The sequence below is a fragment of the Microbispora sp. H11081 genome (assembly GCF_012999535.1).
Classification (GTDB): domain Bacteria; phylum Actinomycetota; class Actinomycetes; order Streptosporangiales; family Streptosporangiaceae; genus Microbispora.
Window position 1 is genome coordinate 401015 of the sequence record NZ_JABBWV010000001.1, and the last position, 453872, is coordinate 854886.

Here is a 453872-nt window from a genome sequence, read left to right on the forward strand (position 1 = left end):
GGCCACTGCGGGAGGGTGTCGCCGCCGGCCCGGAACCGGCGCGGGGCGCCCGTGAGCGCGAAGTGTGTGGCGGTCGTGCTGACTTGGCGTAAATCGAGGAAGACCCCCGAGCCCGTACGGGACCGCGGGGAGGAGGTCGACAGGCGGGAGGCGGAGGACTTCGTCCGGCTCCACCACGCGGAGAACCCGGCGGCGGGCCCGGTGGAGCAGCGGCTCCGGGAGGTCTTCGCGGAGATCGAGCAGACGGGGACGTACACGCACACCACGGGCGAACTGACGTTCGGCGCGCGGGTGGCGTGGCGCAACAGCAACAGGTGCATCGGACGCCTCTACTGGCGGTCGCTGCAGGTCCGTGACCGGCGGCACGTGGACACCGCCGACGGCGTGGCCGAGGAGTGCGTCGAGCACCTCAGGGCGGCCACAGGAGGGGGCAGGATTCGCCCCACCATCACGGTGTGCGCTCCCGACCGGGCGGGGGAGCGGGCGCCCCGCATCCTGAACGACCAGCTCATCCGGTATGCCGGGTATGTCCGCGAGGACGGCACCGTCCTCGGCGACCCGGCCAACGCCGATATCACCAAGCGCGCCCTGCGCATGGGCTGGCGCGGGGACGGCACGAGGTTCGACGTCCTGCCGCTGATCGTGGAGGCCAAGGGCGCCCTGGTCCTGCGGGAGGTGCCGCGCGACGCGGTTTTGGAGGTGCCGCTCAGGCACCCGGCCTTCCCGTGGTTCGCCGACCTGGGACTCCGATGGCACGCCGTCCCGGCGATCTCGAACATGTCGCTGGAGATAGGCGGAGTCGTCTACCCGTGCGCGCCGTTCAACGGCTGGTACATGGGCACCGAGATCGGCGCGCGCAACCTCGCCGACCGGGACCGCTACGACCAGCTCGCGGTGGTGGCCGAGCGGCTCGGCCTCGACACCTCCCACGAACGGACGCTCTGGCGCGACCAGGCGCTGGTGGAGCTCAACGTCGCCGTGCTGCACTCCTTCGCGGAGGACGGCGTCACGGTCACCGACCACCACACGGAGGCACGGCGGTTCCTTACCCATCTGGAGCGGGAGGAACGAAGCGGGCGCGTCTGTCCCGCGGACTGGTCCTGGATCGTGCCGCCCCTGTCCGGCGCCGCGACGCCCGTCTTCCACCGCTACTACGAGGACGTACGGCTCACGCCCGCCTACGTGCACCGCCCTCCATTGGTGTAGAACTTAATTCGGGTGAAGGAGGGTGTTGCGATGGTGGTGCTGTCCGAGGACGACGGCGGTGTGCGGATCCTGACGTTCAACCGGCCCGAAAGGCTGAACGCCTGGACCGCCGAGATGGGACGGCGCTACTTCGACCTGCTGGAGGAGGCCGACCACGACCCGTCCGTACGGGCGGTCGTGGTGACCGGCGCGGGCAAGGGCTTCTGCGCCGGGGCCGACTTCGCGGACCTGACGGCACTGCACGCGGGCACCTACTCCGACAAGCAGGACCCCCGGCCCAACACCTTCCCCACCACCCTGCGGACGCCCGTCGTCGCCGCGGTCAACGGCGCCTGCGCCGGGCTCGGGATGGTCCACGCGCTCGTGTGCGACGTCGTCCTCACCGCCGACGACGCCAAGTGGACGACCGCGTTCTCCCGGCGTGGCCTCATCGCCGAGTACGGCCTCGGCTGGATCCTGCCCCGGCTGGCCGGCCAGGCGCGGGCGACTGACCTGCTGCTGTCCGGCCGGGTCTTCACCGGCGCGGAGGCGTGCGCGATTGGCCTTGCCGTACGCGCGGTGCCGGGGGAGCGGCTGCTCGCCGAGGCCGTCGCGTACGCGAAGGAACTGGCCACCCAGTGCTCGCCCGCCTCCATGGCCGTGATCAAGCGGCAGATCTGGGGCGGCTGGCAGACAGGGCTCGACGAGGCCAGGGACGAGGCCGTACGCCTGATGATGGAGTCGTTCCAGCGGCCGGACTTCGCCGAGGGAGTGGCGAGCTTCCTCGAACGCCGGCCGCCGGAGTTCCCGCCTCTGGGGTAGGACTCGGCGGACTTCCAGCGGACTTCTAGCGGACTTCTAACGGACGCGGTGCGCGCCCGCGGCGGGGGTGGCGAGCAGGAACGCCGGTGCGGCCCAGCCGCGCTCGGCGTAGGCCTGCTCCACGGTGGCGCGGACCTGGTCCACCCGGTCGTCGGCGACGAGCGCGATGGCCGAACCGCCGAAGCCGCCGCCGGTCATCCGCGCCCCCCGCGCGCCGCCCCGCACCGCGGCCTCGACCGCCACGTCCAGCTCAGGGCACGAGACCTGGTACTGGTCCCGCAGGGACAGGTGCGAGGCGTTCAGCAGGGCGCCGATCTCCGGCACGGCTTTCGCCCGCAGCAGCCCGATGACGGCCTCCACCCGGTGGTTCTCCGTGACGACGTGCTGGGTGCGGGCCCGCTCGTCGCCGCTGAGCCTCGACAGGGCCCCGGCGAGGTCGGTGACGTCCCGCAGCGAGGGGACGCCGAGGCGCTTGGCCGCGTTCTCGCAGTCCTGGCGCCGCCTGGCGTACTGCCCGTCGGCCAGTTCGTGGTGGACGCCGGTGTCGATGACGAGGATCCGCAGGCCGTACGCCGGGAGGTCGAACGGGACGGCGCGGCCGGCCAGCGAGCGGCAGTCGAGGAACAGCGCGTGGCCCTCCTTGCCCAGCGCCGAGGCCGCCTGGTCCATGATCCCGCACGGCATGCCGACGAAGTCGTTCTCGGCCTTCTGGCACAGCCGGGCCAGTTCCATCGGCTCCAGGCCCAGGCCGTACAGGTCGTTCAGGGCGAGCCCGACCGAGACCTCCAGCGCGGCGCTGGACGACAGCCCCGCCCCCTTGGGCACGTCGCCGTCGACCACGATGTCCGCGCCGCGCACCGGGAGCCCGGCGTCGCGCATCACGGCGACGACCCCGGCGGGGTAGCGGGCCCATCCCTCGGCCCGGCCGAGGTCCTCAAGCACCTGCTCCTCGCCGGGCGCCTGGAGGGAGGCGATCCGCACGGTCAGGTCCTCGCGGGGGCTGACGGCGGCCGTCACGCCCCACGGCACGGCGAACGGCAGGACGAAGCCGTCGTTGTAGTCGGTGTGCTCGCCGATGAGGTTGACCCTCCCGGGCGCGTGCCAGACCCCGGCGGGTTCGCCGCCGTACGCCTGCCGGAAAGCGTCAACAACGCGCATAGTCGCACACTCCTCAACATCACAGCCTCTCCGTAGGGTAGCGAGTCAACCGCCGAACCCGTCACCCAAGAGAACCCCCACCCCCCACCCCCGCCGTGATCTTGTAGTTTGTCGCACTCATCCTCGCCGACCTGCGCCGATATGGTTCGTGATCTTGCAGTTTTACTGTGGAAAGGCCCCTGAACTGCCCGTACGCTATCCGTGATCTTGCAGTTGCAAGATCGCGGAGCGCCTATCCCCAGGTCGCAGTGCCTGCAGCCGAGCTTCTGCAAGATCATTTAGGTGCCCGGGCTGGTCATGGGGCTGTGTGCGACAAACTGCAAGATCACGAGGGGTGTACCGCCAGGTCCGCGGGGTGACGTGCAACAAAGTGCAAGATCACGGAGGGTGTACGGCGAGGTCAGCGGGGTTGTGTGCGACAAACTACAAGATCACGGGGGGTTTGGGTGGGGTCCGGCCTGGGGGGTGGGCCGGACCCTGGTCTCACCCTGCGATCTCACACTGCGATCTCACACTGCGATCTCACACTGCGATCTCACATGGCGGGTGTGGTGGCCCGCTCGTTGGGGACGCAGTGCGTCATCTTGAGGCCCGACACGTCGCGCGGGCCGTTCTTGCCGAGGTTGGCCAGGCGCTCCCTGTCCTCTTCCGTCAGGTCCTGGCTCGCCAGCGGCTCCAGGTGCTTGACGTCGTCGGGCGTGATGCCGAGCCCTTCGCCCACGCGCAGCCCGAGGTCGTCCTCGACCAGCAGCAGGTGCCAGACCATCCGCTCCTGGACGGGCCGGACGCACTGCGACAGCATGGTGGTCATGTTCTCCACCAGGTCGTCGCGCTCCCACTGCTCCATGAGCAGGTAGCGCTGGCCTGCCTGCTTGTAGTCGTTGGTCCTCGGGATCCGCTTCCTGGTGAGCCTGCCGACGATCTCCGGGCCCTGCTCGTCGTGCGTCGGGAACTGCCCTTCCCGCAGCCCGCCGGTGATCGACGGCTCGTAGTTGACGTGCGGGTTCTCGCCGGACTGGTCCTGGTGATAGGTCATGAGGCCGTCGCGCTGGTTGGTGCGCACCTCGGCGTTCTTGGCCTGGTTCACCGGGAGCTGCAGGTAGTTCGGCCCGACGCGGTAGCGCTGGGTGTCGCTGTAGGAGAACGTCCTGCCGACGAGCATCTTGTCGTCGGAGAAGTCCAGCCCGTCGACGAGTACGCCGGTGCCGAACGAGATCTGCTCGTTCTCCGCGAAGTTGTTGCCGACGGTCCGGTCGAGGACCATCCGCCCCACCGGCTTGGCCGGGAAGAGCTCCTCGGGCCAGACCTTGGTGTCGTCCAGCGGGTCGAAGTCCAGCTCGGGGTGCTCTTCGTCGCTCATCATCTGGACGAGCAGCTCCCACTCCGGGTGGTCGCCGCGCTGGATGGCCTCGTACAGGTCCTTGGTCGCGTGCCCCAGCTCGTGGGCCTGGATGCGCGCGGCGTCCTCGGCCGTCATGCTCCTGACGCCCTGCTTGGGCATCCAGTGGTACTTCACGAGCATGGTGTCGCCCTGCGCGTTGACCCACTTGTACGTGTTCACCCCGAAGCCCTGCATGTGCCGGTAGTCGGCCGGGATGCCGCGCGGGCTGAACAGGTTGACGAGCATGTGCATGCTCTCCGGCGTCTGCGACATGAAGTCGAAGATCCGGTTCGGCTCCTGCCGGAACGTGACCGGGTCCGGCTTGAGCGCGTGGATCACGTCGGGGAACTTGATGGCGTCGCGGATGAAGAACACGGCGAGGTTGTTCCCGACGAGGTCCCAGTTGCCGTCCTCGGTGTAGAACTTCACGGCGAAGCCGCGCGGGTCGCGGGCGCACTCGGACGAGTCGCGCCCCCCGATCACCGTCGAGAACCGGATGGCCAGGTCGGTGCGCTTGCCGGCCTCCTGGAAGAGCTTCGCCCTGGTGAACCGGGCGATCGGCTCGTCACCCCATTTGCCGTACGCCTCGAAGTAGCCGTACGCGGTCGTGCCGCGCGCGTGGACCACCCGCTCGGGAATGCGTTCCCGGTCGAAGTGGCTGATCTTCTCCAGGAACTGGTAGTTCTCGAGGGTGGCCGGGCCGCGCGCACCGACCGTGCGCTGGTTCTGGTTGTCGTAGACCGGGTGCCCTTGACGGTTGGTCAGCACCGGACGCTCGTCCCCGGGCTCCGGTCCCCTGCTCGACACGTCCGTCATGGGACGGCTCCTCTCGCTATTTGATCTCGTTTGAACTCTTAGTCCACTTCAAGACCTCCCTATCCGGTTTCCGGCGGGGTATGCGTCTCCAGCGCCACGCAGGATCCCGGCGGTGGGCGCGCCGAGACCCCGCCCAGGCCCATGCACAGGAAGCCCAGGCCGCCGCACCGCCGGAACCGCGGCGAGATGCCCTATCTCACCCTGTTACGCCGCCCTTGCGCGGCTCACCCCGGTACGTGCCGAACGACCAGAGGTTGTCCTCGGGATCGCGGACGACGAACTCGCGGGAGCCGTAGTCCGTGTCGTACGGCTCCATGACGACCCGCGCCCCCGCGGCGGTCGCCCTGGCGAACAACGTGTCCGGGTCGTCGGTCACGGCGTAGGCGCCGAACGTGCCCGGGGGCAGGTTCCACTTGTCGTCCGGTGCGTCGCGGACGCTGCCCATCATGATCCCGCCACCGGCGGGCCAGGAGAGCTGGGCCTGGTCGACGCGGTCGCCCTCGCCGTACACGGCGGTCTCCTCGAAGCCGAACGCCTCGACGTAGAAGGCGATCAGCGCGCGGGCGTTCGAGGCCCGCAGCGTGGGCCATACCTGAGGTGCTGGTGTGGTGTCGGTCATGCCACCGAGTCTGGCGAGCCGTCCTCCGGCCCGGCTTGTACGTTTCGGAACAGCTCGGCTCCGTGGCGGCTCTCCTCCGCCAGCCAGCGGCTGGGCGAGCACCCGGCGAGCGCGCCGAACTCGCGGGCGAGGTGCGCCTGGTCGTAGAACCCGCACTCGGCCGCCGCGTCCGCGAGCGTGAGCCGCCGCCCTGACGCCGCCGCGCCCTGGAGCAGGTGGCGGGCCCGGTCGAACCGGACGACCCGCGCGGCCTCCTTGGGGGACAGGCCGATCTCCTCGCGGAAGCGGCCGTTGAGGTGCCTGGTGCTCCAACCCACCTCGCGGGCGAGGGCGGACACGGTGACCCGCCCGCCGGTGGCCAGCGTCCGGCGCCACGCCCGCGACACCTCGGCCGGGTGCGCCCGCGTGGGGCGCGCGCGCCGGGACAGGACCGTGTCGAGGACCGCGAATCGCTCGTCCCAGCCGGGCGCCTCCAGCAGGCGTTCGCGGAGCTCGCCCGCCGGCCGGCCGAGCACCTCGGCGCCGTCCAGGTCGAGACCGGACAGCTCCCCGGCGGGCAGCCCGAGCAGGGCCCGCGCGCCGAGCGGCGTCAGCGCGAGCTGGACGCCCGACTGCCGGCCGTCGTGCGTGATCAGCGCGGGGGTGGTGTGCAACCCGCCGACCAGCGTGTCGTACGACCCTGGCGGGGTGCGCGGGTCGGGGTGCGCCGCGACGACGAGCGGGTCGTCGAGCGTGACGATCATCGTCAGGTACGGCGAAGGCAGGCCGCGGTGCGTGGCCGGCGGGACTCCGGCCTCGCGGTAGGCGCTGTACCACGCGACCAGTGAACGCAGCGCGGGAGCGGGCCGCCGGTGGAAGAACGTGGTCTCCTCGTGCTCGTCCGCGTCCGCCATCGGCTGGTCCTCCTTCCCGCGGTCCCAGTCTCCACGAAGGAGAGCGCGGCGGCCATCGCCGCGCGCGACGACGGCCGCGGGAGTGCGGCGAGGCCGGACCGAGCGGGCAGGTGCGGCGGGCGGGGGCCGGGGGTGCGACGACGCGCGCGGGTGTCCTCAGCCGCCGGTCAGGCGGCCCCCTCGGCCCCCTCGGCGTCGAGGTCGCGGGACAGCAGGTCCGCGAGGGCGGCGAGGGCCTCCTCCGCCCCCGGGCCTTCGGCCTCCAGGGTGACCTCGGTGCCGTGCCCGGCCCCGAGGGTCAGCACGCCCAGCATGCTGTTGGCGGGGACGGCCTTCCCACCGCCCACGCGGATGCGCACGGGCGCCGCCTGCCGCGCCGCCGCCTCGACGAAGATCTTGGCAGGGCGGGCGTGCAGCCCGGAACGCGAGGCGACCGCCACTGTCTTTTCCGGCATCGCTGTACCTCTCCGATCTCAGGGCTCGATGGTGACCTTGATGGCGGCGCCGCGGGCGACGACGTCGATGGCGTCCATGACCTCGTCCAGGCCGAGGCGATGGGTGATCAGGTCGGCGACCGGCACCGCGCCGTCGGCGATGAGCCGCAGGGCGCGGGCGTTGTGGGCCGGGCTCGATCCGTTGGCGCCGACGATGGTCAGCTCCCGGTAGTGCACCAGGTTGGAATCGCAGGCGATGATCGGGTCGTCCTTCGGCAAGCCGCCGAAGAAGCTGATCCGGCCCTGCCGCGCGGCCATCTGCAACGCCTGCTGCTGGGCCGCCCCGGAGGCCGCCGCCGTGATCACCACGTCGGCGCCCCGGCCTCCGGTCAGCTTGAGCACCTCGTCCACGAGGTCGGTCTCGCCCGAGCAGATCGCCGCGTCGGGCCGTACGAGGTCGGCGGCCATCGTGAGGCGCTCGGCGTTGAGGTCGGCGAGGAACACCCGGGCCGCGCCGCGCGAGCGGGCCAGCCGCACGTGCAGGCAGCCGATCGGGCCCGAGCCGACGACGACCACGTCGTCGCCCTCGCCGACGCGGGCCAGCTCCTGCCCGTTGAGCACGCAGGCGAGCGGCTCGGCGAGGGACGCCTCGGCGAACCCCACCCCGTCGGGGATGCGGTTGAGCCCGTCCACGGCGAGCACTTTGGCAGGCACGACCATGTACTGCGCGAAGCCGCCGTCGTAGTGGTAGCCCATCGACTCCTGGTTGGGGCAGACCGTGAGGTGGCCCCGGCGGCACTCCTCGCACTGGCCGCACGGGATCGCGGCGATCACCTGCACCCGGTCGCCGGGGCTCCAGCCGGTGACGCGCTCGCCGAGCTCCACGATCTCCCCGGCGATCTCGTGGCCCATCACGCGAGGCGGCCTGATGTGGTGGTGCCCGAACCGGTGGATCTTCACGTCCGTGCCGCACGTGGAGCAGTTGCGTACGCGGATCTTGACCTCGCCGGGGCGGGCGACGGGCTCGGGCACCTCCTCCAGGCGGATGTCTCCGGTAGCGTGGAAACGGGCGACTTTCACTCGGAGTCTTCCTCTCCGTCCGGTTGCAGCAGTTGGATGACCTCGTCGACCTCGGTGGCCGCGCGCAGAGCCGCGGCGCGGTCCGGATCGAGCAGGATCTGGGCGAGCTCCGACAGCAGTCGCAGGTGGCCGTCCCCGCGGGCCGCGATGCCGACGCACACCGTCACCCGCTCGCCGTGCCAGTCGACGCCGTCAGGGAAGCGCAGCACGCAGACGGCGTCGTGGCGGACCGCCTCCTTCGAGGTCAGCGTGCCGTGGGGGATGGCGACGCCCTCGCCGACGTACGTGGAGATCGACCGCTCGCGTTCGAGCATGGCATCGGTGTAGCTCCCGTCCACCGCGCCGACCTCCTGGAGGACCGCTCCGCACTGCCGGACGGCGTCCTCGACGTCCCCGGCGGTCGCGGCCGTCCGCACGGCGCGGGGGTCGAGGGGGAGCGGGGCCGTGCCGGCCCGGTCAGCCATCGATCGTGCCCCCGTTCTTGATGGCGGTGACGACCCGCGTCACAGCCGGGTCGCCGATGAAGACCTGGAACGGCACGAGCACGACGCCGGGGGCGCTCGCCCTGGCCCGCTCGGCCAGCCCGGTGTGGCAGACGATCACGTCGGCGTCCCCGGGGATCGAGTTGACCGGGGTGTGCTCCACGCTGACCGCGGTGCCCTTGAGTTGCTTGCGCAGCGTGCTCGCCAGCATGACGCTGCTGCCCATGCCCGCGTCGCAGGCCACGATGAGCTTGCGGACGTCCTTGCCCTCGATGCTGGCCACGGTTCTACGCCTCCTTGGTGGCGGGCACGCTCTCGGCCGCCGTCTCGCCGGTTGTGTCGCGGTTGTCGTCGCTGGTGTCGGTGGTGCCGTTCCGGATGGCGTCCTGCGCCGGGTCGTCCGCCTGGTCGCCGTTGGCGCGTCCGAAGCCCAGCAGCGCGGCGGCGACGGCGAAGGAGACGGCCGTCGCGACCACGATCCCGGCGATCACGCCGAACCAGCCGCCCTTCGGGGTCACCGCCATGTAGGCGAAGATGCTGCCCGGCGACGGCGTCGCGACCAGGCCCGCCCCGGTGACCAGGAAGGTGAGCACGCCCGAGGCGCCGCCGGCGATCACCGCGAGGATCAGGCGCGGCTTCATCAGCACGTACGGGAAGTAGATCTCGTGGATGCCGCCGAAGAAGTGGATGATCATGGCGGCGGGGGTGCTGGGACGCAGGGACCTCGGGCCGAACAGCAGGTAGGCGATCAGCAGGCCGAGGCCCGGCCCGGGGTTGGACTCCAGCATGAACAGGATCGACTTGCCGTGCTTGACCGACTCGGCGACGCCCAGCGGCCCGAGCACCCCGTGGTTGATCGCGTTGTTGAGGAACAGCACCTTGGCCGGCTCGATGATGACCGACGCGATCGGCAGGAGCGAGTGGGTGATGAGCCACTCGACGCCGCTGCCCGCGACCTCGGTGACCTTCTCCACGACGGGGCCGATGGCGAGGACGCCGGCGATCGCCATGACCGCGCCGACGATGCCTGCGGTGAAGTTGTCGACCAGCATCTCGAAGCCGGCCCTGGTCCGCTCGGAGGTGAACCGGTCGACGTACTTGAGGATCAGCGCGGCCAGCGGACCGATGATCATCGCGCCGAGGAACATCGGGACGTCCGCCCCGACGACCACGCCCATCGTGGCGACGGCGCCGACGACCGCGCCGCGCTGGGCGTGGACCATCCGGCCGCCGGTGTAGCCGATGAGCACGGGGAGGAGGGTGCTGATTATCGGGCCGACGAGCTCGGCGAGTGTCTTGTTCGGCAGCCACCCGGTCGGGATGAACAGGGCCGTGATGAGGCCCCAGGCGATGAAGGCGCCGATGTTGGGCATGATCATCCCGGCGAGATGGCCGCCGAAGCGCTGGATCGTGGCCCGCACACCGGTGCCGTGGACGGTGGGGGTATAGGGCGTGGCCATTGACGTGCTCCTTCCGGGGCGACCGGCCTGGCGGGCCGGTTGGTGGGGGGTGGCGCTCATCCCCCGGGTATGAGCGAGCGAAGCGAGTGAATCAGTAGGGACGGTACGTCGTGCTCAGGCGCCCCCGAGCCCTGGGCGAGGGGGTGGCGTGAGCGGCCGGGCCGGGTCGGGGGGACCGATCCGGACGTGTGTGCGATCGATGTCGGCCGGGCCGGGCATCCGGCTGCCGGGCAGCCTCACGGCCGCCCCGGCCCAGGCCAGGCCCTCGGCGAGGGCCGTCCCTCCGCGGGCCCCCGCGGCGAGGAAGCCCGCCAGCAGGGCGTCGCCCGCGCCCACGCTGCTGCGCGGCTCCTCGACGGCGCATTCGCCGTACCAGACCTGTTCGTCGTCCTCGACCAGCAGCGCGCCGTCCGCACCGAGGCTGGTCAGGACCGACCGTGCGCCCATGGCGCGCAGCTTGCCGACCGCATCGAGCGCGTCACCGACACGGGCGATCGACGTGCCGGTGGCCTCGGCGAGCTCGTCGCGGTTCGGCTTGACCAGCGCGGGACCGGCGTTCACCGCGGACACGAGGGCGGGGCCGCTCGTGTCGACCGCGAGGTTGATGCCGGCGCCGGCGAACCGGCGGCACAGCCCGGCGTAGACGTCCACCGGCACACCGGGCGGGAGGCTGCCCGAGGCGACCACCCAGTCGGCCGACCGGGCGGCGTCGAGCACGGCGGCCGCCAGCGTGTCCAGTTCGGCGGGGGTCAGCGCGGTGCCCGGCTCGTTCACCTTGGTGACGGTGCCGTCCGGTTCGGCGATCGCGACGTTGGACCTGGTGGGGCCCTCGACCGGCACGGGGATCATGTCGATGCCCTCCGCCGACAGCAGGTCGAGGAGCCGGCGCCCCTCGCTGCCGCCGTACGGGATGACCGCGCACGACCGGACGTCGTTGGCCAGCAGGGCCCGCGACACGTTGACGCCCTTGCCGCCGGGGTCGAGGTGGGTGGCGGCCGCCCGGATGACGGCCCCGCGGGTGAGCGCGCCGACCTCGATCGTGCGGTCGAGGCTGGGGTTGAGAGTCAGCGTGAGGATCATGCGCGGACGACCTCGGGTCCTGCGGCGGCAAGCGCGGCGGCCTGGTCGGGGTCGAGCCCGGTGTCGGTGATGACGACGTCGATCTCGCCGAGCGTCGCGAAGCGCGCCAGGTAGGTGCCGGAGAACTTGGTGTGGTCGGCCAGCAGGACGGCGCGGTCGGCGCAGGCGATCATCGCCCGCTTGATCGCCGCCTCGGCCGGGTCGGGGGTGGTCAGGCCCTTGGCCACCGAGCAGCCGTTGGTGGCCATGAAGGCCACGTCCACGTTGAGCTGCGACAACTGCTGGATGGCCCAGTCCTCCACGGTCGCCAGCGTCCGGCCGCGCACCCGGCCGCCCAGCATGAGCACGGTCAGGTTGGGGCGGGACGCCAGCACCGTGGCCAGCGGAGGCGAGTTCACGACGACGGTGAGCTCGCGGTCCGGCGGCAGCGCCTGCACGAGCCGGCTCGTCGTGGAGCCCGCGTCGATGACCACGGCGCCGTCCTGCGGGAGCTCGGCCAGGGCGGCCTTGGCGATGCGCTCCTTCTCGGCCGTCAGCACCTCGTCCCTGGCGGCCAGGGCGGGCTCGAACCCCAGGCGCTCGACCGGGATGGCGCCGCCGTGCACGCGCCGCAGGACGCTTGCACGCTCCAGGGCGGTCAGGTCGCGGCGGATCGTCTCCGTCGTGACGCCGAACCGCTCGGCCAGCGTCACCACGTCGACCCGGCCGGCGTCGCGTGCCGCCCGCAGGATCTCCTGCTGCCGCTCCTCGGCGTACATCGTGTTGGTTCACCGCCGTTTCGATGTTGTTTCGTATGTGTTTATACCCGTCCGTGTTGGATGGTCAAGGGTGGTGAAGGTAACGAAACGGGCGCGCCCTATGTCACTGGATCAAGCCGCGCCTCCTCGTTGAGCGTCCTGGGGTGCCCGTGGGGCAGGCCGGTCGGTTCTCCGGGGCATCCGGCAGGGCGGGTGGTGCCGGGCTTGGGCGGCTACGGGTCGCTCAGGTACGCCGAGGGAGGGGTCTGGGAGAAGGCGGCGGCCGAGGCCGCGCGGACTCTCCGCGTCCCCATCGAGACGCACGTCGTCGGTGGCGGGCCGGAGCTCGGCGACCCGGACGGCCGGTTCCCCGCCGCGTACGGGATCACCTCGGCCGGAGCCGTGCTCGTGCGGCCGGACGGGATCATCGCCTGGCGGTCACCCGGCGAAGCCGGCCTCGCGGAGCTGGAAGGCGCGCTGCGTACGTACGGTCCTCGGCTGAGCGGCCGGTGTGCTGGAATCGTGAGATCGAGTGGGGAGGTGCGGATGCGACCGTCGGGACCGGAATGGGCGAGGCGCGGCGACGCCTCGACGGGCACCGGCACGAACTGGCCATGGCGGCGGACCGGCTCTATCCCAGACCGGCTCTATCCCGGACCGGCCAGGGCCGGATCGACCCGTCTGCTCACCAGGGACGGCTGGACTGCGACCCCATGGACCCTGGCCACGCCGCTCGACCTGCGCGAGGTGCGGCTTGGCTGGGTGGAGGACGTTCCCGCCCCCGCCGTCACGGGCCGGGAACCGGAGGCGGCGGCCCTGCTGCCGGATGGAGCCGGCGCCTACCCGGACGCGCTGGGGGCTCTCGCCCGCCCCCGGCTCTTCGAGGACCGCACCTGCTACCGGCTGCTGGAGGTCGCCTGGCCGGAGTTGACCTTCACCCGCGTGCGCCGACCCGGCCAGGGTGGCGCACGGCGGGGGCTCTTCCAGGTCATGCCGGTCGGGGTGTTCCAGCCCGCGCACGAGTCCCCCGGCGAACAGCGAGGGCCGGGTCGTCGGCCGCGTCCCGTTCGACGCGGAGACCGTGCGGCGGTACGTCCGCGACGAGCCGATGCAGGCGGCGGGTGCGGCCGTGCTGGACCTCGCATGGCGGCACCGCGAGGCTCTGCTCTAGTCACTCGCGCGCCGTCCCCGCCGGCCGAGGAGGCCGACGGGGACGACGGGGTACCGGTGTGCGTCGCGGAGGACGGTCAGCCGGCGGAGGTGAGCGCGCCGGCGCCGCCCACGATCGGCAGCGTCACCGTGCTCTTCGTCGTGTCGAGGAACAGCTGCGCGCCGGGGGCGGGCCGGATGGTGTACTCGTAGTCGCTCGACAGCAGCACGACCCCGAGCCGGTGCCCGGCCTGGAAGATGTAGTCGTGCGGCTGCATGTCGAAGTCGAGGCGGTAGGGCGTGCCCGGCTTGACCGGCTCGGTCTTCGAGATCGACTTGCGGTTCTGCGGGTCGGTCCAGCCCCGGGTGATGATCTTCGCCTTGCCGTTCTCGTCGTAGTCGACGAGCAGCGCGGTGACGTTCGCCGCCGGCTGGCCGAAGGACATCCGCAGCGACACCCGCGGGGTGCCGCTGAGCCTGGCCGGCGTGGTCAGCGCCTGCGACAGGTACGCCAGCCGGTTGGGCGAGGTGGTGGCGTCGGCGAGGGTCTGCGCCCGCTTGGTGGCGTCGTCGATGATCGTCTCGGTCACCGGCTTGCCCACCCGGGTCCTGTCGGTGGTGAGGACGCCGGCCGCGCCGCCGGTGCCGGGGGCCAGGTTGAGCTCGGTGTCGACGGCGGCGAGGTCGGGCCACTCGGCGTACTGCACCAGCGTCCTGTCCTCGCGCTGGACCAGCGCGCGGGGGTCGCTCTCCACGCCGTTCTCGTAACCCCACAGGTAGCGGGTGAACCAGCGGTTGAGCACGTCGACGCTGGGGGAGCCGCCGTGCCCGCCCTGGTGCAGGTAGATCTTGTGCGGCACCCCGCGCGCCTTCAGCGCCTCGTACCACTGGGCGGCGTGCTTGGTCTTGACGTTCCAGTCGTTGAGGCCGTGCGCGACCAGCACCGCGGCGTGGACCTTGTCCACGTCGTTCATGTAGTTGCGCTCGTCCCAGAAGGCGTTGTAGTCGCCGGTGACGCGGTCCTGCTCCTTGGCGAGCTCCTCGATGACGCTCCGGCAGACGTCCCTGTCCGCGCGCGTGTAGACGTACTCGGCGAGCACGTCGGTGTCCTCGCCCTGGTAGCCGCCGGCGGCGACGACGGCGCCGTTCGCGCGGTAGTAGTCGTACCAGCTGGAGATCGCGGAGATCGGCACGATGGCCTCCAGGCCCGCGACACCGGTGCTCGCGACCGCGTTGGGCAGCGTGCCGTTGTACGAGGTGCCGATCATGCCGACCTTGCCGGTCGTCCACGTCGCCTTGACCTCGTTCCCGGAGGCGTCGTACGCCTTCGCCCGGCCGTTCAGCCAGTCGACGACCGACTTGGCGCCGATGGTCTCGTTGCGCCCGCCGGTGGTCGGGCAGCCTTCCGACAGGCCGCTGCCGAGCGACTCGGCGTGGACCACCGCGAAGCCGCGCGGCAGCCAGTTGGACTCGTGGCTGGTGCTGATGACCGGCTGCGGGCCGCCCACCGCGTCCGCGGCGGCGGCGGCCGGGGCGCCGGAGTCGTCGGCGGCCGCCGCGGCGAGGCGCTCGTCGGCCGTCGGGTCGAGCAGCCTGCCGCCGCGGTTCTGCCATCCCTTGCCCGGGCGCACCGCCTCGTGGAGCTCGTGGTCCACATCGTGGTTGGCGACGTCGTTGCCACCGGCGTAGTAGGGGCTCACCTCGTAGACCACGGGGGACTTCAGGCCGGCCGTCTCGGTCTCGCGCAGGCGGGTGACCTCGGCGTGAACCCGGTCGCCCCGTCCGTCGCCGTCGCTGTCGACGGGGGTCTCGATCCACACCTCCTCGCGGATCCAGTCGTTGCGGTTCGTGGAGAACACCGGCTGGGCCATGCCGTTCTGGAACACGGGCCCGACGGGAACGGCCGCGCCCGCGGGGGGCGTGCTCAGGGTGATCCCGGTGACCGTGGTGGTGACGGCGAGGCCCAGCGCCGCGGCGCCCCGGCGTGCGGCTCCCGTACGGCGTGACGTGGTGGGCGGGACGAGGCCAGGCGTCTCCTGGCGGGATGAGGACATCGGTTGCCTCTCAAATGCGTTCGGGGGGAGCAGGGCCGGGGAGAATCGGCCCGCAGGCGGCGATGCTAGGGGCGAGTCGTACGGAATGTCGTTAGACATCCGTTCTGTCTTGATCGCGATAAAGTTGAACAGATGTCCAAATCTGCAATGGGGTGTCAGTAGCCGTAGCGGCTCTTCACGCTCCGCCACACATCGCGCAGCATCCACGCGTCGAACTCGGTGATCGAGGTGGCCGAGCCCGCCTTCATGAGGAAGCAGCACTGGCCGGACGGGGTCCAGTCGTAGAAGTCGTCCAGGCCGAAGCTGTGCCCGATCTCGTGGAGGAGGATGTGGATGTCGTCGCTGCCGAGGTTGCCGGTCAGATATTCGGTGCCGACGCGCTGCCCCCAGTCGCCTCCCATGCCGCCCGCCATGCCGTCCGTGAGCCACAGCGACATGTCGTAGTGGTGGGAGGCGCCGCCGGGACAGCCGGGGTAGGCGTCCGGCTCGCCGGACAGGCGGGCGCACGGCTCGGCGCACTGCGGCGCGTCCTCGCTCATGTCGCCGACGTACACGTCGACCGAGTCGTCGCTCCACTGCAGGAGCGCGCGGTCGCGCACGGCCCAGCCGACCACCTTGACGGGCACCTCGGCGTACGGCCAGCCGTTGTGACCGGCCATGACGTCCGTCCACTTCTTGAACGAGCGGGCCAGCGCGGCGTGGATCCCGTCGCGCAGTTCCGCCGACACCGGGGCGGTGGAGTCCCAGCGGACGCAGTAGTTGACGCTGCCGCCGTTGGCCAGGATCTTGTCCCAGGCAAGGTCTCGGGCGCCGTACGGGTCGGCGCTCGCGGCCTCGGCGTGCCGCCTGACCTCGTCGAGCGGCGCGACCAGGGCGGCGGGCGGGCTCCAGTCGCTCGGCCGCACCGCGGTGTCGGCGAGCGCCCTGATCTCCAGCAGGCCGACCGAGGCCTGGCCGCTGCGCAGGACGACACGCAGCCGGCTGGTGGTGACGGCGGGGAACGTGACCGTGTTGTAGGTGTCGGCGGCGGTCGGATAGGTGGCGGGGATGTCCACGTAGGCGCCGCCGTCCCAGCTCTGGAGGCGCCACGAGGCCGGCAGCCGCACGCCGCCCCCGTCGTCGAAGAAGTAGACCTGCACCGAGGAGATCGTCTGGGCGGACGGCCAGGTCAGCAGGGCCCACTGCTCGCCGGCGTTGGGCCAGGTGCCCCAGCGGCGGTTCTTCCTGTCGGCGGACCGGTCCGGGGCGACGCCGTCGTTGATCGCGGCCACGCTCTCCCAGGGAGAGGTGTAGGAGGCGGAGGCGGTGGCCGAGGGGGCCACGTTCGCGACGGCGGCGTCGGTGCCCGCGGGCACCAGGAGGAAGCCCGCGACCAGCGCGAATACGGCGAACAGTCGCCTCATTCTGTCTCCTTCGCGGCGCGGTGGAGCCTTCCCGGCCGCACGGTGGGGGGTGTCGTGCTGTGAAGCGAGTTTTTTACTGTCACAAATGGGGTGTCAAGCCCTCAAATAAGGACGACGTGTTCAATGAGACGTGGACGCGGGGCGAGCCGCGGTGTCCAAGGCGACCCGGTGCCGATGCGATGAGCGGATCATCCTAGGATGACCCGGTGGTCGTGAGGACGAAGCCGCAGGGCCGCGCCCGGTCCACCACCTGGGCACGCCGCATGGCGGTCGCCGCCCTGGTGCTGGCCGCGCTCAACCTCCGGCCCGTCGTCACCAGCCTCGGTCCCGTGCTCGAAGAGGCCCGCGCCGCCCTCGGGATGAGCGCGACAGTCGCGGGGCTGCTCACGTCGGTGCCCGCGGTGTGCTTCGCGCTGGTGGGCACGGCCGCACCCCGCCTGGCCGGCCGTCACGGACCGGACGGCGTCGTCCTCGCCGGACTGGCGGCCGTCGCGGCCGGGCTCGCGCTGCGCCCGTTCGTCGCGAGCACGCCTGTCTTCCTCGCGCTGAGCGGTCTCGCGCTGGCTGGGATCGCGGTCGCCAACGTGCTGCTGCCGGTCGTGGTGAAGCAGCGCTTCCCGGACCGGGTCGGCATGATGACCGGCCTCTACTCCATGGCGCTCAACGTCGGCGCCTCGACCGCCGCGGCCGTCACCGTCCCGCTCGCCGGCGCGTTCGGCGGCGACTGGCGTGCCGGGCTCGGCGCCTGGGCCGTGCTCGCCGCCGTCGCACTGCCGCCGTGGCTCGCCCTCGCCCGTGACGGCCGACGGCAGGCTCGGCGGCGGGCGGACGGGGACGCCGCCGGGGGAGCGGAGACGCGCGTGCGGGTCTCCCGCGAGCCGACGGCCTGGGCGCTCGCCGTCTACTTCGGTCTGCAGGCCACCTCCGCGTACGTCATCATGGGCTGGCTGCCGCAGATCTTCCGCGACTCCGGGCTGTCCGCGCAGGCCGCCGGTCTGCTGTTCGCCCTCACCTCGGTGCTCGGTGTGCCGCTGTCCTTCGTACTGGCCGCCGTCGCGGGACGGCTGCGTGACCAGAAGGGCGTCGCCGTCCTGCTCGGCGTGTTCGGCCTGGCCGGGTACGCCGGACTGTGGGCCGCTCCCGCCGCCGTGCCCTGGCTGTGGGCGGTGCTGCTCGGCGTGGCCAACTGCTCCTTCCCGCTGGCTCTCACGATGATCGCGATGCGCGGCCGGGACGGTGGGACGGTGATCCGGTTGTCCGCCTTCGCGCAGAGTGTCGGGTATCTGCTGTCGATCCCCGGACCCATCGTGGTCGGGGCGCTCTACCAGCACACCGGTGGCTGGCGGGCGCCGCTGGCCCTCGCGGCGTGCCTCATGCTGCCGCAGATCGCGGCCGGGTTCCTCGCCGGCCGCGACCGGCGGATCTGATCGACTGACGACCCGCTGCCCCCCTTGAGGTGGTCCTCCCCGGCCATGGCCCGTCCGACGTCCGCCGCATGCCCCGCGCGGCGAGCGCCGGAACGGGATTCAGCGCAGGCCTCTCACCTGCTGCTTCACCTGTTGCCTCAACTGGGCTTCCACGCGGGGTCGCGGCCGGTGAGCCCGAGCAGCCGGTCCAGCGGCGCGGCGTCGCCCGGCACCGGCACCGGCGGCCCGAACAGGCCGGGGCTGCCCTGCGGATGCTCGGCGACGATGGCGCCGACCCACTGGGACACCCGGTGCACCGCATTGGCGAGCGCGGGATCGTCGGCGGGGTAGGCGGAGCCGGTGGCCACGGCGAGATCCCAGCCGTGCACGAGGATCTCGTCGAGCGCGGACGTCCCGGCGACCTCGGCAGGCAGCACCCCGCCGCCGATCTCGGCCGTGCCGGTCCACGCGGACGGATCCCGCCACGCCTCCGCCAGTTCCGCGAGGCGGGCCGGGATGCGGTCGCGCCAGTCCTCGCCCAGCCTGGACGCGTCCGGCACCGGCGGACGGCCACCACCCTCCAGCGGAATCTTCCGCGCGGCCGAGGCGAAGGCGAGGGAGAGGCCGTCGATGTGATCGAGCAGCTCACCGACCGTCATGCCCTCGCACGGCGTCGGTTCGCCGAGCTGGTCGTCGGACACGTCACGGATGACCGCCGCGAGTCTGTCCGCCGCGGGCCCCAGGTCGGCCGTCACCGGGTCACCGCCACGGTGAGCCGGTCGAGCCGCCGCCGCGGGACGTCCGGATCCGGCAGGGCGAGGCGGACGGGATGCGGGGGTGCGGCCGACGGCGGCTCGCGCCGTACGGCGGGGCGGGTCGCGGATCTGGCGATCATGACGCCTCCTCGGATGGGCGGGCGGGGGATGGCCGAGGACCTGCCGCGGCATATGCGCGTGACGCGCCACACGTCGTGAGCCAGAGAGCGGGCACCTCGCAGGACGCCGCATGATCCTCGATCACATGCTTGACGTTAAGGCCGCAATAACGGACGCGCAGCCAGATGAGTGAACTTTCCGGGCGCGGAAACTCGGTGGACGCATCCCGGAGCCCGGGGTGATCGTTGGGGCATGCGCCAGGAGGAGATCTGGGACGCCGACGCCGCTCGGCGCTACGACACGCCGGGGACGGGGATGTTCGCCCCCGAGGTTCTCGGGCCGGCCGTCGACCGCCTCGCCGAACTCGCGGGCGGCGGACGGGCGCTGGAGTTCGCGATCGGAACCGGGCGCGTGGCCGTGCCGCTCGCCGGACGCGGAGTGCCCGTCACCGGCATCGAACTGTCCCGGCCGATGATCGACCGGCTGCGCGCGAAGGTGGACGAGGCGACGATCCCGGTCTTCGCCGGCGACATGGCGACCGCCGTCGCCCCCGGGGAGTACGCGCTCGTCTACCTCGTCTACAACACGATCTCCAACCTGCTCACCCAGGCCGAGCAGGTGGCGTGCTTCCGCAACGCCGCAAGGCATCTGACACCCGGGGGCCACTTCGTGATCGAGCTCTGGGTGCCCGAACTGCGCAAGCTCCCGCCGGGACAGCAGGCCGTGGTGTGGCATGGCGAACCCGGCTATATCGGGCTCGACACCTTTGACGTGCTGCGGCAACAGATCGTGTCGCACCATTTCCACTTCGACGAGAGCGGGCAGGCCCGGCTGTTCCGCAGTCCTCATCGCTATATCTGGCCTGCCGAGCTCGACCTCATGGCCCAGCTCGCCGGGTTCGAGCTGGAGTCCAGGCACGCGGACTGGACGGGAGGCGAATTCACCGCCGAGTCGCGCTCGCACGTGTCCGTCTACCGCAGAACGTCATCGCCGGTCGTCTGACAAATCACGGAAGAAAAGGCCGGGAAGACCTCGGAGAAAAGGGGAGAGCCCCGCGAGGCTACTCCCTCGTGGGGCAGGCGGGTCCAGCCGGTTCGACGTACGGTTATCCGGTCCTTGCTGCTCTTGCTGCCTCACTCTCCCCGCTTGCTGATACCGCTACCGCGGCAGGCGTCCGCGCTCCATGCGACCGCGTTCTTCGATGCGTCCGCGTTCCATGCGTCCGCGCTCTTCGAACCGTCCGCGCTCCATGCGCTCGCGGTTTTCCATGCGTCCGCGCTCTTCGAACCGTCCGCGTTCACGGCCGCGTTCTTCCATGCGCCCGCGCTCCCGCTCCCTCTGCCGTTCACGTTGGCCGTACTGGCCGTACTGACCGTGATGGCGGTGGCGCTCCCTGCCCCGGCACCTGCCGCCGGGGCAGGGCTGTGCCGGAGTCTGCGTGACTCGTACGGTGTCGCCGGCGGCATTGACCGGCTGCGCCTGCATCGTCACCGGGACGATGAGGGCCGACGCTGTGATCGCGCCAGCGGCGAGTGCTTCCTTGAGCATGAGTATCACTCCGTCAACTCCGATACAGCCCAGGGAAACGCCCGGACGCACGGAGCGTGAATCGCTTCATCGAACCTTCGATCCAGACCCTGATTCTCACGCTAGAGGTAACGAAAGGCGCAGTCACCCAGCAATGCGCAAAGGACCGTTTTCCGCACCAGAAAACGCATCACACTCGAAATCATGCCGAGCGATTTCCCGGCGTCGACCATGCCTTTGCGCCGGTCGGCGAATTCCTGACGCATCATTGAGGCGCATTGGTTGCCATCGCACACGCTCGCTTGGAGCCGGTCTCCGGCCCTTCCGGGGCATTACAGGGAGTTACTGACGGAACCCGTGCGGGTTCTCGGGCTTGCCATGACCGCCACCGAGCCCGGGATGGAGGACGGGCGCCGCCTCCGTCCGCGATGCCGTGACCGGTTAGAGCGGGAAGCGACCGATCCGCCAGCGCCAGTGGCGGCCCGCCTTCAGGTGATCGACGATCGCGCGCTGAAGCACGGTGCGGCGCGGCAGGCGGTCGAGCGGCGTGGTCAGCGTGCGGAACACGAAGCGGAGCACCTCGACGTCGGCGTCGATCCCTTCCTGCTCCTCGTAGGGCGCCAGCTCGAACCTCTGCTGGAACCTGGCGATGTTGGAGTCCTCGGGCAGGTACTCCAGCAACTGCGGGTCGAGCAGCCACGAACCGCAGGAGAACGCCGTGTAGCGCTCGCCGGGAAAGTGGCGCGGGAAGAACGCGCGGGCCTCGTCGAGCGACGCATCGACCGCTTCCGGGGTCAGCGGCCCCGAGTCGGGGACGTGCAGGCCGATGGCGTCGTCGCCGCGATGGTGCTGCAGCCGGCCCAGCTCGTAGACACCGCCGCGCGCGTGCAGCGTCAGCCAGCTCTGCATGACCGGCCAGCCCTCACCGCGCATCCGCCGGTCGACCGCGAGGTTGCGCCCCAGGTCGGCGAGGGTCTTCCACGACACGGCGTCGGCGATGCCGTGGTCGCGGTGGTAGCCCCTGACGACGTCGACCAGGGCCAGGTAGGCGTACACGTATAGATGCCGCCAGGCGGGGCCGCGATCGCGCGGCAACTCCGGACCGGGCGACAGCCAGCCATGGCCGCCGAGGTCGGCGCGGACCAGGGCGATCGAGCGGTCGAGCAGCCAGCGCAGTTCGGGAGTCCACAGAGTAGATCCGGGATCGGGCCAGCCGGCCATGATCTCGGCGGCGTCGTCAGGCGGCACCGCGAGCCGGTCGAGGATCGCGGGCGCGTCGTCCTTGGCGGGCAGCGGAGCCGACGGCCCATCGCCGGCGAGCAGATGCACACGGTGGATTTCCCCGACTGGTACCCCGAGCCGGGCGGCGGTCTCGTCAAGATCCACGCGGCCGACCCTACCTGCCGACGGCCGTCCCCGACAGCCCGTGGCGCCGCCGGCACGGGAGAACCCGGCCCGGGGATACCGCCGGATGCAGGGTGAACCGACCCGATTCGGCGTGTGCCGTGCCCGCAGTAGGAGGGGGTACGCGACGCGATGTATGCGGGAATGCCCGCATATTGGAGCGAGTGCGACAACCCGGCGGTTGTTACGCGGTCAGATGCCGATCAGCCGTACGCGGTTGCCGCACAAACGGATCATGTCGTCGACGTCGGAGGTCAGCACCACCACCGGGCCTGGCTGGCGCAATGCCATCTCGGCGATCGTCGCGTCGATCGCGTACTTGTGACCGTGCAGGCCTGTGGCCTTGAGCAGTTCGGCGGACCTCTTCGCCGTGCTCTCGGTCACCGGCTCGATCTTCACGCGGGAGAGCACCCATCGCAGCCGCGACATGTCCACTCGCGGGTGGCTGACTTCCACGATCGTGTTGGCGCCGATGACGAAATCGGCACCCAGAGAATGAAACACCTGGAACATGGCGAGGACCTTGCGGTCCTGCGCGACCCAGGCGGAGACTCCTTGCGAGTCGAGGACGACGGTTTCGACGTGCTCGATCACGCAGCGCTCGCCGAACCGCCGGAATCCGCCGACCCGAAGATACGTGCGCGGGCCTCGGCGAGTTCCTCGTCGGTGAACGCTCCGTGCTCCTCCTGGTGACGCAGCAGGTCGGTGGCCAGGAGTTGATGCCGTAGCTGGCGTGCCACCGCCTCGGCGACATAACCCGAGACGTTGTCGGTGAGCTTCTTGAGCTCGGCGACCTGGTCGTTCGGCAATGTCACCGTGATGCGTGTCGTGTCGGCCATACGTCAATCATATCGCGGTATGCGCCTGTCGCGTCGTGAAACGCTCGACCCTCATCAGCACCGCGTCGACACCCATGATCACAGCCTAGGTGTGCCGATCAAGACTGAATCCTCCTGTTGACGTGTGCGATCCGCCAGCCGTCCCGGGTGGCGGTCAGCCGGGTGGTGGACAGGGGAGCCAGGTCGAAACGGGCGGCGCCGAACGGGCCGAGCCCGAGTGCGTGGGCGAGCGCCGCCCGGATGGTGCCGACGCCGCAGACCGCGACTCCTTCGGGCGCCTCTCGTACGCTGTCGAGCCAGCGCGCCACCCTGGCGGCGTGCGCGGTCAGCGGTTCGCCGCCGTGCGGTGCGACGTCGGGGTCGGCCAGCCACAGAGCGAGCGCGTCGGGTTCCTCCCTCGCGATCCGCTCGTAGGGCAGTCCGCGCCACCGGCCGCAGTCCGCCTCCCCGAGCGCGGCGGTCTCGTACGCCGCCAGCCCCAGCGCGGCGGCGGTCTGCCGCGCGGCCCGTACGGGGGCGGTCCAGGCCGTCGTGACGCCGGTGAACCCCATCGGTCCCGGCATGGCGTCCGCAGTGCCGGCGGTTTCCCGGGCCGGGGTGCGGGCGGCCAGAGCGAGTGCGGTGGCTCTGGCCAGGCTCGCCGCGTCGGCGTCCTCGTCGGCGGGGAATCGGGCGGCCCGCGTCCCCGGCGTGGTGGCGTGCCGTACGAACAGCACCTCAGCTCGGCGCGGCGGCACTCATGGGAGCCGCGGCGCTTCGTGCCGCCCGGTCGCAGGCCCAGCCGAACAGCGCGCCGAAGACCGTCCAGAAGACGAACTGCGTGCCGAGCGAGGCGAGCCTGAACTCCCACAGAAGCGTGGCGGGGAAGCCGTCGGGCACCTCGTCGACCGTGGGCAGCAGCAGCCACGCGGCGACCACCGGCACAAGGAACGCGGCCGCCACGGCGACCCACCGGGGCCACGCGCCCGCGTGGACGTGGCGGGCCGTCGCAACCGCGATCGCCACCGCGGCCAGCCCGACGAGCACCATCACCACGTACAGCGCGGTACGGCTGTTGATCGTGGCCGGATCGCCCACCGCAGGTGGATTGGCCGGATATTTCAAGAAGGGGACGAGGATTACCGCGACGAACGCAGTCCCCGCGGCCGCCAGTGCCAGGCACCCGTCCGACCGCGGCTCGACCCGCCCGCGCAGCCCGGCGAACACGAGCGCGAAGACGCCGCCCACGGCCAGCCCGTAGAGCCCGGTGGCGAGGAACAGCCCGGCCTTCTGCACCGGCCTGCCGACCTCGGCCTCCGCGCCGTGACTGTGCCCGTGTCCGTCCGCCGCGGCGGGCGCCGGCGCCGCGGCCTCCTCCAGCGCGATCGCCGCGTCCACCTGGGGTTCCCCGACGGCGAAGGCGAACCCGCCCGCGATCAACCCGGCCAGGAGCCCCAGGAGCAGGCCCCTGACCACGAGGGTCCGTACCACGCCGCCGCCTAGTGGCAGGGCACGCCGAGCAGGTGCCGCCCGTCGTGCATCAGTTCGTGCAGGAGGGTGCCCGTCTGCGAAACGGCGCCGTTGTCCATCAGGACGAGGTACGCCAGGAGCAACAGCACCGGCACGGCGAGCAGCCAGAGGCGAAGGTGCGGAAAGGGAACGGCCGAAGGGGTGGTGGACAGCCCGCTCATAGATCCTCCTCAGGGGTGACGCGTCCCATGTAACGAGGTCACGGCGGCCAAGCGACCTGGCTCCCGGGATCTGCGTCCCGGATACAGTGGCGCGTCCGCACCGGCATCTCACCGGATTTCCCTTGGACGACCGTGAAGTCCACCGGAACGTATCCGCTCCTTTCGTTCGCGTCAATGCGGTGACCCCCTCGCCTGCCATGCCGTTCTCCCCTTCCTGAGGGCGGCTGTTCGCCGAGGCGGGCCCGCGATACGCTTCGGAGGCCAGTCGTACTCCATCACGTGGAGTCAGGGAATCCGGTGGAATTCCGGAGCTGACGCGCAGCGGTGAGGGGACGGGAAGGACATGCCGGCAACGGCGGCCACTGGACCTGCGGGTCTGGGAAGGTGTCCTCTCCCGGGTGATCCGAGTCCGAAGACCTGCTGGTGCTGACGGCACCCGTCGTCGGGTCATGGTGGGTTTCGCGTATGGACCCGGACTCTGAACAAGGTGAATGACTCCGGATGAACCGGTTTCGACCAGACCGCTGCCCGGGCGTACTGCGTCCCTGGCCCGCCGCCGACGGGCTGCTGGTGCGGTTGCGTCTCCCCGGCGGCAGGGTCTCTGCCAAGTCGCTGCACGCCCTCGCCGAGGTGGCGGAGCGGTACGGGGACGGGCGTGTTCATGTGACCACCCGCGCCAACCTGCAGGTTCGTGCCATGCCCGCCGTTCCCGGCGCCGAACGCCTGCCCGACGAGGTGCTCACCGCCCTGGAGGCGACCGGCCTGCTGCCCAGCCGGGCCCACGACCTGTCGCGCAACGTGATGGCGTCCCCGCAGACCGGGCTGGCCGGTGGCCGGGCCGACCTGCGTCCCGTGGTGGACGCCCTGGACACCGCGCTGTGCGGCGATCCCGGGCTGGGGCGGCTGCCCGGACGGTTCCTCTTCGTCCTCGACGACGGTCGCGGAGACCTGCTGGATCGCTCGTGCGACCTGGGCCTGGTGGCGCTCGATGGCGGGTCGGCCCAGCTCCGGATCGGCGACGCGTGGGGCGCTGTCGTGCCGCTGCGGGACGCGCACGCGCACCTCGCCGGTCTCGCCAGGCTCTTCCTCGGCGCGCGCGGTGCGGGGCCGGACGCTCCCTGGCACGTCGTCGAACTGCCAGAACCGCTGGTCGCACCGGTGCCCCGGTCCCGTGGCGTCCCCGCCGCCGCCCCGCCGCTGGCCTTCGGCCCCGTGCCCGGAGGCGTCCACCGGCCGGTGCCTGCGCGAGGGCTGGACCGCGCCGCCGTTGAACGGCTGTGCGCCGCCGCCCCCGAACTCCTCGTCACCCCCTGGCATGGCGTCCTGATCCCCGAGGGAACCCGATGAACCCGATGTCCGGCACCCGGCCGCGCCGGCCGCGCCGGCCGAGCCGCCGCTACGCGTACGCCGACCGCGCGGCCGAGATCTACCTCGACTCGTTCGCGATGATCCGGCGTGAGGCCGATCTGTCCATGGTGCCGGCCAACGCCGAGAAGCTGGCAGTCCGGATGATCCACGGCAGCGGCCAGGTCGACCTGACCGACGACCTCGTCGTCGACCCGCGTCTGGTGCCCGCCGCCCGCGCCGCGCTGGAGGCGGGAGCGCCGATCCTCTGCGACGCCACCATGGTCGTGCGGGGCGTGACCCGCAGCCGTCTGCCCGCCGGCAACGAGGTGATCTGCACTCTCGGCGATCCGCGGGTGCCCGGCCTCGCCGAGGAGTGGGGGACCACGCGCACCGCCGCGGCCGTCTCTTTGTGGGAGCCGCGCCTGGAGGGCGCCGTGGTCGCGATCGGCAACGCTCCGACCGCCCTGTTCCATCTCCTGGAGATGCTGGCCGACGGGGCGCCACGCCCGGCCGCGGTCGTGGGCTGCCCGGTCGGCTTCGTCGGCGCCGCCGAGTCGAAGCAGGCGTTGCGGGATTTCGCGTCGGACCACGGGATCGACATCCCGTTCGTCACCGTGCGGGGCCGTCGTGGCGGTTCTGCGATGACGTCGTCCGCGCTCAACGCCATCGCCCAGGAGGCGGAATGAGCACCGTGACGGCCCCGGGCAGTTTCGCCGGGGTGGGCGTCGGCCCAGGAGATCCCGAACTGCTCACCCTCAAGGCCGCACGGCTGATCGGGCGGGCCGACGTGATCGCCTACCACTCGGCCCGCGGCAGGAGGTCCAACGCACGGAGGATCGCCGCCGATCTGTTCCCCGCCGGAGTGGTCGAGGAGCGGTTGGTCTACCCGGTGACCACGGGCGCCACCGACCACCCCGGCGGTTACACCGGAGTGCTGGCGGAGTTCTACGAGGAGTCCGCGGCACGACTCGCCGCGCACCTCGACGAGGGAAGGAACGTGGTTCTGCTCGCGGAGGGCGACCCGCTGTTCTACGGGTCGTACATGTACATGCACGACCGTCTCTCGGAGAGATATCCGACCGAGATCGTGCCGGGGGTGCCCGCGTTCCTCGCCGCGACGGCCATGACCGCGAGCCCGTTGGTGCGCCAGACCGACGTGCTGACCATCCTGCCCGGCACCCTGCCCGAGCCCGAACTCGCCCGCCGTCTCGCCGACACGGACGGCGCGATCATCATGAAACTGGGCCGCACCTTCCCCGCCGTACGCCGTGCCCTGGCCGCGGCCGGTCGCCTCGACCACGCGCTCTACGTCGAGCGGGCCTCCATGCCCGAGCAGCGGTGGCAGCCGGTGGCCGACGTGGACGAGACGAAGGTGCCGTACTTCTCGCTGATCGTCGTCACCGGGGACAGCCTCAACGGCCGGCGCTCCCGGGACGCCGCCGAGCCGGCCGAGGCCCGGGCACCCTCCGCCGGAGCGGCCGAACTGCTCGTCGTCGGGCTCGGTCCAGGTCCCGGCGGCTGGCTCACCCCCGAGGCCGCCGCCGCGCTCGCCGAGGTCGGCCACGTGGTCGGCTATGGCCCGTACGTCAACCGGGTGCCGCAGCGTCCCGGCCTGACCCGGCACGCGTCGGGCAACACCGTCGAGGTGGACCGGGCCAGGTTCGCCCTCGAACTCGCGCGACGCGGCGAGAAGGTCGCGGTGGTCTCCGGCGGCGACGCCGGGATCTTCGGGATGGCGGCCGCGGTCTTCGAGGCGGCCGAGGACCCGGCCTTCGCCGAGGTATCCGTGCGTGTCCTGCCCGGCGTCAGCGCGGTCCAGGCGGTGGCGGCCCGCGCCGGAGCTCCGATCGGCGCCGACTTCGCGGTGCTGAGCCTGTCGGACCGGCTCAAGCCGTGGGAGGTCATCGAGCGGAGACTGCGCGCCGTCGCCGAGGCCGACCTGGTCCTAGCGGTCTACAACCCGGCCTCGCGCAGCCGGACCGGGCAGGTCGCGACCGCTCGTGACGTGCTGTTGCGGCATCGGAGCCCTGACACCGTCGTCGTGGTCGGGCGTGACGTGGGCCGCGCCGGGGAGTCGTTGACCGTGACCACGCTCGGTGAGCTGGACCCTGCGGCCATCGACATGAAGTGCCTGCTGATCGTGGGCGCCTCGTCGACCCGCGTCTCCTCCACCGGAGTCTGGACCCCGAGGTACGTCAGGTGACCGTCCACTTCGTCGGCGCCGGGCCGGGCGCGGCCGACCTGCTGACTGTACGAGCCGCGCGGCTGCTCGCCGAGGCCGACGTCGTCCTCTTCCCCGGCACCTATCTCGACCCCGGCGTGCTGGCGCACTGCGGCCCGGACGCGGTGCTCGTGGACACCCAGGACCTGAACCTGGACGAGATCACCTCTGTCCTCGTGGACGGGGCGAGGGCGGGCCGGCGGGTCGTGAGGCTGACGTCGGGCGACCCGTCGCTGTATTCGGCGCTGCACGAGCAGACCCGCCGCCTGGACGCGGCGGGGGTCGCCTGGCAGGTCACGCCCGGCGTTCCCGCGTACGCCGCGGCCGCCGCGCGGGTGGGCCACGAGCTGACGGTGCCGCTCGTCGCCCAGTCGGTGGTGCTGACCCGGACCCGCGCCCGCTCCACCCCGATGGGGCAGGGCGAGTCGTTGACCGGCTTCGCCGCGACCGGGGCGACCCTCGTGCTTCACCTCGCGGTCACTCGGACCCGCGAGCTGATGGCGGAACTGGAGCCGGTGGTCGGCGCCGACTGCCCGGTGGTCGTCGTGTACCGCGCCAGCCAGCCGGAGGAGCTGGTGCTGCGCGGGACGGTCGGCATGGTGGCGGACCTGGTCGAGGAGGCCGGGCTCCGGCAGGCGGCGGTGATCATGGTCGGACGGGCGCTCGCCGGCGCGGACCGGCGAGGGGGAGGGGAGTCCCACCTCTACAGCGCGGGAAGAGACCGGCCGGCGAAGCACAGGAACACGTGACAGGGCCTTCGGTCTCAGAGGCCGAGACTCCACTGGGTCACGGTGCGCGCAGGCGTCCACCCGGTGAAGGCCCCCACGGGGCGGGCGGTCTCCACCGCGATCCGGGTCAGCTCCCCGCCGTGGGTGCGGAACGCGTCCGCGAGCACCTGCTCGGTCTCCAGGGTGACGCCGTGCGCCACCAGCCGCCCGCCCGGCCGCAGGGCCGAGAGGCAGGCGTCGAGCACGCCGGGCCTGCTCGCCCCGCCCCCGACGAAGACCGCGTCGGGCGCGTCGAGGTCCGCGAGCGCTCCGGGCGCCCGCCCCTCGACGACGCGGAGGTCCGGCACGCCCAGCCGTACGGCGTTGCGTGCGATCCGGGCGGCGCGCGCCGGGTCGGCCTCGACGGCCGTCGTACGGCACGCGGGGTGCGCCCGAAGCCATTCGATGCCGACGGATCCCGCTCCCGCCCCGACGTCCCACAGGTGCTGGCCGGGCGCGGGGCGGAGACGGGCCAGCGCCGAGGCGCGCAGGTCGCGTCTGGTGAGCTGGCCGTCGTTCTCGAAGACGTCGTCGGGCAGGCCCGCGACCCAGGACGAGGTCCAGCCGGTGCTCGTCGCCGGGATCTCGACGGCCAGCACGTGCAGGGCGGGGACCTCGTCAGATGGCGTGTCCGCCCACTCGCGGGCCGTCCGGGTCACGCGGGACTCGCCCGGGCTCCCCAGGTCGCCCAGCAGCGTGATGGCCGCGTCCGGGTTGCCGGTCTCCACCAGCAGTCCGGCGACGATCGCCGGTGTCTCGGGACCGGAGGTCAGCAGGAGCAGCCGCCGCCCGGGGGCGACCTCGCGCAGCAGCCGGGCCTCGTGGCGGCCCACCAGGGTCACCACCACCGACTCCTCGGCGGACCAGCCCATGCGCGCCCTGGCCAGAGCGGGCGAGGAGACCGCCGGGAGGATGCGTACGCCGTCGGCGCCCAGGATCCGGACCAGGGTCGTGCCGACACCCGACAGCAGCGGGTCGCCGGAAGCCAGGGCCACGACGCGGCGCCCGCGCACCTCGTCCAGCATCGCCGGCAGTCCCTCGGCCAGCGGCGAAGGCCACGGGAGACGCGTCTGACCGGCCACTTCGGGGACGGCCGCCAGGTGGCGACGGCCTCCGAGCAGCACCTCCGCGTCGCGGACAAGCGCGGCGGCGGTCTCGTCGAGACGCCCGTCCGCGCCGACGCCGATGACGGTCAGCCGGGGCCGATGGAGAGGGCCTGTCGAGTCGGGCACGTCAAGGGAGGCTACCGTGGTGGTCAACGCGAGGTGCCCCCGCGCCCAGCCATCGGAAACGGTGGGGAAGGTCAACGGGGAGAATCTGGGAAGCCGGTGAGATTCCGGCACAGGCCCGCTGCGGTGTGTCGAGCACTCCTCGTGAGCGACTCGACAAGTCCGAAGACCGGCCTCGCGTCGCCACTGACGTATGGCCTACGAGCGGGAGCCTCACACGTGCCTACGAAATACCCCTTTTCTGCCATTGTCGGCTGCGAGTACGACCCCACGACGGTCTCCGGCCTCGGCGACATGGGCCTCGCCCTCGTGCTCACGGCGATCAGTCCGGAAATCGGCGGCGTCCTCGTCCGCGGGGAGAAGGGGACCGCGAAATCGACCACCGTCCGCGGCCTCGCCGACGTCCTCCCGTGGATCGAGGTGTACGACGGCGACCGCTTCTCCGCCGACCCGCACGATCCGGCCGAGCCGTCGCCGGACGGCCCTTTCGGCTCCGGCGCCCGGGTGATCGGCAGGCCGGTGCGGCTTGTCGAGTTGCCCGTCGGAGCGACCGAGGACAGGGTGCTCGGGTCGCTGCATCTGGAGAAGGCGCTCACCACGGGAGCCGTCGAGTTCGAGCCGGGGCTCCTGGCCCGTGCGCACCGCGGAGTCCTCTACGTGGACGAGGTCAACCTGCTCCACGATCACCTGGTGGATCTCCTGCTGGACGCCGCCGCGACCGGCCGGGTCACCGTCGAGCGCGACGGGGTGTCGCTGAGCCACGCGGCCCGCTTCGTACTGATCGGCACGATGAATCCCGAGGAGGGGGAGCTCCGCCCCCAGTTGCTCGACAGGTTCGGTCTGACCGTCGAGGCGGCCGCCCCGCGCGACCCGGGGCAGCGCGTCGAGATCATGCGCAGGCGCCTCGCGTACGACCGCGATCCCGCGGCCTTCGCGGCCCGCTACGTCGGCCGCCAGGAGGACCTGACCCGCCGGATCGCCGACGCCCGCGCCCGGCTCGACGGCGTCATTCTGGGCGACGCCGCGATGTTCAAGATCGCCGAGGTCTGCGCGGCGTTCGAGGTGGACGGCCTGCGCGCCGACATCGTCACGGCCCGCACGGCCGTCGCGCACGCCGCCTGGGCGGGCCGCCGCCATGTGACCCGGGGCGACATCCGGGCGGCGGCCCTGCTGGCTCTGCCGCACCGCCGCCGCCGGAACCCGTTCGACGCCCCCGGGATCGACGAGGACCTGCTCGACCGGGTGCTCGGCGACGACGAACTGCCGGAACCCCCAGAGCCCCCGGAGCCCACGGAGCCGCGGGGCGGTGACGCACCCGGAGAGGAGCAGGCCGAGCACCGGACGGAGGCGCCCGGCGACCAGTCCGGCGACCAGCCCGCCGGCACGCCCCCCGAGACGGATTCCGAATCGGCGCGGGAACCCGAGCCGGCCGACCAGGACGCCCCCCGACGGCCCGCGCCGCCCGCTCCCAAAGCCCCGGGCGGCGAGACCACCGACCGGGCCCGTACGGCGTACCGCCCCCGGCTCCTCACCGTCGACGGCGTCGGCCAGGGCAGGCCCGGCCGTCGCAGCCGGGCCCTGGGCTCCAGCGGACGCAGGGTCGGCAGCGGCACGGGCACCGGCTCGCTCCACCTGGTCGAGACGCTGCGGGCCGCCGCGGGCCGCCACGCCGTCCAGGGCACGGCCGCCGTCGGCGACAGGACCGGCCGGCGTGTCGTGCTGCTCCCCGCCGACCTGCGCGTCGCCGTGCGGGAGGGCCGGGAGGCCAACCTGCTGCTCTTCTGCGTGGACGCCTCGGGGTCGATGGCGGCACGCCGCCGCATGGTCCAGGTGAAGACCGCGATCCTCTCCCTGCTCACCGACGCCTACCGCCGCCGCGACAAGGTCGCGCTGATCAGCTTTCGCGGTGCCTGCGCCGACCTCACCCTGCCGCCGACCGGGTCGGTCGAGGTGGCCGCCGCCCTCCTCGACGAACTGCCCGCCGGAGGACGCACGCCGCTGGCCGAGGCCCTCGTGGAGGCCCGGCGGGTATTGACCCGGGAACGGCTGCGCGACCCGCGCACGCGTCCGCTGCTGGTCCTCGTCACGGACGGCCGCGCCACCTCCGGAGCCGACGCGGTGGCCCGCTCGCGGCGGGCCGCCGACGGCCTCGCCGCCCTCGGGGTGCCGGGCGTCGTCGTCGACTGCGAGGACGGCCCGCTCAAGCTGGGGCTCGCCGAGGTTCTGGCCGGTCACCTGCGCGCGGAACACGTGCCGATGGCCCGGGTCAGCGCCGACGGGCTCGTGGACGTCGTCACCCGCCGGGTCGCCTGATGGGCCCGCTCGAATCCCCGCGTACGAAGAGGAGACCCGCTGATGCCCCAGGGGCAGCCGCTCACCGTGCCCGACGACGGTCTCACCACCCGGCAACGCCGCAACAGGCCGCTGCTGATGGTGCACACCGGGGATGGAAAAGGGAAGTCCACCGCGGCCTTCGGGCTCGCCCTGCGCGGGTGGAACCAGGGGTGGAACATCGGGGTCTTCCAGTTCGTGAAGTCCGCCAAGTGGAGCGTCGGTGAGCAGACCGTGCTCGAACGCCTCGGAAAGCTGCACGACGCGACGGGCGAGGGCGGGCCGGTCGAATGGCACAAGATGGGCTCCGGCTGGTCGTGGGCCAAGAAACAGGGCGACGACGATGACCACGCCCTGGCCGCCGCCGAAGGATGGCAGGAGATCAAGCGCCGTCTCGCCGCCGAGGCCCACGACCTGTACGTGCTCGACGAGTTCACCTACCCGATCGTGTGGGGATGGGTCGACCTCGACGACGTCGTCACCACGCTGCGCGGCCGCCCCGGCCGCCAGCATGTCGTCATCACGGGCCGCCGGGCGGCGCCCGAACTGCTGGAGGCCGCCGACCTCGTCACCGAGATGACCAAGGTGAAACACCCCATGGACGCGGGGCAGAAGGGGCAGAGGGGCATCGAATGGTGACCCTGCCGCGCCTGGTGATCGCCGCCCCCTCCACCGGACAGGGCAAGACCACCGTGGCGACCGGCCTGATGGCCGCGCTGCGCGATCGCGGACTGCGGGTCTCCGGTCACAAGGTCGGCCCGGACTACATCGACCCCGGCTATCACGCCCTGGCCACCGGCCGGCCCGGTCGCAACCTCGATCCGCACCTGGTCGGGGAGGAACGGATCGCCCCCCTGCTGCTGCACGGGGCCCGTGGCACGGACGTGGCCGTGATCGAGGGCGTGATGGGCCTGCACGACGGGCGGCTCGGCACCGACGGGTTCTCCTCCACCGCGCACGTCGCGCGCCTGACCCGTACGCCGGTGGTGCTGGTCGCCGACATCTCCCGGATGTCGCGCTCGGCCGGCGCGGTGGTCGCCGGCATGGCGGCGTACGACCCGGCGGTGGACGTGGCCGGCGTGATCCTCAACCGGGCGGGGTCCGCGCGCAACGTCGCCGAGGTCGAGCGCTCCCTGCGCCTGCCGGTGCTCGGCGTCGTCCCGCGCGACGACTCGATCTCCTCGCCGTCCCGCCACCTCGGCCTGGTGCCGGCGGCCGAGCGCGACGGGTCAGCGGCCGCGGTGGCCCGGCTGGGCGAATGGATCGCCCGCCACGTCGATCTCGACGCTGTGCTGGAGACGGCCCGCACGGCGCCCGGCCTGGACGCCGTGCCGTGGGACCCGGACGCCGAGGTGCTTCCCGTCGCCGGTGAGGCGCCCGTGGTCGCGGTCGCGGCGGGCCGGGCGTTCACGTTCGCGTACACCGAGACGGAGGAACTCCTCACCGCCGCCGGGTGCCGCGTCGTGCCCTTCGACCCCCTGACCGACGGGTCGCTGCCGGCCGGCACCCGCGCGCTCCTGCTCGGCGGCGGCTTCCCCGAGGTGTACGTCCGGCGGCTCGCCCGCAATGTCCCGCTGCTGACGCAGGTGCGCGACGCGGTCATGGCGGGGCTGCCGACGGTGGCCGAGTGCGCCGGTCTGCTCTACCTGCTCGAAGCCCTCGACGGCACTCCCATGGCAGGGGTGATCGGCGCCCGCGCCACGATGACCGACCGCCTGACCCTGCGCTACCCGGTGGCCAAGGCCGTGGGCGACAACCTGCTGTCGCGAGCAGGGGAGGAGGTGCCCGGCCACGAGTTCCACCGCACCGCGCTGACCCGCCCGGCGGCCGGCTGGGCACCGGCGTGGGATATCGACGGCGAACTCGTCGGCGTCGCCTCGCCCACCCTGCACGCCTCCTACCTGCACCTGCACTGGGCGGGCCGGCCGTACATGGCCCAGCGGTTCGCCGAGGCGGCGGCCACGGCCAGCCCGGTGGCCGCGTCGCCGGTGGCCGTCTCCCCGGTGGTCGCGCCCCCGGTGGCAGTGTCGCAGTTGGCCGTGTCGGCGCGCATCGGCGACACGGCGCACGAGCCGGTTCCCGCCAAGCCCCTTCACCACCACGGCGACCGGGAGACCGGGCCGGGGCTGGTCGACTTCGCCGTCAACGTCCACCCGGGGCCACGACCGGCCTGGCTCACCTCCGCGCTGCTCGAAGGGGTGCGCGACTCGGTCTCCTACCCGGACCCGGCGCCCGCGCGCGAGGCGATCGCCGAGCTGTACCGGCGTCGTACGGACGAGGTCCTGGTCACCGCGGGCGCGGCCGAGGCGTTCGAACTGGTCGCCCGGTGGAAGCAGTGGCGCCATGCCGTGGTGGTGCACCCGCAGTTCACCGAGCCGCACGCGGCCCTTGAACGCGCCGGGCACCGGGTCACCGTGGTCCAGTGCCGCCCGGAGGACGGCTACCGGCTGGACCCGGCCGCGGTGCCCGGCGACGCCGACCTCGTGGTGCTCGGCAACCCCACGAACCCGACAGGAGTCCTGCACCCGGCAGAGGACATCCTGCGGCTGCGCCGTCCCAAGCGGGTGGTGGTCGTGGACGAGGCGTTCATGGACACGGTCGAGGGGGAGACGGAGTCGCTCGCCGGTCACCGCCGCCGCGGGCTGCTGGTCGTCCGCAGCCTCACGAAGCACTGGTCGATCCCCGGGATACGCGCCGGATACGTGCTGGGCAGCGACCGCAGCATCGCCGGTCTGGCGGCCAGGCAGGTCCCGTGGTCGGTGTCGACCCCGGCGATCGCGGCCGCCGTCGCGTGCACCTCCCCGGAGGCGGTCGCCGAGGCGGCACGTCGCGCCCGGCAGATCGCCGGATGGAGGGAGTCCCTGGTCACCGGCCTCGGCTCGCGCGGGATCGCGGTGCTGCCCTCGCGCGCCTCGTTCGTCCTGGCCCGCTTCGGCCGCGGCGTCCGCGAGGCGTTGCGGGAGCGCGGCGTCGCCGTGCGCAGGGCGGACACCTTTCCGGGGCTCGACGCCGAGTGGGTGAGCGTCGCGGTGCGTCCTCCCGAGACCTGCGCCCGGTTGTTCGCCGAACTCGACGCGCTCGAAACGCCCGGATGGCCTGCCGCCGGTACGGACCTTCCCGGTGGGCCGGCGACAGCGAACGCCGTGGAAGCCGGTGGGAATCCGGCCTAGTCGCGCCGCTGCGACACCACCTCAGCGGTGCGACAGCACCCAGTCGAGGGCCGGGCCCACGGCGTCGACCACCGATGCCCGGGGGTCCGGCTCCGGCCGGGCGACCACCACGACCGGGAGGCCGAGCACGGCCGCGGCCTCCATCTTGGGCCACGTGTACGATCCGCCGGAATCCTTCGTGACCAGCACGTCCGAGCCGTGCCCGCGCATCACTTCGAGGTCGCCGTCCAGCGTGTACGGGCCGCGGCTGGTGATGACCCGCCAGTTCGGAGGCAGGTCGATGCCGGGGGAGTCGACCACCCGGGCCAGCACGGCGAGCCCGCCAAGGCACGGCACGAACCGGGCCAGCTCCTGCCGTCCGACGGTGAGGAAGGGGCGTTCTCCGAGCGAGGAGGCGAGCGCGGCGGCCTCGTCGTGGGTGGCGGCGTACCGCCAGGCCGGGTCGGGCTCCCAGCCCGGCCGCTCCAACCGGAGCAGCGGAACCCGCTCCGCGGCACAGGCCTCCAGCGCGTTGGCGCTCATCCCGCGGGCGAACGGGTGGGTGGCGTCGACGACGAGGTCGTAGTCCGCGAGGGCCGCGCGCAGGCCGTCCACGCCGCCGAAGCCGCCGACGCGCACCCGGCCCACCGGCAGCCGGGGGCGAGCCACCCGCCCGGCGAGCGACGAGGTGACGTCGACGTCCGCGTCGACCAGGAGACGGGCGAGCTCACGCGCTTCGGCGGTGCCGCCCAGCAGCAGGACCTTCATCGCGCGACTCCCACGGTCAGGGTGGGAAGGCCGGAGGGCGCTCCCGTACGGGCCAGCGCGAGCAGGGCGTCGACGTCGAGGTGCTCCTCGACGAGGTCGGCCAGCAGTTCCAGCCGGCGTTCACGAGCCGCAGGGAAACCGGCCCCCGAGGGCTCCAGCCCGGCGACCTCGGCGAGGAAGGCGGCCCGGAACTCGTCGCCCTCCAGGGCGCCGTGCCACATCGTGCCAAAGACGCGGCCGACCCGGGCGCCGCCGAGGAACTCGTCGACATCGTGGGCGCGCGTGATCCGCCCGTGGTGGATCTCGTATCCGGCGGCGACGGCCCCCAGCGCTTCGCCGCGCGACAGGCGCAGCACCTTGCCGGGGCGGAACTCGGTCGTCACGGGAAGCAGCCCGAGCCCCGGAGCCCGCGCGCCCGCCGGGCCCTCCACGCCCTCGGGGTCGTGGATCTCGGTGCCGAGCATCTGGAAGCCGCCGCAGATTCCGAGCAGCGGCCGGCCCGCCCGCGCATGCGCCTCGATCGCGGCGTCCAGGCCGCGTGAGCGCAGCCACGCCAGGTCGGAGAGCGTGGCCCGGGTTCCCGGCAGCACCACCACGTCGGCGTCGGCCAGGTCGCGGGCGGAGGAGACGAAGACGACGTCGAGGCCGGGCTCCAGGCCGAGGGCGTCGACGTCGGTGAAGTTGCTGATCCGCGGCAGGCGGACGACCGCAGTCCGCACGCGGGCGCCGTCCCGGCCGCGCCGGCCTTCGAGGTCGAGAGCGTCCTCGGAGTCGAGCCACAGATCGGGGTGCCACGGCAGCACGCCGTGGACCGGACGTCCGGTCAGGGACTCCAGCTGTTCCAGGCCGGGGCGCAGGAGGGAGCGGTCGCCTCGGAACTTGTTGACGACGAAGCCCGCGATCAGCGCCTGGTCGGCGGGCTCCAGCAGCGCGAGGGTGCCGTACAGGGAGGCGAACAGGCCGCCGCGGTCGATGTCGCCGACCACGACGACGGGAAGGCCGGCATGCCGGGCGAGTCCCATGTTCACGTAGTCGCCGGCCCGCAGGTTGATCTCAGCGGGACTGCCCGCTCCCTCGGCCACGATCACGTCGAAACGGGCGGCCAGGTCGTCGTACGCGGCGTGCGCGGCCCGCGCGAGGTGGCGGCGGCCGGTGACGAAGTCGTTCGCCGCCACCTCGCCCGCCGGCCGGCCCATCACCACGACATGGCTTCTGCGGTCGGAGCCGGGCTTGAGCAGCACCGGGTTCATCGCGGGCTCCGGCGCCACCCGGGCGGCCAGAGCCTGCACCCACTGGGCGCGCCCGATCTCGGCGGCCGAGCCGTCGCGGTCGTGGCAGACCATCGAGTTGTTGGACATGTTCTGCGCCTTGTACGGCGCCACCGACACCCCACGGCGGGCGAACGCCCGGCACAGCCCGGTGGTGACGACCGACTTCCCGGCGTCGGAGGCGGTGCCGGCGACGAGCAGACCACTCACGGCGCGGACGTCCTTTCCGAGGCGCGCAGCAGGCATGCCTCCATCACCCAGCCGGCCGCCTCACGCGCGGCCTCCCTGGCCGAGCGGAGGTCGGACAGCACGTCGCCCACCCGCCCGGCGACCAATCGCTCACCGGCCGCGCCGAGGTTGGCACCCCACCAGATCCGCCAGTCCCGCAACTCCTGGAGGCTGCCCAGGTTCCGCTCGGAGCCGAGCATCACCACGATGTTGCGCTGCCCGTCCGCGACCGCCTCGGGCAGCCGGCGAGCCGTGGTGATATGCACGGGCCGGCCCACCTCGTGCAGCACGATCCTGTGCCGCGCGGCCAGCACCTGCGGGGCGCTGATTCCCGGGATCACGTCCCAGGTCAGGTCCATCCGCTCACCGAGCCGGTCGAGGACGCGCAACGTCGAGTCGTAGAGCGAGGGATCTCCCCAGACCAGGAACGCCGCGGTTCCGCCGCGTGCCGCCAGCTCCCCGGCGTACGCGTCCACACGTGCGGCGTGCCACGCCTTCACCGCGCCGGGATAGTCGGCCGGGTCGTCGCGGTCGCGTTCGGGATCGGCGACCTCGACGAGTTCGAGGCCGTGCTCGGCGCAGATGCGGCGGCGCACCTCCAGCAGTTCGTCGTCGTCGCCCTTGCGTACGGCGAGCGCGTAGCCGGCCGCCGCCAGGGCCTTCGCGCCCTCACCCGTCAGATGGTGCGGGCCCATGCCGAAGCCCACCACGTGCACGTGCGTCACCGTCGTTCCCCGATCATCACGCGCCGTCCTCGAGGTCACCCTCGACCTCCAGGTAGACCTTCCGCAGTGCCCGCAGGGTCTCGTCGTCCGGCTCCGCCCACAGGCCGCGCTCGGCGGCCTCATGCAGGCGCTCGACGATGCCGCGCAGCGCCCACGGGTTCGACCCGCGCAGGAACTCCTGGGTGGTCTCGTCGAGAACGTACGACCTCGCCAAGGACTCGTACATCCAGTCGTGGACGACACCGGCGGTGGCGTCGAAACCGAACAGGTAGTCGACCGTCGCGGCCAGTTCGAACGCGCCCTTGTAACCGTGGCGCCGCATCGCGCCGATCCACCGGGGGTTGACCACGCGCGCGCGGAAGACCCGGTTGGTCTCCTCCTGAAGCGTGCGGGTGCGCACCGCGTCGGGCGAGGTCGAGTCGCCGACGTAGGCCTTCGGGTCGGATCCGGTCAGCGCGCGCACGGTGGCGATCATGCCGCCGTGGTACTGGAAGTAGTCGTCGGAGTCCGCGATGTCGTGCTCGGTGCTGTCGACGTTCTTCGCGGCGACCTTGATCCGCCGGTACGCGGCGCGCATGTCGTCCGCGGCGGGGACGCCGTCGAGGCCGCGTCCGTACGCGAAACCGCCCCACACCGTGTAGACCTCGGCCAGGTCGTCGTCGTCGCGCCACGTGCCCGACTCGACGGCCTGCAGGATCCCGGCGCCGTAGGAGCCCGGCTTGGAGCCGAAGATCCGGGTGGTCGCCCGGCGCTCGTCGCCGTGCTCGGCCAGATGGGCGCGGACGTGCGCGCGGACGAAGTTCATCTCGTCGGGCTCGTCCAGCTCGGCCACAAGCTTCACAGCGTCGTCCAGCATCGCCACGACGTGCGGGAACGCGTCGCGGAAGAAGCCGGAGATGCGGACGGTGACGTCGATGCGCGGGCGGCCCAGCTCGGCGAGGTCGATGACCTTGAGGTCGCTGACCCGTCGCGACATGTCATCCCATTCGGGGCGCACACCCAGCAGGGCCAGCACCTCGGCGATGTCGTCGCCGGAGGTGCGCATCGCGCTGGTGCCCCACACCGACAGACCCACCGAGGCCGGGTGCTCACCCGTCTCGTCGAGGTAGCGCCGCACCAGCGACTCGGCCATCGCCTGGCCGGTCTGCCACGCCAGCCGGGACGGAATGGCACGCGGGTCGACGGTGTAGAAGTTGCGGCCGGTGGGCAGCACGTTGACCAGGCCGCGCAGCGGTGATCCCGACGGGCCCGCCGCGACGTAGCCGCCGTTCAGGGCGTGCAGCAGCGCGTCCATCTCGCCGGTGGTGCGGGCCAGGCGCGGCACCACCTCGGTGGCGGCGAAGGCCAGCACCTGACGGACCACCGGGTCGTCGTGCAGGTCGTCCACGGCCGAGACGTCCCAGCCGGCCGCCTCCATCGCCGTGACCAGGGAGCGGGCCTGCTCCTCGTACGCGTCCACGGTCGCCGTCGAGGCGTCTTCTGGCAGGCCGAGGGCGGCGCGCAGGCCGGGTATCGCGTTGCCCACGCCGCCCCACTCCTGGGACGCGCGCAGGATCGCGAGCACCAGGTTGACCCGGGCCTCACCGGTGGGCGCCTGGCCGAGCACGTGCAGGCCGTCGCGGATCTGCACGTCCTTGATCTCGCAGAGCCAGCCGTCGATGTGCAGCACGAAGTCGTCGAACTCGTCGTCCTCTGGGCGGTCCTCCATGCCGAGATCGCGGTGCATCTCCGCCGCCCGCATCAGGGACCAGATCTCGCCGCGTATCGCCGGCAGCTTCGCCGGGTCCATCGTGGCGATGTTGCCGTACTCGTCGAGCAACTGCTCCAGGCGGGCGATGTCGCCGTACGACTCGGCGCGTGCCATCGGCGGGACGAGGTGGTCGACGATGGTCGCGTGGGCCCGGCGCTTGGCCTGGGCGCCCTCGCCGGGGTCGTTGACGAGGAACGGGTAGAAGAGGGGCAGGCTTCCCAGCACCGCGTCGGTGCCGCATTCGGCGGAGAGCGCGGCGTTCTTGCCGGGCAGCCACTCCAGCGAACCGTGCTTCCCGACGTGGACCACCGCGTGTGCGCCGAAGCCGCCTTCGGTCTCCGGCGCCTCCAGCCAGCGGTAGGCGGCCAGGTAGTGGTGGGTCGGAGGCAGGCCGGGGTCGTGGTAGATCGCGACGGGGTTCTCGCCGAAGCCTCGGGGCGGCTGGATGAGCAGCGTCACGTTCCCGGCGACGAGCGTGGCCAGGACGATCTCGCCCGCGTCGTTGACGAACAGGCCGCCGGGCGCCTCACCCCACGCCCCGGCCATCCTCGCGCGCAGTGCGGCGGGGAGATCCGCGGTCCAGCGGGCGTACCGCTCGGCGCTGATCCGCACATGGGCGTCGGTGAGGTGCCCCGAGGTCAGCCATTCCTCGTCCTGGCCGCCCGCCGCGATCATCGCGTGGATCAGCGCGTTCCCGGCCTCGGTGTCGTCGTCGAGGTCCAGGCCAGGCACCGCGCCCGGCGCCCCCAGGTCGTAGCCGGCGTCGCGCAGCCGGCGCAGGAGGCGGATCGTGGAGACCGGGGTGTCGAGGCCGACCGCGTTGCCGATCCGCGAGTGCTTGGTCGGGTACGCCGAGAGGACCAGCGCGACCTTCTTCTCACTGTTGGGCACATGACGCAGGCGGGCGTGGTTGACCGCGATCGCGGCGACACGGCGGCAGCGCTCCGGGTCGGCGACGTAGCGCGGGAGACCGTCGGCGTCGATCTCCTTGAAGGAGAACGGGGCGGTGATGATGCGCCCGTCGAACTCCGGGATCGCGATCTGGTTGGCGGAGTCGAGCGGGGTGACGCCGTCGTCGTTCGCCTCCCACTCCGCCCGGCCGCTGGTCAGGCAGAGGCCCTGCAGCACCGGGATGTCGAGGGCGGCGATCCGCTCCACGTCCCAGGTCTCGTCGTCACCGCCCGCGCCCGCCGAGGCGGGAACGCTGCCCCCCGCGGCGAGCACGGTGACGACCAGGGCGTCGAGGGTCCCGAGCGCCTCGAAGAGGTCGCCGGGCGCGCTGCGCAGCGAACCGGCGAAGATCGGCAACCCGACGGCCTCGCCGGTCGCGTCGACGGCGTCAGCCAGGGCGTGGGCGAAGGCCGTGTTGCCGCTGGCCTGGTGGGCTCGGTAGTAGAGGATGCCGATCCGTGGCAGGGCGGCGTCGACCGGCGCGGTGCGCTCGGCGAAGCCCCAGGAGGGGATCGCCGTGGGCGGCTCGAAGCCTTCGCCGGTCAGGAGCACCGTGTCCGAGAGGAAGGCGTGCAACTGGGCCAGGTTGACCGGGCCGCCCTCGGCCAGGTAGCGGTGGGCCTCGGCCGCGACCCCGATGGGGACGCTGGAGAGCTCCATAAGTTCGGCGTTCGGCTGCTGCTCCCCGCCGAGCACGACGACCGGCGTCCCGGCGGCGCGGACGGCCGCCAGCCCCGGCCACAGGTCGTTCGGCGAACCGAGCAGACGTACGACGACGAGGTCGGCGCCCGCCACGCAGGCCTCAAGGTCGGCATCGCCGTCTCGCGCTGGATTGGCGAGTGCGTACGCGGCCCCGCTGGCCCGCGCGGAGAGCAGATCGGTGTCGGACGTCGACAACAGACATAAACGTGCGGACGTGGCCATGGCCGGGCTCCTCCTCCGGGGTTCTCGCCCCGTACAGCGGTCGGATCACCCTCGGCCAGTATCTGGCTGCAGCCCCTCGCGGGCCTGATCACAGTGGCGGAACCGCCCCGGAATCTCACCGGGTTCCTGCACCGAAGGCGTCCTGGCAGCCTACGGGAGAACGCCCGCCACACGTGATCCGGTCCATCCCGTCCTCCATGGGAACGGCAAGGGTCTCAGCCTCGAATCCGTCTTCCCGCCCGACCAGATCCCCGTCGCGACCCGGGAGCCGCTGGATGTCCCTGCCGGGTTTAGACATGTCCAGGTGTGCGGCATGGCGCCGAGGACGACGAGGATCGGCTGGTCGGAATCGATCAGGTGGTGCGAGTCGGTTCGGCCGAACGGCCGTCGATTTCGCGCGGCTCTGCCTCCGCGACCGCCGAGCAGCAAATGGTGATCAAAATGAATGCCGCCCTGTGCCTCGGTGTGCCGAGTGAAGTGGCGCGGCAGCTGGAGGCGGACGGCCGGGGCCTCGGAGATGACCGGGTGGTAGTTGAGGGACGACGCCGATGGGTTCGAGAGCGATAGAGAATGTTGCTCGAGCGTTGCTGTCCTGCATGAAGGCACCTGCTCGTCCCATACTGCGGGACAGATTCCGACCGGACTTCAACCGGCGAGCGACGATGAGCTACGAACCTCCAGATCAGCCGCTACATCGCAGCATCACCTCCGCTCTACCGGGCGCACGAGTCATCGAGGTTAATGCTGTTACCCGTGTTCGGACGTGGCTCAGCGCCTGTGAAACCACCGTCACCGAAGCGAGGTGGCAGCTACGCTGAAGATCGCAGCCCGCGTAGCGGGGAAGCAGGCCCATGTAGGGAGTATCAGCTGGTGAAACGCTGGTATGCGCGAATGGCCGATGTTCAAGGCATTGGTTTCGCCGGAAGCCCTGGCGTCAACAGAGATCATTTGCCGGGAACCCGGATCCGCCCGCGCGAGGAGTACGGCTCGCTCTTGTGGCCAACCGCCAGTGGCACCACCTCCGCCTCTCCAGCCCACAACCGGGCATTCGGCGATATGCGCACCCCGGATACCGACACCCTCATCCGCTGGGTATGGGAAGGGCTGGAATTGCCGGGCAGTGCATCGGACTACCATTTCTTGCTGCAGAACGCGGTCGAGCAGTTCTGGTCACGCCGCCGTACCGCTCCTGCTGGGCTGCACTTCGTGGAAGTCTTCGCTCACCTGGATCTTCTCTTGATCGAGGCAGTGCCTCAGACCGTACTGATCAATGAGAAAAAACCCTCGCTCGGCTTTGTCCGCATTTCCAGCATCGCGACGTGGATCAACCTGCTGCACGCAGAAGGCGCGCTGCGTGACGCGCTTTCTGTTAGCAAGCGGATTCAGCGCTTCGGTGACAACTACCTCGATGAAAGGCTGGAGGCGAAGGTAGCCGCGTTGGATGAGGAGTCCGCATGAGCGGCACCCGGCTCGTTGACAAGGTGTCCAGTACGTCATATCTGGAAAGCGCCTTCGTCAAGTGGGTGCTGAGCGCCGCTGCTGGCGTAGGGATCTCCCGCCATGTGGCCGGGCAGTACCCGGTCGTGGTCGAGGACCGCACTTACCGGCTGGACTATCTGTTGATCGGATCGAGCCTTCGGGTGGTGGTTGAGCTCGACGGTTTCGAGTTTCACAGCAGCAGGACCGCCTTCGTTCATGATCGGATCCGGCAGAACGACCTCGTTGGCCTGAATTATGTCGTCCTTCGATTTTCCTATGCCGCGATTCGTGAGCACACTGCCCGTTGCGTGGCGCAGCTGCAAAGGGTGCTACTGCAAGATCCGGTCCTGGCCGCGTACGTCATCCCCGATCCCATCGTCCCTGTCCCCGACGATATGGATCCCAACCCGTTTGGTCTGGTCACACCACCTCCGCCCCAGCCCGCGAACGACAGAGACTATTTCGATCGCGCTCGTAAGTGCATTGACCTGGGTCCGCTGCGTACATGCCAGCGAGATGCGTTGATCGCGCTGGCGAACTACTATCGCCGCGGCGAGGTCAACGCCGCATGCGTGATGTCAGTGGGAGCAGGCAAGACCGCGCTGGGGGTCGCTGCCGCGCTCGCCTTCACGCGGCGCCGCGCGTTGATTGTGACACCTGGCCGTGTCATTCGCGGAACGTTCGACACAGCGCTCGACCCATCGTTGGCTGGCAACGTCCTATACACGCTTCGCGGAGGTCCGCTGATCGCCGGCTTGCGCGCCCCCGCTACCCAGGTACTCGACGGCGAAGACGGCGCGATCAGGGCGGTGAGCCGCGAGGCGCTGCTGAGCACCGATATAATCGTGACGAACTTCCACTCGCTCGGCAACGCCGCGACAAACGATGGGCTGCTAGCCAAGCTCGAGCCCGACGATATCGATTTCATCGTGATCGACGAGGCGCACATCGCTGCCGCAGACTCCTACCAGCGGCTATTCGCGCGTTTCCCGAGTGCGCGACGCTTGTTGATGTCAGCCTGTTTCAGCCGCGCCGACGGTAGGTCTGTAGCTGCGGACGTGGTCTACCGGTATAGGCTCATCGACTCGATCACTGATGGCCACGCCAAGCACTTGCGAGCGCACCGGTTCAGCCCGGACGTCGAGCAGACCGAATATGAAATCGCCTGGCCGGACGGCATCCGTGAGTCGATCGTCGGCAAAGACGCCCTGCTGGCGGTGCTCGAGGATGAGCGCAAGGTCGCGCGAATCACCGCCACCTCCGAAGAGCCGATTCGAAGAATCATGACGATCGTGCGCGACCGCCTCGCGATACAAACCAACTCATTGGCACCGGTAAGGCCGCGCGTGCTGTTCGCCGCGCTTGGGCAACTCCATGCCGAACAGATCTCGCGTATCGCCAACGAGTACGGCATCGCCAGCGCGACTCTGCACCATTCGATGACCGACTCCGACATCGCTGCCACACGCAAGAGATTCGAAGCGGACTCGGGCAACCTTCAGGCGATCGTCCAGCTGAAGATGCTTGGCCAGGGCTATGACCTGCCTGCGATCACCGTCGTGGTGCCGATGCGGCCCTTCGGCACTTTTGGGGAGTTCTACCAGCTTGTGGGCCGAGGCATCCGCGTCGTCCACCATCCTCAGCTCAACGCCCGCCAAGAACAGCATCTGGACCTCGTCTACCACGGCGAACTGGGCCTCGACTCTCACCTAGAGACGCTCCGTGTCGAAAACGACATGGATCCACACCCCGCGGACGCTGACGCCTTCGGGGACGCCCCACTCCCCGACCGGGCGACCAGACCCGGTACGCGGTCGAGTGTGCCAATGCCCAGCGTGAGCGTCCTTGCCGAACAGGGCGACACCCGTCAGCAGTTCCTGCACACCCTCGACCAGGTTCAGGCACGTCGGCAGGAGCGAGAACTGCACGCTTTGGCCAACAGTTATGCCAGATACGCAGCCACGACCCCCAACCCCAAACCATTCGAGGAGTTCGTCGCCGTGATCAGGAGCACCCATGGGTGAGTACGGTCTGGCCGACGCGCTCGCCGTCGCCGACCCCGACCAATTCCTGCGCCTGGAACGAGACGCAGGCCGCAACGGACGCTTCGCCTGGATCGACCAACTGGCTGCGAACCTGCTCACCATGGCCCTGTCCGGCCGGAATCTGGTGGACATAACACCAGGAGAACGCGGCCAGAAGAACCGCGACATCATCACGGTGACCTTCCTGACCCCGCAAGATCGCGCTCTCGTCGGCGAGACATTCTCCTTGTCGGCTCAGCAAGCCCGAGGCGCCTGGTTCCTGCCCGAACAGGCCACACTCAAAGCCGGCACACTCAACCTGTCCGCCCACGCTCGCCACTACCCGTGGCAGGCCGTCACTATCGCGGGCGAAGACGTCGCCCGCGTCCACATGGGCTCGACGGCAGATGCCTTGCTAGCGTGGTCTTTGCTCATCCCGCTGTTTGATGCGCTGATGGCACCGATCACGATCCGGGCGTCCGGATCGGCGCAGTCAGCCGATGAGCAGCACAAAGCGTGGACGGCGATCCTGCAGTCATACACCGATTTGGGCATCGCGCCCACCCCCGAGGTGATGGTCTTCGCCTACCGCGGCGGGTGGAGCCAACTCGATCGCGCCGGTCAAGTGCAAGCGAGAATCGCACTGCTGGACTTGCTGGCCCGTCACGATCTCCTCCAGATCGCGGCGCGCTTTCGCGCCTCGCGCCTGCAGAAACTGATCGCCGCGACGATGAAGAAGACGGGCCAAGGCTCGCCTCTCGCCCGCCGAGTGCTCACCAAGGTGCTGCAGCCGACTCTCAGCGCATATTTCGCCGGCGACTGGCTGGCGTTCCTGGACCACATTGAGGTGCCGCCGAACTCAGGCGAAGAGCTCGTTACGGCACTACCGGAGCCCAAACTCTATGTCGGTGGATCGGCCAAGGCCGAGTCCGCAGCCGCCCAGCACGGCCTCAACCCAGATGACGTCCACGCGATGCTGGCGGCCTTTCTCGGTCAGGACAGCTCCGTCTCACCCGTTGAGCAACGCGTCGATGTCCTGAAACGCTGGTGGCAGCAGTTCGATGCGATTCACGCCCGGCAGACGGCAAACATGCCGTCCTTGTGGGGACTGGTGGAAGAAGGGTTCTACTCGATCGGCTACGGGGAAGGGCCACAACGACAGCTCTACCGCACTCTCCTTAGCACGGACCTCGTCGAGGACGTCAACCGGCTCTGGGACGGAACCACGCTGGCCCGCTGGCCGCAGGTCATCGTCAGTGAGCCCTACCCGCACAGGCTCATGGCCGAGACCCTCGGTCCGGCCGTCACCTTCTGGCACAGCGTCGCCCTGACCACCTGGTACGTCTGTGAGGGCCCCACCTCACGGACCTCGCTGACCGGGCTGCGCGCGTACCACAAAGCGCACCTCACCCAACTCGCCGACGCCGAGACCCCCATTCATCCGAGCCTTTTCGACGAGCTGGAGAATGCCGAGCGTTACCTCGGGCCGCCTCAAGAACTGCCCTCGTATGAGCACCAATTGAAGTTGGCCGACGGACACATCGGTTTCCGCGTCACTGGAGGAGGCCAGCGCCGCGACGGATTCGCAATTCTGCGTGACATCGTCACACGCCACCGGCAGGGGTGGACCCAGCGCTACCTGACGCACTATCTCCAGCATCGATGGACGAGCGAACTTACCCACGTTGCGCGTGAACTCCACAAGTTCATCGCGGTCAACGGCAAAAGCCCAACATTTCGCCAGTTCGCCCGCGTGGCCGCCACCGCCGCCAACCATTGGTTCAACGGTGACCTGGCCGGCCTCTACACCGCCATCGGCGAGAAGGCTCCAGCCACACCTCGGCGCGTCGACCTCCTTCCCATCGCCGCGCACGACTTCGTCGACGCTGTCTACGCCCGTCTCGGAGGGCGGCCCTATGAGGAGCTTCTGCGCGTCACGAACTTCCCACTGGCCGACGAGTACCGGCAGAAAGCCAGGTTGGCGGCCGCCAGTGTGCTCTACCTGCAGATAGCCGAGGCTCTCGGCCGCGCCCCCGACCCCAAGGAGTTCGGTGCAGCCCGCCACGAATGGTCTTGGGCGGGAAGCGTTGATGAGGGATGGCTCATCTATCAGAAAGCCATCGACGAAGTACTGGCACACAGCCAGCACCGGTGAGGTACGGCGATCTCGGCTTGTCAGGGGAGCAATGCTTGAGCCCAATAAGGTCGCATGGCACCGAATGGCTCCTAAGAAACTGGTCCAGTTCTTGACATTGTGGGTGTTCAAATTTCGGCCGTTGGTGCTGAAATGGGGTCTGGGATTCAGGTCTGGCGGGGTGATCGCTGTCATGGCGTTGCGGCTGGTTTTATATAATCTTTGCCCGGATTGCGGCTTGGATGGTGCTTCTGGGTCGTTCGCAGCGGTCGAAGAACGCGGACATTCTGGTCCTGCGCCATCGGATCGCGGTGTTACGTCGACAGGCGGCAAGACCTCAGCCCTGGGCAGGCTGCCGACCTTGTCCCGCCGTCCGACCGGGACGAGCTGATCGCGTATGGGCCGCTGCTCTCCGACGACGGCACCACCTGGCTGGGCACGGCGCTGCTGGCTCGGGCGCCGGACCCAGATGCGGCAGGCGCCGTTCTGACCCTGGACCGGTACGCCGACATCGAGGTCCACAACTAGGAGTTCGGCGGGCGCCGGTAACAAGCACTTGGTCGTCGCCAGCTAGGGCCAGAACTACCCGCGTCGGAGATCGACCAGTGAGGGCCGGGTGAGGCAGGCTGCAACCGATCCAGTCGAAGGACCCCGGGACAACTCTTGGGGTCCTTCGGGCGTATAGGCGTGGAATCGTTCCGCGAGGCGCCAAATCGCCGGGATCACCTGGAGAAACGAGGCCGCGAGCATTCCGCGTATGTTCCGCGACCGGTGGCATACGACTGCTTCCGGCGGCTGTCGGCTGCATGTCCGGACAAGCATGATCGACCACGAAGCCGCAGGTGAGACCGCGGATGGCTGGTCGTACGTGGTAGGGCGGGTGGGACTTGAACCCACGACCCACGGATTATGAGTCCGATGCTCTGACCGGCTGAGCTACCGCCCCGCAATGGTGGAGTCTCTCACAACTTGGCCGCCGAGGGGATCGGGGATCCGCGGCCTTCGGCCCTGGGCGTAATCTCCGCCGATCATGGTGTCCTGATCGTCCTCGCTGGTCAGCGCTGTCCCTGCTGGGAGTTATGCGGCTTATGTCAGGGTATGTGACTAGTGAGGTGAGATCGCTCCACAAGACGGCTCTGCGAAACGTGGCTACGCAACGACTCGGGGGTGTCCGGTGGGGAGACGACTGGCGGGCGTCTGGGTGCTGCTTCTGATGTCCCTTCCCGCCTGCGGCCCGGGTGGGCAGGAGCGGGGAGCGGAGCTCGGAGCGGTCGGAGACGCGCGGGACGGCTTCACCGTCGGCCTGCTGCTCCCCGGAGACGGACCGGACCGGCTTCTGTTCACCCGGTCACTGGCCTCCCTCTGCCCGAGCTGCGACGTCCGGTACGCGAACGCCGCAGGCGACCAGGCCAGGCAGGGGCGGCAGGTTGGGCAGATGCTCGCCGACGGTGTGCGGGTGCTGGTGCTCGGCCCGGTGGATCCCGGGGCCGCCGCTCCCTTGGTGGCCAGGGCCAAGCTGGCCGGGGCGAAGGTGGTCGCGTACGACCGGCTGGCCAACGGACCGGTGGACGCCTACGTGGCGACGGATCCGGCGCGCGTCGGACGGGCGCAGGCGCTGGCCCTGCTCGACGCCATGAAGGTGGCGGGCCCGGTGCTGCTCGTCAACGGGCCTGCCGCGGATCCGTACGCGGCGGCGGTGAAGCGGGGTCTGCACGCCGTGCTCGACGGCCGGGTGACGATCGGCTGGGAGCGGGATCTGACGCGGCCAGGCGATGTCCGGGGCGAGGTGGCTGCGGCCGTCGCCGCGCTCGGCGGGGCGGCGGCGAAGGTGGCGGGCGTGTGCTCCACGAGTGAGGGGACGGCGGAGTACGTCGCGGCCGAGATGGCGAAGGCGGGGTTGGCGGGGGTGCCGCTGATCGGCTACGAGGCCCGTCCGGGACGCGCCGGGCCGCGGACCGTGACCGTGCGCACCGACGTCGCGGCTCAGGCGGCGGCCGCCGCGAGGCTGGCGGTGGAGGTCGCGGGCGGCAGGACCGTGTACGGCACGGCCGTCGTGTCCAACGGGACCACGGTCTCGATCCCGGCGGTGCTGGTCCCGCCCGCCGTGGTCACGAGGCCGGAGGCCGCCGGGCCCCCCGCCCCCACTCCTCCCGGAACGGCCCCCCGCCAGGGCGTACGACCGCACTGACGACAGCGCTGAAGAAGTCGCTACGGCCGGTCCGCTCGCCAGGACGAGCCCGCCTGCGGTGCGGCCGGTACGGCGTGGCGGGGCAACCGGACCTCGACGCGGGTGCCGGTGCCCGCATGGGGGTCGGTGACACGGAGGGATCCGCCGTGGAGGAGCACGTGCTGGCGGACGACGGTGAGGCCGAGTCCGGAGCCTGGGCTGCCCACGCGCCGGTGGAAGCGGGCGAATACGGATTCGCGGTCGGCGGGCGGGATGCCGGGCCCGGAGTCCCGCACGGTGAGGAGAGCGGCGGCGCCGTCCTCGCGCACGCCCACCGAGATCTCGCAGGCGCCCCCGCCGTCCGTGCCGTGGACGGCGGCGTTGTCGAGCAGGTTGTCGAGGATTCCCCGCACACCCTCGGCCCAGCCCGTCAGCACCAGGCGATCCGGGAGCGAGACGGTGATCGCGGCGTGTGGGTGGCGCCTCCTGGCGTCCTCGACGGCGTCGCCGACGATCTCCACCACGTCGATCTCGGTGAAAGCCTCCTGGCCGAGGAGTTCGCCGCGCGCGAGTTGCCGCAGGGCCGTGATGAGCCGCTGCATCCGCCCCTGCTCGGCCCTCAGGTCGGCGAGGATCTCGGCCCGTTCCGTGGCGTCCACGTCCGGATGGTCGAGCAGCCCGAGGTTGGCGGTCATGCTGGTGAGAGGGGTGCGCAGTTCGTGAGCGGCGGTCGCGGCGAAGGCGCGGGCCGTCTCCAGCGCCTCGCCGGTGCGGGCCACCGCCGCGTCCCGCCGGTCGAGCGACGTGTTGAGCATGCCGGCGAGTTCGTCGATCTCGCTGACCCCCGACGTGGTCGCCAGCCGGGCGCCGGGCCGGGAGGGCGCGCCGATCAGCCTGGCCTGCCGGTGGAGGACCTCGAGCGGCCGTACGGCGAACCGGCCGAGGGCGAGACCCGCCAGGGCGCCGACCCCCGCCGAGACGAGCGCGGTGAGCCCGACCCGGCGGCGGAGCAGGCCGAGTTGCGCGTCGAGACGCGTCTGGGGGTCGAAGACCCACAGGCGGGCGTGGTTCTCGCGGGCACCGAGGTCTTCGGCCACGAACCGCCACGTGCGCCCTGCCTCGGCGAGGTCGGCGAGGTCTACGAAGTCGGCGGGGCCGGCCGTGCCGGCCGGTGGCAGGGTGTGCGGCACGTCTCCGATCACGAGGGGTTCGGCCCCGGCGATCTCGAGGTACATGCCGCCCGCGCCGCCGTCGCCCGCCGTGGCCTCCGACAGCCGCCGCTGGAGGAAGTCCGGCGGGATCCCGGGCGTCGCCCGCGCTCGCCAGGCGTACACCGAGGCCATGGGCGCGAGCGCGCGCAGCCGTACGGTCAGCTGCCTGTCCCTTTCCGTACGCAGGTCGTGGGACACCAGAGCGTGCACGAGCAGTCCGGCGAGCAGGACGAGGAGCGGCACGGCGACGGCGAGGCAGATCGCGAAACGGGTGGACAGCCTCATGGGGCGGCCTGCGGAGCACTCACTGGGCCGTCTCCCTGAGCACGAATCCCACTCCGCGTACGGTGTGCAGGAGGCGCGGCTCGCCCCCTGCCTCGAGCTTGCGCCTGAGGTAGCCGACGAACGTGTCCACGGCGTTGCCGGTCACCTCGAAGTCGTATCCCCAGACGCGTTCGAGCAGCACGTCTCGGGTCAGCACGATCCCGGCGTTGTGGGCGAGCACCTCCAGCAGGTCGAACTCCCGCCGGCTCAGCTCGACCGGCCGGCCGTCGATCGTGACCCGCCGCCCGGCCGGGTCCACGGTGAGGCGGCCGACCCGGACGACGGTGCCCGGAGGACGGCCCGCCCGGCGCAGCAGGGCGTGCAACCGCAGGACCACCTCGCGCAGTTCGAACGGCTTCACTACGTAGTCGTCGGCCCCGGCGGCGAGGCCGGCGACCCGGTCGGACACCTCGTCCATGGCCGACAGCATCAGCACCGGAACCTCCGGCCGGTCCGACCGCAGGCGCTCGCACACCTCGATCCCCGACAGGCCGGGCATCGACACGTCGAGGACGACCGCGTCGGGTGCGGCGCGGTGGACGAGTTCCAGTGCCTCGCGTCCCGAGGCGGTCACGTCCACGTCGAATCCCTCCACGCGCAGACCACGTCGCAACGCGCGCAGGATGGCCGGATCGTCGTCGACGACGAGAACCCGGAATCTCGTCATGGCAGGGCTCCCGCTGCTTTCGAGGGCGACCGGCAGGAGGGTGACCGCCCGCCTTCGTGATCTTCTCGGAGGTCGGGAGCGGGCGGGGGCGGACCAGGCGCCGACGGTGGAAGTCGATCTCCAATCTACGGCACGGCTCGCCCACTGGGACCTCGCGCGCGGCAGAGACCGGTCGCGGGGCCCATCGCCCAGAGCCTGGCGCCCAGAGCCCATCACCCGGAGCCATCGGTGACGACTAGCGACGGCTTGCCAGAGATATGCCAGAAATCTTCGCCATCATCCCCGCCGAACGGCCCGCGTCCGGCGTGGCCGTCTCCGGTATCCCGAGATCAGTGCGGAGAAACTCGATGCGATCACGATTCCTCCCGGTCGCCGCGGCGGCGGCCCTGGCGACTCTGGCGGCGGGCACGACCCCCGCGCAGGCCACGGCCAGGACCGGGGGCCCGCCCACCGGCTCCACGGCCGTCGCGGCTCCATCCCCCTCCACGGCCCCCTCCCCGGCCCCTTCCACGGCGTCGAAGCTCGACCCGAAGTCGTTCGCCGTGGTGCGCCCGTCCGCCCGGCCCGTCCCGCTGCGGAGCGCTCCGCGCTCCCTGTCGGTGACGTACACGTTCCAGGGCAAGAAGTACACGCTCGACGACTACCTCGCCAGGTCGAAGGCGAACGGCTTCGTCGTGCTCGACGGCCAGAAGATCGTGTACGAGCGCTACCGCGCCGCCGGGCCGAACACCCGCTTCCAGTCCTGGTCCATGGCGAAGTCCTTCACCTCGGCGGCGGTCGGCATCGCCCTGCACGAGGGCCGCATCCGCTCCATCGACGACCCGGTGACGCGGTACCTCCCCGAACTGCGCTCCTCCGGCTACGACGGCGTCTCCATCCGGAACCTGCTGCGGATGTCGTCAGGGATCGACTGGGACGAGAAGTCCGACGTGCCGAAGACGCAACTGGCCGCCCATCGCGGTTTCCCGGTCGAACGGCTCGCGCGGCGGCAGGTACGTGGCTGGGAGCCGGGCAGCAGGTTCGAGTACACCAGCATGAACTCGTTCGTCCTCGCCCGGCTGGTGAGCGAGGTGACGGGCATGCCCTACCACCGCTACGTCGAGGAGAAGATCTGGAAGCCGGCCGGCATGGCCTCCACGGCCCGCATCGGCGGCGACTCCCACGACGACCTCGGCTATTGCTGCTACTACGCGACCGACCGCGACTACGCGCGGTTCGGCCTGCTGTACCTCGACAAGGGCCGCGCCGGCGGACGCCAGGTGGTGCCGCGGGCGTGGGTGGAGGAGTCCACCAGGCCCTCCGCCTCCTTCAACGCCGATTACGGCCTGCACTGGTGGCTGGGTGGCGGGGGCGACTTCATGGCCGCGGGATTCGGCGGCCAGTACATCTACGTCTCACCCGAGCACCGGGTCGTGATCGTCAAGTCGGCCGTCTCCTCCTCGCAGGACCGCGAAGAGGCGCTGTCCGCCTTCCGCGCGGTGGCGGCCGAGGTGGCGAGAACGCGCTGACGGGGGCCCGGCTCCCCGTCGTGGGCGGGGCGGCGACCACCCGATGACGCTCAGGCGGGCGGTGGCGGAGACACTCCGCGCCGTCCGCCCGGCGCGATGCCGTGCACCATCACGGCTCACCGCGTTGTCGGGGACGCCGGTCCACCGCGGCGGGCGAGGGCGGGCTCACTCCTCGTCGGAGGGGGCGGGGGAGTCGGACGGGCGCAGCCGCTCCCACAGCAGGAAGGCGGCCCCGATGACCAGCATCCCGATGCCCGTCCACAGGTTGATGCGGATGCCCTCCGCCTTCTGGATCTCCTGGGCGCTGTCGAACAGCCCGGTGACCGCGAGGATCAGTCCGTACGCCAGGAACAGGCCGCCGATCACGCGGCGGATGTCGAAGAGCCGTTGCGGGGCCGCCATGGGAACCTCCTACAGGAAGGGCAGGTAGAACGCCGCGGCGAGGGCCACCGCCCCGGCGCCGAGGATCACGGGGGAGCGGTACCACGCGCGGTCTCCCGCCAGCGCGTCGTCGGCGACGGACGCGTCGCTGAGGCCGTACACGAGCCCGCGCAGTTCGCTCTCCGGCTTGGGGGTGGTGACGAGCGTGACCACGACGGAGACGATCGCGTCGACCACGAAGGCGATGCCGGCGCCCCAGAAGCTCGCGTTCAGTTCGGTGCCGAAGTCGACCACGCCCGCCTTGTAGAGCATGTACGAGCCGAAGGCGCACACGGTGCCGCTCAGCAGGCCCCAGAAGCCCGCCCAGGCGGTCATCCTGCGCCAGAACAGACCGATGATGAACGTCGCGAAAAGCGGGGCGTTGAAGAACGAGAACAGCGACTGAAGGTAGTTCATGATGTTCCCGAACCCGGCGGCGATGAAGGCGGTGCCGATTCCGGCGACGACGCCGACGACGGTGGAGATGCGGCCGAGCCGCACGTACCACTCGTCGGGGTGGTCGCCGTTGATGTGCGCCTTCCAGATGTCCTGGGTGAAGACCGTGTTGAAGCCGCTGATGTTGGCGGCCATGCCGGCCATGAACGAGGCGAGCAGGCCTGTCACCGCGACGCCGAGCACGCCGTTGGGCAGGAACTCGTCCATGAGCAGCGGGATCGCCTCGTTGTACGTCGGTCCGCCGTCCTTGCCGAGGTCGCCGAACAGCACGACCGCGACGAGACCGGGGATCACGGTGACGATCGGGATCACGAGCTTCGGGTAGGCCGCGATGATCGGGGTCAGCCGGGCCGCGGTGGTGTTGCGGGCCGACAGCGCGCGCTGCACCTCGGCGAAGTTCGTGGTCCAGTAGCCGAAGGACAGCACGAAGCCGAGGCCGAACACCAGGCCGATCCAGTTGGCGTTGAGCGGGTTGCCGGTGCCCGCGGTGTGCGCCCAGGTGTGCAGGCCGCCCTCGCCGAGCACGCTCTGCTTGACCTTCTCGCCGAGGCCGGAGAAGCCGCCGACCCGGGTCAGGCCGATGATCACCACGGGCACGAGCCCGGCGACGATCACGAAGAACTGCATGACCTCGTTGTAGATCGCCGAGGACAGGCCGCCGAGGGTGATGTACGCCAGCACGATCGCGGCCGACACGAGGATGGACAGCCACAGCGGCCAGCCGAGCATGGCGTCCATGATGAGCGCCAGCGCGTACAGGTTGATGCCGGCGATGAGGATCTGCGCGACGGCGAAGGTCCCTGCGTTGAGCAACTGGGTCGCGCCGTTGAAGCGGCGGCGCATGAACTCCGGGACGCTGTGCACCTTGGACCGGTAGTAGAACGGCATCATCACCAGGCCGAGGAACACCATGGCCGGGACCGCGCCGATCCAGTAGTAGTGCAGGGTCATCGCGCCGTACTGCGCGCCGTTCGCCGCCATGCCGAGGACTTCGGTGGCGCCGAGGTTGGCGGACATGAAGGCCAGGCCGGTGATCCAGGCGGGGAGCGCGCGGCCCGAGAGGAAGAAGTCCAGACTCGTCCGTACGGTCCGCCTGGCGGCGAAGCCGATTCCAAGGACCACGAGGAAGTACAGGGCGAGGATCGCGTAATCCAGGACGTTGACGTCGAGCCGCAGATCCTGTGCGGCCATTAATTGGGCATCAGGCACGCAACGCCAGCTACCCCCGCGCCCCCTCGTTTCACCAACCAGGCCGGGCTATACTCAATCGTGACAAAACCCGAGGTCACGGGCGTGTCACGCGCGGTTTGGGGCGCGCTCCCGGAGGCCAGGAGCGCGCCATCCGACGCCGATCGGCCCGTGCGGGGAGGGTCAGGACCAGACGGCGGCGACGGGCTCCGCGAGGGTGGCGGCCTGGTCGAGCCCCGCCCTGAACGCCGGTCCCCACAGGCGGGGGTCGAGGACGTTCTCGCCGAACACCGCGACCGACGCCGTGTCGGGGTGGACGACGTACGAGGTCGCCGGGCCCGCCTTCGCCATCTCGGCGTCGAGGACGGCCCGGGGAGTGAGGTTGCCGAGCGGTTCGAGCACCACGAGGGCGCGGGCGCCCGCCGCGAGGTCGGCGTTGGTCGCCGAGCGGACCCCGCCGTCCACGTACCTGCGGCCGTTGATCTCCACGGGCGGGAAGACCATGGGCACGGCGCAACTCGACGCGACGGCGAGCACCAGCGGCGCGCCCGAGGAGCGGTCCCACACGACGAACTCGCCGGTGGCCGCGTCGACGCTGGTGATGAGCAGGTCGCGCTCCGGCCACTCCTTCACGGGCAGTCGCGCGCCGACCGCGGCGAGCCGTTCCGCCGCGTGGTCCACGTTGGCCCCCAGGGCCATCTGGCCGACCCTGCGCCTGGCCTCCCGAGGGTCCAGGTCCGGGTCGGCCATGACGGCGAACGCCCGCATGACCTCGTTCAGGTCGACGGCGGGGGGCGGGCCGGTGTCGGCCTTGACCTGGTGGGCGACGGCCTCCTCCAGGTCGGCGCCCGTGGCCACGAGCGTGCCGACGACCGAGCCGGCCGAGGTGCCGATGATCCGGTCCGCCGTCCCGAGGTCGACGCCGAGGCGGCGCAGGCCGGTGACGATCCCCGCCTCCCACGCGATGCCCGCGACTCCTCCGCCGCCGAGCACGAGAGCAGTAGTCATGCCCAGAATTATGTTCCACGGAGCCGGATGATCCGGCCGCGATCGAGCCTGTGGCGATTTTGTCTGGACGCCAAACTATTGACGACACTGCGTGGATTGTGTGAATCTTCGTTCCAGATTTTCCATGCACGTGGGAGAAGGACGGTCAGGGTCCCCGCCTGGTCGTGCATGGCCGGTTGTCCGTGCTCGGAGGGAAACCGTCCATGCGAAGATTCGCATCCATGCTCGTGGTCGCCGCCGTGGCCCTGGTCACGGCCGTGATCAGAATGTCCCCGGTGTCGGCCGTCGCCACCGACCCCTACACGTTCAAGAACGTGCAGATCGCCGGGGGCGGCTTCGTCCCCGGCATCGTGTTCAGCCAGGCCCAGAAGGACCTGATCTACGCCCGCACCGACATCGGCGGCGCCTACCGGTGGAACCAGTCGTCCCAGACCTGGACGCCGCTGCTCGACTGGGTCGGCTGGTCCAACTGGGGTTACAACGGCGTCGCCAGCATCGCAGCCGACCCGGTGGACGCCAACAAGGTGTACGCCGCGGTGGGTATGTACACCAACAGCTGGGATCCCAACAACGGCGCGATCCTGCGCTCGTCCAACAAGGGCGACACCTGGCAGGTGTCCCCGCTGCCGTTCAAGCTGGGCGGGAACATGCCGGGCCGCGGCATGGGCGAGCGCCTCGCCGTGGACCCGAACAAGAACAGCGTCCTCTACTTCGGCGCGCCCAGCGGCAACGGCCTGTGGCGGAGCACCGACTCCGGCGCGACCTGGGCCAAGGTGACCAACTTCCCCAACGTCGGCAACTACGTCGCCAGCCCAGGAGACGCGTACAACGGTGACATCCAGGGCGTCGTCTGGGTGACCTTCGACAAGCGGACCGGCACGTCGGGCAACGCCACCCAGACCATCTACGTCGGCGTGGCGGACAAGAACAACACCGTCTACCGCACCACCAACGGCGGCACCTCGTGGGAGCGGGTCGCCGGGCAGCCCACCGGCTACATCGCGCACAAGGGCGTGCTCGACACGGCGAACGGCTACCTCTACATCGCCACCAGCGACACCGGCGGCCCCTACGACGGCGGCAAGGGCGACGTGTGGCGCTACGCCACCGCCACCGGCGCCTGGACCCAGATCAGCCCGATCCCGTCCAGCAGCGGCGACGACTACTTCGGCTACAGCGGCCTGACCATCGACAGGCAGAACCCGAAGACGATCATGGTCGCCACCCAGGTCTCCTGGTGGCCCGACGCGATCTTCTTCAGGAGCACCGACAGCGGCGCGACCTGGACCCGCATCTGGGACTGGACGTCCTACCCGAACCGTAGCTTCCGCTACAAGATGGACATCTCCGCCGCGCCTTGGCTGACGTTCGGGACCAACCCCCAGCCGCCGGAGGTCACGCCCAAGCTCGGCTGGATGAACGAGTCGGTGGAGATCGACCCGTTCGACTCCGACCGGATGATGTACGGCACCGGCGCGACGATCTACGGCACCACCGACCTCACGAAGTGGGACTCCGGCGGCCAGTTCACCATCAAGCCGATGGTGAAGGGCCTGGAGGAGACCGCCGTACTCGACCTGATCAGCCCGCCGAGCGGAGCGCCGCTGATCAGCGGGCTGGGTGACATCGGCGGCTTCCGGCACACCAACCTCGACGCCGTGCCGTCCATGATGTTCACCCAGCCCGTCTTCACCACGACCACCTCGCTCGACTACGCGGAGACGAACCCGAGCGTGATGGTGCGGGCCGGTGACTTCACCGACTCCGACCGGCCGAACGACAGCCACGTCGCCTTCTCCACCGACGGCGGGGCCAACTGGTTCCAGGGCACGGAGCCGGGCGGGGTGAACAAGGGCGGCACGGTCGCCGCGGCGGCGGACGGCAGCCGGTTCGTGTGGTCGCCGGGAGACCCCGGCCAGCAGGTCGTCTACTCCGTCGGTTACGGCAACAGCTGGAGCGCCTCCAGCGGCGTCCCCGCCAACGCGATCGTCGAGTCCGACCGGGTCAACGCGCAGAAGTTCTACGCCTACTCCGGCGGCAGGTTCTACGTCAGCACCAACGGCGGCGCGAGCTTCAGCGCGACCGTGGCGACCGGCCTGCCGACCACCGACGTCCACTTCAAGGCGCTGCCCGGCAAGGAGGGCGACATCTGGCTCGCCGGGGACGGCGGCCTGTGGCACTCGACCAACTCGGGCGCCTCGTTCACCAAGCTGTCGAACGTCAGCGACTCGATCAACGTCGGTTTCGGTAAGGCGGCGCCCGGCAAGACGTACCAGGCCCTCTACCTCATGGGCACGGTGGACGGCGTCCAGGGCCTGTTCCGGTCCGACGACACCGGCGCGAACTGGGTGCGCATCAACGACGACCAGCACCAGTACGGCAACGCCGGCGAGGCCCTGACCGGCGACCCGCGGATCTACGGCCGGGTCTATCTCGGCACCAACGGCCGGGGTGTCATCTACGGCGACCGCAACGGCGGGACCTCGCCGTCCCCCTCGCCGTCGGCGTCCCCGTCCGCCTCTCCGTCCGCGTCTCCGTCGGCGTCGCCCAGCGCGTCTCCCTCGGCGAGCCCGAGCCCGAGCCCGAGCCCGTCGCCTTCGCCTTCGCCTTCGCCGAGCCCGAGTCCGTCTCCCTCGCCTTCGCCCAGCCCGTCGGGCGGCGGCGGCAAGGCATGCTCGGCGACGTACAAGATCGTGAACCAGTGGCCGGGCGGCTTCCAGGGCGAGGTCTCGGTGAAGAACACCGGCACCATCACGACCAGCGGCTGGAGCGTCAAGTGGGCCTTCGCGAACGGCCAGGCGGTCACCCAGGTCTGGAACGGCACGCTCGACCAGTCCGGGCCGAACGTCACCGTCACGAACGTGAGCTACAACGGCTCGATCGGCGCCGGGGCGTCCATGGTGTTCGGGTTCCAGGCGACCTGGAACGGCACCAACGCCGTTCCCGCGCCGGTGACCTGCACCGCCTCCTGAGATAGCACGACAGCGGCCGTACGGACGCGCCACCTCGGCGGCGCGTCCGTACGGCATCTTCCCTCTCTCTGCGACAATGGCTTCGCTCTCCGCCGGGGTCCCGTCCCGTCCTCCGATTCATGACGCGGACACCAGGAGGTCAACGTAAAGTAACGGTTCATGTGCAGCGAGTCACGTGCGTATGTGGACGAGTCCATGCGTCTCGAAGAGGGTCTTTACGTGCTGGCCGCTGTCGCCGTCCCTGTCGATCGTGCCGCTGAATACCGCACGGTTCTGCGTGGCCTCCTGCTGACCAAGCAGCCGCGGCTCCACTGGCGAGACGAAGGCCAGAAGCGGCGCCTGGCGATCGCGCGTGCCGTCGCGGCGCTGGCGCCGACCTTGAGCATCGTGATCGGCGCCGGGCTCCTGCCTGCGAAACAGAGGCGCGCTCGGCGTAAGTGTCTGGAGCGGCTGCTGTGGCAATTGGCGTCCAATGACATACGGCACGTGGTCATGGAACGTAGGAACGCCGCAGGCGACAAAGAGGACCTTGACCTGGTCAACGCCCTTCGCGCTCGGCAAGCGCTACCGCACGACATGCATGTTCAGTGGGGCGATCCTCTCGCCGAAGAACTCCTCTGGCTGCCCGATGTGGTCGCGGGAATAGTCGCCAGAGCGGAGGCGGGGGATGACTCCTTGTGGCGTCTGCTGTGCGGCGAGCGCATGGCCGAGCGCGTGATCTGCGAATGATCGCGCATAACCGGGAATGATCCCGAGGACGCGAAGCCCGGGTTCCCGTCAATTCCGGCGGTAAGCCCGGGCTCACTTCCTCTCCCCCTCGCAGGGGGCGGCATCTGGAAGCATACCTGGGAAGACGGCTCCGCGCATCACCGTAAGTGACGTTCGCATGACCTGACGCAATGATCGAACCATCCGCGAGCGCCCCGGCCGTTCTCAGCGCGAAATTCGCGTGCGCCCCGAGGGCGGCCGGGTGTTGCATGAATCCGGTGATCGACGAACCGCTGGAACGGCTGCGCGCCGCCGCCCGGCGCACGCGTGAACTCGCCCTCAAGCGGGCGGGCACCGGCCTGGGCCACGAGGACGCCGACGCCGACGCCGACGACGACGTCGGCACGATCGGCACGGACGGCGCCCTCGGATTCGACCCGTTTCCCGTGCTCGAAGCCCTCCACCGCCATGGCGTCCGGGCCGTGGTGATCGGGCAGGTCGCCGGCATCATGCACGGATCCGCCGAGCTGACCGGCGATCTGGATCTGCTCTGGGACGGCGAACCGGTCCACGCCCCGGCCCTGGCGGCCGCCTTCACGTCCGTCAACGCCCGGCTCTCCGGCGAGACGGGCACCCCCATGGCGACTCATCCGGATGCTCTGCTCCGCCCCAAAGTGCAGTTCACCGCGCCCGGAGCGAGCGGCGACTGCTGCACCCCCGCGCTCCCTTGGGGCGACCTGCGGCTCCGGGAGATCCTCGACAGGGCGGTCACGGCACACGGCCCGGGCGGCCTGGAAGTCCACTACGTGTCCCGGGAGGACCTCATCCGGATGCGGCGGGCCATGGGCCGTCCCAAGGACCTCCGGCGAGCAGCCGAGCTCGACGGTTTCGCGTGAGCGAGGTGAGACAGCATGACTGATCACGCCGGTCGTCCGCTGCTCTTCCTCGACGTCGACGGACCGCTTCTTCCCTTCGGCGAGGATCCGCAACGCGCAGCGCCGGGTGCTTCACCAGGCTCGCGCCTGGCGCTGCTCACCTCCGAGGTGGGGAGCCGGCTGGCAGCGCTGCGCTGCGAACTCGTCTGGGCGACCACCTGGGAAGAGGAGGCGAATGCCGAGATAGCGCCCCGGATCGGGTTGCCACGGCTGCCTGTGGTGAGCTGGCCGGAGCCGACCGACCACCACACACGTGAGGACCAGTGGTTCGGGCTCTGCTGGAAAGACCGGACCCTGGTGAACTGGGCGGGCGGACGCCCGTTCGCCTGGGTAGACGACGAGATCACCGACGCCGACAGGGACTGGGTCTCCGCGCGCCATAGCGGTCGGGCTCTCCTTCGCCGCGTGGAGTCATACAGGGGGCTCACCGACGAAGACTTCGCAGCCCTCGATCGATGGCTTCGAGACTTGCGAATCGCCCGGGATGCGTTCGTTCCACCTGTCCGCGCCCGGCCCCGAAACCAGGGCCGGAAAAGGGTTGGGCTGGGGAGGCACGCAGGTGATCTATTGGAGCGGTGACGGCACTGTCGGATGAGTGGGGCGGGGCGGGATGGGACAGCCAGGCGCGGTTGGTCCGGGGGCGATGGGTGGAACGCCGTCCCAGGAGGCCGGAGGTGGCTGCGCGGCTGCTCATGGAGACCCGCCTTATGCCGTGGCTCGCGCAGCGGCTGCCGCTGCCCGTCCCGATCCCTCATGTCCTGCGGCAGGAGCCCTTGGTCGTACGGCACGAGATGGTCGCAGGTGAGCCGCTCGGGACTTTCGAAGCCACGGGCGGCCGGACGCTGGGCGCGTTCCTGCGCGCCCTGCACGCGGTAGATCCCGCGGAAGCCGCACGGCGCGGTGCGCCGCCGCCGCGGGACGTGCTGAGGGAGCGGGCGGCGACGGTGAAGGACTTCGGCACCCGCGTCATACCGCTCCTGCCGGACGATCGGCGAGACGTCGCTTCGACGTTGCTGGACGCCGTGGCCGCGCTGCCCGCCCACGCTCTGGTCCATGGCGACCTGGGGCCCGAGCATGTGCTGATGCTGGACGGCGCGGTGAGCGGCGTCATCGACTTCAGCGACGCGCACGTCGGTGACCCGGCGCTCGACCTGGCATGGGCGCTCCACTGCGCCTCGCCGGCGTTCGCCCGGGCCGTGGCGGCGGAGTACGGTGCCGCCCCGGAGCTCGCAGAACGGGCACTGCTGTGGCACCGGCTCGGCCCGTGGCACGAGGTCACGCACGGCCTCGACACCGGCGACCCGGACACGGTGCGCAGCGGTCTGGAGGGCGTCCTCGCCCGCCTCCCGGCCTGAGCAGGCGGGCCGTGGGCACTCGCGCGCCTTGGGATGGTGCGACCGGTGGGAAAAGGCCCTACGGATGTGACGTTCGACTGGTATCTCCGTACGACCGTTCGCGTAGCCTTTCTGGGGCGGGCCGTCGGGCCGCGCCTGGACAGGGGTGACTGCGCGATGGCGATCGGGGTTTACGTCGCGGCCGGCGACGCGAGGAGCAGCAAGGGCGCGATCGCCCTCGGCATGATCGAACTGCTGACCCGCCAGGTGGGCACGGTGGGGGTGTTCCGCCCGGTCGTCCGGTCAGGCCGCGAGGACAGCCTCGTCAACGCCGCGCGCAGCCGTTTCGCGATCAACCTGCCCTACGCGATGTGCACGGGCGTCACCTACGAGGAGGTGCACGCCGACGAGGAGCGCGCGGCCGGGGAGATCCTGGCCCGCTACCGGGCGCTCGCCGGGCGGTGCGACGCCGTCGTAGTGATCGGCACCGACTACACCGACGTGGGCGCCCCCACCGAGTTCGTGTTCAACGCCGAACTCGCCGCCAACCTCGGCACGCCGGTGATGAACGTGGTGACCGGGCTCGACCGCACCTCGGACGAGATCGCCGCGGCCGTCGAGATGTCGCGCAAGGAGCTGGCCGAGCGGCACGTCACCGAGCTGGCCACCGTCGTCACCCGGGTCGCGCCCGACCTGGTGGACGAGGTCGCGGCCCGCGTGCCCGCGTACGTCCTGCCGGAGGTGCGGCGCCTGTCCGCGCCCACGGTCAGCGACCTCATGGCCGCCTGCGACGGCGAGCTGTTCATGGGCGACGCCGACCAGCTCGGCCGGGAGACGGGCGGGCTGATGATCGGCGCGATGTCGCTGCCGAACATCCTGGAGCGCCTCACCGAGGGCCTGGCGGTCGTCGTCCCCGCCGACCGGGCCGCCGCGCTGGTGCCGGGGCTGCTGGCCGCGCACAAGGCCCCCACGTTCCCGGCCCTGTCGGCGATCATCCTCAACGGCGGTCTTGAGCTGCCCGACGCGGTCGTCCGCCTGCTCGAGGGCATGGACATCCGGCTGCCGATCATCACGACCGGCGGCGGCACGTTCGAGACCGCGACCAAGCTGTCGAGGGCGGAGGGCCGGTTCAGCCCGGACGCCAAGGGCAAGATCGACACCGCGCTCGGGGTCTTCGCCGAGCACGTCGACGCGGGGGCGCTGCTGCGCAGCCTGCGGGTCACCAAGGCCGCCGCGATCACGCCGCTCATGTTCGAGTACGACCTGCTTGACCGGGCCCGCGCCGACCGCAGGCACATCGTGCTGCCGGAGGGCGCAGAGCCGAGGATCCTGCGCGCGGCCGACAGCCTGCTGCGCCGGGGCGTCGCCGAGCTGACCCTGCTGGGCGACGAGCGCGAGATCCGGCTGGCGGCGGCCACGATGGGCCTGGCCGTCGACGACGCCCGCGTGGTCAGCCCGTTCGACCCGGAGCTGCGCGAGCTGTTCGCCGAAGAGTACGCCCGGCTGCGCGCGCACAAGGGCGTGACCGTCGGGCAGGCCCGCGACATCGTCAGCGACGTCTCCTACTTCGGCACGATGATGGTCCATCTCGGGCTGGCGGACGGCATGGTCTCGGGCGCCGCCCACACCACCGCCCACACGATCAGGCCGTCGTTCGAGGTGATCAAGACCTCGCCGGGCGTCGGCGTCGTGTCCAGCGTCTTCTTCATGTGCCTGGCCGACCGCGTGCTCGTCTACGGCGACTGCGCCGTCGTGCCCGACCCCACGGCCGCCCAGCTCGCCGACATCGCGATCTCCTCGGCCGCCACGGCCGCGAGGTTCGGGGTCGAGCCGCGTGTGGCCATGCTGTCGTACTCGACCGGTGAGTCCGGCGCGGGGCCCGAGGTGGACAAGGTGCGCGAGGCCACCGCGCGGGTCCGCGAGCTGCGGCCGGACCTGCCGGTCGAGGGACCCATCCAGTACGACGCGGCGGCCGAGCCGAGCGTGGCGCGGACCAAGATGCCCGGCAGCGCGGTGGCGGGGCGGGCGACGGTGTTCGTGGTGCCCGACCTCAACACGGGCAACAACCTCTACAAGGCCGTGCAGCGCAGCGCGGGCGCGGTCGCGATCGGGCCGGTCCTGCAGGGGCTGCGCAAGCCGGTCAACGACCTGTCCCGCGGCGCGACCGTGGGCGACATCGTGAACACGGTCGCGATCACGGCCATCCAGGCGCAGGCGCGGGAAGACGGACAGTGAGCGCGCGGGCGCGGGAGGAGTCGTAGTGAGCGGCCAGGTCCTCGTACTGAACACGGGGTCGTCGTCCATCAAGTACCGCCTCATCGACATGGGGACGCGCCGGGCGGTGGCCGGCGGGCTGGTCGAGCGCATCGGCGAGGACGAGAGCGTGCTCATCCACGACGGCGTGCGGACCGAGCGCCGCGTGGCCGACCACGAGGAGGGGCTGAAGGCGGTGCTCGCGGCCTTCGCCGACTACGGGCCGCCGCTCGACGGCGTGACGGCCGTGGGCCACCGGGTCGTGCACGGCGGCAGCCGGTTCGTCACGCCCGTGGTGATCGACGACGCGGTCGAGCTGGCCATCCAGGAGATGGCGCCCCTGGCGCCGCTGCACAACCCGGCCAACCTGGAGGGCATCCGGGTCGCCCGGCGGGCCTTCCCGACGCTGCCGCACGTCGCCGTCTTCGACACCGCCTTCCACAGCACGATCCCGCCGCACGCGCACACCTACGCCGTCCCCCGGGAGTGGACCCGCGAGCTCGGCGTGCGCCGCTACGGCTTCCACGGCACGTCCACGGCGTACGTCTCCCGCCGGGCGGCCGCTCTGCTTGGCCGGCCGTACGACGAGGTGAACTCGATCGTGCTCCACCTCGGCAACGGCGCGAGCGCGACGGCGGTGCGGGCCGGGCGCAGCGTGGACACCTCGATGGGCATCACCCCGCTCGCCGGGCTGGTGATGGGCACCAGGTCAGGGGACGTCGACCCCGCTCTCGGCGCCTATCTCGGCCGGGTCGCGGGCATGGACCTCGCCGGCGTCGACGCGGCGCTGAACAAGCGGAGCGGCCTGCTCGGCATGTGCGGGGTCAACGACATGCGCGAGGTCTGGCGGCTGGCCGACGCGGGGGACGCGGACGCGAGGCTCGCCCTCGATGTGTACGGCTACCGCATCCGCGCTTACATCGGCGCCTACTACGCGGCGCTCGGCCACGTGGACGCACTCGTCTTCACCGGCGGCGTGGGGCAGAACAGCCCCCGTGTCCGCGCGCTGGCGACGGCCGGGCTCACCCGGCTCGGCATCGGGGTCGACCCCGTCCGCAACGAGGCGGAGTCGGCGGAGGCGCGGGTGGTCTCCCCGGAGGGCGCCGAGGTGACGGTGCTGGTGGTGCCCACCGACGAGGAGCTGGAGATCGCCGAGCAGACCGCCGCGTGCCTCGGCGACGCGTGAACGCCCAGAGCGCCGTCTGCGTCCTCACCTGGCTATTGTGGGCACCGAATGGGGGTGAGCCGTGTGGCGACGGCTGAGGACAGTCGTTTCGGCGGAGAGCGCAGGGCATCCGGCCCGCGGGGCCTGCTCGACCGGATCCGTGCGACTCCGGCGGGCCGGCTGACGCTGCGGATCGTCATCGGGGTGATCGGCACCGCGCTCGTCATCACCGGCCTGATCATGGTGCCCTTCCCGGGGCCCGGCTGGCTGGTGGTCTTCGCCGGGCTCGCCGTGCTGGCGACCGAGTTCACTTGGGCGTCCAGGCTCCTGGAGTTCGCCAAGGACAAGGTCAGGGCGGCGACCGACTGGCTCAAGCGGCAGAACTGGTTCGTCCGCATCGTCGCGAGCGCGCTCACCCTGCTCTGCGCGGGCGCCATCGTCTGGGTGTCGGTCCGGCTGACGCTCGGCGTCGACCTGATCCAGGAGGCCCGCGAACTGCTGAGCTGACCGTCAGGCGGGTGACCGTCAGGCGAGTGCCAGCCTGCGGATCGCCAGTTCGGTCAGCAGCGTCGCGCCGTCGGACAGGATGGCGTCGTCGAACTCCGCCTCGGCCGAGTGGTTGGCCGGGGCCGTGGCGGCGTCCCGGCCGGGCGGGCAGGCGCCGACCACGAGGAACGCCCCTGGCACCCGCTCCAGCACGTACGAGAAGTCCTCGGAGCCGGTCGCCGGGGTGGGCAGCGGGAAGTAGCGGTCCTCGCCGAGGGCCTCCCGCACCGTGCGGGCGGCGAACTCCGCCTCGGCGTCGTCGTTCACCGTGACGGGATAGCCGAGGCCGAACGCGCAGTCGACGGTGAGTCCGTGCGCCTCCCCGATGCCGCGGGCGAGCCGGACCAGGCCCTCCCTGATGCGGTCGCGCGAGCCGGCCGAGAACGTGCGCACGGTGGCTTCGAAGACGGCCTCGTCCGGGATCACGTTGTCGGTGGTGCCGGAGTGGAAGCTGCCGACGGTCACCACGACGGGGTCGAACACGTCGTACCCGCGGGTGACGTGGGTCTGCAGGGCCGTCACGATCTCGCAGGCCGCGGGGATCGGGTCGAGGGCGCGGTGCGGGGACGACCCGTGGCCGCCCCTGCCGCGCACGGTCACGGTCAGCGTGTCGCACGCGGCCAGCACGGGCCCGCCCCTGGTCAGGAACAGCCCGCGCGGGATCGTCGTCGAGAAGACGTGCATGCCGTACGCCGCGACGGCCCTCGCGCCCGCGGCGTCGAGCACGCCCTCCTCGATCATCAGCCGGGCGCCCTCCTGGCCCTCCTCGCCGGGCTGGAACATCAGCACCACGTCTCCGGCGAGGTCGGCGCGCCGCTCGCTGAGCAGGCGGGCGGCTCCCACCAGCATGGCGGTGTGCAGGTCGTGGCCGCAGGCGTGCATGCGGCCGTCGAAGCGCGACCGGTAGGACACGCCGGTCTTCTCGTGCACCGGCAGCGCGTCCATGTCGGCGCGCAGCAGCACGGCGGGGCCCGGGCGGCCGCCGCGCAGCACGGCGGTCACCGACGACAGGCGCTCGCCGGTGGCGATCTCCAGGGGGAGGCCGTCGAGCGCTGCGAGCACCTTCTCCTGCGTGCGGGGCAGGTCGAGGCCGATCTCGGGCTCCCGGTGCAGCGCGCGGCGCAACTCGACGAGGTCGTCCTGGAGGGTCATGGTCCACCTTCGCCGCGAGGTCGGGAGGCCGGGAGGTTCAGAGGTAGAGGCCGGTGCCGTGATCGGTCTGCTGCGTCGCCACGGCGTGCAGGTCGCGCTCGCGCAGCACCAGGTAGAGCTGGCCCTGGACCTCCACCTCGTACTGGTCGTCGGGGTTGAACAGGACCTTGTCGCCGGGCTTGACCGACCTGGCGTTGGCGCCGGCGCCGCTGACCTCGCCCCAGACGAGCCGGTTGGCCATCTTGACCGTGGCCGGGATGACGATGCCCGCGCTGCTGCGCCGTTCCTCAAGCTCCCGCTCGACCTTGACCATCACGCGATCATGGAGCATCTGGATCTCGAACTTCGGGTCAGCCACGTTCGAAGTGTACGCGGAGCGGCCCCGGGCGCCGTCATCGGGAGTTTCGGCGGCGGCGCCGTCTCAGCGGCGGCCCATGGCCAGGTCGTAGCCCGTGCCCGAGCGGCGGAAGACGCGGCCCTTGCCCCACTCCAGCACCTCGAACCGCACGCGGACGGTGTTGGAGGCGACGCCCGTCAGGTCGGCCATCATCTTCTCGGACAGGTCCACGATCGCCGGGACGGCGTGCTGGGCCACGGCCCACTCGGCCGGGCCGAAGTCGTCCACGACGCCGATCGCGCTCTTCCCCTTGTGGGTGATCCGCACCTTGGTGCCGAGCGGCCAGTAGGGGCTGGCGAGCGTCCGGTAGCGCATCGGCTTGCCGGACGCCGTCTGGGCGTCCCAGAAGGACGTCGCGGTGGCGACGCCGGAGGGCAGGGACTTGGCCTTCTTCATGTCCTTGTACGCCGTGCGCAGCGCCGCGTGGAACGCCTCGACTAGGGAGGCGAGGTCAGGGGAGGCGGACTCGGCAGGGGCCGGACGACCGGCGGGCGCCTCAGGGGAGAGAGGTGCGGAGGAGAGCGGTGCGGAGGAGAGCGTCGCTGAGGGAGCCGGCGGGACCGCGGAGGCCTGTGCGGAGGTGCTCGCGCCGGTGACGAGCGTGGTGGCGGCCAGCGCCATGGTGATCGCCTGACGGGCTCGTTTCTGCATGGGCTTCCTTTCATCTCACTCGCGCAGGGCGCCCTGCGGGGGAGCGGGGCCCGGGTCGGCGAGGAGTCCTGGCTGGCGGGGCGTCCTTACGCGCCCGCGGGGGACGGGCGCGCGATGCCCGGCTGGGGCTGGGGATGCTCCCGATGCCGGAGGGGACGCGATGCTTCGTACGGACGTAGGGGACGACTGGGAATAAAAGCGATGTGAGGCACGAGTATATGAAAAGAGGGAGTAAAGCGGACAAACTACGGCAAACAGGAGGTAGATCGTCCTTGACGGAAGGCTCCTGAAAGCGCTCTCATGGCACGATCGGTCAAAGCGGAGGCAAGGAGGCGGCATGACGCTCGAGGGCTTCACGTGGGTGAACGAGCCCGCGGAATGGGCGCCCACCGGGGACGGCCTGCGGGCCGTCGCGGGCGCCCAGACCGACCTGTGGCAGCGGACGCACTACGGCTACTCCTACGACACCGCGCACATGTTCGGCCGCCAGGTCGCCGGTGACGCCCGGCTGACCGTGACGTTCGAGGCCGGCTACGCCGAGCAGTACGACCAGGCCGGGGCGGTGCTGCGGATCGACGAGGAGAACTGGATCAAGGCGGGAGTCGAGTTCGTCGACGGCGGCCACCAGCTCAGCGTCGTCGTCACCCGGGGCTTCTCCGACTGGTCCGTCACGCCCGCCCCCGGCGGCCTCGTCTCGGCGACCTTCGACCTCGAACGGGCCGGCGACTCCGTGACCGTCCGCTACGGCGCGAACGGCGCGGAGCCCGAGCACCTGCTGCGCCTGGCCTACTTCCCGCCCGGAGCGCCCGCCCTCGCCGGGGTGATGTGCGCCGCCCCGGTGGGCAAGGGCTTCGAGACCCGCTTCACCCGCGTGTCGCTGACTTCGGATCGTGTCTGACCCTGGCCGCATGCCAGCCCTACCGGGACGAGATCTTCCTGATCGTCAATGAAACTGGCGAGAACGTCGTGGTCACCTGGAGCGGTGGCGTGTACGCCTGACTTCCTCCCGGCGGATCCATCGAGAAGATTCCGCCGCCAAACCGCTGCCGGGTCACTCCACTGCCCGACGACCGGTTCACGGCGACGACCGAGACCGGAAAGCGCTACACCTACGGGCGGCCCATGTGCCCCGGAGAGACGTGGCACATCCGCAAGCCTCTTCCATCCTGAAATTTCAGCTCACAGCCGGTGAGCCCAGCGATCGTCATGGCCTGGTCGCGCCGACGGCAAGCAGTTCGTTACCTCTTGCGATGCTGGAGTCATGACCGATCTCGAGCCCGTGGATCCGGAGTTACTCGCTGGGTTCGCCGCGAAGATTGATCCGTTCATGCAGGGCGTCCTCGTCAGCGGGGATGTGGAGCAGATACGCGGCTTCCTCCTCGAAGCAGCGTGGAACTGTACGGAGCGGCCGTACTTCGAGCAAATGTGGGGGGTAGGCGGGCTCTACCGAGGCCTCCGGCTGAGTTGCTGCGCTTCCGGTGACATAGTCACCCGAGGTAGTCTGTCGGTGACGCCGGGAACCGCGGGTTCCTGGAAGCCGTGAGGCCAGGTGACCTGGGGCATGACCGGGAGCCTGGCCTGGCGCGTTTCAGGGTTCGGATCAGAGCACCCTCACGGGGAAGTCGATCACCCTGTCGCCGAGAATCTCCCGGTAGCGAGGGTCGCCCAGCTTCTCGGCGCGGACGGCGCCGGCCACGATGTCGGCGACCCACAGCAGGGCCTCGCCCGCGCCGGGCAGATGATCGACACGGAAGCGGGTGCCCTTGGGCAGGGTGTATCGAGCGTGCTTCACAGTGGTGACGTCTCGAGTGTTGAGCGTTGGCTGGCGGGCCTCCATGAACAGTTGCTCGACTCCGAACCCGTGCAGCTCGAGCACCAGCTGGTGAAGGCAGTAGGCGCGGGCGCGCTCTTGTCTGCGCTGGTGGACGGGGGACCCAACCGCAACGACATGCAACCCCTCGATCTCGGCCACCGTGTAGGCCAGCTCCAACCGCTCCTTGTCATCGCGGGCGACCCAGTGCAGCTTGGCCGGGGCGTGCCGGGCCTGCGCCTGCAGCATCTGCGCACGGGCCGACTCCTGCGCGGAAGTAGGAATGATCACGGCAGCGATGATGTAGAAGCCGGTCGTGTCGTGCTCCTGGAAGGACTCATCCGCCCAAGCGACGCTCGCCCTCACGCGGCATCGTCCCCCGGGGACCTCCTCGGGATCAGGCCCGTAGCCGCCTTGTAGTCGGCGCTAGCCAGGAACGCCGCGTGGCAGACCCCGATTACCACCCGCGGCATCTTCACCATCGGCTCCCAGCCGCGGTTGCCGTGCAACAGGTCCGTGCCATGCAACTGCGCCGGCGGGACACCACGTACGCCTTCCCGGCCCCGGCCACGACCTCGCCCAGGGTGCGCGTCAGGGAGATCGCCTGGACGTGCGAGACCAGCAGCGCAACCAAGGAGTAACGGTCGCGGGTGTAGCTCTCGTTCACGTACGCCAACAGCACGTCACACAGCGTGACAGAATGCCGACGGCCTCGGGCGGAATCCAGCGGTCACTCGGCGAACACACCTCGGCGTGATCTGGGATGAAACGGCCACGATCACTGCGAACCGGACTGGGATTGCGGACCACCCGGATCCGGTGACGCGGCCGTCGACGACCTCGAACGAGGCCACGGTCGTGACAACGCCGCCATGCTCGGCCACCAGGCCCGGCACCCCGTTGACCGAGCGCTCCAGGAGTTCGAGCCCCGGAGTCTTGCCGACGATGGCGACCATGTACTGGGCGATGCGCGCGCCGCCCTCGATCGGGTGCAGGACCGTGCCGACCGTGCCGCCGCCGTCGGCGGTCATCACTCGCCCCGGCCGTCTGGCACGCGTCCGGATTCCTCGTCCTCGCCTCCGTCCAGGTCGTACTCGGCATCGCACACGTACCGTCGGTCCATCTTCCCCCTGTGGGTCCTGATGTTCGGGCTGAGCGTGCTGGCGTTGGCGCGGCGCTGAAGTCCGATACGGGGCACAGTGGGATCAGCCGGAAGGCGCGGCGGAGGGCAGGACCAGCTCGGCGAAGATCGCCCGGTGGTCGGTCGCGGGCAGCCGGTGGACGCCGAACCCGCGGACGGCGACGCGCGGGTCCACCAGGATGTGGTCGATCGTGACGGGCGGCACCGGCAGGCCCCCGAAGTCCGACGACCTCCGGTAAGGCCAGGTGCCGGCCAGGCCGTTGCCGGTCGCGTCGGCCGCGTCCCGGTAGCCCGCGTCGAGCAGGCGGCGCACCCTGGCGTGGTCGAGCGTCGCGTTGAAGTCCCCGGACAGGATCCGCACCCGCTCGCCGGGGCCCGGCAGCGCGGCGAGCGACCTCGACCAGCATCTGAACCGGAACGCGTAGCGCGGCGCGCACGGGTGCACGGACACGACGGCGACGGGCCCCGCGCCGGGGACCTCGACGATGCCCGCCGCCTGCCTGCGGCCGTCGAAGGCCTGGAGGTCCTCCGGCCGGATGGGGAACCGGGTGAACAGCCCGGAACCGCTCGAACCCTCCTGGGCCCGGTCGTCCGCGTACGGCAGGAACGTGGCCAGGCCGGCCGCGCGCAGGCCGTCCGAGGCCCGCGGGGTCAGTTCCTGCAGCGTCAGGACGTCGGGGCGCAGCCGCCGCACCAGATCCACCAGCGCGGCGGGCGGCACGGAGCCGTAGAGCAGGTTGACCGACAGGACCCGCAGGGCCGGGCCGGCGTCGCCGGCCGCCCGCACGCCGGGGCCGGCCGAGGCGCTCGGGGACCCGTCGGACAGCGCGCGCGGCAGCACGCAGGCCGCCAGCGTCACGGTGACCGCCAGCCCCGCCGCCAGCGCCGCCCGCCGCCGCACGAGCAGCGCGACCAGCGGCGCGACGACCGAGGCGAGGGCGACGTACGGCGTGAAGGCGACCAGTTGCACCCACCGGAAGTGGACGTCGCCGGGCACCAGCCGCAGCAGCGCCCACAGCGCGAAAGGGGCGACCGCCGGCCACGCGAGCAGCCCGCGCCAGATTCCCGGGCGGCCCACCCAGCCCGCCGTCAGTCTCGCCATCATCGGACTCCCTCGTGAGAGATCCACCGTACGACGGAATGCACGTGCATTCCGGGGCTCCACGCCGGTCGGGGGCAGGCCGTACAGTCTCCGGCATGGATGTCGAAGCGAGAGTCCTGGACGCCCTCGACGAGGCGGGGACCGTGAACCTGCTGGCCGATCTGGTCCGGGTGCCGAGCGTCACGGGCACCGACGCGGAGTCGGACCTGCAGGACAGGTGCGCCCGCATGCTCACCGAATGGGACCTCGACGTCGACATGTGGAAGCTCGACCTCGACGACCTGCGCTCGCGCGAGGGGTTCCCCGGCACGGAGGCGGAGCGCGCCGAGGGATACGGCGTCGTCGGTGTCACCGAGGGCGAGGGCACGCCCGCGCTGATCCTCCAGGGACACGCGGACGTCGTGCCGATCGGCGACCCCGGCAAGTGGGAGGGGCAGGACCCCTTCGGCGCCCGCGTCACCGCGACCACCCTGTTCGGCAGGGGCGCCTGCGACATGAAGGCCGGCCTCGCCGCCAACCTCGCCGTCGTGCGGGCGCTGCGCACGGCCGGCGTACGGCTGGCGCGGCCCCTGGCGGTGCACTGCGTGGTCAGCGAGGAGGACGGCGGGCTCGGCGCGTTCGCCACCCTGGTCAGGGGCCACACCGGGGAGGCGGCCGTGATCACCGAGCCGACGAGCGGCAGGCTGATCACCGCCAACGCCGGTGCGCTGACCTTCCGCCTGGAGGTCGCCGGCCGGGCCGCGCACGGCGCCACCCGCTACGAGGGGGTCAACGCCGTCGAGGTGTTCATGCCGGTGCTCCAGGCCGTCCGGCGGCTCGAAGGCGAGCGCAACGCCGCCCCCGGCCCGCTCTTCGAGGGCAACCCGATGCCGTACCCGATCGAGATCGGCACCGTGCGGGCGGGCGACTGGGCGAGCACCGTGCCCGACCTGCTCGTGGCCGAGGGGCGGCTCGGCGTGCGGCTCGGCGAGGACCCGGCCGACGCCCGCGCCGCGCTGGAGAACGCACTCGCCGGGCTCGACGACCCCTGGCTGCGGGACAACCCGGTGCGCGTCACCTGGCCGGGCGGGCAGTTCGCCAGCGGACGTCTGCCCGAGGGGCACCCGCTGGCGGAGGAGGCGGCCCGGGCCGTGGCCGACGTGACCGGCGCCCGGCCGGGCCGCGCCGCCGCGCCGTACGGGAGCGACCTGCGCCTCTACGCGGCGGCGGGCGTGCCGACCCTGCACTACGGCCCCGGCGACGTCCGCTTCGCCCACGCCCCGCGCGAGCAGGTCGATCTGCGGGAGGTCCGCGATGTCACCCGGGCCCTGGCCCTGCTCGTCCTGCGCCGCTGCGGCGTCCGCTGAGACCGCTGAGGCGTCCCCTTGAGGAGCGTCAGCAGTCGGCGGTGACCGAGGCGATCTCGTTGAGCGGGAACTCCAGGTAGTCGCCGGCCTCCTCGCACCAGGCGTCCAGTACGCCGCTGCGCAGTTCGCCGTGGCTGACCGTCGCGGTGACCCCGTCGGCCAGCGTGATCATCGCGCGGACGTCGCGGTCCACGACGAAGCCCAGCAGCGACTGCTGCGCCACGGGGAGCCTGGTCGCCATGCGCCCGATGACGGCCCACGTCTGGCGGGGCTGCGCCGCGGCGGCCACCGGCCCGCCGCTGACCAGCAGCCGCCGGGCGTGCTCGCGCGGGTCAGGCGGGGGCTCCAGCAGCGGGCCTGGGGGTTCGAGCTCGGCCACCCGCCCGCCGGGCAGGAGGATCAGCCGGCCGCCCTGCGGCTCGCGCCGGATGGTGATCTCCCCGGTGTCGTCCACCGGCACCGGGGCGTAGCCCGCCTCCCTGAGGGCCGCCAGCGTCGTCGTGGCGGGAGCCGCGCCGGCGAGCACGGTCGGCGCCAGCAGCCGTAGGCCCAGCTTGGCCAGTTTCCGGTGCGCGGCGATCTCGGCGAGCAGCGCGGGGTCCGAGCCCTGCACGATGCAGCCGACCGACGACACCGTGACCTCGCCGTGCCGCCGCGCCACGTCCCTGATCAGGTAGGTCAGCGGCTGGGGGAGCGTGCCCGCCTCCGACAGGTCGGCGACGAGCGTGTCGGCCGTGTCCCCGCCGTCCAGGGCCCGCCGTACGCTCGCGGGGCTGAACCGCCACACCGACGCCGCGCCCTGCGACTCGCGGTCGGCGGCGCGGTCCAGGAGCGCGGCGAGCTCGACCGACGGCGGGCCGGTCACCACCGCGGTGAGGTCGGCGCCGAACAGGGCCGTGCGCCGCGCGCTCGCCATGGCGTGCGTGGTGGCCTTCGCCAGCGCGGGGTCGTGCTCGATCTCGGGCACGCACTCGCGGCTCTCGTCCCCGGCCGCGCCCGACAGCGGGGCGAGCGCCCGGCCGAGGCCGGTGAGCGCGTCGCAGGCCACGAGCCCGAGCAGGCGGGCCTCCTCCAGCACGGCCGCCGCGCAGCCGTCCAGCAGTTCTGGGTCGAGCAGGGGGGCGCGCCAGCGCACCCGCTGCACCAGCTCGGGCAGTGTCGCGAAGCCCCTGTCCTCGGGGATCTCGGCGAGCGCGGCGAACAGTGCCCACCGGATCCTGGCGATCGTCTCGCCTGCCGGGTCGTCGCCGAGCGCGGCGGGGTGGCGGCCCTCCACCCGCCGCAGCGACGAGCGCTCCATGCGCCACCACGCGGCCAGCAGGACGCGCAGCCGCATGGGCGCCTCCTCCAGCCGCCAGGCGTCGTACCGGCCCGCTGGGATGAGCCCGCCGGCCTCCTCGTGGATCGCGATCAGCCGGGCGACCGCGCAGATCTCCAGCAGCAGCCGGATCTCGTCCTCCGTGCAGCCGGTCTCCCTGGCCAGCCGCTTGACCTCCCGCACCCCGACCCCGCCGTTCTTGAGCAACGGCAGCGGCGCCTTGTCGAGGTTCTCAAGCAGCGCCGTGGCCCGGTCGAGCACGTGCGGCGCGGCCAGGGACATCGCGTGCTCGGCGGCGTCGGGGTCCACCGCCTTCGTGGCGAGGTCGGGGGGATAGGGCGTGAAAGGCCCGCGGTAGTCGGGGCCGCGCAGCGCCAGCGCGACCTCGCGGGGCATCTCGGCCAGGTCCCACTGGCTGCGGAAGAGCAGGCCGCGGTCGAGGGCCCACTTCTCCGGCGTCCCCGGCGTGACGAAGCGGTTGCCGTCCACGCTGCGGACCGGGCCGTCCCACGCGAAGTCGTCGAGCATGCCGAGCGTGCCGTCGGGGGCGTCGTCGAGCAGCGTCCCGAGGCGCTCGCAGTCGCCGAGCAGCGCGGTGATCCTGGCGACCACCTGCCGCCTGCCGCCGCTGGAGGGCAGGTCGAGCACGTGGCACATCCGGCGCAGCGCCTCCGTGCTGAGCTTCCAGGAGTCGAGGTACGCGCCGAGCGGCTCGCCCAGGCCGCAGGGCGCGGTCCACCAGCGGGCGACGGCCTCGGTCACCGTGATCCTGCCGTCGCGGCAGGGCCAGGCGACGGCGTGCTCGTAGAGGTGGTCGAGCCAGGGGATCACCGCGGAGGTGCTCACGCCCAGGAAGCGGGCCAGCTCGTCCTCCGTCGGACGGCCGCCCATGACCAGGCACGCCTGCAGGAGTTCCAGCGGAGGGAGGGGGAGGCCGCGCATGACCTCCATGACGGCGAACGTGTCGGTGAGCCGCTGGGCCAGGGCGTCAAGGCGCCGGGGCCACGGCGCGGCGATCGCGTCCGGCCTGTTGGCCAGCACGCGGGCCAGCCTGTCTTCGTCGAGTCCGGTGAGCCAGCCGATTAGGTGATCGTCCATCGCGGGTCTCTCGGGAGTCCAAGGAAGCCACCGTAGTGCGGTTCGGAGTCTCGGCGGCGTCCGTGGGCGGACAGGGAGCGCAAAGTCACGGATCCCGAGATCACGATATTTCTCCGCCGATCGTTGGGGAACGAGCACGCCGCCGGGCCGGCACGGCCCGATCTCAGCACATCATCGCCTGTCCGGCCCGCATTCGGGGGGTGTTCCGGGGAATCCGGGCCGCCGCCCGGAGGACGCCCCCCTGCAGTCCGGGCTGCAGGGGGGCGCCCTCCGGCCGGTGGCCCGTGATCGGGGACAGGAAGATCTGGCGATCGGGTTAGGTTTTCCGGCAGCGCCGACGGGAGAACGGCCGTCCCCTCGCGGAGGCGGGGCGGGATCCCGGCGAAGCGCGTGGCCCCGCCGTCCGCCCGCCGGGCGGTGCTCAGGCCGCCAGTACGGCCCACACCGCCTTGCCCTGCGGGACGAGCGGGCACCATCCCCATCGCACGCTCAGTGACTCCACGATGTGCAGTCCGAGGCCGCCCGGCTCGAAGGGGCTGGGGTCCCGCAGCACCGGCGCGCACGTCCCGGGGTCGGTGACCGCGCAGGTCACGTGGGCGCCACGCCGGATCAGAGACAGCCGCATGGCCTCCCGCGCGCGGCTGTCGGCGAGCGTCATGCCGTGCCGCAGGGCGTTGGTGACCAGTTCCGAGACGACCAGTTCCATCCCGTCGAGCAGGTCCGCAAGGCGCCAGCCCGCGAGCGTCCCCGCGGCGAACGCGCGCGCCGAGTGGACCGACTCCGCGCGGGGCGACAGGACGTAGGTGGCGCTGGCTGAGGCAGACCCGGCGTCGAAGAGATCGCGGGCGGGTTCCGGCCACCAGCCGTTCGGCGGCCACCAATCGAGCGCCGACCACTGGTTCTGGCCACGAGTCAGGTTCGTGGACTGCACGAGATCATGATGAGGGACACTCCTGTGCATGTGCAAGAGCGAATGCACGTGCAAGCGTCTTGTGCACGCGCTACGGTTACCCCCGACACCACTGGGACGAAGGGGGCGATCTTTGACAGACTGTGAACCAGTCCACAAAGCGGAGGAATAGCACGTGTCCATAGATCCGCCCGGATCCGGTTCCACCGTTCGGCGCATCATGCTCGGCGCGAGTCTTCGCCGGCTGCGCGAGCTGCGGGGTCTGACCCGCGAGGTCGCCGGATTCCACATCCGGGCCTCTGAGTCGAAGATCAGCCGGATGGAGCTCGGCCGGGTCGGGTTCAAGACACGTGACGTCGAAGACCTCCTCACGCTGTACGGCGTCCACGACGACGACGCGCGGCGTGGCCTGCTGGAGATGGTCCGCGAGGCGAACACGCCCGGGTGGTGGCACAAGTTCGGCGAGGTGCTGCCGAACTGGTTCGTCACCTACGTCGGGCTGGAGGAGGCCGCCAGCGTGATCCGCACCTACGAGGTGCAGTTCGTGCCCGGCCTGCTGCAGACGGCGCGGTACGCCCGGTCGGTGATCAGCCTCGGTCATCCGGACGCGTCGGAGGACGAGCTCGAACAGCGCGTCCATCTGCGGATGCAGCGGCAGGAACGGCTCACACGCAAGGACGGTCCCCGGTTGTGGGCCGTCATCGACGAGGCCGCGCTCCAGCGGCCCATCGGAGGGAGTGCGACGATGCGCGAACAGCTCCAGCACCTGCTGGAGGTGTCCACGCTGCCCAACATCACCCTGCAGGTGATGCCCCTTCGCTACGGGATGCACGCGGCCGAGGGAGGCGCGTTCACCATCCTCCGCTTCCCGGAGTCCGACCTTTCGGACGTGGTCTACGTCGAGCAGCTCTGGGGTGCGCTCTACCTGGACAAACGTGAGGACATCGATCCCTACCTCACGGCCATGGAGCAGCTGTGCGTGGAGAGCACCACGCCCGGCGGCACTGCCGAGATCCTCGGCGAACTTCTCAGAGAGACATGAATGCAGACATATAACGGGATGCCCGCTACCGAGATCGCCGGGGTGACCTGGCGCAAGAGTGCCTACAGCAACTCGACCGGCAACTGCGTGGAGCTGGCCGAGCTCCCCGACGGCAGCGTGGCAGTCAGGAACTCCCGATATCCCGACGGGCCGGCGCTCATCTACACCCGCGACGAGATCCGGGCCCTGGTGCTCGGCGTCAAGGACGGCGAGTTCGACGGCCTCCTGGTGTGAACGAACCTCCGGTGTGAGCGGACCTCTCGTCTGAGCGGAGGGGTTCGACCGGGCATGGGCCGTTCTCCGGCGCGACCGTGTTCACCTCTGTCTCACGGGCGTAACACCGCGACGCGGGAGGCGTAACACGGATACGGCACAGTGAGTCCCAGCGAAGCTCATGAGGGGGACCCGTGCTCGACCAGATGACTCTCTACCCCGTGGCCGACGACGAGTTGTTCGCGCCGGGAGGCCGAGTGGTGATCCGCACCTACGGCGTCGCCTCGCCGGTGGACCCGGCGGACGGGCGGCCAAGGGCGGTGGCGTACCGGACGTGGGTCACCGGGGTGCGGGAGCAGCCCAGGTACTGGCGGTGGGGGCATTTCGAGGACGCCCGGCGCGGCCACCGCAAGGTCCTGGAGTGGCTGACCGGCCGAGGGCCGCAACCCCAGCCGGTCGCCCAGGCGTGAGACCCCGGCCTGATCGCTCGGGCGTGATCGTTCAGGCAGGGGGGTGTTCAGGCGGGGGCGTTCCAGCGCAGCAGCACGGGCTCGTCGCCGTGTTCGTATCCGAGTACGGAGTACGTCCCGGTGTCCAGGCGGAAGTACCTGCCGTGGGCGGCGGGCAGTCCCAGCCAGCGGGCCGCGAGCACGCGCAGCATGTGGGCGTGCGCGACGACCAGGACGTCCCCGTCCGCCGAGCGGATCCTGGCGAGGACCTTGTCGGCCCGCCGTCCCACGTCTTCGACGGTCTCACCCGGGTGCGGCTCGTCCCCCGGGACGATCCCGTCCCGCCAGGCGTACCAGCCGGGCCGTGACCGCTGGATCTCGGCGGTCTTGAGGCCCTCGTAGCCGCCGTAGTCCCACTCCCACAGGTCCGCGTCCACCTCGTAGCGCCCCGCGCCGGCCAGCTCCGCCGTACGGCGGGCGCGCTCCGCGGGACTGACGAGGACCAGCGCGAACGGCCGGTCGGCCACCAGGCGGGACAGGGCGCGCGCCTGGTCCTCGCCGTGCGGGGTCAGCGGCAGGTCGGTGCGGCCCGTGTGCCGCCTCGCCCTGCTCCATTCGGTCTCGCCGTGCCTCAGCAGGATGACGTCCATAGGGGCTCCATCTTGCCCGTGCGGCGGTTCTCACGCGTGCCGGGTCCCCTTGACCTCGTGTCCGCGGCCTGCAGTAGGGTCCCCCGCGGAGAGGGGGCCGTATGGAGCCGGTGCGGGTGGGACTCGTCGGTGCGGGGCCGTGGGCGGAGATGGTCCACGCGCCCGCCCTCGCGGCGGGGCCGCACACGACGCTCGCCGGGGTGTGGGCGCGAAGGCCCGCGGCGGCGCGAGAGCTGGCGGGCGCCCACGGCGCGCCCTCCTTCGAGCGGCTGGAGGACCTGTTCGCGGCGTCGGAGGCGGTCGCCTTCTGCGTGCCGCCCGCCGTGCAGGCCGAGCTGGGCGTGCTCGCGGCCAGGGCGGGCAGGGCGCTGCTGCTGGAGAAGCCGCTCGCGGCCGACCTCGACGGCGCCCGGAGGCTCGCCGGGGCGATCGAGGACGCGGGAGTGGCGTCCCAGATGCTCTTCACGTTCCGCTACTCGGCGGCGACCGTCGACTTCCTGGACCGCGCCCGCCTCGTCGAGCCCTTCGGCGGGCACGCCGCCAACATCTCCGGCAGCCTGCGGGGCGGCCCTTTCGCCACTCCCTGGCGGCTGGAGCGCGGGGCGGTGCTCGACGTGGGACCGCACACGATCGACCTGCTCGACGCCGCGCTCGGCCGGGTGGTCGCGGTGCGGGCGCACGGCGACCCGCTCGGGTGGGTCGGCCTGCTGCTGGAGCACGAGGGGGGCGCGGTCAGCGAGGCGTCGCTGTGCATGGCCGCCGAGGGCGAGACGCCGCCCAGCCGGATCGAGGTGTACGGCCGGCGCGGCAGCGCCTCGCTGCTCGGCTCCGAGATCGGCGACGTCGTCCCCGAGGTGGTCAGGCAGTTCGCGCAGACGGTGCGCGACGGCGGCGGGCATCCGCTCGACGCCCGCCACGGCCTGCGCCTGCAGGAGATCATCGACGACGTTGAGCGGCAGTTGAGGGCCGGCTGACCAGGGCGAGACCCGCGACCAGGGCGGCGGAGGCGGCCACCGGCGCGGGGCCGGGCGCGAAGCCGGTGATCGTGAGGGTGAGCAGCGCGCCGCCGACGAGCGGGGCGGCCAGGGCCACGTGCCGGGGGGCGGCGGCCCCCATGGGCTCCTCGAACCTGCCGAGCAGCGTGGTCAGCGCCACCAGGACCAGCGCCAGGGCGGCCAGCCAGAGGGGCACGACGCTCCACCAGGACGCCGAGCCCGCGCTGGGGGCCCGCAGCCCGAGCCCGACGACGGCCGTGCCCGCGACGGCGGCGAGCGCGGTCATGTGCCACAGGTAGACGGTCATCATGCGCGGCGCGAGCGCGGTGAGCACCGCCGCGGCCCTCCGCCGCGCGGCCAGCGCGTTCAGCGCGGGGCGCAGCAGCATCGCCAGGCCGAGCTGGCCGGCGAACAGCGCGAGCAGGCAGGCGCTTGGCGGCGCCATGTTCGAGACCGTCCCGGGCATCCCGATCATGCTCGTGGGGTAGGGCCCGGTCGCCACGAGCGCGGCCAGCATGGCGAACCCGGCCACCGAGAGAGCGGCGGCCCGCCGCCCGGTGAGCCACTCCAGGCCGCCTTCGGCGTACCGGAACCCCACCTGGTGGACCGCCAGCCAGACGAACGCGACGTTGAGGTAGCCGGCGGCCTCCAGGCCGGAGAACCGGACCACGTCCGTCAGCACCGCGCCGCCCGCGAGCACCGGCAGGGCAACGCCCGCCCGCACCCGCAGCAGGTGCGGCGTGGCCACCACCGCCAGCAGGTAGACCGCCAGGAACCAGAGCAACTGGCCGACCGTCCGCGCGGCCACCTCCACCGGCTGCGCGGGCATCCCGAGCGCCACCAGGAGATGGGGGAGCGGCAGCCACACGACCACCAGCGGCGCCACCGGCCAGGCCAGGCGGCGCACCCGCCGTGCCGTCCACGTCCGCGCCACGTCCGACCACGCCTCAGGACGCCCCGCGCGGCGCGTCGCGGACCGGTAGCTGATGGCGTTGGCCGCGCCCCCGGCGAAGAAGACCAGCGGCATGACCTGCGAGATCCAGGTGACGTACGGCACCGCCGCCAGGGCGTTGCCCGTGGTGAGCCGTCCCTGGGCGTACGACAGGACGGGCATCGTCCAGTGCTGGACGACCACGAGGACCATTCCGAACACGCGCAGGACGTCGATGAAGCGGTCCCGGGGCGCGGGCGCGGCCGGGGCCCTCCCGGGTGCGGGGGGAAGCATGGTCAGGGACATGGGGGACGCCTTCGCTGTGTCGGGCCGCCGTGCGAGGTGCGTCCGCGGGCGGCGGGGGGTCGAGCACGTCAAGCGTCCCGCCGCGGCCCCGCCCGGCGCAGCGACGCGGTCCCTACTCCCGATCATGGGCGACCCCCTACCGCCGGGGTAGGGCCTGCCCTACCATCCCCGCGAACGCCCAGGTGGACGGAGCGCGCGACCGGCCACCCGGGCCCGGCAGCACGCCCCGGCCCTCCCGTCGTTTATGGCGCACCTCGCCTTCTCGCAGCATGAATGGCAGGTTCGCTTTACGGGGTCATACGTCGGCCGGAGGCGCGATCGCCGCGAATGCGCAATTCGGTCGCCCGTCGAAATCCTCTGATATCCCGAGATGGTTATGGGGTGCGCGATCTCGATTGGTGGATTAGTCTGACCTGGTTTCCGGCGCTTCGCCGTTCGAGCATCATCCGAGGCAGGCGGGTCAATCGAAACGGGCGACAGCGAGGAAAGAATGGATGTCGAACCGCTCGCGAGCGCGACGACGCGATCCGGTATCCGGCCAGCGGATCCTTTTGCGCGAATGACCCTCGGTAACAGCTTTTCGGTCATTTTCGGCACGACCCGCTGCCTTTATCGGCACCTGCTGACGATATGCGCCATGACCCTCGTCCCGGGCCTTGTGGCGCCGTTGGCTGTGCTCGTCGCCGCGGGCGATCGGGTCGCGGTCGTCGGCGGAATCCCGCGGTTCGTCGAGTTCCCACGGGTCTTCGGCGTGGTCCTCGCCGTGTCCGCGGTGACCGCGATCGCGTCGGGCCTCGCCGCCCTGGCCGGCGGCGCCCGTCTCGCGCTGGACTTCACCGACGGCCGTCCGTTGTCGGCCCGGCTCGCGGTGACGGCCGTCCTGCGCCGGGCGCCGACGTTCGCCATGCTCGTCGTCCTGTTCGTGCCGGCCGTCCTCGTGGTGGCGGCCATCGGTGCGGCGCTGGCGGCCTCGGCGCAGTCCGTCGTCCCGGCGGTGATCGTGGTGACGGTGGTCGGCGTCACGACGCTGCCGCTGATGATCGCATGGGCCGCGCTGGCCGACGGGGCTCCTCCGCTGCGCACGACGTGGCGGCTGATCTCCCGTGGCTACGGCCGGGCCATCTGGATTCTGGCGCCGGGATACCTCGCCGTTCCCGTCCTGCTCCAACTGGGCCTGTTCGCACTGGGCGGGCTGCTTCCCGACCCCACCGACGGGCTGTTCCGCGACGCGGCGCGGCCGGCCGCGGCCGTCTTGCAGACGCCGCTCCAGGCCGTCGCCGTCGGCTGCTGCTACGCCTACCTGCGCCGGCTGGGGCCGGCCACCGTCGATGACCTCGACCGGGAGAAGGGCCAAGAGCGCGGCCGTGAGCGCGCCGGATGGCGGTGGCCGCCGATCATCGCGTGGCCGGCCGTACTGCTGGTCACCATGCTGCCCGGCCTGCTGTACGGCGGGTACGCGGCCGAACCGCTCTCCTGGGCCCGCATGGTCGACAACGAGATCGGCGTCAAGGAAAGGGACGTGTTTTACCCGTCGCGCACCGAGATCATGCTCGGCCCCGGCGGGAAGCCCGTCGTCTTCCGCGACGAGCACCGCCCGGTGATGGTGTTCTGCGACGACGACACGTGTGGCGAGCATGTCAGCGTCACGCTGGACCAGTACTTCTCCACCCATCCGGCGACGGCGGTCGCGCCCGACGGCTCGCTGGTCGTCGCGGGCTGGACGCGTGAGATCGGTGCCTCCCAGATGGAGCTGGTCATGTTCTCCTGCCGGCCCGGCGGCTGCGTCCGGCGGCCGGGCAAGCCGCTGAAGGCCACCAAGGAGACGTCGGACGCGCGGGCCGCCGCCGTGACGACACCGCACGGCCTCGCCATCGCCTGGAGCGTCCGCCTTCCCGGCCATGACAAGAAGCCCCTCTCCCGCGTCGAGCTCGCGCTGTGCGACGACGTCGCCTGTGCCCGGCGTCGCGTCGTCCCGGTGGGCGACATCGTCGACAGCTTCACGATCCATGACATGGACGCCCGTGTCCTGGCCGTCGCCGTCTCACCGGACGGGCGGCCGGTCGTCGCCTACACCGACCGGGGCACCCACAAGCTCACCGTGGCGAGCTGCGAGTCCGCGTCGTGCGCACACCCGTCGATCCATGCGTTCGACCTGCCCGCGCTGACGAGGTACACCTGGCTGACCAGCACCCTGCGCACACAGGTGGCGGTGCGGCCGGACGGGCGGCCGGTCATCGTGTACAGCGACCCCGGCGACGGCCACACCTCGACGATCCTGCTCTGCTCCGATCCGGCCTGTTCGGGCCCGCCTCGTTTCGTGCCGGTGCCCGAGGTCGTCGCGGTGAGCGCGCCCGGCCTCGCCCTGGACGCCCATGGCCTCCCTCTGCTGGCCGGTTACCGCTGGAAGGGCGCGCTGATCGATCTGGTCGCGTGCGGGGACCAGAACTGCGCCCGCCGCTCCGCCTCCCCTCTGCTGCCCGCCGGCGGGGTCGGGCAGTTCGACCTCGTCATCGGCTCCGACCAGCGGCCGCGCATTCTGTGGTACGGCACGGCCGATCCGGCCGGTGGCAACGCATATCACCTGCTCACCTGCGCCGACCCGCACTGCGCCCCATGAGGAACGGGGACCGGGGCGCTGATCTGCCCGCGGCCCGTCTTCGCGCGACCGGGCCGCCACCACGAGGGGGGAAATGAGTCGCGAATCGTCCACCAGCCCGGCGGCCCGATCGGAAGCGTGGTCGCGGGATACGCTCGCCCAGGTGTGGGGCGAGCGCGACCTCGAGATCGTGTACGGCACCGCGCGCCGCCTCTACCGGCCACTGCTGGCCGTGTGCGCCATGACGATCGTGCCGGCCCTCGTGGCGACGGCGGCCGTGGTCGTGGCCCTGGGCGACCGGATCGCCATCGTCAACGGGGCCCCGCTGCTCCTGACCTCGTCGCCGGGCGTCCTGTGGGCGTACGCCGGGGTGCTGCCATCATGATCATCGCCGAGCTCGCCTGTTCGGCCGCGGGCAGCCGCCTCGTCGTCGATCACATCGACGGCCGCCCGTCGTCGCCGGCGCGTGTCGTCCTGGCCGTCCTGCGCCGCCCGCACGCCTTCCTGCTGCTCGCCGCCGAGTTCACGCTGGCGGCCGGAGCGCTGATCGTCCTGGTCGTCGTCGTGGCGGAGCTGGTGGAGTCGATAGTCATGGCGCTGATCCTGGTCGCGGTGGCCGGCCTCTTCACGCTGCCCGCCCTGCTCGGCTCCGGGCCCCCGCGGTCCGTGACGGTGTCCGAGATCGCCGTGAGGAGCGCCCCCGGCCTGGCCCTTGACGCCGCCGGCCGTCCGATCCTGGCCGGCTACGACACGGAGGACCTCCGGGTGACCGTCCTGGCGTGCGAGGACGTCGGCTGCGCCCGCCGCCCGCGCATCGTCTGGTACGGCACGCCCGATCGCGGGGGGACGCCCACGTATCACGTCCTCACCTGCGCCGACCCGTACTGCCGGAAGTCCTAGACGAAGCGCCCGGACATCCCGAGGAGGGACATGAGTCTCGGAACGCCGGTGAGCGCGGCGGGGTCGCCCGCCGCCTGGCCGGATGACGCGTTCGACCAGTTGAAGGGCCTTCGCGGCCTGCGCATCATGTACGGCACGGCGGTCCGTCTCTACCGGGACCTGCTGGCGGTGTGCGCCCTGGTCCTCGTTCCGCCGTTCGTGGCGCCGGTGGCCGTGCTGGTGGCGCTGAGCCACCGGGTTTCCTTTGTCAACGGAGCTCCTGTGCTCCTCGTGCCCTCGCCGGCCGTCCTTTGGACCTTCGCCGGACTCGCGCTGACGGCCGTCGTGGCAGGATTCGCCTGCCTGGCCGCGGGCAGTCACCTCGTGGTGGGCCACATCGAGGGCCGCCCCCTGTCGGCGGGGCGTGCCGTCCTGGCCGTTCTCCGGCGCCCGCACGCCGTGCTGCTGCTCACCGTCAATCTCGTGTTGATCATCGCCGTGCAGGCAGGGGTCATCGCCGTGGTGGCCCATGCGACGGGATCGATCGTCGCGGTGGTGATCCTGGGCGTGCTGCTCGTCCTCCTGACGCTCCCGGCCGTACTCGCCTGGGCGGCGCTGCCCGAGCGAATTCCGCCGCTGACGGCGGCGTACCACCTGGTGGCCTACGACTACTGGTGGACGATCCGGACGATCGTGGTGGCCTTGGCCGCCGTTCCGGTCCTGGCGCAGCTCGGTCTGCGCCTCCTCTGCGCGGCCCTCCCCGTCCCGGCCGGCGTGCGGATCGGAGACGTCCTGGGGATGACGGTGGCCGTCCTGCTGGTGCCCTTCCAGGCCGCGGTGCTCGGCTGCTGCTACGCGCGGCTCCATCGGGAGAACCAGGCGCGCTGGGGAGCCCTGGTGATCCGGGGAGACAAGGGCGGGCGTGGACGGGCCGCGACCGCGACCGGCGGCGCACCCGGCGGGCGGCGCACCCGCTGGTGGCCGGTCGGGCTGGTGCTTCTGCCCGGCCTGCTGTACGGCGGCTACGCGGTGGCCGGTCCGCTCAGCGACGTGATCGACAACGAGATCGCGGGCGAGGATCGCGGTGATCTGGGCTGGAATCGCGGCGAGGACGGTCCAGGACCGGTCCAGATCGCCTTGAGCCCTCGCGGGTTCCCGATCGTCATCCGCGACCGGGGGTTCCACGAGGTGACGTTCTGCGGCGACGACACCTGTGGCGCGCAGACCACCGTCATCCTGGACGCCTCCATCGAGGAGCAGGCCGGGGCGGCGGTCACCCTCGACGGCTCGGTGGTGCTCGCGGGCTGGGTGAGGGGGGACGATGAGATCGAACGGCGGGAGCTCCAGCTGTTCTCCTGCCGGCCCGACGGCTGCACGTGGCGTACCGGCCCGCCGTTGCGGACGGTGCCCGGCGACGTGCTCCGGCTGGACGTGGCCCCGGTGAACGCCACCGCGGTCGCGACGCGAGACGGGATCGCCGTCGCCTCGATCGCCCCCGTCTCCGCGGACCGGCACCCGGCTCGCGCACGTGTGACACTGACGCGGTGCCCGGACGTCGCCTGCGCCCACCCCCGGACGATCACGGTGGGAGACCTCACCGTCGCGGACTTCTTCGAGTACCGGAAGCCCAGCAATCTCGCCGTCGCGGCGTCTCCGGACGGGCGCCCGGTGATCGCGTACGCGGACCTGATCACGCGGAAGGCCACCATCGTGATCTGCGACACCGTGGCGTGCGGGCATCCGGCCACTCGCACGTTCGACATGCGCGACAGGTCGTCGCCGCGGTACGACCCCAGGAGGTCGTCCGGCGGCCTGCGACTCCAGGTCGCCGTCAGGCCGGACGGCAGACCGGTGATCGTCCACAACGGCGGCGGCACCGGGGACACATCGATCCTGCTCTGCCGCGATCCGTCCTGCTCCGGGACCCCGCGGACGGTGTCGGCGTCCGGACTGGTCACGCGGAGCGCCCCCGGCCTGGCCCTGGATCCGGCCGGCCGTCCTGTTCTGGCCGGATACGACCCCGTCGACCCACCGGTAGCCGTCATGTTCTGCCGCGACGACGGCTGCGTGGGGAGAGACGTCACCCACCTGGTCCCCACGTCCCACGTGGGCGAGGTGGACGTCGCCATCGGTCCCGACCGGCGCCCGCGCATCGTCTGGTACGGCACGCTCGACGGCAGGAGACCTCCCACCTATCACCTGCTCACCTGCGCCGACGCCTGGTGCGGCAGGCGGCCGTCGCCGTCCTGACGGGCGGCCGTCGCAGACGGACGGAGCCCGGCGGGGGCGGGGGCTGGACGCCGGGTGAGGGATTGGTACCGTTGCGTCCGACGCGCGCCGTGCAGCGAAATCCGGTGAGAATCCGGTGCTGTCCCGCAACTGTGGTTCCCCGCCCCCGGGGACGAGCCAGGTCGCCTGCGCTGCGCGCCGACGTCATCGACCCTCGTGGAAAAGGGTGATCCGTCGCTTTCCAGCGGGTCTCTCGATTCCCGGCATGCCCCCTGATGGAGGACCCTCGTGAGGCCCGTACGCACGGCCGTCGCGGGCGTGATGCTGGGTGTGCTCGGACTGGCCGGCTGCGGCCAGACCGGCGGCTCCGCCACGTCCGCCACCCCCACTCCCGCCGCATCGGACACCGCCACCACCAGCGAGGGGCAGGGCACCTTCCCTGTGACCGTGCAGGCGGGCAACGGCGCGGTGACCCTCTCCCAGCGCCCCGAGCGCATCGTGTCGCTCTCGCCCACCGCCACCGAGATCCTCTTCGCGATCGGCGCGGGCGCGCAGGTGACGGCGGTGGACGACCAGTCGGACTACCCGCCGGAGGCGCCGAAGACCGCGCTGTCGGGGTTCAAGCCCAACGTCGAGGCGATCGTGGCCGCCAAGCCCGACCTCGTCGTGGTCGCCAACGACCTGGAAGGCGTCGTGGCCGGTCTGGGCAAGGTCGGCGTGCCGGTGCTGCTCGAACCCGCCGCGACCAAGCTGGACGACACCTACGACCAGATCAGGGACCTCGGCGCGGCCACCGGCAACACGGCCAAGGCCGAGGAGGTGGCCAACGACGTCGAGCGGAAGCTCGACGCGCTCGCGGCGGCGGCGCCGAAGGGCAAGGGCCTGACGTACTACCACGAGCTGGACAGCACGCCCTACGCGGCGACGTCGACCACCTTCCTCGGGCAGGTCTACAACCTGTTCGGGCTGAAGAACATCGCCGACGAGGCGCCCGACGCGGCCGGCGGCTACCCCAAGCTGTCGGCGGAGTTCATCGCCGAGGCCGACCCCGACCTGATCTTCCTGGGCGACACCAAGTGCTGCGGCCAGAACGCCGCCACGCTGGCGAAGCGGCCCGGCTGGTCCGGCCTGTCCGCCCTGAAGAAGGACCATGTGGTGGAACTGGACGACGACATCGCCTCCCGCTGGGGGCCGCGGGTCGTCGATCTCGCCCAGGCCGTCGCCGACGCCGTCCAGAAGGCCGCGGGCTGACCCGCGTCGTGGTGAGAGGCGTGGCGTGGTGACAGGTGTGGTGACGCCGTGACGGCGGCCAGGCGCGGACGGGCGCTGCTCGTCGCGTCCGCCGTGCTGGCGGCCTGCCTCGCCGTCGGCCTGATGGCGGGCGCGGCGGGCATCTCGCCCCGCGCCATCGCGCTCGCGTTGCTCGACCGGCTGCCGATGGTGTCTGTGCACTCGGGGCTCGCGCCGGTCGAGGAGGGACTGCTGTTCCAGCTCCGGGTGCCGCGGGTGCTGCTCGCCGCCGTCGTGGGCGGGCTGCTCGCCACGGCGGGCGCGGGCTACCAGGGCGTGTTCCGCAACCCGCTTGCCGATCCCTACCTGCTCGGCGCGGCGGCCGGCGCCGGCCTCACGGTCACGCTCGTCGTGGTCTTCATGGGCGGCGAAGCCGGGGTGACCCTGGTGCCGGTCGCCGCCTTCGCCGGGGCCGTCGGCGGGGTGTTCCTCGCGTACGCGCTGGGCCACACGGCGGGCCGGGGCGGCGGCACCTCGACGCTCGTGCTCGCAGGCGTGGCGGTGGCCTCGTTTCTCACCGCCATCCAGACCTTCGTGCAGCAGTTGAAGGTGGAGGAGCTGCAGCGGATCTACTCCTGGATCCTCGGCGACGTCGGCGGCGGCTGGGACCAGCTCGGCATGATCGCGCCGTACGCCGTGGTGTCGACCGTCGTCATGCTGCTGCACGGGCGGCTGCTCGACGTGCTGTCGGTCGGCGACGAGGAGGCGGTGAGCCTGGGCCTGCGCGCGGCGCGGGTGCGCTTCGCCGTGCTGCTGGCCGCCTCGCTCGCGACCGCCGCGGCGGTGGCGGTCAGCGGCCTGATCGCGTTCGTCGGGATCGTCGTGCCGCACGTGGTCAGGCGGCTCGCCGGCTGGTCGTACCGGATCGTGCTGCCGGTGTCGTTCCTCGGCGGCGCGGCGTTCCTGGTGCTGGCCGACACGATCGCGCGTACGGTGCTCGCGCCGGCCGAACTGCCCATCGGGGTGGTCACGGCGTTCGTCGGCGCGCCCTTCTTCGTCACCGTCCTGCGCGTGACCCGGCGGGTGGAGACGTGAACGGCGACGGGCACCCGGCGATCGAGGCGCGCGGCGTGGGCGTCACCCTCGGGGGCCGGCGGGTGCTCACGGATGTCACGTTGTCGGCCGCCCGTGGCGGGTGGCTGGCCGTCATCGGGCCGAACGGCGCGGGCAAGTCCACGCTCCTGCGGGCCGTCGGCGGGCTGGTCCCGAGGGAGGGCGAGGTGCTCGTCGGCGGGACCGCCGTGGACGACCTGCGCCCGCGCAAACGGGCCCGGCTGATCGCCTACGCCCCGCAGAACCCCGCGCTGCCCCCGGACATGAAGGTGTACGACTACGCGCTGCTCGGCCGCACGCCGTACATCTCCTATCTCGGCAGCGAGAGCGCGCGGGACCGGCAGGTGACGCGGTCGGTGCTGGAACGGCTCGACCTGGACGGCCTGGCGTCCCGGCCGCTCGGGCACCTGTCGGGCGGCGAGCGGCAGCGGGTCGTGCTCGCCAGGGCGCTGGTGCAGCAGGCTCCCGTGCTCCTGCTCGACGAGCCGACGACGGCGCTCGACCTGGGCCACCAGCAGCAGGTGCTCGAACTCGTCGACCGGCTGCGCCTGGCCGACGGGCTCACCGTCGTGACGACGCTGCACGACCTCAGCCTCGCCGGGCAGTACGCCGACGCGCTCGTGCTGCTCGCCGCCGGGCGCGCGGTCGCGGCGGGGCCGCCGGAGCGGGTGCTGGCCGAGCCGCTGCTGGCCGAGCACTTCGGCGCCAGCGTGCGGGTGGAGCCGGGCCCCGACGGGCGCCCGATCGTCCACCTGGTCCGGCCACTGGCCTCCCGGATGACTCCCGCGGAGGAGACGTGACGGGCCTGCCGCGGCCGACCCTGACCTACCGCGAGGAGGACGGCCTGCGGCTCGGCACGCTGCTGTGGCGGTTCGGGCCCGGGTGGCGGATGATCTCCTCCGGGATGCTGGGCGGCGGCGTCGGCCGTCGTGAGTGGGTGCTGAACGCGCAGGTGGCGGCCGGCTACTCGCGCATGGACCCGGTGGAGCACATGGAGGCGCTCGGCCCCGGCGGCCCGGGGGTCGGCATGATGACGGCGGCGCTGGTTGAGCGCTACACCGTCGCGGCGGACGGGGGAGCGGAGGCCGTCGCCACGGTGGGCCTCGGCGTGCCGACCTGGGCGGCCAGGCCCGAGGGCGTGCCCGACCCCGGGGCGCCGGCCGTGCCGGAACCCGCGCGGGAACCTGCAGGGGAGGCGGTCGCACCGCGCCCAGGGACGATCAACATCCTGGTGGCCGTGCCGGTCGCGCTCTCCGACCCGGCGCTGGTCAACGCCGTCATGACGGTGACGGAAGCGAAGACGCAGGCGCTGCTGGAGGCGGGTTTCCCCTGCACGGGCACCGCGTCGGACGCCGTCTGCGTCGCCGTACGGGAGGACGGCCCGGTGGAGGCGTTCGGCGGCCCGCGCTCCGTCTGGGGCGCGCGGATCGCCCGTGCCGTCCACCGGGCCGTCCTCGACGGCGCGCGGGACTGGCGAGCCTGGCGGGCCACCGGGGTCGGCTCACAGCGCTCCGGCCTCTGAGCCGACGAGTCCTCCAGGCCGAAAAGTCCCATTCCTCGCAACCCTCGGGCGCCTCGATCCGGGCGGGCCTACACTCCTCCCGTGTTGGGACACCTGTTGGAGCACCCCCTCCTCGCGCTGGTCCCCATCGGCGTGGTCCTCACCCTGACAGGGGTAGGGGGCATGATCAGTGCCCGGAACTTCCAGAGACGGGGGCAGCGCACCCAGGGCCAGGTCGTACGCCTGCGGCAGGGCAGGCGCACGCGCACCAGCGGCATTGTCCTTCACTACCCGATCGTCCGCTTCACCACCGCGCACGGCCGGGAGGTCGAGGCCGAGACCCCTTTCGGCAGCTACCCGCCGCCCGCACTGCGCGGCGCGCTGGTGCCCCTGCTGTACGACCCGGCCAGGCCCACCCGGGTCCGCATCGACGACGCGGTGGGACGGGGAACGGTGCGCGGCCTGATCTGGCTCATGGTCGGCATCGTCGTCCTCGCCATCGGAGCCGGGGTCGCCGTCACGCAGGTGCTGTGAACGCCGCTACGACGTGAACGTGATCGTGTTCACCATGTGGTCGATGAGCGCGCGGTCGCACCGGCCGGCCGGGCAGAAGAACGTGATCAGGACGGTCGTGCCGGCGTCCCCCTGACGGACGACGTAGGCGGAGAAGTCGAGGCGCCCGGTCTGCTGCGGGTCGCTGAGCACGCCCTCGATCCGGAAGGCGGGCTTGGCCCCGACCGTGGTGGGAGAGGCAACGCCGTAGTAGGTGGCCACGCCGGGAAGCGCGGGCCCCAGGCTCTCCTGCAGCTCCAACGGCGAGTCCGAGGTGCTCAGGGTGTTGCTGACCTGGGCGAACACCCCTGTGGCCCGGTCCGGCTGGGTCGTGATGATGGGGTTCACCTTCGACCAGTCGGTGTTGCCCGGCACGGCGAACAACGCGTTGAACTCGTCCGCGGCCGGTGAGGCGATCATCCATTGGTCGGCGTTGGTCCTGGCCTCGCCCCAGGTCGCGGGGTAGGCCATGGTGAACGGCGCCGCGGTGCTGCCCGGATAGGTCTTCCACGTCGCGGCGGAGTCGCCGCCACGGGTGAGCAGCAGCACGGCGGCGACGGCGATGGACACCAGGACCGCCAGGCCGCCGATCAGCGGCCCGAGCGGCAGCCCCCGCCGGCGGTCCTGCCTGGCCGCCGTCGCGACGGTGGTCCGCGCGTGCGCGGATCCCGGGGGGTACGACCCGTGCCCCTGGGCGTGTGCCCGGCCGGCGGGCCCGGCGGCCGACGGGTGGCTCACGGGCGGGTGGGACGACGGGTACGGCGGCACCGAGCCCTGAGGGTGGGAGACGGGCGGCCTGCTGCCGGGCGAGAACGAGGACGGGTGGGATCCGGCGGGCGCCGGGGGCACCGTGGGTCCGGAGGCCGGAGCGCCCGGGGGATGGGTGGGGACGGCCGGGGGATAGGACGGGGAGGCGGCTCCCGCCGCGTCGCCGCTGATCGCGTCGCGCAGCGCGAACACGAACGCCTGGCAGGTCGGGAACCGCTCGGCGGGCGACTTGGCCAGCGCCCGGCTGAGCACGGCGTTCGCCGCGTGCGGCAGGTCCGGCCGGTACGGCGTGAGCGGCGGCGGCTCGTGGGAGACGTGCGCGTAGAGCAGCGCGAGCTCGGTGTCCCGCTGGAACGGCGGCTGCCCGGCGAGCGCCTCGTACACCACGCAGGCGAAGGCGTACAGGTCGCTGCGGCCGTCGACCGGCAGGCCCCGGATCTGCTCGGGGGCGACGTAGCGCGGGGTGCCCATGAAGTGGCCGTGGCTCGTCAGCCCCGCCTCGGCTGCGGAGCTCTTGGTCAGCCCGAAGTCGGTCAGGTAGACGTGGTCGGACCGGGTGATGAGGATGTTGGCCGGCTTCACGTCGCGGTGCACCAGGCCGTGGGCGTGCGCGGCGTCGAGGGCGGAGGCGATCTGCGTGAACAGCAGGTTGGCCCGCCCGACCGGCAGCGGGCCCTCCGACTGCACCAGCTTGCGCATGTCGCTGCCCTCGACGTAGCGCATGGCGATGAACAGCAGTTCGTCGCGCTCGCTCGCCTCGTACACCGGGATGATGTTGGGGTGGTCGATGCTCGCCACCATCCGGGACTCACGCACGAACCGGTCACGGAACCGGTCGTCGTGCGCGAGTTGCGGTGCGAGCACCTTCAGCGCCACGGCCCGCCCGAGCCGCTGGTCGCGCGCCCGGTAGACCGTCGCCATGCCACCCCGTCCGACGACCGCCTCGATGGTGTAGTCGCCGAGCCGCCGCCCGACGAGCGGCGGCATCACCGGCCCCTCTGTCATGCGGCATCATCCCCCTTGAACGTCCTGTGGCTACGAGCCAATGATCACGAATCCGTCGGGTTCCCGCAAAAGCCGCAGAACCGGTGTCCCTGCCCCAGGCGCATGCCGCACTGCGTGCAGAACTTCAGCTGCGCCTGTCCCTGCGGCGGCGACGGGTTCGGCGGGTAAGAAGGCCCGCGCGGCGGTGCGGGATCGCCCGGATACGCGTGCCCGTGCGGCGGCGACAGGTCCGCGGGGTACGACTGCCCGCCGGGCGGGGACGGGTCGGCGGACGCCGCCCCGGCGGGCACGGGAGTCGCCGGAGCGGGCGCCATGACCTCCGGGGACCGGGCGGCATCGGCGCCGAAGACCCGCGTGACGGCGTACGGCGGCCAGGAGGTCTCCCCGGAGTGCGCGGCCGGCGCCTCGCCCGCCCCCGGGTCGGGGTGGACGCCGCCGAGGTAGACGTCACCGGCCTGGCCGTCGCCGTCCTGCGGTCCCGCCGCGTTCCTGCGGCGCAGCAGCACGACGCCCCCGGCCAGCAGGGCGAGGAGCACGACGCCGCCCGCCACCCACACGTACGGCGGCACCGGGGACTCCTGCCGCTCCGCGGGCGCGGGGCTGGCCGCGGGCCGTCCGCCCGCGTCGGCGGCCGTGCCGGCCTTGGCCCGGGAGTCCCGCAGGTGGCCGGCCGCGACCACGTGGTCGGGCCGCAGGTTGAGCACCTGCTGCAGCGCGGGGATCGCGCCGGTGTAGAGCTTGTTGTGGTAGGACGCGAGCGCGTTCTCGTACACGACGTCGACGGGGCCGCGGCGCGGGGTGACGCCGGCGGCGACCAGCGCGCTGCGGATCTCGTCGGCGGGGGTGATGGTCATGGGCTCGGCACCGCCGCCGGAGATGAACCCGATCACCTCGCTCTTGGCGTCGTCGACGATGGCCGCGCCGGACGCGCCGTCGTCGAGCAGTTTGCGCACCTTGTCGCGTTCCTTGAACGTCCGGCTGCCCGGGGGGTCGAGGTGCGCGGTGTCGAGCTTGGGCCCCTGCTTCGCGGAGGGCCTGCCGGTCAGCGTCATGACGTCGACCGACTCGACGGCGCCGCCGATCACGGTGCCCAGCGGGACCGTGGGCAGCGTCTGCTTCTCGCCGCCCTTGGTCACCTTCAGGACGGCCGGGGAGGCGGGGGACGCCCCGGTGGTCAGGATCTGCGCGGGCAGCCCCCCGGGCGGCGGCGGGTCGAGGTAGGGGTGCACGGTGACGTTCGTCGTGACGTCCGCGAGGCAGGTCGAGTCCGTCTGCCTCGGGGGATAGCACGCCTTGAGCCGCCGGTCGAGGTCGGGGTCGTCGAGCGAGTGCCGCTTGAAGTCGGCGGGGATCTTCACCTTGAAGTACTCGGCGAAGATCCGGTTGGCGGCGTACACCCTGGGGTCCTCGGCGGCCTGCACGATCTGGGTCGCGGTGACGACCACGCCGTCGGGCGTCACCGTGAAGCCGCTGCCCTTCGCCAGGTCGACGTCGTAGTCCCTGGCCATCTGCTTGATCACGCCGCGGTCGTCCAGCAGCGTGATGCGGACGTGCGAGGACGACTCCACGCGTACGCCGCCGGGAGTGACGCGGTCGGTGGAACCGCTCGGGTGCGGGTGGAGCATGGATGGCGCGAGCGCGGCGAACACGCCGAGCCCCGCGATGAGGGAGTGCAGGCGGGGCATCTGCGTCTCCTAGGCCTGTTCGGATCGCTTCAAGCGTCTCAGTGCGGTCAGTGCTCGACAAGATGAGTACCGTGACCGACACCCACTTGATACAGGGTGATGATCGCGTAGCCGCTTGACGCTGACTTGCAGGCCAGTTGCGGGGCGTCTGTTACCTGCTGCGCTCTGTGCCGGATACGGGTTACTCTGCGCGTCATGCACGTATCCCCCCTCCGCTCGGTGCCCCGCGTCGACCTCCTGATCGGGCTGGCCATCATGGGGCTGGGCGCCCTCGAGGCGTTCACGGTCGCCACGCGGTACGGCGCGGCCCAGAACCCGCAGCTGTGGTGGGTGGGGCAGGCGCTGGTCACCGGAGTCCTGGTGTGGTACCGCCGCAGGGCGCCGGTGGTGGTGTTCATCCTGATGATCCTCGCGCAGTACGCCTGGCACCGCCAGGGCCACGAGCAGTGCCCGGTCTGGCAGCTCGCCGCGCTGCTCATCGTCTTCCACACGATCGGCGCCCACCTGCCCGTGAGAAACGGCGGCACCTGGGCGCTCGCGGGCATCCTCGTCTTCGACTCGGGGGCGGTCGACCACCGGTTCCTGCCGTTCGAAGAGGTCATCTTCCTCACGGTCATGTTCGGCTCGGCGTACGCCACGGGACTGGCCCTGCGCGGCTACCTGCTGCGCGCGCACCGGATGAGCGAACGGGCGGCGCGGCTGGAGATGGAACGGGAACGCCGGGCCGCCGAGGCCGTCGCCGCGGAACGCAACCGCATCGCCAGGGAACTGCACGACGTGGTGGCACACAGCGTGAGCATGATGGTCATGCAGGCGGGCGCGCTGCGCCGCCGGATGGGCGCGTCCCAGGACGGCGGGGACTCCCCGGACGCCGCGATTCTGTCCGGCATCGAGCAGGCGGGCAGGGACGCGGTCGACGAGCTGCGGATCATGCTCGGCGCCCTGCGGATGCCGCAGGACGAGGCGCTGCCCCAGCCGGGGCTCGACATGGTGCCCAACCTCATCTCCACGGTCAGGTCCTCGGGGCTGCGCGTCACGCTGGAGACGGAGGGCGAGCCCGTTCACCTCGCGCCCGGCCTCGACCTGTCGGCCTACCGGATCGTGCAGGAGGCCCTGACCAACGCGGTGAAGTACGCGGGGGAGGCCGACGTGCGGATCCGGCTCGTCTACCGCCCCGACCGTCTGGAGCTGGAGGTCTCCGACAACGGCGGTGGCGCGGCGTACGCGCTGTCCACCGGCAACGGGCTCATCGGCATGCGCGAGCGGGCCGAGCTGTTCGGCGGCTCCCTCGACGCGGGACCGCTGCCGGAGGGTGGCTTCCGCGTCCGCGCGACGCTGCCGATCTCCCAGGGAGCGCCGATGAGCGAGGCGACGAGTTGACGATCCGCATCGTCCTCGCGGACGACCAGGCGATGATCCGTGCCGGTCTGCGCATGGTGGTCGAGAGCGAGCAGGGCATGGAGATCGTCGGTGAGGCCGCCGACGGCGTGGAGGCGGTCGCCGTGGCCCGCAGGGTCCGGCCCGACGTCGTGCTGATGGACATCTCGATGCCGCGCATGGACGGCCTCGCCGCGGCCAGGCAGCTGCTCGACGCGCCGCACCCGCCGAAGATCGTCATGCTGACGACGTTCGACACCGACGAGAACCTGTACGCCGCGCTGCGCGCGGGCACCAGCGGCTTCCTGCTGAAGGTGTCGCCGCCCGAGCAGCTCGTGGAGGCGATCAGGGTGGTCGCGGCGGGTGACGGCCTGCTCGACCCCGCCGTCACCACGCGGGTGATCGCGTCCTTCGCGGGCCGGCACGAGCCGGTGCGGCCGCCGCAGCTCGCGGAGCTCACGCCGCGCGAGCTCGAAGTGCTGCGGATGCTCGCCCGTGGCCGCACCAACGCCGAGATCGCCAAGGAGCTCTTCGTCGGCGAGGCCACGGTCAAGACCCACGTCGCCCGCGTGCTCATGAAGCTGAACCTGCGCGACCGCGCTCAGGCGGTCGTGTTCGCGTACGAGTCGGGCGTGGTGACGCCGGGGTCGGCGCCCGGGTAGTACGACGCCCACTCGGCGTCGCTCATCTTGAGCACCTTGAGGCCGAGGTAGCCCATGGCGATGACGGGGGCGCCCCAGAAGGGGATCGTCGCCGGGCTGTAGGGCACCGCGGACGCGCCCAGGTAGCCGGCGGCGACGACGGCCGGCACCCACCAGTGGACGAAGCCGGCGCGGGAGACGGCCAGCAGGAGCAGCGGCAGGCCGGCCAGACCGAGGTAGATCCACGGCAGCGTGAAGCCCCACAGGACGCCGGGGATCTCGAACACCTCCATGGACAGCTTCTGGCCCTGCTCGACCGGATAGTTCTGCCCGAACCACCACTCCACCGGGTCCATCAGGAGCAGCGCCGACAGGCTGATGTAGCCGACGATCGTCATGCCGCCCGCGATGTGCCCGAGGACGACGGACTTCCGGCGCACCAGGTGGAGCAGGCCGAATGCCGCGATGGGGAGGAGCAGCCAGCTCCAGTGGTAGAGCGCGGACTGCAACTGGGCCAGGGCAGGGTTGTCGCCGTAGCTGACCATCTCGCGTTCGTCGCCCCAGGTGCCGGGGTCGACGAGGAGCGCGACGAACTGCAGCAGCGGCGCGAGGAACAGCAGGACTCCGGTGACGCTCCGCCGGAAGGCCACGGAGTCGGACAGTTTGAACATCGATCTCCCCTTCGGGGTCTGTATCCCTACGGCGCGTGACCGTAGGTGAGCGACTCCGGGGGACTCGTCCGCCGCTCGGGTGATGCCTCCTCATCCGCTAGAGCTACTTATCGCTTCATCGGGCGTTATGTGTATATTTTTCGGAAGATGGCTCACACTACGGGAGATTTTTCATGAAGGCGTTCCCGGCGGTCCTGTTCGACGAGGCGCACAGCGAGGCGTGGACGATCCGGCGAGAGGTCGCCGAGGCCATGAATCCCGCCCACCCCGACGACAACAGCTACGCGGAGGCGGCCGGGGCGCTGCGCCGGCTCGGTCACGTCGTGCGCGCGCACACCGAGGGGCCGGTCACGCCGGACGTGCTGGCCGGGTGTGACGTCTTCGTGGTCGCCCATCCCTCGGCCGGGCGCTGGGAGCGCACCACCGGGGTCGGCAGCCCCCTCTTCACCGCCGAGGAGATCGACGCCGTCGAGGCGTACGTCGCCGGCGGCGGCGGGCTCGTCGTGCTGGCCGAGCACGAGCAGGAGAAGTACGGCAGCAACCTGGGCGACCTGCTCGCCAGGTTCGGGGTGAAGGTCGAGCACACGACCGTGCAGGACCCCGGGAACAGCCACAACGGCGTCGCCACCTGGATCCTCGGCGCCCCCTCCGCGCAGGCCGTGACCGAGCGGGGCGGCGTGGCCCAGGACCTGCTCGCCGAGGTCCGGCGGGCCTGCTTCTACCGCGCGGGCACGCTCGGCGTGCCGGCCGGCGCGAGCGTCCTGTTCGAGACCTCCGCGTCCGCCGACCCCGCGTCGGCCCCGCTCGTCGCCGCCGTGCCGCACGGCCGGGGGCGCGTTGTCGTCCTGGCCGACTCCGACCTGTTCGGCGACGACTCGATCCGCGACTACGACCACGAGAAGCTGTGGGGCAACCTGGTCACCTGGGCCGCCCGCGTGCCCGACGCGTCCGGCGGCGCCCACGGGGGCCGCCCCGAGGTGGCGGAGGAGTTCGCCCGGCTGAAGGCCGCCGTGGAGCGGCTGCGCCCGCTCCAGGCCAAGGACGGCTCGGTCACCGGCGACCGCGACGAGGCCGTCGCGTGTATCAGCGAGATCGTCGACGGTGTCGCCCGGCTCGCGCCGCACTTCCCGCACGACGCCGAGTATCTCGACGCGGTGACGAAGGACTTCCGCGCGTGGGTGGCGGCCGGGCTCGGCAAGCCCGACTTCCTCGACTCCCTGAACCTCTTCCACCCCGACGCCCAGCGGGTCGACGGCCTTGAGCACCTGGTCGTCTTCCCGATGTACACCCAGAACGGCAACCTCAACCGCAACGTCGAGGCGGTCTGGATCCGGGTCGTGTGGCCCGAGTGGCTCGCGGAGCTGGAGCGGAACGGCTACGACAACCCGATGTTCGTGCCGATCACGTTCGTCGACTTCACCTCCGGCTACGACACCAACTCGGCCGTGCTGTTCCCCGAGACGGTGGTCGTGCGCGAGACCCCGCCGCGCTTCACCTGGGGCGGCATCTTCTGCGACCGCGAGGCGGCCAGGTTCCGCCGGGTCAGCGAGGCCGCCGCGGCCACGCTGAAGCTGGAGCTCCCGCCGGACGCCGCCCGGCTGCTGGCCTCCCAGGACCTCGCCCAGGACACGTTCGTGCTGTGGGACCTCGTCCACGACCGCACGCACAGCCACGGCGACCTGCCGTTCGACCCGTTCATGATCAAGCAGCGCATGCCGTACTGGCTCTACAGCCTGGAGGAGCTCCGCTGCGACCTCACGGCGTACGGCGAGGCCGTGAAGCTGGAGGCGGCGGGCGTGCCGCACGCGCGGTACGTGCAGTACGCCATCCTGTTCGACCGGCTGTTCCGCTTCCCGATCACCGGTGACCGGGTGCGCAACTACGACGGCCTCGGCGGCCAGCTGCTGTTCGCCTACCTGCACAGGCAGGGCATCGTGCGGTGGACCGACAACCGGCTCACGATCGACTGGTCGCGGGTCGCCGACGGCGTCGCCGACCTGCGCGCCGAGGTGGAGAAGCTCTACCGCGACGGCATCGACCGGTCCAAGCGCGCGCACTGGCTCGCCGCGCACGAGCTGGTCGCGGCGTACGTCGAGCCCGACCCGGCCTCGGTGTGGAAGCAGGGCGTCCACGCGCTGCCCACCGAGCAGAAGGCCATGGTCGACGCCGTGCTGCCCGACGAGTTCCCCCTGAGCATGTTCTACGAGGCGCTGCGCCGTAAGCTCACCGAGGTGGTGGAGTCGACCCGGGGCATCCGGGCGTGAGCGCGGACCGCGTGGTGATCGGGAGGGGCGTGCGATGAGCAGGGTGATCGTGGTCACGGGGGCGGGCGGCCCGGCAGGCCGCGCCGTCGTCGGGAGGTTCACCGAGCTGGGGGACACGGTCATCGGCGTGGACAAGTCCGGCGCGGCGGGCTGCCTGGCCGTCGACCTGCTCGACAGGGACGCCGTACGCGGCCTCGCCGAGCGGGTGCGGGCCGAGCACGGCCGGGTGGACGGGGTCGTCCACCTGGTCGGCGGCTGGCGCGGGTCGAAGACCTTCGCCGACACCTCGCTCGACGACTGGGACCTGCTGCACGACCTGCTGATCCGGACCCTGCAGAACGTGTCGCTGGAGTTCGAGCCGCTGCTGCGGGCGAGCGACGACGGCCGCTTCGTGATCGTCTCGGCCCGGGCGGCGAGCAAGCCCACCCAGGGCGGCGCCGCGTACGCCGCCGCCAAGGCCGCCGCCGAGGCGTGGACGCTGGCGCTCGCGGACGCGTTGAAGGACACTTCCGCCGCCGCGGTGGTCCTGGTGGTCAACGCGTTGGTGCACGATGAGATGCGGGCCGCGAACCCGGACAAGCCGTATCGGACCTTCACCGACGTGAAGGACCTGGCGGCGACGGTCGCGGCCCTGTGGGACGAGGAGGCCGCGGCGGTCAACGGCCGCAGGATCGACCTCACGCCCTGATCTGACGCTGCTGACCCGGACCCGTGGGCCGGCCGGGAGGGCCGGCCCACGGGCCGAACCGCGATGGGGGAGACATCTCGTGACAACCGATGCCGTGCGGCGGCATGACCCGGCGATCCGGACGTTCGCCAGCGACAACTACGCGGGGGCGCACCCCGAGGTCCTCGAGGCGATCGCCCTCGCCAACGGGGGACACCAGGTCTCCTACGGCGACGACGTCTACACCGAGGCGGTCCGCGGCGTCTTCCGCGGGCACTTCGGCGAGCAGGCCGAGATCTTCCCCGTGTTCAACGGCACCGCGGCCAACGTCCTGTCGCTGCGCTCGATGTGCGCGCACTGGGAGGCCGTGATCTGCCCGGAGACCGCGCACATCAACACCGACGAGGGCGGCGCCCCCGAGGTCACCGGCGGCCTGAAGCTGCTGCCGGTCGCCACCCCCGACGGCAAGCTCACGCCGGACCTGATCGACCGGCAGGCCTGGGGGTTCGGCGACGTGCACCGGGCCCAGCCCCGAGTCGTGTCGATCTCCAACGCGACCGAGCTCGGCACGCTGTACACGCCGGCCGAGATCAAGGCGATCTGCGACCACGCCCACGAGCTGGGGATGTTCGTCCACCTCGACGGCTCGCGGATCACCAACGCCGCCGCCGCGCTCGACGTGCCGCTGCGCGCGCTGACCACGGACGCCGGGGTCGACGTGCTGTCGTTCGGCGGCACCAAGATCGGTCTGCTGCTGGGCGAGGCCGTCGTCGTGCTCAACCCCGAGGCGTCGCGCGGCCTGCCGTACCTGCGCAAGACGAGCATGCAGCTCGCCTCCAAGATGCGCTTCGTGTCGGTGCAGTTCGAGGCCCTGCTCGGGGGCGACCTGTGGCTGCGCAACGCCCGCCAGGCCAACGCCATGGCGCGGCGGCTCGCGGACGCCGTACGGGACCTGCCCGGGGTGAGCGTGCCGCGCCCGGTCGAGGCCAACGCCGTCTTCGCGGTCCTGCCCGCCGACGTGGCCGACCGGCTGCGCAAGCGCTTCCGGTTCTACAACTGGAACGAGCAGGTCGGCGGGGGCATGGTCGAGGTGCGGTGGATGTGCGCCTTCGACACCACGGAGGCCGACGTGGACGCGTTCGCCGCGGCGCTGGCCGAGGAACTGCGTCCCTAGCCCCCAGCCGTGACCCGCGGCCGACGGGCGACCGGCCGGCGCGGGTCACAGTGCGGGTAACGGTGCGGGTCAGGGCGCGGGTCAGGGCGCGGGGAGCGGCTGGGCTCCCCGCTGGGCCAGCAGGTCCTTCATCATGCGGATCTCGGCGTTCTGGCCGTCCACGATGTGCTGGGCGAGCGCGCGCACCTCGTCGCGGTCCGACAGCTTGAGCAGGCCCTCGGCCATGTCCACGCCGCCCTCGTGGTGGCGGATCATGAGCTGGAGGAAGAGGACCTCGGCGTCCCTGCCCGTGGCCTGACGGAGCCGGTTCATCTCCTCCTCCGTCGCCATGCCGGGCATCGTCCCGGGCGGCGCGGCGGCGGAGGAGGCCGCCCCGCCGTGCCCGTGCCCGGACATCCAGGCCATCGCGGGACGGTCGGAACTCTGGTCCAGACCCCACTGCTGGAGCCAGCCCATGAAAATTCCACGCTGCGTGCCCTGCGTCGTGATGATGTCGTACGCCAGGCTGCGCAACACCTGGTCGGAGGTCTTGTCCCTGATGACGAAGGACATCTCCACCGCCTGGGCGTGATGGACTCCCATGTCCCTGGCGAAACCGGCCTCGGGGGAGGCGTCGGTCGGGGTCCCGGACCTGGTGAAGAACACCACGAGAGCCGCCGCCGCGAGGAGGACGGCGACCAGACCGAGGACGGGAAGGGGGCGCCGGGCCGGGACGGTGGTCTCGGCGGGAGCGTCGATCTCAGTGCTCATCGCCCACAGGCTACTCGCCGCAGTGTCCGCCCTGCCCGAACCGATACCTTTAGCCACTATTCTCCATACGCAACGGGGGTGTTGTGATCTGTGGATGGAGGAGCGATGACCAAGGAGAAGACGCAGGCGAGGCGTGAGCACCTCGCCCGCATGCGCGCCGATCAGAAGCGCAAGGAGCGGCGCGCCGCGCTTCTCATGTGGGGCATAGGCGGCCTCGTGATCGTCGTCATCGTCGCGCTGGTCGCCGTGTATGTGGTGAAGGACCGCTCGGCCAAGTCGCTCGACGCGGTGAAGTCCTTCACCTACAAGGGCTCTGACCATTCGTGGACGAAGGTGTCGTACAAGGAGAGCCCGCCTGTCGGTGGCACGCACAACTACTACTGGCAGAACTGCGGCATCTACGACAAGCCCATCCACAGCGAGCATGCCGTCCACTCCTTGGAGCACGGCGCGGTGTGGATCACCTACAGCCCCGACCTGCCCCAGGCCGAGGTGGACAAGTTGAAGACCATCGCGTCCGCCGACTACATGCTGCTGAGCCCGTACCCCGGCCTGCCGTCCAAGATCGCCGCCAGCTCCTGGAACCACCAGGTCCTGCTGAACTCCGCGGACGACCCCCGTCTGACGCAGTTCGTGAAGAAGTACAAGCAGAACCCGACCACCACCCCCGAGTACGGCGCCTCCTGCACGGGCGGTGTCGGCACGACCTCGGACCAGCCGCTGCCGCCGCCGTCGAACGGGTCGGAGCAGCCGCACGAGGAGGCGCAGAACTAGGCGCCCGCCTCCTGACCGGGGAGGCCGTCCTCCCTGACGTCAGGGAACGAGCACGCGGTCCACGGGCAGGGATTCCAGCCCGTGGGCCTCGGCCACCGGACGGCTCGTGAGGTGCCCCTGGTGGGTGCTCAGCCCGAGGGCGAGCGCGCCGTCGGCGATCAGCGCCTCGCGCCAGCCCAGGTCCGCGATCGCCAGCGCGTACGGCAGGGTGACGTTGGTGAGCGCGTACGTGGAGGTGTGCGGCACCGCCCCCGGCATGTTGGCCACGCAGTAGAACACCGACCCGTGCACGCGGTAGACCGGGTCGGCGTGCGTGGTCGGCCGTGTGTCCTGGAAACAGCCGCCCTGGTCGACGGAGATGTCCACGAGCACCGACCCCGGCTTCATCCGGGAGACGAGTTCGTTGCTCACCAGGGTCGGCGCCTTGGCGCCCGGCACGAGCACCGCGCCGATCACCATGTCCGCGTCCACCACCGCCCGCTCGATCTCGTACGCGTTGGACGCCACGGTCTGGCAGGCGCCCCCGTAGACGAGGTCGGCGTTGCGCAGCCGGTCGACGTCGCGGTCCAGCAGCAGCACCTGGGCCCGCATGCCGATGGCGACGGCGGCGGCGTTCATGCCGGACACGCCGGCGCCGATCACGGCCACCTTGGCCGGGTAGGTGCCGGGGACGCCGCTCATCAGCACCCCGCGACCGCCGCCCTGGCGCATGAGATGGTAGGCCCCCACCTGCGGCGCCAGCCGTCCGGCGACCTCCGACATGGGCGCGAGCAGCGGCAGCGTGCGGTCGGGTTTCTGCACCGTCTCGTACGCGATGCCGGTCACGCCGGACTCCAGCATGGCCCGGGTGCACGGCTCAGAGGCCGCCAGGTGGAGATAGGTGAACAGCACCTGGCCCTTGCGCATCCGGTGGTACTCCTCCGCCACCGGTTCCTTGACCTTCATGATCAGGTCGCCCTCGGCCCACACCTCGTCCGCCGTGCCGAGGATGACGGCCCCGGCGGCGGCGAAGTCCTCGTCGAAGATCGCCGAGCCCTGTCCCGCGTCCTTCTCGACGAAGACCCGGTGACCCTTGCGGACGAACTCGTTGACCCCGGCGGGTGTCAGCGCGACCCGGTATTCGTGTGTCTTGATCTCTCGGGGAACTCCCACCTTCATGTCTTCACTGTCTGCTCTCCGCCTTCCGCATGGCATCCGGCAACGGACAACCATTTGGCAGTTATTCATGACAAATTGTCAGCAAGGGGGCGAGTAGACCGTTCCATGGTCGGCCGGTTACCCGAGCTTGGCAGACCTCGGTAGGCTCTGCGAGCGGTGTAAGGGATCGAGGTGGGAATGCGCAACGCGCCCGTGCCGGGGAACGAGGAGCCCGGCCCGTGGCCCGGCGGCCTGACGTCGGGAGCCGAGACGGCGCCCATACCGAAGGCGGTGGGCCCCGATGACCGCGGCGCCGTGCCCGGCGAGTACGACTGGTTCGGCGGCAGCGGCGGCGGCGGCGAAGGCGGGGTCGACGAGGAGACGTCCGTCCTGCCCCGCGCCGGGGACCCTGCGACGGGCGACCCGGCGGCGGATCCCAGTGCTGTGCCGGGCGAGCAGGGTGCCGTGCCGGGCGAGCGTGGTGGCGTGCCGTACGAGCGTGATGGCGACGGCCGGTTCGACGACCCGCTCGGCGTGCCGGACGGATCCCGCGTGCCGGGCAGACCAGACGGGCCGGACGGACTGGTCGGGCCGGATGGATTCGGTGCGCCCGGTGGGCTCGGTGGCGTTGCCGCCGGCCCTGCCGTGCCCGTCCCCGCCGTCGAGCCGGTGGAGCCTGTCCTATCCGACGTACCCGACGTGGTCGTCGTCCCCGACGCCCCGGGAGGGACGGAAGGGCCGGGCGATGGTCCGCCGCCCGCCCCCGCGGGACCCACGGAGCCGAGAGCGGCCAGGGGCACCACGATCGCCCTCGTCGTCGCCCTCGTGCTGGTGGTCGTCATGTCCGGGGTCCTCGGCGCCGTCGCCGTGGTGATGACCCGCAACCCGGACGCGCCGCCGCTCAAGCAGACCGCCGTGCGCACCCTGCTGACGTCCGTGCACTTCGCCCCGGTCACCGGGGTGGGGCCGGCGCCGTGCACGGGGACGGACGCGATCCCCGACGACAAGGGCACCTCCTGCTACCAGCTCGATCCGGGGGTCACGGTCACGACGGTGCAGAAGATCGAGGAGGTGCCGGAGAGCGACGGCACCTATTCGATCCGGCTCGTGCTGTCCCCCTCAAGCCAGGAGCAGATCGCCGAGCTCACCCGCGAGACGGTCAAGCAGCAACTCGCCGTCGTGGTGGGGGAGAAGGTGGTGGCCGCCCCGCGGGTCGCCCAGGAGATCACCCAGGACAGCCTCGGCATCGCGGGCTTCGACAAGGCGCAGGCCGACGCGATCATGGCGCTGCTGACCGGTTCCGCCCCTCCGGGGCAGCCGCAGAATCCTGCCGCCTCGCCCCCGGCCGACACCGGGCAGCCGGGCGGGACCCAGCCGGGTGGCACTCAGCCCGGTGGGACCCAGCCGGACGGGACGCAGCCCGGCGGCACCCAGCCCGGTGGCACTCAACCCGGTGGCACTCAGCCGGACGGGACGCAGCCCGGCGGCACCCAGCCCGGTGGCACTCAACCCGGTGGGACCCAGCCGGGCGGGACGCAGCCCGGCGGGACCCAACCCGGTGGCACCCAGCCCACCATCGAACAGTTCCAGTGAGTTCCCCGGGAAGCGCGGCCGGGCCGGGACGCGAGCGGCGAGCCGGCGGGGAGAACGCGTGCAAGCCGAGGGCAACCCGGGTGCAAGGGGATTCCCCTAACGTACGGCCTGTGTCAGCACGATGGTTGCGAGGCGCGGCCGCCACGGCCGTGACCGCCGCGTTCCTGCTCCCCGCCGCCCTGCTCTCCGCGGGCCCCGCGCTCGCGCACGCCGCGGAGGCCCCGCAGGCCCCGGCGAAGGGCCTCACGCAGGCCCCCACCCGGGCCAAGCCCGCGCCGTCGACGGTCGCGAAGCGGCTGCTCCGCGCCTGGCTGCGCGGCGACCGCCACGCGGCCTCCCGGGTCGCCACCCCCGGCGCGGTCTCCGCGATCTTCTCCTACCCCTATCGGGCCCCGGACGAGTTCGCCGGCTGCTCGGGCAACTCCTGCCGGTTCGTCCACACCAGCGTGCGCGTGCCGGGCGGGCTCGACGGCCTCCTGATGGTCGTCTCCGGTGCGAAGGTCACGAAGGTGTACCAGTCGCGCCACCTCGTGAAGCCGTCCGCCGCCGCCCGGCACCTGTTCGACGCCTGGCGTGCGCACGACCGCAACCGGGGCCTGGAGATCGCCTCGGCCACGGCCGTCAGGACGCTGTTCCGCACGAAGTACGACCCGAGGGGCGTGAAGCACTACTTCCAGGGCTGCGAGCCGGAGCCCAAGGGCTACAGCTGCGCCTACTCCTACGAGGGCGGCGCCATGTTCATGCACGTGCGCGGTTCCAAGAGCCGCGGCTACGAGGTGACCTCCATCGGTTACATCGCCGACTGAGCGCCTGCCGCGGGCGCGAGCGCGACGTCCTCGGGCCTGATCGGGACTCGGGGCAGATCCAGCCCGGTCGCGGCCCTGACCGCCGCGGCCACGGCGGGGGTCGACGAGAGCGTGGGCGGCTCGCCCGCGCCCCGCAGGCCGTACGGCGCGTGGGGGTCGGGGTTCTCCAACACCGACAGCCGCATCGGCGGCATGTCGAGAATGGTGGGGATCAGATAGTCGGTGAAGGAGGGGTTGAGCACCCGCCCCTCCCTCACCTGGATCTCCTCCATCAGGGCCAGGCCCAGGCCCTGCGCGGAGCCGCCGTGGATCTGCCCCTCCAGGGCCAGGGGGTTGAGGATCTTCCCGACGTCCTGCACGGCGGCCAGCTCGACGACCTTGACCAGGCCCAGCTCGACGTCGACGTCGACCACCGCCCGGTGCACGCACAACGCGAGCTGCGTGTGGGAGTCGCCCTGGCCCGTGACGGGGTCCATCGGGAACGTCGGCCGGTGCCGGAACTCCCGCGTCTCCTCGACAGGACCGAAGCGATCGAGCACCTCCTCCAGGGACAGGTCCGGATGGGCCGCCCGCAGCGCGTCGAGACGTGCCCGCACCGCCTCGCACGCCGTCTTGACCGCCCCTCCGGTGACGTACGACTGGCGGGACGCCGACGAGGACCCCGCGGAGCCGACGGCGGTGTCGGCAGGGGCGACCGTGACCCTGTCGAACCCGAGCTCCGTACGCGCGATCTGGGCCTGGACGGTGACGAGCCCCTGGCCCACCTCGGCGGCGGCGGTGTGCACGAGCACGTGCGGCTCGGTCCCGGCGAGCTCGATGCGGACCCGTGCCGTCGAGTAGTCGTCGAAGCCCTCGGAGAAGCAGATGTTCTTGATGCCGACGCCGTAGCCGACGCCGCGCCGCACCCCCTCGCCGTGCGTCGTCTGCGCGACGCCGCCCGGTAGCAGGCGCAGGTCGGGCTCGCCATGCGGATCAGGGGGCAGCGGCATCGCGGCCAGTTCCGCGAGCATGTCCGCCAGCGGCGCCGGGCTGTCGACGACCTGCCCGGTGGCCAGGCGCGACCCCTGCGACACCGCGTTGCGCACGCGGATCTCGACCGGCGACAGCCCGCAGGCCGCCGCCAGGCGGTCCATCTGGGACTCGTAGGCGTAGCAGGCCTGGACCGCCCCGAACCCGCGCATCGCGCCGCAGGGCGGGTTGTTCGTGTAGACGCCGTACGCGTCGATCCACACGTTGCCCACCTCGTAAGGACCGACGCCCAGCGAGGCGGCGTTGCCGACCACGGCGGGGGTGGACGAGCAGTACGCGCCGCCGTCGAGCAGGATCTCGGCCTTCACGTAGACGAGCCGCCCGTCGGCCGTCGCGCCGTGCTCGTAGCGCATGCGGGCCGGATGCCGGTGGACGTGGCCGAAGAACGACTCCTCGCGGCCGTACACCATCTTGACCGGGCGGCCCGTCCGCAGCGCCAGCATGGCGGCGTGGATCTGCATCGACAGATCCTCCCTGGCGCCGAAAGCGCCGCCGACGCCGGCGAGGGTCAGCCGCACCTTGTCCTCGGGCAGGCCCAGGCACGGCGCCATCTGGTCCCGGTCGACGTGCAGCCACTGGGTGGCGACGAACAGGTCCACCCCGCCGTCCTCCGCCGGCACGGCCAGGCCAGACTCCGGCCCGAGGAACGCCTGGTCCTGCATGCCGACCTCGTACTCGCCGGTGACGACCACCTCGGCCTCGAAGGTGCCGCCCACCCTGACGGGTTGGTGCCGTACGAGGTTGCCGCCCGGGTGCACGAGGGGGCAGGAGGGGTCGAAGGCGGCGCGGCGGGGGTCGGTCACCGCCTCGCGCGCCTCGTAGTCCACGACGATCGCGGCGGCGGCGCGGCGCGCGGTCTCCGGATGGTCGGCGGCCACGATCGCCACGGGCTCGCCCTGGTAGCGGACCTCGCCGACGGCGAGCACCGGCTGGTCGCGGACGTCCAGCCCGTAGAACTTCTCGCCTGGCACGTCCTCGTGGGTCAGCACGGCGAGGACGCCGGGCATCGCGAGCGCGGGGCCGATGTCGATCGAGCGGATCCACGCGGACGGGTGCGGGCTGCGCAGCGTGGCGCCCCAGAGCATGCCGTCCAGCCACAGGTCGGAGGAGTAGGCGAACTCCCCGGTCACCTTCAGCGTGCCGTCGGGCCGGGGCGCGCTCTCGCCGAGGCCCGGAAGCCGCCCGCTCCCCGCCGCCGTCTCAGTCGTCGTACGCCGCTCCATTGCCGTAGTACAGCAACCGGGCACGGGCGGGGCCTATCGGCGCGGCCATGAAACCCGGCGACGGGAGGGGTCGATGCTTGTACATATCTCCAAATACCCTGCTGTCGTGCTGTTGCGAGATCTGCTCGCCGCCCAGGAACTGCGGCTTGTCCTGCTCACCGGTGACGATCGGCTGGACCGCGAGGTCACGTGCGCGCTCGTCACCGACCTGCCCGATCCCCGGCGTTACCTGTCGGGCGGCGAGCTGGTGCTGACCGGCCTGATGTGGCGCGGGTCGCCCGCCGACTCCGCCCGGTTCGTGAAGGCCCTGGCCGAGGCGGGCGTGGCCGCGCTCGGCGCCGGTGACGCGCGGCTCGGCATGGTGCCCGACGACCTCGTGGACGCCTGCCGGGCGCACGGGCTGCCGCTGTTCGAAGTGCCGGTCGAGGTGTCGTTCGGGGCGGTCACCGAGCTCGTCGGCAGGCGCGTCGCGGCCGCGCAGGCCGGCGACCTGCGCGGCGCGCTCGGCCGGCACCGCAGGATCGTGGCGGCCGTGGCCGAGGGTGTCGGGCTCCGCGAGCTGTTCGCCCTGGTCGAGGCCGAGCTCGGCGTCACCGCCGCCGTCGTGTCCGCCTGCGGCACGGTCGTCGCGGGCGCGCTGCCCGAGGACCGGGCCGTACGGCTGGCGCGCGACTACCTGGCCGCCGTCCGCCTGCCCGTCGTCGTGGACCGCGGCGGGCCGTACACGGTGTTCGCCGTGGACCGCTCGCACCGGGCCGCGGGCTGGGCCCTGGTCTGCCGGGGCGAGGTGGACGCGGAGATCGGCTACGAGCTCGCGGCGTGCGTCGCGATGGCGCGGACGCGGGCCGAGGAGGGCCGCCGGGTAGAGCGCAGGCTGGCCGAGCAGCTCATCGCGCTGGCGTGCGCGGGCGGCGACATCGCCGAGCTGTCGGCCCGGCTGCGGACCTGCGGCATCGACCCGGCCGAGCCGTACGCCGTGGTGACGGTCACGGCGAGCAGGCGCGGGGCGACGGACGGCCCCGACCCCGCCCTGCTGGGCGGGCAGGTGACGGAGGAACTGCTGGACCGCCGCGTGGTGGCCGCCGCGGGCGCCGACGCGTCGGTGGCGCTGGTCCCGCTGCGCGCCGGCACCCCCTGGAGCGACCGTGACACGCTCGCGGCGCTGCTGCGCGCCCGTACGGCGGTGCTCGCGCGCGGGCTGGCCGGGATCCGGGTGTCGGCCGGGCTGAGCGGCGCGCTGACCGGGCCGCAGGCCATCCGGGGCGGGGTGGAGGAGGCGGGCCACGCCCGGCGGATGGCCGAGGCGCGCGGCGGGGGAGTGGTCACCGGCGACGAGATCTACACGCACGCGCTGCTGCTGGCGACCGTGCCCGGCGACGTCCGCTCGTCGTTCGCCGGGCGGCTGCTCGGGCCGCTGTTCGACTACGACCGGCGGCACGGCGCGGAACTGGTGCGCACGCTCGGCGAGTTCCTCGACTGCACCGGGTCGTGGAACGTCTGCGCGGAACGGCTGCACGTCCACGTCAACACCGTGCGCTACCGGATCAGGCGGGTCGAGGAGCTGACCGGCAGGGACCTGTCGTCCATGGCCGACCGGGTCGACCTGTTCCTCGCCCTGCGCGCCGGCTAGCCGCCCCGGGCGATGCGGTCGCCCGCGGCCGGCCGGCCGTCTCCGGCGGCGTGCCCGCCGTCGAGCAGGGCCAGCTCCTCGCGTGCGAAGCCCGCCCAGTGCGCCGCGCCGTGTCTCTCCGCGGCGGCCAGGGTCTCGCCGAGGTAGGCGCGTGCCCTGTCGAAGGAGCCGATGAGCCGTTCCGCGCGCCCCAGCCGGCCCAGGCACTCCACGTCCATGCCGCGGTTGTGCCCTTCCCGGCTCAGGGCGAGTGCCTTCCGGTAGACGACCGCCGCGGACCAGGGGTCGTCCTGCTTCTCGTGCACCTGGGCCAGGCCGAGCAGCGCGTCCACCATGTGCGTATGGTCTCCAGCCTGCTTGGCGAGCCTGCCGACTTCGCGCCACGCCGCCCTGGCCTCCGCGACGCGGCCGAGCCCGAGCCGGGCCTCGCCGATGCCGAGGAGGGCGTGCCGTTCGCCCACCGCCGACGCGATGTTCCTGGCGATGTGGAGTTGCTCGTAGCCGGATGCCAGGGCTTCCTCGTGCCGGTGCAGCGCGTTGAGCGTCACGGTGAGGTTGCCCAGCGCCCGCATGCGCGCGAAGGACTCCCCCGCGGTGCGGCGGAGGTGCACCTCGGCGCGCTGGTGCCCGAGCGCCTCCTCGTAGCGCCCCGCGTTGCCGAGGCCCAGGGCGAGGTATCCGCTCGCGAGGGCGGAGATCTCGCGGTCGCCGAGCCGGGCGCCCACCTCCAGCGCCTGACGGCCGAGGGTCACGACGTCCTCGTGGTGTCCGATGAACGTGAAGGGCCATTGGCAGGAGAAGCCGAGGTGCGCGCCCGAGCGTGCGAGGGAGTGGTTGTGCGACGCCATCGCCTGGGCCGCCACGGCGAGGATGTTGCGGTGTTCGCGCTCCAGCCACGCGGACGCGCTCTCGGCGTCCGCCAGGGCGAACGGTTCGCGGTCCGCGAACTCGTGGGGTGGATGCACCCGATGCGGGTCGAGCAGCCGCATGGCCAGGCGGACGCTCGACCCGTACAGGCCGAGCACGCGGTCGAGCGCGTCGTCGCGGTCGCGCTCGTCCAGGTGCCGCCCGGCCAGCTCCACGGCGAAGAGCCTGACCAGGTCGTGGAGGCGGAACCGGTCCTGCTCGCCCGGTTCGGCCAGATTCGCCCGGATCAGGCGGGCCACGGCTCGCTCGGCCACGTCCAGGGGCAGGTCGACGAGCGCCGCCACGACAACGGGGGTCGCGTCCGGCACCCGCAGGACGCCCAGATGACACAGGGCCGCGGCCGCCTGCCGGTCGAGCTCGTGCCCGCCTTCCGCCAGCGAGTCGTGGCTGAGCTGGAGGCTGGCCCGCACCGCGAGGTCACCCGACTCGAGCTCGTGCAGCGCCCGCCGTTCGTCGCGCAGCCGGGAGTTGAGATCGGACACAGGTGTGCGGCGGTTCTCCGACAGCCGCGCCGCCGCGAGGCGGAGGGCGAGGGGCAGCCCTCCGCAGAGGTCCACGAGCTCGGCGGCGGCGGCCGGATCGGCGGCGACCCGCTCGGCGCCGACGAGTTTCGCCAGCATGGTCGTCGCCTCCGACCGTTGCATCCTGGGCAGGACGAGCTGGACGCAGTCGTCGGCCGCCGCGAACGACTCCCGGCTCGTGACGAGCAGGGCGTTGCCCGCCGGCAGGCCCAGCAGAGGGCGGACCTGTTCCGGGCCGGCCGCGTCGTCCAGCACGATCAGCGTCTGCCGGCCCGCCAGGCGGTCCCTGAGCATCGCCGCGGCCTCGTCCGGGTCGGACGGGACCGCCTCCGGGCGCGTGCCGAGGCCGCGAAGCAGCCTCCCGAGCAGGTCGAGCGGGTTCAGCCGCCGCACTCCTGGCGTCGCCCCGAGCAGGTTCAGGAACAGCTGGCCGTCGGGGTAGTGATCGCTCACCATGTGGGCGGCGCGTACGGCGAGGGTCGACTTCCCCGCTCCCGGCGTGCCGGTGACGGCCACCATCGCCGGCGGGTCGCCTCCGTCCCAGGGCGCGAGCAGCGCGCGCAGGCGCACCAGCGGGTCCGTACGCCCCACGAAGACCCGCGGATCGCGCGGGAGCTGACGCGGCCGGTGGACCTCGTCGGGCGCGGAGACCGTCGCGGGGGACGGCGACGCGTCGAGAGAGGGGTCCGCGCACAGGATGAGCTCGTACGCCTTCCGCAGGGGCTCGCCGGGATCGACGCCGAGCTGTTCCGCGAGCCGGCGCCTGGCGTCGTGGAAGACCTCCAGCGCCTCCGCCTGCCGTCCGCGGCGGTAGAGCGCGAGCATCAGCAACTCCCGGGCCCGCTCCCGCAGCGGGGCCTCCGCGGTCAGCCCGACGAGCACGTCGAGCGGCTCCTGGCTCCGGCCCAGCCGCAGCAGCGCGTCGGCCTGGTCCTCCCGCGCCGTCAGCCGCATGCCCTCCAGCCGGGCCCGTTCCGCTTCGCAGAAGGGGCCGGGAACGCCGCCGAGGGCGGTGCCCGCCCACAGTCCCAGCGCGGCCTCCAGTTCGCGCAGCCAGCCGCCGAGATCCTCCTTGGCCTGGTAGCGGCGAGCCTCCGCGAGGCGCCGCTCGAACTCCTCCGCGTCGGTCAGGCACGCGTCCCGTGCCAGGCTGTAGCCGCTCGCGGAGTGGGTGAGCAGCCTGAACGGCCCCCGCCTGCCCTGATCCGGTTCGAGCAGCCGTCGCAGCCCGGCCACATAGGTGTAGACACTCTGCTCGGCCGTCCTCGGGGCGGCGCCGCCCCACAGATCGCCGATCAGCCGTTCCTTGGGGACGATCCTGCCGACTTTGGCGGCGAGCACGCACAGGGTCGCGCGCTGGAGCGGAGGTCCGAGGTCGACGCTCCGCCCGTCGCGCCACGCCGCCAGAGGCCCGAGCATCCGCAGACGGCAGGGCGAGTACGCGGACGTTTCAGGCTCATTCGCGCTATCCATGCCTCTGAACTCCACGTGGTAACGGCGTAGACGCAATCCGTGGGTCATCGCGTTCGAGGAGAATTCCACTCCCGTGCCCGATGCGTGCCGTGAGCTGCCGCGCTCGTCGCAACTGCACCCCGGCGGTTCCCCCCATAAACTGCGGCTTCGCGATGGCGTCCCGTGTTCGTCCGGCATCGGGCATGCCGTCGGGCGTGTTCCGGCAGAGCATGAAATATGCCATGTCCCATCTAGATATTGTCTAGACGCATCGGGTAACGGCCCGTTCCTGTCGGGCCGGAATTTCCTACTTGTCGGTAAGCCTTCCTGACGCATCGTTTGACCTGCCCGAACACCCCTGGTGTCCGGAGGGTCGCGGGTCGCGCCGCGGGAGACCGGGCGCCGGGGCGCGCGGTGGCATCGGCCGGCGCGTCCCAGCCGGAGAGCGCTCCCACCGCGCCGCTCGCCTCGGTAAGGCGTTGATGACCTGCACGGTTGCCGGCCGGCCTGTCGTTTGCCGAGGTAGCGGCCTCGGGGATGGGCGTCGCCGGCCCGAGGGGTGTGGGCGGTCGGGCGGCCAACGCGGTCCATGACCGATCCGCCGGACGGTCCCGTCCGCCCGATGCCCGCGCGCGAGGGCGGATCCGCGCCGGCCGCGTCGAAGCCGTGCCCGCGGCCGTCTCCGGATAGTTCGCCGGAGGCGGCGTCCCGGGGAGGCGGTCTTCTGAGGACGGTGTTCTCGTGGGACGCGGTTCTTGTGGGGCGCGGTTCTTGTGGGCGCGGTTCTCCTGAGCCCGCGGCGGCGAATCGGGACACGGCGGGGCGGCTCGCTCTCTGTGCGACCGGGCGTGTCTTCGGGGCCGCTTTTCTCGCTCGCGCGATTTCCATGCGGCCTTTCGTGCTATCCGGCCGGGCGGCTCGCGGACGGGTTGTTCGAATTTCCGCTCGGCTCGCCATATTCGCCTTTTTCGATTATTCGAGAATGCGGCCGGCCGGTCCGCCTTTCGCGGCGGAAAGATGCGATGTCGTTTTTGGGGGTGTTCCCGCGCCGCCTCCTGCCGGAGATCACGGCCCGGGACGGCAGCCCGGACGCGAGCGGAGCCCGGCGAGGACCCCCGCCGATCCTGGTCCGTCGCCGTCCCAGGCCGGCTGAGTGGACACTCCGTCCCCGGTGGCGTCGTGACCTCCGGGGACGGACTGTCCCGCTCTCACCAGCGCGTACTCGTTCAGCAGCAGCCGTTGTCGAACGAGAAGAGCTGCACTGAAGACGACGGGGCGGCACTGTTGGACGTGGCACTGTTGGCCGTAGCATTGCCACCAACGGTCACAAGGGCCAAAATCAGGGCGGTAAGAAGATACGAGGCTGGGCGGCGCACGGTGGATCTCCCATCAACTCGGACTGCCAGGCCTCCAATATTTCAGGAGTTGCCAATGACTGCGCAAGATCTGGTGGGACAGCGCATCAAGTCGATACGGCGGCAGCGCGGGCTCTCACAGGCGCAGTTGGCGCATCCTGAACTTTCCGACAGTTACGTATCACTGATCGAGAGCGGCAAGAGGACACCGACACCGGCAGTTCTCGAACTCCTCGCCCAGAAGCTCGACTGCTCGCTCACCTACCTCGTCAACGGCGTGACGGCCGAGCAGATGGAGGACCTGGAGGTCGGCCTCAGCTTCGCGTGGATGGCCATCGAGAACGGCGAGGTCGCCGAGGCCCGCCGCAGGTACGCCGAACTCCTCGCGGACAGCAACCTGCAGGGCCTCGCCACGCTGCGGGTGGAGGCCCGTTACGGGTACGCCCTGGCTCTGGAGGCCTGCGGCGAGCTCGACGAGGCGATCTCGGTGCTCGACGAGCTCAACGGCTCCGAGGCCGAGGCGATGCCGCAGGAGCGCAAGATCGCCGTGGCGCTGGCGCTGTGCCGGTGCCACCGTGAGCGGGGCGACTTCTCCGCCGCCGTGCGCGTGGGCGAGCGGGCGCTCGCCACCTACGCGCGCAACGGCTGGACCGACGAGCTGGTCGAGCTCGGCGCCACCCTGCTCACCGCGTACATGGTGCGCGGCGACCTGCTGCGCGCGGGCCACTTCGCGAACGAACTGCTGGCGGCCGCCGAGACCCTCGCCACGTCCCGGGCGACGGTGGCGTCGTCCTGGAACGCGGCACAGGTGCTGGAGAAGAGCGGCAGGGGCGAGGAGGGCATGGCGCTCCTCGAACGAGCGCTCGCCTTCCAGTCCGAGAACGGCGAACCGCGCAACCTCGCGCGGCTGCGCCAGGCCTACGCCTCGATGCTGCTGCGGGTGCGCCCCGAGGAGGCCGAGCGGGCACGCGACCTGCTCCTGCGGGCGCAGCGGGAGCACGAGGCCTCCGCCACCAGCGCCTTCGACCGGGCGCGGACCGCCTGCGTCCTCGCCTGGGCCGAGCTCGTCCTCGACCGCCCGGACAAGGCCGTCGACTATCTCAGGGACGCGCTGGCGCAGGTCGAGCACACCGGGAGCGGGCTCCTCGCCGGCGCCAACCTCCTGATCGGCCAGGCGTACTTCCTGCTCCACCAGGACGGGGACGCGGCTGCGGCGCTCGACCTGGTCACCGGCTGGCTGGAGGACGCGCCGCGGACCCTGAAGGCCGCCGAGGACTGGATGAACGTGGCGGAGATGCGGCGGCGCCTCGGCGACGACGAGCAGAGCGTCACGGCCTACCAGCGCGCGCTCGCCTGCGCCGGGCTGTAGTCGCGAGGGCGCCCGCCCCGCGACCGGAGCGGGCGGGCGCCACCGGCACCCGCCCGCGGCCCCGGGCTTCCCTTGATCCGTGATCGTGCGGTACCCGTGGTCTGGGGTACGGACCGGAGCCCGGCGTCGGTAGCCTGGGAGTGCCATGAAGAGACCCTTCCTCGCCGCCTTCGCCGCGCTCGTGGCGGCTCTCCTGCTGTGTGCCGCGCCGGTTCTGCCCGCCCAGGCGCACACCTCGCTCAAGAGCAGCGATCCGCAGAAGAACGCCCAGCTGGAGACCTTGCGCAAGGTCACGCTCGAATTCGCGGAGTCCGTTAAGTTCCCGGTCGTGGTCGTCCGCGGTGAGGACGGCACGCGCTACGAGAACGGCGCGCCGGCCGTGGACGGGCCCAAGGTCAGCCAGGCGGTGACCGAGCCGGTGCCGCCGGGCCGCTACACGGTCGCCTGGCGGGTGGTCTCGCCCGACGGGCACCCGCTGGAGGGGGAGATCCCGTTCACGGTGACCGGCGGCCAGTCCCTGGGCACGGCGACGTCGGCCGCCGCCGCAGGGGAGTCCACCTCAGAGGAGCCGGCCGCGGGGGAGTCGGCATCGGCTGAGTCCGCGGCGGCCTCGCCGGTCGCGACGGAGCAGGCCGCGCAGGCGGCGCAGGCCGAGGAGGCCGACAGCGCCGGACGGCGGGGCGTGCCCGGCTGGATGTGGGCCGTGATCTTCGGGATCGCCGGCGTCGGCATCGGGATGTTCCTGAGCCTGCGGAAGAAGCCGTGAACAGGGCGGTGCGCCTGACCGCCGCGGCGCTCTGCGCGGCCGTCGGCGCACTCGTCGTCGCCATGGTGCTCGGTGGCGCCGCGACGCCGCGGATCATCCCCGGCCTGCCCGACGAGGGCACCCTCACCCGCTGGATGCTCCCGCTGTCGAAGCTCGCGATGGACGTCTCCGGCGTCCTGACCGTCGGGCTGCTCGCCGCGGCCTCGGCGTTCCTGCCCAGCGACAAGGGCCTGCTCGGCAAACCCGCGCAGGGTTACGTGAAGGCCGCCTCGTGGTCCGCGCTGGTCTGGGCGGTGGCCGCGGCGGTCGCGCTGGTCTTCAGCCTGTCGGAGACGCTCGGCATGCCGGTGGGGCAGGTACTCGCGGGCAACGAGCTCACCAGCTACGCCAGTCAGGTGCCGCAGGGCATCGCGCTGACCCTGGTCGTGCTGTTCGCCGTCGCCATCGCGTTGTTCGCCCGCGGCGCGATCACCGTGGGCGCCGCGGCCGGCCTGCTGGTCTTCGCGCTCGTGACGCTGCTGCCGCCCGCGCTCACCGGGCACTCCTCCTCCTCGCCCAACCACGGGCTGGCCACCACCTCGGTCGCCATGCACCTGCTCTTCCTGGCGCTGTGGGTGGGCGGACTCGGGATGATCTGCTTCCACGCGCTGCGCGGGCAGCCGCTCCTGGACGTCGCCGCCGCGCGCTTCTCCCGGATGGCGCTGTGGTGCTTCGTGGGGGTCGGCGTCTCCGGGCTCGCCGCCACCGCCTCGCGTCTCACCTCGGTCGGCGAGCTGTTCACCTCGAACTACGGCCTGCTCCTGCTGGCCAAGATCATCGCTTTCGTGGTGCTCGGGTTCTTCGGCTGGCGCCACCGCGGCCGTACGCTGCCTCGGCTGTCGGCGGGGGAGCCGCACGCCTTCCTCCGCCTCGCCCTCGGCGAGGTCGTGCTGATGGGGGCGACGATCGGCCTCGCCGTGGCGCTGTCCCGGACCGCCCCGCCGCCCGTCGACACCCCGGTGGACCGTGCGTTCGAGCTGCTCGGCTATCTCCTGCCGCCGCCGATCTCGCTCGTCAACCTGGTGACGTTGTGGTGGTTCGACCTGTTCTTCGCCGTGCTCGCCGCCGCCCTGGCCGGTCTGTACGGCGCGGGGGTCGTCCGGATGGCCCGCAGGGGAGACCGGTGGCCCGCCGGCCGCACGGTGAGCTGGTTCCTCGGCGTGGTCATCCTCGTGCTCAGCACGCAGACCGGTGTGGCGCGCTACGCGCCGGTGCTGTTCAGCGTGCACATGACCGAGCACATGGTCCTGTCGATGCTGGTCCCGATCTTCCTGGTGCTCGGCGCGCCGGTGACGCTGGCGCTGCGCGCGCTCAAGCCCGCCGTCCGCAGGGGCGACCGGGGGCCACGCGAGTGGATCATGGTGATTCTGCACAGCAGGGTCGTGAGGTTCGTCAGCCACCCCGCGATCGCGACGGCGATCTTCGTGGTGTCGACGTTCGCCCTGTACTTCACCCCGCTGTTCGCCGCCGCGATGGAGGAGCACCTCGGTCACATCGCGATGACCGTGCACTTCCTGCTCAGCGGCTCCCTGTTCTTCTGGGTGATCATCGGGGTGGACCCCGCGCCGTACAAGCTGCCCTACTACGGGCGGTTGCTGCTGCTGATGGTGACCATGCCGTTCCACGCGTTCTTCGGGCTCGCCCTGATGAGCATGGGCACCGTGCTGGCGTCGTCCTACTACGACCAGCTCGGGCGCACCTGGGGCGCGTCCTCCCTGGCCGACCAGCAGTCCGGCGGCGCGATCGCCTGGGCGTTCGGTGAGATCCCCACGCTGATCGTGCTGCTCGCTCTGGGGTTCCAGTGGTGGCGGGACGACGAGCGGGTCGCGCGCCGGGCGGACCGCCGCGCCGACGCCGCCGCGGCCAGGTCCGGCGGCACCGGGGACGCGGAGCTCGACGCCTACAACGACTATCTGGCGAAGCTCAACAAGCGGGACACGGCCGCCGAGTAGCCCGCGGGAGCAATCCCGGGTCGCGGCATCCGGGTCGCGGCGCCCGCCCGCTACGGCAGGGTCAGGATCTCGCGCCCCGTCTCGGTCACCACGATTGTGTGCTCGAACTGCGCGGTCCGCTTGCGGTCCCTGGTCACCGCGGTCCACCTGTCCGGCCAGATCTCGTAGTCGATCGTGCCGAGCGTGAGCATGGGCTCGATCGTGAACGTCATCCCGGGCACGAGGGTCACCGACAGCGAGGGATCGTCGTAGTGGGGCACGATGAGCCCGGAGTGGAACGATGCCCCGATGCCGTGGCCGGTGAAGTCGCGGACGACGCCGTAGCCGAAGCGCTTGGCGTACGCCTCGATGACCCGGCCCACGATGTTGAGCTGGCGGCCGGGCGCGACCGCCTTGATCGCCCGCATCATCGCCTCGTGGGTCCGCTCGACCAGCAGCCGCGACTCCTCGTCGACCTCCCCGACCAGGAAGGTGGCGTCGGTGTCGCCGTGCACGCCGCCGATGTAGGCGGTGATGTCCACGTTGACGATGTCACCGTCGCGCAGCACGGTGTCGTCCGGGATGCCGTGGCAGATCACCTCGTTGATCGAGGTGCACAGCGACTTCGGGTAGCCCCGGTAGCCGAGCGTCGAGGGGTAGGCGCCGTGGTCGCAGAGGAACTCGTGGCCGATCCGGTCGAGTTCGTCGGTCGTCACGCCGGGGGCGACGTGCCTGCCGACCTCCTCCAGCGCCTGGGCGGCGATCCGGCCCGCGATCCGCATCCTCTCGATGGTCTCGGGGGTCTGGACGTCGCTGTCGCCCTTCTTGGGCTCGGCCTTCCCCACGTATTCGGGACGCGGGATGCCGGCGGGGACCTTACGGGTGGGCGAGATCCGCCCGGGGCGGAGCAGCGTGGTCATGTCGCCAAGTCTAGTTGCGCGCCGAGGGGGCACGATTATGGCGTGAGCGATCAATGGTGGTTCTGCCTGAAGCACATGACCGTCGAGCCCGAGAAGGGCTGCCCCAACAAGGACCGGCTAGGCCCCTACGACTCCCGCGAGACCGCCGCCCAGGCCCTGCAGACGGCGGCGGAGCGCAACAAGCGCTGGAGCGAGCAGGACAAGGAATGGGACGACTGATTCCCTGACCTCCGTGGACCGCCCGGGGGTCGCCGGCCGCGCCCTCGGGCCGCTGCGGGCTGCCGCCGGTGCCGTCGGGGGGTCTTCACCGCCCGGGGGCCGGCTCGGCCGTGTGACGGCGCGCCGCCGCGCGGCGGGCGACGAACCGGCCGAGGGTCCACACGCCGATGCCGCTCCACACGAGGTTGAGGATCGCGGAGGGCCAGGCCGAGTGGTACGCGCTGTTGATCATCAGGGTGACCGCGCCGCCGAAGTTGAGCAGCTGGTAGGGCAGGCCGTTCCCGGACATCCTGCCGGACGACACCATGGCGTACGCGAGCAGGAGGATGACGGCGCCGGCGGTGCCGATGATCGTGATGAACGTGGACATCAGGACGGCTCGCCGTCCCGGGAAATGGTCATGGTGCGATGATCCTGCCCCGGCAGTGTGAAGAGCAAGTGAAGGTTTCTTAATCCACCCATAAGATCCGCTGTATGGATATCGACCCGCGACGGCTGCGGATCCTGCATGAGGTGTCCCGCAGGGGCGGCGTCATGAAGGCCGCCCAGGCGCTGCACCTCACGCCCTCGGCCGTCTCCCAGCAGCTCGCCCAGCTCGAACGGGAGGTCGGCCTCGCGCTGTTCGACCGGTCGCAGCGCAGGGTCTCGCTGACCCCCGCGGGCCGCGTGCTGGCGGCGTACGCCGAGCGGATCGAGGAGCAGCTCGCCGAGGCCAGGCACGAGCTCAACCGCTTCGCCGAGCGGCTGTCGGGGCCGGTCACGATCGCGGCGTTCCCGACCGTGATCCGGCATCTGCTCGTGCCCGCCCTGCGCGAGCTGGCCGTACGGCACCCGCGGATCACTCCCGTCATCCACGAGCTGTTCGGGCCCGGCGCGGTGCAGGAACTGCGCCTCGGCGGCGTGGACCTGGTGGTGACGGAACGGGACATGAGCCAGCCCGCCGCCTCCCTGCAGTCGATGTCCAGGCACCGCCTGCACGACGACGAGTACCGCATCGTCGCCCCGCCGTCGTGGGACACGGTGCCCGCCACCGTCGCCGACCTCGTCGACCTGCCGTGGGTCGCGGGCGTGCCCGACCAGGCGTGCGGGCAGGCGCTCGAACGGCTCGCCCAGCTTCACGGGTTCGCGCCGCGCCGGGTGCACCTGATCGCGGAGTTCCCGCCCGTGCTCGGGCTGGTGTCGGCGGGGCACGGCGTGGCGATCGTGCCGTCGCTTGCGCTGCTCGACGTGCCGCCGGGCGAGGTGGTCGTCACCGGCATCCGCGGCGTCGGCAGCCGCAGGCTCGAGGCGCTGACCAGGGTGAGCCGTACGACGTCGGGGGAGCCCGACCCCATGCAGGCCGTGGTGATCGAGGTGCTGAGTGAGGCGGTCGAGGCGGTGGAACGCCGGGTGGGCGAGCTCAGCCGCGCCTCTTCAGGCTCGTCCGTGTCCTGACCCGTCGCGCCTCAGTCGGTGATCCGGGGGCCGGTGATCCGGTCGGCCAGGCGGGCGAGGCGCTCGCGCAGGCCGAGCCGCCGCACCTCCCCGGCCGCGCTGCTCACCAGGTGCTGCGCGGCGTCGAAGCTCAGGACTGCCCCCTCGCTCGGCACGGCGATCGCGTCGTGGGCGAGGGACTCCAGCTCGGGGTCGCCGCCGTCGACGGCGAGGATGGTGGCGCCGCTGCGGCGGGCGTCGTCCACACGCTCCAGCAGGGGCACGGGCGCCCGTCGCTCGGCGACCACGAAGAGCGTCTCGCCCCTGCCGGTGTCGCGCAGGCGCTCCATCCCGACCCGCAGGTGGGCGGGCGCGCCGGGCGGCGGCGCCCAGCGGACGAGCGTGGGGGACAGCTGGGCGAGTCCCGACAGCCGGGCCTCGTCGGCCAGATGGGCGGTGACGTGCCACGGCTCGTCCTCGGGTGCGCCGACGACGAGGAGCCCCCCGGCCGACCTGGTCGCCCGCAGGGCAAGGCCGAGCTCCCGGGTGCGTTCGACCCATCCGGTGGAGGCGAGCACCTCGCGCAACAGGTTCACCGACGCGGCGTCCATGAACGTCATGGTGCCTGACACGAGCCCCCGAAGTCCCGCCAATCGGCCGCTTGACGCGAAGCGTCGGCACGTCCGGCGTCCACGCGTACGTGGCGGTCCGGTCGCGGGGACACGTCGTGGGCCCCTTGACCAGGGCGGCGCACCCGGCGGGGACGACCCGGCGAGTGCCCGTCGAAGGCCTGCTGGCATCATCTGTGCCATGGCTGAGCACAACACCGTAGATCTCCCCGACGTCTCCGCACTTACCATCGGCATCCTTGGCGGCACCGGCGACCAGGGCAAAGGACTGGCACGCCGGTTCTCCCTGGCCGGTCACACCGTGCTGATCGGCTCGCGCAGCGCCGAACGCGCCCAGGAGGCGGCGAGTGAGATCGGTGTGCGCGGTGCCGCGAACGCCGAGGTGGCGGCCGAGGCGGACATCGTGATCGTCGCGGTGCCCTGGGACGGGCACAAGGCCCTGCTGGAGTCCCTGCGCGAGCCGCTCACCGGCAAGATCGTGATCGACTGCGTCAACCCGCTCGGCTTCGACAAGCAGGGCGCGTACGCGCTGCCCGTGGAGGAGGGGAGCGCGGCGCAGCAGGCGGCGGCGGTGCTGACCGGCAGCCGGGTGGTCGGAGCGTTCCACCACGTGTCGGCGGTGCTGCTGCTCGACCCCTCGGTGGCGGAGATCGATCTCGACGTGCTCGTGCTCGGCGACGACCGCGAGGCCACGGACGTCGTGCGCGCGCTCGCCGGGCGCATCCCCGGAGTGCGCGGCATCTACGCGGGCCGGCTGCGCAACGCCCACCAGGTCGAGGCGTTCACGGCGAACCTGATCTCGGTCAACCGCCGCTACAAGGCCCACGCCGGCATCCGGGTCACCGACGTCTGAGCCCCACACGTCTGAGCCCCACACGTCTGCGCCTCACATGTCTGAACCTCACACGGCGGTGGCGACGAGCCAGTCGGCCACCGCCTCGGGGGCGACGAGTTGGTGCAGATGCTCTCCGGGGATGCGGGCGACCGGCCAGCCGCGCTCCCCGGCCTCCGCGGCGAGGGCGGCGTACGTGTCGGCGAACCACAGGTAGCCGCTCCTGAGGTGGTCCCAGCGGGCCGGCACCGGGATCTCCTCCTCGTAGTACGCGAGGGGCAGCCGCGCCTGCTCGGCCACGACCACCTGGCGGACCTGTGGGTCGGGGAGCAGGGCGGCGACGACGTCCTGCGGCCACCAGTCGGTCCAGCGGGGCAGGACGCCCGCGTCGTCGGCGAGGGAGCGCAGGAAGGCGAGGTGCTCCGGCTCCGCCGCCCGGCACCCGCCCCTGCGCGGGGGCAGGGCGGCGTCGACGAACAGGCACGCGGCGACCTGCCCGGCGAGGGCCTGCGCGATCAGCGGCACGAACAGCCCGGCGTTGCTGTGCGCCACGACGGCCAGCGGTCCGCGCGGCGCGCTCGCCGCCACCTCGCTCACCACCCTCGGCCAGTACGGCGGCGGGCCCGTCGTCACGTCGGTCAGCGGGGGCACCACGGCGGTGTGCCCGCGCGCCCGCAGGGTCTCGGCGACGGGGGCCCAGGTCGAGGGGCCGACGGAGGGACTGTGCACGAGGAGGAAGCTGACATCCACCCCCTCATCCTCACCGGGCGCGGCGGTGATGGAACCCTCCTCCGCTCGCCGCGTAACCGGTCGTCGAGGGGGCCAATCTGACAAGAGCTACTTCTCTGGGTAATTCTGGACGGCATGAGCTCCCTGCATCCCGAAACGCGCGTCGTCCACCTGCCCCGGCCCATGCCGGAGGACAGCAGGCCGATCGCCATGCCGATCTACCAGACCTCGGGGTTCGTCTTCGACGACCCGGCCGTGTTCGCCGACGGCATGGGGCGGCCCGACGGGGCGTACGTGTACGGCCGGCTCTCCAATCCCACCGTCCGCGCCCTGGAGGAGGCGGTCGCCGGGCTGGAGGGCGGCGTGGCCGCCGTGGCGACAGGCTCGGGCATGGGTGCGATCAACGCCGTGCTGCTCGGCCTGCTGGGGTCGGGCGACCACGTCATCGCCCAGTCGGCGCTGTACGGCGCCACCGCGCAGGCCCTGAACGGTCTCGCTGAGCGCTTCGGCGTCGAGATCACCCATGTGCCGCACGACGACCCCGCCGCCGTACGGGCCGCCGTGCGGCCCACGACGAAGCTGCTGTATCTGGAGACCATCGCCAACCCGATGACGCAGGTGGCCGACCTGCCGGGGATGTGCGCGGCGGCGCGCGAGGCCGGGATCCTCACTGTGGTCGACAACACCTTCGCCTCGCCCGTCCTGTGCCGCCCGATCGAGCACGGCGCGGACATCGTGGTGCACTCGGTGACCAAGTATCTGTCCGGGCACACCGACGTCGTCGGCGGCATCGCCGTGTTCGCCTCGGACGACCTGTACCGCAAGGTGTGGTCGTACGCGGTGGAGCTCGGCGCGACGGCCGACCCGTTCGCCGCGTGGCTGACCCTGCGGGGGATGCAGACGCTGCCGCTGCGGATGGAGCGTCACTGCGCCAACGCCCGGGTGCTCGCGACGCGGCTCGCCGGGCACCCCGCCGTGGCCGCGGTCCACTGGCCGGGCCTGCCGTCGCACCCGTCGCACGAGCTGGCCGCCAAGCTCCTGCCCGACTTCGGCGGCGTGTTCTCCTTCGACCTGGCGGGAGGACGTACGGCGGGCGAGGCGTTCATGCGCAACGTCAGGCTCGCGCTGCTCGCGCCCTCGCTCGGCGGCGTGGAGACGCTGATCCTGCACCCGGCCACGACGTCGCACCGCTCGGTGAGCGCGGCGGGCCTGGCCGCCGCGGGCATCGGCGAGGGGACGGTCCGGGTGGCCGTGGGCATCGAGCACGCCGAGGACCTGTGGGCCGACTTCGCCCAGGCGCTCGACGCGATCTGAGGCGCCCGCATGGGAAGGGCGGCCGCGGCGTGTGCCGCGGCCGCCCCGCGGGGCGTCAGCGGTAGCTGTGCTCGGGCCTGGGGAAGACGCCGGAGACGACCTCGTCGGCGTACGCCCGGATCGCCCGGTCCATCTCCCCGGCCAGGTCGAAGTACTTCTTCACGAACTTGGCGGGCTGCGGGGTCAGGCCCATCAGGTCCTGCCAGACGAGGACCTGCGCGTCGGTGTGAGGGCCCGCGCCGATGCCGATCGTGGGGATGCTCAGCGACGTGGTGACCCGCTGGGCGAGGTCGGCGGGGACGCATTCGAGCACGACGGCGAAGGCGCCCGCGTGCTCGAGCGCCTTGGCGTCGGCCATGAGCTCGTCGCCCGCCTGGCCGCGGCCCTGCACCCTGTAGCCGCCGAAGGCGTTGACCGACTGGGGGGTCAGGCCGAGGTGGGCCATGACCGGGATCCCGGCCGACACGAGCATCTCCACCTGCGGGAGGACCCGGTGGCCGCCCTCCAGCTTGACGGCGTGCGCGCCGGCCTCCTTCATGAAGCGGGCCGCGGTCTCCAGGGCCTGCTGGGGTGAGGCCTGGTAGGAGCCGAACGGCAGGTCGGCCACGACCATCGCCCGCGACGAGCCGCGTACGACCGCGGCGGTGAGCGGGAGGAGGTCGTCGACCGTGACGGGCAGCGTCGAGTCGTAGCCGTAGACGACCATGGCGGCCGAGTCGCCCACGAGCATCACCGGAATGCCCGCCTCGTCGAACACCCTCGCGGTCATCGCGTCGTACGCCGTCACCATCGGCCACTTCTCGTGGCGCTCCTTGGCCGCCGCGATGTCGCGGACGGTGACCCTGCGACCCGCGGCTCCGCCGTAGAGGGCGGATGTGGACATGGCGGAAACAGAGGACATGGCTACCTCCAGGCCTCGTGGCGCCCCTGTGGCGTCCCCGGACAGTCAGATCATTGCATGTCGCCATGGCTTGGAACACCCCGGGCCGACGGCGTAATCCGGGGCGATGAACCCCTGTGATTAATGGGGCAAAAGGGGCAACCCGGCGGCGAAGACGCCGACGCCGCCCGGCACAATGCCGTGCGGAGGTAAGGATCCATAATGGCTTTTGATCGTTACCGGCGGGTGCTCGCCCTGCCGGGCGTGCGGGCGTTGCTCGTTGTCGGCATGATCGCGCGAATCCCCCTGACCGGCACCGGGATGACCCTGACCCTGCACGTGGTGAACACCCAGCATTTGGGTTTCCTCCAGGCGGGCCTGGTCGGCGCCGCGTCCATGGTGGGCGCCGCGGTCGGGTCGCCGCTCGTCGGCCGCTTCGTCGACCGCCGCGGGCTGCGCCCGGTGATGGCCGTGACGACCCTCGTGCAACTGTGCCTGTGGTGCACCGCGCCGTCGCTGCCGTACGCCGTGCTGCTGCCGGGGGCGCTGATCGGAGGGCTGTTCAGCCAGCCCGTGTTCGGGGCCATCCGGCAGTGCGTGGCCGCGATGGTGCCGGTGGAGAACCACCAGACGGGCTTCGCCCTCGACTCGATGGGCGTGGAGCTGTCGTACATGGTGGGGCCCGCCCTCGCGGTCGCGAGCGTGACGGCGTTCGGCAGCACCGCGACGATGTACGGCGTGGCCGCCGGTCTGGTCGGCTCGGGGGTGGCGCTGTATCTGCTCGACCCGCCCACCCGCTCGGCCGAGGAGAAGGCGCAGAACCAGGGCGCCGTCCCCCGGCGGCAGTGGCTGCGGCCCCGCCTGCTCGCCCTGTTCCTCCTGGTGTCCGGGCTGACCTTCGTGCTCACCACGACCGAGCTGGGCATCGTGGCGATGCTCAAGGCCGACGGCGCGACCGCCTGGACGGGGCTGGTCCTCGCCCTGTGGTGTGGATTCTCGCTCGTGGGCGGGTTCGTGTACGGCGCGCTGCCCCGGGGGCTGTCGCCCGCGCTGCTCGCGGGAGGCCTGTGCCTGCTGACCGCGCCGGTGGGCCTGATCGGCGGGGGCCTGGGCTGGCTGTGCCTGGCGCTGGTGCCGGGGGGCCTGCTGTGCGCGCCGGCGCTGTCGTCCACCGTGGACGCCGTCAACCGGAGTGTCCCCGCGGCGGCGCGGGGGGAGGCGATGGGCCTGCACGGCACCTCGCTGACGATAGGAGGCGCACTGGCGGGGCCGCTCGCCGGCTGGCTGCTGGACTCGCACGACCCCGCGTGGGCCTTCGCCGCGGCCGGAGCGGTCGGCGTCGCGCTGGCCCTGCTCGCCGGGTACGTATGGCGGCAGGCTCCGGCGGGTGCCGGCGCAAAGGTCGGTGCCGGTGCCGGTACGGGTGCGGGTGCGGGTGCGGGTGCGGGTGTGAAGGTCGCGGCCGGTGGCGGAGCCGGGGTGGGTGCCGGGGTGGGCGCCGCTGCCTCTGTCCCGCAGGCCCCCGGGCCCGCCCGCGTCGGGGAGTAGAACCTCCCTCGCGCAGGCATCGCCCGAGGTCGGCGGCGGCCCGGGAATGGAACGGGCCGCCGCGTGGATATACAGGGTGCGGCGCCGCGGCCCGCGCCACCCCGTGAGGTCAGGGACCCGGGTGAGGGCGAGTGCGGAGGACAGGCGGCGGCCGTGATTATGAAACGGTCCTGTTGCGTATCGGAATCGGTTAGCGCTACGCTCTCGTTGCGAAACACGGTCGTATCGAAATCATGGGGGATTCGTGGAAGCGCATACCGGTCATCCACGCCGCTGGCAGGTCCTCGGCGTGATGGTGTTCAGCCTGCTGGCGGTCGTCCTGGACAACACCATCCTCAACGTGGCGATCAAGACGATCGCCGATCCCGTCCACGGCCTGGGCACGACGCAGAGCCAGCTCGAATGGGCGATGAACTCCTACACGCTGGTGTTCGCCGGCCTGCTGTTCACCTTCGGGGTGCTGGGGGACCGCTACGGCCGTAAGCGGATGCTCATGACCGGCATGGTCCTGTTCGGGCTGGCCTCGCTCGCCAGCGCCTACGCCCAGGACCCGGCGCAGCTCATCGCGGCGAGGGCCCTGATGGGCCTTGGGGGCGCCGCCATCATGCCGGCGACACTGGCGATCATCTCGAACGTCTTCCCGATCCACGAGCGGGGCAAGGCGATCGGCATCTGGGCCGGTGGTGTCGGCATCGCCGTGGCGATCGGCCCGATCACGGGGGGCGTGCTGCTGGAGCACTTCTGGTGGGGCTCGGTCTTCCTCGTCAACGTGCCCATCGTGCTGATCGGCCTCGCGCTGATCGCGACGCTCGTGCCCGACTCGAAGGACCCCAACAAGGCCGGTCTCGACCCGATCGGCGTGCTGCTGTCCATCATCGGCCTGGTCAGCCTCGTCTACGGCATCGTCAGGATCAGCGACCTCGGCACCCTCGCCGACGTCTCGGTCATCGTGCCCACGCTGCTGGGTCTCGCGATCCTCGCCGCGTTCGTCTGGTACGAGAGCCGGATCGACCACCCCGCCTTCGACGTGCGCCACTTCCGCAACGCGGGTTTCTCCACCGCGATCGCCGCCGTCGGCCTCGTGTTCTTCGCGGCCATGGGCGTGATGTTCTTCCTGGCCTTCTACTGGCAGATCGTCCGGGGCTACTCGCCGCTGCAGTCGGGTGCGCTCGTGCTGCCGTTCGCGGCCGCTCAGCTGATCTTCGCGCCGCAGAGCGCGCGCATGGTCCAGAAGTACGGAGCGCGGGCCGTCGGCACGGTCGCGATGCTCGTCATCACGCTGGCCCTCGCGGCGTACGCCCTGGTGGACGTGGACACGCCGATCTGGATCCTGCTGGCCCTCGGCTTCGTCCAGGGCGCGGCGATGGCCAACATCATGCCCCCGGCGACCACGGCCATCATGAACGCGCTGCCGCGTGAGAAGGCCGGTGTCGGCTCCTCGATGAGCAACGTCGTCCGGCAGGTCGGCGGCACGCTGGGCATCGCCATCCTGGGCGCGATCCTGTCCGCCAGCTACCGCAACGACATGGAGGGCAAGGTCGCCGCTCTGCCGGAACAGCTCCACCACGTCGTGACCGAGTCCATCTCCGGCGCGGCCGGCGTCGCCGCCGGGCTGGGCGAACGGGGCGCGAGCCTGCTCGACGCCGCGAACGCCGCGTTCGTCACCGGTGTCCACTGGGCCGCCCTCGGATCGGCCTTCGTCGCACTCATCGGCACGCTCGTGGTGGCACGCTGGATGCCGGGCAAGGCGTCGGTCGAGACCGTGATCACCCCGGCTGAGACCGAGAAGGCGGCGGAGGTAGTGTGAGCTCGACATGAAGACGCAGCAGACGGCTGAAGGGGGGGCCCGCCCGGCGGGCCGCCCGCGCAGCGAGAAGGCGGAACGGTCGATCATCGAGGCCACTCTCGAACTGCTCGGTGAGGGCATCGGGGTCTCGGAGCTGTCCATCGAGTCGATCGCCGGCCGCGCCGGTGTCGGGAAGACGACGATCTACCGCAGATGGTCCAACAAAGAGGACCTGGTGGTGGACGCTCTGGCGACGCTCAAGCCGCCGATCCCGCTGCCGCAGGGCGGAACGGTGCGAGACGACCTGGTGACCTACCTCCGGGTGATCCAGGAGGAGTCCCGCCACCACCGCACCCGCTGCATCATGAACATCGCCATGAGCGACTCCGAGCGGCATCCCCGGCTGACGGAACGGTTCCGTGAGCTGGCCGTGGAGCCGCGCAGGGCGGTGGTGGCAGCCGTGCTGCACCGTGGCATGAAGACCGGCGAACTGCGCGCGGACCTCGACGTCGACATGGCGCTGGCGCTGCTCAGCGGGGCCATGATCTGGCTCACCAAGTGGTCCCACTCCGGCGACTACCAGCCCGACCTTCCCGAGCGGATCGTCGACGAGGCGCTCAAGGGCTTCCGCCCCCGCCCAGTCACGGCCGAGGCGTGAGCCGCGCCCGCACCTTCCGGCGGGCGCCCCTCGCTGACGCCGGCGCCCGCCGCTGGAGTTCTCGCCGCTGACGCCGCGACCGGGAGCCGGCGCCGCCCCGGTCGCTGACAGCGCGATCGGGGCTGAGGCCGCCGAGACTGACGCCGCTACCTGCTGACGTCGCTACCGGGCTGACGCCGCGCCGATCGGGGCCGGCTTCCGCGGACCGGAGGCTTTACCCGGTCCGGTCCCCGGTCCCCGGTCCCCGGCAGCGGTGTCGCGGAGACCCGCTACAGGCGCTCGCGCCACCGGGTCGTGATGGGAAGGCGGCGATCACGGCCGAAGTTCTTCGGCGTGATCTTCGGGCCCGGCGGATACTGGCGGCGCTTGTACTCGGCGAGGTCCACCAGGCGGATGATCTTCGTGACCAGCTCGGGGTCGTGGCCCTCGGCGACCAGCTCGTCCCGGCCCATGTCCCGCTCCACGTAGTCGCGCAGCAGCCGGTCGAGCACGTCGTACGGCGGGAGGGAGTCGGTGTCGCGCTGGTCGGGCCGCAGCTCAGCGCTCGGCTCCTTGGTGATGGAGTTCTCCGGGATCGGGGGCTGCCCCGGTTGGGTGTTGCGCCACTCCGCGAGCTTCCAGACCACGCTCTTGAGTACGTCCTTGATGGGGGCGAAGCCGCCCGCCGAGTCGCCGTACAGCGTGGAGTAGCCGGTGGCGAGCTCGCTCTTGTTGCCGGTGGTCAGCACCAGGTGGCCGTGCTCGTTCGACAGGCTCATCAGCAGCATGCCGCGCACGCGGGCCTGGAGGTTCTCGGCCGCCAGGCCGTGCAGCTCGATCTCCTTCTCGAAGGCCGAGACGATGTCGGCGATCGGGACGATCCGCGAGTGCACCCCCTGGCGGCGCACCAGCTCCTCCGCGTCGGTGATGGAGTGGTCCGAGGAGTAGCGCGACGGCATCAGCACCACATGGACCCGCTCGGGCCCGACGGCGTCGGCGGCGATCGTGGCGACGAGGGCGGAGTCGATGCCGCCGGACAGGCCGAGGATGACCGACTGGAAGCCGTTCTTGCGCACGTAGTCGCGCACGCCGGTCACGAGCGCCTGGTAGATCTCGGCCAGGTCGTCCAGCCGCTCGGCGACGACCGGCGCCTCCGGCTCGTACGGCTCGACCGGCGCGGACGACAGCAGCACCCGCTCGACCGTGATGACCGTGCCGTCGTGCGCGTCGTGGGCCGACTCCCCGAGCGCGCCCGTGCCCTCCGGGAGCTCCAGATCGGTGACGAGCAGGTCCTCCTCGAACTGCGGCGCGCGGGCCACCAGGTTCCCCGCGGCGTCCACGACGAGCGAGTCGCCGTCGAAGACCAGTTCGTCCTGGCCGCCGACCATGTTCACGTACGCGAGCGCGCAGCCCGCCTCGCGGGCCCGCCGCGCGCACAGCTCCAGCCGCACGTCGTCCTTGTTCGTCTCGTACGGCGAGCCGTTGGGCACGACGAGCAGGCCTGCGCCGGCCTCGGCGACCACGGAGACCGGGCCGCCGTCCTGCCACAGGTCCTCGCACACGGCGACGGCGACGTCCACGCCGTGCAGACGGAAGATCGGCAGGCGGTCGCCGCGCACGAAGTAGCGGTATTCGTCGAACACCCCGTAGTTCGGCAGGTGGTGCTTGGCCGACTTCGTCACCACCCGGCCGCCGTGGAGCAGGGCGACCGCGTCGAGCGGCGCGCCCTTGGGCTGGCCGACGCGGGGGGCGAGGTCGGCGCGGTCGAGGTAGCCCACCACGACGAGGATGTCCCCGAGTCCCTCGTCGGCGAGCCGCATGGCCGTCTTCGACAGCGCGGTGATCGACGCCTCCGCGAACGAGGACCGGAGCACCAGGTCCTCGGCCGGGTAGCCGGTCAGGAACATCTCGGGGAAGACCACGAGGTGCGCGCCGCGGCCGGCGGCCCTGCGGGTCCACTCGACGAGCATGCCGGCGTTGCCGGCGATGTCCCCGACGACCGGATTGGTCTGGGCGAGAGCGATACGCAGTTGAGCCACGTGCCCACCCTAAGCCGTCCGATTGCTTGTCGTCAAAGCGACGATAAGGGTCAGGCGCCCGGGGACCCGGGGCTGACCAGCCCTCTTTCGTACGCCAGGACCACGAGCTGGGCGCGGTCGACCAGGCCGAGACCGCGCAGCAGGGCCGCGACCTCGTCGGCGACCTCCCGTTCCGGCACGGCCAGCGTCATCGCGATCTGCCGGTTGGTGAAGCCCCGGGCGACGAGCTTGATCAGGTCGATGTCGGAGTCGGAGAGGCCCTCGGGCGCGGCCGGATCGTGCCGGCCGGCGAAGGCCGCGATGAGGTGCGTCGTGACCGCCGGGTCGAGCAGGGCGTCGCCTCCGACGGCGGCCCGGATCGCCGCGATGAGCTGCTCGGGAGCAGAGGTCTTCAGCACGAAGCCGCTCACGCCCGCCCGCAGCGCCGCGTACAAATTCTCGTCGGTGCCGAACGTGGTCATCATGATCACCTTCGGCGGCGCCTCGGTCGCGAGGATGCGCCGGGCCGCCGCCAGCCCGTCCAGGCGTGGCATCTGGATGTCCATCAGCACCACGTCGGGCCGCGCCGACTGGGCGAGCGAGATCGCCTGCTCGCCGTTCTCCGCCTCCCCGACGAGGTCGAGGCCGGGCTCGCTGTCGAGGATGACCTTGAGACCGGTGCGCACCAGCGCCTGGTCGTCGGCGATCAGCACACGCAGGGCCGGCGCGCCCGCCGGCGGGGCGGGTGGGGGGACCTCCGCGGCATGTCCGCCCGCGTCCGAGGGGGCGTCCAGGTGCTCCGCCTGGAGGAGGATGTCCTGCTCCAGGCGCTGCAGGGTTGGGCCTAGGTCGAGCCCGAGTTCGTCGCGCAGCGCCTCCCTGGCCCGCCGCAGCGCGCCGAGCGCGTCACCCTGCCGTCCGGCGCGGTAGAGCGCGAGGGCCAGAAGCCGCCAGGCCTCCTCGCGCAACGGGTACGCCGAGGCGTGCGCCTCCAGGTCGGGGATCATCGGGCCCGTACGGCCCAGCCGCAGCGCGGCGTCCGCCCGGCGCTCCACGGCGAGCAGGCGGAGCTCCTCCAGCCGCGTGGCCTCGGCCTGCGCCCAGGTGAGCTCCTGGAACCCGGCGAGAGCGGGCCCGCGCCACAGGGCGAGGGCGGTCTGCATCCGTTCCAGCGTCGCGGCCGGGCCGTCGTCGTCGCACTTGACCAGGTGCTCGAAGTGCCAGGCGTCCACGTCCTCGATCTTCGCCCGCAGCGCGTAGCCGGGCGGGGCCGACACCAGCACGCCGGCCTCCTCGCGCGGCGCGCGGCCGGGTTCGAGCGCCCGCCGCAAGCGGGAGACGTACCCCTGGATCGTGGACAGCGCCTGGGCGGGGGGCGCGCCCGGCCACAGCTCGTCGATCAGCACGGTCACCGGTACGGCGCGCCCTCCGGCCACGAGCAACCGGGCGAGCACGGCCTGTTGACGCTGTCCGCCCAGGTCGAGCGGCTCGCCGTCGGCAATCGCCTCGAACGGCCCAAGAGCACGAAAAGTCACCATCGCACGGTAAGCGTAAGGGCACGGACCACCCCGGATGCGCCTGCCGTCTCTCGGTTGGGTCACGAGGTGCGGCGGCCGGTCCACGACCACCCGCTACCGGGCTGTCATCGGGCCGTCGGGGGGTCGCTGCAGGGCTGCCGTGCGGCCTGTTGTCGCCCGGCCCCGGGCGTCACGCGCCCGCCCGCGAGCCGGGACGGCCCGCCGAGTCAGGCGACGAGGGGGAACCTGGCCTCGACCACGGTGCCACCGGTCTCCGGCGAGGTGATCACGCAGCTTCCGCCCAGCTCGGCCGCGCGCTCACGCATGGACGACACGCCCACGCCCGCGCGCGGGCGGGCGGGAGCGCCGATGCCGTCGTCCACGATCCGCACCCGCAGTTCGCCGCCGCCGTCCCTGGCCGGGGTCCGTGTGACGACCACCCTGATCCGGGCGGCGCGGGCGTGGCGGCGCACGTTGTTCAGCGCCTCCTGCACGATGCGGTACACCGCGACCTCCACGGCGGCCGGCAGCCCGGTGAGATCGCCCTCCACCCGCACGGAGACGTCCTCGACGCCGTCCGTCCCCCTGGGCAGGGTCTCCTCCGCCAGCGCGCGTACGGCTCCCGCCAGCCCCAGGTCGTCGAGGGCCGGGGGCCGCAGGCCGTACACGAGCTCGCGGATGTCGCCGGCCACCGCGTCCATGCCGGTCCGCAGCTCCCGCAGCAGGTCGTCGGCCGTGGCAGGGGACTTGGCCAGGCTGACCCTGGCCATGTTGATCGTCATCGCCATCGCGCCGAGCGTCTGGCCGAGCCCGTCGTGCAGGTCGCGGCGCAGCCGCCGGCGCTCCTCCTCGCGGGCGGCGAGAATGCGCTCGCGTGAGCGCTGGAGGTCGGCGGCCATCCGTACGGCGTGGGCGACGTCGGCCACGTAGGGCAGCAGCGCGCCGAGCACCCGATCGTCGTGGGCGGCGGCGAACCGGCGGACCCCCGGCGGCCCCAGGAGCAGCTGGCCCACCGGCTCGCCGTGCCAGACCAGCGGCACCTCGCGCGGCGACGGCCCCACATGGCCGCTCTCCACGTAGCGGGGCCTGCCTTCGGCGATCTCCACGGCGACGCCCTCGACCGCGAGGCCCTCGCGCACGACCGTCACCACCGACGCCAGCGCGTCGGCGGGGTCGGCCCGCCGCACCTCCTGCGTCAGCCGCTCGGCGAGCAGGGCGGGATCGCCCACCGGGCCGTACAACGCGCGGTCGGCCACGCGCAGCAGGGCGCGGCGCAGGGGCTGGAAGAACGCGCCCGCGAACAGCGCCGCCGCGAGGCCGGCCACCTGGTGGTATCCGGAGACGACCAGGCTGGAGACCGCCCCCGCGCCGAAGTAGACGGCGCCGATCACGATCAGGAGCCCGGCGGTGACGAATGTCCGGCTGATCACCGTGTCGATGCCGTACAGCCGGTAGCGCAGCGCCGCGAAGAGGATCGCGAACGGGATGAACGCCGCCCAGAGCGTCGCGGGCAGCCACATCACCGGGCCGATCAGGTACAGCACCACGTACACGGCGAAGACGGACAGCGGCCAGGCGATCTGGCGTCGCGTCACCGGGTCGGCGCCGCGCAATCGGAGTACGAGCGAGGCCAGCGCCGCCACCACGCAGGCCTGGATCGCGTACTGCAGTACGTCCCACAAGGTGCTGTAGTAGGGGAGGAGCGCTCTGACCTGCAGCGGGTTGTGGATCACCGTCGGCCAGCGGTAGCCGGCGGGGTCGGGGTCGGGGCGCAGCAGGCCGAGGACGACCTCCGCGAGAGTGGCGACGGCGCCGATGACGACGACCATGCGCCAGCCGCGGGAGGGCAGCCTGCCGGTGGGCGAGTAGAGCGGAACCAGGACCGCCAGCAGCAGGCCCGACACCGCCCAGCAGATCAGCTCGACGGCCCGGGCCACGCCCGCCGCCCCCATGTCGCCCTGCGAGGCCCAATGGAACATCAGCGCCGTGAAGGCGACGTTGCCCGAGCCCAGGAGGCCGCCCACGCAGATGAACCAGGCGATGACGAGCCGGGGCCGCTGGGACACCAGGAACGCTCCCGTGAACGGGAACGTGAGCGCGACGCCGACATCCGGGGTCAGGATGGGGTGCGGCTGCCACCGCGCGGGGAGCCGGATCTGGACCAGCACCCCCACGAGGGTCAGGACCAGTGCCACGGCCGCCATCGCCCAGGCCACCGCCCGCGCGGGAGAGGCAGGGGGGTTATCGTCCATTCTGCGATGGATTATGGCCCGTCGCATTCTCCCCCCGCCAGCATTCCCCACCCCTCCCCCACCCTTTCCCCGTGATCTTGTAGTTTGTCGCAGACGGGGCGTCCCACCTGCGACTTCTCCTTTCGTGATCTTGCAAATTTTCTCGCGCGGCGGCCCTGGCCTCGGCGAACTCGATTCGTGATCTTGCAAATGCAAGATCACGAATGGCAGGCTCGCAGGTCGGCCACGCTCTGTGCGAAAAACTGCATGATCACCGACGATGTACGTGCACGTCAGCGGGATCCGTGCGACAAACTACAAGATCACGGTGGTGGGGGTGGTGGGGGTGGTGGGGAGGCGGGCTGTGACGGTGGTGCCTCGGCCGGGTTCCGAGGTGACGGCGCAGGTGCCGCCCAGCTCGGCCGCCCGCTCGGACATCGAGCTCATCCCCACGCCCGACCTGCGGTCCGGCGGCAGCCCCACGCCGTCGTCGGCCACGGTCACCCGAAGCTCGCCGTTCCTGTGCAGGACGACCCGCACGCGCCGGGCCCGCGCGTGCTTGCGCACGTTGTTCAGCGCCTCCTGCACGATCCGGTAGGCCGCCACCTCCACGGCGGCGGGCAGCCCGGCCATGTCCCCGGTCACCTCGACCTCGGCCACCGACTCCTCGCCGGCCGCGAGGCCCGGACGCGCGTCCTCCGCCAGGTCCCGTACGGCTCCCGCCAGCCCGAGATCGTCGAGGGCGGGGGGACGCAGGCCGTACACGAGCTGGCGGACGTCGGCGGTGACGCCGTTCATGCCCTCGCGCAGGTCCCGCAGCAGGGCGTCGGCCGTGTCGGGGGACCGTTCCAGGGTGCGACGGGCCATGTTGATCGTCATCGCCATCGAGGCCAGCGTCTGCCCGAGCCCGTCGTGCAGGTCGCGGCGCAGCCGCCGCCGCTCCTCCTCCCGCGCGGTCAAGATGCGTTCGCGGGAGCGCTGCAGCGCGGTGGTGAGCGACACGGTGTGCGCGGCGTCGGCGACGTACGGCGCGAGCACCGCGATCACGCGTTCGTCGTGGGCGGCGGGGAAGCGGCGCCCGCCCGGCGGGCCGATCAGCAGCCGGCCGACCGGCTCGCCGTGCCAGACCAGCGGCATCTCCCGCGCCACCGGCTCCGGCCGGCCGCACGTCGTGACCGTCCCGTCGATCTCCACCGCGATGCCCGTGACGGAAAGGCCCTCGCGGAGCACTTCCAGGGCGGCCAGCAGGGCGTGGGCGGGGTCGGCGTGCTGCAGCCGGCGCCGCAGCCCGGCGGCGAGCGCGAGCGGGTCGCCGCCCGCGCCGTACAGCGCCCGGTCGACGAGGCGCTGCAGCCCGTTGCGGATGGGATGGAAGAACGCCCCGGCGAACAGGGCCGCGGCCAGGCCGGCGAACCGGTCGACGCCGGAGATGATCAGGCTGGAGCCCGCCCCGACGAGCACGTAGACGGCGGCGACGACACCGGCCAGGCCGGCGCCGACCAGGGTCCTGCTGATCAGCGTGTCGATGCCGTACAGCCGGTAGCGCAGCACGGCGACCGCGATCGCGGCCGGCACCAGGGGGAGGGTGAGCGAGGCCGTCCACCAGACCGGGACGCCGATCACCCAGGGGACCACCACCCCGGCCATGGCCACGAGCGGCCACAGGATCTGGCGGCGCTCGATCCCGTCCGCCCGGTTGAACCGGACGACGAGCGAGGAGAACGCCAGCGCCATGCCCACCGCGACGACCGTGTGCAGCACCTGCCGCGTGCCCTGGTAGTACGGCGCGAAGGCGGCCACCTCCAGCGCGTTGTATCCGGTGCGCACGCTCGACGGGGCGATCAGCGAGCACAGCCAGTCGAGCGCGAGGGCCGCCGCGGTGACGCCGCCCGGCACGCACCACCGCTTGGACAGGATCCGCCCCGTGGGATACAGCAGCGGCAGCAGCACCCCGAGCGCGTACGTCGTGAGGTTCCACACGCCGTCGGCGAAGACCCACAGCGGGTGGACCAGCGGATGACCGCCATTGTGGACGAGCAGGGTCGCCAGGTTGGCGGCGAGGATGTTGGCGGCCGACCCCAGGCCGCCCAGGCACAGCAGCCAGCCGAGCAGCAGCCGGGGCCGCGAGATCACCAGCAGCGCGCCGAAGATGGGGAACGTGCTGCCCGCCACGTCCTCGGGCGCGAACGGCAGCGGGGAATGGGGGTTGTCGGGCAGTTGGGCCGTCACCCAGATGCAGGCCAGTTCCAGGCAGATCGCCACGCCGGCGATGGACACCGCGACGGCGGGGCCGAGCGCCCGCACCCGGCCGGGCCAGTCGAGAGCGCGCAGCCGCCGCAGCCGCTCGAACGGCGCCGCGTCCGCCTCGGTCTCCGGCACCGCCTCGATCTCCACCACCGGCTCGCCGACGGGGGACCAGGGAGCCTCGGCCGAGGAGCCGGGCCGGGACTCCACGGTGTCGAGCGGAGGTGGTGCCACGGACGGGGGCTCCTTCGGGTTCTGCACCGGCATACCCGGGAGGGTAGGGCGCGGAGGTCGACACTCGATCAACGCCTGATCAACAGAAACGACGAGCGTGCCGCGGGTTTGGTTCGGTGTGATCCGAGTCACGTCGCGCCCGTGCCGTCCCCCGTACGGGCGGCCGCCACCGCCGTGGTGATCGGCAGGACGGTCGGCTCACACCTCCTCGTAACCCCTGTGAAACACTGACGGGGCAGACTGGTAGGCGACCAGACCTGTCACTCCGTGAGGTACGCCTTGGACCGCCAGCAGGAATTCGTCCTCCGCACGCTCGAAGAGCGAGACATCCGGTTCATCCGGTTGTGGTTCACCGACGTGCTCGGCTTCCTGAAGTCGGTGGCCATAGCGCCCGCCGAGTTGGAGGGCGCCTTCGCCGAGGGGATCGGCTTCGACGGCTCGGCGATCGAGGGCTTCTCCCGGGTCTACGAGTCGGACATGCTGGCCAAGCCCGACCCGTCGACGTTCCAGATACTGCCGTGGCGCAGTGAGACGCCCGGCGCCGCCCGCATGTTCTGCGACATCCTGATGCCGGACGGCTCGCCGTCGCACGCCGACCCGCGCTTCGTGCTCAAGCGGACGCTCGCCAAGGCGGCCGACATGGGCTTCACGTTCTACACCCACCCCGAGGTGGAGTTCTTCCTGCTGCGCAACCGGCCGGAGAAGGGCCAGCGGCCCGAGCCGATAGACGAGGGCGGCTACTTCGACCACACGCCGCACAGCGCGGGCCACGACTTCCGCCGCAACGCGATCATGATGCTGGAGTCGATGGGCATCTCGGTGGAGTTCAGCCACCACGAGGGCGCGCCGGGTCAGCAGGAGATCGACCTGCGCTACGCGGACGCGCTGACCACGGCCGACAACATCATGACGTTCCGCCTGGTGATGAAGGAGGTGGCGCTGGAGCAGGGCGTGTGGGCCTCGTTCATGCCCAAGCCGTTCACCGACTTCCCCGGGTCGGGCATGCACACCCACATGTCGCTGTTCGAGGGCGACCGCAACGCCTTCTACGAGCCCGGCGCCGACTACCAGCTCTCCAAGATCGGCCGGTCGTTCATCGGCGGCCTGCTCAAGCACGCCGCGGAGATCACCGCGGTCTGCAACCAGTGGGTCAACTCCTACAAGCGGCTGTGGGGCGGCGCGGAGGCCATCGCCGGCGCCGGCGGCGAAGCCCCGTCGTACGTCTGCTGGGGGCACAACAACCGCTCCGCGCTCGTGCGCGTGCCGATGTACAAGCCGCACAAGAGCGGCTCGACCCGCATCGAGTTCCGGTCGCTCGACTCCTCCTGCAACCCTTATCTCGCCTTCGCCGTCATCCTGGCCGCGGGGCTGAAGGGCATCGAGGAAGGGTACGAGATGCCGCCCGGCGCCGAGGACGACGTGTGGGCGCTGACCAGCGCGGAGCGGCGGGCGCTCGGCATACAGCCGCTGCCGCAGTCGCTGGACGACGCGATCACGGCCATGGAGCGCAGCGAACTGGTCGCCGAGACGCTTGGCGAGCACGTCTTCGACTACTTCCTGCGCAACAAGCGCTCGGAGTGGCAGGAGTACCGCCGCCAGGTGACCGAGTACGAGCTCGGCCGCTACCTGCCCGTGCTCTGAACCCGGAGATTGGTCACGGCGTCGTTACAGACTGCAAATCTTCCTGACACTCGCCCCTGTTTAGCTGGCCTCTGTACCGGAACAGTAAAATCGGCTCACTTGTTACGACCCATACGGGTGAGCCGTATCTGGCGTGACTCAGGGAGGGCGTGGGCCATATGACGGCGGCTGCGGGGCTGCAGACCGTTCTGACCGTACCGAAGCGTTTCCGGGGACCCGAGGGCACCGCCAACGGCGGATGGATCGCGGGCACTCTGGCGGGCACGCTGACAGGTGGCGGTCACGACTCTCCGGTGGAGGTCACCCTTCGCCGGCCGGTTCCGCTGGAGGCCGCTCTGCCGGTCGAACACGTCGGCAACGCCGTCGTCCTCAGCGAGAGCGAGGACGGCAGGCATCTCGTCGACGCGATCCCCGTCGCCGAGACGCTGACGCCGCCGCCGTTCGTGCGGTTCACCGACGCGGCCCGCGCCGAGGCGGGCTTCCCCGGCAGGAACGGCCACGCCATCGCCGGCTGCTTCGCCTGCGGGCTGCGCGAACCGGGCGACGGGCTGCGAATCTTCCCCGGCCCCGTGGAGGATGCGGCGGACGGCGAGCTCGTGGCCGCCGGCTGGCGGGTGCCGTTCAACGTGACCGACGAGCAGGGCGTGGTGCCCGACTCGATCGTCTGGGCGGCGCTGGACTGCGCCACCGCGTGGGCCAACTACCGCAGTTTCCCGGACCGGGAGCCCCCGCTGCTCGGGCGGCTGACCGGGCAGGTCTTCCGCCGGGTCTACCCCATGGGGTCCTACTCGGTCGTGGCCCGCGCCGAGGGCCGCGACGGCCGCAAGCTGTTCGGCACCAGCGCGGTCTACGAGGTGGACGGCACGCTCGTCGCCGCCGCCAGGGCCACCTGGATCCTGCCCCGCCAGTGACCCCGGGCGCCGAGACTTTCCGTACCCTCCGTCCCTTCTGTCCCGACAGATGTCTCTAAGCTCTGCCTCATGGGTGAACGTCTGATCGTCGTCGAGCACGAGGCAGAGGCCGGCCTGGGGTCCTTCTCGGGCTGGCTGGAGGCCGCGGGCGTCGAGATCGAGGTCGTCCGGCCGTACAAGGGAGAGCCGGTGCCCGGGCGCGCGCCCGGCGGGCTGCTGGTCCTCGGCGGCGCCGCGGCGGCCTGGGACGACGAGGGGTACGGCTGGCTGCCCGCCACCAGGGACCTGCTCGCGCGCGCGGTGGACGAGGGCGTGCCGACGCTGGGCGTCTGCCTCGGCGCCCAGCTCATGACGTTGGCCTGCGGCGGCACGGTCGAGCACGGCGCCGCGGGCCTGGAGATCGGGCTCGGGGAGATCGAGCCGCTGCCCGAGGCCGCCGCCGACCCGCTGCTGTCCGCGCTGCCCACGCTCTCCGCATCAGACGCGCTGCCCTCGCCGGACGCGCTGCCCGTACCGGGCTTGCCGTCCGGCGGCCGGGTCAGGGCGGTCCAGTACCACCAGGACGCCATGACCACCCTGCCCGAGGGCGCCGTACGGCTGGCCACCGGCGCGATGTACCCCAACCAGGCGTACCGGATCGGCGACCGCGCCTGGGCCGTGCAGTTCCATCCCGAGGCCACGCCCGCGATCTTCGCCTCCTGGACGGCCGGAGGAGAGCTGCCCCCGGAGCGGGCCGCGGAGCTGAACGCGCAGGTCGCAGCGGCCGAGGACGAGCTGGCGCGCACCTGGAGGCCGTTCGCGGAGGCGTTCGCGGCCCAGCTCACCCGGTCCTGACCTTCTCTTCCCCGAGTCGCGGGTGCGCGGCCAAAACGCGTGATGAGACGATTACGCAGAGAAACCGCTAAGGACGCGCACAAGGCGGAGGGTTAGCGTGTGCGCTGAGCCCGGCACGCGCCGGGCCGCGACAAGCCAAGGTCGGATCCCCGGAGGGGCCGATCTCTGCGAGGAGGCTTCCATCCCATGTGTACCGTTACTGGGAAGGTTTGTCTCGGGGGGCCGACGTGATCGACGTCGGGGTGGAGGAAGGAACGGTGAACGCCGCGCCTCGGATACAGACGACGGCAGGGCGCCTGGCGGCGCTCGGATTCGCCGACGGCGCGCGTGCCGAGAGACTGCTCGACGAACTCGGCCCCGAGGCGGTCGGCGACTTCGCGCTGCTCGACGACCTCGTCAGGGCCGCCGACCCCGATCTGGCGCTCACCACGCTGAGCCGCCTGGTCGAACGGGACCCGAGCGTGCTCGGGGCGTTTCGCGCGGACCCCGACCTGCGGGGCAGGCTGCTCGGCGTGTTCGGGCTCAGCGCGGCGCTCGGCGAGCACGTCGTGCGGCACCCGGAGTGCCTGCCCTGGACGCGGTGGACGCGGTGGCCCGCGATCGGCGAACTGCGCGAGGAGATGCTGCTCGCGGTCGGAGCCGACCCGGACGACGCCGAGCCGGTGGCCGCGGGCGTGACCGGGGGATCCACGGTCACCGAGCCGGCCCCCGTGCTGGCGGCGCTGCGTGTCGCCTACCGCACCCGCCTGCTGCACCTGGCCACCCGTGACGTGACCGGCGAGTGCACGCTCGCCGAGGCCGCCGCCGCGCTGGCCGACCTGGCCTCGGCCGCGCTCGAGGCCGCCCTCGCCGTCGCGAGGGCGGAGGTGGCCGACGCGGGCGACGTACGGCTGGCCGTGATCGGCATGGGCAAGTGCGGCGCCCGCGAGCTGAACTACATCTCCGACGTCGACGTCGTCTTCGTGGCCGAGCCCAAGGAGGGCGTCGACGAGACCAAGGCGCTGCAGACCGCCACGCGCCTGGCGCAGGGCATGATGCGGGCCTGCTCGGCGAGCACCCCCGAGGGCGCGCTGTGGGAGGTGGACGCCAACCTGCGCCCCGAGGGCAAGATGGGCCCGCTCGTGCGCAGCATGGAGAGCCACCTGACCTACTACCGGCGGTGGGCCAAGACCTGGGAGTTCCAGGCGCTGCTCAAGGCGCGCCCGGTCGCCGGCGACCTGGAGCTCGGCCAGCAGTACGTCGCGGCGGTCAACGAGCTGGTGTGGCAGGCGGCGGCCCGGCCCAACTTCGTTGAGGACGTGCAGTCCATGCGCCGCCGCGTCGAGGCGCACGTGCCCGCGGGCGAGGCGGACCGGCAGATCAAGCTCGGGCCCGGCGGGCTGCGGGACATCGAATTCGCCGTACAGCTCCTGCAGCTCGTGCACGGCAGGTCGGACCCGCTGCTGCGCCGCAGGGCCACGCTGTCGGCGCTCGCCGCGCTGTCCAGAGGCGGCTACGTCGGCCGCGACGACGCCAAGTCGCTCGCCGAGGCATACACGTTCCTGCGCCAGGTCGAGCACATGCTCCAGCTCCACCGGCTGCGCCGCACCCACGTGGTGCCGGCGGACACCGCCGACCTGCGGCGGCTCGGCCGAGGGCTGGGGATGACGACCGACCCGGTGGGGGAGTTCACCACCACATGGAGGCGGCACGCGCTGGAGGTGCGGAGGCTGCACGAGAAGCTCTTCTACCGGCCGCTGCTGCAGGCCGTCGCCCGGCTGCCGGAGACTGAGGCCCGCCTGTCCCCGGCCGCCGCCACCGCGCGGCTGCAGGCGCTCGGCTACGCCGACCCAGAAGGCGCGCTGCGCCACATCGCCGTGCTCACCAGCGGCGTCTCCCGCCGGGCGGCCATCCAGCGGACGCTGCTGCCGGTCATGCTCGCGTGGTTCGCCGACGCCCCTGACCCCGACGCCGGCCTGCTCGGCTTCCGCCAGGTGAGCGAGAAGCTAGGCACCACGCCCTGGTATCTGCGCCTGCTGCGCGACGAGACCGCCGTGGCGGAGCGGCTCGCCCACCTGCTCGGCACCAGCCGCTACGTCACCGGGCTGCTGCTGCACGCCCCCGAGGCCGTGGCGATGCTCGGCTCGCCCGCCGAACTGGCCGTACGGCCCGCCGGGACGCTCGCCGGGGAGGCCGCCGCGGCGGTGGCCCGCCACGCGGAGAGCGCGGAGAACGCCGTCGCCGCCGTCCGGGCGCTGCGCCGTAGGGAACTGCTCCGTACGGCCTGCGCCGACCTGTCCGGGCTGATCGACATCGAGGAGGTCGGCCAGGCGCTCTCGTCGCTCAACGACGTCACGATCCAGGCGGCGCTGGACACGGCGATCAACAAGGTCACGCTGGAGCGGCGGACCACGTTCCCGACCAGGATCGCCGTGATCGCGATGGGCCGCCTGGGCGGTCTGGAGAGCTCCTACGCCAGCGACGCCGACGTCATGTTCGTGCACGCGCCGCTGCCGGGGATGGCCGAGCGCGACGCGACCGCCGCCGCGCACGCGGTCGCCGAGGAGACGCGCAGGCTGCTCGCCCTGCCCGCGCCCGACCCGCCGCTGCAGATCGACACGAGCCTGCGGCCGGAGGGGCGGCAGGGACCGCTCGTGCGCACGATCGCCTCCTACCGGGCCTACTACGACCGCTGGGCCTCGCACTGGGAGGCCCAGGCGCTGCTGCGGGCCCGGTTCTGCGCGGGCGACGCCGAGCTCGGCCGCGAGTTCGTCACGCTGGTCGACCCGCTGCGCTACCCGGCCGGGGGCATCTCCGCCGACGCCGTACGCGAGATCCGCAAGCTCAAGGCGCGGATGGAGGCCGAGCGGCTGCCGCGCGGCGCCGACCCGGCCCTGCACACCAAGCTCGGCAGGGGCGGGCTGAGCGACGTGGAGTGGGTGGCCCAGCTGATCCAGCTGCGGCACGCGGGAGCCGTACCGGCGCTGCGCACCACGCGCACGCTGGACACGCTGCGCGCGGCGGCGGGGGAGGGCCTGCTCGACCCGGCCGACGAGAGGGTGCTGGCGGAGGCGTGGCTGTTCGCCTCGCGCATCCGCGACGCCCTCATGCTGGTGCGTGGACGGGCGGCCGACAGCATTCCCACCCCGGTCAAGGAGCGCATGCTGCTCGCGCGGGCCCTCGGCTACCCGCCGGAGGGCACCGAGGACTTCATCGAGGACTACCGGCGTGCCACCCGGCGGGCCAGGACCGTCGTCGAGCGCGTCTTCTACGAGGGCTGAGCCCTCCGGCCTGGCGGGCACGCCGGCCGGGGGGAGCGGTCAGAGCTTCCTGCCCACGGCTCCGTACCCGCCGTGCACGCGCTCGGTCGGGAAGGGGGCATCGTCCGGGTCCGGGCGCCACTCGCTGAGGGCCACCATGCCGGGCTCGACGAGTTCGAAGCCGTCGAAGAACCGGCTGATCTCGGCGCCGGTGCGCAGGGTGAGCGGCACCGGCCCGGTGTTGTACGCCTCGGCGAAGGCCTCCAGGCTGTCGCGGGCGAAGTCGCCGGTGACGTGGGTGACGGCGAGGTAACTGCCGGGCACGACCGCGTCGGTGTAGCGCTTGACGACGCCGAACGGGTCGTCCTCGTCCTTGATGAACATCAACGTGCCCACGATCACCACGGCGATCGGCCGGGCGAAGTCGAGCGTGGCGAGCGTGTCCGGATGCCGGAGTATGGCGTCCGGGTCGCGCAGATCGGCCTCGACGTAGGCGGTGGCGCCCTCCGGGGCGCCGCGCAGCAGCGCACGGGCGTGGGCCATCACGATGGGGTCGTTGTCGACGTAGACGACCCTGGCGGACGGATTCACGGCCTGGGCGACCTCGTGGGTGTTGCCCTGGGTCGGAATGCCGGTGCCGATGTCCAGAAACTGGTCGATCCCCTGTTCGGCGAGGAATCGCACGGCTCTGCCCAGGAACGCGCGGTTGTCCCTGACACCCTGCACAACACCGGGGAGGCGGCGATGACCGCTTCCGCGACCTGCCGGTCGGCCTCGAAGTTGTCCTTGCCGCCCAGCCAGTAGTCGTACACCCGGGCGGGATGCGGCACGAGGGTGTTGAGCTTCGGGGGAGCGGAATTCTCGTCAGTCATCGCCGTACTCCAAAGGGGGTTAGTTTTCCTGATCGTAGCGATTTGTCCCCTCGGGCCGGGGGCGTTTGATCAATACTGAGGATCGCGAAAACGTTGCCCTCGTCGAGGGCAAGGCTGTATCAACAGTGCGGGTGATCTCTTTGATCTCGTATTACGCCGATCTGGCTATCGGGCTGGTCCTCGCTTTCCTGTTGCTGTCGCTTCTCGTCAGCGGCATCAACGAGGGCATCGTCAGGCTGCTCGGAATCCGCAGCAAATTCCTCTGGGCGTACCTCCGCGACACTCTCGACGGCGCGGAGACGGCGGACGGAACCACCAAGGTGGACCGCGCGCTCGACGCGCTGCAGCGGGTGGGCCGCGAGCCGACGCGGGAGGGCCCCCTGGAGGAGGGCCGCTCGCGCCTGCCGGCCGGCCTGATGGGGGTGTTCGCGCGGCTGCCGTTCGGCCGGGACCCGAGGCCCGCCTTCAGCCGCCAGCCGCCGCCCGTGGAGAGCCCGCCGCTCGCCGCGGCCGCCGACTCCGTCGCCGCCGAGCGGATGACGGCGGACTCGACGGCGAACCCGTCGAGCTCCCCGGTGGACCCCGCGCACGGGGCGGAGCAGGCGGATCCCGGCGAGGCGGTCGTCCTCACCTCGGACACCTCGGCCGTGCTGCCGCCCGACCAGGGCAAGTCGATGGCCGAACTGCTCCACGAGCGCCTCCAGGAGATCGACCACGCCAAGCGCGGGCGGACGAGCATCGCCGACATCCCGCCCGCGCGCTTCGCCGTCGCCGTCCTGGAGATCGCCACCCAGCACGGCGGCGTGGAGCGGCTCATGCGGGACCTCGACGCGCTCAAGAGCCCCTTCTACCGGCCGCTGCAGGCCGTGTGGGACAGGGCGAGCCACGACCTCGAGGCGTTCCGGCGTGGGGTGGAGGACTGGTTCGACGGTGAGATGGAGCGGCTCAGCCTGCTCTACCGGCGCTACGTCCGCTGGGTCCTCGTCGCGCTCGGGCTCGTCGTGACGATGGTCTTCAGCATGGACTCCCTGGAGTACGGCAAGAGCCTGCTGCGCGACAACGCCTACCGCAGCGCGGTGACCGCCTTCGGCCAGTCGGGCCCCCAGGCGCTGGAACCCCTGCGCGAGCAGTGCGAGCCGGGCCAGGACCCCTACGCGTGCGTCACCGACGTGCTGAGCACGCCGGCGTTCGTGAAGATCTTCTCGCACGCCCCGGTGAACGTCACCATGGACGCCTCCGGAGGTCCTGACTGGGCCTGGCGCGGCGGGGACTGGTGGGAGCGCCTCATATCGCCGGGCCACTGGCCGGGCTACCTCGTCACCGTGCTGGCGCTGCTGTTCGGCGCGCCGTTCTGGTGGGACATCCTGCGCCGGGTGAGCGGCCTGCGTACCCGGACCTTCGGCTCGACCCCCTCCTGACCGGCGGGCGGCGCGGCGCCCATCCGCCGGGTCGTACGCCGTGGACTGGTGGAGGTCTCCGGTGCCGCCGGCGTCAGGGCTCGAGGTCGGTCACTCCCCGGCCGCTCGCCATGTCGAGCGGCACGGAGGCCTGGTCGTGCGCGATCAGCCAGTCGCCGCCGGTCTTCCGGAAGCAGAAAGTGCCCCGCACCCACATGCCGCTCGTCGCCGTCCCGTTCCTCAGCGTGCCGCTGAGCCGGCCGAAGCAGTGACCGAACGCCACGTCATCGCCCACGGTGAGGGTCAGGTCGCGAACCTCGTAATCCACCTGCTGGAAGAGCGCGAACACGTTCGCCCAGTTCTTCAACTTCGCGTCGATCCCCACGTGCTGCAGCGGCGGCTCGACGTCGAAGGACACGACGTCCGCCGCGTAGAGCCGCCTCAGGCCTTCGAGATCCCCGGCCCGGATTCCGTCGGCGATCCTGCCGATCTGCCGCCTGATCGCGGCTTCGTCTTCCTCGCGTCGCGTGGGCATCGCCACCCGTCCCTTCGACTCGATGTGCACTCCGGCTTCTCACCGGTATGACGGGACAGCGCCGCGAGATGTCAGGTCACGCGACGGGCCGGCGATCGAGCCGCGCCGGCTGACCGGGGCCGGTCAGCCGGCGCCGCCACGTCACGTCACGTCACCTTCGAGGACGGGGCGGTCCAGGTGTTGCAGGAGCCGGGGTCGCCGGACCGGAACCCGGCGTCGGCCCAGTAGGTGATCGACTTCCTGCTGCCGCCGGCCTTGCTCGCCCAGCCGCGCAGGTAGTAGAGCAGGTCGTCCCAGTCCTCAGAGCTGCGGTGGAGGGACTTCCAGACGCTGCGGATGAAGGCTCCGCCGAAGCAGTAGGCCTGCAGGTTGTAGCGCCGGTTCTGCTCGGAGAACTCGGCCTTGTTCCGGGAGTCGAGGTTCATCCAGGCCCGGTAGATGCCGGCGCCGTTCTGCACGTGCTCTCCGTAGTACGTCGCCACCAGGTTGAACAGGAAGAGGTCCCCCGGAGCCTCCAGGAGATCCTTCGTGAGCACGATCAGGAGCGTATGGGTTTCGTCACAGTAGTAGGCGTTGAAATCGTCCTTGCGCCACTTCAGGCCGCAGAACTTCGCCGGCACTTTGTCGGCGTAGACGAGTTTCATCCCGGACCGCTTCAGGCCCGCCTTACGTAATTGGGCGGTCCAGGAGCGGTCGGCACATCTGAGCACACCGGCCAGATAGCTCTTGGCCGACGCCGCGTTGTTCTTCTTCACCGGTCTCTCCGGGCAGGAGGTGGTCGGCAGAGGCCCCACGTCGTACAGGCGGTTGCCGGTGAGGGTCGTGTTCTTGATGGGGTGGGCGGCGGCCGGGGAGGAGACGGCAGGGACCAGCCCCAGCGTCACAGAACCGGCGAGCGCGATCATGGCGATTTTCACGAACGACGAGATTAAACCAGAGGAAAGTGGGCGCAAAGGCGTTTAGCGATAACCGTTAGACCTTCGCGTACGATGCGGCGCATTATGGAGCCTCGTCCGGCCGTGCCGCGAGGCGTATCACCCGATCCCGGGACCGGTGCCGGAACCGGATAAGGAGCGTGCATGGTCGTCAGACGTGCCGAAACGGGGGACGCCGGGGCGATCGCCGCCGTCCACGTCCGGTCGTGGCAGGCCGCCTATCCGGGGCTGATGCCACAGGCCCATCTCGACGGCCTCACTCCGGCCATGCGCCTGCCCGTGTGGGAGCGGCTGCTCGGGGAGTCCCCGCGGCGTACGGAGGTGCTGGTGGCGGAGGCGGACGGCTCGGTCGCCGGATTCGCCGCGTTCGGCCCCGGCCGGGACGAGGACGTCGATCCCGCCTCGGTGGGGGAGGTCTCGGCGATCTACCTGAGGCCCGAGGTGTGGGGCGCCGGGGTCGGCGCGCGGCTCATGTCGGCCGCGCTGGACGGCCTCGCCGCCGCCGGGTTCGAGCAGGCCGTCCTCTGGGTGGTCGACGGGAACACCCGGGCCCGGCGGTTCTACGAGCGCGGCGGCTGGCGCCCCGACGGGGCCGTGCAGCGGGACGAGTCGGACGGCTTCCCGCTGACCGAGGTCCGCTACCGGCGGCCCGTGCGTCGTTGACGCGCCGGGCGGCTCGGTGATAGATCCTTCACCAGCGTCGCGGTGCACCCGGCAAGGAGACCGCCGAGGGCATGGAGGCGCCGGTACAAGGGACGACCTTGACGACATCGCATGGACGCCTGAGGGCGTTCGGCAACCAGTTGATCGACGTGCACATCCGGCTCCGTGAGGAGCTCGCGGCGCTGCGGGATGACTTCGACGCCCACCTCGCCGGAGGCGACCGCCCCCGGGATCTGCGGGCCCACTGCCTCGCCTTCTGCTCCGCGCTGAACCGCCACCACACCGGTGAGGACGACGGGGCGTTTCCCGAGCTCGCCCGGCGGTTCCCCGAGCTGCGGCCGGTGCTGGAGGAACTGCGCCGCGACCACCGCCTGGTGGAGGACTGCCTGCGCCGGCTTCAGGACCTCGCCGGCGGGCTGGACCGGGGCGCCGACCCCGTGGCGGCACGCCGCGAGCTGGACACCCTGGCCGCGCTCATCGAGACGCACTTCGTCTACGAGGAGAAACGGATCGTCTCCGCGCTCAACGCGCTGGACGTGCCGGGCTGGGACCGCTCCCGGCCCGAGTTCCTGCGCGCCGGCGAGGAGCGTTCCTAGGGCTTCGTCCACATCGGGAGTGCCCAGCCGGAGCGCGGCACGGAGTCTCGCGCGGAGCGGTCAGCGCCGGGCGGCCGTGACGAAGTCGCGGAAGCGTACGGCGGGGGCGGCCAGGGCTTGGTCGGTGCGCCACGTGAGGCCGATGGTGCGCTTGGCGGCCTCCGCCGCGATGCGGACGCCGACGGTGCCTGACTGGCCCGCGAAGGGCTCGGGGACGACGGCCACGCCGAGCCCGGCCGCGACCAGGCCCTCGATGGTCGCGAGGTCCTGGCTCTCGAAGGAGACCGCGGGGGACACCCCGGCGTCGCGCAGCAGCGCGTCCACCAGGGCCCGGTAGCCGAAGCCGACCGGCGTGGTGACGAGCTCCTCGTCCGCCAGCTCCCGCAACTCCACCTCCCTCCGGCCGCGGAGCCGGTGGCTCGGCGGCACGACGAGCACCAGCCGCTCCTCCTGCAGGGGGTGCCAGCCGAAGTCGCCGGGCGGGCGCGGGGACACGATCGCGAGATCGGCGGCGCCCGTGCGCAGGTCCCGCACGATCTCGTGCGCCGGCTCCTGACGCAGCAGGATCCGCATCCGGGGCGCGTGCTCGTGGAAGGAGCGCAGCAGCCGGGGGACCAGAGAGGTGGCGATGGAGTCGAGGAAGGCCAGGCGCACCACACCGGTGTCCGGGTCGAGCAGGCTGCGGAGCTCGGCGAGGAGCTGCTCGTAGCGTGCGCTGAGGTCGCGCGCCGCCGCCACCACTACCGCCCCGTTGGGCGTCAGGTGCACGCCGTCCGGCGCGCGTTCGAACAGGCGGGCGCCGAGCTCGGCCTCGACCCGGGCGAGGGCGCGCGAGAGCGTGGGTTGGCTGGTGCGCAGAACGGCGGCGGTGTCGGTCACATGCTGGTGGTCGGCGAGGGCGACCAGCCAGGACAGGTCCCGGAGCAGCATGCCCGCCATCATACGCATCACGCATCACAACTGGCCTTTCTCCGCATTAGACGCATAGTGCCAGAAAGTGCACAGTCGTCGGAGTGACCGCTGTTCTCGATGCCAATGCCGTGGAAGGCCACCTGCCGGGGACCGCCGGATACCGGCGCGTCGTCGTGGCGCTGTTCGCCGCCGGGGTGGCGACCTTCGCGCTGGTCTACAGCACGCAGGCGATCCTGCCCGAACTCGCCGCGCAGTTCGGGGTGTCCACCGCGGAGAGCACGCTGAGCGTGTCGCTCACCACGCTCGGGCTCGGCGTCGCGCTGCTGGTGGCCGGTCCGCTGTCCGACGTCGCCGGACGCACCCGGCTGATCCACCTGTCCCTGACGGCGTCCGCCGTCGTCGCCGTGGCGTGCGCCCTGGCGCCCGGCTGGCCGGCGCTCATGGTCCTGCGGCTGCTCCAGGGCGTCACGCTGGCCGGGCTCCCCGCCGTCGCCACCGCATACCTGCGCGAGGAACTGCATCCGTCCACGCACGCCCGCGCCGCCGGTCTGTACGTCGGAGGCACGGCGCTGGGCGGGATGGCGGGCCGCCTCCTGACCGGCGGGGTCGCCCAGGCCGCCGGCTGGCGCTGGGCCCTGGCCGCGGCCGCCGTGCTCGGCCTCCTGTGCGCCCTGACCGTACGCCTGCTGCTTCCGGACTCCCGGCGCTTCGTCGCGGCCCCGCCGGGCGTCCGAGCGCTCCTGCGGGGGAGCCTGCGGGCGCTTTCCGACCGCGGGCTGCTGGCGTTGTACGGCATCGGCGGGTGCTCGATGGGCGCCCTGGTCGCGGTCTTCAACGCCCTGGGCTTCCGGCTCGCGGGCGCGCCGTTCGACCTGGGTGTCGGCGCCGCGGGCCTGGTGTTCCTCGTCTATCCCGTCGGCTCCGTCAGCTCCGTGGTCTTCGGCAGGCTGGCCGACGCGCGCGGACGCCGGTCCGTGACGCCGCTGGCGTGCCTGCTGGCCGTGGCCGGCGCACTGGTCACGCTGTCGTCCTCGCTGCCGGTCGTGGTCGCCGGGCTCGCGCTGTTCACCGCCGGGTTCTTCGCGGTCCACGGGGTGGCGAGCGGATGGGTCCCGGCCCGGGCGTACGCGGGCGGCGTGTCCACGGGTCAGGCCGCGTCGCTCTACCTGTTCACCTACTACCTCGGGTCGTCCGTCTTCGGCAGCCTCGCGGGCCGCGCCTGGACGGACGCCGGGTGGCCGGGCGTGGTCGCGCTCGCCGTGCTCCTGCTCGCCGCGACCGGCGCACTCACGCTCCTGCTGCGCAGGACCCCCGCCCTGGGAGAGGGGCACTCCCGACGTCGCGGGGAGCGGTGACCCAGGCCAAGGTCCGGGGTCTGTCGGTGGCGCTGGCTACGCTCCGCTCAACAGGAACGGCTGTCATCGCGACCCTGCCGCCGAAGACGATCTGCCGGATCCTGCGCGTGTCGAGCAGGAACAGCACGTCGCCGTCGTGCTCGACGATCAGCCGGTCTCCTCGCGCAGGCGCGTCTCCGCAGGTCAAGACCGCAGGTCAGGGGCCAGCGGGCAGTGACGCGCGATTCAGACAGGGAAACGGTCCACGCGCAGCACAGCGACCTCACCCTGCCGATCGAGCAGGACATAGGTCACGGAGATGTCTTTGTAGTCCCAGACATACATGTTGCCGGTCGGGCTGAGCTTGCGGCCATGACAGGGAGTCAGCTGGAGGACTTCGTAGATCTCCAGTAGGACATTGATCTCGGAGCCAGACAGGTCGTCGATCTGGGCTTCGGCAACGTCGCTGCCCATCCGGATGGTGTACACCTACCGCTGGACTCCGCGGCGGGCGAGTACCTCGGCCAGTGTCGGGCCTGCCGTACGCGCACCAGACCGCAGTTGCTCGGCCTCTCGGTGCATCCGGTGCCAGTCGGACGGATCAGCGGTGGCACGGGTGGCGATGCGCCACCACGAGGACAGGAAGTCATCCAGCGCCGCCAGGTTGACGACGGGCGCGTGGGTGATCTCTTCGAGCTCGGCGTCGAACGCGGCGACGTTGGCCGAGGGCAGGGCCGCGCGCACGGCGGTGAAGGTTCGCTCGATCGGCGGATGGGGACTGTCGTGCCGCTGGACGGTCATGACGACGCCTTACCTCCTGCCCGGCCACCTTGTGCCATCTCAGCTTATCGAGCGGGCCGGGCAGAACGCGGCACTCCCAGGATGCCTGTTCCACTTCCTTGGAAGTGGAACGTCTCCCGGAGTCGGCGGCCCCAGCCCGCACAGGGTCCGTGGACAAGGGCCCCGGCGGATATGCCGAAACTCCGGCCCAGTCCGCCGGCCTCATCCAGGTATGACCCCTACCTGCGGATCTGGCCGGGGCGACGACCGATCCACCCGAGCGCTTTCTCGACCCGGAGGAGTCCTAGCGGAGCGACACCCGCCGGGGGCGCGATGCTCAGCCGGAACCGACGCCGCGGTCCTCACGCCGCATGTCCCCGGCGCCGGGGACACCCGCGCCGAGGCCGTAACGAAGGAGCACGGCGCCTTTGGGCGAGGTGACGGGTGGTTCGAGGAGCACCAGGTTGGCGGGCACCGTGCCGCCGTCGAACACCTTCTTGCCGACACCGAGCACGAGAGGGAAGATCCACAGATCGAGCCGGTCGAAGAGGCGCTCGCGCAGGAGGGTCTGCACCAGGTTCAGGCTGCCGATCACGTGGATGTGCTCGTGCCTGTCACGCAGTTCGCGCACCGCGCTCACCAGGTCGGGTCCCAGGTGCGTCGAGCCTGCCCAGGTGAGGTTCGGGGTGCCTCGCGAGGCGACGTACTTCGGGACGCCGTTGAGCAGTGCGGCGATCTCGCCGTCGGCGCCGTCGGCCTGGTCCGGCCAGAACGCGGCGAAGATGTCGTACGTCTTGCGGCCCAGGAGGAGGGCGTCCATGTTCTGCATCCCGGCGCCGACGTGCCGGTCGACCGTCTCGTCCCACACGGGCGCCTGCCATCCCCCGAACGGAAAGCCGTCAGGGTCCTCCTCGGGATCACCCGGCGCCTGGCCGACGAGGTCGAGCGTCGCGAACAGGTCGATGTGGATGGTGCCCATGATCCTCCTCATGGTCTTCCGGAGCGCCGGCGACGAGCACGGACCACCGTCCGGGCGCGAACCCTCCGAATGATCGTCGAGGACCGCGGCCCCTGTCCACCCACTCCAGCAGCCTGTGAGCCCGTGTTCGGACGACCGGCGGGCGCATGCGAAAGGCCATCGACCGGCCTTGGGTGTGGTGCCGGTCGATGGCCTTTCTGTGGACGCGCGTCCCTGGACGTGCCCTGGACGGAGGCTCCCGTCCAGGGCGACCGCTCAGCGGATCACACGTCGTAGTAGAGCTCGAACTCGTGCGGGTGCGGGCGGAGACGGATCGGGTCGACCTCGTTCTCGCGCTTGTAGGAGATCCACGTCTCGATGAGGTCCGGCGTGAAGACGCCGCCCTCAAGCAGGTAGTCGTGGTCGGCCTCGAGAGCGTCGAGCACCTTCTCCAGCGAGCCCGGCACCTGCGGGATGTTGCGGGCCTCCTCCGGCGGGAGCTCGTACAGGTCCTTGTCGACCGGCTCCGGCGGCTCGATCTTGTTGCGGATGCCGTCGATGCCGGCCATGAGCATGGCGGCGAAGGCGAAGTACGGGTTGCAGGACGGGTCCGGCACGCGGAACTCGATGCGCTTGGCCTTCGGGTTCGAGCCCGTGATCGGGATGCGTACGCAGGCCGAGCGGTTGCGCTGGGAGTAGACCAGGTTGACCGGAGCCTCGTAGCCGGGCACCAGGCGGTGGTAGGAGTTCACCGTCGGGTTGGTGAAGGCCAGCAGCGACGGGGCGTGCTTGAGCAGGCCGCCGATGTAGTAGCGCGCGGTGTCCGACAGACCGGCGTAGCCGACCTCGTCGTAGAACAGCGGCTCGCCGTCCTTCCAGAGGGACTGGTGGCAGTGCATGCCGGAGCCGTTGTCACCGAAGATCGGCTTGGGCATGAACGTGACCGTACGGCCCGCCTGGATGGCCGTGCTCTTGATGATGTACTTGTACAGCATCAGCTTGTCGGCCGTCTGGAGCAGCGTGCCGAACCGGAAGTCGATCTCGGCCTGGCCGGCGGTGCCCACCTCGTGGTGCTGCATCTCGGTCTCGATGCCGGCCTCGATGAGGTTGCGGACCATCTCGGAGCGCAGGTCGGTGAAGTGGTCCATCGGCGGGACCGGGAAGTAGCCGCCCTTGTAGCGGGGCTTGTAACCCAGGTTGCCGCCCTCGGAGGCCTTGCCGGTGTTCCAGGCGCCCTCGATGGAGTCGATGTAGTAGTAGCCGGCGTTCTGCCGCGTCTCGAAGCGGACGTCGTCGAAGATGTAGAACTCGGCCTCGGGACCGAAGTAGACGGTGTCCGCGATGCCGGTGCCCTTCAGGTACTCCTCGGCCTTGCGGGCGACGTTGCGCGGGTCACGGCTGTAGGCCTCGCCGGTCAGCGGGTCGTGCACGAAGAAGTTGATGTTCAGCGTCTTGTGCTGACGGAACGGGTCGAGCACGGCCGTCGTGGGGTCGGGCAGCAGCAGCATGTCCGACTCGTGGATGGCCTGGAAACCACGGATCGACGATCCGTCGAACATCAGGCCGTCGGTGAAGACATTCGAACCGAAGTTCTCAGACGGGAAGGTGAAGTGGTGCGTCGTCCCAGGCAGGTCCGTGAACCTGACGTCAACGAACTGCACACCCTCGTCCCGGATGAAATTAAGGACGTCATCGGCGGAGTTGAACACTCTCGAACCTCCCAGGGGCATGGGCTAGCGCAACCCGAAAATAGGCCGATGCCGTTTCCGCCCCATGTCTCGATTGTTTCGCGCGTGTTAAGGGAAAGCGCTGCCCAGGCGGTCGCGCTGACAACCCCGGTTGACCGTTCCCCACCCCCATGGTACGGCTTTGTCGCAGGTCAGGTGCCTAACGCGGCCGGACAGCGCAGCCTGCCGGAAACTCTGGAGAACGCCGAGACCGGTGAGGCGGCGGAGACGCGGTCGTACGGATCGACGGGCTCGCCGGACGGACGCGCTCCCTGCGGATCGCCGGGAAATCGCGGATGAACAAAACCGTCGTCCATCTCACAATTAGCACCAAATAGGGTCGAATCGACCGCACTCAGCCAGACGACGATCTCGCCGTCCTCCCGGTAGGCGGAGAATTCGCGCCTGTCGTGCTCGACGACCCTCGTCATGTCGGAGGGCGCGCCGGGGCGGCTCACCGGGTGGACGAACAGATAGTCCGTCGTGATCGTGACGCCTCCGCCGGTCCTCTTGGCGAGCGCCGTCTCGCCGGAGACCTTCACGACGTCCCCGACCGGCTCGGCCGCGTCGGGTGCGAGGCTGAACAGCCAGGACCTGGTGCCGGCGGGACCGCCGTCGTCCAGGTGCCGCAGGAACGCCTCGCGCTGCCGCGGGTGCAGCAGACGCGCGAACGCCTCGGGTCGCTCGCCCCGCACTGTGGCCGGGTCGAGGTGCGCGGCCGACAGCAGGCGCCGTACGCGCCGCAGGGCCTGGCCGACCTCGTCCTCGGTGAGCCCGCCCAGCGTGCGCGCCGCGGGCATGACCAGTCCCTGCTCGCCGTCCGCGTACGCGGCGGCGGGGGTGCCGGCGAAGGGGGACAGCGCGGGGACGGGCGCGTGGTCGAACAGGCCCTCCTCGCCGTCCGGAATCGGGGTGAGCACTGGCCCGGGCCGGGCGACCACCGGGCCGGAGACGACCACGTCCTCGCCTCCCGAGGCGGACGGACGGACGACGCCGAGCCTCTCCAGGACGTCGGGCCGCAGGACCACGACGAGTCCCAGGAACACGACCAGGCCCGCGACCGCCGCCGCCACGACCGGGCGGCGCCGCCGTGCCGGGGGGAGAGGGGACGTCCGGGCCGCGGCGGTCATCCGCCGGATCTCGTCCTCGTCGAACTGCGCGACCAGCGCCTCGAAGCGCGCGTCGATGTCATCGGGGTCCGCGGGCCGCACGGTTCCCTCCAAGGCGCTCAGGTCGGTAACGATTTACCATACAGGGCATTTCTGCCACGGGCCTGCTCATGATGTCCGGCTTCGCGGCCGGGCGCCAGACCGGTGACCCTCCCCGATACGCTGGGAAACCATGAGTGACCGGCAGCCGCGTTGGACGCAGACCTGGATCGGGGGCCAGCGGGCCGCCGGGGTGGACCTGGGCTACCCCGGGGAGCGCCTCGGCCTGCCGGAGCAGGGGCGAGGGGCCGTCGCCGGGTGGGGCCGCAGGATCGGCGCCGTCCTCGTCGACTGGCTGCTGTGCACCTGGGCCGTCGCGGGCGGCCTGCTGCGCGTCCAGGGCAACGATCTCGGCACGGTCGGCCTCGCGGTCTTCGCCGCCGAGTACGTCCTCCTCGTCGGCACGATCGGCATGACGCTGGGCATGCGCCTGTTCGGCATCCGCGTGGCCGCGCTCGACGGCGGGCGGCCACGCTTCCTCGGCGTGCTGGTCCGCACGCTGCTGCTCTGCCTCGCCGTGCCCGCGCTCATCTGGGACCGCGACCGGCGCGGCCTGCACGACCGCGCGGCCGGCACGGTCGTGGTCAACCTCTGACGACACCTCTGGCCGGCCTCTGACACGGCGGGAGGCCGCGGTCAGGGTTCGACGAGGCCGGCGCGGATGGCGTAACGGGTCAGCTCCAGCCGGTCGCGCATCCCCAGCTTCTGCAGGATGTTCGCGCGGTGCCTGTCCACGGTCTTCACGCTGATGAAGAGCGTCTCCGCGATCTCTTTGGCCGAGTTCCCCTCGGCGATGAGCTTGACGATCTCCTCCTCCCGGGGCGTGAGGATGCTTTCCGGCATGCGCTCGCCCTGCCGGGCGCGCTGGAGGTAGTCGCGGATGAGGGCGGTCACCGCGCCCGGGTAGAGGAAGGGCTCCCCGCGCATCGCCGCGCGGCAGGCCTCGAGGAGGTCCTGGTCGGCGACCGACTTGAGCACGTAGCCGGATGCGCCGGCCTTCAGCGCCTCGAAGAAGTACTGCTCGTTGTCGTACATCGACAGGATCAGGATCCGGACGTGGGGCGCGCTCCGTGAGATCTCGCGGGCCGCCTGGATCCCGGTCATGCGGGGCATGGCGATGTCGAGGATGGCGAGGTCGACCTCTTCGGACCGGGCGGCCTCGACCGCCTCGGCGCCGTCGGCGGCCTCGGCGACCACCATGAGATCGGGCTCCGCGTCGAGGATCAGCCGCAGCCCGCGCCGGACCAGGGCGTGGTCGTCCGCGAGCAGGATGCGGGTTCTTCGGCTCTCCACGGATCAGTTCTCCTTCACCGCGTGTGGGGGTACGACCAGACGCACGTCCGTGCCGCCGCCTGGTGGGGACTCGATCGTCAGCCGGGCGCCGATGAGCAGGGCTCGCTCGCGCATGCCGCGGATCCCCGCGCCCTCCTTCTGCACGCCCCCGCACCCGTCGTCGGCGATGCGGAGCGTGAGCTGTCCCCTCTTGTGGGTGAGCGACAGTTGCACACGTCGGGCTTGCGAGTGCCTGGCCACGTTCGTCAGTCCCTCCTGCGCGATCCGGTAGAGGACGAGCTCGACCTCGTCGCTGAGAGCGGGCAGGGCTGGATCGACCTCACGAGTGATGGCGATCTCGCTCGCCTGCGAGAAGTCGCTGCTCAGCGCGCTCAGCGCACTGTGCAGACCGAGGTCCTCCAGGACCCCGGGCCGCAGCCGTCTGGCGACCTGCCGCACCTCGTCCAGGCTGGCGCGGACCGTCTCCTGGGCGGAGCACAGCTCCTCCTTGAGATCCTCGGGGGCCCGGTCGACGACGCGTTTGAGCGACAGCAGGGCGACGGTGAGGCTCTGGCCGATCTCGTCGTGCAGTTCGCGCGCGATCCGCCGTCTCTCCCCCTCCTGCGCGGCCAGCGCGTACGCGCTGCTGGCGCTGCGCTCGGCTTCGAGACGTTCGAGCATCTCGTTGAACGTGCCGATCACCTGGTCGAGGTCGCCGTTGCCGCTCTCCGTGACCCGGTCGCCCGTCCTGAGCAGGTCGACCCGCCGCATGAGAGTGGTGAGCGTGTCCAGCGGGGCCAGGCTCTTGCGGATCAGCAGCGCGTTGGCCGCGATGATCAGGGCGAGTCCCACGATCAGGACCGGTATCTCGGTGAGCAGGACCGGCGAGGACACGGTGGCGGGGGAGAGCGCGAGCACCAGCGTCCCGACGGTGAAGACCAGTCCGTTGATCACGAACAGCCGCCAGAACAGGGCGCGGGCCGGTCGCCGGAACCGGACCGCCGCTCCTCGGCCGGTTCGCGGGTCGGTGCGCTCGTTCACGGCCCCCAGCCTGCTCGTTCTCGTGCCCGGGTGTCCATGCGGGCTGTCTCCCATCGTCTGGGTCTCACTACATGTCATACCTCTCCGGATATGGGTGCCGCACCCAATGGTGGCGGCGGGCCCGATTCCGAAGACTGGACCATGCGAGACGAAGCACGGAAGGGGGACGCGATGACGCCGGCAGACCACGGTTCCCAGCCGCCGCCGCTCGGCGCGTGGGCGGCGACGGCCGGAGCGCCGCCGGTCGTGCCGGCCGTCGCCGTGCTCCGCGTCGTCAAGGAGGGAGATCGACTGGTGGTGTTCCCATCAGGCCGCCGCACCAAGGTGAAGGAGCCCGGTGTCGCCGCCGCGCTGCCGGGCGCCGGCCGCGTCGTACGCGTTCCGCCGGGCCCGGCCTTCCTCGACCTGCTGTGGCTCGACGCCGTGACCGCGGACGGCGTCGCGGTGACCCTGAACGGCACCGCGCTGGCGTCCGTGCCGGATCCGGCCGCGTACGCGTCGGATCCCGGCGTCTCGGAGTCGGCCACCCTGAGGGCCACCGAGGCGGAGATCCGCGCCCACGTCGCGGAACGCGACCTGGTGGAGGTGGCCCAGCCGACCGGGGAGAGCCTGCGCGACCTGTCGGAGCGGGTCAGCCGCCGCACCCGCGAGTGGGGTGTCGAGGTGACCGTCGTCGACCTGCACCGCGTCGAGAGGCGGCGCAAGGCCGACCTCGCCCGCTGGGCCAAGGGCCACTCGGCCCGCGCGGAGGAGGCGTGTACGAGGTGCTGACCCAGGCCCTGCCACCGATCGGAGGTACTTGAGATGGACGTGACTCGAGCCACTCTGCCCGGCGTCTCGACCGTGGTGCACCAGTTCGTCACGCGCGACGGACAGCGCTTCGGCGTGCTCGTGGAGAAGGCCGGCGGCCGTCGGATTCTCGTCTACGACTCCGCCGACCCCGACACGCCGCTCCAGACGATCACCCTGGACCAGGGCGAGGCCGACGAGCTCGCGGACATCCTGCACAGCAGGCCCGTCCTCGACCGGATCGCCTACCTGGAACGCCGCTTCGCCGAGTTCGTGGAGGCGGCTCGGTGACCAGAACCGGAATCGACTGCCTCCCCGATCGATGTGATGACCTGATGCAAGCACGCGATGTCGTTGTGAACCTGCCGACAGTGACCCTCCACGATTCCGTCGCCCGGGCCGTACGGATCATGGCGTTGAACCGGATGCCCGGACTGATCGTGGTCGACGACAGAAGACGGCCGGGATGGGTGCTTCCCGGCACGCAGGTTCTGCGTCTCATGGTGCCCGGGGCCTTCCAGGAGGACCCGGCGCTCGCCCGGGCGATCGACGAGGCCCACGCCGACCGCTTCTGGCAGGAACTGGCCGGCATAACGGTGGGCGACTGTCTGCCGCCCCAGCCGCCCAAGCCGGTGACGGTGCGCCTCGACGCGACCCTGCTCGAGGTGGCCGCCCTCATGTCGCGGGTCCGCAGCCCCATCGCCGCGGTCGTCGAGAGCGACGGCACCCTGGCCGGGGCGATCACCCTGGAACGGCTTCTCACCAGCCTGGTGCTCGTCCCGCCGGGGGAGTGACCACCCCGCGTGCGCCGCGGGTCACCCCGCACCCTTGCCGGCCGCGGAGGCGTCGCGTCCTTTCGCGCCGCGTCCTGCGGCATTTTCATGATCCGGAGGTTCCACCATTCACCGCTTCACCATGCCGTCGCCACGGCGCCGTCCCACAGGGGCGCCGTGGCTGAACTCCGCCCGCCGTAGGCTCATCGCCGGACCCCCGGGGCGCCGGACGTGAGCGCGGTCGTCTCATTCACGATCTTCCTGGTGGCCTTCATCTTCATCGCCTCGGAGAAGGTCCACAAGGTCAAGGTGGTCCTCATCGCCGCGGGGGCGATGGCCGTCCTTGGGCTGATCCCCGGCGACGAGGTGTTCTTCTCGGAGACCGCCGGGATCGACTGGAACGTCATCTTTCTGCTGTTCGGCATGATGATCATCGTCGGCATCGTCAAACAGACAGGAGTCTTCGACTATCTCGCCATCTGGGCGGCGAAGAAATCGCAGGGCCGGCCGTACCGGCTGATGGTCATGCTGATGGTGATCACCGCGGTCGCCTCGCCGTTCCTCGACAACGTCACGACGATCATGCTCGTCGCGCCGGTCACCGTGGTGGTCTGCGACCGGCTCCGCGTCCCCGCCCAGCCGTACCTGATCGCCGAGGTCCTCGCGTCCAACATCGGCGGGGCGGCGACCCTCATCGGCGACCCGCCCAACATCATCATCGGCAGCCGCGCCGGGTTGACGTTCGTCGACTTCCTGGTCCACATGGCGCCGATCGTGGTCGTCATCTTCGTGGTGTTCGTGCTGCTCACCCGGGTGCTCTTCCGCAAGTCCTTCCGCTACGAACCCGAAAGGGTCGCGGCGGTGATGGCGCTGCAGGAGCGGCGGGCGATCACCGACCCGCGCCTGCTCGTGCGGTGCATGATCGTGCTCGCCGGGGTCGTCGCGGGGTTCTGCCTGCACGCCGTGGTGCACGTGGAGCCGTCCATCGTCGCCCTGGTGGGCGCCGGGGTGATGCTGCTGGTGTCCCGCACCGACGTGTCCGACGTCCTGCGTGAGGTCGAGTGGGGCACCCTGGTCTTCTTCATGGGCCTGTTCGTGATGGTCGCCGGCCTGGTGAACACCGGTGTCATCTCGACGATCGGCGGCTGGGCCGTCGGCGCCGTCGGCGAGAACTACTTCCTCGCGGCCACGGCGCTGCTGTTCGGCTCCGGCGTGCTCGGCGCGTTCTTCGACAACATCCCCTACGTCGCCACGATGGTGCCGGTCGTCGAGGAGATGGTCGCCCAGGCCCCGAACCCGCAGACGGGGCAGGCGCTGTGGTGGTCCTTCGCCCTGGGGGCCGACTTCAGCGGCAACGGCACCGCGGTGGCGGCGAGCGCCAACGTCGTCGCCATCGGCATCGCCGCGCGCACCGGCCACCGCATCGGCTTCTGGCAGTTCACCAAGTACGGCGCCCTCGTCACCGCGCTGAGCATCGCGATGGCCTGGGTGTACGTCTGGCTGCGTTACTTCCTCTGACGCAGAATGCCGGGACCTACGACGCGGGCCTGGCGCACTGGAAGATCGCCGTGCCCGGCAGCAGCCGGCCGCGCAGCGGGCTCCAGCCGCCCCAGGCCCGGTCGTGGTCCAGCGGCCATTCCGGCTCGGTCAGCCCGGTCAGGACGAGCCCGGAAGAGGAGATCAGGCCGACCCAGTCGCCCATCGTCCTGTGGTGCTCCACGTACGACGGCTCGCCGTCCTCGTCGAACTCCACGTACGGCGACCGGTCGAAGTAGGGGCGGTCGGCGGTCAGGCCGCGCGGGCCGGGATCGTCGGGAAAGGCCCACCGGACGGGGTGGCTGACGGAGAAGACGAACCGGCCGCCCGGCCGCAGCACGCGGCGCACCTCGGACAGCACCGCCCCGGCGTCCGCGACGAACGGCAGCGCGCCGTAGGCCGAGCACACGAGGTCGAACGACCGGTCCGCGAACGGCAGCGTCTCGGCGTCGGCCTGGACGACGGGCAGCGACACCCCCGCGTGCGTGTCGATCCGCTGGGAGTGGCGCAACTGCCGGTGGGAGAGGTCGACCCCGGCGACCGTGGCGCCCCGCGTCAGCAGCCACCTGCCGCACTGCCCGGCGCCGCAGCCGATCTCCAGGACCCGGCGGCCCGCCACGTCGCCCAGCAGGCCCGCGTCGGCCTCGTCGAGCCCTTCTGGACACCACACGAAGCCGTCGTCGCGCAGGAAGCCGCCGTGCTCCGCCTGGTACTCGTCGGCCGCGCCGTCCCACCAGGCCCGGTTGGCCCGGGAGGTCTGCGACCGGGAGATCGGCCGCCTGCCCACGCGGTCCACGTCGTCAGCGCATCTTGGGGCCGCGCGGCATCCGGGCGCCCTTGGGGATGGGGCCCTTCGGCATCGGGACGGCGGGGGTGAGGGCGCGCATCCGGTTGTTGACCTCGGACACCGCGCCCTTCTTCAGGTTGCGCGGCAGCTTCATCATGTGCCGCTGCAGCTTGGCCAGGGGCACCTGGCCCTCCGCGTCACCGCACTGCACGTCGTACACGGGCACGTCGACCGCGACCCTCTGCACGCGCTTCTTCTCCGCGATGAGCATGCGCTGCACCCGGTTGGGCGGGCCCTCGGAGACCAGGATGACCCCCGGGTATCCGACGATCCGGAAGACGAGGTCCTGGTCGCGGTTGACCGCGACCGGCTTCTCCTCGACGTACCAGTTGCCGCGCATGCTCTGCAGGATCGCGTACGTCGCCCCCGGCTGTCCGTGCAGCAGCGTGTACTGCGACTTCTGCGCCATGCGGCTGAAGATGATCATCCCGACCAGTACGGCCGCGAAGAGGCCGAACACGATCCATGTCCAGCTGAAGATCACACCCAGCACGACGAACAGGACGAGCGTGCCCAGAGCCGACGCGTAGACGATCGGCATGCCCTTGGGGTTCGCCTGCTGAATGATCTTCGCGACCATCCGGAGCTGCTTGAGGCGTCCCGGAGACGCTGCGTCTTTCGCCATGGTGTGAAGGATACAAACGCCGAGCTGACTTAATGAAAACGAGACTCGCCAACGCGGGCGGCGACGGCCTGCTGGTACAGGCGGCCGGCCCGGTAGGACGAGCGCACCAGCGGGCCGGACATGACACCGGAGAAGCCGATCTCCTCGGCCTCCCGCTGGAGCTCCACGAACTCCTCGGGCTTCACCCAGCGGTCCACGGGGTGGTGACGCTGGCTGGGACGCAGATACTGGGTGATCGTCACCAGGTCGCAGCCGGCCTCGTGGAGGTCGCGCAGCGCCTGGGTGATCTCCTCGCGCTCCTCGCCCATGCCGAGGATGAGGTTCGACTTGGTGACGAGCCCCGCCGCGCGGGCCATGGAGATGACCGCGAGCGAGCGCTCGTAGCGGAACGCTGGGCGGATCCGCTTGAAGATCCGGGGCACGGTCTCGATGTTGTGCGCGAAGACCTCGGGCCTGCTGGAGAAGACATCCTCGAGCTGGCCGCGGTCGCCGTTGAAGTCCGGCACCAGCAGTTCGACGCCGCAGCCGGGCACCATCTCGTGGATCTGCCGGGCGGTCTCCGCGTACAGCCAGGAGCCGCCGTCGGGCAGGTCGTCACGGGCGACGCCGGTCACCGTGGCGTAGCGCAGGCCCATCTGGCGGACGGACTCGGCGACGCGGCGCGGCTCGTCCCTGTCGTACTCGGCGGGCTTGCCCGTGTCGATCTGGCAGAAGTCGCAGCGCCGCGTGCACTGGTCGCCGCCGATGAGGAAGGTCGCCTCGCGGTCCTCCCAGCATTCGGAGATGTTGGGACAGCCCGCCTCCTGGCACACCGTGTGCAGCCCCGCGCCCTTCACCAACGACTTGATCTCGTTGAAGTTGGGGCCGTTGCGCAGCCGCGTCTTGATCCACGGCGGCTTCTTCTCGATGGGGGTCTGGCTGTTGCGCACCTCCAGGCGGAGGAGCTTTCGGCCTTCAGGAGCGACGGTCATGCGACATCCTTCGCAGCACTCCGCGGCAGCGGTCCGCGGGCCCGGGGTCCGAGCGGGGGCACGGGGCCCGGCGTCGTACGCGGGCCTGCGTGCCTGTCGGAACGCTCGTTCACGAACCCAGCTTATTACCTGCCTTCAGGTGATCCGGGACAGCTCCCGGACCGTGCGGGCGAGGTGACGGGACAGCTCGGCGTCGATCCGGCCGGACTCGCCGGAGCCGAGGCCCACCGAGCCCTCGCCGACGCCGGCCGATTCGAGGAGCACGGCCCGCAGCGCCGTCGGTGGCTCCGCCTGCCAGGCGGTCTGTCCGGCGGTGGCCTCCTCCGCGCCGTCCGGCAGCCGGCCGTCCCAAAATGAAATTGATTGCAAGTTTGCAGTAGGGTACAGAAATGGCCGAAGGACTGCGGGAGCGCAAGAAGCGGCAGACCCGGCAGCGCATCACCGAGGTGGCGCTCGGGCTGTTCGTGGAGCGCGGATTCGACAACGTCACGATGGCCGAGGTCGCGCAGGCCGCCGAGGTGTCGGTGAACACCGTCTACAACTACTTCCAGGCCAAAGAGGACCTCGTGCTCCCGCCCGAGGAGGCCTCACCCCGGAGGCTGGCCGACATCGTGCGGGAGCGTCCGCCGGGCCAGTCGGCGGCCGTCGCGGTGCTGGAGCGCCTGCGCGGGGAGATACACGGTCGCGAACGCGCGGTCGGGCTGAGCGCGGGATTCGGACGTGTGCTGGAGATGATGCGCGCCGCCCCCACGCTGACCGCCCGGCTGGAGGACCTCGGCCGCCGGATGACCGACGCCCTGGCGGTCACGCTGGCCGAGGAGACCGGCGCGGACGCCGGCGATCCGCTGCCGCGCGTGGTCGCCTGGCACATCGGCTGCCTCCACTCGCTGGTGTACGCCGAGATCGGGCGGCGTACGACGGCGGGGGAGAGCCCGGACACCATCGCGGCCGCCGTGCTGGAGTTGCTCGACGTCGCCGAGAGCCTCCTGGGCGAGCAGGTCCGCGCCTATGCCGTACGAGAGGGACGACCGTGTTCAGAGTGACGATCAGAGGGAAGTTCAAGGGCCTCGACGACGTCGGCCGGGCCGCCGTGACGGCGGTGGGCGGCGCGGCCTACACCGAAGGCGGCTCGTTCACCCACGACGCGAGCGTGTCCGCCTTCACCTTCCGCTGCCAGGTGCCCGCGGGGCCGGACGACGGCGAGGACGAGGCCGCGCTGGGAGCGATGGCCGCGCTGGACGCGCACGGGCACCCGTACGAGATTCTGCACGTGGCGGTGACCGACATGCGCCAGATCAAGATCCGCCGGAAGGGCCGCGGCGCGTAGCCGTCAGGTGATGTCTTCCTCGTACAGGTCGTACGGCTCCTGGCCGAGAGCCTCGGCCAGGAGCTTGCCGGCGAACGGGATGACCTCGTCGACCGTGATCCGCCGGCCGGTCTCGGCCGACAGCGATGTGACGCCCGCGTCGTCGTCCCCGGTGATGCGGGTGTACCAGCTCAGGTCGTTGACGCAGTTGAGCGCGAACCCGTGCATGGTGACCCCGCCGGAGACCCGGATGCCGATCATGCCGAGCATGCGGTCAGGCAGCCCAAGCGCGGGATCGCCGGGCACCCACACCCCGCCGCGGCCCTCCACCCTGCGCGCGGTCAGCCCGAAGTCGGCGCAGACCTGGATGAGGACCTCCTCCAGCACCCGGACGTAGGAGACCACGTCGTCGATGCGGATGATCGGATAGCAGACGAGCTGCCCGGGACCATGCCAGGTGATCTTCCCGCCCCGGTCCACGTCGATGACGGGCGTGCCGTCGGCCGGCCGCTCGTGCGGCAGCGTCCGCTTGCCCGCGGTGTAGACGGGGGCGTGCTCCAGCACGAGACACAGGTCGGAGATCTCGCCGGCCACCCGCCGGGCGTGCAGCCGCCGCTGCAGGGTCCAGGCCTGCTCGTACGGCACGTCGACACCCAGGCGGACGATGGCCACGCCCTTCCCGTTCCCATCGTCCTTCACGTTCACAGCGTAGAGGTGAGCAGCCGGGGCTCGATACGCAGCTCCTTGACCGCGGCGCCGTCCCGCTCGATGCGGTAGGCGTAGCCCGCCGGGTCGATGGTCACGGCCTGGATGAACTCGGTGCCCACGTAGTGCAGCGCCACGCCCTCGTCGGCGGCGTACCCCTCGGGCAGCTCGCCCGAGGCGACCGACTCGTGCAGCAGCGCCCGCCGCTGGGGGTCGGAGTTGTAGTGGACGCCGCAGGAGTAAGGAAGCAGACCGAGGCCCTCTGCCCAGGGCCGCAGCCGCGGCCCGAACGAGTCGGTGTTGCCGCCCACGTGCCAGCACAGCGCGCCCGCGCTCTGCCCGGAAAGCACGATCCCCGACCGCCACGCCTCGGAGAACGCCTCGTCCAGGCCGTGCAGCCGCCACAGCGCGGCGAGGTTGGCGACGCTGCCGCCGCTCACGTAGATCGCGTCCTGCTCCAGGATCCACTCGCGGGGGTCCTCGACGTTCGGCATCGGGAAGACCGTGAGGTGGCTCACCTCCACGTCCCAGCGGGCGAACGCGCCGTACATCTTGAGCAGCCACTCGGCGTCGTCGCCCGTGGCGGTGGCGAGCAGGCCGAGCTTGGGCCGGTCCTGCCCGGTCAGGTCGAGGACGTAACGCAGCAGCGCGGTCGGCTCGATGAAGCCGTACCGCTCGGTCTGCCGGAACGACCCGCCCCCGATGGCGACGATGTGCGACTGCCCGATGCGGCTCATGCCCACCACTCCCGTTCCCGGATCGAATGACTCCTTAGAGTACGGCGGACAGCGCCTCGCCGATGGTGGGATGGGCGAACCTGTGGCCCGCGTCGAGCAGCCGGCGGGGGAGCACCCGCTGCCCGGCGAGCAGGGCCTCCTCCGCGAACTCCCCGAGCGCCAGGCGCAGCGCGAAGCGCGGGGCGGGGACCGGCATCGTCGGGCGCCGCAGCGCCTTCGCCAGCGCGGCCGTGTATTCGGCGTTGGTCACCGGCTCGGGAGCCGTCAGGTTCACCGGCCCGTCGAGGTCGTGCGCCAGCAGGAAGCGGGCCGCGTCCACCCAGTCGGGCAGCGAGATCCACGAGACGTACTGCCTGCCGTCGCCGAGCACCGCGCCCGCGCCCATCTTGAAGAGCGGCAGCATCCGGGCGAGCGCGCCGCCCCGGCCGCTGAGCACGACGCCTGACCGCATCAGCGACACCCGCAGGCCCGCCTCCGCGGCGGGCGCCGTCGCGGCCTCCCATTCGCGCACGAGACCGGCCAGGAAGCCCGTGCCCGACGGCGCGGACTCGTCCACGGCCCGGTCGCCGGTGTCGCCGTAGAAGCCGATCGCGGAGGAGGACAGCAGCACCCGCGGTCCCCGCTCGGCGCGGGCCAGCGCCTCCGCGAGGGTGCGGGTGCCGCTGACGCGGCTGTCCACCAGCTCCCGCTTGTACGCCTCCGACCACCGGCGGTCGCCGATCCCGGCGCCGGCCAGGTGGACGACGGCGTCCGCGCCCTCCAGGGCCCCGGGGTCGAGCACCCCGTTCGCCGGGTCCCAGAAGCGCTCGTCAGGCCCGGAGGGAGGGCGTCGCACCAGCCGGCGCACCTCGTGCCCGTCGGCCCGCAGCGCGTCGGCCAGGGCCGTTCCGAGCAGTCCCGAGGAGCCCGTCACCACTGTCGTCATCGTGTTCACGTATGGATCATTACCCGCGGAAGGAGCGGTCGCGCGGCGCGCGGGCCCTTCGGGGGCCGCCGCACCCGCACCCCGGCCCGGGCCGGAGACGGCGAGGGCCGCCCCGCGAAAGCGCGGGACGGCCCCGTGGCGTCCGGGCGTACGGCTCGCGCCGCGGCCCTGGTGCGGCTACGCCAGGCCGAGCTGGGCCTCGAAGCGGCCCTCCTCCAGACGGTGCTTGATCGTCGTGAGGAAGCGGGCGGCGTCGGCCCCGTCGACCAGGCGGTGGTCGTAGCTGAGCGCGAGGTACACCATCGAGCGGACCGCGATGACCTCGCCCTCCGGGGTGTCCACGACGACCGGGCGCTTGACGACCGCGCCGGTGCCCAGCATGCCGACCTGCGGCTGGTTGAGGATCGGCGTGTCGAACAGCGCGCCCCGGCTGCCGGTGTTGGTCAGCGTGAACGTGCCGCCGGTGATCTCGTCCGGGCTCACCTTGTTGGTGCGGGTGCGCTCGGCCAGGTCGGCGATCTTGCGGGCGAGCCCGGCGATGTTGAGGTCGCCCGCGTTCTTGATCACCGGGACGAGCAGGCCGCGCTCGGTGTCGGTCGCGAAGCCGAGGTGCTCGACGTCGAAGTAGGTGACCTCGTTGGTCTCGCTGTTGATCGTCGCGTTCAGCTTCGGGTGCTGCTTGAGCGCCTCCACCGCGGCGATCGCGAAGAACGGCATGAACGACAGCTTGACGCCCTCGCGCCGCAGGAACTCGCCCTTGGCCCGGTCGCGCAGGCGCGCGATGCGGGTGACGTCGACCTCGACGACCGTGGTGAGCTGGGCCGAGACCTGCAGCGACTCCACCATGCGCTTGGCGATGGTCTGCCGCAGGCGCGACATCTTCTCCGTACGGCCGCGCAGCGTGGTGTCCACCCGCACCTCCGACGCGGCGGGCGCCGCGGCGGCGGGGGCGGCGGGCGCCTGGGCGGGAGCGGGCGCGGCCTGGGGAGCGGCCGCCGGAGCGGCGGCAGCGGCGGCCTGCTCGCGCTGGACGCGGGCGGCCTCGATCACGTCCTGCTTGCGGATCCGGCCGCCGACGCCGGTGCCGGTCAGCGCGTCGAGGTCGACGCCGTGCTCCGCCGCGAGCTTGCGGACCAGCGGCGTGACGTACGGGCTCTCACCGGACGACGGCAGCGGGGTCGGCTCGCTCGGCTGCGCGGCCGGGGCGGGCGCCTGCGGCTGCGGAGCGGGGGCCTGCTGGGCCGGGGCGGGCGCCGGCGGCGGCGTCACCACGGCGGGCGCGGGCTGCGGGATCGACGAGATCGGCGCCGCGGGCTGGGCGGGCGCGGGCTCGGGCGCCGCCGCCTGCGCGGGGGCCGGGGCGGGCTCGGGCTCGGGCTGCGGGGCGGGAGCCGGAGCGGCGGGCTCCGGGGCGGCCGGAGCGGCGCCGGCCTCGGAGTCGATCAGGGCGAGCTCCGCGCCGACCTCGACCGTCTCGTCCTCGGCCACAATGATCTTGGTCAGGTAGCCCGCGGACGGCGAAGGGATCTCGGTGTCGACCTTGTCGGTCGACACCTCGAGGAGCGGCTCGTCGGCCTCGACGCGGTCGCCTTCGTTCTTCAGCCAGCGGGTGACGGTGCCCTCGGTAACGCTCTCGCCGAGCTGGGGCATGGTTACGGAGACCGGCATGGTGTTGTCTTCTCTCGCGTTCGCTAGGAGGGCTTCAGTTGTGGACGTGCAGCGGCTTGCCGGCCAGGGCCAGCATCGCCTCGCCGAGGGCCTCGGACTGGGTCGGGTGCGGGTGGATCAGCTGGGCGACGTCGGTGGCCGTGGCCTCCCAGTTGAAGATCAGCTGGGCCTCGGCGATCAGTTCGCCCACCCGGCTGCCCACCATGTGGACGCCGAGCACCCGGCCGTCGCGCTCGGCGACGACCTTGACCTCGCCCTGGGTCTGCAGGATCTTGCTCCTGCCGTTGCCCGCGAGGTTGTAGCTCAGCTCGACGACGTCGTGACCGCGCTCGCGGGCGACCGACGTGGCGACGCCCACCGAAGCGACCTCGGGCTCCGAGTAGGTGATGCGCGGCACCCCGTCGTAGTCGATCGGCACCGGGTTGAGCCCCGCGATGTGCTCGGCGACCAGGATGCCCTCGGCGAAGCCGACGTGGGCGAGCTGCAGCGTGGGGATGAGGTCGCCCACGGCGTAGACGCCGGGGACGCTCGTCTGGCAGAACTCGTTGACGAGGACGTAGCCGCGCTCCATGGAGACGCCGTTCTCCTCGAAGCCGAGGCCGGCCGAGACCGGCCCGCGTCCGACGGCGACGAGCATGATCTCGGCGTCGAGGGTCTTGCCGTTCTCCAGCGAGACGACGACCCCGGTGTCGGTGGTCTTGACGCTCTCGAACCGGGTGCCCAGCTCGTACTTGATCCCGCGGCGGCGGAAGGCGCGCTCCAGCAGCTTGGAGCTGGACTCGTCCTCAAGCGGCAGCAGGTGCGGCAGCGCCTCGACGATCGTCACCTCGGCGCCGAACGAGCGCCACACGCTGGCGAACTCGACGCCGATGACGCCGCCGCCCAGGATGACGACAGAGGACGGGATCCGGTCGAGGACCAGCGCGTGGTCGCTGCTGATCACCTTCTCGCCGTCGATGTCCAGGCCGGGCAGCGACTTCGGCACCGAGCCGGTCGCCAGCACGACGTTGCGGCCCTCGTACACCTGGTCGCCGACCACGACGCGGTTGGGGCCGGCCAGGCGGCCCTCACCCTCGACCACAGTGATCTTCTTGCTCTTGATCAGCCCTGCCAGGCCCTTGTAGAGGCCGCCGATCACCTTGTCCTTGTACGAGTGGACGGCGGGGACGTCGATGCCCTCCAGACGGGTCCGGACGCCGAACGACTCGCTCTCACGGGCCTGGTCCGCCAGTTCGGCCGCGTGCAGCAGCGCCTTGGTGGGAATGCAGCCGCGGTGCAGACAGGTGCCCCCGACCTTGTCCTTCTCGATGAGGACGACGTTCATGCCGAGTTCGGCCGCCCGCAGGGCACAGGCGTACCCACCGCTACCGCCACCTAGGACGACGATGTCATAGGGGCCGCTGCCATCAGCCACTGGAATGCTCCTTGGTCGTTTTCGCACCGCCGGAAGGATCCGGCAGCATCCTTTCACTTGTCCCGGAAGATCGTGGCCCCGGGCCCGGGCCCGGTGGGCGCGGCGACACGGGGCCGTCCTCCGTTAAACAGTCCGCGTGGACGCGCCGTTCCCCGCGTAGTGCTCCGCGACCGCCACGAGCGTGCGGGTGATCGCGCCGGTGCCGCCCTTGGGGGTGTAGCCGTGCGGCTCGCCCTTGTTGAACGCCGGGCCCGCCATGTCGATGTGCGCCCACCGGACGCCCTCGGGCACGAACTCGCGCAGGAAGATGCCCGCGGCGAGCATGCTGCCCCACCGCTCGGGCTGGAGGTTGGCGATGTCGGCGACCGCGGAGTCGAGCCCCTTGCGCAGTTCGGCGGGCAGTGGCATGCCCCAGGCGCCCTCGCCCTGCTCGCCGGCGATGCGGACGACCTCCTCGCGCAGGGCGTCGTCGTTGGACATCACACCGGCCGTACGCCAGCCGAGCGCGACGATCTGGGCCCCTGTCAGGGTGGCCACGTCGATGATCACGTCGGGCTCGTCCTGTATGGCGCGGGCGATGCCGTCGACCAGCACCAGGCGGCCCTCGGCGTCGGTGTCGAGCACCTCGACCGTCTTGCCGCTGTAGGTGCGCAGGACGTCGGAGGGGCGCTGGGCGCTTCCCGAGGGCATGTTCTCCGCCAGGCAGAGATAGCCGACCGCGTTCACGGGCAGGCCCAGCCGGGCGATCGCGACGAGCGCGCCGAACACGGCTCCCGCGCCGCCCATGTCGGACTTCATCCAGTCCATGGAGGCGGCAGGCTTGAGCGACAGGCCGCCGGAGTCGAACGTGATGCCCTTGCCGACGAAGGCGACCTTCTTGGTGGCCTCGGGATGGCTGTAGGCGACGCGCACCAGGCGCGGCGGATTCACGGAGCCCTGGCCGACGCCGACGATGCCGCCGTAGCCGTCCTCCTTGAGCGCGACCTCGTCCAGCACCTCCACGGAAAGGCCCGTCCCGCCGCCGGTCTCCTGGACGATCTCGGCGAAGCGCGCCGGCCACAGGTCGGACGGAGGCGTGTTCACCAGGTCGCGCACGAGGGTGACGGCGTCGGCGAGCGTCGCCGCGCGGGCGACGGCCTCCTCGGCCCCGGCCGCGCCGGACAGGACGGCCAGCTCGCCGACCGGTTCCTTGCGGTCGCCGGTGGTGCGGTACCGCGTGAAGCCGTAGGCGCCGAGCAGGCCGCCCAGCGCGACGGCCTCCGCCTCGGCGGCGGTACGCGCGGGCAGGGCGAGCGCGGCGGACGCGGTGCCCGCGAGGGAGCGGACGGCGGCTCCGGCCGCGCGGCGCAGGGTCTCGGGATCGTAGTCGCCTTCGGGCGCGTCACCGAGCCCCACCACGACGGCGACGGGCGCGGGCAGCGCACCGAAGGTCGGGATCTTGGCGACTTCTTCGGGCTTGCCGGCGAACCCCATCGTGGTGAGGATCGCGGCGAGTCGTCCGTCCAGTGCCTGGTCGAGGCCTTCGCCGCCGGGGGCGGGACGGGGACCTTCCGGGGTCGTGTGGACGCCGATTATGAGAGCTGCGGTCTCGACGGAGACCGCGTCAGATGCGTTGATGCGCACTGTGGTCACGTGAGCCGATGCTAGCTGGGCTTACTCGGCTACGCATAAACGAGGGTCATCCTACCTATCGGCGGTCCGGATGGTGCCAATGAAGCTAGCACCATAGCCACATATCGGATAAATGGTGCTAATGTGAATAGCATCATGTTGCTCACGCTCGATCTCAACGATCCGCGGCCCCTGCACGAACAGGTGGCCGCCGCCGTCAGGCGCGCGATCGGGGCGGGGGACATCGCCCCCGGCGACCGGCTGCCGCCGGCCCGCGATCTGGCCGACGCGCTGGGCGTGAACGCGAACACGGTGCTGCGCTCGCTGCGCGACCTGCGTGACGAAGGGCTGCTGGAGTTCCGCCGAGGGCGCGGCGTGTCCGTGCTGCGCAGGCCGGACGGCCGTGAGGCGCTCAGGGCGCGGGTGCGGGACCTGCTCGACGAGGCCGCCGGATTCGGCCTCACCGCGGACGACGTCGTCGCCCTCGTCAGGGAACTCGTCGGGGACGGCATCGAGGACGGCATCGAGGACCTCGGCGGGGAGCCCCGCGAAGACCCCCGCGAAGACCTCGGCAAAGACCTTGGCAAGGACGCCAGCAAGGAGACGGCATGACCGACCGGCACGACAACCCCACAAGCGGCTTCACCGGCTTCCGCACCCGGCTCGTGGCGGCTGTCGCGGCATGGGCCGTACTGGTCGCCGCCGTGCTGGTGGCCGTGCCGCTGGCGTTCGCGGACCGCCTCCCCGACCCGCTGGCCACCCACTGGGGGACCTCGGGACGGCCCGACGGCTCCATGCCGTTCGCCGCCATGGTGCTCCTCGCCGTGGTGTGGGCCGTCGTCGCGGTGATCTGCCTCGGCGTCGCCGCGCGCGGCGCCACCCTGGTCCGCCGGGTGGCGCGCGCCTGGTTCTGCGCCGGGATCGCCTGGGCGGGCGGGTTCATGATCACCGCGCAGGCCGTGACGATCACCGCCAACCTCGACCGCGGTGACTGGACCCGTGCGGCGGGCCTGAGCTGGCAGGTCGTGGTGGTCGTCGCCGCGCCGGTCGCGTTCGGGGCGCTGGGCTGGCTCGCCGGACGGCGCGGCCCGGATGTTTCCACCCCGCCGCCGGCGGTGGGACCGCTGATCGACCTCGAACCGGGCAAGCGGCCGGTGTGGGTCTCCACCACCGCCGCCCCCTGGGCGGCCTGGCTCGCACTCGTCGCCGTCGCCGCCGCGGTTGTCGTCGCGGGCGTGGCACTGTCCGGCCGGTTCCCCGGCGGCTGGGGCGCCGTGACGGCACTCGCCCTCGTGGGCCTGATCGGGACGGTGCTGTCGTCGGTCTCGGTGCGGGTCGTCCCCGAAGCGCTGACCGTGTCCGTCGGCCCGCTGCGGTGGCCCTCGCGCCGGGTGCCGATCGAGCGCGTGGAACGGGCGTGGGTGGAGGAGCGGTATCCGGCCCAGGTGGGCGGATGGGGCTACCGCGGGCTCCCTGGCCGGGCCACGATCATGATCCGCGGCGGCGAGTGCCTCGTCGTCCGCTACACCTCGGGCGGTGAATTGGGCATCACCGTGGACGACGCCGCCGCGGGCGCCGCTCTCGTCAACGCCCTCGTCGCCCGCCGGCGCGCCTCCACGGAGAGGTGAGGACCGTGGGACGGCGGCACGCCGACGTCTGGCTGTTTCTCCTCGTCGCGTCGCGCTGACCGGCGCGTCCACTACCCCTCACACCAGCAGGGCGGCGACCAGCAGCGTGACAGTCGTGGCCGTCTCCACCAGGGCGCCGAGCACGTCGCCGGTGACGCCGCCCAGTCGCCGTACGGCCCGGCGGCGCAGCAGCGCGGCGGCCCCCAGCCCGGCGGCCATCGCCAGCAGCAGCCCGGCCACCGTGATCAGGTGCGGATCGTCCGACAGGCGGTGCAGCAATCCGGCGGGCCGCAGGCCCGCGTCGGCAGTGCCCTCGTAGAGGTTTCCTGGGGGCAGGTCCCGGACGGAATAGCTGGTGTAGCCGAAGGTGACCGCCGAATCGAACGGCCAGCAGTAGTCCAGCAGCGACGGGCCGGCGGCCGCCACGAGGGCGAGCACCGCCACGACGGCGGCCGTCGCGAGGGTGGCCCCGATCGCGGCGCCCCGCCGTACGGTGCCGGCGACGAGCGCGCCGAGGCCGGTGGGCCGGGCGGCGGGCACGCCCTCGCGGCAGGCCCAGGTGACGGCCAGCCTGCCGGTCGCCGCGGCCGCCACCAGCGCGACCCAGGCGACCACGTCGTCCCGCGACAGCACGGCCACCTGCACGAGCAGGGCGACCACGAGGGTGACGACCCCGAACGGCCCGATGTCGGAGCGCTTCATCACGTCGAGCGCGCCGTCGGCCGGCTTGCCGCTGCCGAGCCCGTCGGCAAGGTCCGCGAGGCCGTCCAGATGCAGGGCCCGCGTCAGCCACGCCAGCGTGCCGACCGCGAGGACGGCGCCGAGCAGCGGCGAGCCCGACACCGCGCCCGCGACCACGAGCACCACGGCGGCGACCACGCCGAGCAGCAGGCCGGCGAACGGCGCCAGCGACATCGCGCGTCCCGCCACGGCGCGATCGACCTCGACCGGCCGTACGGGGAAGACCGTGAAGATCCCGACGGCGAACCGCCAGGCCGCGGCCGGTCCGTTCATGCGGCCTTCCCGGCTGCCCGCGCCGGGTCCCGCCGTGCCTGCGGCGCGCGGGCGCGCACCGCGCCGTGATCAGTGATTCGCTCGCTCGTTCGGGGTTCGTCGGACACGAGCGCACAGCGTAGTTCTCACAGGGGCAACGGGACGACCCGCCCGGCGATCACGAGGGCGACGTCCTCGGACTCGCGGGCCAGGGCCTGGTTGAGGCGGCCGAGCGCGTCGCGGAACAGCCGGCCGGCGGGGGTGGCGGGGATCACTCCGAGGCCGACCTCGTCGCTCACCGCGACCACGCGGGCGCGGGTGCCGCGCCAGGCGGCCACCAGCGCGTCGCACCGCCGCGCCACGCGGCCTAGCGCCGCGCCGTGGTCGTCCGCGCGGTCGCCCTCCGGCCAGGCCGCGCACTCGTCGAACACGGCCGCGAGCCAGGTGCCGAGGCCGTCGACGAGGTACGTCCCCGTAGCGCCGGAAAGGACGGCCTCCAGGTCGGTGGTCTCCACGGTCCGCCAGTGCGCGGGGCGCCGCTCCCGGTGGGCCCGTACGCGGCCGAGCCACGCGGGGTCGTCGCCGCCGGATGGCCCGGTGGCGACGTAGGTCACCTCGGGTTCGGCGGCCAGGCGGAGCTCGGCCTCCTCGGACTTGCCGGACCGCGACCCGCCCAGCAGCAGCGTGCGGCGCGGCAGCGCGCCACCTCGCAGCGCCCCGGGCGTAGCCCCCTGACCGGCCGTGTCCGCCGAGCCGGCCGTGTCCACGACGGTCCCGTCGGGGACGACCGCCGCGCCCCAGAACCCGAGGCGGCGGGCCAGTTCGTCCTCGGTCGCGACACGGTGGTCGAGGCTCACCGCGATGATCCGCGTCGCGGGCGTGATCCGCCCGCGGCGGCGCAGGTCGCCCAGCCGCTCCGGCCGGTCGGGCAGGTCCATGAGCACCACGTCGAAGGGTGTGTCCGCGTCCCGCGCCCCCGCCGGCGGTCCCACCGAGCAGAGCAGCCGTCCGCCGTCCGGTCCGGTGACCTCGCAGCCGTCGGCGGTGTGGCGGATCAGGTAGCCGTCGGGCGGGCGGGCGTCGGTGAGCCGTACGCGGCCGTCGACCAGGACGGACAGCGGGCGGCGGTGGCCGGGGGCGAGCCGGCCGCAGGACGCGCACGGGCACGCGGGGTCGGGCCAGCCCTCCGGGCCCCCGGTTCCCTCCAGGCGGACCTCCATGCGTTCCTCCCCGGCGTCCTCGGCGATCGGCGGGCCCGACCCTAGCCGCGCCGGCGCGGGAGGTGGAGGCCGGGGCCGAGAGGATAGGGTCCGGCTGCACGGCCTTTGTGTCGTACCGGTCCCGGCGCGGGGACGGCGAGGAGTCGAAGGAGCGGGTGCGGATGATTTGGCGGTGGCGTTACGAGGACGCGAACGGCGGCGAGGTCACGGACCGGCCGCTGCCGAGGGAGATCTTCTCCAGCCAGTCCGACGCCGAGTCGTGGCTGGGGGAGAGCTGGCGCGAGCTGCTCGAGGCCGGTGTCGAGCAGGTGACGCTCATGGAGGACGAGCGGGTGGAGTACTCGGGGATGTCCCTGCGCGCCGAGTGAGCCCGGCGGAGGCAGGGACCGCGCGGCGGGCGCGGTCCCTGCCTACGTCACGACGCCGCCCGGTGGGCGGGAGCCGGGCGTCAGGGACGCGCGGCCGGGCTGACGGTCTTGCCCGGGTCGCGCTCGACGACCGTCCCGAGCACGTCGTCGATCTTCTTGAGCACCTCGGCGTCGAGCTTCACGCCCGCGGCCTTGACGTTGTCACGCACCTGCTCGGGCCGGGTGGCCCCGACGATGGCCGACGACACGTTGGGGTTCTGCAGCACCCACGCCACGGCGAGCTGGGCCATCGTCAGGCCCAGGTCGGCCGCGATCGGCTTGAGGTCCTGCACCCGGCTCAGCACGTCGTCCTGCATCAGCCGGCTGATGAAGCCCGAGCCCGCGGGGTCGGTCGCCCGGGACCCGGCCGGCGGCGGCTGGCCGGGCAGATACTTGCCGGTCAGCACACCCTGCGCGATCGGCGAGAAGACGATCTGGCCCAGGCCCTCCTTCTCGCACAGCGGCACGACCTCGGCCTCGATGACCCGCCAGAGCATCGAGTACTGCGGCTGGTTGGACACCAGCCGGTCGAAGCCCATCTCGTCGGCGATCTTCAGCGCCCGGGCGATCTGGTCGGCCGTCCACTCGCTGACGCCGACGTACAGCACCTTGCCCTGGCGTACGAGATCGTCGAAGGCCCGCAGGGTCTCCTCGAGCGGCGTCTCCACGTCGTAGCGGTGTGCCTGGTAGAGGTCGACGTAGTCGGTCTGGAGCCGGCGGAGCGACCCGTTGACCGACTCCACGATGTGCTTGCGGGAGAGTCCCCGGTCGTTCTTGCCCTCGCCGGTGGGCCAGTAGACCTTGGTGAAGATCTCCAGCGACTCGCGGCGCACGCCCTTCAGCGCGCGGCCGAGGACCTCCTCGGCCCTGGTCCCCGCGTAGACGTCGGCGGTGTCGAAGGTCGTGACGCCCTCGTCGAGAGCGGCGCGGACGCACTCGACGGCGGCGTCCTCCTCCACCTGCGATCCATGGGTGATCCAGTTGCCGTAGCTGATCTCGCTGACCATGAGGCCGCTGCGGCCAAGATGACGGTATTCCATGGTTCTGACCCTAGGTCATCCCGCCGGACAACCCTCCCGGGTGGTTCGCGGTAAAGTGCCGGGCGTGCGCCGGTTGATCATTTCCCGCCCCGTACGGCTGGCTCTGGCCGCCGCGCTGGTCGCCGGTGCCGCCGGGCTGGTGGTCGTCGTCGCACGCCGCCGTCGCGCCGCCGTGCCGGCGTCGTACCAGGTCCCGCGTCAGGTCCCGCGTCAGGTCCTGCGGGGGGGGCGCGGCGGACCGGGCAGGGCGCGGGCCGGAGCCGGTGCTCGGATGGCCCACGGCGAGCGACTTCGAGAGGTACGACCGGCCGGAGGGCGGCTCGCCGGTCGCCCGTCTCCTCGCCGGGTTTCCCCGGATCGGGTGGCCGCGCGGGGCGCGGACGCGCCGGTTGACGGCCGCGCTCGTGGCGCTCGGCCTGCTGGCCCTCGGCGCGCAACTGCTCGACGACGCCGTGTTCGGCCCGCGGACCGGGATATCGGCCGCGTTCCGGGTGGAAGCGGACGGCGGGCCGGGCCCCGTGCCGCCGTCCGCCTGGGCCGTCGCCGACGCGCCCCCAGCGGAGCCGGCTGGGCCGGTGGAGCCTGTCGGGCTGCCGTCCCGCGACCCCGTGTGCGCGCTCGGGCAGCCGGGGTCCACGACCCCCGTCGTACGGCCGATCTCCCGCCGCGTGACGACGGCGGTGAACCGGCAGTGGCGGCGGATAGAGAGATGGCTGCGGGCGCACGCGCCCAGGACGTACGCCTCGCTGAACGGGCCCGCCGCTCCACGGCTGGTGGCGAAGGCCGAGGCGCGCCTGGGGATGCCGATCCCCGACTCGCTGCGGGCCTCGCTGCTGCGTCACGACGGCGCGCGGGGGCCTGCGGCGTTCCGGCTCCCGCCGTCCCACCGGATCCTGGGCGCGCGGGGACTGGTCGCGTCCCGGCCGGAGGCCTGCGCGATGGGCGGAGGCCTCCCTGTCGCCCGCGGCTCGGGCGGCGACTACCTCGTGACCGGCCACACCACGGGCGGCGTGGGCTTCACCGGCCGGTCCGAGGACGAGTGGTCGTCGTACTACGCGCTGCTGAAGACCACGGCGGACGCACTCGCGGGCGACCACCCCATGGACGGCCCGGTCCCGGTGGTCCGGGAGGGCGTCCTGGGGTGGAAGTGAGGGCCCGGGTCGGATCGCCGCGTCAGATCGCCGCGGGCGTCGTCACCTCTTCGCGCCGGCCGTGTCCTTGAGGGCGACTGGGAGGCCGCCGGGCAGGACCGTGGGCTTGGGGAAACGCAGCCTGCGCATCTGGGACGAGCGCATCGCCGCGTAGAAGCCCACGCCCTTGAGGCTCTCGCCCGGGAACCGTGCCGCGGCCTCCTTCTTCACCCTGGCGGACACCCAGAAGGAGCTCGCGAGCACGAGCACCATCACGACCGGCAGGGACAGCGTGTAGACCGTGAGGACGACCGACCGCACCGGAATCGGGAACGGCACCATCGACATCAGCATGATGATGAAAACGACGGGCAGGAAGTACTGTCCGGGCAACCGCCGCGCGTCCACCCAGTCGCGGGCGAACTTGCGCACCGGGCCGCGGTCGCGGACCGGCAGCGCTCGCTCGTCGCCGCGCAGCATGGCTTCGCGTTGCTTGGCGCGTAGCGCCCTGTCGCGCTCGCGGGCGAGACGGTAGGCCTCCTTGCGGTTGGCCGGAGCGGTCACCGGGGAGCGGCGGCGGCCCTGCGCCTCGCTCCGCTTCGGGGTGGGACGGCCCTTCCCCGGGGTGCCGTGGGGCTTAGGATCCTCAACAGGGACGGGGGAGTCCTCCGGGGAGGTCTGGCTGCGACGTCGGAACACGTCGCTCAGCCTACCCGGAGTGCAACTTAGTGACGCCCTCGCGCGTTATGCGTAGGGTGAACCCAGGCGGTTACACCGCCTGACAAGGGGCTTGAGACGGCTGGGGTCACCCATGCACAACCTTGGAGAAGGGGACGGCCGACGCGCATGAGCGTGATGAAGAGACTTTCCATGATCTTCAAGTCCAAGGCGAACAAGGCCCTGGACAAGATGGAGGATCCGCGGGAGACGCTTGATTATTCCTACCAGCGTCAGCTTGAGCTGCTGCAGAAGGTCCGCAGGGGCGTGGCCGACGTGGCCACCAGCCGCAAGCGGGTAGAGCTGCAGATCAACCAGCTCGAGGGGCAGGCGTCGAAGCTCGAGAACCAGAGCAGGCAGGCTCTGGGGGCGGGGCGCGAGGACCTGGCCCGCGAGGCGCTGACGCGCCGCAACGGCCTCAACGCGCAGATCGCCGACCTGCGCATCCAGTACGCCAACCTCCAGGGTGAGGAGGAGAAGCTCACTCTCGCGAGTCAGCGGCTCCAGGCCAAGGTCGACTCCTTCCGTACGAAGAAGGAGACCATCAAGGCCACGTACACGGCGGCCGAGGCGCAGACGCGGATCAACGAGGCGTTCTCCGGCATCTCCGAGGAAATGGGTGACGTCGGCCTGGCGATACAGCGCGCCGAGGACAAGACGGCGCAGATGCAGGCCCGCGCGGGTGCGATCGACGAGCTGCTGGCCAGCGGCGCGCTCGACGACTTCACCGGGAAGCGTGACGACATCCAGGCGGAGCTCGACCGCATGGGCGGCGGCTCCGACGTGGAGCTCGAACTCGCCAAGATGAAGGCCGAGCTCGGCCAGGGCCCGGCGCCGAGGAGCGCGATCGAGCCCGGTCAGCCGGGTCAGGGCCAGGCCGCCCCGTCCAGCCAGCAGCACACACAGCAGCTGCGTCAGCCGGGGGAGGGACTGTGATCGTCAGAATCATGGGTGAGGGACAGGTCGAGATCGGCGCCGCCGACATCGACGTCCTGAACGAGCTCGACAGCGAGCTGGAGGCCGCGATCGAGTCCGGCGACGAGACCGACTTCCGCGCCAAGCTGCACGCGCTGCTCGACAAGGTGCGTCACGTGGGCAAGGCACTGCCGGACGACTCGCTTGAGCCGTCCGAGCTGATCCTGCCGCCGGCCGACGCCTCGATCGAGGAAGTGCGGGAGATGCTCGGGGACACCGGGCTCATCCCCGGCTGATGCCCCCCACGCGGTTCGCCCCTGATCGCGGGCTCACCGTCCGGATGACCGTGACGATGTTCCTGCTCGGGCTGCTCTACGTCGCGTTCGTGACCGTACTGGTCGTCGTGGGCGTACGCGCGGTCACCGTGCTCGTGATCGCCGGGGGTCTCCTGCTGGCGCAGTACTTCCTGTCCGACAAGATCGCGCTTTTCGCGATGGGCGGACGGGAGGTCTCCCCGCAGGAGGCCCCCGAGCTGCACGGGATCGTCGACCGGCTGAGCGCGATGTCGGGGACGCCGAAGCCGCGGGTGGCGATCGCGGACTCGGACATCCCGAACGCGTTCGCCACGGGGCGCAACCAGAAGAACTCGGTGGTCTGCGTGACGACCGGCATCCTGCGCAGGCTCGACGCGCGGGAGCTGGAAGGCGTGCTCGCCCACGAGATGTCCCACGTGGCCCACCGGGACGTGGCGGTGATGACCATCGCCTCGTTCCTGGGCATCGTGGCCGGCCTGATGACGCGCTTCGCGCTCTACACGGGCCTGGGCGGCCGGAGGAACGGCAACGGCCCCCCGATCGGCCTGATCATCTTCGCGGTCTCCGGCCTGGTCTACGGCGTCAGCTTCCTGCTGACGCGGGCGCTGTCGCGCTACCGCGAACTGGCCGCCGACCGCGCGGGCGCGCTGCTGACGCAGCAGCCGAGCGCGCTGGCCAGCGCCCTGGTGAAGATCAGTGGCGACATCGGCAGGATCCCGACGAGGGACCTGCGCGAGGCGCAGCCGTTCAACGCCTTCTTCTTCGCGCCGGCCGTCTCGGGCCAGAGCATCGCGTCGCTGCTGTCGACCCACCCGCCGCTGGAGCGCCGCCTGGAGGAGCTGTCCAGGATCTCCGCCGAACTCGGACGCGGGTGAGGGGGCGCTGATGGGCTGGTTCGACGCGCTGCTCGGCCGGTCCAAGCCCGCCAAGCCCGATCTGGACGCGCTGTTCGCGCTGCCGTCGGCCGCCGTCACGTTGCAGGCCGCCACCGGTTTCGCCCCCACGGGCACCGGCTCCGTGTGCTTCCGCGCGGCGGAGGGCGGCGCCTTCGCCCGGCTGGAGCAGGACATCGAGGCCCTGATGGGCAGGGTCGAGATCTCCAGGGACTCCTACGGCTACACCTGGCTCCTGGTGCGGAACCCCGACGTGGCCGGGCTCGTCACCGACCTGCACGCCGCCAACTCGTCCCTCGAGTCCGCCGGGTTCGGCCCTTCGCTGCTGTGCTCGCTCGTCGCGTTCTCCGGCCCCTCGCACCGGAAACTGGCGGTCGTGTACCTCTACAAGCGCGGCACCTTCTACCCCTTCGCCCCCGATGGCGGCTCCCGCCGTGACAACGCGCTCGAACTCCAGGTGCGCGGCGTCCTGGAGCGCGAGCTGAAAATCGAACCAGACCTGGCGAGCTGGTTCCCCGTCTGGGGCGCTCCTGGCCTTTGACCGTTTCTGGGAGTCTTCATGACCGAGTGGACCCACCTGCGGTACACCGAGGCGGCCGCCTCTGAGATCGACCGCATGGCAGGGGCCGTACGGGGCCGGGACGGAACCGTCCCCGTCCCCACCTGCCCTGGATGGGATCTGCGCGCAATGACGGAACACACGGGGTCGGTCCACCGGTGGGCGGCCGCCATGGTGCGTGACGCGGCGCCGCGCCGGTACGACCGCGAGGCCATGGACCACGGCTTCCCCGAGGACTTCGCCGAGGCCGCCGGCTGGCTGGAGGCGGGCGGCGTCCTGCTGACGGAGGCGCTGAAGAGCCGCGACCCGGAGACCGAAATGTGGGGCTGGGCGGGGGAGCGGAACGCCCGGTTCTGGTCGAGGCGGCAACTGCACGAGACCGTCGTCCACCGCGCGGACGCCGAGATCGCGCTTGGCGTCACCCCCCGGATCGACGAGGACGTCGCGGCCGACGGCGTGGACGAGTTCTTCGACGTGCTGCCGTACGCCCGGTGGCAGCCACGCGTCGCCGAGCTCAGAAGCGACGGGGAGGCGATCGCCTGGCGGACCGGCACGGGCCTGGCCTGGCTTGTCAGGCTGACCCGCACGGGGTTCGCCCACGAGAGGTCGGAAGGTCCTGCCGACGTCACCGTGACCGTGCCCACGGCGGGAGACCTGATGCTGACGCTGTGGAACCGGCGCGAGCCCGACGAGGTCCGTGGCGACGACGAGCTGCTGCGGTTCTGGCGCGAGCGCGCCCGGATCACCTGAGCCGCTCACCCCGGCCTCGCGGGGCGGCCACCCGGCTCCGCCGGACGGCCGCCCGCGCGGAGGTCACGGCAGGGCGAGCATGCGGTCGAGGGCGACCTTGGCCCAGTGGGTGGTGTCCGCGTCGACCGTGATCCGGTTGACGACCTCGCCGTCGGCCAGCGACTCCAGCGCCCAGACCAGGTGCGGCAGGTCGATGCGGTTCATGGTGGAGCAGTAGCACACGGTCCGGTCGAGGAATGTGATCGTCTTGTCCTGGAACCGGTTCGCCAGGCGGCGCACCAGGTTCAGCTCGGTGCCGACCGCCCAGGAGGACCCGGCGGGGGCCTCCTCCAGCTTCCGGATGATGTACTCGGTCGAGCCGACGAAGTCGGCCTTGTTCACGACCTCGTGACGGCACTCGGGGTGGACGAGCACGTTCACCCCGGGGATGCGGGCCCGCACCTCGTCCACGCACGCGGCGGAGAAGCGCCCGTGGACCGAGCAGTGGCCCTTCCACAGGATCATCTTCGCGTTCTCCAGCTGCTCCTGGGTCAGGCCGCCGTTCGGGCGGTGCGGGTTGTAGACCACGCAGTCGTCCAGGGACAGCCCCATCTCCAGCACCGCGGTGTTGCGGCCCAGGTGCTGGTCCGGCAGGAACAGCACCTTCTCGCCCCGCTCGAAGGCCCAGGTCAGGGCGCGCCGGGCGTTGGAGGAGGTGCACACGGCGCCACCGTGGCGCCCGCAGAACGCCTTGATGTCCGCGCTCGAGTTCATGTAGGTGATCGGCACCACGCGGTCGGCGACGCCGGCGTCCTCCAGGGCGTCCCAGCAGTCCTCCACCTGGGTGAAGGTCGCCATGTCGGCCATCGAACAGCCGGCGGCGAGGTCGGGGAGCACGACCGCCTGGTTGTCGCCCGTCAGGATGTCGGCCGACTCGGCCATGAAGTGGACGCCGCAGAACACGACGTACTCCGCCTCGGGCCGGGCGGCGGCCTCGCGGGCCAGCTTGAACGAGTCGCCGGTCACGTCGGCGAACTGGATGACCTCGTCGCGCTGGTAGTGGTGACCGAGCACGAACAGCCGGTCGCCCAGCCGCTCCTTGGCCACGCGTGCGCGCTCCACGAGCGTCGGGTCGGACGCGGGAGGCAGCTCGCCCGGGCAGTCGACGCCGCGTTCGCTGTGCGGGTCGGTGCCCTGGCCGAGGATGAAGAGCGGAAGGCCGGTCTCGGTGATCGTCACGACCACACCCCCTCGGGGACTTATCGTCTAACTGACGACTAATCATTACATATCGCTTCGGCTGGTTCGCCGGGGGTCGCCCGTGGCGTACGTGGAATGTGTAGGGCTGCACGGGTGTTGGTAGCGTCTAGGTAGGACGTCGGAACCAATCGACCGCCCGGAGGGCGGTTGGCGCAGACGCGGGAGTCAGCACATGACGGTTGAGAGCAGCGAGACCACTCAGCAGGGCCTGATCCTGACTGACGCGGCCGCCGCCAAGGTCAAGAGCCTGCTCGAGCAGCAGGGCGAGGAAGGGCTGCAGCTCCGGGTGGCCGTCCAGCCGGGTGGCTGTTCCGGTCTCCGTTACCAGCTCTTCTTCGACGACCGGTCGATGGACGGCGACGTGGTCTCCACCTTCGGCGGCGTCAACGTCGTCACCGACCGGATGAGCGCGCCGTACCTCATCGGCGCCACGGTCGACTTCGTGGACACCATCGAGAAGCAGGGCTTCACCATCGACAACCCCAACGCGACGGGGTCGTGCGCCTGCGGCGACTCGTTCAACTGACGGCGAGCGCGCGCCTCACGGCGGGCGTGGTGTGACATGTCAGCGCCCCGCGCGGATTGATCCGTGCGGGGCGTCGTCATGCGCCGAGACGGTACGCTCAGGAGGTTCTGCGGGATCCACGTCCCGCCCCCGTCTCCTGATGCTGACAACGAGGAGAATGACCCCGTGCGCATCGCAGTCACCGGCTCCATCGCCACCGACCATCTGATGACGTTCCCCGGCCGCTTCGGCGACCAGCTCATCGCCGAGCAGCTCGACCGGGTGTCGTTGTCGTTCCTCGTCGACGATCTGCAGATCCGCCGTGGCGGATGCGCGGCCAACATCGCCTTCGGCATGGGCTGTCTCGGCCTCACCCCGATCCTCGTCGGCGCCGTCGGCACCGACTTCGCCGACTACCGCTCCTGGCTTGAGCGTCACGGCGTCGACTGCGCGTCGGTCCACGTGTCCGAGCTGCACCACACCGCGCGTTTCCTGTGCACCACGGACGAGGACCACAACCAGATCGCCTCGTTCTACACCGGCGCGATGGCGGAGGCGAGGGAGATCGAGCTCGGGCCGGTCGCCGAGCGTCTCGGCGGGCTCGACCTCGTCCTGATCAGCCCCAACGACCCGGCGGCGATGGTGCGGCACACCGACGAGGCGCGCCAGCGGGGCATCCCGTTCGCCGCCGACCCGTCGCAGCAGCTCGCCCGCATGCCCGGTGACGAGATCCGCCAGCTCGTCGAGGGCGCGGCGTACCTGTTCAGCAACGATTACGAGCTGGGCCTGATCGAGCAGAAGACCGGCTGGTCGGACGGGGAGATCCTGGACCGGGTCGGCGTACGGGTGACGACCCTCGGCCCCAAGGGCGCCAGGATCGACAGGAAGGGCGAGCCGTCGCTGCACATCCCGCCGGCGCCCGAGCTGGGCAAGGCCGACCCGACCGGCGTCGGGGACGCGTTCCGTGCCGGGTTCCTCGCCGGCCTGGCCTGGGACCTGTCGCTGGAGCGCTGCGGTCAGATCGGCAACCTCACCGCCACTCACGTGCTCGAGCGGGTCGGCTGCCAGGAGTACGAGCTCAGCCAGCGGGTCTTCCTCGAGCGGTTCGCCGCGGCGTACGGAGCCGACGCCGCTAGTGAAGTGGCCGCCCACGCCCGCTGCCACCACGCGTGATCTTGTAGTTTGTCGCAGAGACGGCGGCCCACCTGGGCCTGCGTACTCCGTGATCATGCAGTCAAAGCGGCCATAGCGGGCTCACCTGCGGATTCGTTGTCCGTGATCTTGCACATGCAAGATCACGGACGGCGTTTCCGCTGGTCGGTCGGGGCGTGGCGGCGACTAGTGCAAGATCATGCACGTCATATGCGCAGGTCAGGGGTGGTCCGTGCGACAAACTACAAGATCACGTCAGTAGTTGCGGCGGACGTGGATGGACCAGCCGCCCTGCGGCAACTCGTAGCTCCCCACGTGCTCGTGTGACTTCAGCCTGCACCAGGCGGGAACGTCGGTGAACGCGGCGGGGTCGTCGGCCAGTACGGCGACCACGCCGCCCGTCGCCACCTGGTTGATCCGCTCGGCCAGCATGATGATCGGGATCGGGCACTTGCGGCCCAGGGCGTCGATCGTCAGCGCGGGCGGCTCCGCCGGCCTGGCCGGCGCGGCGGGCTCCGCTTCCCGGGCCGCCTCGGGAGACCGCCGGGCGCCGCCGCCCGTCCGTCTGCGCCACATCAGTGCACCCCCAAGCTCGACCGGATCCGCCGCACGATGTCCGGGAGCACCGCGAGGAACCGATCGACGTCGTCCTCGGGCACGCCACGGGGCAGCGATACCCGCACATTCCCATGCGTAAGCACGCCCATTGCCTCCAGGACGTGCGATGGACGAAGCGTACTCGCCGTGCAGGAGCTTCCGGACGAGACGGCGAAACCGGCCTTGTCGAGTTCTGTCAGCAGCGCCTCGCCCTCGACGTACAGGCAGGAGAACGTCACGAGGTGGGGCAGCCGCAGGTCCGGGTCGCCGACGACCTCCACGTCGGGCACCAGGCGGGGCACCTCGGCACGGATCCGCTCGACCAGGGCCGACAGCCGCCTGCCCTCGGCCTCCGCCTCCTCGGCCCGGGCGCGCAGCGCCGCGGCGGCGGCCACGATCGCCGGCACGTTCTCGAACCCGGGCACCCGCCGCCGCTCCCGCTCGTCCTCGGGCAGCGGGGAGCGCCAGCGCACGCCCTTGCGCACCGCGAGCACGCCCACCCCGGCGGGGCCGCCCCACTTGTGCGCGCTCGCGGTGAGGACCGACCAGGCCCCGGGGAGCGGCACGCGGCCCGCCGACTGCGCGGCGTCGACCAGCAGCGGCACGCCGGCCTCCCGGCAGGCGAGCGCGGCCTCCTCGACCGGCTGGAGCGTCCCCACCTCGTGGTTGGCCGTCTGCAGGCACGCCAGGGCCGTGCCGGGCCGCGCGACGGCCTCGGCGAACCGCCCGGCGTCCACCCGGCCCGTACGGCTCACGCCCACGAGCTCGACCTCGCCGCCCGCCCGTTCGTGGACCTCGCCCGCGTGCAGCACGCTGGAGTGCTCGACGGCGCTCGCCACAAGGCGGGTCCCGGCCCTGCGGCGGCCGGCCAGGGTGCCCAGCACTCCGAGGTGTACGGCCTGCGTCCCCGAGGTGGTGAACGACACCTCGTCGGGCCGGGCGCCGAGCAGTTCGGCTACCTCCGCCCTCGCTCGCTCCAGTAACATCTGGGCGCGGCGCGCCGTGCCGTACAGGCGGGCGGGATCGGCCCAGCCGGCGTCGATCGCCGTCAGCAGGGCGTCACGGGCCGCGGGGTGAAGAGGTTCGGTCGAAGCCGCGTCCAGGTAGGCCACAGTTAGGACATTAACGGGGGCTGGTCAGGGGGGCGGCGCCGGTCCGCGCTAATGTGTCCCCCAGCGTGAACTCAACCAAGTAAAGGGCAGACCGGCCAGAACGTTCGCGCCGGTCTCACCTCAGGGTCAATTGGAAAAACCGCCCATGAGAGGAACTCTTGGGCTTCATCTGTGGGGTAGGCGATCCGTGAGTCCGACCCGCCGTACGACACGGCGACCGTGGGCACGCCGCCGGTTGCCCGGAGCCGCCGCCGTGGCGCTGCTGGTGGCGTCCGGCACGGCGTGTAGCAACCAGGCCATCGATCAGTGGTCCCGTGGGGGCATGCCGGAAGGTGTCACCAAGCAGGCCGGCATCATCCAGACGCTCTGGAACGGGAGCTGGATCGCGGCTCTCGCCACCGGCGTGGTCGTCTGGGGGCTGATCCTCTGGGCGTGCATCTTCCACCGCAAGAAGAAGAACAGCCCCGACCAGCTGCCCCCGCAGGTGCGGTACAACCTGCCGATCGAGATCCTCTACACGGTGGTCCCGGTCATCATGGTCGCGGTCTTCTTCTACTTCACGGCCCGTGACGAGACCGAGATCATGCGGATGGACGCCAACGCCCCGGTCAAGGTGGCCGTCGAGGGCTACCAGTGGAGCTGGCGCTTCACCACGGAGTACCAGGGTCAGAAGGCCGTGGTCGAGGGCGTGCCCGTCGACCTCAGCAAGCAGAGCACGGAGACCCCGCAGGGTCCGCAGCTCGTGCTGCCGGTCAACACCCAGGTGGAGTTCGACCTGCACTCGCCCGACGTCATCCACTCGTTCTGGGTGCCGGCGTTCCTGTTCAAGCAGGACGTCTTCCCGGGCAACGTGCGCAACCACTTCCAGATCACGACGCTCGACAAGACGGGCGTCTTCGTCGGCCGGTGCGCCGAGCTCTGCGGTAGCGACCACAGCAAGATGCTGTTCTCCGTGAAGCTCGTCCCGCAGGCCGAGTTCGACCAGTACATCAAGAGCCAGGCGGGGAGTGCGCAGTGACCGCCATTCAGGAACCGGTCGGCGTCGCCCCGCGGCCCTACACCAAGGGCACGGTCATCGCCAAGTGGCTGTCCTCGACCGACCACAAGGTGATCGGGCACCTCTACCTGATCACGTCGTTCATCTTCTTCCTCATCGGCGGCCTCATGGCGCTGGTGATGCGGGCGGAGCTCGCGCAGCCCGGGCTGCAGGTCGTCAGCAACGAGCAGTTCAACCAGCTGTTCACGATGCACGGCACGATCATGCTGCTCATGTTCGCGACGCCGCTGTTCGCGGGCTTCGCCAACGAGCTGATGCCGCTGCAGATCGGCGCCCCCGACGTGGCGTTCCCGCGGCTGAACATGGTGAGCTACTGGCTCTACCTGTTCGGCAGCACGATCGCCGTCGCCGGCTTCTTCACCCCCGGTGGCTCCGCGTCGTTCGGCTGGACCGCGTACGCGCCGCTGTCGAACGCGGTGACCTCGCCCGGCCTCGGCAGCGACCTGTGGATCATGGGTCTGGCGCTGTCCGGCCTCGGCACCATCCTCGGCGCGGTGAACTTCATCACCACGATCCTCACGATGCGTGCCCCCGGCATGACGATGTTCCGGATGCCGATCTTCACCTGGAACATCCTGCTGACCAGCATCCTGGTGCTGCTCGCCTTCCCGGTGCTGGCCGCCGCGCTGCTCGCCCTGGAGGCGGACCGGAAGCTGGGCGCGCACATCTTCGACTCGCCCACCGGCGGGCCGATGCTGTGGCAGCACCTGTTCTGGTTCTTCGGCCACCCCGAGGTCTACATCATCGCGCTGCCGTTCTTCGGCATCATCACCGAGGTCCTGCCGGTCTTCAGCCGTAAGCCGATCTTCGGGTACGTCGGCCTGGTGGGCGCCACCATCGCCATCGCGGGTCTGTCCGTCACCGTGTGGGCCCACCACATGTTCGTGACAGGCCAGGTGCTGCTGCCGTTCTTCTCCTTCATGACGTTCCTCATCGCGGTGCCGACCGGGGTGAAGTTCTTCAACTGGATCGGCACGATGTGGCGAGGGCATCTGTCATTCGAGTCGCCGATGCTGTTCGCGGTCGGCTTCCTGGTGACCTTCCTCTTCGGTGGTCTGACCGGTGTCATCCTCGCGTCGCCTCCGCTGGACTTCCACGTGAGCGACACCTACTTCGTCGTCGCGCACTTCCACTACGTGATCTTCGGCACCGTGGTGTTCGCGATGTTCGCGGGCTTCTACTTCTGGTGGCCGAAGTTCACCGGCAAGATGCTGAACGACAAGATCGGCAAGCTGCACTTCTGGCTGCTGTTCTTCGGCTTCCACCTGACCTTCCTGGTGCAGCACTGGCTGGGTGTCATCGGCTTCCCCCGGCGGTACGCCGACTACTCGGCCACCGACGGCTTCACCGACCTGAACATGATCTCCTCCGTCGGTGCGCTCCTGCTGGGCCTGTCCACCCTGCCGTTCTTCTACAACGTCTGGGTGACGTGGCGGAAGGCGCCCAAGGTCACCGTGGACGACCCGTGGGGCTTCTGCGGCTCGCTCGAGTGGGCGACCTCCTGCCCGCCGCCGCGGCACAACTTCACGTCGCTGCCGCGGATCCGGTCCGAGCGCCCGGCGTTCGACCTCAAGTACCCGCACATCACCGCCAAGCCTGAGCTGGTGGAGGAGTCCCGATGAAGATCCAGGGATGGATGTTCCTGCTCTGCGGCGTCTTCTTCGCCGCCGCGGACGTGGTCTACTGGTTCTGGTCGAAGGAGCCGACCGGCACCACCGCCATGGCGATCTCCGTCGGCCTGGCCCTCATGATCGGCTACTACCTGCTGTTCACGGCGCGCCGCATCGGCGACCAGCCGGAGGACAACAAGGAAGCCGAGATCAGCGACGGCGCGGGCGAGATCGGCTTCTACAGCCCGCACAGCTGGTGGCCGCTGTTCGTCTGCCTTTCGGCCGCGCTGACGTTCTTCGGCTTCGCGGTCGGCTGGTGGCTGTTCTTCATCGGCGTGTTCTGCACGCTCATGAGCATGATCGGCTTCGTTTTCCAGTACTACCGGGGCAACTTCTCGCACTGATCCCGTGAACCACACCGGACGGCCGGTCGGCGATCTCGCCGACCGGCCGTCCGTGTTCTTTGCCCGCGTGCGGTGCGCGGACAGCCCGAGCGGTACGCCAATGGGGGTATAACCCCCGGAAAGCGACGCTAGGGGGACGGACGTGCGTGCTGGTGCGGGGGCGCTGGCCCTTCTCGTGGTGGTAACCGGGTGCTCCACGTCGAATAAGAAAGACGAGGACCAAGGCGCCAAGACGGCGATCAGCATCAGTCCTCTCGACGGTGCCGCCGGCCTGCCGCCCGAGCTTCCGATCCTGATCGGCGCGGCGGGCGGAAAGCTCACCCATGTGAACGTGCAGGCCGCTGGACGGCCCGTAGCGGGCGTGTTCAGCCCTGACCGCACCCAGTGGCGCAGCGAGCGTCCCATGGCCCCAGGAACCGCCTACAGCGTCCAGGCGACGGCCGCGGGCTCCGCGGGCTCGGCGACCAGGAGCGTACGCTTCGCCACGAAGCAGGCCGCCAAGACCTTCGGCATCTCCACCCTGCTGCCCAACAAGCAGGACACCGGTCTCACGGTCGGCATCGGCATGCCGATCATCATCACCTTCGACAAGCCGATCACCGACCGCGTGTCCGTCGAGCGGAATCTGGTGGTGCGGGCTTCCAAGCCCATCGAAGGCGCCTGGCACTGGCTCGACGACAAGAACGTGGTCTTCCGTCCGGAGAAGTACTGGCCGACGTACACCAAGGTCCGCGTGACCGCCCGCCTGGCCGGCATCAGGGGCGGCGAGGGCATGTACGGCAAGCAGGACTACGTCAGGGACTTCGAGATCGGCCGATCGCAGATCAGCGTGGCCGACACCCAGACCCACCACATGAAGATCGAGCGCGACGGCAAGCAGATCAAGAACATGCCGATCAGCGCGGGCATGGGCGGCGCCCTGCGCCATCACACGACCACCGGCATCCACGTGGCGATGTCCAGGGAGGACGTCACGGTCATGACGTCCCCCGACGCGGGACCCGGGCAGGCCGGCTACTACCAGACGACCGTGTACAACAGCGTCCGCATCTCCAACAGCGGCGAGTACGTCCACGGAGCTCCGTGGTCGGTCGGCGACCAGGGCAACTCCAACGTCAGCCACGGCTGCGTGAACATCAGCCCCGAGAACGCCAAGTGGTTCAAGAACAACACCCTGATCGGCGACCCGATCATCGTGACCGGCACGCCGCGCAGGCTGGAGGCCACCAACGGCTGGAGCTACTGGCAGGACTCCTGGCCGGCCTGGCTCAAGCGCAGCCGTCTGCGCGCCGCTCCCGTCGACGAGCTCTGAGCTACCTCGCCCGCGCCGCTCCTCCGCGATGGTGAAGCGGGAAACGCCGAGCGAGCCGGAGGGGCGCGCCGCCGGTCTGGACTGAGGAGCGCGCGGAGCGAGGAACGAGCGAGCGCGTGACGAGGGCCGTGATTCCGGCGTGCCTCCGGCATGACCCGGCGGGTGTGAGCGCCCCGACGAGCGACGCGGGAAACACAACGGCCCGGCGGGGGAGTGTCCCCCCGCCGGGCCGCCGCGTTTTGCTTGGCCGGTCAGGCGCCCGTCAGTGAAGCTCCTTGCGGTCGCCGGTGCCGACGCCCGCGTGCTCCTCCTCGTGGTGGCCGTCGTGGTGGCCGTCCGTGAGCGGGACGTGGTCGGTGCCGTACGCCTCGCTCATCTTGGTGCGGAGCCGGCCGAGGGCCGTACGGGCGCTCTTGGGCGGGATGCCCTCGCCGTCCTCGGCGCTCGTGAGCACCGGGATCTCCTTCTTGCCGCGGATGTGCTCGGCGATGTCCTCCGCCGGCGGCGTGTGGATCTCGATGTACTGGCCGTTCGGCATCCGCTTGATGACGCCGGACTCCACTCCGTGGGACAGCACCTCGGCGTCCTTGCGCTGGAGGCCGATGCAGATCCGGTAGGTGATCCAGTACGCGATGGCCGGGCCGACGAAGACGGCGATCCGCCCGAACCAGGTCGTCGTGTACAGGTCGATGTGGAAGTTCGCCGAGATCTCGTCGTTGGCGCCCAGCAGCCACAGGATGCCGTAGAAGGTGATGCCGGCGATGCCGATGGACGTGCGGTGCGGGTTGTTGCGCGGCCGGTCGGCGATGTGGTGCTCGCGACGGTCGCCCGTGACCCACTGTTCCAGGAACGGATACAGCGCCAGACCCGTCATGACGATGCCCAGCGGCACCAGTGCCGGGATCAGCACGCTCAGCGTCACGGTGTGGCCGAGGAAGTTGATCTCCCAGGCCGGCATGATGCGGAGCGCTCCCTCCAGGAAGCCCATGTACCAGTCGGGCTGCGAACCCGCCGAGATGTCCGCCGGCGTGTACGGCCCGAACAGCCAGATCGGGTTGATCTGGGCGAAGGTGCCGAGCAGCGCGATGATCCCGAAGGTGAACAGGAAGAACGCGCCCGACTTGATCATGAACGCGGGGTAGAACGGCGCGCCCACGACGTTCTTCTCGGTCCGGCTCTTGCCCGGCATCTGCGTGTGCTTCTGCACCCACATCAGGATCATGTGGGCCGTGATGAGCGCGAGCAGGATGCCCGGGATCAGCAGGATGTGGAGCGTGTAGAACCGCGAGATGATGTCGTGGCCCGGATACTCGCCCCCGAACAGGAAGAACGAGACGTACGTGCCCACGATCGGGATCGACTGGGCCACGCCCTGCGTGATCCGCAGACCGGCGCCGGACAGCAGGTCGTCGGGGAGGGAGTAGCCGGTGAGGCCCTCGATCAGCGCCAGCGACAGCAGCAGGATGCCGATGATCCAGTTGAGCTCACGCGGCTTGCGGTACGCACCGGTGAAGAAGACCCGCAGCATGTGCACGGTCATGCCGGCCACGAACAGCAACGCCGCCCAGTGGTGGATCTGCCGCATGAGCAGGCCACCCCGGACGTCGAAGCTGATGTGCAGCGTCGAGGCGTAGGCCTCCGACATGTGCACGCCGTACAGCGGGGCGTAGCTGCCCGTGTACGGGACCTCGCCCATGCTCGGCTTGAACCAGAACGTCAGGAACGTACCGGTCAGCAGCAGGATGATGAACGAGTAGAGCGCGATCTCCCCCAGGAGGAACGACCAGTGGTCCGGGAAGATCTTCCTCATGTTGCGCTTGAGGAAGTTCCCCGCGCCGATGCGGTCGTCGACGAAGGTCGACACGCCTGCGATGGCCTTGGGGGGAGCGTTCATGATGCGTTCTCCCTAACTTCGGCTTCCGCGTCGCCACGCTCCCAGAAGCTGGGACCGACGGGGACCTTGAAGTCGGATTTCGCGACGAGGTAACCCTCCTCGTCGATGCCGATGGGAAGCTGCGGCAGCGGCCGGGCCGCGGGGCCGAAGATGACCTTCGCCCCGTCCGCCGCGTCGAAGGTCGACTGGTGGCACGGGCAGAGGATGTGATGCGTGGTCTGCTCGTACAGAGCCGCGGGGCAGCCCACGTGGGTGCAGATCTTGGAGTAGGCGACGATGCCGTCGTGGGTCCAGTTCAGGTTCGTCCCGGACTTGAGCTCCTCCGGGCGGAACTTGAGCAGGATCAGCGTCGCCTTGGCCAGCGCGTTCAGGTCCTTCTCGTAGCCCTCGGGGACCACGGAGAGGATGCCGCCGGGCGAGTTGAAGTCGGCCGCCCGGATCGGCTGGCCGGTGCCCTCGACCACGAGGCGGCGCGGCTTGCCGTCCTTGGTGGGCTCGCCCCAGACGGTGTGCCTGAGCGCGGTCCCGGGGAGCGGGCCGAGGTCCTTCAGCAGCACCAGCGGGGCCAGGCCCAGCGGAGCGGCGGCCAGCAGCAGCGTGCGGCGCAGCAGCCGGTGCTTGACGAACCCGCTCTCCTCGGCGCCCTGGAGGAAGGTCTCCTTGACGTACCCGCGCGCCTCGTCGTCGGAGCGCATCTCGTGGCGCTCCTGGATGAGGTTGTACTTCGGCATGATCTGCCGGACCCACACCGTGAGGCCCGCGCCCAGCGCGAGCAGGGCGAGGGCCAGGGTGCCGCCGAGCGCGAGGTTCGACGTCGCCGTCCTGTCGATCGTGCCGACCTGGAAGATCACGTACGACGCGACGAAACCGGCGCCGGACAGGAAGGTCACCAGGAACAGCAGCGCGACGAGGCGCTCGGCCTTGCGGGCTTTGTCGGGGTCCGGCGGGATCACGCCGGCGACGCCCTCGGGCGCGCGGATCGGGTCGGTGTCCGCGATCGGCGCGTCGGCGGGCGGCGTGCCGATGACGCGGCTCGGCACCCGTCCGCTCTCGGGGTACTCGTTCTGCTCTGTCATGCCGCCCGTCGCTTCTTGGCTGTGATCCAGATAGATGCCAGGACCAGGAGGCTGATACCCACGACCCACGCTACAAGGCCCTCGGTGACGGGTCCGATACGGCCCAGCCCGGAGCCGCCGGGGTCGACCTGCGACCGCACGTGGGTGATGTAGGCGATCATGTCACGCTTCTGCTCCGGCGTGATCGTGGAGTCGTTGAACACCGGCATCGCCTGCGGGCCGGTGATCATCGCCTCGTAGATCTGCGTCGGCGTCGAAGGGTTCAGCGACGGCGCGTACTTGCCGTAGGTCAGCGCGCCGCCGGCGCCCACGAAGTTGTGGCACTGGATGCAGTTGGCGCGGAAGAGCTCGCCGCCCTTGGCCGGGTCGCCCTTGGCCGGGTCGACCTGTTCGGCGCTGGGCACCGTTGGGCCGCCGCCCAGCGACTGGACGTACGCCGAGAGCTGGTTGACGGCCTCGTCGGTGGCCCACTCGGGGCGCGGCTTGCGCGGAGCCTGGGGACCCGCGTCGGCGGCCGGCATGCGGCCGCTGCTCACCTGGAAGTCCACGGAGGCGGCTCCGACGCCGATGAGCGTCGGAGCCCTCTTGGTGCCCTCGGCGTTCATGCCGTGGCAGCTCGCGCAGTGCGCCACGAACAGGCTCTTGCCCTGCGCCACGTCGTCGGCCTTGCCGGACGCGATCGCGGCGTCCGCGGTGCTGCCGTTCGGCGCCGCGAGCGCGTAGCCGCCGCCGAGCAGGCCCAGCGCGAGTGCCACGACGGCGACACGCGCGAGGGGATGGCGCCGTCGGGCGGTGATGGAGTTCACCGAAATCCCCGTTCCGATCATTTGATGATGTAGATGGTCGCGAAAAGGCCGATCCAGACCACGTCGACGAAGTGCCAGTAGTAGGACACGACGATCGCGCTGGTCTGCTGCTCATACGTCAAGCGCTTCGCGGCGTACGTGCGTCCCAGGATGAACAGGAACGCGATCAGACCACCCGTGACGTGCAAGCCGTGGAAGCCCGTGGTCAGGTAGAACACCGAGTCGTACGGGGTGTGCGAGAGGACGTGGCCCTCGCGCGCGAGGTTGGCGTACTCGTAGATCTGTCCGCCCACGAAGAAGGCGCCCATCAGGAAGCTTACGACATACCAGAATCGCAGCTTCTTGACATCGCCTCGTTCAACCGCCCACACGCCCAGCTGGCACGTGACACTCGACAGGACCAGAACGGTCGTGTTGAAGGTCGCGAACGGGACTTCGAGGTGCGCCTCGGGCCAGGGCGTGTCCTGTCCGAGGCTGACCGACCGGATGGTGAAGTACATCGCGAACAGCGCCGCGAAGAACATGAGCTCAGAGGACAACCACACGATGGTGCCGACCTGAACCAGGTTCGGCCGGCTGGACCCGTGCGGTCTCGTCGTCGTAGTAATTGCGGATGCTGTCGCCACGCCCAGCATTATTGCGGCTCCCCAGGTCGGGTCGCCCCACGACCCCCCGCTAGGGTCCACACGCGCTCGCGAAACGGGCATGTCATGGCAATCGCCCCGGGGCTGCGAGCCCTGCCACCGCGCCGGTAGCATCACGATGACCATACCCAGCGATTCGACAGTGAGCGTGCAATGAGGGTTCTCGTCTACAGCGACGACGCAGGCACCCGGGAGAAGGTGCGGCTGGCCATCGGGCGGCGCCCCGCGGCGGACGTCCCTCTCGTCGAGATCGTCGAGTGTGCGACCCAGCCGGCCGTGATCCGGCATCTCGACTCCGGCGACATCGACGTCGCCGTCCTCGACGGCGAGGCGCAGCCGGCGGGCGGCATGGGAGTCAGCAGGCAGGCCAAGGACGAGGTGCACAACTGCCCGCCGATCCTCCTGCTGATCGCCCGCAGGGACGACCGCTGGCTGGCCAACTGGTCCCGCGCCGACGCCGTCGTCGCGCAGCCCATCGACCCGGTCGTCCTCGCCGAGGCCGTGGCCGACCTGATGCGCCGCCGCCTCAGCCTCACCCAGGCGCACTGAGCCGGGGCGTCCGGAGCCGGTCCCACCGGTGACGGCCGCGTGCCTGTCCCGGCCCGCGGCGCCGGGCGCGCCCCCCACCAGGACCGCGCACCAGGGCACCGCACAAGGACACCGTGAGCCAGGGCCACCGGGCACCCGGGCACCGGGCACCAGGGCATCAGGGCATCAGGGCGCTATGACGCGGGCGACCACGTCACAGGGCGGACGCCGGGCGCGCGTCGGGTCCACCGTGCCCAGTCCACCGAGCCCAGTCCACCGGGCCCAGACCACCGGGCTCAGGCCCGCTGCTCCCTGCGTGATCACAAAACGGGCGCGGAAGCGTCCTCGCCCCCAGCACCACCCGCCGACCCGACCGCAGCAGATCCCGAACCCCGCGGAGCCCACCATGGACACGCGCACCACCTGGCCCTCGACGCTGAACGCCCTGCTCGCGGGCGAGAACCTGACGGCCGACGAGACCGCCTGGGTAATGGGAGAGATCATGTCGGGGGCGGCGACCCCGGCGCAGATCGCCGCGTTCGCCGTCGCCCTGCGGGCCAAGGGCGAGACCGTCGCCGAGGTGACGGGCCTCGTCCGCACCATGTTCGAGCGCGCCACCCCCCTCACGGTCGAGGGGCCCGTGGTCGACATCGTCGGCACCGGCGGCGACCGGGCGCACACCGTCAACGTGTCGACGATGGCGGCGATCGTCGCGGCGGCGGCCGGTGCCAGGGTCGTCAAGCACGGCAACCGGGCCGCCTCCTCGCTGTGCGGCGCGGCCGACGTGCTCGAGCACCTCGGCGTCGCCCTAGACCTCTCGCCGCAGGCCACGGCGCGGGTCGCGGTGGAGGCGGGCATCGCCTTCTGCTTCGCGCCCGTCTACCACCCCGCGCTGCGCTTCACCGGCCCGCCGCGCAAGGAGATCGGCGTGCCGACGGTGTTCAACTTCGTCGGGCCGCTGGCCAACCCCGCGCGCCCCGCCGCCCAGGCCATCGGCGTGTTCGACGCGCGCATGCTGCCGGTCATGGCCGGCGTCTTCGCCGAGCGCGGCGTGTCGGCGCTCGTCTTCCGCGGCGACGACGGCCTGGACGAACTGTCCACCGCGGCCCCGTCGACGGTCTTCGTCGTCCGGGACGGCACCGCCACCCAGACGACCCTCGACCCGGCCGACCTCGGCATCCCCCGCTCCCAGCCGGGCGACCTGCGCGGCGGCGACGTCGCGTTCAACGCGGCGGCGGTCCGCGACCTGCTGGACGGCAGGGCGGGGCCGGTGCGCGACGCGGTGCTGCTGAACGCGGCGGCCGGACTGGTCGCCTACGACGGCCCCGGCGATGACCTGGTCGGCGAACTGCGCGCGGCCTACGCGCGGGCGGCGGACGCGGTCGACTCGGGCAGGGCGGCGCGGACCCTGGAGCGCTGGGTCGAGATCAGCCGCGCGCACGGCGGCACGGCCTGATCAACCCCACGACCGGCTTCGCCTCCACCCCTGGATGGATCACGCGTCCACCGTGATGGGGACGTGCCGGGTTCAGCTCGGGCCGTACCTTTTCGGCCATGATGCGCCTGTCCGCCCTCCGCGTCGTCCGCCGCTGGGCCGCGTTCGCCCGCGCCGGGATGGCCCTGTTCCCCGCCGGTTCCCGCGGCGCACCCACCGCCGGCTCAGGACCCGGCTCAGGACCCGGTTCAGGACCCGGCGCGGTCTCCGGGGGACCGGACCGCGGCAGGGGCGGTCGGCCGTTCCCTTCGGCGGGCGGGACGGGCGCGCGGCGAGGGCGGGCCGGTGACGGCGAGGACGACCTCGCCAGGGAACGCCTGCGGATCGCCTCGGAACTGCACGACCTGGTGGCCCACGACCTGAGCGTGATGACGCTGGGCGTGGGAGCGGGCCGCCTGATCATGGACAAGGACCCGGAACGCGCCAGGCGGACCTTCCGCGAGGCCGAGGAGTCCGGCCGCCGGGTGCTGTCCGACCTGCGCAGGATGATGGGCCTGCTGCGGGCGGACCGGCAGCGGCGCGGCCCTCAGCCGGGCCTGGGGGACCTGCCCGGGCTGCTCGACGACTTCCGCGCGAGCGGTCTAGCGGTCTCCCTCAAGGAGGCCGGCGTCCGGGGAGGGGGCCCGGCCCTTGAGCTGTCGGCCTACCGCATCGTGGAGGAGGCGCTGGGCGACGCGCTCTGGTACGGCATGGCCCGCACGGCGACCGTCACGCTGCGGTGGCTGCCCGCCATCCTGGAGGTCGCCGTCCACGACGACGGACAGCCCCGCGACCGGCTCGTCAGCACCTGGGAGTGGGCGGCGTTGTTCGGCGGATCGGTCGCCGCGCACCCGCTTCCCGGCGGGTTCGAACTCCGCGTCCGGCTGCTGCGCCCCACTTGACCGGGCCCCACCTGACCGGCCGTGCCGCGCCCGGTCGGGCGGGCCGCCGGGACCGGGCTGCAAGGGCCGTGCTGCAGGGGCCGGGCCGCCGGGGGCGGGCCGGATCAGTCCGCGTCGGCGAGGCCGATGGAGAAGGCCGCCTCCAGGTCGTGGCGGGAGTAGGTGCGGAAGGCGATGTGCGTCTCGGTGTGACGCACGCCGGGCACCTTGTTGACGCGGCCGGGCACGACCTCGGCCACCTCGTCGTACCGGACGACCCTGACCATGGCCAGCAGGTCGAACTCGCCCGTGATCGAGTACACCTCGCTGACGCCTTCGATCCCGGCGATGGCCTCGGCGACCTCGGGGATCCGGTCGACATCCGCCTTGATGTGGACGATCGCGGTGACCATGGAGGCTCTCCTGCTGTTCCCGGCTTCGGCTTGTCGCCCCAGAGACTAGCGTCACCGCAGCGGCCGTCCCTCACGGCGGTCGCTCCGCTGGTGGCGGTAGGCGCGCTCGATGCGCTCGACCAGCCGCCCCGCGCCGTACGCGGGAAGGCTCCAGGCGCCGTCGACCTGCACGAGGCGCACGCCGGGGGAGTCGAGCCAGCGCAGCACGCACTCGGTCTCCTCGGCGCTCGCGGCCGGCGTGGGGCCGGGACCGGGGGCGACCGTCTCCGCGGTGGCGACCAGCGCGTCCACGTAGGGGGTGGGGTGGGCGCCCCTGGGCATCACCCCGGCCGCGGTGAGCCTGCCGTACCGGATGACGTGGATGTCCCAGCCGCCGTCGAAGGCGGGGGAGGCCGCGACCATCTGCGGGATGCCGGTCAGCGAGCGCAGTCGCTGCATGCGCGCGGCGGTCCTGACGTAGGCCGCGAGCCGGTCGCGGTCGGCGGCCGCCTCCTCGTAGCGCTGCTCGGCGGAAAGGCGCCGCATACGCGCCTCCATGGCCGAGAAGACGGTCTCGGCGTCCTGCTCCATGGCCTCCCGGGCGCGGTGCACGTGCCGGGCGTAGCTCTCCTCGCTCTCACGGCCCTCGCAGGGCGCGCCGCAGCGGCCGATCTCGGCGAGCGTGCAGGCGGGGCGCCGCACGCGGGCCGACAGCCGTTCTGTGCACTGGCGCAGCGGCAGCGCCTCGTGCATGGCGGTCCGTGCGTCGTCGGCCGTGCGGCTGCTGCCGAAAGGGCCGAGGTAGGCCGCGCCGTCATCCTTCACCTCGCGCACGACGCTGAGCCGGGGGAACGCCTCGTCGGTCAGCTTGAGCCAGACCGCCCGCTCGGGGAAGCGGGACCGCCTGTTGTAGCGGGGCTTGGTGGCCCCGATCATCCGCAGTTCGCGGATCTCCGCCTCCAGCGCGGTGGCGCAGACGATCGTCCTGACCCGCTCGGCGATGCCGACCATCTCGCGGACGCGGGAGCGGGTCTCGCTCGCGGTGAAGTAGCTGCGCACCCGGTTGCGCAGGTTGGAGCTCTTCCCGATGTAGAGCGCCTCGCCCCGGGCGTCCTCGAAGACGTAGACGCCCGGCGCGCCCGGCACCCCGTCGGCGAGGTGGCGCTTGCGCCGCTGCTCGGGGGTGGGGGCGCGGACGAAACCGCGCAGGTCCTCGAGCGTGTGGACGCCGAGCGAGCCGACCCGCCCGATGAGGCCGTGCAGCACGTCGACCGTGGCCCTCGCGTCGGCCAGCGCCCGGTGGCAGGGCTCGGTGGAGCTGCGGAAGATCCGGGCGAGCGTGGCGAGCTTGCAGTTGGGGGTCTCGTCGCGGGTCAGCACCCGGCGCGCGAGGTCGGCCGTGTCCACGACGGGATTGGCCGGCGGCGGGTAGCCGTTGGCCTGGCAGGCCGCCTTCAGGAACGACATGTCGAACGGCGCGTTGTGCGCCACCAGCGCCGTCCCCGCCACGAACTCCAGGAAGCTCGGCAGAACCTCGGAGAACTTCGGCGCGGCCACGACCATCGCGTCGGTGATGCCGGTCAGCACGGAGATGAACGGGGGGATCGGGCCGCCCGGGTCGATCAGGGTGGCGAACTCGCCGATCACCTCGCCGCCCCGGACCTTCACGGCGCCGATCTCGGTGATGGCGTGTTCCGCCGACGAGCCGCCGGTGGTCTCCAGGTCGAAGACGACGAACGTCACCTCCCGCAGGGGAGTGCCGAGCTCGTCCAGCGTGCCCTGTACCGCGTCCACGCCCATGACCATAGAGACGCCGACCGACAATCACCGCACCGGCCCCAAGCGACGGTAAAGGAACGGCCAGGTGAGGGGCTTACGCGGCGGCCGCGCCCGCGTGCCATTCGCGAGCCAGCATCGCGTAGACCAGCTCGTCGCTCCACGCGCCGGCGAAGAACTCGTTCTCCACCAGGTGGGCCTCCTTGCGCATGCCGAGCCGCTCCATCAGGCGGGCGGAGGCGGTGTTGCGCGCGTCGCAGTTGCCGTGGACGCGGTGCAGCCCGAGACCCTCGAACCCGATGCGCAGGAGCTCGCGGGCCGCCTCGGCGGCCAGCCCACGGCCCTGGTACGCCGGGTTGAAGACGAAGCCGATCTCACCCTGGCGGTGCTCCCTGCTGCGCAGGAACAGGGTGAGATCGCCGATCACGGGCCCTCCGTCCGGCAGGGCGGCGGCCACGCTGAGCACGTCGCCGTCCTCCCCGAGCGAGGAGCAGGCGATCTTCCGGTCGAGCGCGGCCTTCGTCTCCTCCCGCGTACGGGCGTCCCAGTACAGGTACCTGGTCACCTCCGGCAGGGAGTGGAAGGCGTACAGGTCGTCGAGGTCGGCCTCGGTGAAGGGGCGCAGAACCAACCGGGAGGTCGTGATCGGGTATGCGGGGGTGAACACCCGCACAGCGTACGGACTCAGGCCGGGCGGCCGGCCGTCCCGCGCCGCGCTCTCCCGCCCGTGCCGCCCGCGTCGCCGCGCCGGGCCGGGGGCGGCCGGTCACAGATCATGAACGCGGCATGGACACGGTGCGACGGTCGTACCCTTGTAAGGGACAAGAACAAGGGAGTGTCTCGCAGATCTTGCCGTGCGAGGGCCGCCCGTGGGGGTGCCGCGCGTCTCGCGGGCGGCGGGCGGAGGGGACGTTCTCGCACTCGGGGGCGACAGCGCCGCGAGGCGCCGCCGGCGACCGCGGTGGGCAGAAGCTTTGTAGGACACGGCCGAGGAGCGACGAGATGAGTTCAGCCGGAGAAGGCCTGTCTCGTCCGTTGCCCGAGCAGGTTCGCTTACACGTGGTGGAGGTCGCGGCGCAGGTGCTGGGCTCGATGCCCGCCGCCGCGGTGCCGCCGCCGTTGCGCAACATCGCCAGGTTCGACCCGCGCAAGCGCGCCCGCCTGGGCAGCGCGCCGATCGCGGCCCAGCTGGAGAACGACAAGGAGTTCCGCGAGCGGGTGGCCGAGACCCTGGAGGCGGCCTGGCCCGAGCTGGTGACGAGCCTGGCCGAGGGCACGGTGCCCCCCGCGGCGGAGCCGGTGCTGGTCGCGGCGGCGGCCTACCTGACCCGTCCGCCCGGCTGGCCGGACCTGGTCGAGCAGGCGCGGGCCGATCTGGAGCAGGCCGCCGCGGCGGGCAGCCAGCGCGAACAGGCGGAGACGCGGCTGCGCGAGCAGCTCGCCGCGCAGCGGGCCGCCGCCAAGGAGGAGATCGACCGGGTGCGCGAGCAGCTCAAGGCGGCCCGCGCGGAGAACTCCGACCTGCGGCGCAAGCTGCACGACGCCCGGGAGCGGGTCAGGGCCGCGGAGGCCAGGGCGGACGAGCTGGAGGCCGAGACGGCCGAGGCGAGAGTCAGGGCGGCGAGCGCCAACGGCGCAGCGGAGACCGAGCTACGCCGGCTCAAGGAGCGCCTGGCGGACGCCGAGCGCCAGCTGGAGGCCAGCCGCAGGGCCATCCGTGAGGGCCGCAGCATCGAGGACACCCGGGTGCGGGTGCTGCTGGACGCGCTGCAGGACGCCGCCGGAGGGCTGCGCAAGGAGCTCGGCCTGCCCACGACGATCAGCAGGCCCGCCGACTACGTGACCGCCGTCGTGCCGGGCGAGCCGGGCGTGACGGCCGTGCCCGCGCGGGCGCTGGCCAACGACGACCCGCAGTTGCTCGACCAGCTCCTGGCCATCCCCCACCTGCACCTGATCGTCGACGGCTACAACGTGACCAAGACCGGCTATCCCTCGCTGACCCTCGCCGACCAGCGGGCCAGGCTGCTCACCGGGCTCGGCGGGCTCGCCGTCCAGACGCGGGCGGAGGTGACGTGCGTCTTCGACGGCGCGGAGCTGAACGGGCCCGTCCCGGTGTCCGCGCCGCGCGGGGTCCGGGTGATGTTCAGCGCGCCCGGGGAGATCGCCGACGACCTCATCCGCACGCTCGTGCGGGCGGAGCCGCCCGGGCGGCAGATCGCGGTCGTCTCCTCCGACCGTGAGGTGGCCGAGTCGGTGCGCCGCATGGGCGCCCGCCCGGTGCCCTCGCTCCTGTTGCTGCGCCGGCTCGGCCGCGGCTGAGCCCGCGTACGCACGCTCGGGACCCGCGTCGTCGCCCTGGGTGACGACCAGCGCGAATACCTGCGAATAGGTTGAAGCTACAAGATCGCCTAGATAGAGTCGCGCCGCAGGTTTCGTAGATCTAAAGGGGGCCTCAGTGCGAGGGCGTGTGCCGGTGGCCGCCGTTCTGGCCGCCGTGGTCCTGCTGACGCCGATGGCGGGCGCGCAGGCGGATCCGAAGCCCACAGTCGCTCAGGCCAAGGCGAAGCTGAACAAGCTCAACGAGCAGGCCGACAAGCTCGTGGACCGCTACAACGCGGCCAACGAGAAGTGGAAGAAGGCGAGAAAGAAGTACCTCGCCATCAGCGAGGACTACAAGAAGCAGAGCGTCCGCGTGGAGGAGCTACGCTCCGGGCTGGTCACGATGGCCGTCAACAGCTACCAGGTCGGCGACATGGGGTCGTGGGGCGGCGTCTTCTACAGCTCGAACCCCGAGTCCATGCTGAGCGGCCTGGCCACGCTCAACCACATCTCGGCCGAGCGCGCCGGGCGGTTGCGGGAGTACGAGAGCGCCATCCAGGGCCTCAAGGACCGCCGTGACCAGAGCAAGGACCTCTACAAGGAGGCGGCCGACGTCAGGAGCGAGCTCGCCGGCGAGAAGGAGAAGGTCGACAAGCTCGTCAGGGAGCAGATGAAGCTGCTGCGCTCGCTCGGGACGTACAACCCTGGCAACCCCAACAGCGCCGGCGTCGCCTACACGGGACCGGCGTCGGGCAATGCGCTGGCGGCCCTCCAGTTCGCCTACAAGCAGGTCGGCAAGCCGTACCGCTACGGAGGCACGGGACCGGACGCCTGGGACTGCTCAGGGCTCGTGCAGGCCGCCTGGTCGGCGGCGGGGGTGTCCCTGCCCAGGACGAGCTACGAGCAGTGGGCCTGGGGGGCGAGCCGCAGGGTCTCCCTGGACGAGCTCCAGGCGGGCGATCTGCTCTGGCACGCCGGGTACGGCCACGTCGGCATCTACGCCGGTGACGGCAAGGTCGTGCACGCTCCCCAGACCGGGGATGTTGTGAAGATTGTCACACTCTCGGAGTACCGCGCGATCGGCGCCGTCCGTCCGTGACGCCCGTCGGGCGTCCATGATCGATGTGTCTGCTGTGGCGTTTTTCGGGGCCTGTGGCGGCAATGTGAGCAGAGTCACATTTAGCCGATCTCTGCGTTGGGTAAGCTGCGCCTTCTCCTCTGCGCCCTTCGTTATCTGATCTTTATCCGGCGGGGAGCGCTTTGCCGAACGCGCCGGGTCCTCGGTAGCTTCTGGGCCGCGGCGGGCACACCCCGCCGCGGCCAACCGGCCAGGAGTGCCGGTAGCGAACCATCCACTGTCATCGGCGCCCCCATCACCCTCCCCCCGTGGGAATCCCCGGCGCCGGTGGCGTGCCGAGTCCGTGCAGTCAGGAGGCACGGAGCCGGGGAACCAACGACCTTCACGCGAAGGTCCGGGGTGAATCGGCGCAGTGCGCGCCGTAGGGCGACTTCCCCGCCCGAACCCGTCAGCTAACCCGGTAGGCGTGAGCGGAAGATCCGAGGAGAGATCCTGTCTACCACCCCCGCTAGTCTGTCCCGTCTTGCCCGAATTGCCCTGGGAGGTGCCGCTCTGACGGCATCAGTAGGGGTCGCCGGTGCGCAGCCGGCGGCGGCGGACCCGGTGACGGTCGAGATCGTCAAGACGGCCCCCGAGACGAAGACAGCGACCAAGACGGCCGGAACGACGGCCGCGAAGACCGGTGCGAGCGCCGCCGCGCGCGAGGCCGCGGCGAAGAAGAAGGCAGCGCAGAAGAAGGCCGCACTGAAGAAGGCAGCAGTGCGGAAGGTCAGCAGGGCCGCGCTCCAGCGGGCCAAGGCCCTGCGCGCGGTGCGGATCGCCAGGCAGCAGATCGGCGACCCCTACCGCTACGGGGCCACGGGACCGGGCGCGTTCGACTGCTCGGGCCTGGTCCAGTACGCCTGGCGCAAGGCGGGCGTACGGCTGCCGCGTACGACGTGGTCCATCAAGAGCGCGGTCAGGAAGAAGGTGTCCTGGGGGAGTTTCAAGCCCGGTGACCTGATCTTCACGAGCGGCGGCGGCCACGTCGGCATGTACGTCGGCGACGGCAAGATGGTCCACGCTCCGCGCACCGGCACCCGCGTGCGGATCGACAAGCTGGACGCCTACCGGAGGAGCAGTTTCGTCGGCGCCGTCCGTCCCGGCGCCTGAGGGCGCCGGTCACCGGCACCCCCCGACCGGCACCCCCCGACCGGCACCCCCCGACCGGCGCGGCCCGGACACTGCCCCACCAGGGACACGGCCCCGCCCACCTCGTAGCGAGGTGGGCGGGGCCGTGGCGTCTGGCCCATTAGCATGCACGGCGTGGGTGCCACGAACGGCGCGCCGGCGGGTGCGCCGGGCACGCGGGCCGAGGCGGACGGGCGCGGCGCGCAGGCCCCGCCCCGCTCCGCTACGCCGCCGCGCGCGGGCTCCCGCCGGCGGACGGCGGCCGTGGCCGTCGCGCTGGCCGCGCTGCTGGCCGGGCCCGGGGCCGCGGCTCCGCCCGATCCGCTGCTCGCCGCGCGGCTCGACGCCCGCGCCGCCGTGCGTGAGCATCCGGGGATGTGGACCGGCGCGTCCGTCGCCCGCGGCGGGCGCGCCGTCGTCGTCGGCTCGCCGCGGACGCTGGTCGCCGACATCGCCGAACTGGCCGACCGCGCGGACCGCACGGTGCGCGGGCTCTGGGGCGGGTACGGCGGCGCGGTGGTCCTCGTGCCGCGTGACGAGGAGCAGGCCGCCGCGCTGGGCGCGCCCGCGGAGGTGGACGGCCTGGCGGCCGTCGCCATCGGCGGCCGGGTCATCGTGCGGCCGGCCGCGTTCGCCCGCCTGTCCGCGACCGGCCGCCTGATCGTCGTCACCCACGAGCTGACGCACGTCGCGACCGCCGGCCCCCGGGACGTCCCGATGTGGCTCATGGAGGGCTTCGCCGACTACGCCGGCTATCTGGACAGCGGGCTGCCGGTCCGCACGGTGGCCGCAGAACTGGCGGCCGACGTGGCCGCGGGCAGGCCGGCGCTGCGCGACCTGCCGGGGCCCGCCGACTTCGCCGCCAGGCCCGCCCAGGCGTACGAGGAGGCTTGGCTGGCCTGCCGCTACATCGCGGCGCGGTTCGGCGAGCGGAAGCTGGTCGCCCTCTATCGCGCCGCGCGGGGCGAGGAGTTCGGCGACGCCCTGCGGAGGGTGCTCGGGCTGACCACCGCCGACCTGACCCGCGGCTGGCGGGCGTACGCGCGGGAGCGGCTCGCCCGGCCCTGATCGGCGTGCGGCGGCTGCTGAGACAATGCCCTCTCGGGCGGCGCACGGACGGACCGCGCGGCACATTCCGGGGGTGAGGATGACCAAGCGGACGCTGATCGTCACGAACGACTTCCCGCCCAGACCGGGTGGCATCCAGGCGTTCGTGCACGGCCTCGCCTCCCGCAGGCCGCCCGGCTCCGTGGTCGTGTACGCCCCGCGCTGGAAGGGGTGTGAGGACTTCGACGCCCGCCAGCCGTACGAGGTGGTCCGGCACGCCTCCTCGCTGATGCTGCCGACGCGCTCGGTGGCGAGGCGGGCGGCGGCGCTGGTCGAGGACGGCGCCACCGTGGTGTTCGGCGCGGCGGCGCCGCTGGGGCTGCTCGCCCCCGCCCTGCGCGCCGCCGGCGCGGGCCGCGTCCTCATGCTCACCCACGGGCACGAGGCGTCCTGGGCCAGCCTGCCCGGCGCGCGCGCCCTGCTGGGCCGCATCGGCGCGGGGGCCGACGTGGTGACCTACCTCGGCGAGTACACCCGCCGCCGGATCGCGCGGGCCGTCCCCGCCTCCCGGCTCGTACGGCTCGCGCCGGGCGTGGACACCGCGGTCTTCCGCCCTGGGGCGGGCGGCGACCGGGTCAGGGCATCCCTCGGCCTCGGCGACCGGCCGGTGGTCGTATGCGTCTCGCGGCTGGTGCCGCGCAAGGGCCAGGACGTGCTGGTGCGGGCCTGGCCGCTCGTCCTGCGGCGCGTTCCCGGCGCGGTCCTGCTGCTGGTCGGCGGCGGCCCCGCACGGCGGTCGCTGGAGCGTGCGGCGGCGCGGGAGGGGCTGCGCGGCTCGGTGGTCGTCACCGGGTCCGTCCCCTGGGCGGGCCTCCCGGCCTACTACGACGCGGGCGACGTGTTCGCCATGCCCTGCCGGAGCAGGTTCGGGGGCCTGGACGTCGAGGGCCTCGGCATCGTCTACCTGGAGGCGTCGGCCACCGGGCTGCCGGTGGTCGCCGGGTGCTCGGGCGGCGCCCCCGACGCCGTACGGCAGGGCGAGACGGGCCTGGTGGTCGACGGCACGTCGCACACGGCGGTCGCCCGCGCGCTGTGCGACCTGCTGACCGACCCGGCCCGGGCCCGCGCGATGGGCGAGCGGGGCCGGGCCTGGATCGAGGAGGAGTGGCGCTGGGACCTGGTCGCGGCCCGGTTCGCCGCGCTGCTGTGACGCCGCGCTGCTGTGACGCCGCGCTGCTGTGACGCCGCGCTGCTGTGACGCCGCGCTGCTGTGACGCCGCGCTGCTGTGACGCGGCGACCGGGCGGGCGGCGGGGTCAGCCGCCGTACAGTTCGTCGATCTGCTTGGCGAAGTCGCGCATGACGAGGTTGCGCTTGACCTTCAGCGACGGGGTGAGGTGCCCGCTGTCCTCGGTGAGGTCGCCGTCGAGAATCGTGAACTTCTTGATCTGCTCGGCCTTGGAGACCATGCGGTTGGCGGCGTCCACGGCCTGCTGCACCTCGGCCACGACCTCGGGGTCGGACGGCGAGTACGCGGTCTTGCCGTTGTCGCGCATCCACTGGTCCATGGCCTCGGGGTCGAGCGTCACCAGCGCGCCGATGAAGGGCTTGTCGTCGCCGACCACCATCACCTGGCTGACCAGGCGGTGCGCGCGGATGGCGTCCTCGAGCGGCGCGGGCGCCACGTTCTTGCCGCCGGCGGTGACGAGGATCTCCTTCTTGCGCCCGGTGATGCGCAGGTAGCCGTCGTCGTCGAGGCTGCCGACGTCCCCGGTGTGGAACCAGCCCTCGGGGTCGACGACCTCCTTCGTCGCGCGCTCGTTGTTCCAGTAGCCGCCGAAGACGTGCCGGCCCTTCACCAGGATCTCGCCGTCGTCGGCGATGCGGATGGTCACGCCGGGGAACGGCTTGCCGACCGTGCCGATCTTGTTGGCGCCGGGGATGTTCACGGTCGAGGGCGCGCTGGTCTCGGTCAGCCCCCAGCCCTCGAACACCTCGATGCCCACGCCACGGAAGAAGTGGCCGAGCCGCTCCCCGAGGGCGGAGCCGCCGGAGACCGCGGCCGTCAGCGAGCCGCCGGTGGCCGCCCGCAGCTTGCCGTACACGAGCTTGTCGAAGGCCGCGTGCTTGAGACGCAGGCCGAGACCGGCCCCACCGGAGCTCTCGGCCTTGCTCCACTCGATCGCGGTCCTGGCGGCGGTGTGGAAGATCTTGCCCTTGCCCTCGGCGCCGGCCTTCTGCTCCGCGGCGTTGTAGACCTTCTCGAACACGCGGGGCACGCCCAGCAGGAAGGTGGGCTTGAAATCCCGCAGGTCGGGCGCCACGTTCTTCATGTTCGGGCTGTGCGCGAGCACCGTCTTCGTCTCGACCAGGACGACCTGGATGATCCGGGCGAAGCTGTGCGCGAGCGGGAGGAAGAGGAGCGCGGCCCTGCCGTCCATGTCGAACAGCGACTCCAGCGGCCCCCTGGAGACGTTGCGGGCGGTGAACAGCAGGTTGTCGTGGGTGAGGCGGCAGCCCTTCGGCATGCCCGTCGTGCCGGAGGTGTAGACGATGGTGGCGAGGTCGGGGCCGCCGCGGCTCGCCCTGCGCTCGGCGAGCGTGTCGTTGCCCACCTCGGCGCCGAGCCGTTCCAGCTCGGCGAAGCCGCCCTCGTCGATCCGCCACAGCAGCGACAGGCCGGGCACGGCCTCGCTTACGGTCTCGGCGTGCGCGGCCGTCTCCACGATGACGGCCTTGGCGCCGCTGTCGGTCAGGATCCACTTCACCTGGTCCGCGGAGGACGTCTCGTAGACCGGCACCCCGACCGCGCCCGCCGCCCAGATGGCGTAGTCGGCGACCGTCCACTCGTACCGGGTGCGGGACATGAGCCCGACCCGGTCGCCGGGCTCGACCCCGGCGGCGATCAGTCCCTTGGCGACCGCCGCCACCTGGTCCCTGAACTGCCCGGCGGTGACCGGCGTCCACGGAGCGTCCGGATCCGCGCCCTCCTTGCGGCTGATGACGACGGTGTCGGGTTCGTCCACGCCTCGCTGGAACACCACGTCGGTGCAGTTCGCGGATGCGGGCACGTCCACCAGCACGGGAACGCTGAACTCGCGCACGGGCCACTCCTTCGCGCACGGCCGCGCGGTCTCCGGAACGCCGTGCCGGGACCGCGTTGCGCGGCATCACTCTATGTGTCTCACCGGACGCTACCGTGCGATGTTACGCGGCGGTAGATCCGTCACCCAGGCGTTATCCAGGGACAAATCGACGCTACCAGTGTCCCCATCGGGGATCGGCGCGACACCTTTCCGTTACCCAAGCGGGTGCTAGGTAAAGCGGTCGTTACGATGTGCGCATGCGCATACACGTGGTCAGTGACGTCCACGGCCGGGCCGACGCGCTCGCCCGCGCGGGCGACGGGGCCGACGCCCTGATCTGCCTCGGCGACCTGCTCCTCTTCATCGACTACGCCGACCACTCGCAGGGCATCTTCCCCGAGCTGTTCGGCGCGGAGAAGGCGAGCGAGTTCGTGGGCCTGCGCACGGCGGGCCGCTTCGGCGAGGCCAGGGAGCTGTCGGCCGGTCTGTGGGCCTCCCTGGACGGGGATCCCCGCGACCTCATCGAGGCGGCGGCCAGGCGCCAGTACGAGCAGATCTTCTCCGCCATGCCGACGCCCGCCTACCTCACGTACGGCAACGTGGACATGCCGCGGCTGTGGGCGGAGCACCTGCGGCCCGGGCAGCGGATCCTGGACGGCGAGGTGGTGGAGATCGGCGGGCTCACCTTCGGGTTCGTCGGCGGCGGCCTGCGCACGAAGTACCGCACCCCGAACGAGATCGACGACGAGGAGTACGCGGCCAAGGTCGAGGCGGTCGGCGAGGTGGACGTGCTGTGCTGCCACATCCCGCCCGCCATCCCCGACCTGCTGTACGACGTGGTGGCCCGGCGGTTCGAGCGGGGGAGCGAGGCCACGCTGGAGGCGATCAGGAGGACGCAGCCCCGCTTCGCGCTGTTCGGCCACGTCCACCAGCCCCTGGTCGGCCGGACGCGGGTGGGGCGCACGGAATGCGTCAACGTCGGCCACTTCCGCGGCCGTGGCACGCCTTTCGCCCTGGAATGGTGAAGTACGGTGGGCGCATGGCTGATCGCACTTCGTCGAGCATCACGATCGGCGCCGGCCGGTCGACAATCATGGCCGTCATCGCCGACTTCCCCGCCTACCCGGAGTGGGCCGGCCAGGTGAAGAAGGCCGAGGTCCTGGAGACGGACGCGGAGGGCCGCGCCACCCGGGTCCGGTTCGTCCTCGACGCCGGCGTGATCAGCGACGAGTACGTCCTCGGCTACGACTGGGACGACGACGACGGCGTGCACTGGCGGATGACCGACGCCGGGCGGATGCTCTCCGGCCTGACCGGCAGCTACCGCCTGACGGGTGACGGCGACCGCACCGAGGTCACCTACGACCTCGCCGTGGACCTGAAGGTCCCGATGATCGGCATGATCAAGCGCAAGGCGGAGAAGGTCATCGTCGACACGGCGCTGAAGGGGCTCAAGCGGCGCGTCGAGGGCCGATGAGGGTCCTGCTCTTCACGGGGAAGGGCGGGGTCGGCAAGACCACGGCGGCCGCCGCGACCGCGACGCTCGCCGCGGAGCGGGGCAACAAGACGCTGGTCGTCTCCACCGACACCGCGCACTCGCTCGCCGACGCGCTCGGCGTGCCGCCCTCGGCCGAGCCGGTCGAGGCCGCCCCCGGTCTGCACCTGCAGCAGGTGGACACCCAGAAGTCGCTGGAGCGGCACTGGGGCGAGTTGCGCGACTACGCCGGCGGCGTGCTGGCGGAGCTCGGCCTCGACGAGGTCACCTCCGAGGAGATCACCGTCCTGCCGGGCGCGGAGGAGATCCTCGCGCTGCTCGAACTGCGCGAGCAGGCCCGCACCGGCCGCTGGGACGTGATCGTCGTCGACTGCGCGCCGACCGCGGAGACGCTGCGGCTGCTCGCCCTGCCGGAGGCGCTCGACTGGCACGTCAACCGTCTGCTCCCCGTGGGCAGGCGGATGCTGCGGGCGCTGTCGCCGGTCATCCGGCACGTCGCCAAGGTGAGCATGCCCGAGGGCGAGGTCGTGTCCGCGGGCGAGCGGCTGCACCGGGGCCTGCTGGAGGTGCGCGCGCTGCTCACCGGTGAGGACGCGTCCGTGCGGCTCGTGCTGACCCCCGAGGCCGTGGTCGTCGCCGAGGCCCGCCGCACGCTCACCTCGCTCAGCCTGTACGGCTACCGCGTCGACGCGGTGATCGCCAACCGGGTCTTCCCCGAGGAGGGCGCGGACGAGTGGCGGCTGGGCTGGGTGGAGGCCCAGGCCAGGCAGCTCGCCGCGGTGCACGAGTCGTTCGCGCCGTTGCCCGTGCTCACCGCTCCCTATCTTCCCGCGGAGCCGGTCGGGACCGCCGCCCTCGCTGACCTCGCCGCGCGGATGTACGCGGACCGCGATCCCTTCGCCCGCCCCGACGCCGAGCCGCCGCTGAGGTTCACCGCCGACGAGCTGTCGCTGTCGCTGCCGCTCGCCGACCGCGACGACGTCGACCTCGCCCGCAAGGGGGAGGAGATCATCGTCACAGCCGGGTCGTACCGCCGGGTCATCGCCCTGCCCGCCGCCCTCGCCCGCCGCCGGATCTCCTCGGCCGCGCTCCGGGACGGCCGGCTCCGGGTACGGTTCGAGGCAGGAGGGGCGACATGACGGAATCCAACGACACTGCTCCCCGCGGTCAAGACCCGCTCGGGTCCGCCGCGGAGGAGGCGATGAAGCTGCTCGACGCCGTACAGCGGCGGATGGGCCGCGAGTTCGGAAAGGGACTCGTCAGGGGCGGGGTGAGCGGCGTCGGGGCCGCCTTCGGCGGAGCCCGGCCGGGCGGCCGGAGCGACGACGTGTGGAGCGAGGCCGTCTCCGAGGACCACGACGAGTACGTCTGCAGGGCCTGCCCGGTGTGCCGGGTCATCGCCGCGCGCCGCGAGTCCGGCGGCGACGTCACCGGCCATCTGGTCGCCGCGGGCGGAGAGCTCTTCGCGGCGTTCCGGCAGGCGGTCGACGCGTTGCAGCGCCCCCCGGCACGCCCTGCGGGGGAGCGGCGGCCCGGTGACTCCACCGTGGAGCACATCGATCTGGGATGACGGGCTCGTTGCGAGCGGATGACGGCGGGATTGCCACAACCCCGCTCCATCGGCTTCAATCGGCGCGGCGTGCCGGATCGGGCGGAAGGAAAACAGCATGGCGCTGACCATCGGCGTGGACGTGGGCGGTACCAAGATCGCGTACGGTGTCGTCGGCGAGGACGGTTCCATCATCGAGCGAGACCTTCGGCACAGCCCGGCGGGCAGCCCGGAGAAGATCGCGCTCACCATCGCCGACGCGGTGAACGAGCTCGCGGGGCGGCACGACGTCAAGGCGGTCGGCATCGGCGCGGCGGGCTTCGTCGACGAGACCCGCTCGGTCATCCGCTTCGCCCCCAACCTCGCCTGGCGCGAGGAGCCGCTGCGCGAGAAGGTGGGCGAGCTGATCGACCTGCCCGTCGTCGTGGAGAACGACGGCAACGCCATGGCGTGGGGCGAGTACCGCTTCGGCGCGGGCCGGGGCGAGAGCCACGTGGTGTGCGTGACCGTGGGGACGGGCATCGGCGGCGGCATCGTGCTGGGCGGCGAGCTCTACCGCGGGCGGTGGGGGATGGGCGCCGAGCTCGGCCACATGCAGGTGGTGCCCGGCGGCCGTGACTGCGGCTGCGGCAACAGCGGCTGCTGGGAGCGTTACGCCAGCGGCAGCGCGCTGCTGATGGACGCCAGGAACAACGCGCAGGCCGACCCCGGCGGCGCCGAGCACCTGCTGCGGCTCGGCGGCTCGGTCGACGGGATCCAGGGCGAGCACGTGACCGAGGCGGCGCGCAGGGGCGACCGGGCGGCGGTGGCCGCCTTCGAGTCGCTCGCCGAGTGGCTCGCCCAGGGCCTGGCCGACATGGCCGCGGTCCTCGATCCCGGGTGTTTCGTCATCGGCGGCGGCGTCTCCGGCGCCGCCGACCAGTTCGTCGACCGGGTGCGCGAGGAGTTCGCCGCGCGGCTGACCGGCCGCGGCCACCGCCCGCCCGCCGAGATCAGGGTGGCGGAGATGGGCCCGGCGGCCGGGCTGGTGGGAGCCGCCGACCTCGCCAGGCTCCGCTGACCGCGTGCTGCGGGTCGCGACCTACAACGTCCGGGGGCTCAGGGACGACCGCGCGGCGCTGGTCCGGGTGATCCGGGCCCTGCGCCCCGACGTGCTGTGCCTCCAGGAGGCGCCGCGCCTGCCCGGCTGGCGGCGGCAGCGGCGGGCGCTGGCCCGCGCCGCCGGCCTGTCCGTGGCGGCAGGGGGCCGGGTGGGCGGGACCGCCGTCCTCACCGCCCCGGCCGTACGGCTCCTGCGGGGGCGCGGCCACCGCCTGCGGTGGTTCTCCGGGCTCGAATGGCGCTCCGTGGCGCTCGCCGTGGTGGAGAAGGACGGAGAGAGGTACGCCGTGTGCTCGGCCCACCTCGACCTCGTGGCGGCGGCGCGGCTGAGCCACGCGGCCCAGATCGTGCCGCTCCTGGAGCGCGCCGCCCGGGAGTTCCGGGCCACGCCGGTGCTCGCCGGCGACCTCAACGAGACTCCGGGAGCGCCGGTCTGGCGGCTTCTCGGCGGCCGTTACACCGACTGCTTCGCCGCAGCGCGGGGCGGCGCGGCGTGCGGGGACGACGGGATCGGTGCGACCTTCCCCGCGCGCGCTCCCCGCGTGCGGATCGACGCGATCTTCGCGGGCCCCGGCCTGACCGTCCTGTCGTACGGCGGCGCGGACGTCCCGCCCGCCGACCTGGCCGCCGCGAGCGACCACCGGCCGGTCGTCGCAGAGCTCGCGCCGGGGCCGTCCACCGTGGCCTGAGGGCCGGTGCGGGGTCGCGTCCGTGCCGTCCGGGTCGCCTGCCGTCAGTGAGCGGATTCACCGCCTGTGTGACGGGGAGGGCCCGGTCACCCGTACGATCGTTTCATGACCCGCCGCCTCATACGGCGTGCGGTGCCGTTGTGTGTGCTGTTCGCCGGCCTGCTGGCCGGGTTCCTCCCGCGCGCCACACCGGTCGCGCACGCGCACGCAGCGATCGTCCACGCCCAGGCGGAGCGCGGCCCCTCGGGGGACGAGCTCGCCCAGGACGCGGGCTCCTCCACCGGACGGCTCCAGGCCGACGGCTCCCTGTCCGACGTCGCCGGCCTGTCCGCCAAGGACATCTGGGCCGTGGGCCAGCAGAACGCCTGGGACTTCTGGCGCAACCAGGGAGTCATCACCCACTGGAACGGCTCCTCCTGGAAGGAGGTGCCGATCCGGGGCGACGCCACCGGCGCCGGGCACCTGCGATCGGTCGCCGCCGCCTCGGCCGCCCAGGTCTGGGTCGTCGGCGACGGCCACGACGGCCTGCCGTACGTGGCGAAGGGCACGCGCGACGGGTTCGACCGCGTCGGTGTGCCGCAGTTGCGCACGGGGGACTGGCTCGGCGGGGTCGCCGCGTCCTCCGGCCGGGTGGTCGCGGTCGGCAGCCGGGACGGAAAGGCGTTCCTGGTCAGCGGCAGCACCGCCAAGGGCGCGGCCTGGAAGACCGGCCAGGGCCCCGCGGGCGCGATGTACGGCGTGGCGCTCACGGGCCGCTCGGACGGCTGGGCGGTCGGCGACTCCGGCTCAGGGCCGCTGGCCATGCGCCTGACCGGCGCCGGGTGGAAGCAGGCCGAGCTGCCGAAGATCAAGGGTGGCTTCCTGCGGGACGTGTACGCGGACGGCCGCAAGCACGCCGTCGCGGTCGGGGGCGTGTACCGGAGCGGCGGCATCGCGCCGCTGGTCCTCGAATGGGACGGCAAGCGCTGGAAACGGCTGACGCCGCCGGGACGGCACGCCGAGTTGTACGGCGTCACGGGCAACGGCGACGGCGTGTACTGGATCTCCGGGTACGACCCGGGGCACGAGGCCGAGGGCTTCCTCATGCGGTTCGACGGATCGCACTGGACCAGGCTGCGCGGCCAGGAGACGACCGAGGACCGCACGGTGCGGCTGCAGGCGGTCGCGCACGTGGGCGACCTCACCATGGCGGTCGGCCACATGCTGGACGGCAAGGGCCGCTACACCGACCTCGTGGAGCGGTTCGGCCCGCCTCCCGCCGGGGACCGCACGGTGAAGGCGGCCCCGCCGGCCGACTGACACCCCGCCGGCCGACCGGTCCCCGCGCCGGGGTCAGACGACCGCGCCGTCGTCCCAGCCGGAGTCGGTCGGGGGCCCGTCGCCCATGCGCACGACGAGGATCACGAACCCCGCGATGAACGCCGACACCGCGGCGAACACGATCCAGCCGTCCATGGGCCACTCCAGCAGCGAGGCCAGGAGCAGGTAGGCAGGGCCGCCGAACAGCGCCAGCCAGGAGAGCCGGCTCAGCGTGTCACCCGGCGGCAGGGGCGGCGGGGGCGGGGGGATGTAGTGGTCGTCGTCCCCGGCTGTGGCGGGCGCGCGCGTCTCGCCCGTCTCGTCGGCCGTGTCCGCGTCCGCGTCGGCGAGGTCGACGCCCCCCGCGCCGTCCGCCGTGCTCGCGTTCCCGGGGAACCTGTCGCCCGGGGCGCCGTCGCCGGCGCCCGCGCCGGTCTCCTCGGCGACGTTCTCGCGGTCAGGCCATGGCTGTTCGGCCGAGGCGTCCTCGGCTGTCTTGTTGAACGAGGCGACGATCTGGCGCCAGACCTCGTCCTCGTCACTTTGCGGCGTCACGTCGATCCCGGGTCACAAGTCCTTCGTCAAGGGTACCGAGGCGTGGGAGCGGATGAACTCCAGGCTCCCCTCGAAGATCACAGGCGCGTCGTTGTCGAGGGTGGCGACATGATAGCTGTCCGTCAGCTCTCTGACCTCCAGATTGTTTCCCATCCTCGCCCGCAGGAACGCGACGCTGCCGGGCTTTACCACATGGTCGTCCCTGCTGTGGAACACCAGCACCGGCTGGGTCACCTTGGCGATGTCCGACTGGACGAGCCGCCACAGCCGGGGCAGCGTCGCGGCGGCCCTGACGGGGGTGCGCGCGTAGCCGAGCTCGGTCGCGCCCTCCTTCTTGATGTCGCCCGCCACCCCGGGGATCGAGCGCACGACCTGCTTGAGCACCGGGGCCAGCCGCAGCAGCGGCACGTCGTTGACCACGGAGGGGTTGACCACGACGACGCCGCTGACGGCGTCCCCGTGGACCTCGGCCAGGCGCAGGGCCATGCAACCGCCGAGCGACAGGCCCATCACGAACGCCTCCGCGCACCGGCCGCGCAGGTCGGCGAACGCCTTGTCCAGCTCGGCGTACCAGTCCTCCCAGCGGGTGCGGCTCATCTCCTGCCAGGTCGTGCCGTGGCCGGGCAGGCGCGGCAGGGACACCGTCAGCCCCGCTGCGGCCAGATGCTCGCCCCAGGGCCGCATGGACTGCGGCGAGCCGGTGAACCCGTGGCAGAGCAGAACGCCGATCTCACCGCCCTCATGGTGGTACGGCTCCGCGCCCGGCAGCACTGGCATGGGAGACCTCCGCGAAACGGTGGCGTGTTCCGCCCGATACTCGCACGTTGGTCAGCCTTAGTGCGAGAGGGCTGGGCGTGCGAAGATGACTGCACATCTGAGCCGAGGGGGTGCCCGCGTGTTTTACTGGGTGGTCAAGGCCATTATCTGGCCGGTCCTCCGCTTCGTGTTCCGCCCCTGGGCAGAAGGGGTCGAGAACGTGCCGAAGGAGGGCCCGGTCATCCTGGCCGGCAACCACCTGTCGTTCGCCGACCACTTCTTCGGCGCCGGTTTCCTGCCGCGCAAGGTCATCTCTTTGGGCAAGGCCGAATACTTCACCGGCCGCGGGCTCAAGGGGGTGGTGAGCCGCGCCTTCTTCTCCGGCGTCGGCACCGTGCCCATCGACCGCTCAGGCGGCAAGGCGAGCGAGGCGGCGCTCCGCACCGGCCTGCGCATCCTCAAGGAGAGGCAGGTGCTCGGCATCTACCCCGAGGGCACCCGCTCGCCCGACGGGCGCCTCTACAAGGGCAAGACGGGTGTGGCGCGGCTCGCCCTGGAGTCCCGCGCCCCGGTGATCCCGTGGGCGATGGTCAACACGTTCGAGATGATGCCTCCCGGTCGGCCCGTCCCCAAATTCGGCATCCGCCCCGGCGTCCGGTACGGCAAGCCGCTCGACTTCTCCCGCTACTACGGCATGGAAAACGACCGGCTGGTGCTGCGCGCCGTCACCGACGAGATCATGTACGCGCTGATGGAGCTGTCGGGCCAGGAGTACGTCGACAAGTACGCCGCGGCGGCCAAGACGGAAACGACCGGGGCGGCTAGCGAGAACTCCTAATACTTCCGGTCCGGACGGGTAACGTGGCGTTGTCCGCCGCGCATGTACATAACACGTCGTTCGGATCGGAAGGCGTACAGCATGCCAGCACGCAGGCACCGCACGTGGGCCCCGCCCGGCGCCGCAGGGCGCTCGCGCACGCCCCTGGGCAGCCGCCGGACTCCCGGCGCCCGTGAGCGCGCCGCATGAGCGTCCGGGAGGAGCGGCAGGCCGCTCCCGAGTATCTGCCGCACCGTCAGATCCTGGTCGTGCTCTCCGGAGTGGCCGCCGGGATGCTGCTCGCGGCTCTCGACCAGAGCATCGTCGGCACGGCCCTGCCGCGCATCGTCAGCGAGCTCGGCGGCCTCGACAAGCTGTCGTGGGTGGTCACCGCCTACCTGCTCACCTCGACCGCGGCGACCCCGCTGTGGGGCAAGATCTCCGACCTGTACGGCCGCCGGATCATCTTCCAGACGGCGATCGGCATCTTCCTGCTCGGCTCGGTGCTGGCCGGGCTGAGCCAGGACATCGCCCAGCTCATCGGCTTCCGGGCGCTCCAGGGCCTGGGCGGCGGTGGCCTGATGGCGCTGGCGTTCAGCATCATCGGCGACGTCATCCCGCCGCGTGAGCGTGGCCGTTACCAGGGCTACTTCGGGGCCGTCTGGGGCACCTCCAGCGTCGCGGGCCCGTTGCTCGGCGGTTTCTTCACCGACGGGCCCGGCTGGCGGTGGATCTTCTGGATCAACGTGCCGATCGGGGTGATCTCGCTCGTCGTGACCTCGATGGCGCTGCGGATCCCCTTCACCCGCCGCAGCCACCGCATCGACTACCTGGGCGCGGCGCTGATCGTGGCCGGCGTGTCGTGCTTCCTGCTCTACCTCGACTGGGCGGGGGGCGAACTCGGCTGGACCGCGCCCGGCTCGCTGGCCATGCTCAGCGGGTTCGTGGCGCTCGCGGCGCTGTTCGTGTTCGTCGAACTGCGGGCGCCCGAGCCGATCCTGCCGATGCGGCTGTTCCGCAACAAGATCTTCAGCGTGGGCAACGGCTTCAACTTCCTGGCGGGCCTGGCGATGTTCGGCGGCATGATCTTCCTGCCGGTCTATCTCCAGGCGGTCCAGGGCATGTCGCCGACCGTGTCCGGCCTGGCGTTGCTGCCCGCGGTCTTCGGCATCTTCTCCACGTCGATCACCTCCGGGCAGATGATGAGCCGCACGGGCCGATACAAGATCTTCCCGATCCTCGGCGGCGCGGTCCTCCTGGTGGCCATGTGGCTGCTGTCCACGATCAAGGTGGACACGCCGTACTGGCAGGTGGCGGTCTACGCCTATCTCTTCGGCGCCGGGCTCGGGTTCACCATGCAGACGGTCGTCACGGCGATCCAGAACGCCGTGGACCGCAGCGACATGGGCGTCGCGACGAGTTCGGCCACGTTCTTCCGCATGATGGGCGCGGCCATCGGCACGGCGATCATGGGAGCGGTCCTCACCAACCGGCTCGCCCACCACCTGGCGGCGGAGTTCGGCGGCAGGATGCCGCCGGGGCGCGTGGACGCCAACAACGTGCAGGCGATCCAGCGGCTGCCGCAACCGGTCAAGGACCACGTGCTGGTCGCGTTCACCAACGCGATCGACGACGTGTTCCTCGCCAGCCTGCCCTTCGTCGCCCTCGCGCTGGTCGTGGCCCTCTTCCTCAAGGAGATCCCGCTCGCCGCGCGGGGCGCGGGAAGCCCGCCCGCCGTGGGCTGACCACCCGCCCGGTGGCGCGGCGTCCGCGACCCGGGCGGGGTGGGTTCGTCTCGGGACGCGCTTCGTCTGGCGTCCTTCTGGGATGCCCAAGCGCGGCGTGACCGGGCGGCGTGGTCGGGCGAGGTGGTCAGGAGAGGCGCGCGCGGATCTCCCGGATGTGCGCCGGGGTGGTGCGGCAGCAGCCGCCCACGTAGCGGGCGCCGAGCGAGACCCACCCGGCGGCGGCCTCGCCGAACTCGACGGGATCGGCGAGGCCCAGCCAGCGCCGGTTCTGGGCGTCCCAGGTCTCGCCGGAGTTCGGGTAGACGATCGACGCTCCGTGCCTGATCAGATCGGGCACGAAGCGCGGCGCGGTGCAGTTGACGCCCACGGCGACCACCTGGGGGAGATCCGCGAAGACCGCGGCGCACTCCTCGAACGGTGTCCCGTCGCTGACGTGCTCGCCGTCCCGGCAGGAGAAGGTGACCCACGCCCGCACGGACGGCGTCTCGCGCAGGAGCCTCGCGAGCGCCCGCGCCTCGGCGCGTGAGGGGATCGTCTCGCACGCCAGCAGGTCGGCCCCGGCCTCGGCGAGGAGTTCGAACCGCTCCCTGTGCCAGCCGGTCAGGCCGTCCTCGTCCAGGTCGTAGTCACCGGTGTACTCCGCGCCATTGGCCAGGTAGGCGCCGTACGGTCCCACGCTCGCGGCGACGAGCCCGTGCCCGGCCTCGTCCCTCGCCTGCACCGCGAGCCGCACCGACAGCCGGATGAGATCGCGGGCCTCCTGGGGCGTGAGGCCGTGCTTGACGAACCCGGGAACACTCGCCTGGTAGCTCGCGGTGGTGGCGACGCCGGCCCCGGCCCGGAAGTAGTCGAGGTGCGCCTGACGGATGACGCCGGGGTCGTCGGCGAGCAGCCGTGCCGACCACAGGTCGTCGCTCAGGTCACAGCCGAGTGTCTCCAGGTGCGTGGCGAGACCGCCGTCAAGGACGATTGGGTTCATATCGGGCAAGATTACGTGTTCGGGCAGACCAGCCCGGCCCTCCGTCCTGCGGTCGCGTCGGGCGGAGCGCAGGCCGACGGCCGGGCTTGAGGCGGCAGGGCCGCGGGAAACCATCGGCGGTCCCCGGGCGTTGGCGGCATATGGGGCTGAAAAGGCTCGTCGATCGGTTGCTGCACCGCCGGTCTCGCGTCCCCGCAGGTGGACGCGACGATCGGCCCGACGCGGGAGGAGTGAGGGAGCCGCGGCGTCCCGCGCCCACCCCGCCGTCCGATGTCATTCGCCTACCCGAACCATCCTGAGGGCTTCGCCCGCGGCGAAACCCGAACGAGTGCGGCCGGAGCCGGCTTTCCCCGCCGGTCCCGGCCGCGCCGGTCTTCTCCCGCCGGGTCAGCCCGCCCGGCGCGGGATCATGATCGCTTCCAGAAGGGACGCCGGCCTTCGTCCGCGCCGGAGCCGGGAAGCCCGGAGCCCGGAGATCCCGAACGCGACGACCCGGGCCCTGCGGATCCGGCGCCGGGGGATCCTGGGCTCGGGGGCGTGGAGCCCGTGCCGCCGGTCAGCGCGGTCAGCAGTTCGGCCGCCCGCTGCCAGAGGCCGCCAAGGGAGACCTCGGCCCACTCGGCCCTGTCCAGGTCGGCGGCGAGCGCGTCGAGGTCCGCGTGCCCGCCTGTCATCTGAGCGACGACCCGCAGCCGGCTGGCGAGGTCCGCCAGATAGCGCCGCCGCTCGCGCTCGGGCAGCGACTCCGCCTGCCGTAGTTTCGTGAGCTCCTCGGCCAGCAGGGGCCGGATCCCCTCGAAGTCCGTGACCGGTGGGGTCCCGTCGCCCGGATGAGGAAGGAACCCGCCGAGGGAGAACCCACGCGAGCCGCCGAACGAGAACCCACGCGCCGCTCGTCTCGGCGGTCCGGCGGGGCGGTGCGCGGCGGGGTTGGGAGCGGCAGGGTTGGGAGCGGCAGGGTTGGGAGCGGCAGGGTGCGGCGGGGCGGGAGGAGCGCCGGGCGGCGGCGGGGCCGCGGCGACGGGCTGGCCCGCGGTGGAGCCGGATGCGGCCTCCGGCCCGGACGTGAAGGCGGCCAGCTTCGCCATCATCGGCGCGCCCGCGGCCATCATCGGCATCGCGGTCGGCATCTCCCAGCCGCTCGGCGGTTCGACCGGCTGGATCACGCGATGCTCAGGACCGCCCTCGCCGGTGACGCGGGTGTCGACGGCCACGAAGGCGGTGAACCGGCACAGCACGCCGAAACGCAGCGAGATGTCGACGATCCCTTCTTCGAGGGAGTGGTCACCTGTGGCGTACCGGTCCTCCAGACCGCGCAGGTGCGCCCGCGCCCACACGGCCCGGGCGGCGGGGTCGTGAGCGTGGTGGCCCTCGACCCGCTCCTCCCAGGGGCGGCCGTCGGCCGTGCGGCCGTGCACCGTGAGGGTTCCGGCGGCCCGCTCTCCCCGGTAACGCCCGCTCACCACCAGGGGCACGCCGGGGTAGAGGGAACCGGCATGCGTGACGGTGTCCGTCACGAGTTCCACGCCCTCCGCCCGCACCGTGAGGTCCGTCACCAGCGGTGAGCCGATGCGGCGGTGGATGTGCTCCATCGCCACATCGAGCCGGTCCTCCGACTCGACCAGTTCGCACCGGCCCGAGCCGAGCATCGCCAGCCGCCCGAGGAACCCCGCGTTCACCGCCCTGTCGATGCCCACGGTGTGCACGCGGATGCCGTTGAGCCGGGCGCCGACGCGTTCGAGGATCTGGTCCTCGTTGCCCACCTGGCCGTCGGTCACCAGGACGATCACCCGATCAGGCGCCTGCCCGCCGCTGGACCGGCCGCGGTCGCCGGAGCCCGTGCCGGGGGCGTGGCGCTGAGCGGGCGTGTCGTGCCCGTCGAGCAGCCACAGCGCTTCCTCCAGGGGCGCGAGCATCTCCGTGCCCCCGCGCGCGTCGAGCCTGGCCAGGTGCTCGACGGCCCGGAACCGGTTGCGGTCGCTCCCCTCAACCAGGCCGCGGGGGAAGGCGCGCTCCACCACGGAGTCGAACGACAGCACGGCGAACCGGTCGTGCCGGGTCAGCGTGTCGACGATCCGGGCCGCGGCCCGCCGGGCGGCCACCATCTTCCAGCCCGTCATGCTGCCGGAGCGGTCGAGCAGCAGGACGACGTCACGGGGCGCGCTGTGAGCGGCGTCCTGTGAAGGCGGCAGCAGGGTCAGCACGAAGGTCCCCTCGTCGCCCGCCGCGGATCCCTGGTCGTCGGCAGCCGCGCCCTCGCCGGCGGGAACGGGGTCCGCGGCGTCATCCGTGGCGGCGTCCTGCGTGACGGCGAGGGTGGCGTCGTCCGGTACGAGCGCGAGCGACGACGAGGCGTCGAACGCCAACCGCAGGATGAAGTCGCGGTCGAGTCGTTCGCCGGGCCGCAGACTGATCGTGTCGCCCTCCCGGTCGACCTCGTGCAGGCTGGAGCGGACCTCCCGCAGGTCGAGACCGGCGGGGTCGATCGTGGTCGTGAGCGAGAGCCGCACCGGATTGGGGAAGCCGGGAAGCAGGACGGGCGGCGTGATCCGGGACGCGTCGGGCACGGCGTCGGTGTCGGGAGACACGCCGTCGCCTGCCGAGGACCCCGGCAGCGGAGCTCCGGGTATGTAGCGGGGCGCCACGACCAGCGGGAAGCGGAACTCGGCCGCGCCGTCCTCGTAGGGGAGCGGCTGGCTCAGCGTCAGACGGACGACCACCCGCTCCCCGGGAACGATGTTGCCGACCCTGATCGTGAACACGTCGGGCCGGTCCTCCTCGGCGATGGCCGCACGCCTGCCCTCGGCGAGCGCGCGGTCGTAAACGGCCCGTGCCTGGCCGCGCTCCTTGAGCACGCCGTCGATCACCCGGTCGTCCGCCTCCATCCGGAAGGCGGTGACCGCGGCCCGCGGCGGCAGCGGAAAGACGTACGTCGCCTCAAGCGACACGTCGAAGGGGTTGCGGAAGGTCTGGACGACCTCGACGCCGGCCACGAGCCCGGTGACGTGGGCGGTGACGTCGACGCGCTCCAGCGGGAGGTTGCCCTTCTCGGTCTCCAGCGCGCCGAGCCCCGCGTCCGGTATGGGCCGGTACTCCTCCGGCCGCATAGGTGTGATGGGAACGGTCATGACGTCATCCCTCCAGCGCGTCGGATGCGTGCGGATCGAAGTCGGTGGAGTCGCCGGGGCCGTGGAACTGCCCGGCCAGGCCGAGAGCGGTGAGCGCCGCGAGGAGCGGCGCGGCGGCCCGGCGCAGCGCGGCCACCTCGTGCCCGTGAGGAGCCCGATGGGCGAGGTCGAGCAGGATCGTCACCCCGGGCGCGAGCCGTACGCCGTGCACGACGTCCGGTAGCGCGGAGTCCGGCAGCGTGACGTCGGGGAGCGTGACGTCGGAAACCGCGGTGCCGGTGTCCGCAGCCCTGGAATCCGCGGTGCCGAACTCCCGGGCATCGGTGTCCATGGTGACGGAGTGCCCGGACGCCGTAGGGACGGACGAGGACGGGTGCGCCCAGAAGCGTTCCCGCGCCGCCGGGCGTGCGATGTCCGGCGCAGGGGGGATCACGCCCGGCTCCGGCCGCGTCCCGCACCAGCCGGGCGCCGGCAGCGGAGTCGGCAGTGGCACCGGTGGTGGCGGTGGCGGTGAAGGCGGGACCGGCGATCCGGGCGGCGGCCCGGCAAGCCGGGCGGCACGCTGGAGCATGGCGTCGGTCGCACCCGTCAGCTCCGCCTGGATGGCGGCGATGGACAGGCCGTCCGCCTGGCGGCGCTTCACGGCCACAAGTTGGAGCAGGTGGCGGCGGCCGTAGAGGGCCACCCGGCCCCGTCTTCCCAGCGGGGGGTCGAGCAGCCCGATCGTCGTGTACCAGCGGATGAGCCGTTCGTTGGGCACCTCGCGGACCCTGCCGTTGCCGCGCGGCTCACTGCCGCTCGCCCCTTGCTCCCGGCCGCCGGCCCCTTGATCCTGGCCGCCCGCATCCTGCTCTCGACCGTCGGGCTCCGGCTCCTGGCCGTTGGTTCCCGGCGCCGCGCCGAGCAGGGCCGCCGCCCGCTCCGCCAGCTCGCCGATCGTCCAGGTCTCGCTCATGCGACCACCATGACACTGTCACGATGACACTGTCAACATTTTCTTCGTCTTCCCGGCGTCACGGTTTCCGAAGTGTTCGTCCGCGTGAGGCGTGCCGCTTCTCCCGCCGTTCACACGGGAGGGATCGACTGGCGACGCGCCCGCGCGGCGAACGGACGTGTGCGACCTGCGCGAACGGGACCCGTGCGAACGGGCCCGCGCACACGCGGACGTGCGCGAACGGCAGGGGACAACAAGCCGCGTCCCACGAGGACGTGGGACGGAAAGAGCCGGTCCTGGCGTTGTCGATGTGGGTAGGGGTGCGAGGCGGCCCCGCCCCCGGTCCGGGCGACGGCCGCGCGCGAAGAACGAGCGGCCCGCCAGGGGCGGACCGGCACGACCAAGGGGAAGGTCGAGGAGGCGGTCAGCGGTGCAGGGGACTTCCGTCCGGTCGGGGGAGCTCTCGGTGTTTCCGGGAGCGGTGTGGCGGGCGGCGTTCGCCCCTGACGAGGGGCACAAGCCCTCCGGATCGAGCGGGCCGCCCGGCCTGAGCGGGCCGCCTGATCCGAGCGAGCCACCCGACCCGAACGGCCCGTACGCCCAGGGGGACCCGGGCGGCCCTTTTCCGCCGGAGGTGCTCCAGGCCCTGCCGCCGGGCTTCACCGGCCGGATCGTGGCGCGGTCGGGGGAGCGGACCGGGGGAGTCGTCTGGCACGCCGCCCCCGACGGCGGCGGGTGCTTCCCTGACGGGGACGGCTGGATATACGTGTCGAACTGCTCGCTGCCGCTGCTCGGCGGTGTGACGGCGCTGCGCTTCGCCCCGGATGGGACGCTGCGCGACGGCTGCCGTGTCCTGTCCGGCGCCGATTGCAGCGGGGCAGGCGCCGCGACACCGTGGAACACGTGGTTGTCGGGCGAGCGGACGCCCTACGGACAAGTCTTCGAATGCGACCCGTACGGACTGCGCGCTCCCATGCCCAGGCTCGCGATGGGCCTGTTCTCCCACGGCGGCGTGGCCTGCGATCCCGACCGGGGTGTCGTCTACCTCACGGAGAGGGAGCCGGACGGATGTCTCTACCGGTTCCGGCCGGACGACTGGGGCGACCTCACCACAGGGGTCCTGGAGGTGATGACCGGCGCGCCCGGCGAGGAGGAGGTGGGCTGGGAGCGGGTGCCGGCCCCGGCCGGGGCGCAGGTGGTCTTCGGCGAGCACGCGCCCATCGCCGGGCACATGCCGCTGCGCGACCAGGTGAAAGCAGCCAGGAGGTTCACGGCCGGCGGTGAGTGCCACTGCCGCGACGGCCTGCTGTGGTTCGTCACCGAGGGGGACGGCCGGGTGTGGGCGTACGACGTCGTCCACGAGCGCCTGACGGTGGCGCACGACGCCGCCGACCGGCCGGGCGATCCGGCGGGCGGCGAGCAGGGCGGCCAGCAGGGCGCCGGGCAGGACGGTGGCCGGCGCAGCGAGCAGAACGGCGGGCAGGGCGGCGGGCAGGGCGGCGAGATCACCCTCGTCGCCGCGGACCGGATGGTGCCGTTCCTGCGGGTCACGGGCGGCTGGACCGTCTCAGGCCCCGCCATGTCACCGGCCGGCGACAGGCTCTACTTCTCCTGCCGTCCGCCGCGGTCCGCGGGGCCCGCCCCGGTCTCGGTGACCGTCGAGGTCTGCGGGCCCTTCCTGGACCTCGTCCGCGGCTGAGCCGGTCGCTCCCGCGCTCCGCCGCCCCGGTCACAGTGCTAAACCGTGCCGGGAGCCGCCCGGCGCGTCACAGGTCCCTGGCCCATATCTGCTCGTTCACGGAGATGCCCGACTCCTCGCCCGGGTGCTGCTCGACCAGTTCGAACCCCGCGGCCTGGTAGATCCGGCGGGCGCTCGCGAGGACGTCCCGGGTCCACAGCATGATCCGGCGGTAGCCGGCCTCCGTGGCGAAGCGCAGGCACTCCTCGACCAGCCGCCCGCCGATGCCCATGCCGCGCGCGGACGGCTCGACGAGCAGCAGGCGGAGCTGGGCCGTCGTGTCGTCCTTGCGCACGCAGAAGACGCACCCCGCGGGCTCGCCGCGCACCTCGGCGATCCAGCCCGCCTCCCGCGCGGGGTCGTGGTCCTCGCCGTACTCGGCCATGATCCGCGCGACCAGCGCCTCGAACCCGAGGCCCCAGCCGTACTCCTCGCGGTAGAGGACCCCGTGCCGCTGCACCACCCAGCCGAGGTCGCCCGCCCGCGGCGGCCTGATCACGTACGGCTCGCGCCGTTCGGCGGGCTCCAGCAGGCTCCGTACGGTGGACATCGCGGACACGAGTCGCCGGCGTTCTGTGTCGGTCAGCTTCGCGAGCAGGGTCTCGATCTCGGCGGCCGAGCGCCGGTCGAGCACGGCGAAGACGTCGCGGCCCTTTGGCGTGAGCCGTACGACCTGGCGTCTGGCGTCGTCGGCCGAGCGTTCCCTGGACACGAGCCAGTCGGTCTCGAACCTGGTGAGGATCCGGCTCAGATAACCGGCGTCGAGTCCGAGCGCGCTCCTGATGTCGGCGGTGTCTGCCACCTCCCGGGTGCCGAGTTCGAACAGCACCCGCGCCTCGGTCAGGGAGTAGGGGGTGTGGTGCATTCCCGCCCCGAGCACCCCGATGACGGAGGTGTAGAAGCGGTTGAAGGCACGGACTTCCGACACGAGCTCCATATCTTCCCTTGCCTGTCTCAAGGAAATGTTTGACGCAGTCAAAGATACGGCCGTTGTAGGCCCCACGGGAAGACGCCCTCTCACGAAGGCGCGGTCTCGCCGTGCGAGACTGAATTTGGTCCGGTCGGCCACGTGCCGTAGCCTCTTATTTTGGTCTAGACCATTGTGTGAGGCTGGGGCAGAATGCGGTGCGGTGGCGTGCCGGGTCTGCGTCGGGCCGGCCACGCCATTCCACGCGTCATCCCAGATGGAGGAATACCCGTCATGCGTATTGGAGTCCTCACCGGAGGCGGCGACTGCCCCGGACTGAACGCGGTCATCCGCGGCGTCGTCCGTAAGGGCGTCGGCGTGTACGGGCACGAGTTCGTCGGATTCCGGGACGGCTGGCGCGGCCCTCTGGAGGGCGACACCATGCCGCTCGACATCCAGGCGGTGCGCGGCATCCTGCCGCGCGGTGGCACGATCCTCGGCTCCTCCCGCACGAACCCGATCAAGATCGACGGCGGCGTCGAGCGCATCAAGGAGAACCTGGCGGCGACCGGTGTCGACGCGCTGATCGCCATCGGCGGCGAGGACACGCTGGGCGTGGCCAAGCAGCTGCACGACCGCGGCGTGAACGTCGTCGGCGTGCCCAAGACGATCGACAACGACCTCAACGCCACCGACTACACCTTCGGCTTCGACACCGCGGTCAACATCGCGATGGAGGCCATCGACCGGCTGCACACCACGGCGGAGTCGCACCACCGTGCGCTGATCTGCGAGGTCATGGGCCGCCACGCCGGCTGGATCGCGCTGCACGCAGGCATGGCCGCAGGCGCCAACGTCATCCTCATCCCGGAGAAGCCGTTCGACATCGAGAAGGTCTGCGCCTACGTCGAGTCGCGGTTCAAGACCCGGTACGCGCCGATCATCGTCGTCGCCGAGGGCGCCCACCCGCTCGAGGGCCAGATGGCGCTGCAGACCGGCGAGCTGGACTCGTTCGGCCACGTGCGCCTCGGCGGCATCGGCGAGATGCTCGCCAAGGAGATCGAGAAGCGCACCGGCAAGGAGGCCCGCACCACGGTCCTCGGCCACATCCAGCGCGGTGGCACGCCGACCGCCTACGACCGCGTGCTCGCGACCCGCTTCGGCCTCGGCGCCATCGACGCGGTGAACGAGGGCGACTACGGCAAGATGGTCGCCCTCCGCGGCACCGACATCGTGCGCGTCGAGCTCGCCGAGGCGACCGCCGAGCTCAAGACCGTTCCGGCCGCTCGTTACGAGGAGGCCGAGGTCTTCTTCGGCTGATCGGACGCGGGTCCGTCACCACGGCCCGCGCACGATCCGGTACGGCTCCCGCGACGCCCCGCGGGAGCCGTACGCATTCGTGGCACCAGGCGGCACGGGCCCCCGGCGACGGCGGCGTCCTCCGCCGGCCGGCCCGGGCCCTCACCGTCGCGATCCGGCGGAAGTCCGGGGCGGAGACGCGGCGGTTGCCCGAGTATGTGAGCGAAAGGGCCCGGCACGCCCGCCCGGCTCGGTCAGGAAAGGGCGCCGCGCGATGGGCATCGAGGGACCGTTCTGGCGGGCCATCGCGGTCTTCCGCCTGGCGTCGCTCGCGTACGCGGCGCTGCTCGTGCTCAGGGCAGGCGGCTACGCTCATCCGGCCGTGTCCTGGGCCGTCGTCGGCGTGATGACCGCCTGGACGGCCGTCACGCTCCTCCGCTATCCCGCCGCCCGGCGCGGGCCGCTGCTGGCGGCCGACCTCCTCGTCACGGTGGGCTGCCTGCTCGCCACGCCGTACGCGCAGAGCCACGGCGACGCGCTGGCCGGAGCGATGCCGATCACCGCGACCTGGGTGGCCGGGCCGGTCCTCGCGTACGGCGTGGCCGGGGGACGCCGCGCGGGCGCGGTCGCCGCCGCGGTCGTGTCGGCGGCCGACCTGTGGCTGCGCAGCGCCGGCGGGGTCGACCTCGCCTCCTTTCCGGTGAACGGCGCCGTGCTCATGTTCATGGCCGGGGTCCTCGTCGGGCACGTCGCCCGGCTCGCGCGGGAGGCCGAGGAGCGGATGCGGCGTGCCGAGCGGATCGAGGCCGCGGGCCGTGAGCGGGAGCGGCTGGCGAGGGGCATCCACGATTCGGTGCTCCAGGTGCTGGCGCTCGTGCAGCGCAGGGGCGCCGAGATCGGCGGCGAGGCGGCCGAACTGGGCAGGCTCGCGGGTGAGCAGGAGTCCGCGCTGCGGGCGCTGGTGCAGGCGCCGCCCGTCGCGCGGCCGCCGCACCCCGTCCCGCCGTCCCGGCTTCGCGGCCGGCTCAGGGCGCCGGCGCGGCCTTCCCGTCCTGCCCGCCGCGAGGGGACGTCGCAAGAGGGGGCGGCGAACCGCGAGGGGACGCCGTACCGCGTGGCGAACGCCGCGACGGCGGAGCCCGAGGCCGACCTGCGCGACCTGCTGCGGCCGTTCGGCACGGCGCGCGTGACCGTGTCCGCGCCCGCGACACCGCTGCCGCTGCCGCCCGAGAGCGCGCGGGAGGTGGCGGCGGCCGTCGGCGCGGCCATCGACAACGTCGTACGGCACTGCCCTGAGGGCACCCGCGCGTGGATACTCGCGGAGGAGGACGACGGCGCGGTCGTCGTCACCGTACGCGACGACGGGCCCGGCATCCCCGAGGGGCGGCTTGAGGCGGCGGCGCGCGAGGGACGCATGGGCGTGGCCCGGTCGATCCGGGGCCGCGTGGCCGACCTCGGCGGCACGGTCACGGTCACCTCGTCGAGCACGGGAACGGAGATCGAGCTGTCGGTTCCGGTGCGGACGTCGCCGCGCCCGGGCGAAGGAGGCGGGAGACGCTCGTGAAGGAAGAGGGACGGCCGTCGCCGGTGCGGGTCATGGTGGTGGACGACCATCCGATGTGGCGGGAGGCGGTCGCCCGCGATTTGGACGAGGCGGGGTACGACGTGGTCGCCACCAGCGGGGAGGGCCGTCAGGCGCTGCGCGTCGCGGCGGCCGTACGACCGGACGTGGTGGTGCTCGACCTGCGGCTGCCCGACCTGGCGGGCGTGGAGGTGGCCAGGGGCCTCGGCGCGTCGGCGGCCCCGCCGCGCGTGCTCGTCCTGTCGGCCAGCGCCGAGGAGGAGGACGTGCTGGAGGCGGTCAAGGCCGGCGCCTCCGGCTATCTGGTGAAGTCGGCGAGCCGGGAGGAGTTCCTCGACGCCGTACGGCGGACCGCCGCGGGCGACGCCGTGTTCACTCCCGGCCTGGCCGGGCTGGTGCTGGGGGAGTACCGCAGGCTGGCCCACCTGACGCCCGGCCCGCGCGGGGACGAGGAGCGGGACGGCCCCCGGCTGACCGAAAGGGAGACCGAGGTGCTGCGCATGGTGGCCAAGGGCCTGACGTACCGGCAGATCGCGGAACGGCTGGTGCTGTCGCATCGCACGGTGCAGAACCATGTGCAGAACACGCTGAGCAAGCTCCAACTCCACAACCGGGTGGAACTGGTCCGCTACGCGATAGAGAAGGGGCTGGTCGAGCTCGGCGGAGGATAGTCGGCGGCGGCGCGGCGGCGGCATTACAGTGGGGAAGCCCGCGCCGCGCCGGCGCGTTGTCCCTGGCGTATGTTTCCCCCGGCCGTGCCCTCCCGGTGTGACGGCCGTCCCTGTCCCTCCGGAGGTTTTCCACAGATGACGATGACCGCTCTCGGAGAGCCCTCGGTGCTGCTCAAGTTGGGCGAGGTGGTTCTGAAGGGCCGGAACCGCGAGATCTTCGAGATGCGCCTGCGGGCGAACATCAAGCACGCTCTCAAGGGCCACCGGGTCGACATCCGCCAGCGGCACGGGGTGATCGCCCTGTTCCTGCCCCCGGGAACCGAGGTGGAGGAGGCCGAGACCGTGGCGGCCCGCGTGGCCGACGTGCCCGGCATCGTGCTGGTCCATCTGGCGTGGCGGGTGCCGAAAGACGTGGACGCGATCACCAAGGCCGCCATCGAGCTGATCAGGGACAGCGACGAGGTGGCCCGCAAGGCGCGCTTCGCCGTGCGGTCCCGGCGTCGCGACAAGCGCTTCCCGCTGCGGTCCAACGAACTGGACCGCGTGGTCGGCGGGACGATCAACGACACCTTCGGGCTGCCGGTCGACCTGAGCAAGCCGGAGCTCACCGTGCACATCGAGGTGGACAAGGACGAGGCGTTCCTGTTCACCGGGGGCCGGCCGGGGCAGGGCGGGCTTCCCGTCGGCTCCAGCGGCCGGGCGCTGGCGCTGCTGTCCGGTGGCATCGACTCGCCCGTCGCGGCCTACCGCATGATGCGGCGTGGCCTTCGGGTGGACTTCCTGCACTTCTCCGGCATCCCGTTCACCACCTCGGAGTCGATCTACAAGGCGTACGCGCTGGTGCGCAACCTGGACAAGTTCCAGGGCAAGTCGCGGCTGTGGGTGGTGCCGTTCGGCAAGGCGCAGCAGTCGATCAGGAACTCCGGCCAGGACCGGCTCGCGGTGATCGCGCAGCGGCGGCTGATGCTCAAGACGGCCGAGGAGGTCGCCCACCGCATCCACGCCGAGGCGCTGGTCACCGGCGACAGCCTCGGTCAGGTCTCGTCGCAGACGCTGGCCAACATCACGGCCCAGGACCACGCTGTGGACCTGCCGATCCTGCGCCCGCTCATCGGCCTGGACAAGACCGAGATCATGGCCGAGGCCCGGAGGATCGGGACGCTGGAGATCTCCGAACTGCCCGACGAGGACTGCTGCACGTTGCTCGCGCCCCGGCAGGCCGAGACCCGCGCGAAGATCGAGGACCTGAAGCAGATCGAGAGGCGCCTCGACGCGGAGGACCTCGCCACGCAGTTGGCCGACTCCATCCAGCCGTACAAGCTCGACGTCTGAGCCCGCGCAGGCCATCGGCCCCCGGACGTGCCCGGGGGCCGGTGGTCCGGCGTGCGCGGCGGGTCAGGTGAGCGCGGGCGCCGCGACCTCGGTGGGCGCGGTGGTCGCGGTGCGGCCCAGCAGCGGCGGGAAGTCGCGCAGCACGGCCGCGAGCGCGTCCAGGTCACCTTCGACCAGGGCCTGCGGGCCGTCGCAGAGTGCCTGCTCGGGGTGCGGGTGCACGTCGATGATCAGACCGTCGGCCCCGGCCGCGACCGCGGCCCGCGACAGCGGCAGCACGAGGTCGCGCCGGCCGCCGGAGTGCGACGGGTCCACGATCACCGGCAGGTGCGACAGCCGCTGGACGACCGGGACCGCCGAGACGTCGAGCGTGTTGCGGGTGGCGGGCTCGTAGGTGCGGATGCCCCGCTCGCACAGCACGATGTCGAGGTTGCCGCGCTGGGCGATGTACTCGGCCGCCATCAGCCACTCCTCGATGGTCGCCGTCATGCCCCGCTTCAGCATGACCGGCTTGCCCGCAGCGCCCACGGCCTGCAGCAGCGCGAAGTTCTGCGCGTTGCGGGTGCCGACCTGCAGCATGTCGGCGTACGACGCCACCAGCGCCACGTCGTGGGCGTCGACAACCTCGGTGACGATCGGCATCCCGGTCTGCTCGCGCACGTCGGCCAGGATGCGCAGGCCCTCCTCGCCCAGCCCCTGGAAGGCGTACGGCGAGGTGCGCGGCTTGAAGGCGCCGCCGCGCAGCAGCGTCGCGCCCGCCGCCTTGGCCATCAGCGCCGCCTCCAGCGTCTGCCGCGGCGTCTCCACCGCGCACGGGCCCGCGATCAGGGTGACAGTGTCCGGCCCGATCGGCACGCCGCGCACGCTGACCGTGGAGCGCAGCGGATGGTTCTCCCTGCTCACGAGCTTGTACGGGGTGGAGACCCGCACGACGTCCGCGACGCCCGGCATGCCGCCCAGGTTCAGGGTGGCGAACTGTTCCACGTCGCCGATGAGCCCGATGATCGTGCGGTTCACGCCGCGGCTCGCGAACGCCTCCCCTCCGGCCGCGGCGACGAGGCCGACGATCGCCTCGATGTCTTCCTGGGTGGCTTCGGGGGTCATGACGATGACCATGGTGACTCCTGTCGCTGGAAACGGTGCGGGTCCGGAAACGACGAAGGCCCCGGGTCCGTGTGGACCCGGGGCCTTCGTTCGCCGTGGCTGTCAGCGCAGCGCATGGAGGCGATCGGTCCTCACGGGTCCGTCGCCATACCAAAACGACCAAGCGGTGCGCATGTGCCGCAATATAGCGCATGATTCGTTGATCGTGCCGGTCCGGCACGCAGGGGGCCCCTGTGGCGGTCCTCACGGCGGATGGCAGGATGGCCTGCGTGCCGGAGAAACCCGAGGAGGAAACGCGGCTGCCGCCGGGCCAGTACGTCCCCCGCGGGCAGCCCGTCGTCCACTACGGAAGGGTCCCCGCCTTCCGTCCGGAGACGTGGCGGTTCCAGGTGTTCGGCGCCACGGCCACGGGCCTGGCCCACGAGTTCTCGTGGGAGGAGTTCTCCTCCCTGCCCACGGTGACCGTCGTGGCGGACTTCCACTGCGTCACGAAGTTCTCCGTCATGGGCAACGAGTGGAGTGGTGTGCCCACGTCGGCGCTGCTCGAACGCGTCCCCCCGGCGCCGGGCGTGCGCCACGTCATGGTCTGGGCCGAGTACGGCTACAGCGCCAACCTGCGCCTGTCGGACTTCGACCGCCCGACCACGCTGCTGGCCACGCATCTCCACGAGAATCCGCTGGCCCCCGAGCGCGGCTACCCCGTACGGATCGTGGTGCCCCACCTGTACGCGTGGAAGAGCGTGAAGTGGGTGCGCGCGGTGGAGTACCTGACCGAGGACCGGCGCGGGTTCTGGGAGGACCGCGGCTACCACAACGTGGCCGACCCCTGGAAAGAGCAGCGCTACTCATACCAGGAGGACCCGGGCGACGGCCCGCCGTGAGGCCGCCGAGCGGCTACGGTGTCCGGCGTGTCTTCAGCCGTGTGGGTCACACTGTGCGCGCTCTGCGGGGTCTGCGGCGGCGCGGTGGGCCGTGCCCTCGCCCGCCGGGGGCCGTCTCCCGGTGATCCGCCGGGCGAGGCGACGTTCCTCGCCCTGCGCGTGGCGGGGCTCGCCGCGAACTCCCTGCGCGCCGGGCTCACCCGGAGCGCGGCCCGTCGTTCCGTACGGCATCTGCGGACGTTGCTCGGCTCCACGGGCCTGGCCGTCGCCACCGACGACCGGGTCCTGGCCAGGGACGGCACGGGGGTGCCCGCGGACGAGGCGGTGCTCGCCGACGTGAGCGCGGCCCTGGCGAGCGGCAGGCTGCGCATCGTCAGGCACGGCGTGGTGGTCCCGCTGACCGTGGAGGAGCGGACGGTCGGCGCGCTCGCGGCCTACGACGCGGAGGCCGGCGCCGCACTGGTGCGCACGGCGGCCGAGGTGGGCCGCTGGATGTCCGGCCAGCTCGAACTCGCCGAGCTCGACGCCTCCCGGAGGCGGACCCTGGAGGCGGAGGCGCGGGCGCTGCGGGCGCAGATCTCGCCGCACTTCGTGTACAACTCGCTGACCACGATCGCCTCGTTCGTACGGACCGAGCCCGAGCGGGCCCGCACGCTGCTGCTGGACTTCGCCGACTTCATCCGGTACGCGCTGCGCCGGGCGGCCGACTTCACCTCGCTCGCCGACGAACTCGGCTGCGTGGACCGCTACCTGCTGCTCGAGCAGGCGAGGTTCGGCGACCGGCTGCGCTTCACCGTGCAGGTCGCCCCCGAGGTGCTGAAGGTCGACGTGCCGTTCCTGTGCCTGCAACCCCTGGTGGAGAACGCCATCAAGCACGGCATGCCGGGGGAGGTCCGCGTCGTGATCAGGGACGCGGGGCCGGAGGCGCACATCTGGGTCGAGGACGACGGCATCGGCATGGACCAGGAGCAACTGCGGGCCGCGCTCGCGGAGGAGGGCGCCGGGATCGGGCTGAGCAACGTGGACCTGCGCATGCGCCACCTCTACGGCCAGGACTACGGGCTCATGGTCGACACGGCGCCCGGCAAGGGAACGCGCATCCGGCTGCGCATCCCCAAGACCCGTTCCCGCGTCGTCGCGACGGCCCGCCCCTGAGGCCGTCAGAAGCCGGGTGCGACAGGACGGCCGCAGCCGGTCAGCGGGTCAGGAGCGGAAGCCGCAGGACGAACCGCGCGCCGCGCGGGGAGTCCTCGACGCGCAGGCTGCCGTCGTGCGCCTTCGCGATCGCCCGGCACAGGGCCAGGCCGAGGCCGCTGCCCTCCGGATCCAGGCGGTGACCCGCCTCCAGCCGCGTGAAGGGTTCGAAGATCCGCTCCCGGTCCTCCTTCGCGACGCCGTCGCCGTCGTCCGTCACGACCAGCAGCGCGTGGGAGCCGTCGCGCTCGGCGCTGACGTCCACCTGGCCGACGGCGTGGCGCTGGGCGTTCACCAGCAGGTTCGTCACGACGCTGGCCAGCTGCACGCGGTTGCCGAGGACCCGCACCTCCGGCTCGGTCCTGGCGCGCACCGGCACGCCCCTGGCGCGCGCCGCCGTCTCGGCGCGTACGAGCGCGCCGAGGTCGACAGGCTCGGACAAGCGCGGCGCGTTGCGCAGCCGGGCGAAGGCGAGCAACTCGTCGATGATCTGCTGCATGCGGTCGGCGGTCGGCAGCGAGCAGGCGATCGCCCGCCGCGCGTCGACCTCCGGGTAGAGCAGCGCCTCCTCCAGCTTGGTGCGCAGGCCGGTGAGCGGCGACTTCAGCTCGTGGGACACGATGGCGGCGAACTCCCGCTGCCGGATGACCGCCGCCTCCAGGCGGCCGAGCGTCTGGTTCGCGGCGCGGGCCAGTTGCGCGATCTCGTCCTGGCCGGACGGCTGCGGCACCCGCAGGGAGAGGTCGTTGGCGTTAATCTCCGACATGCGCTGCCTGATCGCGTCGATGGGGCGCAGGATGCGGCCCGTCGCCCGCCAGGTCGTCCACGTCCACAGGCCCGCGAGCAGCACCCCGCCGGCGGCGACGAGCAGCTCCAGCCGTCGCCCGCGCAGGGCGGGCGGCTGGTCCGTGCCGACGTAGACGAAGTGGGGCTCTCCCCTCCACAGCTCCCAGGACTGCAGCGACGGGACCCGGGCGGCGGTCAGCATGACGCACCGCTCCTTCTCGGAGCACACGGTCAGGTCACGGAAGCGGTTCCCCTCGGGCGGCCTGACCGTGGTCATCGGCCGGTCGCCTGCCATGGGCCCGGCCAGCGTCACCCTGCCCCGCGAGTCGACGAGCTGGAGGAGCGGAGCCCGCGCCGTCGGTTTCGGCGCCGGCACCTGCCCGCGCCGCATCAGGCCGATCCACTCGGTGGCGACGCGGCGCGTCTCTATGAAGATCTCGCTCTCCACCCTGTGCCGGATAAGCAGGCACAGGCCGGCGCCGATCACCGCGGCGACGATCACGGACACCGCGGCGACGGTCAGCGTCACACGAGCGCGGATGGAGTGGGAGAGAGGAAGGAACGTGCCCGGCCTGATGTTCATCGAAGGTCCTCGTCTGGCCTGGTCTCCATGTCAACCGTAAGCAGCACTGATGGAAAAGCGCGCATTAGCGCTGGTAAAAGCCGGATGGCTCTACCGGAATTTGGCCCGCCGCTTACCCGGTGAGACGTCTTCTCGGTGGCGGAGCGTATCGGGAAAGTCACCTACCGCTCGGTCACCCCTTGCGCGGAGGGTGGTGGAGGCGGCACGGTTGACGCCATGCTGCGTGTCCTCGCGGTGGACGACGAGGTCCCCGCCCTGTCCGAGCTCGCCTTCCTGCTCCGCCAGGACGCCCGGGTGGAGCACGTGAGCACGGCGACCGACGGCGGGGCCGCGCTGCACGACATGGTCCAGATGATCGCCGACGGGGAGCGGCTGGACGGCGTCTTCCTCGACGTGCGCATGCCGGGACTCGACGGCCTGGACCTGGCGCGGCTGATCGGCGGGTTCCCGGAACCACCCCGCCTTGTCTTCGTCAGCGCCCACGACTGCGCCGTCCAGGCGTTCGAGCTGGAGGCCGTCGACTACCTGCTCAAACCCGTACGGCCGGAACGGCTGGCGGAGGCCGTACGCCGGCTCTCCGCCGCGGTGTCGCCGCCCGGCGCCGAGGAGGACCTGGAGACGATCCCGGTCGAGCTCGGGGGCCGCACCAAATTCGTGGCCCGTCAGGACGTGTGCTACGCCGAGGCCCACGGCGACTACGTCCGGCTGCACACGGCAGACGCCGCCTACCTCGTACGGATGTCCCTCGCGGCGCTGGAACGCCGCTGGGCGGGCGCGGGGTTCGTCCGGGCCCACCGCAGCACCCTGGTCAACGCCCGGCACGTGAGCGAACTGCGCTTCGACGCGGGCCGGGTGGTCCTTCAGGTTGGCGGCGAGACGGTGCCGGTCAGCAGGCGGCACACCCGTCAGGTGCGCGAGCAACTCGTCCGCCAGTTCCGCCCCTGACCCTCGCCTGCCGAGCCCCTACGACCCCATCAGAACGCCTCGCACGGCCGTGCGGACCCGCCCGGGTGCGGCGGGGCGGCGCGGCTCCTCAGGGACGGGCCTGGGGCACGACCATGCCGTTCTCGAAGGCGCGGGTCACGGCCGCGGCGACGCCGTGCCGGGGGAGCAGGCCCTTCTCCGCCGCCTCCCAGCCGGTGTAGGCGAGCGCCCACAGGACCTGCTGGATCCATTCCGCGCTGACAGCCGGGTCGAACACGCCCTCGGCCTGGCCGCGCTCGATCAGGCCGACAGTGGTCGGCAGCGACAGGTCCGGCTCGAAGCAGGCCGTGAACTCCTCCAGCACCCGGGGATCGCCGAACAGGAACGCCAGGCGGTCCCCCGCGTCCACCATGGCGGCGATCAGCCGGCGCATCGCCTCCAGCGGCGGGCCCTGGTCGATGGCGGCCTCGGCCGTCGACTTCTCCACCACGCGGAACGAGTCGACGACGGCGGCGTTCACGAGGTCCTGCCGGTCGGAGAAGTAGCGGTGCAGCGTGCTGCGGCCGATCTGCGCGGCTTCGGCGATGTCCGCGAGCGTCGCGCCGCGATCGCGGGCGAGGACCGAGGCCGCCGCGGCGAGGATGGCACGGCGCGTACGGCTGCGCGTGCCCGATTCCCGGGTGTCGGTCACGCTCGGAAGGCTAGCAGCGCGCCCACATAGAGACGATCGTGGTTGATAATGAGACATGTAAGTCTCATTATGAAGCAATGAACTCCTACTCAATCATCGCCGAAGGGCTGGGCAAGCACTACGGCGCCACTCGTGCCCTCGACGGGTTCGGACTGCGGGTCGCCGACGGGACCGTGTGCGCGGTTCTCGGCCCGAACGGCGCGGGCAAGACCACCGCCGTACGCGTGCTGTCCACGCTCACCCGGCCGGACTCCGGGCGCGCGCTCGTGGCCGGGTTCGACGTCGTCAGGCGGCCGGCCGAGGTGCGCCGCCGCATCGGCCTGGCCGGGCAGGAGGCCGCAGTGGACGAGATCCTCACCGGCCGGGAGAACCTGGAGATGTGGGGGCGGCTCCATCACCTCGGCTCCGCCGCGGCGCGCCGCCGCGCCGCCGAGCTCCTTGAGCGGTTCGGGCTGGCAGAGGCGGCCGACCGGCGGGTCAGGCACTACTCCGGCGGCATGCGGCGGCGTCTCGACCTGGCCGCCTCGTTCATCCGGGCCCCGCGCGTGCTCTTCCTGGACGAGCCGACGACCGGGCTCGACCCCCGCGGCCGCACCGAGGTCTGGCGCACCGTGCGCGCGCTCGCCGACGCGGGCAGCACCGTGCTCATGACGACGCAGTACCTGTTCGAGGCCGATCAGCTCGCCGGGCGGATCGCGGTGATCGACGGAGGCGCGGTGGTCGCGGACGACACCCCGGAGCGGCTCAAGTCGCTCATCGGCGGCGACCATCTCGACCTCGTCGTCCGCGACGCCGCGCGACTCGGCGACGCCGCCGCGATCCTCGCGGGCGCCGCAGGGACGCGGCCGGTGGCCGACCAGGACACCCGCCGCCTGACCGCTCCCGTACGCGACCGGGTCGGGGCGCTCACCACCGTCGTACGCGAACTGGAGCGGCGCGGGGTCGAGGTCGAGGACGTCTCCCTGCGCCGCCCGACGCTGGACGAGGTGTTCCTGAGCCTCACCGGGAAGGCGGGCTCGTGAGCGCCCTCGCCGCGCCGGACGCCGCGCCCCGGTTGGGGGAGCGGCTGCGCTGGACGCTGTCGGACGCCTCGGTCATCGCGCGCGCCAACCTCAAGCACTGGGTCCGCAACCCGGCCGCCGTACTCAATCTGACGCTGTATCCGATCGTCATGGTCGTGATCTTCGGTTACGTCCTCGGGAGCGCGATGAACGTCGCGGGCGGCGGCGACTACCGCGAGTTCCTGATGCCGGGCATGTTCGCCCAGACGATGGCGATGGGGGTGATGACCACGATGACGGTGGTCAGCCTGCAGACCGCCCGCGGGGTGACCGACCGCTACCGCTCGATGCCGATCTCGCGGCCCGGCGTGGTGCTCGGCCGCGCCATCGCCGACGTCGTCAACTCGGGGCTAGAACTGCTGATCCTGCTCGTGTGCGGCCTGGTCGCCGGATGGAGCTGGCATCGGGGGGCCGGCGACGCCCTGGCCGCCGTGGGACTGCTGCTCCTGCTGCGCTTCGCCCTCATCTGGGTGGGGATCTATCTCGGGCTGGCGCTGTCTCCCGAGGCGGCGAGCGCGGCCTGGCTCCCGCTGCTGCCGCTCACGATGCTGGCCAACACCTTCGTGTCCCCGGCTCTCCTGCCGGGCTGGCTCGGGGTGGTCGCGGAGTGGAACCCGCTGTCGGCGACGGTCGCCGCCTGCCGGATGCTGTTCGGCAATCCCGGGTGGCAGGGAGGTTCCTGGGCCGCCGAGCACGCCCTGGCGCTGGCGATCGGCTGGCCGGTGCTGATCACGCTCGTCTTCCTGCCCCTGTCCGCGCGCCGCTACCGCCGCCTCGGTGACTGAGCGGGGACTCGCGGGCGGGCCGAAAGCGTCTTCGCACGCCCCGATCTACCGCTCGTCGCCGCCACAGGCCCGCTCGTCGCGCCGGAGCGGGCCGCATGGCGCTAACTAGGGACCGCTCGTCCGAAGGGCCATCCCCCCGGCCGACTACACCTCGTAGTCTTTCGCACGTCGCAAGACACGCGGGGTAATCACAAAGTGAGCAAGTTATCACCGAATGGTTATCAAGCGGGGCCCTACTCGGGGGGGAAGGGCCCCGCGTGCGCGTATCGGGGGGTGCGCGGCGATCCGGCCATACGGGGGCCCGGATCGCCGCGGACGCCCGCTTCCCCGGGCAGGCCGGCGGCCACCCGGGAGGGCGCGCGAATCAGTCGCCGCGCAGCCGCTTGAGCAGCTCGATGTCCTCGCGGTGCTTGTCCGCCTTGCCCGGCGTCTCGATGCAGAGCGGCACCCCGGCCGCGGCGGGATGGCGCAGCAGCTCGCCGAACGCCTGGGCGCCGATCAGTCCCGCCCCGATGTTCTCGTGCCGGTCCCGCTTCGACCCGCAGGGGTCCTTCGAGTCGTTGGCGTGGATCAGCTTGAGGCGGCCGGAGGCCACCTCGTCGAGCGCGTCCATCATCTCCTTCACCCCGCCGGGCGCGGCCAGGTCGTGCCCGGCGGCGAATGCGTGGCAGGTGTCGAGGCACACGCCGGCCTTCGGGTGGTGGTCGAGGGCCTCCAGGTAGGGCCCGAGGTCCCGCACGGTAGCGCACAGCATCCGGCCCTGGCCCGCCATCGGTTCGAGCAGCAGGTCGGGGCCGTCGTCGGGCAGTTCGTCCAGCACCGGCAGCAGGCGCTCGTGGATCTGGCGCATCGCGTCCTCGCGCGACTGGCTCACGGCCGAGCCGGTGTGGACGACCACGCCGAGCGCGCCGGTCTCGACGCCCCTGCGCAGGGTGTGGCGGATGACCGCGATCGAGTTCTCCAGGGTCTCCGAGGTCGGTGAGCCGCAGTTCACGAGATAGGCGGCGTGCAGGAAGACCGGAATGCCCGACTCGCGCAGCTTGGCGTCCTCGGCGGGGTTCCCCTCGCTGAGCGCCCAGCCGCGCGGGTTGGTGACGAAGACCTGGACCATCTCGGCGCCGATGTCCGCCGCGTACTTCAGACCGCCCTTGGCCAGGCCGCCGGCGACGAAGACGTGCCCGCCGATGAGATTGGAAGGAGTCATGATGACCTCCAGGTTAGTGCCGCCCCCTTTGTCACAACGTACAAAGGCGTCCCCTGAGCGGGACGCGCGGTTCGGACGTCGCGCCGCTGGATCCCGGCGCGGCCCGGCGGTTGACTGACGGGCATGCGCGAACTCAGCCGGGAGGACCTGCGGTCCTGCTGCTCCTCCACCACGTGGGTGGAGAAGGTCGCCGCGCGCGGCCCGTACGAGGACCTCGACGGGCTCCGCCGCGTGAGCGGGTCGGTCTTCGCGGAGCTGGCCTGGGACGACGTGCTCGAGGCGCTGGCGGCGCATCCCCGCATCGGTGAGCGCCCCGGCGGCGCGGGACGCGAGGCCGCCTGGTCGCGCGCCGAGCAGTCCGGGACGGCGGACGCGGGCGGAGACGTGCTCGGCGCGCTCCGCGAGGGCAACGCCGCCTACGAGAGCCGCTTCGGCCACGTCTACCTGGTCCGCGCGACCGGACGGGACGCCGCCGAACTGCTGGCGCTGCTGCGCGAGCGGCTAGGCCACGACGAGGAGACCGAGCGCGGGGTGGTCCGCGAGGAGCTGTCGCAGATCGTCGAGCTGCGCCTGGCCAAGCTGTGGGAGGGCCGGTGAGCCTCTCGACCCACGTGCTCGACACCGCCGCGGGGCGGCCGGCCAAGGACGTGTTCGTACGGCTGTCGCGGCGCGCCGCGCACGGGTTCGTGCCGGTGGCGGAGGGCCGCACCGACGGCGACGGCCGGATCAGGGAGTGGACCCCGCTCGGCCGGGAGTGGGACCCGGCGGGGGACCCCAGGCCAGGGACCTACCGGCTCGTGTTCGACACCGGCGCCTACCTGGGGGACGAGGCGTTCTTCCCCGAGGTCAGCGTCGTGTTCGCCATCAGGGAGGCGGGCGAGCACTACCACGTGCCGCTGCTGCTGAGCCCGTTCGCCTATTCGACCTACCGGGGGAGCTGACGTGGCCGTTCTGGGGCCGAACAGGTACGGCAAGGCCGAGACGAGGGTCGTACGGGTGACCCGGCACGGCGACGCGCACCGGATCAAGGACCTCACCGTCGGCACGGCGCTGTCCGGCGACATGACCGAGGTCCACCTGAGCGGCGACAACTCCGCCGTCCTGCCCACCGACACGCAGAAGAACACGGTCTTCGCGTTCGCCAAGAAGCACGGCGTCGGGGCGATAGAGGACTTCGCGCTGCTGCTGGCGCGTCATTTCACGGACTCCCAGCCCGCGATCCACCACGCGAGGGTCGCGATCGAGGAGCACGCCTGGGAGCGCAACGGCGCGTTCGGGCACTCGTTCGTCCGCTCGGGCCCGGAGGTCCGCACCTGCGTGGCCCACTACGACGGGACGCGGTCGTGGGTGGTCTCCGGGCTGCGCGACCTCGTCGTGCTGAACACGACCAACTCCGAGTTCTGGGGCTTCGCCAAGGACGAGTACACGACGCTGGCGGAGACCCGCGACCGCGTCCTGGCCACCGCCGTGGACGCCTCCTGGCGGCACGCGGACGCCTCCCAGGACTGGGACAAGGCGTATGAGAACGCCCGCAACGCCCTGCTCGCGGCATTCGCCGACACCTACAGCCTGTCGCTGCAGCAGACGTTGTACGCGATGGGCACCCGGGTGCTGGCCGAGTGCCCGGGGGTCTGCGAGGTGCGGCTGTCGCTGCCGAACAAGCACCACTTCCCGGTGGACCTCACGCCCTTCGGACTGGACAACGACGGCGAGGTCTTCTTCGCCGCCGACCGGCCGTACGGGCTGATCGAGGGGACCGTGCTGCGCGAGGACGCCCCCGACGCCGGCCCGGCCTGGGAGTAACCGATGGATTTCCTGCGACCGCGGACCTGGGCGGAGGCCCTGGCGCTCAAGGCCGAGCGGCCCGAGGCGACGCCGATCCAGGGCGGCACCGACGTCATGGTGGAGATCAACCTCGACAAGGGCCGTCCGGCGGCCCTGCTCGACCTCACGCCGCTGCCGGAGCTGCGCGAGTGGACCGGCGAGGGCGAGATGATCCGCCTCGGCGCCGGCGTCACCTACTCCCGGCTGATCGCGGAACTGGGCGCCCGCCTGCCCGGCCTGGCCCAGGCGTCCCGTACGGTCGGGTCGCCGCAGATCCGCAACCGGGGCACGGTCGCGGGCAACCTCGGCGCGGCCTCGCCCGCGGGCGACAGCCATCCGCCGCTGCTGGCCTGCGGCGCGGTCGTGGAGGCCGAGTCGGTGCGCGGCGCCCGGCTGATCCCGATCGGGGAGTTCTACACCGGCGTGAAGCGCAACGCGCTCGCGCCCGACGAGCTGATCCGCGCCGTGCGCGTCCCGGCCGCCACAGGACCGCAGTACTTCTCCAAGGTCGGCACCAGGAACGCCATGGTGATCGCGGTGTGCTCGTTCGCGACGGCGCTGGAGCCGGGGGAGCGGCGGGTGGGCACCGGCATCGGCTCGGCCGCGCCGACCCCGCGCCGCGCCCCGGACGCCGAGGACTTCGCGTCCGGCGAGCTGGACTGGGACGGCCGCGGCCCGCTCGACCCCGGCGTGGCGCGCCGGTTCGGCGAACTCGTGGCCGCCGCCGCCGCGCCGATCGACGACGTGCGGGGCCGCGCCGCCTATCGCACGCACGCGCTGGCCGTGCTGGCACGCCGGGCGCTCGGCTGGGCATGGGACGACTACAGGGGGAACTCATGAGGGTGAGCCTCACGGTGAACGGCCGCCCGATGACGGCCGACGACGTGTGGGAGGGCGAGAGCCTGCTGTACGTCCTGCGCGAGCGGCTCGGCCTGCCGGGCGCCAAGAACGCCTGCGAGCAGGGCGAATGCGGGTCGTGCACGGTCTATCTCGACCGCACGCCGGTCTGCGCCTGCTTGGTCGCCGCCGGTCAGGCGGAGGGGAGCGAGGTGGTGACGGTCGAGGGCCTCACCGCCGGCGCCGAGCCGGACAGCGGGTTGCACGAGGTGCAGCGCGCGTTCGTGGACGCGGGGGCGGTGCAGTGCGGGTTCTGCACGCCCGGTCTCGTCGTGCAGGCCCACGCGCTGCTCGCGGACACGGACGGAGTGCCGCAGGACGCCGACATCAGGGAGGCCCTGGCCGGCAACCTGTGCCGCTGCACCGGGTACGAGAAGATCCTCGACGCGGTCCGCCTCGCCGCCACCCGCCGCCACCCCTCCCCCTCCCCTCCACCGTGATCTTGTAGTTTGTCGCACTCACCCCACGCCACCTGCGCCGGAACCCTCCGTGATCATGCAGAAAATCGTGCTCGCCCCACCTGACCAGGGAGTCTCCATTGCGTGATCTCGCACCACGAGGAGTGGTCATCGAGAACGCCCACGTCGTCCCGGTCGTGGGGGAGGAGATACCGTCCGGTCACATCGTCGTGGAGAACGGCCTGATCACGGCGGTCGGCCCCGGCCCGGCGGCGGCCGTACCCGAGGGGGCGGAACGCGTCGACGGCGCAGGCTGCCTGGCCACCCCCGGCCTGGTCAACACCCACCACCACCTCTACCAGTGGGCGTCCCAGGGGGTGACCCCGGACGGCACGCTGTTCGAGTGGCTGGTGGCGAGCTACCGGCTGTGGGCCCGGATGGACGCCGAGGTGGTGTCGGGCGCGGCGACGGCGGGGCTGGCCTGGCTGGCCCTGTCGGGCTGCACGACCTCCACCGACCACCACTACATCTTCCCGAAGGGCAGGGGAGACCTGTTCGAGGCGGAGATCGAGGCCGCGCGGCGGGTCGGGGTGCGCTTCCATCCCTGCCGGGGGTCGATGGACCGAGGCGCCTCGCGGGGCGGCCTGCCGCCGGACGAGGTGGTCGAGGACGTCGACGAGATCCTCCAGGCCACCGACGAAGCGATCAGGAAATATCACGATCCGTCGTTCGGGTCGATGCTCCGCGTCGCGGTCGCCCCCTGCTCGCCGTTCTCGGTCAGCGGCGAGCTCATGACCCGCTCCGCCGACCTCGCGCGCTCCCACGGCGTACGGCTGCACACGCACATGGCGGAGACGGCCGACGAGGACGAGCACTGCAGGCAGCAGTTCGGCGTGCTGCCGGGCGAATATCTCGACGACCTCGGCTGGCTCGGCCCCGACGTGTGGCTGGCGCACTGCGTGCACCTGACCGACAAGGACGTGCGGCGCTTCGGCGAGACCGGCACCGGCACCGCCCACTGCCCGTCCTCCAACGGCCGCCTCGGCGCCGGGATCGCCAGGATCGCCGACCTGCTGGCCGCGGGCGCGCCGGTCGGGCTCGGGGTCGACGGCGCAGCCTCCAGCGAGATGACCCCGCTGGCCGGGGAGATCCGGATGGCGATGCTCATCCAGCGGGCCCGGTACGGCCCCCGCGCGCTGACCGCCCGCCAGGCGCTGGAGATGGCCACGCTCGGCGGCGCCCGCTGCCTCGGACGGGAGGCCGAGATCGGCTCGCTGGAACCCGGCAAGCTCGCCGACATCGCCCTGTGGCGGCTCGGCGGTTTCCACGCCGCTGTCGACGACCCCGTCGTGGCGTTCGCGTACGGCGCCACGCCGCCGCTGGAACGGCTGCTCGTGGGCGGCCGGACGGTCGTGGCGGGCGGGGAACTGCGTACGGTCTCCGGCGAGGAGGCCGCGAGGGCCGGGGCCGGAGCCCATCTCCGCCTGACCACCGGAGATCATGTCTGAGACATCCCGGACGGATCGAGGGGCAGGCATGACAGGACACGTCGTCATCGCGGCGGACAAGTTTCGCGGGTCGCTCACCGCGCCCGAGGTGGCGGCGCACGTCGCCGCCGGTCTTGGCGGCGTACCCGTCGTCGCGCTGCCCGTGGCCGACGGGGGCGACGGCACCGTCGACGCGGTCGTGGCGAACGGCTTCACCCGGGTGGAGACGCAGGTCACCGGGCCGACCGGCGACCCGGTGACCGCGAGCTACGCCGTACGGGACGAGCCAGGGGCGCGGGTCGCCGTGATCGAACTGGCCGAGGCGTCGGGACTGCGCCGGCTGCCCGGCGACCTGGCGCCGCTGACCGCCACCAGCCGCGGCACCGGTGAGCTGATCGCCCACGCCGTACGGCACGGCGCGACGCGGATCGTGCTCGGCCTCGGCGGCAGCGCCTGCACCGACGGGGGCGCGGGGATGGCCCAGGCCCTCGGCGTACGGCTGCTGGACGCGGCGGGCGACGACCTGCCGTACGGCGGGGCCGCGCTGCGCGACCTCCACACCGTCGACGCCTCGGGACGGCTGCGCGGGTTCGAGGTGATCGTGGCGAGCGACGTGGACAACCCGCTGCTCGGGCCGTACGGCGCGGCGGCGGTGTACGGCCCGCAGAAGGGCGCGAGCCCGCAGGACGTCGCGGTGCTCGAGGCCGGGCTGGCCCGGCTGGCGGCCGTGACCGCGCACACCCACGGCCTGGCGGGCGCGGCCGAGCACGACGGCGTGGTCCGCGCGATGGGCGTGGCCGGGCGGCCGGGGGCCGGCGCCGCGGGCGGGGTGGGGTTCGGCGCGCTGACGTTCCTCGACGCGGAGATCAGGCCCGGCATCGGCTACCTGCTCGACCTCGTGGAGTTCGACCGGCACGTGGCGGGCGCGCGGCTGGTCATCACGGGCGAGGGCTCGATCGACGAGCAGACCCTGCGCGGCAAGGCCCCGGTGGGCGTCGCCGCGGCCGCGGCCGAGCATGGCGTGCCGGTCGTGGCGGTCTGCGGCAGGCGGTCGGTGGGCGATGACGAGTTGCGGGCGGCCGGCATAGAGGCGGCGTACGCGCTGACCGACATCGAGCCCGACGTGAGCCGCTGCGTGGCGGAGGCCGGGCCGCTGCTGGAGAAGCTCGCGGCGCGGATCGCCGCCGAGCGTCTGGTGCAAGATCACAAACGGGCGATGCCCAGGTCGTGAGGGGAGTGGCGAGTTTCGTGCATGATCACGGAGGTGATAACCGCAGGTCAGCGGCATCGTCTGCGACAAACTACAAGATCACGCCGGGTGGGGGGGTGTGGGATCTGGTGGTGCGATCACGGCGGACCGTGACCCCGGAGGGGGAGCGCCCTCTCTCGGTCGCCGTGCACGACGGTGTGATCGCCGCCCTGGCCCCCTACGACGAGCCGCCCGCGGCCGCGAGGCACGCAGACCTCGGCGACCTGCCGCTGCTGCCCGGGCTGGTCGACTCCCACGTGCACGTCAACGAGCCGGGCCGCACCCACTGGGAGGGCTTCGCGACCGCCACCAGGGCGGCGGCGGCCGGAGGCGTGACCACCATCGTGGACATGCCGCTCAACTCGCTGCCCCCGACCGTGGACGTGGCCGCGCTGGAGGTCAAGCGGAAGGCCGCCGAGGGGCGGTGCCACGTGGACGTCGCCTTCTGGGGCGGTGCGATCCCCGGCAACCTCGCCCACCTGCGCCCCCTGCACGAGGCCGGCGTGGCGGGCGTCAAGTGCTTCCTCTCGCCGTCGGGCGTGGACGAGTTCCCCGCGCTCGACCGCGAGGGGCTGCGGGCCGCGCTCGCGGAGGTGGCGGCCTTCGACGGCCTGCTGATCGCCCACGCCGAGGACCCCGGCCTGCTGTCGGACCCAGGCGGCCCCGCGTACGGCGACTTCCTCAGGTCGCGGCCCCAGGAGGCGGAGCGCGCGGCCGTCGAGACGGTGATTACGCTCGCGGCGGAGACGGGGGCGCGGGCGCACATCGTGCACGTGTCGGCCGCCGCCTGCGTGGAACCGCTGCGCGCGGCCCAGGCGGCGGGGGTGCGCGTCACCGCGGAGACCTGCCCCCACTACCTGACGCTGGCGGCCGAGCAGGTCACCGGGCCCGCCTACAAGTGCTGCCCGCCGATCAGGGAGGCGGCCAACCGCGACGCGCTGTGGCGGGCGCTCGCCGACGGCGTGCTCATTGGGGTCGTCTCCGACCACTCCCCGTCGACGCCCGACCTCAAGGTGCCCGACTTCGCCGCGGCCTGGGGCGGGATCTCCTCGCTCCAGGTCGGCCTGCCCGCCGTGTGGACGGCGGCCCGTGCCCGCGGCCACGACCTGGCCGACGTGGCGCGCTGGATGGCCGGGGGACCCGCCCGCCTGGCCGGTCTGCCGCGCAAGGGGGCGATCCGGGTGGGCAACGACGCGGACCTGGTCGCCTTCGACCCCGACGCCGAGTTCACCGTCGACGTCGCGGCGCTGCACCACCGCAACCCCGTCTCCCCCTATCACGGCGCGCGGCTCGCGGGCGTCGTGCGCACCACCTGGCTGCGCGGGGTGCCGGTCGACTTCGGCGTCCCGCGCGGACGACTGCTGACCCGAGGAGCGCGATGACCGGCTTCACCCGCCTGCCCGACCTCGCCCTGCGCACGTACGGCGGGTCGGTCGTGGCCGCCAACGACGAGTCGTTCGCCGAGCGGGAGGCGCTCATCAGGCCGGGAAGGGCCGAGTTCCGGCCGCACACCTTCGGCGCCAAGGGCCAGGTGTACGACGGCTGGGAGACGCGGCGAAGGCGTGAGCCCGGCCACGACTGGGCGATCGTCAGGCTCGGGCTGCCGGGCGTCATCAGGGGCGTGGTGGTGGACACCGCGTGGTTCCGCGGCAACTACCCGCCGTACGCGTCGGTGGAGGCGTGCGAGGCCGAGGGCCATCCCGCGCCGGACGAGCTGGACGGCTGGGTGGAGATCGTGCCGAAGAGCCCGCTGAAGGGCGACGCGGTCCACGAGTTCGCGGTGACCGACCCGCGCCGTTTCACGCACGTGCGGCTGAACATCTTCCCCGACGGCGGCGTGGCGCGGCTGCGGGTCCACGGCCGGGTGGTGCCCGACCGCGCGTTCCTCGACGGCCTCACCGTCGATCTCGCCGCGCTGGAGAACGGCGGCCTGGTCACTGCCTGCTCCGACGAGTTCTACTCCGCGCCGAACAACGTCCTCGCGCCCGGCCTGGCCCGCGACCAGTCCGAGGGCTGGGAGACCGCGCGCCGCCGAGACGGCGGCAACGACTGGCTCGTCGTCGCCCTGGCCGGGCCGGGCAGGGTGGCCGTCGCCGAGATCGACACGACGAACCTGATCTTCAACGCCCCCGGCGCGGCGTCGCTGACGGGCGCGGACGCGGACCGGGCGCCGCTGGAGGACCCGGAGTCCTGGTTCCCGCTGCTGCCGAGGACGCGCCTGCAGCCCGACACCCGCCACCGCTTCCGCCTCGACGACGACCGCAGGGTCACGCACGTCCGGCTCGACATCCACCCCGACGGCGGGCTCGCCCGCCTCCGGCTCCTCGGCGCGCTCATCCCCTGAACGGCCGGGCGGGGGCGTCAGTGCCAGATCGTGATGGTGGTGCCCGGCGGTTGCTGGCCTAGCGGCTTCTCCCCGACCACGCGGTCGGTGCCCACCACCTTGCGGACGTTGACCTTGAAACCGGCCCTCTTCAGCTCGTTCACCGCGTCGTTGACGGACTTGAACATCACGTTGGGCACCTCGACGACGGTGGGCGGGGGGCCGCCGTCGGGGTCGGCGGGGTCGGTCTCCCACGGCCAGCGGAAGCCCTGGTCGGGCCCGCGAGAGGCCGTAAGGCGCACGGTCGCCCCGGCCACCACCTCGGCGCCGCCTGAGGGGTCCTGGGCGATCACCGTGCCGGGCGGGGCGTCGTCGGTGGTCTCGTCGACCTGCACCTGGAAGCCCTTGTCGCGCAGGAACTTCTCCGCCTGGTCGCGCATCATCTGCGTGACGTCCGGCATCAGCAGCCCCGCGCTGACGACGAAGTTCACCGCGCCGCGCTTCTTGACCCGCTTGCCCACCGGCGGGTTGGTGCGGATGACCTGGTCACGGGGGACGGTGTCGCTCGCGCTCTTGCTGACCCTGCCGGGGGTCAGCCCGGCCTCGGCGATCTTCGCGCGGGCGTCCGCCAGGCTGAGGCCCTCCACCTTCGGCACGGGGATCGTCTCCGGGCCCGCCGACGGGATCAGGGTGAGGACGGAGCCCTTGACCACCTCGGCGCCCGCGCCGGGCTCGGTGTCGAGGATGATGTCCTTCGGCGCCTTGTCGTCGAACCTCGCCTTGCCGACCCGCACCTCGAAGCCGGCCTTCTGCGCCTCCTGCCTGGCGACCGTGAGGTTCTGACCGACCAGGTCGGGGACGGTCATGTAGCGCCCCTGGGAGAACCACCAGCCGGTGAAGGCGACGCCCGCGACCATGACGAGGGCGAGCGCGGCGACGAACCACACGGGCCTCACCCCGGCCCGGCGCCGCCGGCGCGGCGCGTCGGCCGGCAGTTCCGGGCGGGGCTGGATCATCGTCTGGCCGGCCTCGGGCCGCGCGTGCTGGCCCGAGCCGAACGGCGAGGCCCCGCCGGGCGGAGGGAGGGTCCTGTGGGCGCCCGTCCGCACGCCGCTGTGCGCCCCGCTGTCGTGGACTCCGTGGGGGGCGGCGTGCGCGCCGGTGTGCCCGGTCCGCGGCAGCGTGCGGTGGATCTCGACGGACGCGACGAGCATGGCGGTCGCGTCGGCCGGGCGCGCGGCCGGGTCCTTGTCGGTGGCGGCGGCGACGAGCGCGTCGATGGACGGCGGCACGTCGGGCACGATCGAGGACGGCATGGGGACGGTCTCGTGCACGTGCCGGTAGGCGACCGACATCGGCGTCTCGCCCGCGTACGGCTGCCGCCCGGTCAGCAACTCGAACAGCATGATCCCGGCGGCGTACACGTCGCTGCGGGCGTCGGCGTTGCCGGTCGTGACCTGCTCGGGCGACATGTAGCCGATCGTGCCGATCATCATGCCGGTCTTGGTCTGGTTGGTCGCCTCGATCGCGCGGGCCAGGCCGAAGTCCACGACCTTCACCCGGCCGTCGTCGGCGAGCAGGACGTTCTCCGGCTTGACGTCCCGGTGGACGAGCCCCGCCTGGTGGGCCGCGCCGAGGGCGGCGAGCACCGGGATGACCATCTCCAGCGCCTCGCGCGCGGGAAGGCGGCCGCGGGCGCGCAGCACGTCGCGCAGCGTCCTGCCGGGGACGTACTCCATCGACAGGTAGACGTTCGCCCCGTCCGTGCCCTGGTCGAAGACCTGCACGATGTTGGGGTGCGAGAGGCTCGCCACCGACTTGGCCTCGCCGATGAACCGCCGCACGAACTGCGGGTCCTCCGCGAGCGAGCGGTGCATCACCTTGACGGCCACCGTGCGGTCGAGCCGGACGTCCAGGGCCAGGTAGACGGAGGCCATGCCGCCCCGGGCGATCCGGGACTCGACGCGGTAGCGCCCGTCGAGCAACTGCCCCACGAGCGGGTCGGTCAGCGTCGTGTCCACTCGCCAGAGTTTACGGGTGATTTGCCGCTGGGCGTGTTCCCTAATCCCAAACCGAGACCTATTCGGCAGCCTTCCACGCCCTCAGAAAAGCCATGCCGAATCAGAAAGCCGCGCTTACCAGACGTGGACTCCGCGCCTGTGCGCCCACGGGCGCACAGGCGCGGACAAGACACTCGAAGGGGGCGGCGGCCGGTTCAGAATGGGCGGCCGGGGGAGGACGCCTCGGCGTGGCGGCGGCGGGGGATCCTGCCCGCCAGGCGGGCCTGCCGCCCGGCCGTGACCGCCTGCCGCATGGCCGAGGCCATCAGGTCAGGCCGGTGCGCCCGGGTCACGGCGCTGGCCAGCAGCACGGCGTCGCAGCCCAGCTCCATCGCCAGCGCGGCGTCGCTGGCCGTGCCGATGCCTGCGTCGAGGATCACCGGGACCGTGGCGGCCTCGACGATCAGCTCGATGCTGTGCGGGTTGCGGATGCCCAGCCCGGAGCCGATGGGAGCGCCGAGCGGCATCACCGCCGCGCACCCGGCGTCCTGCAGCCTGCGGGCCAGCGCCGGGTCGTCGCCGATGTACGGCAGCACGACGAAGCCGTCGGCGACCAGGCGCTCGGCGGCGTCGAAGGTCTCGATCGGATCGGGCAGCAGGGTCCGCTCGTCGGCGATGACCTCCAGCTTGACCCAGTCGGTCTCCAGCGCCTCGCGGGCCAGACGGGCGGTCAGCACCGCCTCGCCCGCCGTGAAGCACCCCGCGGTGTTCGGCAGCACCTTGATGCCGCGGGCGCGCAGCACGTCCAGCACGGAACCGCGCGCCGCCGGGTCCAGCCTGCGCATGGCGACGGTGGTCAGCTCGGTGCCGGACGCCTCCAGCGCCTGGTCTAGCACCTCCAGGGACGGCGCGCCGCCGGTGCCCATGATGAGCCGCGAGGCGAACTTCTCCCCGCCGAGCACGAAGACGTCGTCGGTCATGGTCATCCTCCCTGCACCGCCGTCAGCACCTCGACGTCGTCGCCGTCGGCCACCGGGGTGGAGTCCCAGGTGCTCCGGCTCACCACCTCGCCGTTCAGGGCCACCGCGACCCCGGACGCGAGGGACGTGAGGGTCCGTACGGCGTCGCCGACCGTGGCGCCGTCGGACAGCTCGGCCGCTCCTCCGTTGATCGTGACTTTCACTGGCTGAATCTCCCTGGATGACAGGATCCGATGACCTGGGGTGGCTCGTCTCCGGTGAGGAACGCCGCGACGGCGTCGGCGGTGATCGGGCACAGCAGCACGCCGTTGCGGCCGTGCCCGGTCGCCGCGAACACGCCCGGCGGTCCCGCGGGGCCGATGATCGGCAGGTTGTCGGGCGTGCCTGGCCGGAAGCCGACCGTGGTCTCGGCCAGTTCGAGCTCGGTGATGCCGGGCACCAGCTCCCGGGCGTCGCGCAGCAGCTCGTACACGCCGCCGGCGGTGACCCGCTCGTCGTGCCCGAGCTCCTGCACCGTGGCGCCCAGCGTGATCTCTCCGTCGCCCCTGGGCACCAGATAGGCGGGGGAGCCGTGCACCAGCCCCCGTACGCACCGCGTGAGGAACCCCTGGGGCCCGCGCAGCCGGAGGATCTCGCCCTTGACCGGGCGCACCGGCAGGCCGGGCAGGAGGGACGCCGACCACGACCCGGCCGCCACGACGACCTGGCCCGCCGGGACCGTGTCGCCGTTCGTCAGCCGTACGGACGGGCCACCGGTGCCGGAGGCGCCGATCTCGGCGACGTGCTCGGAGACCAGCACGCCGCCCGCCTTCTCGAACGCCGTGAGCAGGGCCCGCACGACCCTGCGGGGGTTGACCCAGGCGTCGTCGCGGGCCAGCAGCCCGCCGCGCACCGACGGGGCGAGCATCGGCTCGAAGGAGCGGCACTCGCGCCCGGTGAGCCGCTCGACCCGCAGGCCGAGCGTCCGCTCGAAGGCCGCCAGGTCGTCGAGGAAGGCCATGTCGTCCGCGCTCCTGGCGACCTCGAGCGTGCCGTCGGTGCGGTAGTCCAGCTCGATGCCGCTCTCGTCCTCCAGCGCGGCGCGGAACGCCGGCCAGGCCGCGAGCGACGCGAGGCCGAGCCGCAGCAGCGGCTCCTCGGTGTAGGTCACCTCGCTGACCGGTGCGAGCATCCCGGCCGAGGCGTGGGTGGCGCCGCCACCGGGCGTGGGGTCCGCCACCGCGACCGACAAGCCCCGGCGGGCCGCGCGCCAGGCCACGGCGAGGCCCGCCACGCCGCCGCCGGCGATCACAACGTCGTATGCGGGGGACAAACCGCGCTCCCTTCGCCGGCATTACCCGGATCAGGTCGGGGCGGTCGAGAGCCTCGCGCTCTCCTCTCAGCCCGGTCCGCCGGGCTCCCGCGCGTCGTACGCCCACAAGCGTAGTACGCCGCCCGTCGCGACCGATCGCCGGATCCGCGGCCGGTGTCAGGCGAGTCAAGGGGCCGCTTCACAACGCGGGCCCCCGCGGAAGTGCGCGCTACTTACCCAACTCGTTATGAGGGGCCCGTTGGCCAGGCCCCCCGCTGACAATCTATGGTCAAACTGTGGATCACGTCGTGGTGGTGGGTGCCGGCCTGGCCGGCGTGCGGAGCATCGAGGCGTTGAGGGCCTGTGGGTTCACCGGCCGCGTCACGCTCATCGGCGAGGAACACCATCGCCCCTATGACCGCCCGCCGCTGTCGAAGGCGGTGCTGCTCGGAGAGACCGACTCCACGGTGGTCGACTCGGACCTCGACGCCCTCGACGTACGGCTGTGCCTGGGCACGGCGGCCAAGGGACTGCGCGACGGCGTGCTGGAGACGACCGAGGGCGAGCTGGAGTACGACGGCCTGGTCATCGCCACCGGCGCCACCCCGATCCGGCTGCGCGGCGAGGGCCGCCAGCATGTGCTGCGGACCATAGAGGACGCGCTGGCGTTGCGCGAGCGGCTGGTCCCCGGGGCCCGGGTGGCCGTGGTGGGGGCCGGCTGGATCGGCGCCGAGGTCGCCACCGCCGCGGCCAGGGCCGGGTGCGCCGTGACCGTCGTGGAGGCGGGGGAGAGCCCGCTCGCCATGGCGCTCGGCCCGGAGGTCGGCAGCCACACCATCGGCTGGTACGCGCGGGCGGGCGTCGAGCTGCGTCTCGGCGCGATGGTCGGCACGGTGGACGCCGACGGCCTCACGCTCATGTCCGGCGCGCGGGTGCCGGCGGACGTGGTCGTCACCGGCGTCGGGGTGCGCCCGGCCGTCGACTGGCTGAAGGGCTCGGGCGTCCGGCTCGACGACGGGGTCGTGGTCGACGAGCACCTGCGCACGTCGTTGCCCGGCGTGGTCGCGGTGGGCGACTGCGCGAGCTGGTGGTCGCGCAGGTTCGGCACCCGGCTGCGGGTGGAGCACTGGGACACCGCGCTCCAGGCGCCGGACACGGCCGTCGCCACCCTCCTGGGCGAGGAGGCGGTCTACGACCCGGTGCCGTACTTCTGGTCGGAGCAGTTCGGTCACATGGTGCAGTTCGCCGGGCACCGTGAGGCCGGTGACCGGGTGCTGCGGCGCGGCGACCCGCGTACGGACGCGAAGTGGGCGGTGTGCTGGCTGACCGCCGACGACAGGCTCGCCGCGGTGCTCACCGTGGACCGGCCGCGCGACGTCGTGCAGGGCCGCCGGATCGTCGAGGGCGGCCAGCGGCTCGACCCGCGGAGGGTGGCGGATCCCGCCGTCCCGCTCCGCGACTGCATTATGGCGTAATCGAGGTGTTTCCTGGCGGCTCGCCTGTGGTAATGGTGGATCCGTGACGCTTACTGTTGCGCAGATCGACCGGAAGACCGACGAGCTCGTGGGGGAGTGGCTCCCCCTTTCGGACGCGGCCAAGAGGCTGGGGCTCAGCATCGGCCGCGCCAAGCAGCTCCTGAAGGACAAGAAGCTCGCCGGCGTCCGCAGGGGCGGCGGCGAGCCGCAGATCCCCGCGGTGTTCATCGCCGGGGGCGAGGTGCTCAAGGGCCTGCCCGGCACCCTGACACTCCTGGCGGACGCGGGGTACGACGAGGTGGAGTCGATCCGGTGGCTGTTCACCCCGGACGACTCGCTGCCCGGATCCCCGATCGACGCGATCCTCAAGGGCAGGCACACCGAGGTCAAGCGCAGGGCCCAGGCCCTGGGTTTCTGACCCTTCACGACCCCGTGGCATTGTGGTCGGGTGACTGACACCCGGCGGCAGCGGCTCGCGCAGGCCAGGCTCTACCTCTGCACCGACGGCAGGAGGGACCGCGGCGACCTGGAGAAATTCCTCGACGCGGTCCTGTCCGGCGGCGTGGACATCGTCCAGCTCAGGGAGAAGGGCCTGGAGGCCCGCGAGGAGCTGGAGCTGCTCCAGGTCTTCCGCGCGGCGTGTGACAGGCACGGCGCGCTGCTGGCCGTGAACGACCGGGCGGACGTCGCCTTCGCCGCCGGGCCCGACATCCTGCACCTCGGCCAGGACGACCTCCCGGTCCCGGTGGCCAGGGAGATCCTCGGTTCCGGCGTGCTCATCGGCAGGTCCACGCACTCGGCGGCCGAGGCGTCGGCCGCCGCCGTGGAGCCCGGGGTTGACTACTTCTGCTGCGGGCCGATCTGGCCCACGCCGACCAAGCCGGGCCGCCCCGCGCCGGGCCCCGTGCTGCTCGACCACGCCGCCCGGCTGGGGGACGGCCGGCCCTGGTTCGGCATCGGCGGCATCGACCTGGGCAACCTCGACGAGGTGATGGCGCACGGCGTGCGGCGGGCCGTGGTCGTCCGGGCCATCACCGAGGCCGACGACCCCGGCGCCGCCGCCGCCGCGCTCAAGGCCAGGCTGTCCACCGTCCCGCTCTGAGCCGGCCGGGCGCCGCCTCCGGTCAGGTGCGCCGGGCGGTGGCGGCGACGGCGAGGGCGGCCAGCGCCGCGCGGGCCTCCTCCTCGATCGGCGCGTGGTCGAGGGCGAGCAGCGCGTCGTCGAGATAGCGCTTGATCATGCCCTCGCACGCGGCGAGCGCGCCGGTGTCCTCGATCACCGCGCGCAGCCGCCCGACGCCGTCGGCGTCCAGCTCGGGGTCGCCGAGAAGGGACCGTACGACCCCCGCCTGGGCGGGAGTGGCGTCGGCGAGCGCGCGTGCGATCAGGACGGTCCGCTTGCCCTCGCGGAGATCGTCCCCGGCGGGCTTGCCGGTCTCCGCCGGGTCGCCGAACACGCCGAGGATGTCGTCGCGGAGCTGGAAGGCGATGCCCACCTGCTGGCCGTACTGCACGCAGAGCCGGTCGATCCACGAGTGCCTGGCCCGGGCGGCGAGGACGAGCCCGAGCCTGAGCGGCTGCTCGACCGAGTACTTCCCGCTCTTGTAGAGGGCCACCCGCAGCGCGCTGTCGTGGGTGCTCTCGCCCTGCGCCTGTTCGAGCAGGTCGAGGTACTGCCCGCACATCAGCTCGGTGAGCATGTGGTCGTGCACCGGCTGGGCGGCGGCGAGCGCCTCAGGCGCGAGGCCGCAGGTGCGCCACATCTCACCGGACCACACCAGCAGCAGGTTCCCCAGCAGCACGGCCGAGCCCTCGCCGAACTGCTCGGCCGAGCCGTGCCAGCCCGCCTCCGCGTGGATCCGTTCGAACCGGCGGTGCGCGGACGGCATGCCCCTGCGCACGTCGCTCGCGTCCATGACGTCGTCGTGGATGAGCGCGCTCGCCTGCAGCAGTTCCAGCGAGGCGGCGGCCGCGTTCAGCCCCGGATCGTGCGCGTCGCCGCCCCCGGCTCGCCACCCCCAGTGGCAGAAGGCGGGCCGCAGGCGTTTGCCCCCGGCCAGGAAGTCCTCCGCGGCGGTCAGGATGGCCGCCAGATGGGGGTCGCCGAAGTGTGGTCGCTGCCGGTCGATGAACTCCCGGAGCGCGCGGTCCACCTCCGTACGGATGGAATCGAGCGAAACGGCGGAAGCGGTCATGGTCTGAGACTAACCGGGGTTGATCCGGACACACAGCACCAGATACCCCCTCAAGGGGGTCAACTCGTCCCGCTTGCGAAAACGTCCACATAGCAAGACTGCGACCATTGGAAAAAGAGCGGCGCTGTAACCTCTGCTGTATGGCTCTCGGTCTGCCCTCGCGGCTTCCTGATCGCGTCCCGACGGTCCGCGAACTGCTGGCCGCGGGCGAGCGCTCGTTCTCGTTCGAGTTCTTCCCGCCGAAGACCGACGAGGGGGAGCGCCAGCTCTGGCGGGCCATCCGCGAGCTGGAGGCGCTGCGGCCGACGTTCGTCTCCGTGACCTACGGCGCCGGCGGTTCGACCCGCGACCGCACGGTCGACATCGTCGAGCGGCTCGCCCACGAGACGACGCTGACCCCCGTCGCCCACTTCACCGCGGTCGACCACTCGATCCGGGAGTTGCGCCACCTCGTCGGCAGGTTCGCCGACGCGGGCGTGCGCAACATCCTCGCCGTACGCGGCGACCCGCGCGGGGGCAACCCCCTGGACGAGTGGGTCAAGCACCCGGAGGGCGTCCTGTACGCCGAGGATCTGGTGCGGCTGATCCGCCAGGCGGGCGACTTCTGCGTGGGGGTGGCGGCCTTCCCGTACAAGCACCCCAGGTCGGCGACCATCGAGTCGGACACGAAGTATTTCGTGCAGAAGTGCCGGGCCGGCGCGGACTATGCGATCACGCAGATGTTCTTCAGGGCCGAGGACTACCTGCGGCTGCGCGACCGCGTGGCGGCCCACGGGTGCGACACCCCGATCATCCCGGGCATCATGCCCGTCACGCAGATGAGCACGATCGCCCGGTCGGAGCAGCTGTCCGGCGCGCCGTTCCCACGGGAGGTGGCCGAGCGGTTCGAAGCCGTCGCCGACGACCCGGCCGCGGTCCGCCGCGTCGGCATCGAGCACGCCGTCGAGCTGTGCCAAAAGCTCCTCGACGAGGGCGCGCCCGGCATCCACTTCATCACCTTCAACCGGTCGAGCGCGACCCGCGAGGTGTTCCAGGCGCTGCACAGCGTGCCCGCGGTCGCAGGCTGAGCCGCCTCCACGGGCGGGCGTTCAGTCGCGGCGGGCGTCTAGCTCGGGCAGCGGCAGGCGAACCCCGGCGATGACGTACTCCTCGTACCCGCCGGGGAAGACGAACCTGGTCATCAGGTCGGTGAACCCGACGTCGCGGTAGAGGTGCCTGGCCACTGTGGGGGCGTCGTGCGTCGACAGCACGGCCGTGCGCTCGGGGCGGCCCTCGCACAACGCGTGGATCAGGCGGCGGCCGACCCCCTGGCCCTGGTATTCGGGGCGCACGTGGATCTCGGCGATCTCCAGGGCGTCGCCGAACCAGTCCTCCGCCGCCACCGGCCCGGCCCGGTCCTGCAGCGCCCCGCGCACGACGTCGTGCCACCACTGCCCCCGGCCGCCGTGGAAGCCGTACGCGAAGCCGGCGACGCCGCCGGGCGCCTGCGCGTCCTCGGCCAGCAGGCAGTCGAACTCGGGGTAGGTGGAGTGGTTGCGCATGATCGCCAGACGCCCGGCGAGCTGGTCCGACGGCGGGCGCATGGCGACCGTGTAGATCTCCAGCACGGTGTCCAGCACCGCCCTGAACCGGTCGGGCCCCACCCGTCGCAGTTGGATCACTCGTCGCACATTAGCAAAACGTCGCCCGGCCGGTCCGGCAGGTGTCACGCCACGTCGGTGGCCGTGCCCCCGGTGATGCGCAGCAACTCCTCGTAGGAGGTGGGGAAGACCGTGTGGGGGTGCCCCGCGGCGGCCCACACCACGTCGTGCTTGCTCAGCCACGTGTCGACCAGCGTCCGTACGGGCGCGGGGTGCCCGACGGGGGCGACGCCGCCGATGGGCTGCCCGGTGTGCTCGCGGACGAACTCCGGCGTGGCCCGCCGCACCTTCGCCGCGCCGGCCACGCGGGCGATCAGGTCGGTGTCCACGCGGTGGGCGCCGCTGGTCAGCACCAGCAGCGGCGCGCCGTCCGCGTCGAAGATCAGGCTGTTGGCGATCGCGCCGACCTCGCAGCCCAGCCGGGCCGCCGCCGTCGCCGCCGTAGGGGCGGCCTCGTCCAGCACGACGACCTCGCCCGTCGCCTCCAGGGCCCGCAGGGCCTCCTGGACCCGGATGACGTTCGGATGCAACTTTTCTGCCACCCGCTCACTCTAAATGGATTGCCAGGACATACGTGGTCGCTTATGGCCTCCTATGATCTCGTGGCTCACAATCGGACCATACGGTGGGTCCTTTGATCGGGAATCCGGCTTATGAGGGGTGGGTCATGATGAGGGGTCGACGGCGGCTGGCCGCGGCCACGCTCGTCGCGGTAGGGGCCGTGGCGTTCGGGGCGACCGGCGTCACCGGCACGGCGCTGGCGCGCACCGCCGCGCCCACGGGCACGCTGACCACGGGCACGCTGACCACGGGCACGCTGACCACGGGCACGCTGACCACGGGGACCGTGCGGTCAGCGCTCCCGGCGCTCCCGGCGCTCCCGGCGCTCCCGGCGCTCCCGGCGAGGGGCGCCGTGCCCGCGAGCGCCGCCGCGTACCCGCCGTTCGCGGCGCCGGGCAAGACGCTGAAGCTCGGCGCCAAGGGTTCGGCCGTGAAGGCGCTGCAGTCGCGGCTCAAGGAGCTGGGGTACATGCCGGGCTCGGCCGACGGCCGGTACGGCGGGACCACGCAGGCGGCGGTCTGGGCGTTCCAGAAGGTGCAGGGGATCGCGCCGACCAGCACGATCGCCGCCAGGACCTGGAGGGCGCTGGAGAACCCCCGGGCGCCCAGGGTCCTGGTGCCCAGGGGCAGGCCGACCCGCGTAGAGGTGGACCTGACCAGGCAGGTGATGGTTCTGTACCGGGGCGGTGCGCCGGTGCTCATCAGCCACATCTCCAGCGGCAGTGGCATCCCCTACACCGAGTACGCCATCTGGAACGGCAAGCGGCAGCGCTTCTCCGGCAGCGCCCGCACGCCGACCGGCGACTACAGGACCACCTGGCGGGTCAAGGGCTGGCACCGGTCCTACCTGGGGCAGCTCTACAATCCGATTTTCTTCAACGGCGGCATCGCGCTCCACGGCGCGCTGTCGGTGCCGCTCTACCCGGCGTCGCACGGATGCGTGCGGCTGCCCATGAACGTGGCCGAGGTCCTGCCCGGCATGCTCGGCAAGGGCGTTCCCGTGCACGTCAGGGGCGCCTTCAGACGCTAGTGACGCCATCCCGGAGGGGTCCCGTGCGAGGTGGTCGCGCGGGACCCCTCCGGCGTCTCCTGCTCACTTTTGCGCCACACTCCTCGAACACGTATTCGCTGACAGCCTTGACAGGCGACATGATCGAATCTATGTTCGAAGGGGTGGGCGTGGGACTCGCGGCTCGCGCCCACTCCGTTGGATTCGTGCCTTCGTCGTCGGCGGAGACGGTTGCGGCACGGCCCGCGGCGTGGGCCGGACGGGGAGAGGGGAAGCTCCTCGTCCGGCCGCCCACGGGAGTCCGGGAAAGCGCCGGGCGATCTCGAGCGGTTCACGGGATCTCCCGGCCGGCGAAATTGTCGGTGCGATCTGCGACTGTGAGGTCACCGGCGACCTTCGCCGGAGTGCCACGACTCAAGGAGGCGGGCATGACTGAGCAGAATGACGACCAGAGGGGCGGCCCCCGGCTCTCGCAGGCGGTCCTGGCACACCTCGCGGACGCCAGGGCCTGCCTCGCGGACGCCACCGTCGGGCCCACTCCGGCGGACCGCTACGTGTCGGCCCATCTGGCGGCTCTCCGTGCCGCCGCCGGGATCCTCGCGGCGCGTCCGCGGCCGATGGACGGCCGCAGGCGGCGACTGCGCAGCGCCTGGGAGTTGCTCCCGGAGGCCGAGCCCAAGCTCGCGGACTGGGCGGCCTACTTCGCGGTGAGCGCGACCAAGCGCGCGGCGGCGGAGGCCGGGATGGTCCGGGCCGTCACGCAGCACGACGCCGAGGAGATCATAGCGGAGGCCGACAGGTTCGTCGGCGAGGTCGAGTCGATCCTCGGCCTGCCCGGCCGCCCCACCCTGCCCATGGCCGGCTGACCTCCGGCTCCTGCCGGGGTCCGAGCCGCTAAGGGCCGGCCCTGGCGTGATCCTGCCGGCTCGTCCTGCCGGTCCGTCCTGCCGGTCCGTCCTGCCGGCCCGTCCTGCCGGCCCGTCCGGTGGCCTCTCCGGTGGGCCCGCCCGGCGGGCGCGGCCGCCCCCGCGCGATTCGCGAGGCGCCGCCGCTCAGACGGGGTCGCGCTCCAGAGGGCAGCTCATGCACCGCGGCCCGCCGCGTCCACGGCCGAGTTCGCTGCCGCGGATCGGGATGACCTCGATTCCGTGCCTGCGCAGGTAGTTGTTGGTGGTGGTGTTGCGCTCGTAGGCGACGACCACGCCCGGCTCCAGCGCCAGCACGTTGCAGCCGTCGTCCCACTGCTCGCGTTCGGCCGCGTGCACGTCCTGCGTCGGCGTGAGGACCTTGATGTCGTCCAGGCCGAGGGCCCGCGCGATCGCCTTGTGCATGTCCTCGGGCGGATGATCGGTGACCTTCAGCTCCTTTTCCGTGTCGCCCGGCTCCACCGTGTAGGAGGGGAGCATGCCGAGCCCCGCGTACTTGGTGAAGACGCCGACGTCGACGTTGGTCATCACGGTGTCGAGGTGCATGAACGCGCGGGCCTTGGGCAGGTCGAGCGCCACGATGCGGGTCGCCGACCCCGCCCGGAACAGGTTGGTCGCCAGCATCTCGACCGCCTGCGGCTGGGTGCGCTCGCTCACGCCGACGAGCACGACGCCGCCGCCGAGCACGAGGACGTCGCCGCCCTCGATGGTGGCCGGGGCCATGCGCACGCCCTCGTACCAGACGTTGAACCCGCCGTCGTCCGGCTTGGCGTAGCCCGCGGCGAACAGCGGGTGCCAGCGGTAAACGGCCTCGTAGTTGACGGTCTCCCGCCTGCGGGCCTTCTTGCGCATGGCGTTGATCGACACCCCGTCGTACACCCAGCAGGAGGTGTCGCGGGCGAACAGGTGGTTGGGCAGCGGCGGGAGGACGAAGTCGTCGGTCCCGAGCGTGTGGAAGACGATGGAGCCCGGGTCGCAGCCCAGCTCCATGATCTCGCGTTTGGTGATCCCGCCGGTCAGCAGCGGCGCGAGCGCGTCGGCGTCGAGGGAGTCGAGCGTGTTGCGGATCGCGTCGGCGGCCAGCGGGCCGAACCAGTGCTCGTCGACGCTGCCGTCGAGGATGTGCTTGCGCGCGTCGGGGATCTCGATCACCTCGCGCAGGAGGTCGCCGAGACGGTGCACCGTGACGCCGTGTCCGGTCAGCACCTCGCACCACTCGCGGTGCTCCTCGAGCGCGCGGTGCACCCAGAGGACGTCGTCGAACAGCAGGCCGTCCTTGTTGCCCGGGGTGAGCCGCTTGAGGGCGAGTTCGGGTATGTCGACCAGAACCTGGCGGAGCCTGCCCACCTCGGAGCCCACGAAAAAGGTCATGTCCTGCACTATCCCCGAATGGCAGGAATCACTCGTACCCGCGGCTCCCCGGTGCGGCGGCGCCGTCCCGGGCCGCGAGGCGGGCCGGAGAAACAGGCGCCGTCGCGGGGAGCCGCGTACGAGTCGGGCGGGAGATCAGAAGGACTCGACGGCGCGGCGGGCCTCCGCGTCGAGCACGCCCCAGTGGATGAACTCCTCGGTCAGCTCGACCGGCGACTTGTCGTAGATGACCGCGAGCGAGCGCAGGTCCTCCTGCCGGATGGACAGCACCTTGCCGTTGTAGTCGCCGCGCTGGCTCTGGATCGTCGCGGCGTAGCGCGCCAGCGGGCCGGCCTTGTCCTTCGGCAGCTGGGACAGGCGCTCCAGGTCGATCACCAGCTTGGGCGCGGGCGCGAGCGGGCTGGGGGCGGCCCCGCCGGGAAGCAGCTCAGACACCGGCACTCCGTAGAAATCCGCGAGCTCGGCGAGCTTCTGGACGGTCACCGCGCGGTCGCCCCTCTCGTAGGAGCCCACGACGACGGCCTTCCACCGTCCGCGGGACTTCTCTTCCACACCATGCAGGGACAGCCCCTGCTGGGTCCGGATGGCGCGCAGGCGCGCGCCCAGCGACTTGGCGTAGTCAGACGGCATTGTGTGGCCCCCGGCTTTCTATGTCTCTTCTCACTTGATTGTGCGTCCTTGTCCTAAGCGTTCCGAACACCGGGGCTGGTACCCGTGACCGGCACCTTCGGTGACCGCTGCGTCGGGTTTTACCCAGGAAGGTCGCGTGTTGTGGTTACGGACAGTGACGGTAAAGCCGACTCTCCCAAAGGTCAAGCTGATTGGAAAAAAGAGCGTCAAAACAGTGCTCTCCCCGAAATCCCCGACACTCGGCACGATGCGGCTTCCGATCCCCGGCGTGTCACCGGTGTCCCCGGCGGGCACCCCGTCGCCTCCTCCCCACGCCGCCGGCGAGCGGTCCCCAGGCGCATCACCCCTGGCGGGAGGGGGGTTCGCGGACGGCCCTGATACTCTAAGCAGACCGAACACCCTTTAAGACCCGTCCCGTGAGGCGGGAAAGGTGGTGATTTTTTCATGTCTGATGCCCGAAATCCGGCCCGTGCCGTCCTGGAGGGGCCCGACATCCACCGGGCGCTGACCCGGATCGCGCACGAGATCCTCGAACGGACCAGGGGCGCGGAGAGCGTCGTACTGATCGGCATCCCCACCCGCGGCGCCACCCTCGCGCAGCGCATCGCCGAGCGCATCGCGCAGTTCGAGGGGATCAAGGTTCCCGTGGGCGCCATCGACGTCACGATGTACCGCGACGACCTCCGCCTGCGGCCCGCTCGGCCGCTCGGCCGCACCGAACTGCCCGCGGACGGCGTCGACGGCAGGACCGTCGTCCTCGTGGACGACGTCCTCTACTCCGGCCGCACCGTGCGCGCCGCGCTCGACGCGCTGAACGACGTGGGCCGGCCCAGGGCCGTCCAGCTCGCGACGCTCGTGGACCGCGGCCACCGGGAACTGCCGATCCGCGCCGACTACGTCGGCAAGAACCTGCCGACCTCCAAGAGCGAGAAGGTCAAGGTCTTCCTGGAGGAGACCGACGGGCGCGACGCGGTCGTGCTCATCAAGGAGGGCGACCGATGAAACGGCACCTGATCTCGACCGGCGACCTCACCCGCGACGACGCCCTCCTCATCCTCGACACGGCGGAGGAGCTGGCCCGGGTCTCGCAGCGGTCCATCAAGAAGCTGCCGACGCTGCGCGGCCGCACGGTGGTGAACCTCTTCTTCGAGGACTCCACCCGGACCCGCATCTCGTTCGAGGCCGCGGCCAAGCGCCTGTCGGCCGACGTCATCAACTTCTCGGCCAAGGGGTCGAGCGTGTCCAAGGGCGAGTCGCTGAAGGACACCGCGCTGACCCTGGAGGCCATGGGCGCCGACGCCGTGGTGATCCGGCACAGCGCCTCCGGCGCGCCGCACCGCCTGGCCTCCTGGGTGCGCGGCAGCGTGGTCAACGCCGGAGACGGCACCCACGAGCACCCCACCCAGGCGCTGCTCGACGCCTTCAGCATCCGCCGCCGGCTGGGCCGCCTGGAGGGCCTGAAGATCGCGATCGTGGGCGACGTGCTGCACAGCCGGGTCGCGAGGTCCAACGTGCTGCTGCTGCACACGCTCGGCGCGGAGGTGACGCTGGTCGCGCCGCCGACCCTGCTGCCCGTCGCGGTCGGCACGTGGCCCTGCCAGGTCTCCTACGACCTCGACGCCGTGCTGCCCAAGTCGGACGTCGTGATGATGCTGCGGGTCCAGCTTGAGCGGATGAACGCGGCCTACTTCCCCTCGGCGCGGGAGTACAGCCGCCGATACGGCCTCGACCGCGACCGCTTCGCCCGCCTGCACGACGACGCCATCGTCATGCACCCCGGCCCGATGAACCGCGGCATGGAGATCTCCGCGGAGGTCGCCGACTCGCCGCGCTCGACGATCGTCGAGCAGGTCGCCAACGGCGTGACCGTCCGGATGGCCGTTCTCTACCTGTTGCTCGGCGGATCCGAGCCCGCGATCGGAGGCGCCGAATGAACACGTACGACTTCCACGAGGGGACGGCTGTGAGCACCATCCTCATCAAAGGCGCCCGGATCCTGGGCGGCGCCCCGGCCGACATCCTGCTGCGCGACGGCGTCGTGGCGGAGACAGGCGACCTCGCGGGCGCGCGGGCCGGTCAGACGGTCGACGCCGACGGGCTGGTCGCCCTGCCCGGCCTGGTGGACCTGCACACCCACCTGCGAGAGCCGGGCAGGGAGGACGCCGAGACCGTCGAGACGGGCACCCAGGCCGCGGCGCGCGGCGGGTACACCGCCGTCCACGCGATGGCCAACACCTCCCCGGTGGCCGACACCGCCGGCGTGGTGGAGCAGGTCTGGCGGCTCGGCCAGGCGTGCGGCCACTGCGACGTGCAGCCCGTCGGCGCGGTGACCTCCGGCCTCGAAGGCCGCCAGCTCGCCGAGCTCGGCGCGATGGCCGACTCCGCGGCCCGCGTGCGGGTCTTCTCCGACGACGGCAAGTGCGTGTCGGACGCCGTGCTGATGCGCAGGGCGCTGGAGTACGTCAAGGCGTTCGACGGCGTCGTCGCCCAGCACGCCCAGGAGCCGAGGCTGACCGAGGGCGCCCAGCTCAACGAGGGCGAGGTGTCGGCCAGGCTCGGCCTGACCGGCTGGCCGGCGGTGGCGGAGGAGGCGATCATCGCGCGCGACTGCCTGCTCGCCGCGCACGTCGGCTCCCGGCTGCACGTCTGCCACGTCTCCACCGCCGGCTCCGTCGAGATCATCCGCTGGGCCAAGTCGAAGGGCTGGGACGTGACCGCCGAGGTCACCCCGCATCACCTGCTGCTGACCGACTCCTGCGCGGAGACCTCGCCGCTCGGCCCGTACAACCCCCTCTACAAGGTGAACCCGCCGCTGCGCACCGCCGACGACGTGCGGGCGCTGCGCGAGGCGCTGGCCGACGGCACGATCGACTGCGTGGCCACCGACCACGCGCCCCATCCGGTCGAGGACAAGGAGACCGAGTGGGGTGCGGCGGCCATGGGCATGATCGGGCTGGAGACCGCCCTGTCCGTGGTGCAGGAGGCCATGGTCGAGACCGGCCTGCTCGACTGGGCCGGCGTCGCCGACCGCATGTCGGTCAGGCCGGCCAGGATCGGCCGCCTGGCCGGGCACGGCCGCATGATCGAGCCCGGCGCCCCCGCCAACGTCACCCTGTACGACCCGTCGGTCCGGCAGCACGTGGACCCCTCCGCGATGGTGTCGAAGAGCCGCAACACCCCTTACGAGGGACTGACCCTGCCCGGCCGCGTCGTCGCGACGTTCCTGCGCGGCCGCCCCACCGTTCTCGAAGGGAAGCTCGTATGACAGCCCTGCTCGTACTCGAGGACGGACGCGTCTTCGAGGGGACGCCGTACGGCGCCGTGGGCGAGACGTTCGGCGAGATGGTCTTCAACACCGGGATGACCGGCTACCAGGAGACGCTCACCGACCCCTCCTACCACCGGCAGATCGTGGCGATGACCGCGCCGCACATCGGCAACACCGGTGTCAACGACCAGGACCCCGAGTCCCGCAGGGTCTGGGTCGCCGGCTACGTGGTGCGTGAGCCGTCGCGGATCCCGTCGAACTGGCGCTCCAGCGGGACGCTCGACGACTACCTGCGCGCCCAGGGCGTGGTCGGCATCGCGATGTCCGGCACCCGCGCCCTCACCCGCCACCTGCGCGAGCGCGGGGCGATGCGCGCGGGCATCTTCAGCGAGGGCGGCGACGTCGCCGACCTCGTCGACCGGGTGCGGCGTGCGCCCGGCATGGAGGGCGCCGACCTGGCCCGCGAGGTCAGCACGCCCGAGCCGTACGTCGTGCCCGCGATCGGCCGCAAGCGCTTCACCGTCGCCGCGGTCGATCTCGGCATCAAGGCGATGACGCCGCAGCGGATGGCCGAGCGGGGCTGCGAGGTGCACGTGCTGCCCGCGACCGCGAAGGCGGCCGACATCCTCGCCCTCGACCCCGACGGCGTCTTCTTCTCCAACGGCCCCGGCGACCCCGCCGCGGCCGGGTACGCGGTCGACTCCCTGCGCGAGGTGCTGGACCAGAGCGTGCCGTTCTTCGGCATCTGCTTCGGCAACCAGATCCTCGGCCGGGCGCTCGGCCTCGGCACCTACAAGCTGCGGTACGGCCACCGCGGGGTGAACCAGCCGGTGCAGGACCGCAGGACGGGCAAGGTCGAGATCTCCGCGCACAACCACGGCTTCGCCGTGCGCGCCCCGCTGGACGGGCCCTTCGAGACCCCGTACGGCGCGGCCGAGGTGAGCCACGTCAACCTCAACGACGACTGCGTCGAGGGGCTCCGCCTGCTGGACCGCCCGGCGTTCAGCGTGCAGTACCACCCCGAGGCGGCGGCGGGGCCGCACGACGCCGCCTACCTGTTCGACGAGTTCTGCGAGCTGATGGACGACAAGAAGGGGGCCGAGGGTGCCTAAGCGTACGGACATCAGGTCCGTCATGGTGATCGGCTCCGGCCCGATCGTCATCGGACAGGCGTGCGAGTTCGACTACTCGGGCACCCAGGCCTGCCGGGTCCTGCGCAGCGAGGGTTTCCGGGTCATCCTGGTCAACAGCAACCCCGCCACGATCATGACGGACCCGGAGTTCGCCGACGCCACCTACGTCGAGCCGATCACGCCGGACATCGTCGAGAAGATCATCGCCAAGGAGCGGCCCGACGCCCTGCTGCCCACGCTGGGCGGCCAGACCGCGCTCAACACGGCCGTGGCGCTGCACGAGGCCGGAGTGCTCGACAAGTACGGCGTCGAGCTGATCGGCGCCGACATCGACGCGATCCAGGCGGGGGAGAACCGCGAGCGGTTCAAGGAGATCGTCGCGAAGGTGGCCGCCGAGCACGGCCTCAACGCCGAGTCGGCGCGCAGCGCGATCTGCCACACCATGGACGAGTGCCTGCGCGCGGCGGACGAGCTCGGCTACCCCGTCGTCGTCCGCCCGAGCTTCACGATGGGCGGCGTGGGCTCCGGCTTCGCCCACGACGAGCGGGAGCTGCACCGCATCGCGGGCGCCGGCCTCGACGCCTCCCCGACCACCGAGGTGCTCCTGGAGGAGTCGATCCTCGGCTGGAAGGAGTACGAGCTGGAGGTCATGCGGGACCGCAACGACAACGTGGTCATCGTGTGCTCCATCGAGAACGTCGACCCGATGGGCGTCCACACCGGCGACAGCGTGACCGTGGCGCCCGCGCTGACCCTGACCGACCGCGAGTACCAGAACATGCGCGACGTCGCGATCGCGGTCATCCGCGAGGTCGGCGTCGACACCGGCGGCTGCAACATCCAGTTCGCGGTCGACCCGCGGACCGGCCGGATGATCGTCATCGAGATGAACCCGCGCGTGTCGCGCTCGTCGGCGCTGGCGTCCAAGGCCACCGGCTTCCCGATCGCCAAGATCGCCGCCAAGCTCGCCATCGGGTACACCCTCGACGAGATCCCCAACGACATCACCAAGGAGACCCCGGCGTCGTTCGAGCCGTCGCTCGACTACATCGTGGTCAAGGTGCCGAGGTTCGCGTTCGAGAAGTTCGCCGGGGCCGACGAGACGCTGACCACCCACATGAAGTCGGTCGGCGAGGCGATGGCGATCGGCAGGTCCTTCCCCGAGGCGCTGCAGAAGGCGCTGCGGTCGCTGGAGAAGAAGGGGTCGTCGTTCGGCTGGGCGGGCGAGCCCGGCGACCTGGACGAGCTCCTCGAGGCCTGCCGCAGGCCGCACGATGGGCGGCTGCGCACGATGCAGCAGGCCATCAGGGCGGGCGCGACCCCGGAGCAGGTCCACGAGGCCACGTCGGTCGACCCGTGGTTCGTCGACCAGCTCTTCGCGATCGACGAGGTCGCCCGGTCGATCACCACGCTCGACCGGCCCACCCTCGACCTGGCCAAGCGGCACGGCTTCAGCGACGCGCAGATCGCCGAGATCCTGGGCGTGGCGGAGCCCGAGGTGCGGGCCAGGCGCCACGAGCTCGGCGTGCGGCCCGTCTACAACACGGTGGACACCTGCGCCGCCGAGTTCGCCGCGCGCACGCCGTACCTCTACTCCACGTACGACGAGGAGACCGAGGTGCCGGTGGGCGACCGGCCCAAGGTGATCATCCTGGGCAGCGGACCGAACCGCATCGGCCAGGGCATCGAGTTCGACTACGCCTGCGTGCACGCGTCGTTCGAGCTGGCCAAGGCCGGCTACGAGACCGTGATGGTCAACTGCAACCCCGAGACCGTCTCGACCGACTACGACACCTCCGACCGGCTCTACTTCGAGCCGCTCACGCTGGAGGACGTGCTGGAGGTCGTGCACGCCGAGCTGGAGACCGGACCGGTCGCCGGGGTGATCGTCCAGCTGGGCGGCCAGACGCCGCTGGGCCTCGCGCAGGCGCTCAAGGACGCCGGTGTGCCGGTGGTCGGCACCTCGCCCGAGTCGATCCACCTCGCCGAGGACCGCGGGGCGTTCGGCCGGGTCCTGGCCGAGGCCGGGCTGACCGCCCCCAAGCACGGCACGGCGACGACCGTGGACGAGGCGAAGGCGGTCGCCGAGGAGATCGGCTACCCCGTGCTCGTACGGCCGTCGTACGTCCTCGGCGGGGCCGGCATGGCCATCGTGTACGACGAGGACACGCTCGCGACCTACATGGCCAGGGCGGCCTCCGAGCACCCGGTGCTGATCGACCGGTTCCTCGACGACGCCATCGAGATCGACGTGGACGCGCTGTTCGACGGTGAGGAGCTCTACCTCGGGGGCGTCATGGAGCACATCGAGGAGGCCGGCATCCACTCCGGCGACTCGGCGTGCGCGCTGCCCCCGATCACGCTGGGCGGCTTCGACATCAAGCGCATCCGCGCGGCCACCGAGGGCATCGCCCGCGGAGTGGGCGTACGCGGCCTGCTGAACGTCCAGTACGCGCTCGCCGCGAACGTGCTGTACGTCCTGGAGGCCAACCCCAGGGCCAGCCGTACTGTGCCGTTCGTGTCCAAGGCGACGGCGGTGCCGCTGGCCAAGGCGGCGGCGCGGCTGATGATGGGCGCGACCATCGCGGAACTGCGCGCGGAGGGCATGCTGCCGGCCGAGTATGACGGCGGCACGCTGCCGCTGGACGCGCCGGTCGCGGTCAAGGAGGCGGTGCTGCCGTTCAACCGGTTCCGCGGCGTGGACACCGTGCTCGGGCCGGAGATGCGCTCGACCGGCGAGGTCATGGGCATCGACGAGTTCTTCGGCGCGGCCTACGCCAAGTCGCAGTCGGCCGCCTACGGCGCGCTGCCGACCAAGGGCCGGGCGTTCGTCTCCGTCGCCAACAAGGACAAGCGGGCGGCGATCTTCCCCGTGAAGGCGCTCGCGGACCTCGGCTTCGAGATCCTGGCCACGGAGGGCACCGCGGAGGTGCTGCGCCGCAACGGCGTCCATGCCAAGATCGTGCGCAAGCACAGCGACGGCGCGGGGAGCGACGGCGAGCCGACCATCGTGCGGCGCATCCTCGACGGGGAGGTGGACCTCATCGTGAACACGCCGTTCGGCAGCCCGGGGCAGTCGGGGCCGCGCCTGGACGGGTACGAGATCCGCACCGCCGCGGTCAACCGCGGCATCGCCTGCATCACGACCGTCCAGGGCCTGGCCGCCGCCGTGCAGGGCATCCAGTACATCGTCAGGGGCGACATCGGCGTGTGTTCCCTGCAGGAACACGCCAGGAGGCTGCGAGACTAGCCCGGGACGGCCGAGTGCGCCATGAGCGCGGAGGGCGCGCCGGCGATCCGGACTGAGGAGCGAGGGGAGCGCGGTACGAGCGACCCGAAGCGACGAGGGGCGAGGTCGGCTTAGGCGCCCGGAGCCGCGCGAGCGCCATGAGCAGGGAGGAAGGGAGTGGCCGGCAGTCCGGTTCAGGTCACGGGAACGGTGCTGACGACGCGCAGGGTGGACGCCTACCACGCGCTCACCGTCGTCGCGCCGGGCATCGCCGACCGGTTCAGGCCCGGCCACTTCGTCACGGTCGCCGTCGGAGGCCGCGACTCCTCGATGCTCACCCGGCGGGCCTTCGCCGTCCACGACGTCAAGCCGGACTACGGTGGCACGGTGGAGCTCGTCTTCGGCGTGCGCGGCGCCGGGACGGCCTGGCTCGCCGACAGGAAAGCGCGCGACACGCTCGACCTCGTCGGACCGCTCGGCCGCCCCTTCCCCCTGCCTCGGGACCCCTGCACCTGCGTGCTGGTCGGCGACGAGCACGGCTCGGCGTCGCTGTTCGCGCTGGGCGACGCGCTGCAGCAGCGCGGCTGCCGCGTCGACTTCGTGCTGGGCGCGCCGTCGGCCGACCGGGTTTTCGGGGCGCTGCGCGCGCGCCGGATGGGCGAGACGACCACGCTCACGACCGAGGACGGCTCTCTAGGCATGCGCGGCACGGTGACCGACGTGCTGCCCGGGGTGATCGCCGACGCGCGGGCAGACGCGGTCTACGCGTGCGGGCCGATGGCGACGCTGCGCGGCGTCACGGCGGTCGCCGTCGAGTTCGGCATTCCCGCGCAGGTGGCGGTGGAGGAGTCCATGGCGTGCGGCATCGGCGTCTGCATGACGTGCGTCGTGCCGGTCATCGGCGACGACGGCCTGACCCGCATGCTCCGCGCCTGCACGGAGGGGCCGGTGTTCCGCGGCGAGCGGGTGCGGTTCGACGACGTCGGGACGATCCCGTTCGACGCGCTGGGCGCGCCGGGTGGGCGGCATGCCTGAACCGGGCCGGGGTGACCGGCGGTGACGGCCGACCTGCGGACCTACCTGGCGCACGTGGAGCTGCCCAACCCGGTCCTGACCGCCTCGGGCTGCGGCGGGACGGGCCGCGAGCTCGCCCACTTCTCCGACGTGCACCGGCTCGGCGCGTTCGTCACCCGGTCGATCACCATGGCCCCCCGCGCGGGACGGCCGACGCCGCGGATGGCCGAGACCCCCTCGGGGCTGCTGAACGCCGTGGGGCTGCAGGGCCCGGGAGTCGAGGCGTTCCTGGACCGCGAGCTGCCCTGGCTGGCCGAGCGCGGCGCCCGCACGGTGGTGTCCATCGGGGGAGGCACGGTGACCGAGTACACCGCGCTGGCGCGCCGCCTGGCCGGGGCGGAGGGCATCACTGCCGTGGAGATCAACCTGTCGTGCCCGAACGTCGAGGACCGCGGCAGGGTGTTCGCCCGCGACGGGTCGGCCGCGGCGGAGGTCGTGGCCTCGGTGCGCGCGGCCACGCCGTACGAGGTGCCGGTGATCGCCAAGCTGTCCCCGGACGTGGCCGACGTCGTCGCGGTCGCGCGGGCCTGCGTGGACGGCGGCGCCGACGCCCTCGCGATGATCAACACCCCGGTGGGGATGAGCATCGACGTGGACAGGATGCGCCCCGCGCTCGCGGCAGGCACCGGCGGCCTGTCAGGCCCCGCCGTACGGCCCCTGGCCGTGCGCTGCGTCTGGCAGGTCCACGCGGCGCTGCCCGGGGTGCCGATCGTGGGCATGGGCGGCGTGGCGACCGGCAGGGACGCCCTTGAGCTCGTCCTGGCGGGCGCCTGCGCCGTCGCGGTGGGGACGGCCCTGTTCCACGACCCCTACGCCTGCCCGCGCGTCCTGAGGGAGCTCGAGGAGCTTCTGCAGGAGCGCGGGTTCGACCGGCTCGCCGACGCGGTGGGCCTGGCCCACCGGCCGGTGGGCGCACAACCACGAACAAGAACCGATCTCGAGGAGACTTCGCTTTGACCACGCCCGCTCCCATCGCCGTAGCCCTGGACGCGCCCGACCTGGAGACAGCGGCTCGCTGGGCCGGTCTGGTGACCCCGCACGTCTCCACGGTGAAGGTTGGTCTGGAGCTCTACCTGCGGTACGGGCCCGACGTGATCGCCTCGGTGCGCGGCGCGAGCGGCGTGAGCGTCTTCCTCGACCTCAAGCTGCACGATATCCCGAACACGGTGGGCGCCGCCGCCAGGGCGGTCGCCCGGCTCAAGCCGACGTACCTCACCGTGCACGCCGCGGGAGGGGCCGCGATGGTCAGGGCGGCCGTCGAGGCGGCCCCCGGCACCCGCATCGCCGCCGTGACGCTCCTGACGTCGCTTTCCGCGGCCGATCTCGCCGAGATCGGCATCCAGGGACACCCCGAGGACCTCGTGCGCCGTATGGCCGCCGTGGCCGTCGGGGCGGGCGCCCAGGCTCTCGTGTGCTCGCCCAGGGAGGTCGCCGCCGTACGCGCGGAGGTCGGCCCGGACGTGACGCTCATCACCCCGGGCGTGCGGCCCGCCGGCGCCGACACCCAGGACCAGGCGCGGGTGGCCACCCCGGAGGAGGCGATCGCCAGGGGTGCCGACCTCCTCGTGATCGGGCGGCCCATCACCAGGGCCCCCGACCCCGGCGCCGCCGCCGCCGGGATCGCCGCCGCGCTGCGCCGCGTCAGCCTCTGACCCCTCGGCCGGCCGGAGCCGGAAGGCGCCCGGCGGGGCGCCTCATGGCGCCTGAAAGTCTCATTCCGCCCGTCACCATGCGTTATCCGGTTCCGGGCCTGCTGAGGCGGTTTTGATCTACCAGGAGTGACTTTTCGAATACCGCCGGTAGTAAAATCAATTTTGTCGTCGCAGAACCCGCCCTTGACGTTGCTGTTACGGCCAAGACCAGCTAGTTTCCCCCATCGTCCGAGTACATCGACATGAAATTCGAGGTGACCCGGCGTGGCTCTTCCTCCCCTGACCCCCGAGCAGCGCGCCGCGGCTCTTGAGAAGGCCGCCAAGGCACGCAAGGAGCGTGCCGAGGTCAAGAACCGACTCAAGCACGGCGCGGTTTCTCTGGCTGAGGTGCTGAAGGATGGGCAGACCGATGACGTCATCGGCAAGATGAAGGTCTCGGCTCTGCTGGAGTCGCTCCCTGGCGTCGGCAAGGTCCGCGCCAAGCAGCTCATGGAGCGCCTTGGTATCGCCGAATCCCGCCGCGTGCGGGGCCTCGGCGCCAACCAGCGCGCCTCCCTGGAGCGCGAGTTCGGCGGCGCCGAGAGCTGATCTCGGCGGCGTACGAACGAGTTTCACGGTTTCACGGGGGTATGGAGTGACCGACACGTCCCGGTCCGCTGGAGATCGGGCCCATGAGGCAGTCGCGACCAGCGGGCACAGGACACACGGCGGTGACTCCTTGCCCCGCCCGCGCCTGACGGTCCTTTCCGGTCCGTCGGGTGTGGGCAAGTCCACGGTCGTCGCCGAGCTCCGGCGGTCCCACCCAGAGGTGTGGCTGTCGGTCTCGGTGACAACCAGGAAGCCCCGTCCGGGGGAGCGGCACGGAGTGGAGTACTACTTCGCCGACGACGACGAGTTCGACAAGCTCGTCGCCTCCGGAGAGCTCCTGGAGTGGGCGGAGTTCGCCGGCAACCGGTACGGCACGCCGAGGCAGCCCGTGCTGGAGAGGCTGGCGGCAGGGGTCCCCACCCTGCTGGAGATCGACCTCCAGGGCGCCAGGCAGGTGCGCACGACGATGCCCGAGGCACTGCTCGTGTTCCTGGCCCCGCCGAGCTGGGAGGAGCTGGAGCGGCGGCTGCGCGGCCGCGGCACCGAGCCCTCCGACGTGATCGCCCGCCGGCTGGACGCGGGCAGGATCGAGATGGCGGCGGAGAAGGAGTTCGACCTCACGATCGTCAACACGTCCGTCAAGGATGTGTGCCATCGGCTGATAGCCTTGATGGGAAACTCACCTAGCTAGGGGATCACTGACGTGGCAAGCAGCTCCGCCTACGCGGAAGGCATCACCAACCCGCCGATCGACGCGCTTCTCGACATCGTCGACAGCAAGTACAGCCTTGTGATCATGGGTGCGAAGCGGGCGCGCCAGATCAACGCTTACTACTCCCAGCTCGGCGAGGGCCTGCTGGAGTACGTGGGACCCCTCGTGGAGACCCACGCCCAGGAGAAGCCGCTGTCCATCGCCCTGCGCGAGGTCTCCGAGGGCCTGCTCACCTCCGAGCCCATCGAGGGCTGAGCGTCCCCACGGGCCGATGACCTCCGTAGTACTGGGCGTGAGCGCCGGCATCGCGGTCTACAAGTCCTGCGAGCTGCTGCGCCTTTTCACCGAGTCGGGACACGACGTGCGTGTCGTGCCGACCAGGGACGCCCTGCGGTTCGTCGGCGAGCCGACCTGGGCCGCGCTGTCCGGCAATCCGGTGACCACCGAGGTGTGGGAGTCGGTGCACGAGGTGCCGCACGTGCGCATCGGGCAGTCGGCCGACCTGGTGATCGTGGCCCCTGCGACGGCGGACGTGCTGGCCAGGGCCGCGCACGGCATGGCCGACGACCTGCTTACCAACACTCTGCTCACCGCGCGCTGCCCGGTGGTGTTCGCGCCCGCGATGCACACGGAGATGTGGGAGAACCCGGCCACGCGGGCCAACGTGGCGACCCTGCGCGAGCGCGGCGCGATCGTGATCGAGCCCGCCGTAGGCAGGCTCACCGGCGCCGACACCGGCCGGGGGCGGCTGCCCGACCCCGCCGAGATCTTCGAGGTGTGCCGCCGCGTGCTGGCGGGCGGGCGTGACGACCTGGCCGGGCGGCACGTCGTGATCTCGGCAGGCGGCACCCGCGAGGCGATCGACCCCGTGCGCTTCATCGGCAACCGGTCCTCCGGCCTGCAGGGGTACGCGCTCGCCCGCACCGCCGTCGCGCGGGGCGCGGAGGTGACGCTCGTGGCGGCCAACGTGACGCTGCCCGATCCCGCGGGCGCGAAGGTCGTCCGGGTGGAGTCGGCGCGGCAGTTGCGCGACGCGGTCCTCCTGGCGGCGGAGCACGCCGACGCTGTCGTGATGGCCGCCGCGGTCGCGGACTTCCGGCCCGTACGGCAGAGCGACTCAAAGATCAAGAAGTCGTCCGCCGAGCCCGATCCCATCCATTTGACGAAAAATCCGGACATCCTGGCCGAGCTGGGTGAGATCCGCCGGGCCAGGCGGGAGGCGTACGCCGCGGGGGACGGACGGCACGGCACCCCGGTGGGCCGCGACGCCCCGGGGGAGGCCGCGCCCGGCGGGCCCCGGGTGATCGTGGGTTTCGCGGCCGAGACCGACGACGTCCTGGCCAACGGCCAGGCCAAGCTGCGGCGCAAGGGCTGCGACCTGCTCGTGGTGAACCAGGTCGGGGAGAACCTGGCGTTCGGCACTCCGGACAACGCGGCCGTCGTCCTCACGGCGGAGGGCGGCTCCGTGGAGATTCCGAGGGGTCCCAAAGAGGATCTCGCCGACGTAGTGTGGGACTTGGTGGCGCAGCGTCTCGCCTGACCTTCGCGTGGTGCCGGCGCGGGCGCCCGCTCCGCCCCCCGCAGGTAGTGCATCGAGGGAGCGATCGCCATGCCGGTGTCCGCCACGATCAGGGAGCGCTGCCGGGCGTTGCTCGGCCCCGGCGAGGACATTCGCTACGTCTTTCCCGCCGTGGCCCTGCCACCCCCCGCCACGCTCGGGTTCCTCGTCGTGGTGACGGACCGCTCGATCACCCTGCTGTCCACCAAGATGTTCAGCAGGGACGAGCCGTCAGGGGTGTGGGCCCGTTACCCACGCCGCACCCGTCTCGGGCCGATCGAGTTCGGGACGGGCCCCCGCATCGAGATGGGCGGGATGATCCTGGAGGTCGACGACGAGTACGCGGCCGTGGTCGCGGCGGCGGACGCGGAGGCCTTCTCACCCGGTGACCTGCCCAGAGATCCCTTACCCGACCTCTGAGACGTCGTCCGGGGGACCGGCGGGCCTTCTTGTGGACTGCTGACCTGCCGACCGTAACCCGGAGGGCTTCACCGCTCCGCAGTGCCTGGGGCTAGACTCGCGTGAGCATCGAGTGACCGCGGTGGGGCTGGGCTCTGCCGCCGGTCGCTCATGGACGTCAGCAGCCGCTGCATGAGGAGCCCTGAGTTGTCCCGTCGCCTGTTCACCTCCGAGTCGGTCACCGAGGGCCACCCGGACAAGATCGCCGACCAGATCAGTGACGCGATTCTCGACGCCATGCTCAAGGACGACCCGAAGAGCCGGGTCGCCGTCGAGACGCTGATCACCACTGGCCAGGTCCACGTCGCCGGCGAGGTGACGACGGAGACCTACGTCGACATCCCCGCCCTGATCCGCGAGAAGATCCTCGAGATCGGGTACGACGCCTCCCACAAGGGCTTCGACGGCGCCTCCTGTGGCGTGTCGGTGTCCATCGGCGCGCAGTCCCCGGACATCGCGCAGGGCGTCGACGACGCCTACGAGCACCGTGAGGGCGAGGGCGCCGACGACTTCGACCGCCAGGGCGCGGGCGACCAGGGCCTGATGTTCGGCTACGCCTGCCGCGAGACCCCCGAGCTGATGCCGCTGCCGATCACCCTCGCGCACCGGATGGCCCGGCGCCTGTCGGAGGTCCGCAAGAACGGCACGGTTCCCTACCTGCGCCCGGACGGCAAGACCCAGGTCACGATCGAGTACGACGGCGACCGCCCGGCCCGCCTCGACACCGTGGTCGTCTCCACCCAGCACGCCCCGGAGATCGACCTGCGGGAGATGCTGACCCCGGACATCCGCGAGCACGTGGTCGAGCCGATCCTGGCCGACCTGGAGATCGAGACCGAGGGCTACCGCCTGCTGGTCAACCCGACCGGCCGTTTCGAGATCGGCGGCCCCATGGGCGACGCCGGGCTCACCGGTCGTAAGATCATCATCGACACGTACGGCGGCATGGCCCGCCACGGCGGCGGCGCGTTCTCCGGCAAGGACCCGTCCAAGGTCGACCGCTCTGCCGCCTACGCCATGCGCTGGGTCGCCAAGAACGTCGTCGCGGCCGGTCTGGCCGACCGCTGCGAGGTCCAGGTCGCCTACGCCATCGGCAAGGCCCAGCCCGTCGGCCTGTTCGTCGAGACGTTCGGCACCGAGAAGGCGCCGGTCAACGTGATCCAGGACGCGGTGCTCGAGGTCTTCGACCTGCGGCCCGCCGCGATCATCCGCGACCTCGACCTGCTGCGCCCGATCTACTCCGAGACCGCCGCCTACGGCCACTTCGGCCGTGAGGGCTTCTCCTGGGAGTCCACCGACCGGGCCGACGCCCTGCGCACGGCCGCCGGTCTGTGATCCGCTCCTGACGAGCACGGCGACCATCGTCGCCACCGCGGCGCCCGCCCCGACGGCGGGCGCCGCTGTCGTGCGCGCCGCCGCCCGGCCGGCCTGTCCACAGCCGCGGGCGTCCCTGGGATCGCGGTGCGCCGGGTCTGGTAGGACGTAGGAGTGACCGAGCCGACCCGAGTCCCGCACCCGCAGGAGGCGCTCCTCCCGGTGCCCTCCGGCGCCCCTGAGCGGGCGAGCGCCGAGCGGCAGCGCGCGGGCAGGGTCGCGGGCAAGGCGCCGGTGAGGGGCGCGGCCAAGGGCGCGCGTGAGCCGGCGCGGGAGTCGCCCGTCGCCCGGGTCGTGGTGGACACGCCGCTGCCGCACCTCGATCGGCCTTTCGACTACCTCGTGCCCTCCTCCATGGACGCCGACGCGGTGCCCGGCTGCCGGGTGCGGGTCCGCTTCGCCGGTCAGCTCGCCGACGGCTATCTCCTCGAACGGCTCGCTGAGAGCGAGCACGGCGGCAGGTTGTCCTTCCTGGAGCGGGTGATCTCCCCGGAGCCCGTCCTCACCCCCGACATCGCCAGGCTGGCCCGAGCCGTGGCCGACCGGTACGCCGGGACCATGACGGACGTCTTGCGGCTGGCCGTTCCGCCGCGTCACGCGCGGGTCGAGTCCGAGGCGAGGGCACCCGCCCGCCGTGCGGCGTCCGACGGCGGGGAGACCCCCGCACCGGCCGGGCAGCGCGCACCCGGGACAGTCGGCACGGGCACGGAGCCCGGAGGCGCGGCGGGAGAGACGGGCGCGGGGCGGACGGCGGAGGCGTACGGCGACGCCTGGCGGGCCTACCCGGCGGGCGCGTCCTTCCTGGAGGCGCTGGCCGAGGGCAGGGCGCCGCGCGCCGTCTGGACGGCTCTGCCGGGCACGGACGACGGCGGGCCGACGTGGCCTGGGGCCGTCGCGGACGCCGCGCGCGCGACCCTGGACGGCGGCAGGGGCGTCGTCGTGGTGGTGCCCGACGGCAAGGACGTGGCGCTGGTGACCGCGGCCCTGGGCGAGACGCCGCACGTGGCGATCACCGCGGACCTCGGGCCCGCGGAGCGCTACCGGCGCTGGCTCAAGGCGCTGCGCGGCGAGATCGGGATCGTGGTGGGCAACCGCCCCGCGGCCTACGCGCCGGTGGCCCGGCTGGGGCTGGCGGTCGTCTGGGACGACGGCGACGACCTGCACGCCGAGCGGCACGCGCCCTACGCGCACACCAGGGAGGTGCTCGGACTGCGCGCCCACCAGGCGGGGGCGGGCCTGCTGGTCGGCGGCTACGCGCGTACGGCCGAGGCGGCGGCGCTCGTCGAGACGGGCTGGGCCGCCCCGCTCGTCCCGGACCGGGCGGTGGTCAGGGCCAGGGCGCCCAGGGTGCGTCCGGCGGGCGACGACGCGGAGCTGGCCCGTGACCAGGCGGCGAGGGCCGCGCGCCTGCCCAGCGTCGCCTGGCGGGCGCTGCGGGACGGTCTGGAGCACGGGCCGGTGCTCGTACAGGTGCCGCGCAGGGGTTACCTGCCCGCGCTGGCATGCCGGCACTGCCGGGCCCCCGCGCGCTGCTCCGGGCTGCCGGCGGCGCCTCCCGCCGCGGCGCTCCCAGCGACGCTCCCTGGGGCGGGACCCGCGGCGGGGTCGGCGTTCGCGGAGCACCCGGCCATGGGGCCTGTGTGCTCCGGCCCGCTCGCGCTGCGCGGCGGTCACGCGGTGCCCTACTGCCGCTGGTGCGGCCGGATCGCGGGCGACTGGCGCTGCCCGTCCTGCGGCGGGTCAGGCGTGCGGGCCGTCATCGTCGGCGCGCGGCGCACCGCGGAGGAGCTGGGCCGGGCCTTCCCCTCTGTCGCCGTGCGCACCAGCGGGCGCGACGGCGTGCTCGCGACGGTCGGCGGCGCCCCCGCGCTGGTCGTGGCGACGCCCGGGGCCGAGCCCGTGCCGGACGGCGGCTACGCGGCCGCGGTGCTGCTCGACGGCTGGGCGCTGCTTGGCCGCCCCGACCTGCGGGCGGCCGAGGAGGCGCTGCGGCGCTGGGCCAACGCCGCCGCCCTGCTGCGGCCGGCGGGGGAGCTGGTCGTCCTGGCCGACGCCGCGGTGCCCGCCGTACAGGCCCTTCTGCGCTGGGACCCGGTCACCTTCTCGGAACGCGAGCTCGACGAGCGGACCGAGCTGGGCTTCCCGCCCGCCGTGCGGATGGCGACCCTGACGGGGCCGGCCGCGGCCATCAGGGAGACGCTCGCGGAGGCCGTCCTGCCCGTGGGAGCGCAGGTGCTCGGGCCGGTGCCGGTGGAGGGCGGGCCCGATCGGGCCATGGTCCGGGTGCCGCGCCACCTCGGTTCCGCGCTGGCCCGCGCGCTCAAGGGCGCGTCCGGTGTGCGCTCCGCGCGCAAGGCGGCTGACGTGGTACGTGTGAACATCGATCCTCTCGATCTCATCTGACCGATTCGCCTCGCACAAAGCGAGCCGTTAGCGTGCCTGTGTGTCGATCGAATGGGTGAACCGGGCCATCGACGGCCTCCGCGCCTGGGGACGGGAGCGGACCGTCGAGGTCGACGTCGACGAGGTGCGTCTGCTGTGCGACTACGCCAGCGACTACCTGGAGGTGAACGAACTGGGTGATTTCCGGCCGGGAACCTTCGAGGAGCTCCTGCTGGAGATCTACCCGCGCAAGGTGATCGCGCCACCGGAGAGCGCGCCGGAGACGGTCGCAGCGGCGCGGACGCTGGTCGAGTTCCTGCTGGACACGGGGGAGATCGGCACGAAGACGGCCGCCAGGATGCGGGAGACCATCGACCGCATCGAGCCGGAGATGCCGCGAGCGCTCGCCGACACGTCCAAGTTCGGCATGGCCAAGAGCCTGTTCAGCGCCATCGGGCCCGACTCGCTGGAGATCGACGCGGCCCAGGGCGCGTCCGCGGAGAACGACGGCGACGACTGCGACTGCCCCGGCTGCGCGCCCCTGCCGCCCGTGCGGCTCGCGCCGCGCGATGAGGTGGCGCGCGCCGTACGCGAGGTGCCGCTGCTGCGCGACGCCCACCGGGTGGTGGCGTGGCTGGTCGAGGGCGGCCGTACGGTGACGACGCGCCGGTCCCTGCGGGTCAGGGACGCGCGCGAGTGCACCGCCGAACTCGGCGTCGCGCGTCCCGAGCCGGCCTGGCGCCTCGCGCTCGACCTGGGCCTCGCCCGGCTCGACGGCACGGCCGTCGTGACCGGGGAGGTGTTCGCGGACCTGAGCGCCCGCGAGGACGACGAGCTGCTCGGCCTGTGGCGGGGAGCGCTGGAGTTCCTCGTGGAAAGGGGCGGGCCGCTCACCGGGGAGGCGGTGGTGGACGAGGGGATGTCCCAGATCCACGACCTGCTCTACCGGCTGCAGTCGCCCATCCCGGTGGACGCGCTGGCCGACTACCTGCGCGAGGTGGCCGCCGGGCGGCCGGTCGGCAGGCTCGACGAGGCGCTGAGCGCCCTGACCTACATGGGAACGGTCCAGCCCACCGAGGACGGCCTGGCCCTGACCCCGCACGCGCTGTGGGGCCTGCGTGAGCTGTACGCCGGCATGGGCCTGGACGCGCCGCTCGCCCCGGCCCCGGCCGAGGGCGACGCGAGCGGGCTGATCGCCGGCCTCATCGGCGACGGCACGGCGGACGAGGCGGCAGAGCGGGACATCGCCGAGTGGCTGTCGCGGCGCACCCCCGAGCAGGCGGCGGCGGAGCTGCTGGCCGCCGTGGCCGGGGCCCCGGCGGAGGTGCGGGGGGTCGCGGTAACCATCGTGGACCGCCTGGGCCTCGAGGCGGCGGCGGTCGTGCGGTCCTACCTGGACGACGCAGAACTGCGCCCGCACGCCATCCACTGGCTGTCCTCGCGCGGTCTCGACGCGCCCGCGCTCACCCCCGAGGAGGTCCTGTGGATGAGCGTCGACATGCTGGCGCTGGCGCTGCCCGCCGCCGAGGCCGACCCCGAGGGCTTCGCGGAGAACATCGCGGCCTCGGGGCCGCCCGCGCACCTGATCGAGGACATGTGGCGGGTGGACCACCCCGACGTGGTCGAGGTTCTCGAGCTGCTGGGCAGTACGCTGCCGGACCAGGCGGCCGCCAAGGCCGCCCGGAAAGCGGCTTTCAAGGCTCGTTCCCGGGGCATCAGGTGACTGCTGTGCAGTAAGTTGCTGGAATGGCCGACAGCGACGTGCTCACCTTCCCGCCGGTCGAGATCGTCCCGGACGAGGAGCTCGTCCACGCGGTGCGGGAGGTTCCGCTCGTGCGGGACGCCCGCCGCCTCGCCGAGTGGGTCGCGGATCGCTGCGCGGCCTCTCCCCGGGGATTCTGCGAGGTGACCGAGCAGGGGATGCCGCACCCGGCCGAGGCCGAGGCGGCGGTCGCCGCGCTGGGCCTGGAGGCCGGCAGGCTGCGCCTGCTGTGGGTGGTCGCGGTCAACGGCCGTCTCATGGAGGTCACCCGGCAGGGGGCCCGCCCCGGGCCCGGCGTGCCCGACCCGATGGAGTTCTGGGACGGCGTGGTCATGGACGTGCTCGACCGTACAGAGGAGGGCCTGACCGGGTCCGCCGTCGTCGACGAGCACCTGACGGAGATCCTCGCGACGATCTACTCCGTGCGTGAGGGGATGCCGCTCGCGGCCCTGGCCGGCGGCATCCTCCAGGCCCACGAGGTGGGCTGCGAGGCGCGCCCGGCGGACCTGCGGCGGCTGCGGATGACCCTGCCGGGGGAGCTGGCGGCGGCGATGGCGCTGCTGGAGTACTGCGGGCTGATCGAGCTGACCGGCGAGCTGGTCAGGCTCACCCAGCCGGGCGTTTGGGCCGTCCGCCGCGACCTGCTCAGGGAGGGCCACGACGCGCCGTCGCTCGGGGAGGTGGCCGCGCTCGCGGAGCTGGGGGCCGCCGAGCTCATCGACGCCATGCTGACCGGCCGGGCCTCGGCCAGCGCCGCCACGCTCTGGCTGGAGCGCCGGGTGCCGGAGGACGCGGCGCGCGAGCTCATCAAGATCGCCGCGTCCGGCAACGCCGCCCAGCGGGGCACCGCGGGGACCGTGCTGGAGGAGCTGGGCCCGGAGGCGGAGCAGGCCGTGCGGGAGGCGCTCGACGAGCCGATGATGTGGCGCTACGCCGCGGCCTGGCTCGGCGTGCGCGACCTGGAGGCGCCCGCCCTCGGCGAGGGCGACGGCGCCTGGGTCGCGGTGGACACCCTCGCCGCCCTGCTCTACATCGGCGCCCCGGTCGACTCCGTGGCCCATTTCGACCTCCTCGGCGAGGACCTGCTCACGCTGGTGCCCGAGATGGGCAGGGCCGACCACCCCGACGCCCTCGCCGTACTGGAGATGCTCGGCAGGCACCACCCCGATCCGCTGATCGCGAAGACGGCCAGGAAGACGGCGATGAAGGTGCGCTCACGCCCGTAGACTGGGGTGATCCTCCTCATGTACGTGACGTGAACGGAGCCAACCCTTGGCCATTCAGCCGATCCGCCTGTTCGGCGACCCGGTGCTGCGCACCCCGGCCGAGCCGGTGGTCGACTTCGACAAGGAACTGCGCAAGCTCGTCAAGGACCTGACCGACACGATGATGGACGCGCCGGGCGCCGGTCTGGCGGCGCCGCAGATCGGCGTCGGCCTTCGCGTGTTCACCTACTACGTGGACGAGCAGCTCGGGCACCTCATCAACCCCGACCTGGACCTCGGCGGCGAGATCGACGAGGAGGGCGAGGAGGGCTGCCTGTCCTTCCCCGGCCTGGCGTTCCCGACACCGCGCGCGATCAGGGCGGTGGCCAAGGGCTTCAACATGTACGGCGAGCCGGTGACGCTCGAGGGCACCGACATCATGGCGCGCTGCTTCCAGCACGAGACCGACCACCTCGACGGGGTGCTGTTCATCGACCGGCTGGATCCCAAGCAGCGCAAGCTCGCCATGAAGGCGATCCGCGAGGCCGAGTGGAGCGGCCTGTCGGCGCCGGTGGTGAAGGTCTCGCCGCACGCCACGCAGGGAAGGGCGCTGTAGTGCGCCTGGTCTTCGCCGGCACTCCCGACACCGCGCTCCCGTCGCTGCGCGCGCTGCTCGACTCGCCGCGCCACGAGGTGGTGGCCGTGGTGACCCGCCCGGACGCCCAGTCGGGCCGGGGGCGCAAGGTCCACCCCAGCCCCGTGGCCCAGCTCGCCGAGGAGTCGGGGATCGAGGTGCTCAGGCCGGCCAAGGCCGGGGACCCGGAGTTCCTCGACCGCCTCAGGAAGATCGGGCCCGACTGCTGCCCGGTCGTCGCGTACGGCGCCCTGCTGCCGCAGGCGGCGCTCGACATCCCCCCGCAGGGGTGGATCAACCTGCATTTCTCGGTGCTGCCGGCCTGGCGCGGCGCGGCGCCCGTGCAGCACGCCGTGCTGCGCGGCGACGACGTCACCGGGGCCTCGACCTTCCGCATCGTCAAGGAGCTGGACGCGGGCCCGGTGTTCGGCGTGCTCACCGAGCAGATCCGCCCTGACGACACCAGCGGCGCGCTGCTGGCCCGGCTCGCGGAGGCCGGCGCGGGCCTGCTGCTGGCCACGCTCGACGGCGTCGAGGACGGCACGCTGGAGGGGCGTCCCCAGCCCGGGGAAGGCGTCAGCCTCGCCCCGAAGATCACGGTGGAGGACGCCAGGATCGACTGGGCCGCGCCCGCCATGCGGGTGGACCGGCTGGTGCGGGCCTGCACGCCGGCTCCCGGCGCGTGGGCCGAGTTCCGCGGCCAGCGGGTCAAGATCGGGCCCGTACGGCTCTCGCCTGACGCGGGCAAGCTCGCCCCCGGCGAGATCGCGGCCACGCGGAAGACCGTCCTCGTCGGGACCGGCACCCACCCGGTGGAGCTCGGCGAGGTGCAGCCGCAGGGAAAGCGGCAGATGACGGCGGCCGAGTGGGGCCGGGGCGTCCGGTTCGCGGATGGTGAGACCCTGGTCTGAAGGACCATCCCCGCCGGGCCGTGGCCGCGCGGGAGGACGTACGCGCCGCCGCGCGTGAGACGGCGGGCACGCCGGACGATCGGCACGTTGGCGGTGCCGAAAGCAGCATGTCTTAGCAGGGTCTGAGCAGGGTCGAAGGTGACACCGTGAAGCAGGGCAAGGGTCAGGGCGGCGGCGCGCGGCGCGGTCAGGGGAGCGGCCAGGGAGGTGCCCAAGGCGGCGGCCCCGGTGGTGGCCACGGAGGCGGCCCCGGTGGCAGCGCGGGGCAGGCCCGACCCGGGCACGGCGGGCCGTCCGCGCACGCCGCGAAGGCCGGGCAGCGGAGGCCAGGCCCCGGCCGTGGACGTCCGCCCCGTGACGAGGCGCGCAACGCCGCCTACGACCTGATGCGGGCCGTCGACGAGCGCGACGCGTACGCCAACCTGCTCATGCCGACGCTGCTGCGGCAGCGGCGCATCACCGGACGTGACGCGGCGCTCGCCACCGAGCTGGCGTACGGCACGCTGCGCGGTCTCGGGACCTACGACGAGGTCATCGCCGCGTGCAGCGACCGGCCGCCGGAGGAGGTGGACCCGCCGCTGCTCGACGCGGTGCGGCTCGGCGTGCACCAACTCCTGCGCACGAGGATCCCCCCGCACGCGGCGGTCAGCGCCACCATCGACCTCGTACGGCTGCGCGTGGGGGCGGGCCCGTCCCGCTACGCCAACGCCGTGCTGCGCAAGGTGGCGGGCCGCACACTGGAAGAGTGGCTGGAGATCGTCGCCCCGCCGCGCGCCCAGGATCCCGTCGGCAACCTGTCGGTCACCTTCAGCCACCCGCGCTGGATCGTCTCCGCCCTGCGGGACGCGGTGGGCGGGGACGTGGACGAGACGGCCGCGCTGCTCGACGCCGACAACGAGCGGCCCCGCGTGGCGCTCGTGGCGCGGCCGGGACGGGCCACGGTGGAGGAGCTGGTCGAGGCGGGGGCCGAGCGGGCCGCCTACTCGCCGTACGCCGCCTATCTGCCGGAGGGCGACCCGGGCGCCATCGCGGCCGTGGGGGAGGCGCGGGCCGCGGTGCAGGACGAGGCCAGCCAGCTCGTCGCGCTCGCGCTGACCCGGGTGCCGCTCGACCGCGACGCGACGTGGCTCGACATGTGCGCGGGCCCCGGCGGGAAGGCCGGGCTGCTCGACGCGGTGGCGGCGGGGCGGGGCGCCCGGCTGCTCGGCGCCGACCTGCAGTATCACCGTGCCCGGCTGGTGTGGGGCACCACGCGCGAGGCGAAGGTGATCACCGCCGACGGGACCAGGCCCGCGTGGCGGCCCGGCGCCTTCGACCGGGTGATGCTCGACGCCCCCTGCACCGGGCTCGGCGCGCTGCGCAGGCGGCCGGAGGCCCGGTGGCGGCGCGACCCCCGCAGCATCCCCGAGCTCACCGCGCTGCAGCGCCGGCTGCTCGACTCGGCGCTGGAGGCGGTGCGGCCGGGCGGCGTCGTGGCGTACGTCACCTGCTCGCCGCACCTGGCCGAGACCAGGGCGGTGGTGGAGGACGTACGCGACCGGGTCGAGGTGCTGGACGCGCGCGCGTACCTGCCGGAGGTGCCCGGCCTCGGCGACGGGCCGTACGCGCAGTTCTGGCCGCACCGGCACGGCACGGACGCGATGTTCCTCGCGCTGCTGCGCCGTCCCTAGGCGAGGAGCCGCGTGCGGCTCGGGTGCCGTGCGGGGCCGGTTTCGTGCGTCTCCGGTGTCGCTGCGTGGCCGGGGGAGAGGCGGGACGGGCGGCAGGGCGAAATAGACTGCAGGCACTATGGCCGTTCAGATTTCGCCCAGCATCCTGTCCGCAGACTTCGCCCGCCTCGCCGACGAGGCCGCACGGGTGGAGAACATCGCCGACTGGCTCCACGTCGACGTGATGGACTACCAGTTCGTGCCGAACCTGACGCTCGGCCTGCCGGTCGTCGAGTCTCTGCTGAAGACCACCTCGACGCCGATCGACTGCCACCTCATGATCCAGGACCCCGATCGGTGGGCGCCGGACTACGCCGAGGCGGGAGCGGCCAGCGTCACGATCCACGCGGAGGCCGCCAAGGCCGCCGTACGCACGTTGCGGGCGATCCGCGCCGCAGGGGCGAGGGCCGGTCTGGCGTTGAACCCGGCGACCGCCGTCGAGGGCTACGAGGACCTGCTGCCCGAGATCGACATGCTGCTCGTCATGACCGTCGAGCCGGGCTTCGGCGGGCAGCGCTTCCTCGACATCGTGCTGCCGAAGGTGTCGCGGGCGCGGGCGCTGATCGACAAGCACGGCGGCGAGGTGTGGCTCCAGGTCGACGGCGGCGTGTCCACCGAGACGATCGAGCGCTGCGCCGAGGCGGGAGCCGACGTGTTCGTGGCGGGCAACGCCGTCTACGGCGCGGACGACCCCGCTCGCGCCGTCGAGGAGCTCAGAAGCCTAGCCGAGCGCGCCACCCCACCCCGGTGGTGATCTTGTAGTTTGTCGCAGCGGTACGGCCTGACCTGCCGATCCACGCTTCGTGATCTTGCAGTGTTCCGCCGCTTCATGCCCTTGAACAGGGAGAACGCCGTCCGTGATCTTGCAGTGTGCCACCGAGTGCAAGATCACGGACGGTGAAGGCGCAGGTCGGCCGGGCGTACCGGACCCCTCTGCATGATCACGCCGAGTGTTCGCCCAGGTCAGGGGGGAAGCCTGCGACTAATTGCAAGATCACGGCGTATGGAGGCCGAGGTCGGAGGGTTTCCTGCGACAAACTCCAAGATCACGCTAGGGCGGGGTCGAGGACGACGTCTTCGCCTTGGGTGGTGGGCGCCTCGGGGAAGTGGCAGGCGGTGAGGTGACCCTCGCGGTTGCCGCTGAGCCGCACCAGGGGCGGCACCTCGGTGGCGCACTTGTCCTGCGCCTTCCAGCACCTCGTCCTGAACCGGCAGCCGGACGGCGGGTTGATCGGCGAGGGAACGTCGCCCGCCAGGCGGATGCGCTCGCGCGGCTCGCTCGACACGTCCGGGTCGGGTACGGCCGACAGCAGCGCGTGCGTGTACGGATGCCGGGGCCGCTCGTAGATCGACTGGCGGTCGCCGACCTCGACGATCTTGCCGAGGTACATGACCGCGACCCGCTGGGAGAAGTGCCGGACGATCGCGAGGTCGTGCGCGATGAACAGGAACGCGATGCCGAGCTCGCGCTGCAGTTCCTGCAGCAGGTTCACCACCTGCGCCTGGATGGAGACGTCGAGCGCCGACACCGGCTCGTCGGCGATGATGAGCTTGGGGTCGAGCGCCAGGGCGCGGGCGACCCCGATGCGCTGCCGCTGGCCGCCGGAGAACTCGTGCGGGAAGCGGTTGTAGTGCTCGGGGTTGAGGCCGACGATCTCCAGCAGCTCCTGGACCCGCTTCATGCGCCCGCCGGGCGGCTCGATGCCGTTGACCTCCATGGGCCCGCGGATGATCGTGCCCACGGTCTGGCGGGGGTTGAGGGAGCTGTAGGGGTCCTGGAAGATCATCTGGATCTCGGGCCGGATCGGCTTGAGCTGCCTGCGGGAGTGGTGGCTGATGTCCTGCCCCCGGTACAGGACCTGGCCGGAGGTGGGTTCGAGCAGGCGCGACGCCAGCCGGCCTGTCGTCGACTTGCCGCAGCCCGACTCGCCCACGAGCCCGACGGTCTCGCCCGCGCCGACCGCGAGGTCGATGCCGTCGACCGCGTGGACGGCCCCGACCTGGCGCCTGATCAGGGCGCCGCCGCGCACGGGGAAGTGCTTGACCAGTCCCTTGAGCTCCAGCAGTGTCTCGTTCATGCGTCGTCCCCGGTCTGCGTGGTGTCCTTGGCCTGCGCGCCCTCGCCGGCCCGCGCGGTGCGCAGCTCCCTCTTCTGGTCGAGGGTGAGGTAGCAGGCGTCCCCGTGCCCGGTCTCCGGGGACAGGGACGGCCGCTGGGTGAAGCACAACTCGGGCCCGGCGAGCCGCGGGTAGTCGCAGCGCGGGTGGAACGGGCAGCCGGACGGCGGGTTGAGCAGGCTCGGGGGAGTGCCGCGCACCGGCATCAGCGGCACGTCCACCGGCGAGTTCAGGCGCGGCATGGACGACAGCAGGCCCCACGTGTAGGGGTGCCGCGGTTCGCGCAGCACCTCGCGTACGGAGCCGCGCTCGGCCGCCCGCCCCGCGTACATGACCAGGACGTTGTCGGCGGTGTTGGCGACGACGCCGAGGTCGTGGGTGATCAGGATGATCGACGTGCCGAACTGCTGCTGCAGTTCCTTGAGCAGGTCGAGGATCTGCGCCTGCACGGTCACGTCGAGCGCGGTCGTCGGCTCGTCGGCGATGAGCAGCTCGGGGTCGCACACCAGCGCCATCGCGATCATCGCCCGCTGCCGCATGCCGCCGGAGAACTCGTGCGGGTAGCTGTCCACCCGCTGCTCCGGCTGGGGGATGCCCACGCGGCGGAGCATCTCGATCGCCCGCTCGCGTGCCTCCTTCTTGCTCGCGCCCTTGTGTTTGCGGTAGACCTCGCCGATCTGCCGGCCGATCGTGTGGAACGGCGACAGCGCGGTCAGCGGATCCTGGAAGATCATCGCGACGCGGTTGCCGCGGAGCTTCTCCATCGTGCCGGAGCCCGCGGAGACCAGCTCCTGGCCCTCCAGCCAGATCTCGCCGCCGATCTTCGTGTGGGCGGGGTCGTGCAGGCCGAGGATGGCGAGGTTGGTCACCGACTTGCCCGACCCGGACTCGCCGACGATGCCGAGAGTTGTGCCCTTCTCCAGATCGAAGGACAGGCCGTCGACGGCGTGGACGATGCCGTCCTCGGTGCTGAACTCGACGGTCAGGTCGCGGACGGACAGGAACGGCCCGGGGCCGCTCGAGGTCCCCGGCTCGCCGCTCCACGACACGGTGGTCACTTGCTGCTCCAGTTCCAGGTTCGACTCGGTGGGGCGGGGCTCAGCTCAGGCGGACCCGCGGATCGATGAACGCGTAGAGCACGTCCACCACGATGTTCAGCAGGACGATCGCCGCCGCGCCCACGATGGTCACGCCGAGCAGCATCGGCAGGTCGGTGTTCTGCACCGCGCGTACGGCCAGCTCGCCGATGCCGTGCAGGCTGAACGTCTGCTCGGTGATGATCGCGCCGCCCAGGAGCGTGGCCAGGTCGACGCCGAAGATCGTGACGATGGGGATCATCGCGCCGCGCCAGGCGAAGCGGAAGAAGACCGACCGGTTCGACATGCCCTTGGCGCGCGCCGTGCGCACGTAGTCCTCGGCGAGCTGCTCGACCATCTGGGACCGGGTCATGCGCGTGTAGTTGGCGGTGAAGATGATCGACAGGACCACCCAGGGCAGCATCAGGTGGGTGAACCACTCCACCGGGCTCTCGGTGATCGGCACGTAGGACGGGCGCGGGATCAGCCGCATGGTGTCCACGAGGTAGAACGCCAGCAGCGGCCCGACGAAGTAGATCTGCAGCGACGCCCCGATGACCGACGACGCACTGGCGATCTTGTCGAGCGGCTGCCCGACCTTCCACGCCGCGATCATTCCGGTGAGGATGCCGAACGCCAGGATGACCACGGACGCGCCGAGGGTGAGCGACAGCGTCACGGGGAAGCGGTCGACGATGGCGCCGAAGACGGGCTCCTGGGTGGCGAAGGAGTAGCCGAGGCACGGCGCGGGGCACTCGCCGAACTGGACGAACTCGCGGCCCGCGAAGATGCCCACGAGCCAGTGCCAGTACTGCACGAACAGCGGCTCGTCCATGCCGAGGTTGTGGCGGATCAGCGCCAGCGTCTCGGGCTGGCAGATCTTGCCGCAGAACGCCCGGGCGGGGTCACGCGGGATCGCGTAGAAGAGGTAGAACGTGATCGCGCTGATGATCAACAGGATCACGAGGGCGCCGGCGACGCGGCGTGCCAGAAAGCTGGTCATGATCTCGCACTTGCTCCTGCGGACGGGCCGGAGGCCCGCCGCCCCCCGTGAAGGGGGCGGCGGACCTGGTTGCTGCTACTTGACCCAGATGTCGAGCGCGGACTGCTCGCCCTCGATCGGGTCCATCTTGACCCCGCCGAGGCCCGAGCCGTACAGGCCGAAGTAGGTCTGGTAGTACTCGGGCACGATCGCGGCCTGCTCCATGATCATCTTGTCGATCGCGGCCCAGGCCTTGCCCGCCTCGGTGGCGTCGGTGATCTTGTTGGCCTTGTCGATGGCCTCGTTGATCTCCGGCACGTCGAGGTGCGTGTAGTTCGGCGCGTTGTCCGCGATCTGGCGGCCGTCGAACTGCGGCTGGATCGCGGTCGAGCCGGTCGGCCAGTCGGCCGCCCAGCCGCCCCAGTAGATGTCGAACTTGTTGTCCACCGGGCCGATCGCGTCGTAGTACGTCGTCGGGTTCAGCGGCTTGGCCACCACCTTGAAGCCGGCCTTGGTCAGCGCCTCCTTGACGGCGACGGTGATCTTCTCCTGGGTCGGCGTCTGGTTGTAGGCGTAGACGACGGTCGGGTTGGCGTTGCCCGACTGGGCGAGCAGCTGCTTGGCCGCCTCGGGGTCGCCCTCCGGCTTGGCCAGCTTGCCGTACAGGTCGAACGGCTCGTAGCCGAGGACGGTCGGGCTCAGCACGGTCGTGGCGATCTTGCCGGTGTTGACCTCGCCACCCTCGATCTGCTGGATCTGCTTGGCCGGCCAGGCGGTGATGATCGCCTTGCGGACGTTGACGTCGGTGATCCGCTTGGTGTTGATGTTGTAGAAGGTGGTGAACGGCGTGAGGCCCTGCACCGACCGCTTCATCAGCTCGGGGTCGCCCAGCACCTCCTGGACGCGCTCGGGCGCGACCGCGTTGTGGAAGGTGAACGCGGTCTTGTCGTTGCCGGTGTCGGCCATGAAGCGCTCGGTGGTCTGCTGTGCCTGGACCCCGAACTCCATGTGGAACTTGTCCGGGTAGGCGTGCCGGATCGGGTCGGTCTTCGGGTCCCAGTGCTCGTTGCGCTCCAGGTCCATCGACTTGTCCGTGATGTGGCTCACGATCTTGTACGGACCGGAGGAGAACGGCTGCCTGTCGTACTTCTGCTTGGTGTCGTGCGCCTTGGGTACGGCGCCGTAGCCGGTCATGGCCACGGTGAAGTTGAAGTCCGGGTGCTCCCCGTTGAGCTTGAAGATCACCGTCTTGTCGTCCGGAGTCTCGATCGTGTCGAGTTCCTTGCCGTCGTACGGGCCCTTGTACTGGTCGCGGAACGGCTTGTTCGGGTCGGGGACCAGCCAGGTCTCGGCGTAGTCGGGGCCCTCGGTGATGAAGTCGGCGAACAGGCGCTCGAAGCTGTACTTGATGTCACCGGCGGTGATCGGCGAGCCGTCCTGCCACTTCAGGCCGTCCTTGAGCGTGAACTTCCACGTCTTGCCGCCGTCGGTGGTGGTGCCGGTGTCGGTGGCGAGGTCGCCGACCAGCTTGATGTCGCCCGAGTCGTCGTGCTTGTACGCCGTCAGCGTCCGGGTGAACAGCTTGGACACCGAGGAGTTGTAGTTGACGTAGACGCGGCCCGGGTCCAGGTGGCTGAAGTCGTCACGGTCGATCATGTAGACGGTGCCGCCGGACTTGGCGCCCTGGATCTCCGGGGCGGGGCCCGCGGAGTCCTGGGCGGTGCCGACGGTGATCGCGCTGACCGCCTTGTTCTCGAGCGGCTTCTGGGAGGTGCTCGCCGCGCCCTGGGGCGCTCCGCCGCCGCCGCCCTGGGCGCAGCCGGCAAGGGCGAGCGCGCCGGCCGCGAGCACGGCCGTCATCGAGGCGAACCGCCTGCTTTGCGATCTCATGTGGTCCTTCCTATGGGGGAAAGCGCGTGTGGTCAGCGCTTGGTCTTGGGGTCGAAGGCGTCGCGGATAGAGTCCCCGAGCAGGTTGAAGGCGACGACGAAGATCAGCATCGACACACCCGGGAAGATCAGATACGTGACGTCGGAGTGGTAGACGTTCACCCCCACCTGGAACATCCGGCCCCAGTCGGGGGTGGGTTCCGTCATGCCGACGCCGAGGAATCCGAGGCCGGCCTCCGCGCCCACGAACAGCGGCAGCGCGAGAGTGGCCTGGATGATGATCGGCGTCCACAGGTTGGGCAGCAACTCCTTGAAGATGATGCGCCCGGGAGAGGCCCCGGTGACGCGGGCGGCCTCGATGAACTCGCGTGTCCGCAGCGACAGCACCTGGGCGCGCAGCAGGCGCGCGATCGTGGCCCAGCCGAGGACGGTCAGGACGATGCAGATCGACACGTATCGGAGCCAGACCGGCGTCTCCTCCTCGGGCAGCACGATCGCGGCCTCGACGACCGGGAGGAAGACGATCAGGAAGAGCTGCGAGGGGAAGGCCAGCAGTGTGTCGATCACCCGGCCGATCACGTAGTCGGTCTTGCCGCCGAGATAGCCCGAGGTGATGCCCATCACGACGCCGACGACGGTCGTGATCACCGTCACGATGACGGCGATGCTCAGCGACGTGCGGATGCCGTACACGAGCTGCATGAACACATCGCGGCCCAGGCCCGGCTCGAGGCCGAACCAGAACTCGCCGCTCATGCCGCCGTTGGGGGCGATGGGATAGCCGTACTCGTTGAGCAGGCCCGGCTGGTTCTGCCCGTACGTGGAGTACGGGTCCTTGCCGTACAGGGCGGAGATCACGGGTGCGAGAAGCGCGATCAGGAAGAACGCGAGCACGATGATCGCCGAGATCACGCCGGTCTTGTCGCGTCGGAACCGGCGCCACATGAGCTGGCCGGGTGAACGGCCGACGATGGCGGGATCTGACCCGGCCGGCGGCGTCGCGTCCACGGAGTCCGCGGCGTCGTCGGTCGTGGTCGAGGAGGGGAACGTCATGGTGCGGTGCTCCCGGATGGACCATTAACGATCGGAAGAGATCCGACTATAGGGAACCCTGGCAACGAATTTTGTGCGGGTCAATCAGTTGAGGCGCGCACTTCGCCACTTGCTTACTTTGTTGTGCAAAGTAAATCACCTTGTGTCCTACGACCGCATTGACCTGGGTATATGCGACGCGAGAGACTGCTTATTACATAAATGCTGTTGTGTCACAAATTTGTGACACAACTCGAACAAGCCTGAGACTGAACCGTCCGATATGTGTGTGCCGCAGATCACCGCAATCCCGCGCTAGGGCAACGAGCCGGGCATCGCTACACTGTCGGGTAGCAGAGCAGCGTGCTCCGGGGTCGGTGTAATTCCGAACCGGCGGTGACACCCCTGTCCCCAGGGGTGACAGTCCGCGACCCGGCCGAAGCCATCGGCCGGTGGACCTGGTGTGATTCCAGGACCGACGGTGAAAGTCCGGATGGGAGGAAGCGCGCGAACGGGTGGCCTCGCGCCGCCGGGCGGCCATGTGGGCGCACCGGCAGCGGCGCCGCCCGTGCGGGTGACGCCGAGACCGCGTCCCCGACCATCCCCGGGGCCCGCCGTAGACAACGGCGAGAGGAAGACCGGGGTGACCTCAGGGGACATCCTTCACATGCGGCGCGCCATCGCGCTCGCCGCCCGGGGCCTGGGCGGCACCAGCCCCAACCCAGTCGTCGGCTGCGTGATCCTCGACCCCGCGGGCGAGGTCGCGGGAGAGGGCTTCCACGCACGCGCCGGCGGCCCCCACGCCGAGGTCGTGGCGCTCCGCGAGGCGGGCGGGCGGGCCAGGGGCGGCACCGCCTACGTGACCCTGGAGCCCTGCGACCACACCGGCAGGACCGGCCCCTGCACCGCCGCGCTCCTGGAGGCGGGCGTGGCCCGCGTCGTGGTCGCCGTCTCCGACCCCAACCCCGAGGCCGCCGGCGGAGCCGCCACCCTGAGACGGCACGGCGTCGTGGTGGACGAGGGCGTGCTGGCCGCGGAGGCGGAGGAGGGCAACGCCGCCTGGCTGACCTTCGTGCGGGCCGGCAGGCCGTACGTGACCTGGAAGTTCGCCGCCACGGTGGACGGGCGTTCGGCGGCCGAGGACGGCACCAGCCAGTGGATCACCTCGCCCGAGGCGAGGGCCGACGTGCACCGCCTGCGCGCGGAGAGCGACGCCGTCGTCGCCGGCATCGGCACCGTGCTCGCCGACGACCCCCGGCTCACCGCCCGTGTCCCCGTCCCGCCGCGCGAGGCGCCCGTGCTGCGCGTGGTCGTGGACCCCGGCGCCCGCACCCCCGCCACGGCCCGCGTCCTCGACGGCGAGGCCCCCACCCTGGTCGCCGTGGCCGAGGACGCCGACATCCCCGCCCACCTGGCCCCGCACGCCGTACGGCTCCCGCGCGTCCCCGGCGGGGTCGACCTGCGCGCGCTGCTGGCAGAACTGCACGACAGGCGGATCGTGAGCGTGCTGGTGGAAGGCGGGCCCACCCTCGCGGGCGCGTTCCTCGGGGAGGGCCTGGTCGACCGGGTCGTCGGCTACCTCGCCCCGGCGCTGCTCGGCGCGGGGCCGGCCGCGCTCGGCCCCGCCGGAGTGTCGACGATCACCCAGATCCACCGGCTGGAGTTCGCCGAGGCGACCCCCGTCGGGCCGGACCTCAAGCTGGTCCTGCGTCCGAAGTCCCCCGGCCGCACGTTCCCCAAGGAGAGCTGAATGTTCACCGGAATCGTCGAGGAACTCGGCGAGGTCGTGGCCCTTGAGCCGCTGGGCGACTCCGCGCGCCTCACGGTGCGCGGCCCGGTCGTCACCGGCGACGCCCGGCACGGCGACTCGATCGCCGTCAACGGCGTCTGCCTCACGGTGGCGGAGGCCGAGGGCGACTCCTTCACCGCCGACGTCATGAGAGAGACCCTCGACCGGTCCTCGCTCGGGGCCCTGCTCCCCGGCGCGCGAGTCAACCTGGAGCGCGCCGTACGGGCCGACCAGCGGCTCGGAGGGCACATCGTGCAGGGCCACGTGGACGGGACGGGGGAGGTGCTGTCCCGCGAGCCGGGGGAGCACTGGGAGGTCGTACGGCTCTCGCTGCCGGCCGGCCTCGCCAGGTACGTCGTGGAGAAGGGCTCGATCGCGGTGGACGGCGTCAGCCTCACCGTGGCGGAGGTGGGGGAGGACTCCTTCGCCGTGAGCCTGATCCCCACCACCCTCGGCCTCACCACGCTGGGCCGTAAGCAGCCGGGCGAGCCGGTGAACCTCGAGGTGGACGTGATCGCCAAGTACGTCGAGAAGCTCACCGGGGGAGCGCGGGCATGAGCTGGGCGGACGCGGCGGCGTTCCACGTGTTCGGCAAGCCCGTGCTGTGGACCGACCTGGTGGGCAACGTGTGCGCGCTCGCCACGGTCTGGCTCGCGATCAGGAGGACGATCTGGACCTGGCCGGTGCAGCTGCTCGGGTCGGTGCTGCTGTTCGCGGCGTCGGTCAGCGCGCACATCACCGGCAACGCGCTCAAGCAGGTGCTGTTCGGCGTCCTCGCGGTCTACGGCTGGGTGAAGTGGTCGCGCGGCACCCGCGGCGGCGCCGAACTGCCGGTCCGCTCGGCGCGGGCGGGGGAGCGGGCGGTGCTCGTCGGCCTCATGGCCGGCGGGACGGTCGCGGTCGCCCTGCTGTTCACCTATCTGAACGCGCGGGGGCTGAACGTCTCCTGGGCGCCCTGGCCCGACGCGTACATCTTCGTCGGCAGCGCGGTCGCGACCTGGGCGCAGGGCAGGGCCCTGGTCGACTTCTGGATCGTCTGGGTGGCGGTGGACCTCGTCGGCGTGCCGCTGGCGTTCAGCTCCGGGCTGGTGGTCTCCGGCCTGGTCTACGGGGTGTTCTTCGTGATGGTCATGATCGGGTTCCGCGGCTGGCTGCGGCAGTCGCGCGAGTTGCGGGCGGTGGTGGCATGAGTGCTATAAGGATGGACCCGATCGAACGGGCCGTGAACGACATCAGGGACGGCAGGCCCGTCGTGGTCGTGGACAACGAGAACCGCGAGAACGAGGGCGACCTCATCTTCGCGGCGTCCAAGGCGACGCCGGAGCTGGTCGCCTTCATGATCCGCTACACCAGCGGCGTGATCTGCGTGGGGATGGAGGGCGCCACGCTCGACCGGCTCGGCCTGCCCCTGATGGTGCAGGACAACCGCGAGCGGCTGCGCACCGCGTACACGATCAGCGTGGACGCCAGGGACGGGGTGACGACGGGCATCTCCGCCGCCGACCGGGCCAAGACGATCAGGACGCTGTGCGACTCGGCCACCGAGCCGTACGAGCTGGTCCGGCCGGGGCACATCTTCCCGCTGCGGTACCGCGAGGGCGGCGTGCTGGTGCGGCCCGGGCACACCGAGGCGTCGGTGGACCTCGCCAGGCTCGCCGGGCTCTCCCCGGCCGGCGCGCTCGCCGAGATCGTCAACGACGACGGCACGATGGCCCGCCTGCCCCGCCTGCGCGAGTTCGCCGACGAGCACGACCTCGCGCTCGTGTCGATCGAGCAGCTCGTCGAGCACCGCCGCAGGTCCGAGCGGATGGTCACCCGGGTCGCGGAGACGCGCATCCCCAACCGGTACGGCGTCTGGCGCGCGTACGGCTACGCCAGCGCGCTCGACGGCGGCGAGCACGTCGCGCTGGTGTACGGCGACATCGAGGAGGGCGAGAACGTGCTCGTCCGGGCGCACTCGGAGTGCCTCACCGGCGATGTGCTCGGCTCGCTGCGCTGCGACTGCGGCGTCCAGCTCGACACCGCGATGCGCATGATCGCGGAGAACGGGCGCGGCGTGATCGTGTACCTGCGCGGCCACGAGGGGCGCGGCATCGGCCTGCTGGCCAAGCTACGCGCCTACAGCCTCCAGGACGACGGCAGCGACACGGTCGACGCGAACCTGGAGCTGGGGCTGCCGGTGGACGCCAGGGAGTTCTCCAACGCCGGGCAGATCCTCGCCGACCTCGGCGTCAGGTCGGTGCGGCTGCTCACCAACAACCCGGCGAAGGTGCGGGGGATGGACGGGTACGGCATCAAGGTCCTGGGCCGCGAGCCCATGCCGGTGGCGATGAACCCGTACAACGAGAGGTATCTGACGGCCAAGCGCGACCGGCTCGGCCACGAGATCTCCGGCGACGTCCCGCGCGACATCCACGGAGAGCACTTCGGCAAGGAGGCCCGATGAACGAGTGGACCCGGTCAGAGCCGTCAGGCGAGGGGGACGCATGAGCGGCGACGGACGTCCGGGCGCGGGAGCGGTGGACGCGGGCGGGCTGACCGTCGGCATCGTCGCCGCCCGGTGGCACGAGAAGATCACCGACCAGTTGCTGGCGCGGGCCGAGCGGGCGGCGCGGGACAGCGGCGCGGCCGTGGTCACCGCCCGGGTGGCCGGGTCGCTGGAGATCCCGGTGGTCGCGCAGGCGCTGGCCAGGCGGTGCGACGCCGTCGTCGCGCTCGGAGTGGTGGTCAGGGGAGAGACGGCCCACTTCGACTACGTGTGCGACTCGGTGACCGCCGGGCTGACCAGGGTCGCGCTCGACGAGTCGACCCCGGTGGGCAACGGGGTGCTCACCTGTGACACCCTTGATCAGGCAATCGAGCGGTCCGGCGTGCCGGGCAGCAAGGAGGACAAGGGATACGAGGCGACGGTCGCAGCCCTGGAGACCGCGCTCGTCCTGCGCGGCCTCGCCGGCTGACCCACCCGGCCCTCGTAGCCGCAGCCCTCGCATCCGCAGCGCCAAGCCGGGAAGACTTCACTGGTGATCACGCAGCATCCGCCCGCCGCCCCGCCGGCCGGGCACGCAGTACACCGTCGCACGGTGCCCGCCCCCGGGGGTGGCCATGCCTGAGCGCGTGCCGCCGCTGCCCGTCACCTGGAGGCCCCGCGCCACCACGGTCATCGCGTACGGCCTGGCGGCGGTGATGGTGATCGGCTCGATCGTGCTGGCCGTCGGCCTGCCGGAGCAGTTCAAGATGCCCGACCGGCTGGGCATGGTCGCCTTCGGCGTGGCGGTGGCCGCGGTGCTGCACCTGCTCGGCCGCCTGCGGGTGCGGGCGGACGAGCAGGGGCTCACGGTGGTGAACGCGCTGCGGGTGCACCGCTACGAGTGGGCCGAGGTGCTCGACGTCACGATGGCGGAGGGCGACCCCTGGCCCAGGCTGGACCTCGCGGACGGCAGCAGCCTGGGCGCGATGGGCATCCAGAGCACGGAGCGGGAACGCTCGCGCCGGGCGGTGGCCCAGCTCACCGCTCTGATCAGGGAACGCGGCGAGGCCCCCGACCGCATGTGAAGGCGGCGGGGGCCCCGCGTGCCGGTCAGGCGCTCAGCCGCACGGGCGCGGCGGCGTCCAGCAGGCCGCGCCGGCGCAGTTCAGGCAGCACGCCCTCGCCGAACCAGAAGGCCTCCTCCAGGTGCGGGTAACCCGACAGGACGAACTCCTCCACACCGAGTGAGGCGTACTCCTCGACCAGGTCGGCGACCTCCGCGTGGCTGCCGACGAGCGCGGTTCCCGCGCCGCCGCGCACCAGGCCGACCCCCGCCCACAGGCCGGGGTGGATCTCCAGGTCCCTGACCCCGCCGCGGGTGGCCCCGTCGCGGCCCGCGGCGAAGCCCTCGTGGAGCGCGAGCATCCGCTGCTGCCCGACGGACTCGCTGCGGGAAAGGACGGCCCGCGCCGACGCGACGTCCTCGGGGGAGATCTGGTCGAGCAGCCGCCTGGCCTCCGCCCACGCCTCCTTGGAGGTGTCCCTCGTGATCACGTGCAGGCGTACGCCGAAACGCAGCGTGCGGCCCTCCGCCGCGGCGAGTTCGCGCATCCAGTCGAGCTTGGCCGCGACCTGGGACGGCGGCTCGCCCCAGGTGAGGTAGACGTCGACGTGCCGGGCCGCCACCGGGCCCGCGGCGGCGGAGGAACCGCCGAAGTACAACTCTGGGACGGGGTCGGGCCGCTCGGCGACCGTCGCCCCCTCGACCTCGTAGTAGTTCCCCCTGAAGTCGAACGGGCCGTCCCACGCGCCGCGCACGATCGACAGGAACTCGGCGGTCCGCGCGTACCGCTCGTCCTTGCCCAGGTGGTCGCCGAACCGCCGCTGCTCGGCCGCCTCCCCGCCGGTCACCACGTTCAGCAGCAGCCGGCCGCCGGAGATCCGCTGGTAGGTGGCGGCCATCTGCGCCGCGAGCGTCGGGGACAGCGCCCCGGGCCGGAACGCGACCAGGAACTTCAGCCGGGTCGTCACCTGGGTCAGGGCGGCGGTGACCAGCCAGGAGTCCTCGCAGTAGGTGCCCGTGGGGGTGAGCACGGCCTCGAACCCGGCCTGCTCGGCCGCGCGGGCCACCTGGGCGAGGTAGTCGATGGTGGGCGGGCGGGACGCGGACGCCGCCGCCTGCCCGTGCCGGCGGGCCAGGCCGTGCCCGCCGCCGGTGATCGCCCTGCCGTCGCCCGAGGTGGGCAGGAACCAGTGGAATCTCATCGCTGCGCCTTTCCGACGACGTCGTTGAAGCGGTCGTCCACGAACTGCGAGAACACGACGGTGCCGGGGATGAGGCCCTCCGCGGTGAACGCGTCGGCGATCTCCTGCTGCGAGGAGACGACCGAGTCGTCGATCACGACGGGGGTGGCCACGGCGTTGGCGGCGGCCGCGTTCGTGACCTCGACCGGCAGGCCGGTCTCCCGCGCCCACACCTTCGCCCACTCGTCCAGGTGGGTCGCGGCCCAGATCCGCGCCTTGGCCAGGCGGGTCAGGTAGTCGCCGACGGCGGCGCGCTTGCCGGCGTCGTCGAGCGCGGCGGGGGCGGCGACCTGGAAGCCCAGGCCGTTGACGACGCCCTCGCCGTCGGCCAGCAGCCGGGCCTTGTGCTCGATCACGGCCTGGGAGGTGAAGGGGTCCCAGATGGCCCACGCGTCGACGGTGCCGGACGAGAAGGCCGCGAGGGCGTCGGCAGGCTGCAGATACTGCGGCTGGATGTCCGCGAAGGACAGGCCCTCCCTCTTCAGGACCGCGAGCAGGTGGTAGTGGGCGGAGCTGCCCTTGGCCACCGCGATCTTCCTGCCCTTGAGCTGGGCGGGCGAGGTGATCGCCGACCCGGGCGGGACGAGGATCGCGGACGCCTTCGCGCTCTGGCGGTGCGCCGCCACGATCTTGATCTTCGAGCCGGAGGCGGCCGCGAAGACGGGCGGCGTGTTGCCCACGCCGCCGATGTCCACGGCTCCGGCGTTGACCGCCTCCAGCAGCGGGGGGCCCGAGGTGAACTGCGCCCACGTGATCGCGTACGAGGTGCCGTCGAGCAGCCCGGCGGCCTTGAGCAGGGCCTGCGATCCGGCCTTCTGGTCGCCGACCCGCAGCGTGACACGGCCGGAGGCGGCTCCGTCCTGCCCGCCGGGCGCGCTCCGCTCCGGCGAGGCGCAGGCCGTGCCGGCCGTCAGGGCGATCAGCAGCGCGGCGATGAGTCTCCTGGTCATGCCGGTCCCTCCGGGGTGACGCCCAGGGCGGTCAGCAGCGCCGCGCGCAGGGTGAGCAGGCCGGGGTGGTCGCGGTGCCGGGGGCGCGGGGCGGCTACGGTCCACTCGTGCGCGACGCGCCCGTCGTCGAGGACCAGGACCCGGTCGGCCAGCAGCAGCGCCTCGTCCACGTCGTGGGTCACCAGCAGCACGGCCGGGCCGTGCGCCGCCCACAGGTCGAGCACCAGACGGTGCACGGTGATCCGGGTCAGCGCGTCGAGCGCGCTGAACGGCTCGTCGAGCAGCAGCAGTCCAGGCTCGCGGACGAGGGCGCGGGCCAGGCTCGCCCGCTGCGCCTCGCCGCCGGACAGCGTCAGCGGCCACGCGCCCGCCCGGTCGGTCAGGCCCACCTCGGCCAGCGCGGCCTCCGCCCTGCTGACCGGGTCAGGCGCGGTCAGGCCGAGCGTGAGGTTGTCGCGCACCCGCTTCCACGGCACCAGCCGGGGCTCCTGGAAGGCCACGGCCACCGAGCCGTCCACCTCAAGGCCGCCCTCGACCTCGTCGTCCAGGCCGGCGAGCGCGCGCAGCAGCGTGGACTTGCCCGAGCCGCTGCGGCCGAGGAGCGCGACGAACTCGCCGCGCCCGATCACCAGGTCGAGGCCGTCGAGCACCGCGCGGTCGCCGAAACGCCGGGTGAGCCCGCGTACGGCCGCGGCGGGCCGTACGGTCTGTGCGCCCGCGGGGCCGCTCACCCCGGCAGGAACTCGCGCCGCCATACCAGCGCCCTCCTTTCCAGGAGACGGACCAGGGCGTCGGTGAGCAGGCCGAGCGCGCTGTAGACCAGCAGGCCGACCACGATCACGTCGGTACGCAGGAACTCCCGGGCATCGTTGATCATGAAGCCGAGCCCCGCGTCGGCGTTCACCTGCTCGGCCACGATCAGCGCCAGCCAGGCCACCCCGAGGCTCTGCCGCAGCCCCACGAGCGTCTGGGGAAGCGCGCCCGGCAGCACGATATGCCGGACGAGCGCGGCCCTGCCGAGCCTGAGCGTCCGCGCGACCTCGGCGAGCTTGCCGTCCACGCCCCGGATCCCCGCGAACGTGTTGAGGTAGAGCGGGAAGGAGACGGCGAGCGCCACCAGCAGCACCTTGGGCGCCTCCCCGATCCCGAACCAGAGGATGAACAACGGGATCAGGCCGAAGAACGGCAGCGCCCGGAGCATCTGCATGATGGGGTCGACGGCGTTCTCGCCGGCCCGGCTCAGCCCGGCGACCAGCGCGAGGCCGATGCCGGTGAGCGCTCCTGCGGCGAAGCCGAGCAGCACCCGTTCGAGGGACACCGCGATCGCGGTGGGCAGCGTCCCCGTGCTCACCAGGTCGAGCGTGGTCGAAGCGATCTGCGAAGGGGCGGCGAGCAGCCGGGCCGGGAGCAGCCCGGACGCGCTGGCCGCCTGCCACAGCAGGACGAGGACGAGAGGGCTGACCCACCGGTGCCAGCCCTTGCGGTGGCGCCGGGAGGCGGCGGCACGGGGCCGCGGCCGGGGGTGCGGCCGGGGACCCGCCCGCACCGCGCTCCCCAGTTCGCCCCGGAGTTCGACGACGGACATTGACACCCCTTACAGATGACGACGGAGGATTCGTCATCAGGGTTGCCTACAATTCCTACCAAGTCAATAGGTTATGTGCGGGCTCGCTCTGACGAGAGCGGACGTGCGGCGGCTACCGGCCTCGACCCCCTCCGGGTGCGAACCACATGTTCTCGTTGACCTTGCAGGCGATCTTCCGCTTGCAGTATCCGGCCTGGACGGCGAACCACTTGGCGACGGAGGAGATGTGCTGCACCCCGACGTTGTTGGTGGGGCTGAAGACTCGCGGCTGGTTCTGGTTGTCGGAACCGTTGCCGGTGGACGCCAGGAGCCAGCGGGCGCCTCCGGTGGTGACCTGGCCCATGCCGCCGTCCCCACCGCCGGGGTTCCCGAAGCCGGGGGAGAGCGCCGCGTTCGCGCTGTCCGGCGGCGCGGCGGAGACCGCGATCGTGAGCGCGATCGCGAGCGGTGTCAGCCGCCACAAGGTCGGAACCACTTCTGCTACTCGCCTTTCGGATCGACGGCCGGCGATTCCGATCTTCCCGTGCCGGCGGATCTCCGCGTTCCTACCCGCCGGCCGGCCGGAAGCCACGTTCCTGGCGTTCCGGTACGCCCTGGATGGGTGGATCTTTGCCGCCGGGGACGAACGCGGACCGTGCGGTCAGCCCGCGCCGGGGACGGTGACGTTCCGCTCCTTGAACCCGTAGCCGGTCGAGGAGGCGTCGCGCTGCAGGCCGCTCATGGCGCTCTGGCCCGCGTCGACGTCGGCCTGCGTGGCGGTGCCCTGGTGCAGCTTGCCGGTCAGCGCGGTGAAGCGGGCGTTGACGCCCTCGACGGCCCTGCACAGGGACGGGTTGGCCACGGCGAAGCCCTTGGCGACCTTCAGCTCGTGCAGGGCGAATGCCCCGGCGATCGCGGCCTTCGCGATCGTGCGCTTGCGCTTCTCGGCTCCCGCCTTGAAGCCGCCGCTGCGCAGCGGCTTGTAGATGTAGCGGTGGAAGGCGCCCAGCGCGAGGCCCGCGTGCAGCGCGAACCGGGTCTTGGCGAACCGCTTGGCGTTGCCTCCGGGCGGGCACGGCGAGTTGTACTCGCCCCCGTCCGCGGTCGGCGTGACGAACACCGCCGGGCCGGCCGCGGCGGCGTGCTCGGGCGCCGGGGTGGTGGTGCCCCCGCAGCCGACGAGCAGCGCCATCGTCAGCATGACCGCCGCCGCGAGCGCGGTTAAGGATCGAACGGTTCGTGCGCTCATGGTTTCCCCCCGTGGAGCGTTCGGACGCGGCGAGTACGCGTCCTGGCCACGGTTGCCACCCTGATGCGGACTATGCGGGCTTTTGCCGGGTTGGGGCGTTTTTCATGCCATGGACGGACGGGGACTTGGGCGCCGCCTCACGATTCCCGGGAGGCGTGCCGTCGTTCACCGATCCACCTCCATGGCCGGATGGGGATTCGCACCGGATTCCTCCGATGGCGGCCGGCGGGCTGGACGCCCCCCGGAAGTAATTCGGACAATAGGGGATGAATAGCTCGATCCGCCGCATCGCGGCCCGATCGGAGGGGAGAAGGACCATGCGAGGTGGGCGACTCAGCGTGATCTTAGGTTCGGCGCTGCTCAGCACGATCGCGTTGTGGCCTGCGGCGGCGTCGGCGTCGGCGATCCCGGGCACCGGTGACGCGGCGGTCGCGCGGGCGGCGGCCGGCGGTTCGTACACGAAGCCGAAGCCGCCCAAGTGCACCTACCGATGCACGAACCACCGCAAGTACAAATGCTGTCCCAAGTGCACCCGAGTAAAGGGGAAGTGCTGAGGGGACTTCCGGCCATGGCGGTCCGCGGGGATTCACCGTGACCGCCATTCGCCGGCCGGCGACCGAATGTGACCGGCGCGGTGTTTCCGCCGGTCACATTCGCTTGCTTGTGTGAGAGGCGGGCGTCCCCTCCCACGGCGGCGCTCCTGGGACATGCACGCCGATCAGCGAAAGCGCCCTGGCCACGATGTGGTCCACCACGTCGTCCAGCGACTCGGGAGCGGAGTAGAAGGCCGGCATCGGGGGCGCGATGATGGCGCCGATCTCGGTCGCGGTGACCATCGCCCGCAGGTGACCGAGATGCAGTGGCGTCTCGCGCACGCACAGAACGAGCCGCCGGCGCTCCTTGAGCGTCACGTCGGCGGCCCGCACCAGCAGGTTCTCCGACACCCCCGCGGCGATGGCGCCCAGCGTCTTGACGCTGCACGGGATCACGATCATCGCGTCCACCGGGTAGGAGCCGGACGCGATGGACGCGCCGATGTCGCGGAAGTTGTGCACGACCTCGGCGTCGAACTCGGCCTCCGGCATCTCGTACGCGGCCGTGCGCCGGGCGGAGGGGCTGACGACGAGATGCCGCTCCACCCCCGCGGCGCCGAGCAGTTGCAGTGTCCGTACGGCCAGGGCCGTCCCGGTCGCGCCGGACACGCCCACGACGACCCGGCGCGGCGCGCCCTGGATGATAGGGGTGCTCAACGCGTACCTCCGGCGATCGACCTGTTCCAGGGTGCCAGTCGCCGCTCCAGCAGGCCGATCAGCCCGGTCAGGGCGACCGCGGCGGCCATCAGCACGACGACGGCGGCGAACATCCGGTCGGGCTGGAAGCTGTGCCCGGCGTCCACGATGACCCCGCCCAGCCCGCCGATGGCGGTGAAGAACTCGGCGATCACGATGCCGACCACGGCCTTGCCGATGCCGATGCGCAACCCGGTCATGATCGACGGGATGACGGACGGGAGCACGATCTGGCCGAGGATGCGCGGCTGGGAGGCGGAGAAGGCGGTGCCGACCTCGATGAGGGTGCGGGGCACGTTCTGCACGCCGTTCCAGGTGTTGATGGCGATGGCGAAGACCGTCATGGTCATCACCATCGCGGCCTTGACGGCGAAGCCCAGGCCGAACCAGAGCATGAAGACGGGGGTGAGGGCGATCATCGGCATGGCGTAGCCCGCGATGACCAGCCAGCCGATCGCCGCCTCGACCACCCGGAACCGGCCGATCAGCAGGCCGAGGGGCACCCCCGCGACGATGGCCAGCACGTAGCCGGCCAGGAAGGGCTGGGCGCTCTCCCACACCGCCGTGAGCAGCGTGCCGTCCCCGATCATGCCGATCAGGGCCTTGAGCACGGCGCTGGGCGGCGCGGCCAGGATGGGGTCGACCCGCCGGGCAGCGAGTTCCCAGACGACCAGCATGACGACCACGCCGGCGGCGGTGACGAGGCGGTCGCGGCCGCCGCGGCGCTGGGAACGGATCTTCCTGGACAGGGCGGTCTCGTCGTCGACGGTAGCCGCCTCGTCTATCAGAGCGGTCATGCGGAGACTCCATCCTGCTGCCGGATCTCGCGGCCGTGCACGAGTTGCAGCAGCTCGTGGCGGCGTCGGGCGAACTCCGCGGAGTCGCGGCGCTCGTCCAGGGACGTGGAGCGGCCGAAGGCGGTGTCGAGCACGGCATGCACCCGGCCGGGGTCGGGCACGAGGGTGACCACGCGGTCGGCGAGCAGCACGGACTCGTCGATGTCGTGACTGACGAAGACGATGGTCTTGCCGGTCCGCTCGTGGATCTCCAGCAGCTCGGCCTGCATCTTCTCCCTGGTCTGCGCGTCGAGCGCGGAGAAGGGCTCGTCCATGAGCAGCACGGCGGGGTCGATGGCGAGCGCGCGGGCGATGCCGACCCGCTGGCGCATGCCGCCGGACAGCTCGTGGGGCCGGCGGCCCGCGGCGTTCGTCAGCCCGACCAGCTCGATCGCCCGCTCGGCGGCCGCTCGCCGCTCCGCCTTGGGCAGGCCGCGGGCCTCCAGGCCGAACTCGACGTTGGCGAGCGCGGTGCGCCAGGGCAGCAGTTCCGCGTTCTGGAAGACGATGCCGCGGTCCGGCCCGCAGCCGCGCACCGGCTCGCCCTCCACCTTCACGGTGCCGGAGGTCGGGTGCTCCAGGCCCATGATGATCCGCAGCAGCGTGGTCTTGCCGCACCCGCTGCGCCCGGTGAGGGCCACGATCTCCGAGCGGCGCACCTGGAACGTCACGTCCCGCAGCGCCTGCACTTCGCGGCCCTTGTCGTCGACGAAGGTCTTGGACACGCCCCGTACGTCCACCGCCAGGTCGTCGCTCATCGGGCGTCTCCGTAGTAGTTCGAGGGAACCTCGCCGATCTCGCCGATGGCCTTCTGGCGGTAGCCGTCGTCCACCATCGGGTCCACCGGGATCGCCTTCTGGGTGATCCCGAGCTTCACCTGGAGGTCGGCGAGGTACTTGATCTGCTTGACCGGGATCTCGCCGTTCATGGCCAGGTAGCCGCCGTCGTGGAACTCCTTGTACGTCTCGGAGACCATGGGGTCGTCCGCCTTGACGTTGAGCGTCTTGGCGGCCAGCGCCTGCGCCTCGTCGGCGTGGCCGTCGGCGTACCGGATGCCCTCCACGAGGCCGGCGATGAGGCCGGTGACCGCGGCGCCCTTGCCCTGGAGCACGTCGTCCCTGGTGATCAGCGCGTACCTGGGGAAGTCGGGCACGACGTCCTTGGCCCGGCCGAGCAGCTTGACGCCGTCCTTGGCGGCCTGCGCCGTGTAGTCCAGCGGCGCGGAGGCGGCCTGGACCTGCCCGGAGACCACCGCCTTGTACCGGTCGGAGGAACCGCCCGAGTTGACGAGCTTCACCGAGGACGGATCGACGGACGACTGGAGCATCATGGCCTTGGCGACCACCGCCGGCAGACCCGTCGGGGTGGAGATGGCGAGCGTGGCGCCGGACAGGGCGGACAGGGAGGCCAGGTCGCTCTTGCCGTAGACGGCGTAGTTCTGGCCGGGCATGGTCGACCCGACGAACTTCAGCTTCGCGCCCTTCTGCGCCGCGAGCAGCGCCTCGCTCGGGTTGCCCTGGATCACGTCCACCTGCTTGGACAGCAGCGCGGGGAATGCCTGCTGGGCGCTCTTCAGCTGGACGACCTCGACCTTGACACCGTGCTTGGCGAAGAAGTCCTTCTCCTGGGCCATCAGCAGGTAGCCGGAGTCGGCGCCCGGCTCGTAGATGCCGTAGGTGATGGTGGCCCCGTCGCCGCCCGCGGAGGCGGCGGTGTCGTCACCGCCGCACGCGGTGACGCCGAGGGACAGGGAGGCGGTCACCGCGACGATGGCGGCCAGGCGCAGCCTGATCATTGTGCTTCCTCCGGTTGCTGCGTTCGGGGGGACGGGGAGCCGAGACGCGCCAGGACGTCGGCGAACTTGCTCGCGACCCGGTCGCGCAGTTCCGGGCTCGCCTCGGCGACGGGCGGGAAGTCCTTGAGGCGGTCGTACGGGCGGACGGCCGTGATGACGGCCCGCGAGTTGTGCGTCTGGCCGTGCGGGATGCGCGGGTCGAGCGGCCCGCTCCACGCCCTGCGGATGATCTCGATGTCGTCCGCGGGGTCGCAGCGGGTGGACATGGCCCACAGCACGTCGAACATGTCGGTCGGGTCGATGTCCTCGTCCACCACGACGACGAAGCGGCCGAGGTAGGAGCCGGACTGGCAGGACGCGGCGAGCAGCCCGGCCTGCTTGGCGTGGCCGTCGTAGGCCTGCTTGATCGAGATGACGTTGAACAGGCGGGCCGCTCCCGCCTCGTGGCACCAGACGCCCTGCACGCCCGAGAGCCCGGCCCGCTCGACCTCGTCCCAGATCATCCCCGACTTCATCACGCACTTGCTGTAGGAGAAGTTGGAGGGGGGCCTGATCGGGGAGGCGACCGTCACGATGGGGTCGTCGCGGTGGTAGATCCGGCGGATCCGCACCACCGGCTGGTCCGAGCGTCCGCCGGCGTAGTAGCCGGTGAACTCGCCGAAAGGACCCTCGGGCGCGACATCGCCCGGGTACATCTCACCCTCCAGGACCAGCTCGGCCCTGGCGGGCATCGGCAGCCCGTGAAGCTCGGAGGCCACCACCTCGAACGGCCGGCCGCGGTGCCCGCCCGCGTAGTCGTACTCGGAAAGGCCGTAACGCAGTTCGTTGCCCGACGCCAGGAAGAGCAGCGGATCGTGGCCGCAGGAGATCAGGACCGGGCAGGGCTCGCCGCGGGAGAAGTACTTCTCCCTGATCTGCCTGCCCTGCTTGCCGGGGGACATCCACAGGCCCACCCGGTCGGGGCCGTGCACCATGACCCGGTAGGTGCCGATGTTGACCCAGCCGTCGTCGGGGTCGCGCATGATGACGAGGTCGTCGGTGCCGATGTACCGGCCGCCGTCCCGCTCGTGCAGGAGGGGCGCGACCAGCGAGGTCACGTCCACCTCGTCGTCGCGCAGGATGTTCTCCACCACCGGGCCGTCGTCCACGGTGACCGGCGGGATGGGCTCGTGGGTCTTCATCCGGTCCCGGTACGCGCGCACGACGTCGAGGGGATGACCGGGCGCCGGGAGGCCGAGGGTGAGGGCGAGCCGCTCGGCGGAGTTGGTGGCGCCGGAGAAGGCGCGGTGGCCGGGCTTGGCGCCCACGAGGTCGTCGAACAGGACGGCGGGGCCGCCCTCGCCGCCGCGGTGGGCGATGAGCTCGATGAGGGTGCCGAGTTCGAGGTGCGGGTCGACCCCGCCGAGCCGCACCAGCTGACCCGACCGGTCGATCCGATCGATCAGCTCGCGCAGGTCGGCGTGCGGGCCGTCGTAGTCGTTGTAGCTCACCGGCGCCGCCCGCGCGAAGGCACGCCAAAGTGACCCCTTTTATGCTGAATCATGAGATTTACCCGTCTAATGGCACAGCGTCCGGATCGACCGGTTCGTTGCCAGAAGTTACGGCGGGTTTTCACAAAAGGGAATCACACGCACATAGATTCTTCACAGCAGAACAAACGGCGAGTGCCGCTGGGTGGTCAGGTGGTCACAGGTCCTGGCTGATGCCCTCGGCGGCGGCGCGCAGCATGGGGAGCATCATGTGCAGGTTGCCGTGGGTCATGCGCTGGTGGGGCAGGCTGACCGCGAGCGCGGCGAGCGCGCGGCCAAGGTGGTCGCGCACGCAGACGGCCACCGCGTCGAGCCCGGCCGCGCTCTCCTCGTGATTCACTCCGTAGCCCAGGTCGCGCACACTGCGCAACTCCGTGCGCAGGGCGTCGGGGTCGGTGATGGTGCGGTCGGTGACCCGGGTGAGGCCGTCGGGGAAGAGTGCGAGCACCTCCTCGTCGGGCAGTTCAGCGAGCAGGACCTTACCGCCCGACGTGCTGTGCGCGGGCAGCAGCGTGCCGGTGCGCGACGACACCCGCAGCGGCCGGTCGCCCTCCACCCCGTCGATGAACCGGGCGCCGTTGCCCTCCAGCACGATCAGGTTGACCGTCTCGCGCAACTCGGCCGCCAGCCACTCCATGTGCCGTCTGGCCTTGCGCCGCACGTCGAGTTCGCCCACCGCGGTCAGCCCTATCTCCACCACGACCCGGCCGGCGCGGTACGCCCTCGTGACGCGGTCCTGGGCGACGAACCCGCGGTGGGTCAGCGTGAGCAGCAGCCGGTGGGCCGTGGAGCGGGCGACGTCTAGCTCCTCGCTGACGTCGGTGACCCGCACCTCCCCCCGGTCTCTGATCATGAGCAGGATGAGCAGCGCTTTGTCCACCGACGCGATGGCGTATGGGGGGAGGGAGTCAGGCATGGTGTTCTGTATAGCAGAAAAATCAGGTCATATTCGTCTGTAGCAAGGAACACGATGGCACCATGTGCTCGGCGCCGGGACCAGGCGCCGCTGCCGGCGACGGCCCATCCCCCCTGACGGCCCAACAGCACAGAAGCCAGGAGTCCTCATGCCGCAACGGTTCCCCGATTCCGCCAGCCCTCCGGCCGAGGAACAGGTCCTCATCGTCGGCGCCGGCATCGCCGGGCTGGTGCTCGCGCTCGAACTGCACGACGCCGGAATCGGCTGCCGCGTCTACGAGGCCGTGCCCGATCTCGGCGCGCTGGGCGTGGGCATCAACCTGCTGCCCCACTCCACCCGCGTACTGCACCGGCTCGGCCTCGGCGACGCGCTGGCCGAGGCCGGCGTCGTCACCATGGAGTCGGTGTTCTTCAACCGCTTCGGCCAGCTCATCTACCGGGAGCCGTCCGGCAGGTACGCGGGGTACGAGCACCCGCAGTACTCCATCCACCGCGGCGACCTGCAGGCGGTCCTGCTCGCGGCGGTGCGGGAGCGGCTCGGCGCGGACGCCGTGGTGCTCGGTCACCGCTGCGTCGGAGCCGAGCAGGACGAGAACGGCGTGACCGCCCGCTTCACCGGCCCCGGCGGCGAGCCGCTGCCCTCCGTACGGGGACGGGTGCTGGTCGGCTGCGACGGCATCCACTCGGCGCTGCGCAAACAGCTCCACCCGGACGAGGGCGAGCCGCGTTACTCCGGCATCAACATGTGGCGGGGCGTCAGCGTGGGCCGTCCGTTCCTGTCCGGGGCCAGCATGGTGCGGGCCGGCTGGATCGACCGCGGCAAGCTGGTCGCCTATCCGATCAGGAACCTGCCCGGCGGCGACCAGCTCGTCAACTGGGTCGTCGAGATCCAGACCCCGCACCACCTGCGACGCGACTGGAACCGGCGCGGCGAGCTGGAGGACTTCATCGGGCACTTCGAGGACTGGCACTTCGACTGGCTCGACGCGCCGGCGATGATGCGGGCCTCCGAGACCGTCCTGGAGTACCCGATGGTCGACCAGGACCCCCTGGACCACTGGAGCGAGGGGCGGATCACCCTGCTCGGCGACGCCGCCCACCCGATGGTGCCGCGCGGCTCCAACGGCGCCGGCCAGGCGATCCTGGACGCCGAGGCGCTCCGCCACCACCTGAGCGGCACGGGGGACCCGGTGGCCGCGTTGCGCGCGTACGAGGCGGAACGGCTGCCGGCGACCGCGCGGGTGGTCCTCGCCAACCGGAGCGTGCCACCGGACGTGATCATCCGTGAGGTGTGGGAGCGGACCGGCGACCGGCCGTTCGAATCCATCGACGATGTGATCAAGGCGGAGGAGCTGGCCGCGATGTCCCAGAGGTACAAGGAGATCGCGGGCTACTCGGCCGAGGCCCTGCGCGGCGGCCGCTGAGCCGGGCGCCGCGGGTTATGCTCGCTCCCGGACACGGGAGGGGCGCATGGGGGTGCTGATCGACCGGCCGAACTGGCCGGGACCCCGCGGGCTGCTGTGGTCCCACCTGGTCAGCGACTCCTCGCTGGAGGAGCTGCACGAGTTCGCCCGCCTGCTCGGGGTGCCCGCGCGGGCCTTCGACCGGGACCACTACGACGTGCCGGAGACGGTCTACGGCCGGGCCGTGGCCCTAGGGGCGGAAGCCGTCGGCAGCCAGGAGCTGGTGCGCCGTCTGCGCGAGTCCGGCCTGCGCAGGCCGAAGACCCGTTCGAGATCTACATAGTAAAGGCGCTCGCTCGCGCGCCGCTCCGGAGGCGGGCCAGCTCCGCCGCGAGGTTCTCCCGCGCCCGCCGCTCCCACAGCTCGCGGCCCACGGGAGTGCCGAACAGGCGCGGTTTGCCGAGCAGCCCCCGCAGCACCGCGGCCCGCCCTGCCACGAAGGCGTCGTCGGGCACGTGCCGGTACTCCTCGCGCACGGCCCTCGTGTACGCCTCGTACGCGCCGGGCGGCGCCGCGAGGATCGCCAGGTCGGCGTCGCACAGGACGGCCGCGTTCGCGTCGCCGGGATCATAGGTGTGCCCCGCCGTCAGCCGCACCAGCCGGGCGACCTCCCGCACGCGTGCCGCGGGCAGGCCGCAGGCGGGCAGCCGGGCCTGGGCGAGCTGGGCGCCGCGCTCCTCGTCCCATCCAGGACGCCCGTCGTATACGGCGTCGTGGAACCACGCGGCGAGCCGTACGGCGTCGGCGTCCTCCGCCAGGGCGGCGAGCGGCTCGATCGCGGCCAGGACCGCACGCAGGTGAGCCGTCGTGTGGTAGCGCCGGTGCGGCTCCGCCCAGCGGGCGGCCAGTTCGGCGGCGAGGGCCCGCCCGCCGGGCGAGTCCGTGAGGCAACCGGGCCTGGGCAGGCTGCGGTCGTCAGGGCTGCGGTCGTCAAGGTTCCGGTCGTCAGGGCTCCGTTCGAAATGGCGCGCTTCGTCGGTCATGCGGCGAACCCTACGGGCCCCATGCCCCCAGGGAGGTGTTTGAGTAGCCTGTCCGTGTGCTGCGGCGGACGACCACGATCTCGGGCATCGACGCGCCGGCGACGCTGGCGGAGCTGCTCGACCACCACGACTACCTGGCCGACGACGGCGTGACGACGGCGGCCTATCTCGCGCTGAAGATGGGACGGCCGCTCTTCCTCGAGGGCGAGGCGGGCGTCGGCAAGACCGAGCTGGCCAAGACGCTCGCGGCGATCCTGGACGCGCCGCTGATCAGGCTGCAGTGCCACGAGGGCCTCGACGCCGCCCAGGCCATGTACGACTGGGACTTCCCGCGCCAGCTCCTGCACCTCAAGGCGGCGGAGGCGGCCGGCGCCGCCGACGTCGCGGCGCTGGAGGGCGAGATCTACGACCGGCGGTTCCTCATCGCCAGGCCTCTGCTGCGGGCCCTGGAGACGCAGCCCAGCGTGCTGCTCGTCGACGAGATCGACCGGGCCGACGACGAGTTCGAGGCGTTCCTGCTCGAGGTGCTGTCGGACTTCACGATCTCTGTGCCGGAGCTCGGGACGATCAGTGCGGCGACGCCGCCGGTCGTCGTCCTGACCTCCAACCGCACCCGCGAGGTGCACGACGCGCTCAAACGGCGCTGCCTCTACCACTGGCTTGAGCACCCCGGGTTCGACCGGGAGGTGACCATCCTGCGGCGGCGGCTGCCCGGGTGCGCCGAGCGGCTCGCGGCGGACGTGGCGCGGGCGGCGGGCCGGATGCGCGAGGCGGGCCTGCTCAAGCCGCCGGGCATCGCCGAGACCCTCGACTGGACCGAGGCGCTGCTCACACTCGGCGCGGTGGAGCTCGACCCCGCCCTGGCTGACGCCACGCTGGGCGCGGTGCTCAAACACCGGGAGGACCAGGAGACCGCGCGGGCCATGGGGCTGCTCACGCCGGGCGGCGGGCGTGGCTGACGGTCTCGCCGCGCTCGCCGGGTTCGCCCGGGCGTTGCGGGCGGCCGGGGTGGCGGCCGACCACTACCGCACCCGGAGCTTCCTCACCGCGCTCGGCCATCTCGACGCCGCCGACGGGCGGGACGTCTACTGGGCGGGACGTCTCACCCTGTGCGCCGGGCCCGACGACCTGCCCCGTTACGACCGCTGCTTCGCCGCCTACTTCTCCGCCGGCACTCCCGCCGCCCCGCGCCGCGTGCGCGCGACGACCGTGTCCGTGACCCGCCCGGTGGCCACGCCGTACGGCACGGGGGAGTCGCCGGGGACGGACGAGCCGGGCGCGCCCCCGGCCACCGCGAGCGAGACGGAGGTGCTGCGGCACCGGGACGTGGCGCGGATGAGCGAGGCGGAACGCCGGGAGGTGCACCGGCTGCTCGCGCTGCTGCGGGGCGCGCGGCAGCCGCGCAGGTCGCGGCGGTACCGCCCGTCGTCCCACCGCGGCGCGACCGACGCGCGGCGCACCGTCAGGGAGGTGCTGCGGCACGGCGGCGAGCCCGCCGGGCTGCGCAGGCGCGTGCGCGGGGAGCGGCCGCGGCGGGTCGTCATGGTCGTGGACGTCAGCGGCTCGATGGCCGCCTACGCCGACACGCTGCTGCGCTTCGCCCACGCGCTGGTCCGCGCGGAGCCGAGGGCGACCGAGGTGTTCAGCGCGGGGACCCGGCTCACCAGGGTCACCGCCGCGCTCCGCCACCGCGACCCCGGTCTCGCCATGGACGCGTGCTCGGCGGCCATCCCCGACTGGAGCGGCGGCACCCGGCTGGGGGAGGAGGTGCGGGCGCTGCTGCGCCTGCCCGATCCCCGCGGCGCCATCGTCGTGATCGCCTCCGACGGGTGGGAGCGCGGCCCGGCCCACCTGCTGGGCGCGCAGATGGCCCGGCTGTCCCGGCTGGCCCGCCGCGTCGTGTGGGTCAACCCGCACAAGGGCGACCCGGCGTACGTGCCGCTGACCGCGGGCATCCGCGCGGCGCTGCCGCACGTCGACGACTTCGTCGCCGGGCATAGCCTGGCCGCGTACGAGGAACTGGCCGCACTGCTGGCCGGTGAACGTCCCGTACGGACCGGTGAGCGTCCCGTACGGAGGGGAGAGGCCGATGCGTGACGTGCTGGACCAGATGCTGGGCTGGTGGGAGGAAGGGCGGCGGTTCGGCCTCGCCACCGTCGTCGGCACCTTCCGCAGCGCGCCGCGGCCGCCGGGCGCGGCCATGGCCGTCCTCGACGGCGAGGTGGTGGGCAGCGTCTCCGGCGGGTGCGTCGAGGGCGCGGTCTACGAGCTCGCCGCGCAGGTCATCGCCACGGGTACGCCCGTGCTGCAGCGGTACGGCGTGAGCGACGACGACGCCTTCGCGGTCGGCCTGACCTGCGGCGGGATCATCGACGTGTTCGTGGAGCCGGTCTCCGCGCGGGACTATCCGGAGCTGGGGGAGGTCGTCGCGGACGTCGCCGCGCGGCGTCCGGTGGCCGTGGCCACGATCGTCGAGGGCCCAGGCCGCGTGGGGGCGCGCCGCGTGGTCTGGCCGGACCGGGCGGCGGGCTCGCTCGGCTCGGCCAGGCTCGACGACGCGGTGGACGACGACGTGCGCGGCATGCTCGCGCAGGGCCTGACCGGCGTGCGGCGCTACGGCCCCGAGGGGGAGCGGCGGCTCGACGACCTGCGGGTGTTCGTGCGGTCGTTCGCGCCGTCGCCGCGCATGCTGGTCTTCGGCGCGATCGACTTCGCCGCCGCAGTCGCGAGGATCGGGCGCTTCCTCGGCTACCACGTGGTGGTGTGCGACGCGCGGCCGGTCTTCGCCACGGCCAAGCGGTTCCCCGAGGCCGACGAGGTCGTGGTGGCCTGGCCGCACGACTACCTGGCGGCGGCCGAGATCGACGAGCGCACCGCGATCTGCGTGCTCACCCACGACCCGAAGTTCGACGTGCCGCTGCTGGAGGTGGCCCTGCGCACCCCCGCGGCGTACGTCGGGGCGATGGGGTCGCGGCGCACGCACGGGGACCGGCTGGCGCGGCTGCGCGAGGCCGGCCTGTCGGAGGACGAGCTGGCCAGGCTGCGGTCGCCGATCGGGCTCGACCTGGGGGCGCGCACGCCGGAGGAGACGGCCGTGTCGATCGCGGCCGAGCTGATCCAGCTCCGCTGGGGCGGCAGCGGCAGGCCGCTGACCGAGACGTCGGGACGCATCCACGGCGACGGCCCGTGACCGGCGCGGCGGTCGCCGGGCTGCTGCTGGCCGCCGGGGGCGGCAGCAGGTTCGGCGGTCCGAAGGCGCTGGTGGAGTTCGAGGGGGAGCGGCTGGCCGACCGGGGCGTGCGGACGCTCGCCGAGGGCGGGTGCCGGCCGGTGCTGGTGGTGCTCGGCGCCGCCGACGTTCCGGTCGCGGGCGCGGTCGTCGTGCGCAACCCCGGCTGGGCGGCCGGGATGGGCTCGTCGCTGCGGGCCGGGCTGCGCGCGCTGCCGCCGGACGCCGCCGCGGTCGTCGTCGCGCTGGCCGACCAGCCGCTGGTGCGGCCGGAGGCGGTGCGCCGGCTGATCGCCGCGTTCTGGGCGGGCGCCCGCGTCGCGGTCGCGGCGTACGGCGGAGCGCCCCGCAACCCGGTGCTGATCGCGCGCGAGCATCTGGCGGAGGTGGCCGCGCTCGCCGAGGGCGACGTGGGCGCGCGTCCCTTCCTGCGCGCGCACCCGGAGCTGGTGACGCCCGTGCCCTGCGACGACGCGGGCGACCCGGTGGACGTCGACACCCCCGCCGACCTGCGGCGGCTCCACGAGCGGTGATCCGCCGCCGCTCGGCGGTGGTCACGGCCCCTCCACGTCGTTAGCCTTGGACAGCCGGATACGGAACATCATTCGGTTACTGGGCGGTTCAGGCGGAAGGACAAGCGGATGCGGATCGGGATGGCCCTCAACTACGCGGGGGGCTTCAAGGAGACCGTCGCCGAGCTGGCGGACTACGAGAAGGCCGGGCTCGACATCGTGTTCGTGGCCGAGGCCTACAGCTTCGACGCCGTCAGCCAGCTCGGTTACATCGCCGCGAGGACCGAGCGGCTGCAGATCGCCTCCGGAATCCTGCCGATCTACTCCCGCACCCCGGCCCTGCTGGCCATGACGGCCGCCGGTCTCGACTACGTCTCCGACGGGCGGTTCACGCTCGGCATCGGCGCCTCGGGGCCGCAGGTGATCGAGGGTTTCCACGGCGTGCCGTACACCGCCCCGCTGGGCCGCACCCGCGAGGTGATCGAGATCTGCCGCAAGGTCTGGCGGCGCGAGCGGCTGGAGTACTCGGGCAAGCACTACACGCTGCCCATGGAGGGCGGCACCGGCCTCGGCAAGCCGCTCAAGCTCATCAACCACCCCGTGCGCGAGCGCGTGCCGATCGTGGTGGCGGCCATCGGGCCGAAGAACGTGGAGCTCGCCGCCGAGCTGGCCGAGGGCTGGGAGCCGATCTTCTTCATGCCGGAGAAGGCCGGCGACGTGTGGGGCGAGTCCCTGGCCGCCGGGCGGGCGCGCAGGGATCCCGCGCTCGGCGAGCTGGACGTGATCGCGCAGGCGGTGCTCGCGATCGGCGACGACGTCGAAGGCGTGCTGGAGCTGGGCCGCTCCATGGCCGCCCTCTACATCGGCGGCATGGGCGCGAAGGGCAGGAACTTCTACAACGACCTCGCCCGGCGCTACGGGTACGAGAAGGAGGCCGAACAGATCCAGGAGCTCTACCTGGAGGGCAGGAAGAAGGAGGCCGAGGCGCTCGTGCCCAGGGAACTGCTTGAGCGCATGTCCCTGGTCGGCCCGGAGGGCCACGTCAGGGAGCGGCTGGCCGCGATGCGCGAGGCCGGGGTCACCACGCTCAACGTCGCCCCCATGGCCCGCACCCACGAGGAGCGCGTCGCGCTCATCGAGAAGATCAAGGACATGGCCGCCTGAGCGTCATGAGGGCCGCCGCGTGGGCGTAGAGTCCGGGGCGTGACGCACGCATATCGCCGCGCGCGGCTGGCCGCGGCACTCTCCGAGCACGACGCGGCGGCCGTCCTGGTCACCTGGCCGGTCAACATCCGTTACCTGACCGGCCTGACCAGCTCCAACGCCGCCGTGCTCGTCACCGCGGCGGGCGAGGCCGCGCTCGCCACCGACTCGCGCTACGTGGAGACGGCCCGGGCCGTGTGCGAGGGCGTGGAGGTGATCGAGGACCGCGACGTCGCGGGGGTCCTGCTCGGGCGCGTGCCGGACGGGGCGCGGGTCGCGGTGGAGGCCGACCACATGTCCATCGGGCAGTTCGGGCGGCTCGCCGCCGCCCGCACCGGTCTCCTTCCGGTGCCCGGCCTCGTGGAGGCCGTCAGAGCCGTGAAGGACGAGGAGGAGATCGCGGCGCTGCGCCGCGCCTGCGCGATCACCGACGAGGCGTTCTCCCTCGTGATCGAGCGCATCGTCCCCGGAGCCACCGAGAGACGGGTCGCCCGGTGGCTGGAGGCCGTCATGGTCGATCTCGGCGCGGACAAGCCGGCCTTCGACTCCATCGTGGCGAGCGGCCCCAACGGCTCGATCCCGCACCACTCGCCCTCCGACCGGCCGATCGAGCGGGGCGACCTGGTGACCATGGACTTCGGCGCCCGGTACGACGGCTATCACGCCGACATGACCCGCACGGTCGCCGTGGGCCCGCCCGCCCCGTGGCAGCGCGACCTCTACGAGCTCGTACGGCGGGCCCAGCGCGCGGGCAGGCACGCCGTACGGGCGGGGGCGTCCCCGCACGAGGTGGACGCCGCGGCCCGCACGGTGATAGCGGACGCGGGACACGCGGAGCGGTTCGGGCACGGCCTGGGCCACGGCGTGGGCCTGGAGATCCACGAGCTGCCGTTCCTGGGCCCCGGCAGGACCGGTAGACTAGAGGATCGAGTTCCGATCACCGTCGAGCCGGGGGTGTATCTCCCGGGCAGGGGCGGTGTGCGCATCGAGGACACGCTGGTCACGCGTGGTGACGGGCCGGAGCTTCTCACACTGACCACCAAGGAGCTGCTCGTCCTCTAGGGCAGCCGCACGCGGGAGACGCTACGTGGCGACGACGAACGACCTGAAGAACGGACTCGTGCTCAAGCTCGACGATGGGCAGCTGTGGACCGTTGTCGAGTTCCAGCACGTCAAGCCGGGTAAGGGCGGCGCGTTCGTCCGCACCAAGCTGAAGAACGTGCTGTCCGGGAAGGTCGTGGACAAGACCTTCAACGCCGGCGTGAAGGTCGACGTGGCGAACGTCGACAAGCGGGACATGCAGTACTCCTACCTCGACGGCGACGACTTCGTCTTCATGGACACCGAGACCTACGACATGGTCAACATCGCCAGGTCCGTGGTCGGCTCCGCCGCCAACTACATGCTGGAGAACATGACGGCGACCGTCGCCTTCAACGAGGGCAACCCGCTGTACGTCGACCTCCCGGCGGCCGTCGAGCTGACGATCGCGCAGACCGACCCGGGCCTGCAGGGCGACCGCTCCACCGGCGGCACCAAGCCCGCGACGCTGGAGACCGGCGCGGAGATCAAGGTCCCGCTCTTCATCACGACCGGTGAGAAGGTCAAGGTCGACACTCGCACCGGCGAGTACCTCGGTCGGGCCTGACGTGTCGGCCCGGGGGAAGGCCCGCCGCCGCGCGCTGGACATCCTCTTCGAGGCCGAGGCCCGGCAGGTGAGCCCGCTCAGCGTGCTCGCCGAGCGGGTGGAGCGGTCCGACCCACCCGTCAACGAGTACACCTCCTTCCTCGTCGAGGGCGTCTTCCGGCACCTGGAGCGCATCGACGAGCTGATCTCGACGTACGCCGAGGGCTGGACGCTCGAGCGCATGCCGGCCGTCGACCGCAACATCCTGCGCGCCGGGACGTACGAGATGCTCTGGTCGGAGGAGGTCCCGGAGGGCGTCGTCATCAGCGAGTGGGTGCATCTGGCCGCGGAGCTGTCGACCGACGAGTCGCCGCAGTTCGTCAACGGCCTGCTGGCCCGCTTCAAGCAGCTCAAGCCCTCGCTTTCGCTCTGAACCCGACCGCCTCGGCACCGGCCGGCGGACCGACAGCCCCGACAGGGAGGCCGCAAGTGCGTGACGCCACACGCCGCGCCGTCGTCTGGGAGGCGCTGCGCGCGCTCCTGGCCGGGCGGACGGCAGCCACCGGGCGCGACACGCTCCACATCGTGGACGCGGGCGGCGGCACCGGCGGCTTCGCCGTGCCGCTGGCCACGCTCGGGCACGTCGTCACCGTGGTCGACCCGACGCCCGACTCGCTGGCCGCGCTGGAGCGCCGCGCCGCCGAGACGGGTGTCGGCGTGAAGGGCCTGCAGGGCGACGCGGCCGATCTCGGCGACCTGATCGAGCCCGGCAGCGCCGACCTGGTGCTGTGCCACAGCGTGCTGGAGTACGTCGAGGACCCGGCCGGCGCGCTCGGCGCGGTCCACGGCGTCCTGCGGCCGGGCGGCGCGGTGAGCGTGCTCGCGGCCAACTCGGTCGCCGCGGCCCTGCACCGTTCACTGGCCGGCCACTTCGACGAGGCGCGCCGGGTGCTGTCGGACCCGGCGGGCCGCTGGGGCGACCGCGACCCCACGCCGCGCCGCTTCTCCAGGGAGACGCTGAGCGCGCTGCTTGAGGCGGCCGGGTTCTCCGTCGGAGACGTGCACGGCGTGCGGATCTTCGCCGACCTGGTCCCCGGCATGCTCGCCGAGAGCGACCCCGACGGCCTGGCCGCGCTGGAGCGGGCGGCGGCGACCCACCCCGTGCTCCGCGACGTCGCCACCCAGATCCACGTCATCGCACACCGAGAGTAGAAACGATGTTCGGGTAGCGCGGTGCTCGGGTAGGGTGACCTCATGTCCCGGAACCAGCTGCTGCCTCGGGATCCCTCGCCTCCGCCGGACGGGCCGGTCGACGACAGCGGCTGCCCGATCCTGCACGTGGACATGGACGCCTTCTACGCCAGCGTCGAACTGCTCGACCACCCGGAGCTGCGGGGCTCCCCGGTCATCGTCGGCGCCACGGGCGCCCGCGGCGTGGTGCTCAGCGCCACCTACGAGGCGCGCAGGTTCGGGGTCCACTCGGCGATGCCGATGACCCGGGCCCGGCGCGTCTGCCCGCAGGCCACCGTCATCCCGCCCCGCCACGCCAAGTACGCCGAGGTGTCCCGCGGCGTCATGGAGATCTTCCAGTCGATCACCCCAGAGGTGGAGCCGATCGCGTCCGACGAGGCGTTCCTCGACGTCGGGGGAGCCCGCCGCAGGCTGGGCGGCCCCGCGGCCATCGGTGCGATGATCCGCGCCCAGGTCGCGGAGCGGTACGGCATCACCTGCTCGGTGGGGGTGGCGAGCACGAAGTTCGTGGCCAAGCTCGCCTCGCGCCAGTGCAAGCCGGACGGCCTGCTCGTGGTCCCGGCGGACCGGGTCGTGGCGTTCCTGCACCCGCTGCCCGTGGCCGCCCTGTGGGGCGTGGGGGAGCGCACCGAGCAGGCCCTCGTACGGCTCGGCATCCGCACGGTGGGAGATCTGGCCCAGGTGCCGGTTTCGACGCTCCAGCGCGAGTTCGGCGCGCTCGGCGCGCACCTGGCGGCCCTGGCCTGGGGCCGCGACGAGCGCCGGGTGGTGCCGCACGCGCCCGACAAGAGCATCGGCAACGAGGAGACGTTCCCGCACGACGTCGACGACCCCGAGACGATCAGGCGCGAACTGCTGCGGCTGTCGGAGCGGGTCGCCGCCCGGTTGCGGGCCGGCGGGCACGTCGGCCGCACGGTCAGCGTGAAACTCCGCCGATCCGACTTCACGACCATCACCAGGTCGCGTACGCTGCGCGAGGCGACCGACGTCGCGAAGGAGATTTTCGACACATCATGCGAGCTCTACGAGGCCGCCGGGCTGGAGCGGGTACGGCTGCGGCTGGTCGGCGTGCGTGTGGAGAACCTGGTCCCGGCCGCCGCGGCGACCCACCAGATGGGCCTGGGCGAGCGGGAGACCGGCTGGCGGGAGGCCGAACGGGCCATGGACCGGGCGGCCCGCCGGTTCGGTCCTGGGGCCGTGAAGCCGGCGTCGCTTGTTCGCCGTCCGTTTGGTCCAATAGGTCTATGACGTCACCTCCGGTTTGGACCGCGTTGGACGTTTTCTTTCGCCTACGTCTGAGGCCTCGTATTCTGGGGATAACCGACCGCGAGGTTCGGACACCCCGTGTCGTCCGTTGCCGTCTTCCCCTGAATGGGGCCGTCCTTGGGAGGCGCCGTGCCGCTGTCTGAGCACGAGCAGCGCTTGCTCGACCAGATCGAGCAGGCCCTCTATGCCGAGGACCCGAAGTGGGCCAACACCGTACGGATCAGCAATCCGCGCAGCCACTACAAGCGCCGCCTGGTGAAGGCCTCCATAGGCTTCGCACTCGGCGTGGTCCTGCTGATGGTCGGCGTCGTCGCGGCTCAGATCTGGCTCGGTGCCGCCGGCTTCGTGGTCATGCTGGCGACCTGCCTGTGGGGCCTGTCGAGCTGGAAACGCATGAGCGGCTTCGGCGACTCCCCACCGGCAGCCAACGAGCGCGGCACCCGCCGCCCGCAGCGGCAGAGCTTCATGGAGCGCATGGAAGAGCGCTGGCGCCGCCGCCACGACGAGCACTGATCCCCTTGTGAGCCACCGCCGGTGGGTCCGCGAAGCGGGCCCACCGGTCGTATGCGCCAGGCGGTCTTCTCCCCATGCGGCCGGCACCGGGGTGCCGGCCGCGTCAGCGACGGGCGCCGCCGGTCATGACCCGGTCGTCCTCCGAGCCGGTGGGGCGCTCGAACCCCGTGGTGGTCCCGCCTGCCTGCGGCGTCTCCCCGCGGCCCCGCCGCCCGGCGGTCCAGAGCCGGGGCCGCAGTCCCTCCATCCGGTCGAACACGTCGAGCACGCCCTCGCCGGCCTTTCGCAGCCGCAGCAGGACGGACATCGGGACCAGCACGGCGCCCAGGCGCCGCCATCGTGAGGCATTCGACGCCAGATCGCGCCTGATGCGGCGCAGGTCCGCGGGGGCGGGCCCCGACGCCGAGGGCGCGGGAGCGTACCTGAGCCGTTCCTCCGAGGTGACGACGCGGGTGAGCGACTCGGCGGCCTGCGGCCCGAGTTCGTACCGCTCGGCGATGCGGCGGCCGAGCGCGCGCGGCGTCTCGCCCGGCTCCCCGGCCATGCCGAGGTCGGTGAGGATGTCGCGCAGTTCCGCCCAGGCGGCGTGGCCCCCCGCGGCCGGCCGCGTCAGCCGGGCCAGACGCCGGCGGCGCACCAGGAGCCGCGCGGCGGCGGGCAGCGACAGCAGCGCGAGCACGGCGAGGGCGCCGATCCCGAACGTGACGACCGCGGGCGTGCCCGGGTCGGCCGCGACGGCCGTGCCGTCGATGTCGCGGTCGAGCTGACGCGGGTTGGGCCGGGCCGGTCCCGCGCTCTGGCCGCTGTCGTCCTCCTCCGACGTCGGTCCCTCGGACGGGCCGGAGGTGGGCTCGGCCGTGGGCGTGATGGGCAGCGAGTACGACGGCACCCGGGCCGTGCCCTGGCCGCCCGCCCCCGCGGGGGTGGGCTCGAACCGCAGCCAGCCGATGCCGTCGAAGAACAGCTCGGGCCAGGCGTGCGCGTCGTGGGTGCGGACCGTCCACACGTCACCGATCTTGGTGCCGCCGGTGTAACCGATCGACACGCGCGCGGGGATGCCGAGCAGACGCGCCATCACGGCCATCGCCCCGGCGAACTGCTCGCAGTAGCCCCTGCGGTCGCGCAGCAGGAACCGGGACAGCGCCTGCGCGCCGGAACCGGACGCGCGCAGGTCGTAGGTGAACCGGCCGTCCCCGGTGAACCACTCCTGGAGCTCGATCGCAGCCTCGTACGGCGTGGCCGCGTCGGCGGAGACCCGGCGCGCGAGCCCCTCCACCCGGGGGTCGAGCCCTTCGGGCAGTTGCAGGTAGCGCTCGCTGTCGGGGAGCGTCACCGCCGTGCGCAGCTCGGTCGTGGTGGGCTCGGGCTCCTCGCTGATCACCCGATACTCCAGCCCGGCCGCCTCGTTCTCGGTGGAGAAGACCATCAGCGAGGACCGGTCGGCGCGCCAGTCGCCGTCCACGTCGACCTGCCGGGCCGGGTACGGCAGCGGCAGGAAGTTGAGCTTGTCGATGTCCTCGCTCATCGCGACCCGCATCTCGGCCCGCCGCACCGACACCCCGGGACGCAGCCCTGGGGTGGGCGGCAGCGGCCCCTCCGACACGCGGTCCTCCGGGCGCCCGCGCAGCGGGGCCAGCGTCCACTTCGTCCCGTCGAAGATGTCGAGGGAGTAGATCCTCAGGTAACGCGGCTCGTCGTCGCTGCTGGTGTAGGTGAGCACGGTGCCGTTGCTCTGCTGCCTGAGCTGGCCGCCGAGCTTGGCGACGGCGTCGGGGATGCCGATGTTGCCGCCGCCACCGCCGAGGCCGTTGCCCACGCCGAAGCCGAACAGCGGGTCGGGGGTCAGCGCCGGCAGCGTCGCGGGCACCAGGATCGCCAGCGCGATCGCGGTGACGCCGATGCGCTTGCCCGACAGGGCGAGGCGTTCTGTGTCGGGGGCGGCGCCGCGCGCCGCGCCGGCGGAACGGCGCACCACCACGGCCCGGCCCCAGTGGCTCAGGCGCTCCCGCCCGTCGGTGACGAGCAGGCCGATGTAGCCGAACGCGGCGATGACGAACGCGGGCCACCCGATCGGGTCGGCCATCACCGCGGCGGGCACGGTGAACAGGGCGAGCAGCGGCAGCCCGGCCAGCGCCGCGCGGCGCAGCCGTACCGCGAAGACGTCCACGATCAGGGCGATCAGCGCCACGCCCGCCGCGGTGAGCAGCGTGATGCCGGGGTGTGGCGGCACCGGGGCGGCGTACCGCTGGATGTCCTCGAACCCGGTGCCGAGCAGTTCGCCGAGTCGTACGACCGAGTCCTTGGTCGGGATGACCCGGAGCCACGACTCGTCCGGCGTGAAGACGGCCGTCAGGTAGAACAGGACCGTGAAGGGCATCACCGCGGGCGCCACCCACGGACGGGCGGCCAGGCGGGAGGCCACCACCCCGGTCAGGGTGGTGACGAGGACCGCCCCCAGGCACGACCAGAACCACGACCCGCCCTCGAAGAGGGGATAAAGCGTGATCGTGACGGCCGCCGTGGCCAGCCCCGCCGCAACCGGCAGTTTCATGATTTTCACCTTCCGTCCCGCCGGACCGGCCGGGTCAGGCCGCGCTCCGCTTGCTGCCGGCCTCCGGCCACACGCCGGCGAGCGACGCGCCGGCGGGCAGGTCGAGCACCCGCCACCCGCCACCCGCCAGCACCGACCGCGCGGTCCGCGCGTTCTCCGCGGCGACGCCGTCCCAGGAGGCGTTCCCCGAGGCCTGGTCCCAGGACGCGAGGTCGAGCAGGACCGCGACGGCGGTCACGCCGGGGTGCCTGAGCCGGGCGAGGGTCCTGGCCTCCTCCGGGTCGAGCGCGCCGAGGACGGCGATGATCAGCCCGTCCCCGCCGCCCTGGCGCAGGGCGCCGATGCCGTGCTCCAGCGACCGCGCCGTGCTCTGCCGGATCACGGCGAGCGTGTCGAGCAGTGACCACGACTGGCCGCTGTCGACCACGTGCCGCGCGCCCTGGTCGGTGACCAGGCGCAGGGCGAGGCCCTCCGCCGACAGGTGCACGCCGATGGACGCGGCGGCCGAGACCGCCACCTCGAACGACGAGCGCGGTCCGTCGCCCCGGTGCGCGTGCCTGCGGGTGTCCAGCAGCAGCGCGCCCCGGCTCTGCCACTCCTGCTCCTCGCGCCTGACCATCAGCTCGCCGCGCCGCGCGGTCGAGCGCCAGTGCACCCGGCGCAGGTCGTCGCCCTGGCGGTACTCCCGGGGCGCCACGTCGTCGTCGCCCGCCGCCGCGACCGACCGCGTACGGCTCTCGCCGCCGCCGCTGTACTCGCCCGTCAGGCGCACCGGCGGGAGCGGCACCACCTCGGGGGTGACCACGAGCGTGTCGGTGGCGGTGAACGAGCGGGTCAGCTCCACCAGCCCGAACGGGTCGGCGATCCGCAGGGACAGCGGCCCGATCGGGAACCGCCCGCGCAGGTCGGAGCCCACCTTGTAGTCGATCTCCCGGACGCCGCGCGGCTCCATCCGGTCGAGGACGAACCTGGGCCGCGTGCCCAGCGTGTACCGCAGCGTGTCCTCCACCAGCAGCAGCCCGGTGGGCAGCCGGGTGACGTTCTCCAGGCGCAGCGTGACCGTGCTCTCCTCGCCGGTCTGCACCCGTGCGGGGCTGAGCCGCCGGGTGCACGACAGCCGGTATCGCGTGCGGGTCACGACCAGCGACGCGAGCAGCGGCATCGCGATGATCAGCACGGCCACGCGGAGCAGGTCCTGCTCCCCGAGCACGAGCGCGCACAGCAGAGCCGCCACGCCGGACGCGAGGAACGACCGCCCCCGCGGGGTCAGAGCCTTCAGCCCGATCATGGGCCCTCCGTCATTCGCTCGCGTCCGCTACTTGGCGTCGGGCACGGGAACGCGCCGCACCAGCTCGCTGACGATCTCCTCCGTGCGCAGGCGCTGGCCCTGCGCCTCCAGGCTGGGCAGCAGGCGGTGCGCCAGCACGGGAACGGCCAGGTCCTGCAGGTCGTCGGGGATCACGTAGTCGCGGCCGGCCAGCGCGGCGTGGGCCCGCGCGCCGCGCACCAGGTGGAGGGTCGCCCGGGGGGAGGCGCCCAGCCGCAGCTCGGGGGAGTGCCTGGTCGCCGTCACCAGGTCGACCGCGTAGCGCTTGACCGGCTGGGAGACGTAGACCGAGCGGACGGCCCTGATCAGCGCGGACACCTCGGCCGTCGTCGCGACCGGCTCCATCTTGTCCAGCGGCTGGGCGGCGCCGTGCACGTCGAGCATCTCCAGCTCGGCGGCCGGCTCCGGGTACCCCATGGCGATCTTGGCGGTGAAGCGGTCGCGCTGCGCCTCGGGGAGGGGATAGGTGCCCTCCATCTCGATCGGGTTCTGCGTCGCGATGACCATGAAGGGCGACTCCAGCGCGTACGTCGCGCCGTCGACGGTGACCTGGTGCTCCTCCATGCACTCGAGGAGGGCGGACTGCGTCTTGGGGGATGCGCGGTTGATCTCGTCGCCCACGACGATGTTGGCGAAGACCGGTCCCGGCTTGAACTCGAACTCCCGGGTCTGCTGGTTGTACGCGCTGACACCGGTGATGTCGCTCGGCAGCAGGTCGGGCGTGAACTGGACGCGCTTGACGGGACAGTCGATCGAACGGGCCAGCGCCTTGGCGAGCATCGTCTTGCCCACGCCTGGCACGTCCTCGATCAGCAGGTGGCCCTCCGCCAGGAGCACGGTGAGAGTAAGGCGGACGACGTCGCTCTTGCCCTCGATCACTGAGTCGATCGTGTTGCGGATCCGGTGAGCGGTGTCGACCAGATCATCGAGCAGGGCTGCCGCATCGGTGACGTCGGGAGTTACTGCCACCAGGCCTCCATGAGGGTGCGTCCCCGAGAATGGGGCGTTAAACGTTCCTTTTCCATTCTGTGTACCGACCCTATGTCCCCTGTGGTTCTAGGGCGACTTTGTCCGGAAATCCGGGTGAACTGCTCATAGTGTTGTGGCCACTCTTCCTGGTCGCGTTCCGTGCTCGTCCGAATACCGTGACATCCCGCCGCGCGCTGTGACCCGGAGATCGCGGTCCGTCCCCGCCGCGCTCCACTTCACTCCACCGGCCCTTCCTCCCGCCACGGGAACGCCGTGCGCGCCGGGGTTTCCGCGACGCCGACACGCCCGCGCGGGGGGCGGGGGGCCCCGCCGCGCCCCACTCCGGACCACCCCATTTCACCTGCGGAAACGCCGCCGATTTTGAATGCGGACACGCTCAGAATCAGTTGACGGTGGGGAGAAGTGGAGTATGGTGGTGCGCAGTGGAGGGCAGGGGCTAAAGCGCTGAGCGCTCCACAAGGCGCAGGAGGTGGGTCCGGTGTTCCTCGGCACCCACCACCCACGCCTAGACGACAAAGGACGGCTGTTCCTGCCGGCGAAGTATCGCGAGGAGCTGGCGGAGGGTCTGGTGATCACCAAAGGCCAGGAGCGCTGCCTCTACGTCTTCCCCGTAGAGGAGTTCCAGCGCATCACCGAGGCCCTGCGTACCGCTCCGGTGACGGCGAAGGCGGTACGCGACTACAGCCGCGTCTTCTTCGCGAGCGCGTCCGACGAGGTGCCGGACAAGCAAGGACGCATCACGATTCCCCAGACGCTGCGGCGTTACGCCGGGCTGGAACGTGACTGCGTGGTGATCGGCGCCAACACGCGACTGGAGATCTGGGACGCCCAGGCGTGGGACACCTATCTGGAGACTCAGGAGCAGGCCTTCTCCGATCTGTCGGAGGAGGTGTTGCCGGGAATCCTGTAGACCGGTCCTTACTTTTCGATCGATCGACCCGTCGGTGACGTTCGGCGAGGTCTCCACCCGCTCCCATCTGGCAGCTGATGCACCTTCCCCGGTGTCAGACGCCACGGACGGCGACGCGGATGGGGACCTGGCCGGACGGGTCGGTTCCCAGGGAACCGGCATGTGTGGGGGCCCGTTGGGTAGTCACCGGCGGCACAGCCGCGAATCCGCGAGAACTGCGGCGTAATGGGGGTTGGAAGCGTTGTCGTACGAGCCCGGTCAGCCGGGTGGTCACATTCCGGTCATGCTCGATCGCGTCCTGGAGTTGCTCGCTCCGGCGCTGACCGGACCGGAGCCGGTGGCCGTGGACGCCAATCTCGGGCTCGGCGGGCACGCCGAGGCGCTGCTGGCCGCCCATCCCCGCCTCCACCTCGTCGGCATCGACCGCGACCCCACCGCCATCGAGCGTTCCACCGCCCGGCTCGCGCCGTACGCGGACCGGATCACTCTGGTGCGCGCCGTCTCCGACGAACTTCCCGACGTGCTCCGTGCCGCGGGACGCCCCCGAGTGGACGCCGCGCTCTTCGACCTCGGCGTGTCCTCCCCTCAGCTCGACGAGGCCGAGCGCGGTTTCGCCTACTCCTACGACGCCCCCCTCGACATGCGGATGGACCGCGAGCAGGAGCTCACCGCGGAGCGCGTGGTGAACACCTACTCCGCCGCGGACATCACCCGCGTCCTGCGCGACTACGGCGAGGAGCGTTTCGCGGCCCGCGTCGCGAGCTTCATCGTCAGGGAGCGCGCCAAAGACCCCATCACCAGCACGAAACGGCTCGCCGAACTGGTCCGCGCGGCCATCCCCGCCGCGACGAGGCGGACCGGAGGCAACCCGGCCAAGAGAACGTTCCAGGCGTTGCGCATCGAGGTGAACGGAGAGCTCTCGGCGCTCGAGCACGCGCTCCCCGCCGCGCTCGACGCGCTGGCGCTGGGCGGGCGCGTGGTCGTGCTCGCCTACCACTCCCTGGAGGACCGGCTCACCAAGCGGGTCCTCGCGGCGCGAACCAGGGACACCAGTCCACCCGGGCTGCCGGTCTACCTGGAGGCTCACCAGCCCAGGTTCCGCCTTCTGACGAGGGGAGCGGAGCTCCCGGACGACGACGAGGTGACCCGCAACCCGCGGGCGGCCTCGGCCCGCTTGCGGGCGGCAGAGAGGATCCGCGAGGGATGAGGACAGAGCAGGAGAGCAGGAGGGCGACCGGCCGCGCGGCCGTGCCGCCCCGTGTTCCGCCCCGTGTGCCGGGCAGGGCCGCCGCCACCCCCGAGGAGCGCCGCGTCCGTCCCGGCGCGCCCGCCACCGGCGACGATCGCCGGCGCAAGGGCGCCCAGGCCGCGGGGCAGGGCGGCGCGCCCGCCGGATCCGTCACGGCCCCGAAGCGTGACGGCTCCCGGACGCGTACGGCCGGCCGCGCCACCCCCGGCACCGCAGGGTCCCGCGAGGCCGTGTCCCGCGAGGCCGTATCCCGCACGGCCACCCGTCCCGCGCCGCCTGGTGACGGCCGCACCGAGGTCGCACCCGCGCCACGGCGCGTCCGGCGCGCGGGCGCGGAAACCCGGCCCGCGGCGTCCGCGCGTGCCACAATGGCGCGGCGGGCGTTCCAGAGGCCCCCGCGTGCGCCGTTCGTGCTGCTCGTCGTGGGCCTCATGTGCGGCGGCCTGGTGACCCTCCTGCTGCTGAACGTGGTCCTCTCGCAGGACTCGTTCAGGCTGGGCGACCTGCAGTCGAGCATCGACGAGCTGCACGAGCAGGCCGCGGAGCAGGAGAACCAGCTCCGCCGGTGGACGCAGCCGGACGTGGTGGACGAGCAGGCCAGGGCGCAGGGCCTCGAGGAGGACACCACCGCGCCGAAGTTCATCGACGCGGGCGCCGCGGCGGCGCGGGAGCAGGCCCAGAAGGAGGGCACGGACCGGTGACAGACAGCGGCCGGAACCCGGGTCCCGGCCGCGGGGGTCCCAGCGGGCGAGGCGGCGGCCAGGGCCCGGGCGGTGACAGGAGGAGCCCCGGCTCCCCGGGACGGCCGCCCCGCAAGGACGGTCCGCCGAGACCGGGCCGTCCCGGCCGGTCGTCCGATCCCGGGCTCGACGAGACGCCGGGCGGCCCGGCGCGCCGCGGCCGCGGCGGCGGCGCCCCGGAAGGCGGCGCGAGAAAGGGCGGCCCCGGACAGCGCGGCACCGGACAGAACAGCACCGGGCAGAGCAGCACCGGGCAGGGTGGCACCGGGCAGGGCGGCCCAGGCGGCGGCCCGCGCCGCGCCGGCGCGCAGCACCCCGGCGCGGGTGACGGACGTCCGCGTGACGCCGCCGCGCCAGGCGACGACAAGCGGCCCACGGGCTCGCCGGGAAGACCGGCGAACGGCGCGGGGCAGCCGCGGGCGGGCGCGCCCGTCACTCCTGCAAGGCCCGGCGCTTCAGGACGGCCCGGTGCTTCTGGACGGCCTAGTGCTTCTGGACGGCCTAGTGCTTCTGGAGGGCCCGGTGTTCCCGGGAAGTCCGGAGCCTCCGTGAACGGCGCTTCGGGGAAGGCCGGCGCCCCCGGGAGGGCGGGCGTGGGCCGCCCACGCCCCGGCGGCGCCCCGTCCGGTCCCCGGCGCCCGGGCCCGCAGCCCGCGCCGGGACCACAGCGCACCTCGGGACCACAGCGCGCCTCGGGGCAACAGCGCGCGTCGGGACCCCCCAGACCGCCGGGGCCGTCCAGGCCGTCGGGCCCGCCCAGGCCACCGGGACCCCCGGCTCCGCCGCGGCCGCCCGCCATGCTCCGGCTGGGCAACCCCGCCCGCCGGCTGAGGGCGGCGCTGGTGGTGATGGCGATCGTGCTGTCGCTGTTCGCGGGGCGCCTGGTCCAGCTGCAGGGCTTCGACTCGAAGGTGCTCCAGGCGAAGGCCGCCCAGCAGCGCGTGCAGCCGGAGACGCTGCCGGCGCGCCGCGGCTCGATCACCGACGCACGGGGTCACGACCTCGCCGTGACGGTCGAGGCCAGGGAGGTCTACGTCGACCCCAAGGACGTCGACCCGGCCAAGCGCGACCTGGTCGCCACCACGCTGGCGCGGGAGCTGAACAAGCCCAAGGAGCAGATCGCCGCCGCGCTGGCCAGGACCGAGCAGAGGTACATCCCGCTGGCCCGCGACGTCGAGCCGCCGCGCGCCAAGCGGATCATGGGCTTCGAGCTCAGGGGCGTCGGCGTGAAGGAGACCTACCGCCGTCTCTACCCCGGCAACTCGCTCGCGGCGGGACTGCTCGGCTTCGTCGGCGTCGACGGCAAGGGCCTGGAGGGCCTGGAGAGCGCGTACGACGACATCCTGGCGGGCAAGGACGGCAAGCAGAGCATCGAGCTCGGCGCGAACCGGCAGCGCATCCCCATGACGCGCAGCCAGCGCGAGGCGCCGGTGCCCGGGCGTGACGTGCGCCTGACCATCGACAGGGACATCCAGTGGGCCGCGGAGGAGTCGCTGGCCCGGCAGGTGCGTGCGACGGGGGCGCGCAGCGGCAGCGTGATCGTCATGGACGTGCGGACCGGCCAGATCCTGGCCATGGCGAACGCGCCCCAGGCGAACCTCAACGACTGGCAGTCCGCCCCGGCGGAGGACCGCGCCAACCGGTCGGCGTCGGAGATCTTCGAGCCGGGCAGCACGAACAAGGTCATCACCGCGGCGGCGGCGATGGAGGCCGGCGTGGTCACCCCGGAGACCGCCTTCCGCGTGCCCGACCACATCCAGTGCGCCGACCGGCAGCTCAGGGACTCCCACTCGCACGAGCCCGAAGTGATGACGTTCACCGGAATCCTCGCCGAGTCGAGCAACGTCGGCACGATCATGGTAGCGGACAAGATCTCCAGCCAGCGGCTGTACGACATGTTCCGGGCGTTCGGATTCGGGGCGCGCACCGGGGCGGGGGTCCCGGGTGAGCAGGCGGGCCTGCTGCCGCAGTGGCAGACGTGGTCGGGCAGCCAGCGCTGTACCATCGCCTACGGTCAGGGCGTCTCGGTCACCGCGCTGCAGATGGCCGGCGTCTACCAGACGATCGCCAACGGCGGGGTGCGGGTGACCCCCTCGATCGTGGCGGGCACCACCGACGCGCACGGGGCCTTCGTCCCGAGCCCCGCCGCCAAGAGCACGCGTGTGATCAGCGAGGCGACCGCCCGGCGGATCGCGCTGATGCTGGAGGCCGCGGTGGGCCACGAGGGCACGGGGAAGGAGGCCTCCATCGAGGGTTACCGGGTCGCGGGCAAGACGGGCACCGCCATGCGGTACGACGAGAAGTGCGCGGGATACTGCGGGTACACCGCCACGTTCGTCGGCTTCACCCCGGCGGACCAGCCCCGGCTGATGGCCCTGGCGGTCATCCAGGATCCGAAGAAGGGCCACTACGGCGGCGCCATCGCCGCCCCGGTGTTCAAGGACGTCATGACTTTCGCGTTGAAGAGCAGGAAGATCCCTCCGACCGGCACGAAGGCGCCGGAGATGGTCCTTCGCCCTGCGGAGTGACCGCGAAGTGACGGGAGCCGGAGTGGCCGGGACGAGCGACGGAGCGGGGTACGCTCTCGCCGTGCGTTCCCCGTCGTCCATGCGTCCAGAGGCCGTCCAGGCCCGCCCGCTGTCCGCGCTGGCGTCTCTGCTCGGCACGTCGTCGGCCGTCCCGTCGCCTGGCGCGCGGGCGGTGCGCGGCACGGTCACCGGAATCACCCTCGACTCGCGCCGGGTGCGGCGCGGCGACCTCTACGTGGCCGTGCCGGGCAACCTCAGGCACGGCGCGGAGTTCGCCGCCGACGCGCTGGCGGCGGGCGCGACGGCGATCCTGACCGATCCCGACGGCCGCGACCGCGCCGCCGCCACCGGGCTGCCGGTGCTGGTCGTGCCCGACCCGAGGGCGGTGCTCGGAGAGGTCGCCGCCTGGGTGTACGGCAGGCCGGCGGCCGGCATCATGCTCATCGGCGTCACCGGCACCAGCGGCAAGTCCACCACCTCGTTCCTGCTGGAGGCGGGACTGCGGGCGGCGGGCCACCGCACCGGCCTGGTCGGCGGTGTGGAGATCCGCGCCGGAGACCTGCGGTGCACCCCCGAGCTCACCACCCCGGAGGCGACCGACCTGCAGGGGCTGTTCGCGCTGATGCGCGAGCGGGGGGTGAGCGCCGCGGCCATGGAGGTCTCCAGCCACGCGCTGGCCCTCGGCCGGGTCGACGGCCTCCTCTACGACGTGTCGATCTTCACCAACCTGTCGCAGGACCACCTGGACTTCCACCGCGACCTGGACGACTACTTCGCGGCCAAGGCCCGCCTGTTCACCCCGGAGTTCAGCCGGGCGGGCGTCGTGAACGTCGACGACGCCCACGGGCGCGAGCTGGCCGCGACGGCCAAGATCCCGATCACCACGTTCTCCGCCACCGGGGCGGCGGAGGCCGACTGGCGCGCCGAGGACGTGCGTCTCGGCCCGGGGGGCAGCGGCTTCCGCCTGGTCGGCCCCGGCGGGGTCGAGGCCGAGGTGTCGGTGGCCCTGCCCGGCCCGTTCAACGTGGCCAACACCCTCGGCGCGCTGGTGGCCCTGGTCGAGGCGGGGGTCCCGCTGCAGGCGGCGGTGACCGGCGTCCGCGACTTCTCCGGCGTGCCCGGCCGGATGGAGCGGGTGCCCGGCGCGGAGGACGTGCAGGTGATCGTCGACTACGCGCACAAGCCGGGCGCGGTGGAGTCGGTCCTGCGCTCGCTGCGCGCGGTGCTCGGCGACGGGCCGGGAGGCCGACTGGTGATCGTGCTGGGCTGTGGCGGCGACCGCGACCGCGGCAAGCGCCCGATGATGGGCGAGGCCGCCGTCCGCCTCGCCGACGTGGCCGTGTTCACCAGCGACAACCCGCGTACGGAGGATCCGCTCGCGATCCTCGCCGCGATGCTGGAGGGCGCGTTGCGGGTACCCATCGAAGAGCGGGGCCACGTCGTGGTCGAGCCGGACCGGGCGGCGGCCATCCGCCTGGCGATCGCCGGTGCGGCGCCGGGAGATGTGGTAGTTGTGGCCGGCAAGGGACACGAGCAGGGGCAGTATGTCGGGGGCCGGGTCGTCCCCTTCGACGACCGCGAGGTGGCCGCCGCGGCCGTCGCGGAACGGAGGGGGGCCGCCGGTGCGTGAGCCGATGCGGGGCCGTGCCATGGCGGCCGAGTTAGCGACGCGAAAGAGAGCAGGAAAGAGACCATGATCCCGTTGCCGCTGGCCCGGGTCGCCGAGATCACGTCCGGGGCGCTGAACGCGCTCGCCGACCCCTCGGCCGTCGTCCGGGGACCCGTCGTGATCGACTCACGGGCGGCAGGACCGGGCTCGCTGTTCGTGGCGATCAAGGGAGAGCGGGCCGACGGGCACGACTTCGCCCGGCAGGCCCACGACGCCGGCGCCGTCGCCGTCCTCGCCACCCGGCCCGTCGAGGCGCCTGCCGTGATCGTCGACGATCCGCTCGCGGCCCTGGCCTCGCTGGCCGCCGCCGTGGTGGCGGAGTTGCCCGCCGCGACCGTGGTCGGCGTGACCGGGTCCGCCGGCAAGACCACGACCAAGGACCTGATGGCCGGTCTCACCGCCCGGCTCGGCCCCACCATCGCCCCCGTCGGCTCGTTCAACAACGAGATCGGCCACCCGCTGACCGTGCTGAAGGCCGACGAGGCCACCCGGTTCCTGGTCCTGGAGCTGAGCGCCCGCAACGTCGGCCACATCGCCTACCTCGCGAAGATCGCCCCGCCCCGCGTGGGCGTGGTGCTCAACGTCGGCGCCGCGCACCTCGGCGTGTTCGGCGGCAAGGAGGCGATCGCCCGCGCCAAGGGCGAGCTGGTCGAGGCGCTGCCCGCCGACGGGGTCGCCGTGCTCAACGCCGACGACCCGCTGGTGCGCGCGATGGCCGGTCGTACGCGCGCGCGGGTGACCTACTTCGGGCGCTCGCCGGAGGCGCAGGTGCGGGCGGAGGACGAGACGCTGGACGCGACGGGCCGCGCCTCGTTCACCCTGCGCACGCCGTCCGGCGCGGCGCCGGTGCGGCTGCGCCTGCACGGCGCGCACCTCGTGTCCAACGCGCTCGCCGCGGCGGCGGCGGCCCACGAACTGGGCCTGCCGACGGCGGACATCGCCGAGGAGCTGTCCGCGGCCGAGCCGCGCAGCCGGTGGCGCATGGAGGTCACCGAGCGGCCCGGCGGCGTGACCGTGATCAACGACGCGTACAACGCCAGCCCCGACTCCGTGCGGGCCGCCATCGCCAGCCTCGCGGTCATCGGCGAGGGGCGGCGGCGGTTCGCGGTCATCGCCGCGATGCGCGAGCTGGGCGAGGAGGGAGCGGCGCTGAACGAGGAGTTCGGGCGGCTCGCCGCCGGCGTCGGGCTGGAGGCGCTGGTCGTCGTGGGGGAGGACGCCGAGCCCGTGCTCGCGGGCGCTCCCGGCGCGATCTACGCGCCCGACGTCGCGACGGCGGCCGGGGTGCTGTCCGACCGGCTGGCGCCGGGCGACGTGGTGCTGGTGAAGGGGCCGCGTGCGGCCGGGCTCGAGCGGGTCGCCGAGGCGATCCTCGGAGGTGACGCCCGGTGAGGAACATCCTCATCGCGGGGGCGATCTCGCTGATTCTGTCCATGGTCGGCACGCCGCTGGCCATCCGGCTGTTCGCCCGCAGGGGCTACGGCCAGAACATCCGGGAGGAGGGGCCGTCGGGTCACTACGACAAGAAGGGCACTCCCACGATGGGCGGCACGGTGATCGTCATCGCGTCGCTGATCGGCTACTTCGTCGCCCACGGGGTGACCGTCTTCTCGGATGTCGCCGACCCCCCGACGGCCTCGGGACTGCTGGTGCTCTTCCTGATGACGGGCCTCGGCGCGGTCGGCTTCCTCGACGACTTCATCAAGATCTACAAGCAGCGGAGCCTGGGCCTGCGCAGCGGCGCCAAGGCGGCCGGGCAGCTCGTCATCGGCGCGATCTTCGCGGTGCTCGTCCTGCGGTTCCCCAACGCCTACGCCGTGACCCCCGCGGAGACGCGGGTGTCGTTCCTGCGGGACATCGGGCCGTCGATCGGGCTGATCGGGTTCATGATCTGGGTCGTGTTCTTCATCGTGGGCTTCTCGAACGCGGTGAACCTGACCGACGGCCTCGACGGCCTCGCCTCCGGCGCCACCTGCCTGGTGCTCGCGGCGTACGTGCTGATCGGGAACTGGCAGCTGCGCAACAGCTGCACGACGGTCGGCTTCGGCCCCAACTGCTACTGGGTGCGAGATCCGCTCGACCTGGCGGTGGTCGCGGCGGCGGTCCTAGGGGCCTGTCTGGGCTTCCTGTGGTGGAACGCCCCGCCCGCCAAGATCTTCATGGGTGACACGGGCTCGCTGGCGCTCGGCGGCGTCATCGCCGGCCTGGCCTTCACGACCAGGACCCAGCTCCTGCTCGTCATCCTGGGCGGCCTGTTCGCGATCATCACGATGTCAGTGATCATCCAGGTGGGGTCCTTCAAGCTGACCCGCAAACGGGTCTTCAGGATGGCGCCGCTCCAGCACCACTTCGAGCTGTCCGGCTGGGCCGAGACGACGATCGTGGTGCGGTTCTGGCTGATCGCCGCCCTGTGCGTCGCCGCCGGTCTCGGACTGTTCTACCTCGAATGGATGCCGAAACAGTGAACGTCGTCGTCGCCGGCCTCGGCGTGTCGGGCGCCGCCGCGGCGCGCGCGCTGGCCGCCCGCGGCGAGCGGGTGACCGTGCTGGAGGCCGCGGACGGCGAGCGGCAGCGCGCGACGGCCGCCGAGCTCGCCGCGCTCGGCGTGGAAGTGCGCTTCGGCGAGCCCGTCCTGCCCGCCGGGACCTCGCTCCTGGTCACCTCGCCGGGCTGGCGGCCCACCACCCCGCTGCTCGCCGCCGCCGCGGACGCGGGCGTCGAGGTCATCGGGGAGGTCGAGCTGGCCTGGCGGCTGCGGCGGGAGCCCGCGGCCCCGTGGCTCGCGCTGACCGGCACCAACGGCAAGACCACCGCGGTCCGCATGCTCGCCTCCATGCTGTCCGCCGCCGGGCACAAGACGCTGGCCGTGGGCAACGTCGGCGTCCCCATCGTGGAGGGCGTGGACGGGCCGTACGACGTGCTCGCCGTGGAGCTGTCGAGCTTCCAGCTCCACTGGTCCTCGACCCCGGCCCCGCTCGCGGCGGCCGTGCTCAACGTGGCGCCCGACCACATCGACTGGCACGGCTCGATGGAGGAGTACGCCGCGGCCAAGGCCCGCGTCTTCGCCCACGCGGGGACCGTGGTCTACAACGCCGACGACGCGTGGTCCTCCCGCCTGGCCGAGCCGTACGGCTCTCGGGTGGGCTTCACGCTCGCCGTGCCCAGGCCGGGGCAGCTGGGGGTCGTGGAGGACCTGCTCGTCGACCGGGCCTTCGTGGCCGATCCCGTGACCTCGGCGGAGGAGCTGGCCTGCCTCGCCGACGTGCGGCCGTTCGCGCCGCACAACGTGGCCAACGCGCTCGCGGCGGCCGCCCTGGCCCGCTCGTACGGCGTGCCGCCCGAGGCGGTGCGCCGCGGCCTGCGGGAGTTCACGCCCGACCCGCACAGGATCGAGCACGTGGCGAGGGTCGGCGAGGTCGACTACGTGGACGATTCCAAGGCGACCAACCCGCACGCGGCCGCCGCGTCGCTTGCCGCGTACGAGTCGGTCGTGTGGATCGCGGGCGGTCAGCTCAAGGGCGCCGACGTCGACGACCTCGTACGGCAGGCCGCGCCCAGGCTGCGCGGCGCGGTGCTGCTGGGGGCGGACCGGGATGTGATCCACCGCGCATTGGCGCGACACGCCGCGAATGTCCCCGTCGTGGACGTGCCGGAGCAAGACACTGGGGTCATGGACCGCGTCGTCGCCGAAGCCGCCCGGCTCGCCACTCCGGGCGACACCGTGCTGCTCGCCCCCGCCGGGGCCTCGCTGGACATGTTCGCCGGGTACGGAGCGCGTGGGGAGGCCTTCGCCCGAGCCGTGCGGCGGCTGGCGGCCCGGTGACGGGCCCCGCCGCGACCGGCCCGGCCGGCGCCGCGGCCCCGCGGAAGACCGATCGCCAGAGGGCCGATCGCGCTGAGGCCGACCGCAAAGAGGCCGACCGCAAAGAGGCCGATCGCCGGGGCCCGGAGCCTGTCGGCTGGGCCGCCGCCCAGCTCGCCGCGCTGCGTGAGCTGCTCGGCCGCCCGCTGACGTCCTACCATCTGGTGCTCGGCTGCAGCGCGCTGCTGCTGGCGCTCGGGCTGATGATGGTGCTGTCGGCGTCGAGCATCGAGGCGCTGCAGCGGACCGGCGACCCGTTCTACTGGTTCCTCAAGCAGGTCACGTCCGTGGCGATCGGGCTTCCCCTGATGTGGATCTGCGCCCGGCTGCCGCAGCGGTTCTTCCGCCTGGCCGGCTATCCGCTGATGGGCCTGTCGATCCTCGGCCTGCTGATGGTGATCTTCCTCGGCCAGGAGTTGCTGGGCGCGCAGCGGTGGATCGTCATCGGCCCGTTCTCCGTCCAGCCGTCGGAGCCGGCGAAGCTGGCCCTGGTGCTGTGGGGGGCGGACCTGCTCGCGACGCGGGCGCGGGGCGGCCGCATCGAGTGGCGTCAGCTGCTGATCCCGCTGATGCCGGGCGTGGCCCTGCTGGCCGTCCTGGTCATGCTGGGGCGCGACCTCGGCACGACGCTGGTGCTCATGCTGATCTTCCTGGCGCTGCTGTGGGTGGTCGGCGCGCCGGTGCGGCTGTTCGGCGGGATCCTCGCGCTGCTCGTGCTGGCGACCGCCACTATGATCATCGCCGAGCCGTACCGGCTCGACCGCCTGACCGGCTTCCTGCACCCGTGGGACACGGCGCAGGACGAGGGGTTCCAGTCTGTCCAGGGCCTGATGGCGATCGGGTCGGGCGGCTGGTTCGGCATCGGGCTGGGACAAAGCCGGCAGAAGTGGAACTACGTGCCCCACGCCGAGAGCGACTTCATCTTCTCCATCATCGGCGAGGAGCTCGGGCTGATGGGGACGCTCGTGGTGATCGCGCTGTTCGGCCTGCTCGGCTACGCGGGGCTGCGCATCGCCATGCGGACGAAGGACCCGTTCGTCCGCCTGTCCGCGACCGCCGCCACCGCCTGGGTCTGCGGCCAGGCCGTCGTCAACATCGGCGCGGTCATCGGGGTCTTCCCTGTCACCGGCATCCCGCTGCCCCTGGTGTCGTACGGCGGATCGGCGCTGCTGCCGACGCTGTCGGCGCTCGGCATGCTGCTGTCGTTCGCCAAGCAGGAGCCCGGGGCGGCCGAGGCCCTCGCCGCCCGTGGCCCGGGACCGGCCGCGCGGGCTCTAAGCTGGCTTGGCCTGAACGGCCGCGCCAGGCGGCGGCCCGCGGCCTCGCGGGCGCCCGTCCGGCAGCGGGCGGCACGCAGGGAACCACGCGGCGACATCCGCGACGGCATACGCGAGAACATCCGCGAGAACAGGGAGTGACATGAGGGTGGTCCTCGCCGGCGGCGGGACGGCCGGCCATATCGAGCCGGCGCTCGCGCTGGCCGACGCGCTTCGCCGGATCGACCCGAGGATCGGCATCACCTGCCTCGGCACCGAGCGCGGCCTGGAGACACGCCTGGTGCCCGCCCGGGGCTACGAGCTCGAACTCGTGCCCGCCGTGCCGCTGCCCCGCTCGCTCAGCCCCAAGCTCCTGACCGTGCCAGGCCGTCTCGCCGGGGCCATCGGCAGCGCCGCGGCCATCCTCGACAAGGTCGGCGCGGACGTCCTGGTCGGCTTCGGGGGATACGTCGCCACGCCCGGCTACCTCGGCGCCCGCAGGCGCGGGGTGCCGATCGTGATCCACGAGGCGAACCCGCGGCCCGGCCTGGCCAACCGGCTCGGCGCCCGTCTCACCGAGCACGTCTTCACCGGTCACCCGGAGGCCGCGCTCCCCAACGCCGAGTACATCGGCATCCCGCTGCGCCGCGAGATCAGCATGATGGACCGGCTGTCGATGGGCGACAAGGCGCGGTCGTACTTCGGGCTGGAGTCCGACCGGGTGACGCTGCTCGTGTTCGGCGGCTCGCAGGGCGCCCGCTCCATCAACCAGGCGGCGCTGGAGGCCGCGCCCTACCTGAGGGCCGCCGGAGTCCAGGTGCTGCACGTGATCGGGCCCAAGAACACGGTCGAGGTGGAGCCCCCGCCGGGCGACCCGCAGTACGTGATCCTGCCGTACGTCGACCGGATGGACCTCGCCTACGCCGCCGCCGACCTCGTGCTGTCCCGCGCGGGCGCCATGACCTGCGCGGAGCTCACCGCCGTGGGGCTGCCCGCGGCGTTCGTGCCGCTGCCGCACGGCAACGGCGAGCAGCGCCTCAACGCCGAGCCCATCGCGCGGGCCGGGGGCGGCCTGATCGTCGACGACGCGGAGCTGTCGGCCGCCTGGATCGTCGAGACGCTGCTGCCGATCCTGAACGACCCCGAGCGCGTGGTCGCGATGTCCGAGGCCGCGTCGCGGATGGGCCGCAAGGACGCCGACATGACACTCGCCCGCAAGGTGCTGGAGATCGCTCACCGATGAGTCTCGTCAAGCTCGTGGATCCCGTTCCCGCGGCCGACCTGGGACGGGTGCACTTCATCGGCATCGGTGGCGCCGGCATGTCCGGCATCGCCAGGATCCTGCTCAAGCGGGGCGTGCCGGTGTCGGGCAGCGACGCGCGGCCCTCTGAGCAGCTGACCGAGCTGCGCGAGCTGGGCGCGGTCATCCACGTCGGCCACGCCGCCTCCCACATCAAGGACGTGGACACGGTCGTGGTGTCCACCGCGATCCGCGACTCCAACCCCGAGCTGGGGGAGGCGCTGCGGCAGGACCTGCGGGTGATCCCCCGCGCCGCCGCGCTGGCGTCGGTCATGGCCGGCCGCACCGGCATCGCCGTCGCGGGCACCCACGGCAAGACCACGACCACCTCGATGCTCACGGTCGCGTTGCAGAAATGCGGGCAGGACCCGTCGTACTGCGTCGGCGGGCAGCTCGTGACGACCGGGCTCGGCGCCGACGACGGCGCGGGCGACGTGTTCGTGGCGGAGGCCGACGAGAGCGACGGCTCGTTCCTCATGCTCGCGCCCGGCATCGCCGTGGTCACCAACGTCGAGGCCGACCACCTCGACAACTACGGCGACCCCCAGGCCGTGCACGACAGCTTCGCCCGCTTCGTCGAGCGGATCGGGTCGCTGCTCGTGGTCTGCGCCGACGACCCGGGCGCCGCCGCCCTCGTGCCGATCGCGCGCGAGCGCGGCCTGACCGTCGTGACGTACGGCGAGAGCGAGGGAGCCGACCTGCGCGCGACCGGCGTCGTGCCGCGCGGCTTCGGCGTCGACTTCGCCGTGGAGCTCGGCCCCGGCGCGCCGGGGGGACCCGGACGCGGCGAGGTGCGTCTCGCCGTGCCGGGCAGGCACAACGCGCTCAACGCCACCGCGGTGATCGCCGTGGCCCTTCACCTCGGTCTGCGCTTCGACGATGTCAAGGAAGGGCTGGCCGCGTTCGGCGGGGCCAAGCGGCGGTTCGAGTCGAAGGGCGAGGCCGGGGGCGTGACGGTCTACGACAGCTACGCCCACCACCCGACCGAGCTGACCGCCGACCTGCGCGCCGCCCGCGACGTGGTGTCAGGCGACGGCCGGGTCATCGCGGTCTTCCAGCCGCACCTCTACTCGCGCACGCGCTTCTTCGCCGACGAGTTCGGCGCGGCGCTCGGCCTCGCCGACGAGGTGGTCGTGCTGGACGTGTACGGCGCCCGCGAGGATCCCGAGCCCGGGGTCTCCGGCGCGCTCGTCGCGGGGAAGGTCTCGCTCCCCGCCGGGCAAGTCGTCTACGCGCCCGACCGGCAGGCCGTGCCGGCGCTCGTCGCCGGCCTGGCCCGCGCCGGCGACATCGTGCTCACGATGGGCGCGGGAGACGTGACGGAGCTGGGCCCGAGGATCGTCGCGGAGCTGTCCGCGAGGTGAGCCGGAGCGTGGGGGACCGGAGCGTGGGGGACAGGTGAGGCGGGCGGTCCGGCGTTCGGCCCTCGCCACCCTGCTGACCGGCGGGGTGGTGGGCGTCGCCACGTGGGTCGTGTTCTTCTCGCCCGTACTCGGCGTGCGGGAGGTCGAGGTCACCGGCAACAGCCGCATTCCCGCCGAGCAGGTGCGTCAGGCGGCGGGGGTGCGGACGGGCACGCCGCTCGCCACGGTGGACCTGGCCGCCGTCGAACGTCGGCTCCGGGCCATGGTGACGGTCGAGTCCGCCTCCGTCGACCGCGGCTGGCCGGGGACGTTGCGCGTCAGCGTGGTCGAGCGCGTGCCCGCCGCCGCCGTGCCCCTGGGCGAGACGACGGCGGTGGTCGACCGCTACGGGGTCGTCCTGCAGCAGGTGACGGTGGCGCCGCCCCGGCTGCCGGTGCTGCGGGTCCAGCGGGCGGCCGCGGACGACCCCGCGACCAGGGCCGGGCTCACCGTGCTGCGGGCACTGCCGGAGAGCGTGCTGGAACGGCTGCGGGAGGTGCGCGTCCCCTCGCCCCGGTCGATAACGCTGAAGCTCACGGACGGCCGGACGGTCACCTGGGGTGACGCGGGGCGCTCGGCGCAGAAGGGACGCGTCCTGCTCGCCGCGCTCGCCAAGCCGGGAACCAGCTACGATGTCAGCTCGCCGCAGGTGGTGACGGTCAGGTGAGATTTCTCACGGACCGGGAACGCGTGATCGCAGTCCTTCGCAGGGCGGGGCATCGTGCGAATAGGACAGCCCGCGACACGCCGGACGGCCTTGCGGCGCGGTTAGTTGACCCTGGGGGACGCGCAACCCTACTGTCCGTATCAATCCTCAGGTTGACATAACTCTAAATCTCAACTTGAGGGTGAGAGTTCAGAAGACACGCGGGCCCTGCCCGCATGAAACGCAAACGAGCGGAAAGGCCCCTCGTCGTGGCAGCACCGCAAAACTACCTCGCGGTCATCAAGGTCGTCGGCATCGGCGGCGGCGGAGTGAACGCCGTCAACCGGATGATCGAGGAGGGACTCAAGGGCGTCGAGTTCATCGCCATCAACACTGACGCCCAGGCGCTGCTGATGAGTGACGCCGACGTGAAGCTCGACGTGGGGCGCGAGCTCACCCGGGGCCTCGGCGCGGGCGCCAACCCGGAGGTGGGCCGCAAGGCCGCCGAGGACCACCGCGAGGAGATCGAGGAGGTCCTCAAGGGCGCCGACATGGTCTTCGTGACCGCGGGCGAGGGAGGCGGCACCGGCACCGGTGGCGCGCCGGTCGTGGCCAGCATCGCCCGCTCGCTCGGCGCACTCACGATAGGAGTCGTCACCCGGCCCTTCAGCTTCGAGGGCAAGCGCCGGGCGATGCAGGCCGAGGCCGGCATAGAGACCCTCCGCGAGGAGGTCGACACGCTGATCGTCATTCCGAACGACCGGCTGCTGTCGATCTCCGACCGCCAGGTGAGCGTGCTCGACGCCTTCAAGGCCGCCGACCAGGTGCTGCTGTCCGGTGTGCAGGGCATCACCGACCTCATCACCACGCCCGGTCTGATCAACCTGGACTTCGCCGACGTGAAGTCGGTCATGTCGGGGGCGGGCTCCGCCCTCATGGGCATCGGCCACGCCAGGGGCGACGACCGGTCGGTCGCCGCCGCCGAGATGGCGGTCTCCAGCCCGCTGCTGGAGGCGAGCATCGACGGCGCCCACGGCGTGCTGCTGTCCATCGCGGGCGGCTCCGACCTCGGCCTCTTCGAGATCAACGAGGCGGCGCAGCTCGTCAGCAACGCCGCCGCGGTCGACGCCAACATCATCTTCGGCACGGTCATCGACGACGCGCTCGGCGACGAGGTGCGGGTCACGGTCATCGCGGCCGGCTTCGACGAGCCCGCCCCGGCCAAGCCGGTGGCCGCGCCGCTGTCGCGCCCGCAGCAGTCCGCCCGGCCCGCGCAGCCCGCGCCCGCCGCGCGTCCCGCGCCCGCCCCGGCCAAGCCGGAGCCGCGCGCGGAGACCGCGCAGCCGCCCGTGCGGCCGGCGACCGTGGCGCAGCCCGCTCCCGCCCAGCCCGCGAGCCCGGCGCAGCCGGTGACCCCGCTGCCGGTGAACGCGACGCCGGTGAACGCCGCCCCGCAGCAGGCCCAGCCCGCGAGCCAGCAGGTCGCGCCGCAGACGGCGTCCGCGCCGCAGGCCCAGCAGGCCGACCCGGTCACGCCGTTCCCGCGCGACGCGCAGGCCGACGGCGTACGCGACCAGGGCGCCACCGGGCCGCTGTCGATCCCGCGGCCCGCTCCCGAGCCGCCGACCCCGATCACCTCCAGGGCCTCGCAGCCGGGTCCCCGGCGCCCGGTGGTGTTCGAGGAGCAGGAGGAGGAGCTCGACGTGCCGGACTTCCTCAAGTGACGTCGCCGGCCCGCACCGCCGGGGGCGCGGTCCGTGCGTGACCGGCGCGAGGAACTGGCCGCGGCCCTGGCCGAGGTGGAGCGGCGCGTCGAGGACGCCTGCGCGGCCGCCGGCCGGTCGCGGTCGGAGATCACCCTGATCGCGGTGACCAAGACCTACCCGGCCTCCGACGTACGGCTGCTCGCCGAGCTGGGCGTGTCGAACGTCGGGGAGAACCGCGACCAGGAGGCGGCGGCCAAGGCCGCCGAGTGCGCCGGTCTCGGCCTCACCTGGCACTTCATCGGCCAGTTGCAGACCAACAAGGTGCGTTCCGTCGTCTCCTACGCCCGCATGATCCACTCGGTGGACCGCGCCCGCCTGGTGGACGCGCTGAGCCGCGAGGCCGTGCGCGCGGGGCGCGAGGTTGACTGCCTCATCCAGGTCGGACTGGGTGAGGGGGCGGGACGCGGCGGCGTCGCGCCCGAGGAGGCGCCGGCGCTCGCCGGGCTCCTCGCGAAGGCGGAGGGGCTGCGCCTGCGCGGGGTGATGGCGGTCGCCCCGCTGGGCGAGGACCCGGGCGCGGCGTTCGCCCGGCTGCGGGCCGTCGCCGAGCGGATCCGCGAGGAACATCCCGCCGCGGACGTCATATCGGCCGGAATGAGTGGAGACATCCCTCAGGCTGTGATGAACGGCGCGACACACCTGCGAGTCGGTACGGCGTTGCTCGGCCGCAGAAAGCCCTTCGTCAGGTAATGTCCCCCAAGTGGACCATGGTGTCCGCGCTCAGGCAGAGGTCGATCAGCGGTGAGCTCAAAGGGGGGTACGGCTACCGCCCTGGCCTTCCGAAGGGACCTTGAAGGCACCAGTAACGCGGAGGACGACGAGCGATGGCCGGCGCGATGCGCAAGATGGCGGTCTACCTCGGTCTCGTGGAGGACGACCGCTACGAAGACAGGTACGCGGCAGAGTACGGCTCCGACGAGGAGTACGGCGACGAGGACTACGAGTCGCCGCGGCGGGGCTTCGCCGGATCCTCGGGCACGCACGCCGGGCCTCTGGAGCGCGACGAGGACACCGAGACGGCCGTCCCCGCCCCCCGTCCCCCCACGACCGTGCTTGAGCGCCGCACGACGGATCTGGCGCGCATCACCACCCTGCACCCCCGGACGTACAACGAGGCGCGGACGATCGGAGAGCACTTCCGCGAGGGCACACCGGTCATCATGAATCTGACTGAGATGGTCGACAGCGACGCGAAACGCCTTGTCGATTTCGCGGCAGGTCTCGTCTTTGGCCTACACGGCAGCATCGAACGTGTTACCAACAAGGTGTTCCTGTTGTCCCCCGCCAACGTTGAGGTGACCGCCGAGGACAAGGCCAGAATCGCGGAACGCGGCTTCTTCAACCAGAGCTAGAGTTCCCTACATGAACAGTGACCGGCTGAACGGAGCCCGAGCGGCCCGAGGACGGCTGGACCGAGTGGAGGTGGGGCTCGACCGTGGGGATCATTAGCGAGATCTTGGTCATCGCCCTGACCCTCTTCCTGGTTCTGCTGATCGGCAGAATGATCATAGATACGGTGCAGGCGTTCGCCCGCGCCTGGCGGCCCACCGGGGTCGTCCTGGTGCTGGCGGAGGTCGTCTACACGGTGACCGACCCGCCTCTCAGGTTCCTCCGCCGTTTCATTCCGCCCCTCAGGTTGGGTACGGTGGCCTTTGACCTGAGCTTCACAGTGCTGTTCATTGTGGTTTTGGTCTTGATCCAAGTCGTGAACGCGCTTCGTTGATCGGGTACCGTCCGACCGGACAGACTCCAAGCGCGCCAAGGAGACCCAAATGCCGTTGACGCCCGCCGATGTGCGGAACAAGCAGTTCAGTACCACCCGGCTGAGGCCGGGGTACGACGAGGAGGAGGTCGACGCGTTCCTCGACGAGGTCGAGGCCGAGTTGGACCGACTCATCCAGGAGAACGAGGAGCTCCGCGCGAAGCTGGCCGAGTGCCTCCGGGGCAAGGTCCCCGGGGGCATGGGCATGCCCGGCGCCATGCAGATGGCGCCCGCCCCCGTGGCCGAGCCGAAGCCCGAGATGATGGCCCCCCAGCCGGAGCCGATCAAGCCTCCGGAGCCGGCCCGTCCCGAGCCGGTGCCGGTCGGCATGGGCCTGCCGCCCGCGGAAGACAACATGGACACCGCGGCCCGCGTGCTCGCGCTCGCACAGCAGACGGCGGACCAGGCGATCGCCGACGCCCGCCGCGAGGCGGACGAGACGGTGACCCGCGCCAGGCGTGAGGCCGACGACATCCTCGGCAAGGCCCGTCGCCAGGCCGAGCAGATCATCGGCGACGCCCGCGCCCGCGCGGAGACGCTCGAGCGCGACGCGCAGGAGCGGCACCGTCAGGCCATGGGCACCCTGGTGCAGACCCGCGACGAGCTGGAGCGCAAGGTCGAGGAGCTGCGCAGCTTCGAGCGTGAGTACCGCAGCCGCCTCAAGCTCTACCTGGAGAACCAGCTCGCCGAGCTGAACGTCGCCGGTGAGGGCAGCGGAGGCTTCCCGATCGTGGGCGCCGCCCCGGCCATGGCCCACGCCGTCGCCCCCGGTCCGCAGCAGATGGGCGCCGCCCCCAACCCCTTCGGTCAGGAGCCCTCGCAGCATTCCGGCGCCTTTCCCGGTCCCGACGGCCCCCACAACGACCGCCGGTAAGCAGTGGCGGGTCCCACAAGGACCCGGTAGCTCGGAGAACCCCCCGTGATCCTCATCAGTGCCGCACTGGTCCTCGCCGCAATCGTCCTGCTCATCGCGGGCGTCGTGCTGGGGACACCCCCTCTCGTGATGTGGTCGATCGTCGTCAGCGTGCTGTCGGCGGTCTGCCTGCTGATCGGGGCACTGCTGAGGCGCCATGAGCTGTTCCCGGCCGGCGGGCGTGCCGCCGAGGGAACGGCTCCCACCCCCCAGGGTTCGTCCGTGCCCCAGCTCGCGCACGTCGGTGCCGTGGGCGGGGCGTACGGCGGAGCCCTCGCAGGGGCGCCGGCGCATCCGGTGGCGACGCCCATGGTGGCGGCACCGCCGGTCGCGCATCAGGGGGCGCTGCCCCCGCAGACCTTCCCGTCCCCTCCACCCCAGCGGACGGGACCGATGGCGTGGCCACCCGCCGTCCCGGGGCGCGGCCTCGCCCCCGACGCGATCGTCCTCGTGATCCCCGGGCGCAAGCGCTTCCACCTGGCCACCTGCCGCCAGCTCGCCGGGCGAGAGACCGAGGAGCTGACCCACGAGGAGGCGCGCGAGGAGGGCTTCACCCCGTGCACCACCTGCCTCCCCGAGGCCTCCGCCCGTACGGCGGAGCCGGAGGAGGCGAGCCTGCGCGCGGAAGCCGCCCCCACGCCCACTCCGACGAGCACCACGTCCCCGACGCCCTCGACCATCACGCCCTCGACCACCACGCCCTCGACCACGACGCCTTCGGCCGGGACCCCCGGCACGACCGGCCAGGAACCGACCCGCTCCACGCCCGCTGATCCGGAGTCGCCCTTCGCGCGGCCTCCTCAGCCCGGCGTCCCGGGGCCGCGCCTGCCCGAGTCCGCCGACGAGCCGTCCGCCGACGAGCCGTCCGGAGAGGGAGACAAGCCAGTCGAGCCGTCCGGGGAGAGCGACAAGCAAGGACCGGTGGACTGGTTCGGCCGGTCCCCGGGTCCTGCGGGCGACGAGACGGACGAGTCGGCCACCGACACCGCGGAGCACGACTGGTTCAGGCCAGGCCGGGGATCCCGGCCGTGGGATCCCGCACGGTCCAAGGCCGCGGAGACGGCGAAGGACACACCGCCGTCCACGGACGGTGAGGAGGAGCCCGGCGACGCTCACAAGGACCGGCACGACCAGCAGGACCAGGGCGAGCCCGGCGCGGACGCCCCCACGCCCTCGCACGCGGGGGCCGCAGAGCCGGTGGAGCCGGCAGAGATCCGTGAATCCGGGCGCGCCGGATTGGCGGCCTCGGCCGGCTCCACCACCGGCTCCACGCCCGTGACACCGTCCGAGGACGGGGACACGCAGGTGCGGGTCATGGTCGGCACCCGGCGCTACCACGCCGCCGGCTGCCCACTGATCGCCGGTACGAACGACGCCGGCGTCGAGACCATGACACGGGCCGAGGCCGACGAGGCGGGCCTCACCCCCTGCTCGGTCTGCCGGAACGACTGACCGTCGTCCCGGGTCAGCCCTCCCCGAAGCGGACGCGTAGTTCCGCCATCTTGGACCGGAGCTCGCTCTCCGTGAACACGCCCTTGTCCATCAGCGCGTGCGCGACGGCCAGCGCGGAACGCGCGTGGACCGGGAAGCGGCGATAGACGGTCTCTCCGAGCCGGTCCTCGGTCTGCCGGCGTTCCAGGGTGTCCAGCGCGCCTCCCGAGGCCAGGCACTCGCAGGTGGACTGCATCCGGCGTTCCCACGGCGTGCGGACCCGGTCCAGTGACGGCAGGTCGGTGTCGCCGCGCTCCCCGATGGCGTCGAGCGTCTCCATGAGCACCGCGTAGGGCGTCTCACCGTTCACTCGCCACCTCCGGAGACCGCCGGAGCTGCGAGCCCGGACCGCGGGGGCGCCTCCGCGGCCGTCCAGCCCGGCTGTGGCAGAGCGACGCCGATCATCGTGTCCCGGGTGACGATGGCCGCGAGCTGCTCCTCGGTCCAGCCCTCGGTGCCCGCCGGGCGCATCGGCATGACCATGAACCGGGACTTCTGGTTGGAGTCGTGGACGCGTATCTCGACGTCGGCGGGGAGGAACAGCCCGAACTCCGCGAGCACCTGGCGCGGCTGGCGCACCAGCCGCCGCCGGTAGTTCGGGGTCCGATACCAGTCGGGTGACATGCCGAGCACCGGTCTCGGATAGCAGGAGCACAGCGTGCACACGATCACGTTGTGCACCTCCGGGGTGTTCTCCAGGACGTAGAAGTAGGTGTAGTCGCTCGGTGTGCCCGTCCCGGTCGGATCGAGCCAGTTCACCCCCACTTCCTTGGAAGCCTCCGTCCCGTCGGTGAGCAGGCGTTCTTTGAACGCCGGATCGAGCCAGGCCTTGGCCACCAGCTTCGATCCGTGCATGGGGGTGCGGCTTTCCGCCCACTCGGAGAAGCGGCGGTGGTCCTCCGCGGAGAAGATGCCCTTCTCGATCGCCAGTTCCCGTACGGCGAGCTCGAGGATCTCGAACTCGTCGGTCCCCTCGGGCTCCTGGATCGGGGCGTGCGGATGATCATGACTGTTGGTGCTCATGGGTGTCGTTCTCCCTCACCGGCCGGTTCCAGCCAGCGTTCCGAGAATTCCGATTCCAGGGTGTCGACGTCGGGGCCGGCGTAGTCCGGCCAGAGCTCCGTCTGATTGAAGCGGACGACGTAGAACGGCTCGTGCCGGCCCTCCTCGTCGCGGCCCCACGCCTCGTCCTCGGGGATGACCCAGGCGGGCCTGTCCTCGACCACGGTGCCGATCCGTCCGCGCATGTAGACCTGGCAGCGCGTGTGGAACAGCGTCGTCTCGTCGCGGATGACGACGCGATCTCCTACCTTGAACCGTCTCATGAGAGCACCTCCCCGCGACGGGCCCGGATCTCGTCGATCTTCCTTCCGAGCTCGTCGGTCGTGATGATCCCCTTCTCCACGAGCACCCGGGCGGCGGTCGTGGCCCACCGGGCGTAGTAGGGCAGCCCGTAGTACTGGGTGGCCCCGAGGTCGTTCTCCATGCGCCGCCGGATCTCGGCGTTCCACACGCCGCGCCAGGCGAGGCACTCGCACGTGACGTAGGTGTCCATCTCCCACTGCCGCTCGGCCTCGTGCCGGCCCTCGTACGGCACCTGGACGTCGGGCTGGCCGCCGACGTCGTGCAGCACATGGCGCAGGGCGGCATAAAGCTCATCGCCGATGTGGTAGGGAGAGTCCAGCGTTCGGCGGAAATCGGGTCGCAGCCTGTTAGTGTCACGGAGCAAACTGTCGTACGATCCCGTTCTTTCCTCTGCCATCTAATTCACCCCGTACTGCCCCATACCCCCGGGTTTGATCGCGACTCAAATATCTGGGGATTTTGCCGTAACGGGGGATAAGGAATCAGTCGACGGTGAAACGCTCGCCCAATTTGAACACTCGCCACACGAGTGCGGCGATGCCCCAGGACGCGACGAACAACCCGACGATGACGTATCCGAGGATCTCGAAATGGCCGGCGAGCGACGCGTAGGCCGCGACGGGCCCGCCCACGCCGGTCGCGTCGACGGTCAGCTTGGCCAGGTACACCGTCGCGACGAACGCCGCCACGAATACGGTCATGCCGGTCGTCGCGGCGTTGTAGTGGAGCCGTCGCGCCGGGTCGCGATAGGCCCATGAGTAGGCGCGCGACATGATCAGGCTGTCGGCCGTGTCGCAGGCGGTCATCCCGGCGGCGAACAGCAGCGGCAGCGTGAGCACGGCCGTCATCGGCAGCCGGCCCTGCGACGCCGTGCCCGCCGACAGCGCCAGCAGCGTCACCTCGCTGGCCGTCTCCAGCCCGAGCCCGAACAGCAGGCCGATCGGGTACATGTGCCACGACGAGCGGATCAGCCCTCGAACGCGGTCGCCCAGCAGGCGGTTCATCAGGCCGCGGTTCAGAAGCTGCAGCTCCAGTTCTCTCCGGTCGATCCGACCGTGGGCCATCCGCCGCCACAGTCCGATCAGGCCGGCGAGGACGAGGCCGTTGAGCACCGCGACGAGCAGCAGGAACGACATGGCGACGAGCTGGGAGACGAGCCCTCCCACCTGCCGGAAGCTCTCGACACCGTGCCCGGCCGCGCCGGCGGCGAGGGCCACGATCAGGGCCAGGAGCAGCACGACGGTGGAGTGGCCGAGGGCGAAGAAGAAGCCCACCCCGACCGGGCGGCGGCCGCGCTGCATCATCAGCCGCGTCGTGTCGTCGATCGCCGCGATGTGGTCGGCGTCGAAGGCGTGCCGGATGCCCAGGCTGTAGGCCAGTGTCCCGGCGCCCGCGAACCCCCCGGCCCCCGCCGGGCCGTCGACGTAGTACAGGTAGAGGGACCAGCCGGCCACATGGAGCAGGGCGACGAAGGTGACGATCCCTCCGACCCGTACGCGCTCCCTCGCCGTCCAGCGTACGGGGACTTGTACGGGCAGGCTCATTGTCGCGACCCTCCCCGCGTCGCTCCCCGCGCAACCCCGGCTCGCCGATGGGGTGGGTGTTTCTTGACCGGAGTAAGCAAGTAAGGCACATCGCCTCCCGCTTTTCTGGGGAAAATCACGCCCGTTTTCCCGATAGTCAGTCCCTCACGGGGGCGCTGTCAACGAGTGGTGATTTCCACAATTCGGCGGGTGGGCGGAGCGATTGGGTAAAAACCGCCACAAAAAGAATTGCCCGGGCGCCGGTCGGGTGACCGGAGCCCGGGCATTGTCAGCCTGGTCAGGCCTTGCGGAGGCGGAAGGACAGACCGAGATCGGTGTCCTCGTGCACCGGCAGGTCCTCCTCCGGGGCGCCCTCCTCGATCCGGGAGGCGAGCACCTCGTCGGCGACGGCGTCCGCGGAACCCCGCAGGGCCTCGGCCAGTTCGCCGCCGGCCGACCACCACAGGTCGATGCGGTCGCTGATGGACAGGCCGGTGGACTTGCGGGCCTCCTGGACGAGCCGGATCACGTCGCGGACCAGGCCGGCCCGGCGCAGTTCGTCGGTGATCGCCAGGTCGAGGGCCACGGTCTCGCCGGTGCCGGTGTCCACCGCGCCGGTCTCCACGGCCCAGCCCGACTTCGGCTGCTCGGTCACGATCACGTCGTCCTGGCCCAGCTCCACCGTGCCCAGTTCCCCGGCCTCGACCGTCGCGGTCCCGTCCGAGCGCAGGGCCCGGGCCAGCGCCGCGGGGTCGGCCGCCGACACGGCGGCGGCGGCGAGCTTGGTCTGCGAGCCGAACCTCCTGCCCAGGCTGCGGAAGTTGGGCTTGACCGTGAAGGTCACCAGGTCGGCGGAGAACCCGGACAGGTCCTCAAGCCGCTGCACGTTGAGCTCGTCGGCGATCAGCTCGCGCAGTTCGCCGGGCAGCGCGGCCCAGCCGGGGGCGCCGACCAGGGCCCGGCCGAGCGGCTGGCGCGTCTTGACCGACGAGGAGGCGCGGGCCGAACGGCCCAGCTCGACCAGGCGGCGCACCAGCGCCATCCGCTCCGACAGCTCGGGGTCGAGCAGCGCGGTGTTCACCTCGGGCCAGGCGGCCAGGTGCACCGAGGCCGGGGCGTCCGGGTCGCGCAGCACGTCCCACAGGTAGTCGGTGAGGAACGGCACCAGCGGTGCCATGAGCCGGGTGACGGTCTCCAGGCACTCGTGCAGCGTCGCGAAGGCCGAGGCCTCGCCGGACCAGAAGCGGCGGCGCGAGCGGCGGACGTACCAGTTGGACAGGTCGTCCAGGAACTCGGTGAGCCTGCGGCCGGCCCGGGCGGTGTCGAACTCCTCCATGGAGGCGGTGACATCGGCCACCGTGCGGTGCAGCTCCGCCAGCGCCCACCGGTCGATCAGCGGCCGGTCGGCGTACGCCGGGGCGTCGGCCACCCGGGAGGGTGACCACGACTCGGCGTTGGCGTAGAGCGTGAAGAACGACGCGGTGTTCCAGTAGGTCAGCAGGACCTTCCGGACGATCTCCTCCAGGGCGGCGTGGCCGATCCTGCGCGGCGCCCAGGGGGAGCCGGAGGTGGCCATGTACCAGCGCAGGGCGTCGGCGCCGTGCTGGTCCATCAGCGGCATCGGCCGCAGCACGTTGCCCAGGTGCTTGCTCATCTTGCGGCCGTCCTCGGCGAGGATCAGGCCGAGGCAGAGCACGTTCTCGTACGACGACCGGCCGAACACCAGCGTGCCGACGGTCATCATCGAGTAGAACCAGCCGCGGGTCTGGTCGATCGCCTCGCAGATGAACTGGCCGGGGAAGGAGCTCTCGAAGACCTCCTTGTTCACCAGCGGCGCGCCCCACTGGGCGAACGGCATGGCGCCCGAGTCGTACCAGACGTCGATCACGTCGGGCACGCGCCGCGCCTCGGCCCGGCACAGTGCCCCTGACGCGTCTCCGACACCATGGGGGCAGGGGAAGGTCACGTCGTCGACGTACGGGCGGTGCGGGTCGAGCGCGGTCAGGTCGCGGCCCGCCAGCTCGCCCAGCTCCTTCAGCGAGCCGACGCAGGTGACGTGGTCCTCGTTCTCCGAGCAGACCCACAGCGGCAGCGGGGTGCCCCAGTAGCGGGACCGCGACAGCGCCCAGTCGACGTTGCCCCGGAGCCACTCGCCGTACCGGCCGTTCTTGATCGTCTCGGGGAACCAGTTGGTGCGCTCGTTCTCCGCGAGGAGCTGGTCCTTGATCGCGGTGGTCCTGATGTACCAGGACGGGAGCGCGTAGTAGAGCAGCGGGGTGTGGCAGCGCCAGCAGTGCGGGTAGCTGTGCTCGAAGTGCTCGCCGCGGAACAGCAGGCCGCGCTCGCGCAGGTTTTCGGTCAGCGGCTCGTCGGCGTCCTTGAAGAACATGCCGCCCACGAACGGCACGTCCGGCAGGAAGCGCCCGTCAGGGCCGATCGGGTTCACCACCGGCAGGCCGTAGCGCTTGCAGACGGTCATGTCGTCGGCGCCGAAGGCGGGGGCCTGGTGGACCAGGCCGGTGCCGTCCTCGACCGTGACGTACGTGCCGAGCACGACGTAGTGGGCGTCCTCGATGTCCACGAGGTCGAAGGGGCGCCGGTAGGCGGTGTGCTCGAGCTCCGAGCCCTGGTAGGTGGCCAGCACCTCGGCGTCCTCGCCGAGGGCCCGCCGCAGCAGCGGCTCGGCCACCACGAGGACCTCCTCGCCGCGCCGGGCCGCGACGTACGTCACGTCGGGGTGGACGGCGACCGCGGTGTTGGACACCAGCGTCCAGGGGGTGGTGGTCCAGATCAGCAGCGAGGCGCCCAGCTCGGCCAGCGGGCCGGAGACGACGGGCATCCGCACGTACACCGACGGGCTGGAGACGGTCTCGTAGCCGCCGGGCTGGCCGAGTTCGTGGTCGGACAGGCCGGTGCCGCAGCGGGGGCAGTACGGCGTGATCCGGTGGTCGCGGAACAGCAGTTCCTTGTCCCAGACGACCTTGAGCGACCACCAGACGGCCTCGACGTACTGGGGGTCCATGGTGCGGTAGGCCTGGGACATGTCGACCCAGTAGCCCATCCGCTCGGTCATCTCCTCGAACGCGTCCACGTGCCGCAGCACCGACTCGCGGCAGCGCGCGTTGAACTCGGCGATGCCGTACGACTCGATCTCGGGCTTGCCCGACAGGCCGAGTTCCTTCTCGACGGCGACCTCGACGGGCAGGCCGTGGCAGTCCCAGCCGGCCTTGCGGGGAACGTGGTAGCCGCGCATCGACTTGTAGCGGGGGAAGACGTCCTTGAAGACGCGGGCCTCGACGTGGTGCACGCCGGGCATGCCGTTGGCGGTGGGCGGGCCCTCGTAGAACACCCAGGAGGGGCCGCCGGCGTTCTGCTCCAGCGAGCGCTCGAAGACCTTCCCGTCCCGCCAGCGCTCGAGGACCTCGTGCTCGAGGGCCGGCAGGTCGACCTGCGCGGGAAGTGAGCGGAAGTATGGGGAAGACATCGTCGGGCGGAACCTCCACGCGGTGGCTGTGACAGCACTGCTGACCTGGCGTGAAGGGACGAAGCCGTGGACGGCTCCGCGGTACCACCCTTCTTGACGCCCGGCCTGTGGCGGGCGCCCTCTCGTTTGTCTCCGCTGCCGGTTCTACTCGGCCGGTCCGGCCTTTCCTCCGGCGGCTCCGGGGTGATCTTCCCTCCACGGCCCGCCCCGGGCTCACACCGTCCCCGGGTCGCTGAGCGGGCGGATGCGGAGGTACTCGTCCCCATCGACGCCTTGCAGACTACGAAGATAACGCACCCCGGCCGCGGGGGCTTCCCGATTCGCGGGTGATGATTCTGGTGAGACCAGGGCTCCTCGGGGGAATACGTGGGGGACGCCCGGTGGGGGATCCAGGGGCGATCAGGAGGAACCGGCCGAACGTGCCATCCGGGTACGGGTGGGGTAAAAGCCTCGGAGGGTCCGTTGCCGATCCGTTATCGGCGGCTTATTCTGCCCGGACCGGCCCGATGCGCGCCCGGCCCCCGAGGGCACGGGCTCACAGGGTTCCTGGGCGAAGGGGAGGCCCGCAATGACGACGCGCACGGCGAGAACCGCCATCGGTGAGGACGTCTGGTCCGACCAGGAGCTCGCCGAGGTCCGCGAGCGGTTGCGGCACGAGATCGAGGAGCTGCGAGCCGACATCGCCAGGGCCGAGGAGCAGCTCGCGTCCGGTGACGTGAGCCAGGGCGCGGGGGACGATCCGGCCGATGCCGGGGCCAAGACGTATGAGCGTGAGCGTGAGATCGCCCTTACCCTGAATGCGCGCGACCTGCTCGCGCAGTACGAGCGGGCGATCGCCCGTGTCGACGCAGGGACTTACGGAGAGTGCGAATCGTGCCACAAGCCGATCGGCAAGGAGCGCCTGGGGGCATTCCCGAGAGCGACGCTGTGCGTAGCGTGCAAGCAGCGGGAGGAGCGCCGCTGAGCGGCGCCACCCCGGCTCGGCCCGACCGGGCGCGGAGGATAGCCGTCCTCGCGATCCTGGCCGCCGTCGTCTACGTTCTCGACCAGGTCAGCAAGTTCCTCGTCGTGGAGTTCCTGGAACGCCAGGAGCCGCTCACCGTCATTCCCGGCGCGCTCGTGCTGACCGTCATCCGCAACCCCGGTGCCGCCTTCAGCATCGGCACCGGCATGACGATCGTGTTCACGATCATCGCGCTGGGCGTCGTCGTGGCGATCGTGCGTACGGCGCGGCAGTTGCGCAGCCTGCCCTGGGCGATCACGCTCGGCCTGCTGCTCGGCGGCGCGGTCGGCAACCTGACCGACCGCGTCTTCCGGTCGCCCGCGCCGTTCCAGGGACACGTGGTCGACTTCGTCCAGGTGTTCCCCGCCACCCGGTTCCCCGTGTTCAACGTCGCGGACTCGGCCATCGTGTGCGGCGGCGTGCTCGCCGTGTTCCTCGCCTGGCGCGGCTACCAGATCGACGGCACCCGCGAGACCGGCGACCAGACCCCGGAGCAGACCCCGGAGCAGACCCCGGAACAGCCCGGCGGGACGGCGGGGGGGAAGTCCGATGGGTGACCAGCGCAGCCTGCCCGTCCCCGACGGCCTGGAGGGCGAGCGTCTCGACGCCGCCCTCGCCCGGCTGTTCGGCTTCTCCCGCACCCGCGCGGCCGAGCTGATCGCCTCGGGGGACGTGCTGGTCGACGGCGCCGTACCGGCGAAGTCCGACCGCGTCCACGCCGGCGCCTGGCTGGACGTCACGATCCCGCCGCCCCCGGCGACGCCGATGCCCGTGGCCGAGCCCGTCCCCGGCATGGGAATCCTGCACGAGGACGACGACATCGTCGTCGTGAGCAAGCCGATCGGCGTCGCGGCGCACCCGACCGTCGGCTGGACCGGCCCCACCGTGATCGGCGGGCTGCTCGGCGCGGGCCACCGGGTCTCCACGAGCGGCGCGGCCGAGCGCCAGGGCATCGTCCACCGGCTCGACGCCAACACCACAGGCGTGATGGTCGTCGCCAAGAGCGAGCGGGCCTACTCGCACCTCAAGCGGGCGTTCAAGGAACGCACCGTGGACAAGCGCTACCACGCGCTCGTCCAGGGGCACATGGACCCGCTGCGCGGCACCGTCGACGCTCCGATCGACCGGCACCCGGCGGGCGACGGGCGCTTCGCGGTGGTGGCCGGTGGCAAGGACTCGGTGACGCACTACGACACGGTCGAGGCGTTCCGCGCGGCGTCGCTGCTCGACATCAAGCTGGAGACCGGCAGGACCCACCAGATCCGGGTGCACATGGCCGCGCTCAGGCACCCGTGCGTGGGCGACCTGATGTACGGCGCGGACCCCACCCTCGCCGCCCGGCTCGGCGTGAGCCGGCAGTGGCTGCACGCGGTCTCGCTGTCGTTCGAGCACCCGGCGACGGGGGAGTGGATGACCTTCACCAGCGACTACCCGGACGATCTGGCCCGCGCGCTGGAGATCCTCGAAGACGAGGGCTGACGGGACCGGTCAGGCGCCCCAGCCCTGCTCCGGCTGGGTGTAGCCGTCTGGGATGTCACCGACGTCCGCGTCCGTGGCGGCCTTCGTGGCCTCGCCTTTTCCCTGGCCTCCACTCTTGCCCTGGGCCGGGCCGGCGGATCCGTTGCTCTTCCCGGACTCGGCCGCCCCGTTTCCCGGGGCTTTCGCCGGTCCCGGGCCCTTGGGCTTCTCCTTGGCCTTTCCCTCGGGCTTTCCCTCGGGCTTTCCTTGGGGGTTCTCCGCGGGCTTGCCGTTCGGCTTCGTCCTGGGCTTCGCCTTGGGCTTCCCCATGGGAGTGCCGGGGCCGGGCCCGCCCCCGGTGCCGTACGTGGCCCTCCCGGGGTTCGTCACCGGCTGGGTGGGCGTCTTCCGCTCCGACTGGCGGCTCTCGGTCCGCCTGTCGTTCTTGACGGCCTCGGCGGTCTTGGTCGCGAACACCGTCACCGTGGGAGTGCTCACCACGGTGGTCCCCCGCGGGTCGGCCGGCGTACGTGCGGTGGCGAAGGCGACGGCGCCCGCGGCGAGGCCGACCAGCGTGACGAGCGCCGCCGAGCCCGCCGCCAGCGCCCAGGGCCTGGAGCGTCCGTCCACCGGCGCGTGGGCAGGCACCGGGGTCGGCGCCGGAGTGATCCCGGGGAACGGCACCGGAGTGGGCGCCGGGGTCCGGGAGAGCAGGGGCGGCAGCCGGGGACGCGGCACGACCGGGTCGGTCACCTGGCCGGTGGCCACGGCGTGCAGGTGCTGGGCGGCGTAGTCCGCGCTCATCCTGCGGGCGGGGTCCTTGACCAGCAGGCCCTCGATGACCGGGGCCAGCGGGCCGGCGTTGCGCAGCGGACCCGGGTCCTCGTACATCACCGCGGCCAGCGTCGCCAGCGCGTGACCCCGGTGGAACGGCGAGCGCCCCTCGACGGCCAGGAACAGCGTCACCCCGAGCGACCACAGGTCGGACGCCCGCTGCGCCTGCCGTCCGGCCGCCCGCTCAGGGGCGATGAACGCCGGGGTGCCGATCAGCATGCCCGTGCGGGTGACCGGCGAGTCGTCCTCCATCGCGGCGATGCCGAAGTCCGTCAGCACGACCCGGCCGTCGTGGGCGAGCAGCACGTTGTCGGGCTTGACGTCCCGGTGCAGCACGCCGTTGGCATGGGCGAGGCGCAGCGCGGCCAGCACCCTCGACCCGATCTCCGCCACCCGCCGCGGCGGCAGCGGCCCCTCGTCGCGGATGACAGAGCCGAGCGTCCTGGACGGGATCAGCTCGAAGACGATCCAGGGGTAGCCGTTCTCCTCGAAGGCGTCGTACACCGCCGCCACGCTCGGATGGCTCAACCGTCCCGCGGCCCTGGCCTCGCGGAAGGTCCTGATGGTGAAGACCTCCCGCTCCGGGCCGGTGAGCGTGGCCGACGCCAGCAGTTCCTTGACGGCGACCTCGCGTTCGAGCACCTGGTCGACGGCCCGCCACACGGTGCCCATGCCGCCTCGCCCCAGTGGCTCGATCAGGCGATAGCGTCCTGCCACGACACGTTCGGAGGTTCGCGCTTCAGCCATGATTGCCGGGCTACCCCGCGTGGCGGAGCGCATGCGACGTCATTGCTCTCTTCCGGGCCGAAACCGCCGCTGACCCGGACGTCTTAATCAAATCGTTATTCTGGCTGGAAGGTCCGCTCGAAAATGCGGAAGTAGGACAAACCGGTAGTCCATCGGGAGTCGGCGGCCTGCCAATAGAGGGCGATGCAGCGGCCGTCCTCGGTCCTGAAGGCGCGGTCGAGCACCCGCACCCTGCCCGCGTCGGTCGTGTGGGTGAACTCCCAGTCCGCGGCGGGTACGTCGAGGTACGTCCCCCGCGTGATGCCGATGCGCTCGTAGCCGCGCAGGTATCCCATCTTCGTCGAGGCCGCCTCCACCTGGCGTAACGCCGCCACCGGATCGGTGGTGTCCCACGGGGTCAGGTCCACCTGCAGGTAGTCACGCCCGCTCGGGTGGCGGAAGCGCACCCGGGTGGCCTCCCTGCCGAACGGGACCCAGCCGGAGGGCAGGGCGATAGAGAAGCCGAGCCGGTCGCGGTGGAACTTCCACCCGGAGGGAAGCCCGGACGCCGTCGTCGTCGAGCGCCGGGGGGACGGCGCGTCCGAAGGGCTCGGCCGTGGGGCCTCGGCCGTGGGGTCGTGCTCCGCCGGTGTGGGCTCCTCGGCGGCGATCCCGCCCGCCTGCCTGCTGTAGCCGTACCAGCCGCCGACGGCGAGGACCACGACCAGCAGCAGCGGTAACAGGACGAACAGTGTCGTCCTGCCTGCGGATCCGCGCCTCGCGGCGGGCGGACCCGGTGCGGTCGGGGCAGCGTGGCCTCCCGGCGGGGCCGTGGGGGCGCTGTACTGCTGGGCGCTGTACTGCTGGGCGCTGTACTGCTGGGCGCTGTACTGCTGGGCGCTGTACTGCTGGGCTCCGTATGGCTGGCTACCGTACGTAGGGGCGCTGTACGGCTGGGGGCCGTACGGTGGCGGGGGGCCGGGGGGAACGGGCTCCCGCCCGGCCGACACGGCCGCGTCGAGCAGGGCGGCGGCCTCGGTCGCGCCGATGCGCCGGGCGGGGTCCTTGCGCAGCAGGCCTTCGAGCACGGGCGTCAGGGCGCCCGCCCGCCGGGGCGGGGCCGGATCGTCGTGCAGGACGGCCGCCATGGTGGCCACGGCGGAGTTGCGGTCGAACGGTGTCCTGCCCTCGACGGCCGCGTACAGCGTGGCGCCGAGGGACCACAGGTCGGACTCGGGGGTCGCGGGGTGGCCGTTCAGCCGCTCCGGGGGGATGAACGCGGGGGTGCCGGTGATGCCGCCGGTCATGGTGAGCCCGGTCTCCTCCGGCATCGTGGCGATGCCGAAGTCGGTGAGCACCACCCGGGTCTCTCCCTTGAGCAGCACGTTCTCCGGCTTGACGTCACGGTGGAGCACGCCCGCGGCGTGCGCGGTGCACAGCGCGTCGAGCACCTGCAGGCCGATCGCGGCGACCCGGGCGGGCGGGAGCGGGCCCTGCTCGCGCAGCACCTGGCCCAGCGACCGCGACTGCACGAGTTGCATCACGATCCAGGGACGGCCGTCCTCCTCGATCACGTCGTGGACGACGACGACGTTCGGGTGGTCGATGCGGCCGGCGGCCCGCGCCTCCCGGATGGTGCGCCGGTTGAAGGCCGCCCTGTCCTCTTCCGAGGTGGGGTGGTAGAGCACCTCTTTCACGGCCACCGTACGGTCGAGCAGGTCGTCGTGGGCGCGCCAGACGACGCCCATGCCGCCGCGGCCGATCGGCTCGAGCAGGTGGTATCTGCCCGCCAGCCGACGCTCCTCGTCCACCCTGTTCACCTCCGAATCTCCTGAATGGTCCCACAGGCCGGTACGTGGCGGTCTGTTCCGCGGCCGACGAGGCGGGGAGAAGCGGTGGGGCCCATGAGTGCGAACCCGATGCCCAGTCGTTATCGGACGTTATAAAAGGGCGATTCGGTCGTCCGTTAGGGCGATGACGTGCGGAGATGTGATCGCTCACACTTTACAACTCGGTGCGGTTAAATCTTGCACAGCTTGTCCGCTTTATTCCGTTCTAATACTGTCCGCAGTGACTTTGTCGTTTCCTGGACGGGCCTCCTCCGAGACATCCCCCGTCCTCCCCGCCTGGAGGCGAGATGCGGTTACGCACGACCTTGTGCGGAAGATCCCCCTATGGCATTGCACTAGGCGTCGCGGTCCTGGTGTCCGCCACGCTCACGCTGACACCGGCCTCCCCGGCGCAGGCCGACCCCGCCGGGGCCAAGAAGCCGCCCCAGCAGTGCGACGCGGATCCGAACGCCCACGTGGCCGCGGTGCCGGCCCCGGAGCAGTTCTTCGGCTTCCCGCTGGGCAAGGGGCAGTCCCGGGTGCTCACCACGGAAGAGATCAAGAAGTACGTGGACGCCGTCGGACGCGCCTCCGACCGGGTGGTCACCGGCACGGTGGCGCACAGCGTGACCGGCCAGGAGTTGCCGTACGCCATCGTGTCCGACTCGCACAACATGGTGCCCGGGCAGCTCAAGAAGATCGCCGACCAGATCCGCTCGCTGCGCGACCCGAGGTCGCTGAAGGCGGACAAGGCGGCGCGCATCGCCGACGACTCGCCCGCCGTCGTCTGGATCGCCGGCAACGTGCACGGCGGAGAGAAGAGCGGCGCCGACGCCGCGCTCAAGACGCTGTACGAACTCGCGGGCGGCCTGTCCTGCGACGTCGCCAAGCGCAACGACAACCTGGTCACGGTCATCATGCCGACCCAGAACCCGGACGGCCGCGACGCGAGCCGCAGGACCAACGAGTACGGCTTCGACCTCAACCGGGACTGGTTCGCCCGCACCCAGCCGGAGACCGACGGCAAGATCGAGATGCTCCGGCGGTTCCCCCCGCAGGTCTTCGTCGACGCGCACGAGATGGGCGGGCGGCAGTACTTCTTCCCGCCCAACGCCGACCCGATCCACCACGAGATCGCCGACCAGCCGGTGGACTGGATCAACCGCATCGGCGCGGCGAACGCCGCTGGCTTCGGCTACAACGGCGCCTGCGCCGGCGCCGTCACCACCGAGTGCTACTTCAACTACGCCACCTACGACCTGTTCTACATGGGTTACGGCGACACCGTCCCCTCGGCGGGCTTCGGCGCCGCGGGGATGACGTTCGAGAAGGGCAGCTCGTCCTCGGTCGAGGACCGGGTGCAGCAGCAGTTCAACACCCAGTGGGCGACGACGGGCTGGGCCGCCGACAACCGGCGCGAGATCCTGAACGGCTACTACTCGATCTGGCGCACCGCGCTCGCCGAGGGCGCCGCGGGCACGCTGGAGCCGAACGAGGTCGTCCAGCCGGCCAACACGGTCCGGTTCCCGGTGCCCGACATCAAGATCAGGTCGTACTTCCTGCTGCCCGACCGGCAGCTCGGCGACGTGCGCCGGCTGGTCGAACGGCTGCGCCGCATGGACGTCGAGGTCTACCGGGTGAAGAAGCCCGTGAAGGTGCCCTCCGCGCGGGTGTTCGGCGGCCGGACGGCCGATGACGTGACGGTGCCCGAGGGCGCGTACTGGATCCCGATGGACCAGCCCCAGAAGCACTGGATCCAGGCGATCATGGGTGAGGACCCGTACGTCCCCTTCCCCTACTTCTACGACGTCTCCTCCTGGAGCAACCCGCTGCTCGCCGGCGTGAACGCCATCTCCACCGGCGACGAGCTGTCGCCGAAGGCCGACCTCGTCAAGGACGTCGAAGGCGGCGTCGCCTCCGCCGCGCCCAAGGGCGGGTCGTACTCCTACCCGATGGACTCGGCCGCCGCCTCCGAGCTGACCTTCCGGCTGCTCGGCGCGGGCGTGCCTCTCACGCGTGACCTCGGCAGCGGGGCCGTCAGCCTGCCCGCCACGGCGATGAACCGCGGCGAGCTGGACAAGCTGGCCCGCTCCCTGGGCGTGACGGTCGAGGGCGGCGCGTCCCCCGCCTCCGGCGCCGCGCTGCGCACGCCCGACGCCGGCCTGTTCGCCGGCACCGGCGTGTCCACCACCTCCGGGTCGTACGGCGAGGCCCGCTACGTGCTCGGCGACCGCTGGGGTCTCGGGCTGACGCCGGTGACGACTGCGGACATCAACGACAACACCCCGGCCTTCACCGAGCGGACCGTCCTGCTCGTCCCCGACGGCAGCAGCTCGAACGGCGGGCTGACCGCTCAGGGCCTGGCCAACCTCAGGCAGTGGGTGGCCGCGGGCGGCACGTACGTCGGCCTGCGCAACGAGGGCACCCGGGTCGCCAGGGCGGCCGGCCTCACCTCCACGACCGAGAAGACCAAGCCGACCGGTTACCAGGTCATCGGCTCGCACTTCCGGGTGGACGTGGAGCAGGGCAGCCCGGTGTCGCTCGGCCGCCCCGCGGAGGACTTCCAGTTCAACAACGGCGACCCGATCCTCAACCCCAGCCAGACCGGGGTGAACGTGCTCACCTACCCCACGGACGACACGTTCTGGTCCAACGGCTACAGCGTGGGCGCCGAGGCGCTCAAGGGCACGGCCTCTCTCGTCGACGAGCCGACCGGCGCCGGACACGCCGTGCTGTTCGCGTACAACCCGCTGTTCAGGGCGTACAACGAGAACGGCATCCACCTGCTCGCCAACGCGCTGCTGTACCCGGCGGCCACGTCCCAGGCCAAGCAGCGGTCCGCCACAACCCCCGACCCGGCGCGCGTCGCCGCGGCGTCGGCGGAGGAGCCGCCGAACCTCGGCGGCCAGTGGCGGCCGATCGTCATCCAGGTGGCCGACGCCGACCTCGCCAGGACCCGCGCGGTGGTCGAGCGCTACACGGACACGGCCCTGACCGCGTCGGCGGACGGCTCGTCCTACGCCACCATCCCGAACCCCGACGGCCTGTCCGCCGACGAGCACCCGTTCGTCCGCGACCTGGTCCGCGACCTCGGCGCGGCGGGCATCCCGCTCCGCTCCGTCGTCGCCTGAGTCCCGACACGATCCTCGGAAGGAAACCCCTATGACATCGTCCCGTTCGCGCCGCGCGGCGCGGATCGGCGGCGCCGCGCTCGCGGCGGCGCTGCTCACCGCGACCCAGGCGACCGCGTCATTCGCGGCGCCCGGGAAGCCGGGGGAGCCGCGCTACTCCGCGGGCGCCCCCTCGCTCGGCGACCCGTACTTCCCCGACCAGGGCAACGGCGGCTACGACGTGCGGCACTACGACGTCACGTTCACGTACGACCCGGCCACCAAGGTCATGGACGCCACGACGGTGATCACCGCGGTCGCCACGCAGGACCTCGACCAGTTCGATCTGGACTTCCGCGGCCCGCAGATCACGTCGCTGACGGTGGGCAAGCACCCGGCCGACTACCGCAGGGACGGGCAGGAGCTCGTCGTGACCCCGCGGCCCAAGCTGAAGACCGGGGAGACGTTCACCGTCACGGTGTCGTACGCCGGGACGCCGCCGGTCGTCACCGACCCCGACGGCTCGATCGAGGGCTGGGTGCCGACCGACGACGGCGCCTTCGTGCCGGGCGAGCCGCAGGGCGCGCCGGCCTGGCTGCCTTCCAACGACAGCCCCGCGGACAAGGCGACGTTCACCTTCCGGGCGACCGTCCCCGAGGGCGTCACGGTGGTCGGCAACGGCCGCCTGGTGTCCAAGACGACCGCCAAGGGCAAGACGACGTTCGTGTGGGACTCGGCCGAGCCGATGGCGACCTACCTCGCCACGGTGACGCTGGGGAACTTCGTCGTGAACGAGACGACCACGCCGAGCGGCATCCCGGTCTACACGGCGGTGGACCCGCGCCTGACGACCCAGTCGGCCGCGGCCGTCGCCCAGATCCCCGCCATCGTGGAGTACTTCTCCTCGATCTTCGGGCCGTACCCCTTCAACACGGCTGGGGCGATCATCGACCGCGCGCCGGACGTCGGGTACGCCCTGGAGAGCCAGACCAAGCCGATCTTCTCCAGCGCGCCCAGCGTCGGCACGATGGCGCACGAGCTCGCCCACCAGTGGTACGGCGACAGCGTGAGCGTCGGCAAGTGGGCCGACATCTGGCTCAACGAGGGCTTCGCGACGTACGCGACCTGGCTGTGGACCGAGCACACCGGTGGCGCCACCGCCCAGGCGACGTTCGACAGCGCGAGCAACTACGGCAGGGCGGCTACCTCGTCGTTCTGGCAGACCGTCACGGCCGACCCCGGCCCTGAGGACATGTTCGGCAACGTGCCGTACAACCGTGGCGCGATGACGCTGCACGCGCTGCGCGGCAAGATCGGCGACACCGCCTTCTTCACGCTGGTCAAGGACTGGGCGACGCAGCACCGGTACGGAAACGCGAGCACCGCCGAGTTCGTCGAGGCGGCGGAGCGGGTCTCGGGCCAGGACCTCACGGCGTTCTTCGACGTGTGGCTGTTCCAGAAGGGCAAGCCCACCACCTGGTAAGCGGAATCCGGCGGCTCCTCATCGCGGGAGCCGCCGGATCAGTGACACGGATTACGGCCGGAGGTGCAGCGCGAGCTGGATGCGGTCGCGCAGGCCCAGCTTGCGCAGCACGCTGGACACGTGGTTCTTGACCGTGCCCTCGGTGATGAGCAGGTGCGCGGCGATCTCCCGGGTGGTGGCCCCGGCGGCGACCATCCGCGCCACCTCGACCTCGCGGGCCGACAGCAGTTCCTGCCCGCGGAACGCGACCGTGCCCACCGGCAGGTGCCGCAGCTCGGAGACCAGGCGCGCCGCCACCGGGCTGCCCAGCACGGTCTCCCCACGGCTCGCCCGGTGCACGGCCGAGACCAGTTCCTCGGGCGAGCAGTCCTTCAGCAGGTAGCCGGTCGCGCCGCCGCGCAGCGCGCCGAAGATGAACTCGTCCTCGTCGAAGGTGCTGAGCACGACGACCGCCACCTCAGGGCGCTCGGCGGCCAGGCGGGCGATCAGCTCCACGCCGTTCATGCCCGGCATGCGCATGTCCACGAGCGCCACATGGGGACGCCGGTCGCCGATCACCCGCAGGGCGTCGTGGCCGTCGGCCGCCTCGCCGACGACCTCGATGCCGTCCTCGACCTCCAGCAGCTTGCGCAGCCCCTGGCGCAGCAGCGCCTGGTCGTCCACGAGCACCACCCTGACCGGCCTCATGCCCGCACCTCCGACGACGGCAGCTCGGCGCGTAACTCGAACCCGCCGTCCGGCCTGTTGCCACTGGCCAGCGTGCCGCCGAGCGCCCTGGCCCGATCCGCCAGCGCCGTCAGCCCGAAGCCGCCGCGCGCCCGGGCGTCCCGGCCCGTCCCGTCGTCGCTGACCACGAGCGCCACCCGGTCGTCGCCGAACGTCAGCGTGCCCCGCACGCGCTCCGCCTTCGCGTGCCGCAGCGCGTTGGTGAGCCCTTCCTGCAGCACCCGGTAGAGGACGAGCTCGGTGTCGGCCGCGAGGCGCCGCTCCTCGCCCCGCACCTCGAAGCTCACGCTGATGCCGGTGCCGTCGAACGACGCCGCGAGCCGTTCGAGCGCGGCGCTGCCGACGCGGCCGTCCAGCGCGAGCGGCCGCAGCGCGCGCACCCAGCGCCGCGCGTCGGCCAGCGCCTCCGCGGTGAGCTCCTTGGCCTGGCGCACCTCCGCCCAGGCGGCCTCTGGGCGGCGGTCGCGGAAGCGCTCGGCGTTCTCCAGGCCCATCTTTATGACGGTCAGGTGGTGGCCGACCGAGTCGTGCATCTCCGCCGCCATCCTCGCCCGCTCCTCGGCGACGGCCAGTTCCCTGATGCGTTCGAGCAGTCCTCGCGCCTCCTCCCGGCTGCGCCGGGCCGCGAGCGTGGAGGAGGTCATGCCCAGCACGAACGCCGCGAGCACCGCGGCGAGGCCCGTCTCCTGCAGGCCGTCGAGCACGGTCTTGTGGAACAGCAGGGGGACCGCCGCGAACATCACCACCGCGAGGCAGGACAGGATGATCGTCGCGGTTCGCATGCTGTAGATGAAGGCCAGGTTGGCCACCGCGACGAGGATCAGGGGCAGATGGGTGCTGTGGGCGCCGCTGACGCCCAGCATGGTGGTCGCCACCAGGAACAGCGGGACCGCCCACCGGCGGCCGTCCGCCCGGTCCCAGGGCAGCATGGGCCACAGCGCCACGACCAGCCCCAGATTGGCGGAGAAGAGCACGTACTCCGGCACGCTGCCGGAGCCGAGCAGCACCGCCTGAGCGAGGCCCGCGGCCATGACCGCCGTCACCGCCCAGAAGACGAGGTTGAACAGGAAAGGCCGGTCGGGGTCACGAAGCCAGTCAAATCCCGCCATGCTCCGACGCTTTCACGGCTTTCACGGCGACAGCAAGAAGGCCAGGGCGTGTTCGAGCGCTTCGGGCGTCGCTACGGGCTCCGCCCAGGGGACCCGGATGAGATGCCCGGGCCCCGGCCGCAGGGTGGCGCCGTAGCGGTCCACCTCCCACAGCCAGACCTCCTGGGCCGGTTCCCCCGTCAGTCTCTCCGCCGTCTCCCTCAACTGCCTTCGGTGGGACTCGTTGACGTGGCGGACCATGCGTTCGGCCACCGCGAGCAGCGGGTCGGGCGCCGAGGCGAGGTAGGTCTCGGCGTCGAGGACGCCCGACTCCTGGCCGGTGAGGTAGATCACGTGGCAGACGTCGACGCGCAGCAGCGCCCGGCCGTCGCCCTCGACGGCCGCGAACAGGTCCTCGTCGGGGCACGTCTCCGCGATGGCCACGGCGGCGGCGCGCGCCTCCTCCACGGGCACGGGCCGCGTCCACCCGCGCACCTTCAGCAGCGCGCGAGCCCGCGCGGCCCCGCCGACCTCCCTGCTCGCTGAGAGGTCGACCGTCACCAGGGTCTCGGCGGGCGCGCCGTACAGGACCTCGCCCGGCTTCACCAGCAGGACCGGCCGGCCCCTGCCGTCCACGCCGCCGCGGGCGACGGCCGCGGGCACGTCCGACCCGGCGACCGAGACGTGCGTGGGCGCCGACAGCGCCGCGAGAGTGCGTACGCGTTCGGGGACCGGGGGAGCGGTAACGGGATGCCGCATGGGGAGCTCCTTCAATGTAGGTTAGGCTCACCTTAGTAAGGCTCACCTAACTTGGAAAGAGGCGTCATGCGTTACACGGGACCGAAGGTGCGGCTGTCGCGGCGGGCGGGCGTTCCGCTCACCCGCAAGGCGGTGAAGTACTTCGAGGCCCGGCCCTACCCGCCGGGGGAGCACGGCCGCAAGACGAGCCGGCGCAACACCGGCGACTACGGCATGCGGCTGCTGGAGAAGCAGAAGCTCCGCTGGTACTACGACGTGCCGGAACGCCAGCTCCGCCGCTACTGGGACCTCGCCGTCCGCCGTCCCGGCCGGTCAGGAGAGGAACTGGTCGCGCTCCTGGAGACCCGGCTCCCCTCCCTCGTCCTGCGGGCCGGCCTGGCGCCGTCGATCTACGCCGCCCGGCAGTACGTGAACCACGGGCACATCGCGGTCGACGGCCGCAAGGTGGACATCCCGAGCTACCAGGTCAAGCCGGGCCAGTCGGTGACCGTACGAGACCGGTCGGCCCGGATGCAGCCGTTCGTCGCCGCGGCCGAGGGCACGTACGCGGACGAGCGCACCGCCCCCTACCTGGACGTCGACCATCGCGGGCTGCGCTTCACCCTGCTGCGGCGCCCCGTACGCGAGGAGATCGCGGTCCCGGTCGACGAGCAGCTCGTGGTCGAGCACTACTCCCGCTGACGACCGCTACTTCGCCGGCTTGAAGGTGGCGGCCATGGTCTCGAACAGCTTTTTCTTCTTCTTCCAGTCCTTGTCCTGGGTCTTGTAGAGCAGCGCGTAGCCGTTGTTCTTGTCGGTGACGAACCCGCGGTCGATCACCCGGGAGCGGAACCGGCTGTCGCCGAAGGTGAACTCCCAGTCGGCCGCGGTCTTCCAGAAGTCCTTGACCTCACGGATCTCGACGAGTTCGTAGCCGGGGAAGTTACGGCTCATCCCCGGCACGTCGCGCCGCCACACCTTCAGCGCGTCCGACTCCGGACTGGAGGTGTGGTGCACCTCCAGGTAGGTGTGCGCGTCGCCGCGGAAGCGAACCTCGCCGTTGCCCCTGCCGTCGACGCTCCACCCCTTCGGCAGCGCGATGGAGAACCCGCTCGAGTGCTTGTACTCGTGCCAGCCGTCGGGGACGTCCCCGGGCCCGGGCTCCTCGCTCTCGGGGGAGGGCTCGGGGGAGGGCTGGGCGGACGGCTCGGCGGACGGCGATTCCGCCGGCTCGTCCGAGGAGGACGGGTCGGCGGAGGACGGCGCGACAGAGGAGGGCGCGGCGGCGGAGGGCTTCCCGGTGCTGGGGTCCGATCCGGCGGCGGGCGTGCCCCCCGTGTCGTTGCCGCCCGACTGCAGCCCGAAGTAGCCCGCGAGGCCCGCGACGACCAGCAGCGCGGGAATGAGGACCAGCGCGACCTTCAGCAGGCCGCCCCGCGCCTGCGGCTCGTGCCGCGGCCCGGCGTCCGGCACCGGGTCGTCCGCGCGTTGCCGGCTCTCCGCCGTGGGGGCGGCGATTCTGGGCGCCGTACGGACGGGCGGTGGGGCCTGTGCGCCGGTCTCCGGCATGGGCGGCGGGACGTCCTCCTCCGGAGGGGTCCGATGGTCGTCCCGGATGACGGGGATGGGCGAGGTGATCTCACCGGGACCCGTGGCCGCGTCGCCCGACTGTGAGGCCGACTGCGAAGCCGACTGTGACGACGGCTCCGGATCCGGTTGCGGGGACGGCTGCGGAGCCGGTTCCCGGGCGGGCGGCAGAGGGGACGGCGCCGTGGCCTCCGGCGCGGCGGCGGGCCGGGACGGCGGCGGGGCCTCCGGTGCGGCGGCGGGCTGAGACGGCGGCGGGGCAAGGTCGCGCGACGCCCGCTTGAGCTCGCGGGTCAGCTCCTCGTAACCCGGCCGGTCGGCGGGCTCCTTGGCGAGCATCCGCAGCAGCACGGGACCGAGCGCGCCCGCGCGCCGCGGCGCGGCAGGGTCCTCGTTCAGGACGGCGTGCATGGTGGCCATCGCCATGCCGCGGTCGTGCGGGGGCTTCCCCTCGACCGCCGTGTAGAGCGTGGCGCCCAGCGACCACAGGTCCGACTCGCGCTGGGCGGCCTCGCCGCGGAGGCGTTCCGGGGCGATGAAGGCGGGGGTGCCGACGAGGCCGGTGCGGGTCATGGTGGAGTCCGCTTCGAGCCGGGCGATGCCGAAGTCGGTGAGGACCACCCGGCTGTCGTCGGTGAGCAGCACGTTCTCCGGTTTGACGTCGCGGTGCAGCACGCCCTGCCGATGCGCGGCGCGCAGCGCGTCCAGGATCTGCAGCCCGATCTCAACGGTGCGCTCGGGGGAGAGCGGGCCGTCCTCCCTGATCACCTGCCCGAGCGAGCGGGAGGCGACGAGCTGCATGATGATCCAGGGCCGGTCGTCCTCCTCGATCACGTCGTGGACGACCACCACGTTCGGGTGGGTGAGGCGCCCGGCGGCCCGGGCCTCACGCATGGTCCTGCGGTTGAGGTCGCTGAGCTGGTCGCCCATGGCGCTGTCGTAGCGGACCTCCTTGACCGCGACCGCGCGGTCCAGCAATTCGTCGTGGGCGCGCCAGACGACGCCCATGCCACCCCGGCCGATCGGCTCCAACAACTGGTACCGGCCTCCGACGAGCCGGCCTTCCGCACGCGACACTCGAACCCCTTCCTGGACTTATGAATCGTCCCACGGATGGCAAAGGGATCAACCGCATCCATCGCCGACGATCCCGAAATCCGAGACAAATCGGTTCGAGCGGTGACCCGGCGCTGCTAAGGTCCTCGTTATGGGTACATTCAGCTCGTTTACGAGGCCGGCTCCGGGAGAGCCGGTCGCGTGAAGGTGAGCTAGCGACCATCCGGAGCCGGCCTGAGGCAGGGACGCCAGCGTCTCTGCCTTTTTTGTTGTCACCCGGCCGGTTCGCACGCGGCAATGGACACGCGGCAATGGAGGAGCCCACATGTCGAAGGCAGCCCAACTCGACCGAGACGCCGTACGGATCGGTGACCTGGTGATCGGCGACGGGCTACCCGTGGTGGTCGTCGGCGGTCAGGACGCCCGCTGGCTGCGCCTGCCCGCCGAGACCGCGACTGTCGAGACCGCGACCACCGAGACCGCGATCATCGAGGCACGGGCGAGCTGGGCGGGCCCCCTGCTGGTGGAGCCCGCCTCGGTCGCCTGCCTGCCCGCCGTGGCCAGGCACGCCGACGGAGTGGTGGTCGGGGCGGCCTGGGCGTGCGATTCCGGCCTCGTCCGCGCCGTGGCCCGGCTCGGACTGCCCGTCGTCCTCCAGCGGGGCGTCGTGGGCGGGCGGACGGCGACGCTGGAGGAGTGGCTGGCCGCCGTGGACGACTGCGCGGCCGAGGGCAACGAGGCGATCGTGCTCTGCGAGAGCGGCGGGCGGGCGGAGCCTGAGGACGCCGCGCCCGACCTCGGGCTCATGCGCGCGGCGCGGGAGCGCACCGGCCGCCCCGCGCTCGCCGGGCTCGGCGGCGACGGGGCACTGGCGGACGCGGCGGTGGCGGCGGGGGCGGACGGCCTGCTGGTCGGGCCCGGCGCGCCCGTGCGGGCTCTCGCGGCGGCGCACGAGGCGGCGACCGTCGTGGCGGCGGTCCTGCGGCCTGAGGCCCCCGACACCCTCGACGGCGCCCGGGGCGCGATCGACCGGGTCGACGCGGCCCTCGCCACGCTCCTCGAACGCCGGGCCGCGCTGGCCGGGCGGATCCAGCGGCTCAAGCCCGTCGGCGGTTTCCGGGGCAGGGACATGGAACGCGAGCGACGCCTCGTCGCCGCCATGGCCCGCCGCGCGCCGGCTCTCGGCGCCGGGCTGCTCGCCCCGATCATGAACGCCGTGATCGAGGCCGGACTGCGCCTGTCGGAGGAGACCAGGGACGCCGATCACGGCACCGGCTCAGCGACCGGCGGCTCCTGAGACGGGCGGCGAGGAAGCACGGGCCGCCGCGGCGTCCGCTCCGGGGTGCCCGCCCCCGGCCTCCCGCGCCTCGCGTTCCTCCTTCTTCCGCGCCTCCTCCTGCGCCTTCTTCTTCTCCTTCTTGCGCTGTTTCTCCAGCGCCTCCTTCAGGCCCGGCGTGAACCCGCCGCCGAAACGGGCCATGTCGGGCGGGGCGAAGCCGTACACGGGGGTGCCCCGCAGGGCCGCGCGCATCGAGTCCACCCAGATCGGGCCAGGCAGCGAGGCGCCCTGCACCGAGCCGTAGTAGCGGCCGCCGATGGTGACACCGGTGAGCGGATAACGGTAGGAGCCGCGGATGTCGCCCACGCTGACGGCGGCGGCGAGACCGGGTGTGTACCCGGCGAACCAGGCCGAGGTGTAACCGTTGTTGGTGCCCGTCTTGCCCGCGGCGGGCCGCCCGATGGACTGGCCGCGCATCGTGCCCTTGGTGAAGACCCCCGTGAGCACGTGGCTCACCGCGTCGGCGACCTCGGGCTCCAGCGCCGTCACACAGGCCGGCGGGATGTCGGTGCGGGTGCCGTCGTGCTCCACCACGGCGGTGATGGCCAGCGGCCGGCAGTAGCGGCCGCGGGCGGCGAACGCCGCGTACGCCGCCGCCACCGTGGTGGGGTCCATCTCGTTGGCCCCGAGTGTGAACGTCGGCACCTCGCGCAGCGCCGTGCCGTCCGCCCGCCCGATGCCCAGCGATTTGGCCGTCTGCACCACGTCGCACAGGCCGACCTCGCGCTCCAGCCGCATGTAGAAGATGTTCACCGACTGCCAGGTGCCCATCTCCAGGCTGTACGGCCCGCCGCCGCCCTCGCCACCGGCGTTGCGGATGACGGTGTGCGGGTCGTTGACGGCCCTGCCCGAGCAGTCGCGGTAGCCGTACGACGGGACGTACGCGCCGGGGATCGTGAAGCCGTCGCCGAACCGCATGCCCTGCTTGAGCGCGGTGGCCAGCGTGAACACCTTGAACGTGGAGCCCGCCTGCAGGCCGAGCCCGCCGCCGTGGGCGGTGTCGGCCGCCAGGTTGTAGGTGGTGGCGGGCCCGAGGTCGCGGTCGTGCGGGTTGCGCCCGTACCGCTTGCTCACCGCCATCGCGCGGATGTGCCCGGTGCCCGGCTCGATCATGGTCTCCGAGGCCACCTGGTGGTCGCGTGGCCTGACCCGCGCGGCGATGGCACGCTCCGCGGCCCGTTGCGCGGCCGGGTCGATGGTCGTCCAGATGGTCAGCCCGCCCCGCTGCAGGCGCCGCTCCCGGTCGGCCCTGGAGTATCCGAACGCGGGATTGCCGAGCACCTCGCGCTCCACGTACACGCAGAAGAAGGGGTGGGCGCTGCCGGCGCAGCCGCCGGGCTCCGGCCGCATGCGCAGCGCCAGCGGCTCCGCCGCGGCGGTGCGCGCCGCGCTCGCGTCGATCGCCCCGAGCTCGGCCATCCGGCGCAGGACCAGGTCACGCCGGGCCCGCAGCCGGTCCCTGTGCTCGTCGCCGAGGGTGGGGTCGGTGTCGTACGGCGTGCGCACGGCGCCGGCGAGCGTCGCCGCCTGCGGGAGCGTGAGATCGGCGGCGTCCACGCCGAAGAACCGCCTGGCCGCGGACTGCACGCCGAACGCCCCCGCGCCGAAGTAGGCGATGTTGAGGTAGCGCTCCAGGATCTGGTCCTTGGTGTATTTGCGTTCGAGCGCCAGCGCGTACCGCAGTTCGTCGAACTTGCGGCGGAACGAGCGCATGAGGGCCTGCGCCCGTTCGTCCTCCGACTCGGCCTGGTTCAGCATGATGTTCTTGACGAGCTGCTGGCTGATGGACGAGCCGCCCTGCCGGATGCCGCCGGCCCTGGTGTTGGTGACGAAGGCGCGGAGCGTGCCCTTGATGTCCAGGCCGCCGTGCTCGTAGAACCTGGCGTCCTCGATGGCCACGATGGCCCGGCGCATCACCGGGGCGACCGCGCTCAGCGGCACCGACTGCCGGTTCTGGTAATAGAACTGCGCGATCTGACGCCCGTTGCGGTCGAGCAGCCGCGTCACCTCGGGCAGCGGCTCCTCGCGCAGCGGCGCGGGCAGGCGGGTGAGCGTGGACGCGGCGCTCCTGGCCGCCAGGCCGGCTCCGCCCACGAGGGGCATCGCCAGCCCGGCGACGAGGGTGCCCCCGGCCGTGCCGCACAGGCCCAGCGCGAGGACGGTGCGCCCGAGAGTGACGCCGAGTAGACGAGAGGTCACGGGATATCAGTGCGACCTCTGGCGTTTGTCCAAACCCGGCCGCCGCAAAGCTTTACGTGATCCTGTTGATCTTCAACCCGAGGGAGGTGAACTGTTCGAAGGGTCTGTGGTAGCCGCGTTCGATGTGGTTGACGCCCCGCAGGGTCGAGGTGCCCTCGGCCACGGCGGCGGCCAGCACCGCGGAGAACCCGGCGCGGATGTCCGGCAGCGTCACGTCGGCCCCGCGCAGATTGGACACTCCGCGCACGACCGCCGAGTGCTTGGCGTTGGTGTCGTGATAGCGGCAGGCCGGGCCGCCCAGGCACTGGGCGAACACCTCGATCTCGCAGCCCATCTTCTGCAGCGCGGGCACGTACACGAGCCGGTTCTCGAACACCGTCTCGTGCAGCACCGACATGCCCTCAGCGCGGGTGAACAGCACCATCAGCGGCGTCTGCCAGTCCGTCATGAAACCCGGATGGGTGTCGGTCTGCACCGCCGCCGCCCGCAGGCCGTCCGGGGCGGAGGCGCACAGCCAGTCGTCGGTGATCTCGAACCGCGCGCCCATCCTCGCCAGCGTGGTGATGGCGGTGACGAGCCGGTCCTGGTGACAGCCGTGCACGCGCACCTCGCCGCCCGTGACGAGACCCGCCACCAGGTACGAGAACGCCTCGATGCGGTCGCCGGCCAGCCAGGTGGAGGCGCCGCGCAGCTTCTCGACGCCCTCGATGACGATGCGGCGGTCCGGGCTCAGCTCGATCATCGCGCCCATGCGCTGGAGGAACAGCGCCAGTTCGACCACCTCGGGCTCCATCGCCGCGCCCTTGATGACGGTCTTGCCCTCCGCGAGCACCGCCGTCATGAGGATCGTCTCGGTGGCGCCCACGCTGGGGTAGGGGAGCGTGATGCGGTTACCGCGCAAACGGGTCGCCTTCGCGGTGATGCCGTTGTCGCCGACCTCGATCTCCGCGCCCATCGACCGCAGCGCCTCGACGTGGAAGTTGACCGGGCGCCTGCCGATGGGGTCGCCGCCGACGAGGGGGACGAACGCCTCACCCGCCAGATGCAGCAGCGGGCCGAGCATGAGAATCGGGATGCGGTTGAGGCCGGTGTACTCCTCCGGCACGCGCGGCCGGATCTCGCTGCCGCGCTCGATGGCGACCTCACCCGGCGTGATCTCCACATGGATGCCGAGGGCTTCCAGCATGGCGGCGGTCAGCCCCACCTCGCCGACCTCGGGGGCGTTGTGCAGCGTGCTCGGACCGGTCCCGAGCATCGCCGCCACCATGTGTTTGGAGACCGCGTTCTTCGATCCCCGGACCTCCACGTCTCCCCGCAACGGGCCGGACGGGTCGATCTGCCATACCTCTTCGCTCACTCGGCCTCCTTGGCCAACACGATGCCGTGCGTCCCCTGCGCCCGGCTTAGCAAGAGTAACGGGGCCGGACCCGATTACCATGTGGGTACTATCGGGACGGTGCGGCATCTGAGGGGCAATCTGGCGACGGCCGTGGTGACCGTCGTCGTGCTCGCCGTTCTCGGCGTGGCCGCCGGATACGTGTGGTCGGCGCTCGCCCCCGCCACGCGGTACGTGCTGATCGACGGGGCGCCGCACCTGGCCGACCCCGAGACGCAGTCCCTCATCGAGGCCGACGGATGGTTCGCCGCCGTGACTGGCGCTTTCGGCCTTATCTGCGCGGTCGCCGGGTACCTGCTCGCGCGTGACCGGCCGGTCGGGATCCTCCTGGGACTCACGGCCGGAGGTCTGCTCGCCGGGTACGTCGCGATGCTGGTCGGGGGAAGGGCCAAGGGCGTGGTCCAGGCGGCGGGCGCGGGCGGCTACACCACCACGAGCTCCCTGGACCTGACCGCGCACGGCGTGCTGTTCGCCTGGCCGCTCGTCGCCACCACGGCCTTCTGGGTCGTCGAGTTCGCCGTGACCTACAACCAGCGCCGCTAGAGCTGGGGAGCGTCCAGGCCCGGCTCGGTCCGCCAGAGGCCGGTCGCCTGCTCGAAGGCGTGCCCGAGGCGCAGGACGTCCATGTCGGCCCACGGCCTGCCGACGATCTGCAGGCCGACGGGGAGACCCTCGGGGGTGAACCCGCACGGCACCGACATCGCGGGCGCGTGCAGCACGCTGACCCAGTAGCACGAGCGCATCCACGCCAGGTAGTCGGGCATCGGCACCCCCGCCACCTCCGTGACGTACGGCTGCCCGACCGGGAACGGCGGCACCTGGCTGACGGGCCCCACCAGGAAGTCGTACCGGCCGAAGAACTCCCGCATGCGATGGAACAGGCCGGTGCGCAGCCGCTCGGCCCGGGCGAGGTCGGCTCCGGTGACCCTCCGCCCCTGCTCCACGTTCCAGGCCACGTTGGGGCCGACCTCGGGGAGCTCGCCGAAGCTGAGCGCGTAGTACCACGACCGGTAGACGCGGAACGCCTCCTCGGCGTCGGACAGGTCCAGGTCGACCTGCTCGACCTTGGCGCCCAGCGCGGACAGCGTCTCGGCTGCCCGCGCCGTCGCCGCGGCCGTCCGCGGGTCGACAGGGAGGCCGCCCAGGTCCGGGCTGAAGGCCACGCGTACGCCGGTGACGTCCATGTCCAGCGATGACGCGAACACGCTGCCGTCCTCGCGGATGGAGAACGGGGAGACCGGGTCGAACCCGGCGATGGCCGACATGAACAGCGCCAGGTCGGCGGCGGTGCGGGCCATCGGGCCCGGCACGCTGAGGGTGAACCACGCCGCCGTCGCCGACCTCGCCGGCACCCGCCCGGGGGTGGGCCGCAGGCCCGCCACGTTGCAGAACGACGCCGGGTTGCGCAGCGACCCGCCCATGTCGGAGCCGTCGGCGAGCGGCACCATCCGGCACGCGAGCGCCGCCGCCGCGCCGCCGCTGCTGCCGCCCGCGCTCTTCGACAGGTCGTAGGGATTGAGCGTCGCTCCGAACACCTCGTTGACCGTGTGCGAGCCGGTGCCGAACTCCGGCGTGTTCGTCTTGCCGAGCGCGATCCCGCCCGCCTCGCGGATGCGCAGAACCAGCGGGTCGTCCTCAGCGGGCACGTGGTTCGCGAAGGCCGGCGAGCCGTACGTCGTCCGCACGCCCGCGGTGTCGGCGAGGTCCTTGTGCGCGACCGGGATGCCATGCAGCGCTCCGCGCACCTGGCCGCGCCGCAGTTCCTCGTCGGCGCGCGCGGCCTGGTCCAGCGCCCGCTCGGCCATCAGCGTCACGATGGCGTTGACCCGCGGGTTCGTCTCGTCGATTTGCCGCAGGCACGCCTCCGTCAGCTCGACCGCGCTCACCTCGCGGGCACCAAGGAGCGCGGCCATCTCGGTCGCGGTGAGGTTGACCAGCTCGTCCATGTCTCCCCGTAGGTTCAGGCCTTGGCGATGGGCGCGGTCACGGCCTGCGCGAGCCGGATGAGGTTGGCCGGAGCCGTCTCGATCTGCAGGCCACGCCGCCCCGCGGAGAAGTAGATCGTCTCGAAGCCGAGCGCCGACTCGTCCACCACGGTCGGCAGCCGCTTGCGCTGCCCGAGCGGGCTGATCCCTCCCACGACGTAGCCGGTGACCCGCTCCACCTTCGCCGAGTCGGCCATCGCCGCCCGCTTGCCCTTCAGCGCCGCGGCGAACGCCTTGAGGTCTAGCTTGCCCGCCACCGGCACGACCGCGACCGCCAGGCCCGTCTCGGTCTCCGCCACCAGCGTCTTGAAGATCCGCTCGTACGGCAGGCCGAGCGCGTCGGCCGCCTCCTCCCCGTACGCCTGGGCGTTCGGGTCATGGTCGTAGGGGTGAAGGGTGAACTCCGCCTTGGCCTGCGTGAGGGCGACGGTCGCCGGAGTGCCCTGGCCGCCCTTGCTCTTGGTCTTGCTCACGACGGCAAGCCTAGTGCGCCTCCCCCCGCACGCCAGGGTGCGTTCCGGGCAGAACGGAGCGCACCGCCTCGGGGGAGCGGGCCACCACGGCGCTGCCGTCGTCGGCGGTGATGATCGGCCGCTGGATCAGGATCGGATGAGCCGCCATGGCCTCGACCCACCGCCCCCGGGCCCCCTCGTCGCGCGGCCACGACCCGATGCCGAGCTCCGCCGCGACGGGCTCGCCGAGGCGGGCCACGTCCCAGGGTTCCAGTCCGAGGCGACGCAGGATCTCGGTGAGTTCCTCCGCGCTCGGCGGGTCCTCCAGGTAGTGCCGGATCGTGTACCCGGCGCCCTCGGCGTCCAGCAGCGACAAGGCCGACCGGCACTTCGAGCAGGCCGGATTGATCCAGATCTCCATGTGCTCATTCTCCCGCGCCGGGACATGAGTCAGGTCAGATTGCTCCCGCCTGACCCGGCCCGTTGTGGTGGCTGCGAACGAGGGGGAGGAAGAGCTCGTCGACGATCGATCGGATGCGGGGCGGCTTCAGGGGTTCGAGGTCCATGAGCAGGTCGTGGCGCACCAGGTCGAACGGCATGGCGAGCACCGCGGGAGGGATCCGTTCCAGGTCGATCTCACCACGGTCATGGGCACGCTGGTAGATGGCCCGAACGCGTGAGAGCCGCTGGTCGCCGATGATCCTGTCGCGTGCCTGGGCGGGGGTGAGCCCGGTGCTGGCCAGTAGCCCCGAGAAGGCGGTGGCCGCGGCGATGGCGGAGAAGGCGGCGCGGGCCTCGCCCATGGCGGTCAGCGCGGCGAGGAGGTCGCCGCGCAGCGTCCCGGTGTCGGGGAGGTCGACCGGATGGCTGTTCCGATAGTGCTCCAGCGCGGCGAGCACGAGCTGGTCCTTGTTGTCCCAGCGGCGGTAGAGCACGGCGATGCCGGTGCCGGCACGGGACGCGACGGACTCCATGGTCAGCTTCGCGAAGCCGACCTCGGCCAGCTCGTCCCAGGCTGCGTCCAGCAACGCGGCCTCGAGTTCGGGCCCGCGTCGGCGTTGGCGAGAGGGCTCGGCGCCGGCTGTGGTCACGACTCCAATCATAAGGAAGGTTTGCATTCCCTAGCAAAGCCGCCCTACTCTCCTAAGAGATGGATTCCACTCTTAATGTGCGGGCGGGGCGATGACAGAGACCACCGAGGCGAGGCTGTCGCCGCAGGTGAAGAACGCGCTGATCGCGCTGATCGTGGGCGGGATCGCGGCGATCCTCGACTCGACGATGGTCACGCTGGCGATCCACACGCTGGCGGTGAAGCTGCACTCGACCGCCGACACGATCCAGTGGGTCACCACCGGTTTCCTGCTGGCGATGGCCGTCGCGATCCCGGTCACCGGGTGGGCGGAGCGCCGCTGGGGCGGCAAGCGGGCCTGGATGGCCGCGCTGGTGCTGTTCGTGCTCGCCTCGGTGCTGTGCGCGGTGGCGTGGAACGACGCCGGCCTGATCGGGTTCCGGGCGCTGCAGGGCTTCGGTGCCGGGCTGATCTTCCCGTTGATGCAGACGCTCGCGGTGAGAGCCGCGGGCGGGCGTGTCAGCAGCCGGCTGATGGCGGCCGTCAGCCTGCCGATCGCGCTTGGTCCGATCCTCGGCCCGGTGATCGGCGGCGTGATACTCAACTGGCTGAGCTGGCGCTGGCTGTTCCTCGTCAACGTGCCGGTGATCGCCGCCGGGCTGCTGCTGGCGTGGCGGTTCCTGCCTGCCGACCGTCCCGGCTCCTCAGCCGGGCGCGGGCGCCTGGACTGGATCGGCCTGGTGCTGCTCGCGCCGGCGCTGACGGGGATCCTGCTCGGCCTCTCGCGGCTGTCGGAGCATGGCGGGATCGGCCACGCCGGGGTGCTGGTGCCGCTGTCGGCCGGGGTCGTCCTGCTGGGCGCGTTCATCGCCTGGGCGTCCCGGCCTGGCGAGCGCGAGCCGATCGTCGACGTGCGGCTGCTGCGCGTGCGCTCGCTTGGCAGTGCGTCCGCGGTCCTGTTCACCGCCGGCGCGGCGATGTACGCCGGCATGTTCCTGCTGCCGCTGTACTACCAGCAACTGCGCGGCGACAGCGTGCTGGGCGCCGGGCTGCTGATGATTCCGCAGGGCGTGGGCGCGCTCGCCTCGCGCTTCCTGATCGGCAAGGTGGTCGACCGGTTCGGGGCGCGAGCCGTGACGATCGCCGGCTTCCTGCTCGCCGCCGTCGCCACCGTCCCGTTCGCGCTCGCCGGGCCGGACACGAGCCTGTCGTGGCTGGGAGCCGTGCTGCTGGTTCGCGGTCTGGGGATCGGGGCGGTGCTGATCCCTCCGATGTCCCTCGCCTACCGGGACATCCAACCGGCAGGCATCCCGCACGCCACCATGAACACCCGCATCGTCCAGCAGGTGGGCGCCTCGTTCGGCACCGCGATCGTGGCCGTCGTCCTGCAGTCGCTCCTCGGCCACGGCGCCACCGGCGCGTTCCAGGGCGCGTTCTGGTGGGCGGCCGGCATCGCCGTCGCCGCGGTCATCCCCGCCATCGCTCTGCCGGCGGGCAAGCCGGCGAACCGCCGACCCGCCGCAGAGCCGGTGCGCAACGACGAGGCCGCGAGCAGCCGAGTGGCGGAGGCCTGAGCACAGCGGTGATGGGCATGACAGCCGCCCACAAGGCATCGAAGAACTCGGCAAGGCGGTCGAAGGCGTGCGCCGTCGGCATCCGGCCCGCGCCCTCCGCCGACCAGCCGCGCCACCTGCCTGCACCCGACAACCCCCCGGAGGACCGGTGCCCCTCGTCGCCGGGGTCGACTCGTCGGCCCAGTCGTGCAAAGTCGTCATCGGCGACGCCGAGACCGGGGAACCGGTGCGCGAAGGTCGCGCACCCCACCCCGTCGGCACCGCCGTGCCGCCGGCCGCGTGGGAGGCCGCGCTGTCCGACGCGGTCGCGCAGGCCGGCGGACTGGACGACGTGGCGTCCGCCTCGATCGCCGGGCAGCAGCGGGCAGCGGCCGCCGTCGTGGACGCTCGGGCAGGTCGAGACGCACGAGGCGGACGCCGTGCCGGCGATCCGCGAACAGTACGCCGTGGACCGCGAGAACGTTGTCGACCGCGCTGGCTGACGGCGGCGGTGCCGGTGCCCGGGGGTCGCCGGCGGTACCGGTGGCGGAATCACGGGCAGCGGGGCCCGCGGTCAGGCCAGCGAGATGGTGATCGCGCCGCCGCGCGGGTCCGCGGCGGACAGCAGGGACGACGGCACCCGGAACACCCGCCCGGGGGAGACCGGCCACGGCAGTGTGCGGCGGGCGATCTCGCGGCCGTCCTGAGTCACGACGACCCGGGCGATCGGACGGTGCTCGGTAGCCCACAGCAGGATCCGGCGGCGCGGCGGCGCGCCCGCGCCCGGCCGGACCAGGCCGGGGAAGACCCATCGGAACGGCGCCTCGGCCCGCAGCGGGATCGCATCCGCGAACGTGCCGCCGGTCTCGCGGCCTCCGGCGTTCCCGGACTCGTCGTCGCCGTGAGCACCGCCGGTGCCGGTCCCGGGACTCGTTCCGCTGCCGGAGGGACGTGCCGTGTAAGGGAAGTCCCTCGCGGCGGACCGGTCCACGGTGCGGGAGGCGGCGGGGGAACCCGCGGCGAGGTACGCCTGGACGTGGCGCACCACGTGACGGCCGTCGAGAGCCGCCACGTCGGCGGTGTCCACCGGGTGGACCAGGTTGCCGATGGCGAAGACCCCGGGACGGCTGGTGGCCAGGGTGTTGTCCACCACCGGGCCCCGGCTGCCGGGGTCCATCGCCAGCCCGGCCGCCCGGGCCAGCTCGTGGTCGGGGATCCAGCCGCCGGTGAACACCACCGTGTCGCAGGGCACCGTCCGGCGTTCGCCCGTGCGCAGGTCCTCGACCTCCACGGACTCGACGGCGTCGCGGCCGCTGATCCGCACGACCCTGGTGGCGGTGGCGACCGGCACCCGCAGCGCGGCCCGCCCCGGCACGCTGAACGCCGCGTACGACTCGGGCCTGGCGTGCTCGGTGGTCATCAGCACGGTGCGGCAGCCCGCCTCGCGCAGCGTGAGCACGGCCGACCAGCTCACCGGCTCGGCTCCGACGATCACGGCCCGCGTGCCCACCCTGCCGTGGTGGAGGTGGACCACATTCTGCAGCTGACCGGTCGTCAGCACGCCCGGAGGCCGGTCGCCCGGCACCATCCGGGCCGTACGCGGCCGTTCCCTGGCGCCGGTGGCGAGGACGACGGCGCCGGCGTCCACCCGCAGGCGTCCCTCCGGGGTGGTGACGTCGAGTAAGCGCTCCCCGGCCCAGCCGGTGACCATCGCCGAGGTGCGCACCAGGGCGCCCGCCTCCAGCGCGCGGTTGGCCAGCAGCCGGGCGTACGCCGGGCCGGTCATCAGCGTGCGCAGGTCCCGCAGGCCGTAGCCGGTGTGGTCGCTGTGCCGGGGGACGCCCCCGGCCTCGCGTTCCCGGTCGAGCACCAGCACGCGCAGCCCGGCGGCCGCGAGACCGGCGGCGGCGGTCAGCCCGGAGGGGCCGCCGCCCACGACGGCGACATCGGGGGTGGTGACGTTCATCGCGGCTCCTCCAGCGGTGCGAGGCGTTCGCCGATCTCGGCTCCGCAGAAGAAGCCCTGGCAGCGGCCCATCATGGCCCGGGTGCGGCGGCGCAGGCCGTCGAGGTCGGCAGGGGGGAGCGGGGAGGCCAGCGCGTCCCTGATCTCCCCGGCGGTGACCCGCTCGCAGAAGCAGACGACGGTCCCGTACGCCGGGTCCTCGCCGATGAGGTCGTCGCACGCGTACGGCCGGGGGAACGCCTCGCCGATGTTGGGCATCCGGGGCGGATCGGGCAGGTCGTCGCGTACGGAGGTGACGAGTCCCGTCTCGGCCAGCAGCCCGGCGGCGTGCTCGGCGAGGGCCATCGACGAGGTCAGCCCGGTGGACCGGATGCCGCCGAGCACGAGGTACCGCCGCGCGGCGTCGAGGTGGACCTGGTAGTCGCCGTGCTCGGTGGCCGCCCGCAGCCCCGCGTAGGAGGCCGTGACCTCTTCCTGCAGCAGCGCCGGCATGAGGGCGAGGCCCTTGTCGACCAGGAAGGCGAACCCCGCCTCAGAGGTGGAGGTGTCGGCGTGGTCGCGCAGGTCCTCCGCCGTGGGGCCGAGCATGACGTTGCCGTAGATGGTCGGGCTGATCAGCACGCCCTTGCCGCGCGAGCTGGGCACGGGCAGCACGATGCGGTCGGCCAGCGGCCTGGCCATCTTGTCGAAGACCAGCAGTTCGCCCCTGCGCGGCGTGACGGTGAACCGCTCGTGCCCGAAGAGGCGGTCGATGGCGCCGGACCCCAGCCCTGCGGCGTTGACGACCCAGCGGGCCCGCAGCGTGCCCCTGCTGGTCAGCAGAAGAGTCTCCTCGCCGGCGTCGTGCTCGACGCCCTTGACCCGCGCGTTGAGCACCACGTGGGCGCCGCGGGCCAGCGCGTCCAGGGAGAACGCGAGCGTGGTGGTCCACGGGCAGATGATCGCCTCGCCGGGCACGGTGAGCCCGCCGAGCACGCCAGGGCCGAGGGCCGGGACGAGCCGGTAGACCTCCTCGGCGCCCAGGGTCTCGCACTCCAGGTAGCCGTTCTTCGCCGCCTTGGCGGCCAGCCCGGGCAGCGCGGCGAGCTCCTCGGCGGTCCAGGCGACGAGCACCGCGCCGGTCCGCTCGACCGGGACGCCGGCGCGCCCGGCGTACTCGCCGAGCAGCTCGTATCCCCGCCGCACCAGCCGCGACTCCAGCGTGCCAGGCGTCGCGTCGAAGCCCGTGTGCAGGATCGCGGTGCTGGCCTTGCTGGTGCCGTCGCCGACGTCGGCCCTGGCCTCGACCAGGACCACGGACAGCGGGCGGCCGTCCGATTCGCGGCCCGCCAGCTCGCGGGCCACGGCGGCGCCGACGACGCCGCCGCCGATCACCGCCACGTCGGCCGTCCCGTCCGGCAGCGGCCCCGACCTGCTCACTCGCGGATTCACGTGTCTCCCCCCGTCTCGATCAGCGGACGGCCCGCTCGCCGGTGTTGGCGAGCAGGAACGCCCCGGTGCCGTACGTGCACTTGGCGTCGCCCGCCGACAGGCAGCCCTCCGCCGGCAGCGCGGTGCGGCGGATCCAGGTCATCTTGGACGCGGAGAAGTACGGGTCGAGCACGAGGCCTGTCAGCTCGGCGACCCTCTCCGCGTGCCCGGCGAGGCCGGCGCAGACCTCCTCGGCCCGCCGGCCCGCGGCCAGCACGGAGGCGAGCAGCTCGAAGGGGTCCTGCTCGACCCGCCCGCCGGGCAGGTACGCCGTGTGGACGGGCACCTCGGCCAGCGCGAGGACCGCGCCGTCTCCGTCCACCACGATCGCCTTCGTGCCCGAGGTGCCCTGGTCGATCGCCAGTACGGCCGGCGCGCTCACAGGAAATCCACCGGTTCGCCGGCCTGGTCCGCGGTCCCGATTCGATCACCGCGAGGCCGGCGCGTGGAGGGATGGGACATGGATCGTCTCCTCGCTGGAGCTGGGTGAGTCGCGACGGCCCGGGCCGGCGGCGTGGCCGCGCCGCCGGACCACCCTATGGTCTGATCACCTCCACATCCGCCGTGACCAGGGCGGATGCGAGCGGGGCAGGGGGTTCCCCGTCGGTGATGAGACCGGAAAGGCCGTCGAGGCCGCACACCCGGTAAGCGGCGACCCTGCCGTGCTTCGCGGTGTCGGCGAGCACGTACGTCCGTGCGGTGGTGGCGAGGATCACGCGTTTGGTCGCGACCTCGTCCAGGAAGTAGTCGGTGAGCCCGGCCTCCGCGTCCAGGCCGCCCGAGCCGAGGAAGGCCACGTCGGCGCGCAGGTCCTGGAAGAACCCGAGCGTGTGGGCGTTGGAGACGGCGAGGTCGCCCTGCCGCACGCGCCCGCCCGACACCAGCACCTCCACCCCGGGACGGCCCGCGAGTTCGGCCGCCACCAGCAGCGAGCAGGTGGCGACCACCCCGCGGAAGGACGGGGGGACGGCCCTGGCGACGTGGACGGCCGTGGTGCCCACGTCGATGATCACGGTCTGGCCCGGCCTCAGGAGGTGCGCGGCGAGTTCGCCGATCACGGCCTTCGCCTCGGACTGGCTCGTCGAGCGCTCCAGGTAGGACAGCTCCTCACCGGTGCCCGAGGGCGCCGAGGTCGCCCCGCCGTGGACGCGGACGAGCAGCGCCCGGCGCTCCAGGATCGCCAGGTCGCGCCGTACGGTCTCGTGGGAGACGCCGAGCAGCGCGGCCAGGTCCTCGGTGCGCACGGTCCCCTTCCGTCCGAGGGCTTCGATGATCCGCTGGTGACGCTGTGCGGGGAGCAAGAGACCGGCCTCCGGCTGACCGAATGTGACTGTTGATGGCCGAGAGTGTGGATCAATGCCCGAAAACCTGTCAAGCGGGCAGCCCGGAAATCGACGGGAACGACGACGTCCCAGCTCCGGCGGGGTGCGCCCTCGGCTGAAACACCTGTCCCGCATGCTGGACACACGCGGATCCGTCCCTGGTCATCCGTAGACTGGGACGGTGATTTCCCGTATCGACCTGCGCGGGTCCCTTCCCGCCGACCTGCGCGACGTGCTGCCCCGAGCCGAACTCGACGTCGAGGCCGCCCTGGAGAAGGTGCGGCCCATCTGCGAGGACGTGCGCCATCGCGGCGCGGCAGCCGTACGGGAGCTGACCGCGAGGTTCGACGGCGTCGAGATCGAGTCGGCCAGGGTGCCCGCCGAGGCGCTCGCCGGCGCCCTGCGGGAGCTCGACCCGGTCGTGCGCGCGGCGCTCGAGGAGTCGATCCGCCGCGCCCGCCTGGTCCACCGCGACCAGCGGCGCACCGACACCACCACCCAGGTCGTGCCCGGCGGCACGGTCACCGAGCGCTGGGTGCCGGTCGACCGCGTGGGGCTGTACGTCCCGGGCGGCCGGGCCGTCTACCCCTCCAGCGTGGTCATGAACGTGGTGCCCGCGCAGGAGGCGGGCGTGCCCTCGCTGGCCGTCACCTCGCCCGCGCAGAAGGAGTTCGGCGGGCTCCCGCACCCCACGATCCTCGCCGCCTGCGCGCTGCTCGGCGTCGACGAGGTGTACGCGGTCGGCGGCGCCCAGGCGGTCGCGATGTTCGCCTACGGCACCGAGGAGTGCCGCCCGGCCACGATGGTGACCGGCCCCGGCAACATCTGGGTCGCCGCGGCCAAGCGCCTGCTGAAGGGCCGCATCGGCATCGACTCCGAGGCGGGCCCGACCGAGATCGCGATCCTCGCGGACGAGACCGCCGACCCCGCGCACGTCGCCGCCGACCTGATCAGCCAGGCCGAGCACGACGTGATCGCGGCGGCCGTCCTGGTCACCACCAGCCCGGAGCTCGCAGACGCGGTGGAGAAGGAGCTGCCCGGCCAGGTGGCCGCGACGCGGCACTCCGGCCGCATCACCGAGGCGCTCGCCGGCCGCCAGTCGGGCATCGTGCTCGTCTCGGACGTCGAGGACGGCCTGAAGGTCGTGGACGCCTACGCCGCCGAGCACCTGGAGATCCAGACGGCCGACGCCCACGCGGTCGCCGCCCGGGTGCGCAACGCCGGCGCGATCTTCATCGGCCCCTACGCGCCGGTGTCCCTCGGCGACTACATGGCGGGCTCCAACCACGTGCTGCCGACCGGCGGCTGCGCCTGCCACTCCTCGGGGCTGTCGGTGCAGACCTTCCTGCGCGGCATCCACGTGGTGGACTACAGCCGCGAGGCGCTGGCCGGGGCCGCGGCGCACGTGTGCGCGCTCGCCGACGCGGAGGACCTGCCCGCCCACGGCGCGGCGATCCGCGCCCGCTTCGACTGGGAAGTGCCCGCATGACGACCCTCGACGACCTGCCGATCCGCGACGACCTGCGCGGCAGACACCCGTACGGCGCGCCGCAGCTCGACGTGCCGGTCCAGCTCAACACGAACGAGAACCCCTACCCGCCGTCGGCCGCGCTGGTCGACGACCTCGCCCACGCGGTGCGGCAGGGCGCGGCCACGCTCAACCGCTACCCGGACAGGGACGCCGTCGAGCTGCGCAAGGACCTCGCGGACTACCTCGGCCACGGGCTGACCGCACGCCAGACGTGGGCGGCCAACGGCTCCAACGAGATCATCCAGCAGATCCTCCAGGCGTTCGGCGGCCCCGGCCGCGCGGCCATGGGGTTCGAGCCGTCGTACTCGATGCACCCGATCATCGCGGGCGGCACGAACACGCGGTGGATCGAGGGGCTGCGGGGTGAGGACTTCTCGATCGAGCCCGGCGCCGCCGTGGCCGCGATCGAGGAGCACCGTCCCGACGTGGTGTTCCTGACCTCGCCGAACAACCCCACCGGCACGTCCCTGCCGCTGGAGGTGATCGAGCGGGTCCTCGCCGCCGCGCCCGGCATGGTCGTCGTGGACGAGGCGTACGCCGAGTTCGCCCGCACGGGCACGCCGTCGGCGCTGACCCTGCTGCCGGGGAACCCCCGCCTGATCGTGACGCGGACCATGTCCAAGGCGTTCGCGATGGCCGGCACCAGGCTCGGCTACCTCGCCGCCGACCCGGCGGTGGTGGACGCCCTGCTGCTGGTCCGCCTGCCCTACCACCTGTCCACGCTGACCCAGGCGGCGGCCCGGGTCGCGCTGGCGCACCGCGAGGAGCTGCTGGGCACGGTGGACGGGCTGCGCGCCGAGCGGGACGCCACGGTGGACTGGCTGCGGGGACGCGGCCTGTCGGTCGCCGACTCGGACGCCAACTTCGTGCTGTTCGGCAGGTTCGCCGACCGGCGGTCCGTGTGGGAGGGGCTGCTCGAACGCGGCGTACTGATCCGGGAGACCGGTCCCGCGGGCTGGCTGCGCGTGTCGATCGGCACGCCGGAAGAGATGGCGGCGTTCCGCGCCGCGCTGGAGGGAGTCCTCGCGTGAGTGAGTTTGCCGAGCGCCGCGGCCGGGTCGAGCGCACCACGAAGGAGACGTCGGTGCTGGTCGAGGTGTCCCTCGACGGCACAGGGACCGTCGACGTGTCGACCGGTGTCGGGTTCTACGACCACATGCTCGCCCAGCTGGGCAAGCACGGCCTGTTCGACCTGACCGTGAAGACCGAGGGCGACCTGCACATCGACGCCCACCACACGATCGAGGACACCTCGCTCGCGCTCGGCGCCGCGTTCCGCGAGGCCCTGGGCGACAAGTCGGGCATCCGGCGGTTCGGCAGCGCCTCGTGCCCGCTGGACGAGGCGCTCGCGCAGGTCACGGTGGACCTGTCCGGCCGGCCGTACCTCATCCACACCGAGCCCGAGGGCATGGCCCCGATGATCGGGCCCGACTACGACACCACGATGACCCGGCACATCCTGGAGTCGTTCGTCGCGCAGGCGGCGGTCTGCCTCCACGTGCACGTGCCGTACGGGCGCAACGCGCACCACATCGTGGAGGCGCAGTTCAAGGCGCTCGCGCGGGCGCTGCGCGAGGCGTCGGAGCGGGACCCGCGGGCGACAGGGGTGCCCAGCACCAAGGGCGTCCTCTGATGACCTTCGCGTCCGGAGGGATGATCTTCATTGGCCTCTTCCTGATCGGCGGGGTCATCTCGGGCATCCGGCAGGGCTCGAAGCCGCTGGCGGCGATCACCGGCGTCGGCGCGGTCCTGGCGCTCACCGCGGGGGTGATGTGGTGGCAGTGAGCAAGCGTGTGGTCGTGCTCGACTACGGCTCTGGCAACCTCCGCTCGGCCGAGAGGGCGCTGGCCCGGGTGGGGGCGGACGTCACCGTCACCGCCGACTTCGACGCGGCCGTCGAGGCGGACGGCCTCGTCGTCCCCGGGGTCGGGGCGTTCGCGGCGTGCATGGAGGGACTGAAGGCCGTGCGCGGCGACCAGATCATCGGCCGCCGCCTGTCCGGCGGGCGCCCGGTGCTCGGTATCTGCGTCGGCATGCAGATCCTTTTCGAGAAGGGCGTCGAGCACGGCGTCCACACGGAGGGCTGCGGCGAGTGGCCCGGCACGGTCGAGCGGCTCGACGCGCCCGTGCTGCCCCACATGGGGTGGAACACGGTGACCGCGCCCGAGGGCAGCGTGCTGTTCCGCGGCCTGGACGGGGACGCGCGCTTCTACTTCGTCCACTCCTACGGGGTGCGCGACTGGCTGCTGAAGGCCGGCGACGGCTTTCGCGAGCCGCTGGTCACGTGGGCCGAGCACGGCGTGCCGTTCGTGGCCGCCGCCGAGAACGGTCCCCTCTCGGCCACCCAGTTCCATCCGGAGAAGTCCGGGGACGCCGGGGCCGCGCTGCTGCACAACTGGCTGAGCACGGTGTGATCGCGACCGGCAGGCGAAATCCCGGGGCGCCGGTGCGACACTGGAGGTCGGCGGCGTGCGACGGTGTCCGTCCGCCGCCGGGGCCGCCGCGCGTGGTCCCGGCCACGCTGTCACCGGCCACGCTGTTATAGGCCAAGCTGTTACCGGCCACGCTGTGACCGGACCTGAGCGGGAGGCCCGATGAGCAAGGAACGGGCCCGCCGGAGGGCCGAGCGCGAAGCCGAGCGCGCACGCCTCGCGGCGGCCCGCGCCGAGCGCGAGGCCAAAGCCGCCAGGCGGCGCGAGATGCGCGACCGGCTCGTCCGGCCGGTCACGGGAGCCGTGGCGGCGGTGCTGCCGCGGCCCGCGAGACCGGTGCGGGTGGCCAGGCAGCGGGGGTATCTCGCCCGCCGCCGCCGCACGGAGAACGCCGTGGTCGCCGTGCTGTGGTTCCTCGTCCAGGTGCTCGCCTGGATCCTGCTCGACTCGTGGATGGCCCGCCTGGGCGTGTTCCTCGGTTCGATCCTGCTGCTCCCGGTGCTCGTCACCATCGTCTTCGACCGGAGGTCATGACCAAATGTCCCTCGTATTGCTCCCAGCCGTCGACGTCGCCGACGGCCAAGCCGTCCGCCTCGTGCAGGGCGAGGCGGGGACGGAGACCTCGTACGGGGATCCGCTCGCCGCCGCCCTCGCCTGGCAGAAGGCCGGCGCGGAGTGGATCCACCTGGTCGACCTCGACGCGGCGTTCGGCCGCGGGGACAACCGCGAACTGCTCGCCTCCGTCGTCGGCGCGCTGGACGTCAACGTGGAGTTGTCCGGCGGGATCCGCGACGACGCCTCGCTCGAGGCCGCGCTGGGCACCGGCTGCCGCCGGGTGAACATCGGCACCGCCGCGCTGGAGAACCCCGAGTGGTGCGCCAGGGCGATCGCCGAGTACGGCGACCGCATCGCCGTGGGGCTGGACGTGCGCGGCACCACGCTGGCCGCCCGCGGCTGGACCCAGGACGGCGGCGACCTGTGGGAGGTGCTCGACCGGCTGGAGTCGGAGGGCTGCCCCCGCTACGTCGTCACCGACGTCACCAAGGACGGCACGTTGCGCGGTCCCAACCTCGACCTGCTGCGCGAGGTCTGCGCGCGCACCGACCGCCCGGTCATCGCCAGCGGCGGGGTCTCCTCGCTCGACGACCTGCGGGCGATCGCGACGCTCGTGCCGGACGGCGTCGAAGGCGCCATCGTGGGCAAGGCGCTGTACGCCCAGGCGTTCACGCTGGAAGAGGCGCTCGCGGCGGTGAGCGCCGCATGAGCACCCCGATGCCAGAAGGGCGGATCTCCTCCGGCGGTCCATGGGAGGACCGCTACGGCTACGCCCGCGCGGTCGTGGCCGGGCCGCACGTGCTCGTGTCCGGCTGCACCGCGACCGTGGGCGGCGAGGTCCAGCACGTGGGCGACGCCTACCGGCAGACGCTCACCGCGTTCTCCATCGCGCTCGACGCCGTCGAGAAGGCCGGCATCACCCGGGCCGACGTGGTGCGCACCCGCCTCTACGTGGTGAACGCGGCCGACTTCGACGCCGTGGGCAAGGCGCACGGCGAGCTCTTCGGCGACGTGCGGCCCGCCTGCACCAGCGTGCAGATCGCCGGGCTGGTCGACGAGCGCATGCTGGTCGAGGTCGAGGTCGAGGCGTATCGGGCGGCGGATCGTGGCAACGGCGAGGGCTGAGCGATGACGGTGGCGGTGCGGGTGATCCCCTGCCTGGACGTGGACGCGGGCCGGGTCGTCAAGGGGGTCAACTTCGAGAACCTCAGGGACGCCGGCGACCCCGTCGAGCTGGCCGCCCGCTACGACGCCGAGGGGGCCGACGAGCTGACCTTCCTCGACATCACCGCCTCGTCGGGCGGGCGGGAGACCATGCTCGACGTGGTGCGGCGTACGGCCGAGCAGGTGTTCATCCCGCTGACCGTCGGCGGGGGAGTGCGGTCGGCCGACGACGTGGACCGGCTGCTGCGCGCAGGCGCCGACAAGGTGGGCGTCAACACCGCCGCCATCGCGAGGCCGGAGCTGCTGACCGAGGCCTCGCGCAGGTTCGGGTCGCAGTGCGTGGTGCTGTCGGTGGACGCCCGCCGGGTGGTCGACGGGCCGCCCACGCCCTCGGGGTTCGAGGTCACCACCCACGGCGGGCGCCGCGGGACCGGCATCGACGCGGTGGAGTGGGCCAGGCGCGGGGAGGAGCTCGGCGTCGGGGAGATCCTGCTCAACTCGATGGACGGCGACGGCACCAGGTCGGGGTTCGACCTGGAGATGCTGCGGGCCGTCCGGGCGGCGGTGAGCGTGCCGCTGATCGCCTCCGGCGGCGCGGGGCGGCTGGAGGACTTCCCGCCGGCGGTGGACGCGGGGGCGGACGCGGTGCTGGCCGCCTCGGTCTTCCACTTCGGCCAGCTCAAGATCCACGAGGTCAAGGACACGCTGCGCGCGGCCGGTCACCCGGTCCGCTGAGCACCGGCGGGGGGCCGGGGTCCCGGCCCCCGCTCGGGTGTCTCGGCCAGCGTTCCAGCCGGCGATCTCAGTCGATGTCGATGATCGCCGTGGGGTAGGCGTCCGGGCCCGTGCCGAGCGAGGAGTACCCCATCGACTGGTACTGCCACTGGTGGCCCTGGTAGTAGCCGGAGAAGGAGCATCCGTCGCCGTCCCAGCCGGTGGCGGCGGCGGACGCGTTGTGGGCCGGTTGGGCCGCCACGAGACCGACGGCCGCGAGGAACGCCAGGCCCAGCAGGCTCGGGAAACGCTTCGCACGCATAGCTGTCTCCTGTCCGTCGAGAGATCCTGCGGCGCTCCGGAGTCCGCCTACTCAATGGTCAGCAGATCGTGAGGGAAGCGTCCATACCAATCACCCCAAACGGGACGATAATGGACGAAAACCGGCATCCGCGATTGTGTGGCCTTTTACCGGCCATGCCTGGCCGACGTGCCCTAAGGTGGCGACTGATCATCGCCGACCACCGGAGGGAACACATGGCCGACCCCACCTCGCTCGACGAGGTCCGCCGCGGCATCGACGAGATCGACGCCCGGTTGACGACGCTGCTGGCCGAACGGCAGAGGCTCGTCCGCGCGGCGGCGGCGTTCAAGACCGACGAGCAGGCCGTACGGGCTCCCGACCGGGTGGAGCGCGTCGTGACGGCGGCGCGGGAGAGGGCGGAGCGCGAAGGGCTTTCTCCGGAGGTCGCCGAGGCCGTCTGGCGGGCGATGATCGGCGCGTTCATCGAGTTCGAGCTCGGCGAGCACCGGCGGGCGGGGTAGGCCGGCCGGGGGTCGCCGCGGAGTGGGAGGAGAGGCCGGCGGAGCGAGGCGGATGCCCTGCCGGCCCGGGCGCGTCAGCTCAGGACCACGTCAGCTCAGGTCATGTCAGCTCAGGACCGAGGTGAAGAAGGTCGCCAGCCGGCTGGCTCCGGTGTTGACAGTGTCGAACACGCCTCGCACGGCGCCTGCCGCCGCCTGCGGCTGGCTGTAGAGGTAGAAGACCACGAACGCGATGGCCGCGTACGTAAGAACCTTCTTCGCCTTCATCGGGGGGCCTCCTGCAGTCGGTATCCCGGTCGTTTGTACCCGGCGGCAGTTTTGATCATAACTAGCCGAGAGGACATGAGCCCGTTTCGCCCTCATCGTGAGACAAGGGCGCCCGATCAGCCGGCGAGGACCGAGGTGAAGAACGCGGACAGGCGTTCGGCCCCCGTGGCGAGGCCCCCGAACAGGGTCTTGACGGCACCGGCGGCGTTCGCGGGCTGCGTGAACAAATAGAAGATCACGAACGCGACGGCCAGGTAGGTCAGGACCTTCTTGAGGTTCATTCGGGGCTCCCCAGGTGTCCACACATCGTGGCTGGTCTCATGGTGCCCCATTGCCCGGCGTTTACGTTGGCAATTTCGGACAAGTCGCGAAATCGAACTTTATGGCCCCAATCGGGCATCCCGCAGCAGGGCGACCGCGGCGGCGTCCCCGTCGTACTCCACCCGGGCGTGCGCCTGCCGGCCGAAGGCGAACAGCAGCAGCTCCGACGGCTCGCCGGTCACCACCACGGCGGGCTCGGCCATGCGCCCCGCCGCCTTCGCCCCGTCGGGACGGCGCAGCACGACCCCCACGGGGGCCTTGCGCAGGAAGAGCCTGGCGCCGCTGCGCAGCCGGTGCCACAGCGTCTCCTGCAAATCCCTCGGGACGACGCGGGGCTCCCAGCCGTCCTGCGCCCGGCGCACGTCCTCGTGATGGACGAACAGCTCGACGGTGTTGACCAGCTCGTCCACGCGCGGGACCAGGCCGTACGGGGTCCAGCGCGGCGGCCCCTGCCGGACGAGCCCGACCAGCTCGGGGTAGGAGTGACGCCGCTTGAGGCGCTCCTGCACGGCGGCGGTGTACCCGGCGAGGAACGACAGCGAGATGCCGGGCGCCGCGTCGAGCCTGCGCTCACGCAGGACGAGGTGGGCCGCGAGGTCCCCTGTCGTCCATCCCGCGCACAGCGTGGGCGCTCCGGGGCCGAGGTGGTCGAGCAGGTCGCAGAGCGCCGCGCGCTCCGTCTGGGCGTGTGTCACGTGATCAGCCTATGCGCCGGTCGCGCGCGGCCCTCGAAGGGTCGAGCATGTCCGAGGAATAAACAGCTTGATCAGGATGATAGGGAGTATCTAGGACCAAGGGCTCGGGTGGCGTCGGTCCGGTGACGGATACGGCGGCGTCCCCGAGTGAGTAACGTCCCACTCCGGGGCGCTCGCAGGGAGCGGCCCCGGTGGTCCCCGATCGGAAGGAACGCACCGCGTGCCGACGAAGGAGCCTCCCGCGCGGCCCCGCAGCTCAGTCATGCTCCAGGGTCTCAAGGTCATCGGCGTGGCCATCAGGACCGAGCCGAGGATCTTCACCGGCGCGGTCCTCGCCAGCGCGCTGTACGGCGCGATGACCGTCGCCGCGTCCTGGGCGCTCGGGTGGGCGACCGACCACGCCGTGCTGCCCGCGTTCCGCGACGGCGAGGCGAGCACCGGGACACTGGTCACGGCGGCCCTGCTGATCGTGGGCGTGGCGGTGCTCAAGGCGGCGGGGATCATGGGCCGGCGCATCATGGCCGGCATCCACCAGTACCGCATGCAGGCGCACTCCCGCCGCGCGGTCACCCGGCAGTACCTCCGGCTGCCCCTCAGCTGGCACCACAGGCACCCGACAGGGCAGCTGTTGTCCAACGCCAACTCCGACGTCGAGGCGGCCTGGGGACCGCTCGCGCCACTGCCGATGGCGGTGGGCGTGGTCGTGATGCTGATGACGGCCGCGGGGGCGATCGTGCTGGTCGACCCGGTGCTCGCCGTCGTCGGGTTCCTGATCTTCCCGGCCGTGGCCGTGCTCAACCTGGTCTACCAGCGCAGGCTCTCGCCGCTGGCGATGCGGGCCCAGCAGCTGCGGGCCGAGGTGAGCGAGGTGGCGCACGAGAGCTTCGACGGCGCGCTCGTCGTCAAGACCCTGGGCCGTGAGGACGCCGAGACCGCGCGGTTCCAGGCGAAGGCCGACGCGCTGCGGGACGCCAACGTCGCCGTCGGCCGGGTCCGCGGGCTGTTCGACCCCATGCTGGAGGCGCTGCCCACGCTGGGCGTGCTGGCGGTGCTGCTCGTCGGGTCGCTGCGGCTGGAGTCGGGAGCCGTGGCGGCGGGCGACCTGATCCAGGTCGCCTACCTGTTCACCCTCCTCGCGTTCCCGATCAGGGCGCTCGGCTGGGTGCTTGCCGAGCTGCCGCGCAGCGTCGTCGGCTGGACGCGGGTCAGGGACGTCCTCGACGCCACCGGCTCCATGGAGTACGGCGCCGCCCGCCTGGACGGCTCTGGCCCGGCCCGGGTGGAGGCCGAGAACGCGGGCTACGCGTACGTGCCGGGGAGCCCGGTGCTGAAGGACGTGACGTTCACGGTCGCGCCGGGCCGCACGATCGCGCTTGTCGGGCCGACCGGCGCGGGCAAGTCGACGCTCACGCAGTTGCTGGCGCGGCTGATCGACCCCGACGAGGGCGTGGTCCGCGTCGACGGCGTCGACCTGCGCACGGTGGCCAGGGGTGGGGTCAGCGACGCGGTGGCGCTCGTGCCGCAGCAGACGTTCCTGTTCGACGACACCGTGCGCGGCAATCTCACGCTCGGCGCGGAGGTGCCGGACGAGCGGATCTGGGCCGCGCTGCGGCTCGCGCAGGCCGACGGCTTCGTCAGCGCGCTGCCGTCCGGCCTGGACACCAGGATCGGCGAACGCGGCGCGACGCTGTCCGGCGGGCAGCGGCAGCGCCTCGCGCTGGCCCGCGCGATCGTGCGCGAGCCGCGGCTGCTCATCCTCGACGATGCGACCTCCAGCGTCGACGCGCAGGTGGAGAAGCGCATCCTGTCCGGCCTGCGCGACGGCGCGGCCGAGGCCACGGTGATCGTGGTCGCCTACCGGATGGCGACGATCGCGCTGGCCGACGAGGTCGTGTACCTGGAGCAGGGCGTGGTCGCCGACCACGGCGCCCACGAGGAGCTGCTGGTCCGCTGCGCGGGCTACCGCGACCTCGTCACCGCCTACGAGCGCGAGGAGGCCGAACGGGCCGAGGCCGACGACCTCGGGGACGTTCCGGAGATCACCCGCGAGAACACCCGCGAGGACACCGACGAGAGGAGCGTGACGCGGTGACCGCCGTGACGGGCCCGGCGAGTGACACGGCGAGTGACACGGCGAGTGACACGGCGACCGGCACGACAGCGGGACGGACCTCGTCCCTGCGATCGGCGGACCGGGGCGCGCTCGCGACGCTCAGGCAGGGCCTGCGGCTGTCGCCGGAGTTCCGCCGCGGGCTCGCCGGGACGCTCGTGCTGGCCGTGCTGGCCACCCTGGGCAAGGTCGTCGTGCCGATCGCGGTGCAGCAGGTGATCGACAGGGGCCTGGGCTCGGGCGCGCCCGACCTGCCGTTCATCCGGAACGCGGTCGCGCTGTGCGCGCTCGCGGTGGTGCTGACCGCGCTCTGCGGCTACCTGATGAACGTCCGGCTCTACCGCTCCACCGAGTCGGGCCTGGCCGCCCTGCGCGGCAAGGGCTTCCGCCACGTGCACGACCTGTCGGTGCTGACGCAGAACACCGAGCGGCGCGGAGGCCTGGTCTCCCGGGTCACCGGCGACGTCGACCAGATCAGCACGTTCATGCAGTGGGGCGGGCTGATGGTCATCGTGTCGGCCGGCCAGCTGGTGGTGGCGACCGTGCTCATGGCCGTCTACTCCTGGCAGCTCACGCTGCTCGTGTGGGCCTGCTTCCTGCCGCTGGTGCTGGCCCTGCCCCGGTTCCAGCGCCTGGTGGCCAAGGCGTACACGCGGGTGCGCGAGCGGGCCGGCGACGTGCTCGCCGCCGTCAGCGAGTCGGTCGTCGGCAGCGCGGTGATCAGGGCGTACGGCTCCGAGGACCGCACCGCGGAGCGGATCGACACGGCGGTGGACGGGATGCGCGCGGCCCAGACCCGGGCCCAGAAGATCGTCGGGTTCACGTTCCCCGCCACCGAGCTGGTCGCGTCGATCACGGTGGCGCTGGTGGTCGTGGGCGGGGTGTGGCTGGGCGTCGCGGGGTCGATCACGCCGGGGCGGCTCATCGCGTTCCTGTTCCTGATCACGCTGTTCATCAGCCCGCTGCAGACCGCGACCGAGGTGCTGAACGAGGCGCAGAACGCGATCGCGGGATGGCGGCGCATCCTGGGCGTGCTCGACACCCCGGCCGACGTGGCCGACCCGGAGAACGGCGCGACGCTGCCGCGCGGCCCGATCTCGGTCCGCTTCGACGGCGTGGGCTTCGCCTATCCCGGCGGCCCGCCCGTGCTCCACGACGTGTCGGTGGACATCCCGCCGCGCACGCGGATCGCGGTGGTGGGGGAGACAGGCTCGGGCAAGACGACCTTCGCCAAGCTGCTCACCCGGCTCATGGACCCGACCTCGGGCCGGATCCTCGTGGACGGCACCGACCTGCGCGACGTCGGCTTCTCCTCGCTCAGGGAGCGGATCGTGATGGTCCCTCAGGACGGGTTCCTCTTCGACTCGACGCTGGAGGACAACATCCGCTTCGGGCGGCCATCGGCTACCAGGGAGGAGATCACCCGGGCGCTGACCGAGCTCGGCCTGGCCGACTGGCTCGACGGCCTGCCCGCCGGCCTGGACACCCCGGTGGGCCAGCGGGGCGAGTCCCTGTCGGCGGGGGAGCGGCAGCTCGTCGCCCTCGCCAGGGCCTATCTCGCCGATCCCGACCTGCTGCTGCTCGACGAGGCCACCTCGGCCGTGGACCCCGCCACCGAGGTGCGGCTCGCCCGCGCTCTCGACGGCGTCACCCGGGGCCGTACGGCGGTCTCGATCGCCCACCGCCTGTCGACGGCCCAGGCAGCCGACGAGATCCTGGTGTTCGAGCACGGCAGGATCGCCCAGCGCGGCCCGCACGCCGTCCTGGTCGAGCGGCCCGGCGTGTACGCGGACCTCTACGCCTCGTGGACGACCGCCACCACGACGCGGTGACGGCCGGGACCTGCGGCAGAATTGGCCTCATGGCCCTCGACCCGAAGATCGCCGACCGGCTCAAGCGCACGCCGGACGGCCTGGTGCCCGCGATCGTCCAGCAGCACGACACCGGCGAGGTGCTGATGCTCGCCTGGATGGACGACGAGGCGCTGCACCGCACGCTCACCACCGGCCGGGCGACCTACTGGTCCAGGAGCCGGGGGGAGTACTGGGTGAAGGGCGACACCTCCGGTCACGTGCAGTGGGTCAGGCACGTGGCGCTCGACTGCGACGGCGACACGGTCCTGCTCAAGGTCGACCAGGTGGGGGCGGCCTGCCACACCGGCGACCGCACCTGCTTCGACGCCGGCGTCCTCGACGTGAGCGGCGCGCCGTGACCGGTACGGCGCGGCGCTCCCTGCTCGCCTGGCTGGCCGCGTGCGCCGTGGGCGGCGGGCTCGCGCTGCTGGCCGCGGGCCGCGCCTGGGTCACGCTCGGCGCGGACGGGCGCCCCGTGGGAGCGGGCGGCGGCTCCCTCACGGGCGACGACCTGGTCGCGTGGCTGACCCCCGCGGCGCTGGCGGCGCTCGCCGCCGTGCTGGCCGTGCTGGCGACCCGGGGGGTCGCGCGGCGGGTGACGGCCGTGGTCGTGGCGCTCCTCGGCGCGGCGGTCGCGGCCGGGGCGTGGGACGGCACGCGCGGCGCCACCATCGCCGCCGCGGCGGCCACGGCCGCCGGGCACGTCTCCGTGGAGTCGCGTGCCTGGGTCTGGCCGGTGCTGGCCGCGGCAGGCGGGATCGTCCTGGCCGTGGCGGGCGTGGCGGCGGCGTTCCTCGGCGCGTCCTGGCCGGGGATGTCGAGCAGGTACGAGCGCGGGACCGGGCACGCGGGATCGGGCGGGACGGCCCGCGTGAAGGACCCCGACAGGGCGATGTGGGACGCCATCGACGAGGGCGACGACCCGACCGCCTGAGACCCCCGCCACACGGGCGTGCCGGACATATTGGACCGTTCCCAACTGTTTGATCACAACTTGCCCACAAAGCTGGGTTTTCGCTGGGAAGACCCGTCCTTCTCGCTAGGCTTCCCGCCGACCCGAAGGATCCGCGGGGGCTCCGACGGGGAACGCCCACACCTGGTCACCCGCCTTCCCCGGCGCGGGAGGCCATGTTCCGGGCCGGGCCGGCAGCGCCCTGATCGCGGGTCCTCCCGACGGACGAGAAGCGGCGGCCCGCAGGCCTGCTCCCGTGCTATCGAACTCTCTCCCCACAGACAACAGGAGCGACACATGAGCTACGACCCCGGCAACCCCGGCGGGTTCCCTCCGCCCCCGCCGCCCGGTGGCGCCTACGGCGCCCCGATGCCGCCCGGCGGCGCGCCCCCGAACAACCACCTCGTGATGGCGATCGTCACCACGATCCTCTGCTGTCTCCCCCTCGGCATCGTGTCGATCGTCTACGCGACCCAGGTCAACTCCAAGTGGTCGGTGGGCGACTACCAGGGCGCCTACGCCGCCTCGGAGTCGGCGAAGAAGTGGTGGCTGGCGTCGCTGATCACCGGCGTCGTGCTGGCCGTCCTCTACATCCTCCTCGTCGTCGTGCTCGGGGTCTTCAGCCTCAGCACCTCGACCACGTCATACTGAGGGTCATGACATCCACCGCCCCGGCGCGGCGCCCCGCGGACCGGTTCCGGTCCCTGCTGGCGCCGCTCGGCGTGGCGGCCGTCACGGCGGCGGCGGCCGCGTACGTCGCCGCCGTGGACCCCAACCAGCCCGGGCACTATCCGACCTGCCCGCTGCTGTTCCTCACCGGGCTCTACTGCCCGGGGTGCGGTTCGCTGCGCGCCGTCCACGCGCTGGGACACGCCGACGTGCTGACCGCCCTGCACCTCAACCCGCTCACCGTCGCGGCCGTCCCGTTCCTGTTGTGGCGGTGGGGCCTGTGGGCATTACGGTCATGGCAGGGACGGCCTGTGCGCACGAACCTCGCGCACCCCGCGTACCTGTGGGGACTGCTCGTCATTGTGATCGTTTTTTGGGTGATACGGAACACGCCATTCGGGCATTTCCTCGCACCCTGAATCGACCCGGTGGCGCTCCGACGCGAGACGGGCCGATACCATCGCAGGGCAAGGCGGGACACGCAGAGCAGCCGACCGGAGGGACCCTTCGCGTGAGCGAGCGAACAGGCAGATCGCGTGAGCTCCGAGCCGAAGGCGAGGAGGACGCGTGAGTGTTCTTGAGGACATCATCCTGGGCGTGCGGGAGGACCTCGAGGAGCGGCAGCGCGATGTGCCGATCGAGGAACTCAAGCGGCTCGCGGCCCGTGCGCCCGAGCCCAGGGACGCCTACGCCGCGCTCGGCGGCGACCGGGTGTCGGTCATCGCGGAGGTGAAGCGGTCGAGCCCCTCGAAGGGCGCGCTCGCCGCCATCGCCGACCCCGCCGCGCTCGCGGCGGACTACGAGGCGGGCGGCGCCCACGTCATCAGCGTGCTGACGGAGCGGCGCAGGTTCGGCGGCACCCTCGCCGACCTCGCGGCCGTGCGTGCGGCCGTGGACATCCCCGTCCTGCGCAAGGACTTCATCGTCACCGCCTACCAGCTGTGGGAGGCCAGGGCGCACGGCGCCGACCTCGCCCTGCTCATCGTGGCGGCCCTCGACCAGCAGGCGCTCGTCTCGCTGATCGAGCGGGCCGAGTCGATCGGGCTCGCCCCGCTCGTCGAGGTGCACACCGAGGAGGAGCTGGTCCGCGCGGTCGACGCCGGCGCGAAGATCATCGGGGTCAACGCCCGCAACCTCAAGACGCTCGAGGTGGACCGCGAGGTGTTCGCCAAGCTCGCGCCCAAGGTGCCGGACGGCATCATCAAGATCGCCGAGTCCGGGGTGCGCGGCCCGCACGACCTGCTCGCCTACGCGCGGGCGGGGGCGGACGCGGTGCTGGTCGGCGAGAGCCTGGTCACCGGCAAGGACCCGAAGGCCGCGGTCAACGACCTGGTGACCGCAGGCGCCCACCCGGCCTCGCGGCAGGACACCGGCTCCGAGAGGCACTCGTGAACGACAGCGCTGCAGAGGGAGGCCGCGTGACCCCGGCGGAAGAGCCCGTCATCACCCCCGCCGACCTGGCCGGGGGCGGCGTCCGCGGCGACGACCCGGACGCCCACGGCAAGTTCGGTAGGTTCGGCGGCAGGTACGTGCCCGAGGCGCTCATCCCGGCCCTCGACGAGGTCGCCGCGGAGTACGAGAAGGCCAAGACCGACCTCGGCTTCATCCGCGAGTTCGACCACCTGCTGCGCACGTACGCCGGCCGTCCCACGACGCTGACCGAGGTGCCGCGCTTCGCCGCGCACGCGGGCGGCGCGCGGATCCTGCTCAAGCGCGAGGACCTGACCCACACCGGCGCCCACAAGATCAACAACGTGCTCGGCCAGGCGCTGCTGACCAAGCGGCTCGGCAAGCGGCGCGTCATCGCGGAGACCGGGGCAGGGCAGCACGGCGTCGCCACCGCCACCGCCGCCGCGCTGATGGGCCTGGAGTGCGTCATCTACATGGGCGCCGTCGACTGCGAGCGCCAGGCGCTCAACGTGGCCAGGATGAAGCTCCTCGGCGCGACGGTCGTGCCGGTGACCAACGGCAGCCAGACCCTCAAGGACGCCATCAACGAGGCGTTCCGCGACTGGGTCACCAACGTCGACCACACCCACTACCTGTTCGGCACGGTCGCCGGGCCGCACCCGTTCCCGGAGATCGTCAGGGACTTCGCCCGGATCATCGGGGTGGAGGCGCGCCGTCAGGTCCTGGAGCTGACCGGCCGCCTGCCCGACGCCGTCTGCGCGGCCGTCGGCGGCGGGTCGAACGCCATCGGCGTCTTCCACGCCTTCATGGAGGACAGGGACGTCAAGCTGTACGGCTACGAGGCCGGCGGCCGGGGCCTGGAGACCGGCGAGCACGCGCTGACCCTGACCGAGGGCAGCGTCGGCGTGCTGCACGGCTCCCGCACCTACGTCCTGCAGGACGAGGAGGGCCAGACGATCGAGTCGCACTCGATCTCGGCCGGCCTCGACTACCCCGGCGTGGGCCCCGAGCACGCGTGGCTCAAGGACACCGGCCGCGCCGTCTACGAGGGCGTGACGGACGCGGAGGCCATGGAGGCCTTCGCCCTGCTCGCCCGCACCGAGGGCATCATCCCGGCCATCGAGTCCTCGCACGCGCTCGCCGGCGCGCTGCGGCTGGGCCGTGAGCTCGGTCCCGAGGCCGTGATCCTGGTGAACCTGTCGGGTCGCGGCGACAAGGACATGGGCACCGCGATGAACTACTTCAACCTCTGATCAGCGTCGACAGGACTTCCCGATGACGACACTCCAAGCGGTGTTCGACAAGGCCCGCGCCGAGGACAGGGCCGCGCTGGTCGGCTACCTGCCGGCCGGCTTCCCGACCAAGGACGGCGCGGTCGCCGCGGCGACCGCGATGGTCGAGGCGGGCTGCGACGTGATCGAGATCGGCCTGCCGTACTCCGATCCGCTCATGGACGGCCCCACCATCCAGGACGCGGTGCACCGGTCGCTGATCAACGGCACCCGCATCGCCGACGTGATGCGCACCGTCGAGGGCGTGGCGAAGTCGGGGGCCGCGACCCTGGTGATGACGTACTGGAACCCGATCGACCGTTACGGCGTCGAGCGCTTCGCCCGCGACCTCGCCAACGCGGGCGGCGTCGGGACGATCACGCCGGACCTGACGCCCGAGGAGTCCGAGCCCTGGCTCGCCGCGAGCAAGGAGGCCGGCATCGACACGGTCTTCCTCGTCGCGCCGAGCTCGCCGGACGAGCGCATCGTGCGGGTCGCCGCCTGCTGCACCGGCTTCGTGTACGCGGCCTCTCTGATGGGGGTGACCGGCGCGAGGGAGACCGTCGGCGCGGCGGCCGAGGGCCTGGTCAAGCGGACCAGGGCGCACACCGGGCTGCCCGTCTGCGTCGGCCTCGGCGTGGGCAACGGCGCCCAGGCGGCCGAGGTCGCGGCGTACGCCGACGGCGTCATCGTCGGGTCCGCCTTCATCCGGCGGCTGCTCGACGCCCCGGACGAGAAGTCCGGACTCGCGGCCGTACGCGAACTGGCGTCCGAACTCGCCCGAGGCGTCCGGCGCTGAGCCGTTCTGGGGTTTCCTCCCCCCAGGTGTGCCGCTACCAGCCGAGACAGGCGGCTTACCATGCTCTTATCCAGCACATGGTGAGGTTGAGTCCCGGTACTGTTCAGTCGGTGTTGCCTACTGGGCGAGGAGTCTCATGGTTCACTTGGCATCCGGCACCTCGGTGTCCGAGCGGTTACAGCCCGCGAAGCCGGCGCTCTCCTGGGTGACGACCGCCGCGCGGATCGTGCTCGCCGGTGTGCTGATCGTCGCCGGTGGCCTCAAGATCGGCGCGCCCGCGCTGTCCGTTCAGGCGGTGCGGGCCTACCAGCTCCTGCCCGACTCCCTCGCGCAGATCGTCGGGTACGGCCTGCCCGTCCTGGAGATCATCACGGGTCTGCTGCTGCTCGTCGGGCTGTTCACGCGGGCGGCGGCGGTCGCCGGCGGGGTGATGATGGTGGCCTTCGTCATCGGCATCGCGTCCGCCTGGGCCAGAGGGCTGCGCATCGACTGCGGCTGCTTCGGTGGTGACGGCACGCTGGCGGCGGGACAGGACCCCGAATACCTCTGGGAACTGCTGCGGGACCTCGGGCTGCTCGTCTGCGCGGCGTGGATCGTGGTCAGGCCGGCGAGCCGCCTTTCGCTGGACAGCGCGCTGGGCTTCACCGGAGAGCGGGAGACGACGGACGAGGACGACTCGGACGACGCTGAGGATGACGGCGCGTGACCGCGGACGGCCGGGTGACGTCGCCGTGAGAATAGCCAGGGGGGAAGTTTCGTGAGCAAGCGGACGAGTGAGGCGGCCAGGGCCCGCATCGCGGCCCAGCGGGAGGCCGTGCGCAAGCAGGAGAAGCGCAGACGCGTCACGATGATCGTGACCATCGCGGTGGTCGCCGTGATCGCGATCGCGTTCGCGGTGTGGTCGGTGCGCCTCGGAGCCTCGGAGAAGGTCGCCGGCGGCCTCGCTCCGGTGACCGTGGAGAAGAACGGCACGGTCGTGATGGCCCAGCCCGGTGTGACCGCGCCCGTGGTCGACGTGTTCGAGGACTTCCAGTGCCCGGCGTGCAAGCAGTTCGAGGAGACCAGCGGCTCCACGCTGAAGAACCTGGCAGCCGAGGGCAAGGCCAAGGTCGTGTACCACTCGCTCACGATCTTCAGGCAGGAGCCGACGATGGGCAACTCGCTCCGGGCGGCCTCCGCGGCCCGGTGCGTGACCGACGGTCAGCAGTGGCTGGCGTTCCACGACAAGCTCTACCAGAACCAGCCGAGTGAGACCGCGCCCGGCTTCACCGCCGACGAGCTGATCAAGTGGGGCAAGGAGGCCGGCGTCAACTCCGCCGACTTCGAGACCTGCGTGCGGGAGCAGCGCAACGCCGCCGCTCACCAGCAGCTCTCCGACAAGACGATGAGCGAGCAGAAGCTGACCGGCACGCCGACCGTCAAGCTCGACGGCAAGGACCTGGAGACCAACGTCGCCTTCGTGCCGAGCTCGCTGCGCGCCGCGGTGGAGGCCGCCGCCAAGTGACCTCTCCCGGGAACGGCCTCCCCGCGGCCGGACCCGCGGCGCGCCGGATCCACGCGGCGATGCTCGCCTTCGCGGCGGGCGACGCGCTCGGCGTGCCGTGGGAGGGCCGCCCGCCGGAGCGGGTGGACCCGGCCGAGGTCGTCCGGTTGCCGGCGCCTGACCGGGGCTGGCGGCGTGGCGCGACCTCCGACGACACGGCGCAGATGGTGCTGGTCGCGCGGTGCCTGGCCGACACGGCGGGGCGGCCCACGTCCCTGGACTTCCTCACCCGGCTTGCCGATGCGGCGCCCGCGGTGCGCGGCCTCGGGCCGACGACGCGGCGGGCGCTCGCGCGCTTCGCGGAGACGGGGGAGATCCCCGCGCCCGCGGCGGACGACCTGCCGACCAACGGCGCGGCCATGCGCGTCGCCCCGGCGGGCTGGGCCGTGCCGCCGCACCGGCCGGAACGCCGCCGCGACCTGTGCGAGGCGCTGTCCGTCGCGACGCACCGGGCGCCCGCGGCCGTGGCGGCGGCCTGCGTGATCGCGGCGATGGCGTCGCACGCGGTGGAGGGGGCGGGCGCGGCCGGCCTGCTGGACGCGGCGGCGGCCGAGGCCCGCTGGGCGGGTGAGCGCTACGGCCCGATGGACGCCGTGCTGGACGCCGCGCGCGGACGATGGTCGCCCCCGCCGGGGGGCGTCTCCCTGGACGCCGTGGAGACGGCCGCCGCGGTGGTCCACGTGATCCGCGAGACCCAGGACCCGGCCGCCGCCCTGCCGTACGCCGTGTCGCTGGGCGGGGACACCGACACGGTCGCGGCGCTCGCGGGAGGCGTGCTCGGCGCGTGCGACCCCGAAGGGGTGACCGCGCTCGGCTGGCTGGGGCTGGTGGACCTCGGCGAGTACCCCGGCCTGGCGGACCTCGCGGCACGCCTGGCCGCCCTCCGGGGGGCCTCAGCCGGGCTCTGAGCGGGGTTCCCTGCGCGGTCGGCGCAGGTCGGGGCGGCGATGCCCGTGCCTCGCTCCGAGGCCGCCCTGTCTTGCGGTAACGTCACGTTACATGCCCCTCCTCGCCTCGATTCCCAGCCCTTCGCAAGGGGTCTGGAATCTCGGACCGATCCCGATCCGCGCGTACGCGCTGTGCATCGTGCTCGGTGTCATCGTCGCCGTATGGATCGGCGAACGCCGCTGGCGCGCCCGTGGCGGCGCCCCCGGGACGATCACCGACCTCGCAGTCTGGGCCGTGCCGTTCGGCCTCGTCGGCGGGCGCCTCTACCACGTCATCACCGACTGGCAGATCTACTTCGGCCCGGACGCGCCGAAGCGGCCGATCGACGCCCTGTTCATCTGGGAGGGCGGCCTCGGCATCTGGGGCGCGATCGCCCTCGGCGCCCTCGGTGTGTGGATCGCCTGCCGCCGGAGCGGCATCTCCTTCACCGCCGTCGCCGACACCCTCGCCCCCGGTGTGGCCGTGGCCCAGGCCATCGGCCGGTGGGGCAACTACTTCAACCAGGAGCTGTTCGGCGGCCCCACCGACCTGCCGTGGGGCCTGGAGATCGAGCCGGGCCGCCCGGGCACCATCCCCGGCGAGACCACCTACCACCCGGCGTTCCTGTACGAGTCGCTGTGGGACCTCGCGCTCGCCGTGGTGCTGATCCTGGCCGCCCGCCGGTTCGCCCTGCGGCACGGCCGGGTGTTCGCGCTGTACGTGGCGGGCTACACGCTCGGCCGGTTCTGGATCGAAGGGCTGCGGGTGGACCCCGCCCACCACATCCTCGGCCTGCGGCTGAACCAGTGGACCTCGGTCGTCATCTTCCTGTGCGCGCTCGCGTACCTGTGGCTGGCCCGTAAGCGCACGGACGAGGAGCCGCTGAACGGGCCGGCGGGTGACGTGGGCGGGGGCGACGCCGACCCCGCGCACGGACGGGACCAGGCCGACGAGCCCGAGCTCCTGCGCGACGAGACGCGGGACGAGACACTGGACGGCGGCCCGCCGGACGGCAAGGAGACGGCCACCGCGGGCGCCGCGAGCGACGCGGGGACGGCGGAGGGGGAGGCCGACCGGCGATGACGGAGGCCACGACGGGGGCGCGGGCCGAGATCCACCACCAGCACCGGGACGTCAACGGCGGCTGGTTACGCCCGGCGGTCTTCGGCGCGATGGACGGTCTGGTCTCCAACTTCGCTTTGATCGCCGGGGTCGCCGGCGGCACCGCGGAGACCAAAATCATCGCGCTCGCGGGCATCGCCGGCCTGGCCGCCGGGGCGTTCTCCATGGCGGGCGGCGAGTACGTGTCGGTCGCCAGCCAGCGGGAGCTGGCGCAGGCCGAGATCGCCGTCGAGCGCCGGGAGCTGGAGCGGCATCCGGAGGCCGAGGAGGCCGAGCTCGCCCGGATGTACGAACGCCGGGGCGTGGACCCGGAGACCGCCAGGGAGGTGGCCAGGCAGATCTCCCGGAACCCCGAGGAGGCCCTGGCCGTCCACACGCGGGCGGAGCTCGGCGTGGAGCCCGGCGACCTGCCCTCGCCCGTGCTGGCCGCCGTGTCGTCGTTCGTGTCGTTCAGCCTGGGCGCGCTGATCCCGCTCCTGCCGTACCTGCTGGGCGTGCGGGGGCTGTGGGTCTCCGCCGTGGTGTCGATGGTGGCGCTGTTCGCCGCCGGCGCGGTCGTCTCCCGGGTGACGGCCCGCAGCTGGTGGTTCAGCGGCCTGCGCCAGCTCGTGGTGGGGGCCGTGGCGGCGGCGCTGACCTGGGGTCTGGGCTCGCTGATTGGAACAGGCGGTCTATGACGAGGCGCAAGCGCCGGTCGGGCCCGCCCGCCGAGGGCTGGACCGGGTCCACCCTCAGCGAGTTGGGGCTGGACGACCGGCAGCAGCGTGTGTTCGTGTGGTCCGTCGTCGCCGCGGGGGTCCTGGCGATCGCCCTGGTGCTGACGCTGACCGTCAACGCGATCGGCGCGCCGCCGCCGCAGCCGGCGCTGTCGGGTGGCGGCCTGGTCGGGGAGGGACTGCCCGGGTCCTTCGAGACCTGGCCGTCGCCGAAGGAGCTGGCACCGGTCGAGGACCGCAAGGCCGACGCCGCGCCGCTGACCGCACAGGAGGTGTTCGGGGCGCGGACGCTGACCGCGGGGAAGATCACCCTGCGCAGGCTCGCCAGCCGCCTGGACCAGTCCTGCGCCGGCGCGGTGTGGGGCGCCGACCTCGCCGACGCCCTGGCGGAGGCGGGATGCGTGCAGGCCGTACGCGGGCTGTACGCGACGGCCGACGGCGTGTACATCGCGCAGTACACCCTGTTCAACCTCGCGGACGTCGCGGCGGCGGACGCGCTGGCGAAGTCGCTCGCCTCGCTCTACCGGGGCGCCTGGGTGCAGCCGCTGGAGTCCTCCCGCGCGAAGTTCGGCGCCTACAGCGAGGCGAACGCCTACGTACTCGGCCACTACCTCGGGGTGGCCTGGGTCGGCAGGACCGACGGCGCGGAGCCGGGGGAACGGGACGACTTCATCATGCTCGGCCTGGCCGTGCGGGAGGCGGAGAAGTCGGTCTTCCGCCGCGTGGTCAAGGTCGCGGGCGTGCCGTCGGACCCCGCCCGTCCGCCCGGCCCGGCCGACACCGCCCAGCCCGCGGAGGAGCCGCCCACCGACCCCGGCGCGTCTGCGGCGGTCTCCGCCCCGCCGTCCCCGTCATCCGGCTGACGGAGGGCCGGACGTCGCGGCGGCCGGCGCCGGCATCCCGGCGAGGCGGTGGAGCGGAAGCTCCAGCGGGGTGGCGTCGAGGGCCCAGGGCGCGGCCTCCTCGACTGCCGCCCTGGCCTGCCGCTTGGTGAGGCCCGCCGTATCGGTCAGCGCCTCCCGCCAGGTGTTGGCGACCTTGCCGTGCGCGCTGTCCATGATCTTGCGTACCACCCGCTCGGGGCCGCTCGCGGGCGGCGCGAGCCGTACGGCGTCGAGCACGTGGCCCTCGGCGGTGAGGGTGTAGACGGGGGCCAGCAGCGCGGCCAGCGCGGGCAGGTCCGCGACCGGGGCCGCGGTGAGCACGCGCACGTGCCTGGCGCGGGTCGCGAGCAGCAGGCGGGGCAGCGCCGCCTCCAGCCCGGCGGGCACGGCGATCGCCACCCGATCGGGGTCGGTGGCGTACGGCTTGGCCAGCAGGGTGGCGAGCCGGGTGCGCGGCGCCTGCGGCAGCAGGCCGCGCGGCCAGTCGCCGGCGAGCAGGTCGGGGCCGAACGCGGTCACGGCCGCCTCGTCCGGCGGCGCCGCCGGGGCGGACTCGACGGACTGCGGGCCCTGCGTGTAGATGGCCGTGGCGAGGCGGTCGAGCCGGGCGGCGATCGCCGGCCACGTCTTCGTGGTGGGGCGCAGCACGTACAGGTCGGCCGCGCTGCCGATCGCCTCCGCGCCGTGATACCGGTTGAAGTGCGGGAAGATCGCCTCGCTCAGCAGGTTGAGGTCGAGCAGGGCCTTCTGCACCTTGAGCGCGAGCATCGGGGTGCGCTCAGAGGCGCCGTACGCCACGAGGATCCGTCCATGGTCGCGGTCGCGCAGGCCTTCGGCGGCGCGGGCGGCGAACAGCCCGATCCCCTCCGGGGTGTACGGCGGGTCGGTGATCGCGAGGTCGGCCCAGCCGCGCAGCGACGGCGGCAGGCCGAGGCGCAGGTCGGCCCAGCGGGTGCGCACCCCGAGGTCCTGGGTGTCGATGTACTCCAGGATGCGGTCGTCGACGTCGGCCACGGCGACCTCGGCCTCGGGGTGGATCATCCGCACGGCCAGTGAGGTGAGGTCGTGGTCGCCGACGCACAGCAGGCGGGCGCCGGGCAGCCAGAACCGCCGCCCGAGCAGGAGGGCGCGGCGCAGCACGGTCTCCGCGGTCGCGGAGACGTGGTCGAGCGCGTACCGTCCCCTGGGTGCCCCGGCGATCAGCGCCTCCAGGCGTTCGAGGGTGTCCTTGTGTGCCGTGACCATCCCGGAGACCGGATCCTGGAGACCGGAAATAGCCGTATCAATCCCGACGTTGTAGCGATTGACCTGATCGAGGGGAATACGGACGCGGTCGCCGCTGTGCTCAAGGGGGAGCGCCCGCAACAGCGACTCGATCGTCCGCCGTGACGTCGCGGTCTCCCTGACCAGGTCGGGCAAGGTCCACCAGCGGCCGCAGGACAGGAGCGCCAGCGCTCCGCGCAGTCGGAGACCGTCCACGCCGGCCTCCGCGAGCAGTTCGTCGATCGCCTCATGACCACCCATGCGCAAACCATATCCACGGCGCTGACCTGTGAAGGTTCGCGAAGCGGACCTGGGGGGCACTATTCCGGCAGCGTGTTGTAATCTCTAAAGCACTCAACCGCAGCAGGGCCAGCGTCGTCCCTCTGTTCCACGCAGATTGACGACGGGAGTGACTACATGCCTGCTGCCCGCCTTGGCCTTCCCGGAGGTCTCCCCGAGCCCCAGGGACTCTACGACCCCGGATTCGAGCACGACGCCTGTGGCGTAGCCATGGTGGCCGATGTCGCGGGCCGCCGCAGCTACGACATCGTCGCCAAGGCGCTGACCGCGCTCCGCAACCTCGACCACCGGGGTGCCAGCGGCAGCGAGCCGGACACCGGCGACGGTGCGGGCATCCTCACCCAGATCCCCGACGCGTTCTTCCGCGCCGTCGTGGCCGATCTCGGCTGGCACCAGGAGCTGCCGCCCGAGGGCGCGTACGCCGCGGGCACCGCCTTCCTGCCGCTGGACGAGCAGGCCAGGGGGATCGCGGTCGGCCTCATCGAGCAGATCGCCGCCGAGGAGGGCGTGACCGTCCTCGGCTGGCGCGACCTGCCGGTGGACCGCGACCTGCCCGGCGCCACCGCCCGCGCGGTCATGCCGCACTTCGCCCAGCTGTTCGTGACCTCGCCGGGCGGCGAGACCGGCGTCGACCTCGACCGGCTCGTGTTCGCGTTCCGCAAGAGGGCCGAGCACGAGGCGGACGTCTACTTCTCCTCGCTGTCCTCGCGGACGATCGTCTACAAGGGCATGCTGACCTCGCTGCAGGTCGAGCCGTTCTTCGCCGACCTCGCCGACCCGCGCTACGTCAGCGCCATCGCGCTGGTCCACTCGCGCTTCTCGACCAACACCTTCCCCTCCTGGCCGCTGGCCCACCCGTACCGGTACGTCGCGCACAACGGCGAGATCAACACCGTGCGCGGCAACCGCAACTGGATGCGCGCCCGCGAGGCCATGCTCGCCACCGGCCTCATCCCCGGTGACATGCGGCGGCTGTTCCCGATCTGCGACCCCGACGGCTCCGACACCGCCTCGTTCGACGAGACGCTTGAGCTGCTGCACCTCGGCGGCCGGTCGCTGCCGCACGCCGTGCTGATGATGATCCCTGAGGCGTGGGAGAACCACACGGAGATGGACCCGGCCCGCCGGGCCTTCTACGAGTTCCACTCCACCCTCATGGAGGCGTGGGACGGCCCCGCGTCCATCACCTTCTCCGACGGCACACTGGTCGGCGCGGTCCTCGACCGCAACGGCCTGCGTCCCGGCCGGTTCTGGGTGACCGACGACGGCCTGGTCGTGCTCGCCTCCGAGGCGGGCGTGCTGTCCGACATCCCGCAGGAGAAGGTCGTCCGCAAGGGCCGCCTGCAGCCGGGCCGCATGTTCCTGGTGGACACCGCGCGCGGCCGGATCATCGAGGACGACGAGATCAAGGCCGAGCTCGCCGCCGCCGAGCCGTACGGCGAGTGGCTGCACGCGGGCCTGGTCCGCTTCGAGGAGCTGCCCGAGCGCGAGCACGAGCACCCGACCCACGAGGCGCTGGTCAGGCGGCAGCAGACCTTCGGCTACACCGAGGAGGAGCTGCGGGTCATCCTCACGCCGATGGCCAGGAACGGCGCCGAGCCGATCGGCTCGATGGGCACCGACAGCCCGGTGGCGGTGCTGAGCGAGAAGCCGCGGCTGCTGTTCGACTACTTCAGCCAGCTGTTCGCGCAGGTCACCAACCCGCCGCTGGACGCCATCCGCGAGGAGCTCGTCACCTCGCTGCAGTCGACGATCGGCCCGGAGAGCAACCTGCTCGACCCCGGCCCCGCGTCCTGCCGCCGGCTCGTGCTGCCCTACCCGGTGATCGACAACGACGAGCTCGCCAAGATCGTCCACATCAACGACGAGGGCGCGCTGCCGGGCTTCCAGCCGTACGTCGTGTCCGGCCTGTTCGACGCGGCAGGCGGCGGCGAGGCGCTGGTGCGGCGGCTGGAGGAGATCCGCGCCGAGGTCTCCCGTGCCATCGAGGACGGCGCGCGGATCATCGTGCTGTCCGACCGCGGGTCCTCCCGCGAGCGGGCGCCGATCCCGTCGCTGCTGCTCACCGGAGCGGTGCACCACCACCTCATCAGGGAGAAGTCCCGCACCCGCGTCGGCCTCGTGATCGAGACCGGCGAGGCCCGCGAGTGCCACCACATGGCCCTGCTCATCGGGTACGGCGCGAGCGCGATCAACCCCTACCTCGCCCTTGAGACGGTCGAGGACATGATCGCGACCGGCGCGCTCGACCTGGACCCGCGCAAGGCCGTGCGCAACCTGATCAAGGCGTACGGCAAGGGCGTGCTGAAGGTCATGTCCAAGATGGGCGTGTCCACGGTCGCCTCCTACACCGGCGCGCAGATCTTCGAGGCGCTCGGCCTCGGCGCCGAGGTCATCGACCAGTGCTTCACCGGCACCACCTCGCGCCTCGGCGGCGTCGGCTTCGACGTGCTCGCCACGGAGGCGCTCGAGCGGCACGCGCGGGCCTACCCCCGCGCGGAGAACCCGCACCGGCGGCTGGAGGTCGGCGGCGAGTACCAGTGGCGCCGCGAGGGCGAGCCGCACCTGTTCAACCCGACCACCGTCTTCAAGCTGCAGCACTCCACCCGCACCCGGCGGTACGAGATCTTCAAGGAGTACACGTCCCTCGTGGACGGGCAGTCCGAGAAGCTCATGACGCTGCGCGGCCTGTTCCGGCTGCGCCCCGCCGGCGCGCCCGTGCCGATCGACGAGGTCGAGCCGGTCGAGTCGATCGTGAAGCGGTTCTCCACCGGCGCCATGTCGTACGGCTCCATCTCGATGGAGGCGCACGAGACGCTGGCCATCGCGATGAACCGGCTCGGCGCCAAGTCGAACACCGGCGAGGGCGGCGAGGACCCCGAGCGGCTGTACGACCCGGAGCGGCGCAGCGCGATCAAGCAGGTGGCCTCCGGCCGCTTCGGCGTGACCAGTGAGTATCTGGTCAACGCCGACGACCTGCAGATCAAGATGGCGCAGGGCGCCAAGCCCGGCGAGGGCGGCCAGCTGCCCGGCCACAAGGTGTACCCGTGGATCGCCAAGACCCGGCACTCCACGCCCGGCGTCGGCCTCATCTCGCCGCCGCCGCACCACGACATCTACTCGATCGAGGACCTGGCCCAGCTCATCCACGACCTGAAGAACTCCAACCCGCGCGCCCGCGTTCACGTGAAGCTGGTCGCGGAGGTCGGGGTCGGGACCGTGGCGGCGGGCGTCAGCAAGGCCCACGCCGACGTCGTGCTGATCTCCGGCCACGACGGCGGCACGGGCGCCTCCCCGCTGACCTCGATCAAGCACGCGGGCGCCCCCTGGGAGCTCGGCCTGGCCGAGACCCAGCAGACGCTGCTGCTCAACGGGCTGCGCGACCGCATCGTCGTGCAGGCCGACGGCCAGCTCAAGACCGGCCGCGACGTGATCATCGCGGCGCTGCTGGGCGCCGAGGAGTACGGCTTCGCCACCGCTCCGCTGGTGGTGTCCGGCTGCGTCATGATGCGGGTCTGCCACCTCGACACCTGCCCGGTGGGCGTGGCCACGCAGAACCCCGAGCTGCGCAAGCGGTTCACCGGCAAGCCCGAGTTCGTGGTGAACTTCTTCGAGTTCGTCGCCCAGGAGGTGCGCGAGTACCTCGCCGAGCTCGGCTACCGCTCGCTGGACGAGGTGATCGGGCGGGCCGACCTGCTCGACACGACCCAGGCGGTCGAGCACTGGAAGGCCGCCGGGCTCGACCTGTCGCCGATCCTGCACCGGCCGGAGCTGCCCGAGGGCACCCCGCGCCGCAAGGTCGTCGAGCAGGACCACGGGCTCGACAAGGCGCTGGACAACACCCTGATCCAGCTCGCCGAGGGCGCGCTGAACCTCGGTGAGCCGGTGACGCTCGAACTGCCCATCCGCAACGTCAACCGCACGGTCGGCACCATGCTGGGCCACGAGGTCACCAAGCGGTACGGCGGCGAGGGCCTGCCGGACAACACGATCGACGTGTCGTTCACCGGATCGGCCGGCAACTCGTTCGGCGCGTTCGTGCCGCGCGGCGTCACGCTGCGGCTGACCGGCGACGCCAACGACTACCTGGGCAAGGGCCTGTCGGGCGGCCGCCTCGTCGTCCGCCCGCATCCCGACGCCCCGTTCGAGGCCGAGACGCAGGTCATCTCCGGCAACGTCGGCCTGTACGGCGCGACGTCCGGCGAGGTCTTCGTCCGCGGCATCGTGGGCGAGCGGTTCTGCGTCCGCAACTCCGGCGCGACCGCCGTCGTCGAGGGCGTGGGCGACCACGGCTGCGAGTACATGACCGGCGGCCGGGTCGTCGTCCTCGGCTCGACCGGCCGCAACTTCGCCGCCGGCATGTCGGGCGGCGTCGCGTACGTGCTCGACCTGCGGCCGGAGCGGGTCAACCGCGAGATGGTCGAGCTGGAGGCGCTGGACGCCGAGGACGCCGAGCTCCTGCGGGAGATCGTCGACAGGCACTTCGCCGAGACCGGGTCGACCGTGGCGAAGGCGCTGATCGCCGACTGGGACGCCGCGCTCGGCCGGTTCTCGAAGGTCATGCCGTCGGACTACAAGCGGGTCCTGCTGGCGCGGGCCGCCGCCGAGGCCGAGGGCCGCGACATCGACGAGGCGGTCATGGCCGCCGCACACGGATAAGGGGGGTACACCGATGGCTGACCCGAAGGGGTTCCTGACACACGGGCGCGAGCTGCCGGCGCGCCGCCCGGTCGACGTCCGCATCCGCGACTGGCGCGAGGTCTACGAGGACTTCCCCAAGCCCGCGCTCACCAAGCAGGCGGCCCGCTGCATGGACTGCGGCATCCCGTTCTGCCACAACGGCTGCCCGCTCGGGAACCTCATCCCCGAGTGGAACGACCTCGTCTACCGCGACGACTGGCGTGAGGCGATCGAGCGGCTGCACGCGACCAACAACTTCCCCGAGTTCACCGGCCGCCTGTGCCCCGCGCCGTGCGAGTCGGCGTGCGTGCTCGGCATCAACTCCGACCCCGTCGCCATCAAGCGGGTCGAGGTCGAGATCGTCGACCGCGCCTTCGCCGAGGGCTGGGTCACGCCGCAGCCGCCCGCCGCCACGACGGGCCGCAAGGTCGCGGTCGTCGGATCGGGCCCGGCCGGCCTCGCCGCCGCGCAGCAGCTCACCCGGGCCGGGCACGACGTGGTCGTGTTCGAGCGGGCAGACCGGATCGGCGGGCTGCTCCGCTACGGCATTCCCGAGTTCAAGATGGAGAAGCGGCATATCGACCGCCGCCTCGCCCAGATGGCGGCCGAGGGCACCGAGTTCCGCACCGGCGTCGACGTCGGGGTGGACATCACGGTGGCGCAGCTGCGCGAGGAGTTCGACGCGGTCGTGCTGGCGGGCGGCGCCACGGCATGGCGCGACCTGCCGGTGCCCGGCCGTGACCTGAAGGGCGTCTACCAGGCGATGGAGTATCTCCCGCCGGCCAACAAGGCGCAGGAGGGCGACTACGCGGAGTCACCGATCTCGGCGAAGGGCAAGCACGTCGTCGTCATCGGCGGCGGTGACACCGGCGCCGACTGCATCGGCACGGCGATCCGGCAGGGCGCGCTTTCCGTCACCCAGCTGGAGATCATGCCGAGGCCGCCGGCGACCCGTCCCGGCAGCCAGCCGTGGCCGACGTACCCGATGCTGTTCAAGATGGAGAGCGCGCACGAGGAGCTGGAGGCGGGGGCGGGCGACCGCGTGTACGCGGTGTCCACCCGGGAGTTCGCCGGCGACGACGAGGGCAACGTGCGAGCGCTGCGGCTGGTCGAGGTCGAGGGGCCCGCGTCGGGCTTCCGGCCGATCCCCGGCACCGAGCGGGAGATCCCGGCCGACCTGGTCACGCTCGCGATGGGCTTCCTCGGCCCGGAGAAGGGCCCGCTGCTGAACGACCTCGCGGCGCTGTCCGGCGACCCGGAGTCGTTCTTCGACGCCCGGGGTAATGTGGCGAGGAACGCGTCGTACGAGACGTCGGTCGAGGGCGTGTTCGCGGCAGGGGACATGGGCCGGGGCCAGTCGCTGATCGTGTGGGCGATCGCCGAGGGCCGGTCGGCGGCCGCGGCGGTCGACCGCTTCCTGAGCGGGCGGACCGTCCTGCCCGTGGCCATCCCGCCGACGGCGCGGCCCCTGGTCTGAGACGCGATCCGGCAGCCGTGGTCCCAGGGGACCGGACCACGGCTGCCGGTTCCAGGCCGGGCCGGCCGATCACCGAGGGGATAAAACGGGCATATCCCAGTTCGGTGGCCGTGGTTTGCCAGAGCACGCGGCTGCCGGGAGGATGCTGAGCCCGGATCGAGGGGCCCCGGCGCCGGGGCCCGCTATCGAGGAGGATCGTTGCGCACACGGGGGCGGCTCGCCGGGGCCATCATGTCCATCACTCTGCTCGGCGGGCTGGCGGCCGCGGGCCTGCCGGGGACGGCGGCCGCGTCCGAGCCCTCGCAGGACTACCTGGTCTTCTACACCGACGGCGGCCGGGCCGCCGCGCAGCGGGCTGCCGAGGCGGCCGGGGGCGTCGTGCGGAGCGCGAACGACAAGCTCGGATATCTCGTCGTCCGCGCGTCCGACCCCGTGAAGCTCGGCGCGGACTCGTCGGTGGTCGGCGTCACGCTCGACCGTCCCGTCGGCAGGAGCGCGGGCGCGCCCGTGTCCGGCGGCGCGCCGGCCGCGATGCGGGCAGGGCGCGCGCCCGGCGGCGACCCGCTGTCGGCACGCCAGTGGGACATGAAGATGATCGGCGCCACGCCCACCGGGTCGTACGCCAAGGCCAGGGGCAGCCACAAGGTGCTCGTGGGCGTCATCGACACCGGCGTCGACGGCAAGCACCCCGACATCGCGCCCAACTTCAACCGGGCGCTGAGCCGCAACTTCGTGATCGACCAGCCCAACGACGACAACGGCAAGAAGCTCGACGGGCCCTGCGAGCACAAGACCTGCAAGGACCCGGCCGACGTCGACGACGACGGCCACGGCACCCACGTCGCGAGCACGATCGGCTCGCCGATCAACGGCATCGGCGTCAGCGGGGTCGCGCCCGACGTCTCGCTGGTCAACCTCCGCGCCGGCACCGACTCGGGCTTCTTCTTCCTCAAGCCCACCATGGACGCCCTGCAGTACGCCGCCGACGTCGGCGTCGACGTGGTCAACATGAGCTTCTACGTCGACCCCTGGACGTTCAACTGCGCGAACAACCCGAGCGACACGCCCAGGGAGCGGCTGGAGCAGCGGGGGATCCTGGAGGGGATGCGCAGGGCGGTCAAGTACGCACGGGCGCACGACGTCACGCTGGTCACGGCCATCGGCAACGCCGGCGGCGACCTCGGCAAGCCGAAGAACGACACCTCCAGCCCGGACTTCCCGCCGGGGGCGGAGAAGAAGCGGCCCATCGACAACAGCTGCCTCAACGTCCCCGCCGAGCTCGACGGCGTCATCTCGGTCTCCTCGGTCGGCCCGAGCGGGCGTAAGGCGGGCTACTCCGACTACGGCGTCGAGCAGACCGACATCGCCGCGCCGGGCGGCGACATGTTCGACGGCGGCACCGATCTCAAGGGAGTGGCCAGGGAGATCCTGGCCGCCGCCCCCGAGAACGCCCTGCGCGCCAAGGGCCTCCTCGACTCCTCGGGCAAGCCGAAGACGTCCTCGGTGATCCGCGACTGCCAGGGCGGGAAGTGCGCCTACTACCAGTACATGGAGGGCACGTCCATGGCCGCGCCGCACGTCACCGGCGTGGCGGCGCTGATCATCGGCCGGTTCGGCAAGCCGGGCAAGGGCGGCCTCCAGATGGACCCCGCGCAGGTGGAGCGCCTGCTGTACGCGACGGCGATCCCCAAGGGGTGCCCCTCGCCGCGGACCTTCAGCTACAGCACCGGCGACAGCCATGTATGCGAGGGGCCGTCGGCCAAGAACGGCTTCTTCGGCCACGGCCTGGTCGACGCCGCCCGGGCCGCCACCGTCGCGGGCTGAGCCCGGCTGAGTACGCGCCTGAGTAGCCCGCCGGATGTCCCGGCGGGCCTCGGCGGCCTACCCTCCTTCACGGAGGAGGGCAGACCATGATCTACCAGCTCGTCTGGCAGGCCACGATGGTGGCGCATTTCCTCGTCATCGCCTACATCGCCCTGGGCGGCCTCCTCGCGTGGTGGCGGCCCCGGCTGATCTGGCCGCACCTCGCGCTGTGCGCCTGGGGGGTGGTGCAGCTCGCCGGGCTCGTGGAGTGCCCGCTGACCGCGCTGGAGAACTGGGGGCGGGCGGCGGCGGGGGAGCGCGGCCTGCTGGCCGGCGGCTTCATCGACACCTACATCGAGGGCGTCGTCTACCCGCAGGCGTACGTCACGCACGTGCGGCTGGCCGTGATCGCCGTCGTGCTCGCCTCGTGGGCCGGTCTCGCCGTCAGGAGCCGCCGACGCCGCACACGTCCTGGGCGTACGACAGGAACGTCCGCTGCACCGCGTCCGGAGGCGTCGCGATGAGGTAGCGCCTCTCGCCGCCGCCGACGATCCCGTAGACGGGGAACAGGTAGGCCTTCTTGGCCTCGGCGAAGGCGTGCCAGTCGCAGCGCATCGGGGTGACCTCCACAGGGATCTCCAGCCGCGTGGCGTCCGCCGCGAGCACCGCCACCGGCCTGCGCTCGCCGGAGCGGGGGAACATCGTGTAGTGCGTGGTGGCGCCGAGGTCGTCGATCGTGACCGGCTCGGATCCGCCCTTCCTCGAGACGAGTAGGCTGCCGTGGAGCGCCCGGCCCACCCGCGTCCACTCGTCCCCGAACGTCACGTCCACCGACTGGCGCAGGATGTACGCCCCGCACTCGGCCTTGACCAGGCCCTCCAGCGTGGGATCGGGATGCCGGACCGGGAACTCCACCTTCCGCGGCGGCTCCTCGCCGACCTGGACGCGCGCGACCACCGTGGCCGGCTGGACCGGGGGGATCGTCGCCGGGTCGCAGCGCGCCTCGCCGTACGGGATCCGCAGGTCCGTGCGCGGCGTCCTGCCGAGGGTGGTGTCCATGGGGGTCGGCGGGAGCGTCGCGAACGAGCCGGTGACCAGCTGGACGTCCAGGAAGCGCACCCGCGTGTTGGTGTCGTTGCGCACCGAGACCTCCAGCGAGTGGGAGGCCTCGTCGCTGCGCCATTGGTTCAGCGATACCGAAACACCGGTCGGCGGGGTGGTCGATTCGGTACCCTGGCCTCCGCACGCGGCCAAGGTGAGCAGCGCCGTTATTGTGCCACAGGCCCGGGTACGTCCCATGGCTGCCAAGGCTAGGGCACGCGGATGATCTCGTGAAGTGTCTGAACATTTGGCGACAGCTGTGTGCGCCGTCATTGCAAGTGGTCTGTACCAATTAGGGTAGTGCTGTGAGTCGTCGAGCAAAGATCGTCTGTACCCTCGGGCCCGCCACCTCCTCGCCGGAGCGCCTACGCGAGCTCATCAAGGCGGGCATGAACGTGGCCCGCTTCAACCTCTCGCACGGTAGCCACGAGCTGCACAAGGAGGTGTTCGACCGGGTCAGAGCCGCCGCCGACGAGCTGGGCTGTGCCGTCGGCGTCCTCGCGGACCTGCAGGGCCCCAAGATCCGTGTCGGCCGTTTCGCCTCCGGTCCCGTGCGGCTCGGCTTCGGCGACGTCTTCACGATCACGACAGAGGACGTCCCCGGCGACCGGGACACCGTCTCCACCACGTACGAGGGCCTCCCGGGCGACGTCAAGCCCGGTGACACGATCCTCGTGGACGACGGCCGGCTGAACCTCGAGGTGACCGCGGTCGAAGGGCCGCGCGTCGTCACCCGCGTCGTCATCGGCGGCATGATCTCGGACAACAAGGGCCTGAACCTCCCCGGTGTCGCCGTCAGCGCGCCCGCGATGACGGAGAAGGACGAGGAGGACCTGCGCTGGGCGCTGCGCACCGGCTTCGACATGATCGCCCTGTCGTTCGTCCGGTCGCCCGACGACGCCGCGCTCGTCCACGCGATCATGGAGCAGGAGGGCGTCAGGCTCCCGCTCCTCGCCAAGATCGAGAAGCCGCAGGCCGTCGACTGCCTCGAGGAGATCGTGGACGCCTTCGACGGCGTCATGGTCGCCCGCGGCGACCTCGGCGTCGAGCTTCCGCTCGAGCAGGTGCCGATCGTCCAGCGCCGCATCATCGAGCTGTGCCGGGAGAAGGCCCACCCCGTCATCGTGGCCACCCAGATGCTCGACTCGATGATGAGCGCCCCCCGGCCCACCCGCGCCGAGGCGTCCGACGTGGCGTACGCGGTGATGGACGGCGCGGACGCGGTGATGCTGTCCGGCGAGACCTCGGTCGGCACCTACCCCATCGAGTCGGTCTCGACGATGCACCGCATCGCGGTCGCCGCGGAGGGCACCACCCTGCAGGCCACCCACACGCTGGACCGGCTGCCGGAGACCACCGGCGGCGCCATCGCCCGCGCCGCGGCCGAGGTCGGCGCGGTCGTCAACGCGAAGGCCCTGGTGGCGTTCACGATGTCCGGCGAGACCGCCAGGCGCCTGGCCCGCTACCGCTCGCCGATCCCGCTGCTGGCGTTCACCTCCAACCCGCTGGTGCGCGGCCAGCTCGCGCTGACGTGGGGCGTGGAGACGTTCGAGGTGCCGTTCGTCCACCACACCGACGACATGGTCCGCCAGGTGGAGGCCTCGCTGCTGTCGCTCGGCGTCTGCGAGAAGGGCGACAAGATCGTCATCGTGGCCGGCTCGCCCCCCGGCAACCACGGCTCCACCAACTCCCTGCGCGTCCACACCATCGGCTCGGCGGTGGCACACCCGCGCTGAGGCGGCTCCGCCGGGTTGTGACACCCGGCCGCGGGCGAAACCCCCTTGAAGGGCGGCGCCCTCCGACGGAGCATGGCAGGAGCGAGTCGTCCTGTCCTGTCAGACGCCGGAGGAGCGCTGCGCCCGTTGATGGACTCCCCACAGGAACAGGCACAGGAGCAGGCACAGGCTCGGGGGCCCGGTGCCCGCCGGTCCTCGTGGGGCTCGCTGTGGCGGTTGCGGTCCTATCTGCGGCCGTACGCGCGCAGCCTGGTGGTGTCCTGGGTCGCGGCGCTGTTCGGTATCGCGGCGGGCACGGTGATCCCGCTCGTCGGCAAGGAGATCATCGACGGTCCCGTCGCCCACGGGGACCGCGGCGGGCTGGTCCCGCTCGGGCTGCTGGCCCTCGGCCTCGGCGTCGCCGAGGCGGTCCTCACGTTCGTCCGCCGGTGGTCGCAGGCCGGGCCGGTGCTCGGCCTGGAGACCGCCATCCGCGACGACCTCTACCGGCACCTGCAGCGGCTGCCGATGAGCTTCCACGACCGGTGGCAGTCGGGCCAGCTCCTGTCCAGGGCGACGAGCGACCTGTCGACGATCCGCCGGTTCCTCGGCTTCGGCGTGCTGTTCCTGATCATGAACATCCTGCAGCTCACCGCGGTCACCGTGGTGCTCCTGCGGATGTACTGGCCGCTCGGCCTGCTCGTCGCCGGCTCCGCCGTCCCTGTCGTGGTCCTGTCGCTGCGGTTCGAGCGGCGCTACATCGTCATCTCCCGGCAGGTGCAGGACCAGCAGGGCGACCTCGCCACGCTGGTCGAGGAGTCGGCCGTGGGCATCCGCACGGTCAAGGCGTTCGGCCGGCGCGAGCACGTCTTCGCGAACTTCGCCTCCGCCGCGCGTGAGATCCGACGTACGTCGCTGGCGAAGGTGCGGCTTGCCTCGCGGTTCTTCACCTTCCTTGAGGTCGTGCCGAATGTCACGCTCGCCCTGGTGCTGCTGCTCGGCGCGATCGCGGTGGGCGCCGGCGCGCTGACGCTGGGCACGCTGGTCGCCTTCACCACGCTGGTCCTCCAGCTCGTCTGGCCCGTCGCCTCGCTCGGATACATCCTCGCCATGGGCCAGGAGGCGATGACCTCGGCCGACCGGGTGGTCGAGGTGCTCGACACCGTGCCCGAGATCAGCGGCGGCCCGGCCGTCATCGAGCGCCCGCGCGGTCACGTGCGCTTCGAGGGCGTGGAGTTCCGCTTCCCGGGGGCCGCCCGTCCGGTGCTGCGCGACGTGTGGCTGGAGGTGCGGCCGGGGGAGACCGTCGCCCTCGTGGGGGCGACAGGATCGGGGAAGACGACGCTGACCGCGCTCGTGCCCCGCCTGCTCGACGTCACCGCCGGGCGCGTCACGATCGACGGGTGCGACGTGCGGGACCTGTCGCTGGCGTCGCTGCGCTCCGTCGTCGCCACCGCGTTCGAGGAGCCCACGCTCTTCTCCATGAGCGTGCGCGAGAACGTCACGCTCGGCCACGGGCACGCCTCGGAGGAGGAGATCAGGCAGGCCCTGGAGATCGCGCAGGCGACGTTCGCCTACGACCTGCCGTGGGGCCTCGACACCCGGATAGGCGAGCAGGGCATGTCGCTGTCGGGTGGTCAGCGGCAGCGGCTCGCGCTGGCCAGGGCCGTGCTCGGCCGGCCGAGGGTGCTCGTGCTCGACGACACCCTGTCGGCGCTCGACGTGGAGACCGAGGCGCTGGTCGAGGAGGCGCTGCGCCGGGTGCTCGCGGAGGCCACCGGCATCGTCGTGGCGCACCGCGCCTCCACGGTGCTGCTCGCCGACCGGGTGGCGCTGCTGCGCGACGGCACCGTCACCCACGTCGGCCGCCACGGCGACCTGCTGTCCGGCGTGCCGGAGTATCGCGAACTGCTCGCCCAGGACGCCGACCTCGACCCCGAGGGATCGATGCGATGACCCGCGAGGCGGAGAACACGTGGCGGGGGGTGGCCGCGGAGGACAGGGACGAGATCTCCGAGCGCGTCTCCGTGCTGCTGCGCACCCGGTCGCGCCGGCTGCTCGCCGACCTGCTGCGCCCGCACCGCCGGGCGATCGCCGTGCTCACGGCGGTCATCGTGGCGTCCAACGCGGCCGGCCTGGCCCTGCCGTACCTGGTGAAGGAGGGCATCGACGACGGCATCCCGCCCATGCTGCGGGGGCAGGGCGCGGGCACGCTGCTCGCGATCGTCGGCGCGCTGCTGGCCGGCGCGCTCACGCAGGCCTTCACCCGGCAGGCGTTCCTGCAGATGTCGGGCAGGATCGGGCAGGACATCCTGCTGGAGCTGCGCCGCCGGGTCTTCGACCACTTCCAGCGGCTGTCGCTGCCGTTCCACGAGAAGTACACCTCGGGGCGGGTCATCTCCCGGCTCACCTCCGACGTGGACGCCATCGCGGAACTGCTCGACTCCGGTTTCGACGGCCTCGTCACCGCCGTGCTCACCCTGTGCGGCACCGCGGTCATGCTGCTCGTGCTCGACGTGCGCCTCGGTCTGGTGGCGCTGCTGCCGCTGCCCGTCCTGCTGCTGTTCACCCGGTGGTTCCGCCGCCAGTCGAGCGTGACCTACCGCCGTACGCGGGAGGCGGTCGCGCTGGTCATCGTCCACTTCGTGGAGTCGATGACCGGGATCCGCGCGGTGCAGGCGTTCCGGCGGGAGCAGCGCAACCAGGAGATCTTCGAGCGGCTCAACGCGGACTATCGCGCCGCCAACACGCGCGGCATGCGCCTGGTCGCCGTGTTCATGCCCGGCGTCAAGCTGATCGGCAACGTCACGGTCGCCGCCGTCCTGCTGTACGGCGGCCTGCTCGCGCTGCACGGCACGGTCACGGTCGGCGTGCTCGCCGCGTTCCTGCTCTACCTGCGCCAGTTCTACGAGCCGATGCAGGAGATTTCGCAGTTCTACAACGCCCTGCAGTCGGCCGGGGCGGCGCTGGAGAAGCTGTCGGGCGTGCTGGAGGAACGGCCGTCGGTGGCCGAGCCGCGCCGCCCGGCGCCGCTGCCGCGCGCCGCCGGGGCGTTGCGCTTCGAGGGCGTCAGGTTCGCCTACGGCGACGGCCCGCCGGTGCTGCCGCTGCTCGACCTGGAGATCCCCGCCGGGCAGACCGTGGCCGTCGTCGGCACCACGGGCGCGGGCAAGACCACCCTGGCCAAGCTCGTGGCCCGGTTCCACGACCCGGTCGCCGGGCGGGTGCTGCTCGACGGCGTCGACCTGCGCGACCTCGACGAGGACACCCTGCGCCGCCACGTGGTGATGGTCACCCAGGAGAATTACCTGTTCAGCGGGACGATCGCGGACAACGTGCGGTTCGGGCGGCCCGGCGCGCCGGACGCGGAGATCGAGCGGGCCGCGGAGGCGATCGGCGCGCACACGTTCGTTTCCGCGCTTCCCGGCCGGTTCGAGACGCAGGTCGGCAAGCGCGGCGGGCGGATGTCGGCGGGGCAGCGGCAGTTGGTGGCGTTCGCCCGGGCGTTCCTCGCCGACCCCGCCGTGCTGATCCTGGACGAGGCGACCTCCAGTCTCGACGTGCCGAGCGAGCGGCTCGTGCAGCGGGCGCTGCGGACGATCCTCGCCGACCGGACCGCGCTGATCATCGCGCACCGCCTGTCGACCGTGGAGATCGCCGACCGGGTGCTCGTCATGGAGCACGGCCGGATCGTCGAGGACGGCCCGCCCGGCCGCCTCATCGCCGGAGCCGGGAGGTTCGCCCGCCTCCACCACGCCTGGCTCAACAGCCTCACCCCGCCGTGATCTTGTAGTTTGTCGCACGCATACCCTTTGACCTGGGCCTCAGCGCTCCGTGATCTTGCAGTGATGTGTGGCATCCGCGCTGTGAGCAGGCCGTACGCCCTTCGTGATCTTGCACTTGCATGATCACGAAGGGCGTGGGCGCAGGTGGAGGCCGTCGGGTGGAAAAAATCGCATGATCACGAATGGAATCCGCGCAGTTCGAGGGGCATCCCTGCGACAAACTACAAGATCACGCCATCCCTATTCTTTCCCTCTCCCCTTCTCTCCATCTGCCCCGGTGGGGTCAGCTGGTGGGGATGGGGTAGTCCTTCGCGAGGGCGGAGACCTCTGGCTCTCTGAAGACGACCGCGCCGCCGAGTGCCGCCTTGTCGGGCTTGAGCACGTACGACGACCGGGAGGCGGGCCTGTCGAAGAACGTGAAGTCCATCGGTGTGCCGAAGTCGCCGCCGAAGCCCGACTGCGAGCGATGGGCGGTGAGGACGCCGTCCCGGCTGAGGTCCTTGGCCTCGCACGCCTTCCTCATCGCCTCGTCCACGATCATCGCGGCGCTCCAGCCGGTGGGCACGCCGCTGTCGAGCGTCTCGCCGGGATACTTCGCCTGGTAGTCGGCCACCAGCTTCTGCATCGCCGGGTTCTTCACGCTGACCGGCGTCCCCGCCGAGATGTAGTAGAAGTCCTTCAGCAGGGCGGGCCCGGCCGGCGTGCCGAGTAGTTGCGGGGAGTACGCCGAGTTGCTGCCGACGAACGGCACGTCCATGCCCTTGGCCAGCGACACGCCGACCAGGGAGGCGGTCTGCCGGGGACCCACCGAGACGAGCACGGCCTTCACCCCGGCCGCCTTGAACGCCGCCACCTGCGCGCTCATGTCCTGGTCGGTCGCCTTGATCTTCTGTTCGACGACCTGCAGGCCGAGCTTGTCGGCGGCGTACTTCGAGCCGTTCAGCGCGCTCTCGCCGTAGTCGCCCTCGAAGTACAGGTGCCCGATCTTGTCGCCGGGCTGGACGCCCTTCTCCTTCGTGAGGAACTCGACGCCGTTGATCATGTCGATGTCGTACGTCGTGCCGGTCACCTGGATGGCCCGGCTGCCGAGCAGCGTGGTCGCCCAGGCCATCGGGATGGTGAGCAGCTTGTCGCCGTCGATGCGCTGCTTCAACGCCGTGATCATCGGCGATCCGATGAACTGTGCGATCGCCGCCGACCTGGGCGCGACCTCGGTGTAGGCGGCCACCGCCTTCTGCGTGTCGTAGCCGTGGTCGCGCACGACCAGCTCGTATTTCCGGCCGCAGACCCCGCCGCTCGCGTTGACCTGGTCGAAGTACAGCTGCTGCGCCTGCGTCTGGCTCTTGCCGAACGACGCGTACGGGCCGGTCAGGTCGGTGAGCGCGCTCACGGTGATCGTGGTGGCGGCGACGCCGGGGCCGGTCCTGACCCCGTCGTCGCTCGCCGCCCCGGCGTCTCCGCCGCCGGTCGCCTTGCCGCTGGCGCACCCCGTGGCTGCGACGGCCAGGGACAGCAGGGCTAACGCCGCGATTCCGGCGCGGCTGCTGATTTCGCCCATTTGAGCTCCTTGAGTCGTACGCGGCCGAGCCGCGTGGCGAGCCCGGCGAGGCCACCGGGCAGGAACAGCACCACCGCGACGACGGCGGCGCCGTAGAGGATCCGCGCGGCCTCGGCCGGGGAGACCCCGCCGGACCCGGGCTCGGCCACCAGAGGCAGAGCGTCGCCGTAGCGCGTGAGCAGCTGGGGGAGCAGGGAGACGAAGGCGGCCCCCGCGACCGCGCCGCCGACCGAGCCAAGGCCGCCGATCACGATCATCGCGAGGTGGTCGAGCGACAGCAGGATGCCGAAGTGGTCCGGCACGACCCGCTGGAACACCAGGGCGACCAGCACCCCGGCGAGCCCGCCGTACATGGACGACAGGACGAACACGCCCGCGCGGTACCGCGCGACGGGGACGCCCATGACGCCCGCGGCGATCTCCTGGTCCCTGATCGCGATCAGCGCGAGGCCGGGACGGCCGCGCAGCACGCCCCGGGCGAACGCCGCCGCGCCCGCGAGCAGCGCGAGCCCAAGGAACCACAGCCGTTCGAGCGACCCGAACGGCACGTCCAGCACCACGAGTTCGGGGGTGTCGGCGAAGACGAACCCGAACAGCTCCATCGGCGGCACCGGCCGCCCGTTGAAGCCGCCGGTCACCGGCTCGGCGTTGAACAGGATGTGCTGACCGACGAAGATCAGGGCGAGCGTGGCGATGCCGAGGTAGGCGCCCTTGAGGCGGCCGGCGATAGGGCTGAACAGACCGCCGCACACGCCCGCGACCGCCACCGCCGCCAGGGCCGCGAGCGGGGTGGGCAGTCCGACGTCCGACGACAGGTAGACGTAGGAGTACGCCCCGGCCGCGAGGAAGAAGGCGTGCCCCAGGGACAGCTGCCCGGCCGCCCCGGTCAGCAGGTTGATCCCGATGGCGCCGATCGCCGCCGACATCGCGAACAGCCCCGCCTGCAGCCAGAACCCCTCCAGGTAGAACGGCACCACCACGGCCGCGGCGAGCACCGGGAGCCACAGCGCGGCCCGGAGTACGCCACGTCCGGGCGTCGCGGCCGAGGGCGTGGGGTCAGACACGGGCCTGCTCCTTCGTGCCGAACAGCCCGGAGGGCCGCAGCAGCAGGATCACGATCATCACGAGGAACGGCGCCGCGTCGCCGATGCCGCGGCCAAGGAACACGAGCTCGCTCTGGTAGCCGTTCATCAGCGTCTCCGTGACGCCCACGATCAGCCCTCCGGCCAGTGCCCCGCTGGTCGAGTCGAGCCCGCCGAGGATGGCGGCGGGGAACGCCTTCATCGCCACCGCGGCCGTGCCCCTGTCCAGACCCGGCGTCGGGAAGACGCACAGGAACAGCGCCGCGACCGCGGCGAGCGCCCCCGCGACGGCCCACGCGCTGAGCGAGACCCGGCCGAGGCGTACGCCCATGAGCGCGGCGGTCTCGGCGTCCTCGGCCGTGGCGCGCATGGCCACGCCCCAGCCGGTGAACGTGAAGGCGAGCAGGAACGCCGCGATCAGGGCGCCGGCGACCGCGAGGGCCACGACCCGGGTCTCGGCGACGGTTATGGGGCCAAGCCGCAGCACCCGGTCACCCCACGGGTCGCCCAGGGCGAGCACCTCGGTGCCGATCCTGCGAGTGAGCTCGGTCGTGAGCAGGATGTCCACGCCGATCGTGACGATGGCGAGCACGCCGCGCGAACCGACGTGCGCCCGGCGCAGGATCAGGAACTCCACCAGCGCCCCGACCAGCGCCGCCGCGACGATCCCGGCCGCCAGCGCCGCCCAGAACCCGATCAGCGGGTGCATCCGCGCGATCACGTAGCCGCCGGCCAGCAGCAGCGACGCGTGCGTGAAGTTGACCACCTCGGTCGCCTTGAAGATCACCACGAAGCCGAGCGCGATCAGCGCGTACACGGCCCCGACCGAGACCCCGTTGACGAGCAGCTCCAGGAAGACCGCCATCACGCATCCCCGCCGTCATCGCCGGAGCCGAAGTCGCCGAGGTAGGCGCGGACGACCTCGGGGTCGCGCTGGACCTCCTCGGGCGGGCCGTGCGCGATCCGCCTGCCGAAGTCGAGCACGGTCACCGTGTCGGCGATCCGCATGACCATGCTCATGTCGTGCTCGACCAGCAGGATCGAGATGCCGAGACTCTCGCGGGCCGACCGGATGAGGGCGGTCATCTCCCGCCGCTCGCCGCCGTTCATGCCCGCGACCGGCTCGTCCAGCAGGAGCAGCCGCGGCTCCATGCACAGCGCCCGGGCCAGCTCGACCCGCTTGCGCGCGCCGTACGGCAGCAGGCCCACGGGGACGGGCAGCGCCTCGCCGACGCCCGCGAACGCCGCGATCTCCTCGACCCGCGCGCCGTGCCGTACGGCCTCGCGCCTGGCCGGCGGCAGCCGCAGCCCGGCGGAGACGAACCCCGACCTGGTCAGACGGTGCCGGCCGAGCATCAGGTTGTCGCGGACCGTGAGGTGCGGGGACAGGGCGATGTTCTGGAAGGTCCGCGCGACGCCCAGCGCGGCCACCCGGTGCGGGCGCAGCGAGGTCAGCTCGACGCCGCCGAACCGTACGCTGCCCGAGGTGGCGCGGTAGACGCCCGACAGCACGTTGAAGCAGGTGGACTTGCCGGCGCCGTTCGGGCCGATCAGCGCGTGCACGCTGCCCGGGGCCACGGTGAAGCCGACACCGTCGAGCGCGGTGAGCCCGGCGAAGCGGACCGTCAGCTCGCTGACCACGAGCTCGGCCGGGCCGTCCCCACACTCCGTACCGACCGGTTGGTCTCCTGCGGGCGCGAGGAGGCGTGTCGCCGGGCGTGCGCCCGCTTCGCCGCGGTGGCGGGTCATGCCGTCCATCTCGCCAGACCGGTCCTCTCGTGCCCTTCGCCGGCGAAGCCGGGATCGGTACCGACCGGTCGGTCTGTATTGGGCGCGCCGATCCCCAGGTAGCGGCGGCGCACCTCGTCACCCGCCGCCAGTTCGGCCGACGGGCCCGACAGCGTCACCTCGCCCACCTCCAGCACGTACGCCCGCTCGGCCAGCGCGAGCGCCATCGCCGCGTTCTGCTCCACCAGCAGCACGGATGTGCCCTGGGCGTTGATCTGCCGTACGGCGCCGGCGATCTTGGCCGCCATCAGCGGCGCGAGCCCGAGCGTGGGCTCGTCGAGCAGCAGCAGCGAAGGGCCGGCCATGAGGGCCCGGCCGATCGCCAGCATCTGCTGCTCGCCGCCAGACAGGAGGCCCGCTCGCTGGCGCGCCCGCTCGGCCAGGACGGGGAACAGGTCCAGCACCCGCTCGCGGGCCGCCGCGGCGCGCCTGCGGGGCACACTCAGCGCCCCGGCGCGCAGGTTCTCCGCCACGGTCATCCGGGCGAACACCCGCCGTCCCTCCGGCGCCTGGACCACGCCGCGCCGCACCACGGCCGCCGCGTGCGCGCCGTCGAGGCGGGACCCGCGGAAGGAGACCGTCCCCGAGGTGATCGCGCCGTTGTGAAACCGCAGCGTCCCCGACACGGCGCGCAGCAGCGTGGTCTTGCCCGCGCCGTTCGCGCCGAGCACGGCGGCCACCGAGCCATCGGGCACGGCAAGGTGGACGTCGCGCAGCGCGCGCACGGGGCCGTACCGCACCTCCAGCCCGCTGATCTGCAGGCCCGGCCTCTCCGGACCGCCGCTCGCCGGCTCGCCGGCCGGCGGGTCCGCCTCACCAGACATCCGCGCCTCCTGTGACTTCGATGAAGGCACACCCAACCCAGCGTGGTCGAGGGCCGTCCAGCGCCGGGGGTCAAGTCGGGACCCCAGCCCATGTCCGCCGGGCCTGCGCTGTGCACCCGCACAATCCCGTATCACGAAACGAAAACCGAACCTTGTTCCGGAGGCCGCCGGCTGGCACATTCGGGTCATGAGGTCCAGGACGGACTCCGAGGTCAGGGAACTGCTGCGGACCTCCGCCGCGGGCCTGCTGGAACGGCTCCCTCAGCTCGCCGACGAGCTGGTGAGGCGCGGCAGGGACAGCGACGAGGCCTACCGCATGACGGTCCCCTACGAGGACCACTGGAAGAGCACCCATGAAGGGCTGCGGATCGGCATCACCGCGATCCTGCAGCCCCGGCACGAGCGGCGCGACGTCGCCTACGCCCAGACGGTCGGGCACAGGCGGGCCGAGTTCGGGCTGCCGCTGGACTCGCTCATGCGCAGCTACCGCCTGGCCGCGCAGGTCACCTGGAACGGTGTGATCGACATCGTCGGCGACCACGGTCAGGAGCGGCAGCCCGCCCTGCTGCGCAGCGCCACCCACGTGTGGCACGCCATCGACCGCCAGGCCGTGGCGGCGGCCGACGCCTACCGCCGCAGGGAGAACGAGCTGCTCGGCCGGACCAACCAGCGCGTCAACGCCATGCTCGACGCGCTCCTTGAGGGACGCGCCGACCCGGCGGTGGCCGGCCTGGCCGCCGACGCGCTCGGCCTGCCTGAGCACGGCAGGTATGCGGTCGTCACGACGCGGCTGCCCGCCCAGCCCGACCGCGTGCACCGCCCCGACGAGATCGGCGGGCTGCGCTTCCTGTGGCGCATGCGGCCGGACCTGGAGATGGCGGTCGTTTATCTCGGCGACAGGGAGCTGGACGACCTCGTGGCCGCCGTCGCCCCGGTCGTCTGCGCGAGCGCCGGCGTAAGCCCGGTGGTGGAAGGCCTCGCGAGTCTCGGCACGGCCCGTCGTCTCGCCGAGGTGGCCATGCGCACCTGCTCCGGGAGCGAGCCGGAGGTCGCGCGGCTCGACCGCAGGCTGCCGGCCGCGCTGGTGGTCTGCCAGCCGGAGCTGGCCGCGCACCTCGCGGGCGGCGTCCTCGGCCCGATCACCGCCTCGCCCGACGGCGGCGTGCTGCTGGCGACGCTGGAGGCGTGGCTGCGCTGCGAGGGGTCGGCGGTCCGCGCGGCGGCCGAGCTCTACTGCCACCGCAACACCGTCTTCAACCGCGTGCGCCGCATCGAGCAGCTCACCGGGCGGTCGCTGGCCCGGCCGCTGGACGTCGTGGAACTCTCCCTCGCCCTCGACGCCGTCCGCCTTGGCCCCGGCGGCGCTTGAGATCGCAGGGCTCGGAAATCTGAGAGATGCGGGGCGGGTGACGGTCTCAGGAAGGCGCATGGCCCGACCATGCCAGTCGTCACCGACAGTTTCGCGTTCGCCGCGTTGAGTGCCGGAAGCGGGATTCGAACCCGCACGCCCTTTCAGGCGGACGCTTTTGAGGCGTCTATGTCTGCCATTCCATCATTCCGGCGTTTATCAGGTTATATCCCGATATGTCCAAGTCGGGGGTGACCGCTGGCCAGTCGATCATCTTCCACCTGGCGTGGTTCTAATGTAGCGGACGTCGGTAACCTCTTGTGCGTGAGTACGCAGCGGCGAGTGGTGATCGCGGAAGACGAGGCCCTGATCCGTCTCGACCTCAAGGAGATGCTCGAAGAGGACGGTTACGCGGTGGTCGGCGAGGCCGGCGACGGTGAGTCGGCGGTCAAGCTCGCCATGGAGCTCCGCCCCGACCTGGTGATCCTCGACGTCAAGATGCCTGTGCTCGACGGGATCTCGGCGGCCGAGCGCATCGTCTCCGAACGGATCGCGCCATGCCTCATCCTCACCGCGTTCTCCCAGCGTGACCTGGTCGAACGCGCCAGGGACGCGGGTGCGATGGCCTACCTGGTAAAGCCGTTCACCAAGGCCGACCTGGTTCCCGCGATCGAGATGGCGGTCAGCCGGCACGATGAGATGGCCGCGCTGGAGAAGGAGGTCTCCACGCTGTCGGAGCGGCTGGAGACCAGGAAGCTGGTGGAGCGCGCGAAGGGCCTGCTCATGGCCCAGCACGGGTGGACGGAGCCGCAGGCCTTCCGGTGGATCCAGAAGGCGTCCATGGACCGGCGCATGAGCATGCGCCAGGTCGCGCAGATCGTGGTGAACGAGAGCGGCGGCGAGGCCCAGCCCTCCGCCTGAAGGTCGCCTGCCGGGCGCGGATCGAGAAGACTCCTGTTCAGGGGGTCGTCCCCGCTAAGTTGAGGAGTTATTACGACTCCGCATCCAAGTGTGGACAGTTCTGATGCATCCCTGGTGGGGCCGTGCCGAGCCTCTGTAGCTTTCAGCCATCGATCGGGACCAGTCGGCCGCGCCGGCGACTCCCGGGCCTGGATGAAGGAGATGCTTCATGATCCGCATTGCCCCCCTCGGGCGGGCGCTGGCCGTCGCCGCGGCCGCCAGCCTCGCGCTCACGGCCTGTGGCGGTGGCGAGGACAGCGCCGCGCCGGCCTCCTCGGCGCCGGCGGCAGAGTCCTCGGCGCCCGCCGCCGCCACGGCGCAGGGTGACGGCGTTCTCACCGTCGGAACGCTGCTGCCGCAGACCGGTTCGCTGGCTTTCCTCGGCCCGCCGGAGTTCGCGGGTGTCGGGCTGGCGGTGAAGGAGATCAACGACGCCGGTGGCGTGCTCGGCAAGCCGGTGGTGCAGATCGACACCGACTCGGGTGACACGTCCACCAACATTGCGTCCCAGTCTGTCGACAAGTTGCTGCAGCAGAAGGCCGACGTGATCGTGGGCGCCGCCTCGTCCTCGGTGTCGCTGTCGGTCATCGACAAGATCACTGGCGCGGGCGTCGTGCAGATCTCGCCGGCGAACACGTCCGACCAGTTCACCACCTACAACGACAAGGGCCTGTACTTCCGTACGGCTCCGCCGGACGTGCTGCAGGGCCGTGTCCTCGGCGACCTGATCCTCGCGGACGGCAACGACGCGGTCGGCATCCTGGCCCTCCAGGACGCGTACGGCACGGGCCTCGCGGACAACGTGCAGAAGGCGGTCGAGGGCGGCGGCGGCCAGGTCGTGGAGAAGGTCATCTACGACCCGAAGGCGGCCGACTACTCGGCGGACGTCGCCAAGATCAAGGAAGCCAACCCGAAGGCCATCGCGCTGATCGGCTTCGACGAGACCAAGAAGATCATTCCTGAGCTCGTCAAGCAGGGCCTGACCGCCAAGAAGGTGAAGTACTACTTCGTCGACGGCAACCTGTCCAACTACGGCACGGGCGCGGACGGCTTCCCCAAGGGCACGCTCGACGGAGCGAAGGGCACCCAGCCGGGCGCCCAGGTCTCCGACGACTTCAAGGCCAAGCTGATGACGATCGACCCGAACCTCAAGGACTTCAACTACGGTCCTGAGTCGTACGACGCGACGATCCTGAGCGCGCTCGCGGCCGTCGCGGCCAAGAGCGACGCGCCGGCGGACATCGCGGCCAAGCTGCAGGAGGTCTCCAGCGGCGGCGAGAAGTGCACGGACTTCAAGACCTGCAACGACCTGCTGTCGGCCGGCAAGGACATCGACTTCGACGGCGCGTCCGGCCCGATCGAGTTCAACGAGGCCGGTGACCCGGCCGAGGCGACGATCGGCATCTACGAGTACAGCGCCGACAACACCAACAAGAACGTGTCCTTCAACACCGGCAAGATCGCCGGCTGAACCACGGCACGTCGAATCCACAGTACGCGTTGGGCCCGCTCCCGGTGGAGCGGGCCCTTCCGCGTTCTCGGGGCGCCCGCGCGTGATATAGGAACGGCGCCGGGGTCAGGAACGGCCGCAGGCGGCCAGGACGGCGGCGGACGCCGCGCGATACCGGCGCACCAGGCCGGGACGCCGGGCGGCGGCCGTGGCCTCCAGGGACAGGGTCTGCGCGACGGCGTCGATGGCGGCGACGGCGTCCGCTGCGGACGCCGGCAGGCGGGGGCCGTACATCTCCAGGGTCCCGCGCAGATAACCGAACCGGCCGCGCACACCGCCGTCCCAGTGCTGGGCCTCCTCCTGCCCCGGCGGCAGCAGCGTCAGCCCCACGTAGCCGATGGCGGACACGACGCGGGCGCAGGGGTCGTCCCCCGCCTTCGCGCCGGTGACGTAGACAGCGCCGCCGGAGGCGGGCGACCCGGTGGGGGAGGCGGGCGGGGTCCGCGGCCCGGGGGACGGCGCCTGGCAGGCGGACAGGCCCGCCGCCAGTGCCGCGACGACCAGCGCCACCCGGAGGGGGGTTCGTGCCATGCCGCTCATTGTGACCCCGGCGGTCTCCGATCAGGTGCGGATGAGGTCACGGACGTACGACGAGGGCCCCCGGCGCGTCCCGCGCCGGGGGCCCTCGTGGGAAAGGCTCAGGCCCGGGCCAGAGTGCCCAGGTAGAGCTGGATGACCTTCGGGTCGTTGATCAGGTCGCGACCGCTGGCCATGTAGGCGTTGCGGCCCTGGTCGAGAACGTAGCCCCGGTGGCAGATCTGCAGGCAGCGGCGCGCGTTCTGCTCGACCATGATCACGGTTACGCCGGCCTTGTTGATCTGCTGGGCCTGGATGAAGACCAGGTCCTGCAGCTTGGGCGACAGGCCCGCGGAGGGCTCGTCCAGGAGCAGGACCGACGGCTCGGTCATGAGCGCGCGGCCCATGGCGACCATCTGCCGCTCACCGCCGGACAGCGAACCGGCGCGCTGCTTGCGGCGCTCGCGGAGCGCGGGGAAGATCTCGCAGACGAAGTCGAACCGCTCCTTGAACTTGGCGGGCACCTGGAAGGCGCCCATCTCCAGGTTCTCCTCGATGGTGAGGCTGGGGAAGACGTTGTTCGTCTGCGGGACGTAGCCGACGCCGCGGGCCACCAGGCTGTGCGCCTTGAGGTTGGTGATGTCCTCGCCGTCCAGGGTGACCGAGCCGGTGCGCACGGGCACGAGCCCGAACAGGGTCTTCAGCAGGGTCGACTTACCGGCGCCGTTCGGGCCGATGATGCCGATCAGCTCGCCCTTCTTCACGTACAGGTCGGCGCCGTTGAGGATGTTGACCCCGGGGACGTACCCGGCGTACAGCTCGTCGGCCCGCAGCAGCGCGTTCTCCGCTCCTGCGAGGTGGTCGGAGCGGTCGACGACGGCCGCCTGCGAGACCGCGTCTCCGGCGTTCTCCGGCCCGGAGGCGTTGTCCGGCCCGGAGACGTTGTCCGGCACGGCGTCCTTGTCCGGCGTGGGGGCGGTCATGCCTTCTCCTCGATCCCGGCCTCCAGCTCGGCCTCGGCCTCCTGCAACTGCTCTTCGAACTCCTCGGCGGACATCGGCGCGTCGTGGTGGGCGCCCAGGTAGGCGTCGACCACGCGCGCGTCGGACATGATCGTGTCCGGCGGGCCCTCGGCGATGACGGCGCCCTGGGCCATCACGACGACCCAGTCGCTGATGTCGCGGACCATGTCCATGTCGTGCTCCACGAAGAGCACCGTCATGCCCTCCTCGCGCAGGTCCTTCACGTGCCCGAGGAGCGACTGGGTCAGGGCCGGGTTCACGCCCGCCATGGGCTCGTCCAGCATGACCAGCTCGGGGCCGACCATGAGGGCGCGCGCCATCTCCAGCAGCTTGCGCTGGCCGCCCGACAGGGAGCCGGCGAAGTCGTCGCGCTTGGCGGCGAGCTTGAAGCGCTCGAGGAGCTCCTCGGCGCGTTCGGTGATCTCGTCCTCCTGACCGCGCCAGCTGCCCGGGATGAGCGCGCGGAAGAAGTTCTCGCCGCGCTGGTTCTGCGCGCCGAGCCGCATGTTCTCCATGACGGTGAGCTTCGACAGGGCCTTGGTGAGCTGGAACGTGCGGACCATGCCCGCGCGGGCCACCCGGTGGGCGGGCACGCCCTTCAGCTGCTTGCCGTTGAAGGCCCAGGACCCCTCGTCGGCGCTGTCGAAGCCGGTGAGCTGGTTGAAGAACGTCGTCTTGCCGGCGCCGTTCGGGCCGATGAGCGCGGTGATCGACCCTCGCTGGATCTCCACGTGGTCGACGTTGACGGCGGTGAGGCCGCCGAACCGGCGTACGACCTTGTCGACGACGAGGATCGGGTCGGGCTTGGCGACGCCGGGCTCGTGGTCGAGACCGGCGAACGCGGCCAGCGCCGCGGCCTTCCTTGACTGGGTGGTTTCAGCGTGCATCGAGCGCGATCTCCCTCTTGTCGCCGAAGATGCCCTGAGGCCGGAAGATGAGCAGGAGCATCAGGCCGAGGCCGACCAGCATGAAGCGGACCGCGCCGATGTTGTTCACGGTGAACAACGAGGGGAGCATCCCGGCGGAGACGGCCTCGCTGAGCGTGTTGCCGACGAAGACCAGCAGCACCCAGAAGATCGCGGCGCCGACGACGGGGCTGAAGACGCGGGCCGCGCCGCCGAGGATCACGATCGTGTACGCGTAGAAGGTGAACTCGGTGCTGAACAGGTCGGGCTGCACCGACGCCTGCCCGAGCGCGAACAGGAAGCCGCCGAGACAGCCGACGACGCCGCCGAGCACGAGGGCCTGCATCTTGTAGGAGAAGACGTTCTTGCCGAGGCTGCGCACGGCGTCCTCGTCCTCGCGGATGGCCTTGAGCACGCGGCCCCAGGGGCTCTTCATGAGCAGGTAGACCAGTCCGCAGGCGATCGCGATGAGCACCCAGCCGACGGTCAGCACCCAGGTGACCCGCTCGTTGAAGCTGATCGGGCCGATGCCGTACGTCCCGGGGGAGTAGGGGTTCATCGCGAAGAAGTCGCCGGAGAAGTTCTGCCGGCCGTCGGAACCGCCGAAGACGCTGCTGAACTTGACCGATCTGAAGACCAGCCGGACGATCTCGGCCGCCGCGATGGTCACGATGGCGAGATAGTCGGCGCGCAGCCGCAGGGTGGGGATGCCGAGCAGGAAGGCCAGCACGATGGTGGCCGCCAGGCCGATCAGGATGCCGAGCCAGAACGGCAGCTGGAAGGTGGCCACGGTGACGGCCATGCCGTACGCGGCGACGCCGAGGAAGGCCGCCTGGCCGAAGTTGAGCAGCCCGGCGTAGCCGAACTGGATGTTGATGCCGATCGCGGCGAGCGCGTAGACGACGGTCTCCAGGCCGATCGAGGCCTTGACCGTCGTGATGAGGATGGTGTTCCAGTCCACGTGTGGTCTCCGATCAGCCGATGCGCTCGCGCCGGCCGAGGATGCCCTGTGGCCGGAAGAGCATGACGAGGATGAGCACCAGCAGCGCGCCGACCGTCTTCAGTTCGGTCGGCACCACAACCGTGGACAGCTGGATGAACAGGCCGACGACGATGGAGCCGACCAGGGCGCCGAACGCGGTGCCGAGCCCGCCGAGGGTGACTCCCGCGAAGACGAGCAGCAGGATCTGGAATCCCATCTGGAAGCTGACGTTCTGCGACAGGCCGAGCATGACGCCCGCGAGGGACGCGATGGCGCCGCCGACGGTCCAGATGATCCGGATGACGCCGTCGACGTTGATGCCGGACGAGGCCGCCAGGGCGGGATTGTCGGCGACCGCCCGTGCGGCCTTGCCGACGCGGGTCTTGAGCAGCGCGATCCCGACGAAGACGAGCACGGCGAGCTCGATGCCCATCGAGATGAAGTTCTTCGGCGCGGCGGAGATCGGGCCCACCTGGATGCCGGGCTGGGCGTTGTACTCCGCGAACGGGGCTCCCTCGCCGCCGAAGAAGAAGAGGAAGACATAGCGGAGGAACAGGGCCAGGCCGATCGAGATGATCATCATCGCGACCAGGCTGCTGCCCCGTTTGCGCAGCACTCCCCAGAAGAACCGGTCCTGCGAGTATCCGAAGGCGCCGCCGATCACGACCGAGATCACCGCGGCCAGGATGAGCGGGACGCCCAGGATCACGTTGAAGAAGTAGGCGCACATCGCGCCGAACGTGAGCAACTCGCCGTGGGCGAAGTTGGTGAGCCCGGTGGTGCCGAACACCAGCGAAAGGCCCATGGCCGCGAGGGCGATGATGAGCCCGAGGTTGAAGCCCTCGAAGGTGAGCTGGGCGACCCGGTCCCAGAAGGAAGAGGAGGAGTCGGAGGACGCGGGGGCGGCCTCGCCCTGCTGGCCGGCGGGGGCGAGGGCGAACAGGACGTTGCGCTCGCTTCCCTCGTAGACCTGGACGTTCAGGGTGGCTCGGTCCTTGAGCTTCAGCGCGACCCCTTGAGGGAGCGTCGACTGGTCAAGCGTGACCTTGTAGGTGCCGGCCTCGGGTACCGGCACCTCCCATTTGCCGTCGGCACCCGTGGTGGCGTCGCCGACGGGTTTGCCGTCTTCCCCCGCCACGCTGATCTTCACGCCGTTCACCGGCTGGCCTTGGTTTTGGAGTGTGCCCTTCAGTGCCTCGCCGTCCGCCCAGGCGGGGGAGGCGAGGAGAAAGACGAGTCCACCCAGGAAGGCCGTGAACGCGATCACGGCTCTGCGCAATGGTGCTCCCTATGTTCAGGTCATGGCGGGGTCGTGCCCCCACTGCGGACGCGCAACATCGGTCAGGTTGCTGCGATGTTGTGGCCGGAGCATAAGCCTGAGACGCCCGTTTCGGGGTCGTTCGTCACCAATTGGTGACCATGGTGTGTCACTGACGTGAGAAAGGGTTCGCAGGTCAGGGCATGTAAGGAGTCATCGGGGAATCACTGCTGAGCGAAACCGGGAATCATGAGCCCGTGGGGAGGGGCCTTTGGGTCCGTACACAGCTTCCCCGGCTCCGCACGTTGTCTACTCGGTCTCCCCACGGGCTCTGGAGCCACAACGGTAGCGACCGGAGCGACCCCGGTGCAAAGAGAGTCGCAAGCCGTTCCGGTATGAGGCTCAATGCGTTGTAAGGGGCTTTTGCGGTGCTTGCCTGCCCGGCCCGCGAGGGAGCCGGGCCCGGGTGCCTCCCGGCCTCAGCGAGCGTCCCTGATCATGCAGGTGAGGCGGGCCGTGCAGACCGCCCTGCCCTCGTCGTCCGTGATCTCGATGGCGTACGTCGCGAGGGTACGGCCGCCGTGCACGCGGGTGGCGACGGCGGTGACGTGGCCGGAGGACGCGGAGCGGTGGTGGGTGGCGTTGATCTCGATGCCGACGACCACCCGCCCCTCTCCGGCGTGCAGGGTCGCGCCGGTCGAGCCGAGCGTCTCGGCGAGCACGCAGGAGGCGCCGCCGTGCAGCAGGCCGTGCGGCTGGGTGTTGCCCTCGACGGGCATGCGGCCGACCACCCGCTCGGCGCTCGCGTGCAGGATCGTGATGCCCATCCGCTGGTGCAGGTGGCCCCCCGGCTCGTTCATCGACGCCGCCAGTTCCTCGGGATCCGTCAAGGTCAAGGGGACGCCTCCTGTGGGAAGAGCACGGGTTTTCTGTCGTACAGGGAGACTAGGCTGCGGTTGTGCCGAAGAGTGAAGCGACCCCCACCCGTCCGTGTCTGCTGCTTCTGGACGGGCATTCTCTTGCTTACCGCGCGTTCTACGCGTTGAAGGACGCGAACCTCATGACCACCGACGGTCAGCACACCGAGGCGGTCTACGGCTTCACCTCGATGCTGGCCAACATCCTGCGTGATGAGCGGCCGAGCCACATCGCGGTGTGCTTCGACCGGAGCGAGCCCACCTTCAGGCACGAGGCGTACGACGGCTACAAGGCCAACAGGTCGGAGACCCCCGAGGACTTCCGCGGCCAGATGCAGCTCATCTTCGAACTGCTGGACGCGCTGCGGGTCCCGCACCTGTCGGTGCCCGGATTCGAGGCGGACGACCTCATCGCGACGCTGGCGACACGCGCCTCCGCCGAGGACATGAACGTGCTGGTCGTCACCGGCGACCGCGACGCGCTCCAGCTCGTCGACGAGAGGGTCACGGTGCTGATGACCAGGCGGGGCATCAGCGACATGACCCGCTTCACCCCCGATGCCGTCATGGAGAAGTACGGCCTCACCCCGGCGCAGTACCCCGACTTCGCGGCGCTGCGCGGCGATCCGAGCGACAACCTGCCGAGCATCCCGAGCGTGGGGGAGAAGACCGCCACCAAGTGGATCGTCGAGTACGGCTCGCTCGACGAGCTGGTCCGGCGGGCCGACGAGGTGAAGGGCAAGGTCGGCGACAAGCTGCGCGAGCACCTCGGCCAGGTGATCCACAACCGGATGCTGACCGAGCTGAAGCGCGACGCGCCGGTCGACGCCGAGGTGTCCGCGCTCACCATGGGCCTGTGGGACCGCGAGGAGGTCAACAAGCTCCTCGACGCGGTGCAGATCCGCGGCGAGCTGCGCGAGCGCCTGTTCAAGGTCCTCGGCACCACCGAGCCAGAGGCGGGCGAGGGCTTCGAGCTCGAGGTGACGGTGCTGGAGCCGGGCCAGGTGGCGGGCTGGCTGGCGGCCCTCCCCGAAGGCCGCGCCGGCCTCGCCTTCCAGGGCTCGTACGGCAGCGGGACCGGGCGGCTGGAGGGCGTCGCGATCGCAGGGCCGGACGGCGCCGCCCACCTCGACCCCACGCGGCTGACGCAGGAGGACGAGGCGGCGCTGGCCGCCTGGCTCGCCGACGAGAACCGGCCGAAGGCCGTGCACGACGCCAAGGGGCCGCTGCTCGCGCTGTGGGCGCACGGTCTCGACCTGCGCGGCCTCACCTGCGACACGGCGCTGGCGGCCTATCTGGCGATGCCGGGGCAGCGGTCGTTCCCGCTCGACGACCTGGTTTTGCGTTACCTCCATCGCGAGCTGCGGGCGGAGTCCGCGCCCGGCGGGCAGACCTCCCTGTTCGACGACGCCGACGAGGGGGTGGCCCGCGACCTGGCCCTGCGGGCCCAGGCCGTGCGGGACCTGGCGGAGGCGCTGGAGGCGCACCTGTCCCAGCGCGGCGGCACCCGGCTGGTGACCGAGGTCGAGCTTCCGCTGGTGCGCGTGCTGGCCGAGACGGAACGGGCCGGCATCGCCGCCGACCGGCAGTACTTCGCGGCCCTGGAGGCCGAGTTCGGCGCGGCCGTCAAGCAGGCGGTCGAGGCCGCCCACCAGGCGGTGGGGGAGCAGTTCAACCTCGGCTCGCCCAAGCAGCTGCAGGAGATCCTGTTCGGCAAGCTCGGCCTGCCCAAGACGAAGAAGATCAAGACGGGCTACACCACCGACGCCGACGCGCTCGCCTGGCTGGCCCAGCAGACCGACAACGAGCTGCCGGTGATCCTGCTGCGGCACCGCGACCAGACGAAGCTGCGCACCACGGTCGAGGGGCTGATCAAGGAGATCGCCGACGACGGGCGGATCCACACCACGTTCAACCAGATCGTGGCGGCCACCGGGCGGCTGTCGAGCGAGAAGCCCAACCTGCAGAACATCCCGATCCGCACCGTCGAGGGCCGGCGCATCCGCAAGGGCTTCGTGGTGGGGGAGGGCTACGCCACGCTGCTGACGGCCGACTACAGCCAGATCGAGCTGCGGATCATGGCGCATCTGTCCCGCGACGAGTCGCTCATCGCCGCCTTCGAGTCGGGCCACGACTTCCACAAGGCCACCGCGGCCCGCGTCTTCGACCTGCCGCCCGAACAGGTGGACGCCGAGCTCCGCGCCCGGATCAAGGCCATGAACTACGGCCTCGCCTACGGCCTGTCCGACTTCGGCCTGTCGGGGCAGCTCAACATCCCCGTCGCGGAGGCCAGGGCGCTCAAGGAGGAGTACTTCGAGGAGTTCGGCGGCGTCCGCGACTACCTGGACTCGGTCGTCGCCCAGGCCCGCAAGGACGGCTACACCGAGACCATCCTCGGCCGACGCCGTTACCTGCCCGACCTGACCAGCGACAACCGGCAACGCCGGGAGATGGCCGAGCGGATGGCGCTCAACGCGCCCATCCAGGGCTCGGCCGCCGACATCATCAAGGTCGCCATGCTGAACGTGCGGAAGGCGATCGAGGGCATGCGCTCCCGCATGCTGCTCCAGGTCCACGACGAGCTGGTGTTCGAGGTCGCGCCGGGCGAGCTGGAGGAGGTCACCGAGGTCGTGCGCACCCAGATGTGCCGGGCCTACGACCTGAGCGTGCCGCTGGAGGTCAGCGTGGGCGTCGGAACCACCTGGGAGGACGCCGGGCACTGATCCCGGCCGCGCCGGGAGGGGCCGGGAGCCGCGGGGGACCGCGGGATCGGGGTCAGGAGTGGCCGGTGGGGCGGGGGGCCCGGCCCGGGCCGTGCGCGGCCCGCCCCGCCTCCTCGACCTCCAGCAGGCTCGCCTCGCGCCGCTCCGACTCGTGCGCCGCCCGCCCGCCGCGCAGGCCGAACAGGCGCTTGCTCAGGGCGATGTACAGCACGGCCGCGATGTTGACCAGGAGGAGCCCGATCCGGAAGGCGCTCGCCCTCTCAGTGATCTCGTAGATCTCCACCGGGATGAACGCCGAGGTGACGATCACCGAGAAGTACTCGCCCCACCGCTTCAGCAGCCACAGGCCGATCCCCTCGGTCAGCATCAGGGCCGCGAGGGCGAGCAGGGCGAGGAAGATCCAGGTGAGCGTGGTCGTCCGCGCGGCCAGCGCGGTCCGCAGCGTGTGCACCACCCCCGACTGGTCGAGGTTCCAGCCGAACTGGTGCGCCAGTGGCCGCGCCAGCGGGAGGTCCTGCTCGAACGCCCGCCGTACGGCGTCGTGGCCGGTCCGGAACCGCCACACGCCGTACGCTCCGGCGAGCACGAGCACGGCCTTCGTCCAGCGGAAGACGGCGATCAGCCGCAGCACGGCGGCGTCCCGCAGGGCCCGCCCCCGCAGCACGACGGGCGCGTCGCGGGCCGGGCCGGCGGCGCGCGGCGGGCCGAGCGCGAAGTCGCCGCAGCGCAGGCAGCGCCATGCCTCGCCCATCGCGGTCTCGGCGCGCAGGCGGGTGCGCAGCGCCTCCTCTTCGGGGGCGTAGGTGACGTGCCCGTGCCGTCCGCAGGCCCGCAGACTCCAGTCCACAGGAAAATTGCAACACGTACGAATGCGGACACGCCGGGCAGTAAGGTCAAATAACTGTGCGCAATCTTGCCCGGATGACCGCAATCGCCAATGTCGTCGTTGTCGTGATCGGACTTGTCGCGCTTGTCCTGCTGCCCCGGTCCACGGCCGAGGACCGGTCGCCGGTGCGGGCACAGCCGCCAACGCCGTCGCCCAAGCCGAGCACGGCTCCGCCGAGGGCGACCGCCGCGTCGTCGAGGAAGGTCAAGGCGAACGAGGCCGGCCTGGTGCCCGTGATCATGTATCACCGCATCGTGCCCAAGCGGAGCGCGTCCATCGACCGGACCCCCGACCAGTTGCGCCAGGAGCTGGGCCGGCTCGCCAGGAGCGGCTACGTGCCGATCACCGCGGCCGAACTGGTGGCCGGGAAGATCGACATCCCGGCGGGAGCCCATCCGGTCGTGCTCACCTTCGACGACGGCCACCCCAGCCACTTCGCCATGGACCGGAACGGCATGCCGAAGAACGACACGGCCGTCGGCATCATCTACGAGATCGCGGCGAAGTATCCGGACTTCCGGCCCACGGCGACCTTCTGGGTCAACCGCGAGCCGTTCGGCCTCCGCGACCGCGAGAAGCAGCGGCAGGCGGTCAAGTGGCTGCTCGACCATGGTTTCGAGGTGGCCAACCACACCTATGCCCATCCCGATCTCCGCCGGCTGCCGAACCAGAAGGTCAGCGAGCAGATCGTCCGGCAGGAACGGCTGCTGGAGAAGATCGGCGCGCCTGCGTCGACCACCATGGCGCTGCCGTACGGGTCCCTGCCGAGGAAGCGGAGCAGGGCGCAGGCCGGGAAGTGGGACGGCACCGAGTACCGCTTCCGCGGCGTCTTCCTGGCCGGGGCGGAGCCCACGGTTTCGCCGTACGCGAAAAGCTTCCCGCGATATGCGATCCCGAGGATCCAGTCCAACGGAAAACGCGGTGAATGCCGGCGCTGGTGCACGACCTACTGGCTGGACTGGCTCGACGAACACCCAAGGGAGCGTTACACGTCGGACGGGGATCCAAGCCGCGTCTCGGTGCCGCGCAAACTCCGGGCCACGCTCTCGCCGGCCCGGGCCAAGTCGGTGATCACGTACTAGGGGCCCGTCTGGTTGCCTCGGATTGACCCGGCTCGCTCCGTCTCATATGCTGATCGCTGCGTTGTGGGCTCGCGCGCGTCACAGACGGAGAGGGCTCGCGCTCGGTCATTCGGTGGCTATCGGGAACGGCATCTTCCGATGAACGAGAAACGGCCCGCCACGTTCTGTCACAACGACATCTGTCCGGTTCGGAGCAATTCCACACATGACGAGCAGCACTGAGGCCACCTCGAGCACCCCGCAGGTAGCGGTCAACGACATCGGTTCCGAGGAGGCCTTCCTCGCCGCGATCGACGAGACCATCAAGTACTTCAACGACGGCGACATCGTTGAAGGCACCGTTGTCAAGGTCGATCGAGACGAGGTCTTGCTCGACATTGGCTACAAGACCGAGGGCGTCATCCCGTCGCGCGAGCTCTCGATCAAGCACGATGTCGACCCGGCCGACGTTGTCGAGGTCGGAGAGCATGTCGAGGCCCTGGTTCTCCAGAAGGAGGACAAGGAAGGGCGCCTCATCCTGTCCAAGAAGCGCGCCCAGTACGAGCGCGCCTGGGGCACGATCGAGAAGATCAAGGACGAGGACGGCATCGTCACCGGCACGGTCATCGAGGTCGTCAAGGGCGGCCTGATCCTCGACATCGGCCTGCGCGGCTTCCTGCCCGCCTCCCTGGTGGAGATGCGCCGTGTCCGCGACCTGCAGCCGTACGTCGGGCGCGAGCTCGAGGCCAAGATCATAGAGCTGGACAAGAACCGCAACAACGTGGTCCTGTCCCGCCGCGCCTGGCTGGAGCAGACCCAGTCCGAGGTTCGCCAGACGTTCCTCAACACCCTGCAGAAGGGCCAGGTCCGCAAGGGCGTCGTGTCCTCGATCGTCAACTTCGGTGCGTTCGTGGACCTCGGCGGCGTCGACGGTCTGGTGCACGTGTCGGAGCTGTCCTGGAAGCACATCGACCACCCGTCCGAGGTCGTCGAGGTGGGCCAGGAGGTCACCGTCGAGGTTCTCGACGTCGACATGGAGCGCGAGCGGGTCTCGCTGTCGCTCAAGGCGACGCAGGAGGACCCCTGGCAGCAGTTCGCCCGGACCCACCAGATCGGTCAGGTCGTGCCCGGCCGCGTCACCAAGCTGGTGCCGTTCGGTGCGTTCGTCCGCGTCGAGGAGGGCATCGAGGGCCTGGTCCACATCTCCGAGCTGGCCGAGCGCCACGTGGAGATTCCCGAGCAGGTCGTGCAGGTCGGCGACGAGATCTTCGTGAAGATCATCGACATCGACCTGGACCGTCGCCGGATCTCGCTGTCCCTCAAGCAGGCCAACGAGGGCGTCGGCGCCGAGGTCGAGTTCGACCCCACGCTGTACGGCATGGCGGCGACCTACGACGACCAGGGCAACTACATCTACCCCGAGGGCTTCGACGCCGAGACCGGCGAGTGGCTCGAGGGCTTCGACAAGCAGCGCGAGGAGTGGGAGCGGCAGTACGCCGAGGCCCAGGCCCGCTTCGAGGCGCACCGCTCGCAGATCGAGAAGGCCCGCCAGGAGGAGGCGGCGGCCAGCGAGGCCGCTCCGTCGTCCTACACCGGCGAGACCGCCGCCCCGCAGGCTTCCACCGGTGGCGCGCTCGCCTCGGACGAGGCCCTCGCCGCTCTGCGCGAGAAGCTGGCGGGCGGCCAGAGCTGACATCCGGTCCCCAGGGACCGGAGGCCACGGCCGATCACACAGCACCACGAAAGGCCCCGCTTCGGCGGGGCCTTTCCGCTGTCTCCGGTCCGTGCCCCACCGTGCTCACCGGGAGGCCGCCCCCATCGCTAAGGTGGCCCCGTGGTGGAGATCGCGAGGGCCGTGCCCGAGGACGCCGGGGAGATCCTGACCCTGCAACGGGCCGCGTACGTGACCGAGGCCCAGCTCTACGGGGACCCGTTCATCGCGCCGCTCGTGGAGTCGCTCGACCAGGTGCGTACGGTGATCGAGACGGCGACCGTGCTGAAGGCGACGGACGGCGGCCGGGTGGTCGGCGCGGTCCGGGGCCGGACGTCGGGCTCCACCTGCCTGGTGGGCCGTCTCGTGGTCGCGCCCGACCGGCAGGGGCAGGGGATCGGCAGCGCGCTGCTGGCCGCGATGCACGAGGCCGTGCCGGACGTGGCGGCGTTCGACCTGTTCACGGGGCATCTGTCGGAGGGAAACCTGCGGCTCTACCGCCGTCTCGGCTACCGGGAGACCCAGCGGGAGCGGGTGCAGGACCACCTGATGCTGGTCCACCTGCGCCGGGAGTCCCAGCCCGCCCGATAGGCTGCGGGACGTGTTGAAGGTTGGGCTCACGGGCGGCATAGGTTCGGGCAAGAGCGAGGTGTCGCGCCGGCTCGCGGCCCGCGGGGCCGTCGTCATCGACGCGGACAAGATAGCCAGAGAGGTCGTGGAGCCCGGCACCCCGGGGCTCGCGCAGATCATGGAGGCGTTCGGCGCGGACGTGCTCCGCCCCGACGGCACACTGGACCGGGAACGGCTCGGCGCGATCGTCTTCGCCGACGCGGAGAAGCTGCGGATTCTCAACGGGATCGTCCACCCCAAGGTGGGCGAGCGCAGCGAGCGGCTCCAGCGGGAGGCCCCGGACGACGCGATCGTCGTCTACGACGTGCCGCTGCTGGCCGAGAACGACCTGGCCCCCCTGTACGACGTGGTGATCGTCGTGGACACACCGGACGACGTACGGCTGGCGCGCCTGCTGCGGTTCCGCGGGATGCCGGAGGCGGACGCCCGCGCCCGGATCGCCGCCCAGGCTTCGCGCGAGGACCGGTTGAGGATCGCCGACATCGTGATCGGCAACGAGGGCTCCCTGGACGACCTGGACGCCCAGATCGACAAGGTCTGGCAGGACCTGATCGCCCGGGTCTCCGAGACGAGCTGAGAACTCCCCGGAACAGCCGGTTCGCGCGATTCCCTGATCTACAACGTAAAGCCGCCCTGGCGGCCGGGTTCGTGTTGACTCTGTTAGCTAATGGCATTAGCCTTAGGGCTATGAGAATGAGCCTGGAGGGCGACGTGACCCAGTTCCTGCAGATCGGCGATGGCCGGATCGCGTACGACGTGACGGGGGAGGGCCCGCTGGTCGTGATGGTCCCCGGCATGGGGGACAGCAGGCGCGCCTACCGCTTCCTCGCGCCGGCGCTGGTCGCCGCCGGGTATCGCGTGGCGACTGCGGACCTGCGCGGGCACGGCGAGTCGAGCCTCGGCTGGGACTCCTACACCCGCACCGACACGGCGGACGACATCATCGCCCTGATCGAGCACCTGGGCGGCCCCGCCGTCCTCGTCGGGCACTCGTTCGCCGGAGGCGCGGCCACGATCGCGGCCGCGCGGCGGCCCGACCTGGTCAGCGCGCTGGTGGAGATCGCGCCGTTCACCCGGGCGCAGAAGCCCGACCTGGGCGGCCTGCTGCGCGACGGCCACTACCGCAAGGGCATGACGCGGCTCATGGGCGTGGCGCTCCTGCGCAGCGCAGGGCTGTGGAAGAGCTACCTCGACCACGCCTACCCCGGCGTCAAGCCCGCCGACTGGGCGGACTACCTGACCGCCCTGGACGACGACCTGCGCAGGCCGGGCCGCATGGCCGTGATCAGCGCGATGGGCGCGTCGGCCCCGAAGGACGCGGGGGCGCACCTCGACCGCATCCGCTGCGCCGCCCTGGTCGTCATGGGCACCCGTGACCCCGACTGGGCCGACCCCCGCGCGGAGGCGGACGGCGTCGTCGCCGGGATGCCGGCGGGGCTCGGGCAGGTGACGATGATCGAAGGCGCCGGGCACTACCCGCACGCGCAGCACCCCGGCGAGGTCGCCGCCGCGATCCTCGCGTTCCTCCAGGTGGACGCGCGTGGCTAGGGCCGCCCTGTCCCCGGACGCCGTCGTCGGCCTCGCGCTGCGGATCGTGGACGAGGAGGGCCCGGACGCGCTCACCCTGGCCGCGGTCGCCGGGCGCGCGGGCGTCGCCACTCCCTCCCTCTACAAGCACGTACGCAACCTCGCCGAACTGCGGGCCCTGGTGTCCGAGCGGGTGATGGGCGAGCTGACCGAGATCGCGAGCGAGGCGGTGCTCGGGCGGTCGGGCGACGAGGCGCTGCGCGCCCTGATGGACGGCTGGCGCTCGTACGCCGCCCGGCATCCGCACCGCTACTCGGCGCTGATCCAGGCGCCTCGGCCGGAGACGGCCGAGGCGGGGGAGCGGCTCGTCGGCGTCATCCTCGCGGCGCTGCGGGCGTACGGGCTGGAGGGCTCGGCGGCGATCCACGCGGTCCGCTGCCTGCGCGCCGCGATGCACGGCTTCGCCGTCCTCGAGTCGGCGGGCGCGTTCCAGCTCGCCGAGGACCTCGGCGAGAGCTACGCCCTGCTGGCCCACATGGTCGTCTCCGGGCTCCGCACCCCCCGCGAGCCCTGACCCTCGACCGTCAGAAGGGCTCGTCCAGGGCCAGCCGCCTGACCTCGGGCAGATACTCGTCCAGTTCGCCCGGCTCGAACCGGCACATGCCGATCACGTACCAGAACTGGCCGGTCACGTCGCCTTCCAGCTTGTAAAGCCCGCCGGGCGAGAACGCGGCCCATCCCTCCGGCAGGCCGAGCAGCGTGGCGCGGCGTTCGCGGCGGGCCATGTCCCACAGGATCACCACGCCGTCGTCGCCGGCGCTGGCGAGCAGGTCCCCCGAAGGGTGGAAGGCGACCGACCAGACCCGGCGCCCGTGCCCAGCGAGGGACCCGGCGGGCGCGCCGGTGATGGGATCCCACAGCCGGACGGCGAGGTCGTCCCCGGCGGTGGCGAGCAGGTCGCCCGACGGGCTGAACGCCGCCGTCCACAGCCGGGCCCCGGTCTCCAGCACGCGCAGGCACTCGCCGGAGGCGGCGTCCCACAGACGGGCGGTGCCGTCGTTGCTCGCGCTCGCGAGCAGGTCCCCCGACGGGGAGAACGCCACCGCGTACACCCGGTCGTCGTGGCCGCTGAGCGTCGCCGCGGGCCGGCCGCCCGGCACGTCCCACAGCCTGACCTTGCGGTCGTCGCAGCCGGTGGCGACGAGCCGGCCGCCGGGGCTGAACGCGATCGACCTGACCCGTCCCCGGTGCCCGGCGAGGTTGGCGACCTGGCGCCCGGAGGGGCGGTACCACAACCGGACGCTGTCGTCGTCGTTCGCGGTGGCCAGCATCTCCCCGTCGGGGCTGAACGCCTCCGCCCACACGTGGTCGGTCTCCACGTTGAGCTCGCGCTCGTACGTGCCCGCGACCGGGTTCCACAGGTAGACGCCGCCGTCGTTGCTCGCGGTGGCGAGCAGCGGGCCCGCCGGGCTGAAGACGGCCGACACCAGCCGGTCGGCCGTCCCGGTGAGCGAGCGCAGGCGACGGCCGGTGACCGGGTCCCACAGCCGCACGTAGCCGTCGTTGCCGCAGGCGGCGAGCATGCCGCCGTCGGCGGAGAACCGCACGGACATGACGCGCCGGCCGTGGCCGCGCAGCGTCTGGACGCACTGGCCGGAGTGGGGGTCCCACAGGCGGGCGGTGCCGTCGTTGCTCCCGGTCGCGAGCTGGCGGCCGTCCGGGCGGAACGCGAACGGCCACACCGATCCCCGGTGCCCGGTCAGCTCGGCCCGCGACTGGCCGGTGCGGTGGTCCCAGAGCCGGACGACCCCGTCGCTGTCCCCGGTCGCCAGCAGGTCGCCGGTGGGATCGAACAGGACCTGGTAGACGGCGCCGCGGTGTCCCGGCAGGCTGCCGGCCGCCTCACCGGTGACCGGGTCCCACAGGCGTACGGCTCCCTCGGTGTCGCCGGAGGCGAGCAGCCGGCCCTCCGGATGGAAGGCGAGGGTGTAGACGCTTCCCGGATGACCGGTCAGCTCGTGCAGCGCGGCGCCGGTGCGGGGGTCCCAGACCCGCAGCACGCCCCGGCCGTCCCCGGCGGCCAGGCGGGTGCCGTCAGGGCTGAGGGCCAGACGGTAGACGGCCCCGCTGTGGCCGCGCAGGTGGTGACGCACCCGCCCGGTGGCGAGGTCCCACACGCGGATCGCCCCCGCGCTGTCGCCGGTCACCAGCAGCCCGGGCAGGAACACGGCCGTGTAGACCGGGGCGGTGTGGCCCGGCAGCTCCCACGCGAGCTCCCCGGAGGCCCAGACCCGCATGACCCCGTCCGCGCCGCCCGCCGCGACCAGGTCGCCCGAGGTCACCACCGGCCACACGCCGCCGGGGTGGCCGCGCAGGACGTGTGACAGCTCGCCGGTGGCGGGATCCCACACCCGGACGGTCCCGTCGCTCGCGCCGGTCACCAGGCCGGCCTCGCCGTACGCGACCTTGTAGACGCGGCCCCGGTGCCCCCGCAACGTGCGCAGGACGGATCCGGTGACGCTGTCGCAGATCAGGACGCCGCCGTCCTCCCCGCCCAGGGCGAGCATGCCGCCGTCGGGGTGGTAGGCGACCGGTTCAGGCAGGCGGCTGCTCTCGAAGTGGTAGCCGTACGGGACGCCGACGACGGCGGGGGCCGGCTCCGCGCTGACCCGCCCGCCGTCAGTGCCGGGCCCGCCGGGGGCGACGGCGGCGCCGCGCAGCTCCGGCGCTCCCCTGGGGACGCCGGTGACGTCGATGAGCGCGGCCCGCTCCCAGCGGCTGCCCTCGACGGAGGCGTCCCGCAGGTCGGCGCGGGCGAGCCGGGCCCGGGTGAAATCGGCCCCGCGCAGGTCGGCGCCCACCAGCACGGCCTCGTCCAGGCGCGCCCCGGCCAGCCGGGCGTCCCGCAGCACGGCATGGGACAGGTCGGCCCCGACGAGCCGGGCGTCGGTCAGGTCGGCGCCGGTGAGGTCCACGCCCCGCAGTTCCCGGTAAGACAGGTCCTCGCCGCTGAGCCGGGCGCCGCGCAGGTCGGTCCTGGCCGAGGTGCGCAGCCGGGTGGTCACCTTGATGGCGTTGGACCTGGCCACGTCGCCCGCGCCCGGGGAGGCGAGCGTGCGGGCCGCCCATGCCTGCAGCCGCGAGGCCTCGGCCAGGTCGCACAGGAAGTCGACGGTCAGCGCCGACAGTGGCCGCAGCCCCAGCCCGGTGGTGCGACCCGCGCCGAGCGACTCCGCGAGGTGCCGCGCCACCAGCCACTCCACGACCGAGGCGTGGATGAACCCGAACAGTCCCTCGTCCGTGCGCACCAGCAGGCTCCCGGCCCCGACGGCGTGCGCGGCCTGCTCGGGCGTCAGCCGCGCGGCCCCCTCGCCGCCCCCGGCAGCGTCCGGCCCGTACGGCAGGCCGGTCCGCGTCTCTCCGGCAAGGCCGGTGAGCGTGTCGGCGACCTCGGCCAGCTCAGCCGGCCGCAGGTAGGCCTCGCCGGTCTCCCACAGCCGCAGCGCGAGCGTGGTCGCGGCCCGCCACAGCTCACCGCGGGTGAGGCCGCCGGGAGCCCCCGCCACGCCGCGCACGCGTTCCTCCTCGAAGGCCAGCCACGTGTCGAGGATCTCCTGGTAGAGACCGGCGGCGCTGATCGCCTCCCCGGCCTGGGCGACGGCACGCAGCCGTTCCGCCGGCAGGTCGGCGATGAAG

General features: G+C 72.0%; 417 protein-coding genes, 2 tRNA genes, 2 pseudogenes and 8 riboswitches (1 of these 429 cut by a window edge). Of the genes and pseudogenes, 242 read left to right on the forward strand and 179 right to left on the reverse strand.

The features are described 5' to 3' along the window. Positions 1 to 51: 51 nt before the first annotated feature. Together HHX31_RS01725 and HHX31_RS01730 are read left to right on the forward strand one after the other, a co-directional pair. On the forward strand, positions 52 to 1206 hold the full coding sequence (locus HHX31_RS01725) for a nitric oxide synthase oxygenase (protein ID WP_311931148.1): 1155 nt from the start codon (positions 52 to 54) through the stop codon (positions 1204 to 1206). Positions 1207 to 1236: 30 nt separating this feature from the next. Next, entirely contained in the window at positions 1237 to 2007 is a 771-nt protein-coding gene (locus tag HHX31_RS01730) for an enoyl-CoA hydratase-related protein (protein WP_169944377.1), read from the forward strand. Positions 2008 to 2043: 36 nt separating this feature from the next. On the opposite strand, the gene galK is transcribed toward HHX31_RS01730, so the two are convergent. From galK to HHX31_RS01785, 11 genes are all read right to left on the reverse strand, one after another. Further along, positions 2044 to 3165, reverse strand: a complete 1122-nt coding sequence (galK, locus tag HHX31_RS01735; protein ID WP_169944379.1) for a galactokinase — start codon at positions 3163 to 3165, stop codon at positions 2044 to 2046. 535 nt (positions 3166 to 3700) lie between these two features. After that, a complete protein-coding gene (locus tag HHX31_RS01740; protein WP_169944380.1) occupies positions 3701 to 5362 on the reverse strand; it encodes a catalase in 1662 nt (553 codons plus the stop codon). A 196-nt stretch (positions 5363 to 5558) separates the two neighbouring features. Continuing rightward, positions 5559 to 5981 (reverse strand): VOC family protein, encoded by a 423-nt coding sequence (locus HHX31_RS01745; RefSeq protein ID WP_169944381.1) that lies wholly within the window; start codon positions 5979 to 5981, stop codon positions 5559 to 5561. Then, complete coding sequence (locus HHX31_RS01750) at positions 5978 to 6874, reverse strand: AraC family transcriptional regulator (protein WP_169944383.1); 897 nt, start codon at positions 6872 to 6874, stop codon at positions 5978 to 5980. Before HHX31_RS01750 ends, HHX31_RS01745 begins: the two co-directional genes overlap by 4 nt. 167 nt (positions 6875 to 7041) lie before the next feature. After that, a complete protein-coding gene (locus HHX31_RS01755) occupies positions 7042 to 7329 on the reverse strand; it encodes an HPr family phosphocarrier protein (protein ID WP_169944384.1) in 288 nt (95 codons plus the stop codon). 18 nt (positions 7330 to 7347) lie between these two features. Then, positions 7348 to 8388 (reverse strand): zinc-dependent dehydrogenase, encoded by a 1041-nt coding sequence (locus tag HHX31_RS01760; RefSeq protein WP_169944386.1) that lies wholly within the window; start codon positions 8386 to 8388, stop codon positions 7348 to 7350. Then, on the reverse strand, positions 8385 to 8852 hold the full coding sequence (locus HHX31_RS01765; protein WP_169944387.1) for a PTS sugar transporter subunit IIA: 468 nt from the start codon (positions 8850 to 8852) through the stop codon (positions 8385 to 8387). Before HHX31_RS01765 ends, HHX31_RS01760 begins: the two co-directional genes overlap by 4 nt. Beyond that, entirely contained in the window at positions 8845 to 9153 is a 309-nt protein-coding gene (locus HHX31_RS01770; RefSeq protein WP_169944389.1) for a PTS lactose transporter subunit IIB, read from the reverse strand. The genes HHX31_RS01765 and HHX31_RS01770 overlap by 8 nt, the downstream gene beginning before the upstream one ends. A gap of 4 nt (positions 9154 to 9157) precedes the next feature. Further along, a complete protein-coding gene (gene mtlA, locus HHX31_RS01775) occupies positions 9158 to 10330 on the reverse strand; it encodes a PTS mannitol transporter subunit IICB (protein ID WP_169944390.1) in 1173 nt (390 codons plus the stop codon). A 114-nt stretch (positions 10331 to 10444) separates the two neighbouring features. Continuing rightward, positions 10445 to 11410 (reverse strand): 1-phosphofructokinase, encoded by a 966-nt coding sequence (pfkB, locus tag HHX31_RS01780; RefSeq protein ID WP_169944391.1) that lies wholly within the window; start codon positions 11408 to 11410, stop codon positions 10445 to 10447. Further along, positions 11407 to 12168 carry a DeoR/GlpR family DNA-binding transcription regulator gene (locus HHX31_RS01785; protein ID WP_169944393.1) on the reverse strand — a complete coding sequence of 254 codons (762 nt, stop codon included), beginning with the start codon at positions 12166 to 12168 and terminating at the stop codon, positions 11407 to 11409. Before HHX31_RS01785 ends, pfkB begins: the two co-directional genes overlap by 4 nt. Before the next feature lie 204 nt (positions 12169 to 12372). Between HHX31_RS01785 and HHX31_RS01790 the strand changes: the two genes are divergently transcribed. After that, the gene (locus tag HHX31_RS01790; RefSeq protein WP_169944395.1) at positions 12373 to 13509 is read left to right on the forward strand and encodes a hypothetical protein; all 1137 of its coding nucleotides are present in this window, start codon (positions 12373 to 12375) and stop codon (positions 13507 to 13509) included. Here HHX31_RS01790 and HHX31_RS01795 read toward each other — a convergent pair. Together HHX31_RS01795 and HHX31_RS01800 are read right to left on the reverse strand one after the other, a co-directional pair. After that, the gene (locus HHX31_RS01795; RefSeq protein ID WP_169944397.1) at positions 13395 to 15350 is read right to left on the reverse strand and encodes a Xaa-Pro dipeptidyl-peptidase; all 1956 of its coding nucleotides are present in this window, start codon (positions 15348 to 15350) and stop codon (positions 13395 to 13397) included. The two genes, HHX31_RS01790 and HHX31_RS01795, sit on opposite strands and share 115 nt — an antisense overlap. Before the next feature lie 155 nt (positions 15351 to 15505). Continuing rightward, the gene (locus HHX31_RS01800; RefSeq protein ID WP_169944398.1) at positions 15506 to 16753 is read right to left on the reverse strand and encodes a discoidin domain-containing protein; all 1248 of its coding nucleotides are present in this window, start codon (positions 16751 to 16753) and stop codon (positions 15506 to 15508) included. Positions 16754 to 16959: 206 nt separating this feature from the next. On the opposite strand from HHX31_RS01800, the gene HHX31_RS01805 reads away from it, so the two are divergent. Next, positions 16960 to 18180, forward strand: coding sequence for an MFS transporter (locus tag HHX31_RS01805; protein ID WP_211589150.1), 1221 nt, complete (start codon positions 16960 to 16962; stop codon positions 18178 to 18180). 137 nt (positions 18181 to 18317) lie between these two features. On the opposite strand, the gene HHX31_RS01810 is transcribed toward HHX31_RS01805, so the two are convergent. Then, positions 18318 to 18914, reverse strand: coding sequence for a TIGR03086 family metal-binding protein (locus HHX31_RS01810; RefSeq protein WP_311931158.1), 597 nt, complete (start codon positions 18912 to 18914; stop codon positions 18318 to 18320). Beyond that, positions 18911 to 19054 carry a hypothetical protein gene (locus HHX31_RS34010; protein ID WP_249345338.1) on the reverse strand — a complete coding sequence of 48 codons (144 nt, stop codon included), beginning with the start codon at positions 19052 to 19054 and terminating at the stop codon, positions 18911 to 18913. The genes HHX31_RS01810 and HHX31_RS34010 overlap by 4 nt, the downstream gene beginning before the upstream one ends. Before the next feature lie 232 nt (positions 19055 to 19286). Between HHX31_RS34010 and HHX31_RS01815 the strand changes: the two genes are divergently transcribed. Beyond that, on the forward strand, positions 19287 to 20036 hold the full coding sequence (locus tag HHX31_RS01815) for a class I SAM-dependent methyltransferase (RefSeq protein WP_169944402.1): 750 nt from the start codon (positions 19287 to 19289) through the stop codon (positions 20034 to 20036). Between the two features lie 156 nt (positions 20037 to 20192). Here HHX31_RS01815 and HHX31_RS01820 read toward each other — a convergent pair whose 3' ends face one another. Continuing rightward, positions 20193 to 20582: a hypothetical protein gene (locus tag HHX31_RS01820; RefSeq protein WP_169944404.1), complete on the reverse strand. Its 390-nt coding sequence runs from the start codon at positions 20580 to 20582 to the stop codon at positions 20193 to 20195. Positions 20583 to 20638: 56 nt separating this feature from the next. On the opposite strand from HHX31_RS01820, the gene HHX31_RS01825 reads away from it, so the two are divergent. Then, the gene (locus HHX31_RS01825; RefSeq protein ID WP_169944405.1) at positions 20639 to 20833 is read left to right on the forward strand and encodes a hypothetical protein; all 195 of its coding nucleotides are present in this window, start codon (positions 20639 to 20641) and stop codon (positions 20831 to 20833) included. Positions 20834 to 21002: 169 nt separating this feature from the next. Here HHX31_RS01825 and HHX31_RS01830 read toward each other — a convergent pair whose 3' ends face one another. From HHX31_RS01830 to HHX31_RS01855, 6 genes are all read right to left on the reverse strand, one after another. Beyond that, positions 21003 to 21947 carry an acyltransferase domain-containing protein gene (locus HHX31_RS01830; RefSeq protein ID WP_169944407.1) on the reverse strand — a complete coding sequence of 315 codons (945 nt, stop codon included), beginning with the start codon at positions 21945 to 21947 and terminating at the stop codon, positions 21003 to 21005. Positions 21948 to 22157: 210 nt separating this feature from the next. Then, a complete protein-coding gene (locus tag HHX31_RS01835; protein WP_169944408.1) occupies positions 22158 to 22559 on the reverse strand; it encodes a DNA-binding protein in 402 nt (133 codons plus the stop codon). Then, positions 22556 to 22804, reverse strand: a complete 249-nt coding sequence (locus HHX31_RS01840) for a hypothetical protein (RefSeq protein WP_169944410.1) — start codon at positions 22802 to 22804, stop codon at positions 22556 to 22558. Before HHX31_RS01840 ends, HHX31_RS01835 begins: the two co-directional genes overlap by 4 nt. Before the next feature lie 98 nt (positions 22805 to 22902). Beyond that, entirely contained in the window at positions 22903 to 23520 is a 618-nt protein-coding gene (locus tag HHX31_RS01845) for a histidine phosphatase family protein (protein WP_169944412.1), read from the reverse strand. Position 23521: 1 nt separating this feature from the next. Beyond that, positions 23522 to 24274: a CbtA family protein gene (locus tag HHX31_RS01850; protein ID WP_169944414.1), complete on the reverse strand. Its 753-nt coding sequence runs from the start codon at positions 24272 to 24274 to the stop codon at positions 23522 to 23524. 8 nt (positions 24275 to 24282) lie between these two features. Then, positions 24283 to 24474, reverse strand: coding sequence for a CbtB-domain containing protein (locus HHX31_RS01855; protein ID WP_169944416.1), 192 nt, complete (start codon positions 24472 to 24474; stop codon positions 24283 to 24285). A 32-nt stretch (positions 24475 to 24506) separates the two neighbouring features. Next, a riboswitch (cobalamin riboswitch) is annotated at positions 24507 to 24636 on the reverse strand. A gap of 83 nt (positions 24637 to 24719) precedes the next feature. Then, positions 24720 to 24914: riboswitch (cobalamin riboswitch) on the forward strand. A 61-nt stretch (positions 24915 to 24975) separates the two neighbouring features. On the opposite strand from HHX31_RS01855, the gene HHX31_RS01860 reads away from it, so the two are divergent. Genes HHX31_RS01860 through HHX31_RS01875 form a run of 4 tightly spaced genes read left to right on the forward strand, consistent with a single transcriptional unit; the run spans position 24976 to position 28791 of the window. After that, entirely contained in the window at positions 24976 to 25821 is an 846-nt protein-coding gene (locus HHX31_RS01860) for a nitrite reductase (RefSeq protein WP_169944417.1), read from the forward strand. Then, positions 25818 to 26507, forward strand: a complete 690-nt coding sequence (locus HHX31_RS01865) for a precorrin-8X methylmutase (protein ID WP_396709610.1) — start codon at positions 25818 to 25820, stop codon at positions 26505 to 26507. Before HHX31_RS01860 ends, HHX31_RS01865 begins: the two co-directional genes overlap by 4 nt. Then, positions 26504 to 28024: a precorrin-2 C(20)-methyltransferase gene (locus HHX31_RS01870; protein ID WP_169944419.1), complete on the forward strand. Its 1521-nt coding sequence runs from the start codon at positions 26504 to 26506 to the stop codon at positions 28022 to 28024. Before HHX31_RS01865 ends, HHX31_RS01870 begins: the two co-directional genes overlap by 4 nt. Then, positions 28021 to 28791 carry a cobalt-precorrin-4/precorrin-4 C(11)-methyltransferase gene (locus HHX31_RS01875; RefSeq protein ID WP_311931164.1) on the forward strand — a complete coding sequence of 257 codons (771 nt, stop codon included), beginning with the start codon at positions 28021 to 28023 and terminating at the stop codon, positions 28789 to 28791. Before HHX31_RS01870 ends, HHX31_RS01875 begins: the two co-directional genes overlap by 4 nt. 14 nt (positions 28792 to 28805) lie before the next feature. On the opposite strand, the gene cbiE is transcribed toward HHX31_RS01875, so the two are convergent. Continuing rightward, complete coding sequence (gene cbiE / locus HHX31_RS01880; RefSeq protein ID WP_169944421.1) at positions 28806 to 30041, reverse strand: precorrin-6y C5,15-methyltransferase (decarboxylating) subunit CbiE; 1236 nt, start codon at positions 30039 to 30041, stop codon at positions 28806 to 28808. A gap of 29 nt (positions 30042 to 30070) precedes the next feature. Beyond that, a riboswitch (cobalamin riboswitch) is annotated at positions 30071 to 30216 on the forward strand. A gap of 41 nt (positions 30217 to 30257) precedes the next feature. Here cbiE and HHX31_RS01885 point away from each other — a divergent pair. From HHX31_RS01885 to HHX31_RS01895, 3 genes are read left to right on the forward strand one after another with little or no spacing between them, the layout of a single operon-like run. Continuing rightward, positions 30258 to 32351, forward strand: coding sequence for a VWA domain-containing protein (locus HHX31_RS01885; protein WP_311931166.1), 2094 nt, complete (start codon positions 30258 to 30260; stop codon positions 32349 to 32351). Positions 32352 to 32393: 42 nt separating this feature from the next. Further along, positions 32394 to 33008, forward strand: coding sequence for a cob(I)yrinic acid a,c-diamide adenosyltransferase (gene cobO, locus HHX31_RS01890; protein WP_169944422.1), 615 nt, complete (start codon positions 32394 to 32396; stop codon positions 33006 to 33008). Then, entirely contained in the window at positions 33002 to 35539 is a 2538-nt protein-coding gene (locus HHX31_RS01895; protein ID WP_169944424.1) for a cobyrinate a,c-diamide synthase, read from the forward strand. Before cobO ends, HHX31_RS01895 begins: the two co-directional genes overlap by 7 nt. Before the next feature lie 21 nt (positions 35540 to 35560). Here HHX31_RS01895 and HHX31_RS01900 read toward each other — a convergent pair whose 3' ends face one another. From HHX31_RS01900 to cobN, 4 genes are read right to left on the reverse strand one after another with little or no spacing between them, the layout of a single operon-like run. Then, positions 35561 to 36286, reverse strand: coding sequence for a cobalt-precorrin-6A reductase (locus HHX31_RS01900; protein ID WP_169944426.1), 726 nt, complete (start codon positions 36284 to 36286; stop codon positions 35561 to 35563). Continuing rightward, the gene (locus HHX31_RS01905; protein WP_169944429.1) at positions 36283 to 37800 is read right to left on the reverse strand and encodes a cobyric acid synthase; all 1518 of its coding nucleotides are present in this window, start codon (positions 37798 to 37800) and stop codon (positions 36283 to 36285) included. The genes HHX31_RS01900 and HHX31_RS01905 overlap by 4 nt, the downstream gene beginning before the upstream one ends. Further along, positions 37761 to 38507, reverse strand: coding sequence for a precorrin-6A synthase (deacetylating) (gene cobF / locus HHX31_RS01910; RefSeq protein WP_311931170.1), 747 nt, complete (start codon positions 38505 to 38507; stop codon positions 37761 to 37763). Before cobF ends, HHX31_RS01905 begins: the two co-directional genes overlap by 40 nt. 16 nt (positions 38508 to 38523) lie before the next feature. Then, complete coding sequence (gene cobN / locus HHX31_RS01915) at positions 38524 to 42132, reverse strand: cobaltochelatase subunit CobN (protein WP_169944433.1); 3609 nt, start codon at positions 42130 to 42132, stop codon at positions 38524 to 38526. Between the two features lie 35 nt (positions 42133 to 42167). Beyond that, positions 42168 to 42283: riboswitch (cobalamin riboswitch) on the reverse strand. A 719-nt stretch (positions 42284 to 43002) separates the two neighbouring features. Here cobN and HHX31_RS01920 point away from each other — a divergent pair. The 3 genes from HHX31_RS01920 to HHX31_RS01930 are packed head-to-tail and all read left to right on the forward strand — an operon-like array spanning position 43003 to position 47790. After that, the gene (locus HHX31_RS01920) at positions 43003 to 43590 is read left to right on the forward strand and encodes a hypothetical protein (protein WP_169944434.1); all 588 of its coding nucleotides are present in this window, start codon (positions 43003 to 43005) and stop codon (positions 43588 to 43590) included. Beyond that, entirely contained in the window at positions 43587 to 45635 is a 2049-nt protein-coding gene (locus tag HHX31_RS01925) for a DEAD/DEAH box helicase family protein (protein ID WP_169944436.1), read from the forward strand. Before HHX31_RS01920 ends, HHX31_RS01925 begins: the two co-directional genes overlap by 4 nt. Then, complete coding sequence (locus tag HHX31_RS01930) at positions 45628 to 47790, forward strand: stress protein (RefSeq protein ID WP_169944438.1); 2163 nt, start codon at positions 45628 to 45630, stop codon at positions 47788 to 47790. The genes HHX31_RS01925 and HHX31_RS01930 overlap by 8 nt, the downstream gene beginning before the upstream one ends. 848 nt (positions 47791 to 48638) lie before the next feature. Here HHX31_RS01930 and HHX31_RS01935 read toward each other — a convergent pair. After that, a tRNA-Ile gene (locus tag HHX31_RS01935) sits at positions 48639 to 48715 on the reverse strand. Between the two features lie 228 nt (positions 48716 to 48943). On the opposite strand from HHX31_RS01935, the gene HHX31_RS01940 reads away from it, so the two are divergent. Further along, on the forward strand, positions 48944 to 49957 hold the full coding sequence (locus HHX31_RS01940) for a substrate-binding domain-containing protein (RefSeq protein WP_169944440.1): 1014 nt from the start codon (positions 48944 to 48946) through the stop codon (positions 49955 to 49957). 20 nt (positions 49958 to 49977) lie between these two features. On the opposite strand, the gene HHX31_RS01945 is transcribed toward HHX31_RS01940, so the two are convergent. Next, a complete protein-coding gene (locus HHX31_RS01945) occupies positions 49978 to 51432 on the reverse strand; it encodes a HAMP domain-containing sensor histidine kinase (RefSeq protein ID WP_169944442.1) in 1455 nt (484 codons plus the stop codon). A 19-nt stretch (positions 51433 to 51451) separates the two neighbouring features. Beyond that, on the reverse strand, positions 51452 to 52138 hold the full coding sequence (locus HHX31_RS01950; RefSeq protein WP_169944444.1) for a response regulator transcription factor: 687 nt from the start codon (positions 52136 to 52138) through the stop codon (positions 51452 to 51454). A gap of 347 nt (positions 52139 to 52485) precedes the next feature. On the opposite strand from HHX31_RS01950, the gene HHX31_RS01955 reads away from it, so the two are divergent. Beyond that, entirely contained in the window at positions 52486 to 53646 is a 1161-nt protein-coding gene (locus HHX31_RS01955) for a serine hydrolase (protein WP_169944445.1), read from the forward strand. A 165-nt stretch (positions 53647 to 53811) separates the two neighbouring features. Here the strand turns inward: HHX31_RS01955 and HHX31_RS01960 are convergent, their stop codons facing one another. From HHX31_RS01960 to HHX31_RS01970, 3 genes are all read right to left on the reverse strand, one after another. Beyond that, a complete protein-coding gene (locus tag HHX31_RS01960) occupies positions 53812 to 54048 on the reverse strand; it encodes a hypothetical protein (RefSeq protein WP_169944447.1) in 237 nt (78 codons plus the stop codon). Positions 54049 to 54057: 9 nt separating this feature from the next. After that, entirely contained in the window at positions 54058 to 55713 is a 1656-nt protein-coding gene (locus HHX31_RS01965) for a sodium:solute symporter family protein (protein WP_169944449.1), read from the reverse strand. A 180-nt stretch (positions 55714 to 55893) separates the two neighbouring features. Beyond that, positions 55894 to 56718, reverse strand: coding sequence for a patatin-like phospholipase family protein (locus tag HHX31_RS01970; RefSeq protein WP_169944451.1), 825 nt, complete (start codon positions 56716 to 56718; stop codon positions 55894 to 55896). A gap of 203 nt (positions 56719 to 56921) precedes the next feature. Between HHX31_RS01970 and HHX31_RS01975 the strand changes: the two genes are divergently transcribed. From HHX31_RS01975 to HHX31_RS02010, 8 genes are all read left to right on the forward strand, one after another. After that, positions 56922 to 59690 carry a cellulose binding domain-containing protein gene (locus tag HHX31_RS01975; protein WP_169944453.1) on the forward strand — a complete coding sequence of 923 codons (2769 nt, stop codon included), beginning with the start codon at positions 56922 to 56924 and terminating at the stop codon, positions 59688 to 59690. Between the two features lie 159 nt (positions 59691 to 59849). Then, positions 59850 to 60419, forward strand: a complete 570-nt coding sequence (locus tag HHX31_RS01980) for a hypothetical protein (RefSeq protein ID WP_211589152.1) — start codon at positions 59850 to 59852, stop codon at positions 60417 to 60419. Between the two features lie 248 nt (positions 60420 to 60667). Continuing rightward, complete coding sequence (locus HHX31_RS01985) at positions 60668 to 61294, forward strand: hypothetical protein (protein WP_169944457.1); 627 nt, start codon at positions 60668 to 60670, stop codon at positions 61292 to 61294. A gap of 15 nt (positions 61295 to 61309) precedes the next feature. Then, positions 61310 to 61912 (forward strand): HAD domain-containing protein, encoded by a 603-nt coding sequence (locus tag HHX31_RS01990; protein WP_169944459.1) that lies wholly within the window; start codon positions 61310 to 61312, stop codon positions 61910 to 61912. Between the two features lie 5 nt (positions 61913 to 61917). Further along, the gene (locus HHX31_RS01995; RefSeq protein ID WP_169945522.1) at positions 61918 to 62688 is read left to right on the forward strand and encodes a phosphotransferase; all 771 of its coding nucleotides are present in this window, start codon (positions 61918 to 61920) and stop codon (positions 62686 to 62688) included. Between the two features lie 156 nt (positions 62689 to 62844). Next, a complete protein-coding gene (gene pta / locus HHX31_RS02000) occupies positions 62845 to 64902 on the forward strand; it encodes a phosphate acetyltransferase (RefSeq protein ID WP_169944461.1) in 2058 nt (685 codons plus the stop codon). Positions 64903 to 64927: 25 nt separating this feature from the next. Beyond that, a complete protein-coding gene (locus tag HHX31_RS02005) occupies positions 64928 to 66106 on the forward strand; it encodes an acetate/propionate family kinase (RefSeq protein WP_169944463.1) in 1179 nt (392 codons plus the stop codon). 63 nt (positions 66107 to 66169) lie between these two features. Then, on the forward strand, positions 66170 to 66592 hold the full coding sequence (locus HHX31_RS02010) for a TIGR02611 family protein (RefSeq protein ID WP_311931178.1): 423 nt from the start codon (positions 66170 to 66172) through the stop codon (positions 66590 to 66592). Positions 66593 to 66610: 18 nt separating this feature from the next. On the opposite strand, the gene HHX31_RS02015 is transcribed toward HHX31_RS02010, so the two are convergent. The 3 genes from HHX31_RS02015 to HHX31_RS02025 all read right to left on the reverse strand — a co-directional run bounded on the left by HHX31_RS02015 (position 66611) and on the right by HHX31_RS02025 (position 68831). After that, complete coding sequence (locus HHX31_RS02015) at positions 66611 to 67783, reverse strand: M20 family metallopeptidase (RefSeq protein WP_169944466.1); 1173 nt, start codon at positions 67781 to 67783, stop codon at positions 66611 to 66613. Positions 67784 to 67820: 37 nt separating this feature from the next. Then, positions 67821 to 68141 (reverse strand): co-chaperone GroES, encoded by a 321-nt coding sequence (locus HHX31_RS02020; RefSeq protein WP_169944468.1) that lies wholly within the window; start codon positions 68139 to 68141, stop codon positions 67821 to 67823. A 63-nt stretch (positions 68142 to 68204) separates the two neighbouring features. Beyond that, positions 68205 to 68831 (reverse strand): hypothetical protein, encoded by a 627-nt coding sequence (locus tag HHX31_RS02025; protein WP_169944469.1) that lies wholly within the window; start codon positions 68829 to 68831, stop codon positions 68205 to 68207. Positions 68832 to 69168: 337 nt separating this feature from the next. Here HHX31_RS02025 and HHX31_RS02030 point away from each other — a divergent pair, with 337 nt between their 5' ends. Further along, positions 69169 to 69729 carry a DUF1349 domain-containing protein gene (locus tag HHX31_RS02030; RefSeq protein ID WP_169944471.1) on the forward strand — a complete coding sequence of 187 codons (561 nt, stop codon included), beginning with the start codon at positions 69169 to 69171 and terminating at the stop codon, positions 69727 to 69729. Positions 69730 to 70092: 363 nt separating this feature from the next. Next, positions 70093 to 70374 carry a hypothetical protein gene (locus HHX31_RS02035; RefSeq protein WP_169944473.1) on the forward strand — a complete coding sequence of 94 codons (282 nt, stop codon included), beginning with the start codon at positions 70093 to 70095 and terminating at the stop codon, positions 70372 to 70374. Between the two features lie 57 nt (positions 70375 to 70431). On the opposite strand, the gene HHX31_RS02040 is transcribed toward HHX31_RS02035, so the two are convergent. The 4 genes from HHX31_RS02040 to HHX31_RS02055 form a co-directional block, all read right to left on the reverse strand. Beyond that, positions 70432 to 70932 carry a hypothetical protein gene (locus tag HHX31_RS02040; RefSeq protein ID WP_311931182.1) on the reverse strand — a complete coding sequence of 167 codons (501 nt, stop codon included), beginning with the start codon at positions 70930 to 70932 and terminating at the stop codon, positions 70432 to 70434. Between the two features lie 184 nt (positions 70933 to 71116). Further along, the gene (locus HHX31_RS02045) at positions 71117 to 71323 is read right to left on the reverse strand and encodes a hypothetical protein (RefSeq protein ID WP_169944474.1); all 207 of its coding nucleotides are present in this window, start codon (positions 71321 to 71323) and stop codon (positions 71117 to 71119) included. 1 nt (position 71324) lies between these two features. Further along, complete coding sequence (locus tag HHX31_RS02050) at positions 71325 to 71672, reverse strand: hypothetical protein (RefSeq protein WP_211589154.1); 348 nt, start codon at positions 71670 to 71672, stop codon at positions 71325 to 71327. Between the two features lie 174 nt (positions 71673 to 71846). Next, on the reverse strand, positions 71847 to 72887 hold the full coding sequence (locus HHX31_RS02055) for an endonuclease/exonuclease/phosphatase family protein (RefSeq protein ID WP_211589155.1): 1041 nt from the start codon (positions 72885 to 72887) through the stop codon (positions 71847 to 71849). Between the two features lie 92 nt (positions 72888 to 72979). On the opposite strand from HHX31_RS02055, the gene HHX31_RS02060 reads away from it, so the two are divergent. Next, positions 72980 to 74230, forward strand: coding sequence for an ArgE/DapE family deacylase (locus HHX31_RS02060; protein WP_169944476.1), 1251 nt, complete (start codon positions 72980 to 72982; stop codon positions 74228 to 74230). A 28-nt stretch (positions 74231 to 74258) separates the two neighbouring features. Here HHX31_RS02060 and HHX31_RS02065 read toward each other — a convergent pair whose 3' ends face one another. After that, complete coding sequence (locus HHX31_RS02065; protein ID WP_169944477.1) at positions 74259 to 76646, reverse strand: helicase-associated domain-containing protein; 2388 nt, start codon at positions 76644 to 76646, stop codon at positions 74259 to 74261. A 421-nt stretch (positions 76647 to 77067) separates the two neighbouring features. Then, entirely contained in the window at positions 77068 to 77577 is a 510-nt protein-coding gene (locus HHX31_RS02070; protein ID WP_311931187.1) for an ATP-binding protein, read from the reverse strand. Between the two features lie 199 nt (positions 77578 to 77776). On the opposite strand from HHX31_RS02070, the gene HHX31_RS02075 reads away from it, so the two are divergent. From HHX31_RS02075 to HHX31_RS02085, 3 genes are all read left to right on the forward strand, one after another. Further along, a complete protein-coding gene (locus HHX31_RS02075) occupies positions 77777 to 78598 on the forward strand; it encodes a DUF5753 domain-containing protein (RefSeq protein ID WP_169945528.1) in 822 nt (273 codons plus the stop codon). Further along, complete coding sequence (locus tag HHX31_RS02080; RefSeq protein WP_169944481.1) at positions 78599 to 78832, forward strand: DUF397 domain-containing protein; 234 nt, start codon at positions 78599 to 78601, stop codon at positions 78830 to 78832. A 173-nt stretch (positions 78833 to 79005) separates the two neighbouring features. Beyond that, positions 79006 to 79281, forward strand: coding sequence for a hypothetical protein (locus HHX31_RS02085; protein ID WP_169944482.1), 276 nt, complete (start codon positions 79006 to 79008; stop codon positions 79279 to 79281). Positions 79282 to 79328: 47 nt separating this feature from the next. On the opposite strand, the gene HHX31_RS02090 is transcribed toward HHX31_RS02085, so the two are convergent. Beyond that, entirely contained in the window at positions 79329 to 79910 is a 582-nt protein-coding gene (locus tag HHX31_RS02090) for a histidine phosphatase family protein (RefSeq protein ID WP_169944484.1), read from the reverse strand. A gap of 116 nt (positions 79911 to 80026) precedes the next feature. Here HHX31_RS02090 and HHX31_RS02095 point away from each other — a divergent pair, with 116 nt between their 5' ends. Further along, positions 80027 to 80884, forward strand: a complete 858-nt coding sequence (locus HHX31_RS02095; RefSeq protein ID WP_311931189.1) for a Gfo/Idh/MocA family oxidoreductase — start codon at positions 80027 to 80029, stop codon at positions 80882 to 80884. On the opposite strand, the gene HHX31_RS02100 is transcribed toward HHX31_RS02095, so the two are convergent. Then, positions 80847 to 82142 carry an acyltransferase gene (locus HHX31_RS02100; RefSeq protein ID WP_249345340.1) on the reverse strand — a complete coding sequence of 432 codons (1296 nt, stop codon included), beginning with the start codon at positions 82140 to 82142 and terminating at the stop codon, positions 80847 to 80849. The two genes, HHX31_RS02095 and HHX31_RS02100, sit on opposite strands and share 38 nt — an antisense overlap. Positions 82143 to 82779: 637 nt before the next feature. Here HHX31_RS02100 and HHX31_RS02105 point away from each other — a divergent pair. The 9 genes from HHX31_RS02105 (at position 82780) to HHX31_RS02145 (ending at position 92224) form a co-directional block, all read left to right on the forward strand. Continuing rightward, positions 82780 to 84759, forward strand: coding sequence for a hypothetical protein (locus HHX31_RS02105; RefSeq protein ID WP_169944487.1), 1980 nt, complete (start codon positions 82780 to 82782; stop codon positions 84757 to 84759). Positions 84760 to 84832: 73 nt separating this feature from the next. Further along, positions 84833 to 85123 carry a hypothetical protein gene (locus HHX31_RS02110; RefSeq protein ID WP_169944489.1) on the forward strand — a complete coding sequence of 97 codons (291 nt, stop codon included), beginning with the start codon at positions 84833 to 84835 and terminating at the stop codon, positions 85121 to 85123. Beyond that, positions 85120 to 85638, forward strand: coding sequence for a hypothetical protein (locus HHX31_RS02115; RefSeq protein WP_169944491.1), 519 nt, complete (start codon positions 85120 to 85122; stop codon positions 85636 to 85638). The genes HHX31_RS02110 and HHX31_RS02115 overlap by 4 nt, the downstream gene beginning before the upstream one ends. Before the next feature lie 30 nt (positions 85639 to 85668). Then, positions 85669 to 87867, forward strand: coding sequence for a hypothetical protein (locus HHX31_RS02120; RefSeq protein WP_169944493.1), 2199 nt, complete (start codon positions 85669 to 85671; stop codon positions 87865 to 87867). A 51-nt stretch (positions 87868 to 87918) separates the two neighbouring features. Beyond that, positions 87919 to 88055, forward strand: a riboswitch (cobalamin riboswitch). Between the two features lie 79 nt (positions 88056 to 88134). Next, the gene (locus HHX31_RS02125; RefSeq protein ID WP_169944495.1) at positions 88135 to 89097 is read left to right on the forward strand and encodes an ABC transporter substrate-binding protein; all 963 of its coding nucleotides are present in this window, start codon (positions 88135 to 88137) and stop codon (positions 89095 to 89097) included. 48 nt (positions 89098 to 89145) lie between these two features. After that, positions 89146 to 90171, forward strand: coding sequence for an iron ABC transporter permease (locus tag HHX31_RS02130; RefSeq protein ID WP_169944497.1), 1026 nt, complete (start codon positions 89146 to 89148; stop codon positions 90169 to 90171). After that, positions 90168 to 90989 (forward strand): ABC transporter ATP-binding protein, encoded by an 822-nt coding sequence (locus HHX31_RS02135; RefSeq protein ID WP_169944499.1) that lies wholly within the window; start codon positions 90168 to 90170, stop codon positions 90987 to 90989. Before HHX31_RS02130 ends, HHX31_RS02135 begins: the two co-directional genes overlap by 4 nt. Continuing rightward, on the forward strand, positions 90986 to 91711 hold the full coding sequence (locus HHX31_RS02140) for an adenosylcobinamide amidohydrolase (RefSeq protein ID WP_311931191.1): 726 nt from the start codon (positions 90986 to 90988) through the stop codon (positions 91709 to 91711). The genes HHX31_RS02135 and HHX31_RS02140 overlap by 4 nt, the downstream gene beginning before the upstream one ends. A gap of 81 nt (positions 91712 to 91792) precedes the next feature. Beyond that, positions 91793 to 92224: a DUF3592 domain-containing protein gene (locus tag HHX31_RS02145; protein ID WP_169944501.1), complete on the forward strand. Its 432-nt coding sequence runs from the start codon at positions 91793 to 91795 to the stop codon at positions 92222 to 92224. A 6-nt stretch (positions 92225 to 92230) separates the two neighbouring features. Here HHX31_RS02145 and HHX31_RS33470 read toward each other — a convergent pair whose 3' ends face one another. After that, on the reverse strand, positions 92231 to 94015 hold the full coding sequence (locus HHX31_RS33470; protein WP_211589156.1) for a serine/threonine-protein kinase: 1785 nt from the start codon (positions 94013 to 94015) through the stop codon (positions 92231 to 92233). A gap of 44 nt (positions 94016 to 94059) precedes the next feature. Continuing rightward, entirely contained in the window at positions 94060 to 95700 is a 1641-nt protein-coding gene (locus tag HHX31_RS02155; RefSeq protein WP_169944503.1) for a zinc ribbon domain-containing protein, read from the reverse strand. Between the two features lie 195 nt (positions 95701 to 95895). Between HHX31_RS02155 and HHX31_RS02160 the strand changes: the two genes are divergently transcribed. Further along, complete coding sequence (locus HHX31_RS02160) at positions 95896 to 97080, forward strand: sensor histidine kinase (protein ID WP_169944504.1); 1185 nt, start codon at positions 95896 to 95898, stop codon at positions 97078 to 97080. Then, a complete protein-coding gene (locus tag HHX31_RS02165; RefSeq protein ID WP_169944506.1) occupies positions 97077 to 97739 on the forward strand; it encodes a response regulator transcription factor in 663 nt (220 codons plus the stop codon). Before HHX31_RS02160 ends, HHX31_RS02165 begins: the two co-directional genes overlap by 4 nt. On the opposite strand, the gene HHX31_RS02170 is transcribed toward HHX31_RS02165, so the two are convergent. Next, positions 97679 to 98389, reverse strand: a complete 711-nt coding sequence (locus HHX31_RS02170) for a hypothetical protein (protein WP_169944508.1) — start codon at positions 98387 to 98389, stop codon at positions 97679 to 97681. The genes HHX31_RS02165 and HHX31_RS02170 overlap by 61 nt on opposite strands. A gap of 173 nt (positions 98390 to 98562) precedes the next feature. On the opposite strand from HHX31_RS02170, the gene HHX31_RS02175 reads away from it, so the two are divergent. From HHX31_RS02175 to HHX31_RS02185, 3 genes are all read left to right on the forward strand, one after another. After that, a complete protein-coding gene (locus HHX31_RS02175; protein WP_169944510.1) occupies positions 98563 to 100653 on the forward strand; it encodes a DUF6421 family protein in 2091 nt (696 codons plus the stop codon). A 34-nt stretch (positions 100654 to 100687) separates the two neighbouring features. Then, positions 100688 to 101341, forward strand: coding sequence for an SDR family NAD(P)-dependent oxidoreductase (locus HHX31_RS02180; protein ID WP_169944512.1), 654 nt, complete (start codon positions 100688 to 100690; stop codon positions 101339 to 101341). Positions 101342 to 101420: 79 nt separating this feature from the next. Continuing rightward, positions 101421 to 102494, forward strand: a complete 1074-nt coding sequence (locus HHX31_RS02185; protein WP_169944513.1) for a low specificity L-threonine aldolase — start codon at positions 101421 to 101423, stop codon at positions 102492 to 102494. Between the two features lie 81 nt (positions 102495 to 102575). On the opposite strand, the gene HHX31_RS02190 is transcribed toward HHX31_RS02185, so the two are convergent. After that, entirely contained in the window at positions 102576 to 103244 is a 669-nt protein-coding gene (locus tag HHX31_RS02190) for a DUF305 domain-containing protein (protein ID WP_169944515.1), read from the reverse strand. A 105-nt stretch (positions 103245 to 103349) separates the two neighbouring features. On the opposite strand from HHX31_RS02190, the gene HHX31_RS02195 reads away from it, so the two are divergent. Continuing rightward, a complete protein-coding gene (locus HHX31_RS02195) occupies positions 103350 to 104018 on the forward strand; it encodes a DUF3105 domain-containing protein (RefSeq protein ID WP_169944518.1) in 669 nt (222 codons plus the stop codon). Between the two features lie 39 nt (positions 104019 to 104057). Here HHX31_RS02195 and ald read toward each other — a convergent pair whose 3' ends face one another. Continuing rightward, positions 104058 to 105176 carry an alanine dehydrogenase gene (ald, locus tag HHX31_RS02200; protein WP_169944520.1) on the reverse strand — a complete coding sequence of 373 codons (1119 nt, stop codon included), beginning with the start codon at positions 105174 to 105176 and terminating at the stop codon, positions 104058 to 104060. Between the two features lie 177 nt (positions 105177 to 105353). Between ald and HHX31_RS02205 the strand changes: the two genes are divergently transcribed. Together HHX31_RS02205 and HHX31_RS02210 are read left to right on the forward strand one after the other, a co-directional pair. Then, a complete protein-coding gene (locus tag HHX31_RS02205; RefSeq protein WP_169944522.1) occupies positions 105354 to 106748 on the forward strand; it encodes a SecDF P1 head subdomain-containing protein in 1395 nt (464 codons plus the stop codon). A 110-nt stretch (positions 106749 to 106858) separates the two neighbouring features. Then, entirely contained in the window at positions 106859 to 107554 is a 696-nt protein-coding gene (locus HHX31_RS02210) for a hypothetical protein (protein WP_169944524.1), read from the forward strand. On the opposite strand, the gene HHX31_RS02215 is transcribed toward HHX31_RS02210, so the two are convergent. Continuing rightward, positions 107539 to 109806, reverse strand: a complete 2268-nt coding sequence (locus tag HHX31_RS02215; protein ID WP_169944526.1) for a molybdopterin cofactor-binding domain-containing protein — start codon at positions 109804 to 109806, stop codon at positions 107539 to 107541. The two genes, HHX31_RS02210 and HHX31_RS02215, sit on opposite strands and share 16 nt — an antisense overlap. A 106-nt stretch (positions 109807 to 109912) precedes the next feature. Between HHX31_RS02215 and HHX31_RS02220 the strand changes: the two genes are divergently transcribed. Then, a complete protein-coding gene (locus tag HHX31_RS02220; RefSeq protein WP_169944528.1) occupies positions 109913 to 111436 on the forward strand; it encodes a PucR family transcriptional regulator in 1524 nt (507 codons plus the stop codon). Here HHX31_RS02220 and HHX31_RS02225 read toward each other — a convergent pair. Continuing rightward, positions 111433 to 114303: a BTAD domain-containing putative transcriptional regulator gene (locus HHX31_RS02225; RefSeq protein ID WP_169944530.1), complete on the reverse strand. Its 2871-nt coding sequence runs from the start codon at positions 114301 to 114303 to the stop codon at positions 111433 to 111435. The genes HHX31_RS02220 and HHX31_RS02225 overlap by 4 nt on opposite strands. A 1464-nt stretch (positions 114304 to 115767) precedes the next feature. Between HHX31_RS02225 and HHX31_RS02230 the strand changes: the two genes are divergently transcribed. The 3 genes from HHX31_RS02230 to HHX31_RS02240 all read left to right on the forward strand — a co-directional run bounded on the left by HHX31_RS02230 (position 115768) and on the right by HHX31_RS02240 (position 119817). Further along, the gene (locus tag HHX31_RS02230) at positions 115768 to 117060 is read left to right on the forward strand and encodes a helix-turn-helix domain-containing protein (RefSeq protein WP_169944532.1); all 1293 of its coding nucleotides are present in this window, start codon (positions 115768 to 115770) and stop codon (positions 117058 to 117060) included. Positions 117061 to 117205: 145 nt separating this feature from the next. Next, entirely contained in the window at positions 117206 to 117826 is a 621-nt protein-coding gene (locus tag HHX31_RS02235; protein WP_169944534.1) for a copper resistance CopC family protein, read from the forward strand. Beyond that, entirely contained in the window at positions 117823 to 119817 is a 1995-nt protein-coding gene (locus HHX31_RS02240; RefSeq protein WP_311931197.1) for a cytochrome c oxidase assembly protein, read from the forward strand. Before HHX31_RS02235 ends, HHX31_RS02240 begins: the two co-directional genes overlap by 4 nt. 50 nt (positions 119818 to 119867) lie before the next feature. Here the strand turns inward: HHX31_RS02240 and map are convergent, their stop codons facing one another. Then, positions 119868 to 120716, reverse strand: a complete 849-nt coding sequence (map, locus tag HHX31_RS02245; RefSeq protein ID WP_169944536.1) for a type I methionyl aminopeptidase — start codon at positions 120714 to 120716, stop codon at positions 119868 to 119870. A gap of 42 nt (positions 120717 to 120758) precedes the next feature. Between map and HHX31_RS02250 the strand changes: the two genes are divergently transcribed. Beyond that, a complete protein-coding gene (locus HHX31_RS02250) occupies positions 120759 to 120935 on the forward strand; it encodes a hypothetical protein (RefSeq protein WP_169944538.1) in 177 nt (58 codons plus the stop codon). An 85-nt stretch (positions 120936 to 121020) separates the two neighbouring features. On the opposite strand, the gene HHX31_RS02255 is transcribed toward HHX31_RS02250, so the two are convergent. Further along, the gene (locus tag HHX31_RS02255; RefSeq protein ID WP_169944539.1) at positions 121021 to 121305 is read right to left on the reverse strand and encodes a hypothetical protein; all 285 of its coding nucleotides are present in this window, start codon (positions 121303 to 121305) and stop codon (positions 121021 to 121023) included. A 104-nt stretch (positions 121306 to 121409) separates the two neighbouring features. On the opposite strand from HHX31_RS02255, the gene HHX31_RS02260 reads away from it, so the two are divergent. Next, entirely contained in the window at positions 121410 to 122369 is a 960-nt protein-coding gene (locus HHX31_RS02260) for a LysR family transcriptional regulator (RefSeq protein ID WP_169944541.1), read from the forward strand. Positions 122370 to 122380: 11 nt separating this feature from the next. Here HHX31_RS02260 and HHX31_RS02265 read toward each other — a convergent pair whose 3' ends face one another. Beyond that, the gene (locus HHX31_RS02265; RefSeq protein WP_169944543.1) at positions 122381 to 122959 is read right to left on the reverse strand and encodes a hypothetical protein; all 579 of its coding nucleotides are present in this window, start codon (positions 122957 to 122959) and stop codon (positions 122381 to 122383) included. A gap of 199 nt (positions 122960 to 123158) precedes the next feature. Here HHX31_RS02265 and npdG point away from each other — a divergent pair, with 199 nt between their 5' ends. Further along, positions 123159 to 123830 (forward strand): NADPH-dependent F420 reductase, encoded by a 672-nt coding sequence (gene npdG, locus HHX31_RS02270; RefSeq protein ID WP_169944544.1) that lies wholly within the window; start codon positions 123159 to 123161, stop codon positions 123828 to 123830. A gap of 48 nt (positions 123831 to 123878) precedes the next feature. On the opposite strand, the gene HHX31_RS02275 is transcribed toward npdG, so the two are convergent. Beyond that, complete coding sequence (locus HHX31_RS02275) at positions 123879 to 124559, reverse strand: alpha/beta hydrolase (RefSeq protein WP_169944546.1); 681 nt, start codon at positions 124557 to 124559, stop codon at positions 123879 to 123881. 114 nt (positions 124560 to 124673) lie between these two features. On the opposite strand from HHX31_RS02275, the gene HHX31_RS02280 reads away from it, so the two are divergent. Continuing rightward, positions 124674 to 125852, forward strand: coding sequence for a PLP-dependent aspartate aminotransferase family protein (locus HHX31_RS02280; RefSeq protein WP_169944548.1), 1179 nt, complete (start codon positions 124674 to 124676; stop codon positions 125850 to 125852). 55 nt (positions 125853 to 125907) lie between these two features. Here HHX31_RS02280 and panB read toward each other — a convergent pair whose 3' ends face one another. Further along, positions 125908 to 126735, reverse strand: a complete 828-nt coding sequence (panB, locus tag HHX31_RS02285; RefSeq protein ID WP_396709661.1) for a 3-methyl-2-oxobutanoate hydroxymethyltransferase — start codon at positions 126733 to 126735, stop codon at positions 125908 to 125910. 219 nt (positions 126736 to 126954) lie between these two features. Here panB and HHX31_RS02290 point away from each other — a divergent pair, with 219 nt between their 5' ends. The 3 genes from HHX31_RS02290 (at position 126955) to HHX31_RS02300 (ending at position 130724) form a co-directional block, all read left to right on the forward strand. Beyond that, complete coding sequence (locus HHX31_RS02290) at positions 126955 to 128280, forward strand: MFS transporter (protein WP_169944551.1); 1326 nt, start codon at positions 126955 to 126957, stop codon at positions 128278 to 128280. A gap of 244 nt (positions 128281 to 128524) precedes the next feature. After that, on the forward strand, positions 128525 to 130087 hold the full coding sequence (locus HHX31_RS02295) for an MFS transporter (RefSeq protein WP_169944553.1): 1563 nt from the start codon (positions 128525 to 128527) through the stop codon (positions 130085 to 130087). 7 nt (positions 130088 to 130094) lie between these two features. Next, positions 130095 to 130724: a TetR/AcrR family transcriptional regulator gene (locus tag HHX31_RS02300; protein WP_169944554.1), complete on the forward strand. Its 630-nt coding sequence runs from the start codon at positions 130095 to 130097 to the stop codon at positions 130722 to 130724. A gap of 269 nt (positions 130725 to 130993) precedes the next feature. On the opposite strand, the gene HHX31_RS02305 is transcribed toward HHX31_RS02300, so the two are convergent. The 4 genes from HHX31_RS02305 to HHX31_RS02320 form a co-directional block, all read right to left on the reverse strand. Beyond that, positions 130994 to 132742, reverse strand: a complete 1749-nt coding sequence (locus HHX31_RS02305) for an NAD+ synthase (RefSeq protein ID WP_169944556.1) — start codon at positions 132740 to 132742, stop codon at positions 130994 to 130996. 50 nt (positions 132743 to 132792) lie between these two features. After that, positions 132793 to 134259, reverse strand: coding sequence for a BTAD domain-containing putative transcriptional regulator (locus HHX31_RS02310; RefSeq protein WP_169944557.1), 1467 nt, complete (start codon positions 134257 to 134259; stop codon positions 132793 to 132795). Between the two features lie 206 nt (positions 134260 to 134465). Continuing rightward, positions 134466 to 136490, reverse strand: coding sequence for a sensor histidine kinase (locus HHX31_RS02315; RefSeq protein WP_169944559.1), 2025 nt, complete (start codon positions 136488 to 136490; stop codon positions 134466 to 134468). A gap of 294 nt (positions 136491 to 136784) precedes the next feature. Then, positions 136785 to 138947 carry a sensor histidine kinase gene (locus HHX31_RS02320; protein WP_311931206.1) on the reverse strand — a complete coding sequence of 721 codons (2163 nt, stop codon included), beginning with the start codon at positions 138945 to 138947 and terminating at the stop codon, positions 136785 to 136787. A gap of 279 nt (positions 138948 to 139226) precedes the next feature. Between HHX31_RS02320 and HHX31_RS02325 the strand changes: the two genes are divergently transcribed. The 4 genes from HHX31_RS02325 (at position 139227) to HHX31_RS02340 (ending at position 145593) form a co-directional block, all read left to right on the forward strand. Next, positions 139227 to 140588 carry a glutamine synthetase family protein gene (locus tag HHX31_RS02325; protein WP_169945536.1) on the forward strand — a complete coding sequence of 454 codons (1362 nt, stop codon included), beginning with the start codon at positions 139227 to 139229 and terminating at the stop codon, positions 140586 to 140588. Positions 140589 to 140746: 158 nt separating this feature from the next. Further along, positions 140747 to 141499, forward strand: a complete 753-nt coding sequence (locus HHX31_RS02330) for a hypothetical protein (protein ID WP_169944561.1) — start codon at positions 140747 to 140749, stop codon at positions 141497 to 141499. A gap of 69 nt (positions 141500 to 141568) precedes the next feature. Further along, complete coding sequence (locus HHX31_RS02335; RefSeq protein ID WP_169944562.1) at positions 141569 to 142333, forward strand: type 1 glutamine amidotransferase; 765 nt, start codon at positions 141569 to 141571, stop codon at positions 142331 to 142333. A 257-nt stretch (positions 142334 to 142590) separates the two neighbouring features. Beyond that, the gene (locus HHX31_RS02340; RefSeq protein WP_169944564.1) at positions 142591 to 145593 is read left to right on the forward strand and encodes a bifunctional [glutamine synthetase] adenylyltransferase/[glutamine synthetase]-adenylyl-L-tyrosine phosphorylase; all 3003 of its coding nucleotides are present in this window, start codon (positions 142591 to 142593) and stop codon (positions 145591 to 145593) included. A gap of 39 nt (positions 145594 to 145632) precedes the next feature. On the opposite strand, the pseudogene HHX31_RS02345 reads toward HHX31_RS02340, so the two are convergent. After that, positions 145633 to 146444 (reverse strand): annotated as a pseudogene (locus HHX31_RS02345) (SAM-dependent methyltransferase). Positions 146445 to 146584: 140 nt separating this feature from the next. Here HHX31_RS02345 and HHX31_RS02350 point away from each other — a divergent pair. Beyond that, complete coding sequence (locus HHX31_RS02350) at positions 146585 to 147862, forward strand: hypothetical protein (RefSeq protein WP_169944565.1); 1278 nt, start codon at positions 146585 to 146587, stop codon at positions 147860 to 147862. Between the two features lie 73 nt (positions 147863 to 147935). Here the strand turns inward: HHX31_RS02350 and HHX31_RS02355 are convergent, their stop codons facing one another. After that, a complete protein-coding gene (locus HHX31_RS02355) occupies positions 147936 to 148376 on the reverse strand; it encodes a nuclear transport factor 2 family protein (protein WP_169944567.1) in 441 nt (146 codons plus the stop codon). A gap of 146 nt (positions 148377 to 148522) precedes the next feature. Beyond that, positions 148523 to 149293: a neutral zinc metallopeptidase gene (locus tag HHX31_RS02360; protein WP_169944568.1), complete on the reverse strand. Its 771-nt coding sequence runs from the start codon at positions 149291 to 149293 to the stop codon at positions 148523 to 148525. A 162-nt stretch (positions 149294 to 149455) separates the two neighbouring features. Between HHX31_RS02360 and HHX31_RS02365 the strand changes: the two genes are divergently transcribed. Both HHX31_RS02365 and HHX31_RS02370 read left to right on the forward strand, forming a co-directional pair. Continuing rightward, the gene (locus HHX31_RS02365; RefSeq protein ID WP_169944569.1) at positions 149456 to 149974 is read left to right on the forward strand and encodes a GNAT family N-acetyltransferase; all 519 of its coding nucleotides are present in this window, start codon (positions 149456 to 149458) and stop codon (positions 149972 to 149974) included. Between the two features lie 98 nt (positions 149975 to 150072). Continuing rightward, positions 150073 to 150570, forward strand: a complete 498-nt coding sequence (locus tag HHX31_RS02370) for a hemerythrin domain-containing protein (RefSeq protein WP_249345342.1) — start codon at positions 150073 to 150075, stop codon at positions 150568 to 150570. A gap of 60 nt (positions 150571 to 150630) precedes the next feature. Here HHX31_RS02370 and HHX31_RS02375 read toward each other — a convergent pair whose 3' ends face one another. Continuing rightward, positions 150631 to 151500 carry a LysR family transcriptional regulator gene (locus HHX31_RS02375; protein WP_169944571.1) on the reverse strand — a complete coding sequence of 290 codons (870 nt, stop codon included), beginning with the start codon at positions 151498 to 151500 and terminating at the stop codon, positions 150631 to 150633. An 83-nt stretch (positions 151501 to 151583) separates the two neighbouring features. Between HHX31_RS02375 and HHX31_RS02380 the strand changes: the two genes are divergently transcribed. Beyond that, positions 151584 to 152837, forward strand: a complete 1254-nt coding sequence (locus tag HHX31_RS02380) for an MFS transporter (RefSeq protein ID WP_211589159.1) — start codon at positions 151584 to 151586, stop codon at positions 152835 to 152837. A gap of 225 nt (positions 152838 to 153062) precedes the next feature. Here the strand turns inward: HHX31_RS02380 and HHX31_RS02385 are convergent, their stop codons facing one another. From HHX31_RS02385 to HHX31_RS02405, 5 genes are all read right to left on the reverse strand, one after another. Continuing rightward, positions 153063 to 153290, reverse strand: a complete 228-nt coding sequence (locus HHX31_RS02385) for a hypothetical protein (RefSeq protein ID WP_169944572.1) — start codon at positions 153288 to 153290, stop codon at positions 153063 to 153065. A gap of 15 nt (positions 153291 to 153305) precedes the next feature. Next, positions 153306 to 153617 carry a DUF6247 family protein gene (locus HHX31_RS02390; RefSeq protein ID WP_169944573.1) on the reverse strand — a complete coding sequence of 104 codons (312 nt, stop codon included), beginning with the start codon at positions 153615 to 153617 and terminating at the stop codon, positions 153306 to 153308. A 316-nt stretch (positions 153618 to 153933) separates the two neighbouring features. Then, a complete protein-coding gene (locus HHX31_RS02395) occupies positions 153934 to 154575 on the reverse strand; it encodes a dihydrofolate reductase family protein (RefSeq protein WP_169944574.1) in 642 nt (213 codons plus the stop codon). 263 nt (positions 154576 to 154838) lie between these two features. Next, the gene (gene glnA / locus HHX31_RS02400) at positions 154839 to 156263 is read right to left on the reverse strand and encodes a type I glutamate--ammonia ligase (RefSeq protein WP_169944575.1); all 1425 of its coding nucleotides are present in this window, start codon (positions 156261 to 156263) and stop codon (positions 154839 to 154841) included. Positions 156264 to 156433: 170 nt separating this feature from the next. After that, positions 156434 to 157492 carry a hypothetical protein gene (locus tag HHX31_RS02405; RefSeq protein WP_169944576.1) on the reverse strand — a complete coding sequence of 353 codons (1059 nt, stop codon included), beginning with the start codon at positions 157490 to 157492 and terminating at the stop codon, positions 156434 to 156436. A 130-nt stretch (positions 157493 to 157622) separates the two neighbouring features. On the opposite strand from HHX31_RS02405, the gene HHX31_RS02410 reads away from it, so the two are divergent. Continuing rightward, positions 157623 to 158084, forward strand: coding sequence for an RDD family protein (locus HHX31_RS02410; protein ID WP_169944577.1), 462 nt, complete (start codon positions 157623 to 157625; stop codon positions 158082 to 158084). Between the two features lie 41 nt (positions 158085 to 158125). On the opposite strand, the gene HHX31_RS02415 is transcribed toward HHX31_RS02410, so the two are convergent. After that, the gene (locus HHX31_RS02415) at positions 158126 to 158782 is read right to left on the reverse strand and encodes a response regulator transcription factor (protein WP_169944579.1); all 657 of its coding nucleotides are present in this window, start codon (positions 158780 to 158782) and stop codon (positions 158126 to 158128) included. A 3-nt stretch (positions 158783 to 158785) separates the two neighbouring features. Continuing rightward, positions 158786 to 159802 (reverse strand): histidine kinase, encoded by a 1017-nt coding sequence (locus tag HHX31_RS02420; RefSeq protein WP_311931219.1) that lies wholly within the window; start codon positions 159800 to 159802, stop codon positions 158786 to 158788. Between the two features lie 171 nt (positions 159803 to 159973). On the opposite strand from HHX31_RS02420, the gene HHX31_RS02425 reads away from it, so the two are divergent. The 4 genes from HHX31_RS02425 (at position 159974) to HHX31_RS02440 (ending at position 162882) form a co-directional block, all read left to right on the forward strand. Continuing rightward, entirely contained in the window at positions 159974 to 160573 is a 600-nt protein-coding gene (locus HHX31_RS02425) for an SPFH domain-containing protein (protein ID WP_169944580.1), read from the forward strand. Between the two features lie 33 nt (positions 160574 to 160606). Further along, a complete protein-coding gene (locus HHX31_RS02430; RefSeq protein WP_169944582.1) occupies positions 160607 to 160882 on the forward strand; it encodes a hypothetical protein in 276 nt (91 codons plus the stop codon). A gap of 80 nt (positions 160883 to 160962) precedes the next feature. Next, on the forward strand, positions 160963 to 161385 hold the full coding sequence (locus HHX31_RS02435; RefSeq protein ID WP_311931223.1) for a CBS domain-containing protein: 423 nt from the start codon (positions 160963 to 160965) through the stop codon (positions 161383 to 161385). A gap of 210 nt (positions 161386 to 161595) precedes the next feature. After that, a complete protein-coding gene (locus tag HHX31_RS02440) occupies positions 161596 to 162882 on the forward strand; it encodes an SLC13 family permease (protein WP_169944584.1) in 1287 nt (428 codons plus the stop codon). A 16-nt stretch (positions 162883 to 162898) separates the two neighbouring features. On the opposite strand, the gene HHX31_RS02445 is transcribed toward HHX31_RS02440, so the two are convergent. The 4 genes from HHX31_RS02445 to HHX31_RS02460 all read right to left on the reverse strand — a co-directional run bounded on the left by HHX31_RS02445 (position 162899) and on the right by HHX31_RS02460 (position 165712). Further along, positions 162899 to 163696 carry a class I SAM-dependent methyltransferase gene (locus HHX31_RS02445; RefSeq protein WP_169944585.1) on the reverse strand — a complete coding sequence of 266 codons (798 nt, stop codon included), beginning with the start codon at positions 163694 to 163696 and terminating at the stop codon, positions 162899 to 162901. Positions 163697 to 163700: 4 nt separating this feature from the next. After that, on the reverse strand, positions 163701 to 164372 hold the full coding sequence (locus HHX31_RS02450) for a DUF4191 domain-containing protein (RefSeq protein ID WP_169944586.1): 672 nt from the start codon (positions 164370 to 164372) through the stop codon (positions 163701 to 163703). Positions 164373 to 164401: 29 nt separating this feature from the next. Further along, positions 164402 to 165343 carry a lipoyl synthase gene (gene lipA, locus HHX31_RS02455; protein ID WP_169944587.1) on the reverse strand — a complete coding sequence of 314 codons (942 nt, stop codon included), beginning with the start codon at positions 165341 to 165343 and terminating at the stop codon, positions 164402 to 164404. A 135-nt stretch (positions 165344 to 165478) separates the two neighbouring features. Further along, positions 165479 to 165712: a hypothetical protein gene (locus HHX31_RS02460; RefSeq protein WP_169944588.1), complete on the reverse strand. Its 234-nt coding sequence runs from the start codon at positions 165710 to 165712 to the stop codon at positions 165479 to 165481. A 20-nt stretch (positions 165713 to 165732) separates the two neighbouring features. Between HHX31_RS02460 and HHX31_RS02465 the strand changes: the two genes are divergently transcribed. Further along, a complete protein-coding gene (locus HHX31_RS02465; protein ID WP_169944589.1) occupies positions 165733 to 166386 on the forward strand; it encodes a TetR/AcrR family transcriptional regulator in 654 nt (217 codons plus the stop codon). Beyond that, entirely contained in the window at positions 166383 to 166670 is a 288-nt protein-coding gene (locus HHX31_RS02470; protein ID WP_211589161.1) for a DUF6204 family protein, read from the forward strand. The genes HHX31_RS02465 and HHX31_RS02470 overlap by 4 nt, the downstream gene beginning before the upstream one ends. A 3-nt stretch (positions 166671 to 166673) precedes the next feature. Here the strand turns inward: HHX31_RS02470 and lipB are convergent, their stop codons facing one another. The 6 genes from lipB to HHX31_RS02500 all read right to left on the reverse strand — a co-directional run bounded on the left by lipB (position 166674) and on the right by HHX31_RS02500 (position 173730). Further along, positions 166674 to 167348, reverse strand: coding sequence for a lipoyl(octanoyl) transferase LipB (gene lipB, locus HHX31_RS02475; protein ID WP_311931227.1), 675 nt, complete (start codon positions 167346 to 167348; stop codon positions 166674 to 166676). A gap of 2 nt (positions 167349 to 167350) precedes the next feature. Continuing rightward, positions 167351 to 168091: a peptidase E gene (locus tag HHX31_RS02480; RefSeq protein ID WP_169944591.1), complete on the reverse strand. Its 741-nt coding sequence runs from the start codon at positions 168089 to 168091 to the stop codon at positions 167351 to 167353. Positions 168092 to 168125: 34 nt separating this feature from the next. Beyond that, positions 168126 to 169016 (reverse strand): TIGR01777 family oxidoreductase, encoded by an 891-nt coding sequence (locus HHX31_RS02485; RefSeq protein ID WP_169945544.1) that lies wholly within the window; start codon positions 169014 to 169016, stop codon positions 168126 to 168128. Between the two features lie 177 nt (positions 169017 to 169193). Beyond that, entirely contained in the window at positions 169194 to 170684 is a 1491-nt protein-coding gene (gene sucB, locus HHX31_RS02490) for a 2-oxoglutarate dehydrogenase, E2 component, dihydrolipoamide succinyltransferase (RefSeq protein ID WP_169944592.1), read from the reverse strand. A gap of 34 nt (positions 170685 to 170718) precedes the next feature. Beyond that, complete coding sequence (gene lpdA, locus HHX31_RS02495) at positions 170719 to 172098, reverse strand: dihydrolipoyl dehydrogenase (protein WP_169944594.1); 1380 nt, start codon at positions 172096 to 172098, stop codon at positions 170719 to 170721. Between the two features lie 123 nt (positions 172099 to 172221). Then, a complete protein-coding gene (locus HHX31_RS02500) occupies positions 172222 to 173730 on the reverse strand; it encodes a leucyl aminopeptidase (protein ID WP_169944595.1) in 1509 nt (502 codons plus the stop codon). Positions 173731 to 173853: 123 nt separating this feature from the next. Here HHX31_RS02500 and HHX31_RS02505 point away from each other — a divergent pair, with 123 nt between their 5' ends. Beyond that, a complete protein-coding gene (locus HHX31_RS02505) occupies positions 173854 to 174321 on the forward strand; it encodes a GntR family transcriptional regulator (protein ID WP_311931232.1) in 468 nt (155 codons plus the stop codon). Then, positions 174318 to 175337, forward strand: coding sequence for a DUF1648 domain-containing protein (locus HHX31_RS02510; RefSeq protein ID WP_169944597.1), 1020 nt, complete (start codon positions 174318 to 174320; stop codon positions 175335 to 175337). The genes HHX31_RS02505 and HHX31_RS02510 overlap by 4 nt, the downstream gene beginning before the upstream one ends. Before the next feature lie 78 nt (positions 175338 to 175415). On the opposite strand, the gene HHX31_RS02515 is transcribed toward HHX31_RS02510, so the two are convergent. Next, positions 175416 to 176351, reverse strand: coding sequence for an adenosylcobinamide-GDP ribazoletransferase (locus tag HHX31_RS02515; protein WP_169944599.1), 936 nt, complete (start codon positions 176349 to 176351; stop codon positions 175416 to 175418). A gap of 125 nt (positions 176352 to 176476) precedes the next feature. Further along, entirely contained in the window at positions 176477 to 177550 is a 1074-nt protein-coding gene (locus HHX31_RS02520) for a bifunctional adenosylcobinamide kinase/adenosylcobinamide-phosphate guanylyltransferase (protein WP_169944601.1), read from the reverse strand. A gap of 107 nt (positions 177551 to 177657) precedes the next feature. Here HHX31_RS02520 and HHX31_RS02525 point away from each other — a divergent pair, with 107 nt between their 5' ends. After that, a complete protein-coding gene (locus HHX31_RS02525) occupies positions 177658 to 177918 on the forward strand; it encodes a hypothetical protein (protein WP_396709689.1) in 261 nt (86 codons plus the stop codon). Between the two features lie 80 nt (positions 177919 to 177998). On the opposite strand, the gene HHX31_RS02530 is transcribed toward HHX31_RS02525, so the two are convergent. Next, a complete protein-coding gene (locus tag HHX31_RS02530) occupies positions 177999 to 178997 on the reverse strand; it encodes an aldo/keto reductase family protein (RefSeq protein ID WP_169944602.1) in 999 nt (332 codons plus the stop codon). A gap of 263 nt (positions 178998 to 179260) precedes the next feature. Between HHX31_RS02530 and HHX31_RS02535 the strand changes: the two genes are divergently transcribed. Continuing rightward, a complete protein-coding gene (locus tag HHX31_RS02535) occupies positions 179261 to 180148 on the forward strand; it encodes a hypothetical protein (protein ID WP_169944603.1) in 888 nt (295 codons plus the stop codon). A 42-nt stretch (positions 180149 to 180190) separates the two neighbouring features. Here the strand turns inward: HHX31_RS02535 and HHX31_RS02540 are convergent, their stop codons facing one another. Continuing rightward, entirely contained in the window at positions 180191 to 180826 is a 636-nt protein-coding gene (locus tag HHX31_RS02540) for a DUF3043 domain-containing protein (protein ID WP_169944604.1), read from the reverse strand. A gap of 147 nt (positions 180827 to 180973) precedes the next feature. Between HHX31_RS02540 and HHX31_RS02545 the strand changes: the two genes are divergently transcribed. Genes HHX31_RS02545 through HHX31_RS02565 form a run of 5 tightly spaced genes read left to right on the forward strand, consistent with a single transcriptional unit; the run spans position 180974 to position 184275 of the window. Further along, positions 180974 to 181780 carry a PspA/IM30 family protein gene (locus tag HHX31_RS02545; protein WP_169944605.1) on the forward strand — a complete coding sequence of 269 codons (807 nt, stop codon included), beginning with the start codon at positions 180974 to 180976 and terminating at the stop codon, positions 181778 to 181780. Next, complete coding sequence (locus HHX31_RS02550; RefSeq protein ID WP_169944606.1) at positions 181777 to 182055, forward strand: PspA-associated protein PspAA; 279 nt, start codon at positions 181777 to 181779, stop codon at positions 182053 to 182055. Before HHX31_RS02545 ends, HHX31_RS02550 begins: the two co-directional genes overlap by 4 nt. Further along, on the forward strand, positions 182055 to 182948 hold the full coding sequence (gene htpX, locus HHX31_RS02555; protein WP_169944607.1) for a zinc metalloprotease HtpX: 894 nt from the start codon (positions 182055 to 182057) through the stop codon (positions 182946 to 182948). The genes HHX31_RS02550 and htpX overlap by 1 nt, the downstream gene beginning before the upstream one ends. Before the next feature lie 10 nt (positions 182949 to 182958). Beyond that, positions 182959 to 183507, forward strand: a complete 549-nt coding sequence (locus HHX31_RS02560; RefSeq protein ID WP_169944608.1) for a PspA-associated protein PspAB — start codon at positions 182959 to 182961, stop codon at positions 183505 to 183507. An 18-nt stretch (positions 183508 to 183525) separates the two neighbouring features. Then, on the forward strand, positions 183526 to 184275 hold the full coding sequence (locus tag HHX31_RS02565; protein ID WP_169944609.1) for a maleylpyruvate isomerase family mycothiol-dependent enzyme: 750 nt from the start codon (positions 183526 to 183528) through the stop codon (positions 184273 to 184275). Between the two features lie 63 nt (positions 184276 to 184338). On the opposite strand, the gene nadA is transcribed toward HHX31_RS02565, so the two are convergent. Then, entirely contained in the window at positions 184339 to 185493 is a 1155-nt protein-coding gene (gene nadA / locus HHX31_RS02570; RefSeq protein ID WP_311931240.1) for a quinolinate synthase NadA, read from the reverse strand. Positions 185494 to 185686: 193 nt separating this feature from the next. Here nadA and erpA point away from each other — a divergent pair, with 193 nt between their 5' ends. Beyond that, positions 185687 to 186040 carry an iron-sulfur cluster insertion protein ErpA gene (gene erpA / locus HHX31_RS02575; RefSeq protein WP_079313357.1) on the forward strand — a complete coding sequence of 118 codons (354 nt, stop codon included), beginning with the start codon at positions 185687 to 185689 and terminating at the stop codon, positions 186038 to 186040. Positions 186041 to 186205: 165 nt separating this feature from the next. Further along, a complete protein-coding gene (locus HHX31_RS02580) occupies positions 186206 to 187192 on the forward strand; it encodes a carbohydrate kinase family protein (RefSeq protein ID WP_169944613.1) in 987 nt (328 codons plus the stop codon). Between the two features lie 234 nt (positions 187193 to 187426). Here HHX31_RS02580 and HHX31_RS34015 read toward each other — a convergent pair whose 3' ends face one another. Both HHX31_RS34015 and HHX31_RS02590 read right to left on the reverse strand, forming a co-directional pair. After that, the gene (locus tag HHX31_RS34015) at positions 187427 to 187648 is read right to left on the reverse strand and encodes a sulfurtransferase TusA family protein (protein ID WP_225898452.1); all 222 of its coding nucleotides are present in this window, start codon (positions 187646 to 187648) and stop codon (positions 187427 to 187429) included. A 98-nt stretch (positions 187649 to 187746) separates the two neighbouring features. Continuing rightward, a complete protein-coding gene (locus tag HHX31_RS02590) occupies positions 187747 to 188880 on the reverse strand; it encodes a cysteine desulfurase family protein (RefSeq protein WP_169944615.1) in 1134 nt (377 codons plus the stop codon). 322 nt (positions 188881 to 189202) lie between these two features. Here HHX31_RS02590 and coxB point away from each other — a divergent pair, with 322 nt between their 5' ends. The 4 genes from coxB to HHX31_RS02610 all read left to right on the forward strand — a co-directional run bounded on the left by coxB (position 189203) and on the right by HHX31_RS02610 (position 193263). Further along, positions 189203 to 189898: a cytochrome c oxidase subunit II gene (gene coxB, locus HHX31_RS02595; RefSeq protein WP_249345344.1), complete on the forward strand. Its 696-nt coding sequence runs from the start codon at positions 189203 to 189205 to the stop codon at positions 189896 to 189898. Further along, complete coding sequence (ctaD, locus tag HHX31_RS02600; RefSeq protein WP_169944618.1) at positions 189895 to 191559, forward strand: cytochrome c oxidase subunit I; 1665 nt, start codon at positions 189895 to 189897, stop codon at positions 191557 to 191559. Before coxB ends, ctaD begins: the two co-directional genes overlap by 4 nt. Next, positions 191556 to 191951 carry a cytochrome c oxidase subunit 4 gene (locus tag HHX31_RS02605; RefSeq protein WP_169944620.1) on the forward strand — a complete coding sequence of 132 codons (396 nt, stop codon included), beginning with the start codon at positions 191556 to 191558 and terminating at the stop codon, positions 191949 to 191951. The genes ctaD and HHX31_RS02605 overlap by 4 nt, the downstream gene beginning before the upstream one ends. 142 nt (positions 191952 to 192093) lie before the next feature. After that, positions 192094 to 193263, forward strand: a complete 1170-nt coding sequence (locus tag HHX31_RS02610) for an Ig-like domain-containing protein (RefSeq protein WP_169944622.1) — start codon at positions 192094 to 192096, stop codon at positions 193261 to 193263. Positions 193264 to 193525: 262 nt separating this feature from the next. On the opposite strand, the gene HHX31_RS02615 is transcribed toward HHX31_RS02610, so the two are convergent. From HHX31_RS02615 to HHX31_RS02630, 4 genes are read right to left on the reverse strand one after another with little or no spacing between them, the layout of a single operon-like run. After that, a complete protein-coding gene (locus HHX31_RS02615) occupies positions 193526 to 195157 on the reverse strand; it encodes a ubiquinol-cytochrome c reductase cytochrome b subunit (protein WP_169944624.1) in 1632 nt (543 codons plus the stop codon). Continuing rightward, complete coding sequence (locus HHX31_RS02620; RefSeq protein ID WP_169944626.1) at positions 195154 to 196233, reverse strand: ubiquinol-cytochrome c reductase iron-sulfur subunit; 1080 nt, start codon at positions 196231 to 196233, stop codon at positions 195154 to 195156. Before HHX31_RS02620 ends, HHX31_RS02615 begins: the two co-directional genes overlap by 4 nt. Then, positions 196230 to 197039, reverse strand: coding sequence for a c-type cytochrome (locus HHX31_RS02625; RefSeq protein WP_169944628.1), 810 nt, complete (start codon positions 197037 to 197039; stop codon positions 196230 to 196232). The genes HHX31_RS02620 and HHX31_RS02625 overlap by 4 nt, the downstream gene beginning before the upstream one ends. Positions 197040 to 197056: 17 nt before the next feature. Further along, positions 197057 to 197674, reverse strand: coding sequence for a heme-copper oxidase subunit III (locus tag HHX31_RS02630; RefSeq protein WP_169944630.1), 618 nt, complete (start codon positions 197672 to 197674; stop codon positions 197057 to 197059). Positions 197675 to 197836: 162 nt separating this feature from the next. On the opposite strand from HHX31_RS02630, the gene HHX31_RS02635 reads away from it, so the two are divergent. The 3 genes from HHX31_RS02635 (at position 197837) to HHX31_RS02645 (ending at position 200587) form a co-directional block, all read left to right on the forward strand. Further along, on the forward strand, positions 197837 to 198232 hold the full coding sequence (locus HHX31_RS02635; protein WP_169944632.1) for a response regulator transcription factor: 396 nt from the start codon (positions 197837 to 197839) through the stop codon (positions 198230 to 198232). Between the two features lie 385 nt (positions 198233 to 198617). After that, complete coding sequence (gene trpD / locus HHX31_RS02640; protein ID WP_169944633.1) at positions 198618 to 199667, forward strand: anthranilate phosphoribosyltransferase; 1050 nt, start codon at positions 198618 to 198620, stop codon at positions 199665 to 199667. A 98-nt stretch (positions 199668 to 199765) separates the two neighbouring features. After that, positions 199766 to 200587, forward strand: a complete 822-nt coding sequence (locus tag HHX31_RS02645) for a sensor histidine kinase (RefSeq protein WP_169944636.1) — start codon at positions 199766 to 199768, stop codon at positions 200585 to 200587. 104 nt (positions 200588 to 200691) lie between these two features. Here the strand turns inward: HHX31_RS02645 and HHX31_RS02650 are convergent, their stop codons facing one another. The 3 genes from HHX31_RS02650 to HHX31_RS02660 all read right to left on the reverse strand — a co-directional run bounded on the left by HHX31_RS02650 (position 200692) and on the right by HHX31_RS02660 (position 203401). Next, entirely contained in the window at positions 200692 to 200979 is a 288-nt protein-coding gene (locus tag HHX31_RS02650; protein WP_169944638.1) for an Lrp/AsnC family transcriptional regulator, read from the reverse strand. A 51-nt stretch (positions 200980 to 201030) separates the two neighbouring features. Next, positions 201031 to 202752: a DEDD exonuclease domain-containing protein gene (locus tag HHX31_RS02655; RefSeq protein ID WP_311931249.1), complete on the reverse strand. Its 1722-nt coding sequence runs from the start codon at positions 202750 to 202752 to the stop codon at positions 201031 to 201033. Positions 202753 to 202831: 79 nt separating this feature from the next. Next, positions 202832 to 203401 (reverse strand): GNAT family N-acetyltransferase, encoded by a 570-nt coding sequence (locus HHX31_RS02660; RefSeq protein WP_169944641.1) that lies wholly within the window; start codon positions 203399 to 203401, stop codon positions 202832 to 202834. A gap of 335 nt (positions 203402 to 203736) precedes the next feature. On the opposite strand from HHX31_RS02660, the gene HHX31_RS02665 reads away from it, so the two are divergent. From HHX31_RS02665 to HHX31_RS02685, 5 genes are all read left to right on the forward strand, one after another. Beyond that, positions 203737 to 205053, forward strand: coding sequence for an NYN domain-containing protein (locus tag HHX31_RS02665; protein WP_169944642.1), 1317 nt, complete (start codon positions 203737 to 203739; stop codon positions 205051 to 205053). A 136-nt stretch (positions 205054 to 205189) separates the two neighbouring features. Then, positions 205190 to 206152, forward strand: a complete 963-nt coding sequence (locus HHX31_RS02670) for an NlpC/P60 family protein (protein ID WP_311931252.1) — start codon at positions 205190 to 205192, stop codon at positions 206150 to 206152. A 302-nt stretch (positions 206153 to 206454) separates the two neighbouring features. Continuing rightward, a riboswitch (cyclic di-AMP (ydaO/yuaA leader) is annotated at positions 206455 to 206613 on the forward strand. Between the two features lie 121 nt (positions 206614 to 206734). Continuing rightward, positions 206735 to 207283: a C40 family peptidase gene (locus tag HHX31_RS35495; protein WP_311931254.1), complete on the forward strand. Its 549-nt coding sequence runs from the start codon at positions 206735 to 206737 to the stop codon at positions 207281 to 207283. 153 nt (positions 207284 to 207436) lie between these two features. Then, a complete protein-coding gene (locus HHX31_RS02680) occupies positions 207437 to 208369 on the forward strand; it encodes a hypothetical protein (protein ID WP_169944644.1) in 933 nt (310 codons plus the stop codon). A 79-nt stretch (positions 208370 to 208448) separates the two neighbouring features. Next, positions 208449 to 209558, forward strand: coding sequence for a glycosyltransferase family 4 protein (locus tag HHX31_RS02685; RefSeq protein ID WP_169945552.1), 1110 nt, complete (start codon positions 208449 to 208451; stop codon positions 209556 to 209558). Positions 209559 to 209663: 105 nt separating this feature from the next. Here the strand turns inward: HHX31_RS02685 and HHX31_RS02690 are convergent, their stop codons facing one another. After that, complete coding sequence (locus HHX31_RS02690; RefSeq protein ID WP_169944646.1) at positions 209664 to 211451, reverse strand: long-chain fatty acid--CoA ligase; 1788 nt, start codon at positions 211449 to 211451, stop codon at positions 209664 to 209666. A 239-nt stretch (positions 211452 to 211690) separates the two neighbouring features. Here HHX31_RS02690 and HHX31_RS02695 point away from each other — a divergent pair, with 239 nt between their 5' ends. The 7 genes from HHX31_RS02695 to HHX31_RS02725 all read left to right on the forward strand — a co-directional run bounded on the left by HHX31_RS02695 (position 211691) and on the right by HHX31_RS02725 (position 217566). Next, positions 211691 to 212458, forward strand: coding sequence for a metallophosphoesterase (locus HHX31_RS02695; protein ID WP_169944648.1), 768 nt, complete (start codon positions 211691 to 211693; stop codon positions 212456 to 212458). Between the two features lie 14 nt (positions 212459 to 212472). Beyond that, positions 212473 to 212910, forward strand: coding sequence for an SRPBCC family protein (locus HHX31_RS02700; protein WP_169944649.1), 438 nt, complete (start codon positions 212473 to 212475; stop codon positions 212908 to 212910). Continuing rightward, on the forward strand, positions 212907 to 214067 hold the full coding sequence (locus HHX31_RS02705) for an ArsA family ATPase (RefSeq protein WP_169944651.1): 1161 nt from the start codon (positions 212907 to 212909) through the stop codon (positions 214065 to 214067). Before HHX31_RS02700 ends, HHX31_RS02705 begins: the two co-directional genes overlap by 4 nt. Beyond that, positions 214064 to 214498: a hypothetical protein gene (locus HHX31_RS02710; RefSeq protein WP_169944653.1), complete on the forward strand. Its 435-nt coding sequence runs from the start codon at positions 214064 to 214066 to the stop codon at positions 214496 to 214498. Before HHX31_RS02705 ends, HHX31_RS02710 begins: the two co-directional genes overlap by 4 nt. Before the next feature lie 97 nt (positions 214499 to 214595). Further along, entirely contained in the window at positions 214596 to 215537 is a 942-nt protein-coding gene (locus HHX31_RS02715; RefSeq protein ID WP_169944655.1) for an ROK family glucokinase, read from the forward strand. Positions 215538 to 215541: 4 nt separating this feature from the next. Further along, on the forward strand, positions 215542 to 216267 hold the full coding sequence (locus HHX31_RS02720) for an endonuclease/exonuclease/phosphatase family protein (protein WP_169944657.1): 726 nt from the start codon (positions 215542 to 215544) through the stop codon (positions 216265 to 216267). Between the two features lie 105 nt (positions 216268 to 216372). Next, positions 216373 to 217566, forward strand: a complete 1194-nt coding sequence (locus tag HHX31_RS02725; protein ID WP_169944659.1) for a hypothetical protein — start codon at positions 216373 to 216375, stop codon at positions 217564 to 217566. Between the two features lie 33 nt (positions 217567 to 217599). Here HHX31_RS02725 and HHX31_RS02730 read toward each other — a convergent pair whose 3' ends face one another. Then, complete coding sequence (locus HHX31_RS02730) at positions 217600 to 218121, reverse strand: hypothetical protein (RefSeq protein WP_169944661.1); 522 nt, start codon at positions 218119 to 218121, stop codon at positions 217600 to 217602. A gap of 12 nt (positions 218122 to 218133) precedes the next feature. Then, positions 218134 to 218898 (reverse strand): carboxylesterase, encoded by a 765-nt coding sequence (locus tag HHX31_RS02735; RefSeq protein ID WP_169944663.1) that lies wholly within the window; start codon positions 218896 to 218898, stop codon positions 218134 to 218136. 118 nt (positions 218899 to 219016) lie between these two features. On the opposite strand from HHX31_RS02735, the gene HHX31_RS02740 reads away from it, so the two are divergent. Both HHX31_RS02740 and HHX31_RS02745 read left to right on the forward strand, forming a co-directional pair. Next, positions 219017 to 219715 (forward strand): 1-acyl-sn-glycerol-3-phosphate acyltransferase, encoded by a 699-nt coding sequence (locus HHX31_RS02740; protein ID WP_169944665.1) that lies wholly within the window; start codon positions 219017 to 219019, stop codon positions 219713 to 219715. A 185-nt stretch (positions 219716 to 219900) separates the two neighbouring features. Further along, complete coding sequence (locus HHX31_RS02745) at positions 219901 to 221439, forward strand: MDR family MFS transporter (protein ID WP_169944667.1); 1539 nt, start codon at positions 219901 to 219903, stop codon at positions 221437 to 221439. Positions 221440 to 221566: 127 nt separating this feature from the next. Here the strand turns inward: HHX31_RS02745 and mmuM are convergent, their stop codons facing one another. The 3 genes from mmuM to HHX31_RS34025 all read right to left on the reverse strand — a co-directional run bounded on the left by mmuM (position 221567) and on the right by HHX31_RS34025 (position 226504). Beyond that, positions 221567 to 222421, reverse strand: coding sequence for a homocysteine S-methyltransferase (gene mmuM, locus HHX31_RS02750; protein WP_169944669.1), 855 nt, complete (start codon positions 222419 to 222421; stop codon positions 221567 to 221569). A 407-nt stretch (positions 222422 to 222828) separates the two neighbouring features. Further along, positions 222829 to 225549, reverse strand: coding sequence for a VIT domain-containing protein (locus HHX31_RS02755; RefSeq protein ID WP_169944671.1), 2721 nt, complete (start codon positions 225547 to 225549; stop codon positions 222829 to 222831). Between the two features lie 4 nt (positions 225550 to 225553). Next, positions 225554 to 226504, reverse strand: a complete 951-nt coding sequence (locus HHX31_RS34025; RefSeq protein ID WP_249345346.1) for a MerR family transcriptional regulator — start codon at positions 226502 to 226504, stop codon at positions 225554 to 225556. A 445-nt stretch (positions 226505 to 226949) separates the two neighbouring features. On the opposite strand from HHX31_RS34025, the gene HHX31_RS35500 reads away from it, so the two are divergent. Continuing rightward, positions 226950 to 228182, forward strand: coding sequence for an alkaline phosphatase PhoX (locus HHX31_RS35500; RefSeq protein ID WP_311931264.1), 1233 nt, complete (start codon positions 226950 to 226952; stop codon positions 228180 to 228182). A gap of 67 nt (positions 228183 to 228249) precedes the next feature. On the opposite strand, the gene HHX31_RS02770 is transcribed toward HHX31_RS35500, so the two are convergent. Next, positions 228250 to 229158, reverse strand: a complete 909-nt coding sequence (locus HHX31_RS02770) for a helix-turn-helix domain-containing GNAT family N-acetyltransferase (protein WP_169944675.1) — start codon at positions 229156 to 229158, stop codon at positions 228250 to 228252. Positions 229159 to 229422: 264 nt separating this feature from the next. On the opposite strand from HHX31_RS02770, the gene HHX31_RS02775 reads away from it, so the two are divergent. The 4 genes from HHX31_RS02775 (at position 229423) to thiI (ending at position 234012) form a co-directional block, all read left to right on the forward strand. Continuing rightward, complete coding sequence (locus HHX31_RS02775; RefSeq protein WP_169944677.1) at positions 229423 to 230448, forward strand: 6-phosphofructokinase; 1026 nt, start codon at positions 229423 to 229425, stop codon at positions 230446 to 230448. Between the two features lie 253 nt (positions 230449 to 230701). Next, a complete protein-coding gene (macS, locus tag HHX31_RS34035) occupies positions 230702 to 231991 on the forward strand; it encodes a MacS family sensor histidine kinase (RefSeq protein ID WP_249345348.1) in 1290 nt (429 codons plus the stop codon). Between the two features lie 32 nt (positions 231992 to 232023). Further along, positions 232024 to 232680: a response regulator transcription factor gene (locus HHX31_RS02785; RefSeq protein ID WP_169945556.1), complete on the forward strand. Its 657-nt coding sequence runs from the start codon at positions 232024 to 232026 to the stop codon at positions 232678 to 232680. Between the two features lie 135 nt (positions 232681 to 232815). Next, positions 232816 to 234012, forward strand: coding sequence for a tRNA uracil 4-sulfurtransferase ThiI (thiI, locus tag HHX31_RS02790; protein WP_169944679.1), 1197 nt, complete (start codon positions 232816 to 232818; stop codon positions 234010 to 234012). 63 nt (positions 234013 to 234075) lie between these two features. Here thiI and aroF read toward each other — a convergent pair whose 3' ends face one another. Then, positions 234076 to 235128, reverse strand: coding sequence for a 3-deoxy-7-phosphoheptulonate synthase (gene aroF / locus HHX31_RS02795; protein WP_169944681.1), 1053 nt, complete (start codon positions 235126 to 235128; stop codon positions 234076 to 234078). A gap of 248 nt (positions 235129 to 235376) precedes the next feature. Between aroF and HHX31_RS02800 the strand changes: the two genes are divergently transcribed. Then, a complete protein-coding gene (locus HHX31_RS02800; RefSeq protein ID WP_169945558.1) occupies positions 235377 to 235997 on the forward strand; it encodes a sulfite oxidase-like oxidoreductase in 621 nt (206 codons plus the stop codon). Positions 235998 to 236024: 27 nt separating this feature from the next. Then, the gene (locus HHX31_RS02805; RefSeq protein WP_311931267.1) at positions 236025 to 237152 is read left to right on the forward strand and encodes a histidine kinase; all 1128 of its coding nucleotides are present in this window, start codon (positions 236025 to 236027) and stop codon (positions 237150 to 237152) included. 40 nt (positions 237153 to 237192) lie between these two features. On the opposite strand, the gene HHX31_RS02810 is transcribed toward HHX31_RS02805, so the two are convergent. Beyond that, complete coding sequence (locus HHX31_RS02810; protein ID WP_169944683.1) at positions 237193 to 238560, reverse strand: HAMP domain-containing sensor histidine kinase; 1368 nt, start codon at positions 238558 to 238560, stop codon at positions 237193 to 237195. Between the two features lie 216 nt (positions 238561 to 238776). On the opposite strand from HHX31_RS02810, the gene HHX31_RS02815 reads away from it, so the two are divergent. Beyond that, positions 238777 to 239505, forward strand: coding sequence for a LytTR family DNA-binding domain-containing protein (locus HHX31_RS02815; protein WP_169944685.1), 729 nt, complete (start codon positions 238777 to 238779; stop codon positions 239503 to 239505). Between the two features lie 88 nt (positions 239506 to 239593). On the opposite strand, the gene HHX31_RS02820 is transcribed toward HHX31_RS02815, so the two are convergent. Beyond that, entirely contained in the window at positions 239594 to 240175 is a 582-nt protein-coding gene (locus tag HHX31_RS02820) for a TetR/AcrR family transcriptional regulator (RefSeq protein WP_311931270.1), read from the reverse strand. Positions 240176 to 240252: 77 nt separating this feature from the next. On the opposite strand from HHX31_RS02820, the gene HHX31_RS02825 reads away from it, so the two are divergent. Continuing rightward, complete coding sequence (locus HHX31_RS02825) at positions 240253 to 241197, forward strand: ATP-binding cassette domain-containing protein (protein WP_169944687.1); 945 nt, start codon at positions 240253 to 240255, stop codon at positions 241195 to 241197. Next, positions 241194 to 242021 (forward strand): ABC transporter permease, encoded by an 828-nt coding sequence (locus tag HHX31_RS02830; RefSeq protein ID WP_311931273.1) that lies wholly within the window; start codon positions 241194 to 241196, stop codon positions 242019 to 242021. The genes HHX31_RS02825 and HHX31_RS02830 overlap by 4 nt, the downstream gene beginning before the upstream one ends. Before the next feature lie 364 nt (positions 242022 to 242385). On the opposite strand, the gene HHX31_RS02835 is transcribed toward HHX31_RS02830, so the two are convergent. After that, on the reverse strand, positions 242386 to 243225 hold the full coding sequence (locus HHX31_RS02835) for a deoxyribonuclease IV (protein WP_169944689.1): 840 nt from the start codon (positions 243223 to 243225) through the stop codon (positions 242386 to 242388). 123 nt (positions 243226 to 243348) lie between these two features. Between HHX31_RS02835 and uraD the strand changes: the two genes are divergently transcribed. The 9 genes from uraD to alc all read left to right on the forward strand — a co-directional run bounded on the left by uraD (position 243349) and on the right by alc (position 251424). Next, positions 243349 to 243822 carry a 2-oxo-4-hydroxy-4-carboxy-5-ureidoimidazoline decarboxylase gene (uraD, locus tag HHX31_RS02840; protein WP_169944690.1) on the forward strand — a complete coding sequence of 158 codons (474 nt, stop codon included), beginning with the start codon at positions 243349 to 243351 and terminating at the stop codon, positions 243820 to 243822. Further along, entirely contained in the window at positions 243819 to 244166 is a 348-nt protein-coding gene (gene uraH / locus HHX31_RS02845) for a hydroxyisourate hydrolase (protein WP_169944691.1), read from the forward strand. The genes uraD and uraH overlap by 4 nt, the downstream gene beginning before the upstream one ends. A 1-nt stretch (position 244167) precedes the next feature. Beyond that, positions 244168 to 245028 (forward strand): factor-independent urate hydroxylase, encoded by an 861-nt coding sequence (gene pucL / locus HHX31_RS02850; protein ID WP_169944692.1) that lies wholly within the window; start codon positions 244168 to 244170, stop codon positions 245026 to 245028. A gap of 3 nt (positions 245029 to 245031) precedes the next feature. Further along, positions 245032 to 245889, forward strand: coding sequence for a xanthine dehydrogenase family protein subunit M (locus HHX31_RS02855; protein ID WP_169944693.1), 858 nt, complete (start codon positions 245032 to 245034; stop codon positions 245887 to 245889). Continuing rightward, on the forward strand, positions 245886 to 246386 hold the full coding sequence (locus tag HHX31_RS02860; RefSeq protein ID WP_169944694.1) for a (2Fe-2S)-binding protein: 501 nt from the start codon (positions 245886 to 245888) through the stop codon (positions 246384 to 246386). Before HHX31_RS02855 ends, HHX31_RS02860 begins: the two co-directional genes overlap by 4 nt. A gap of 98 nt (positions 246387 to 246484) precedes the next feature. Beyond that, positions 246485 to 247852: an 8-oxoguanine deaminase gene (locus tag HHX31_RS02865; RefSeq protein WP_211589167.1), complete on the forward strand. Its 1368-nt coding sequence runs from the start codon at positions 246485 to 246487 to the stop codon at positions 247850 to 247852. 28 nt (positions 247853 to 247880) lie between these two features. Next, on the forward strand, positions 247881 to 249062 hold the full coding sequence (locus HHX31_RS02870) for a glycerate kinase (protein ID WP_169944695.1): 1182 nt from the start codon (positions 247881 to 247883) through the stop codon (positions 249060 to 249062). Positions 249063 to 249172: 110 nt separating this feature from the next. Then, a complete protein-coding gene (allB, locus tag HHX31_RS02875) occupies positions 249173 to 250462 on the forward strand; it encodes an allantoinase AllB (RefSeq protein ID WP_311931278.1) in 1290 nt (429 codons plus the stop codon). After that, complete coding sequence (gene alc, locus HHX31_RS02880) at positions 250459 to 251424, forward strand: allantoicase (protein WP_169944697.1); 966 nt, start codon at positions 250459 to 250461, stop codon at positions 251422 to 251424. The genes allB and alc overlap by 4 nt, the downstream gene beginning before the upstream one ends. Before the next feature lie 17 nt (positions 251425 to 251441). On the opposite strand, the gene pknB is transcribed toward alc, so the two are convergent. From pknB to thiO, 4 genes are all read right to left on the reverse strand, one after another. Beyond that, positions 251442 to 253424: a Stk1 family PASTA domain-containing Ser/Thr kinase gene (gene pknB, locus HHX31_RS02885; RefSeq protein WP_169944698.1), complete on the reverse strand. Its 1983-nt coding sequence runs from the start codon at positions 253422 to 253424 to the stop codon at positions 251442 to 251444. A 194-nt stretch (positions 253425 to 253618) separates the two neighbouring features. Next, the gene (locus HHX31_RS02890; protein WP_169944700.1) at positions 253619 to 254383 is read right to left on the reverse strand and encodes a thiazole synthase; all 765 of its coding nucleotides are present in this window, start codon (positions 254381 to 254383) and stop codon (positions 253619 to 253621) included. A gap of 2 nt (positions 254384 to 254385) precedes the next feature. After that, positions 254386 to 254586 carry a sulfur carrier protein ThiS gene (gene thiS / locus HHX31_RS02895; RefSeq protein ID WP_169944701.1) on the reverse strand — a complete coding sequence of 67 codons (201 nt, stop codon included), beginning with the start codon at positions 254584 to 254586 and terminating at the stop codon, positions 254386 to 254388. After that, positions 254583 to 255695, reverse strand: a complete 1113-nt coding sequence (thiO, locus tag HHX31_RS02900) for a glycine oxidase ThiO (RefSeq protein ID WP_169944702.1) — start codon at positions 255693 to 255695, stop codon at positions 254583 to 254585. The genes thiS and thiO overlap by 4 nt, the downstream gene beginning before the upstream one ends. Next, positions 255686 to 255796, reverse strand: a riboswitch (TPP riboswitch). It overlaps the preceding gene by 10 nt. Positions 255797 to 255970: 174 nt before the next feature. Here thiO and HHX31_RS02905 point away from each other — a divergent pair. The 3 genes from HHX31_RS02905 to thiE are packed head-to-tail and all read left to right on the forward strand — an operon-like array spanning position 255971 to position 258251. Continuing rightward, the gene (locus HHX31_RS02905) at positions 255971 to 257149 is read left to right on the forward strand and encodes an FAD-dependent oxidoreductase (protein WP_169944704.1); all 1179 of its coding nucleotides are present in this window, start codon (positions 255971 to 255973) and stop codon (positions 257147 to 257149) included. A 43-nt stretch (positions 257150 to 257192) separates the two neighbouring features. Further along, positions 257193 to 257567 carry an Rv2175c family DNA-binding protein gene (locus tag HHX31_RS02910; protein ID WP_169944705.1) on the forward strand — a complete coding sequence of 125 codons (375 nt, stop codon included), beginning with the start codon at positions 257193 to 257195 and terminating at the stop codon, positions 257565 to 257567. A 30-nt stretch (positions 257568 to 257597) separates the two neighbouring features. Further along, the gene (gene thiE, locus HHX31_RS02915) at positions 257598 to 258251 is read left to right on the forward strand and encodes a thiamine phosphate synthase (RefSeq protein WP_169944707.1); all 654 of its coding nucleotides are present in this window, start codon (positions 257598 to 257600) and stop codon (positions 258249 to 258251) included. 22 nt (positions 258252 to 258273) lie between these two features. Here the strand turns inward: thiE and HHX31_RS02920 are convergent, their stop codons facing one another. Next, positions 258274 to 259344, reverse strand: a complete 1071-nt coding sequence (locus HHX31_RS02920; protein ID WP_169944708.1) for a polyprenyl synthetase family protein — start codon at positions 259342 to 259344, stop codon at positions 258274 to 258276. Between the two features lie 140 nt (positions 259345 to 259484). Here HHX31_RS02920 and metF point away from each other — a divergent pair, with 140 nt between their 5' ends. Then, positions 259485 to 260411: a methylenetetrahydrofolate reductase [NAD(P)H] gene (metF, locus tag HHX31_RS02925; RefSeq protein WP_169944710.1), complete on the forward strand. Its 927-nt coding sequence runs from the start codon at positions 259485 to 259487 to the stop codon at positions 260409 to 260411. 21 nt (positions 260412 to 260432) lie between these two features. On the opposite strand, the gene HHX31_RS02930 is transcribed toward metF, so the two are convergent. Together HHX31_RS02930 and HHX31_RS02935 are read right to left on the reverse strand one after the other, a co-directional pair. Further along, the gene (locus HHX31_RS02930) at positions 260433 to 261005 is read right to left on the reverse strand and encodes a GNAT family N-acetyltransferase (protein ID WP_169944712.1); all 573 of its coding nucleotides are present in this window, start codon (positions 261003 to 261005) and stop codon (positions 260433 to 260435) included. Positions 261006 to 261049: 44 nt separating this feature from the next. Beyond that, entirely contained in the window at positions 261050 to 261526 is a 477-nt protein-coding gene (locus HHX31_RS02935) for a YbaK/EbsC family protein (protein ID WP_169944714.1), read from the reverse strand. Between the two features lie 125 nt (positions 261527 to 261651). Here HHX31_RS02935 and HHX31_RS02940 point away from each other — a divergent pair, with 125 nt between their 5' ends. Continuing rightward, a complete protein-coding gene (locus HHX31_RS02940) occupies positions 261652 to 262575 on the forward strand; it encodes a L,D-transpeptidase family protein (RefSeq protein WP_249345350.1) in 924 nt (307 codons plus the stop codon). 407 nt (positions 262576 to 262982) lie between these two features. Beyond that, positions 262983 to 263420 (forward strand): SAV_6107 family HEPN domain-containing protein, encoded by a 438-nt coding sequence (locus tag HHX31_RS02945; RefSeq protein WP_169944716.1) that lies wholly within the window; start codon positions 262983 to 262985, stop codon positions 263418 to 263420. 186 nt (positions 263421 to 263606) lie between these two features. Here HHX31_RS02945 and HHX31_RS02950 read toward each other — a convergent pair whose 3' ends face one another. Beyond that, on the reverse strand, positions 263607 to 264851 hold the full coding sequence (locus HHX31_RS02950; protein ID WP_169944718.1) for an arginine deiminase: 1245 nt from the start codon (positions 264849 to 264851) through the stop codon (positions 263607 to 263609). A 135-nt stretch (positions 264852 to 264986) separates the two neighbouring features. Next, on the reverse strand, positions 264987 to 265481 hold the full coding sequence (locus HHX31_RS02955; protein ID WP_030508976.1) for a transcriptional regulator: 495 nt from the start codon (positions 265479 to 265481) through the stop codon (positions 264987 to 264989). A 444-nt stretch (positions 265482 to 265925) separates the two neighbouring features. Between HHX31_RS02955 and pyrR the strand changes: the two genes are divergently transcribed. From pyrR to rpe, 21 genes are all read left to right on the forward strand, one after another. Continuing rightward, on the forward strand, positions 265926 to 266483 hold the full coding sequence (pyrR, locus tag HHX31_RS02960; RefSeq protein WP_169944720.1) for a bifunctional pyr operon transcriptional regulator/uracil phosphoribosyltransferase PyrR: 558 nt from the start codon (positions 265926 to 265928) through the stop codon (positions 266481 to 266483). Continuing rightward, positions 266480 to 267415, forward strand: a complete 936-nt coding sequence (locus HHX31_RS02965) for an aspartate carbamoyltransferase catalytic subunit (protein ID WP_169944722.1) — start codon at positions 266480 to 266482, stop codon at positions 267413 to 267415. The genes pyrR and HHX31_RS02965 overlap by 4 nt, the downstream gene beginning before the upstream one ends. After that, positions 267412 to 268746: a dihydroorotase gene (locus HHX31_RS02970; RefSeq protein WP_211589168.1), complete on the forward strand. Its 1335-nt coding sequence runs from the start codon at positions 267412 to 267414 to the stop codon at positions 268744 to 268746. The genes HHX31_RS02965 and HHX31_RS02970 overlap by 4 nt, the downstream gene beginning before the upstream one ends. Next, complete coding sequence (carA, locus tag HHX31_RS02975) at positions 268743 to 269861, forward strand: glutamine-hydrolyzing carbamoyl-phosphate synthase small subunit (protein ID WP_169944724.1); 1119 nt, start codon at positions 268743 to 268745, stop codon at positions 269859 to 269861. Before HHX31_RS02970 ends, carA begins: the two co-directional genes overlap by 4 nt. Continuing rightward, a complete protein-coding gene (carB, locus tag HHX31_RS02980; RefSeq protein WP_169944726.1) occupies positions 269854 to 273132 on the forward strand; it encodes a carbamoyl-phosphate synthase large subunit in 3279 nt (1092 codons plus the stop codon). The genes carA and carB overlap by 8 nt, the downstream gene beginning before the upstream one ends. Positions 273133 to 273288: 156 nt before the next feature. Beyond that, on the forward strand, positions 273289 to 274146 hold the full coding sequence (locus tag HHX31_RS02985) for a dihydroorotate dehydrogenase electron transfer subunit (RefSeq protein ID WP_169944728.1): 858 nt from the start codon (positions 273289 to 273291) through the stop codon (positions 274144 to 274146). Positions 274147 to 274167: 21 nt separating this feature from the next. Next, positions 274168 to 275142, forward strand: a complete 975-nt coding sequence (locus tag HHX31_RS02990; protein ID WP_169944730.1) for a dihydroorotate dehydrogenase — start codon at positions 274168 to 274170, stop codon at positions 275140 to 275142. Continuing rightward, the gene (gene pyrF / locus HHX31_RS02995) at positions 275139 to 275837 is read left to right on the forward strand and encodes an orotidine-5'-phosphate decarboxylase (RefSeq protein ID WP_169944732.1); all 699 of its coding nucleotides are present in this window, start codon (positions 275139 to 275141) and stop codon (positions 275835 to 275837) included. The genes HHX31_RS02990 and pyrF overlap by 4 nt, the downstream gene beginning before the upstream one ends. 264 nt (positions 275838 to 276101) lie before the next feature. Beyond that, a complete protein-coding gene (gene mihF / locus HHX31_RS03000; protein WP_030450375.1) occupies positions 276102 to 276425 on the forward strand; it encodes an integration host factor, actinobacterial type in 324 nt (107 codons plus the stop codon). Between the two features lie 130 nt (positions 276426 to 276555). Further along, the gene (gene gmk / locus HHX31_RS03005) at positions 276556 to 277116 is read left to right on the forward strand and encodes a guanylate kinase (protein WP_211589169.1); all 561 of its coding nucleotides are present in this window, start codon (positions 276556 to 276558) and stop codon (positions 277114 to 277116) included. A gap of 12 nt (positions 277117 to 277128) precedes the next feature. After that, positions 277129 to 277392 (forward strand): DNA-directed RNA polymerase subunit omega, encoded by a 264-nt coding sequence (rpoZ, locus tag HHX31_RS03010; protein ID WP_169944735.1) that lies wholly within the window; start codon positions 277129 to 277131, stop codon positions 277390 to 277392. 16 nt (positions 277393 to 277408) lie between these two features. After that, complete coding sequence (gene coaBC, locus HHX31_RS03015) at positions 277409 to 278677, forward strand: bifunctional phosphopantothenoylcysteine decarboxylase/phosphopantothenate--cysteine ligase CoaBC (RefSeq protein WP_169944737.1); 1269 nt, start codon at positions 277409 to 277411, stop codon at positions 278675 to 278677. 69 nt (positions 278678 to 278746) lie between these two features. Continuing rightward, positions 278747 to 279115, forward strand: coding sequence for a hypothetical protein (locus HHX31_RS03020; protein ID WP_169944739.1), 369 nt, complete (start codon positions 278747 to 278749; stop codon positions 279113 to 279115). 186 nt (positions 279116 to 279301) lie between these two features. Further along, positions 279302 to 280489 carry a methionine adenosyltransferase gene (gene metK / locus HHX31_RS03025; protein WP_169944740.1) on the forward strand — a complete coding sequence of 396 codons (1188 nt, stop codon included), beginning with the start codon at positions 279302 to 279304 and terminating at the stop codon, positions 280487 to 280489. A gap of 153 nt (positions 280490 to 280642) precedes the next feature. Next, positions 280643 to 282931 (forward strand): primosomal protein N', encoded by a 2289-nt coding sequence (locus HHX31_RS03030; protein WP_169944742.1) that lies wholly within the window; start codon positions 280643 to 280645, stop codon positions 282929 to 282931. Positions 282932 to 282971: 40 nt separating this feature from the next. After that, complete coding sequence (locus HHX31_RS03035) at positions 282972 to 284633, forward strand: hypothetical protein (protein WP_169944744.1); 1662 nt, start codon at positions 282972 to 282974, stop codon at positions 284631 to 284633. 23 nt (positions 284634 to 284656) lie between these two features. Beyond that, positions 284657 to 285898, forward strand: coding sequence for a hypothetical protein (locus HHX31_RS03040; protein WP_169944745.1), 1242 nt, complete (start codon positions 284657 to 284659; stop codon positions 285896 to 285898). Positions 285899 to 285944: 46 nt separating this feature from the next. Beyond that, positions 285945 to 286493: a peptide deformylase gene (gene def / locus HHX31_RS03045; RefSeq protein WP_169944747.1), complete on the forward strand. Its 549-nt coding sequence runs from the start codon at positions 285945 to 285947 to the stop codon at positions 286491 to 286493. Further along, positions 286493 to 287422, forward strand: coding sequence for a methionyl-tRNA formyltransferase (gene fmt / locus HHX31_RS03050; RefSeq protein WP_169944748.1), 930 nt, complete (start codon positions 286493 to 286495; stop codon positions 287420 to 287422). Before def ends, fmt begins: the two co-directional genes overlap by 1 nt. 386 nt (positions 287423 to 287808) lie before the next feature. Beyond that, entirely contained in the window at positions 287809 to 289092 is a 1284-nt protein-coding gene (locus HHX31_RS03055; protein ID WP_249345524.1) for an RsmB/NOP family class I SAM-dependent RNA methyltransferase, read from the forward strand. 118 nt (positions 289093 to 289210) lie between these two features. Continuing rightward, positions 289211 to 289885: a ribulose-phosphate 3-epimerase gene (gene rpe / locus HHX31_RS03060; protein WP_169944752.1), complete on the forward strand. Its 675-nt coding sequence runs from the start codon at positions 289211 to 289213 to the stop codon at positions 289883 to 289885. A gap of 292 nt (positions 289886 to 290177) precedes the next feature. Here rpe and HHX31_RS03065 read toward each other — a convergent pair whose 3' ends face one another. From HHX31_RS03065 to HHX31_RS03085, 5 genes are all read right to left on the reverse strand, one after another. After that, positions 290178 to 291209 (reverse strand): ABC transporter ATP-binding protein, encoded by a 1032-nt coding sequence (locus HHX31_RS03065; RefSeq protein WP_169944754.1) that lies wholly within the window; start codon positions 291207 to 291209, stop codon positions 290178 to 290180. Then, the gene (locus tag HHX31_RS03070; RefSeq protein ID WP_169944756.1) at positions 291206 to 292306 is read right to left on the reverse strand and encodes an ABC transporter ATP-binding protein; all 1101 of its coding nucleotides are present in this window, start codon (positions 292304 to 292306) and stop codon (positions 291206 to 291208) included. The genes HHX31_RS03065 and HHX31_RS03070 overlap by 4 nt, the downstream gene beginning before the upstream one ends. A gap of 40 nt (positions 292307 to 292346) precedes the next feature. Then, entirely contained in the window at positions 292347 to 293327 is a 981-nt protein-coding gene (locus HHX31_RS03075; protein WP_169944757.1) for an ABC transporter permease, read from the reverse strand. A gap of 75 nt (positions 293328 to 293402) precedes the next feature. Next, entirely contained in the window at positions 293403 to 295196 is a 1794-nt protein-coding gene (locus tag HHX31_RS03080; RefSeq protein WP_169944759.1) for an ABC transporter substrate-binding protein, read from the reverse strand. A 32-nt stretch (positions 295197 to 295228) separates the two neighbouring features. Continuing rightward, positions 295229 to 296248 (reverse strand): ABC transporter permease, encoded by a 1020-nt coding sequence (locus HHX31_RS03085; protein WP_169944761.1) that lies wholly within the window; start codon positions 296246 to 296248, stop codon positions 295229 to 295231. A 338-nt stretch (positions 296249 to 296586) separates the two neighbouring features. Beyond that, positions 296587 to 296738, forward strand: a riboswitch (FMN riboswitch). A gap of 156 nt (positions 296739 to 296894) precedes the next feature. Here HHX31_RS03085 and ribD point away from each other — a divergent pair. The 6 genes from ribD to HHX31_RS03115 all read left to right on the forward strand — a co-directional run bounded on the left by ribD (position 296895) and on the right by HHX31_RS03115 (position 301568). Beyond that, positions 296895 to 297977 (forward strand): bifunctional diaminohydroxyphosphoribosylaminopyrimidine deaminase/5-amino-6-(5-phosphoribosylamino)uracil reductase RibD, encoded by a 1083-nt coding sequence (gene ribD / locus HHX31_RS03090; protein ID WP_169944762.1) that lies wholly within the window; start codon positions 296895 to 296897, stop codon positions 297975 to 297977. Then, positions 297978 to 298574, forward strand: a complete 597-nt coding sequence (locus tag HHX31_RS03095) for a riboflavin synthase (protein WP_169944764.1) — start codon at positions 297978 to 297980, stop codon at positions 298572 to 298574. Further along, positions 298571 to 299206: a nicotinamide mononucleotide transporter family protein gene (locus HHX31_RS03100; RefSeq protein WP_169944766.1), complete on the forward strand. Its 636-nt coding sequence runs from the start codon at positions 298571 to 298573 to the stop codon at positions 299204 to 299206. The genes HHX31_RS03095 and HHX31_RS03100 overlap by 4 nt, the downstream gene beginning before the upstream one ends. Continuing rightward, positions 299203 to 300462, forward strand: coding sequence for a bifunctional 3,4-dihydroxy-2-butanone-4-phosphate synthase/GTP cyclohydrolase II (locus HHX31_RS03105; protein WP_169944768.1), 1260 nt, complete (start codon positions 299203 to 299205; stop codon positions 300460 to 300462). Before HHX31_RS03100 ends, HHX31_RS03105 begins: the two co-directional genes overlap by 4 nt. A 40-nt stretch (positions 300463 to 300502) precedes the next feature. Continuing rightward, positions 300503 to 300973: a 6,7-dimethyl-8-ribityllumazine synthase gene (gene ribH, locus HHX31_RS03110; protein ID WP_169944770.1), complete on the forward strand. Its 471-nt coding sequence runs from the start codon at positions 300503 to 300505 to the stop codon at positions 300971 to 300973. Between the two features lie 145 nt (positions 300974 to 301118). Then, the gene (locus HHX31_RS03115; protein ID WP_169944772.1) at positions 301119 to 301568 is read left to right on the forward strand and encodes a PH domain-containing protein; all 450 of its coding nucleotides are present in this window, start codon (positions 301119 to 301121) and stop codon (positions 301566 to 301568) included. A gap of 25 nt (positions 301569 to 301593) precedes the next feature. Here the strand turns inward: HHX31_RS03115 and HHX31_RS03120 are convergent, their stop codons facing one another. The 12 genes from HHX31_RS03120 to HHX31_RS03175 form a co-directional block, all read right to left on the reverse strand. Beyond that, positions 301594 to 302748, reverse strand: a complete 1155-nt coding sequence (locus HHX31_RS03120) for an LLM class flavin-dependent oxidoreductase (protein WP_169944774.1) — start codon at positions 302746 to 302748, stop codon at positions 301594 to 301596. After that, positions 302745 to 303737 carry an ABC transporter substrate-binding protein gene (locus HHX31_RS03125; protein ID WP_169944776.1) on the reverse strand — a complete coding sequence of 331 codons (993 nt, stop codon included), beginning with the start codon at positions 303735 to 303737 and terminating at the stop codon, positions 302745 to 302747. The genes HHX31_RS03120 and HHX31_RS03125 overlap by 4 nt, the downstream gene beginning before the upstream one ends. After that, the gene (locus HHX31_RS03130; protein WP_169944778.1) at positions 303734 to 304492 is read right to left on the reverse strand and encodes an ABC transporter ATP-binding protein; all 759 of its coding nucleotides are present in this window, start codon (positions 304490 to 304492) and stop codon (positions 303734 to 303736) included. The genes HHX31_RS03125 and HHX31_RS03130 overlap by 4 nt, the downstream gene beginning before the upstream one ends. Beyond that, on the reverse strand, positions 304465 to 305322 hold the full coding sequence (locus HHX31_RS03135) for an ABC transporter permease (RefSeq protein WP_169944780.1): 858 nt from the start codon (positions 305320 to 305322) through the stop codon (positions 304465 to 304467). Before HHX31_RS03135 ends, HHX31_RS03130 begins: the two co-directional genes overlap by 28 nt. A gap of 112 nt (positions 305323 to 305434) precedes the next feature. After that, the gene (locus tag HHX31_RS03140) at positions 305435 to 305797 is read right to left on the reverse strand and encodes a hypothetical protein (protein ID WP_169944782.1); all 363 of its coding nucleotides are present in this window, start codon (positions 305795 to 305797) and stop codon (positions 305435 to 305437) included. 165 nt (positions 305798 to 305962) lie between these two features. After that, positions 305963 to 306550 (reverse strand): hypothetical protein, encoded by a 588-nt coding sequence (locus HHX31_RS03145; protein ID WP_249345352.1) that lies wholly within the window; start codon positions 306548 to 306550, stop codon positions 305963 to 305965. 647 nt (positions 306551 to 307197) lie between these two features. Beyond that, positions 307198 to 307800: a UbiX family flavin prenyltransferase gene (locus HHX31_RS03150; protein WP_211589170.1), complete on the reverse strand. Its 603-nt coding sequence runs from the start codon at positions 307798 to 307800 to the stop codon at positions 307198 to 307200. Continuing rightward, positions 307797 to 308636 (reverse strand): ABC transporter permease, encoded by an 840-nt coding sequence (locus HHX31_RS03155; protein WP_169944784.1) that lies wholly within the window; start codon positions 308634 to 308636, stop codon positions 307797 to 307799. Before HHX31_RS03155 ends, HHX31_RS03150 begins: the two co-directional genes overlap by 4 nt. Beyond that, entirely contained in the window at positions 308633 to 309433 is an 801-nt protein-coding gene (locus tag HHX31_RS03160) for an ABC transporter ATP-binding protein (RefSeq protein ID WP_169944786.1), read from the reverse strand. Before HHX31_RS03160 ends, HHX31_RS03155 begins: the two co-directional genes overlap by 4 nt. Continuing rightward, positions 309430 to 310470 carry an ABC transporter substrate-binding protein gene (locus tag HHX31_RS03165; protein ID WP_169944788.1) on the reverse strand — a complete coding sequence of 347 codons (1041 nt, stop codon included), beginning with the start codon at positions 310468 to 310470 and terminating at the stop codon, positions 309430 to 309432. The genes HHX31_RS03160 and HHX31_RS03165 overlap by 4 nt, the downstream gene beginning before the upstream one ends. Then, positions 310467 to 311960, reverse strand: a complete 1494-nt coding sequence (locus HHX31_RS03170; RefSeq protein ID WP_169944790.1) for a UbiD family decarboxylase — start codon at positions 311958 to 311960, stop codon at positions 310467 to 310469. The genes HHX31_RS03165 and HHX31_RS03170 overlap by 4 nt, the downstream gene beginning before the upstream one ends. Before the next feature lie 196 nt (positions 311961 to 312156). Continuing rightward, the gene (locus HHX31_RS03175; protein WP_169944792.1) at positions 312157 to 312915 is read right to left on the reverse strand and encodes an IclR family transcriptional regulator; all 759 of its coding nucleotides are present in this window, start codon (positions 312913 to 312915) and stop codon (positions 312157 to 312159) included. Between the two features lie 148 nt (positions 312916 to 313063). Between HHX31_RS03175 and HHX31_RS03180 the strand changes: the two genes are divergently transcribed. Together HHX31_RS03180 and HHX31_RS03185 are read left to right on the forward strand one after the other, a co-directional pair. Then, complete coding sequence (locus HHX31_RS03180; RefSeq protein WP_169944794.1) at positions 313064 to 314338, forward strand: flavin-dependent oxidoreductase; 1275 nt, start codon at positions 313064 to 313066, stop codon at positions 314336 to 314338. A 46-nt stretch (positions 314339 to 314384) separates the two neighbouring features. Next, positions 314385 to 314660 (forward strand): DUF4031 domain-containing protein, encoded by a 276-nt coding sequence (locus HHX31_RS03185; protein ID WP_169944796.1) that lies wholly within the window; start codon positions 314385 to 314387, stop codon positions 314658 to 314660. Here HHX31_RS03185 and HHX31_RS03190 read toward each other — a convergent pair. Next, positions 314653 to 315360 (reverse strand): metal-dependent phosphohydrolase, encoded by a 708-nt coding sequence (locus HHX31_RS03190; protein WP_249345354.1) that lies wholly within the window; start codon positions 315358 to 315360, stop codon positions 314653 to 314655. The two genes, HHX31_RS03185 and HHX31_RS03190, sit on opposite strands and share 8 nt — an antisense overlap. A gap of 56 nt (positions 315361 to 315416) precedes the next feature. On the opposite strand from HHX31_RS03190, the gene HHX31_RS03195 reads away from it, so the two are divergent. The 11 genes from HHX31_RS03195 (at position 315417) to HHX31_RS03245 (ending at position 324961) form a co-directional block, all read left to right on the forward strand. Beyond that, positions 315417 to 316319 carry a MoxR family ATPase gene (locus tag HHX31_RS03195; protein WP_169944798.1) on the forward strand — a complete coding sequence of 301 codons (903 nt, stop codon included), beginning with the start codon at positions 315417 to 315419 and terminating at the stop codon, positions 316317 to 316319. Continuing rightward, positions 316312 to 317457 (forward strand): VWA domain-containing protein, encoded by a 1146-nt coding sequence (locus tag HHX31_RS03200; protein ID WP_169944800.1) that lies wholly within the window; start codon positions 316312 to 316314, stop codon positions 317455 to 317457. Before HHX31_RS03195 ends, HHX31_RS03200 begins: the two co-directional genes overlap by 8 nt. Then, a complete protein-coding gene (locus HHX31_RS03205; RefSeq protein ID WP_169944801.1) occupies positions 317450 to 318550 on the forward strand; it encodes an XdhC/CoxI family protein in 1101 nt (366 codons plus the stop codon). The genes HHX31_RS03200 and HHX31_RS03205 overlap by 8 nt, the downstream gene beginning before the upstream one ends. Beyond that, the gene (locus HHX31_RS03210) at positions 318547 to 319122 is read left to right on the forward strand and encodes an NTP transferase domain-containing protein (RefSeq protein ID WP_169944803.1); all 576 of its coding nucleotides are present in this window, start codon (positions 318547 to 318549) and stop codon (positions 319120 to 319122) included. Before HHX31_RS03205 ends, HHX31_RS03210 begins: the two co-directional genes overlap by 4 nt. Positions 319123 to 319230: 108 nt before the next feature. Next, positions 319231 to 320265: an LLM class F420-dependent oxidoreductase gene (locus tag HHX31_RS03215; RefSeq protein WP_169944805.1), complete on the forward strand. Its 1035-nt coding sequence runs from the start codon at positions 319231 to 319233 to the stop codon at positions 320263 to 320265. Positions 320266 to 320304: 39 nt separating this feature from the next. Further along, positions 320305 to 321366, forward strand: coding sequence for an aminopeptidase P family protein (locus HHX31_RS03220; RefSeq protein WP_169944807.1), 1062 nt, complete (start codon positions 320305 to 320307; stop codon positions 321364 to 321366). A 25-nt stretch (positions 321367 to 321391) separates the two neighbouring features. Then, complete coding sequence (gene efp, locus HHX31_RS03225; protein WP_169944809.1) at positions 321392 to 321952, forward strand: elongation factor P; 561 nt, start codon at positions 321392 to 321394, stop codon at positions 321950 to 321952. A gap of 1 nt (position 321953) precedes the next feature. Continuing rightward, positions 321954 to 322364 carry a transcription antitermination factor NusB gene (nusB, locus tag HHX31_RS03230; protein ID WP_169944811.1) on the forward strand — a complete coding sequence of 137 codons (411 nt, stop codon included), beginning with the start codon at positions 321954 to 321956 and terminating at the stop codon, positions 322362 to 322364. 56 nt (positions 322365 to 322420) lie between these two features. After that, positions 322421 to 323143 (forward strand): methyltransferase domain-containing protein, encoded by a 723-nt coding sequence (locus HHX31_RS03235; protein WP_169944813.1) that lies wholly within the window; start codon positions 322421 to 322423, stop codon positions 323141 to 323143. A 42-nt stretch (positions 323144 to 323185) separates the two neighbouring features. Further along, positions 323186 to 324430 carry a DNA polymerase IV gene (locus HHX31_RS03240; RefSeq protein WP_169944815.1) on the forward strand — a complete coding sequence of 415 codons (1245 nt, stop codon included), beginning with the start codon at positions 323186 to 323188 and terminating at the stop codon, positions 324428 to 324430. Positions 324431 to 324577: 147 nt separating this feature from the next. After that, positions 324578 to 324961, forward strand: a complete 384-nt coding sequence (locus HHX31_RS03245) for a DUF3040 domain-containing protein (protein ID WP_169944817.1) — start codon at positions 324578 to 324580, stop codon at positions 324959 to 324961. A 103-nt stretch (positions 324962 to 325064) separates the two neighbouring features. On the opposite strand, the gene HHX31_RS03250 is transcribed toward HHX31_RS03245, so the two are convergent. From HHX31_RS03250 to HHX31_RS03260, 3 genes are read right to left on the reverse strand one after another with little or no spacing between them, the layout of a single operon-like run. Then, complete coding sequence (locus tag HHX31_RS03250) at positions 325065 to 327512, reverse strand: DUF3488 and transglutaminase-like domain-containing protein (protein ID WP_169944819.1); 2448 nt, start codon at positions 327510 to 327512, stop codon at positions 325065 to 325067. A gap of 34 nt (positions 327513 to 327546) precedes the next feature. Beyond that, a complete protein-coding gene (locus HHX31_RS03255; RefSeq protein ID WP_169944821.1) occupies positions 327547 to 328800 on the reverse strand; it encodes a DUF58 domain-containing protein in 1254 nt (417 codons plus the stop codon). Between the two features lie 27 nt (positions 328801 to 328827). Then, entirely contained in the window at positions 328828 to 329808 is a 981-nt protein-coding gene (locus HHX31_RS03260) for a MoxR family ATPase (protein WP_169944823.1), read from the reverse strand. A 499-nt stretch (positions 329809 to 330307) separates the two neighbouring features. Between HHX31_RS03260 and mraZ the strand changes: the two genes are divergently transcribed. The 3 genes from mraZ (at position 330308) to HHX31_RS03275 (ending at position 332689) form a co-directional block, all read left to right on the forward strand. Further along, positions 330308 to 330739: a division/cell wall cluster transcriptional repressor MraZ gene (mraZ, locus tag HHX31_RS03265; RefSeq protein ID WP_030509042.1), complete on the forward strand. Its 432-nt coding sequence runs from the start codon at positions 330308 to 330310 to the stop codon at positions 330737 to 330739. A 283-nt stretch (positions 330740 to 331022) separates the two neighbouring features. Then, positions 331023 to 331946, forward strand: coding sequence for a 16S rRNA (cytosine(1402)-N(4))-methyltransferase RsmH (gene rsmH / locus HHX31_RS03270; RefSeq protein ID WP_169944825.1), 924 nt, complete (start codon positions 331023 to 331025; stop codon positions 331944 to 331946). Next, on the forward strand, positions 331943 to 332689 hold the full coding sequence (locus tag HHX31_RS03275; RefSeq protein ID WP_169944827.1) for a hypothetical protein: 747 nt from the start codon (positions 331943 to 331945) through the stop codon (positions 332687 to 332689). The genes rsmH and HHX31_RS03275 overlap by 4 nt, the downstream gene beginning before the upstream one ends. Before the next feature lie 224 nt (positions 332690 to 332913). Here HHX31_RS03275 and HHX31_RS35890 read toward each other — a convergent pair. Continuing rightward, positions 332914 to 333042 (reverse strand): annotated as a pseudogene (locus tag HHX31_RS35890) (pentapeptide repeat-containing protein); the annotation flags it as partial. Positions 333043 to 333525: 483 nt separating this feature from the next. On the opposite strand from HHX31_RS35890, the gene HHX31_RS03280 reads away from it, so the two are divergent. From HHX31_RS03280 to HHX31_RS03350, 15 genes are all read left to right on the forward strand, one after another. Next, positions 333526 to 335256, forward strand: a complete 1731-nt coding sequence (locus tag HHX31_RS03280) for a penicillin-binding protein 2 (protein ID WP_211589172.1) — start codon at positions 333526 to 333528, stop codon at positions 335254 to 335256. A 79-nt stretch (positions 335257 to 335335) separates the two neighbouring features. Further along, positions 335336 to 336886: a UDP-N-acetylmuramoyl-L-alanyl-D-glutamate--2,6-diaminopimelate ligase gene (locus tag HHX31_RS03285; protein WP_169945574.1), complete on the forward strand. Its 1551-nt coding sequence runs from the start codon at positions 335336 to 335338 to the stop codon at positions 336884 to 336886. A 63-nt stretch (positions 336887 to 336949) separates the two neighbouring features. Next, positions 336950 to 338317 (forward strand): UDP-N-acetylmuramoyl-tripeptide--D-alanyl-D-alanine ligase, encoded by a 1368-nt coding sequence (gene murF / locus HHX31_RS03290; RefSeq protein WP_169944831.1) that lies wholly within the window; start codon positions 336950 to 336952, stop codon positions 338315 to 338317. Continuing rightward, positions 338314 to 339390 carry a phospho-N-acetylmuramoyl-pentapeptide-transferase gene (gene mraY, locus HHX31_RS03295; RefSeq protein WP_169944833.1) on the forward strand — a complete coding sequence of 359 codons (1077 nt, stop codon included), beginning with the start codon at positions 338314 to 338316 and terminating at the stop codon, positions 339388 to 339390. Before murF ends, mraY begins: the two co-directional genes overlap by 4 nt. Next, positions 339372 to 340748, forward strand: a complete 1377-nt coding sequence (murD, locus tag HHX31_RS03300; RefSeq protein ID WP_169944835.1) for a UDP-N-acetylmuramoyl-L-alanine--D-glutamate ligase — start codon at positions 339372 to 339374, stop codon at positions 340746 to 340748. The genes mraY and murD overlap by 19 nt, the downstream gene beginning before the upstream one ends. After that, positions 340745 to 342205 carry a putative lipid II flippase FtsW gene (ftsW, locus tag HHX31_RS03305; RefSeq protein WP_169944836.1) on the forward strand — a complete coding sequence of 487 codons (1461 nt, stop codon included), beginning with the start codon at positions 340745 to 340747 and terminating at the stop codon, positions 342203 to 342205. Before murD ends, ftsW begins: the two co-directional genes overlap by 4 nt. A 1-nt stretch (position 342206) precedes the next feature. Next, positions 342207 to 343286 (forward strand): undecaprenyldiphospho-muramoylpentapeptide beta-N-acetylglucosaminyltransferase, encoded by a 1080-nt coding sequence (gene murG, locus HHX31_RS03310; RefSeq protein ID WP_169944838.1) that lies wholly within the window; start codon positions 342207 to 342209, stop codon positions 343284 to 343286. Next, positions 343283 to 344707 carry a UDP-N-acetylmuramate--L-alanine ligase gene (murC, locus tag HHX31_RS03315; protein ID WP_169944840.1) on the forward strand — a complete coding sequence of 475 codons (1425 nt, stop codon included), beginning with the start codon at positions 343283 to 343285 and terminating at the stop codon, positions 344705 to 344707. Before murG ends, murC begins: the two co-directional genes overlap by 4 nt. A 34-nt stretch (positions 344708 to 344741) precedes the next feature. Then, complete coding sequence (locus tag HHX31_RS03320; protein ID WP_169944842.1) at positions 344742 to 345413, forward strand: FtsQ-type POTRA domain-containing protein; 672 nt, start codon at positions 344742 to 344744, stop codon at positions 345411 to 345413. A gap of 248 nt (positions 345414 to 345661) precedes the next feature. Further along, the gene (gene ftsZ, locus HHX31_RS03325; RefSeq protein ID WP_169944844.1) at positions 345662 to 347116 is read left to right on the forward strand and encodes a cell division protein FtsZ; all 1455 of its coding nucleotides are present in this window, start codon (positions 345662 to 345664) and stop codon (positions 347114 to 347116) included. 33 nt (positions 347117 to 347149) lie between these two features. Further along, positions 347150 to 347848: a YggS family pyridoxal phosphate-dependent enzyme gene (locus tag HHX31_RS03330; RefSeq protein WP_169944846.1), complete on the forward strand. Its 699-nt coding sequence runs from the start codon at positions 347150 to 347152 to the stop codon at positions 347846 to 347848. Positions 347849 to 347982: 134 nt separating this feature from the next. Next, a complete protein-coding gene (locus HHX31_RS03335) occupies positions 347983 to 348510 on the forward strand; it encodes a cell division protein SepF (RefSeq protein ID WP_169944848.1) in 528 nt (175 codons plus the stop codon). Positions 348511 to 348593: 83 nt separating this feature from the next. After that, positions 348594 to 348881 (forward strand): YggT family protein, encoded by a 288-nt coding sequence (locus tag HHX31_RS03340; RefSeq protein ID WP_169944850.1) that lies wholly within the window; start codon positions 348594 to 348596, stop codon positions 348879 to 348881. Between the two features lie 49 nt (positions 348882 to 348930). After that, the gene (locus HHX31_RS03345; protein WP_169944852.1) at positions 348931 to 349794 is read left to right on the forward strand and encodes a DivIVA domain-containing protein; all 864 of its coding nucleotides are present in this window, start codon (positions 348931 to 348933) and stop codon (positions 349792 to 349794) included. Positions 349795 to 349839: 45 nt separating this feature from the next. Continuing rightward, a complete protein-coding gene (locus HHX31_RS03350) occupies positions 349840 to 351285 on the forward strand; it encodes a hypothetical protein (protein WP_169944854.1) in 1446 nt (481 codons plus the stop codon). 13 nt (positions 351286 to 351298) lie between these two features. Here HHX31_RS03350 and HHX31_RS03355 read toward each other — a convergent pair whose 3' ends face one another. The 6 genes from HHX31_RS03355 to ileS form a co-directional block, all read right to left on the reverse strand. Then, positions 351299 to 351634, reverse strand: coding sequence for an SH3-like domain-containing protein (locus HHX31_RS03355; RefSeq protein WP_311931321.1), 336 nt, complete (start codon positions 351632 to 351634; stop codon positions 351299 to 351301). Continuing rightward, complete coding sequence (scnC, locus tag HHX31_RS03360; RefSeq protein WP_169944856.1) at positions 351631 to 352347, reverse strand: thiocyanate hydrolase subunit gamma; 717 nt, start codon at positions 352345 to 352347, stop codon at positions 351631 to 351633. The genes HHX31_RS03355 and scnC overlap by 4 nt, the downstream gene beginning before the upstream one ends. Next, entirely contained in the window at positions 352344 to 352649 is a 306-nt protein-coding gene (locus tag HHX31_RS34925) for an SH3-like domain-containing protein (protein WP_169944857.1), read from the reverse strand. The genes scnC and HHX31_RS34925 overlap by 4 nt, the downstream gene beginning before the upstream one ends. Then, the gene (locus tag HHX31_RS34930; protein ID WP_311931324.1) at positions 352646 to 352957 is read right to left on the reverse strand and encodes an SH3-like domain-containing protein; all 312 of its coding nucleotides are present in this window, start codon (positions 352955 to 352957) and stop codon (positions 352646 to 352648) included. The genes HHX31_RS34925 and HHX31_RS34930 overlap by 4 nt, the downstream gene beginning before the upstream one ends. Before the next feature lie 214 nt (positions 352958 to 353171). Then, on the reverse strand, positions 353172 to 354233 hold the full coding sequence (locus HHX31_RS03375; RefSeq protein ID WP_169944861.1) for a HoxN/HupN/NixA family nickel/cobalt transporter: 1062 nt from the start codon (positions 354231 to 354233) through the stop codon (positions 353172 to 353174). Positions 354234 to 354510: 277 nt separating this feature from the next. Then, positions 354511 to 357696: an isoleucine--tRNA ligase gene (gene ileS / locus HHX31_RS03380; protein WP_169944862.1), complete on the reverse strand. Its 3186-nt coding sequence runs from the start codon at positions 357694 to 357696 to the stop codon at positions 354511 to 354513. A 568-nt stretch (positions 357697 to 358264) separates the two neighbouring features. On the opposite strand from ileS, the gene HHX31_RS03385 reads away from it, so the two are divergent. From HHX31_RS03385 to HHX31_RS03395, 3 genes are read left to right on the forward strand one after another with little or no spacing between them, the layout of a single operon-like run. Next, positions 358265 to 358660, forward strand: coding sequence for a TraR/DksA C4-type zinc finger protein (locus tag HHX31_RS03385; protein WP_169944864.1), 396 nt, complete (start codon positions 358265 to 358267; stop codon positions 358658 to 358660). Continuing rightward, positions 358633 to 359256, forward strand: coding sequence for a signal peptidase II (lspA, locus tag HHX31_RS03390; protein WP_311931327.1), 624 nt, complete (start codon positions 358633 to 358635; stop codon positions 359254 to 359256). Before HHX31_RS03385 ends, lspA begins: the two co-directional genes overlap by 28 nt. After that, positions 359249 to 360178, forward strand: coding sequence for an RluA family pseudouridine synthase (locus tag HHX31_RS03395; RefSeq protein WP_169944868.1), 930 nt, complete (start codon positions 359249 to 359251; stop codon positions 360176 to 360178). The genes lspA and HHX31_RS03395 overlap by 8 nt, the downstream gene beginning before the upstream one ends. A 9-nt stretch (positions 360179 to 360187) precedes the next feature. On the opposite strand, the gene HHX31_RS03400 is transcribed toward HHX31_RS03395, so the two are convergent. Together HHX31_RS03400 and HHX31_RS03405 are read right to left on the reverse strand one after the other, a co-directional pair. Next, entirely contained in the window at positions 360188 to 361738 is a 1551-nt protein-coding gene (locus HHX31_RS03400; RefSeq protein WP_169944870.1) for a serine/threonine-protein kinase, read from the reverse strand. Between the two features lie 95 nt (positions 361739 to 361833). After that, a complete protein-coding gene (locus HHX31_RS03405) occupies positions 361834 to 363528 on the reverse strand; it encodes a serine/threonine-protein kinase (protein ID WP_211589174.1) in 1695 nt (564 codons plus the stop codon). 392 nt (positions 363529 to 363920) lie between these two features. On the opposite strand from HHX31_RS03405, the gene HHX31_RS03410 reads away from it, so the two are divergent. Further along, positions 363921 to 366677, forward strand: a complete 2757-nt coding sequence (locus tag HHX31_RS03410; protein ID WP_211589175.1) for a M14 family zinc carboxypeptidase — start codon at positions 363921 to 363923, stop codon at positions 366675 to 366677. Positions 366678 to 366708: 31 nt separating this feature from the next. After that, on the forward strand, positions 366709 to 368139 hold the full coding sequence (locus tag HHX31_RS03415; RefSeq protein WP_169944873.1) for a M1 family metallopeptidase: 1431 nt from the start codon (positions 366709 to 366711) through the stop codon (positions 368137 to 368139). A 51-nt stretch (positions 368140 to 368190) separates the two neighbouring features. Here HHX31_RS03415 and HHX31_RS03420 read toward each other — a convergent pair whose 3' ends face one another. Genes HHX31_RS03420 through HHX31_RS03430 form a run of 3 tightly spaced genes read right to left on the reverse strand, consistent with a single transcriptional unit; the run spans position 368191 to position 370712 of the window. After that, positions 368191 to 368826 (reverse strand): response regulator transcription factor, encoded by a 636-nt coding sequence (locus tag HHX31_RS03420; RefSeq protein WP_169944874.1) that lies wholly within the window; start codon positions 368824 to 368826, stop codon positions 368191 to 368193. Beyond that, positions 368823 to 369974: a sensor histidine kinase gene (locus tag HHX31_RS03425; RefSeq protein WP_211589176.1), complete on the reverse strand. Its 1152-nt coding sequence runs from the start codon at positions 369972 to 369974 to the stop codon at positions 368823 to 368825. The genes HHX31_RS03420 and HHX31_RS03425 overlap by 4 nt, the downstream gene beginning before the upstream one ends. A 21-nt stretch (positions 369975 to 369995) precedes the next feature. After that, positions 369996 to 370712 carry a DUF2470 domain-containing protein gene (locus HHX31_RS03430; RefSeq protein WP_169944876.1) on the reverse strand — a complete coding sequence of 239 codons (717 nt, stop codon included), beginning with the start codon at positions 370710 to 370712 and terminating at the stop codon, positions 369996 to 369998. 66 nt (positions 370713 to 370778) lie between these two features. Between HHX31_RS03430 and rpsD the strand changes: the two genes are divergently transcribed. Continuing rightward, positions 370779 to 371393 (forward strand): 30S ribosomal protein S4, encoded by a 615-nt coding sequence (gene rpsD / locus HHX31_RS03435; protein WP_169944878.1) that lies wholly within the window; start codon positions 370779 to 370781, stop codon positions 371391 to 371393. Between the two features lie 6 nt (positions 371394 to 371399). Here the strand turns inward: rpsD and HHX31_RS03440 are convergent, their stop codons facing one another. Next, complete coding sequence (locus tag HHX31_RS03440) at positions 371400 to 373355, reverse strand: serine/threonine-protein kinase (protein WP_169944879.1); 1956 nt, start codon at positions 373353 to 373355, stop codon at positions 371400 to 371402. Positions 373356 to 373659: 304 nt separating this feature from the next. On the opposite strand from HHX31_RS03440, the gene HHX31_RS35895 reads away from it, so the two are divergent. Beyond that, positions 373660 to 374631, forward strand: coding sequence for a chorismate mutase (locus HHX31_RS35895; protein ID WP_169944881.1), 972 nt, complete (start codon positions 373660 to 373662; stop codon positions 374629 to 374631). Here HHX31_RS35895 and HHX31_RS03450 read toward each other — a convergent pair. Both HHX31_RS03450 and murA read right to left on the reverse strand, forming a co-directional pair. Continuing rightward, a complete protein-coding gene (locus HHX31_RS03450) occupies positions 374611 to 376872 on the reverse strand; it encodes a transglycosylase domain-containing protein (RefSeq protein WP_311931331.1) in 2262 nt (753 codons plus the stop codon). The two genes, HHX31_RS35895 and HHX31_RS03450, sit on opposite strands and share 21 nt — an antisense overlap. A 52-nt stretch (positions 376873 to 376924) precedes the next feature. After that, positions 376925 to 378229: a UDP-N-acetylglucosamine 1-carboxyvinyltransferase gene (gene murA, locus HHX31_RS03455; RefSeq protein ID WP_169944882.1), complete on the reverse strand. Its 1305-nt coding sequence runs from the start codon at positions 378227 to 378229 to the stop codon at positions 376925 to 376927. Positions 378230 to 378328: 99 nt separating this feature from the next. Here murA and HHX31_RS03460 point away from each other — a divergent pair, with 99 nt between their 5' ends. Further along, positions 378329 to 378811: a hypothetical protein gene (locus HHX31_RS03460; RefSeq protein WP_169944896.1), complete on the forward strand. Its 483-nt coding sequence runs from the start codon at positions 378329 to 378331 to the stop codon at positions 378809 to 378811. Here the strand turns inward: HHX31_RS03460 and HHX31_RS03465 are convergent. From HHX31_RS03465 to HHX31_RS03480, 4 genes are read right to left on the reverse strand one after another with little or no spacing between them, the layout of a single operon-like run. Next, complete coding sequence (locus HHX31_RS03465) at positions 378808 to 380214, reverse strand: amidase (RefSeq protein ID WP_169944897.1); 1407 nt, start codon at positions 380212 to 380214, stop codon at positions 378808 to 378810. The genes HHX31_RS03460 and HHX31_RS03465 overlap by 4 nt on opposite strands. A gap of 14 nt (positions 380215 to 380228) precedes the next feature. Beyond that, complete coding sequence (ybaK, locus tag HHX31_RS03470; RefSeq protein ID WP_169944899.1) at positions 380229 to 380726, reverse strand: Cys-tRNA(Pro) deacylase; 498 nt, start codon at positions 380724 to 380726, stop codon at positions 380229 to 380231. A 10-nt stretch (positions 380727 to 380736) separates the two neighbouring features. Then, positions 380737 to 381126: an arsenate reductase family protein gene (locus HHX31_RS03475; RefSeq protein WP_169944900.1), complete on the reverse strand. Its 390-nt coding sequence runs from the start codon at positions 381124 to 381126 to the stop codon at positions 380737 to 380739. A gap of 34 nt (positions 381127 to 381160) precedes the next feature. Beyond that, complete coding sequence (locus tag HHX31_RS03480) at positions 381161 to 381796, reverse strand: TetR/AcrR family transcriptional regulator (RefSeq protein WP_311931335.1); 636 nt, start codon at positions 381794 to 381796, stop codon at positions 381161 to 381163. 91 nt (positions 381797 to 381887) lie between these two features. On the opposite strand from HHX31_RS03480, the gene HHX31_RS03485 reads away from it, so the two are divergent. Next, a complete protein-coding gene (locus tag HHX31_RS03485) occupies positions 381888 to 383348 on the forward strand; it encodes a DHA2 family efflux MFS transporter permease subunit (RefSeq protein ID WP_169944902.1) in 1461 nt (486 codons plus the stop codon). Between the two features lie 553 nt (positions 383349 to 383901). Here the strand turns inward: HHX31_RS03485 and HHX31_RS03490 are convergent. The 4 genes from HHX31_RS03490 to HHX31_RS03505 all read right to left on the reverse strand — a co-directional run bounded on the left by HHX31_RS03490 (position 383902) and on the right by HHX31_RS03505 (position 388063). Continuing rightward, positions 383902 to 385293 carry an NAD(P)/FAD-dependent oxidoreductase gene (locus HHX31_RS03490; protein WP_249345356.1) on the reverse strand — a complete coding sequence of 464 codons (1392 nt, stop codon included), beginning with the start codon at positions 385291 to 385293 and terminating at the stop codon, positions 383902 to 383904. Continuing rightward, positions 385290 to 386723 carry an NAD(P)/FAD-dependent oxidoreductase gene (locus HHX31_RS03495; RefSeq protein WP_311931338.1) on the reverse strand — a complete coding sequence of 478 codons (1434 nt, stop codon included), beginning with the start codon at positions 386721 to 386723 and terminating at the stop codon, positions 385290 to 385292. Before HHX31_RS03495 ends, HHX31_RS03490 begins: the two co-directional genes overlap by 4 nt. 19 nt (positions 386724 to 386742) lie before the next feature. Beyond that, entirely contained in the window at positions 386743 to 387144 is a 402-nt protein-coding gene (locus HHX31_RS03500; protein WP_169944903.1) for an FGGY family carbohydrate kinase, read from the reverse strand. A gap of 154 nt (positions 387145 to 387298) precedes the next feature. Continuing rightward, a complete protein-coding gene (locus HHX31_RS03505; RefSeq protein ID WP_169944905.1) occupies positions 387299 to 388063 on the reverse strand; it encodes a DeoR/GlpR family DNA-binding transcription regulator in 765 nt (254 codons plus the stop codon). A gap of 202 nt (positions 388064 to 388265) precedes the next feature. Between HHX31_RS03505 and hisD the strand changes: the two genes are divergently transcribed. The 9 genes from hisD to hisF all read left to right on the forward strand — a co-directional run bounded on the left by hisD (position 388266) and on the right by hisF (position 394501). Beyond that, positions 388266 to 389573, forward strand: a complete 1308-nt coding sequence (gene hisD / locus HHX31_RS03510; protein ID WP_169944907.1) for a histidinol dehydrogenase — start codon at positions 388266 to 388268, stop codon at positions 389571 to 389573. Further along, complete coding sequence (locus HHX31_RS03515; RefSeq protein WP_169944909.1) at positions 389570 to 390646, forward strand: histidinol-phosphate transaminase; 1077 nt, start codon at positions 389570 to 389572, stop codon at positions 390644 to 390646. Before hisD ends, HHX31_RS03515 begins: the two co-directional genes overlap by 4 nt. Further along, a complete protein-coding gene (gene hisB, locus HHX31_RS03520) occupies positions 390643 to 391248 on the forward strand; it encodes an imidazoleglycerol-phosphate dehydratase HisB (protein ID WP_169944911.1) in 606 nt (201 codons plus the stop codon). Before HHX31_RS03515 ends, hisB begins: the two co-directional genes overlap by 4 nt. A 20-nt stretch (positions 391249 to 391268) precedes the next feature. Continuing rightward, on the forward strand, positions 391269 to 391400 hold the full coding sequence (locus HHX31_RS34935; RefSeq protein WP_283244365.1) for a hypothetical protein: 132 nt from the start codon (positions 391269 to 391271) through the stop codon (positions 391398 to 391400). Further along, complete coding sequence (hisH, locus tag HHX31_RS03525; RefSeq protein ID WP_169944913.1) at positions 391397 to 392029, forward strand: imidazole glycerol phosphate synthase subunit HisH; 633 nt, start codon at positions 391397 to 391399, stop codon at positions 392027 to 392029. Before HHX31_RS34935 ends, hisH begins: the two co-directional genes overlap by 4 nt. Positions 392030 to 392209: 180 nt before the next feature. Further along, positions 392210 to 392581, forward strand: a complete 372-nt coding sequence (locus HHX31_RS03530; protein ID WP_169944915.1) for a hypothetical protein — start codon at positions 392210 to 392212, stop codon at positions 392579 to 392581. Between the two features lie 4 nt (positions 392582 to 392585). Continuing rightward, positions 392586 to 393311 carry a bifunctional 1-(5-phosphoribosyl)-5-((5-phosphoribosylamino)methylideneamino)imidazole-4-carboxamide isomerase/phosphoribosylanthranilate isomerase PriA gene (gene priA / locus HHX31_RS03535; protein ID WP_169944918.1) on the forward strand — a complete coding sequence of 242 codons (726 nt, stop codon included), beginning with the start codon at positions 392586 to 392588 and terminating at the stop codon, positions 393309 to 393311. Continuing rightward, complete coding sequence (locus HHX31_RS03540; RefSeq protein ID WP_211589178.1) at positions 393308 to 393727, forward strand: RidA family protein; 420 nt, start codon at positions 393308 to 393310, stop codon at positions 393725 to 393727. Before priA ends, HHX31_RS03540 begins: the two co-directional genes overlap by 4 nt. Before the next feature lie 3 nt (positions 393728 to 393730). Continuing rightward, the gene (gene hisF, locus HHX31_RS03545) at positions 393731 to 394501 is read left to right on the forward strand and encodes an imidazole glycerol phosphate synthase subunit HisF (protein WP_169944920.1); all 771 of its coding nucleotides are present in this window, start codon (positions 393731 to 393733) and stop codon (positions 394499 to 394501) included. A gap of 67 nt (positions 394502 to 394568) precedes the next feature. On the opposite strand, the gene HHX31_RS03550 is transcribed toward hisF, so the two are convergent. Continuing rightward, on the reverse strand, positions 394569 to 394802 hold the full coding sequence (locus HHX31_RS03550; RefSeq protein ID WP_169944922.1) for a hypothetical protein: 234 nt from the start codon (positions 394800 to 394802) through the stop codon (positions 394569 to 394571). A gap of 215 nt (positions 394803 to 395017) precedes the next feature. On the opposite strand from HHX31_RS03550, the gene HHX31_RS03555 reads away from it, so the two are divergent. Next, the gene (locus tag HHX31_RS03555; RefSeq protein ID WP_169944924.1) at positions 395018 to 395305 is read left to right on the forward strand and encodes a chorismate mutase; all 288 of its coding nucleotides are present in this window, start codon (positions 395018 to 395020) and stop codon (positions 395303 to 395305) included. 105 nt (positions 395306 to 395410) lie between these two features. On the opposite strand, the gene HHX31_RS03560 is transcribed toward HHX31_RS03555, so the two are convergent. The 3 genes from HHX31_RS03560 to HHX31_RS03570 all read right to left on the reverse strand — a co-directional run bounded on the left by HHX31_RS03560 (position 395411) and on the right by HHX31_RS03570 (position 396588). Then, the gene (locus HHX31_RS03560; RefSeq protein WP_167530286.1) at positions 395411 to 395572 is read right to left on the reverse strand and encodes a hypothetical protein; all 162 of its coding nucleotides are present in this window, start codon (positions 395570 to 395572) and stop codon (positions 395411 to 395413) included. 116 nt (positions 395573 to 395688) lie between these two features. Beyond that, the gene (locus tag HHX31_RS03565) at positions 395689 to 395853 is read right to left on the reverse strand and encodes a hypothetical protein (protein WP_169944926.1); all 165 of its coding nucleotides are present in this window, start codon (positions 395851 to 395853) and stop codon (positions 395689 to 395691) included. 99 nt (positions 395854 to 395952) lie between these two features. Then, positions 395953 to 396588 (reverse strand): TIGR03085 family metal-binding protein, encoded by a 636-nt coding sequence (locus tag HHX31_RS03570; RefSeq protein WP_169944928.1) that lies wholly within the window; start codon positions 396586 to 396588, stop codon positions 395953 to 395955. 262 nt (positions 396589 to 396850) lie between these two features. Here HHX31_RS03570 and HHX31_RS03575 point away from each other — a divergent pair, with 262 nt between their 5' ends. From HHX31_RS03575 to HHX31_RS03645, 15 genes are all read left to right on the forward strand, one after another. Beyond that, positions 396851 to 398680 carry an ABC transporter ATP-binding protein gene (locus tag HHX31_RS03575; protein WP_169945588.1) on the forward strand — a complete coding sequence of 610 codons (1830 nt, stop codon included), beginning with the start codon at positions 396851 to 396853 and terminating at the stop codon, positions 398678 to 398680. Positions 398681 to 398685: 5 nt separating this feature from the next. Then, positions 398686 to 400530: an ABC transporter ATP-binding protein gene (locus HHX31_RS03580; protein ID WP_169945590.1), complete on the forward strand. Its 1845-nt coding sequence runs from the start codon at positions 398686 to 398688 to the stop codon at positions 400528 to 400530. Positions 400531 to 400559: 29 nt separating this feature from the next. After that, on the forward strand, positions 400560 to 400910 hold the full coding sequence (gene hisI, locus HHX31_RS03585; protein ID WP_169944930.1) for a phosphoribosyl-AMP cyclohydrolase: 351 nt from the start codon (positions 400560 to 400562) through the stop codon (positions 400908 to 400910). Beyond that, on the forward strand, positions 400907 to 401485 hold the full coding sequence (locus HHX31_RS03590) for a Trp biosynthesis-associated membrane protein (protein ID WP_169944932.1): 579 nt from the start codon (positions 400907 to 400909) through the stop codon (positions 401483 to 401485). The genes hisI and HHX31_RS03590 overlap by 4 nt, the downstream gene beginning before the upstream one ends. Before the next feature lie 315 nt (positions 401486 to 401800). Then, a complete protein-coding gene (locus HHX31_RS03595; RefSeq protein WP_169944934.1) occupies positions 401801 to 402154 on the forward strand; it encodes a CD225/dispanin family protein in 354 nt (117 codons plus the stop codon). A gap of 5 nt (positions 402155 to 402159) precedes the next feature. After that, positions 402160 to 402591, forward strand: coding sequence for a DUF2752 domain-containing protein (locus HHX31_RS03600; RefSeq protein ID WP_169944936.1), 432 nt, complete (start codon positions 402160 to 402162; stop codon positions 402589 to 402591). A 148-nt stretch (positions 402592 to 402739) separates the two neighbouring features. Beyond that, the gene (gene trpC / locus HHX31_RS03605) at positions 402740 to 403564 is read left to right on the forward strand and encodes an indole-3-glycerol phosphate synthase TrpC (RefSeq protein ID WP_169944938.1); all 825 of its coding nucleotides are present in this window, start codon (positions 402740 to 402742) and stop codon (positions 403562 to 403564) included. Between the two features lie 65 nt (positions 403565 to 403629). Continuing rightward, a complete protein-coding gene (gene trpB / locus HHX31_RS03610) occupies positions 403630 to 404835 on the forward strand; it encodes a tryptophan synthase subunit beta (RefSeq protein WP_211589311.1) in 1206 nt (401 codons plus the stop codon). Positions 404836 to 404857: 22 nt separating this feature from the next. Next, positions 404858 to 405652, forward strand: a complete 795-nt coding sequence (gene trpA, locus HHX31_RS03615) for a tryptophan synthase subunit alpha (RefSeq protein WP_169944942.1) — start codon at positions 404858 to 404860, stop codon at positions 405650 to 405652. Positions 405653 to 405788: 136 nt separating this feature from the next. Further along, the gene (locus HHX31_RS03620; protein WP_169944944.1) at positions 405789 to 406358 is read left to right on the forward strand and encodes a DoxX family protein; all 570 of its coding nucleotides are present in this window, start codon (positions 405789 to 405791) and stop codon (positions 406356 to 406358) included. A 51-nt stretch (positions 406359 to 406409) separates the two neighbouring features. After that, positions 406410 to 407156 carry a thioredoxin domain-containing protein gene (locus HHX31_RS03625; RefSeq protein WP_311931353.1) on the forward strand — a complete coding sequence of 249 codons (747 nt, stop codon included), beginning with the start codon at positions 406410 to 406412 and terminating at the stop codon, positions 407154 to 407156. Further along, positions 407153 to 408103 carry an ADP-ribosylglycohydrolase family protein gene (locus HHX31_RS03630; RefSeq protein ID WP_211589179.1) on the forward strand — a complete coding sequence of 317 codons (951 nt, stop codon included), beginning with the start codon at positions 407153 to 407155 and terminating at the stop codon, positions 408101 to 408103. The genes HHX31_RS03625 and HHX31_RS03630 overlap by 4 nt, the downstream gene beginning before the upstream one ends. 91 nt (positions 408104 to 408194) lie before the next feature. After that, positions 408195 to 409205, forward strand: a complete 1011-nt coding sequence (gene lgt / locus HHX31_RS03635; protein ID WP_169944946.1) for a prolipoprotein diacylglyceryl transferase — start codon at positions 408195 to 408197, stop codon at positions 409203 to 409205. Beyond that, positions 409202 to 409921 (forward strand): VIT1/CCC1 transporter family protein, encoded by a 720-nt coding sequence (locus HHX31_RS03640; RefSeq protein WP_169944948.1) that lies wholly within the window; start codon positions 409202 to 409204, stop codon positions 409919 to 409921. Before lgt ends, HHX31_RS03640 begins: the two co-directional genes overlap by 4 nt. Continuing rightward, the gene (locus HHX31_RS03645) at positions 409918 to 410823 is read left to right on the forward strand and encodes a hypothetical protein (protein WP_169944950.1); all 906 of its coding nucleotides are present in this window, start codon (positions 409918 to 409920) and stop codon (positions 410821 to 410823) included. Before HHX31_RS03640 ends, HHX31_RS03645 begins: the two co-directional genes overlap by 4 nt. On the opposite strand, the gene HHX31_RS03650 is transcribed toward HHX31_RS03645, so the two are convergent. After that, the gene (locus HHX31_RS03650; RefSeq protein ID WP_169944952.1) at positions 410812 to 412368 is read right to left on the reverse strand and encodes a bis-aminopropyl spermidine synthase family protein; all 1557 of its coding nucleotides are present in this window, start codon (positions 412366 to 412368) and stop codon (positions 410812 to 410814) included. The two genes, HHX31_RS03645 and HHX31_RS03650, sit on opposite strands and share 12 nt — an antisense overlap. A 156-nt stretch (positions 412369 to 412524) precedes the next feature. Between HHX31_RS03650 and gltB the strand changes: the two genes are divergently transcribed. The 4 genes from gltB (at position 412525) to HHX31_RS03670 (ending at position 420891) form a co-directional block, all read left to right on the forward strand. After that, positions 412525 to 417066, forward strand: coding sequence for a glutamate synthase large subunit (gene gltB / locus HHX31_RS03655; RefSeq protein WP_169944954.1), 4542 nt, complete (start codon positions 412525 to 412527; stop codon positions 417064 to 417066). 13 nt (positions 417067 to 417079) lie between these two features. Then, positions 417080 to 418564: a glutamate synthase subunit beta gene (locus HHX31_RS03660; protein ID WP_169944956.1), complete on the forward strand. Its 1485-nt coding sequence runs from the start codon at positions 417080 to 417082 to the stop codon at positions 418562 to 418564. A 198-nt stretch (positions 418565 to 418762) separates the two neighbouring features. Next, positions 418763 to 420388 (forward strand): S8 family serine peptidase, encoded by a 1626-nt coding sequence (locus HHX31_RS03665; RefSeq protein ID WP_249345358.1) that lies wholly within the window; start codon positions 418763 to 418765, stop codon positions 420386 to 420388. A gap of 86 nt (positions 420389 to 420474) precedes the next feature. After that, a complete protein-coding gene (locus HHX31_RS03670; protein ID WP_169944958.1) occupies positions 420475 to 420891 on the forward strand; it encodes a DUF2784 domain-containing protein in 417 nt (138 codons plus the stop codon). Here HHX31_RS03670 and HHX31_RS03675 read toward each other — a convergent pair. Beyond that, a complete protein-coding gene (locus tag HHX31_RS03675) occupies positions 420812 to 421510 on the reverse strand; it encodes a hypothetical protein (RefSeq protein WP_169944960.1) in 699 nt (232 codons plus the stop codon). The two genes, HHX31_RS03670 and HHX31_RS03675, sit on opposite strands and share 80 nt — an antisense overlap. Positions 421511 to 421773: 263 nt before the next feature. Between HHX31_RS03675 and pyk the strand changes: the two genes are divergently transcribed. The 3 genes from pyk (at position 421774) to HHX31_RS03690 (ending at position 426968) form a co-directional block, all read left to right on the forward strand. Next, positions 421774 to 423204: a pyruvate kinase gene (pyk, locus tag HHX31_RS03680; RefSeq protein ID WP_169944962.1), complete on the forward strand. Its 1431-nt coding sequence runs from the start codon at positions 421774 to 421776 to the stop codon at positions 423202 to 423204. Between the two features lie 129 nt (positions 423205 to 423333). Beyond that, a complete protein-coding gene (locus tag HHX31_RS03685) occupies positions 423334 to 425139 on the forward strand; it encodes an ABC transporter ATP-binding protein (RefSeq protein ID WP_169944964.1) in 1806 nt (601 codons plus the stop codon). After that, positions 425136 to 426968, forward strand: coding sequence for an ABC transporter ATP-binding protein (locus HHX31_RS03690; RefSeq protein WP_169944973.1), 1833 nt, complete (start codon positions 425136 to 425138; stop codon positions 426966 to 426968). Before HHX31_RS03685 ends, HHX31_RS03690 begins: the two co-directional genes overlap by 4 nt. 283 nt (positions 426969 to 427251) lie before the next feature. On the opposite strand, the gene HHX31_RS03695 is transcribed toward HHX31_RS03690, so the two are convergent. From HHX31_RS03695 to HHX31_RS03715, 5 genes are read right to left on the reverse strand one after another with little or no spacing between them, the layout of a single operon-like run. Further along, positions 427252 to 428526 carry an ABC transporter substrate-binding protein gene (locus HHX31_RS03695; protein ID WP_169944975.1) on the reverse strand — a complete coding sequence of 425 codons (1275 nt, stop codon included), beginning with the start codon at positions 428524 to 428526 and terminating at the stop codon, positions 427252 to 427254. Beyond that, on the reverse strand, positions 428487 to 429590 hold the full coding sequence (locus tag HHX31_RS03700; RefSeq protein WP_169944977.1) for a branched-chain amino acid ABC transporter permease: 1104 nt from the start codon (positions 429588 to 429590) through the stop codon (positions 428487 to 428489). Before HHX31_RS03700 ends, HHX31_RS03695 begins: the two co-directional genes overlap by 40 nt. Beyond that, positions 429583 to 430473, reverse strand: coding sequence for a branched-chain amino acid ABC transporter permease (locus HHX31_RS03705; RefSeq protein ID WP_169944978.1), 891 nt, complete (start codon positions 430471 to 430473; stop codon positions 429583 to 429585). The genes HHX31_RS03700 and HHX31_RS03705 overlap by 8 nt, the downstream gene beginning before the upstream one ends. Continuing rightward, a complete protein-coding gene (locus tag HHX31_RS03710; RefSeq protein ID WP_169944980.1) occupies positions 430473 to 431357 on the reverse strand; it encodes an ABC transporter ATP-binding protein in 885 nt (294 codons plus the stop codon). The genes HHX31_RS03705 and HHX31_RS03710 overlap by 1 nt, the downstream gene beginning before the upstream one ends. Continuing rightward, a complete protein-coding gene (locus HHX31_RS03715; protein ID WP_169944982.1) occupies positions 431354 to 432220 on the reverse strand; it encodes an ABC transporter ATP-binding protein in 867 nt (288 codons plus the stop codon). Before HHX31_RS03715 ends, HHX31_RS03710 begins: the two co-directional genes overlap by 4 nt. 187 nt (positions 432221 to 432407) lie before the next feature. Here HHX31_RS03715 and HHX31_RS03720 point away from each other — a divergent pair, with 187 nt between their 5' ends. Further along, positions 432408 to 433589: a CdaR family transcriptional regulator gene (locus HHX31_RS03720; protein WP_169944983.1), complete on the forward strand. Its 1182-nt coding sequence runs from the start codon at positions 432408 to 432410 to the stop codon at positions 433587 to 433589. A 110-nt stretch (positions 433590 to 433699) separates the two neighbouring features. On the opposite strand, the gene HHX31_RS03725 is transcribed toward HHX31_RS03720, so the two are convergent. Further along, positions 433700 to 433782: transfer RNA gene (locus HHX31_RS03725), tRNA-Leu, on the reverse strand. Positions 433783 to 433910: 128 nt separating this feature from the next. Here HHX31_RS03725 and HHX31_RS03730 point away from each other — a divergent pair. After that, positions 433911 to 434489: an ANTAR domain-containing response regulator gene (locus HHX31_RS03730; protein ID WP_169945597.1), complete on the forward strand. Its 579-nt coding sequence runs from the start codon at positions 433911 to 433913 to the stop codon at positions 434487 to 434489. Positions 434490 to 434697: 208 nt separating this feature from the next. After that, the gene (locus HHX31_RS03735; protein ID WP_169944985.1) at positions 434698 to 435999 is read left to right on the forward strand and encodes an ABC transporter substrate-binding protein; all 1302 of its coding nucleotides are present in this window, start codon (positions 434698 to 434700) and stop codon (positions 435997 to 435999) included. 105 nt (positions 436000 to 436104) lie between these two features. Here the strand turns inward: HHX31_RS03735 and HHX31_RS03740 are convergent, their stop codons facing one another. The 6 genes from HHX31_RS03740 to HHX31_RS03765 all read right to left on the reverse strand — a co-directional run bounded on the left by HHX31_RS03740 (position 436105) and on the right by HHX31_RS03765 (position 441617). Further along, positions 436105 to 436569: a hypothetical protein gene (locus tag HHX31_RS03740; protein ID WP_169944987.1), complete on the reverse strand. Its 465-nt coding sequence runs from the start codon at positions 436567 to 436569 to the stop codon at positions 436105 to 436107. A 107-nt stretch (positions 436570 to 436676) separates the two neighbouring features. Beyond that, on the reverse strand, positions 436677 to 437537 hold the full coding sequence (locus HHX31_RS03745; RefSeq protein ID WP_169944988.1) for an ABC transporter ATP-binding protein: 861 nt from the start codon (positions 437535 to 437537) through the stop codon (positions 436677 to 436679). Next, positions 437534 to 438463: an ABC transporter ATP-binding protein gene (locus tag HHX31_RS03750; protein WP_169944990.1), complete on the reverse strand. Its 930-nt coding sequence runs from the start codon at positions 438461 to 438463 to the stop codon at positions 437534 to 437536. Before HHX31_RS03750 ends, HHX31_RS03745 begins: the two co-directional genes overlap by 4 nt. After that, positions 438453 to 439442, reverse strand: a complete 990-nt coding sequence (locus HHX31_RS03755) for a branched-chain amino acid ABC transporter permease (protein WP_169944992.1) — start codon at positions 439440 to 439442, stop codon at positions 438453 to 438455. The genes HHX31_RS03750 and HHX31_RS03755 overlap by 11 nt, the downstream gene beginning before the upstream one ends. A 13-nt stretch (positions 439443 to 439455) precedes the next feature. Further along, positions 439456 to 440742: a branched-chain amino acid ABC transporter permease gene (locus HHX31_RS03760; protein ID WP_249345360.1), complete on the reverse strand. Its 1287-nt coding sequence runs from the start codon at positions 440740 to 440742 to the stop codon at positions 439456 to 439458. A gap of 458 nt (positions 440743 to 441200) precedes the next feature. Continuing rightward, positions 441201 to 441617: a PaaI family thioesterase gene (locus HHX31_RS03765; protein ID WP_249345362.1), complete on the reverse strand. Its 417-nt coding sequence runs from the start codon at positions 441615 to 441617 to the stop codon at positions 441201 to 441203. Between the two features lie 62 nt (positions 441618 to 441679). Here HHX31_RS03765 and polA point away from each other — a divergent pair, with 62 nt between their 5' ends. After that, positions 441680 to 444361, forward strand: coding sequence for a DNA polymerase I (gene polA / locus HHX31_RS03770; protein ID WP_169944993.1), 2682 nt, complete (start codon positions 441680 to 441682; stop codon positions 444359 to 444361). Between the two features lie 52 nt (positions 444362 to 444413). Here polA and HHX31_RS03775 read toward each other — a convergent pair whose 3' ends face one another. Continuing rightward, positions 444414 to 445208, reverse strand: coding sequence for a DUF2127 domain-containing protein (locus HHX31_RS03775; protein ID WP_169944995.1), 795 nt, complete (start codon positions 445206 to 445208; stop codon positions 444414 to 444416). A 74-nt stretch (positions 445209 to 445282) separates the two neighbouring features. On the opposite strand from HHX31_RS03775, the gene HHX31_RS03780 reads away from it, so the two are divergent. The 6 genes from HHX31_RS03780 to HHX31_RS03805 all read left to right on the forward strand — a co-directional run bounded on the left by HHX31_RS03780 (position 445283) and on the right by HHX31_RS03805 (position 450750). Next, positions 445283 to 446329: a polysaccharide deacetylase family protein gene (locus HHX31_RS03780; RefSeq protein WP_169944997.1), complete on the forward strand. Its 1047-nt coding sequence runs from the start codon at positions 445283 to 445285 to the stop codon at positions 446327 to 446329. A gap of 205 nt (positions 446330 to 446534) precedes the next feature. Next, the gene (gene rpsA, locus HHX31_RS03785; protein WP_169944998.1) at positions 446535 to 448001 is read left to right on the forward strand and encodes a 30S ribosomal protein S1; all 1467 of its coding nucleotides are present in this window, start codon (positions 446535 to 446537) and stop codon (positions 447999 to 448001) included. 141 nt (positions 448002 to 448142) lie between these two features. Next, positions 448143 to 448610 (forward strand): GNAT family N-acetyltransferase, encoded by a 468-nt coding sequence (locus tag HHX31_RS03790; protein WP_169945000.1) that lies wholly within the window; start codon positions 448143 to 448145, stop codon positions 448608 to 448610. Positions 448611 to 448620: 10 nt separating this feature from the next. Then, positions 448621 to 449226: a dephospho-CoA kinase gene (coaE, locus tag HHX31_RS03795; protein WP_169945002.1), complete on the forward strand. Its 606-nt coding sequence runs from the start codon at positions 448621 to 448623 to the stop codon at positions 449224 to 449226. Positions 449227 to 449336: 110 nt separating this feature from the next. Then, complete coding sequence (locus HHX31_RS03800; RefSeq protein ID WP_249345363.1) at positions 449337 to 450197, forward strand: alpha/beta fold hydrolase; 861 nt, start codon at positions 449337 to 449339, stop codon at positions 450195 to 450197. Next, complete coding sequence (locus HHX31_RS03805; protein ID WP_169945003.1) at positions 450190 to 450750, forward strand: TetR/AcrR family transcriptional regulator; 561 nt, start codon at positions 450190 to 450192, stop codon at positions 450748 to 450750. Before HHX31_RS03800 ends, HHX31_RS03805 begins: the two co-directional genes overlap by 8 nt. Before the next feature lie 10 nt (positions 450751 to 450760). Here the strand turns inward: HHX31_RS03805 and HHX31_RS03810 are convergent, their stop codons facing one another. Further along, positions 450761 to 453872 carry the 3' portion of a TIR domain-containing protein gene (locus HHX31_RS03810; protein ID WP_169945005.1) on the reverse strand. Its footprint extends 2609 nt past the window's final position, so the window shows 3112 of its 5721 coding nt (coding positions 2610-5721); its start codon lies beyond the right edge, outside the window; the stop codon is at positions 450761 to 450763.

What these genes read in the sequence shown, in the direction of transcription:
- HHX31_RS01730 (WP_169944377.1), top strand. Translation starts at nt 1,237, where the DNA reads ATGGTGGTGCTGTCCGAGGACGACGGCGGTGTGCGGATCCTGACGTTC.
- galK (WP_169944379.1), bottom strand. Translation starts at nt 3,165, where the DNA reads ATGCGCGTTGTTGACGCTTTCCGGCAGGCGTACGGCGGCGAACCCGCC.
- HHX31_RS01740 (WP_169944380.1), bottom strand. Translation starts at nt 5,362, where the DNA reads ATGACGGACGTGTCGAGCAGGGGACCGGAGCCCGGGGACGAGCGTCCG.
- HHX31_RS01745 (WP_169944381.1), bottom strand. Translation starts at nt 5,981, where the DNA reads ATGACCGACACCACACCAGCACCTCAGGTATGGCCCACGCTGCGGGCC.
- HHX31_RS01750 (WP_169944383.1), bottom strand. Translation starts at nt 6,874, where the DNA reads ATGGCGGACGCGGACGAGCACGAGGAGACCACGTTCTTCCACCGGCGG.
- HHX31_RS01755 (WP_169944384.1), bottom strand. Translation starts at nt 7,329, where the DNA reads ATGCCGGAAAAGACAGTGGCGGTCGCCTCGCGTTCCGGGCTGCACGCC.
- HHX31_RS01765 (WP_169944387.1), bottom strand. Translation starts at nt 8,852, where the DNA reads ATGGCTGACCGGGCCGGCACGGCCCCGCTCCCCCTCGACCCCCGCGCC.
- mtlA (WP_169944390.1), bottom strand. Translation starts at nt 10,330, where the DNA reads ATGGCCACGCCCTATACCCCCACCGTCCACGGCACCGGTGTGCGGGCC.
- pfkB (WP_169944391.1), bottom strand. Translation starts at nt 11,410, where the DNA reads ATGATCCTCACGCTGACTCTCAACCCCAGCCTCGACCGCACGATCGAG.
- HHX31_RS01785 (WP_169944393.1), bottom strand. Translation starts at nt 12,168, where the DNA reads ATGTACGCCGAGGAGCGGCAGCAGGAGATCCTGCGGGCGGCACGCGAC.
- HHX31_RS01795 (WP_169944397.1), bottom strand. Translation starts at nt 15,350, where the DNA reads ATGTCCTCATCCCGCCAGGAGACGCCTGGCCTCGTCCCGCCCACCACG.
- HHX31_RS01800 (WP_169944398.1), bottom strand. Translation starts at nt 16,753, where the DNA reads ATGAGGCGACTGTTCGCCGTATTCGCGCTGGTCGCGGGCTTCCTCCTG.
- HHX31_RS34010 (WP_249345338.1), bottom strand. Translation starts at nt 19,054, where the DNA reads ATGATCGCCAGATCCGCGACCCGCCCCGCCGTACGGCGCGAGCCGCCG.
- HHX31_RS01815 (WP_169944402.1), top strand. Translation starts at nt 19,287, where the DNA reads ATGCGCCAGGAGGAGATCTGGGACGCCGACGCCGCTCGGCGCTACGAC.
- HHX31_RS01820 (WP_169944404.1), bottom strand. Translation starts at nt 20,582, where the DNA reads ATGCTCAAGGAAGCACTCGCCGCTGGCGCGATCACAGCGTCGGCCCTC.
- HHX31_RS01840 (WP_169944410.1), bottom strand. Translation starts at nt 22,804, where the DNA reads ATGGCCGACACGACACGCATCACGGTGACATTGCCGAACGACCAGGTC.
- HHX31_RS01855 (WP_169944416.1), bottom strand. Translation starts at nt 24,474, where the DNA reads ATGAGCGGGCTGTCCACCACCCCTTCGGCCGTTCCCTTTCCGCACCTT.
- HHX31_RS01860 (WP_169944417.1), top strand. Translation starts at nt 24,976, where the DNA reads ATGAACCGGTTTCGACCAGACCGCTGCCCGGGCGTACTGCGTCCCTGG.
- HHX31_RS01865 (WP_396709610.1), top strand. Translation starts at nt 25,818, where the DNA reads ATGAACCCGATGTCCGGCACCCGGCCGCGCCGGCCGCGCCGGCCGAGC.
- HHX31_RS01870 (WP_169944419.1), top strand. Translation starts at nt 26,504, where the DNA reads ATGAGCACCGTGACGGCCCCGGGCAGTTTCGCCGGGGTGGGCGTCGGC.
- cobO (WP_169944422.1), top strand. Translation starts at nt 32,394, where the DNA reads ATGCCCCAGGGGCAGCCGCTCACCGTGCCCGACGACGGTCTCACCACC.
- HHX31_RS01895 (WP_169944424.1), top strand. Translation starts at nt 33,002, where the DNA reads ATGGTGACCCTGCCGCGCCTGGTGATCGCCGCCCCCTCCACCGGACAG.
- HHX31_RS01900 (WP_169944426.1), bottom strand. Translation starts at nt 36,286, where the DNA reads ATGAAGGTCCTGCTGCTGGGCGGCACCGCCGAAGCGCGTGAGCTCGCC.
- HHX31_RS01905 (WP_169944429.1), bottom strand. Translation starts at nt 37,800, where the DNA reads ATGCCTGCTGCGCGCCTCGGAAAGGACGTCCGCGCCGTGAGTGGTCTG.
- cobN (WP_169944433.1), bottom strand. Translation starts at nt 42,132, where the DNA reads ATGGCCACGTCCGCACGTTTATGTCTGTTGTCGACGTCCGACACCGAT.
- HHX31_RS01925 (WP_169944436.1), top strand. Translation starts at nt 43,587, where the DNA reads ATGAGCGGCACCCGGCTCGTTGACAAGGTGTCCAGTACGTCATATCTG.
- HHX31_RS01930 (WP_169944438.1), top strand. Translation starts at nt 45,628, where the DNA reads ATGGGTGAGTACGGTCTGGCCGACGCGCTCGCCGTCGCCGACCCCGAC.
- HHX31_RS01945 (WP_169944442.1), bottom strand. Translation starts at nt 51,432, where the DNA reads ATGAGGCTGTCCACCCGTTTCGCGATCTGCCTCGCCGTCGCCGTGCCG.
- HHX31_RS01950 (WP_169944444.1), bottom strand. Translation starts at nt 52,138, where the DNA reads ATGACGAGATTCCGGGTTCTCGTCGTCGACGACGATCCGGCCATCCTG.
- HHX31_RS01955 (WP_169944445.1), top strand. Translation starts at nt 52,486, where the DNA reads ATGCGATCACGATTCCTCCCGGTCGCCGCGGCGGCGGCCCTGGCGACT.
- HHX31_RS01960 (WP_169944447.1), bottom strand. Translation starts at nt 54,048, where the DNA reads ATGGCGGCCCCGCAACGGCTCTTCGACATCCGCCGCGTGATCGGCGGC.
- HHX31_RS01965 (WP_169944449.1), bottom strand. Translation starts at nt 55,713, where the DNA reads ATGGCCGCACAGGATCTGCGGCTCGACGTCAACGTCCTGGATTACGCG.
- HHX31_RS01970 (WP_169944451.1), bottom strand. Translation starts at nt 56,718, where the DNA reads ATGACTACTGCTCTCGTGCTCGGCGGCGGAGGAGTCGCGGGCATCGCG.
- HHX31_RS01975 (WP_169944453.1), top strand. Translation starts at nt 56,922, where the DNA reads ATGCGAAGATTCGCATCCATGCTCGTGGTCGCCGCCGTGGCCCTGGTC.
- HHX31_RS01980 (WP_211589152.1), top strand. Translation starts at nt 59,850, where the DNA reads ATGTGCAGCGAGTCACGTGCGTATGTGGACGAGTCCATGCGTCTCGAA.
- HHX31_RS01985 (WP_169944457.1), top strand. Translation starts at nt 60,668, where the DNA reads ATGAATCCGGTGATCGACGAACCGCTGGAACGGCTGCGCGCCGCCGCC.
- HHX31_RS01990 (WP_169944459.1), top strand. Translation starts at nt 61,310, where the DNA reads ATGACTGATCACGCCGGTCGTCCGCTGCTCTTCCTCGACGTCGACGGA.
- pta (WP_169944461.1), top strand. Translation starts at nt 62,845, where the DNA reads ATGGCGATCGGGGTTTACGTCGCGGCCGGCGACGCGAGGAGCAGCAAG.
- HHX31_RS02015 (WP_169944466.1), bottom strand. Translation starts at nt 67,783, where the DNA reads ATGACCCTCCAGGACGACCTCGTCGAGTTGCGCCGCGCGCTGCACCGG.
- HHX31_RS02025 (WP_169944469.1), bottom strand. Translation starts at nt 68,831, where the DNA reads ATGCAGAAACGAGCCCGTCAGGCGATCACCATGGCGCTGGCCGCCACC.
- HHX31_RS02030 (WP_169944471.1), top strand. Translation starts at nt 69,169, where the DNA reads ATGACGCTCGAGGGCTTCACGTGGGTGAACGAGCCCGCGGAATGGGCG.
- HHX31_RS02035 (WP_169944473.1), top strand. Translation starts at nt 70,093, where the DNA reads ATGACCGATCTCGAGCCCGTGGATCCGGAGTTACTCGCTGGGTTCGCC.
- HHX31_RS02050 (WP_211589154.1), bottom strand. Translation starts at nt 71,672, where the DNA reads ATGACCGCCGACGGCGGCGGCACGGTCGGCACGGTCCTGCACCCGATC.
- HHX31_RS02055 (WP_211589155.1), bottom strand. Translation starts at nt 72,887, where the DNA reads ATGATGGCGAGACTGACGGCGGGCTGGGTGGGCCGCCCGGGAATCTGG.
- HHX31_RS02060 (WP_169944476.1), top strand. Translation starts at nt 72,980, where the DNA reads ATGGATGTCGAAGCGAGAGTCCTGGACGCCCTCGACGAGGCGGGGACC.
- HHX31_RS02065 (WP_169944477.1), bottom strand. Translation starts at nt 76,646, where the DNA reads ATGGACGATCACCTAATCGGCTGGCTCACCGGACTCGACGAAGACAGG.
- HHX31_RS02075 (WP_169945528.1), top strand. Translation starts at nt 77,777, where the DNA reads ATGCTCGGCGCGAGTCTTCGCCGGCTGCGCGAGCTGCGGGGTCTGACC.
- HHX31_RS02080 (WP_169944481.1), top strand. Translation starts at nt 78,599, where the DNA reads ATGCAGACATATAACGGGATGCCCGCTACCGAGATCGCCGGGGTGACC.
- HHX31_RS02090 (WP_169944484.1), bottom strand. Translation starts at nt 79,910, where the DNA reads ATGGACGTCATCCTGCTGAGGCACGGCGAGACCGAATGGAGCAGGGCG.
- HHX31_RS02100 (WP_249345340.1), bottom strand. Translation starts at nt 82,142, where the DNA reads ATGTCCCTGACCATGCTTCCCCCCGCACCCGGGAGGGCCCCGGCCGCG.
- HHX31_RS02105 (WP_169944487.1), top strand. Translation starts at nt 82,780, where the DNA reads ATGACCCTCGTCCCGGGCCTTGTGGCGCCGTTGGCTGTGCTCGTCGCC.
- HHX31_RS02110 (WP_169944489.1), top strand. Translation starts at nt 84,833, where the DNA reads ATGAGTCGCGAATCGTCCACCAGCCCGGCGGCCCGATCGGAAGCGTGG.
- HHX31_RS02115 (WP_169944491.1), top strand. Translation starts at nt 85,120, where the DNA reads ATGATCATCGCCGAGCTCGCCTGTTCGGCCGCGGGCAGCCGCCTCGTC.
- HHX31_RS02120 (WP_169944493.1), top strand. Translation starts at nt 85,669, where the DNA reads ATGAGTCTCGGAACGCCGGTGAGCGCGGCGGGGTCGCCCGCCGCCTGG.
- HHX31_RS33470 (WP_211589156.1), bottom strand. Translation starts at nt 94,015, where the DNA reads ATGACAGAGGGGCCGGTGATGCCGCCGCTCGTCGGGCGGCGGCTCGGC.
- HHX31_RS02155 (WP_169944503.1), bottom strand. Translation starts at nt 95,700, where the DNA reads ATGCCCCGCCTGCACTCCCTCATCGCGGGGCTCGGCGTGTTCGCCGCG.
- HHX31_RS02160 (WP_169944504.1), top strand. Translation starts at nt 95,896, where the DNA reads ATGCACGTATCCCCCCTCCGCTCGGTGCCCCGCGTCGACCTCCTGATC.
- HHX31_RS02170 (WP_169944508.1), bottom strand. Translation starts at nt 98,389, where the DNA reads ATGTTCAAACTGTCCGACTCCGTGGCCTTCCGGCGGAGCGTCACCGGA.
- HHX31_RS02175 (WP_169944510.1), top strand. Translation starts at nt 98,563, where the DNA reads ATGAAGGCGTTCCCGGCGGTCCTGTTCGACGAGGCGCACAGCGAGGCG.
- HHX31_RS02180 (WP_169944512.1), top strand. Translation starts at nt 100,688, where the DNA reads ATGAGCAGGGTGATCGTGGTCACGGGGGCGGGCGGCCCGGCAGGCCGC.
- HHX31_RS02190 (WP_169944515.1), bottom strand. Translation starts at nt 103,244, where the DNA reads ATGAGCACTGAGATCGACGCTCCCGCCGAGACCACCGTCCCGGCCCGG.
- HHX31_RS02195 (WP_169944518.1), top strand. Translation starts at nt 103,350, where the DNA reads ATGACCAAGGAGAAGACGCAGGCGAGGCGTGAGCACCTCGCCCGCATG.
- ald (WP_169944520.1), bottom strand. Translation starts at nt 105,176, where the DNA reads ATGAAGGTGGGAGTTCCCCGAGAGATCAAGACACACGAATACCGGGTC.
- HHX31_RS02205 (WP_169944522.1), top strand. Translation starts at nt 105,354, where the DNA reads ATGCGCAACGCGCCCGTGCCGGGGAACGAGGAGCCCGGCCCGTGGCCC.
- HHX31_RS02215 (WP_169944526.1), bottom strand. Translation starts at nt 109,806, where the DNA reads ATGGAGCGGCGTACGACGACTGAGACGGCGGCGGGGAGCGGGCGGCTT.
- HHX31_RS02225 (WP_169944530.1), bottom strand. Translation starts at nt 114,303, where the DNA reads ATGCTCGGGCCTCTGGCGGCGTGGCGCGACGGGCGGAGCGTCGACCTC.
- HHX31_RS02230 (WP_169944532.1), top strand. Translation starts at nt 115,768, where the DNA reads ATGACTGCGCAAGATCTGGTGGGACAGCGCATCAAGTCGATACGGCGG.
- HHX31_RS02235 (WP_169944534.1), top strand. Translation starts at nt 117,206, where the DNA reads ATGAAGAGACCCTTCCTCGCCGCCTTCGCCGCGCTCGTGGCGGCTCTC.
- map (WP_169944536.1), bottom strand. Translation starts at nt 120,716, where the DNA reads ATGACCACGCTGCTCCGCCCCGGGCGGATCTCGCCCACCCGTAAGGTC.
- HHX31_RS02255 (WP_169944539.1), bottom strand. Translation starts at nt 121,305, where the DNA reads ATGTCCACGTTCATCACGATCATCGGCACCGCCGGCGCCGTCATCCTC.
- HHX31_RS02260 (WP_169944541.1), top strand. Translation starts at nt 121,410, where the DNA reads ATGGATATCGACCCGCGACGGCTGCGGATCCTGCATGAGGTGTCCCGC.
- HHX31_RS02265 (WP_169944543.1), bottom strand. Translation starts at nt 122,959, where the DNA reads ATGGACGCCGCGTCGGTGAACCTGTTGCGCGAGGTGCTCGCCTCCACC.
- npdG (WP_169944544.1), top strand. Translation starts at nt 123,159, where the DNA reads ATGGCTGAGCACAACACCGTAGATCTCCCCGACGTCTCCGCACTTACC.
- HHX31_RS02280 (WP_169944548.1), top strand. Translation starts at nt 124,674, where the DNA reads ATGAGCTCCCTGCATCCCGAAACGCGCGTCGTCCACCTGCCCCGGCCC.
- panB (WP_396709661.1), bottom strand. Translation starts at nt 126,735, where the DNA reads ATGTCCACATCCGCCCTCTACGGCGGAGCCGCGGGTCGCAGGGTCACC.
- HHX31_RS02290 (WP_169944551.1), top strand. Translation starts at nt 126,955, where the DNA reads ATGGCTTTTGATCGTTACCGGCGGGTGCTCGCCCTGCCGGGCGTGCGG.
- HHX31_RS02300 (WP_169944554.1), top strand. Translation starts at nt 130,095, where the DNA reads ATGAAGACGCAGCAGACGGCTGAAGGGGGGGCCCGCCCGGCGGGCCGC.
- HHX31_RS02310 (WP_169944557.1), bottom strand. Translation starts at nt 134,259, where the DNA reads ATGGTGACTTTTCGTGCTCTTGGGCCGTTCGAGGCGATTGCCGACGGC.
- HHX31_RS02315 (WP_169944559.1), bottom strand. Translation starts at nt 136,490, where the DNA reads ATGGACGATAACCCCCCTGCCTCTCCCGCGCGGGCGGTGGCCTGGGCG.
- HHX31_RS02330 (WP_169944561.1), top strand. Translation starts at nt 140,747, where the DNA reads ATGACGGCGGCTGCGGGGCTGCAGACCGTTCTGACCGTACCGAAGCGT.
- HHX31_RS02335 (WP_169944562.1), top strand. Translation starts at nt 141,569, where the DNA reads ATGGGTGAACGTCTGATCGTCGTCGAGCACGAGGCAGAGGCCGGCCTG.
- HHX31_RS02355 (WP_169944567.1), bottom strand. Translation starts at nt 148,376, where the DNA reads ATGCCCACGCGACGCGAGGAAGACGAAGCCGCGATCAGGCGGCAGATC.
- HHX31_RS02365 (WP_169944569.1), top strand. Translation starts at nt 149,456, where the DNA reads ATGGTCGTCAGACGTGCCGAAACGGGGGACGCCGGGGCGATCGCCGCC.
- HHX31_RS02375 (WP_169944571.1), bottom strand. Translation starts at nt 151,500, where the DNA reads ATGCTGCTCCGGGACCTGTCCTGGCTGGTCGCCCTCGCCGACCACCAG.
- HHX31_RS02385 (WP_169944572.1), bottom strand. Translation starts at nt 153,290, where the DNA reads ATGGGCAGCGACGTTGCCGAAGCCCAGATCGACGACCTGTCTGGCTCC.
- HHX31_RS02390 (WP_169944573.1), bottom strand. Translation starts at nt 153,617, where the DNA reads ATGACCGTCCAGCGGCACGACAGTCCCCATCCGCCGATCGAGCGAACC.
- HHX31_RS02395 (WP_169944574.1), bottom strand. Translation starts at nt 154,575, where the DNA reads ATGGGCACCATCCACATCGACCTGTTCGCGACGCTCGACCTCGTCGGC.
- HHX31_RS02410 (WP_169944577.1), top strand. Translation starts at nt 157,623, where the DNA reads ATGAGTGACCGGCAGCCGCGTTGGACGCAGACCTGGATCGGGGGCCAG.
- HHX31_RS02425 (WP_169944580.1), top strand. Translation starts at nt 159,974, where the DNA reads ATGACGCCGGCAGACCACGGTTCCCAGCCGCCGCCGCTCGGCGCGTGG.
- HHX31_RS02430 (WP_169944582.1), top strand. Translation starts at nt 160,607, where the DNA reads ATGGACGTGACTCGAGCCACTCTGCCCGGCGTCTCGACCGTGGTGCAC.
- HHX31_RS02450 (WP_169944586.1), bottom strand. Translation starts at nt 164,372, where the DNA reads ATGGCGAAAGACGCAGCGTCTCCGGGACGCCTCAAGCAGCTCCGGATG.
- lipA (WP_169944587.1), bottom strand. Translation starts at nt 165,343, where the DNA reads ATGACCGTCGCTCCTGAAGGCCGAAAGCTCCTCCGCCTGGAGGTGCGC.
- HHX31_RS02465 (WP_169944589.1), top strand. Translation starts at nt 165,733, where the DNA reads ATGGCCGAAGGACTGCGGGAGCGCAAGAAGCGGCAGACCCGGCAGCGC.
- HHX31_RS02480 (WP_169944591.1), bottom strand. Translation starts at nt 168,091, where the DNA reads ATGAGCCGCATCGGGCAGTCGCACATCGTCGCCATCGGGGGCGGGTCG.
- HHX31_RS02485 (WP_169945544.1), bottom strand. Translation starts at nt 169,016, where the DNA reads ATGACGACAGTGGTGACGGGCTCCTCGGGACTGCTCGGAACGGCCCTG.
- sucB (WP_169944592.1), bottom strand. Translation starts at nt 170,684, where the DNA reads ATGCCGGTCTCCGTAACCATGCCCCAGCTCGGCGAGAGCGTTACCGAG.
- HHX31_RS02510 (WP_169944597.1), top strand. Translation starts at nt 174,318, where the DNA reads ATGACCGACCGGCACGACAACCCCACAAGCGGCTTCACCGGCTTCCGC.
- HHX31_RS02515 (WP_169944599.1), bottom strand. Translation starts at nt 176,351, where the DNA reads ATGAACGGACCGGCCGCGGCCTGGCGGTTCGCCGTCGGGATCTTCACG.
- HHX31_RS02520 (WP_169944601.1), bottom strand. Translation starts at nt 177,550, where the DNA reads ATGGAGGTCCGCCTGGAGGGAACCGGGGGCCCGGAGGGCTGGCCCGAC.
- HHX31_RS02530 (WP_169944602.1), bottom strand. Translation starts at nt 178,997, where the DNA reads ATGGAATACCGTCATCTTGGCCGCAGCGGCCTCATGGTCAGCGAGATC.
- HHX31_RS02545 (WP_169944605.1), top strand. Translation starts at nt 180,974, where the DNA reads ATGAGCGTGATGAAGAGACTTTCCATGATCTTCAAGTCCAAGGCGAAC.
- htpX (WP_169944607.1), top strand. Translation starts at nt 182,055, where the DNA reads ATGCCCCCCACGCGGTTCGCCCCTGATCGCGGGCTCACCGTCCGGATG.
- HHX31_RS02560 (WP_169944608.1), top strand. Translation starts at nt 182,959, where the DNA reads ATGGGCTGGTTCGACGCGCTGCTCGGCCGGTCCAAGCCCGCCAAGCCC.
- HHX31_RS02565 (WP_169944609.1), top strand. Translation starts at nt 183,526, where the DNA reads ATGACCGAGTGGACCCACCTGCGGTACACCGAGGCGGCCGCCTCTGAG.
- erpA (WP_079313357.1), top strand. Translation starts at nt 185,687, where the DNA reads ATGACGGTTGAGAGCAGCGAGACCACTCAGCAGGGCCTGATCCTGACT.
- coxB (WP_249345344.1), top strand. Translation starts at nt 189,203, where the DNA reads ATGCCGGAAGGTGTCACCAAGCAGGCCGGCATCATCCAGACGCTCTGG.
- HHX31_RS02605 (WP_169944620.1), top strand. Translation starts at nt 191,556, where the DNA reads ATGAAGATCCAGGGATGGATGTTCCTGCTCTGCGGCGTCTTCTTCGCC.
- HHX31_RS02615 (WP_169944624.1), bottom strand. Translation starts at nt 195,157, where the DNA reads ATGAACGCTCCCCCCAAGGCCATCGCAGGCGTGTCGACCTTCGTCGAC.
- HHX31_RS02620 (WP_169944626.1), bottom strand. Translation starts at nt 196,233, where the DNA reads ATGACAGAGCAGAACGAGTACCCCGAGAGCGGACGGGTGCCGAGCCGC.
- HHX31_RS02630 (WP_169944630.1), bottom strand. Translation starts at nt 197,674, where the DNA reads ATGCTGGGCGTGGCGACAGCATCCGCAATTACTACGACGACGAGACCG.
- HHX31_RS02635 (WP_169944632.1), top strand. Translation starts at nt 197,837, where the DNA reads ATGAGGGTTCTCGTCTACAGCGACGACGCAGGCACCCGGGAGAAGGTG.
- trpD (WP_169944633.1), top strand. Translation starts at nt 198,618, where the DNA reads ATGGACACGCGCACCACCTGGCCCTCGACGCTGAACGCCCTGCTCGCG.
- HHX31_RS02645 (WP_169944636.1), top strand. Translation starts at nt 199,766, where the DNA reads ATGATGCGCCTGTCCGCCCTCCGCGTCGTCCGCCGCTGGGCCGCGTTC.
- HHX31_RS02650 (WP_169944638.1), bottom strand. Translation starts at nt 200,979, where the DNA reads ATGGTCACCGCGATCGTCCACATCAAGGCGGATGTCGACCGGATCCCC.
- HHX31_RS02665 (WP_169944642.1), top strand. Translation starts at nt 203,737, where the DNA reads ATGAGTTCAGCCGGAGAAGGCCTGTCTCGTCCGTTGCCCGAGCAGGTT.
- HHX31_RS02685 (WP_169945552.1), top strand. Translation starts at nt 208,449, where the DNA reads ATGACCAAGCGGACGCTGATCGTCACGAACGACTTCCCGCCCAGACCG.
- HHX31_RS02695 (WP_169944648.1), top strand. Translation starts at nt 211,691, where the DNA reads ATGCGCATACACGTGGTCAGTGACGTCCACGGCCGGGCCGACGCGCTC.
- HHX31_RS02700 (WP_169944649.1), top strand. Translation starts at nt 212,473, where the DNA reads ATGGCTGATCGCACTTCGTCGAGCATCACGATCGGCGCCGGCCGGTCG.
- HHX31_RS02705 (WP_169944651.1), top strand. Translation starts at nt 212,907, where the DNA reads ATGAGGGTCCTGCTCTTCACGGGGAAGGGCGGGGTCGGCAAGACCACG.
- HHX31_RS02710 (WP_169944653.1), top strand. Translation starts at nt 214,064, where the DNA reads ATGACGGAATCCAACGACACTGCTCCCCGCGGTCAAGACCCGCTCGGG.
- HHX31_RS02715 (WP_169944655.1), top strand. Translation starts at nt 214,596, where the DNA reads ATGGCGCTGACCATCGGCGTGGACGTGGGCGGTACCAAGATCGCGTAC.
- HHX31_RS02725 (WP_169944659.1), top strand. Translation starts at nt 216,373, where the DNA reads ATGACCCGCCGCCTCATACGGCGTGCGGTGCCGTTGTGTGTGCTGTTC.
- HHX31_RS02735 (WP_169944663.1), bottom strand. Translation starts at nt 218,898, where the DNA reads ATGCCAGTGCTGCCGGGCGCGGAGCCGTACCACCATGAGGGCGGTGAG.
- HHX31_RS02745 (WP_169944667.1), top strand. Translation starts at nt 219,901, where the DNA reads ATGAGCGTCCGGGAGGAGCGGCAGGCCGCTCCCGAGTATCTGCCGCAC.
- mmuM (WP_169944669.1), bottom strand. Translation starts at nt 222,421, where the DNA reads ATGAACCCAATCGTCCTTGACGGCGGTCTCGCCACGCACCTGGAGACA.
- HHX31_RS02755 (WP_169944671.1), bottom strand. Translation starts at nt 225,549, where the DNA reads ATGACCGTTCCCATCACACCTATGCGGCCGGAGGAGTACCGGCCCATA.
- HHX31_RS34025 (WP_249345346.1), bottom strand. Translation starts at nt 226,504, where the DNA reads ATGAGCGAGACCTGGACGATCGGCGAGCTGGCGGAGCGGGCGGCGGCC.
- HHX31_RS02770 (WP_169944675.1), bottom strand. Translation starts at nt 229,158, where the DNA reads ATGGAGCTCGTGTCGGAAGTCCGTGCCTTCAACCGCTTCTACACCTCC.
- HHX31_RS02775 (WP_169944677.1), top strand. Translation starts at nt 229,423, where the DNA reads ATGCGTATTGGAGTCCTCACCGGAGGCGGCGACTGCCCCGGACTGAAC.
- macS (WP_249345348.1), top strand. Translation starts at nt 230,702, where the DNA reads ATGGGCATCGAGGGACCGTTCTGGCGGGCCATCGCGGTCTTCCGCCTG.
- HHX31_RS02785 (WP_169945556.1), top strand. Translation starts at nt 232,024, where the DNA reads ATGGTGGTGGACGACCATCCGATGTGGCGGGAGGCGGTCGCCCGCGAT.
- thiI (WP_169944679.1), top strand. Translation starts at nt 232,816, where the DNA reads ATGACGATGACCGCTCTCGGAGAGCCCTCGGTGCTGCTCAAGTTGGGC.
- aroF (WP_169944681.1), bottom strand. Translation starts at nt 235,128, where the DNA reads ATGGTCATCGTCATGACCCCCGAAGCCACCCAGGAAGACATCGAGGCG.
- HHX31_RS02800 (WP_169945558.1), top strand. Translation starts at nt 235,377, where the DNA reads ATGGCCTGCGTGCCGGAGAAACCCGAGGAGGAAACGCGGCTGCCGCCG.
- HHX31_RS02810 (WP_169944683.1), bottom strand. Translation starts at nt 238,560, where the DNA reads ATGAACATCAGGCCGGGCACGTTCCTTCCTCTCTCCCACTCCATCCGC.
- HHX31_RS02815 (WP_169944685.1), top strand. Translation starts at nt 238,777, where the DNA reads ATGCTGCGTGTCCTCGCGGTGGACGACGAGGTCCCCGCCCTGTCCGAG.
- HHX31_RS02825 (WP_169944687.1), top strand. Translation starts at nt 240,253, where the DNA reads ATGAACTCCTACTCAATCATCGCCGAAGGGCTGGGCAAGCACTACGGC.
- HHX31_RS02835 (WP_169944689.1), bottom strand. Translation starts at nt 243,225, where the DNA reads ATGACTCCTTCCAATCTCATCGGCGGGCACGTCTTCGTCGCCGGCGGC.
- uraD (WP_169944690.1), top strand. Translation starts at nt 243,349, where the DNA reads ATGCGCGAACTCAGCCGGGAGGACCTGCGGTCCTGCTGCTCCTCCACC.
- HHX31_RS02855 (WP_169944693.1), top strand. Translation starts at nt 245,032, where the DNA reads ATGGATTTCCTGCGACCGCGGACCTGGGCGGAGGCCCTGGCGCTCAAG.
- HHX31_RS02860 (WP_169944694.1), top strand. Translation starts at nt 245,886, where the DNA reads ATGAGGGTGAGCCTCACGGTGAACGGCCGCCCGATGACGGCCGACGAC.
- HHX31_RS02870 (WP_169944695.1), top strand. Translation starts at nt 247,881, where the DNA reads ATGACAGGACACGTCGTCATCGCGGCGGACAAGTTTCGCGGGTCGCTC.
- alc (WP_169944697.1), top strand. Translation starts at nt 250,459, where the DNA reads ATGACCGGCTTCACCCGCCTGCCCGACCTCGCCCTGCGCACGTACGGC.
- HHX31_RS02890 (WP_169944700.1), bottom strand. Translation starts at nt 254,383, where the DNA reads ATGACCGACGACGTCTTCGTGCTCGGCGGGGAGAAGTTCGCCTCGCGG.
- HHX31_RS02920 (WP_169944708.1), bottom strand. Translation starts at nt 259,344, where the DNA reads ATGACCGCTTCCGCCGTTTCGCTCGATTCCATCCGTACGGAGGTGGAC.
- metF (WP_169944710.1), top strand. Translation starts at nt 259,485, where the DNA reads ATGGCTCTCGGTCTGCCCTCGCGGCTTCCTGATCGCGTCCCGACGGTC.
- HHX31_RS02940 (WP_249345350.1), top strand. Translation starts at nt 261,652, where the DNA reads ATGATGAGGGGTCGACGGCGGCTGGCCGCGGCCACGCTCGTCGCGGTA.
- HHX31_RS02945 (WP_169944716.1), top strand. Translation starts at nt 262,983, where the DNA reads ATGACTGAGCAGAATGACGACCAGAGGGGCGGCCCCCGGCTCTCGCAG.
- HHX31_RS02950 (WP_169944718.1), bottom strand. Translation starts at nt 264,851, where the DNA reads ATGACCTTTTTCGTGGGCTCCGAGGTGGGCAGGCTCCGCCAGGTTCTG.
- HHX31_RS02955 (WP_030508976.1), bottom strand. Translation starts at nt 265,481, where the DNA reads ATGCCGTCTGACTACGCCAAGTCGCTGGGCGCGCGCCTGCGCGCCATC.
- pyrR (WP_169944720.1), top strand. Translation starts at nt 265,926, where the DNA reads ATGTCTGATGCCCGAAATCCGGCCCGTGCCGTCCTGGAGGGGCCCGAC.
- HHX31_RS02965 (WP_169944722.1), top strand. Translation starts at nt 266,480, where the DNA reads ATGAAACGGCACCTGATCTCGACCGGCGACCTCACCCGCGACGACGCC.
- HHX31_RS02970 (WP_211589168.1), top strand. Translation starts at nt 267,412, where the DNA reads ATGAACACGTACGACTTCCACGAGGGGACGGCTGTGAGCACCATCCTC.
- carA (WP_169944724.1), top strand. Translation starts at nt 268,743, where the DNA reads ATGACAGCCCTGCTCGTACTCGAGGACGGACGCGTCTTCGAGGGGACG.
- coaBC (WP_169944737.1), top strand. Translation starts at nt 277,409, where the DNA reads ATGACCTCCGTAGTACTGGGCGTGAGCGCCGGCATCGCGGTCTACAAG.
- HHX31_RS03020 (WP_169944739.1), top strand. Translation starts at nt 278,747, where the DNA reads ATGCCGGTGTCCGCCACGATCAGGGAGCGCTGCCGGGCGTTGCTCGGC.
- HHX31_RS03040 (WP_169944745.1), top strand. Translation starts at nt 284,657, where the DNA reads ATGGCCGACAGCGACGTGCTCACCTTCCCGCCGGTCGAGATCGTCCCG.
- HHX31_RS03055 (WP_249345524.1), top strand. Translation starts at nt 287,809, where the DNA reads ATGCGGGCCGTCGACGAGCGCGACGCGTACGCCAACCTGCTCATGCCG.
- rpe (WP_169944752.1), top strand. Translation starts at nt 289,211, where the DNA reads ATGGCCGTTCAGATTTCGCCCAGCATCCTGTCCGCAGACTTCGCCCGC.
- HHX31_RS03065 (WP_169944754.1), bottom strand. Translation starts at nt 291,209, where the DNA reads ATGAACGAGACACTGCTGGAGCTCAAGGGACTGGTCAAGCACTTCCCC.
- HHX31_RS03075 (WP_169944757.1), bottom strand. Translation starts at nt 293,327, where the DNA reads ATGACCAGCTTTCTGGCACGCCGCGTCGCCGGCGCCCTCGTGATCCTG.
- HHX31_RS03080 (WP_169944759.1), bottom strand. Translation starts at nt 295,196, where the DNA reads ATGAGATCGCAAAGCAGGCGGTTCGCCTCGATGACGGCCGTGCTCGCG.
- HHX31_RS03085 (WP_169944761.1), bottom strand. Translation starts at nt 296,248, where the DNA reads ATGACGTTCCCCTCCTCGACCACGACCGACGACGCCGCGGACTCCGTG.
- ribD (WP_169944762.1), top strand. Translation starts at nt 296,895, where the DNA reads ATGCGGCGCGCCATCGCGCTCGCCGCCCGGGGCCTGGGCGGCACCAGC.
- HHX31_RS03095 (WP_169944764.1), top strand. Translation starts at nt 297,978, where the DNA reads ATGTTCACCGGAATCGTCGAGGAACTCGGCGAGGTCGTGGCCCTTGAG.
- HHX31_RS03100 (WP_169944766.1), top strand. Translation starts at nt 298,571, where the DNA reads ATGAGCTGGGCGGACGCGGCGGCGTTCCACGTGTTCGGCAAGCCCGTG.
- HHX31_RS03105 (WP_169944768.1), top strand. Translation starts at nt 299,203, where the DNA reads ATGAGTGCTATAAGGATGGACCCGATCGAACGGGCCGTGAACGACATC.
- ribH (WP_169944770.1), top strand. Translation starts at nt 300,503, where the DNA reads ATGAGCGGCGACGGACGTCCGGGCGCGGGAGCGGTGGACGCGGGCGGG.
- HHX31_RS03115 (WP_169944772.1), top strand. Translation starts at nt 301,119, where the DNA reads ATGCCTGAGCGCGTGCCGCCGCTGCCCGTCACCTGGAGGCCCCGCGCC.
- HHX31_RS03120 (WP_169944774.1), bottom strand. Translation starts at nt 302,748, where the DNA reads ATGAGATTCCACTGGTTCCTGCCCACCTCGGGCGACGGCAGGGCGATC.
- HHX31_RS03125 (WP_169944776.1), bottom strand. Translation starts at nt 303,737, where the DNA reads ATGACCAGGAGACTCATCGCCGCGCTGCTGATCGCCCTGACGGCCGGC.
- HHX31_RS03130 (WP_169944778.1), bottom strand. Translation starts at nt 304,492, where the DNA reads ATGGCGGCGCGAGTTCCTGCCGGGGTGAGCGGCCCCGCGGGCGCACAG.
- HHX31_RS03135 (WP_169944780.1), bottom strand. Translation starts at nt 305,322, where the DNA reads ATGTCCGTCGTCGAACTCCGGGGCGAACTGGGGAGCGCGGTGCGGGCG.
- HHX31_RS03145 (WP_249345352.1), bottom strand. Translation starts at nt 306,550, where the DNA reads ATGAGCGCACGAACCGTTCGATCCTTAACCGCGCTCGCGGCGGCGGTC.
- HHX31_RS03155 (WP_169944784.1), bottom strand. Translation starts at nt 308,636, where the DNA reads ATGACCGCTCTGATAGACGAGGCGGCTACCGTCGACGACGAGACCGCC.
- HHX31_RS03160 (WP_169944786.1), bottom strand. Translation starts at nt 309,433, where the DNA reads ATGAGCGACGACCTGGCGGTGGACGTACGGGGCGTGTCCAAGACCTTC.
- HHX31_RS03165 (WP_169944788.1), bottom strand. Translation starts at nt 310,470, where the DNA reads ATGATCAGGCTGCGCCTGGCCGCCATCGTCGCGGTGACCGCCTCCCTG.
- HHX31_RS03175 (WP_169944792.1), bottom strand. Translation starts at nt 312,915, where the DNA reads ATGCCTGACTCCCTCCCCCCATACGCCATCGCGTCGGTGGACAAAGCG.
- HHX31_RS03180 (WP_169944794.1), top strand. Translation starts at nt 313,064, where the DNA reads ATGCCGCAACGGTTCCCCGATTCCGCCAGCCCTCCGGCCGAGGAACAG.
- HHX31_RS03185 (WP_169944796.1), top strand. Translation starts at nt 314,385, where the DNA reads ATGGGGGTGCTGATCGACCGGCCGAACTGGCCGGGACCCCGCGGGCTG.
- HHX31_RS03190 (WP_249345354.1), bottom strand. Translation starts at nt 315,360, where the DNA reads ATGACCGACGAAGCGCGCCATTTCGAACGGAGCCCTGACGACCGGAAC.
- HHX31_RS03205 (WP_169944801.1), top strand. Translation starts at nt 317,450, where the DNA reads ATGCGTGACGTGCTGGACCAGATGCTGGGCTGGTGGGAGGAAGGGCGG.
- HHX31_RS03215 (WP_169944805.1), top strand. Translation starts at nt 319,231, where the DNA reads ATGCGGATCGGGATGGCCCTCAACTACGCGGGGGGCTTCAAGGAGACC.
- HHX31_RS03240 (WP_169944815.1), top strand. Translation starts at nt 323,186, where the DNA reads ATGTCCCGGAACCAGCTGCTGCCTCGGGATCCCTCGCCTCCGCCGGAC.
- HHX31_RS03250 (WP_169944819.1), bottom strand. Translation starts at nt 327,512, where the DNA reads ATGAAACTGCCGGTTGCGGCGGGGCTGGCCACGGCGGCCGTCACGATC.
- HHX31_RS03255 (WP_169944821.1), bottom strand. Translation starts at nt 328,800, where the DNA reads ATGATCGGGCTGAAGGCTCTGACCCCGCGGGGGCGGTCGTTCCTCGCG.
- rsmH (WP_169944825.1), top strand. Translation starts at nt 331,023, where the DNA reads ATGCTCGATCGCGTCCTGGAGTTGCTCGCTCCGGCGCTGACCGGACCG.
- HHX31_RS03275 (WP_169944827.1), top strand. Translation starts at nt 331,943, where the DNA reads ATGAGGACAGAGCAGGAGAGCAGGAGGGCGACCGGCCGCGCGGCCGTG.
- HHX31_RS03280 (WP_211589172.1), top strand. Translation starts at nt 333,526, where the DNA reads ATGCTCCGGCTGGGCAACCCCGCCCGCCGGCTGAGGGCGGCGCTGGTG.
- HHX31_RS03285 (WP_169945574.1), top strand. Translation starts at nt 335,336, where the DNA reads ATGCGTCCAGAGGCCGTCCAGGCCCGCCCGCTGTCCGCGCTGGCGTCT.
- murF (WP_169944831.1), top strand. Translation starts at nt 336,950, where the DNA reads ATGATCCCGTTGCCGCTGGCCCGGGTCGCCGAGATCACGTCCGGGGCG.
- murD (WP_169944835.1), top strand. Translation starts at nt 339,372, where the DNA reads ATGGATGCCGAAACAGTGAACGTCGTCGTCGCCGGCCTCGGCGTGTCG.
- murG (WP_169944838.1), top strand. Translation starts at nt 342,207, where the DNA reads ATGAGGGTGGTCCTCGCCGGCGGCGGGACGGCCGGCCATATCGAGCCG.
- murC (WP_169944840.1), top strand. Translation starts at nt 343,283, where the DNA reads ATGAGTCTCGTCAAGCTCGTGGATCCCGTTCCCGCGGCCGACCTGGGA.
- HHX31_RS03335 (WP_169944848.1), top strand. Translation starts at nt 347,983, where the DNA reads ATGGCCGGCGCGATGCGCAAGATGGCGGTCTACCTCGGTCTCGTGGAG.
- HHX31_RS03345 (WP_169944852.1), top strand. Translation starts at nt 348,931, where the DNA reads ATGCCGTTGACGCCCGCCGATGTGCGGAACAAGCAGTTCAGTACCACC.
- scnC (WP_169944856.1), bottom strand. Translation starts at nt 352,347, where the DNA reads ATGAGCACCAACAGTCATGATCATCCGCACGCCCCGATCCAGGAGCCC.
- HHX31_RS34925 (WP_169944857.1), bottom strand. Translation starts at nt 352,649, where the DNA reads ATGAGACGGTTCAAGGTAGGAGATCGCGTCGTCATCCGCGACGAGACG.
- HHX31_RS03375 (WP_169944861.1), bottom strand. Translation starts at nt 354,233, where the DNA reads ATGAGCCTGCCCGTACAAGTCCCCGTACGCTGGACGGCGAGGGAGCGC.
- ileS (WP_169944862.1), bottom strand. Translation starts at nt 357,696, where the DNA reads ATGTCTTCCCCATACTTCCGCTCACTTCCCGCGCAGGTCGACCTGCCG.
- HHX31_RS03385 (WP_169944864.1), top strand. Translation starts at nt 358,265, where the DNA reads ATGACGACGCGCACGGCGAGAACCGCCATCGGTGAGGACGTCTGGTCC.
- HHX31_RS03395 (WP_169944868.1), top strand. Translation starts at nt 359,249, where the DNA reads ATGGGTGACCAGCGCAGCCTGCCCGTCCCCGACGGCCTGGAGGGCGAG.
- HHX31_RS03400 (WP_169944870.1), bottom strand. Translation starts at nt 361,738, where the DNA reads ATGGCTGAAGCGCGAACCTCCGAACGTGTCGTGGCAGGACGCTATCGC.
- HHX31_RS03415 (WP_169944873.1), top strand. Translation starts at nt 366,709, where the DNA reads ATGACATCGTCCCGTTCGCGCCGCGCGGCGCGGATCGGCGGCGCCGCG.
- HHX31_RS03420 (WP_169944874.1), bottom strand. Translation starts at nt 368,826, where the DNA reads ATGAGGCCGGTCAGGGTGGTGCTCGTGGACGACCAGGCGCTGCTGCGC.
- HHX31_RS03425 (WP_211589176.1), bottom strand. Translation starts at nt 369,974, where the DNA reads ATGGCGGGATTTGACTGGCTTCGTGACCCCGACCGGCCTTTCCTGTTC.
- HHX31_RS03430 (WP_169944876.1), bottom strand. Translation starts at nt 370,712, where the DNA reads ATGCGGCATCCCGTTACCGCTCCCCCGGTCCCCGAACGCGTACGCACT.
- rpsD (WP_169944878.1), top strand. Translation starts at nt 370,779, where the DNA reads ATGCGTTACACGGGACCGAAGGTGCGGCTGTCGCGGCGGGCGGGCGTT.
- HHX31_RS35895 (WP_169944881.1), top strand. Translation starts at nt 373,660, where the DNA reads ATGTCGAAGGCAGCCCAACTCGACCGAGACGCCGTACGGATCGGTGAC.
- HHX31_RS03465 (WP_169944897.1), bottom strand. Translation starts at nt 380,214, where the DNA reads ATGGACGAGCTGGTCAACCTCACCGCGACCGAGATGGCCGCGCTCCTT.
- HHX31_RS03475 (WP_169944900.1), bottom strand. Translation starts at nt 381,126, where the DNA reads ATGGAGATCTGGATCAATCCGGCCTGCTCGAAGTGCCGGTCGGCCTTG.
- HHX31_RS03485 (WP_169944902.1), top strand. Translation starts at nt 381,888, where the DNA reads ATGACAGAGACCACCGAGGCGAGGCTGTCGCCGCAGGTGAAGAACGCG.
- HHX31_RS03490 (WP_249345356.1), bottom strand. Translation starts at nt 385,293, where the DNA reads ATGAACGTCACCACCCCCGATGTCGCCGTCGTGGGCGGCGGCCCCTCC.
- HHX31_RS03515 (WP_169944909.1), top strand. Translation starts at nt 389,570, where the DNA reads ATGACGACCCTCGACGACCTGCCGATCCGCGACGACCTGCGCGGCAGA.
- HHX31_RS34935 (WP_283244365.1), top strand. Translation starts at nt 391,269, where the DNA reads ATGATCTTCATTGGCCTCTTCCTGATCGGCGGGGTCATCTCGGGCATC.
- HHX31_RS03530 (WP_169944915.1), top strand. Translation starts at nt 392,210, where the DNA reads ATGAGCAAGGAACGGGCCCGCCGGAGGGCCGAGCGCGAAGCCGAGCGC.
- priA (WP_169944918.1), top strand. Translation starts at nt 392,586, where the DNA reads ATGTCCCTCGTATTGCTCCCAGCCGTCGACGTCGCCGACGGCCAAGCC.
- HHX31_RS03540 (WP_211589178.1), top strand. Translation starts at nt 393,308, where the DNA reads ATGAGCACCCCGATGCCAGAAGGGCGGATCTCCTCCGGCGGTCCATGG.
- hisF (WP_169944920.1), top strand. Translation starts at nt 393,731, where the DNA reads ATGACGGTGGCGGTGCGGGTGATCCCCTGCCTGGACGTGGACGCGGGC.
- HHX31_RS03550 (WP_169944922.1), bottom strand. Translation starts at nt 394,802, where the DNA reads ATGCGTGCGAAGCGTTTCCCGAGCCTGCTGGGCCTGGCGTTCCTCGCG.
- HHX31_RS03555 (WP_169944924.1), top strand. Translation starts at nt 395,018, where the DNA reads ATGGCCGACCCCACCTCGCTCGACGAGGTCCGCCGCGGCATCGACGAG.
- HHX31_RS03560 (WP_167530286.1), bottom strand. Translation starts at nt 395,572, where the DNA reads ATGAAGGCGAAGAAGGTTCTTACGTACGCGGCCATCGCGTTCGTGGTC.
- HHX31_RS03565 (WP_169944926.1), bottom strand. Translation starts at nt 395,853, where the DNA reads ATGAACCTCAAGAAGGTCCTGACCTACCTGGCCGTCGCGTTCGTGATC.
- HHX31_RS03575 (WP_169945588.1), top strand. Translation starts at nt 396,851, where the DNA reads ATGCTCCAGGGTCTCAAGGTCATCGGCGTGGCCATCAGGACCGAGCCG.
- hisI (WP_169944930.1), top strand. Translation starts at nt 400,560, where the DNA reads ATGGCCCTCGACCCGAAGATCGCCGACCGGCTCAAGCGCACGCCGGAC.
- HHX31_RS03595 (WP_169944934.1), top strand. Translation starts at nt 401,801, where the DNA reads ATGAGCTACGACCCCGGCAACCCCGGCGGGTTCCCTCCGCCCCCGCCG.
- HHX31_RS03600 (WP_169944936.1), top strand. Translation starts at nt 402,160, where the DNA reads ATGACATCCACCGCCCCGGCGCGGCGCCCCGCGGACCGGTTCCGGTCC.
- trpA (WP_169944942.1), top strand. Translation starts at nt 404,858, where the DNA reads ATGACGACACTCCAAGCGGTGTTCGACAAGGCCCGCGCCGAGGACAGG.
- HHX31_RS03620 (WP_169944944.1), top strand. Translation starts at nt 405,789, where the DNA reads ATGGTTCACTTGGCATCCGGCACCTCGGTGTCCGAGCGGTTACAGCCC.
- lgt (WP_169944946.1), top strand. Translation starts at nt 408,195, where the DNA reads ATGCCCCTCCTCGCCTCGATTCCCAGCCCTTCGCAAGGGGTCTGGAAT.
- HHX31_RS03640 (WP_169944948.1), top strand. Translation starts at nt 409,202, where the DNA reads ATGACGGAGGCCACGACGGGGGCGCGGGCCGAGATCCACCACCAGCAC.
- HHX31_RS03645 (WP_169944950.1), top strand. Translation starts at nt 409,918, where the DNA reads ATGACGAGGCGCAAGCGCCGGTCGGGCCCGCCCGCCGAGGGCTGGACC.
- HHX31_RS03650 (WP_169944952.1), bottom strand. Translation starts at nt 412,368, where the DNA reads ATGGGTGGTCATGAGGCGATCGACGAACTGCTCGCGGAGGCCGGCGTG.
- gltB (WP_169944954.1), top strand. Translation starts at nt 412,525, where the DNA reads ATGCCTGCTGCCCGCCTTGGCCTTCCCGGAGGTCTCCCCGAGCCCCAG.
- HHX31_RS03660 (WP_169944956.1), top strand. Translation starts at nt 417,080, where the DNA reads ATGGCTGACCCGAAGGGGTTCCTGACACACGGGCGCGAGCTGCCGGCG.
- HHX31_RS03670 (WP_169944958.1), top strand. Translation starts at nt 420,475, where the DNA reads ATGATCTACCAGCTCGTCTGGCAGGCCACGATGGTGGCGCATTTCCTC.
- HHX31_RS03685 (WP_169944964.1), top strand. Translation starts at nt 423,334, where the DNA reads ATGGACTCCCCACAGGAACAGGCACAGGAGCAGGCACAGGCTCGGGGG.
- HHX31_RS03690 (WP_169944973.1), top strand. Translation starts at nt 425,136, where the DNA reads ATGACCCGCGAGGCGGAGAACACGTGGCGGGGGGTGGCCGCGGAGGAC.
- HHX31_RS03695 (WP_169944975.1), bottom strand. Translation starts at nt 428,526, where the DNA reads ATGGGCGAAATCAGCAGCCGCGCCGGAATCGCGGCGTTAGCCCTGCTG.
- HHX31_RS03705 (WP_169944978.1), bottom strand. Translation starts at nt 430,473, where the DNA reads ATGGCGGTCTTCCTGGAGCTGCTCGTCAACGGGGTCTCGGTCGGGGCC.
- HHX31_RS03710 (WP_169944980.1), bottom strand. Translation starts at nt 431,357, where the DNA reads ATGACCCGCCACCGCGGCGAAGCGGGCGCACGCCCGGCGACACGCCTC.
- HHX31_RS03715 (WP_169944982.1), bottom strand. Translation starts at nt 432,220, where the DNA reads ATGTCTGGTGAGGCGGACCCGCCGGCCGGCGAGCCGGCGAGCGGCGGT.
- HHX31_RS03720 (WP_169944983.1), top strand. Translation starts at nt 432,408, where the DNA reads ATGAGGTCCAGGACGGACTCCGAGGTCAGGGAACTGCTGCGGACCTCC.
- HHX31_RS03735 (WP_169944985.1), top strand. Translation starts at nt 434,698, where the DNA reads ATGATCCGCATTGCCCCCCTCGGGCGGGCGCTGGCCGTCGCCGCGGCC.
- HHX31_RS03740 (WP_169944987.1), bottom strand. Translation starts at nt 436,569, where the DNA reads ATGGCACGAACCCCCCTCCGGGTGGCGCTGGTCGTCGCGGCACTGGCG.
- HHX31_RS03745 (WP_169944988.1), bottom strand. Translation starts at nt 437,537, where the DNA reads ATGACCGCCCCCACGCCGGACAAGGACGCCGTGCCGGACAACGTCTCC.
- HHX31_RS03750 (WP_169944990.1), bottom strand. Translation starts at nt 438,463, where the DNA reads ATGCACGCTGAAACCACCCAGTCAAGGAAGGCCGCGGCGCTGGCCGCG.
- HHX31_RS03780 (WP_169944997.1), top strand. Translation starts at nt 445,283, where the DNA reads ATGACCGCAATCGCCAATGTCGTCGTTGTCGTGATCGGACTTGTCGCG.
- rpsA (WP_169944998.1), top strand. Translation starts at nt 446,535, where the DNA reads ATGACGAGCAGCACTGAGGCCACCTCGAGCACCCCGCAGGTAGCGGTC.
- HHX31_RS03800 (WP_249345363.1), top strand. Translation starts at nt 449,337, where the DNA reads ATGAGAATGAGCCTGGAGGGCGACGTGACCCAGTTCCTGCAGATCGGC.